This window comes from Nocardioides sp. dk884, from assembly GCF_009557055.1.
Classification (GTDB): Bacteria; Actinomycetota; Actinomycetes; order Propionibacteriales; family Nocardioidaceae; genus Nocardioides.
Window position 1 is genome coordinate 3399198 of record NZ_CP045649.1, and the last position, 461373, is coordinate 3860570.

Genomic DNA, 461373 nt, shown 5'->3' on the forward strand with positions numbered 1-461373 from the left:
GCGGCGCCGGCCTCGGCGACCTCGCGCACCACCGACAGCAGCTGCTCCTGGTGGCGGATGTCGAGGGCCGCGGTCGGCTCGTCGAGGAACATCACCGGGGTCTCCTGGGCCAGCAGCCGCGCGAAGGAGGTGCGGGCCTGCTCACCGCCGGAGAGGGTCGGGAAGAGGCGCTCGGCGAGGTCGGTGACGTCGGCGCGCGCGAGGCTGGCCTCGACGACCTCGTCGTCGCGGTCGGAGGCCGGAGTGCGGTACCACGGCGAGCGGCCCATCCGGACCACCTCCTCGACGCGGAAGCCGAAGGCCAGGCCCTGCTTCTGCAGCTGCACGCCGCGCTCGCGGGACAGCTCCTTGGCCGAGTGCTTGGCGATCTTGCGCCCGCGCAGCTCGACGTGGCCCTCGGTCGGGTCGAGGTCGCCGGAGAGCACGCCCAGGAGCGTGGACTTGCCGGCGCCGTTGGGCCCGACCAGCGCCACGACCTCGCCGGGGCGCACCTCGAGGTCGACGTCGGCGAGGATCGCGCGGCCCTCGATGCGGACCCCGACCCCGTGGGTGGTGAGGACGGCGCTCATGCCCAGCCCCCCGCCGTACGACGGGCGCGGCGCAGCAGCCAGAAGAAGAAGGGGCCGCCGATGAGCGAGGTCAGCATTCCGATCGGCAGGTCGGCGTAGGCGATCGCGGTGCGCGCCCAGAGGTCGGCCAGGACCAGCAGGACCGCGCCGCCCAGCGCGCTGGCCGGCACCAGCATCCGGTGCCCGGGCCCGGCGATCATCCGGATCAGGTGGGGCACGACCAGGCCGACGAAGGCGATGATCCCGCAGAACGCGACGGCCGCGCCGGTCAGCAGCGCGACCACCACGATCGCGACGATGCGCAGCCGCTCGACGTCGACGCCGACGTGGCGCGCGGCGCGGTCGCCGAGGGCGAGCAGGTCGAGGCGCGGCGCCAGCAGCAGGGCCGCGACGATGCCGGCGAGCGCGAGCGGCGCGACCACGCCGACGTACTCCCAGCGCGAGCCGTTGAGGCTGCCCAGCTGCCAGAAGACGATCTCCTCACGGGCCTGCTGGTCGCCGAGGAAGAGCAGGAAGGCCAGGCCGGCGCTGGTCACCGCGTTGATCGCGATGCCGGTCAGCACCAGCGTGACCACCTCGGTGCGCCCGCCGGAGCGCGACATGACGTAGACCAGCAGCGTGGTGACCAGGCCGCCGACGAACGCGCACAGCGCGATGGTCCAGGTGCCCGCGAAGGTCCAGCCGAAGACGATGACGGCCGCGGCGGCGAAGGCCGCGCCCGAGGAGACCCCAACGACGCCCGGCTCGGCGAGCGGGTTGCCGAACACGCCCTGCATCAGCGCGCCCGCGGCGGCCAGCGCGGCGCCGGCGAGGGCGGCCATCACCACGCGCGGGAACCGCACCTGCCACAGCGTGTTCTCGCCCTGCGGGTGGCTGGGCAGCGGCCCGGCGTCGATGCCGAGGTGGTGCAGCACCGAGCCGAGCACCTCGGAGGCGGGTACGTCGAGCTGGCCCTGCCCGGCCGCGACGACGATCGCGGCGAGCAGGGCGACCCCGAGGCCGCCGAGCAGGCCGATGCGTCCGGCGAGCGAGGCGATCGCCCCGCGTGGGCGCGTGCCGCTGCCGGGCGCGACGGAGACGCTCGTCACGAGAGGGCCTGCGGGGCGTACAGCGCGACGGCGAGGGAGTTCAAGGTGGTGGCGGCCGCGGGGCCGAAGCCGAGGATCTGGGAGTCCTCCATGGTGACGATGCGCTTGCTCTGACCCGCCGGCGTCTGGGCGAGCGCCGGGAGGCGCTCGAGCAGCCCGTCCGTGCCGCCGACGGAGTCCAGGCCCTTGGTCATCATCAGCACCACGTCGGGCTGGGCGTCGACCAGGCCCTCGTCGGTGACCGGCTTCATGCCGTTCCACCCGATCTCCCCGGCCACGTCGTAGAGGCCGAGCGCGTCGATGAGGGAGTCGGCGCCGGAGTCCTCGCCGAACATGTAGTAGACGCCCGACTGGCCGCGGACGTAGAGGAACACCGCGCGCAGCTTGTCGCGGCGCTCGCCCGGCGCGACGTCGGCGATCTGCTCGGTCACGGCGTCGACCTCGGCCTGCGTGCGCTCGGCCAGGGCGGCGCCCTGCTCGGGCACGCCGAGCGCCTCGGCGACGTCCTCGATCAGCGTCGAGACGGTGTCCAGCGAGCGCTCGGAGTCGACGACGACGACCGGGATGCCGGCGTCGCGCATCTGCAGGATCGCGTCCCACGGGCCGAGCGAGGTGTCGGTGATGATCACCGTCGGGTCCAGCTCGAGGATCGCCTCGGCGTTGAGGTCGTGGCCGTTCTGGGTCACCAGCGGGAGGTCGGCGGCGGCGTCGAACTGGGTGGCGATCTCACGACCGACCACCTGATCGCCCAGGCCGAGCTCGAAGACGGTGCGCGACAGGGTGCCGTAGATGTCCAGCGGCAGGATGCGGCTCGCGTCGGTGATGGTCACCTCGGTGCCCTGGGCATCGGTGACGGTGACCGGCAGCTGCGGCTCCGCCTGCTCCACGACCGGCTCGACCTGCTCCTCGGCGACCGCGTTGACCGAGCCCTCCCAGTCGCGCACGTCGTCGAGCGGCTCGACCTCGGAGAGCGGCGGCGCGGCCGCGCCGGCGTCCTTGCCACCGCTGGAGCCGTTGTCGCCCACGGAGACTCCGCACCCGCTGAGCAGCGTGGCGGCGGCCACGACCGAGATCGCGAGGCCAGACCTCAGACGGCGCGCGGGGGTGATCATGAGACATCCATCCGTTTCAGTGAGCAGCCCCCGAGCGGGCCGGTTCCATCCTGGAAATCTGAGAACGCTGGCCAAGCCAGTAAGCCGAGCCTAACATTACTTAGGTCCACCTAACTGATTTCTCCCACCTTCTTGACAAGATGTCACAATCTTTCTGACACTGTGTCTGATCCCGGGCATGCTGGTCGTGCCCGACACCCGCCAGGCCCCCGGCCACCGCTCGCAGGAGTTCCCATGACCATCGTCGACGCCGATCTCGACATGCCGCTCTCGACGGCGATGCGCCAGGGATCGCTGGCTCAGCACAGCGATGCCGAGAACGCGACGTTCACCTCCGAGCTGATGGCCGGGCGCATCAACGAGGCGGGCTACACCGACTACCTGCGCCTGCTGCGTCGAGTTTACGCGGCCCTCGAGGAGGTCGGCCGTGATCTGGCCGACGACCCGATCGCCGCGGAGATCTACGACCCGGCCCTCGACCGGCTCGCCGCGATCGAGTCCGACATCGCGCACTGGAGCGGCGGCGGCTCCCTCGACATCGACAGCCCCGCCGCCACGGCGTACGCCGAGCGGGTGCGGGCGGCGGCCTCCTCGCCGCTGAAGTTCATCGCCCACCACTACACCCGCTACCTCGGCGACCTGTCCGGTGGTCTGGCGATCGGGCGCATCATCGACCGCACCTACGGCTCGACCGGCGAGGGCGTCGCGTTCTACGACTTCGCGACCATCGCGAAGCCCAAGGACTACAAGGACGGCTACCGCGCCCGCCTCGACGCGCTCCCCCTCGACGCCGCCCAGCGCGCCGAGGTGGTCGCCGAGGTGCAGCAGGCGTTCCGCCACAACCAGGCGCTCTTCGACGAGCTCAGCGCCCGCATGGACGCCTACCGCCGCTGACCCGGCGCACGTCTGATCCTGACCTCCTGACCGCGGTCGGCCCTCGGGCCGGCCGCGGTCAGTGCGTCTCGGGAGCGTGCTGGGCCAGCCGCTGCGCGAGACCCGGGCGGCACCCGCGCATCATCTGCTCGTGGTTCCAGGTCAGCAGCGGCCGCGCCACCCGGGAGGCGACCGCGAGCGCGCCGACGACCACGACGTCCTGGGCGAAGTCCAGCCGCGCGCCGGTGCCCTCCTCGGTCACGGTGAACCGGACGCTCCCGGCCAGGTCGCCGGAGACCTCCACCTCCAGCACCGGCAGCTCCCGGGTGACCGCGTGCAGCACCAGGTCGAGGGTGTAGGGCAGCACCGAGCGGCACAGCACCCGGGCGTCGTCGGGGCCCAGCGAGGCCACCGCCACCACCTGCGGCCACCACAGCGGGTAGCGCTCGAGGTCGACCACCACGTCGCGCACCCGCTCCGGGGAAGCCGCCACGCGCCAGGAGTCACCGAAGGAGTACGTCGCTCGCACCCGCCCAGCATGCCGACCGCCTGGTCGAGCCCGCCCGAGACCCCGGCTCCGCACGGACCGCCCGCACGACGTACTAGCGTTCGGTGCATGACTTCCCCCGAGGTGGACCTGCTGCTCTCCCGCGCCCGGAGCTGGGCGGCCGAGGACCCCGACGAGCACACCCGCGCCGACCTCGAGGCGATGGTGCGCGAGGTCGAGGCGGGCGGCGACCCGGCGCAGCTGGCCGACGCGTTCCACGGCACCTTGGAGTTCGGCACCGCCGGACTGCGCGGCGCCCTGGGCGCGGGGCCGAACCGGATGAACCGGGTCGTCGTGCTGCGGGCCGCGGCCGGGCTCGCGGCGTACCTGCGCGACACCGGCGCCCGCCCCGGCAGCCCCGTGGTGATCGGGTACGACGCGCGCCACAACTCCGACGTCTTCGCCCGCGACACCGCCGAGGTGATGAGCGGCGCCGGCTTCACCGCGCACCTGCTGCCCCGCCCGCTGCCCACGCCGCTGCTGGCCTACGCGATCCGCGAGCTCGGCTGCGTGGCCGGCGTGATGGTGACCGCGAGCCACAACCCGCCGCAGGACAACGGCTACAAGGTCTACCTCGGTGACGGCAGCCAGATCGTGGCCCCGGCCGACGCGGAGATCGCGGCCCGCATCGACGCGGTCGGGCCCGTCTCCACGATCCCGCGCGGCACGTCCGCCCACGTCCTGGACGAGACCATCGTGGACCGCTACCTCGACGTGGTCGCCGGGCTGGCCGGCGACGGACCGCGCGACCTCGACATCGTCTACACCCCGCTGCACGGCGTCGGCGGGGCCTCGGTCGTGCAGGTGCTCGAGACCGCCGGGTTCTCCACCCCGCGCGTGGTCGCCGAGCAGGAGCAGCCGGACCCGGAGTTCCCGACCGTCGCGTTCCCGAACCCGGAGGAGCCGGGCGCGATGGACCTGGCGATGGCGCTCGCCGCCGCCCACCGCGCCGACCTGGTGGTGGCCAACGACCCCGACGCCGACCGCTGCGCGGCCGCGGTGCCGGGCCCGCACGGCTGGCGGATGCTGCGCGGCGACGAGGTCGGCGCGCTGCTCGCCCACGCGCTGCTGGCGCGCGGCGCCGAGGGGGTCTACGCGACCACGATCGTGTCCTCGACGCTGCTGTCGAAGATGGCCGCCGCCGCGGGGCAGCCGTACGCCGAGACGCTGACCGGCTTCAAGTGGATCGGCCGGGTCGAGGGGCTCGCCTTCGGCTATGAGGAGGCGCTGGGCTACTGCGTGGACCCCGAGCACGTGCGCGACAAGGACGGCGTCTCCGCGCTGCTGCTGCTGTGCGAGCTCGCCGCGAGCCTCAAGGCCGAGGGCCGTTCGCTCACCGACCTGCTCGACGACCTCGCGCGCACCCACGGCCTGCACGCCACCGACCAGCTGTCGGTGCGCGTCACCGACCTCGCCGAGATCGGCGCCGCGATGTCCCGTCTGCGCAGCACCCCGCTGACCACCCTGGGCGGCCTGGCCGTGGAGGGCGTCGACGACCTCAACCTGGGCAGCGACCTCCTGCCCCCGACCGACGGGCTGCGCTACCGCCTCGCGGGCGGCGCGCGGGTCGTCGTACGACCGAGCGGGACCGAGCCCAAGCTGAAGTGCTACCTGGAGGTCGTCGTACCGGTGGAGGCCGCCGGGTCCGGCACCGACGCCGTCGACGCCGCGCGGATCAACGCCGCCGGCCGCCTCGACGCGCTGCGCGGCGACATCCGGGCGGCCGCCGGGATCTGAGAGCCGCTCAGACCGCGAGGGTGATCACGAAGCCGACGACCGCCGCGACCAGCAGCACGATCTCGGCCCAGGCCGGCTGACGGCGCACCTCGCGGCCGAGCTCGACCTGCTCCGCGGACCGCGGGCGGATGCCCCTGGCCGCGGCGGCGTCGTCGGCGAGGTGCCGGATCCGCTGCTCGACCATGTCGGGGTACGACGAGGGCACCGCGCTCGCGCTGTCCTGCTCGGCCCGGCGGCCCTTCATCGCCTGGCGCAGGCTGCGCCCGACCGCCGGCGAGACGTAGCGGCGGTCCCCGGCGCGCACGGCGGTGACCTGCTGCACCGCGACCTGCTCGACGGCGGCCAGCGGGATCGTGACGGTCTCGAACATGTTGCGCATCACCAGCGACTCGGTGGTCACCCACATCGCGGGACGCAGCATGGAGGCCCAGGTGAGCACCCCGATCGCGACCGCGGCGGCGAACACCGGACCACCGAACCCGCTGTCCGGATCGAGCAGGCCGAGCACGAGCGCGACCGCGACCAGGACCAGCCCGATCGTGCCCATGATCCGTCCACTGGTCGGCTTGAACCGCTCCACGACCTGCTCGGTCACGCCACACTCCTCGGGGCCGGCGCACGGGGCGCCAGCGATGTCGGGCCTGTCGGCGACGAGCCTATGCTGGCGCGGTGACCGCCTCCACCAGTGCACCCTCCCCCGCCGACGTCGCCCGCACCATCGACCACACCCTGCTCAAGCCCGAGGCCACCCGCGCCGACGTGGCCGCCCTCGTCGCGGAGGCCGTCGAGCTCGGCACCTACTCGGTGTGCGTCTCCCCCTCGATGCTCCCGCTGGACGTCCCGGCCGGCAGCGACCTCAAGGTCGCGGTGGTCTGCGGGTTCCCCAGCGGCAAGCACACCTCCTCGGTGAAGGCCGCCGAGGCGGCGGAGTCCGTGCAGCGCGGCGCGGACGAGATCGACATGGTCATCGACGTCGGCGCCGCCCGCGAGGGTCGCTTCGACGACGTCCAGGCCGACATCGCCGCCGTGCGGGCAGCCGCCCCGGCCCCGACGGTCCTCAAGGTCATCATCGAGTCCGCTGCCCTCGACGACGAGCAGATCGTCGCCGTGTGCCGGGCCGCCGTGGCCGCCGGCGCGGACTTCGTCAAGACCTCCACCGGCTTCCACCCCGCGGGCGGCGCCACCGAGCACGCCGTGCGCCTGATGGCCGAGACGGTCGGTGACAAGGCGTTGGTCAAGGCCTCCGGCGGCGTGCGCACCCTGGAGCAGGCCCGCACGATGCTCGCGGCCGGCGCCTCGCGACTCGGCGTCTCCGGCAGCCGGGCGCTGCTGGGCGGCGACAGCGGCGGCAGCGACAAGGGGTCCGGCACCTACTGAGCCCCGCAGGGGCGTCGGGCACAATGATCCGGTGCGCGCCCAGGTGATCGTCCTCGCCGGGCCCTCCGGCTCCGGCAAGAGCAGGCTCGCCGCCCGCACCGGCCTCCCGGTGCTGCGCCTGGACGACTTCTACAAGGACGGCTCCGACCCGACGCTGCCGGTGATCACCGTGGGCGCGAACGCCGGGATGGTCGACTGGGACCACGTCGACGCCTGGCACCTCGATGACGCGCTCGCGGCGATCACCGCACTGTGCCGCGAGGGCCACACCCAGGTGCCGATCTACGACATCGCCCACGACGGGCGCACCGGCTGGCGCGATCTCGACCTGGGCGAGCACCGGCTGTTCGTCGCCGAGGGCATCTTCGCCGAGCTCGTGGCCCGCCCGGCGGCCGAGCAGGGGCTGCTCGCCGCGGCGTACTGCATCCGGCGCCACCCGCTGGTGACCTTCGCGCTGCGCCTCACCCGCGACCTGCGCGAGCGCCGCAAGCCACCGCTGGTGCTGCTGCGCCGCGGCCTGGACCTCATGCGCGGCGAGCGCCGCGTGGTCGCGCGCGCCGAGGCCCGCGGCTGCCGACCGGTCACCCCCGAGCAGGGCCTCGCCGACATCCGCGCCCTCGAGACCGCCCGCCCGCGCTGACCCCCTCTCCCCGAGTCGGCGCCAATGGTTGCGCGAGTCGGCGCCAATGGCGCGCCGAGTCGGCGCCAATGGCGCGGGATCTCAGGAGGCGGTGAGCTCCGCGGTCAGCGCGGCGTACGCGGGCTTGATCACCTGGTTGATCAGCGCGAGCCGCTCGTCGAAGGGCAGGAACGCCGACTTCATCGCGTTGAGCGTGAACCACTCCAGGTCACGCATCCCGAAGCCGAACGCCTCGCACAGGTCCCACATCTCGTCGGTCATCGAGGTGTGGCTCATCAGCCGGTTGTCGGTGTTGACCGTCACCCGGAACCGCAGCCGGGTGAGCAGCCCGATCGGGTGCTCGGCGATCGACGCGGCCGCGCCGGTCTGCACGTTGGACGCCGGGCAGAGCTCCAGCGGGATCCGCTTGTCGCGCACGTACGCCGCGAGCCGGCCGAGCTCCACGCGGCCGTCCTCGCGCACGGTGATGTCGTCGACGATGCGCACGCCGTGACCGAGGCGGTCCGCACCGCACCACTGGATGGCCTGCCAGATCGACGGCAGGCCGAAGGCCTCGCCGGCGTGGATGGTGAAGTGGGAGTTCTCGCGCTGGAGGTACTCGAAGGCGTCGAGGTGACGGGTGGGCGGGTAGCCGGCCTCCGCGCCGGCGATGTCGAAGCCCGCGACACCGCGGTCGCGCCAGGCGACCGCGAGCTCGGCGATCTCCATGGATCGGGCCTGGTGGCGCATCGCGGTGAGCAGCTGGCGCACCAGGATCCGGCCGCCGGCGGCCTCCATGCCCTCGTCGAAGCCGCGCTGGACCGCCGCCACCACGTCGTCGAGGGCGAGGCCCTGCTCGACGTGCTGCTCCGGGGCGTAGCGGACCTCGGCGTACACGACGCCGTCGGCCGCGAGGTCCTCGACGCACTCGCGGGCCACCCGGGCCAGCGCGTCGGCGGTCTGCATGACCCCGACCGTGTGGTCGAAGGTCTCCAGGTAGCGCTCGAGGGAGCCCGAGTCGGCGGCCTGCGCGAACCAGGCACCGAGCTCCTCGGCCGTGGTGGCGGGCAGCTCGTGACCGCACTCGGCGGCGAGGTCGATCACCGTCTGCGGACGCAGACCCCCGTCGAGGTGGTCGTGGAGCAAGACCTTCGGCGCACGCAGCACCAGATCGCGCGTAGGGGCGTTAGGTTCGACGGCACTGGCGCTCATGGCGCCATCCAACCACCCCGCAGGCATGCCCAGAGATTCGCTGGGCCGGACCCGAGGAGCCCCTGGATGCGCGTGTTCACCGAGATCGAGGAGCTCGCCGACGCGGTCGGGCAGGAGCTCGGCACCAGCGACTGGCTGGAGGTCGACCAGGCCCGGGTCGACGCCTTCGCCGACGCCACCGGCGACCACCAGTGGATCCACGTCGACGCCGAGCGGGCCGCCGCCGGGCCGTTCGGCGGCACCATCGCGCACGGCTACCTGACGCTCTCGCTGATCCCCTGCCTCGGCCAGGGTGTCTTCGCCCTCGACACCCCCGGCGCCAAGCTGAACTACGGCGTCAACAAGGTCCGCTTCCCCAGCCCGCTGCGCGTCGGCAAGCGGATCCGGCTCAGCGTCACCGTCACCGCGCTCACCGAGCTCCCCGCCGGCCACCAGCTGACGCTCCGGCAGGTCGTCGAGATCGAGGGCGAGGCCAAGCCGGCCTGTGTCGCCGAGACCGTCGTGCTGCCGCTCGCTGACTGAGGGCGAGCAGGGGCACCAGGCCCTATGCTCCCCCGATGGCCGATCTCGGTGCCGTCGAATCCCGCCTCTGGACCCTGCTCGCGCCGTACCGCACCGAGCTCGAGGAGGCGACCGTCTACGGCATGCCGTCGCTGCGATGGCCCGGCACGGGCAGCCACGACTACTTCGCCGCGATCGGCCGCAGCGCCCGCAAGGTCAGTCTCTACGCGATCGCCGTCGACACCTGGCCCGAGGCCCTCGAGGGCGCCTCCGAGGAGCTCCGCGCCCGTCGCACCGGCAAAGCGACCTTCTCCTTCCCCACGCTGGACGACGACCTTGCCGCTGAGCTCGGGGCGTTCCTCGAGCGGTTGTACCTGCCCTACCGCGCCCACCACCTCGGCTGAGCCGACCGAGCACGGACGGCGGGTGCCCGGTCAGTCCCCCAGCAGCGCGAACGTCGCCAGTGCATGGACGAGTGACTTTCCGTCCTGCTCGACGTCGGCCTCGCAGACCGTCAGGTTCTCCCCGCGCTTGCGCACCGTGGCCGTGACCACCAAGGTGCCTGGCTTGCCGGGGCGCAGGTAGGTGACGGTGAGCTGGCTGGTGGCCGGCACCTCGCCGTCGGCCGCGCTGCGCACCGCGGCCCCCATGGTCGTGTCGACCAGTGTGGCCAGCATGCCGCCGTGCACCGTGCCGGCGGGGTTGAGGTGGCGCTCATCGACCTCGACCTCGAGGCGCGCCTCGCCGTCCTCGGCCTCGGGAGCAGGGGCGCCGACCAGGCCGGTGAATCCGGGATCGCTGTGGGTCACGGGCGGCTGGTACCCACCACCGTCGATCACCATCGCGGTCCGCCCTCCGGTACGTCGCCGGTCGGCCTAGCAGCGTCGGTGGAAGGTGAGCTTGCCGCCGGGGAGGGTCGTGGTCTCGTAGGCGGGATCGTGGGCGCGAGCGTGGTGGCGAGGACAGAGGAGCCGGCCGCTGGCCACGCTGGTCGCACCGCCGCGGGACCACGGAACGTCGTGGTGGGCGTGGCACAGGCCCGGTGGCCAGTCGCACCCATCGGCGGTGCAGCCGCCGTCGCGCAGGGCGAGGGCGACTCGGTGGGTCTTGGTGTGAAAGCGGCGCTTGCGGCCGACGTCGAGCGGGCGGCCTTCGCCGTCGAGGACGGCGGGCACGATCCCGGCCTGGCACGCCAGGCGTCGGGCCTCGGTGGCGGAGATCGTCTCGCCGGTGTGCAGGTGGGCCGCGCGTAGGCCGCCGAGGAGCGAGTCCAGCGTCATCGTGACCACGATGGTGGCGGCCACTCCGCCGGCGTCGGGGAGCCGGTCGGTGGGATAGCGCTCAAGGAACTCACAGAACGCCTGCCCCATCCGCTCCGGACCCGGCCGCCGCTCGGCGCCCGCGGCTCCGGGGCCGTTCACGGCGTGCTGGTGCTTCGGTGCGGCGATGGCGAGGAGTGCGGCGCGCAGCATCGAGGCGTGATGGGTGGGGATGGTGAACCGGCCGTGGGTCTTGCCGTGCCCGTCATCGCTCATCGTGAGTCTCGCGGCGGCGCGGGCCGCGGCTTCCTCACGCTCCAAGCGGGCAGCTTCGGCGGCGTCGGCCTGCTCGGGAGCGGCGACCTCGACCAGCCGCTTGGCCAGGCGACGCAGGGTGATCGCGTCGTGCTCGCCCGCCTGCTCCAGGAGGAAGTCCTCCGCACGGGCCCGGCTCTCGTCGTCCACGAGGTCCTCGGGCAGGTCGTCGACCGCGTCGATGATCACCTGGGCCTGGTCGAGGTGGATCCGCCCGGCGCCCAATGCCTCGCGCACACCGTCGTGGTGCCCGGCGTCCAGCGCACGGGCCAGGCGCATCAACCGGTGCGTCTCGGGGCGGGTCAGGCGCGACTGGTGTGCCCACCAGTTCGCGGTGCTGGTCGCACCGACCGCGTCGCCCACCTCGACGCTGTGGGCGTGCGCGGCGACCCTCAACCGGAGCTCCTGCAACCGGTCGATTTCCGCGCTTAGCTCCAGCAGCGTCGCCCCGGCCTCGGCCTCGCTCAGCGACCACACCGGCGCCTCGGCGACGGTGTCGAGGGCCTCGTGCACGCACGCCACCGCCGCGGCCACCGGGTGGCCGGATCGGGGCTGGCGAGGTGCTTCCATGGACCTACTCAACCACCGACCACCGACAGCCCCGGGCAGTCGTTCTCCCAGGTCAGCGGGCCTGTGCACAGACAAGACTCAATTCATCATCGCGTAGAGCACGTGAGACATCGCCACGTGGCTGACCCCCACGAATTCCTCTCCAGGAAGTCATCGGGGGCCGTCACGGGAACTGCTCGAGGGCCCAAGCGTGGGTCCTGTGTCGGTCCTTGCGATAGGGCTTGTCGCGGCCCCTCCCCTCCGGCACGGCCGGGAGGACAACCTGACCACCATGCGTGTGCACGACACCCGCCAGCCGGGCCTACACGTGCTCGCGCGGCGGGGGTCGGCGACCATCTTCGCGGCCTTCGACCGACGTGCGCGACGCCCGGCATGCCACTGAGCAGCGCTCGAGAGATCAGGTCGGAGTCGTTGAGCGGTCGCCCGGGCGCTGACGTTCTGGGCAGTCCCTCTCGATGACCTGCTGGCCGGGCGCCGGCGACGATAAGGCCCGTACCAGCCCTCCGGCTCCGACTAGGGTGCCGACATGTCCACGTCCTCTCGGTGGTCCGTCGGCTCCCGCGACTCGCTGCTGTCGCTGTGGTCGGACGGCTCGGTGCTGTCGGTCGGCAGTGTCGGATCGTGTGGATCCGTGTTCTCCGTCGGGTCGTTCCTCTCCGCGTTCTCGGTCGGGTCGTCGATGTCGTTCGCCTCGGCGCTGTCGCACCAGTCCTCCGGGTCGGTGCTGTCCCACCAGTCCGCCGAGTCGGCGCTGTCCCACCGGTCCTCCGGCTCGGTCCTCACCTCACGGGCGAGCGGCGCGTACGCCGCGTCCGACACCGGAGCACACCCGAGGCGTCCGGCGATCGCGTTGGCGGTGGGCGCCGCCGCGGTCGGCATCGTGCTGGCGGCCCGGTCCCGTTCCTGACGACGGAATCCCCGGGCCCCGTCCCCGGTTGGGACAGTGCCCCCCACCTCAGCACCTCAGGAGACCGCACCGCCGTGAGCCAGCTCTTCACCCCGATCACCCTGCGCGACGTGACCATCCGCAACCGGGTGTGGGTCGCCCCGATGTGCCAGTACTCCGCCGTCGACGGCCTGCCGAACGACTGGCACCTGGTGCACCTCGGCTCCTTCGCCCGCGGCGGCGCGGGCCTGGTCATCAGCGAGGCGACGGCGGTGGTGCCGGAGGGGCGGATCTCCCCCGACGACACCGGGCTGTGGAACGACGAGCAGCAGGCCGCCTGGGCGCGGATCGTGGACTTCGTGCACGACCAGGGCGCCACCGCGGGCATCCAGCTCGCCCACGCGGGCCGCAAGGCCTCGACGTACTCCGGCTTCACCGGTGAGCGCGGCGCGGTCCCCGAGGCCGAGGGCGGGTGGCGACCCGTCGGCCCGTCCGCCGCGCCGTACCCCGGCCTGCACGAGCACCCCGAGCCCCTCGACGCCGCCGGCATCGCCCGCGTCGTGAGCGCCTTCGGCGACGCCGCCGAGCGCGCCGTCGCCGCGGGCTTCGACGTGCTCGAGGTGCACGCCGCGCACGGCTACCTGCTGCACGAGTTCCTCTCCCCGCTGTCGAACCTGCGCGAGGACGAGTACGGCGGCTCCTTCGACAACCGCGTCCGCCTCCTGCTCGAGGTGGTCCGCGAGATCCGCGGCCGGGTCGCCGCCGGGGTACCGGTGCTGGTGCGCCTCTCGGCCACCGAGTGGCTCGACGACGGCTGGAGCATCGAGGACAGCGTGCGCCTGGCCGGCGTGCTGCGGGAGGAGGGCGTCGACCTCGTCGACACCTCCACCGGCGGCAACGCGCCGGCCGAGATCCCGGTCGGGCCGGGCTACCAGGTGCCGTTCGCGCGCCGGATCCGCGCGGAGGCGCAGATCCCGACCGGCGCAGTCGGGCTGATCACCGACGCCAAGCAGGCCGAGGACATCCTGGCCGACGGCTCCGCCGACGTGGTCCTGCTCGGTCGCGAGCTGCTGCGCGACCCGCACTGGCCGCTCCAGGCCGCCCGTGAGCTCGGCGAGCCCGGCGACGCCCTGTGGCCGGCGCAGTACCGCCGCGCCGCCCGCTAGTCAGTACGCCGGGGCTCAGCCGATCCGGTCGATGATCAGCGGCGAGGGCTGGTACGCCGAGGCGTCGGGCGCCACGTCGTACCCGCCCTCCAGCGAGGCCAGCGCCCGGTCGAAGCGCTCGGGGGTGTCGGTGAGCAGGGTGAGCAGCGGCTGACCCTCGGTGACCTCGTCACCGGGGCGGGCGTGCCACACGACGCCGGCACCGGCCTGCACCGGGTCCTCCTTGCGGGCCCGGCCGGCGCCCAGGCGCCACGCGGCGAGCCCGACCGACATCGCGTCGAGGCGGGTCAGCACCCCGGTGGCGGGCGCGGTGACGACGTGCGACTCCTTCGCCACCGGCATCGGGGCGTCGGGGTCGCCGTCCTGGGCGCGGATCATCTCGCGCCACACGTCCATCGCCTTGCCGGAGGCGAGCACCTCGGCGGGGTCCACGTCGGTGACACCGGCGCCGGCAAGCATCTCGCGGGCCAGGGCGAGGGTCAGCTCGACCACGTCGGCCGGTCCCCCGCCGGCGAGCACCTCGACCGACTCGGCGACCTCGATCGCGTTGCCGGCGGTGTAGCCCAGCGGCGTGGACATGTCGGTGAGCAGCGCGACCGTGCGGACGCCGGCGTCGGTGCCGAGCGCGACCATGGTCTCGGCGAGCTCGCGGGCCTTCGCCAGGTCCTTCATGAACGCGCCCGTGCCGACCTTGACGTCGAGGACCAGCGCGCCGGTGCCCTCGGCGATCTTCTTGCTCATGATCGAGGAGGCGATCAGCGGGATCGCCTCGACGGTGCCGGTCACGTCGCGCAGCGCGTAGAGCTTCTTGTCCGCCGGGGCGAGCCCGTCGCCGGCGGCGCAGATGACCGCGCCGATCGACTCCAGCTGGGCGAGCATCTCCTCGTTCGACAGCAGCGCGCGCCATCCCGGGATCGCCTCGAGCTTGTCGAGGGTGCCGCCGGTGTGGCCCAGGCCCCGCCCGGAGAGCTGCGGTACGGCGACGCCGCAGGCGGCCACCAGCGGTGCCAGCGGCAGCGTGATCTTGTCGCCGACGCCTCCGGTGGAGTGCTTGTCGGCGGTCGGTCGCGACAGCGTCGAGAAGTCCATCCGCTCCCCCGAGGCGATCATCGCCGCGGTCCAGCGGGAGATCTCGCGCCGGTCCATGCCGTTGAGCAGGATCGCCATCGCCAGCGCCGACATCTGCTCGTCGGCGACCGCGCCTCGGGTGTAGGCGTCGACCACCCAGTCGATCTGGCTGTCGGTGAGCGCGGTGGCGTCGCGCTTGGCGGAGATGACCTCGATGGCGTCGTGACCGGACATGCCACCGACCCTACGCGCCGGTAGCCGGACCCCTGTCGCCCAGGGCGTCGGGCCCGAAGGCGTCCGGGAGCACCTCGGCCATCGTCCGCACGCCCACGACCGTCCACACCAGCAGGTCGTTCCCGCCGTGCTCGAAGAGCAGCTGGCGGCAGCGACCGCACGGCATGATCACCTGCCCGGCGTCGTCCACGCAGACGAAGTGGGTCAGTCGCCCGCCTCCCCCGGCCACCAGCGAGGAGACCAGGCCGCACTCGGCGCACAGCGTCACGCCGTACCCGGCGTTCTCGACGTTGCACCCGACCACGACCCGACCGTCGTCGACCAGCGCCGCGGCGCCCACCGCGTAGCGGCTGTACGGCGCGTACGCGCGCCCCGCGATCTCGGCGGCGGCCGCCCGCAGGCGCGGCCAGGGCTCCGCGGAGGTGTCGGACGGACTGACAGCTGGGATCTGGGGCATCTCGGTCTCCTCTCCCACGGGCCGCCCGCGGGAGGAACAGCGTCCCCGACCCGGCCCGACGGGGCAATCCACGCCACATCCGGGCGGTTCTAAACCCCGCAAAGGTTCCAACTCGATAACCGTTTGGCCCGAGGCGCCCCGACTGCTCACGGTGCCGGCTGACAGCGACTACGGTGCGTGCGTTGCCCCCGCTGGTGGGGGCCACCTTGATCTGGAGGCAGATGTGAAGAAGTTGAGGAAGGCCGTCATCGGCAGCGTCGCGGTCCTGGCGACGTCCGGCGCGCTCGTCGCATGCGGTGAGGCACCGGAGGAGGACAACAACGAGTCCGGCAACCAGGCCAGCGACTTCCTCCCCTGCATCGTGTCCGACCAGGGCGGCTTCGACGACAAGTCGTTCAACCAGCTCGGCTACGAGGGCGTCAAGCGCGCCGCCGACGAGCTCGGCACCGACTTCATCGACGTCGAGTCCAACAGCCCCACCGACTTCGGCCCCAACCTCGAGAGCCTCGTCTCCGAGGGCTGCGACGCCATCGTGTCGGTCGGGTTCGCGCTCTCCGCCGCGACCATCGAGTCCGCCAAGGCCAACCCGGACATCGACTACATCCTGATCGACGACCCGGCGGACGCCGACTTCGACGGCACCACCGACGCGGACAACATCAAGCCGCTTCTGTACGACACCTCGCAGGCCGCGTTCCTCGCGGGCTACGCCGCCGCCGACACCTCCAAGACCGGCGTCGTGGGCACCTACGGCGGCGAGCCGTTCCCGACCGTGACCATCTTCATGGACGGCTTCAAGCAGGGCGTCGAGTACTACAACAAGCAGAAGAACGCCGACGTCAAGGTCGTCGGCTGGGACGGCAAGACCGGCAGCTTCACCGGCAGCTTCGAGTCCGACGGCAAGGACACCAACACCGCCAAGCAGCTGCTGGACCAGAACGTCGACGTCATCCTGCCCGTCGGCGGTCCGATCTACGAGGGCGCGATCACCGCGATCCAGGACTCGGGCGACGACGTGGCGCTGGTCGGCACCGACTCCGACATCGTCGAGAAGGACCCGAAGACGGCCGACCTCGCGCTGACCTCGATCCAGAAGGCGATGGACCTGTCGACCTACCAGGCGATCATGGACGCCGCCGAGGGCAAGTTCGACAACACGCCGTACATCGGCACCCTCGAGAACGACGGCGTCAGCATCGCGGACTTCCACAACTGGGAGTCCAAGGTGTCCGACACCCTCGCCGATGAGCTCGACGAGATCCGCGCCGGGATCCAGGACGGCTCCATCAAGGTGAAGTCCTACCTGCAGTGACCTGATCAGGGGGGGAGGCCGACCGCGAGGTCGACCTCCCCCCTGTTCCCTGTTCAATGGACACCCTGTGCACGTGTCCTTGTCCTCGGCGGTCGCGATCGCCACCGTCTCGACGTGTCCTCCCTAGGATCGATCCATGCAACTCGCCCTGCGCAACGTGACCAAGCGCTTCGGCAGCCTGGTCGCCAACGACCGGATCTCACTCACCGTGGACTCAGGCGAGATCCACTGCCTGCTCGGTGAGAACGGCGCTGGCAAGTCCACCCTGATGAATGTCCTCTACGGCCTCTACCAGGCCGACGAGGGCGAGATCGTCCTCGACGGCGAGGTCCGGCACTTCGCCGGCCCCGGCGACGCGATGGCGGCCGGCATCGGCATGGTCCACCAGCACTTCATGCTGATCCCCGTCTTCACCGTCGCCGAGAACGTCATGCTCGGCCACGAGAAGACCGGCTTCGCCGGGTCCCTCGACCTCGAGGCCGCGCGCGCCCTGGTGCGTGAGATCTCCGAGCGCTTCGGGTTCCACGTCGACCCCGACGCGGTCGTCGAGGACCTGCCGGTCGGCGTGCAGCAGCGCGTCGAGATCATCAAGGCCCTCTCCCGCGACGCGAAGGTCCTCGTCTTCGACGAGCCGACCGCGGTGCTCACCCCGCAGGAGACCGACGAGCTGATGCAGATCATGCGCCAGCTGCGCGAGTCCGGCACCGCGATCGTGTTCATCACCCACAAGCTCCGCGAGGTCCGCGAGGTCGCCGACCGGATCACCGTGATCCGGCTGGGCAAGGTGGTCGGCGAGGCCGAGCCCACCGCCAGCAACGCCGAGCTGGCGGCGCTCATGGTCGGGCGCCCCGTCGAGCTGACCGTCCACAAGGACGCGCCGAAGCTCGGCGAGGAGGCGCTCGTCGTCTCCGGGCTGACCGTGGCCGACCAGACCGGCCTGGTCCACGTGAACGACCTCAGCTTCTCCATCCGCGCCGGCGAGGTCCTCGCCGTCGCCGGTGTGCAGGGCAACGGCCAGACCGAGCTCACCGAGGCCCTCGTCGGGCTCCAGGAGCACGTGCTGGGCTCGATCCGCCTCGATGGCAAGGAGCTCGTCGGGCGCAGCGTGCGTCAGGTCCTGGAGGCAGGCGTCGGGTTCATCCCCGAGGACCGTCAGGTCGACGGTCTGGTCGGCGCCTTCTCCATCGCCGAGAACCTCATGCTCGACCGCAGCTTCGGCGCGCCGTTCGTGCGTGCCGGCTCGGTGCAGCTGCAGACCCGCGACGAGTTCGCCCGCCAGAAGCTCGCCGACTACGACGTACGCGCGCCCGGGATCACGACCCCCGTCGAGAACCTCTCCGGTGGCAACCAGCAGAAGGTCGTGGTGGCGCGCGAGCTCTCCCGCGACCTGCGCCTGCTGGTCGCGGCCCAGCCCACCCGCGGCGTCGACGTGGGCTCGATCGAGTTCATCCACCAGCAGATCGTGGCCACCCGCGACGCGGGAGTGCCCGTCCTGGTCGTGTCCACCGAGCTCGACGAGGTCGTCGCGCTGGCCGACCGGATCATGGTGCTCTACCGCGGCAAGATCGTCGGGATCGTGCCCGCCGACACGCCCCGCGAGGTGCTCGGCCTGATGATGACCGGAGAACGACCGGCAGGAGCCGTCGCATGACCAACCCCGATCCCCAGTCCTCCCCCCAGGCCCAGGGTTCACCTCCTCCGGAGACCGAGGAGGCGCCGCGCCGTCCCGACAGCGACGACCGCGCCAACGGGCCGTGGCACCACGTGCTGCGCTCGATCACGACCGGCAACGCCATGGTCGGCGTGCTGTCCGTGCTCCTCGCGGTGCTCGTCGGCTCGGTGCTGATCCTCGCCACCAGCGAGGAGGTCCGCGAGACCGGCCAGTACCTCTTCGCCCGTCCCGGCGACTTCTTCAGCGCCGCGTGGGAGTCGATCTCCGGCGCGTACGGCGCGCTCTTCCGCGGCTCCGTCTACAACACCCGGGCCGCTGACTTCGAGACCGCGATCCGGCCGCTGACCGAGACCCTCAAGTTCGCCGGCCCGCTGATCGCCGCCGGCCTCGGTGTCGGCCTGGCGTTCCGTGCCGGCCTGTTCAACATCGGTGGCCGCGGCCAGATGCTCATCGGCGGCGCGTTCGCCGGCTGGGTGGCCATCGAGGTCGAGCTGCCGTTCCCGCTGCGGCTGATCGCCGCGGTCCTCGCGGGCATGGTCGCCGCCGGCCTGTGGGCCGGTATCGCCGGTGTGCTCAAGGCGCGCACCGGCGCCCACGAGGTGATCGTCACGATCATGCTCAACTACGTCGGCTACTACCTGGTGCTCTACGCCCTCTCCACCCAGGGCCTGCTCCAGGCGCCGGGCAGCATCAACCCGCAGTCCCTGCCGACGCCGTCCGAGGCCCAGCTGCCGCGCCTGTTCGGCGACCGTTACAACGTCCACCTCGGCTTCGTGCTCGCGCTGGTCGCCGTGGTCGTCGTGTGGTGGCTGCTCAACCGCTCGGCGATGGGCTACCGCTTCCGCGCGGTGGGTGAGAACCCGCACGCCGCCCGCACCGCCGGCATCAACGTCGGTCGCACCTACGTGCTGGCCATGCTGTTCGCGGGCTCGCTCGTCGGCCTCGCCGCCACCAACCAGGTGCTCGGCACCGTCACCAGCGGCGTGAACGTCGGCCTCGACGCCGGGATCGGCTTCGACGCGATCACCGTCGCCCTGCTGGGCCGCTCCAGCCCGCTGGGCATCCTCGGCGCCGGCCTGCTGTTCGGCGCCTTCAAGGCCGGCGGCTTCTCCATGCAGGCATCCCAGGGCATCCCCGTCGACATCGTCCTGGTCATCCAGTCCCTCATCGTGCTGTTCATCGCCGCTCCGCCGCTGGTCCGGGCGATCTTCCGTCTGCCTGCGAAGGAGGCCAAGTGAGCACCACCGCCCCCGCCCCCGCCTCACCCGAGGGCACTGTCAGCGACGACCTCGCTGTCATCACCGTCGTCAGCAAGAAGACCCCGATCATCCTGGCGGTCCTCACCCTGGCGCTGGGCGCCATGGCGCTCTTCGGCTCCCAGAGCGGCGACACCACGTTCCGCCTGTCCACCCGTAACGACTTCTTCGAGCTCCCGGACATCACCGTCCCGGCGATGACGGCGACGTGGGTGGCGGTGGTCCTGCTCGCACTGCTCACCGCGGAGTCCGCGCGCCGCTACCTGAGCCGCCGGACGACCCCCATCTGGATGGTCGTCGTGTTCGCCGCGGTGACGATGACCGGCTTCCTCACCTGGGCCGGTGCCGGCAGCACGATTCCGGTCGTCGGACTGATCGCAGGGTCGATCGCGCTCGCCGTACCGCTCATCTTCGGCGCCCTCGGCGGCGTGCTCGGCGAGCGGGCCGGCGTGGTCAACATCGCCATCGACGGCCAGCTCCTGGCCGGCGCCTTCGCGGCCGCGACCGTCGCCTCGGTGGCGGGCTCCGCGTGGGCCGGCGTCATCGGCGCCATGGGCGCCGGCGCCCTCGTCGCGCTGGTCCTCGGCATCTTCGCGATCAGCTACCACGTCGAGCAGGTCATCGTCGGTGTGGTCCTCAACGTGCTGATCATCGGCTTCACCAGCTTCATGTTCGGCCAGGTGCTGGTCCCCAACTCCGAGGCACTGAACAGCCCGCCGCGACTGGGTCCGCTCGCCATCCCGCTGCTCGGTGACATCCCGCTCATCGGGCCGGTGCTGTTCCGCCAGTCCCCGATCGTCTACCTGCTCTACATCACCGTGGCGGTGGTCGCCTGGGCGCTCTACCGCACCAAGTGGGGCCTGCGCGTGCGTGCCGTGGGCGAGCACCCCAAGGCCGCGGACACCGTCGGCATCAACGTCATCGCCACCCGCTACAAGACGGTGCTGCTCGCCGGCGCGATCGCCGGCATGGGCGGCGCGTTCTACACGCTCGTCTCGGTGCAGCAGTTCAACCGCGACATGACCAGCGGCGCCGGCTACATCGCGCTCGCCGCGGTGATCTTCGGCAAGTGGGACCCGATCCGGGCCACGCTGGCGGCGCTGCTCTTCGGCTTCGCCACCAACCTGCAGGGCGTGCTGTCGGTCATCGGCTCGCCGGTCCCCAGCGAGTTCATGCTGATGCTGCCCTACGTCGTGACGGTCGTCGCCGTGGCAGGCCTGGTCGGCAAGTCCCGCGGCCCGGCCGCGGTCGGCCTGCCCTACAAGAAGGCCTAGCTCCCCCAGCAACACCCTCGAGACCCCCGGCTCGCACCGTGCGAGCCGGGGGTCTCGTGCGTCGAGTCGAGACTCCCCGCCGGTCGAGTCGAGAGTTCTACCGGTCGAGTCGAGACCTGGGTCGCCACAAGCGCCGACTCGGCGCACCATTGGCGCCGACTCGGCGAAAGGGAGGTCAGGCGAGGGCGGCGAGAGCCACGCCGGCGAGGATCTTGGCGCCGATGGCGACCGCGCGCTCGTCGACGCGCAGGTCCCCCTGATGCAGGTCGTACGTCGTGCCGCCGGGCGTGCGGGTGCCCAGGCGCATCATCGCGCCGGGCAGGTGGTCGAGGTACCACCCGAAGTCCTCACCGCCGAGGCTCTGCTGGGTGACGACGGGCCCACCGGGCCCGAGCACGTCCTCCGTCGCGGCGGCCAGCAGCGCGATGGAGCGGGCCTCGTTGACGACCGGCGGGACGCCGCGGCGGTAGTCCACCTCGGCATGCACGCCGTACGGCGCGACGATCTGCTCGATCAGCACCGGCACCAGCTTCTCCGCCTCGGACCAGGCGATCGCGTCGAGCATCCGCACGGTGCCGCCGAGCCAGCCGGTGCTCGGCACGACATTGTGCGCCGAGCCGGCCTGCAGCACGCCCCACACCACGCTCACGCCGGCGCGGGGGTCGAGGCGCCGCGAGAGGATCGCCGGCAGCTCGGTGACCACCTTGCCCAGGGCGAAGGTGAGGTCCTCGGTGAGGTGCGGGCGCGAGGTGTGCCCGCCAGAGCCGGAGAGCTGCACCTGCAGGTGGTCGGCCGCGCCGGTGATCGGGCCCTCGCGCAGACCGATGTGCCCGACATCGAGGCTGGGGTCGCAGTGCAGGCCGAAGACCCGCGAGACGCCGGTGAGGGCGCCGAACTCGAGCAGGGTCAGCGCGCCGCCGGGCATGACCTCCTCGGCGGGCTGGAAGAGCAGGCGCACCCGCCCGGGCAGCCGGCCGGCCGCGTGAGCGGCGCTCAGTGCGCGCGCGGCGCCCAGCACCGCGGTGATGTGCACGTCGTGGCCGCACGCGTGGGCGACGCCCTCGACGGTGCTCGCCCAGGGTTCGTCGGTCAGGTCCGGGACGGGCAGCGCGTCGAGGTCCGCGCGCAGCGCGACGATCGGGCCCTCCTCGCCCAGGTCGGCGACCAGGCCGGTGCGCGGCAGCCGCGTGACCTGCCAGCCCAGCTTCTCGACCTCGTCGGCGACGAGCGCCGTCGTGCGCGTCTCGCGCCACGACAGCTCGGGGTGCGCGTGGAGGTCCCGGCGGAGCGCGAGCAGGTCCTCGAGATGCTGGTCGACGGCGTCGGCGAGGAGTGCGCTGGTGGTCGGGTCGGTCGGGGTGGGGGCGTCCGCGGGCATCATCGCGAGCCTAGACGACTCGGCTGGGAACACCCGCCACAGGGTCGCGGGTCAGGCCCGCGGGTCCGCGTCGTACGCCGCCAGGATCCGGTCGGCCGCGGCCGGCGCGCTGAGCCGCCCGCTGAGCACGTCGGCGGCGAGCCCCTCGCGCAGCGCGGCCACCCCCGGGGACCGGCGCAGCCGCTCGTCGAGCTGGTCGCGCACGAGGGTCCAGGTGAAGTCCAGCTGCTGCTGGGCGCGCTTGGCGAGCAGCCCGTCGCGCCCGAGGTGGTCGCGGTGCGCCAGCACCCGCTCCCACACGTCGTCGACGCCGGTGCCGGTGAGGCCCGAGCAGGTCACGACGGGGGGTGCCCACTCCTGGGGACCGCGCACCATCCGCATCGCGCCGGCGAGCTCGCGCGCCGCGCCGCGGGCCTCGACCTCGCGGTCCACTCCCCCGGCGCCCTCGGCATCGGCCTTGTTGACCGCGATCACGTCGGCGATCTCGAGGATGCCCTTCTTGATGCCCTGGAGCTGGTCGCCGGTGCGGGCCAGGGTGAGGAACAAGAACGTGTCCACCATCCCGGCCACGGTGATCTCGGACTGCCCGACCCCGACCGTCTCCACGAGCACCACGTCGTAGCCGGCGCCCTCGAGCACGCTCATCGCCTGCGAGGTGGCCGCCGCGACGCCGCCGAGCGTGCCGGCCGACGGCGAGGGCCGGATGAACGCGTTCGGGTCGACCGAGAGCGCGGGCATCCGGGTCTTGTCGCCGAGCACCGACCCGCCGGTGCGCACGCTGGAGGGATCCACCGCCAGCACGCCGACCCGGTGCCCGCGGGCGGTCAGGTGGGTGCCGAGGGTCTCGATGAATGTCGACTTGCCGACCCCGGGCACGCCCGAGATGCCGACCCGGACCGCCGGGGCGGCCGGGGCCTGCTCCGCGAGCCGCGCGAGCAGCTCGCGGGCGGCCGCGCGGTGGTCAGCGCGCCGCGACTCCACGAGCGTGATCGCTCGCGCAGCCATGGCACGCTGACCCGCGCGGATGCCGTCGACGAGGGCGTCGAGGTCGGGGGCGCTCACTGGGTGCGTCCCGCTCCTCAGCCGTCCGTGCGGAGCTTGGCGAGCAGGTCCAGCGCCGAGTCGGCGATGACGGTGCCGGGCAGGAACACCGCCGCCGCGCCCATCTCCAGCAGCGTGGGGACGTCGTCGGGCGGGATCACGCCGCCGATCACGACCATGATCTCCGGGCGGCCCTGGTCGGCCAGCGCCTGCTTGAGCGCGGGCAGCAGGGTCAGGTGCCCGGCCGCCAGCGAGGAGACGCCGACGATGTGGACGTCCGCGTCGATCGCCTGCTGGGCGACCTCCTCCGGGGTGGAGAACAGCGGACCCACGTCGACGGTGAAGCCCATGTCGGCGAACGCCGAGACGATGACCTTCTGGCCGCGGTCGTGGCCGTCCTGGCCCATCTTGGCGACCAGGATGCGCGGACGGCGCCCCTCGGCCTCCTCGAAGGCCGCGGTGGCGGCGAGGACCTCGTCGAGCTTGCTGTCGCCGGCGGCGCTTGCGGTCTCACGGAACACGCCGCTGATCGTACGGATCACCGCCTGGTGGCGCCCGTAGACCTTCTCCAGCGCCTCCGAGATCTCCCCGACGGTCGCCTTGGCGCGGGCCGCGTCGACGGCGAGCCCGAGCAGGTTGCCCTCCAGGCCCTGCCCGGCGCCGCGCTCGGCGGCGTTGGTCAGGTGCTCCAGGGCGCGGGTGACCTCGGCGTCGTCGCGCTCGGCGCGCAGCCGCTCGAGCTTGGCGACCTGGGCGCGGTAGACCTCGTCGTTGTCGACGCGCAGGACGTCGAGCTTGTCCTCGGCCGCGAGCCGGTAGGTGTTCACGCCGATCACGGCCTGCGCACCGGAGTCGATGCGGGCCTGGGTGCGGGCCGCGGCCTCCTCGATGCGCATCTTCGGGATGCCCTGCTCGATGGCCTTGGCCATGCCGCCGGCGCTCTCGGCCTCCTGGATGTGCGCCCAGGCGCGCTCCGCGAGGTCGTGGGTGAGGCGCTCGACGTAGTAGGAGCCCGCCCACGGGTCGATGGTGCCGGTGGTGCCGGACTCCTGCTGCAGCAGCAGCTGGGTGTTGCGGGCGATGCGGGCGGAGAAGTCGGTCGGCAGCGCGATCGCCTCGTCGAGGGCGTTGGTGTGCAGCGACTGGGTGTGGCCCTGGGTCGCGGCCATCGCCTCGATCGCGGTGCGCCCGACGTTGTTGAACACGTCCTGGGCGGTCAGCGACCAGCCGGAGGTCTGGCTGTGCGTGCGCAGGCTCAGCGACTTGGGGTTCTTCGGGTCGAACTGGCGCACCAGGCGGGCCCACAGGGCCCGGGCGGCGCGCATCTTGGCGACCTCCATGTAGAAGTTCATGCCGATCGCCCAGAAGAAGCTCAGGCGGGGCGCGAACTGGTCGATGCTCAGCCCGCTCTCCAGGCCGGCGCGGATGTACTCCACGCCGTCGGCGAGGGTGTACGCGAGCTCGAGGTCGGCGGTCGCTCCGGCCTCCTGCATGTGGTAGCCGGAGATCGAGATCGAGTTGAACCGCGGCATCCGCTGGCTGGTGAAGGCGAAGATGTCGGAGATGATCCGCATCGACGGCGCCGGCGGGTAGATGTAGGTGTTGCGGACCATGAACTCCTTGAGGATGTCGTTCTGGATCGTCCCCGCGAGCTGCTCCGGCTTCACCCCCTGCTCCTCGGCCGCCGCGATGTAGAGCGCCAGGACCGGCAGCACCGCGCCGTTCATGGTCATCGACACCGACATCTCATCGAGCGGGATGCCGTCGAAGAGGGTGCGGGTGTCATAGATCGAGTCGATCGCCACGCCGGCCATACCGACGTCGCCGCGCACCCGCGGGTGGTCGGAGTCGTAGCCGCGGTGGGTGGCCAGGTCGAAGGCGACCGAGAGGCCCTTCTGGCCGGCCGCGAGGTTGCGGCGGTAGAAGGCGTTGGACTCCTCGGCGGTCGAGAACCCGGCGTACTGGCGGATCGTCCAGGGCTGGGTGGTGTACATCGTCGGGTACGGCCCGCGCAGGAACGGGCTCAGCCCCGGGAAGGTGTCGAGCGCGTCGAGACCGGCGATGTCGTCGGGGCCGTAGGAGGGCTTGATCTCGATGCCCTCCGGCGCGGTCCAGGGCTGGCCGGAGACGGCCGGGCCGGCGCCACGCGCCGCGGCGGCGTCGCCGCTCAGCGACAGGCCGGAGAAGGACTTCGGAACACTCATGCCAGTGCCTCCCGGGTGCGGGTGAGGAACGCGAGGGCATCGACGCCCACCGCGCAGGAGTCGTCGGTCAGGCCGTCGATCGGCTTGCCGGCGATGAGGACCCGCGTGGCGCCGGCGGCGCGCAGCGCCTCCACGGCGGCCGGGGCCCACTCGGCGTAGGTCGCGTCGCTGCCGGCCAGGCAGACCACGGGGCTGCCGCTCGAGGCGGTGTACGCCGCGGCGAGCGCCTCGGCGTCCGCGGTCGGGCCGGCCACCTCGACGGCGATCCCGCCGGCGGCGAACAGGTTGCTGGCGAACGTGGCGCGGGCGGTGTGCGAGGCGACGGTGCCCAGCGTGGCGAGGAAGACCGGGCGCGCCGCAGGCTCATCGCGCAGGGCCTCGAAGCTAGCGCCGTAGGAGCGCACGCCGTCGAACCCGCCGTCGGGCTCGCGCTGCGGCAGCTCCTCGGCGAGGTTCGGGAACTCGCTGACGCCGGTGATCGGACGCTTGCGGCGCGCGACCTCGGCCTCACGGCGGGCGACGGTCTCGGCGATCAGCTCCTCGAGGGAGGCGCCGTCCTCGAGGCGACCGAACAGCTCCCAGGCAGCGAGGGCCAGGTCGTCGGTCAGCTTCTCCACGGCGTAGGCACCACCGGCCGGGTCGGCGACCGCGGCGACGTGGGACTCCTCGATGAGCAGGTGGGAGGTGTTGCGCGCGATCCGGCGCCCGAACGCCTCGGGACGCCCGAGCGGGGCGTCGAAGGGCAGCACGGTGACGGCGTCGGCGCCGCCGACGCCCGCGGCGAACGCGGCGACGGTGGTGCGCAGCATGTTCACGTAGGGGTCGTAGCGGCTCATCATCGGCCGGCTGGTGACCACGTGCTGGCGCTGCGTGGACGTCTCGGCGCCGCTCAGCTCCAGCACCCGCGCCCAGAGCCGGCGCGCGGCGCGCAGCTTGGCGATGCTCGGGAACTGCTCGTCGGTGACGGCGTAGCGGAACTCCAGCAGTCCTGCGGCCTCGTCGACGCCGAGGCCGGCGGCGCTCAGCACCCGCAGAGCACGGACGCCGAGGACCAGCGACTGGGCGAGCTCCTGGACGTCGGAGGCGCCCTGGTCGTGCACGACGGTGGCGTCCGCGACGACGCCGAGAAGGCCGGCGTCACGGGCCAGGGTGGCGACCTCGACGAGGTCGGCCTCGGACGCCGCGGCGCTGACACCCAGGTTGGTGCCCGCGGCCAGGGGGGTGCCCCCGGCCAGGGAGAGGAAGGACCGCGCGGCCGCGACCGGCTCCGCGGCGTCCAGGACGACGCCCGCCAGGTCGAGCAGTACGCCGTCGAGCAGCGTGGCGAGGTCGGTGTCGGTGTCGACCTGCACCCACAGGGAGCTCACCCCGCCGTCGAGGTCGACGAGCGCCGCCTCGTTGCGCGAGCGGTCCGGGCCCGCGCCGAGGTGGGCGCGCACGTCCCACGCCCCGGTCCGCGAGGGACGCCCGGCGGTGCTCAGCGCGTCGAGCAGCTGCGGGGTGCCCAGCGGAGTGATGCCGATGCCGTCGAGCGTCGTGCGGGTCAGCTTGTCCCACACCGCCGAGTCGGGGTCCTCATCGGTCAGGCGTCGCGACTTGCGCAGGACCGCGGCGGTGGCGGCCTCCCAGTCGGCGACCGTGGCGCGGTCCTCGGAGTCGGCGAGGTCGAGCGAGCCCTGCTCGGGCTCCAGCTCGGTCGGCTCCGCGAGCCCACCCTCGACCGTGGTGTCGGGATTCATGGTGCGAACCATAGGTAGTACGGCGGCCCGGGCACACCCCGGGAGTCCCACTGTGACGCACCAGACGGGCCGCGAGGTCGCTCACCACCAGAGGAACGGCCGGCGCGACACGCGCATGGAACCCGGCGACGTGACGCGCAGCGCAATTCGGGTTAGGCTTACCTTACTTCTGGGTACTGGGCGGTAACCGGGCATTTGTCACAGTCCCCGAGGCCCTTTGGGGCGCCCGCGAGCGGTACCGTGCTGCCGTGGCAACCCCGACTCTCGTCAAGGGAGCGCGTGCGACGCGCTCCACGATCGCCCTCAAGCTGGCCATGGCGGTCAGCGGCATCGTCTTCATCGGCTATGTGCTCGCGCACATGTACGGCAACCTCAAGGCCTTCGCGGGCCACGACGCCTACAACAGCTACGCGCACCACCTCCGGGAGTTTGGGGAGCCGATGCTCCCCTACGAGGGCTTCCTGTGGATCATGCGCGTGGCCCTGATCGTGGCGCTCGTGGTGCACGTCGGCAGTGCGGCTGCCCTGTGGCGGCGTGCGAACAACGCCCGCACGGTGAAGTACGAGGTGAAGAAGAACAAGGGCTCCTCGCTCTCCTCGCGCACGATGCGCTGGGGCGGCCTGGCGATCCTGTTCTTCGTCATCTGGCACCTCATCCACTTCACGATCGGCAAGGTGAACCCCGCCGGCGGCGAGACCAACGACCCGTACAACCTGATGGTGGAGTCCTTCGACCTCTGGTGGATGACCCTCATCTACCTGGTCGCGATGCTGGCGCTCGCCATGCACCTCCACCACGGCACCTTCAGCGCGCTGCAGACGCTCGGCTTCACCAACACCGCCACCTCCCGCGCCCGTGCGCGTGTGGCCGGCTGGGTGGTCGCGGTGGTCATCGCCGGCGGCTTCTCGCTGGTCCCGCTGTTCACGCTCTTCGGCGTCATCACCAAGTAAGGGTCCCCAAGACATGGCTTCCGTTCATTTCCTCCCCGGCCTGACGCCGACCAACACGGCGCCGGTGCAGAAGTCCGACGACGCCGCGGGCTTCTACGTCCTCGGCGACAAGCTCGTCGACCCGAAGGCCCCCACCGGCCCGATCGCCGAGCGCTGGACCACCCGCAAGTTCGAGAACCGCCTGGTCAACCCGGCCAACCGCCGCAAGCTCAACATCATCATCGTCGGCACCGGCCTCGCCGGTGGCGCGGCCGCGGCGACGCTCGGCGAGGCCGGCTACAACGTCAAGGTCTTCTGCTACCAGGACTCCCCGCGTCGCGCGCACTCCATCGCGGCCCAGGGCGGCATCAACGCGGCGAAGAACTACAAGGAGGACGGCGACTCCACCTACCGCCTCTTCTACGACACGGTCAAGGGCGGCGACTACCGCGCCCGCGAGTCCAACGTCTACCGCCTGGCCGAGGAGAGCGCGAACATCATCGACCAGTGCGTCGCGCAGGGCGTCCCGTTCGCCCGCGAGTACGGCGGCCTGCTCGACAACCGCTCCTTCGGTGGCGTGCAGGTGTCGCGCACGTTCTACGCCCGCGGCCAGACCGGCCAGCAGCTGCTGCTCGGCGCCTACCAGGCGCTGGAGCGCCAGGTCGCCGAGGGCACCGTGGAGCAGTTCACCCGCCACGAGATGCTCGAGGTCGTCGTCGCCGACGGCAAGGCGCGCGGCATCATCGCCCGCGACATGGTCACCGGCGCGATCGAGACCCACATCGCCGACGTCGTCGTCCTGGCCACCGGTGGCTACGGCAACGTCTTCTACCTCTCCACCAACGCGATGGGCTCCAACGTCACCGCGTCGTGGCGCGCGCACCGCAAGGGCGCCTACATGGCCAACCCCTGCTACACGCAGATCCACCCGACCTGCATCCCGGTCACCGGCGACCACCAGTCGAAGCTGACCCTGATGTCGGAGTCGCTGCGCAACGACGGCCGCGTCTGGGTGCCGAAGAAGGCCGAGGACTGCGAGAAGGACCCGCGCGACATCCCCGAGGAGGACCGCGACTACTTCCTGGAGCGGATCTACCCGGCGTTCGGCAACCTGGTCCCCCGCGACATCGCCTCGCGTGCGGCCAAGTACATGTGCGACGAGGGCCGCGGCGTCGGCCCGACGGTCAAGGAGGTCGGCCCGGACGGCGTCGAGCGCCAGGTCCGTCGCGGCGTCTACCTCGACCTGACCGACGCGATCCGTCGCCTCGGCCGCGACAAGGTCGAGGAGAAGTACGACAACCTCCTCGACATGTACGCGCGGATCACGGGTGAGAACCCCTACGAGGTGCCGATGCGCATCTACCCCGCCGTGCACTACGTCATGGGCGGCCTGTGGGTCGACTACGAGCTCCAGTCGAGCATCCCCGGTCTCTTCGTGACCGGTGAGGCCAACTTCTCCGACCACGGCGCCAACCGCCTCGGCGCCTCGGCGCTGATGCAGGGCCTGGCCGACGGCTACTTCGTGCTGCCGAACACCATCCGCGACTACCTCGCCGACGGCCCGTTCGAGCCGATCGATGAGTCCCACCCCGCGGTGGTCGAGGCGCGTGAGTCGGTGCAGGAGCGCATCGACAAGTTCCTCTCCATCAACGGTTCCCGCTCGGTCGAGTCCTTCCACAAGGAGCTCGGCACGATCATGTGGGAGTACTGCGGCATGGAGCGGACCAAGGAGGGCCTGACGCGTGCGATCGGCCTGATCCGGGACCTCAAGAAGGAGTTCTGGAGCAACGTCCGCGTGCTGGGCTCCGGTGAGTCGCTCAACCAGGACCTCGAGAAGGCCGGCCGCGTCGCCGACTTCATCGAGCTCGGTGAGCTGATGTGCATCGACGCCCTCAACCGGCGCGAGTCCTGCGGCGGCCACTTCCGTGGCGAGTCGCAGACCGAGGACGGCGAGGCGCTGCGCCACGACGACGAGTTCGCCTACGTGGCGGCCTGGGAGTGGGGCGGCGACGACGGTGCGCCGGTCCTGCACAAGGAAGACCTGATCTACACCGCCATCGAAATGAAGCAGAGGTCCTACAAGTGAAGCTCACCCTCAAGATCTGGCGCCAGGAGAACGCGTCGGCCGCAGGGGCGATGCACACCTACGAGCTCGATGGCGTGTCGCAGGACATGTCGTTCCTCGAGATGCTCGACCTGCTCAACGAGCAGCTCGTCACCTCGGGTCAGGAGCCGGTGGCGTTCGACTCCGACTGCCGCGAGGGCATCTGCGGCACCTGCTCGCTGATGATCAACGGCGAGGCGCACGGCCCGGAGGTCACCACGACCTGCCAGCTGCACATGCGCTCGTTCACCGACGGCGAGACGATCACCATCGAGCCGTGGCGCGCGGACCCGTTCCCGGTCATCAAGGACCTGATCGTCGACCGCTCCGCGTTCGACCGGATCATCCAGTCCGGTGGCTACATCTCGGCGAACACCGGTTCGGCCCCCGAGGCCAACTCGGTGCCGGCCCCGCGTGACAAGGCCATGCGCGCCTTCAACGCCGCCACCTGCATCGGCTGCGGCGCCTGCGTCGCCGCCTGCCCCAACGGCTCGGCCTCGCTGTTCATGGGTGCCAAGATCACCGCCCTCGGTGAGCTGCCGCAGGGTCAGCCGGAGCGCTACTCCCGCGTGGTCGACATGGTCTCCCAGCACGACGCCGAGGGCTTCGGCGGCTGCACCAACATCGGCGAGTGCACCAACGCCTGCCCCAAGGAGATCCCGCTCGACGTGATCTCCCAGCTCAACAAGGACCTGCGCACGGCCATCGCCCAGGGCCGCTGACGCACGACCGGCACCACGCGCCGCGGGCCGGTGACCACCTCGGTGGTCACCGGCCCGCAGTGCATTTGCGTCCTGTGCTCAGCGCTTCGAGGCGCGCAGCGCCTTCACCCCGAGCGAGCCGAGCAGACCGGCGATGACGAAGTTGACGACGATCAGGACCGTGTGGGCGACCCAGTAGCCGGTGGCCCGCTCCTCCCCCGCGGACCAGGCGTTGCCCAGGTTGCGCGCGAAGTTGCCGAACGAGAAGACGTTCCAGGCGGCAACCGCGAGCAGGAGTACGGCGTGCTTGCGCTCGAACTTCACTTACGTTTCCTTCCGGTGCAGAAGCAGCCGGAGCCCGACCGCGGTGGCGGCTCCGGCGATGAACGCCGCGACCCGGGTGGGTCGGGCGGGATCGGTGGACTCAGCCTCCTCGCGGCTCGGCATCCGCGGGCCCTGGACCGGATCCACGGGGTCCGCGCCGCGCCGGGCACGCGCCTGTGGCGTGGTCCAGGCCCAGCACGCGCCGTACAGCACGACGCGGGAGGTGTAGTTCATCCAGACCAGCAGGATCAGCGCGATCCCGAAGGCCTGGAACGCCGGCTGCCCGCGGGTGGCGCCCAGCAGCAGCCCGGAGGCCTGCTTGAGCACCTCGAAGGCGATCGCGCCGACCGCGGCGCCGTACCACAGCGAGCGGCGCGGCACCGAGGGCGCGGAGAGCAGGCGGAACATCAAGAAGAAGACCAGCATCCCGGCGCCCAGGCCGAGCACGACGGTGAGCAGGCGCACCGCCCAGCCCAGCGCCCGGTCCAGGCCCAGCCAGTCGAGCAGGTCGCCGGAGAAGCCGGCCACGAATCCGGTGAGCGCGACCCCGACGAACAAGACGGTGCCGAGCACGACCAGCGAGAGCAGGTCGCGCAGCTTGCCCGCCACGAACCCCGGCTGCTCCCCCTCGGGGATCTCGAAGACCGCGGCCAGCGCGCGGCGCAGGGCCGAGACCCAGCCCAGGCCGGCGTACAGCACACCGGCGAGGCCGATCACCGCGGCGACGCCGGAGAAGGTGCGGATGTCGTCGAGGGAGATCTGGTGCGCGCCCGGGCCGATCATCCCGGGGATGACCGCGTCGATGGCGTCGCGCAGCGCGGCGTCCGCATCGGGGTAGACCAGCGAGATCCGGCCGACCACGAAGACCGACAGCGCCAGCAGCGGGAAGAAGGACAAGAACGCGAAGTAGGTGACCGCCCCGGCCTGCTGGGTGGCCTTCACCGCGCTGTAGTGCTCCTGCATGCGCACCACGTGGTCGAGCAGCGGGCGGCGGGCGCGCAGCGCGTCGAGGCGCCGCGTGACGGCGGCCGCCGGCCCCGCTGCCATGTGCGTCAGCCCTCCGGGGTCGGGCCGGTCAGGACGAAGTCCCGGGTGGGCTGCCAGCCTGCCGTGTCGTCGTGCACGTAGAGGTGGAAGCGGTCGACCTCGAAGCGGCACTCGAAGTCGGCGAGCTCGGTGAAGGCCTGGTCGAGCCGCGCGTCGTCGAGGTGGTGGGCCACCGTCACGTGCGGGTGGTAGGGGAAGTCCAGCTCCACCGCGAGCGGGCCCCGGCGCACGCCGGCGGCCAGCTGCTCGCAGGAGGAGATGCCCTCCGCGAGCATCACGAAGACGACCGGCGAGACCGGGCGGAACGTGCCGGTCCCCCGCAGGTGGACCCGGTACGGCGCGGAGCCGGCGGCCACCCGGGCCAGGTGGTCCTCCACGGCCGGCAGGCCGTCGGCGGGCACCTCGGTGGGAGGCACCAGCGTGATGTGGGTCGGGATCATCGTCGCCGTGGTGTCACCCACGGACATCCGGTACTCCTGGAGCTGGGTCGCCCACGGCTCCGGGATCGCGACCGCCACACCGATGGTCGGCAATGCGCCACCCCCTTCTGCGTCGAGACTAGTAGCCGGCCCGGGGCCGGCGGACAGGGCGTTGCTCAGCGGGCGACGAACCCCACCCTCTCGTAGACGTCGGCCAGGGTGCGCTCCGCGACCTCGGCGGCGCGCTCGGCTCCCGAGCGCAGCACCTCGGTGAGGTGATCGCGGTGCTCGACCAGCTCGAGGGTGCGGTCCCGGAAGGGCGTCACGAAGTCGACCACGACCTCGGCGAGGTCCTTCTTCAGGTCGCCGTACCCGCGGCCGGCGTACCGCTCGGCGATCTCCTCGACGCCGTCCCCGGTCAGGGCGGAGTAGATCGTCAGCAGGTTGGACACGCCGGGCTTGTGCTCGGGGTCGAAGCGGACCTCGGCCTCGGAGTCGGTCACCGCGGAGCGGATCTTCTTGGCGCTCACCTTGGGCTCGTCGAGCATCTCGATGATGCCCGCGGGCGAGGACGCGGACTTCGACATCTTGCGCGTCGGGTCCTGCAGGTCCGCGATCTTCGCGGTCTCCTTGATGATGTAGGGCTCCGGCAGCCGGAAGGTCTTCTTGTAGCGGCTGTTGAAGCGCTGCGCGAGGTCGCGGGTGAGCTCGAGGTGCTGGCGCTGGTCCTCGCCCACCGGGACGTACGCCGGGCGGTAGAGCAGGATGTCGGCCGCCATCAGCACCGGGTAGGTGAACAGCCCCACGCTCGCGGCGCCCTCACCGCCCTTGGCGGACTTGTCCTTGAACTGCGTCATCCGGCGCGCCTCGCCGAACCCGGTGAGGCACTGCAGCACCCAGCCCAGCTGCGCGTGCGCGGGCACGTGGGACTGCATGAAGATCGCGGACTTCGCGGGGTCCACCCCCGCGGCCAGCAGCTGGGCGGCGGCGCGCAGCGAGCGCTCGCGCAGCACCTTCGGGTCCTGCTCGACGGTGATCGCGTGCTGGTCGGCGATGAAGAAGAAGGGCTCGTACTCGTCTTGCAGGGTGACCCACTGCCGCAGCGCGCCGAGGTAGTTGCCGAAGTGGAAGGAGTCGGCGGTCGGCTGGATGCCGGAGAGGACGCGAGGGCGGGCGGTGGGTGTGGTGGACACACCCCGATTCTCGCCGATGGACCCCGATGCGCGCAGACCGGGGCGTCGGTGTGTGTCCGACGTCGCGTCGCTGCCGGGTCGGCTCAGGACCGGGCGGACTGCGCCCGGGCGTTGCTCGAGCGCTGCCACAGCGCCGACCAGAGCAGCACCGCGACGCCCAGGACGCTGAACCCGAGCCCGACCAGCGCGGTGGAGCGGTAGCCGTGGCCGGCCGCGATCACCAGGCCACCGGACCAGGCGCCGAGCGCGTTGGCGGCGTTGAGCGAGGCGTGGTTCATCGCGGCGCCGAGGGTGCGGGCCTCCCCGGCCACGTCCATCAGGCGCAGCTGGAGGTTCACCACGAGCACCGAGCCGAGGGCGGTGATCGCGAAGACGGCCGGCAGCGCCCACCAGCCGTGCGGCGCGGCGAGGAAGAACAGCACCATCACGACGCCGGTGCCGATCGCGCCGAGGAACAGCGAGCCGAACACCGACCAGCCGGCCAGCTCCCCGCCCGCCCAGGTGCCGGCGACCATGCCGAGCCCGAAGGCCAGCAGGAAGACCGGGACGGCGCCGTCCCCCAGCCCGCCGAGGTCGGTCACGGTCGGCGCGATGTAGGAGTAGACCGCGAACATCCCGCCGAAGCCGACGGCACCGGCGGCGAGGGTCAGCCAGACCTGCGGGCGGCCGAACGCGGACAGCTCGCGACGCCCGGTCGCCTCCGGGTCGCCCGGGCGCGCCGGCACGAACGCGCGCACCAGCACGACGGTGATCCCCGCGAGCACCGCCGCCACGACGTACGCCGCGCGCCAGCCGAGGACCTGCCCCAGCCAGGTCGCGGCGGGGACCCCGACCACGTTGGCGATCGAGAGCCCGAGCATGACCGATGCGACCGCGCGGCCGGTGCGCTCGGGCGGCACCAGGCTGGCCGCCAGGAGCGAGGCGACACCGAAGTAGATGCCGTGCGGCAGGCCGTCGAGGAAGCGCGCCAGGGCCAGCACCTCATACGACGGCGCGGCGGCGCTGAGCAGGTTGAACAGCGCGTAGGCGCCCATCAGCCACAGCAGCAGCGCGCGCCGCGGCCAGGTCGCCCCGAAGTAGGCGAGGACGGGCGCGCCGATCACGACGCCGAGGGCGTAGGCGGAGATGGTGTGGCCGGCGGTCGGGATCGAGACGCCGACCCCGTCGGCGACCTGGGGCAGCAGCCCCATCGTCACGAACTCGGTGGTCCCGATCGTGAACCCACCCATCGCCAGGGCCAGGATCGCCAGGCCGACGTGGGGAGCACGGGCTCGGTCGGCGTCTGCGGGCGCGGCGAGGGGGGAGGCGGAGTCGACGGGCACCTAGTGTCCAACGGCCCTCACCGGGCGCGCTATTCCGGCTCCGGGCTCCGGATCAGGCAGTCCCACCCGCCAGCGGTAGTGACCTGCGCCACACGGCTCTACACTCGTCATGACCGCCTCCGTCTCGGGAGGAGAGGACATGAGCGACGCGCCGCAGCTCGACGCCTCGACACCGCAGCACACGGCGCAGCCCGGCAAGCCCGGGGGCAGCCCGGTGCTCCTGTTGCTGATGGCGATCGTGGTGGTGCCCGCCGTCGTGGTCGCGGACAGCTTCGACGCCGGGCCCGCCGCCATCATCGGCGGCATGGTGGGGCTGTTCTCGCTGGTCGCGCTCATGGGCGGCCCGCTGCGCGCCGACCTGCGGGCCGCCTCGCTGACGGTGCCGCTGCTGCTGTTCGGCGCGATCGTGCCCCGGCTGCTCACCGAGGTCTCGCGACCGGCCGCGATCGCGCTCGTGGTGGTGATCGGCTTCGTCGCCGCGCTGCTCCCGCTGCGGGGCCCGCGCTATGCCAACGCCGGGCTCGGCCTGGGCATGACCACGCTCTACTCCTACGCCTACGCCACCCACGGGACCGCTGACCACCGGCAGGTGATCGGCGCCGCGGTCGCCGGTGTGGCGGTGGCCCTCCTGGTGCGGGTGCTGCTGGGCATCTCCGACCCCTCGAAGCCGACGCGCGAGCAGATCGCCCAGGTGCTCCTCGCCGACGACGCGGCAGCGGCCACCACGACCGCGTTCGACACCTGGTTGCACGACGGCCGGCAGCGCTGGCTGGCCCGCGCGCTCGAGGGCGCCTCGCGCTACCGGCTCGCCCTGCGCCAGGCCGAGCTCACCGTTTCCGGCGACCCCGGCGACATCGCCGCCCTGCGCAGTCGTGCCGAGGAGCTCGCCGGCCAGCTGCGCGCCAAGCACCCGCCGGCTCCCGACGACACGCCGACCGCCTCGAGCGCAGCGCCACGCGGCGGCCCCGGGCCGGCGGCGACCGCACTGGACAGCGTGGAGCAGGCGCTGCGTGCGCGCGACACGACCTCCGTCGTGCTCGACGGCGGTGATCGCCACGAGCTCCGCGACGCGGTCCTGCACCCCTCCACGCGGTGGCGCTCGATCCAGGTGCGCCATGCCCTCCGCACGGCGTTCGGGCTGCTGGTGATGCTGGTGGTGACGGCCGGTCTCGAGCCGGGCGACCCGCTGGTCAGCACGGTCCTGCTGACCACGTTCAGCATCCTGCAGGCCAGCTGGCGCGACACCCTCGCCAAGGTCCGCAACAAGGTCATCGGCGTGGTGGCCGGGTCTGCCGCGGTCGCGGTGATCCTGCTGACCGTGCCGGAGCGGTACCTGACCGCGGTCGCGGCCGTCGCGCTCGCGCTGGGGCTCTGGTACATCGTCTCCCGCCCGGCGCTGGGCGCCGGCTTCATGGTGGTGGTCAGCGTCGGGTTCAACGCTGTCACCCGCGACCTCGATCCCGGCGAGCTGCTGGTGCAGTACGTCGCGCTGACCGCCTGCGCAGTCGCCGTCGGGCTGGTCCTCGGGTTCGCGGTCGTCCCGGCGTTCCGGCCCGCGCCCCTGCGCGAGCGCGTCGCCTCCGCGACCGAGGCCACCGCCGCGGTGCTCCAGGCCGCCGCGGCCGCGGCGCGCCCCTCGGCGCCGGAGCTGGTCGCGCTGCACCGCGACGCCTCGCAGAAGCAGGACGAGCTCGTCCCCGACCGCGAGCGCCTCGACGAGCGCCAGCTCGCCGAGCTCGAGCGCCTGCGCTCGAGCCTGCGCGACCTCACCACCCTGCTCGACACCGCCACCCCGGACCGCGCCGCGCTGAGCCGGGCCGTCGAGCTGCTCGCGGCCGACCAGACCGTCCAGACCGACGGAGTGAGCGCGCAGCGACGAGGTGTCGCGCCCGCCACCGATGCGACCTCCAGCGCGACGCTGTGGGACCTCGCGGAGCAGTCCGGCTCCGCCGAGCGCTACCTCCTCGACACCCTCCCCGCGACCCCCTGAGCGGGGGGGCGGTCAGCCGGCCAGGTGTCCCCAGCGCGGGGCCAGGTCGGCCCAGGGGCCCACCTCGCGCACGTGCCCGTCGACGAGCACGACCACCCGGTCGGCCTGCTCCAGCGCCGCCCGCTTCGAGGTCGCGCCGAGCACGGTGGTCCCGCGCTCGCGCAGCGCGGTCCACAGCTCGATCTCGGTGGCGGCATCGAGCGCGCTGGAGACGTCGTCGGCGAGCAGCAGCTCGGCGTCGGCGGCGAGCGCGCGGGCCAGAGCGAGGCGCTGGACCTGCCCGCCGGACAGCCGGACACCGCGGTGCCCGACGACCGCGTCCGGTCCCCCGGCGCCGGCCACGTCGTGGCCCAGCCGCGCGTCGGCGACCGCGCGCTCGAGGTGACGCTCGTGGCCCAGGCGGACGTTGTCGGTGAAGGTGCCGGAGAGCACCCGCGGCACCTGGGCGACGTGGGCGACCTGGCCGGGGCGCAGGAAGGACTCGGGGTCCTCGACGTCGACGCCGTTCCAGCGCACCTCGCCGGTGTGCTCGACCAGGCCGGCGAGTGCGGCGAGCAGGCTGGACTTGCCCGCACCGACCTGCCCGAGGAGCAGCACCAGCTCGCCGGCCCTGACGGTGAGGTCGACGCCGACCACGCCACGGGTGCCGTCGTCGTGGACCGCGGACAGGTCGCGCAGCTCCAGCTCGCGCAACGGCGTCCGGGTCGCCGGCGTCGGGGCGGGCGCCTCGCCGGTGACCAGGTCGATGCCCGGCGGCAGGTCCATCAGGTCGCCGCCGCCGGCGAGCCGGGTGGTCTCCCGCTGCCAGGAGCGGGTGCCCGGTGCCTCGGTGATGACGGCCCCGGCGACCCGGCCGAACCAGCCGAACCCGTTGACGACGTTGGCCACCAGCAGCGCCGTGGCCAGGTCCCAGCCATCGAGCACCAGCACCGCCCAGGCCGCCACGACCCCGCACTGCACCATCACGACCGGGACGCCGTCGAGCAGCGCCTGCACCCGGTGCTCGCGGACGGCGGCGGTGACCCGCCCGCCGTCGACGCGGCGCAGGTGGGCGTGGACGGCCGGGGTGGCGGCGGCCAGCTTGACCGTGCGGGCCGACTCCAGCGCCGAGACCAGCGAGCGGCCGAACCCGGCGCGCGCGGTCGAGGACTCGGTCGCGGAGCGGCCCGCGACCGGGCGTCCGAGGGTCGAGGCCAGGGCGGAGGCGGCCATGACGGCGAGCAGCACCCCGCCGGCGAGCAGGTTGACGCTCGCCGCCGCGGTGACCACGACGAGCAGGAACCCGGTGAGCACGTCGACCCAGCGGTCGGCGTAGCGCGCGAACCGGTCGGCGTCCATCGCGCGGGCGACGACCTCGCCCGGCGGGGTGCGCCGCAGCCGGCGCTGGTCGGTCTGGCCGGCCAGCACCGACATCCGCACCCGCAACAGCACCTCGACCCACCAGCGCGGGTAGCGCCGGAACGCCTCCGCGAGCAGCAGCGGCGAGGCGATCAGGGAGACGGTGAGCGCGGCGCTCAGTCCCCACGGCGAGGTGTCACCGTCGCGCAGGTCCTGCACCAGGTGGCCCCAGATCCAGCCGGTGGCGGCGCCGTACGCGCCCACCATCGCGATCAGCACGAACAGGCCGGCGCCGGCCAGGCCCCACTGCGGCTGCACCACCAACGCGTGCCAGATGCCCCGGGTCAGGCTCGGGCCCTCGGTGGGCTCGCGCAGCGCCGGCGGCGCCCCGGAGCGTCGTACGCCGCCGAGCGCGGCGGCCTCGGGAACGGGCGCGGCCGACTGGTCGGGCGCCGGGACCTGCTCGGCGCCCCCGGCCTCGAGCAGGGAACGGAACGGGCCGGGCTCGGCCGCGAGCCTGGCGCGCGGGCCGTGCTGGAGCACCCGGCCGCCGCCGAGGACGGCGACCTGGTCGGCGCGCTCGGTGCTGGAGAGCCGGTGGGCCACCAGCAGGCCGGTGCGGCCGGTGAGCAGCCGGTCGGCGGCCCGGACCACGCGCGCCTCGGTGAGCGGGTCCATCCGGGCGGTGGCCTCGTCGAGGATCACCACCGATACCTCGCGCACCAGCAGCCGGGCGAACGCGACCAGCTGCTCCTCCCCCGCCGACAGCGTGGTGCCGCCCGGGCCGAGGCGGGTGTCGAGGCCGTCGGGCAGGCCCGCGACCCAGTCGCCGAGGCCGAGCTCGGCCACGGCCGCCTCGATGCGCGCGCGGGGCAGGTCGGCGAAGAGCGCGACGTTCTCGGCCAGGGTGCCGGCGAGGATCTCGGTGCGCTGGGTGACCACGCCGACGGCGGCGCGCAGCTGTTGCAGGTCGAGGTCGAGCACGTCGACGCCGCCGAGCAGCACGCTGCCCGGCTCCGGGTCGACGGCGCGCGAGACGAGGGCGGCGAGCGTCGACTTGCCCGAGCCGGTGCGACCCACCAGGGCGCAGGTCGTCCCGGCGGGCACCCGCAGGTCGACCTCGCGCAGCGCGAAGGTGCCTTCGGTGTAGGCGAAGTGCAGGTCGCGGAAGTCCAGGTCGAGCGGTCCGGCCGGGACCGGTCGGCCGCCGGCCGGCTCCGGCTCGGCCTCCAGCAGCTGGCGCAGCCGCACCAGCGCACCCAGCCCGGCCTGCAGGTCGGGCAGGTGCTGGGCGACCTGGTCGATCTGGCCGACGAAGGCCGTGGTGACCAGGAACAGCGTGACCAGGCGGGCCACCGACAGGTCGCCCTCGACGACCAGCGCGACCCCGACCACGCCCACGGCCGCGAGCAGGGCGTGCAGCAGGACGCCGGTGCGCCGGGCGATGCGGGCCTCCACCGCCAGCACCGCCGCGAACAGCTCGTGCACCCGCGCCGAGAGCCGCGCGCTGCGGCGCAGCACGTGGGCCTGGCCCAGGCTGGTGCGCAGGTCGTCGCGACCGGTGACGCCCTCCTCCATCGCCGCGGCATGGTCGGTCCAGGCGATCTCCTCGACCACCTTGCGGCGCGCGACCTCGCCCAGCAGCGGGCGCACCACCCAGATCGCCGCCGAAGCGAAGGCCGGGAACAGCAGCCAGGCCGGCCACCAGGTCGTCCCCGCCACGATCCACATCGGCAGGCAGGCGAAGAGGGTGCGGATCGCGTCCCAGACCTGGCGACGGACCAGGGTGCCGACCTCGTGGGTGTCGTCGTCGACGCGGTCCAGGACCTCTCCGACCGCCTGCTCGGAGAGCGCCGAGAGGGGCTGGTGCAGGGCGGCGTCGAGCAGGTCGGCGCGCAGCCGGCCCTCGGCGCGGTCGACCACCCCGGCCCAGGCGGTGCGCCCGGCGGTGTCGAGCAGCGCGGCACCGATCACGCAGGCCGCGAGCAGCCCGACGAGCGCACCGGTCGGGTCGGCGGCCAGCCGGCCGGCGACGACGGTGCCGAGCGCCTGGCCGATCGCGGCGAGGGCTGAGGCGACCATGGCCACCCCCGCGACCCGGCCGCGCAGTCGGCGCCAGTCGAGGTGGCGACGCGGGTCGTCGGAGCGACGGCTGGCCAGCGTGGGCTCCGGGCCGCCGGGACCGGGCGGGGCCGTGCCGGTGGCGAGATCGCCGGTGGGATCGGTGGCGGCGGCGCTCGCGGCAGCGTGAAAGGTCCCGGACATCGCAGGCCACGCTACGCCGAGGCACCGACATCGCTCGCCCGATTTATCTCCTCCCCGGGGACGACGAAGGGGAGGTCCCCGGCACCTGGCGCCGGAGGACCTCCCCTGTCGGGTGGATCAGGTGGATCAGAAGGAGGCGAGCGCCTCGTTCAGGGTCGTGCTCGGGCGCATGACCGCCTCGGCCTTGGCGTCATCGGGGCGGTAGTAGCCGCCGATGTCGGCCGGCTTGCCCTGCACCGCGTTGAGCTCGGAGACGATGGTCTCCTCCTCGGCGCGCAGCTTCTCGGCGAGCGGCTTGAACGCGGCCGCCAGCTCGGCGTCCTCGGTCTGGTTCGCGACCTCCTCGGCCCAGTACATCGCCAGGTAGAAGTGCGAGCCGCGGTTGTCGATGCCGCCGACGCGACGCGTCGGGGACTTGTCCTCGTTGAGGAACGTCTCGGTCGCGCGGTCGAGCGCGGCCGCGAGCACCTTCGCGCCGGGACGACCCGACTGCTCGGCGTACAGCTCGAGGGAGGGCACCAGGGCGAAGAACTCACCCAGGCTGTCCCAGCGCAGGTAGTTCTCCTTGACCAGCTGCTGCACGTGCTTGGGCGCGGAGCCGCCGGCGCCGGTCTCGAACAGGCCGCCGCCGTTCATCAGCGGGACGACCGAGAGCATCTTCGCCGACGTGCCGAGCTCGAGGATCGGGAACAGGTCGGTGTTGTAGTCGCGCAGCACGTTGCCGGTGACCGAGATCGTGTCCAGGCCCCGGCGGATGCGCTCCAGGGAGTAGGTGCACGCGGCGGCCGGCGCCATGATCTCGATCGTGAGGCCCTCGGTTTCGTGCTCGGGGAGGTACTCGTTGATCTTCTTGATCAGGTTGGCGTCGTGGGCGCGGTTCTCGTCGAGCCAGAAGATCGCCGGGTCGCCGGTGGCGCGGGCGCGGGTGACGGCCAGCTTGACCCAGTCGCGGATCGGGGCGTCCTTGGTCTGGCAGGCGCGCCAGATGTCGCCGGCCTTCACGTCGTGGCTGAGCAGCACCTCACCGGCGCTGTTCACGACCTGCACGGTGCCGTCGACGGGCACCTCGAAGGTCTTGTCGTGCGAGCCGTACTCCTCGGCCGCCTTGGCCATCAGGCCGACGTTCGAGACCGAGCCCATGGTGGCGGGGTCGAGCGCGCCGTGGGCGCGGCAGTCGTCGATGACGGCCTGGTAGACGCCGGCGTAGGAGGAGTCCGGGATCACCGCGAGGGTGTCGGCCTCCTCGCCGTCGGGGCCCCACATGTGGCCGGAGGTGCGGATCATCGCCGGCATCGAGGCGTCGATGATGATGTCGCTGGGAACGTGCAGGTTGGTGATGCCCTTGTCGGAGTCCACCATCGCCAGCGCCGGGCCCTCGGCCAGGCCCTGGGTCACGGCCGCCTTGATGGCCTCACCGTCGGGGAGCTTGTCCACGGCGGCCAGCACGGCACCGAGGCCGTCGTTGGCGGAGATGCCCGCGGCCTTGAGCTGCTCGCCGTACTGCTCGAAGACGCCGGGAAGGAACGTCTCGACCACGTGGCCGAAGATGATCGGGTCGGAGACCTTCATCATCGTCGCCTTGAGGTGGGCGGAGAAGAGGATGCCCTCCTCCTTGGCCCGGGCGACCTGGTCGGCAAGGAAGCTGCGCAGCGCGGCGACGTCCATGTAGGTGGCGTCGATGACCTCGTCGGCCAGCACCTTCACGCCGTCCTTGAGGACGGTCTCGGTGCCGTCGGAGCCGATGAGCTTGATGGTGAGGCTGTCGTCGGCGGGGATCACGACGGACTTCTCGTTGGAGAAGAAGTCACGCTCGCCCATGGTGGCGACGTTGGTCTTGGAGTCCGCGCTCCAGGCGCCCATGCGGTGCGGGTGCGCCTTGGCGTAGTTCTTCACCGAGGCGGGCGCGCGGCGGTCGGAGTTGCCCTCGCGCAGGACCGGGTTGACCGCGGAGCCCTTGACCTTGTCGTACTTGGCGCGGATCTCCTTGTCCTGCTCGGACGTGGCGCTCTCCGGGTAGTCCGGGATGTCGAAGCCCTGCTCCTGCAGCTCCTTGATCGCGGCCTTGAGCTGCGGGATGGAGGCGGAGATGTTGGGAAGCTTGATGATGTTGGCCTCGGGCGTCGTCGCCAGCGCGCCGAGCTCGGCGAGGGCGTCGTCGGCCAGCCCGAACTGGGCCAGGATGCGTGCGGCCACCGAGATGTCGCGGGTCTCGACCTCCACGCCGGCCTTGCCGGCGTACGCCTGGATGATCGGCAGGAGGGAGTACGTCGCGAGCAGCGGCGCCTCGTCCGTGTGCGTGTAGATGATCTTGGCCATGAACGGCTGCTCCTGAGCACTGGGAGATGATGTTTCTTGACGTCAAGATACCTGACGGCTCCGACCCCATCACTTTCGCACCCGGCCACAGCCTCGGCAACGCGGCCCCCGCGGGACTAGAGTGCTGGGACACGCCCACGGCCGTGCCGGGGGCCGTCTCGAGGAGCACCATGACCGACACGAGTGCCACCCCCGCCCCGCAGCCTGACGCAGACCTCGCGAACGCCGAGCCCAGCAGCGTGCAGAAGCTGATCGCCGAGACGATCGGCACGTTCATCCTCGTCTTCTTCGGCTGCGGCGCGGCCGTGATGAGCGGCGGCGACTACGTGGGCACCGCGCTCGCGTTCGGCCTCGCGCTGCTCGTCGGGATCTACGCCTTCGGCCGGATCTCCGGAGCCCACTACAACCCGGCGGTCAGCCTCGGCGCCGCACTCAGCGGCCGGGTCGCCTGGGCGCAGCTGCCGCTCTACATCGGCGGGCAGCTGGTCGGCGCCATCCTGGCCGGCCTGGCGCTCTTCGTGCTGATGCACGGCTTCGAGGGCTACGACGCCACCGGCAACATGGGCCAGAACTTCTTCGGCGACGACACCTCCGGCTACGCGGTCTGGGCGGCCCTGCTCCTCGAGATGCTGCTGACCGCGATCTTCGTGATGGTGATCCTCGCGGTGACCGACGCCCGCTTCGAGCACCCGGCGCTGGCGCCGCTGACGATCGGCATCGCGCTCGTCGGCATCCACCTCGTCGCGATCCCCGCCACCGGCACCTCGGTCAACCCGGCCCGCTCGATCGGCCCGGCCCTGTTCGCCGGCGGCGACGCGATCCTCCAGCTGTGGCTGTTCATCCTCGCCCCGCTGCTCGGTGCCGTGATCGCCGGACTCCTCTACCCGCTCGCCTTCGGTCGAGACACCGACCCGGTCCCTGGCTCCGGCCTCTCCTTCGCCCAGGCGCGCGCCGCGGGCTACGGCGGCTCGGACTCCTACCAGCAGCAGTGGAACCAGCCCGAGCAGGGCGCGACCGGCGAGGGCGCCCAGCCGGGACAGGCCGGCGCAGTCGGTACCTCCGCCGGCGGCCAGGGTGCCCAGGCTGGTCAGGCCGGCCAGCAGTACAGCTCGGAGCCGATCATCCAGGACGGCTGGCAGTGGGACCCCCACGCCCAGCAGTGGATCCCTGCCCAGCAGCCCACCGCTCAGCCGGGCCAGGGGGCCGCTGGCTCCATGGGCTCAGCCGGTCAGCCCGGCGTCGCCGGGCCGAACGTCACCGGGCCGAACGTCACCGGGCCGAACGTCGCCGGGCCGGGCGCCACCGGCGCGGAGCGCGACCCCGCGGAGGAGTGGCCCGAGGACGGCGGGAGCCACATCAGGCCGGGTCAGTGAGCCGCTCGAGCACCTCGTCGTACCCCTTCTCGATCCGGGTCGGCCCGACCCCGCGCTCCAAGACGACCTCGCGCGTGGCGTCGTCGCCGAACACCTCCAGCCGCACGACGTCGTCGTCGACGGCGGTGACCTCGGCACGGTCCTCGACGACGCCCTCGAGCAGCGCCATCCGGTAGCCGTCGCCCACGCGGGGGTCCGCGGGCACCGCGAGCCCGGCCTGCGCGCCGTCGACGCCGGCCTCCCACTCCCCCGCCCGACCCAGCCACCACACGTTGCCCTCGCGGTCCTGGGCGAAGAAGTCGCTGTGCAGCGCCGTGCTCCAGCCGTCGCGGCCGGCCTCGGGGTCGTCGGTCCCGCGGCTGCGGACGACCGTCGCCGGCACCCCCGCGACGACCCGCGGCTGCTCGGCCACGACGACCCGCACGCCACCGCCGGGGCCGCCGAGCACCCGCCAGCGCTGCACGGTGCCGCGCTCGAGAGGGAACCAGGCGTTGTCCACGGTGTCCACGAAGTCGCCCGGGTCGGGTGACGGCGTCGGCACGGTCAGCTCGTCGACGCCGGTCGGGGGCACCTCGCCCGGCGAGTTCGCGCAGCCGCCGAGGAGGGCGAGCGCGGCGACGGCGGCCAGTGTCGCGGCCGCCGGGCCACGCGGCGTACGACGGGAGGGGCGGCGGGCAGGCCGGCTGGAGGACATGGCGCCATCATCGCCGATCCGCCCTCCTCGACTCCTCCCGGCGGCGCCCGCTCGCTGCTAGCGTCGGTCGCGCGACCGCGCTCAGCGGTGACTTTCCGACGAAGGAGTCGAACGTGAGCCCTACCCCTCTCAAGGTGGCTGTCACCGGCGCAGCCGGCCAGATCGGCTACAGCCTGCTGTTCCGCCTCGCCAGCGGCGCACTCGGTGATCGGCCGGTGGAGCTTCGACTGCTGGAGATCACCCCGGCGCTCCAGGCACTCGAGGGCGTGCTGATGGAGCTCGACGACTGCGCCTTCCCGACGCTGGCCGGCGTCGAGATCGGCGACGACGCGGAGAAGCTCTTCGACGGGGTCAACCTGGCCCTGCTCGTCGGCGCCCGCCCGCGGGCGAAGGGCATGGAGCGCGGCGACCTGCTCGAGGCCAACGGCGCGATCTTCACCGCGCAGGGCCGGGCGCTCAACAAGGTCGCGGCCGACGACGTACGCATCGGGGTCACCGGCAACCCGGCCAACACCAACGCGCTGATCGCGATGAGCAACGCCCCGGACATCCCCGCCGCGCGGTTCTCGGCGCTGACCCGTCTGGACCACAACCGCGCGATCTCCCAGCTGGCCGCCAAGACCGGCGCGTCGGTCACCGACATCACGAAGATGTCGATCTGGGGCAACCACTCCGCGACGCAGTACCCCGACCTCTTCCACGCCGAGGTCTCCGGCCGCAACGCCGCCGAGGTCGTCGGCGACCAGGGCTGGATCGCCGAGACGTTCATCCCCACCGTCGCCAAGCGCGGCGCGGCGATCATCGAGGCGCGCGGCTCCTCCTCGGCCGCCTCCGCGGCCTCGGCCACCATCGACGCCGCGCGCGACTGGCTCGGCAGCACCCCCGCCGACGACTGGGTCTCGATGGCGGTCGCCTCCGACGGCTCCTACGGCGTCCCGGAGGGCCTGATCTGCTCCTTCCCGGTCACCACCCGTGACGGGAAGTGGGAGATCGTCCAGGGTCTCGACATCGACGACTTCTCCCGCTCCCGCATCGACGCCTCCGTCACGGAGCTGGTCGAGGAGCGCGACGCCGTCACCGCCCTCGGCCTCATCTGACCCTCCGCCGAGTCGGCGCCAATGGTTGCGCGAGTCGGCACCAATGGCGGAGTTCTCCACCGAAGCCTGGGGACAGCTTCACCATTGGCGCCGACTCGGCGCGCCACTAGAGCCGACTCGGCGCGCCATTAGAGCCGACTCGGGGAACGGTCAGAGGGGCTGGTCGGGGATGGTCTGCACGAGGAAGAGGAGCATGCCGCCCAGGGAGCCGAGGAACAGTACGTCGAAGAGGCGGTGGCGGGCGGCGAGCATGCCGGCGTCGCGGCGCGGGAGCACCAGGCGCAGCAGGGCGGCGAGCACCAGCGCGCCGGCGATCCAGCGGACGCCGGTGCGCCAGCTGCCGAGGACGACGATCGTCATCCCGATCGCGGCCGCCACCATGATGCCGATGTAGAAGGCACCCCCGATGGTCGAGGGGTAGCGGCGCTCGGGCGGGGCCGGGGGCCGGTCCGCCTCGAGCTCCGCGGCCACCTCGGCCTCGGACGGGACGACCGGGTCGGGTCCTCCCTCGGGTGCCTCCTGCGCGGTCATCGTGATCAGCCCAGCGCCTTCTCGGCCGCGGCGACGACGTTCGCGAGCAGCATCGCGCGCGTCATCGGTCCCACGCCGCCGGGGTTCGGCGAGACCCACCCGGCGACGTCCCAGACGTCGGCGGCGAGGTCGCCGGCGATCTTGCCGTCGACCCGGGAGACGCCCACGTCGAGCAGCGCCGCGCCGGGCTTGACCATGTCACCGGTGATGATCCCCGGTACGCCGGCCGCCGCGACCACGATGTCGGCCTGGCGCACGTGCGCGGCCAGGTCGCGGGTGCCGGTGTGGCACAGCGTGACCGTGGCGTTCTCCGAGCGCCGGGTGAGCAGCAGCCCGAGCGGGCGACCGACGGTCACCCCGCGGCCGACCACCGCGACCTCGGCGCCGTTGATCTCCACGTCGTGGCGACGCAGCAGCTCCACGATGCCGTACGGCGTGCACGGCAGCGGCGCCTCCGTGCCGAGCACCAGCCAGCCGAGGTTGGTCGGGTGCAGGCCGTCGGCGTCCTTGGCCGGGTCGATCAGGCCGAGGACCCTGTTCTCGTCGCGGCCCTTCGGCAGCGGCAGCTGCACGATGTAGCCGGTGCAGGCCGGGTCGTCGTTGAGGCTGCGGACGGCCTCCTCGATCTCCTCCTGGGTCGCGGTCTCGGGCAGGTCGATGCGGATCGACTCGATGCCGACCTCCGCGCAGTCCTTGTGCTTGCCGGCGACGTACCACGTCGAGCCCGGGTCGTTGCCGACCAGGATCGTGCCCAGCCCGGGCACGACGCCGCGCTCGCGCAGCGCCGAGACCCGGCCCCGCAGCTCGTCCTTGATCGCGGCAGCCGTGGCGGTGCCGTCGAGCTTCTGTGCAGTCATGACGGCTCCTCGTTAGTGGAAGAAGTGGCGGGTGCCGGTGAAGTACATCGTGACGCCCGCGGCCTTCGCCGCCTCGATGGTCAGCTCGTCGCGGATCGAGCCGCCGGGCTGCACGATCGCGGTGATGCCGGCGTCGATGAGGATCTGCGGGCCGTCCTCGAAGGGGAAGAACGCATCGGAGGCGGCGACCGAGCCGGCGGCCCGCTCCCCCGCCCGCTCCACGGCGAGCTTGCAGGAGTCGACCCGGTTGACCTGACCCATGCCGACGCCGACGGAGGCGCCGTCCTTGGCGAGCAGGATCGCGTTGGACTTCACCGAGCGGCAGGCGCGCCAGGCGAAGGCGAGGTCGGCGAGCACCTCGGGCGAGGCGGCCTCGCCGGTCGCGAGCGTCCAGCTCGCCGGGTCGTCGCCCGGGCCCTGGAAGCGGTCGGTGACCTGGGCCAGCGAGCCGCCCGGGATCTGGCGCACCTCGGTGGGGTCGCTGCCCGGCGGCGGGGAGACGAGCAGCCGGATGTTCTTCTTCGCGGCGAGCACCTCGACCGCACCCTCGTCGTACGACGGGGCGACGACGACCTCGGTGAACACCTCCGCGACCTGGTCGGCCATCGCGACGCTGACCGGGCGGTTGGTGGCGATCACGCCGCCGAACGCCGAGGTCGGGTCGCAGGCGTGGGCCTTGCGGTGCGCGTCGGCCACGTCGCCGCCGACCGCGATGCCGCAGGGGTTGGCGTGCTTGATGATCGCGACCGCCGGCTCGTCGAAGTCGTACGCCGCCCGGTGCGCCGCGCTCGCGTCGACGTAGTTGTTGTAGGACATCTCCTTGCCGTGCAGCTGCTCGGCGTGCGCGAGGCCCGGCTCGGCACCGATCTCGGTGTAGAGCGCGGCCGGCTGGTGGGAGTTCTCGCCGTAGCGCAGCACGGCCTTGCGCTCGAAGGCCTGGCCGTGGAACGCCGGCCACGGGGTCTCCTCGTCGGCGCCGAGGGTGTGGGCGAACCAGTTCGCCACCTGCACGTCGTACGCCGCGGTGTGGGCGAACGCCGCGGCGGCGAGGCGCTGCCGCTCGGCCAGCGTGAAGCCGCCCTCCTGGGCCGCGCGCAGCACCTCGGCGTACATCGCCGGGGAGGTGGCGATCGCGACCGAGGGGTGGTTCTTGGCGGCGGCGCGCACCATCGAGGGCCCGCCGATGTCGATCTGCTCCACGCACTCATCCGGCGCAGCGCCGGAGGCGACGGTCTGGGAGAACGGGTAGAGGTTGCACACGACCAGGTCGAACGGCTCCACGTCGAGCTCGGCCAGCTGGGCCACGTGGGAGTCCAGGCGGCGGTCGGCGAGAATGCCCGCGTGCACGCGGGGGTGCAGCGTCTTGACCCGCCCGTCGAGGCACTCGGGGAACCCGGTGAGCTCCTCGACCTTGGTGACCGGCAGGCCCAGGCCCTCGATCAGGGCCGCGGAACCACCGGTGGAGACGAGGGCGACGCCCGCGTCGTGCAGCCCGCGGACGAGCTCCTCGAGGCCGGACTTGTCATAGACGGAGACCAGGGCTCGCCTGATCGGGACACGGTTCTCAGACACGGGGTTCACTCCTGCTTCGGGTGCGTGCGGACGTCGGGAGCACCCAGGCGGTCGATGCTCCGTGCTGCCCCCGAGGGGGTCACTCCCTGGTGGTGGTCCCACCTGCGCCAGTCGTGTGGCCTCAGCATATCGAGGCCACGCCGCCACCGGCCCCGCGCCCGCTCGCCCCCTGGGACCGCAGGACCTCAGGGCCGGGCGCCACCGAGGCGGACCCGGCGCCCCTCGACACCGAACCCCTCGCGCGCCATCCGGCCCACGGTCTCCACGAGCATCCCGCGCTCGGCGACCTTGATCCGCTCGTGCAGGGCCTCGACGTCGTCGTCGTCCTCGACCGGCACCACCGTCTGGGCCACGATCGCGCCCGTGTCGACGCCGGCGTCGACCACGAACAGCGTCGCGCCGGTGACCTTCACGCCGTACGCCAGCGCGTCGGCGGGGCCGTGCATGCCGGGGAACGACGGCGACAGCGCCGGGTGGGTGTTGACCGTGCGCCCCCCGAAGCGGGCCAGGAAGTCCTCCCCCACCAGCTTCATGAACCCCGCGAGCACCACCAGGTCGGGCTCGAAGGCCGCGACCCGGTCGGCGAGCGCGCGGTCCCAGCCCTCGCGGGTGCCGTAGTCGGCGACCCGGTTGACGAACGTCGGCACGCCCGCGCGCTCGGCGCGGGCCAGGCCCTCGATGCCGTCGCGGTCGGCGCCGACGGCGACCACCCGGGCGCCGTACGCCGGATCGGCGCACGCGTCCAGCAACGCCTGGAGGTTGGTGCCGGAGCCCGAGACGAGGACGACGAGGCGGGCGGGGTGCGAGACGGTCACCCGCGGATCCTAGTGAGCCTCAGCGGCGCCGCGAGCGGCGCGTCAGCCAGGTGGCCAGGACCCCGCCCACGAGACCGCCGAACCCGAAGGCGGTCACGGCGTGGACGAGCACGTCCCCGGCGAACGGCGCGACGTCGGCCATCCGCCCCGGGCCGACGGCACCGCCGGCGAGCGCGGCCAGCACACCGAAGACCAGGCCGGCCAGCACCCCGCCCACCAGACCGCGGACGATCCCCTCGTCCCAGCGCGCGGTGGGCCGGTGCCGGTGGGTGCGCAGGGTCGCCACGACGGCGGCCAGCGGCGGCACCACCATCGCCATCGAGACCCAGCCGGGCGCGGGGCCGTTGTCGGGCAGCGCGGCCAGCAGCGGGAACAGCGGCAGCGCCCCGATCGAGACCCCGGACGGCGCGACGAGCGTGCCGACGCCGACCGTGAAGCCGGGGCCGAGCAGGTAGGAGCCGGCGAAGACCAGCGCGTTGGGCAGCACCGTCGCCGAGGCCAGGAGGTACGCCGTGCCGTCGCCGGCGTCCAGGTCGAGCTGGGACATGATGTTCTCGGCGGTGCCCAGGTCGAGGAGGACCGCCAGCACGAGCACCGCGGCGCACACGCCGAGCCAGGTCCGCAGCACTGCGGCGCAGACGGCCGTCGAGCCACGCAGGGCCAGCGGCACCGCGGTCGCCCAGATCGCGGCACGTCCGGACCCGGTCGCGATCCCCGCCCCGCCGACCGCCACGCACAGCAGCAGCGACCAGGCCACGACCCGGCCGGTGTCGGGCGCGGTGGCGCCGGTGCCGGCCACCGAGCTGGTGACCGCCGCGAGCACGACGTACGTCGCGGTGAAGATCATCGTCGCGACCGGCACCGTCCAGTCCCGCACGCCGTCGGCGATGCCATCGGCGTCGGGGCCGTGCCCGGAGATCGCGGCACCGGCCCGCAGGCCCACGCGCCACACGGTCCACGCGCACCCGAGCGTCACCAGCAGCGGCACCACGGTGACCGCGACCTGGTCGACCTGCATGCCCGAGCGGTGCCCGAGCAGCCAGCCCAGGGCCCCGACGCGCAGCGCGTCGCGGGGCTCGCCGTGGGCGCCGGCATCGCTGAGGAACCAGCCGACGACCGCGAGGGCCATGCAGCCCAGCATCGGGATCAGCGCCGCGCAGGCGCCGGCGAGAAGGGTGACCAGCGCGAGCGGACGACGATCGCGCAGGTCCGTCCGCGCTCGGGCTGGTGCGGTGAGCAGGGAGGTCATGACCCGACCATCATCACCCGCGGCGCCGGGCCCCGGCGGCTCCCACGCCGGGCCTCGTCGCGAGTCACATGGGCCCCGGTCGCGTAGGTTGGATGCCGCCATGAGGAGCCCCGACGAGTTCGACGCGTTCTACCGGGACGCACGCCAGCGCCTGCTGGTGCAGACCTACGCGCTGACCGGCGACCTGCCGGCCGCGCGCGCCGCGGTCCGCGACGCGTTCGTGATCGCCTGGCACCACTGGGGCAAGGCCGGGCGCGGGGACCCGGAGGCCTGGACCCGGCCGCACGCCTGGGCGCACGCCCTGCGCCGGCACGCCGCGCGGCCCTGGCACAAGGACAAGAGCGACGACCCCGAGGTCCGTGCGACCCTCGAGGCGCTGGCGACGCTGAGCATCGACGAGCGGCGGATCCTGCTGCTGACGCTGCTCGCCGACGGCACCCCCGATGAGTTCGCGCGCGAGATCGGGGTGATCCGGCCGGTGGCGGACACCCTGCTGGCGAGCGCCACCGCCCGGCTGGCGAAGGCACGCGGCGTCGCGCCCGCCGAGGTCGCACGCCTGATGGAGCCGCTCGCCCGGGTGGTCGCCGACGTGCGGTTCCCGCGCAGCACGATCGTGCGACGCAGCGGCCTGACCCGCCGTCGCCTGCACACCACCGCCGGGGTGCTGGGCACCGTCGCCGCGCTGGTGGTCGGCGGGGTGGTGGTCAGCGACGCCGACGGCGTACGCCCCACGCTGGACCGCAGCGAGGTCAGCACCGGGCAGCCCGCCCAGTCCGAGGAGCCGCCCGCCCCGCGCCTCGAGGCGAGCGACCTGCTCACCACCGGCGACTTCGATGAGCTCCTGCGCGCCCGGGGCTGGAGCGGGGCCACCCCGAACACCAACACCGACGGGGACGGCTCGGCGCTGCCGTGCCAGCGCCAGCGCTACGCCGACCCGCGCAGCTCCAGCTACCTGGTCAAGAACTTCCGGGCCACCGTCAAGCCCGGCAACCCGCGTCGCAGCGCGATCCAGACCGTCGAGGGCTCCGACCGCGACCAGGCCGCCGAGCGTGCGTACCGCACGACCCTCGACTGGTTCGCCAGCTGCACGGAGGGGCGCACCCAGCTGATCTCGACCCGCCGGATCCGCGGGGTCGGCGACCAGGCCATGCTGCTGGTCCTGCGGGACTGGAACGGCCCGGTCACGCTCGCCGCGTCGGTCGCACGCACCGGTCGGTTCACCACCGCGCTGGTCAGCACCGCCACCACCACTGACGCCCCGGACGTGCGTGCCAACGTCGCGCTGCTCGGGCGCGCGGTGGACCACCTGTGCGACCTGCCGGAGGCCGGAGCCTGCTCGGAGAACCGTCCCCAGATCCGCACCGTGAACCCGGTCCCGGTCGGCGAGGTCCCGGCGATGCTCTCGGTGATCGACCTGCCGCCGGTCGGGAACGTGCGCCAGCCGTGGGTCGGCACGTCGCCTCGCCAGACCCGGCAGAACTTCGCCGCCACCCGTTGCGACCAGGCGTCGTTCCGCGGCAAGGGCTGGTCGAACAGCACCACCCGCGCGTTCCTGATCCCCGGCGCCCGTCTCCCGGCGTCGTTCGGGCTCACCCAGACGGTCGGGGCGCTCCCGCCGCAGCGGGCCCGCGCGTTCGTCGCGGAGGTGCGCAACAAGATGCAGTCCTGCTCCGAGCGCTTCCCGGGCACCGAGGTCGACCTCGTGCTCAACCGCAGCAAGGGCACCGTCGACCTGTCGGTCTGGCACGTCACCGTCGAGATCTCCGACAACACCTCGGTGCGCTACCTGATGGCCCTCGCACGACGCGGCGGCGCGCTCTCGCAGATCGGCTTCGTGCCGGCACCCTCGGTGCAGATGGGCGACGGCACCTTCATCGCGCTCGCCGAGCGCTCGCTGCAGCGCCTCGAGCTGCTCCCGGTCCCCCGTTCCTGAGCGGCGCATCCGGCACCGGACACGACGAAGGCCCGCCCCCGGCGAACCGGGGACGGGCCTTCGCAGCGATCGTGTGGATCAGTGGCTCACGCCAGGTCCTTCATGATCTCGCGCATGAGGGAGGCGGTCTCGGACGGCGTCTTGCCGACCTTCACGCCGACGGCCTCGAGGGCCTCCTTCTTGGCCTGCGCGGTGCCCGAGGAGCCCGACACGATGGCGCCGGCGTGGCCCATGGTCTTGCCCTCCGGGGCGGTGAAGCCCGCGACGTAGCCGACGACCGGCTTGGTCACGTGCTCCTTGATGTACGCCGCGGCGCGCTCCTCGGCGTCGCCGCCGATCTCGCCGATCATCACGATCGCCTTGGTCTCCGGGTCGTTCTCGAAGGCCTCGAGGGCGTCGATGTGCGTGGTGCCGATGATCGGGTCGCCGCCGATGCCGATGGCGGTCGAGAAGCCGTAGTCACGCAGCTCGTACATCATCTGGTAGGTCAGGGTGCCCGACTTGGAGACCAGGCCAATGGGGCCCTTGCCCGCGATGGTGTGCGGCGTGATGCCGGCCAGGGACTCCTCCGGCGAGATGATGCCGGGGCAGTTGGGGCCGATCATCCGGGTCTTCTTGCCCTGCAGGTAGGCGAAGACCTCGGCGCTGTCCTGCACCGGGACGCCCTCGGTGATGACCACGAGCAGCGGGATCTCGGCGTCGATGGCCTCGATGCAGGCGTCCTTGGTGAACGCCGGCGGCACGAAGGCGACCGAGACGTCGGCGCCGGTGGCCTTCATGGCCTCCTCGACGGTGCCGAAGACCGGGAGCTCCTTGCCGTTGAGCTCGACGGTGGTGCCGGCCTTGCGGGCGTTGACACCGCCCACGATGTTGGAGTCCGCCTGGAGCATCAGGTTGGTGTGCTTGGAGCCCATCCCGCCCGTGATGCCCTGGACGATGATCTTGGAGTCCTTGTTGAGGTAGATCGTCATGTTGTCAGGTCTCCGTATCTCAGGCGTTCGCCAGCTCGGCGGCCTTGTCGGCCGCGCCGTCCATGGTGTCGACCTGGGTCACGAGCGGGTGGTTCAGCTCGTTCAGGATCGCGCGGCCCTCCTCGACGTTGTTGCCGTCGAGACGGACCACCAGCGGCTTGGTGGCGTTGTCGCCGAGGATCTCCAGCGCGCCCTTGATGCCGTTGGCGACCTCGTCGCACGCGGTGATGCCGCCGAAGACGTTCACGAACACGCTCTTGACCTGCGGGTCGTTGAGGATGACGTCGAGACCGTTGGCCATCACGGTGGCGTTGGCGCCGCCGCCGATGTCGAGGAAGTTGGCCGGCTTCACGCCGCCGTGGGCCTCGCCGGCGTACGCGACGACGTCGAGGGTCGACATGACCAGGCCCGCGCCGTTGCCGATGATGCCCACGGCACCGTCGAGCTTGACGTAGTTGAGGCCGAGGTCCTTGGCCTTCGCCTCGAGCGGGTCGGCCTCCTCGCGGATCTCGAACTGCGCGTGGTCGGGGTGGCGGAACTCCGAGGCGTTGTCGTCGAGCGACACCTTGCCGTCGAGGGCCTCCAGCTTGTCGCCCTCGAGGCGGGCCAGCGGGTTGACCTCGACCAGGGTCGCGTCCTCCTCGACGTAGACCTTCCACAGCGCCTGGACCATCTCGATGGCCTGGTCGCGCAGCTCGGCGGGGAACTTGGCCTCATCGACGATCGCGGCGGCCTTCTCGGGGGTGACCCCCTCCAGCGCGTCGATCGGGATCTGGCGGACGGCCTCGGGGTTGGTCTTGGCGACCTCCTCGATCTCGACGCCACCCTCAACCGAGGCGATGCACAGGTGCGAGCGGTTCGCGCGGTCGAGGAGGAAGGAGAAGTAGTACTCCTCCACCGGCGGGGTGGCCGGGGTGACCAGGACACGGTTGACCGTGAGGCCCTTGATCTCCATGCCGAGGATGTTGGAGGCGTGCTCGAAGGCGTCGTCGGCGGTCTTGGCGATCTTGACGCCACCGGCCTTGCCGCGGCCGCCGGCCTTGACCTGAGCCTTGATGACGGTCACGCCACCCAGCTGCTCGGCAGCGGCCTTGGCCTCCTCGGCGGTCTCGACGACCACTCCGAGGGTGGTGGCCACGCCATGCTTGGCGAAGAGTTCCTTCGCCTGGTACTCCATCAGATCCACTGATTCCACCAGTCTCTAGTCAGCGTGCAGTCACGGTTCAGCGCCGGAGCCTTCGACCTCAAGGTCGGCCTTCTCGGCACACCCGCCGCACGATAGACCCGCGCGACCCCGCCGCACGAGGGCCGGACCGACGGAGTGACGCACGGCATAGGGCCCGCGGACGCCCCCGAACGGCCTTGCGACCCCCTCCACGCGCCCCCGGAGGTCCAGACCGCGCCGATCGAGCCGCCGCACCGCCCTCGCGGAGCTCGATCGAAGTGGCGCGGTTGTACCCAGATCTGAGGTGAAAGAGGCCCAACCTGGTCGTGATTCCCGCCACGTCCCACAGGGTGAAACGTGGTCCAAACCACGGGGTCTTACGCGTGGGCTGTGGGAATTGCGCCCCCAGAGCTCAGATCCGCGCCACAATCGGCTAAACCGAAGTTTCGGACGACTCAGATCCGCGGCTAGAGTCTGTCCTTGCCTGTCCGAAGCACGAGACGCACCGACCAAATGTGGAGCCATCGTTCATGGGTAATCACCGAGCGGAACGCCGCGGCACGCGCCGTGGACCCTCGGAGACCACGCACGTCAGGTACGCCGGCAAGCGGGTCGCCGGGCGTTCTGACACTCCGATCATCGAACTGACCACGACCCCGGCTGGCACCGTGCTGACCGAGGCGCTCACCGAGGCGCCCCCGGTCGTGACGACGCCCGACCTGCTCGACCCCGAGGCGTTCGGCCTGGAGGTCGAGGTCCGCAAGGTCGAGGACGAGCCCGCGGCCCGCCTCGATCACACCACCCACTTCGGCGACCGCGAGGCGACCGCGAGCATCCCGCTCATCGCTCCTCCCGGGAAGCGCCGCGCCGTCAAGCAGCCCGCCCCCCGACGCCGCCGGCTCCTGCCGTCGGTCCCCGCAGCCGTGGGCGTCGCCGCGCTGGCCGTGTCCATCGGCGGCACTCTGCTCACCGGCAACGACGACGCCGACCAGACCCCCACCGGCAAGCGCTCGGTCGTCGCCGCCAGCGCGCTCAGCGGCAAGAGCGGCGCCGGGTCCGTGCGACCGCGCGGCTCGGTCGTGAGCCGCGACAGCTCGCGCACCGCGCTCGGCGACGCCACCGACGCCAAGCTCCAGAAGTCCGCCGAGGCCAAGAACGCCCAGCGCAACACCGCCCTGCAGAAGCTCTCGGCCCAGGCCGAGGCCCAGGCGCAGAAGATCAAGCGCAACCAGTGGGTGCTGCCGGTCAGCGGCTACCGCCTGACCGCCCGCTTCGCCGAGTCCTCCGGGCTGTGGGCCAGCACCCACACCGGCCTGGACTTCGCCGCCCCCTCCGGGACTCCGCTGGTCGCGGTCGCCAACGCCACCGTCACCTCGACCGGCTACAACGGCGCCTACGGCAACATGACCGTCCTGACCCTCGAGGACGGCACCGAGATCTGGTACTGCCACCAGACCTCCATCGAGGTCTCCGTGGGCCAGAAGGTCAACGCCGGCCAGCGCATCGGCACCGTGGGCTCCACCGGCAACAGCACCGGCCCGCACCTGCACCTCGAGGTGCGTCCCGGCGGCGGCGACCCGGTCGACCCCTACTCGCACCTCGCCCACCACGGCGTCCAGCCCTGATCCTTCGGGCCTGAGACACCCCGGCCTCGACCCCCGCGCGTCCACGACGCGCGGGGGTCGTGCCATCTGCGCGGCTCCGCCGACCGCCGGGCGTTCGGGCCGCTTTGGCCGAGTTTGCGGGTGTTCGCCTGAGCCCTCGTGCGAGGTGAACTGGAGGTATGGAGGTGCCGATCCGGGGCCCTTGTCGTCGCTGCGGACGGCGGCGCATGCTGAGTGATTCCCGTCACACACCTGATCGGAACGTGACCCATGAAGAAATCACTCGTCAGTGCAGTCTCCGCTTTGGCCCTCATGGTGGCGACGCTCAGCGCCGCCATCGGCATCCCCCAGGGGGCGACGGCCCAGGAAGACGACCTGCCATGGATGAACACCAGCCTCCCAGCGGCGCAACGGGCCGAGCTGCTCATCGACGCGATGACGCTGGATCAGAAGCTCGAGCAGATCTTCAACCGTCCCGTCTACAACGAGGACCTCGACGACGGGGACCAGGACAACGGGGTCGGCTGTGACTTCACCCTGATCGGTCGCCACATCGAGGGCATCCCGGCGCTGAAGATCCCCGACTTCCGGATGGCCAACGGCGGCACCGGCATCCGCGGCGGCGACTGCCTCCCGGAGCCCACCGCGACTGCGCTGCCCGCGCAGATCTCCTCGGCCGCCACCTTCGACCGCGACCTCACCCTCGACTGGGGACGGGTGCTCGACGTGGAGCTGCAGGCCTGGGCGCACCAGGTGCTGTGGGGCCCGGTCCTGAACCTGATCCGCACGCCGTACGGCGGTCGCAACAACGAGTTCTTCAGTGAGGACCCCTACCTCACCGGCGTCCTGGCCTCGCAGATCATCCGCGGCATCCAGGAGCGCAACGTGAGCCAGGCGACGGCCAAGCACTTCGTCGCCAACGACTCGGAGTTCCAGTTCGAGCGGTGGACCGCCGCGATCCGGGTGCCCGCGCGGGCGATGCACGAGCTCTACCTGCTGCCCTTCGAGATGGCGGTGAAGGACGCCGACGTCGCCTCGGTGATGTGCGCCTACGGCTACGTGAACTTCAGCTACAACTGCGAGAGCCGGCCGCTGCTGCGCAAGACCCTGCGCCAGGACTGGGGCTTCGACGGCTACGTCTTCTCGGACCGGCGCGCCCAGCAGAGCACGGTGCCCTCGATCCTCGCCGGCACCGACGTCGAGGTCGACGAGGAGCCGGAGTGGTACCAGCCCGACCTCGTCAAGGCGGCGATCAGGAACGGTGAGATCACCGAGGCCGACATCGACGACATGCTGCGCGAGCGCTACATCAAGATGTTCCAGTTCGGCGACTTCGACAACCCGGAGACCGGGTTCACGTGGGACCAGCTCGAGGACGAGATGGTCCCCGGCGGCACCCACGCCCAGGTGGCCAAGGACGCGGCAGCGGAGAGCCTGGTGCTCCTGCGCAACGAGCGCGGGCAGCTCCCGCTCAACTCCCGCGCGATCGACTCGGTGGCCCTGATCGGCGCCCGGTGGTTCGCCGGCGAGGCCACGCTGCCGCCGCGCAGCGGCGACCGCAGCAACAACGTCTCCGTCAGGGCACCCTACGAGGTCACCCCGAGGCAGGGTCTGTTGAACACCCTGCGCTCCCTCGGGGCCGAGGACGCCACCGTCACCTACAACAACGCCAACAACATCGGCAACGCCATCGCGCTGGCCGAGCGGTCCGACGTGACCATCCTGATGCTCGGTGACGTCGCCCGCGAGACGTGGGACAAGAACAGCAACTGGCAGGAGGAGAACCCCGGCGGCAACGTCTCGGGTGCCAACCGGGAGGTCCCCGACCTCGACCTGCCCACGGTGACCGGGACCAACCAGCAGCAGCTGGCATCCCGCCTGATCGAGGCGGTCCCCAACACGGTCGTGGTGTGGAAGACCCAGGGCCAGGTCAACATGCCCCGGATCAACGACGTCCGCACGCTGGTCGAGGCGTGGTACCCCGGCCAGGAGGACGGCAACGTCGTGGCCGACGCGCTGTTCGGCGTCACCAACTTCTCCGGCAAGCTGCCCATCACCATCGGCAAGACCGACCGCGAGGCGGCGTACGAGACCCAGGAGCAGTACCCGGGCTACCAGGAGAACACCGGGGTTCCCGGCGGCATCGGCCGCGACCCCATCCCGGGTGCACCGCAGCGGGTCGTCCGCTACACCGAGGGCCTGAAGATGGGCTACCGCTGGTACCAGGCCACCGGCACCGAGCCGCTGTTCCCCTTCGGTTACGGCCTGTCCTACACGACCTTCGACTACAGCAACCTCGACGTGGCCACGATCCGCAACAACCGGCAGCAGACCGGTCTGCGGGTGAGCTACACGGTGACCAACACCGGTGACGTCGCCGGCAAGGAAGCCTCGCAGGTCTACCTGAGGCTGCCCCCCGAGGCCCGCCAGAACTTCAACCGCCTGGTCGGCTTCCAGAAGGTCGACCTCGACCCCGGCGAGAGCCAACGGGTCTCGGTGGTCCTCGACTCGAGGGCCTCCAACCACCCGCTGTCCTACTTCGTCCCCGAGGATCCCGACGACCTCAGGCGCTGGGCTGACGGTAGGTGGGTCACGACTCCCGGGCGCTACCGGGTGTCCGTGGGCGGATCCTCCGAGAGCCTGCCGCTGCGCCAGGGGGTGCGGGTGAACATCGGCCAGACCGCCAAGGCGAACTCGCGGATCGTGGAGCCCACGGTGCGCCCGCGCAACCTGACCCCGAACGTCCGCGCCCGGGTCACCTTCCGGGTGGTCTCGGCCGGGCAGCCTGCCACGGGCACCGTCCTGGTCAGGACGAGGGGAGCCGTCATCGGGCGCGCCACCCTCAACGCCCGTGGCGTCGCCCAGGTGCAGCTGACCCGGCTCCCGGTGGGCACCTACACGCTCCGCCTCGTCTACACCGGCTCGGAGACCTCGAAGCGGGCCACCCGGACAGTGACGGTCAGGGTGCAGAGGAGGTAGGGAACGCGCCGGTCGCGTCCCTGAGGGCGTGTCGACGCATCCGCGGTGCGGGATCGTCGTCTGGCTGCTCGTGGTCTTCCTGACCGCGTGCACCGGCGGCGATCCCGCGCCGCCTGCTTCACCCGAGGAGGCGGCCAGCCCCCGGGCCGGGCCGTCGGCCGGGCTGGTCGCCCCCGACGGGAGACCGCTCGAGGTCCCGGTGCCGCCCCGGCCCACCGGGACCTCCTTCGACGTCACGGAGCTGGGGGCTGACCCGGCTCCCGGCACCGGTGACGACGCACCCGCCATCCGGGAGGCACTGGCGACGGCGGAGGCCGGCGACGAGGTCCTCCTCCCCGCCGGGGTCTACGACCTGAGTTCCCCGCACCCGGACGACGAGGACGCGAACCTGCTGCTCGCCGACGGCGTGCAGCTGCGTGGTGCCGGGCCGGGTGACACCGTGCTCCGCACCTCCTTCGACGGCGAGGACGACAGCGCGGTCGTGCGCGGCACCGGCGTCGAGAACGCCGCCGTACGCGGCCTGACCATCACCTCCGAGTACGACGGGGCGCTGGGCACCGACCCGGACGCCGACGGGCCCGGGGGCGGCCCGATGTACGGCGTGCAGATCGGCGAGGACGCCGGCGAGGGCAGCAGACGGGTGCTCGTGGAGGACGTCTCCGTGGAGCTGTTCCAGCGCCACGGCATCACCGTCAAGGCCAGCCGCGAGGTGACCGTGACCGGTTGCCGCGTCGCGGACGCCACCAGCGTCGGCCCCGGCGGGTCCGGCTACGGCATCGTGGTCGAGGGCCGGGCCGACCCGCCCGAGGCGGGAGCCGCGAACGACTCGCGGCACCACGTCGTGGTGGGAAACCACCTGGACGGCACGCACCTGCGCCACGGGATCCTCCTGCAGTTCGCGACCCACCACAACCTCATCGCCGACAACACCGTCGACGGCGGTGTCCTGGACGCCATCGACCTGCACGGCGAGGACGAGTACCTCAACGAGATCCGCGGCAACACCGTCACCGGCGTCGACGCGGCAGGCATCGCGCTGGGCAACTCCGGGGGCGAGAAGCACCAGCACGACGCGAGCGGTGAGGGCAACTGGGTCCACGACAACGTCCTGCACGGCAACGAGCAGGGCGTGCTCGTCATCCTCGGCACGCCGGACACCCTGATCGAGGACAACGAGGTCGTCGCACGCGCCGGGTCCACGGCGGGCATCGAGCTGCGCAACGCACCCGGGACCGTCGTGCGCGACAACACGGTCGCGGGCGCGGGCGCGGACTTCTGGGGCGTGCTGGTGACCGAGGACGACGGTGCCGACGGCCGGGGCGCCGGCGCCGCGGCCGACGTGCTGATCGCCGGCAACCGGATCACCGGCTCGGCCAACGGGATCGCGGTGCGGGCCGGGCGCGACATCGAGGTCGCGGACAACACCGTCGACGTCGGGGGCACCGCGTGGCAGGTGTCCGAGGAGGCCGAGGTCGAGGGCGCCCCGCCGTGAGCGGGGCCGCCCTCAGAGCTTCTCGACCGGGGCGTAGCGCAGCAGCAGCCGCTTGACGCCCTCGGAGCCGAAGTCGATCGAGGCGACCGACTTGTCCCCCGCCCCCTCGACCGCGACCACGCTGCCCATCCCGAAGGAGTCGTGCAGCACCCGGTCGCCCGGGGCCAGGGACGGGATCTCGCGCGAGCGCTTGGCCTTCGCTGCGGCGTCGACGCGCAGCGCCGCCGAGGAGAAGTTGCGGCGCCCCGCCGCGGTCGGCGAGCCGAGGCGCTGACCGGACGGACCGCCGGAGAGGTCGGGCCGGCTCCAGCGGGTCTGCGCGGCCTCGGTGCGGCGCCAGTCGACGAGGTCGACGGGCAGCTCGTCGAGGAAGCGCGAGCCCGGGTTGTGGGCCGGCGCGCCCCAGGCGGAGCGGACGGCGGCGCGGGAGAGGTAGAGGCGCTCGCGGGCGCGCGTGATCCCGACGTAGGCCAGGCGCCGCTCCTCCTCGAGCTCGGTCTGATCACCCAGGGCACGGCTGTGCGGGAAGACGCCGTCCTCGAGGCCGGTGAGGAACACGATCGGGAACTCCAGCCCCTTCGCGGTGTGGAGCGTCATCATCGTGACCACGCCCTCGTCGCCCTCGGGGATCTGGTCGGTGTCGGCGACCAGCGCCACCCGCTCCAGGAAGTCGGTCAGGCCGGGCACGACGGTCCCGGCGTCGACGTCGCTGGGATCCGCGGAGGGCCCGGCGACCGGGTCGTCGCTGAACTCGCGCGCGACCGCCACCAGCTCGGCGAGGTTCTCCACGCGGGTGGCGTCCTGCGGGTCGTCGGACTCCTCCAGCTCGGCGAGGTAGCCGGAGCGGGCGAGCACGGACTCGAGGACCACGTCGGCCCGCTCCCCCGCCTCGACCATCGACTGGAGCTCCTCGATCATCGCGACGAACGTGCGGATGCTCGTGAGCGAGCGCGTCGCGAGACCGGGGGCCTCCTCGGCGCGCCGCAGCGCCTCCCAGAAGGTGATCCGCTCACGCTCGGCCAGCGCGACGACGCAGGCCACGGCCCGGTCGCCGATGCCGCGCTTGGGGGTGTTGAGGATGCGGCGCAGCGAGACCTCGTCGGCCGGGTTGGCCAGCAGCCGCAGGTAGGCGAGGGCGTCGCGCACCTCGCGGCGCTCGTAGAAGCGCACCCCGCCGACGACCTTGTAGGGCTGGCCGGTGCGGATGAACACCTCCTCCAGCACGCGCGACTGGGCGTTGGTGCGGTAGAACACCGCGACGTCGGAGGCCTTCGCGCCGGCATCGACGAGCTTGTCGATCTCGCCGGAGATGAAGCGGGCCTCGTCGTGCTCGTCGTCGGCGACGTAGCCGACGATCCGCTCGCCGTCACCGGCGTCGGACCACAGCCGCTTGGGCTTGCGGCCCTTGTTGTGGGCGATCACGCCGTTCGCGGCGGTAAGGATCGTCTGGGTGGAGCGGTAGTTCTGCTCCAGCAGGATCGAGGAGGCGTTCGGGAAGTCCTGCTCGAAGTCGAGGATGTTGCGGATGTTGGCGCCGCGGAACGCGTAGATCGACTGGTCGGCGTCGCCCACCACCATCAGCTCGGCGGGCTCGACGGCCGTCGGGTCGTCGCGGCGGTCGTGCTCGGGGTCGTCGGCGCACAGCTCGTGCACCAGCGCGTACTGCGCGTGGTTGGTGTCCTGGTACTCATCGACCAGCACGTGGCGGAACCGGCGACGGTAGGTCTCGCGCACGTCGGGAAATGCCCGCAAGAGGCGGACGGTCATCATGATCAGGTCGTCGAAGTCGAGCGCGTTGGCCTCGCGCAGTCGCCGCTGGTAGATGGTGTACGCCGCGGCGTAGGTCTCCTCCAGCTTGTTGGCCGCCTCCTGGGTGGCGTCCTCGGGGTCGTGCAGCTCGTTCTTGTGGTTCGAGACCCAGTTGAGCAGCGGGCCGGCCTGGTAGCGCTTCGGGTCCAGGTCGAGGTCCTTGATGATCATCGTCATCAGCCGCTTGGAGTCGGCGGCGTCGTAGATCGAGAACGAGGACTTGTAGCCCAGCCGGTCGATCTCCTTGCGCAGGATCCGCACGCACGCGGAGTGGAAGGTCGAGACCCACATGATCCGGGCGCGCTTGCCGACCAGCTCCTCGACGCGCTCCTTCATCTCGGCCGCGGCCTTGTTGGTGAAGGTGATCGCCAGGATCGAGCCGGGGTGGGCGCCGCGCTCGGAGATCAGCCACGCGATGCGCCGGGTCAGCACCCGGGTCTTGCCCGAGCCCGCGCCGGCCACCACCAGCAGGGGCGCGCCCTCGTGGACCACCGCAGCGCGCTGGGGCTCGTTGAGCCCGTCCAGCAGCTGCTCGCGGGTAGGCCCGCGCCGCTGGCGGGTCGTGTCGTCGGGACGCACCTCGAGGAGGTGCTCGAAACCGGGAAGGGAGGGGGTGCTCATGCTGTCGACCAGCCTACGTGCGACCACCCCCGGAGCGAGGGGCGGCGCGGCTGCGAGGCCGCCGGCGCGTTCAGCCGCGCTTGCGCCGCGGGGTCGGCCGGACGACGAGGACCGGGCAGGGCGCGGAGCCCTGCACCCGCTGGGCGGTGCTGCCGATCAGCACGGACTCGCTGAGCCCGCGGCCGCCGGCGGCGACCACCACCAGCCCCGCCTCGAGCGAGCGGGCGGCCTTGATCAGCTCGTTGGCCGGTGAGCCGCTGCGGATGCGCCGGTGCACCTGCGGGCCCCAGCCGGCGAAGACCTCGGCGACCACACGGAGCGAGCTCTCGGCGGCGGCGCGGAAGCTCGCGCTCTCCAGGCCCACCCGCGCGCGGTCGTCCGGGGAGAGGTCGTCGGCGAAGGCCACCGCCGCCAGCGGTCGGAGCACCGCCACCACGGAGACGTCGGTGACCTTGGCCGGGTCGAGCACGTTGCGGGCGTAGCGGGCTGCGGCCAGGGACTGCTTGGACCCGTCGGTGGCGACGATGATGTGCATGGCTTCAGTCCTCCTGCTGCGGGTCACGGGTAGGGGGCTCACCGAGGACCGTCTCCCCCGGTGCGTGCTCGGCGGGCCGGTCGCGCCGGCCGAAGAGCCGCTCCACGACGTACAACGCCACCCCGATCGCGAGCAGCCCGGCGCACCACAGCAGCGACCCCGGGTCGTCGTAGACGACGTAGACGAGCAGCACCGCGTTGCCCAGGACACCGAGGAGCAGCAGCGGTCGCGGTGCGGTGAAGGTGTCCTCGCGCTCGTCCTGGCCGCGAAGCTTGAGCGCGGAGACGATGACGAGGCCGTAGATGAACAGCGTGAAGACGACCGTCACGGTGGCCAGCCGCGCGATGTCCGCTCCGGAGGCCAGCAGCCCGCACACCACGACGGCGGAGAACAGCAGCGCCACCCACGGGCTGCGCCGGGTGGAGTGGATGCGGCCGAAGATGCCCGGGACGACGTCCTCGCGGGCCATGCCGTAGAGGATGCGCGACTGGGTGACCACCGAGACCAGCGTCGTGTTGGTGATCGCCACCATCGCGATGATCGCGAACAGGATCGTCATGAACCCGACCGGCACCGGGATGATGCCCTTCTCGATCACCTCCAGCAGCGCGGGATCGTCGTTCGCCCCGGCCCGCTGGATCACGGGGATCTCGACGGTGAGCGCGGTGACCGCCGCGACCAGCACGTAGATGATGCCCGCCGTGAGCATGCCGCCGACCAGTGCGCGCGGGAAGGTGCGGCCCGGGTCGATGGTCTCCTCGGCGACGTTGGCGGCGTTCTCGAAGCCCGTCATCGCGAAGAAGGCCAGCGCGACGCCGGAGATGACCCCGAGCAGGGCGCTCTTGTCGCCGGTGTCGAACTCGACCAGGGTCGCGAACCGGGCGTCGCCCTGGGCGATGTACCAGACCCCGATGATCAAGATGATCACCAGGCCGCTGACCTCGATCAGCGTCATCACCATGTTGGCGATCACCGACTCGGTGATGCCGATGAAGTTGACCACCGCCAGGACGATGATGAACGCCACCGTCAACAACAGCTCCGGTGGCAGCTCCCACACCGTCTGGAAGTACGACGCGAAGCCGTTGGCCAGCGAGCCCGCGGCGGCATAGGTCGCCGACAGCATGCAGACGGTGATCAAGAAGGTCAACAGCGGGTTGCGGAACGCCTTGTTGACGTAGAGCGCGGCCCCGGCGGCCTGCGGATACTTCGTCACCAGCTCGGCGTAGGCCAGGCCGGTGATCGTGGCGACGGTGATGCCGACGGCGAAGGCGATCCAGAAGGCGCCGCCGACGGCGAGGGCGACCGCGCCGATCAGGACGTAGATGCCCGAGCCGAGGACGTCGCCGAGGACGTAGAAGTACAGCAGCCGGCCGGTGATGCTCCGCTTGAGCTCCGACTCCTCGTCGGGCCGCGCCGGGGGTGCTGAGTCTGCCTGGCTCACGGGCGAGCTCCTGGTGGCGAGGGGTCGGGAACCGCCTGCCCGTACCCGCGGCCCCGCCCGGCGAAACGATGCCCGGGCGGCGGCCCGCGGGTGGTGCTAGGCCCCGGCCCCGTCCCGCAGGCGCAGGAACTCCAGGTGTCGCTCGTACTGGTCCATGACGTCGTCGAGCAGCTGGGTGCGCGAGTAGCCCATCACGTCGTAGCCCTCACCGCCGTGGAGCAGGTGCACCTCGAGGCGGCTGTAGACGTCGCTGCCGAGCAGCGGTGCCCCGCCGTACGCCGGCACGGGGGCGCTTCGGTGCTCGACGCGGTAGCAGAACGTGAGCGCTCCCCCGACCTCCGCGCGGAGCTCGACGGCGAGCTCGCCATCGGTGTCCTCGACGCGGACCGTCGCCGCGACGCCCTGCTCGGTGAGCTCGGCGGCCACGTCCGCCAGGGCGGGGGTGACCACGTCGGCGCAGAACTGCTCGGCGCGCGCCCGCGGCGGGAACGACATCATCCGGCGCATCCGGGCCTGCCACGGCACCGCTGGCCGCGCGTCGCTCGGGTCGGTGCTCCGCCCCGACAGGGCGCCGGGCAGCACGCTGTCGCGGCTGTCGGCGAGGTGCATCTCGGTGCGCAGCGCGCGGTAGAGACCCCAGCCCACCGCGAGCATGACGAAGGCGAACGGCAGTCCGATCACCACCGTGGCGTACTGGAGGGCGAAGATGTCGCCCGCCGCCAGGGCGGCGAGGGTCAGCGCGCCGGTCGCGACCGCCCAGAACACCCGTAGCCACGGCCGCGCGTCGTCGTGGACGGTGCGCTGGTGCGAGGACAGGTTGGCCATCACCAGTGCGCCGGAGTCGGCCGAGGTGACGTAGAACAGCAGGCCGACCACGATCGCCAGGCCGGCGGTGAAGGTGAAGGCGGGGTACTCCTGGAGCAGCGCCCACAGCCCGACCGAGGGATCGATCGCCTCGGAGGCGGTGCGGGTGAAGGAGACGTTGCCGCTGCGGACCTCGTCGAGGGCGGCGTTGCCGAAGACCGACACCCACATCACGATGTAGGTGAACGGGATGATCATCGTGCCGACGACGAACTGACGGATCGTGCGGCCGCGCGAGATCCGGGCCAGGAAGAGCCCGACGAACGCCGCCCAGGCCATCCACCAAGCCCAGAAGAACAGCGTCCAGAAGCTCATCCAGTCGCCGGTGTCCTCGTAGGCGAAGGTCTGCATCGACATCTCGGGGAACAGCCGCACGAAGTCGCCGACATTGAGCACGACCGCGTTGAGCAGGTACGACGTGCGCCCGGTGACGAGCACGAAGACGACCAGCGCGACGGCCAGCAGGACGTTGGCCTGGGAGAGCCGCTTGATGCCGCGCTCGACGCCGCTCACCGCCGAGACCGAGGCGATCACGACGGCGACCACGATGAGCGCGGCCTGGACCGGAAGGCCCTGCGGCAGCCCGAACACGAGGTCGAGCCCGACGTTGAGGCCCACGACACCGATGCCGAGCGAGGTGGCGACGCCGAAGATGGTGCCGAGCACCGTGGCGACGTCGACGGAGTGCCCGATCGGGCCGTTCACCCGACGCCCGATCAGCGGGTACAGCGCGGAACGGACCGCGAGCGGCTGGTGAAGCCGGTAGGCGAAGTAGGCCAGCGCGATGCCCATCAGGGCGTACATCCCCCACCCCGTCACCCCGTAGTGGAACAGCGTCCAGGCGGTGGCCTCGCGGGCGGCGTCGACGGTGCCGGCCTCGGTCGAGGGCGGCGCGAGGTACTGCGTCACCGGCTCGTAGACGGCGTAGAACATCAGGTCCGTGCCGATGCCGGCGGCGAAGAGCATCGCCGACCACGCCCCGGTGCTGAACTGCGGGCGCGAGTGCTCCGGGCCCAGGCGCACCGAGCCGTAGCGGGAGCACCCGAGGAAGAGGACGAACCCGAGGATGCCGGTCGCGAGCGCGACGTAGTACCACCCGAACCAGGTCGACACCCACGCCACCAGGTCGCCGAGGGTCGAGTAGGCGTGCTCCGGGGCGATGGTGCACCACAGCGTCACGGCGATGATGAACGTCGCCGAGACCGCGAACACCGGCCGGTTCAGCCGGCTCGACGGCTCCTCGGTGCGCCGCCCTGTGGGTGCGGGCGCGTCGGACGGGGTTCTCGTGGTCGCGCTCATGGCAGCGTCCTCCTCGCGCATCAGCGCGGTCGTGGCGGCGCGGGACGACCCAGCCGTCCCCGGGCGCAGGAGCGCCGTCGCGTGGCTAGGTGATCATGCACGACCCCCGCCGTACCCCTCCGTCCAGGGGGTGGACGCCACTCCGCCCGCTCCCCCTTTCTCCCCGAGTCGGCCCTTGTGGTTGCGCGAGTCGGCGCTTGTGGCGCGCCGAGTCGGTGCTTGTGGCGCGCCGAGGAACCGGGGGTCTCGACTCGACCGTCAGAAGTCTCGACTCGACCGTCAGAAGTCTCGATTCAACGAGGAGGCCGGGGGGCTGGGGTCAGAGGAGGCGGCGGTCGGAGGCCCAGCGGGTGAGCTCGTGGCGCGAGGAGAGCTGGAGCTTGCGCAGCACGCTGGACATGTGGGTCTCGACGGTCTTGATCGAGATGAACAGCTCCTTGGCCACCTCCTTGTAGGCGTAGCCGCGAGCGATCAGGCGCATCACCTCGCGCTCGCGCTCGGTGAGCCGGTCGAGGTCCTCATCGACGGCGGCGACCTCGATCGACCCCGCGAAGGCGTCGAGCACGAAGCCGGCCAGCCGCGGGGAGAACACCGCGTCGCCGTCGGCCACCCGACGGATCGCGTCGACCAGCTCGGGGCCGGTGATGGTCTTGGTGACGTAGCCGCGGGCGCCGCCGCGGATCGTCCCGATCACGTCCTCCGCCGCGTCGGAGACGCTCAGCGCGAGGTAGCGGGTGCCGTCCGGGGGCTGGCGCCGCATCACCTCGACCCCGCCGCCGCCGGGCAGGTGCACGTCGAGCAGTACGACGCCGGGCCGGTGTGCCCGCACCGCCGCGATCGCCTCGTCGACGTCCGCGGCCTCGGCCACCACCTCGACCACACCGGCCCCCGCCGAGGCGAGCTCGGCGCGCACACCGCGACGGAACATCGCGTGGTCGTCGACCACCACGACACGCACGGGTGCGGTCGACGGTGTGTCCGGCTCGGTCATCGCTCGTCTCCTCGGCTCGGGTCGGTGCTGGTGGGGCGGGGCAGGTGCAGGCGCACCTCGGTGCCCTCGCCGGGCGCCGAGCGGACCTCGGCGCGGCCCCCGTGGCGCTGGAGGCGGTCCACGATGCTGTGGCGGACGCCGTAGCGGTCCGGGGCCGTGCGGTCGGGGTCGAAGCCGCAGCCGCGATCGCGCACGAAGATGTCGACGGCGGTGTCGGTGACCTCGGCGTAGACGTCGGCGCGGCCGGTGCCGGCGTGCTTGGCGACGTTGGTGACGGCCTCGCGGGCCGCAGCGAGCACCGGGTGCAGCTGCTCGTCGAGGTCGCAGTCACCGACCGTCACGACGTCCACCGTGATGCCGTGGGCGTCCTCGATCTCGGCCATCGCGCCGCGCAGCGCGCTGGCCAGGGTCCGCTCGTCCTGGGCCTCCTCCGCGTAGAGCCAGGCGCGCAGGTCGCGCTCCTGGGCGCGGGCCAGACGCGCGACCGCGGCGGAGTCGGTGGCGTTCTTCTGGATGAGCGCGAGAGTCTGCAGCACCGAGTCGTGCAGGTGCGCCGCCACGTCGGCGCGCTCCTGGTTGCGGACCCGCTCCTCGCGCTCGGCGGAGAGGTCGATGGCGAGGCGATAGACCCACGGACCGACCACGACCGCGATGCCGAGCAGCACCAGCGCCCCGCCCGCCACCGCGCCGCGCGCGTCGGCGAGGGAGGCACCGTCGAGACCGATGATGAGCGCGGCGGCGACGACCAGGCTGACCCCGCTCGCGACCCGGGCGACCGCTCCCCACCCGCCACCGCCGAAGACGATGCGCAGCGGGTCGACCCGCCCGCTGGTGTCGCGCCACCGCTCGCGCTGGGCCTCGTCGGCCTGGCGCCACAGCAGGGCGAGGCCGACCAGGCCGAGGAACACCGGCCAGAAGATCGCGCCACGCCCGAAGATGGCCTCGGCGACCAGCACCAGGCCGAAGCCGAGGGTGTGCAGCGCGATCATCGGCCCGTAGTCCGTCCAGCGCCGCCGCGGGCCGGGACGCCGCCCGCCGCGGGTGGCGCTCTCCAGGCCCGGAGCGTCGACGGGGAAGCGGTTGTCGGCCGGCAGCACCATCCACAGCCCGGCGTACAGCGCGACGCCGAGGAAGCCGAGCAGCGCCAGCACCAGGAACGCGACGCGGACGGTGAGGACCGGCAGTCCGAGGTGCTCGGCCAGGCCGGAGGCGACGCCGCCGATCACGACGTCGTGGGTGTCGCGGTAGGCCTTGCGGGTCTCCCGGGGCGCTGCGGCGCCGGGTGGCGGCGCCGTGCTGGATGGGCTGCTCATGAGGCTCCCATCGTCACACAGCGCGCAGGCCCGGCACAGGGAACCGACCCCGGCTGGACCCCCGGTCCTTCCCTGAGGTCTCCCCCGGTGCCGCTGCCCCCGGGGCCGGTCGTCCTCCGGTGCGGACCAGGGTGGTCCCTGATGGTGGCGACCGTCGCGGACCGGCAGGCTGGAGCCATGACCAGCACACCTCCCGACGCCCCGATCGGCCCCGACGGCCCCGACGACCCCGGTGCGCCCGGTGGCCCCGGCCGGCCGGCCGGGGGGCCCCGCGCCCGCGGTGAGGAGATCCGCGACCTGGGCCGGCTGCGCCGCAGCACCACCGACCACCACGTCGCCGGCGTCGCGGGCGGGCTGGCGCGCCACCTCGACATCGACCCGGTGATCCTGCGCGTCGCGTTCGTGGTGCTGATCTTCTTCGGCGGCGCCGGGCTGCTGCTGTACGGCGCCTGCTGGCTGCTGGTGCCCCCGGACGACGGCACCGCTCCGGTGGTGCGTCTGGACGACCGCACCCGCAGCATCGTGCTGCTGGTGGCCGCCGGCCTCTCCGCCCTGGCGCTGGTCGGCGACTCGTGGGGGGTCATCGGCTTCCCCTGGCCGTTGGCGATCGTCGGCGCGGTCGCGCTGGTGCTGCTCACCCGCAACCGCGACAGCGCCCCCGCCAGCCCGCCGGCCTACGAGCAGTACCCGTACGCCGCGCAGGCCCCGGGTGCCGGCCCCGCCACCGGCCCCACCACCGGCCCGGCCACCGACCCGGCAGCGGTGCCCGGCGCCCCGACGTACCAGCCGGGCACCTACCAGCCCTGGATGGCCGCGAACGCCGTACCGCCGACGGGCACCTACCCCCCGCCGTACACCGCCCCGCCGTCGAACCCCACCCGCCGCGGCCCGCTGCTGTTCTGGGTGACGATGGCCCTCGCCGCGCTCGGCGTCGGCATCCTCGGCATCGTCGACGTGGCCGGTGCCGGCGTCCCGGACAGCGCCTACGCGGCCCTCGTGGTGGCGACCTGCGGGGTGATGCTGGTCCTCGGCGCGTTCTTCGGTCGCGCCGGCGGCCTGACCGCGGTCGGGCTGGTCGCGGCCCTGCTGATGGCCGGCACCACCGTCGGTGAGAACCTCGTCGACGGCGACGAGCGGTACCGCCCGCTGAGCTCCCTCGAGGTCGAGAGCAGCTACGACGTCGGCGCCGGCGACCTGGTCCTCGACCTCAGCGCCGTCGAGGACCCGGAGGCACTGGCAGGTCGCTCCATCGACGTCGAGGGCGGCGTCGGGCGCCTCGAGGTGATCGTTCCCGACGACCTGCGGGTGCGTGCGAGCGCCGACGTCGGCATCGGCAGCGCCGCGCTGTTCGCCAGCGACGACGCCGGCTTCGGGGTCAGCACCGGCGCGACGAGCGGCCCCGCAGGGGAGCCCCTCGAGATCGTCGCGGACCTCGGCATCGGCCAGGTCCGCATCCACACCGAGTCCCAGGAGGCGGCGCGATGAGCACCTACGACGAGGCGAGCCCGCACAGCGGCCGGCACCCGGTCAACGTGGGCCACCTGGTGATGGGCATCGCCCTGCTCGGCCTGGTGGCCGTCTGGGCCCTGGTCAAGGCCGACCTGGTCGCCGACGAGACGATCCGCTTCCTGCTCCCGATGCCGTGGGTGCTGGGCGGGGTGGGCGGTCTCATCGCCAGCACCATCGCCTCCCGGCGCCGGGCCGCGGAACGCTCGCGGGACGACCTGCGCTGACCCCCTGCACCGACCCGTGCTGCCCGCCGTTCACGCCCTCGCGCGGACGGCGGGCAGCACCAGGTCGGGGTGGTCGGTGATCAGCCCGTCCACCCCGGCCGCCAGCAGCGCGCCGGCAGCGCCGGCGACGTCGCCGAGGCCGCCCGGGTGCGGGCCGCGCCGGTGCTCGCGGGCCAGGAACCGGTTCTCCGCCCGCAGGGTCCAGGCGTGGACTCCCAGCCCGCGCCGGTGCGCGTCGCGGACCAGCACCGACGGCCGGGCCCGACCCGAGCGGGCCCGGGGCACCACCAGGTCCTGGTGCACCCCCACGCCGCCCGCGTAGGACGCGATCTCCTCGAGCGCGGCCGCACCCGCGTCGTCGCCGACGTCGAGCAGGCGCACCAGCGGCACCCGGGTCCGAAGCGCCAGTCGGCGCAGCACGGTCTCCTCGAAGGACAAGACCGCGACCGGGGCAGCCGCGTCGTCCAGGCCGTGACGGGCCAGGGCGGCGAGCAGCGGTCCCTCCACCGCGAGCCCGCGACCGGCGAAGCGGGCGGGCTCCTTCAGCTCCAGCAGTACACCGACCCGACGACCGGCCCGCACCCCCTCCGCGTGGATCGTCGCCAGCGCCTCGTCGAGCGTCGGCACCCCCTCGCGCCCGTCGTGCACCGTGTTGCCCGGCCGCAGCTCCGGCATCCGCTCGCGCGCGGTCAGCGTCCGCACCTGCGCGAGCGTCAGGTCCTCGCTGAACCACCCGGCCCGGGGCACGCCGTCCACCGGCCGGGTCCGGCGCAGGTGGGCCAGGTCGGGGCGCGCGCCGATGTCGGTGGTGCGGCTCAGCTCGCTCTCGTGGCGCACGATCAGGGCCCCGTCCGCGGTGGGCACCAGGTCGAGCTCGACAGCGTCGGCGCCCATCCGGATCGCGGTGCGGTAGGCCTCCAGCGTGTGCTCGGGGCGGTGGCCGCTCGCGCCGCGGTGGGCCACCACCGTCGGACTCCCCGCGCCCCCCGGCGTACGACGCGGGGCGAGGGCCGGGACAGGGGGCGGGAGGGTCGTCGTCTGGCTCACGTCCCATCCGTCCCATGCCCCGGCCGCGCGGGGGCGACGCGCCCGTGGCCGGTCCGTGGCGCTGCGGTGAACACCGCTGCCGCAACGACCTGCCGCGACAATGGCCTCATGTCCCCCGCGCTCCCGTCGCTGCCCGCCCTGTCCTCGCTGCCCGCCGTCGAGCACCCCGAGCTGCTCGCCGCCCCGGTCGCCGCCGCGCTCACCGAGTGGCCCCACGCCGACCGGGTGGCCGTCGTCGAGATCGACCCCGCCCTGGCCGACACCGCCGCCATGAGCGAGGCGTACGACGTGCCGCTGGAGCGGAGCGTGAACTGCGTGCTGGTCGCGGGGCGCCGCGACGGGGCGGAGCGGGTCGCGGCCTGCCTGGTGCGCGCCGACACCCGCGCCGACGTCAACAACCGGGTCAAGCGGCTGCTCGACGTGCGCAAGGCGTCGTTCCTGGCGATGGACCGCGCGGTCGCGGAGTCCGGGATGGAGCACGGCGGGATCACCCCGGTCGGGCTGCCGCGCGAGTGGCGGGTCCTCCTCGACCCGCGCGCGCTCGAGTGCGAGGTGGTCGTCATCGGCACCGGGCTGCGTCGCTCCAAGCTCCTGGTGCCCGGGAGCCTCCTCGCCGACCTGCCGGGCACCGAGGTCGTGGACGGCCTCGCCGTGCCGACCGGGGCCGCACCGGCCTGAGCCGCGCCCCGCAGGCCGCCCCGCGGACCGGGCCGATAACGAGTGGCTCACCGGGGGCCTGGTTGCGTAGCGTGAGTGGGTGCACCAGCTTCCCCACGACCATCCCGGCACCGCCGATCACCGCTCACCGGGAAGGTTCCTCTGGTGGCTGGCCCGCCAGCAGTGGCGCACGCTGGCGATGGGCATGCTCTTCGGCATCATCTGGATGTGCACGCAGGCGGCGATGCCGGCCGTCATCGGCCTGGCCATCGACCGCGGCGTCGCCGCCCGCGACCGCACCGCGCTGCTCGAGCTCGCCGCGCTGATGCTCGCCATCGGCCTGGTGCAGTCGGTCAGCGGCATCATGCGCCACCGCTTCGCGGTCACGAACTGGCTGATCGCGGCCTACCGCACCGTCCAGCTCGTCGGACGCCACGCGGTGCACCTCGGCGGCACCCTGCCCCGCAAGGTCTCCACCGGCGAGGTCGTGGCCATCGGCACCAGCGACCTGTCCCACCTCGGCCAGGTGATGGACGTGTCGGCGCGCTTCGCCGGCGCGGTCGTGTCGTTCGTGGTCGTCGCGGTGATCCTGCTGCAGACCTCGGTCACGCTCGGCCTGGTGGTGCTCCTCGGCGTACCGCTGCTGATGCTGCTGATCGGCCCGGTGCTCGCCCCGCTGCAGCGCCGCAGCACCCAGCAGCGCGAGCTGATGGGCTCGCTGTCCAACACCGCCAGCGACATCGTCTCGGGGCTGCGCGTCCTGCGCGGCATCGGCGGCGAGCAGGTCTTCCACGCCCGCTACGTGCGCCAGTCCCAGGAGACCCGCCGCGCCGGCGTCGGGGTCGCCCGGGTGCAGTCGGTGCTCGACGCGCTCCAGGTGTTCCTGCCCGGTGTCTTCGTGGTCATCGTGGTCTGGATCGGGGCGCGGTACGCCGTGGAGGGCCGCATCTCCCCCGGCGAGCTGGTCGCGTTCTACGGCTACTCGGCGTTCCTGATGATCCCGCTGCGCACCGCCACCGAGTACGCCAACAAGCTGATCCGCGGCCGGGTCTCCGCGCGCCGGGTCGCCCGGGTGCTGTCGCTGACCCCCGACCACACCGACCCCGCCGACCCGGCGACGCCCCCGCCGCCGGGCTCGGACCTGCACGACGCGCGCAGCGGGCTGCACGTGCGCGCGGGCACGCTGGTCGCGGTGGTCAGCGAGCACCCCGACGAGTCCGCCGCGCTGGCCGACCGGCTGGGCATGTGCGCGGCCGAGGTCGACCGCGACGTGACGCTCGGCGGAGTCGTGCTGCCCGACCTGCGCCGCGCCGACGTGCGCGAGCGGATCGTGGTCTCCGACACCGCCTCGGTCTTCTTCTCCGGGCGCCTGGGCGACCGCCTCGACGTCACCGGCACCGGCGGTGACCGGGTCGCCCGCGCGCTCGACACCGCCTCGGCCGACGACATCCTCGCCGCCCTGCCCGACGGGCTGGACACGACCGTGGCCGAGCGCGGCCGCTCCTTCTCCGGCGGCCAGCGCCAGCGCCTGGTCCTGGCCCGCGCGCTCACCAGCGACCCCGAGGTGCTGGTGCTCGTCGAGCCGACCTCCGCGGTGGACGCGCACACCGAGGCACGGATCGCGGCCCGGCTGCACGCCCAGCGCGCCGGGCGCACCACCGTGGTCACCAGCTCCAGCCCGCTGATGCTCGACGCGGTCGACGAGGTCGCGTTCCTGCGCGACGGCGTCGTCGTGGCGACCGGCACCCACGCCGAGCTGCTGGCCACCTGCCTGGACTACCGCGCGGTCGTCACCCGCGAGACCGAACCCGTCGCCGAACCCGTTGCCGAGGAGCTGCCCGCATGAGCACCACCGCCCTGCCCGTCGCCGACGGGCGCGCGCTGCGCTCCTACGTCAAGCGCCTCGCCCGCCGCCACCCGCGGCTGCTGTACGGCGCCCTGGGGCTGCACGTCCTGGCCGCCGGCGCCGCCCTCGCCGCGCCGCGGCTGATCGGCGACCTGGTCGAGGCGGTCGAGGTCGGCACCACCGTGGGCCACGTCGACGAGATCATGCTGCTGCTCGCCGGGTTCGTGGTCCTGCAGACGATCCTGACCCGCTTCGCCCGCTACCTCAGCCAGGTGCTGGGCGAGCAGGTCCTCGCCGAGCTGCGCGAGGACTTCGTCGAGGCCTCGCTGGCGCTGCCGGTCGGGGTCGTGGAGTCCGCGGGCTCCGGTGACCTGCTCACCCGCACCTCGCGCGACGTCGACCAGCTCGGCTGGTCGGTGCGCTGGGCGCTGCCGGAGTGGACGATCGCCGTGGTCACCGCCGTGATCACCTTCGCCGCCGCGCTCAGCGTCGGCTGGTGGGTGGCGCTGCCGTGCCTGCTCGGCCTACCCCCGCTGGTGATCGGCCTGCGCTGGTACCTCGCCCGCGCCAAGGACGGCTACCTGCGCGAGAGCGCGTCGTACTCCGCCATCAACGCGACGCTCACCGAGACCGTCGAGGGCGCGCGCACCGTCCAGGCGCTGGACCTGGCCGACGAGCGGATCCGGGCGATCGACGACGACATCCGCGAGTCCTTCCGGGCCGAGCGCTACACGCTGCACCTGCGCACGGTGTTCTTCCCGAGCATGGAGCTGTCCTACCTGATCCCCACGGTGGCGACGCTGCTGCTCGGCGGCTACCTCTACGCCGAGGGCCAGGTGTCGCTGGGCGACGTCACGGCCGCGGTGCTCTACGTGCAGATGCTCATCGACCCCGTCGACCGGATCGTCTCGATCCTCGACGAGCTGCAGATGGGCGCAGCCTCGCTGGCCCGGCTGCTCGGCGTCGCGCAGGTGCCCGACGACCGCGAGGTCACCGGCGCGGTCCCGCGGGGCGAGCAGATCGAGGCCGCCGACGTGCGGTTCTCCTACGTCGAGGGCCGCGACGTGCTGCACGGCGTCGACCTCAGCGTCGGCGTCGGCGAGCGGATCGCGATGGTGGGTCCCTCGGGCGCCGGCAAGTCCACCCTCGGCCGGCTGCTGGCCGGCATCCACCCGCCGCGCACCGGCTCGGTGACGGTCGGCGGGGTCGGGCTGACCGAGCTGCCGCTTGACGACCTGCGCGGCCATGTGGCCCTGGTGACCCAGGAGCACCACGTCTTCGCGGGCACCGTGCGCGACAACGTGGTGCTGGCCCGTCCCGGCGCCGGCGACGACGCGGTGCGCGAGGCACTGGACGCCGTGGACGCGCTCGGCTGGGTCGACGCGCTGCCGGCCGGGCTGGACGAGGTCGTCGGCTCCGGCGGCGCCACGCTGAGCGCCGCGCAGGCCCAGCAGGTCGCGCTCGCCCGCCTGGTGCTGGCCGACCCGCACACCCTGGTGCTCGACGAGGCGACGTCGCTGATCGACCCCCGCGCCGCCCGTCACCTCGAGCGCTCGCTCGCCGCCGTCCTCGAGGGACGCACCGTCATCGCGATCGCGCACCGGTTGTTCTCGGCCCACGACGCCGACCGGGTGGCGGTGGTCGAGGACGGGCGGATCAGCGAGCTCGGCTCGCACGACGAGCTCGTCGCCGCCGGGGGCTCGTACGCCGCGCTGTGGGACAGCTGGAACGGCAAGCACCAGGACTGAGAGCGGCCGCGCCGGGGACCCGCAGGGCAGGCCCCCGGCGCGGCGTCGCGGCTCAGCGCTCGACGTCCTCCAGGCCGCTGAGGCGGATGCCGGAGTTGACCTTGTACTTGCGGTTCACCGAGATCAGCACCGCGGTGAGCGGCTCCAGCACCCGGGCCAGGCGCAGCTTGCCGGCGTCCACGCCGCGGCGGCTGGTGACGGCGACCGCGAGGTCCTGGGCGACCTGCTTGGCCTCGACCACGTCGCCGACCACGAGGACGTCCTCGTCGAGGTAGTCGTGCTCGCCCCAGAGGTGGACGGCCGAGACGTTGTGGAAGGCACCGACGACCGTCGCCTCGGGGGCCAGCGACTGGGCGTGCTCGGCGGCCGAGCCCTCGCCCTCGTCGATGACGCGGCCGTGCGCGCCGCGCTTGTCGAAGGCGAGCGGGTTCACGCACGAGATCACTGTCTTGCCGGCCAGGTCGAGGGTGGCGACCAGCTCGTCGTGGCCGTCCCACGGCACCGCGAGCAGCACCACGTCGGCCGCGGCGACGGCGTCGGCGTTCGAGGCACCGGTGACCTGGCCCGCACCCTCGAGGCCGGCGAGCCGCTCGGTGACCTCCTGCGCCACCGGCTCGGCCTTCTCCGCCGAGCGGGACCCGAGCACGACGGTGTGGCCGTGGCGGGCGAAGCGGTAGCCGAGGCCCTTGCCCTGCGGGCCAGTGCCTCCGATCACGGCGATGCGGTAGGACGACGACAAGATGCTCTCCTCGGGGTTTCAGCGGCTGTCTGTGCCGCGATGATCCCAGCATCCGCGCGCCCGTGCGTGCCGCAGTATCGAGGAGTGGCACGCGCTGCTACGTTGACAGTTCCGCTGTCACAGACGGCCGGACCCTGACGTCGAGGCCCCGAGAGGTGCTGCATGAAGCTGTCGATGCCCCTGGTGTACGCCGGCAACCCGCGCGAGAGCGCCGACCAGGTCGTCGGCCTGGAGAAAGCCGGCCTGGACACCATCTGGGTGGCCGAGCCGTACGGCTTCGACGCACCGACGCTGATGGGCTACCTTGCCGCCCGCACGGAGACCGTGGAGATCGGCGCCGGCATCCTCAACGTCTACTCGCGCACCCCCGGCGCGCTGCTGCAGACCGCGGCCGGGCTCGACAACGTCTCCGGCGGACGCGCCATCATCGGCCTGGGCGCCTCCGGCCCGCAGGTCGTCGAGGGCTTCCACGGCCTGCCCTACGACCGGCCGCTGGGACGCACCCGCGAGGTCATCGAGATCATCCGGATGGGCCTGCGCCGCGAGCCGCTGGTCCACGACGGCATCTTCACCCTGCCGCTGCCCGCCGACCAGGGCCTCGGGCTCGGCAAGCCGCTGAAGCTGCTGAACCGCCCCGAGCGACCGGCCGTCCCGCTGTGGGTCGCCGCGCTCGGCGAGCGCAACGTGGCGATGACCGCGGAGGTCGCCGACGGCTGGCTGCCGTTCCTCTTCTTCCCCGAGAAGGCGCAGTCGGTGTGGGGCGACGCGCTGGCGCGCGGCGCCGCGAAGCGCTCCCCCGAGCTCGGCCCCCTGGAGATCAGCGCCGGTGGGCTGGTCGCGATCGGTGAGGACGTGAAGGGGATGCTCGACCTGATGCGCCCGATGTACGCCCTCTACGTGGGCGGCATGGGTGCGCGCGGCAAGAACTTCTACAACGAGCTGGCCTGCCACTACGGCTATGAGAAGGAGGCGGCGGAGATCCAGGACCTCTACCTCGAGGGCAAGAAGCGCGAGGCCGAGGCGAAGGTCCCGCTGGAGTGGCTCGAGGCCGGGAACCTGGTCGGGCCGGCGTCGTACGTCCAGGAGCGGATCGCGGCGTTCCGCGAGGCCGGTGTGACCAGCCTCCAGGTGGCGCCGGCGACCGAGGACCCGGTCGCCACGATCGCCCAGGTCAAGGAATGGGTCTCCTGACCGACCGGGCACCGGGCGGCCACCGCACGGGCTGAGGAGGGCGTCCGGGGCGTGTGACAGGGTGGTCGCGCCCACACCCGATCCGGGAGGACCCTCCGTGCGCCGCAGCGGTTTCCGCGACGACATCCAGGGGATGCGTGCCCTCGCCGTGCTCGCGATCCTGCTCTACCACGCGGGATACAGCCCCTACCCGGGCGGCTTCGTCACCCTCGATGTGTTCTTCGTGGTGTCGGGGTTCTTGATCACCTTCCTGCTGCTGCGCGAGATCCGGCGCGACGGCACGATCTCGCTGATCGGGTTCTACGCCCGCCGCGCGCGCCGGATCCTGCCGGCGGCGACCTTCGTGACGCTGGTGACGGTCGCGGCGTCGTGGCACTTCCTCAACGTCGTCGACGCCCGCGACGCGGCGTACGACGGGCTGTGGGCGGCGTTCTTCGGCGCGAACGTCCGCTTCGCCGCCGAGGACACCGACTACTTCGCCCAGGACGTCCCGCCCTCTCCGCTGCAGCACTACTGGTCGCTGGCGGTCGAGGAGCAGTTCTACCTGGTGCTGCCGATCGTGCTGACGCTGTGCCTGGTGTGGGTGCGGCGCCGACGGGCCGACGCGACGGGCGACCGGGCGCCGCGCTCGCCGCTGCCGGCGATCGCGCTGGTGCTCGCCGTCATGACGCTGGCCAGCTTCGCGTGGTCCCTGCACGCCTCCAGCGCCAGCCCGGACACGGCGTACTTCTCCACCTTCACCCGCGCCTGGGAGTTCGGCGTCGGCGCGCTGCTGGCGATGGCGGCGCCGCTCTTCGCCGGCGGGCTGACGGATAGGGCGCGCAACGCGCTCGCCGCGGTCGGCCTGGCCGCGATCGTGCTGGCCTGCTTCGTGGTCACCGAGGAGACCGCCTTCCCCGGCTGGGCGGCGCTGCTGCCGGTGCTGGGCACGGGCGCGGTCATGGTCGCGGGCGCCGAGCACCGCGGCACCCCGCCGCTGGCGCAGCGGCTGCTCGGCGTGCGCCCGCTGCGCGTCGTCGGCGACGCGTCGTACTCGCTGTACCTGTGGCACTGGCCGGTGCTGGCGATCGCCTCCCAGCACCTCGGCCGCGACCTGACCGGTCGGGAGACGCTGATGGCGGTCGCGCTCATCGCGCTGCTGACCTGGGCCAGCTACCGCTGGATCGAGACGCCGTTCCGCACCCTCTCCCCCACCCCGCTCTCGCGGGCGCTCACGCTCTACCCCGCCTCCGTCGCCGTGGTGCTGGTCGGCTGCCTGACCTCGGTGACGCTCCTCGACCGCACCCGCGGCGACGACGCCCCGGCGATCACCGTCACGGAGTACAGCAGCGCACCGTCGGGCGAGGAGCTCTCCGACGACTCCGCCGTCGCGCTCGTGCAGGCATCGGTGAGCGCCGCCCTGGACGAGGCGCCGGTGCCGGGCGCGCTGGAGCCGCCGGTGCTCGAGCTGCGCAAGGACCGCGCCGACGTCGGCGAGTGCGACTACCGCGAGGAGCCGTGGACCCTGTGCGTGCGCGGCGACCCCGATGCCGAGCGCACCCTGGTGCTGCTCGGCAACTCCCACGGTCGCCACTGGATCCCCGCCCTGGACCCGATCGCGCAGGACGCCGGCTACGCGGCCTACTACCTGGTGCGCCCCGGGTGCAGCCCGGTGCGGGTCGCGCACGGCACGCTCGACGGCAACGAGATGACCGACTGCACCCGCTTCAACGAGTGGGCCACCGAGCAGGTCGCCGAGCTCGCCCCCGACCTGCTGATCGTCACCGGTACGCCGCCGGCCCGCGCGATCATCGACGGCGAGCTGGTCCGCGACGAGGAGACCCTGCGCGAGGCCACCCGCACCGGCTTCGCCGGCCTCCTCGACGAGGTCTCCCCGCACGCCCGCCGCACGGTGCTGCTCGGCGACACGCCCAAGCGCACCGACACCCCCGTCGACTGCCTCGGGCGCACCGGCGCCCACCTCGGCGACTGCCTCAGCGCACCGGTCGAGCACGACCGGCTGGTGGCCCTGGACAGCCGCCGGACCGCGCGCGCCCGCGGCATCGACTTCATCGACCCGCACCCCTGGTTCTGCACCGACGAGGGCTGCCCCGCGGTCGTCGGCTCCCACGTCGTGATGCGCGACCCCGAGCACGTCACCACCGTGTACGCCGCCCAGCTGGCCGACGCGCTGGCCGACGCGCTCGAGCTCAGCCCTGCTTCAGCGAACGGGCGATGACGGCGTTCGCGGCGCGCTGGAAGCCCGTCACCACCGCCTCCAGGGTCAGCTGACGCAGCCGCGACATGGTGCGCTCGAGGCGCACGGCGTCCTGCGGTGAGTGCGCCTCGCGGCGATACGGCGCCAGCACCCCCTCGCGCAGCACCTCGGTGAGCTCGTCGGCCAGCGCGGTCATGTGCCGGCGGATCGCCTCCCCGGCGGCCTCCACGGCGTCCTCGGGGACCTCCATGTCGAGCAGCTCCACGCCCACCCGGAGGCTGGGCAGCGCGACGTACCCGGTGGCCCCGCGCTCGATGCTGCCGATCTTCTCCAGCATCGTGAGGTCGTGCTCGTCGAGGCTGCGCCCGGCGCGCTGCTCCAGCTCCTCGCGCGTGATCTCGACGCCCGGCTGGCCGGTCCAGGAGGTCAGCATCGCGCGCTGGAGGGCGAGCTCCTCGACCGTGGCGTCCGCGGGGAGGGCGGCGAGGAAGCGCTCGATGGCCTGCAGGGTGAAGCCGTGCTCCTGCAGGGCGCGCACCACGTCCAGCCGCGCGCGGTGCTCGGGGCCGTAGTAGGCGACCCGCCCCCGGCGTACCGGCGGCGGCACCAGCCCGAGGCTGGCGTAGTAGCGCGTGGTGCGCACGGTCGTCCCGGTCACCGCGGCGAGCTCATCGATCGTGAGCAGCTGCTCGCGACCCACCTCCTCGGCCATGACCTCCACGGTATCGGTGGGCCCACACCCTTGAATCGTGACAGCGATGCTGTCACAGTTGGGCTGCACGAGACCCAGGTCACGTGCCGAGCCACGAACCGACCCACGACGACCGCGCGCACCCCGCGCCGCGGGCGCCACCTTCGGAAGGAACCCCATGCCTGAGACCCCGTCGATCCTCGAGCAGGAGCACGAGGACTTCCGCGCCACGATGCGCGCGTTCTTGGAGAAGGAGGTCGTCCCCTTCCACGAGCAGTGGGAGCGCGACGGCCACGTCTCGCGCGAGGTGTGGCTCAAGGCCGGCGAGGCCGGGCTGCTCTGCTTCGACGTCGAGGAGGAGTACGGCGGCCCGGGGATCAAGGACTTCCGCTACAACATGGTCGTCTCCGACGAGATCGGCCGCGTGGGCGCCAGCGGGCTCGGCTTCCCGGTCCACACCGACATCATCGTCCCCTACATCAGCGAGCTCGGCACCCCGGAGCAGAAGCGGCGCTGGCTGCCCGGGCTGGTCAGCGGTGAGCTGATCTCCTCGATCGCGATGACCGAGCCGGGCGCCGGCTCGGACCTGCAGGGCATCCGCACCACCGCCGTCGACAAGGGCGACCACTACGTCCTCAACGGCTCCAAGACCTTCATCAGCAACGGCATCATGTCCGACCTGGTGATCGTGGTGGCCCGCACCAACCCCGAGGCCGGGCACCAGGGCATCAGCCTGCTGGTCGTCGAGCGCGGCATGGAGGGCTTCGAGCGCGGCCGCAACCTCGACAAGATCGGCCTGAAGGCCCAGGACACCGCGGAGCTGTTCTTCGACAACGTCGTGGTGCCCAAGGACAACCTCCTCGGCGAGGAGGGCTCGGGCTTCATCAACCTGATGATGAACCTGCCCCAGGAGCGGATCTCGATCGCCGCGATCGCGGTCGCCGCGTGCGAGCACATCCTGCGCCTCAGCCTCGACTACGCCAAGGAGCGCGAGGCCTTCGGCAAGCCGATCGGCAAGTTCCAGCACAACCGGTTCCTGCTCGCCGAGATGGCCACCGAGGTCCACATCGCCCGCCTGTTCGTCAACGACTGCGTGCTCAAGCTCAACGAGGGCAAGGTCGACACCGCGCTGGCGTCGATGGCGAAGTGGTGGACCACCGAGCTGCAGAAGAAGCTCGCCGACCAGGGCGTCCAGCTGCACGGCGGCTACGGGTACATGAACGAGTACCCCATCGCGAAGGCCTACGTCGACAGCCGGATCCAGACCATCTACGGCGGGACGACCGAGATCCAGAAGGAGATCATCGGGCGCACCCTCGGGATCTGAGACGCCTCGGGCGGTGGGGGGGTTGCGCCCGGACGGGATCGGCAGGAGCATCCGCAGGGCCGAGACGCTGCTGCCGGATCTGCCGAGGAGCCCCGATGAGTGAGCCCACCACCCCCACCGCCCCCGCCGTGCTCGAGGCCCGCCGCGACATCGAGGAGCAGATCGCCGGCCAGACCCTGGTCGACGCGCTGGCTCGCACGGTCGACGAGCGCGGCGACGCCCCGGCGTACTCCGACAAGGTCGGGATCCTCGCGCCCGGCGCGCCGCACGCACCCGGGTGGCGCACCCTGTCGTGGCGCGAGGTCCGCGAGCAGGCCCTGGACGCCGCCGCCGGCCTGCTCGCGCTCGGCGTGGAGCCCGGCGCCACGGTCGCGATCATGTCCAGCAACCGCATCGAGCACGTCGTCGCCGACCTGGGCGCCGTGCACGCCGCGGCGGTGCCGATGTCGGTCTACCTGACCCTCGCCCCCGACCAGGTCTCCTTCATCGCCGGCCACTCCGAGCCGGCGGTCGTGGTGCTCGAGGGGGCCGACCAACTCGACCGCTGGCGACCCGCGCTGGACGCCAGCGGCTCGGTGCGGCGGGTCGTGGTGCTCGACGAGGACGCCCTGCCCGAGGGCGAGCGGTACGTCGGGTGGTCGCGGTTCCTGGCCGACGGGGCGGCGTACCGCGCCGAGCACGAGGACGAGCTGCGCGCCCGCCTCGAGGCGATCACGCCCGACCAGACGCTGACCATCCTCTACACCTCCGGCACGACCGGGAACCCCAAGGGCGTGGTGCTGACCCACCACAACGTGCTCTTCGAGGCCGAGTGCTCGCTGCGCACCTCGCGCCCCGAGGGCGAGAACATCTTCATCTCCTACCTGCCCTTCGCCCACATCGCGGAGCGGATCTTGGGCATGTACGTCCCGCAGATCAACGGCGCCCACGTGCACCTGATCGCCGACCCCGCGCTGCTGCTCGGCACCCTCGGAGAGGTCCGCCCCACCCGCTTCTTCGGCGTGCCACGGGTCTGGGAGAAGATCCGCACCGGCGTCTCCGCCAAGCTCGCCGCCGAGCCGGACGAGGAGCGGCGCGCGGCGATCGAGCAGGCGATGGCGGTCGGGCTGGAATGGGTGGAGTCCACCCAGGTCGGGCACACCACCTCCCCCGAGCTCCAGGCCCGCTTCGAGGCCGCCGACGCCCAGGTGCTCAGCCTGCTGCGCGCACTGCTCGGGCTGGACCGCTGCGAGTGGGCCGCCTCGGCGGCGGCGCCGATGCCGCTGGAGGTCGCGCAGTTCTTCGGCGGGCTGGGGATGGCGATCTACGACATCTACGGGATGACCGAGACCACCGCCGCGATCACCGCGTGCGGGCCCGGGTCGTTCCGGATGGGCACCGTCGGCCGCGCCCTGGCCGGGATCGAGATCCGGATCGCGGAGGACGGCGAGATCCTGGCCCGCGGCCCGGTGACCACGCCCGGCTACCTCCGGCAGGAGGACGCCACCCGCGCCCTGGTGGACGCCGACGGCTGGGTGCACACCGGGGACATCGGCGCGCTCGACGAGGACGGCTTCCTGACGGTGGTGGACCGCAAGAAGGAGATGATCATCACCTCGGCAGGCAAGAACATCTCGCCCTCCAACATCGAGAACCTGCTCAAGGAGTCCCCCGTCGTCGGCCACGCCCTGGTCTTCGGCGAGGGCCGGCCCTACGTCGTCGCGGTGCTGACCCTGGACGCGGAGATCGCCCCGGTGGTCGCCGAGCGGCTCGGGCTGGGCACCACCGACCTGGCCGAGCTCGCCCAGCACCCCGCGATCCTCGCCATGGTCCAGCAGGCCGTCGACGCCGCGAACGCCCGCCTCTCGCGCCCCGAGCAGGTCAAGGCCTTCGAGCTGCTGCCCGTGGAGTGGTCCCCGGAGTCCGAGGAGCTCACCCCCACCCTGAAGCTCAAGCGCCGCGTCGTCCACACCAAGTACGCCGACGTGCTGGACTCCCTCTACGCCACCCCCTGACCCATCCGCGAGTCGGCGCCAATGGTTGCGCGAGTCGGCGCCAATGGTTGCGCGAGTCGGCGCCAATGGCGGAGTTCTCCACCGAAGCCTGTGGACAGCCTCACCATTGGCGCCGACTCGGTGCGCCACTAGCGCCGACTCGGCGTACGACCCTGAGCGCCGGGGTCAGCAGTCAGGGGTCAGGGGGACTCGGCGTACTCCGCGCGGAGCTGGCGCTTGACCATCTTGCCGGTGGGGGTGCGCGGGAGGAGGCGGCGGAAGATGACCTCGGTCGGCACCTTGTAGTGCGCGAGGCGGGAGCGGGCGTAGGCGCGCAGCTCCGCGGCGAGCGCGGGCCCGGGGCTCACACCGGGTGCCGGCTGCACGAACGCCACCACCCGCTCCCCCATCTCGTCGTGCGGGAGCCCGACGACGGCGATGTCGGCGACCGCGGGATGCAGGCTGAAGAGGTCCTCGATCTCCTGGGGGTAGATGTTCACCCCGCCCGAGATGATTGTGAACGCCGCCCGGTCGGTGAGGTAGAGGTAGCCCTCCTCGTCGAGGAACCCGAGGTCGCCGACGGTCGTCCAGTCCGGGTGCTGCGGGTGCTGGGTGCCGGCCGTCTTGGCCGGGTCGCCGTGGTAGCTGAACGGCGTGCGCCCGCCGAGCTCGCTGCGCTCGAAGTAGACCGTGCCGACCTCCCCCGGCGGCAGCTCCCGGCCGTCCTCCCCGCAGATGTGCAGTACGCCGAGGAGCGCGGTGCCCACCGAGCCCGGGTGCGCCAGCCAGCGCTCGGAGTCGATGAACGTCGCGCCGTTGGCCTCGGTGGAGGCGTAGTACTCGTGCACGATCGGTCCGAGCCACTCGATCATCCGGCGCTTCACCTCGATCGGGCACGGCGCCGCAGCGTGGATGACGCAGCGCAGCGAGGTGACGTCGGCCTGCGCGCGCACCTCGTCGGGCAGCTTGAGCAGGCGCACGAACATCGTCGGCACCATCTGGGTGTGGGTGACCCGGTGCTCCTCGATCGCCCGCAGCACCGACTCCGGGTCGAAGCGCTCCATCATCACCAGGGTGCCGCCCAGCGCATGCACGACGCCGCCGAAGCGCAGCGGCGCCGCGTGGTAGACCGGCGCCGGCGAGAGGTAGACGGTGTCCTCGTCGAAGCCGTAGAGCCCGCCGAAGATCGACACGTAGCGGTAGCCGGGCTCGTCGACGTCGATGTCCGGCAGGTCGACCTTCACGCCCTTGGGCCGCCCGGTCGTCCCGGAGGAGTAGAGGAAGTCGTCGCCGTGCGGCTGCTCGGCGAGCGGCTGAGCCGACGCCGCGGCCAGCGCCGCCTCGTAGTCGCCGTAGCCGGCCACCTCCCCGCCGTACGCCAGCCGCTCGGCGACGTCGACGTCGAGGCGCTCGACCAGCTCGGCGCGGGCCGCGGAGACCACCAGCGCCCGGGCGCCGCAGTCGCGCACGATGTAGGACGCCTCCTCCGGCGCCAGGTGGTGGTTGACGGCCGTGACGTAGAGCCCCGAGCGCAGCGCGGCCCAGTAGACCTCGTAGGCCTCCGGGCAGTTGTCGCTCACCAGCGCGACGACGTCACCGCGCCGCAGCCCGGCAGCGCGCAGGTGCTGAGCCAGGCGCAGGCTGCGCTCGTCCAGCTCGGCGTAGGTGAGGCTCCGGCCGGAGCCGGCCATGACGAGCGCGACGCGGTCGGGATGCGTGGCTGCCCAGGTCCCGGGATACATGGCGCCACCCTGCCAGCGCCCTCAGACCCGCGCCAGAGGTCCCCGCCGACGACCTCTCCCACATGTGGTCTGGACCGCAAGGCTGCGCCTCTCACCCCGAACTTGTAAGTCGCGTAATTCAATGTGCTTTGATGGGTCCATGGCGACGCTCGCGACCTCCTCACCGGTGTCCTCGGCACCGCCCGCACCGGGCGCCTCCCGGCCCCGGCGCGCCGCGGCCCGCGTACGTCGCGTGGCGCTGCACCTCACCTCGCTGGCCGCCCTGGTGGCGATCTGGTGGCTGGTCACCCGCCTCGAGCTGGTCCGCCCGCTCTTCCTGCCCGGTCCCGGCGCGGTCTGGGACGCCTTCGTGCAGGCCAACACCGATCACCCGGTGCGCGAGGGGTCGGACCGGATGGTGCGCGGCGAGCAGAACCACTACCTGTGGGAGCACCTGCTCGCCAGCCTGCAGCGCATCGCCATCGGGGTGGGCGCCGCCATCGTCGTCGGCGTCCCCCTCGGCCTGCTGATGGCCACCACCTGGATCGGCGTCATCCTCGAGCCCTACCTCAACTTCCTGCGCTCGCTGCCGCCGCTGGCCTACATCGGCCTGCTGATCGTGTGGTTCGGCATCGGCGACACCTCCAAGATCTGGCTGCTGTTCCTCGCCGCCTTCCCGCCGATCACGATGGCCACGATCAGCGGCGTACGCGGCGTGCGCGAGGACATGCTCAACGCCGCGCGGTCCCTGGGCGCCTCCCGCCGCCAGGTCCTCACCGCGGTGGCCCTGCCCGCGACCCTGCCCGAGCTGATGACCGGCATCCGGGTGGCGGTCGGCTTCGCCTGGACCACCGTCGTGGCCGCGGAGATCGCCAACGGCATCCCCGGTATCGGCGGGCTGGCCTACCTCTCGGGCGAGCAGCTGAACTCCGAGCTCGTCATCGCCTGCATCCTCGTCATCGGCCTGGCCGCCATCGCCCTCGACCTCGGCCTCAAGGCGCTCGAACGCCTGCTGGTCCCCTGGCGCGGCAAGGCCTGAGCGCCCCGCCGGACCTCCCCTCCCGACCCGGCTCGGGCCGGCCCATCACGACTTAAAGGAGCACCACCCGTGAAGAACCCACTCATGAAGAGCACCGCGGCGCTCGGCGCGGTCGCGCTGTCGCTCTCGCTCGCCGCGTGCGGCGACGACTCCGAGACCAGCGCGGACGCCGGCACGGCGCCCGGCACCGAGTGCCCCTTCGAGCCCGACGAGTCGGTGACCTCGACCGCGCGGATCGCCTGGCAGGCGATCCCCAACGGCGACGTCGTGGTCAAGGACCTCGGCCTGCTCGAGGCCTGCCTGCCGAACGCCGACATCTCCTGGGTCCAGGCCGCCTCCGGGGGTGACGTCATCACCTACTACGGCGCCGGCGACGTCGACCTCGGCCTGATGGGCTCCGCCCCGGCGACCCGCGCCTCGTCCGCGCCGACCATGCGCGACGTCGACCTCGCGGTGATCTGGATCCACGACGTCATCGGGGACGCCGAGTCGCTGATCGTCAAGGACCCCGCGATCACCGATGTCGCGGACCTGAAGGGGTCCACGATCGCGACGCCGTTCAGCAGCACCGCGCACTACTCGCTGCTCCAGGCGCTCGCCGACGCCGGCCTCGACGCCACCCAGGACGTCGAGGTCATCAACCTCGACCCCGAGAAGATGCCGGCCGCCTGGCAGGGCGACCAGGTCGACGCGGCCTGGGTCTGGGACCCGGTGCAGAGCCAGCTGCTCGAGGACGGCGGCACCCGGCTGATCTCGAGCGCCGACACGGCCGAGGCCGGCCGGCCGACGTTCGACGTCGGCACCGTCGACCGGGGCTGGGCGGCGGACAACGAGGACTTCTTGACCATGTGGGCGAAGGTCCAGGACCACGCCGTCGGCCTGATCCAGGACGACCCGATCAGCGCCGCCGACTCGGTGGCGGTCGCGCTCGGCATCGAGCCCGAGGCCGCGGAGGCCCAGTTCGCCGGCCTCGGCTTCCTGCGCGCCGACGAGCAGGCCTCCCCCGACTACCTCGGCGCCAAGCTGGCGCGTGACCTGCGCACCACCGCGGAGTTCCTCGCCGAGCAGGGCGAGATCGACGCCGTCGGCCCGCAGTCGCAGTACGACGAGCACGTCGACGCCGGCCCCGCCTCGAGGGCCGCGCAGTGAGCCACGGCCGCGCCATCGCGTTCGAGGGCGTCCGCCACCACTTCGACGTCGGTGGCGCGGCCGTGCCCGCCCTGGACCGCATCGACCTGAGCATCGAGCCCGGCGAGTTCGTCGCGCTCGCCGGGCCCTCGGGCTGCGGCAAGACCACCCTGCTGCGCCTGCTCGCAGGGTTCATGGCGCCCAGCGAGGGCCGGGTCACCCTGGGCGCTCGCAGCATCGAGGGACCCGCCGAGGAGCGCGGCGTCGTCTTCCAGCAGCCGACGCTGTTCCCGTGGCTCTCGGTGCGCCGCAACGTCGAGCTCGGCCCGCGGCTGCGCGGCGTCGGGCGCGCCGAGCGGCGCCGGACCGCCGAGGAGCACCTGCGCCTTGTCGGCCTGGAGGACTTCCACGACCACCGTCCCTACGAGCTCTCCGGCGGCATGCAGCAGCGCTGCCAGATCGCGCGGGTGCTGGCCAACGACCCCGACATCGTGCTCATGGACGAGCCGTTCGGCGCCCTCGACGCCCTCACCCGCGAGCGCCTCCAGGAGGAGCTGCTGGAGATCTGGCGAGCCACCGGCAAGACGATCCTGTTCATCACCCACAGCGTCGACGAGGCGGTGTTCCTCGGCTCCCGGGTGCTGGTGATGAGCCCGCGTCCGGGCCGGATCGTCCTCGACGTGCCGGCCGTGCTCAACCGGGGCGGCGCCCGGCTGCCGGCCGCCGAGATCCGCGCGTTCCCCGAGTACGTCGAGCTCCGCGAGCGGGTGCGCCAGGCGATCCACGCCCCCGCGAGGTGAGGACACGGCGCATCCGCCGCCCTAGGCTGCGCCGATGGAGCTGAGGCTCCGCGGCGAGCTGGTCGAGTGGCGCGGTCCCGCGCCGTACCACTTCGTCGTGGTGCCGCCCGAGGAGTGCGCGGCCCTCGACGAGGTGGCCCCGCTCGTGTCCTACGGCTGGGGCATGGTCCCGGCGACGCTGCGCGTGGGCAGCACGGAGTGGGCCACCGCTCTGTGGCCACGCGCCGGCGGCTACGTGGTCCCGGTCAAGGACCGCGTGCGCCACGCCGAGTCCCTGAGCCTCGGCGACCCGGTCGACCTCACCGTGACCGTCCACGTCTGAGCGCGGCCCCAGCCGCGCTGGTCTAGACCACCGCCGCCCGGACAGGTGAGAACCGCGGCGGAGGCCGGTCGTCACCCTGGAGCCCGGCGCTGCCCGGGGACCGATCGGGAGACGCCCGGGAGCACCCATGCACCGACAGATCGCAGGACGACTGACCGGCAGGATCACCAAGTGGGTGGTGGCCGTCATCTGGGTGCTCGTGGTGATCCCGATGGCCGGGCTCGCCGGCCAGCTCGTCGACGTGCAGAACAACGAGGCGTCGTCGTGGCTGCCGGAGTCCGCGGAGTCGACCCGGGCGATCGAGCGCCTCGAGCCGTTCCGCGATCCCGACGCCATCCCGACGATCGTGGTGCACCGCGCCGACGGCGGCACCTTCGACAACGAGCAGCTGGCCACGCTCCGCGAGGACCTGGGCGAGTACGCCGAGGTGGACGGCGTCTCCGGGGAGGTGCTCGGCCCGTTCGTCTCCGCCGACGGCGAGGCCGCCCAGACGATCGTCACCTTCGACTTCGGCTCCGAGGGCTGGAACAGGATGCCCGACGCCGCGGAGGACCTGCGCGAGATCGCGGCCACCGACGGCACCACCGTCTACATCGCCGGGCCCGGCGGGCAGGCCGCGGACGCCGCCGAGGCCTTCGAGGGCATCGACACCACGCTGATCCTGCTGACCCTCGGCGTGGTCGTGGTGATCCTGCTGCTCACCTACCGCAGCCCCGTGCTCTGGCTGCTGCCGATCCTCTCGGCGGTGGTCGCCTACTTCACCTCCGGCGGGGTGGTCTACCTCCTGGCGAAGTACGCCGACCTCACCGTCAACGGACAGTCCCAGGCGATCCTGGGCATCCTGGTGATCGGGGCCGGCACCGACTACGCGCTGCTGCTCACCGCGCGCTACCGCGAGGAGCTGCGCCGCCACGAGGACCGTCACGAGGCGATGGCGGTGGCGCTGCACCGCGCGGCCCCCGCGATCCTCGCCAGCGCGGCGACGGTGTGCGCGGGCATGCTCTGCCTGCTCGCCGCCGACCTCAACTCCACCAGGGGCCTCGGCCCGGTCGCGGCGGTCGGCATCGCCGTCACCTTCTTGGTGATGGTGACCTTCCTGCCGGCCCTGCTGGTGATCTGCGGGCGCTGGGTCTTCTGGCCCAAGCGGCCGGCGTTCGGCTCCCCCGAGCCGACCAGCAGCGGGTTCTGGGCACGCGTCGGCGCGGCGATCCGACCGCGCCCGCGCGCGGTGTGGGTCGTCACCGCCGCGATCCTGGCCGTCGCCTGCCTGGGCTGGCTGCGCCTGGACACCCAGGGGCTGGCCACCGAGGACTCCTACACCGTCGACCTGGAGTCGATCGACGGCCAGCAGGTGCTGGCCGACCACGGGCTCGTGGACCAGTCCAACACCGTGCAGGTGGTCACCGACACCGACTCCGTGCCAGCCGTCGTGGACGCCCTCGCGAGCGTGGACGGCCTGGTGCCGGCCGAGCGGCCCGTCGTGCAGGGCGACACCGCGTTCGTCGAGGCGGTCCTGGACGGCGCCGACGTGTCCTCCACCGAGGCCTTCGATGTCGTCGAGGCGGCCCGCGACGCGGTGCACGCCGTACCGGGCGCGGAGTCGCTGGTCGGCGGCACCTCCGCGGTCTACCTGGACACCAAGACCGCCGCCAACCGCGACAACCTGGTGATCATCCCGCTGATCCTGGTCGTGGTGCTGCTGATCCTGATGGCGCTGCTGCGCGCCCTGGTCGCGCCGCTGGTCCTGATCGCGACCGTCGTGCTGTCCTTCGGTGCGGCGCTCGGGATCTCCGCGCTGCTCTTCGACTACGTCTTCGGCTTCGCCGGCTCCGACCCGGGGTTCCCGCTGTTCGCGTTCGTCTTCCTGGTCGCCCTCGGCATCGACTACAACATCTTCTTGATGACCCGCGTGCGCGAGGAGACCGCACTGCGAGGAACCCGCCAGGGCGCGCTCGTCGCGCTGGCCTCGACCGGCGGGGTGATCACCTCCGCCGGCGTGGTCCTGGCCGCGACGTTCCTGATGCTCGGCACGATCCCGGTGGTGTTCCTCGCCGAGCTCGGCGTCACCGTCGCGCTCGGGGTCCTGCTCGACACCCTGGTGGTGCGCTCGGTGCTGGTCACCGCCCTCACCCTCGACATCGGTCCGCGGATGTGGTGGCCCAGCCGCCTCGACCGCACCGCGCCTCCCGCAGACCGGGCCCCCACCCCGGAGGCGGCCATGCGCGGTTAGCCTGACTCGGGTGAGCCAGACCACCGACCGTCCCACCCCGCAGCAGGTACGCCGCGCGCTCGCGCGAGCCGAGCGCGGCGCGGCGCTCGACGTGGCCGAGGCCGGCGCGCTGCTCGCGGCGAGCGGGGCGGACCTGGACCGACTGTGCGCGGCCGCGGCCAAGGTCCGCGACGCCGGGCTGGTGGCGGCGGGCCGTCCCGGCCTGGTGACCTACTCGCCCAAGGTGTTCATCCCGGTCACCCGGCTGTGCCGCGACCGGTGCCACTACTGCACGTTCGTCGAGACCCCGGGCCAGGCCGCCCGGGAGGACCGCGCGCCGTACCTCTCCCCCGACGAGATCCTCGACATCGCGCGCCAGGGCGCCGAGCTCGGCTGCCTGGAGGCGCTGTTCACCCTCGGGGACCGCCCCGAGGACCGCTGGCCCGAGGCCCAGGCCTGGCTCGACGAGCAGGGCTACGACTCCACCCTCGCCTACGTGCGCGCGATGGCCGTGCGGGTGCTGGAGGAGACCGGCCTGCTGCCCCACCTCAACCCCGGCGTCATGTCCTGGGAGGAGATGAACCGGCTCAAGGCGGTCTCCCCCTCGATGGGGATGATGCTCGAGACCACCTCCCGGCGACTGTTCGAGACCAAGGGCGAGGCCCACTTCGGCTCCCCCGACAAGGACCCCGAGCTGCGCCTGCGGGTGCTCGAGGACGCCGGGCGGCTCGCGGTGCCGTTCACCACCGGCCTGCTGGTCGGCATCGGCGAGACGCTGACCGAGCGCGCCGAGACGATCTTCGCGCTGCGCGCCACGGCTCGCGCCTACGGCGCCGTGCAGGAGGTCATCGTCCAGAACTTCCGGGCCAAGCCGGACACCGCGATGCGCCACACCGACGACCTCGGCCTCGAGGAGTACCGCGCCGCGATCGCGGTCACCCGCCTCGTGCTCGGCCCCAAGGCCCGGGTGCAGGCGCCGCCCAACCTGGTGGACCTCGCCGAGTGCCGCGCGCTGCTGGACGCCGGCGTCGACGACTGGGGCGGGGTCTCCCCGCTCACCCCCGACCACGTCAACCCCGAGCGTCCCTGGCCCTCGCTGGAGCGGCTGCGCGCGATCACCGCCGAGTGCGGCTTCGAGCTCGCCCCGCGCCTCACCGTCCACCCCGAGTACGTCGTGCCCTCGCTCACCGGCGGGACGCCGTGGGTCGACCCCCGCCTGCACCGCCACGTCGCCGCGCTGGCGATCCTCGAGGGCCCCCGCGCGGGTCTCGCGCGCCCCGGCGTACGACCGGTGGGGCTGCCGTGGCAGGAGCCGGACGGCGGGTTCGCCAGCGCCGGTCGCACCGACCTGCACGCCGCCGTCGACACCGAGGGCCGCAGCGCGGATCGTCGCGGCGACTTCGAGAGCGTCTACGGCGACTGGGACGCCGTGCGTGCCGCCGCGGTCACGACCAGCGCGGGGATCGCGACCGGCTCGATCGACGGGGCCCCGGCGGTGCTCACCGCCGAGGGCCGCGAGGCGCTGGCCGCCGCCGAGGCCGACCCGGGCAACCTCTCCGACGCCCACGCGCTGACCCTGATGACCGCCGAGGGCGAGCTGCTCGACGAGGTCTGCCGCCTCGCCGACCACCTGCGTCGCGAGGCGGTGGGCGAGACCGTGACCTACGTCGTCAACCGCAACATCAACTTCACCAACGTCTGCTACGTCGGCTGCCGCTTCTGCGCCTTCGCCCAGCGGCGCACCGACTCCGACGCCTTCTCGCTGTCCCTCGACGAGGTCGCCGACCGGGCCGCCGAGGCCTGGGACCTGGGCGCCACCGAGGTCTGCATGCAGGGCGGCATCGACCCCGAGCTGCCGGCGACCGCCTACTTCGACCTCGTCGCCGCGGTCAAGGCCCGGGTGCCGGAGATGCACGTGCACGCGTTCTCCCCGATGGAGGTCGTCAACGGCACCGCCCGCACCGGGCTGTCCATCGAGGACTTCCTGATCAAGGCGCGCGAGGCGGGCCTCGGCTCGCTGCCCGGCACCGCCGCGGAGATCCTGGACGACGAGGTCCGCTGGGTGCTCACCAAGGGCAAGCTGCCGGCCCGCACCTGGATCGAGATCGTGTCCACCGCGCACCGCCTCGGCATCCCGACGACCTCGACGATGATGTACGGCCACGTCGACAACCCCCGCCACTGGGTGGGCCACCTGCGGGTGCTGTCACGCATCCAGGACGAGTCGCTCGAGGCCGGTCGTCGCGGCTTCACCGAGTTCGTGCCGCTGCCGTTCGTGCACACCTCGGCACCGATCTACCTCGCCGGCGTGGCGCGCCCCGGCCCGACGCTGCGCGACAACCTCGCGGTGCACGCGCTGGCCCGGATCCTGCTGCACGGTCGCATCGACAACATCCAGACCAGCTGGGTCAAGCTCGGTGTCGAGGGCACCCGCGCGATGCTCCGCGCCGGCGCCAACGACCTCGGCGGCACGCTGATGGAGGAGACGATCTCGCGGATGGCCGGCTCCGAGCACGGCTCGGCGAAGACGATCGAGGAGCTGGTGGAGATCGGGTCCGGCATCGGCCGCCCGGTCGCCGAGCGCACCACGACGTACGAGCGCCGCTGAGCCGGGGCCGGCCCCGGCTCAGCCGCGTCCGCTGGAGGAGCGCACCCGCCGCGACACCGAGTCGATGGCGACGGCCAGCAGCAGCACCGCGCCGGTGACCATGAAGCGCACCGAGGAGTCGACGTTCATCAGGTTCAGGCCGTTCTGGATGGCCTGGAGCACCATGATGCCGAGCAGCGCGGAGTACGCCGTCCCGCGGCCGCCGAAGAGGCTGGTGCCGCCGATGACCGCGGCCGCGATCGCCGTCAGGTTGGTGTCGGTCGTGCCGCTGCTCTGCGAGACCGAGGTCAGCTGACCGGCGAGCAGGATGCCGCCGAGCGCGGCGAAGGTGGAGGCCGCCGCGAAGACCGAGAAGTAGACGCGCCCGACCTTGATGCCGGAACGCCGCGCGGCCTCCTCGTTGCCGCCCACGGCGTACACGTGGCGACCCCAGCGGGTCTTGCGCAGCACCAGGTCCATCGCGACGACCAGCGCCGCGAACAGCACGAAGAGGTAGCCCCAGCCGCGGTCGATGCCCAGGTAGTAGGTGAGGAAGCCGAGCCCGCCGAGCAGCAGCACGCCCTTGACCGCGACCAGGAGCAGGTTGGGCGGGGTGAGGCCGGCGGCGCGACGACGCCGCGCCGCGAGCAGCTGGGAACCGACGTAGACCGCGACCACGATCGCGAGCAGCGCGTAAGCCTGCACGTCGGAGAGGAACCGGTCGCGCGCGAACTCCCGCAGACCTGAGTCGATCGGGAGCACGATCGTCCCCTGGTCGCCGAGCACGTAGAGCAGCGCGCCCTGGAAGGCGAGCAGACCGGCGAGGGAGAACACGAAGCTGGGCACGCCGATGCGGGTGTAGAGCAGCGCGTAGAACGAGCCGATCGCAGTGCCGATCAGGACGCCGACGAGCATCCCGACGACCAGCGACTGGCTCTTGTCCACCACGAGCACCGCCATCGACGCGGCGGCGAAGCCCGAGACCGAGCCGACCGACAGGTCGATCTCGCCGAGCAGGAGCACCAGCACGATGCCCAACGAGATCACCCCGACCGGCGCGGCGAACTGGGTGATCGAGACCAGGTTGCGCGAGGACAGGAACGTGGCCTCCTGGGAGTAGAAGACCAGCGAGATGATCGCCAACCCGAACACGACCGGCAGCGCCCCGAGCTCGCCGCCGCGCAGGCGGGACCAGCCCGCCGAGACCAGGCCACCGAGACCGCGGCCCTGGATCAGCCGCTCGTCGGCGACGTCGGCGGCGACCGGGGAGGACGTCGGGTCCAGCGTGCTGCTCACTGCTCTGCCTCCGGGTGGGTCGGGCGGGCACGGCCGGCGCGGGTCGCGACGACGTTGTCCGAGGCGCCGGTGATCGCGGCCACCAGCTGCTCGGTGGTGACGTCCTCGGTGCGGAACTCCGCGGCGTTGCGCCCCAGCCGCAGCACCACGATCCGGTCGGCGACCGCCTGGACGTCGGCCATGTTGTGGCTGACCAGGATCACGCCGAGCCCGGTGTCGCGCAGCCGCTCGATCAGGTTGAGCACCTCCGCGGTCTGCGCGACGCCGAGCGCGGCGGTCGGCTCGTCGAGCAGCACGACCCGCGGGTCACCCACGAGGGCGCGCGCGATCGCCACGGTCTGGCGCTGTCCGCCGGAGAGCGAGGCGACCGGGATCCGCACCGAGGGGATCTTGGCGGAGAGGGTGCGCAGCAGGCGCCACGACTCCCGCTCCATCGTGACCTCGTCGAGGACCGGGCCGCGGTGTACCTCCTGGCCGAGGAACAGGTTGGCGACGACGTCGAGGTTGTCGCACAGCGCGAGGTCCTGGAAGACCGTCGCGATGCCCAGCGCCTGGGCCGCCGCGGGACCGCCCACGGTGATGATCCGACCGCCGAAGACGATCTCGCCGTCGTCGGGCGAATAGACCCCGGAGATCACCTTCACCAGCGTCGACTTGCCGGCACCGTTGTCGCCCACCAGGGCGACCACCTCCCCCGCGGCCACCTCGAGGTGGACGTCGGTGAGCGCCTGTACGGCGCCGAACCTCTTGTGGACGCCGGCGAGGGAGAGGACTACCTCCCCCTGCGCCGGGCCGCTGCTCGCCCGCTCCGTCGTGGTGCTCATCAGGAGATGCCGGCCTCCGCGCAGGCCTTCGCGTAGTCGCCGGTGCAGATGTCCTCGGCGGTGTAGAAGCCGTCGGCGATCACGGTGTCGGCCACGTTGTCGGAGGTGACCACGATCGGGTCGAAGATGTAGGACGTCACGCCCTCGAAGTCGCTCTGGTCGATCCCGGTGTCGCTGGTGGCGCCCGGCTCCTCACCGTTCGCCAGCTGCACGGCGACCTCCGCCGCGGTCTCCGCCTCGATCGCGATCGGCTTGTAGATCGTCATCGCCTGCTCCCCGGCGAGGATGCGCTGGATCGCGGCGACCTCGGCGTCCTGCCCCGTGATCGGGGGCAGCTGGTTGCGGGCGACGCCGGCGCCGGTCATCGCGGCGACCACGCCGCCGGCCTGCCCGTCGTTCGCGGCGTACACGCCGACGATCTCGCTGGGCTCGAACTTGCTCAGCTGGTCGGTGGTCCACTGCTGGGCGTTCTCGGGGCTCCAGTCGGGGTTGTCGTACTCCGCCAGGACCTCCACGCCGCTCTCGTCGAGCACGCTGTGCGCACCGGCCTTGAACTGCCCGGCGTTGGGGTCTTTGGGATCGCCGTTGAGCATCAGGATGCTGCCCGTGTCGCCGACGGCCTCGACCAGCGCCTCGGCCTGCATCTGACCAACGGTCTGGTTGTCGAAGGACATGTAGTAGTCGGCGCCCTCGATGAACCGGTCGTAGGCGATGACCGGCACGTCCTGGCCCTGCGCCTCCTGGACCATGCCGGTGGCGCCGTCGCCGTTGACCGGGTCGAGCACCATCACGTCGGCACCGGCGGTCAGCGCGCTGGTGACCTGCTGGGCCTGCTTCTGCTCGTCCTGGTCGGCGTTGTAGTAGTCCACCTCGCAGTCGGGGCACAGCTCGGCGACCTTCGCCTCGAACAGCGGCTTGTCGAAGGCCTCGTAGCGGGTGGTCTTGGACTCCGGCAGCAGCAGCGCGATGGTGCCCCCGGAGGCGCTGTCGCCCCCGCCCCCGCCCCCGTCGCCGGTGTCGTTGTCGCTGTTGTCGTCGTTGGCGCCGCACGCGGCGAAGGAGCCGGCGCCCAGGATGAGTGCAGCCCCCAGGGCCGCGACGCGATGAAGGTGGATGGTCATGGTCGCTCCTCGACTGGCGCGGCCTACGCCGCAGAACGGGACGGATCGAGTGTCGAACGTCACACCATTGTCGTCAAGCATCGAAGGCGAATCGTGACCAACCGAGGGTAGGCGCGTCGTTGACGTCAACTCTTGACCGTTGAGCGGTCGGACAGGCACGCTTCGCCCATGTCGACCGTCCGCGCCGCCCCGGGCTCCACCTCCTCGCTGCGGGTGGCCAACCAGCAGCGGGTGCTCGACGTGCTGCGCGGCGCGGTGGCCGACGCCCCTGCGGACGGCACGCCGTCCACGGCGTACACCCAGGCGGAGCTGGCGCGCACCACCGGCCTGGCGCCGGCCACGGTCTCGAACATCGTGCGCGAGCTGAGCGCCGCCGGGCTCGCCGAGACCACGCCGGGCGCGGGACGGCGCGGCTCCGCGGTGCGGCTCTCCGCCGCCGCGGGCACGGTGGCCGGCATCGACTTCGGCCACAGCCACGTCGCGGTGGCGGTCGGTGACCTCGTCGGCCGGGTGCGCCGCGAGCGGCGGGTCCGCCTGGAGGACCCCGCCGACCACCGCGGCGCGCTGGCCCTGGCCGCCGGCCTGCTGGAGGAGCTGCTCGAGGGCGAGGGGCCGGCGCGGCACGTCGCGCTGGGCCTGCCCGCGCCGGTCACCGACGACGTCATCCGCTCCGCGGCCATCTTCCCCGGCTGGGAGGGGGTCGACGCCCGGGCCGCCGCGGCCGAGGTGCTCGACGCGCCCGTGCACGTGGAGAACGACGCCAACCTGGGCGCGCTCGCCGAGCACCGCGTCGGGGTCGCCCGCGGCCACCGCAGCTCGGTGTTCGTCAAGATCTCCTCCGGCGTCGGCGCCGGGATCGTCATCGACGACCAGCTCTTCCACGGCGCCGGCGGCAGCGCCGGCGAGATCGGCCATCTGACCCTCGACGACCAGGGCCCGCTGTGCCGCTGCGGCAGCCGCGGCTGCCTGGAGGCCTACACCTCCATCGGCACCGTCCTGTCGATGATGGCCGGCCAGCTGCCGGGCGCCTGCTTCGACGACATCGTGGCCGCCGCCCGCGCCGACAACGTCTCCGCGCGCCGCGCCCTCGAGGACGCCGGGCTGCACCTCGGCTGGGGCCTGGCCAGCATCGTCAACCTGCTCAACCCGGCAGTCGTGGTGGTCGGCGGCGACATGGCGCGCGCCGGGAGCCTGATCCTGGACTCCGCCCGCATCGGGCTGCGTCGCCACGCCCTCGACGCGGTCGCCCTCACCCCCGTGGTGGCCAGCGAGCTGGGCGAGCGCGCCAGCCTCGTGGGAGCCGTCCTGCTGGCCGCCGAGCGCACGGTGCTCTCGGTCGACTGAGGCCGCCCGTCGCGCGCCGCGGCTCGCATGGCGGGTCTCGCGCTCGGGTACCCCAGAGGCCGACACCGATGAAGGAGGCCGCATGACGAGTGACGACATCAACCCCGACCCGGGCGACCGCGAGACCTACGGCGACTACAGCGTCGACGACGAGGACCAGCCCGGCGCCGAGGACATGCTCCTGGACGACGACGACGTGGTGGACGAGGCGGACCGCGGCTACTCCCCGCCGGAGAAGTACTCCCCCGCCCAGGGCTACGGCAACACGCCGTGGGAGGAGGCGCACCGCGAGACCATCGACCAGCGCGAGCGCCAGGAGATCCCCGAGCCGGACCCCTACGTGCTGGCCGAGACCGAGGACATCGAGACCATCGAGGGCACCGCCGAGAGCAGCGAGGTCGGCGACCAGCGCGCCGGGCGCCTCGTTGATCCCGACGAGGGCAGCGGCGAGGACACCGAGTCCGACCTGGTGGGTCGTGACGTCGGCATCGACGGCGCCGCCGCCTCGGCCGAGGAGGCCGCGGTCCACGTCGTACCCGACGACGAGCTGGGCCAGCCCTGATCCTTCACGCCTGGAGGACGCGCTCGAAGTGCTCCACGACCGGGAACGGGTCGTAGAAGCGGTGCAGCAACCGCCGCCACTCCGCGTACGCCGCGGAGCCCCGGAACCCCTCGGTGTGGTCCTCGAGCCGCTCCCACTCCACTAAGAGCAGGAAGGTGTCGGGGCGCTCCACGCAGCGTGAGAGCTCCAGACGCCCGAACCCGGGACTGGCCGAGATGATCGACCTCGCCTCCGCGAAGGCAGCGAGGAACTCCTCGGCCGTCCCGGGTCGGACGGGCAGCAGGGCATGCTCGAGGATCATGGCGCGAGGCTACGGCCCGCGGCGCGTCCGCTGCCGCATGTCCCGGTCCGGGGGCCGAGCCGTGCCTTGGATGCCGCCATGCCCGTCGTCGCACACCTGGTCCTCGGCAACCTCGCGTTCGAGGAGGACCCCGGCTTCGGCGACACGGTCCCCGCCGCGGTACCCGTGGGCTTCGGCATCTTCTTCGTGCTGATCGTCCTCATCGGCATCGCCTCGACGGTGTGGCGGGTGTCCACCGCGCGCCGGATGGCGCGCGACGCCGGCCTCGACGAGCGCGACGCGTCGAGGATGGCGCTGCTCAGCGACGAGGGCCTGAGCACGACGTACCTCGTCTCCAGCCTGCGCGCCCAGCAGCAGCCCTCCCCACAGCCACGTGCGGTGCGACCGGTCGCGGAGTGGCTGCGCGAGCTCACCGCGCTGCGCGACGACGGTCTGCTCACCGCGGAGGAGTACGCCGAGCGTCGGCGCGCGATCCTCGACGAGGTCTGAGCCCGGTCCTCAGCGCTCCGCGAGGACGACCTCGACCTCGAAGCCCTCGGAGTTCGCGAGGTAGAGCGCGGTGTGCTGCTCCCCGCCCGCGTGCGGGAACCGGTCGGCGAACAGCTCGTGCCAGCCGTGGCCCGACGACTCGGCACGGAGCCGGTCGAGCGCGGCGCGGTCGGCGTCCTCGGGCATCAGCAGCGCGAGGTGGTTGAGCCCCGGGCGCATGCGGTCGTGCGGCACGTCGAGCTGGTCCGGCGAGCGCTCCAGGAACAGGTAGGTCCCGTCCGGGTGCACCCACGAGGAGCCCTCGATGTCGATCTCCCAGCCCAGCTCGCCGAGCAGCCAACCCCACTCGTCGGCCGCCAGGTCAGGATCTGACACCCACAGGTCGAGGTGGTGCACCGCGCGCTCCATCCCCGCATCCTAGGGCCGGAACGCCGTCGGCCGACGAGAACGCGTTCTAGGGTGCGGCCATGCGCTTCTCGATCAACACCGCCTTCCTGCCCACCGAGCAGCTCGTCGAGATCGCCCGGGCCGCCGACCAGCTGGGCTACCACGGCATCGCAGTGCCCGAGCACGTCGTCGACCTCGAGACGCTGCGCACGCCGTACCCCTACACACCCGACGGGCAGCGGCGCTGGAGCCTGGACGCGCCGTGGCCGGACCCGTGGGTGCTCATCGGGGCGCTCGCCGCGGTGACCACCCGGCTCCGGTTCGTCACCACCGTCTACGTGCCCGCGCTGCGCCACCCGCTCACGGTCGCCAAGGCCGTCGGCACTGCTGCCGTGCTCTCCGGCAACCGGGTGGCGCTGGGTGTCGGGATCGGCTGGTGCGAGGAGGAGTTCGAGCTGCTCGACCAGGACTTCCGCACCCGCGGTCGCCGTACCGACGAGGCGCTGGCGCTGTGCCGCGCGATGTGGACGCCGGGGATGAAGTCCTTCGAGGGCGAGTTCCACTCGGTGCCGCCGCTGGCGATGGAGCCGACCCCCACCGAGCAGCCCGCGATCTACGTCGGCGGTCTCTCCGAGCTCGCGTTCCGCCGCGCCGCGCGCCACGACGGCTGGGTCGGCGACATGTACCGCACCGACGCGGCGATCGGGCACGCCGCCCGGCTCGCCGAGGTGCGCCGCGAGCAGGGCCGCACCGGCGACTTCGAGGTGCTCGTCGCGCTGACCGACGCCTACCTGCCCGAGCACTTCCGCCGCGCCGACGAGGGCGGCATCACCGAGTGCATGACCATGCCGTGGGCCTACTACCACGGCATGGACGCCACGCTCGGGCAGAAGATCGAGAGCATGGAGCGCTTCGCCGCCGACGTCCTCACGCCGCTGGCCGCCTGAGGCCGCCTGAGGCGCCGTCCGCGGCTGCGGAAGTACTAGTGGAAGTGGGCGATCACACCCGAGCTGCACTCACTCCCACTCTCCCCTTAACGAGTGGGAGCTGAGTTCCGCTCGTTCCTCGCTGCGGTCACTCCCACTCTCCCCTTAACGAGTGGGAGCTGACCTTCGCTCGTTCCTCGCTGCGGTCACTCCCACTCGATCGTCCCCGGGGGCTTCGACGTGATGTCGATCGTCACCCGGTTGATCTCCGCGACCTCGTTGGTGATCCGGGTCGAGATGCGCTCCATGACCTCATAGGGCAGACGCGCCCAGTCAGCGGTCATCGCGTCCTCGGAGGTGACCGGGCGCAGCACGACCGGGTGGCCGTAGGTGCGGCCGTCGCCCTGGACGCCGACCGAGCGGACGTCGGCGAGCAGCACGACCGGCATCTGCCAGATCTCGCGGTCGAGACCGGAGCGGGTCAGCTCCTCGCGGGCGATCAGGTCCGCCTGGCGCAGGATGTCGAGGCGCTCGCGGGTGACCTCGCCGATGATCCGGATGCCGAGGCCCGGGCCCGGGAACGGCTGGCGCCACACCATGGTGTCGGGCAGGCCGAGCTGCTCGCCGACCGCGCGCACCTCGTCCTTGAACAGCGTGCGCAGCGGCTCGATGAGCTCGAAGTCGAGGTCGTCGGGCAGGCCGCCGACGTTGTGGTGGGACTTGATGTTGGAGGCGCCGGCGCCGCCGCCGGACTCGACCACGTCGGGGTAGAGCGTGCCCTGCACGAGGTAGCCGGTGCCGTGGGCATCGCCGAACACGCGCACCTGGGCGGCCTCGAAGGTGCGGATGAACTCGCGACCGATGATCTTGCGCTTGGTCTCGGGGTCGGTGACCCCGGCCAGGGCGTCGAGGAAGCGGTCCTCGGCGTCGACCACGTCGAGGGAGTCGAAGACCTCCTCGAAGTCCCGCTTGACCTGCGCGGTCTCACCGGCGCGCATCATGCCGTGGTCGACGTAGACGCACGTGAGGCGGTCGCCGATGGCGCGCTGCACGATCGCCGCGGCCACGGCGGAGTCGACGCCGCCGGACAGCGCGCAGATCGCGCGGCCCTCGCCGACCTGCTCGCGGATCAGCTCGACCTGCTCCTCGACGATGTTGACCATCGTCCAGGTCTGGCGGCAGCCCGCGATGTCGTGCAGGAAGTGCTCGAGGATCTCCTGGCCGTGCTCGGAGTGCAGCACCTCGGGGTGCCACTGCACGCCGGCGAAGCCACGGTCCACGTTCTCGAACGCCGCGACCGGGGTGTCCGCGGTCGAGGCCAGCACGGTGAAGCCCTCCGGGGCCTGCGCCACCGAGTCGCCGTGCGACATCCACACGTTGTGCTCGACCGGTACGCCGGCGAGCAGGGTGCCCGGCTCGGCGATCTTCACCGGGGTGCGGCCGTACTCGCGTGCACCGGTGTGGGCGACCTCGCCGCCGAGGCCCTGGGCCATCAGCTGGAAGCCGTAGCACATGCCGAAGACCGGGGTGCCGGCCTCGAACAGGCTCTGGTCGATCCCGGGGGCGCCGTCGGCGTACACGCTCGAGGGGCCGCCGGACAGGATGATCGCCTTCGGCTTGCGCGCGAGCATCTCCGCCACCGGCACGGTGTGCGGGACGATCTCGGAGTAGACCCGCGCCTCGCGCACGCGGCGCGCGATCAGCTGGGCGTACTGCGCGCCGAAGTCGACGACCAGGACGAGGTCATGGTCAGGCGTCGCCGCCGAAGAAGTCGCAGGCATGGCCGGATCCTACCGGCGCAGGGGCCCCTGAAATGCATCAGGGCCCGGCCGGGAGGGAGGTGGCCGGGCCCTGATCGTCCCCGCCCTGCGCACAGCGCTTGGGACACATCGACCCGGCCGGAGTGGAGGGAGCCGTGGAGCATCACCGGGTCTTGTCGGGAGCAACGAGCCGGTCCGGCCCCGGTTACGCCGAGGATGAGGAAGGCCTCCGAAGCCCGGCTCCGGAGGCCTCCGGTCCAGACCGACCTCAGCTGACGCCCACCACCGGCAGCCGCAGCGCCGCCGGCGCCGTCGGCGGCACCGCCGGGTCGTGCGGCGCGACCGGGTCGAGGCGGACGTACTCCGCCCCGAGCTCCGGACGCGGGTCCGCCTCGCCCTTGTTGGGCCACAGCGACATCGCCCGCTCGGCCTGGGCGGTGATCGTCAGCGACGGGTTCACCCCGAGGTTGGCGGTCACCGCGGACCCGTCGGCGACGTGCAGGCCCGGGTGACCGTAGACGCGCTGGTAGGGGTCGATGACGCCGGTCTCGGGCGACTCCCCGATCGCGCAGCCACCGATGAAGTGCGCGGTCAGCGGGCGGTTGAACTGCTCGCCGATGTTGCCGCCGGGGGTGCCGTTGATGATGCGCGCCATCGCCTTGACAGCGGTGTTCGCCGCGGGGATCCAGGTGGGGTTCGGGACGCCGTGACCCTGTCGGGAGGTGAGGTAGCGCTTCCGGGTCCCGGGGATGCGCTTGGTGTAGGTGGTGATCGAGTTGTCCAGGCTCTGCATGACCAGCGCGATCACGGTGCGCTCCGACCAGTGCCGCAGGTCGTAGAGGTCGCGCACGTGGCGCCGTTGCTTCCAGGTCTCGCGCAGCCAGGTGCGCCACCGCGGTGCCGGGCCGTCGCCCTCGGTGAGCACGGTCTGCAGCAGCGACATGAAGTTGCTGCCCTTGCCGTAGCGCACCGGCTCGATGTGGGTGTCGGCGTCGGGGTGGAAGCTGGAGGTGATCGCGATGCCCTGGCTGTAGTCGACCTTGGTGTCCGGCGCGATCGCGCCCAGGATCGACTCGGAGTTGGTGCGCGAGAGGTAGCCGAGCCGCTCGGAGATCTGCGGCAGGTGCCCCTCGTCGCGCATCCGGTGCAGCAGCCGCTGGGTGCCGAGCGCCGAGGCGGCGAGCACCACCTGCTGCGCGGTGAGCACCCGGCGCGCCGAGCGCCGCCCGGTCTTGGCCTTGGTGAAGCGCACGTGCACGTCGTAGCCGCCGCCGGCCCGCGGCGCGAGCCGGGTGACGGTGGTCAGCGGCAGCACCTTCACCCCGCGCTGCTCGGCGAGGTAGAGGTAGTTCTTGACCAGCGTGTTCTTGGCGTTGTGCGGGCAGCCGGTCATGCAGCCGCCGCAGCCGATGCAGGTCTTGCGGTCCGGCCCGACGCCGCCGAAGTACGGGTCCGCCACCACGTCGCCCGGCTGCGTGCCCGGGCCGCCGAAGAAGACGCCCACCGGAGCCGGCGTGAAGGTGTCGGCCACGCCCATCTCGGTCGCGACCTTCTCCATGACCTCGTCGGCCGGGGTGCGCAACGGGTTCTGCACCACGCCGAGCATCCGCTTCGCCTGGTCGTAGTACGGCGCCAGCTCGGACTGCCAGTCGGTGATGTGGCTCCACTGCGGGTCGTTGAAGAACGCCGGGAGCGGTTCGTACAGCGTGTTGGCGTAGACCAGCGAGCCGCCGCCCACGCCGGCGCCCGAGACGATCATGCAGTCGCGGATCGCGTCGATCCGCTGGATGCCGTAGCAGCCGACCTCGGGGCGGAAGAGGTACTTCTCGACCTCGAAGGAGTGCTTGGGCAGGTCCTCGTCGCGGAACCGGGCGCCCGCCTCCAGGACGCCGACCCGGTAGCCCTTCTCGCTCAGCCGCAGCGCGGTGACGGAGCCGCCGAAGCCGGACCCCACCACCAGCACGTCGAAGTCGAGCTCCGCTCCCCCGTCGTCGGCACCGCCGGCACTCCCGCTGCTGCTCACGTCGTTGTCCCCCCGTTCGTACGCCGACCCGCTCACGGGCGGCCCAGCTTCTTCAGCAGACGCAGGTTGGCCGTCATCACCTTGCCGTAGGTGCGGTCCGACATCCCCAGCATCGGGGCGATCCGGATCAGCCGCTGGGTGGCCACCGACTGCGGCTCGGTGTAGCGCAGGATGCCCTCGGCGCCCTGGCGCCGGCCCATCCCCGACTGCCGCATGCCGCCCATCGGGCTGTCGAGGCTGGCGAAGACCGCACCGAAGGCCTCGTTGACGTTGACGGTGCCGCAGCGGATCTGGGCGGCGACCGCGCGACCGCGGGAGCCGTCGCGGGTGAAGACCGAGCCGTTGAGGCCGTACTCCCCGTCGTTCGCCCGCGCGATCGCGTCGGCCTCGTCGTGGAAGCGGTAGATCGAGACGACCGGGCCGAAGGTCTCCTGGCCGAAGCAGGTCATGTCGGGGGTGACGTGCTCGAGGATCGTCGGCTCGAAGAAGTACGGGCCGAGATCGGGTCGCGCCTTCCCGCCGGCGAGCACCCGGGCGCCCTTGGCCACCGCGTCCTCGACGTGGGCGGTGACGGTGTCGAGCTGGGCCTGGCTGATCAGCGGGCCCATGTCGTTGCCCCACTCCAGGGTCGCGCCGAGGGTCATCGCCTGGGTGCGGGCCACGAACCGCTCCACGAAGCGGTCGTAGACCTGGTCGGCCACGAAGATCCGCTCGGTGGAGACGCACAGCTGACCGGAGTTGGAGAACGACGCGCGCACCGCGCCCTCCGCGGCGCGCTCGACGTCGGCGTCGCGCAGGACCAGCAGCGGGTTCTTGCCGCCGAGCTCCAGGGAGCAGCCGATCAGGCGGTCCGCGCAGCCGCGGGCCACGACGCGGCCGGTGGCGGTGGAGCCGGTGAAGCACAGGTAGTCGGCGTGCTCAATGACCGCGGTGCCGATCTCCACCCCGGGGCCGGCCACGACCTGCCACAGGCCGGCGGGGAACCCGGCCTCCTCGAGCAGCTGGGCACCGAGCGCCGCGGAGAGCATCGTCTGGGCATCGGGCTTGATCACCACCGCGTTGCCCGCGGCCAGCGCCGGCAGGCCGTCGCACAGCGCCATCGTGAACGGGTAGTTCCACGGCGAGATGATGCCGACGACGCCCTTGGGGACCCGGTTGACCTCGACCCGGGTCAGGCCCGGGATCACGCCGAGCTTGCGCTGGGTGCCGAGGTGCTCGGCGGCGGTGCGGCCGTAGTAGCGCGCGGTCAGCGCGATGTGGAGCGGCTCGTCGAAGGCGTGCTTGCGAGCCTTGCCCGACTCCCACACGATCAGGTCCACGATCTCGTCCTGGCGATCCAGCACCAGGTCGTGCAGGCGCAGCAGCGCGGCGGCGCGCTCGGCGACCGGCACCCGGGCCCAGGACTCCTGCGCCCGACGGGCGCGCGCGAAGGCCTCGGTCACGTCGGTGGTGCTCGACTGCGGCACGTGCGCCAGCGGCGCACCGTTGAGCGGGGAACGCACCTCGTGCGTACGCCCGGAGGTGGCCGCGATCCGGCGAGTCAGCGCGCTGACGTAGGCGGGCTCGAGGGCGTACGCCGCGGTCGGGTCGTGCTCCGGGTCATGGGGCCCCTCGACGAGGGGACCGCCGGGCGTGGGGTTCGAAGCGCTCATGTACCGAGAGTATGTGACCGCGGTCTCCGAAACTACCTCTCGGTAGGGATCGTCCCATTTGACAGGGCGGGCGGTCGTGTCAAACCCCTCACGCCAGCTCGGGCGCCGCCGTGTAGATCGACTTCAGCTCGGTGTACTCCCCGAGGCCCTCGGGGCCGAACTCCCGGCCGACGCCGGAGTCCTTGAAGCCGCCGAACGGAGCGGCGAAGTCCATCGTGTAGGTGTTGACGCCGTAGGTGCCGGCCCGCACCCGCCGGGCCACCCCGAGCCCCGCCTCGGCGTCGGCTGTCCACACGGTCCCGGCCAGGCCGTAGTCGGAGTCGTTGGCGATGCGCACCGCCTCGTCGACCCCGTCGTAGCCGATCACCGACAGCACCGGCCCGAAGATCTCCTCCTGCGCGATCCGCATGCGGTTGTCGACGTCGGCGAAGACCGTGGGCCGCACGTACCAGCCGCGGTCCAGACCGGCGGGCATGCCGTTGCCGCCGGTGACGAGGCGTGCGCCCTCCTCCTGGCCCAGGGCGATGTACTTCTCGACGCGTTCCTGCTGGCGCCGGGCGACCATCGGGCCGACCTCGGTGGCCGGGTCGTCGGGGTCGCCGACCGGCATGCTGGACACGGTCTCGGCCAGCGCCTCGACGACCTCCTCGTAGAGGTTGCGGGGGGCCAGGATCCGGGTCTGGGCGACGCACGCCTGCCCGGAGTTCATCAGCGCGACGAAGCGCAGTCCGGCCATCGTGGCCTCGAGGTCGGCGTCGTCGAGGACGATCGCGGCCGACTTGCCGCCGAGCTCGAGGCTCACCCGCTTGAGCTGCTCGCCGCAGACCGCGGCGATCCGGCGCCCCGCGGCGGTCGAGCCGGTGAAGGCGACCTTGTCGACGCCCGGGTGCGCGACGAGGTGCTCGCCCACCTCCCGGCCGGCGGCGACGATGTTGACCACGCCGGCCGGCACGCCGGCCTCGGCGAGCAGCTCGGCCATCAGGTAGGCGTCGAGCGGGGTCTCCGGCGCCGGCTTGAGCACGACGGTGTTGCCGGCCAGCAGCGCCGGCACGACCTTGGAGAGGGTGGTGAACTGCGGGACGTTCCACGGCGGGATCGCCGCGACCACCCCCACCGGCTCGCGTCGTACGACGACGTCGGCGCCGAGCGCGCCGGGACGGGTCTCCTCCCACGCGAAGTCACGGGCGATGGCGAGGAACGCCTCGATCTGCATCCACGGTGCCGGCGCCTGGGCGAGCTGGGAGAACGAGATCGGCGAGCCCATCTCGGTGGTGATCAGCTGGGCCATCTCCTGCATGCGGGCGGCGTAGAGCCCGGAGAAGACCTCGAGGACCGCGATCCGCTCCTGCGGCGACAGCCGGGGCCAGGGTCCCTCGTCGAAGGCGCGGCGCGCCGCTGCGACCGCCGCGTCGATGTCGGCGGCGCTGCCCTCGGGGACGCGCGCGACCACCTCCTGGCTGTGCGGGGAGACCACCTGCAGGGTGGCCGAGGTGGCCGGCGCGGCCCAGGTGCCGTCGATGAAGAAGGCGTCCCTGTCCAGGGAGCGGTCGAGCGTCATGGGATCTCCTCGATCGGATGGGTCGCAGCGGGTCAGGCGCCGGTCGGCGCGACCTGGAGGAAGTCGGTGAAGCCGCTGGGGTCGTGGCGGCCGATGCAGAAGTGCTCGAAGAGGCCCCAGCCCTCGTGGGTGCGCCCGCCCTCGGTGAGGACGGCGCGTCCGACGTGGTCGGTGCAGCCGAACATCACGCGTCCCTGCACGGCCGGGTCGGTGAGGTCGTAGGTGACCCGCTCGGTGAACTTCTCACCCTTCCAGGTGCCGTGCAGCCAGTCGGGGTCCCCGCCGTACCCGCCACCGACGTGCAGCGGCGCGGCGAGCAGCGAGGTGACCTCGAGCTCGAGGGCCTCCCCCGCCGGTGTGGTGCAGCGGATGGTGGCGCCGGTCGGGGTGCGCCCGCCGGGCGCGTAGTGGATGCGGACCTGCGGCCAGCCGAGCTGCTCGACGCGACCGTCGGGGTGGATGCGGTGGCAGTCGTTGAGGGTGCGGTAGCCGTCCGGGTCCTCCTGGAGGATCACCACCACCGCGAAGTCCTCGAAGCGCATCGGGACGTAGAGCCACCACATGCCCTCGAACGGCGGGTCGCTGGGCGCCCCCGCCGGCTCGGCCTCGCCGACCGGGCGGACGCCCCAGGAGCGGTCGCGGGTGCCGACCCAGCGGTCCGGGGTGACCTCGATGCGCTCGCCGTCGACGCTGAGGTGTCCCTCCCAGGTGCCGACCTGGGCGAAGCGCTGCGCATCCAGGGTCACCCGCGCCCCCGAGCGCAGCACGTGCGGGAGCTCCTGGAGCACCGGGAACGACCCGGTCCAGGTCAGGTCGGCGGCGATGCCGTCGGTCTCCTCGAGCTCGAGGTGCAGGCGCTGGAGCGGCTCGACCACGTCGAGGCGGTAGCCGCCGACGCGCTGGTGGAGGCGGTCGCCGTCGCACAGGTCGGAGAGGTGCACGGCGGTCTGCCGGCCCTCGCGGGCCACCAGCAGGAAGGCGTCCTTGGTGCCGAGGTTGGGGTAGTAGCCCAGCCCGGTGATCACGAAGATCTCGCCGCTGCGGTCGTGGGCGTTGAAGTAGGAGCGGTCGTAGAAGTTGCGGTCGCTGCTCGCCGGCCAGCCGATCGGCAGCGGCGCCTGGTGCAGCGGGTACTCATCCAGCGGACCGATCATGCGCCGACCTCCTCGAGGAGCCGCTCGACGAGCGGCTTGCAGTGGAACAGCGACTCGACGTCGTCGGGACGCTCGATCTCGCCGAAGTGGATCTGCCGGGCCCCGGTGCGCATGAAGACGATGCACCACTGCACGCCGTTGAACACGTCGTACCAGCGCAGGTCGCCCAGGGGCACCCCGGTGAGCCGCTCGTAGGTCTCCCGGACGTCGGCCTCGACGAGCAGGTCGGGCATGCCGGGCAGCTCGAGCAGGCCGGTGATGGACTCGAAGACCTGGTGGGCGAAGAGCATCCAGCTCACGTCGAGCTCGCGCGGCCCGAGGGTGGCCATCTCCCAGTCCAGGACGCCCACAGGGCGGAAGTCGTCGTAGAGCACGTTGCCGATGCGCGAGTCGCCCCAGCACAGCACCGCCTCGTCGGTGTCCGGGAGGTGCTCGGCGAGCCAGGCGAGCCCGCGCTCCACCATCGGCGAGCGCCCGACGTCGGGGATCGCGAAGTCGTACCAGGCGCGGGTGCGGGCCAAGGCGCGGGCGAGCGGCGTCGCGCCCTCGTGGCCGTGGCGGCCAGGATCGAGGAACCCGAACGTGGTGGCGGGGTCCGGGATCGCGTGCAGCCGGGCCAGCACCTCGACCGTGGCGTCCTGGAGGCGGCGCTGCTGCTCGGGGGTGGCGTCGTAGAGCCAGTTGTCGCCGAAGTTGTAGGGCAGCACGTCCTGCGGCACGACCCCCTCGAGGCGGTCCATCACGAAGAACGGTGTGCCGAGCACGTCGCCGGTCGGCTCCAGCCAGCGCACCTGCGGGACAGGTACGTCGGTCAGCTCGCCGACCAGCCGGATCGCGTCGTACTGCTCGGCCAGGGCGTACGCCGGGAACACCGGGAAGTCCTCGGGCGCGGGGGCGACCCGGGCGACGTAGCGGCCCGCGCGGGGCTCCCCCGCCTCGGTCCACTCGACGTCGAGCAGCATGGTCTCCGAGGACATGCCGTTGGCCTCGCTGCCGCTGAGCAGCGTCACCCGCGGATCCGCGGCGGGCGGCAGGAGGGTGGTCAGCCAGGCCGCGAGGCGGGCCGGCACGCCGTGGGCGTCCCGGCTCGAGCGCTGCAGGGTCATGTCGGCCGGGGGCGGCGCCTGGGTCACGAGACCCTCCTGGTTGTGAGACACGTCACGTGGCGCCAGCATCGATGGAACACGTTCTAGTTGTCAACGGTTCCTGTGTGCCGGCGCCGCCGCGGGTCACACGATGTCGGCCACCTGCACCCGCGCCTCGTCGGCCTCCTGGTCGGTGGCCATCAGCTGGCTGCGCCGCTCGGCCTCGACACGGCGCCGGTAGTGCTCGACCTCGCGTTCCACGGTCGCGGCGTCCCAGCCGAGCTCACCGGCCATCAGCACCGCGGCCGGGCGTGCGGCCTCGACACCGCGGTCGAAGGTCTCGATCGAGACCCGGGTGCGCCGGGTCAGCACGTCGTCGAGGTGGCGGGCGCCCTCGTGGGTCACCGCGTAGACGACCTCGGCGGCCAGGTGGTGCGGGGCCCCGACCAGCGGCTCCGCGAGCTCGGGGCGGGTGCCGACGAGATCGAGCACCTCGTCGATCAGGCCGCCGTAGCGGCCCAGCAGGTGGTCGATGCGCCCGACCTCGAGGCCGGCCGCGCGCGAGAGCGCCACCCGCTGGTTGGTCCGCGCCTCATATCCGGTCGCCCCCACCAGGGGCACCCGCTCGGTGATGCTGGCCGGCACCCGCTCCACCTCCCGCAGGGCGTGGTCGACGGCGTCCTTCGCCATCACGCGGTACGTCGTGAGCTTGCCGCCCGCGACCAGCACCAGGCCGGGCACCGGGGCGGCGACGGTGTGCTCGCGGGAGAGCTTGGTGGTCTCCCCCAGGTCGCCCTCGCGGACCACCGGCTTGAGCAGCGGGCGCAGGCCGGCGTACACCCCGACCACGTCCTCGTGGTCGAGCGGGTCCCTGAGCAGGGTGTTGACGTGGGCCAGCAGGTAGTCGATGTCGGCGCGGCTGGCCGCGGGGTGGGCGAGGTCGAGGTCCCAGGCGGTGTCGGTGGTGCCGATGATCCAGTACAGCCCCCACGGGATCACGAACAGCACCGACTTCTCGGTCTTGGTGATGAAGCCGCACTCCGAGCGGATCCGGTCGCGCGGCACCACCAGGTGCACGCCCTTGGAGGCGTCGACGTCGAGCCGGGCGTCGCCGCCGAGCAGCTCCTGCACCTCGTCGGTCCACACCCCTGCCGCGTTGATCACGGTGCGGGCGCGGATCTGGAGGTCGACGCCGTTCTCCAGGTCGCGCGCGGTCACCCCGACCACCCGCTCGCCCTCGCGCAGGAACCCGGTGACCTGGGTGCGGGTCGCCACGTGGGCGCCGTTGGCCGCCGCGGTGCGCGCCAGCGTCATCACCAGGCGCGCGTCGTCGACCTGGCAGTCGTAGTAGCGGATCGCCCCGTGCAGGTCCTCGGTGCGCAGGTCCGGGGCCATCCGCGCGACCTGCTTGCGGAACAGGTGCTTGTGTCTGGGCAGGCCCATGTCCTGGCGCCCGGACATCGCCATCGCGTCGTACAGCGCGACGCCGGCGCCGACGTAGGGGCGCTCCCAGGCGTGGTGCAGTGGGTAGAGGAACGCCACTGGTCGCACCAGGTGCGGGGCGAGCCGGGTGAGCAGCAGACCGCGCTCGGTGAGCGCCTCGCGGACCAGGGCGAAGTCGAGCATCTCCAGGTAGCGCAGCCCGCCGTGCACCAGCTTGCTGGACCGGCTGGAGGTGCCGGAGGCCAGGTCGCGCTGCTCGACCAGGCCGACGGACAGGCCGCGGGTCACCGCGTCGAGCGCGGCGCCGGCGCCGACCACGCCGCCGCCCACCACCAGCACGTCGAGCTCGGCGGCGCCCATCACCTCCAGCGCGGCCGTGCGGGAACCCGGGCTGAGGGCGATCGGGCGACTCATGGCCCCCAGTCTCCCCGCTCCCTGGTCACCCACCTCCGCCGAGTCGGCGCCAATGGTTGCGCGAGTCGGCGCGAATGGCGGGCCGAGTCGGCGCCAATGGTGATGCGAGAACCTGACGTCTCGACTCGACCGGTCAGAAGTCTCGACTCGACCTCAGAAGCGGAGGCGGGGGCCGAGGGCGGGGCGGTGGTCGGCGTGCATCGGGTGCGTGGCGCGGGTCGCGGCGACGAGGTCGCGCGACAGGGTCGCCACCGCGAGGCCGGGCTCGGTGCCGAGGCGCGCCAACGGGCGCCCCTCGGGGTCGTAGACCGCGGAGCCCCCGATGAACGATTCGCGCCCGCAGCCGCCGGTGAGCCCGGCGAAGACCACGAAGAACCCGTTGTCCAGGGCCCGGGCCGGGTAGTAGGTGTCGCGGCGGTGCTCCCCGCCGGGGAAGTACGCCGCGCTGTTGAGGTAGCCGAGCGCGCCGTCGTCGGCGGCCGCGCGGGCGTGCTCGGGGAAGCAGCCGTCGTAGCAGATCGACAGGCCCAGCTCCCACCCGTCGACGGTGAGCGAGGCGCCGTGGTCACCGGGCGTGAAGTGGTCGTTCTCGTAGCCGGAGAGGTGCTGCTTGTCGTACGCCGCGAGCGTGCGCCCGTCGGGGCGCACCACCACGCTGCTCAGCGTGCGTCGCGGCCCGCGCTGCAGGGCGGTGCCGAGCACCACCGTGGTGCCGGCTGCGGTGGCCGCGGCGCGCAGACCGTCGAGCAGGGGGCCGGCCAGGTCGTCCTCATCGGGCAGCGGCCCGGCGAACACCGCCTCGTCGTACCCGGTCAGGAACGCCTCGGGCAGCACCAGCAGGCGGGCACCGGCGGCACCGGCCTGCGCGGTGAGCCGGGCGGCAGTGGCGGCGTTGGCCGGGAGGTCACCGGCGACGGCGACCTCCTGGCCGGCCGCGACGATCACCCGAGGACGACCTCGACGCGCTGGAACTCCTTGAGCTCGGTGTAGCCGGTGGTGGCCATCGAGCGGCGCAGCGCACCGACCAGGTTCATCGTGCCGTCGGCGACCCGGGAGGGGCCGAACAGGATCTCCTCCATCGTGCCGACCGGCTCGAAGCCGACGCGCTGGCCGCGCGGCAGCTCGGCGTGGTGGGCCTCGGTGCCCCAGTGGAACCCGCGGCCGGGGGCGTCGGTGGCCCGGGCCAGCGGCGAGCCGACCATGACCGCGTCGGCGCCGCAGGCGATCGCCTTGGCGAGGTCGCCGGACGTGCCGATCGAGCCGTCGGCGATGACGTGGACGTAGCGCCCGCCCGACTCGTCGAGGTAGTCGCGGCGGGCCGCAGCGACGTCGGCGACCGCGGAGGCCATCGGGACAGCGATCCCGAGCACGGTACGCGTGGTGTGCGCGGCGCCGCCGCCGAAGCCGACGAGCACGCCCGCCGCGCCGGTGCGCATCAGGTGCAGGGCGGCCTGGTGGGTCGCGCAGCCGCCGACGATCACCGGGACGTCGAGCTCGTAGATGAACTCCTTGAGGTTCAGCGGCTCGGCCTGGCTGGAGACGTGCTCGGCGCTGACCGTGGTGCCGCGGATGACGAACATGTCGACGCCCGCGTCCACGACGGCCTTGGCGAACTCCTTGGTGCGCTGCGGCGAGAGCGAGCCCGCCACCGTGACGCCCGCATCGCGGACCTCACGCAGCCGGGCGGTGATCAGCTCGGCCTTGACCGGCTCCTGGTAGATCTCCTGCATGCGGCGCGTCGCGTCGGTGCCCTGGAGGCGCGAGACCTCCTCGAGCAGCGGCTCGGGGTCCTCGTAGCGGGTCCACAGGCCCTCGAGGTTGAGTACGCCGAGGCCGCCGTGGTGGCCGAATGCGATCGCGGTGGCCGGCGACATCACCGAGTCCATCGGGGCGCCCAGCACCGGGATCTCGAAGCGGTAGGCGTCGATCTGCCAGGCGACGCTCACCTCCTCGGGGTCACGGGTGCGGCGGGAGGGGACGATCGCGATGTCGTCGAAGGCGTAGGCGCGGCGACCGCGCTTGGCACGGCCGATCTCGATCTCGGTCACGGTGGATCCTGTCTGGCTCGAGGCTCGGAGGTGGTCAGCGGCCGGAGTAGTTGGGGGCCTCGACGGTCATCTGCACGCCGTGGGGGTGGCTCTCGGTGAGCGAGGCCTGGGTGATCCGCACGAAGCGACCCTTCTCCTGCAGCTCCGGGACCGTGCGGGCGCCGACGTAGAACATCGACTGGGTGAGGCCGCCGAGCAGCTGGTGGGCGACCGCCGAGAGCGGGCCGCGGTAGGCGACCTGGCCCTCGATGCCCTCGGGCACGATCTGGTCGTCGCTGGTCACCTCGGCCTGGAAGTAGCGGTCCTTGGAGTAGGACTTCTTGCCGCGGCTCGACATCGCGCCGAGCGAGCCCATGCCGCGGTAGGCCTTGAACTGCTTGCCGTTGACGAAGACCAGCTCGCCCGGGGACTCCTCGCACCCGGCGAGCAGCGAGCCGAGCATCACGGCGTCCGCCCCGGCCACGAGGGCCTTGGCGATCTCACCGGAGTACTTCATGCCGCCGTCCGCGATCACCGGTACGCCGGCGGGCTTGCAGGCCAGCGAGGCCTCGTAGACGGCGGTGATCTGCGGGACGCCGACGCCGGTGACGACGCGGGTGGTGCAGATCGAGCCCGGCCCGACGCCGACCTTGACGGCGTCCGCGCCGGCGTCGACGAAGGCCTGCGCGCCGTCGCGGGTCGCGACGTTGCCGCCGATGACCTGCACGTGGCGGGTGGCCGGGTCGTTCTTGAGGCGCTGGACCATCTCCAGCAGCAGCCGCACGTTGCCGTGCGCGGTGTCGGCGACCAGCACGTCGACGCCGGCCTCGACGAGGGTGGTGGCGCGCTCCCAGGCGTCGCCGAAGTAGCCGATCGCCGCGCCGACCATCAGCCGGCCCTGGGCGTCGTTGCTGGCCTTGGGGAACTGCTCGGACTTCACGAAGTCCTTGACCGTGATCAGCCCCGCGAGGCGGCCCTGGTCGTCGACGAGCGGGAGCCGCTCGCGCTTGTGCTGGCGCAGCAGCAGGGTGGCGTCGTCGCGGCTGATCCCGACCGGGCCGGTGATCAGCGGCATCGGGGTCATCACCTCGGCGACCTTGGTGCCTGCCCACTCCGCGACCGGGGTGAAGCGCAGGTCGCGGTTGGTGATGATGCCGAGCAGGCGCTGGTCGGCGTCCACGACCGGGAAGCCGGAGACGCGGTACTCCCCCGCGAGCTGGTCGAGCTGCTCGAGGGTGGCGTCGGGGCCGATCGTGATCGGGTTGGTGATGATGCCGGTCTGGGTGCGCTTGACCAGGTCGACCTGGTAGGCCTGGTCCTGGATCGAGAGGTTGCGGTGCAGCACGCCCAGCCCGCCCTGGCGGGCCATCGCGATCGCCATGCGCGACTCGGTGACGGTGTCCATGGCCGCGCTCACCAGTGGGACCTTCAAGGAGATCTCGCGGGTCAGCCGCGTGGTCGTGTCGATGTCCGAGGGCGCCAGGTCGGAGTGACCCGGCAGCAGCAGGACGTCGTCGTAGGTCAGGCCGAGGTTCGCGAACTTGTCGGGGAGCTCCACCAGGCCAGTCTAGGACGCACGCTCCACGATCACCTGAGCGGCGTGAGGTCGCGGACGGGCACCCGCACCGTGAGCACGTCGGCGGTCATCCGGATCCGTCCCCGCAGCCCGGCGGCGAGCACCATCGGCAGCACCGCCCGGTTGTCGGAGCGGGTCGAGAACACGATCGCCGCGGCCCCCTGGGCGCGGGCGAGCCGGGCGGACTCCACCAGCAGCCGGGTGCCGATCCCGCAGCGCTGCCAGGCCGGGTCGACGCGCAGCGACACCGGACGCGCGTCGGGCTGCCCCGGCGACGCCGGCCCGAGGGTCGCAAGCCCCACCACCAGCCCGTCGCGGACCGCCGAGACCGCGTCGGCCTGCACGACGTACCGCGGACCGCGGCCGCCGCCGAGCCGGCGGGCCGGGAGGCCGGTCCGGTCCCCCGGCGCGTGGGTGTGCTGGAGCACGTCGCTGACCAGGTCCGCCATCGAGGCGGCCCGGGCGTGCTCGGTGGCGGTGAACGGCGCGGTACGGCGCAGCTGCACCTGGACCCCGCCCACCGACACCTCCAGCAGGTCCTGGTGCCGCGCGTCGGCGCTGTCGGCGTCGGCCCCGGTGTCGGGCTCGGCGTCGAAGAGCCGGGCCACCACCTCGGGGAACGACGCCGGCTCGGCCAGCACCGTCCGCGCGGCCTGGACATAGCGCGTCGGCTGGTCCACCAGCGCGGCCTCCCCGCACGCCGCGCAGCTCAGCATCGTGCCGCCGGCCCCCTCGAGCAGCCCGGCGACGCGGGCCGGGCCCCAGCCCTGCGGCGTGCGCAGCACCAGCTCGTCGGTGACGCTGCCGAGGTCGGGGAAGATCTGGAGGCTGAGGATGTTCACCTCGGCGTCCCCGCAGGCGCGGGCGAGCGCGGCCAGCGCTCCGGGGCGGTCGGGCAGGCGGGTCCGCACTCTCCACAGCATGACGCCAGCCTCGCCCGGGCGGGTTGCGCGACGGGGTCGTGGAGGTTTCGCGCGGGCAACGGCGTGCGGGGCCGGACCTGCGCATGCGCCCCGGACCTGCGAAGGTGTGCGTCGTGACCCAGCGGCTCCCCCAGACCGGCCCCGGGGCCCGACCGGACCTCATCCACCGGGCGGCGGGGACCATCACCCGCGCGGTCGAGTCGCGCTGGACGATCCCGCTGGCGGCGTTCGCGGCGTTCGCCCTGCGGCTGTCCGGGCTGACCCGTCCGATCCGCCCCGACGAAGCCGGCTTCACCCTGGTCGCGCGCAGCTGGTCCCCGCAGCCCGACAGCGTCTACGGCCACTACTTCGTGGACCGCCCGCCGCTGCTGATCTCGGTGTTCAAGCTCTCCGACGCCATCGGTGGCCCCACGTTCATCCGGGTCCTCGGTGCGCTCGCCTGCGCGGCCCTGGTGCTGCTGGCCGCGCGCACGGCCCAGGTGATCGCCGGCGACACCCCCGCCCGCTGGACCGCGATCTGCGTCGCCGCGCTCACCTCGAGCACGCTGATCAACCTGGTAGCGGTCAAGGGCGAGCTGCTCGGCCTGCCGTTCATCATGGCCGCCTGCCTGCTCGCGATCAGCGCGCTGCGCGGAGGCTCGGTGCCGCTGGCCGTCCTGGCCGGGCTCAGCGCCTCGGTCGCGGTGGGCTTCAAGCAGAACCTGCTCGGCGGCCTGGTCTTCGCCGGCACCCTGCTGCTGGTCGCGCTGATCACCCGCCGCGTCGACGGGCGGACGTTCCTGCGCCTCGCCGCAGCCGGTCTCGCCGGGGCGGCCGTGCCGGTCGCGGCCATGCTCGCCTGGGCGGCCGCGGCCGGCGTACGACCCGGCACGCTGTGGTACGCGATCTACGGCTTCCGCGCCGACGCCTCCGCCGTGCTCGCCTCGCACAGCTCGAAGGCCGCCGACGAGCGCGCGGTCAACCTCGTGCTGATCGCGCTGTGCGCCGGGCTGCTGATGGTGCTGGGCGGCTTCGTGGTCCACCTGCGCGGTGAGCTGCGTGACGACGCCCCGCTGGCGGCTGCGACCGCCGCGATGCTCGCCTACGACGCGTTCGGGATGGTGCTGGGCGGCAGCTTCTGGCCCGACTACCTCTTCGCGCTGGTGCCGTCCGCGGCGCTGGCCGCGGCCCTGCTGTCGCGGCACCGCTCACGGCGCGGGCAGGCGATGCGGGGCATGATCGTGCTCGCGGCGCTGTCGTGCGTGGTCTCGGTGAGCGTGTGGGCCGTCTACAACCTCACCGGCCACCAGGAGACCGACGAGGCGCGGGTCGGCACCGCGGTTCGCGACGTGGCCGAGCCGGGCGACACCCTCACCGTCTTCGGCGGCCGCGCCGACCTGCAGATGAGCAGCGAGCTCGACTCGCCGTACGAGCAGCTGTGGAGCCTGCCGATGCGGACCCTGGATCCCGACCTCGCCGACCTGCGGGCGCTCGTCAGCGGCCCCGACGCCCCCACCTGGCTGATCGAGTGGTTCCCGTTCACCGCCTGGAACCAGGAGGCCGGCGAGCTCCTGCGCCGAGACGTCGAGGAGCGCTACGTCCCCGAGGAGACGCGGTGCGGGGAGGGCGACGCGACGATCTGGCGGCTGCGCGACGTCGAACGCCCGCCGGTGCGCCCGGACTGCTAGCCCCGGTACGCCGACGGCGCCGGCCCCCTCGCGGGGACCGGCGCCGTCGTGCGTCGAGCAGGAGCGGTCGGCTCAGTGGCCGTGACCGTGTCCGTGACCGGTGGCCGCGGACTCCTCCTCCTCAGCAGGCTTCTCGACGATCAGCGTCTCGGTCGTCAGCAGCATCGCGGCGATCGAGGTCGCGTTGACCAGCGCCGAGCGGGTGACCTTGACCGGGTCGAGGACGCCCTGGGCGACCAGGTCGCCGTACTCGCCGGTGGCGGCGTTGAACCCGAAGGTGAAGCCGTTGGTCTCGAAGCCCTCGCGGACCTTGGTGGTCACGACGTAGCCGTTCTCACCGCCGTTCTCGGCGATCCAGCGCAGCGGCTCGACCGCGGAGTTGCGGACGACGCGCACGCCGACCGCCTCGTCGCCGGTGAAGCCGAGGTTGTCGTCGAGGACGGAGACCGCGTGGATGAGGGCCGAGCCGCCACCGGCGACGATGCCCTCCTCGATCGCGGCGCGCGTCGCGGAGACGGCGTCCTCGATGCGGTGCTTCTTCTCCTTCAGCTCCACCTCGGTGGCGGCGCCGACCTTGATCACGCACACGCCGCCGGCGAGCTTGGCGAGACGCTCCTGGAGCTTCTCACGGTCCCAGTCGGAGTCCGTGGCCTCGATCTCGGCCTTGATCTGGGCGACCCGGCCCTCGACGGCGGCGGACTCGCCGGCGCCCTCGACGATCGTGGTGTCGTCCTTAGTGATGACCACGCGACGCGCCTGGCCGAGGACCTCGAGGCCGACCTGGTCGAGCTTGAGGCCGATCTCCGGGGCGACGACCTGACCGCCGGTCAGGACAGCGATGTCCTCGAGCATGGCCTTGCGGCGGTCACCGAAGGCGGGGGCCTTGACCGCGACGGCGTTGAAGATGCCGCGGATCTTGTTGACCACCAGGGTCGACAGCGCCTCGCCGTCGACGTCCTCGGCGATGATGAACAGCGGCTTGCCGGCCTGGATGACCTTCTCCAGCAGCGGCAGCAGGTCGGTGATCGCCGAGATCTTGCCCTGGTGCAGAAGGATGTAGGGGTCGTCGAGGACGGCCTCCATGCGCTCCTGGTCGGTCACGAAGTACGCCGAGATGTAGCCCTTGTCGAACTGCATGCCCTCGGTGAACTCGAGCTCGGTGCCCATGGTGTTGGACTCCTCGACGGTGATGACACCGTCCTTGCCGACCTTGTCGAAGGCCTCGGCGAGCAGCGAGCCGATGTGGGCGTCGCGGCTGGAGATCGTGGCGACCGAGGCCATGTCCTCCTTGGAGTCGACGTCGCGCGCGGCCTCGAGCAGGGCGTCGCTGACGGCCGCCGCGGCGGCGTCCATGCCGCGCTTGATGCCCATCGGGTTCGCGCCGGCCGCGACGGCGCGCAGGCCCTCGTGGACCATCGCCTGGGCGAGCACGGTGGCGGTGGTGGTGCCGTCACCAGCGATGTCGTTGGTCTTGGTGGCCACCTCCTTGGCGAGCTGGGCACCGAGGTTCTCGAACGGGTCGTCCAGCTCGATCTCACGAGCGACGGAGACGCCGTCGTTCGTAATGGTCGGGGCGCCCCACTTCTTGTCCAGGACGACGTAGCGGCCCTTGGGGCCGAGGGTCACCTTGACGGCGTTGGCGAGCGCGTCGACGCCGCGCTCGAGCGAGCGACGGGCGTGCTCGTCGAACTCCAGGATCTTGGGCATTGCTCTCCTCAGGAAAGGCGGAAAGAACGAAGGTCCGGCACGTCGGCCGGCCCGGACGAGCCGGCCGGGACGTGCCGGACCATCGGGAAAATCAGGAAACGATCGCGAGCACGTCGCGGGCGGAGAGGATCAGGAACTCCTGGCCGGAGTACTTGACCTCGGTGCCGCCGTACTTGCTGTAGATGACCTTGTCACCCACGGCGATGTCCATGGGGATGCGCTCGTCGCCGTCCTCGTTGAAGCGGCCGGGACCGATGGCCACGACCTCGCCCTCCTGGGGCTTCTCCTTGGCGGTGTCCGGGATGACCAGGCCCGAGGCCGTGGTCTGCTCCGCTTCGAGCGGCTTGACGACGATCCGGTCCTCGAGGGGCTTGATGCTGACCGACACGATGTCGACCTCCACTTTCTGGCGCTTCGTAGCGATGTGTGATGCACGTGGGGTGCCTGTGGACGCGGTACGCCGTCGCGGGTGTCGCACCGGTCTTGTCAGGCGCTGGCACACTCCGAAGGAGAGTGCCAGTCAGAAAACTAGCACTCTCCTCGACTGAGTGCCAGAGCACCCTCGCCGGTCCGCCCGATGCTGGCGTCCACGCCGGGTGCGCGGTGCCCGGCGGCGACCTGGCAGGATCGCCGCGTGGACCTCGACGCCTTCCGCTGGCTGCTCACCGACGAGGGGCAGCGGCTGCTGGCCCGTGCGGAGGAGCTCGCCGACCTGGACCCGCTGCAGGCCCAGACCCCGCTGCGCCGCGTCGCCTCCGCCGAGCACGCCGCCGCGGCCCTCACCCAGGCGATCCTGCGCCGCCGCGCGGTCGCGAAGTTCGGCGGCGACGCCGCCCGCATGTACTTCACCCCGGACGGCCTCGAGCAGGCCACTCGTGCCCCCGTCGCGGCGCACCGGGCCGCGCGGCTCACGGCGTTCGGCGCCGGCACCGTGATCGACCTCGGCTGCGGGATCGGGGGCGACCTGCTCGCCTCCGCGCGCGCCGGGATGACCGCGGCCGGGGTCGACCTGGACCCGCTGCGCGTCGAGGTGGCCCGCGCCAACCTCGCCGCCCTCGGCCTGGAGGGCGCGGCGATGGTCGCCGACGCGACCACGCTCGACACCACCCCGTTCGACGTGGCGTACGCCGACCCGGCGCGCCGCAGCGCCCGCGGCCGCTCCTTCGACGTCGACGACTGGACCCCGCCGTGGTCCTTCGTCGAGCGGCTGCTGGCCCGCGACTCCTGCGTGAAGGTGGCCCCGGGCATCCCGCACGCCCTGGTGCCGGTCGGCGTCGAGGCCGAGTGGGTGAGCGACCACGGCGAGGTCAAGGAGGCCGCGCTGTGGTCGGGCCGGCTGGCGACCGTGGCCCGCCGCGCGACAGTGATCGCCGACCACGGCCTGGCCACGCTGACCGACGAGGAGGACCCGGGACCCGCCGCGGTCGGCGTGGGCCCGGTGCAGCGCTACCTGCACGAGCCGGACGGGGCGGTCGTGCGCGCCGGGCTGGTGACGGCGGTCGCCGGGCTGGTCGGCGGCACCCTGCTCGACGAGCACATCGCCTACGTGACCTCACCGCAGGCCTCCCCGACGCCGTACGCCCGGTCCTACGAGGTGCTCGAGGAGCTGCCCTACCGCGAGAAGCCGCTGCGCGCCGCGCTGCGGGCGCGCGGCATCGGCACCCTGACCATCAAGAAGCGCGGCGTGGACGTCGTGCCCGAGCAGCTGCGCAAGCGGCTGGCCCTGGACGGCGACACGCCGGCGACCCTGGTGATGACGAGGGTCGCCGGCGCGGGCACGGCACTGCTGGTGCGTCCGCTCTGAGCGGACCCACCGGCGGGGCTCAGACGGTCGCGGCCACCGGCGGCTGCTCCGCGGCGCGGGTGCGGCGGGCGTGGACGAGGCCGAGCCCGGCGAGCACGAAGAGCACCGCGGCACCGACGAAGGCCGCGATCGCGGCGTAGCCGGCGATGGTGCCGATCGTGGCGAAGGCGTAGCCGTAGAGCAGCAGGCCCCGCAGGGTGTTGCCCATGAACAGGCTCTCGCGCAGCCCGGCCATCGCCTGGCCGGCCTCGGAGGCCTTCTCCTCCTCGCTCATCGCGAGGTACTCCCCGCTGACCGCCTCATAGCTGCGCCCGTCGCTGGAGGCGTTCATGTGGGCGAGGATGTAGTGGTCGGCGAAGGCCTTGGCCTTCGGACCGCTGTCCAGCCGGCTCCCGGCGTACTCCTCGAGCGCCTCGCGGTCCTCCTCGGCGAGGCTCTCCAGCGCGCCCCCCTCGGGCATGGTGATGTCCTGCATCGTCAGCTGTTGCTCGACCTGGTCGTCGATGAAGACGTTCGCCCAGGTGAGCAGCCCGCCGGCCGCCAGGAGTACGACCGCGAGTGCGAGTCCGGTCCAGGAGATGAGCTTGTCGAGCACGGTGCGCATGGGCGCTCCTTCATGTAGCTGTCCGGGGCGAGGGCCCCGCCCCCCGTCCGCGGCACGCTACAAAGGTCGCGACCGTCCCGCGAGGACCCCGCCGGGACCCCGGGCGTGTCCCGGGGGTCCGGCGGGTCCTCACCCGGCTGGGTGATGCGGATCAGGAGCCGAGCGCGGCCTTCTCGGCGCCGATCGTGGTGTCGTCGCCGTGGCCCGTGTGCACGACCGTCTCGTCCGGCAGCGCGAAGAGCCGCTCGCGGATCGAGGCGACGATGACGTCGGCGTCGGAGAACGAGCGCCCGGTCGCGCCGGGGCCGCCCTGGAACAGGGTGTCGCCGGTGAACACGGCGCCCAGCTCCTCGGAGTAGAGGCAGACCGCGCCGGGCGCGTGGCCAGGCGTGTGCAGCACCCGCAGCGTGGTGCCGCCGACCTCGATGGTCGTGCCGTCGGCGAGGTCGAGGTCCCACAGGTGGGCGTCGACGTCGTCGGGGCCGCCGTGGGTGAGCTCCCAGACCGGCCGGTCGTCGGGGTGCAGCATGATCGGCGCGCCGACCCGCTCGCGCAGCGCGGGCGCCACCCGGACGTGGTCGTCGTGGGCGTGGGTGCACACGATCGCCTTGACGGTGCGGTCCCCGACCACGGCGAGGATGTCCTCGACCGAGTGCGGGGCGTCGATGACCACGCACTCGCGGTCGTCGCCGATCACCCAGATGTTGTTGTCGACCTCGAAGGTCTGCCCGTCGAGGCTGAAGGTGCCGCTGGAGACGGCGTGGTCGACGCGGGCGCTCACGGGAGGACCACCACGCTGCGCAGCACCTCGCCGTGGTGCATCTTCTCGAAGGCGGCCTCGATGTCGGTGATGGCGATCTCCTCGGTCACGAACGCGTCGAGGTCGAGGCGGCCCTGGCGGTAGAGGTCGACCAGCATCGGGAAGTCGCGCGAGGGCAGGCAGTCGCCGTACCAGCTGGACTTGAGCGCGCCGCCGCGGCCGAAGACGTCGATCAGCGGAAGCTCGGGGACCTGCATGTCGGGCGTCGGGACGCCGACCAGGACGACGGTGCCGGCGAGGTCGCGGGCGTAGAAGGCCTGCTTCCAGGTCTCGGGGCGGCCCACGGCCTCGATCACCACGTCGGCACCCTCCGCGCCCTCGTAGGTCTCGGCGCAGATGCGCTTGATCTCCTCGACCGGGTCGACCTGGGAGGAGTCCACGGTGTGGGTGGCGCCCAGCTCGCGGGCCTTCTCGAGCTTGGCGGCGTCGATGTCGACGGCGATGATCGGGCTCGCGCCGGCGAGCGCGGAGCCGGCGATCGCGGCCACGCCGACGCCGCCGCAGCCGATGACCGCCACCGACTTGCCGCGGGTCACCGCGCCGGTGTTGATCGCGGCGCCGATGCCGGCCATCACGCCGCAGCCGAGCAGGCCGACGGCCGCGGGGCGCGCGTCCTCGTCGACCTTGGTGCACTGACCGGCCGCGACCAGGGTCTTCTCGGCGAAGGCGCCGATGCCGAGCGCCGGGCTCAGCTCGGTCCCGTCCTCCAGCGTCATCTTCTGGGTGGCGTTGTGGGTGTTGAAGCAGTAGTGCAGGTCGCCACGCTTGCAGGCCCGGCACTCCCCGCACACGGCGCGCCAGTTGAGCACCACGAAGTCACCCGGGGCGACCTCGGTGACGTCGGGGCCGACGGCCTCCACGATGCCGGCCGCCTCGTGGCCCAGCAGGAACGGGAACTCGTCGTTGATCCCGCCCTCGCGGTAGTGCAGGTCGGTGTGGCAGACCCCGCAGGCCTGCACCTTCACGACGGCCTCGCCCGGGCCCGGGTCGGGGACGTTGATGGTGACCACCTCGACGGGGGCCCCCTTGGCCAGAGCGACGACGGCCTTCACCTGCTGCATGCGTTTCCTCCTGCTTGACGGGTCTGGACCAACCGTACGGAACGCCACCGACGCCCCGGCAGGCGCTGCAACCATTTCGACACCGACTGCGTCTGGGGGGAGAACGGGAAGGGGAGGACATGCGCGTGATGCAACGAGGCTCGCCCGACGCCGACGCCGACGCCGGGGCCGCGGACCCCGGCCCCGGGACGCGGCACGCGGAGTTCACCCAGTACCTCGCCGCGCGCCAGCAGGCGCTGCTGCGCACGACGTACCTGCTCACCGGCGACCCCGACCAGGCCGAGGACGTGCTGCAGAACGCGCTGGCCAAGCTCTACCTGTCCTGGGACCGGGTCCGCGACCGGGGCGCCCTCGACGCCTACGTGCGCCGGATCATCGTCAACGAGAACAACTCGCTGTGGCGCCGCGGCTGGAAGCGGCGCGAGCACCCGGCCGAGAGGGTGCCCGACGGTGCCCGGCTCGACGAGTACGACGACGGCAGCGGCGCGGCCCTGTGGGCGGTCGTCCAGACCCTGCCGCACCGGGCCCGCGCGGTGGTCGTGCTGCGCTACTACGAACAGCTCACGGAGGCGGAGACCGCCGACGTGCTCGGCATCTCGGTCGGGACCGTGAAGTCCCAGACCAGCCGTGCCCTCGCCGCCCTGCGCGAGCGCACACCCCACGAGCTCGACCCCCGGGCCGGCGAGGAGGAGCGATGAACGACGAGCAGCTGCTCGCAGAGCTCGGCGCCGAGCTCGAGCGGCGCGCCGACCGGCTGCCTCCCGGCCGGCTCACGCTGGCCGACGTGCAGGTCCGCGCGGGCGCCGTACGCCGGCGGCGTCGCGCCGCCGGTGCGCTGGCGGTGGCGGCCGTGGCCGCGGCGGTCCTGGTGCCGCTCGGGCTGACCGGGCAGGGCGGCGACCGGGCGGTCGACCCGGCGACCTCGCCCCGCACCGGCGACGCGGTGCTCGCGGGCGACACGCTGCGCCACCCCGACGGCACCACCGTCACGCTCCCCCTGGACGCCTCGCAGGTGAGCGAGGTCGGGGTGCTCACCGACGGGCGCGTCGTGGTCATGGGGACGGGGGCGCGGGTGGTGACCGTGGTCGAGCCGGACGGCACGGTGCAGGCGGAGTACCCCGTCGCCCTCAACGACCTCACGATGGGCCAGGGCGACGACACCGTGGCGTGGGTCGACGACGAGGGGACGCCGCAGGTGCTGGAGGCCGGGCAGGAGCGTCCGGTCGCGTTCGTCGCGGTCGGCTTCACCTCGGTCCCGGGCGGCGTCGCGGGCACGAGGGTCGACGCGGTGCTGGGCACGGGGTGCGCCGACGGGGGGTGCGAGGTGCTCGCCGGCCCCGACGACCGCAGCGTGACCAACACCCGCCTCGCGCTGGAGCGTCCCTCGCTCGTGGGCGGCGGCCATCCGATGGAGGTCACCGACGTGAGCCCGGACGGGCGTCTGTGGGCCGGCGTGCTCGAGCCGGGCCCGGGCGAGCAGTTCGGGTGTGCCGTGCTCTACGACCCCGCCGCGGACCGGGTCACCGCGCGCAGCTGCGACACCTCCGACCTCCGGTTCTCCCCCGACGGCGCCCACGTGCTGGGCTGGCGGGGAGACAACGACATGGTCGGCGAGGCCACCGCATTCGACCTCGATCTGCGCGAGGTCCGCTCGGTGACCCCGGCGCCGCGACAGGCGCTGGACCAGGTCGGGTGGGCCGACGACGGGGGGCTGCTCGTGGTCCGCGCGTCCTACGACGGGCAGGACTGGACCCTGTCCCGGCTGCCGCTGGAGAGGCCGGCCGAGGAGGAGCTCCTCGCGGGTCCGGTCGCCGGACCGCTCCCGGAGGCGGGCACGGCGTACCTGCTCTCGGAGTAGGCGCCGGGCTCAGCCCGCGAGGACCTCGGTGACCGGGAGGCTGGAGTCGGCGGGCAGGTCGAGGGAGGACGGGGTGCGGCCGCGGGCGACCATCTCCGCGCCGAGGGCGGCCACCATCGCGCCGTTGTCGGTGCACAGCCCCGGGCGCGGGACGCGCACCCGGATGCCGAGCCGCTCGGCACGTTCCTCGGCGAGCGCGCGCAGCCGGGAGTTGGCCGCGACACCGCCGCCGATCAGCAGGTCCTCGATGCCCTCGCTGGAGGCGGCGTCCAGGGCCTTGCGGACCAGCACGTCGCACACCGCCTCCTGGAAGCTGGCGGCCACGTCGGCGACCGGCACCGGCTCCCCGGAGCGCTCGCGGGCCTCGACCCAGCGGGCCACGGCCGTCTTGAGCCCGGAGAAGGAGAAGTCGAAGCGGTGCCGCTCCAGGTCGCGGCGCGCGGTGAGCCCGCGCGGGAAGTCGATGACGACCTGACCGCCCTCGCGGGCGACCCGGTCGATGTGCGGGCCGCCGGGGAACGGCAGCCCGAGACGGCGCGCGACCTTGTCGAAGGCCTCCCCCGCCGCGTCGTCGATCGTCTGGCCCATCGGCTGCACGCCGCGGGTGACGTCCTCGACGCGCAGCAGGCTGGAGTGCCCGCCGCTGACCAGCATCGCGATGCACGGCTCGGGCAGCGGGCCGTGCTCGAGCTGGTCCACGGCGACGTGGGAGGCGAGGTGGTTGACGCCGTACAGCGGCTTGCCGAGGCCGAGCGCGAGCGCCTTGGCCGAGGCGACGCCCACGAGCAGCGCCCCGGCGAGGCCGGGCCCGTTGGTCACCGCGATCGCGTCGACGTCGGTGAGGCGGATCCCGGCGGTCTCGCAGGCCCGCTCGATGGTCGGCACCATCGCCTCGAGGTGGGCGCGGCTGGCGACCTCGGGCACGACGCCGCCGAAGCGGGCGTGCTCCTCGACGCTGCTCGCGACCGCGTCGGCGAGCAGGGTGTGCCCGCGCACGATGCCGACGCCGGTCTCGTCGCAGGAGGTCTCGATGCCGAGGACGAGCGGTTCGCTGGTGGTGCTCACGGGACCATTGTCCCCGTGAGCTCCCGCGCGAGCACGATCGCGGTGGTGCCGTCGCGGTAGTAGGACCGTCGGCGCGCGAGCTCGGTGAAGCCGTGGGCGCGGTAGAAGGCCAGCGCACCGGCGTTGTCCTCGCGCACCTCCAGCACCACCCGCTCGACACCGGCCCGCTCGGCGGTGCGCAGCACCTCGGCGAGCAGGGCGGTGGCCAGGCCGGTACGCCGATGGGTGGCGGCGACCGAGATGCGCTGGAGCTCGGTCACGTCGACGACCGCCGCGACCGCGTGGCCGACGACGACGCCGGCCTCGTCCTCGGCGACCCACACGTGCAGCGAGGCGTGCTGGTCGGTGATCGCCTGCTCGATCAGACCCGGCGACCAGGCATCGACGCCGAGGTTGTCGACCTCGAGGTCGGCCACGGCGTCGAGGTCGGCGAGGGTCGCCTCGCGGATCACGAGACCTGCTTGCGCGCGCCCGGCGTCTCGGCGTCGGGGCGGCGCAGGTAGAGCGGCTCGGGGTCGAGCAGATCGGCGAGCTCCTCGGCCACCGCACGGGCCAGCCAGCCGGCGCTGGGGCGCTGCGGACCGCCGGCGTGCGGGAACGCCTCGGGGTAGAGCGCGCCGCCCTCGCCGACGACCGGGAGGTCGCTGGCGACCGCTGCCGGCTTCGCCACGACGGGGCCCTCGATGCGGGTGCCGTCGGCGTCGTAGGAGGCCAGGTAGACCTCCTTGCGACGCGCGTCGGTCGCCACCAGGAACGGCGTGCCGAGCGTCGGGGCGGCCTCGAGGGCCAGCACGTCGAGGGAGCACATGCCGTACACGGGGATCTCGAGGACCATGGCCAGGGTGCGGGCGGTCACCAGCCCGACGCGCAGGCCGGTGAACGGGCCGGGGCCGACACCCACCGCGAGAGCGGTGAGGTCGTGACGGGTGATGCCTGCGCGCTCCAGGCCGGCGGCGATCAGCGGCGCGAGCTGCTCGCCGTGCTTCATCGGTCGTTCGGAGGTCAGCTCCACGACCACGTCGGCGCCGTCGTGCAGGGCGAGGCTCACCTGGGGGGTCGCGGTGTCGAAGGCCAGCAGCACGACCCGAGGCTAACGCGGCCCCTCCCCCGCCGACCGCGCACCCACCCCCTCCCCCGAGTCGGCGGGTGTGGTTGCCCGAGGACCGGGCCGCTCAGCCCAGCCCGCGGAACGACAGCGCGTGCCAGCGGGGGCCGACCGGGGTGATCTCCACCCGGCGCGGGTCGAGCTCGTCGTCGGGGTCGGTGGCCGTGCTGCGCACGATCCGGATCTCCAGGCGCGACTCGGTGAGCCCCTCGGCGAGCCCCTCGCCCCACTCCACGACCGTGACCGCGTGGTCGAGGTCGGTGTCGAGGTCGAGATCGTCGAGCTCCTCGATGCCGCCGAGGCGGTAGGCGTCGACGTGCACGAGGTCCGGGCCCTCGACCAGCGACGGGTGCACCCGCGCGATCACGAACGTCGGCGAGGTGACGTCGCCGCGCACGTGCAGGCCGGCACCGATGCCCTGGGTGAGGGTGGTCTTGCCGGCGCCGAGCTCACCGGAGAGCACGATCAGGTCGCCGGGCTGCAGCTGGCCGGCCAGCGAGCGCCCGAGCGCCTGCATCGCGTCGGCGTCGAGGACGTCGAAGACGCAGGTGCGCAGCGGGCGGCGCATCTCCACCAGCGGCGAGCGCCGCGTGATCTCGCGGAACCCCTGGCGCTCCCAGAAGCGCAGCGTGCGCGGCAGCTCCTCGCGGGCGACGACCGTCGCGTCGTCGTACCCCTCGGCGGCATCGACCACGGCGTCGATGAGCTTGCGGGCGATGCCGTGCCCCTGCGCGTCAGGGTGTACGCCGAAGCGCCGCAGGTACATCGTGCTGCCCACCGGGTCCAGCACGAGCGCGCCGACCGGGCGACCGTCGAGGCGCGCGAGCAGCCCGCCGTAGCGGCCGAGCATCGCGGCCATCGACTCCTCGGTCTCGGCGAGCGCGTCCGCGGGCGGGTCGAGCGGCGGCCGGGCGGCGAACGCCGCCCGGACCACCGCGAGCACCTCGGCGGCGGCCTCCGGGCCGACCCGCTGGACCTCGACGCTCATCGCGTCCCTTCCTGCTCCAGGACGTCCTCGATGAGGCGGTCCAGCTCGGTGTTGATCTCGTCGTGCCGCTCGAGGATCACCATGTGCCCGGCGCCGTCGAGCTCGACGAGACGGGAGTTGCGGATGCGCGAGTGCAGCTTGCGGCTGTGCCCGATCGAGGTGACCCGGTCGGCGGTGCCGCACATGACCAGCGACGGTACGTCGGAGAGCACGTCGACGGCGTGGAACTTGTCCAGTGCCCCGAAGCTCGGGAAGAACCCGGCGACCACCTCGAACGGCGTGTCCGACAGCATCCGGTCGACGAACTCGACGTAGGAGGCCGGCACCTCGTCGCCGAAGGCGAAGAGGTCGGTCGCGACGGTCGCGAGGGAGCGGCCCGCACGGCGCAGGCCGTCGACGGTGCCGGCGCGGCGCGCCAGGGTGGCCACGGTCCCCCGCGCCAGCGGTAGCCCGATCTTGGCCGGGACGACCGGCAGCAGCAGCCGCCCGACGTCCAGACCCCCGGCGGTGGTGGAGATGAGGGCGGCGCCGGCGACCCGGTCGTGGAAGAGCTGCGGGTGCTGCTCGGCGAACGCGACCACGCTCATGCCGCCCATCGAGTGCCCGACCAGGAGCACCGGCCCCTCGGGCACGACCTCCTCGAGCACCCGGCGCAGGTCCTCGCCGAGGTGGTCGATGGTGGCGTTCTCACGCGAGGAGCGCCCGGAGCGTCCGTGGGAGCGCTGGTCGTAGAGGACCGTGCGCACCCTCCCGCGCAGCGCGGCGCGCTGGAAGTGCCAGCAGTCCAGGGTGAGCGCGTAGCCGTGCACGAGCACCACCGTGAGCGGCGGGGCGTCCGGGCCGGGCTCGTCGATCTCGACGTGCAGCGGCACCCCGTCGTCGGCGACGACTGTCAGCGGGTCCGAGCGCAGGGTGCCGAACTCGATCTCCTCGCCCGCGCGCCCGTCCAGGCGCTTGCGCTGCCGCGCCACGCCGTACGCCGCCCCGGCGAGCGCCAGGCTGGCCGCGCCGGCACCGGCGCCGAGGATCCGCGTCCTCAGGCCCACCGGCTCTCCTCGGTGTCGACGTGCCGACGGGTCAGGCGCCCACCGATCCGCGTCACGACCTCATAGCTGATGGTGTCGGCCGCCACGGCCCAGTCCTGCGCGGTCGGGGCGCCGTCCAGGCCGGGCCCGAACAGCACGACCTCCGCGCCCGGCTCGGGGCGGTCGCCCTCGAGGTCGACCACGAACTGGTCCATGCAGATGCGTCCGCGCACGGGTCGGCGCCGACCCTCGATCCACACCTCGGCGCGGTTGCTGGCGTGGCGCGGCACGCCGTCGCCGTACCCGCCGGGCACCAGCCCGAGGGTGGTGGCGGCCGGGGCGATCCAGGTGCGGCCGTAGGAGACCGCGTCGCCCGCGGCGACATCCTTGACCAGCAGCAGGCTGGCGCGCACGGTCATCGCGGGCACCAGTCCCAGGTCGGGCAGGTGGCCGGGCGCGGGGTCCAGGCCGTAGGTGGCCAGCCCGCAGCGGACCAGGTCGAAGCGCGAGGAGGGCCGCAGCACCGCTGCGGCGGAGTTCGCGATGTGGCGCACCTCGGGGCGCAGACCCGCCTGCTCGGCGACCTCGACCGCCCAGCACAGCACGTCCTCCTGGGCGCCGTTGGCGGGGTCGTCGGGCTCGTCGCTGGAGGAGAAGTGCGACCAGATCCCGGTGACGCGCCACAGCCCCTCGTCCTCGCCGCGGCGGGCCCGCTCGACGACGCCCGGCCAGTCGGCGCGGGTGGCGCCGCCACGGGACAGGCCGGTGTCGATCTTGAGCTGCACGCGCGCGGGGCGACCGGCCGCGGCCACGCCCGCGGCGATCTCCTCGAGCTGGTCGACGGAGTACGCCGTGACGTCGACGTCGGCCCCGATCACGGGCGCGTAGTTCTCCCCCGGCGCGGCCAGCCAGCACAGCACCCGGCCGACGTCGCCGGACTCGCGCAGGGCGAGCGCCTCGTCGAGGGTGGCCACGCCGAGCCAGTCGGCGCCGGCCTCGCGAGCCGCGCGGGCGACCTCGACCATGCCGTGGCCGTAGCCGTCGGCCTTGACGACGCTCATCATCTGCACCTGGTCGCCGACGAGCTCGCGCAGCCGCCTGACGTTGTGTCTCACAGCCGCGAGGTCGACGACGATCTCGGCTCGCGCGGCGGTCATGGGAGCGATTCTCCCATCCCGCCTCGCGACGCGATCGATCAGCCCAGGGGCAGGGTCCGCACGAGCGCCGGCAGCGCCCGGGCGACGTCCCCCGCCACCAGCGGTCCGCCGCCCGAGGCGAGGGTGGCCGCCGCGCCGTGCAGCCAGGACCCGGCCGAGGCCGCGTCGAAGGGGTCCAGACCGGCAGCGAGCAACGCGCCGATCAGCCCGCCGAGCACGTCGCCGGCGCCCGCGGTGGCCAGCCACGGCGTGCCGGCGGTGGTCGCCCGCGCCGGTCCGGTGGGCCCCACGACCAGCGTGTGGCGCCCCTTCAGCAGCACGACCGCGTCGTACGTCGTGGCGGCGCGGCGGGCGAAGGCGAGCGGCGCGGCCTCGACCTCGGCGCGCTCCACCCCGAGCATCGCGGCCAGCTCCCCGGCGTGCGGGGTCAGCACGGCCGGGACCGGCAGCGGGCCGGTGACGTGGGCCAGTGCGTCGGCGTCGACGACCACCGGGACCCCCTCACCCGTGACCGCGGCGAGCGCCTCGGCGGCGGCGTCGTCGCCGCCGGAGCCGACCACCCAGGCCTGCACGCGCCCGGCGCCGACCACCTCCGGATGGGCATCGCGCACACGTGCCGTGACGGTCGGGTCGCCGACGACCCGGACCATGCCGCACAACCCGGTCGCGGCGCCGGCGACGCTCAGCACGGCAGCACCCGGGTAGCGCGCCGAGCCGGCACGCACGCCGACCACCCCGCGGGTGTACTTGTGCGCGTCCGGCGCGGGGCGCGGCAGGAGCCTGGCCATGTCGTGCGGCTGGAGCACCTCCAGCACGGGTTCGGGCAGGTCGAGGCCGATGTCGACCAGCTGCACCACCCCGCACGCCGCGGCGGCCGGGTCGACCAGGTGGGCGACCTTGTGGGTGCCGAAGGTGACGGTGAGGGCGGCCTGCACGTGCGGGCCGTCGAGCTCTCCGGTGTCGACCCCGACGCCGGAGGGCACGTCCACCGCGACCACCGGCACTCCGGCGAGGGCGTCCAGCGCGGCGACCGCCTCCGGCCGCAGCCCGGGCTGGCCGCCGATCCCGACGATGCCGTCGAGCACGACGTCGGGCTGCGCGTCCCGCTCCCCGGTCACCGCATCGGGAATCCCCTGCACCACCCGGCCGCCGGCCGCGCGCAGGGCGGCCAGGCCGCCCTCGTGGGCGCGCGGGGAGAGCAGCCAGGCCTCGACCCGGCAGCCGCGCCGCGCCAGCAGCGCGCCCGCGTGCAGCGCGTCGCCGCCGTTGTCGCCCGACCCCACGAGCAGCACCACCCGGCGCCCGTAGCCGCCGCCCAGCAGGTCGAGGACCGCGTGGGCGAGCCCGTGCGCCGCGCGTTGCATGAGCGTGCCGGCGGGGAGCCGCGCCATCAGCTCCGCCTCGGCGGCCCGGATCTGCTCCACGGTGTGCGCGTGTCTCACCCCGCCGAGGCTAGCGCCGTCCGGCCCCCACGTTCGGCGATGGCGGTGCTCCGCGGTCACCGGGTGACCGCGGAGCACCGCCATCAGAGTCGCAGCGGGTCGGGTCAGCGGCGCACCGTGACCGTGGCCGTGCCGCGTGCCCGGGTGAAGCCCTGGTCCGGGGTGAGGACCACCCGCACCACGCGGGTGCCGGGACGCTTCGACGGCAGGCGCAGGGTCGCCCGGCCGGCCTTCACGGGCAGCGCCTTCGCGACGACCTTCCCGCCGTAGGTGACCCGCACGGTGCCGGTCGGCACGACGGCCTTCCCGGTGCCGTCGGCCGTGACCCGCACCCGGACGACCGGGCGGGTGCCCGGCCCCACCTGGCGCGGCGCCGTCACCGCGACCTCGGTGCGGGCAGCGGCGACCTTGACGGTGCGCGGGGACGTGGCCGTGCCGGCGGCGTGGTCCGCGTGCGTCGCGGCCACCCGGACGGCGAGGCGGCGACCGGCGTCGGCCGGACGCACCCGGTAGGAGCGGGCGGTGGCGCCGGGGATCGGCGTACCCGCGCGCAGCCACTGGTAGGAGAACCGAACCCCGGCGACGTCCCAGGCCCCGGGGGCGGCGGTGAGCCGCTTGCCGACCGTGGGCGTGCCGGTGACGGCCGGGTCGGTCGTGGCCACCGGAGCCGCACCCTCGACCGCGAGATCCGCGGAGCCGAGGTCAGTGGCACGGCTCTCGGCCAGGTCGGTGGAGACCTGCTCGACCGCGGAGGCGAGCACCTCGGTCGAGCCGGCACCGACGGCGGTGAAGCTCGCCTGGGCCAGCACCACGGTGCCCTCGCTCGCCGGCGAGCCGCCCAGCTCGGTGTGCACGACGTGCAGGGTGTCCTCGTCCACCTCGGCGTACGTCGCCCCGGTGTTGTCGGTGCTCGCGCTGCCCTCGACGTAGGCCAGGACCTCGGGGTCGAAGTCGAGCGCCAGGTCGTAGGCGTAGAGGTCGCTGGCCGCGTCGGCCGTGACCGTCACGGTCACCGTCTCCCCGACCGCGACCTCGTCGGTCGAGGTGGTGACCGTCCAGCCGGGCTCGGCGGACGCCGTGACCGGCTTCGCCGGGGCCTTGTCCTCCAGCGGCCCGTAGAGCTCGGGTGCGACGCGGTGCTGGGTGGCCTGCTCGTAGGCGTAGGCCATCGCGAGCAGCTCGCCCTCGCTGAAGTCGCGACCCAGGAGCTCGAGGTTGACCCCGGCGCCGGTGATGGAGCCGTCGGCCTCGACCGCCTGGCCCATCGGCACGGTCACCGCGGGCAGGCCGGTGTTGGGACTGAGGCGCATGTTGGTGCTGTGGGTGCCGTACGGCGTGCCGCTGGGGTAGATCAGCGCGTCCAGGTCCTCGGCGTCGAGCGCACCGGTGACCAGCGTGCCGCCGTTGTCGAGCACCTCGGTGTGGCTCTTCATCCACGCGTCGTACTGCTCCGGGGTCACCGCGTTGCGCTGCACGAAGGTGCTGCGCCGCGAGGGCACGAACCGGCCGGAGGCGATGATGTCGTCGAGCGTGCGGATCGTGACGTCGTCGCTGAGGTGGCGCTCGATGTAGTCCGCGAGGTCGTGCTTGAACTCGTTGGTGCTGCCGCTGCCCTCGCTCAGGACCGGGGCGATCCCGTCGATCCTGATCTCCTCGACGACCGCGCCCTGGGCCTCGAGGTCGGCGACCGCCTGGGTGAACAGCCGCTTGGCCGCCGCGTTGGTCGGCACCATCGAGGCGAGGTAGCCCAGCCGCTTGCCGGCGAGCGCCTCGGGGTCGAGGCCGGCGGTGTAGGACTCCGGCACCTTGCCGGCCTGCGTGGCGGTCACCGGGTCGGCCGGGTCGATGCCGACCACCGCGTCCAGGGCGATCGCGGCGTCGGAGACCGAGCGGGCCATCGGGCCGCCGGTGTCCTGGCTGAGCGCGAGCGGCACGATGCCGTCGCGGCTGGCCAGGCCGACGGTCGGTCGCACCCCGACGAGCTGGTTGTAGCTCGAGGGCACCCGGATCGAGCCGCCGGTGTCGGTGCCGAAGCCGATCGCGCCGAGGTTGGCGGCGATCGAGGCGCCGGTGCCGCCGCTGGAACCGCCGGCGCTGCGCGAGAGCGCGTAGGGGCTGGCGACGAGCGTGGAGGAGCCGACCGGCTGCCCGGCGCTGAACTCGGAGGCGAAGCCGTAGGCGAACTCGTCCAGGCTGGCCTTGCCGAGCAGGACCGCGCCCGCCTCGCGCAGGCCCTTGACCATGAACGCGTCGTCCTCGGTGAGGTTGTCCTCCCAGCACGAGCAGCCGGCCGTGGTGGCCATGTCGTGGGTGTCGTAGTTGTCCTTGAGCAGGATCGGGAGGCCGTCGAGCATGCTGCGCGGCCCGCCGTTCGCGGCCCGGGCGGCGTCGCTGGCCGCGGCCGCCTCGAGCGCGGCCTCGTTGGTCGCGATGATCGAGTTGAGCGCGCGTCCGGGTGCCGAGGGGTCGGTCTCCCGAGTGTCGTACGCCGCGATGCGCGCGAGGTAGGCCCGGGTGATCTCCACCGAGGTGGTGACGCCGGCGTTCATCGCGGCCTGCATGTCCAGGGCGGTCGCCTCGACCAGCTCGAACGCGCCGTCGTCGTACATCATCCGCTGGGCGAGGTCCGCGACGTCGCTCAGCTCCACGACGCCGTCGGCGTCGAGGTCGCCCTTGGCCACCGCGTCCCAGCCGGCGTCCCCGGCCTCGGCACCGAGCGCGGCGACCAGCAGGTCGACGTCCTCGCGGGTGACCTGGCGGTCGCCGGTCAGGTCGGCCTCGGTCCAGTACGGCGCGAGGTAGGCGCCCCCCGCAGGAGCCGGAGCGCTCCCGGGTGCGGCCTGGGCCGGTACGCCGAGCGCGCCCGCGGCGAGCACGCTCGCCCCGATCACCGCCGCTGCCGCCAGCGAGGTGCGGGCCCTGGTCTGCTTCTTCACGCGCGTCCTTCCGTCGGTGCTGCTGTGACGGTCCAGACGCTAGGAAGGCGTTGTTTCCTCTCCGTTTCCACCTGGAAACACCGAAGGTCGAGTTGTTCCACAGGACGGAAAGCGCACCGTGAGGTGGCTCTCGTCGCGCGGCTCCGTCACTTGGCGCGGGTGACTCGCAGCGCTTCGCGTACCGCGTCGGTGACCAGGCCGTCGGCACCGCTGCGCCGGATCCGCCGCCAGTCGGCAGGGCTGTCGGAGTCCCGGCCGATGACGTAGAGCCCCTCCTCGTGCAGCTTCGCCACCCGCTTCGCACTCAGGTGCCGGGCCCACACGTTCACGCCGTCCGCCCACCTGCGCGCCGAGGCCACGCCCGCCCATCGCTGCGTGATCATCTGGACGTGCAGGGACGGGGCGGCCTTCTTGGCCACCCGCAGGGCGCGGGCGCTGAAGGAGTGCACGATGACCTCCTCGGCCAGCCCGTGCTGGGCGATCATCCGCTCCAGTCTCACGAACAGCGCCGGCGTCCACGCGTCGTTCGTCGCGTTCACCTTGACCTCGACGATCAGCTGCATCCGGTGCCGGGCGGCCCACTCCAGGGTCTGCGTGAGCGTCGGGACCCGCTCCCGGTCCGCCTTCGCGCGGCACCGGGACCGGATGCTCGCCGCCGTGCGCCCGCGCACCGGCCCCGTGCACGTGGTGGTCCGGTCCAGCGTCTCGTCGTGCATGAGGACCATCTTGTTGTCGCGGGTGACCCGCATGTCCACCTCGACGGCGCGTGCGCGGTGGCGACGCGCGTGCTCCAGGGCCGCGAAGGTGTTCTCGGAGTGGCCCTTCTCCGCGTAGCCGCGGTGGGCGTACACCGTGAGCTCGCCGGTGCTCTCCATCGACGCGGCGGGTCCCGCCGCGAGGAGGAGCGCGGCGGCCAGGGCCACGACGGTGAGCAGCAGGGGCTGGACGGTCTTCACTACTGCGACTCCTTGCGTACGCCCGTCTCGGGCGAGGACCCGCACGGTGCGGACCCCGCGCAGGCACGCGCAACGGCCCGGCCTCGGGTCCACCGAGGTCCCACCGTCGACCGACCAGGCGATGCGCGAGAAGGCGGTCGCGTTCGCTGGTCGTGCCTGCACCCCGAGAGCCCCGATTCTCACCCGGCGTGCGGCCGCTGTGCGGAGATTGTGCACGAGCGACCGCTCGGTGTCAGGACTCCAGCACGACCATGGCCGAGGCGACCCCGGCGTCGTGGGACAGGGAGAGGTGCACGTGGCTGGCCCCCGCGGCGGCGACCGCGGCGGCCACCGTGCCGCGCAGCGCGAACCGCGGGCGGCCCGAGGACTCGTTGGTCACCTCGCAGTCGTGCCAGGCCATCCCCCGCGGCGCGCCCAGCGCCTTGGCGAGCGCCTCCTTCGCGGCGAAGCGGGCGGCGAGCGAGGCGATCGCCCGGGTGCGCTCGGTCTCGGTGAACAGCCGCACCCGCAACCCCGGAGTGCGCTCGATCGAGGCGCGGAAGCGCTCGATGTCGCAGACGTCGATGCCGACGCCGATCACCGCCATCCCCCGGCCTACTCGACCGTGACGGACTTGGCGAGGTTGCGCGGCTGGTCGACGTCGTGGCCCATCGCGGTGGCCAGCTCGCAGGCGAAGAGCTGCAGCGGCACCACCGCGACCAGCGGCTGGAGCAGCACCGGCACGCTGGGCAGGCGCACCAGCACGTCGGCGTACGCCGTGATCGACTCGTCGCCCTCCTCGACCAGGCAGATCGTGCGGGCCCCGCGGGCCCGGACCTCCTGGATGCCGCTGATCATCTTGTCGCGCAGCTGGTCGCGGCCGCGGGGAGGTACGACGCAGAGCACCGGCAGCCCGTCGTCGACCAGCGCGATCGGGCCGTGCTTGAGCTCGCCGGCGGCGAAGCCCTCGGCGTGGATGTAGGCCAGCTCCTTGAGCTTCAGGGCTCCCTCGAGCGCGACCGGGTAGCCGGCGTGGCGCCCCAGGAACAGCACCGAGCTGCTGCCGACGTGCTCGCGGGCGAGCTCGTAGATCTGCTCCGCACCGTCGAGCACCTGCTGGACCTGCTCGGGGATCGCCTCCAGCTGCTCCATCACCTGGGAGATCTCATCGCCGTACCGCGTGCCCTTGACCTGGGCGAGGTAGAGCGCCAGCAGGTAGCAGGCGATCAGCTGGGTCAAGAAGCCCTTGGTGGAGGCGACGCCGATCTCCGGACCGGCGTGGGTGTAGATCACCGCGTCGGACTCGCGCGGGATCGTCGAGCCGTTGGTGTTGCAGATCGCGAGCACCTTGGAGCGCTGCAGCCGGGCGTGCCGGATCGCCTGGAGGGTGTCGGCGGTCTCGCCGGACTGGCTGATCGCGACCACCAGCGTGGAGTAGTCGAGGATCGGGTCGCGGTAGCGGAACTCCGAGGCCAGCTCGACCTCGACCGGGATCCGACACCAGTGCTCGATGGCGTACTTCGCGACCATGCCGGCGTAGAACGACGTGCCGCACGCGATGATGATGATCTTGTCGATGTCGCGCAGCTCCTGATCGGAGAGGCGCATCTCGTCGAGCTGGAGCTGGCCGGTGCGGGTGTGGCGCCCCAGCAGCGAGTCGGCGACCGCACGCGGCTGCTCGAAGATCTCCTTGCGCATGAACCAGTCGTGGCCGTCCTTCTCCGCCGCGGAGAGGTCCCAGTCGACGTGGAAGCGACGGCCCTCGGCGGGGGTGCCGTCGAAGTCGGTGACCTCGACGGCGTCCGCGGTGATGGTCACGACCTGGTCCTGACCGAGCTCGAGCGCCTCGCGGGTGTGCTGGATGAACGCCGCGACGTCGGAGCCGAGGAAGTGCTCGCCCTCGCCGATGCCCACCACGAGCGGGGAGTTGCGGCGCGCCGCGACCACCCGGTCGGGGTCCTGGCCGTCGATCGCGACCAGGGTGAAGGCGCCCTCGAGCTGCTGACAGACCCGCTGCATCGCCAGGGTCAGGTCCACACCGGACTCGACCTGGAGCTCCAGCAGGTGCGCCGCGACCTCGGTGTCGGTCTCGGAGGCCAGCTCGTGACCGTCGGCCTCGAGGCGGGCGCGCAGGTCGTCGAAGTTCTCGATGATCCCGTTGTGCACGAGCGCGACCCGGCGACGGGCGCCGAGGTGCGGGTGGGCGTTGACGTCGTTCGGCGCGCCGTGGGTGGCCCACCGGGTGTGGCCGATGCCGGTGCGCGAGGCCGGCAGCGGCGACGTCGCGATCGCCTTCTCGAGGTTGGCGAGCTTGCCGGCGCGCTTGTCGCTGGCGACGACGCCGTCGGCGACGAGCGCGATGCCGGCCGAGTCGTAGCCGCGGTACTCCAGGCGCCGCAGTCCTTCGACGACCACGTCCTGAGCCTGCTGGTGGCCGACGTAGCCAACGATGCCGCACATAGGCCCCACTCTAGATCGATCCCACCCCCATCCCGTGCACCCACGTCGGCCCACCACCGACCGTGGTGAGGCGGACGCCACAACGCCGATCGGCGAGGGGCTGCAACAATCACTCTCATGTCTTCTGGCGGTCTCCGGGCCTCGTTCACCGACCCCGGCCGTGATCTCGTACGCGAGGCATCGCCCTACGTCGAGCTCGACCGCGCGGCCTGGGCGGCACTTGCCGAGGAGACCGCCAACCCGCTGCGCGAGGACGAGCTGCGTGCCCTGAGCGGCTTCGGCGACGCCCTCGACCTCGACGAGGTGCAGGAGGTCTACCTCCCCCTCAGCCGCCTGCTCAGCCTGTACGTCAGCGCCGCGGGCGACCTGCACCGCGCCCAGGAGGCCTTCCTCCACCAGCGCACTCCCCCGCGCACGCCGTTCGTCATCGGGGTCGCCGGCTCGGTCGCGGTCGGCAAGTCCACGACCGCTCGGGTGCTGCAGCAGATGCTGGCGCACTGGCCCGAGCACCCCAACGTCGAGCTCGTCACCACCGACGGCTTCCTCTACCCCAACGCCGAGCTCGCACGTCGCGGGCTGATGCACCGCAAGGGCTTCCCGGAGTCCTACGACCGCCGTGCGCTGCTGCGCTTCGTGGTCGACATCAAGTCGGGCAAGGAGGAGGTCGAGGCGCCTGTCTACTCCCACCTGACCTACGACGTGGTCCCGGGCGAGAAGGTGGTGGTGAAGCGCCCCGACATCGTGATCGTGGAGGGGCTCAACGTCCTGCAGCCGGCGCGGGCCCGCGAGGACGGCCGCACCGGCCTGGGCCTGAGCGACTTCTTCGACTTCAGCGTCTACGTCGACGCCGGCACCCATCACATCCGCGAGTGGTACGTCGCGCGCTTCCTGAGCCTGCGCGAGACCGCGTTCCGCGACCCCGACTCCTACTTCGCCAAGTACGCCGCCCTCAGCCGGGAGGAGGCGGTGGCCGAGGCCGAGCGCATCTGGGACACCATCAACGGCCCCAACCTGGTCGACAACGTGCTGCCGACCCGCTCGCGCGCCACGCTCGTGCTCCGCAAGGACGCCGACCACTCCGTGCGCTACGTGCGCCTGCGCAAGGTCTGATCCGGGCCCGACCCTCAGACGAGGTCGCGGCGCAAGGTGGTGAGCCGGCCGACGACCGCCAGCCCGACGGCGTAGGCGAGCAGCACGGCCAGCCCCGCGGGCCGCGAGAGCAGCGAGCCCTCGCCGATCTCGTTGAACAGGCTGGCACCGACCACCGCGTCCGCGGCCGAGCCGGGCAGGAAGCGGGCCGCCCGCTCGAGGCCGTCGACCGACGACAGCGCCAGTCGGGCGATCGGCTCGACGAACTGGGTGAAGGCCAAGATCCCCACGATCGCGGCGACCTGGTTGGTCACGACGCTGCCGAAGGCCGCGCCGATGACCGCCCACAGCGCCATCACCACGACGCCCAGCACCAGGATCTTGACCACCTCGGGGTCGGTGAGGAACGCCCCGTCGCCCTGCCAGGCCAGCAGCGGCGCAGCGGCCCCGGCCAGGGCAGCGACCCCGACGACGCCGAAGAGCAGGCCGATCGGCACCGTCGCGACCAGCTTGGCGCCGAGCACGACGCTGCGGCGGGGCTCGACCAGCAGGGTCTGGGCGATCGTGCGGTGTCGGAACTCCGTGGTCACCGCGAGGCTGCCGATCACCAGCGGGAAGACGTAGCCGATCGAGTTCACCAGGGAGTACGTCGCGGTCGCGGCGTCCACGCCGCTGAGCGCGGGTCCCGCGGCCGCGCCGGCCTCGGTGAGATCCACGGTGAAGGAGAAGGCCATCACCAGGCCGATGAAGCCCAGGTAGGCGCCCTGGGCGAGCAGCAACACCCACCACAGCCGGGTCGAGGTGATCTTGCGCAGCTCGGCGCGGATCGCGGCGCTCATCGGGCCACCTCCAGGCCCCGGTCGACGGGCCCCGGCGCCGGAGCGGTCAGACGCAGGAAGACCTCTTCGAGGTCGGTGCCGCGGGTGGCGAGCTGGTGCAGCTCCACCCCGGCGGCGAAGGCGGCGGCGCCGAGCACGGCGGCGGAGACGTCGGAGACGACCAGGCCGGCACCCTCCGGGCTGGCCCGCCAGCCGCGCTCGCGGCACAGCCCCGCGAGCCGCTCGGCGTCCGGGGACACCACCAGCGTCTCCTGGGTGGCCAGGTCCGCCAGGTCGGCCAGCGACGAGGCGTGCACCAGCCGGCCGCCGGCGATGATCACCACGTCGTCGACGGTGTGCTGCACCTCGCCGAGCACGTGGCTGGAGACCAGCACCGTGCGCCCCTCGGCGGCGAAGGTGCGCAACAGCCCGCGCAGCCACACGATCCCCTCGGGGTCCAGGCCGTTGGCCGGCTCGTCGAGCACGATGGCCGGCGGGTCGCCCAGCAGCGTGGTCGCCAGCGCCAGGCGCTGACGCATGCCCATGGAGTAGCCGCCGACCCTGCGCTGCGCCGCGGCGGTGAGCCCGACCAGGTCGAGGAGGTCGCGGCAGCGCTGCCGGGAGACCCCGACCTGGGGCGCGAAGACCTCGAGGTGGCCCAGCCCGGTGCGCGCGGGGTGGAAGCCTGCCTCCAGGGAGGCGCCGACCACGCGCGCCGGCCGCGGCAGGGCGACGTACGGCGTGCCGTCGACGAGCGCGCGGCCGGCGCTCGGCGTGGTCAGGCCGAGCAGCATCCGCAGCGTCGTCGTCTTGCCCGACCCGTTCGGCCCGAGGAAGCCGGTGACGGCTCCGGGGCGCACGGTGAAGGACAGGTCGTCGACGGCGCGGACCTGACCGAAGGACTTGCTGAGACCCTCGAACGTGAGGGTGGGTCCGGTGCGCGTCACCCGCGGCAACCTAAGCCCTCGGCTCAGACGAGGGCCAATCGCTCCCGGACGACGTCGGCCAGACGATCGGCCACCGACCGGGCGACCTCCGAGGTGGGGGCCTCGACCATCACGCGCACCAGCGGCTCGGTGCCCGAGGGGCGCAGCAGCACCCGCCCGTCCCCGCCGAGCGCCTTCTCCTCGGCCTCGACCGCCGCCAGCAGCACCTCGTCGGTGCTGGCGCGGGACTTGTCGACGCCGGGGACGTTGATGAGCACCTGCGGGAACCGGGTCATCACGGCGGCCAGGTCGCGCAGCGAGCGGCCGGTCAGCACCATCCGCTCCAGCACGTGCAGCGCGGTCAGCACACCGTCACCCGTGGTCGCGTAGGCGCTCATGATCACGTGCCCGGACTGCTCGCCACCGAGGGTGTACCCGGCGCGGTTCATCTCCTCCAGCACGTAGCGGTCGCCGACCTGGGCCTGGCGCACGGCGATGCCGCGCTCGGTCAGCGCCCGGACCAGGCCGAGGTTGCTCATCACGGTGGCCACGAGGGTGTCCTGCGCCAGCAGGCCGGCGTCGCGCATGCCCAGCGCGAGGATGACCATGATCTGGTCGCCGTCGACGACGTTGCCCTCGGCGTCCACCGCCAGGCACCGGTCGGCGTCGCCGTCCAGGGCGAAGCCGGCGTCCGCGCCGTGCTCGAGCACCGCGGCGCGCAGCGGCTCGAGGTGGGTGGAGCCGCACCCGTCGTTGATGTTGAGCCCGTCGGGCTCGTTGTTGATCGCGATGACCTCGGCGCCGGCGGCGCGCAGCGCCATCGGCCCGGCGACCGAGGCCGCACCGTGGGCGCAGTCGACGACGACGCGCAGGCCGGTGAGCGGGCGCGTCGTGGCGACGAGGTGGTCGACGTACTCCTCGATCGGGGTGGCGTACGGCGTCACGCGGCCGACGTGGGCGCCGCGGGGCGGGTCCCACTCGGTGCCCATGACCGCCTCGATCTGACGCTCCACGGCGTCGTCGAGCTTGACCCCGCCACGGGCGAGGAACTTGATGCCGTTGTCGGGCATCGGGTTGTGCGAGGCGCTGATGACGACGCCGAGGTCGGCGCCGAGCGCACCCGTGAGGTAGGCGACCCCCGGCGTCGGGACGACCCGGAGCCGCAGGACGTCACAGCCGGCGGAGGCCAAGCCGGCGACGACCGCGTGCTCGAGGAACTGCCCCGAGATGCGGGTGTCGCGACCCACGACCGCCAGCGGACGCGGCCCGCTGAAGTCGCCGCGGTCGACGAGGACCCTGGCTGCTGCAACGGAAAGGTCCAGGGCGAGAGGAGCGGTGAGAACACCGTTCGCCTCGCCCCGGACCCCGTCCGTGCCGAAAAGGCGTGCCACGCGTGTCGCGGTGGCGATCAGCGCTTGCTGAACTGCGGCGCCTTGCGGGCCTTCTTGAGACCAGCCTTCTTGCGCTCGATGACGCGGGCGTCACGCGTGAGCAGGCCGGCCTTCTTCAGCGTCGCGCGGTTCGCGTCGAGGTCGACGGCGTTCAGCGCACGGGCCACGCCGAGACGCAGGGCGCCGGCCTGGCCGGTGATGCCGCCACCGTGGATGCGCGCGATGACGTCGAAACGACCGTCGAGCTGCAGCGCGGTGAAGGGCTCCTTGACAACCTGCTGGTGCAGCTTGTTGGGGAAGTAGGAGTCGAGCTCACGGCCGTTGATCGTCCACTGGCCGGTGCCGGGGACGATGCGGACGCGGGCCACGGCCTCCTTGCGGCGGCCGGTGGCCGCTGCGGGGGCGATGGTCGCGGGACGCTCGGGGGCGTCAGCGGACGGAGCGCTCTCCGAGCTGTACGCGATGCCCTGCTCGTCGGTCTCGAAGGTCTCCTCGACCTCGGTGGTGTCAGCCACTGGTATTCCTCACTCAGACTTGGTCGGCGAAAACGATTACTGGGAGATCTGGGTGATCTCGAAGGGGATGGCCTGCTGGGCCTGGTGCGGGTGCGTGGGACCCGAGTAGACCTTCAGCTTCTTGAGGATCTGCCGACCGAGCCGGTTCTTCGGGAGCATGCCCCACACGGCCTTCTCGATGGCCTTGCGAGCGTCCTTCTCCAGCAGCTCGCCGATCGGGGTGGCCGAGAGGCCGCCCGGGTAGCCGGAGTGGCGGTAGGCCATCTTCGTCGTCTTCTTGGTGCCGGAAAGCGCGACCTTCTCCGCGTTGACGATGATGACGAAGTCACCGGCGTCGACGTGCGGGGCGAAGATCGGCTTGTGCTTGCCGCGCAGGAGGTTGGCGGTCTGGACGGCGAGCTTGCCGAGGACGATGTCGGTGGCGTCGATGACAAGCCAGTCACGCTGGATGTCATCGGGCTTCGGGCTGTACGTACGCACGATGTCGAGCCTTCTTCGTTCGTAGGACCCGACCAGGGAGATCCTGGCGGGTGGTGCTGCGGCGTCCTCTGACGAACAACTGCCCGGACGTTCCCGTGAGGTGGTTGCCCACCCGCGGAGCCCGGGGCTGCACCCCGACCGTGCGACAGGTCGAAAGCGCGGCAGGAGACGCGACCACTCAAGATACGGGCACGGCCCAGGGAGGGTCAAAATGCTGCGGCCGGCCCGCTGCGCCTGACCACCGCTCACCCCCCGACCGCCCGCGACCCGGACACCGCCTACGCGCTACGGGGTAGAGAGCGTTAGGTTGGGCGACGTGACCGAATCTCTCACCGTCCGCGACAACCGCACCGGACAGGAGTACGACGTCCCCATCGCCGACGGCGCCATCAAGGCCGCCGACCTGGGGAAGATCAAGGCCTCGGACGACAGTCCCGGCCTGGCCGTCTACGACCCCGGTTTCGTCAACACTGCCTCCTGCCGCAGTTCCGTCACCTACATCGACGGCGAGAAGGGCATCCTCGAGTACCGGGGCTACCCGATCGAGCAGCTGGCGGAGAAGTCGAACTTCCTGGAGGTGGCCTATCTCCTCATCAACGGCTCGCTCCCCACCAAGGCGGAGTACGAGGCGTGGGTGCACGAGATCACCTACCACACGTTCGTCCATGAGAACGTCAAGTCCCTGATGCAGGGCTTCCGCTACGACGCGCACCCGATGGGGATGCTGATGTCGTCGGTGGGGGCCCTCTCGACGTTCTACCCCGATGCCGCCAACATCAGCGACGCCGACAACCGGCACATGCAGATCGTCCGCATGATCGCCAAGATGCCGACGCTGGGTGCCTGGTCCTTCCGTCACGCGCAGGGCAAGCCCTACGTCTACCCGGACAACGACCTGTCCTACACGGCCAACTTCCTCTCGATGCTCTTCAAGATGAGCGAGTCGAAGTACGAGGCCGACGAGCGCCTGGTCAAGGCCCTCGATGTCTTGTTGATCCTGCACGCCGACCACGAGCAGAACTGCTCCACCAACGCCGTGCGCTCGGTCGGCTCCTCGCAGGTCGACCCGTACTCCGCCGTCGCGGCCGGCATCGGCGCCCTCTACGGCCCGCTGCACGGTGGCGCCAACGAGGCCGTTCTCCGGATGCTCAAGCGCATCGGCACCAAGGAGAACATCCCCGCCTTCATCGAGGGTGTGAAGAACGGCGACGAGAAGCTGATGGGCTTCGGTCACCGCGTCTACAAGAACTACGACCCGCGCGCCAAGATCATCAAGAAGGCCTGCGACGACGTCTTCGAGGTCACCGGGGTCAACCCGCTGCTCGAGATCGCCCAGGAGCTCGAGAAGATCGCCCTCGAGGACGAGTACTTCGTCAAGCGCAAGCTCTACCCGAACGTCGACTTCTACTCCGGCCTGATCTATGAGGCCCTGGAGTTCCCGCCGGAGATGTTCACCGTCCTGTTCGCCATCGGCCGCACCCCGGGCTGGCTGGCCCAGTGGAACGAGCTGGTGCAGGACAAGGAGCAGAAGATCGCCCGTCCGAAGCAGATCTACACCGGCGACCGCACGCTCGACTTCGTGCCCGCCTCGGAGCGCTGGGCCTGATCCTGGCCCCAGCACTCCACGCAGCACCCCACCCAGCGACCCCGGACGGCCCCGAGCCTTCCGGGGTCGCTGCGTGTGGGGCCGGGTTTCTTGTCGTGTCCCCAGCCCGGTCTCAGCATCGTCACAGACACGGTGGGCACTCTGGTGACCATGACCGACCAGCCTCCCTTCCCGCCTGCCGGTGCCCCGCGTGGACCGGAGTCGGATGACACCCAGCCGGTCCGCCCGACCACCGGCCAGCCCACCGGGCACCCCTTCGGTCAGCCGCTCGGCCCGCCGCCGCCCCCGCTGACCACCCCGATGCCCCCGGCCGCCGCGAGCGCCGCCCCCGCCCCCACTGCTTCCGGGCGCGGCCGGTTCGCCGCCATGGTCGTGGCTGCCTCGCTGGTCGTGGGGGGTGCCGCCGGCGTCGGCGGCGCCGCTGCCTGGAACGCCTTCGACGACGACCCCGCGTCGCCCTCCCCCTCGACGTCGAGCTTCTCGCCCACCAAGACCAGCGACGACGCCCCGGTGACCGACGGCTCGGTGCAGTCCGTGGCCGACAAGGTCCTGCCCTCGGTGGTCAAGATCGACGTCTCCGGCTCCCAGGGCTCCGGCTCGGGCTCCGGGGTGGTGATCAGCTCCGACGGCAAGATCCTCACCAACGACCACGTCGTCGAGGTCGCCGCTGAGGGCGGCACCATCTCGGTGTCCTTCAGCGACGGCACCCGCGCCAAGGCCCGCATCCTCGGCACCGACAGCCTCACCGACCTCGCCGTGATCCAGGCCGAGGACGTCAAGGACCTGACCGCCGCCGAGATCGGCAGCTCCAGCGAGCTCAAGGTCGGAGAGCCGGTCGTCGCCGTGGGTTCCCCGTTCGGCCTCGACGCCACCGTCACCAGCGGCATCGTCAGCGCCCTGAACCGTCCGGTCGGCGTGGGCAGCGACCAGTCCGGGAACACCACCGCCTACCCCGCGATCCAGACCGACGCGGCGATCAACCCCGGCAACTCCGGCGGCCCGCTGGTCGACATGCAGGGCCGGGTCGTGGGCATCAACTCCTCGATCCGGACCACCGGCTCGTCCTCGCCGTTCGGCGGCCAGAGCGAGGGTGGCTCGATCGGGCTGGGCTTCGCGATCCCGATTGACGCCGCCATGCCGATCGTCGAGCAGATCATCGACGGCGAGGAGCCGACCCACGCCCGCCTGGGCATCACCGTCTCCAACGTCGCGAGCAACGACACCGGCCGCAGCGAGGGTGCCCTGGTCCGCGAGGTGACCGCCGACTCCGCCGCCGCCAAGGCCGGCCTCGAGGCCGACGACGTCATCGTCAAGATCGACGGCCACCAGATCACCAGCGCCGACTCCCTCATCGCGACGGTCCGGTCCTACCGCCCGGGTGACACCGTGTCGGTGACCTTCCGCCGCGACGGCGAGGAGCGCACCGCCGACCTCGAGCTGGGCTCGGACGCCGCCGTCGGCTGAGGCACGTCCCCTCCCGGCACCGGCCCCGCCGCCCCTCGGCAGCGGGGCCGGTCCGCGTCTGTGGCGCCGCTCAGCCGAGCCGCTTCTGGAACTCCCCCAGCCGGGCCGTGGGGCGGAAGCCGAGGCGCTCGTTGACCGCCACCATGTGCGCGTTGACCTCGGCGTTGTAGGTGACCACGTGGTCGACCTCGGGGCACTCGGCCTGCAGCAGACGCAGGTTGGCGAGCTTCACCGCCATCCCGAGCCGGTGCCCGCGGTGCGCGCGGCGTACCAAGGTGCCCCACTGGTAGGCGCGCCCCGGCTCGTGCACGGTGGTGGCGAGGTCGGAGTAGGCGACGACCTCGCCCGCGGCGTCGAGCGCCACGGTGTTGAGCTTCGTGCGGCCCTGCAGCGCCTGGAGCGCCTCGGCGTCGCGCACCGCCTCGGTGCTCGCGGACTCGCGCTCGACCTCCAGCTCGCCCATCGGCGCCTCGGTCATCAGCGAGGAGGTCAGGTCCGCCCAGCCGACCAGCAGCTCCTCGGGCACCGGGCCCACCCACGAGCGCAGCGTGTACGCCGCGTGGTGCGGCGCGGCCTCGGCGACCAGGCGGTCCAGCACGTCCGCGGGGACCGGCAGGTCGAGGATCCGCTGCACGTCGCCGAGCACCAGCGCGTAGCCCCGGGCGCGCGCGAACTCCGGGCCGGGCTGCCCGGCCCCGTCCGGGCCCGCGTCGTAGTCGTAGGTCGCCTCGGCGCCGAGCACGGGGCGGCCCTCGGCGCGCGCGGTCGCCTCCAGGTACGCGAGGAGCGCGGTGCCGTAGCCGCGGCGGCGCGCCGCCGGGACCACCTGCACCGAGAGCTCGCAGCGCTCGAGGTTGTCCAGCAGCGGGAGCTGGGTCCAACCGGCGGCGACGGTGCGCCCGTCCAGCCGACCGGCCCAGGCCCGGGCCACGCGCCGGATCGAGGGCTCGGCGAACATCACCTGCAGCTCACGCGGCTGCCAGATCGCCGAGCTGCGGCCGCGCCCGTGGCTCTCGGCCTCGGCGTACGCGGCGTACCAGGCGGCGAAGGCCTGCTCGTCGTGCGGGTCGACCGCCACGATCTCCAGCTCGGCGCCGATCATGGTGCTCATCGGGCGCGCACCACCCGTCCCTCGTCCCACACCGGCTCGTCGGACTCATAGACCTCACCGTCGGAGCCGAAGACCAGGAACCGGTCGAAGCCGCGGGCGAACCAGCGGTCGTGGGTCACCGCGAGCACGGTCCCCTCGAAGGCGGCCAGGCCGGCCTCGAGCGCCTCGGCGGACTGCACGTCGAGGTTGTCGGTCGGCTCGTCGAGCAGCAGCACCGTGGCCCCGGAGAGCTCGAGCAGCAGGATCTGGAAGCGCGCCTGCTGACCGCCGGAGAGCGACTCGAAGGTCTGCTCACCGGCGTGTGCGAGCTCGTAGCGGTCCAGCACCCGGCTGGCCTGCTCGCGACCCATCCCCCGGCGACCGTCGGGATGGCCGTCGCCGCGGTGCAGCACCTCCAGCAGGGTCCGCCCGACCAGCTCGGGGTGGTCGTGGGTCTGCACGAACCAGCCCGGGCGCACCCGCGCACCGAGCCGGGCACGGCCGGTGTGCGCGACCGGGGCGATCGCCAGCTCCCCGACCGGGCGGTGCTCGACGTCGGGGTCGGTGCCGCCGGCGGCGAGCAGGCGCAGGAAGTGCGACTTGCCCGAGCCGTTGGAGCCCAGGACCGCCACCCGCTCGCCGTACCAGACCTCCAGGTCGAAGGGGCGCATCAGCCCGGTGAGCTCGAGGTCCTCGCAGACGACCGCGCGCTTGCCGGTGCGACCGCCGGTGAGGCGCATCGTCACCTGCTGCTCGCGCGGCTGCTCGGTCGGCGGGCCGGCCTCCTCGAACTTGCGCAGCCGGGTCTGGGCGGCGCGGTACTGGCTGGACATGCCGTCGTTGAACTCCGACTTCACCTTCAGCCGCAGCACCAGCGCCTTGATCTTGGCGTGCTCCTCGTCCCAGCGGCGGCGCAGCTCCTCGAAGCGGGCGAACCGGTCGGTGCGCGCCTCGTGGTAGGACGCGAAGCCGCCCGGGTGGGTCCACACGGAGTTGCCCACGCCGGGCCCGCCGCTGGCGAGCTCGACGGTGACCACCCGGGTGGCGGTGTTGTTGAGCAGCTCGCGGTCGTGGCTGACCATCAGGATCGTCTTGTCCGACTCGCGCACCCGCTGCTCGAGCCAGATCTTGCCGGGCACGTCGAGGTAGTTGTCCGGCTCGTCGAGCAGCAGCACCTGGTCGGGGCCGCGCAGCAGGAACTCCAGCACCAGGCGCTTCTGCTCACCGCCCGAGAGCGTGGTCAGGTCGCGGTACTTCACCCGGTCGTACGCCGCCCCGAGCGCCGCGGTCGTGCACACGTCCCAGACCACCTCGAGGTCGTAGCCGCCCGCGTCGGCGTACTCCCCCAGCGCCTCGGCGTACCTCATCTGGGTGCGCTCGTCGTCGGTGTCCATCAGGGCCGCCTCGAGGCGGTCGACCTCGGCCGCCGCGTCGCGCACCCGCTGCGGGGAGACCGAGAGCAGCAGCTCGGCGACGGTCGTCGAGCCGGCCGCGACGTGCTGGCGCATCACGCCCAGGCCACCGGAGCGGGTCACCGAGCCGGCGTGCGGCGCCAGCTCACCGGTGACGATGCGCAGCAGCGTGGTCTTCCCGGCGCCGTTGGCGCCGACCAGCGCCACCTTGGCGCCCTCGCCGACGCGGAAGGACACCTCGTCGAGGAGCACCCGCCCGTCGGGCAGCTCGTATCGGACCCCTGCGACGTCGACATGTCCCACGGCGCCGATTCTCCGCTGCGCGGTCCCCCGGCGGCGAATCCTTTTGCCGTCTGTCCACCCGCTGGCCGAGCCCGGCGAGACCGACCAGCCACCGGGAACGATCGTGGACGAGCACCGACGGCTGCTCTACGTTCCCGCCATGACCCAGGCAGAGCAGTACGACGTGGTGGTGGTCGGTTCCGGTGGCGGCGCGCTGACGGGGGCGCTCCTCGCGGCCCGGGCGGGCCTGCGCACCGTGGTCGTGGAGAAGACGGAGTACATCGGGGGCACCTCGGCCTACTCCGGCGGCGCCTGCTGGCTGCCCGGCTCCGACGTGCAGCAGCGCGCCGGGCTGCCGGACTCCACCGAAGGAGCCCGCACCTACCTCAACGCGGTGCTCACCGACCCCGACCAGACCAAGCTCGAGGCGTTCGTGACCCACGCGCCGGTGCTGGTGGCCGAGCTCGAGGCGATGGGCATCGACTTCGTGCCGGTGCCGTTCCCGGACTACTACGACGCCCCCGGCCGGGTGCCGGGCGGCCGCTCGATCCAGGTCAGCGCCGTGCAGCGCGACGACCTGCCCGCCGAGGTGGCGCCGCTGGTGCGGCCGCCGGTCGAGCTCGACCGGGTCGGCCGGGGTGGGCGCCGCGAGCTGTCCGGTGGCCAGGCGCTGATCGCGCGCCTCGCCGCGGCGTACGTCGAGGCGGGCGGCGAGATCCGCACCCAGCTGCCGGTCACCGGCTATGTCACCGACGAGGAGGGCCGGGTGGTCGGCGCGGCCGCGATGACCCCCGAGGGTCCGATCGAGCTGCGCGCCGAGCGCGGCGTGCTCGTGGCCGCCGGCGGCTTCGAGCGCAACGCCCGCATGCGCACCGAGCACGGCGTCCCCGGCGACGCCGCCTGGACGATGGCGCCCGCGGGCAGCAACACCGGCGAGCCGATCGAGGCCGCGATCGCGATCGGCGCGGCCTCCGACTTCGCCGGCGCCGGGTGGTTCTGCCCCGGGCTCGAGCAGCCCTCCGGCGAGGGCTCGTTCACGCTGGGCTTCCGCAGCGGCCTGATGGTCGACGCCACCGGGCACCGCTACGCCAACGAGTGCCTGCCCTACGACCGGTTCGGCCGGGAGATGGCGAAGGCACCGGAGCGGACCCGGTCGTGGTACGTCTTCGACAGCCGCGAGGGCGGCCAGTTCCCCGCGATCGCGATTCCGCAGGGCGACGCCGCGGAGCACCTGGCCGCGGGCACCTGGGTGCGCGCCGACACGATCGCCGAGCTCGCCGAGGCCGCCGGGCTGCCGGCGGACGCCCTGGTCGAGCAGGTCGAGCGGTTCAACACCTACGCCGAGAAGGGCGAGGACCCCGACTTCGGCCGGGGTCAGGACGAGTACGACACCTTCTTCGCCGCCGGCACCGGCCCGAACAAGGCGCTCACGCCGTGCGACCAGGGCCCGTTCTACGCCGCCCGGTTCGTGCTCTCCGACCTCGGCACGAAGGGCGGCGTGGTCACCGACGCCGTCGGCCGGGTGCTCCGCGAGGACGGCACCCCGCTGCCCGGGCTCTACGCCTCCAGCAACTCCACGGCCTCGATGTTCGGCGGGTTCTACCCCGGCCCGGGCGCGCCGCTGGGCAGCGCGATGGTCTTCGCCTCACTGGCGGTGCGCGAGCTGATCGGCTGAGCCGACCGACCCGCTGCTGACGCAGACCGGCCCGATGACCGTCGCGGTCATCGGGCCGGTGCTCGTCGTGGGGTGTGCGGTCAGCCTTCCTGGGAGTCCTGGTCGTCCGGGAGCTCGGGCAGGTCCTCGCCGTCGGGCAGCTCGGGCCGGTCCTGGCCGTCGGCCTGGTCGTCGGTCCGGCCGTCGTCGGGCATGCCCGGGTGGTCGCCGAGCTGGCCCGGGTGACCGTGCTGGCCGTACCCGCCGTACTGGCCGTGCTCGCCGTACTCCTCGCCGCCCGGGCCGCTCCAGTCGCCCTGGGCGGGGCCGGCGGGCGGGCGCTGCGGGCCGTCGTCGGCGGCGGCGATGCCGATGCCGGCACCGGCGAGGGCGCCGAGCAGCACGCCGGCGACACCGACGCCGATCATCGGCCGCAGACCGAACGAGCGCTCGCGCCAGGACTTCTGGGGCGCCTTGCCGACCGCGGTCGGCGGTCCGGCCGGCGGAGGGGTGGTCGGCTGCTGGAGCTGCTGGGCCGGGTTCTGGGGGGACGGGTTCTGGGGGTTCATCTCCTTCGGGTCCATGTCCACGATGTTCGCCAGCCGGCCTGTGAGCCGGCTGTGCGGTGGCTCAGAGTCCGGCAAGGGTTCCTGAGCCCCCGGCAACCACCCGCCGTCCACAGCCCGCCCACAGGAACCGCGGGCACGATGGGGACATGGCGAAGTCCGACCTCACCCGCGCGGACGGCACTCCGGTGCGTGTCCTCGTCGTCGACGACGAGGCCAACATCGCCGAGCTCATCTCGATGGCGCTGCGCTACGAGGGCTGGACGGTGGAGACCGCCCTCACCGGGCTCGACGCGGTGCGCATCGCCCGCGACCTGCGCCCGGACGCCGTCGTGCTCGACATGATGCTGCCCGACCTCGACGGGTTGGAGGTGCTGCGTCGGATGCGCGCGCACGACCCCGACGTACCCGTGGTGTTCCTGACCGCCAAGGACGCCGTCGAGGACCGGATCACCGGTCTCACGGCCGGCGGCGACGACTACGTGACCAAGCCGTTCTCCCTGGAGGAGCTGGTGGCCCGGCTGCGCGCGCTGATGCGGCGCGCCGGGGCGCAACAGGCCCAGGAGGGCTCGGTCCTGGTCGTCGGTGATCTCGTCCTCGACGAGGACAGCCACGAGGTCTTCCGCGACGGCACCGAGATCCACCTCACCGCCACCGAGTACGAGCTGCTGCGCTATCTGATGCGCAATCCGCGCCGGGTGCTCAGCAAGGCCCAGATCCTCGACCGGGTCTGGAACTACGACTTCGGCGGCCAGGCCAACGTCGTGGAGCTCTACATCTCCTACCTGCGCAAGAAGATCGACGCCGGGCGGGCGCCGATGATCCACACGATGCGCGGCGCCGGCTACGTGCTCAAGCCGGCCACATGAGGCGGTTCCGCTCGCTCACCGCGCGCCTGGTGCTGACCGCCGTCGCGCTGGTCGCGGTGGTCACGGCGCTGGTGGCCACGGTGACCACGCTGGCGATGCACGACCGGCTCAACGACCAGGTCGACGCCCAGGTCCGCGAGGCCCTCATCAGCGCCACCCGGACCCCGCCCGGGGCCCCGCTCGGGATCGACCCGCGCAACCAGGCGCCCGGCACCGTCGTCCTGGTCCTCTCCGACGACGGATCGAGCGAGTCCGCGGTGCTCGGCGACGCGCCCGGGACCCGGCGCGAGCTCGACGAGTCCCAGGTCGAGGCGCTCGAGGAGGTCCCGGCCGACGGCCGGCCCCGCGCCGTCGACCTCGACGGGCTCGGCGGCTACCGGGCGGCCGCGCTGGACCTCGACCGCGGCACCCTGGTGCTCGGCCTGCCGACCGCCGACGCCGACGACGCGGTCGCCTCGCTGATCGGCTGGGAGGCCGCGCTGGTGCTGCTCGGCGTCGCGGCCGCCGCGGGCGTCGGGCTGGTCGTCGTACGCCGCCAGCTGCGCCCGCTGACCGAGGTCGCGCACACCGCCCACGAGGTCGCCGCGCTGCCGCTGGCCTCCGGCGAGGTCGACCTGAGCACCCGGGTGCCCGCGCGCCTCACCGACGACCACACCGAGGTCGGCCAGGTCGGCGCCGCGCTCAACACCCTGCTCGCGCACGTCGAGTCGGCGCTGGACGCGCGGCACCGCAGCGAGCAGCAGGTCCGCCAGTTCGTGGCCGACGCCTCCCACGAGCTGCGCACCCCGCTGGCCACGATCGCCGGCTACACCGAGCTGGCCCGCCGCCGCCCCGACGACCCCGAGGCGACCCGCACCGCGCTGGCCAAGGTCGAGGAGGAGTCGGCCCGGATGACCTCGCTGGTCGAGGACCTGCTGCTGCTGGCCCGCCTCGACGCCGGGCGCCCGCTCGAGCGCGAGCGGGTGGACCTCACCCTCCTGCTCCTCGAGGCGGTCTCGGACGCCCGGGTGCTCGCCCCGGACCACCACTGGCGCCTGGACCTGCCCGAGGACTCCGTGGAGGTGCTCGGGGACGCCCAGCGGCTGCACCAGGTCGTGACCAACCTGCTCAGCAACGCCCGCACGCACACCCCGGCCGGCACGACCGTCACGGTGTCCGCGCGCCCGGACGGCTTCAGCGTGCACGACGACGGACCTGGCTTCGCCCCGGACCTCGCCGAGCACGCCTTCGAGCGCTTCGTGCGCGGCGACGCCTCTCGCCAGCGCAGCGGCGGCTCGGGGCTCGGACTGGCGCTGGTGCGCGCGATCCTCGCGGCCCAGGGCGGCAGCGTCGAGCTGCGCAGCACACCCGGCGACACCACGCTGCGCGTGACGCTGCGCCCCGCCACCTGACCCGGCTGGGCCGGATGCGCCGCGCCGGGGACGAACTCGCTCGCCCGCGCGTCGTTCCGGGGTTAGGGTGGCGCCACAGATTGTCTGACAATGTGGTCGGGCAGCGCGCACCACGCGAGGAGGCGACATCCGATGACCGTCACGACCGGGATCACCACCACCAGCCAGGCCCTCCGGGCGGACCTGGAGACGCCGTCGAGTCGCGAGCTGCACCGCGCCGAGGCCCGCACCGCTCACAACTACCACCCGCTGCCGGTGGTCGTGGAGCACGCGGAGGGGGCCTGGATGACCGACGTCGACGGGCACCGCTACCTCGACATGCTCGCCGGCTACTCCGCGCTCAACTTCGGCCACGGCCACCCCGCGCTGCTGCGCGCCGCCCACGACCAGCTCTCCCGCCTCACCCTCACCAGCCGCGCATTCGTGCACGACCAGTTCGCGGACTTCTGCACCGCGCTCGGCGACCTGTGCGGCAAGGACCTCGTGCTGCCGATGAACACCGGCGCCGAGGCGGTGGAGACCGCGATCAAGGTCGCCCGCAAGTGGGGCTACGAGGTCAAGGGCGTCGCGCCCGGGACGGCCGAGATCATCGTGATGAGCGGCAACTTCCACGGCCGCACCACCACGATCGTCGGCTTCTCCGACGACCCCGACGCCCGCGACGGCTTCGGGCCCTTCACCCCCGGCTTCCTCACGGTGCCGTACGGCGACCTCGCGGCCCTCGAGGCCGCGATCAGCGAGCGCACCGTCGCCGTGCTCCTCGAGCCCATCCAGGGCGAGGGCGGCGTCGTCATCCCCCCGGACGGCTTCCTGCGCGGGGTGCGCGAGCTGTGCACCCGCCACCGGGTGCTGTTCGCCGCCGACGAGATCCAGTCCGGGCTCGGCCGCACCGGGCGGACCTTCGCCTGCGACCACGAGGACGTCGTCCCCGATCTCTACCTCCTCGGCAAGGCCCTGGGCGGCGGCGTCGTGCCGGTGTCCGCGGTGGTCGCCGACCGCGACGTGCTCGGCGTGCTGCGCCCCGGGCAGCACGGCTCGACCTTCGGCGGCAACCCGCTCGCGTGCGCCGTGGGGCGCACGGTGGTGGAGATGCTGGCCACCGACGCACACCAGGCCCGCGCCCGTGAGCTCGGCGTGGTGCTGCGCGAGCGCCTCCAGGCGATGGTGGGGCACGGCGTGCTCGCCGTCCGCACCCGCGGGCTGTGGGCGGGCATCGACGTGGATCCGGCGGTCGGCACCGGGCGCGAGGTGTGCGAGCGGCTGATGGTGCGCGGGGTCCTCGCCAAGGACACCCACGGCTCCACGATCCGCCTCGCTCCCCCGCTGGTGATCTCCGAGGACGACCTGCTCTGGGGCCTGGAGCAGCTCGCGGAGGTCGTCGGGGCCTGACTCCACCCCTCACCCGTCCGGTGCCGCTACGGTCGGGCGCATGAAGACCCTCGACGGCAAGGTGGTCGTGATCACCGGCGCAGCGTCCGGCATCGGCCGGGCGCTCGCCCTGGAATGCGCGCGGCGCGGGTCGCTGCTCGCGCTCTCCGACGTGGACGAGCCCGGCCTGGCGGAGACCGTCCGCCTCGCCGCGGGCGCCGGGGGCCGGGAGGTGCGCGCGGACCGTCTCGACGTGGCCGACCGGGCGGCGTTCGCGGCGTACGCCTCGGCCGTCGCTGCCCATTTCGGGCGGGTGAACGTGATGGTCAACAACGCCGGGGTGGCGCTGGCCGGGGACTTCGTCGACCTCGAGTACGACGACATCGACTGGATCATGGGCATCAACCTCGGCGGCATGCTGACCGGGAGCAAGGAGTTCCTGCCCCACCTGATCGCCTCCGGCGACGGTCACCTGGTCAACCTCTCCTCGCTGTTCGGGCTGGTCCCGATGCCGGGCCAGAGCGTCTACAACGCCACGAAGTTCGCGGTGCGCGGCATGACCGAGGCGATCCGCTCGGAGATGATCCGCGCCGGGCACCCGGTCGGGGTGACCGCCGTGCATCCCGGCGGGATCAGCACCGCGATCGCCCGCAGCGCCCGGGTCTCGCGCAAGGAGGACGCCGCCGCGACCGCCGAGCTCTTCGACACCAAGCTGGCCCGCACCAGCCCGGAGAAGGCCGCGAAGGTCATCGTGGCCGGCGTGCTGCGCGGGAAGGCCCGGGTGCTCGTCGGGCCGGACGCCTACGCCGTGCACCACCTCGGTCAGCTGCTCGGCTCACGGTTCCAGGACGTCGCGGCGCGGGTGGCGCGCAAGACGCTGCCCGAGCACGTCGAGATCGTCTAGGGCGCCGTGCGGTCCGATCCCGGGAGTCCCGGCCGCCCGGTCCAGGTCGCGATGAGCAAGTGGGGCGGCGGCGCGCACTGGGAGTTCGAGGGGGTGCTGCTTGGCAGCGACACCCACGGCGAGTGGATCGGCGTCCCCGCCGGCACCCTGCACGTGCGTCCCGGGGCGCGCTACGTCGCCGAGGTCGACTCGGTGACGGTCCTCAGCCCCACCGCGTGGAGCCTGCCCACGTTCCACGCACCCGGCATCTGGTGCACGGTCTACGTCGACATCGCCTCCCCGCCCCGGTGGGACCACGAGGGCGAGGTGCCCGTCCTGCGCAGCGTCGACCTGGACCTCGACGTGATCCGGGGTGACACCGGGCGGGTCTGGGTGGACGACGAGGACGAGTTCGCCGCGCACCGGGTCAGCCTGGGCTACCCCGCCGACGTGGTGCGTGCGGCGCTGGCGGAGTGTCAGCGGGTGCATCACGCGGTCGCCTCCGGCCACCCGCCGTACGACGGGAGCGCGGAGGGGTGGCTCGCGCGGGTGCGCGGGCTCAGCCCCCGCTGACGGTGCCGTTGGAGTCGCTCCTGCCGTTCTCCCGGGCGCGCCGGCGCCGGGCGCGCGGGCCGAGGTCCCGCATCGGGCCGACCAGGCGCGGGCCGGCCAGGCGGGTCTCCAGGCGACGCGCCTCCCGCTTGAGCGGCTGGGCGACGTACTCGCCGAGGATCACGCCGGCCGAGAGGGCGATCGCGACCGACGCGGCCGTGACCATCGCCAGCAGGCCGGCCGAGGTGTCGCGCGTGCCGCCCTCGGCGAGCAGCGTCAGGCCGCGGTAGATCGAGAGTCCGGGGAGCATCGGCACGACCGCGGACACCACCACGACCAGGGGCGGCACGCGCATCCGCCCGGCGACCGAGAACGCGATCAGACCGACGAAGAGGGCGGCGAGCGCCACCGACCAGGTGCGCCCGATGCCGGGGAGCGCCACCGACTGGGTGATCGCGATCGCGACGCCGGCCACGCCCGCGATCGGCGCGATGATGCGTCCCGGGGCGTAGGAGGCGTAGGCGAAGGACGCGGCACAGACGGCGGCGCCGATCACCAGCATGCCGAAGGTCTGCAGGTCGCCGCGGCCGGGGTCGAGCGGCGGGATGTCGACGCCGACCACCTGGGCGAGGCTGAGACCTCCGCTGACGCCGCCGATGATGCCGGCGGTGGCGAGGATCGCCTCGGTGAGCCGGGCGCCGGCGGTGACGTAGAACCCGCTCAGCGCGTCCTGGAGGGCGCCCATGAAGCCGATCCCGGCCAGCAGCATGACGATGTTGGCGGTGATGACGAGGGAGACGTTGACGTTGACGGGCGCCAGGCCCGCGACGATGCCGACCAGCGTGGCCAGCCCGCCGCCGGCGATCTGCTGGTAGAAGAACGGCAGCCGAGCGCGGGCCATCCGCTGCTGGAGCCGGTCGATCAGCATCGCCGCGAGGCAGGCGACCAGCACGACGTACAGGTCGCCGCCGAGCTGGATCGCGACGCCGCCGCACATCGCGCCCCACCCGAGGGTGACGCGCCAGCGGGCGCGGATGTGGCCCGAGGACACGATCCGGGCCAGCGAGGTGCGGGCCTCCTTGAGGTCGACCTGGTCGTGCAGGACGGCGCGCACGAGGTGGTCGACGCGGGTGAGGTGCTCGTAGTCGATCGTGCGCTGCTTGACCGTGCGGGTCGTGACGACCGGCTGCTCCTCGGGGTCGGCGTGGTGGCTCATCGAGACCGAGGTGAACGTGACGTCGGTGTCCGCACCGCGCAGGCCGAGATGCTGGGCGATGCTCTGCATCGTCGCGGTCACGTCGGCCGCGCCCGCACCCGAGGCCAGCAACAACTCCCCCACACGGAGGCAGAAGTCGAGGATCTGGTTCACCTGGCGGGGGTCGAGCACACCTGCGATGGTGCCAGAGACCCCCGACGTGACCGGCGCCGGAGTCGACGCTTCGCGGACGCCGCCGACATGCCATCTGGCGCTCCGCTGTGGTTCGCTGGGCGCGTGCGGATCGACTTCCACCCCTCCCCGGAACCGACGATCGGCGTGGAGTGGGAGCTCGCCCTCGTGGATCGTCGCTCCCGCGACCTGCGCAACGACGCCTCGCACCTCTTCGCGCGGGCCCGGCCGCGGCTGCCGCACCCGGACCGGCTGCACAAGGAGCTGTTGAAGAACACCGTCGAGATCGTCACCGGCGTGTGCGACACCGTCGGTGAGGCGATGGACGACCTGCGCGCGACGCTGCGACCCACGATGGCCGCCGCCGACGACCTCGACCTGGATCTGTACGGCGGCGGCACCCACCCGTTCGCGTCCTGGACGGGGCAGCAGCTCAGCGAGGGGCACCGCTACGAGGAGCTGATCAACCGCACCCAGTGGTGGGGCCGGCAGATGCTGATCTGGGGGCTGCACGTCCACGTCGGCCTGCCCGCGCAGGAGCGGGTGATGCCGGTGCTGTCCTCGCTGCTCAACCACTACCCGCACCTGCTGGCGCTCTCCTCGTCCTCGCCGATCTGGGCCGGGGTGGACACCGGCTACGCCTCCAACCGGGCGCTGATGTTCCAGCAGCTGCCCACCGCGGGGCTGCCCTTCCAGTTCCAGAAGTGGTCGGAGTTCGAGGCCTTCGCCGGCGACCAGGTGACCACCGGCGTGATCGACGAGCTCTCCGAGATCCGCTGGGACGTGCGTCCCGCCGCCCACCTCGGCACCATCGAGAACCGCGTCTGCGACGGCGTCTCCACCTTCGAGGACCTCTCCGCGCTGGTCGCGCTCATGCAGTGCCTGGTCGTCGACCTCGACACTCGGCTCGCCGCCGGCGAGGAGCTGCCCACCATGCAGCCCTGGCATGTGCAGGAGAACAAGTGGCGCGCGGCCCGCTACGGCCTAGACGCCATCGTCATCCTCGACGCGCAGTCGCAGGAGCGGCTGATCACCGACGACCTCGCCGACCTGCTGGTCCGCCTCGAGCCCACCGCCGCCCGCCTCGGCTGCTCCGCCGAGCTCGCGTCGGTCGCCGAGATCCCCGCGCGCGGCGCGTCGTACCAGCGCCAGCGGGCGGTCGCCGCGCGCACCGGCGGCGACCTGGTCGCCGTGGTCGACTCCGTCGTACGCGAGCTGCGCGAGAGCCTCGACTCCTAGCCGTACGTCGCCCCGCCCCGGGTCGCGCTTCCCCGCTGGTCGAGCTGTGAGTCTTCCTTTGCAGCCCGCAGTGGTGGTGGGCTGTAGTCAGTGGTCAGTGGTCGGGAGTGTGACCCTTGTCGACGCGACCTCTACCGACGCCTCGAAAACCCCCGCCCGATACCCCTTGACCAAACAAAGGAGGGTCCCAGGCAGCGGTGTGACCCCGCCGGCGAGGTGCCGGCGGGGTCCGGGACGGTGGATCTACTCGTCGGGCGGGTGCGCGGCGACGAGCCGGGTCTCGCCGCGGTCCTTCACGAGGTGAAGGCCGTGGGGTGATCGCCAGAGGTACGTCGCGGCATCGGTCTTGTCGTAGGTCCACACGGTGTGGGTCTTGGCCCGGTGATGTCGGCGACACAGCGGGGCGAGGTTGCAGCTGCAGGTCGGTCCGCCGTCACCGTGGGCGACGACGTGGTCGGTGTCGCAGCGCCGGGCGGGGCGTTCGCACCATGGGAAGGCGCACACCGGTTGGGTGACACGGGTCTGCTCGGTGAGGCGGTCGGGGATCGCGTAGGCGTCCGTGTGGTGATGTGCGTCGAGGTCGATGACCGGCTTGATCACCACCTGCGCGTCACCACCGCACCAGCCGCGGACCTGCTCGGTCGACACGATCGACCGGGTCTCCTCGACGTGTGCGATGCCAGCCTCGTCGCCGGAGATCGCGGCGTCGGACAGATGCACGTGGATGACGACCTGCCGGGGCTTCACCACCGACGCGGCGCCCTCACCGGCTTCGGTGCGGAGGTCGAAGGCCAGTTGGCGCCGGGCCAGCTCACCGGCTGCCATCGAGCGGCGGACGTCCAACGACTCGGTGGAGCCAAGCGCAGCCAGCTCCTCCGCGCCCTGGCGGATCGCGGTGTCCAGATCGAGCGCATCGGCGAGGTCGAGCTCGCCCTCGACCCGCACGGTCCCGTCATGGGTGGCCCCGCCGGTGTGCACGTCGAAGCGGCGTCCGTCGGCGGCCTCGCGGCGCTGCTTCTCGGCACCCTCGGGGTCGAAGACCACCCGGGCCTGGTCCACGAGCCGCTCGATGGTGGCCCAGCCGACCTTCCCGAGCCCGCCCGCGAGCTGACGGTCCACGAAGTCGGCACCGTCCGGCGGAAGACTCAACGTCAGCTGCGCGAGCCGGCGGCCCTTCCACACCGGGACCACACCGGACTTCATCTGCTTCCAGGTCCGCGGCAGCCGGTGCGCCAGCTCGAGCGCGGACCCGACCAGCGCCCGGGCGGAGTCCGTCGACATGCCCAGCGCGGCGCCCAGCTCCATCGGCGCGAACTCCGCCACCAGCGGCGTCCCCTCACCACCCAACGGCACCGCCACCTCGCCGAAGATCCACCCGACGGTCGGCGTCTGCGTCGAGACCGACTCGACCGGATGCATCGCCGCCCACGCCAGCGCCGGCTCCAAGACCAGGAACTCCGCCCGCTGCACCGCAGCCCGCTGCGACTGTGCGAACGCCAGCACGGCAGCTGGGGTGTCGCAGTCGGGGAGCTCGTGGTCGGCCATGCCTCATCTTACTCGAACGCACGTTCGAGGACAAGGGTTTCTCCACACTTGCCTTCGAGTTCCTGGGCAGTGGTCCCGACGAACTCGACCGACGCGCCGCTCGACCAACGGAGCCACCTCGACCCGCGGACAGAGGACCACCTCACCGCGGGTAGCCGCCCGCCGGCGGCACCATCTCCAGGCGCACCCCGAGCAGGCGCACCGCCCGGTCGTGGTCGACGCGCTCCAGCAGGCTGACGGCGGCGTCGGCGAGCACGGCTGGGTCGTGGGTCGGATCGGGCAGGGTGAGGCTGCGGGTCACGGTGACGAACGGCGCGAACCGGATCTTCAGCCCGACCCGTGCCGCGGGCCGGCCCTCCGCGTCGATGTCGGCGACCACCCGGTGGGTCAGGGCGCGCACCTCCTCCGCGATCCGGTCCCAGTCGTCGATGTCGGTCTGGAAGGTGGTCTCGCGGCCGTGGGCGCGGGGCACCCACGGGGTCGCGTCGACCGGGCTGGCGTCCACCCCGCGGCCGAGCCTGCCCAGCCACGGGCCGGTGCGCGGACCGAACGCGGCGGCGAGCTCCGCGGGGTCGGCTGCGGCGAGGTCGGCGACGGTCGCGAGCCCGAGGTCGGCGAGCCGGCGGGCGGTCTTGCGTCCGACACCCCACAGCGCGTCTGTGGGCCGCTCCCCCATCACCTCCAGCCAGGTCTCGGCGGTGAGCCGGAAGCTGCCGCGCGGCTTGCCCATGTCGGTGGCGATCTTGGCGCGCAGCTTGTTGTCGCCGATGCCGACCGAGCAGTGCAGCCCGGTGGCCTCCAGCACGGCGGCGCGGGCCTGGTCGGCGGCCGGCTGCGGATCGCTGGCCAGCGGTGCCGGCGGGTCCGCGGCCACGAACGCCTCGTCCCATCCCAGCACCTCCACGACGACCGGCGACCCGGCCCAGGTCAGCTCGCGCAGCGTCGCCATGACCTGCGCCGAGGCAGCGTCGTACGCCGGGTGGTCGACCGGCAGGAAGACCGCGTCGGGGCAGCGGCGCAGGGCGACCCTCAACGGCATCCCGGAGCCGACCCCGAAGGCGCGCGCCTCGTAGGACGCGGTGGCGACCACGCCACGTTCGCTCGGGTCGCCACGCCCGCCGACGACCACCGGGAGGCCGGCGAGCTCGGGACGGCGCTGCACCTCGACCGCAGCGATGAACTGGTCGAGGTCGACGTGCAGCACCCATCCGGTCATCGGCGTCCTCAGCGCGGCGGCGGGGGCAGCGCGTCGGTGGACTCGGTCTGGTCGAGACCGGAGAGCAGCAGCAGGTCCACGATGATCGAGCGCAGCTGGGCGAGCACGACCTCTGCCGCGAGCTCGTCGGTCCGTGGGACCTGTCCGGTGCCATTGCCGACCGCGATCAGCGCCGGCCGGGCAGCGAAGGCGGTGCGGTCGGCCTGGAGCTCCTCGGCGACCTTCGTCGCCGCGTCGGCGAGGTCCAAGGCGATGCGGGAGTACGCCGAGGGGATCGGCTGGCGGCGGTACGCCGCCACCGCGACCTGACGCACCAGCACGCGGGTGCTGCGCAGCGCGCGGTCGAGCGGATCGACGAGGTCGGCCATCCGCCGCACCCGGTTGCGGTGGCGGAACCGGAACGGCGAGGAGGCCACGACCGACATGCCCTCGTCGGCGGCGGCCTGCAGCTCGCTGATCAGGTGGTCGGTGGAGCGCGCGTCCGCGAGCAGCGCGAAGGCCCGCTCGACCTCGCCGTCGACCATCACCTCGCCCGCGGTGCGCAGCAGGGTGGCGATCTTGCGCATCACCGCGGCGGCCTGCTCACGCGGGCGCCGCAGCGGGGCCGCAGGCACCACCGTGGCCGCGACCAGGGCGACCGACCCTCCGATCAGCGCATCGGTCCAGCGAGTGATCGCCTGCCCGGGGCCGGGCACGAGCGCGCACACGATGATGCCCTGGATCGCCGCCTGGTTGACGAAGAGCTGACCGCCGTCGAGCAGGAAGGCCACCGACATCGAGATCGCGACGATGACCGCGATCTGCCACCCACCGGTGCCGAACTCCAGCACGAAGAGATCGGCGACGAACACGCCGATCGCCACGCCGATCATCACCTCCGCGACCCGGCGCAGCCGCTGGCCGTAGGAGGTGCCGAGGCACAACATGGCCGAGGTCGCGGCGAGGAAGGGCAGCTCGTGATGGAACACGTCCGCGGCGATGAACCACGCGATGCCCGCGGCGATGGCCGCTTGCCCGATCTGCCACCGTTTGGAGGAGAGCCGTTTGCGGCGAAACCGCAGCGAGGTCCGACTCTTGATCAGCACCTCGTCGAACGGCCGCGCCTCCATGCCCCGATCGTGCCAGAGCGCCGCCCCACGCCCGGCACGGCCGGTGGTCCTCAGTCGCTGGCGTGCGCGTAGGCGAGCGCCTGCTTGAGGTCGCCGAGGTCGCGGTACCAGGTGCGGACCTCCACCCGGCAACGCACCCGCTGGATGCGCTTGTCGTACTCGTTGCACTCCGCGCGTGCCTCGGAGTCGGTGGGCGGGAAGAGCGAGGTGCCGTCGTAGTGGTGGATCTCGAACCCGTTGGCGGCGTCGCCGGTGACCTCGACGATCGTGTCGCCGGCCGGTGCGTAGGGCGCGCTGTTGGCAGGGCTGACCGCGACGGTGCCGATCACGGCCACCACGGCGGCGGCAGGGACGGCGATCGCGAGGGCGAGACGTTGGTGCATGGGAACTCCCGATGGTCGGTGATGCCGGTGATTCCGGCCTGTCCAAGACGCTAGGTCCGCGAACGGACGGTCCCGGCGAACCGCTGGAGGGATGGGGACGACCCGGTCGCGGCCGTGCGCTGTGGACGTGGGGCGGTCCGTCGAGGCCAGCGTCTGGTCTGTTCACGGGACCCTCCGAGACGGCCACCTCTTGTGGCGCCGGTCACTCCGAGACATAGTGCGGGTCTCCCGCCGCTCGGCGGGTTGGTGACGAAGGGGGGCCGCGTGGCCGCGCTCATCGACCCGACGTCTGTCGGGTTCCTGACGGTCGAGAACCGCAGCCAGCCCATGCACGTGGGGTCGCTGCAGCTCTTCGAGAACCCGACAGAGGCCGGGCCCGACTACACCCGGCAGATGTACGACGGGATGCGGCAGTCGGCCCACACGCGGCCACTCTTCCTGCGCCATCCGCACCGCTCGATCGCGACGGGTGGACAGCTGGTGTGGCGCCCGGACGAGCAGTTCGACATCGACCACCACGTGCGGCACAGCGCGCTGCCCGCACCCGGCGAGGTCCGCGACCTGCTCGACCTGTGCGGGCGCCTGCACAGCACCCGGCTGCCGCGCGAGCGGCCGCTGTGGGAGGCGCACGTGATCGAGGGCCTGGCCGACGGGCGGGTCGCGCTCTACACCAAGATCCACCACGCGCTGCTCGACGGCGTCTCCGCCTCCCGCCTGCTGCAGAGCGTGCTGAGCACCGACCCCGACCGGAGGGGCATGCCCGCGCCCTGGGACGCCGGGGAGCCGGACCCTCCGGCCGAGGCCGACCACGACGTCGAGACGGCCGTCGTCGACGCCTCGCCGTCCTCGCTGGCGCTGCCCCTCGCCGAGGTGCCGATCCAGGCGCTGCGCTCGGCGCTGGCGCTCGCCTCCGAGGCCGCCGGGATGCCGGCCGCGCTGCTGCGGACCCTGTCGCGCGCGGCCCGCAGCGAGGCCTCGGCGATCTCCCTGCAGGCGCCGCGGACGATCTTCAACCAGCAGATCACCGGCTCGCGACGCATCGGTGCCCAGGGCTGGCCGGTCGATCGGCTGCGCCGGGTCGGCAAGGCCGGCGACGCCACGCTCAACGACGTGGTGCTCGCGATGTGCGCCGGGGCGGTACGCCGCTACCTGCTCGAGCTCGACGCCCTGCCGTCGGCGCCCCTGGTCGCGATGGTCCCGGTGGGGCTGCGGGCCCGCGAGTCCCAGCTCGCCTCCGTCGAGGGCGGGAACGCCGTGGGTGCGGTCATGTGCCGCCTCGGCACCGATCTCGCCGACCCCGCGGACCGGCTCGAGACGATCCACCGCTCGATGCGTGCCGGGAAGGAGGCGCTGGCCTCGATGACGCCGCTGCAGATCGTGGCGATGAGCGCGCTCGGGCAGATGCCGGCGATCCTGCCGCCGCTGCTGCGGATGCAGGGCCTCGTGCACTCGCCGTACAACCTCATCATCAGCAACGTCCCCGGACCGCGGACCACCCACTACTGGAACGGGGCGCGCCTGGTCGGCAGCTACCCGCTGTCGATCCCGATCAACGGCATGGCCCTCAACATCACCTGCACGTCGTACGCCGACACCATGTGCTTCGGGCTCACCGGGTGCCGCCGCACGGTGCCCAGCCTGCAGCTGATGCTCGGCCACCTCGACGCCGAGCTCGATGCCCTCGAGCTCGCGGTGGGCGCCTGAGGATCACCGTTCGGCGAGCCCGCCTCCGACGGTGTCCGCCACGGCGCGCAGCCGGGCGCGGGTGATGTCGGCGACCGTGGCGTAGCCGGCGAGCTGAGCGTTGGACCCCGGCCGGGTCGGCTCCGCGCAGTTGATGCTCAGGCAGGTGCGGGTGCCGCCGTCGGCGACGTTCTGCAACGCGACCGCGTGCCCGGTGGTGCCGCTGCCGGCGAAGAAGTCCAGCACCCGCGCGTCGGGCGGCATCGTCTGCAGCACCCGGCGCAGCAGGGCGGTGGGCTTGGGCGACTCGAAGACGTGGCCGAGCACCGCCTTGAGCTCGGCGACCGCCGTGTCGGTGCTGCCGATCTCCTCGGTGAGCCAGATCGTGCGCAGCTTCTTGCGCCGCCCGTCGTGGAGCCAGTCGCGCTGGAAGATGTCGGCCCGCTCCCCCAGGCGACCCTTGATCCGGCGGCAGACCAGGTCGTCGGGACGCTCCTCGACCAGCGACCGGCTCCAGCGCCAGACAGCCGGGCGGGCGTCGCCGAAGACCGGCTCGATGCGGCTCGCGCCCTCGAACTCCGTGGTGCGCACCCGGCCGCTCTCCGGGTCGCCCCACAGCGGGTAGTGCAGCGTGGGTGTGGTCGCGGGGTTGAACTTCTTGTTGGTGTTGCGCAGCGGCAGGTGGCGGTAGTGGCGACCGTCCGGCGCGACCAGCGGGAAGTCGCCGGGGTCGACCGCGTCGGGGCTGCTCGCGTCGAGGACGCAGGTGCGCGCGTCCTTGGCGTAGACGAGCAGGTACTCGTGGTTGGTCGCGAACCCCTTGCCGAGCTGGCGGCCCTTGGGGTTGAGGTTGACCACGACCTGGGCCAGGAACTGCCGCTCGCCGAACACCTCGTCGAGCAGGATCCGCAGGTGCGCCGCCTCGTTGTCGTCGATGCTGACGAAGATCGCCGACCCCGCGCTCATCAGCTCACGAGCGAGCTCGAGGCGGGGACGCATCATCGCGGCCCAGGCCTGGTGCCGGCTCGTGGTGCGATCGCCCTTGATCCGGTCGTGGTAGGCGAAGTCGTTGCCGGTGTTGTACGGCGGGTCGATGTAGACCAGGTCGTACGCCGCGCCCTCGCGGCACAGCTGCTCGAGCACCTCGAGGTTGTCCCCCTCGGCGAAGGTGTTCCAGGGCTCGCCGGGCGCGGTCACGCGGTGAGACTAGGCCATGGGGAGCCGCGCTCAGCGATAGCCCGTCAGGGTTGGCGTCGCCGTCACGATCGCAAGGCCGACCGGGGCGCCCGGGATCGTCACCGACCCAGCGACCGCCGCCCACGGGCCACCATTGACCCGGAAGTCGGCCTCATAGGTGGTGTCCACCGCCGCAACCACCGCCCCCTTGCGCAGGTAGCGGTGAGTGACCTGCAGATCCGGGTACGGCGCCCCCGCCTCACTCGTGCGCGCCGTGGTCCCATCACCGAAGCGCCACTCGAACGACGCCGGCCGGATCCGCAGATCGACCCGCTGCCCCAACAACCGCACGGTCCGCTCGAAGTCCTCGGCCCCGGTGTAGAAGTTGGTCTCGAAATTCACCAGCGTCCGCCCACCCGGAGGCTGCACCTGCAGCACCGACGCCGGCAGATCCACCTCCCGCAGCGCCTGCGCGGCCATCCCGGCAGTGATCACCACCGGCGCGGCCACCGCCTCGGTCTCGCCGCCCTCTTGAGGGCAACTGGAGTATGGCTGGTCCGTCGTGCCGTCCGCGTGCTCGAACCAGACGGTCTGCATCACCGACCCGTCCGGGCACATCATCACCTCGACGCATGTGCCTAGGCCGCCAGCCGCACATGTCGGGACCGAATGCCATGTGCCCGGCACGGAACTCGACTGCGTCGCAGCCGAACCACCGCCATGGCTGCTACTCGATGCCGAACTTGTCTGCGCAGCAACATTGATTCCTGTCGTGTGCGTCTCAACATCGACCGGGTCATCTGCCATGGCCGGCCCACTCGCCACAATCAGGATCAGGACCGTCCCAAGGACGCCGTCTAAGAAGCGGAAGTTCATAGCACTTCCCACCGATCCATCGACCAACGGCCGTCGTGGTTCAGGACCATGAAGCGATCCGTGACGGTCCCCGCTGGGAACACCTGATTGTCGGCTTCGTCGGGGTACGAAACGACTTGTCGAGTGCTGATGACATCGACACGAACCTCAAACAAGGTTGCAGGCCCACCCTCGAGTTCCCTGACCTTGAAGTTCGACAGCGTTACGTCCCCGCCACCAATCTCGCCACCATTCTGGAACACCCGGCGAAGGAACTCGATCCCTCCAGCGCACCCTTGGCATTGGGGCGACACGAGCGCTTCGAGCGCTTCGACCTCCCCTGTCGTCTCGGCGTACTTCACCATCGCCCAGAAGTACTCGACGAACGCCTCCGCTGCCGCGGCATCGTCCCCCTCCGCCTCGGGCGGCAGCGTGGGGGCAACCGGACCGCTGGCCGGGCTGGTGCTGATCGTGGGGGTCGGCGTCGGCGGCGAGTCGACCTTCGGATCCGGATCGTCCCCACAAGCCGCGGCACTCGCGATCAGCACGGCGGCCGCGACCACCAGACACACACGTCTCATCTCAGCCCTCCGAGAGCCGGCGGCACCCGGAGCAGGGCGCCCACGGGCAACCTACCGGCGCATCGCCGCGGGAGAACCCCCCATTCTGAGCACCTGTGGACACCCACCCGGCATCATGGGCGGGGTGGGATTCAGGGAGCGTCGCGAGCAGCGGCGGTGGGCACGTGAGCTCGACCGCGAACTCGAGTCGCTCGCCCGCGAGGACCGCGGCGTCGACGAGGCGATCCGGTCCCTCGGCGACCAGCCCCCGACCCACACCCCCGTCCCGCTGCCGGTCCACCAGCGTCGCCACCGCTCCCGGGAGCGCAAGGCCGAGCGGGCGGCGCGCAAGGAACGTGGTCCGCTGCTGCCCGGGCTGGTGATCGTCTCGGTGATCATGCTGGGGGTCTTCCTGCTGGACCCCTCCGGCTCCGGCCAGCGTCTGCGCGAGCTCGTCGGGTTCGACGGCCGTCTGGCCGACGCCGTCGGCATCAAGAGCGACGGCGAGTATGCCTTCGCAGCGACCCAGCCGGGCAGCGAGGAGCCGGTGGCCTGGAACCCCTGCCGCCCGATCCGCTACGTCGTCAACCCCGCCGGCGCCCCCGACGACTGGGAGCGCCTCGTGGAGGAGTCGGTCGAACGCGTCAGCACCCTGAGCGGCTTCGCCTTCGAGGACGAGGGCACCACCGAGGACCGCGACTTCACCGGACGCATCAACGGCCTCGGACGCGCGGCACCCGTCCTGATCGGCTGGGCCGGCCCCGACGAGGTGCCGCAGCTCGCCGGCGAGGTCGCCGGCCTCGGTGGCAGCACCTACATCGAGCAGGACAAGCACCGCCGCTACGTCACCGGCTCGGTCACCCTCGACGTCGACCTGTACGACGACCTGGACCGCCGCCCCGGCGGGGAGGACACGATGCGCGCCATCCTCATGCACGAGCTGGGCCACGTGCTCGGGCTCGGGCACGTGGGCGACCGCGACGAGCTGATGTATGAGGACAGCCTGGGCCAGGACGACTTCGGCCCCGGCGACCGCGAGGGCCTCGCCCGCCTCGGACAGGTGTCCTGCGGCTGATCCCGCGGACCCTCGCGGGCCTGGGGCCCTGCGGCCGTGGCACGCTTCGGCCCGTGAGCGACCGATCCGCCCGCCCTTCCCGGACCCGCTTCACCCGCGCCGAGCTGGAGGCCTTCCGCGACGCCGAGGTGCCCGACCTGCTGCCGGAGCCGGGGCAGCTGCGCCTGCTGTGCGTCGGCATCAACCCGGGGCTGTGGACCGCCGCCACCCGCACCCACTTCGCCCACCCGGTCAACCGCTTCTACCCCGCGCTGCTGCGCGCCGGCATCATCGAGCACCCCATCGACCCGGCGAACGGCATGAGCGAGGAGGACCGCGAGCGCCTCCGGGCACGCGGCATCGGGATCACCAACGTCGTGCCCCGGGCCACCGCCAAGGCCTCCGAGCTCAGCCGCGAGGAGCTGCGCGAGGGCGGCGAGCGCCTGGTGGAGACGATCCGCCGGCACCGGCCCGCCGTCGTCGCGATCGCCGGCATCACGGCGTACCGCACGGCGTTCGGGCTGCCCAAGGCCACGCTCGGCCGCCAGCCGGAGCCGCTCGCGGGCGCCGGGCTCTGGGTGGTGCCGAACCCCAGCGGCCTCAACGCCCACGAGACCGTCGCCTCGCTCGCCGAGGCCTACGCCGCCCCGGCCCGGGCCGCGGGCGTGCTCCGCGACTGAGCCGGCGTCAGTCGGGCTCCTCCACCGCCGGCCGGTGCAGGTCGACGACCTCCGCGGCTCCCGAGGGGCGGCGCGCCTCCTCGACCGCGAAGAGCTCGTCGTCGAGGGCGAGCTCACGCACCCGGCTGTCGGCGACGCGCAGCAGCCGCGGCCCGTGCAGGCCGCCGGCGACCAGCACCCGGCCGTCCACCCGGTGGTGCCCCAGGCCCGCCGCCTCTGCCCGCTGCCGGGCGTCGTACGAGCGCGGCGCCACCAGCTCGCGCAGCAGGAACCGCAGCCAGAGCGCCGTCCGCTCCGGCCCGACGCGCTCGCTCAGCAGCAGGCAGCACCCCTCCGCACAGACCGTCCACGGCGAGCGCGCGCCGGGCTGCCCCGGCCAGACCCGCCGGACGCTCGCCGTGGCGAATCCGGAGTGCAGCACCCGCTCACCGGTCTCGAGGGCGGGAGCGACGCACAGGCGCTGCGGGAGGTCGAAGGGATCGGGCACGGCGACTCCTGGGTCCGACATCGTCCGAGAGGACGCGGCTCCCCCACCCTTCCCGACCGCACCGACGGGCGAACCGCCCGGGTGCCGGCTGTGGAGGCGCTAGGTTCGCCGCCATGACCAAGCTGATGTACGCCGTGTGGGGTCGCGACCTGTCCTCGGCCCTGCGCGACCCGGGGCTGCACGCCGGCCTGCACGGCGCCGGGGTGGAGCGGCTCCAGCTCAACCTCGACGACGAGGGGGTCGCCGGGGCGATGCGGATCGCCTCGGCAGGCGCCCACGTCAGCGCGGTCGTCAGCGCCTGGGGCGACGACCCGCAAGCGGACCGGATCACCGGATGCCTGGCGGCCGTGGACGGCGTCGAGCGGGTCGACGGCTGGCGCGTCGAGGAGCGGCGGCGGCTCGACCCGCCGGAGGTCTGGGACGGCAGCCGGGTCGACGCGCTCGCGCAGGTCGCGCTGCTGCGCCGCCCCGAGGGGCTGTCGTATGAGGAGTGGCTGCACATCTGGCAGGTCGACCACACCGGTGTCGCGATCCGCACCCAGGCCACGTTCGGCTACGTGCAGAACATCGTGCGGAGCACGCTCACCGCCCGCGGCGACGACGTCGCGGCGCTCGTCGAGGAGCTTTTCGTCCCCGCCGCGATCCACGACCGGCACGCCTTCCACGGCAGCGGCGGGGACGAGGCGGAGCTGGCGCGCCGCTCCCGCGCACTGATGGCGTCGGTGCGCCGGATGGGTGCCGACCGCGGGATCGACGTCGTTCCGACCGGGCGACGTCTCTACGACCTGCGAGACCTCTGACACAGCCCCGCGAAAGACCCGCGGGGGCGGTGATTGGATTGATTCCAGACGGGTACCCGGAGGCGTGACCCGTTCCGAAGAGCGTCTGCGCACCGCAGGACTCCGTGTCACCCGTCCCCGGGTGACCGTCCTGGACGTGCTCGACGAGGCCCGACGTACCCATGAGCACCTGTTGGTCGCCGAGGTGACGGAGCGGGTCCGGGCACGGATCGGCAAGGTCTCCACCCAGGGCGTGTACGACTGCCTCGAGGCGCTGGTCGGCATCGGCGCCGCACGACGACTGGATCTCCCCGGGTCCGGCTCGCGCTATGAGAGCCGGGTCGGCGACAACCACCACCACATCACCTGTCGCGGGTGCGGGGTCCTGGCCGACGTAAACTGCGTGACCGGTTCGGCCCCGTGCCTGACGCCCGATGACCCCCATGGCTTCGTCCTCGACGAGGCCGAGGTCGTGTTCTGGGGCTGGTGCGCAACGTGCGCCCCCGCCTCCGTGCACACCGATTCGGACATCACATCTTCTGCACGCACCGCCAGCAATGGAAGGACGACGCCATGAGCGACGACCGCAGGCTCACCACCCGTCAGGGCCACCCCGTCTACGACAACCAGAACGAGCGCACCGTCGGGCCCCGTGGGCCGGCGACGCTGGAGAACTACCACTTCTTGGAGAAGGTCTCCCACTTCGACCGTGAGCGGATCCCCGAGCGCGTGGTCCACGCGCGCGGCGCGGTGGCCTTCGGGCACTTCGAGGCCACCGGGCGCTGGGGCGAGGAGCCCATCGAGCGCTACACGCGCGCCAAGGTCTTCCAGCCCGGCAAGCGCACCGACGTCGCGATCCGGCTCTCCACCGTGATCGGTGGCCGGGACTCCTCCGAGGCGGCGCGCGACCCGCGCGGCTTCGCGGTGAAGTTCTACACCGAGGACGGCAACTGGGACCTCGTCGGCAACAACCTCGGCGTCTTCTTCATCCGCGACGCCATCAAGTTCCCCGACGTGATCCACTCCCTCAAGCCGGACCCGGTCACGTTCCGCCAGGAGCCGGCCCGGATCTTCGACTTCATGTCGCAGACCCCGGAGTCGATGCACATGCTCGTCAACCTGTTCAGCCCGCGCGGCATCCCCGCGGACTACCGCCACATGCAGGGCTTCGGCGTGAACACCTACAAGTGGGTCAACGCCGAGGGCGAGACCCACCTGGTGAAGTACCACTGGTACCCCAAGCAGGGCGTGAAGTCCCTGACCGAGGCGGACGCCGCGAACATCCAGGCCCAGGACCTCGGCCACGCCTCGAAGGACCTCTACGAGGCCATCGAGCGCGGCGACTACCCGCAGTGGGACCTCTACGTGCAGCTGATGGAGGACCACGAGCACTCCGAGCTCGACTTCGACCCGCTGGACGACACCAAGGTCTGGCCCGAGGAGCTCTTCGAGCCGCGGCACGTCGGGACGATGACGCTGACCTCCAACGTCAGCGACCACCACAACCAGAACGAGCAGATCGCGTTCGGCACCGGCGTGCTGGTCGACGGCCTGGACTTCTCCGACGACAAGATGCTGGTCGGTCGCACCTTCTCCTACAGCGACACCCAGCGCTACCGGGTCGGCCCGAACTACCTGCAGCTGCCGGTGAACTCGCCCAAGAACGCCACCGTGCACACCAACCAGCGCGGCGGCGAGATGAGCTACCACGTGGACCTGGCGCCCGGGCAGAACCCGCACGTCAACTACGAGCCGTCGACCATGGGCGGCCTGCAGGAGGCGGAGAAGCCCGGACCCGTCGAGAGCGGCCACGAGATCAGCGGCCGGCTCACCCGCGCCCGCCTGCCGCGCACGAACGACTACATGCAGGCCGGCCAGCGCTACCAGCTGATGGAGCAGTGGGAGAAGGACGACCTGGTGGCCAACCTGGTCGCGAACATCTCCGAGGCCACCCGCGAGGTCCAGGAGCGGATGGTCTGGCACTTCTTCATGTGCGATGACGAGCTCGGCCAGCGCGTCGGCGATGGTCTCGGCATCACCGCCGACGACGTGCGCGGCCTGGCTCCCCTGCCCACCCAGACGCTGAACGAGGAGGAGCAGGCCCGCGCGGCCAACCTCGGCAAGAACGGCCCCCGCGACGTCGAGGGCATCACGATGACCCACTGCGTCCCGAACGAGCACGTGGTCATCGAGCGCTGACCGGCGCGACCTGAGCAGAGCAGCTCCGACGCGGCCCGTCCCCTCAGGGGCGGGCCGCGTCGCCGCGTCCGGGGACAACGCTCAATGTTGGCGATGACGCTGCGCCTGGCCATGGGTTTCGTGGAGGAGGGTCACCGAGGACCCCCGATACCAGAGGACACCCCCATGCACCAGCATCGATCCCGCACCACACGCACGCTCGTGACCGCCTTCTCGGCCACCGCTCTCGCCTCCACCGTCCTGATCGCCGGGCCCGCCACCGCGGGGCCCGGGCACGGCCAGCACGGGCACGGCCATCACGGGCACGGGCACGGCCAGCACGGGCACAAGCACGCGCCGTACCTGCGCACCATCACCGCGCTCGACAGCCCCCGCGGCGTCGCGGCCCTCGGCCGGGGACGCACCCTGGTCACCGAGGGTGACGGCTCCTTCAGCCTCGTCGTGGAGAAGGGTCGCAGACGGGCGCGGGTCACCGAGCTCGGGACCGTGCCTGGCGCCGTGGGCGTCGCGCCGGCCGTCGCCGCCGGCACCGACGGCACCGTCTATCTGCTCAGCGGCGCCGGTGAGCCCGGCACCGGAGCCGCGAGTCTCTACACCTGGAGCCCCGGCGACGACGCCCCCGCCCTCCTCGCCGACATCGCCGCCTACCAGGCCGAGGACCCCGACCCCTCCAACGTGGAGGGAGTCCCCGAGGAGTCCAACCCCTTCGGACTCGCAGCCCACCCCGACGGGGGCGTGCTGGTGGCCGACGCCGCCGGCAACGACGTGCTGCGGGTCACCGAGGAGGGCGAGATCTCGACGCTCGCCCGGGTGATGCCCCGCACCATCGAGGTGCCGGACGGACTGCCGCCCACCGACCCCGAGGGCAACCCGCTGCCGCCGGCCGGTACGCCGATCCCGAGCGAGGCGGTGACCACCTCGGTCGCCGTCGGACCCGACGGGGCGGTCTACATCGGCGAGCTGCGCGGCTTCCCCGCCACCCCCGGCACCTCGCAGGTCTGGCGCGTGGAGCCCGGGGCCACCGAGGCGCTGTGCGACCCGATGAACCCCGACACCGGCGACTGCACCGTCGAGGCCGACGGGCTCACCTCGATCAACGACCTCGCGGTCGACCGGCGCGGCAGCATCTACGTCTCGACGTTGTCGAAGGCCAGCTGGCTGGCCTGGGAGCTCGGCGTCGAGGGCTCGGAGGTCGGCGGACTGTTCATCCTCACCCACCCCCGCTCCGGCGGCACCCAGGTCAAGGAGCTGGTGCGTGACCAGCTGACGCTGACCGCGGGCGTGGACGTCGGGCCCGACGGACGGGTCTTCGTCACCAGCCCGATCTTCGGCCCCGGCGCGCTCTCCGAGCTGGTGTGGAGCAAGGCGAAGGGCACCAAGCACCACCACCGCCGCTGAGACGGCACCGCACTGCCGCGCGGTCGGTCACCCCACGAGCACCGCGGGAGGCCGGCCGCGCGGTCTGCGTCAGGCCAGCTGTTCAGGCCAGCTTGTTCAGGCCAGCTTCCAGACCCCGGGCCCGGCGGCCACCAGGACTCCGGTGTCGATGAGCTCCTTGCGGGCCTTGCGTGCGGCCGCGCGCCAGCGCAGCTCACCTTGCGGGTTCTTCTCGCGGTCGCCGGGCTTGAGGACGTCGGCCAGCTGCTTCTCGAGGGCCTCGAACATGTCCTCGCCGTCGAGCTCGCCGCCGGCCTCGTCGAGGACCGCGATCACGTGCGGCACCAGCTCGTGGGGCTGGGTCCACTTGCGGGGGACGACCCGCGGCGGCGCCTCGCGCGTGCCGGGGACCCGCGTGGTCCGCACGCGGGGCGTGCTCACCTTCGGCGGCGGGTCGGGCAGCGGCACCGGCTTCGGCATGCCGTGCACGCAGGTGCTGAACGGAAGGTCACACAGGTCGCAGTAGTCGGCATCAGCCACGGCACAGACGTTACGTCCTCGCCGTACGCCGCCCGCAGGCACCCCCGCAGAACACTTGCCAGAATGGAAAGTGCTCCCTATGGTTTCCACCATGGAAAGTATCGACAGAGAGGCCCTCCGAGAGGCGCACCGGGCCGCGGAGCGCGCCGAGGCCGCGCCGTACATCGACTACCCGCCGACGCCGGCGTGGTACCCGCCCGCGATGGGTGCCTGGGCCACCGCCTACACGCTGCTGCTGACGCTCTGGGAGGACCACGGGTGGTGGCTGGTCCTCGGCATGATCGGCCTCGCCGCGCTCACCGGCCTCTTCCTCGGCTGGTACTCCCACCACCACGGCGCGGTCCCCAACCTGCGACACGCCCCGCGGGAGTTCCGCAGCGCGTTCGCCTGCTACGCCGTCGTGGTCGTGAGCATCGTCGGCTCGATCGCGCTGTCCTGGTGGCTGGTCGGGCCGGCCCTGGCCGCCCCCGTCGCGTTCGTGGCGACCGTCGTCGGCCTCGTCGTCTACGAGCGCGCGTTCGCATCCTCGGCACGTCGTACCCGGCAGCGGCTCGCGTGATCGAGGACCTCGACCCGGTCATCCACGCGCCGAAGCGACTCGCGGCGATGGCCGTGCTCGCCTCCGCGAGCACCGTGACCTTCACGTTCCTGCGCGACCACCTCGACATCAGCGACTCCGACCTGTCCAAGCAGATGGCGACGCTGGAGAAGGCCGGCTACGTCGACATCTTCAAGTCCGGGCGCGGCCGCGGCGCGACGACGACGTTCAAGATCACCGGCACCGGGCGCAAGGCCTATGCGCGCCACCGCGCGGCGCTCGCCGCGATTCTGGCCGAGCCAGGGGACGACTGAGCCGCCGTCACCTGGGCGCTCAGCGCCGCGGCAGCCGCCGGGCCTCGGTCTCGATCTGTGCCTGGTGGCGGGCCCGGAGCTCGGCGAGCCGGCGCACCTTCTCCTCCTCCGACAGGGCGCGCCAGGCGCGTCGGCGTACGGCGCGGGGCTGTGGCATGTCGATCGACCTCCGGGCACGGAGGTTATCGACCCCACCCTCCCCCGCGCATCCCGATTTGTTCGGCGCGACCGGGACGGCTCGCCCGCAGCTAGTGCCGCTCGAGCAGGACGATGACCTCGTAGTGCGCGGTCTGCGGGAACATGTCGAGCACCCGGGCCCGCACCGGGCGCAGCGACGGCATCGCGGCGAGGTCGCGCGCCAGGCTCACCGCGTTGCAGCTGGAGTACACGACATGGTCGACCCCCGAGGTCTCCAGCCAGCCCGCGAGCTCGGGCCCGATCCCCCGCCGCGGCGGGTTGACGACGACCAGGTCGGGGGCCGTCGGCGCCGCCAGCGCGTACGCCGTGGCGTCGTCGGCCAGGAAGCGCACGCCGTCCAGCCCGGACTCCGTCGCGGTGAGGGTCGCGCTGGCCACGGCCTCGGCGCTGGTCTCGACGCCCACGACCTCACGTCCTGGCGCGGCGACGTGCAGCGCGAAGCCGCCGACCCCGCAGTAGAGGTCCCACACCGTCCGAGGAGCCGCCTCCTCGACCCACTCGCGGCCCTGGCGGTAGAGCGCCGCCGCGACGTCGGTGTTGGTCTGGAAGAAGCTCTGCGGGCGCAGGTGCAGGACCAGTCCGTTCACCGCCATCGGGAGCGTCTCGCGCTCGGTGAGCGCGATCTCCTCGGCGCCCTCCAGCACCGCCTTGTGGTGCGGTTGGAGGTTGATCGACGCCGTCGCGAGGGCGGGCAGCCGCTCCAGCAGCCCGGGCAGGTGCTTGCGGATCCGCGCCAGCGACTCGGTGGAGCGCAGCACGAAGCGCACCATCAGCTCACCGTCCGGGGAGGCGGTGACGAGCAGGTGCTTGAGCTCGCCGCGGCGAGCCCGCACGTCGTACGGCGCCAGCGCGGCGCGGGTGACGAAGTCGGCGAGCACCGGCAGGGCGGCCTGGATCAGCGGCGCGTGCAGGCCGCAGTCGCGCAGGTCGACGCCACCGCCCACGGGGTCGAGGATGCCGAGCGTCGGCGCGGCGACCTCGCCGGCGACGACCATCTTGGCCTTGTTGCGGAACCCCGCCTCCGCGCTGCGCACCGGCTCCAGCCAGAGCGGCTCCGGCCAGACCGGCTCCGGGCCGGTGGCGAGCAGCTCGCGGCAGTGGCGCTCCTTGTCGGCCAGCTGGGTCGCGTAGGGCCGCTCGATCCACGTGCACGAGCGGCAGCGTCCGGCGTCGAAGTGATGGCACTGCATGGCTGACCCAGGCTACGGGCCGCGCCGTCCGGGCGCGGCGGGACCTGCGAAATGGCGACGGGGCCGCACTCCGTGGGAGGAGTGCGGCCCCGTCCGAGGTCAGGCGGGGTGACCCGCTCAGACGTGGTCGTCGAGGCTCTGGGCGTTCTCGCGCCCCGCCGCGACGGCGCTGTCGTGGCTCTCACGCGCCTGGGTGAGCAGCGTGAGCGCGTCCGGCCTCTCCTCGCGGACGAGCTGGCGGTACTTGTCGCCGAGGGCGACGATCTGCGCCCGCTCGCGCAGCAGCGCGCGGTAGATGCGCTCCCGCTCGGCGGGGTCCTGGGTGTACTCCGCGTCGAGGTAGGCCTCGGCGTGGCGCCGCGCGTTGTTGATCGCGGTGATCGCCTTGCCCTTCTTGCTGACCAGCGAGGCCACCACCGTCACGACCAGGACGCCGATGATCACCGTGAGCGAGAGCCCGGTCGTGATCTCGAAGACCTTCACGTGCTCGCCGTCGTTGATGAACGGCACGTTGTTCTCGTGCAGGGCGTGCAGGATCAGCTTGACGCCGATGAAGCCCAGGATCGCGGCGAGACCGTAGGACAGGTAGATGAGGCGGTCCAGCAGCCCGTCGATGAGGAAGAAGAGCTGGCGCAGGCCCATCAGGCTGAACGCGGTGGCCGTGAACACGATGAACGCGCTCTGGGTGAGACCGAAGATCGCCGGGATCGAGTCCAGGGCGAACAGGATGTCGGTGCCGCCGATGGCCACCATGACCAGGAGCATCGGCGTCATGACCTTCTTGCCGTTCTCCATCGTGAACAGCTTGTCGCCGTCGTAGTGGTCGCTGGTGTGCAGGAAGCGCCGGGCCAGACGGATGATGAAGTTGTCGGCGCCCTCGTCACCGCCCTCGTCGTGCTTGAGCATGTTGCCGGCGGTCAGCAGCAGGATCAGGCCGAAGAGGTAGAAGATCCAGGCGAACTGGTTGATCAGCGCGGCGCCGAGGAAGATGAACGCCGAGCGCGCGATGAGGGCGAAGACGATGCCGAAGAGCAGCACCTTCTGCTGGTCCTCACGGGGCACCCGGAAGCTGCCCATGATGACCAGGAAGACGAACAGGTTGTCGACCGACAGGGCCTTCTCGGTGATGTAGCCGGCGAAGTACTCCCCGCCCATGGTCGTGCCGCCGAAGACGAGCACGAGCAGCCCGAAGACGAGGGCGAGGCCGACGTAGATCGCCGACCAGATCGAGGCTTCCTTGAGCGTCGGCACGTGTGCCTGACGAACGTGGAAGAAGAAGTCGAAGGCGAGGAGCGCCACGATGGATGCCATCGTGATGCCCCAGACCCAGATGGGGACGTCCATGCGTCATGTGCTCCTTGCAGGCGGTGCCGCGACGCGGCCAGTGATGATCCTCAAGGTACCAACGCACGGCAACGCGACTCGGTGCCGAGGTGCGGCTCCCAGTTTTGACCAGCCCGCCCTGTGGCGCCCGCCACGTCACGTGGGACGGCGCCCGGCGGCAGAGATGCGGCACAGTCCGGGGGAGAAATGGAGCGACCCCGCTGGCGTCTCGGGTCACCAGCGGGGTCGAGTAGAACTCTACGTCGTTTCAGGACCGATCCGAACTGAAACCCCGCTTCTTGAGGGTTTCTTGAGGGAAGTCTCAGACTCCCCGCCCGTGCCCGAGGCGGCACCCGCGTCCGGCCCCGCCGCCGCTCCCTCGCCGGCCCCCGGGGCGCGCGAGGCGAGCGATGTGGGGGCAGGCCCGGCCGGCGACCCCGGGTCGGCCACCGGCACCCCGGCCTCCCGGTCGGCGACGAGCCGCAGCGCCCGGCGCAGGTGGCCCAGGACGGCCTCGAGCTCGTCGTCGGGCAGCGCGTGCTCGCCGCGCCGCAGCGCGACGAGCTGGCGCACGAGCTCGTGCCGGTCGTGGTCGAAGATGTGCGCGACGGTCTGCACCGGGATCCCCGGGTCGTCGCGGAGCAGCTCGGCCACCGTCGCCACCGCCGGGTGCAGTGCGACAGGGGTACGCCGGGGCGCGGCCACCTCACGCTCGAGCGGCAACCGCCCGCCGAGGCGGGCATGCAGGTCGCCGGCGACCCGCTCGACCTCCTCGACGAGCACCGCGACGGTGCCGCGCAGGGCCACCGGCGCGAACGGCATGGCCAGGACCCGGTGGGTGATCATCACCGAGCCGTCCCAGAGCAGGTAGCGCCCGAACGTGGCGTCACGGTTGAGCAGCTCCAGCTCGAGGGCGGCCCGGTCGTGGTCGACCACGTCGCAGACGACCTCCATCAACAGGTCGAGGGCGGGCTCGTCGTGCAGCACCCGCACCACCACCGCGTGGTCGTCGGAGACCGGGACCACCAGGTCACCGTCGTCGGTGTGCACCAGCTCGGCGGTCATCGGGCGCAGTGCGTCCTGGACCAGGCCGCGCAGGTGCTCATCGTCGAGCGGGACGGTGGCGAGCGGCTCATCGGCGATCGGCTGGTGGGCGGCCTCGGAGTCTGCGGGCTGGACGCTCTCCCGGCTCTCCCCGCTCTCCGTGATCCAGGCGCCCAGGCCGTCGACCTCGAGGAGCGCCGGGTGCAGGGCGCCGTGGACCTCGCGCAGCGTGGTGACGCTCAGCGTCGCGAGCCGGTCCACCTCGCGCACGGGGGCCTCGAGCTCGTGCACGGACTCGCCCGTCGCCTGCAGGCGCGGCGCTCCCCAGCCGAGGTCGAGCATCTGCTGCGGGTCGGGGTCGCCACCGCCGGCCTCGAGGCGCAGCCGGTCGGCGCCGTCGCGCACGAACACGACGTACGCCGGGTCCTCCTCGGCGCCGGCCTGGGCCTCGCTGAGGCCGACGTGCACGGCCTGGCGCACCTCGAGGGCCGCCAGCTCGTCAGCCAGGCCCCGGCGGAACCGGCGCCACGCGGCGTCGACCTCCTGGTCGAACCCGTCGCGCTGCTCGTGCATCCGCCGCCCCTCCCCCTCGACCCTAGGTGCCTCCTGCCGGCGCCCGTGCCGGCACGAGAGACGCTACGCCAGAGCGCCGACGCCACCGCACCGGCCGCGCGGTCAGCGCGGCACCCGGCCCTGCTCCCGGCCCTCCTCGAGGCCCTACTCACGGGCGGCGCGGGCCGCGCGCAGCCGGCGTACCCGGGCAAGCGCCAGCGGGCCGACGAGCGCCAGGACCGCGATGGCCCACAGCACGATGCTGAGGGGGGTCTCGACCAGCACCGACAGGTCGCCCTCGGAGATCAGCAGGGCCCGGCGCAGCTGGGTCTCGAAGAGCGGGCCGAGGATCAGTCCCACGATCGCCGGCGCGACCGGGACGCCGGCCATCGCCATCAGCACCCCGAGCAGGCCGATGACGTAGAGCACGAGCAGCTCGGCGAGGCCGCCGCCGGAGGCGAAGGTGCCGAGGGTGGCGAAGACCATGATCGCTGCGTAGATGCCGTAGGCGGGGATCTGCAGGAGCCGGGCCCAGACCCGGGCGAGCGGCAGGTTGAGCACGAGCAGCATCACGTTGCCGACGTAGAGCGAGGCAAGGAGCGCATAGACCAGCGGGCCGGACTCGCTGAACAGCTGCGGCCCCGGCTGCAGGCCGTAGGACTGGAACGCGGTGAGGATCACCGCGGCGGTCGCGGAGGTCGGCAGGCCGATGGTCAGCAGCGGGACGAGCACGCCGGCCGCGGCGGCGTTGTTGGCCGCCTCGGGACCGGCCACGCCCTCGATGGCGCCGTGCCCGAACTCCTCGGGGTGCTTGGAGAGGCGCCGTTCGGTGGCGTAGGAGAGGAACGTCGGGATCTCCGCACCCCCTGCCGGCAGCGCCCCGATCGGGAAGCCGAACGCCGTGCCGCGCAACCAGGCCGGCCAGGAGCGCCGCCAGTCCTCCCGGCTCATGACCGCCCGCCCGCGCAGCGGCGTCACCGTGCCGCCGCCGCCGCCCTTGAGCGCGTGGGCGAACACCTCGCCGATCGCGAACAGGGCGACCACCACGATCACGACGTCGATGCCGTCGAGCAGGGTGTCCACGCCGAAGGTCAGCCGGGCCTGTCCGCTCTGCGACTCGATGCCGATCAGCCCGATCGTCAGCCCGATCAGCAGCGAGGCGATGCCCTTGAGCGGGCTGGCGCCCAGCAGGGTCGCCACGGTGACGAAGGCGATCGCCATCAGCGCGACGTAGTCGGCCGGGGTGAAGTCGACAGCGATGTCGGCGAACGGCTGGGCCAGGAAGGTGAGCAGGACCGTCGCGATCGTGCCGGCGACGAACGAGCCGATCGCGGCGGTCGCCAGCGCGGAGGCGGCGCGCCCGGAGCGCGCCATCTTGTTGCCCTCCAGCGCCGCCACCATCGAGGCGGACTCCCCCGGCGTGTTCAGCAGGATCGCGGTCGTCGACCCGCCGTACATCCCGCCGTAGTAGACGCCGGCGAAGAGGATCAGCGCACCGGTGGGCTCCAGCTTGAAGGTGATCGGCAGCAGCAGCGCCACGGTGAGGGCGGGCCCGATGCCGGGCAGCACGCCGACGGCTGTTCCGAGGGTCACCCCGATCAGGGCGAGCAGCAGGTTGGTCGGGGTGAGCGCGTCGCCGAACCCGTCCAGCAGCAGGCCCAGGGCGTCCATCTCAGAACCCCCAGGGCCCGGCCGGGAGGGAGATGCCGATGGCGGTGTCGAAGAGCAGGAAGACCAGTGCGGCGACGCTGAAGCCGTAGACGAAGGCGCGCACCCGGTCGGGAGCGCCGAGCACGACCGCGGTCGCGCCGAACAGCAACGTGGCGGACACGACGTACCCCAGCCACGGGACGATGACGGCGAAGACCAGCAGCACGGCCAGCAGGACGAGCATGCGTCTCCAGTCCTGCGGACGGGTGTGCTCGGAGACCTCCCAGACCCCCATGTCGCGCCGCCCGCGCACGACCAGCAGCACGCCCACCACGAACGTCAGCGCGCCGACGACCCAGGGCGCGGTGGCGGCGCCGACCAGGTCGTCGCCGTTGTCGAGGCGGGAGGCCTGCACCAGCACGACCACCGCGAGCACGACGAGCAGTGCGCCGAGCACCATCGTGGCCAGGGCGGTGCGCCGGTCGTCCTCGACGCCGAGCTGCTCGGCCTCGTCGGGACCCAGCAGGTCGCCGCGGACGTTGAGGCCCTCGTCCCGGGGGCGGGGCGCGCTCACGAGACGCTCCCGATGCCGAGCTCGGCGACGACCTTCTCGACCCGGATGGTCTCCTCGCGGACGAAGCTGCGGAACTCCTCGCCCGCCACGAAGGCGTCGGTCCAGCCCTCCCGCTCGAGGGCCTCCTGCCAGGCCTCGGTCTCGACCATCTGCGCCATCAGCTCCTCCAGTCCCTCGCGCTGCTCGTCGGTGAGACCGGCGGGCGCCACGACGCCGCGCCAGTTGGTGAGCTCGACGTCGAGACCGGCGTCGAGGAGCGTGGGTACGTCGGGCAGCGAGGCGCTCGGCTCGCTGCCGGAGACCGCGATCGCGCGCAACGCACCGGCCTCGATCTGCGGCAGCAGCTCGGAGACGCCGGAGAGCCCGACCGTGGCGCTGCCGCTGAGCAGGGTGGAGACCGCCTCGCCGCCGCCGGAGTGGGCGATGTAGTTGACCTGGCTGGCGTCCAGGCCGGCCGCCTGGGCGACCAGGCCGGCCAGGATCTGCTCGGCCCCGCCGGCGGACCCACCGGCCCAGGAGACCGCACCGATGTTGCGCTCCATCGCCGCCACCAGGCCCTCGACGTCCTCGATCTCGGAGTCCTCGGGGACCACGATGGCCAGCGGCTCGGTGGTGAGCGCCGCGATCGGGGTGACGTCGGTGAGGTCCACCTCGGGCTGGTTGGCCGCGATCGCCCCGACCATCACCAGGCCCATCACCATCAGTTGGTTGACCTGGCCGTCGCGCTGCGCCATCTGGCTGAGCCCGATGGTGCCGCCCGCCCCGCCGACGTTGTAGACCTCGCTGCGCCCGGTCAGGTCCTGCAGCGCGCTCTGCATCTGGCGCGCGGTCCCGTCCCAGCCGCCGCCGGGGTCGGCCGGCGCCATGACCTTGAGCTGCTGGTCGCCGAGCAGCTCCTCGGCGGCCGACGGCGCCCCACCGCCGGTCTGGGTGACGACGACCAGCACGATCGCCAGCACCCCGGCCAGGACGTACGGCACGAACCTCTTCACGCTTGCGGAATACCCGGTGACCTGGGACACAAACCGAGGTGGGCAAAGCCGCGAAGCACGTCCAGCCCGCCCCCGGACATGCGAGAGGAGAGGCCCCTCGCCTCTCGCTCTTCAACGTATAGCGCTCCCGGGGGCTTGCGGCAAGACCCTGGTGCTGTCGAAGAATCGCCGGCCGTGGCGTCGTCTCCGGCGTCACGGGTGACCGGCCAGGATCGGTGGAGGGATCGGCGATGGACGCGGACGTGATCGTGGTCGGGGCGGGGCCGACCGGTCTGATGCTGGCGGTGGAGCTGCGGCGGGCGGGCGTGGAGGTGCTGGTGCTGGAGCGGCACCCCCGGATCCGGGAGGTCGCGAAGGCCGGCGGCCTCAGCGGCCAGGTGCTGGACCTGCTGGAGCTGCGGGGTGACCTGCCGCGCTTCGAGGCCGCCAGCACGGCGCCCCGGCCGGCGCCGAACTTCCCGTGGGGCGGGATGCACGTGGACCTCAGCCGGCTGCCGGACCCGCCGATGGCGGCGCTCCCGCTGCCGCAGCCGCTGCTCGAGGAGGTGCTCGACGGCTTCGCCCGCGAGCTCGGCGCCGAGGTCCGCCGCGGACACGAGGTGGTGGACCTGAGCCAGGACGAGGACGGCGTGGACATCGAGGTCCGCGGCCCGGCGGGAAGGCGCCGGCTGCGGGCGGCGTACGTCGTGGGGTGCGACGGGGCGCGCAGCCGGGTGCGCGAGCTGGTCGGCATCGAGTTCCCCGGCACGACCTACCCCGAGGTGCACCGGCTCGCCTCGACGACGATGCCCGAGTCCGTGACCCTCCTGGACGGCGGCGACCTCGAGGTGGCCGGTGTCGGCCGGATCGGCTTCGGGTTCACCCGCACCGAGCGCGGAGAGTTCGCCGCCGGGTCCGCCCAGCCCGGCGTGCTGGGCGTCTTCACCAGCGAGCCGGACACCGGCGCGTACGACGACGACGAGGCGATGACCGTGGCGGAGGTGCGCGCCAGCGTGCGGCGGGTGCTCGGCATCGACCTGCCGATGGGTGAGCCGATCCGGCTGACCCGCTTCACCTTCCACGCCCGCCAGGCCGAGCGGTACCGCGAGGGGCGGGTGCTGCTCGCCGGCGACGCCGCCCACCTCTTCCCGGCCCCGGGGGCGGCGCTCAACGTGGACCTCCTCGACGCCGTGAACCTGGGCTGGAAGCTGGGCGCCGAGGTCGCCGGCTGGGCCCCGGCGGGGCTGCTGGACAGCTACGGCGAGGAACGTCGCCTCGCCGCGGAGCGGACGATGCTCCACACCCAGGCGCAGGTGGCGCTGCGTCGCGGCCACGACCCGGCCGCCCAGGCGCTGCGCGCACTCGTGGGCGAGCTGCTGGCCGACGAGCAGCCACTGCACCGGCTCGGGTCGCTGATGGCCGGCACCGACGTCCGCTATCCGGTGCCCGGCCAGGAGCGGCACCCCTTGGTCGGCGCCTTCGTGCCTGCGCTCGCGCCCCACGCGGCTCCGGGAGCCGCCGGTGGCGCCGGTGGCGCCGTGCGGATCGGCGCCCGCCCCGTCCTGCTCCTGCTCGCCGACCGCCCCGAGCTGCGCGGGATCGCCCGCGGGTGGGAGCACCGGGTCGACGTCCGCGCGTCGTACGTCGCGGACCGCTCGGTCGACGCCCTGCTGGTCCGCCCGGACGCCCACGTGGCGTGGGCCGCGGGCAGCGACGAGCCCGCGGACACGGCCGCGGGAGAGCTGCGAACAGCACTGACCCGTTGGTTCGGGCCGCCGGCGGGTGGAGCGGGACCGCTCAGGCGAGCCGCGAGCGGTACTGCGCGAACCGATGGCCCGTGAGGACGCCCTCGTCGGTGAGCGTGAGCCAGTCGTGGCGGGTGAAGGTCTCGCGCTGCACGTCGCTGAGGTTGAGGAACAGGCACCGGAACGGCCGGCCCGCCCGGTCGTCGCGGATCTTCATCAGCACCCGGTCGAGCACGAAGTGCTCGAAGGGGTTGAACAGGTAGGCGCAGGTGACGTCGCGGTAGTCGTAGGTCACCGCGTCGGCGAGGACCACCTCGGCCGGCGAGCGGGCGCCGCGGAGGCGCTGGAGGTTGTCGGAGGCGATCCGCACGACCGCCGGGCCCAGGTCGAGCCCGATCACGCGCCCCACCTGCATCCGTGCCGCGACGCAGACGACCCGCCCCTTGCCGCATCCGATGTCGACCAGCACGTCGTCGGGGCCGGGCTCGAGCCTCTGGAGCGCCGTGGCGACGGTCGTGTAGTCACAGGTGGCCGCGTGGCAGCCGTCGGCGATGTCGGTCTCCACGATCCCGCCGGTGTCGACGCGCAGGAACGCGTCGTAGCCGAGGTTGCGCAGTCGTCCGGTGAGAGGCATGCCGTGGACCGTAGGCACGCGACGCCGCCGGGATGAGGATCCGTGCACCGTCGTGCCCAGAGTGCGGTACGCCGGCGACCAGCCGGGCTCGGGCGCGCGCGCCGTCAGCCGCGGCTGGTCCCGCTCAGCTCAGCTCAGGCGGTGAGGAACGGGTAGTCGGTGTAGCCGACCGCCCCGGGGCTGTAGAAGGTCGCCGGGTCCGGGGCGTTCTCGGGGTGCTCGCCGCGCCAGCGCTCGGCCAGGTCGGGGTTGGCGATCGCGGCACGTCCGACCGCCACGACGTCGGCGTGTGCCGCCTCGATCAGCCGGACCGCCTCCTCGCGCGTGGTCACCTGGCCGAAGCCGCTGTTGGCCATGAACGGACCGGCGAAGCGGCGGCGCAGCTCCTGGGCGAGGTCGCCGGCCGGCTCGGCGTGCAGCACCGAGAGGTAGGCCAGGCCTAGCGGACGCAGCTGGTCGAGCAGCGCGCCGTACGTCGCGAGGACGTCGTCGCGGTCGGTCTCGAGGGCGTCCTGGACGTTGTGCTCCGGGGAGATCCGCAGGCCGACCCGGCCGGGCCCGACGGCCTCGGCGACCGCCGTCACCACCTCGACGACGAACCGCGCGCGGGCCTCGGGCGACCCGCCGTACTGGTCGGTGCGCTGGTTGGACGCCGGCGAGAGGAACTCGTGGAGGAGGTAGCCGTTGGCGCCGTGCACCTCCACCCCGTCGAGTCCGGCGGCGATGGCGCGCCGGGCGGCCGCGACGAAGTCGGCCTTGATCTCCTGGGCCTCCTCGGTGGTGAGGGCGTGCGGCACCGGGAAGGCCTGCTTGCCCTTCTCGGTGTGGCCCTCGCCCTGGATGGCGATCGCGCTCGGCGCCTCGACGCGGCGCCCGCCGTTGACGTCGGGGTGGGTCACCCGGCCGGCGTGCATCACCTGCAGGACGATCCGCCCGCCGCGCGCGTGCACGGCGTCGGCGACCCGCGCCCAGCCGGCCTGCTGCTCGTCGTTCACGATGCCCGGCTGGCCGACGAACCCCTGGGACTCGTGGCGGGGGTAGGTCCCCTCGGTGACGATCAGCCCGAGGCCGGCGCGCTGGGCGTAGTGCTCGACGAGCAGGTCGTTCGGTACGCCGCTCGTCCCGGCGCGCATGCGGGTCAGCGGTGCCATCGCGAGACGGTTGGCCAGCTCGAGGTCGCCGAGGGTCACGGGGGTGAAGAGATCCATGCCCGTGCACAACACCGGCGCCGGTCAGGTGTTCCGGTTTCGCCGCAAGTGCGTGATTGCCCACTTCACAGTGCCGTTCGACCATGACCCAGGTCACACCGCCGTCGTACCGTGACGGGAGTGGCCCGGCCGCGCGCCGGGTCACGAGCGACGACCCCCTGAACCCCCTCCCCCGAACCCCAGTGGCTGGAGCCGGCATGGCAACCACCTCGAACGAGACGGGCAGGATCCCGCGGGCCGTGCTCGTCACCGGCCTGGTCGTCGTGGCCGGCATGCTGATGCCGGTGCTCGACAGCACGATCGTGAACGTCGCGCTCGACACGCTGAGCTCCGACCTCGACGCCTCCTTGAACAAGACGCAGTGGGTGGTCACCGGCTACCTGCTCGCGGTCGCGATGGTCATCCCGATCACCGGGTGGGCCATGGACCGGTTCGGGTCGAAGACGATCTGGATCACCGCGGTCACGCTGTTCATGCTCGGGTCGGCGCTGTGCGCGGCCGCGTGGAACATCGAGAGCCTGATCGGGTTCCGCATCCTCCAGGGCCTCGGCGGCGGCATGCTGCTGCCGGCCGGGCAGGCGATGATCGCCAAGGCCGCGGGGCAGGACCGGATGGGCAGCGCGATGTCCATCCTGGGCATCCCGATGCTGCTGGGACCGGTGTTCGGCCCGGTGCTCGGCGGCCTGCTGGTGGAGTACACGACCTGGCACTGGATCTTCGTGGTCAACGTCCCCGTCGGGCTCATCGCGATCGCGCTGGCGGTGTGGAAGCTGCCCGGCGGCCGGCCGGAGGAGGACGCCGGCGTGCTCGACGTGGTCGGGCTCGTGCTGCTCTCCGGCAGCCTGGCGAGCCTGCTCTACGGCCTCTCCGAGGCCAGCTCGCAGGGCGGGTTCGACAAGGCGGGGGTGCTCGGCTGGCTCATCGGCGGCGGAGTGGGGCTGGTGGCCTACGTCGCCTACAGCCTCGTCCGCGGGGCGAAGTCGATCATCGACGTCCGGCTGCTCACCAACCGGGTCTTCGCCAGCAGCACAGCGGTGATCTTCCTGGTCGGCATCGGCATGTTCGGCGGGATGCTGCTGCTGCCGCTGTACTACCAGACCGTGCGCCAGGAGAGCGCGCTCGACGCCGGGTTGCTGCTCGCACCCCAGGGCCTCGGCGCGGTCGTGGCGGTCGTCCTCACCGGCCGGCTCACCGACCGGATCGGTGCGGGGTACGTCGTCCCCGTCGGCGTCGTGCTCGCCCTCGCCGGCACGCTGCCGTTCACGCAGGTCGGCACGGACACCTCCTACCTCTGGCTCTCGCTCGCCCTCTTCGTCCGCGGCATCGGACTGGGCGCGGTCATGATGCCGACCATCTCCTCGGCGTACAGCACCCTGAGCAAGGACAAGGCCTCGCGCGCGGCCCCGACCCTCTCGGCCACCCAGCAGGTCGGCGCGTCCCTCGGCAGCGCGCTGCTGATCACCGCGCTCACGCATCACTTCACCCACCGGCTGATCGAGCGCGGCGTGGAGTCGCAGAGCCGCGGCAGCGGTGGCGGCAGCACCGAGCTGTCGTCGATCCCGCGCGAGGAGCTGCCGATCATCGGCCCGCTCCTCGCCGACTCCTACGGCTTCGCCTTCTGGGTCGCGTTCGTGCTCATGGCGTTCATCCTCATCCCTGCCATCGGGCTCCCCCGGCACTGGCACGGCAAGGACGCCCCGACTCCCGACCGGGACCCGGACCCGGACGCGGCGCCGGTCGCGCCGGGCGGCCAGGTGCAGTGAGGCCTGGGTCTCCAGGACACCCCCTCTCTGTAGCCGACCGAGGAGTCATCGTGAAGCTGTTGCTCACCTCCGGCGGCGTCACCAACCCCAGCATCCACGCCGCGCTCGAGGAGCTCCTCGGCAAGCCGGTCGCCGAGTCCCACGCGCTGGTCGTCCCCACCGCGCAGTGGGGGCACCCGATGTGCGGGCCGTCCTCGGTGCGGGGCCTGGTGGCGGCCGAGCCCAGGCACCAGCCCTTCACCGGCCTCGGTTGGGCGTCACTCGGCGTCCTGGAGCTGACCGCGCTGCCCACCATCGGCGCCGAGCGCTGGGTCCCCTGGGTGCGCGACGCCGACGCGCTGCTCGTCGACGGCGGCGACGCCACCTACCTGTGCCACTGGGTGCGGGAGTCCAGGCTCGCCGACCTCCTGCCCTCGCTCCCCGACACCGTCTGGGTGGGCGTGAGCGCCGGCAGCATGGCGATGACGCCGCGGATCGGCGACTACTTCGTCGAGTGGCCCGGCGCCCCGGACGACCGCACCCTCGGCATTGTCGACTTCTCGATCTTCCCGCACCTCGACGCGTTCCCGACCAACACCATGGCCCACGCCGAGCGCTGGGCCGCCGGCCTCGGCGCCCCGGCGTACGTCATCGACGAGCAGACGGCGATCAAGGTCGTCGGCGGCGCGGTCGAGGTCGTCTCCGAGGGACGGTGGGCGATGCTCGGGTCCTAGCCGACCCTCCGCAACGTCGGCACTCTCGGCGCGGTGCGGACGACCGTCGCCGCGCGCCTGGCAAGCTCGCCGCGTGCGCGAGGGCCTCTACGAATCCATCATCACCACCGAGCTCGCCACCCGTTTGCAGGGTCTCGCCGATCTCAGCCCGCATGAGCTCGCGGTGGACCCCGCGGACGAACCTCACGTCGTGGCTCAACATGTCGCGAGCGTGGTGCAGCGTCACTTGGAGGGCATCCGCGACCGCGATCAGCGGGTGCTGACGGTCAACGCCGTCCTCGGCGCGCTCGACCCGAGCGCGAGCATCGAGCCCCCGGTGCGCCAACTGTTGTCCCTCGTCCCGGATGACCCGGCGGTGGGTAGCAGCAGGTTCGAGCTGCGTCCCAAGACCCCGTTGGCAGAGGCGGCCTTGCTCACCAATGCCCGCGATGAGCCCAGCCTGGCCTCGGAGATCAAGGCCGAGATGTCCTCTGCGGACTCCGTCGATCTGCTGTGTGCCTTCGTGCGCTGGCACGGCGTACGGCTGCTCGAGGATCGACTCAGGCAACTTCGCCGCGACGGCATCCGGTTCCGTGTCGTGACCACGACCTACCTCGGCTCCACGGAGCGCCGCGCGCTCGACCGCTTGGCCGAGGAGTTCGGTGCCGAGATCCGCGTGCAGTACGACGCGCAGCGCACCCGGCTGCACGCCAAGGCCTGGCTGTTTCGTCGGCAGACCGGGTTCGACACCGCCTACGTCGGCTCCTCGAACCTCTCCCGCGCGGCGCTTCTCGACGGCGTCGAGTGGAACGTGCGTCTCTCGCAGGTGGCGACCCCCAGCTTGTTGCAGAAGTTCGAGGCGACCTTCGACTCCTACTGGCACGACGCGAGCTTCGAGCCCTACGACCCCGAGCGGGACCGCGACCGGTTGGATGACGCGCTGCTGGAGGCCAGCGGGCGCAAACAGTACGACCGGGTCACTCTGACCCTCTCGGGGCTGGAGGTGCGCCCCTACGCCTATCAGCAGAAGATCCTCGACGATCTGTCCGTCGAGCGGTCCGTGCACGACCGGCACCGCAATCTCGTCGTTGCCGCCACCGGCACAGGAAAGACGGTCATCGCAGCCCTCGACTATCGGCGCCTGGCCGGTGGCAAGCGACCGTCGCTGCTGTTCGTGGCCCACCGCCGCGAGATCCTCGATCAGTCGCTGCGGACGTACCGCGAGGTGCTTTCTGACGGTGACTTCGGAGAGACCTGGTACGCAGGCACGCGGCCCGAGCGTGGCGAGCAGGTGTTCGCCAGCATTCAGTCACTCAACGCTTACGGCATCTCCCATATCCCGCCCGACGCGTTCGACGTGGTGGTCATCGATGAGTTCCACCACGCCGAAGCGCCCAGCTATCGGCGCCTCCTCGGCCATCTCCGCCCGGGCGAGCTCCTGGGAATGACCGCGACCCCGGAGCGCGCGGACGGCACCGACGTCCGCGACTTCTTCGACGGACGGATCGCCTCCGAGCTTCGGCTCTGGGACGCCTTGGAGTCCGACCTGCTGTGCCCGTTCCACTACTTCGCGGTCGCCGACAACACCGATCTCTCCTCGATCTCCTGGCGGCGCGGTCGGTACGACGACGCCGAGCTCGATCGCGTCTACACCGGCAACGACGCGCGCGCAGCCATCGTGCTGCGCGAGCTGCGGGACAAGATCGCCGACCTCGGCGCCATGCGCGCTCTGGGCTTCTGTGTCAGCGTGGCGCACGCGCACTACATGGCTCAGGTCTTCGCACGAGCGGGTATCGCGGCCGCCGCGGTCAGCGCGGAGACTCCGGCCGCCGAGCGGCAGCACGCCCTCAGCGACCTGCGCGCTCGCCGGGTCAATGTCCTTTTCGCCGTCGACCTCTTCAACGAGGGACTCGACATCCCCGACGTCGATACCGTTCTCTTCCTACGGCCGACCGAGAGCGCCACGGTGTTCCTGCAGCAGTTCGGTCGTGGCCTGCGGCGTACCCAGGACAAGGCCGTGCTCACGGCTCTTGACTTCGTCGGGCACCACCGCAAGGAGTTCCGGTGGGACGTCAAGCTGCGCGCTCTCACCGGTCGCGCCCGGGGCGAGCTGGTGCGCGACATCGAGCAGAGCTTTCCGTTCCTCCCGTCGGGCTGCCAGATCGTGCTCGACCGGACGGCCCAGCAGACGATCCTCGACAACGTGAAGGCCCAGGTCTCGCGGCGCTGGCCCCAGGTCGTCCAGGATCTGCGCTCCATCGGCGATACCACGCTTGCCGACTTCCTGGCGCGATCGGGACTTCCGCTCTCGGACGTCCTGCGGTCAGGCAGCAAGTCCTGGACGGGACTGCGTCTCGACGCCGGTCTGCCCGTGCGACTGCGCGAGGACTACGCACCGAAGCTCCTCAAACGAGGACGTGCCCTCGCCCACGTCGACGATCCCGACCGGGCCGGCGCCTACCTCCGCCTGCTCCGAGATGACGCCCCCGACTACGCCGACCTCGGCGAGAGCGACCAGCGGTTCGCCCGCATGCTGTTCTTCTCGCTGTGGCCCGACGGCGGCTCCTTCCCCTCCTACGACGCCGGTCTCAGGGCACTGCGGCGGGAGGAGGCCGTCCGAGACGAGTTGAGCGGCATCATCGAGCTCGCGCTCGACGCCACCTCGCACGTCACGACACCGCTCACGGGGTCACTCGCGCCCTATCCGCTGCGCGTCCACGGGCGCTATCAGCGCGAGGAGATGCTCGCCGCCGTCGACTACGCGACGCTGAAGCGGAAGCCGACGAGCATGATGCAGGGCGTTGCCTACGCACCTGCTGCGAACGCCGACCTGCTCATGGCGACGCTCAAGAAGTCTGAGGCCGAGTACTCCCCCACCACGATGTACCGCGACTACCCGATCAGCCCCTCCCTCTTCCACTGGGAGTCGCAGAACGCCACGACGGTCGCCTCGCCGACCGGTCAGCGCTATCTCAGTGGCACGAGCAACGTCCTACTGTTCGTGCGCGAGACCGCGCAGAACCCCCTCGGGACCGCGCCGTACCTCTTTCTCGGACCCGCCACCTATTCGTCCCACGAGGGTGAGCGCCCCATCGCCATCACCTGGAAACTGGCGCACCCGCTTCCTGCCGACTTCTTCCAGGCGGCCACGGTGGCTGTTCAGTGACCAATCGCGATTGGTTATGTCCGTCGCGTGAACCGAAGATCGCCGTTCGGCATCCGTTGATGCAGATAACGGTCGTCGTGGATCAGATGATGATGATGACCACACAGAAGAATGCCTTTGTCGAGATCGGTCTTCCCGCCCGCTGACCACGGATCCACATGATGCGCCTCGCACCACGTCGAGGGAATGGTGCAGCCGGCGGCGCGGCATTCTTTGTCGCGAATGGCGAGGGCTTTTCTCTGACCTGGACTGAAGAGCCGGTTTGTGCGACCGAGGTCGAGCGGCACCGAAGGCGTGCCGAGGACTGCGGGGACGAGATTGGCCGTGCAGGCTAGACGCCGGGCCTCGCCGGCGGTGATCCGGGAACCGTCCGCGAGCGTCGCGGAGCCGAGGCCGTCGACCAGGGCCGCCAGGTCCATGGTGATCACCAGCGTCGTGGCGTCCCCGCCGTGCAACGGCAGCCGGGACGGGTCGATGCTCTCAAGCAACGAGCAGAACGCCTCACCCAACCGCCGCTCGTAGGGCACCCGCCGCCCGTCCGCCGCCGGCTCATCGGCTGCCCGCCGAGGGTTGGTGAACGACTCCAGCATCGTGCTCAGCCGCAGCGCCACTGACTCCGGGACCTGAGCGCAGATGATCGCCGAGCCGTCGCCGACATGCCGCACCCCCAGCGTCGTACGCCGCCGGGCTCGGCGCTCCGCAGCGCGCAGCTGCTCCTCCTCGACCTCCTCCGCCCACTCCGGCGCGACCACCTCCAGCAGCCGCTCCGCCAGGCGGCCGAGCTCACGCGGCCCGAAGTCCGCGGCCTGCTCGACCAGGTAGGTCTCCGCCCGGGCCAGCATCGCCGACCACTCCTCCGCGGTGGCCTCGACCAGCGAGAACGCGTCGGACAGGTCGTCGAGCGCAGCGACCATCACGTGCCCCTGGTCGAGGCTCACATGCCCGCCCGCAAGCGCGGTCCCGACGCGGTGCCAACGTCGCTCGCACGCCACCCCGAGCCGCTGCAACCGCCGCGCGTTCGGCCCCGCGGTGTGGGTGCGGCGCGCGACCCACGCGGCCACGTCGCGACAGCCATCGGCGTCGGCCACGTCATCGGCGCACGCGATCACCCGCGCATGCATCGCCTGCGCCCGCGAGGCCAGATGGGCCGTCATTCGCAATGCCTGGCGCTTCTCCGAGATCGACAGGAATGTCGGATCACGGTCGGCGATCTTGTCGAGAAATGCCTCCGCGCACCCCACGTCGGCGAGGTAGGGATGAGCCGTGTCGGCCATCGTCGCCTCCCGAGAGGACGTGGTGGAGAACTGGTTCCGTAGGACCGATTCTACCAATGTTCGAAAGCGTTCGAAATGGCTCGGAAGGTAAAGACTGAATCTGTGGATAAAGGCGCGCGGGTTGCGACCATCCGGACGGTGACGACGACTAGGTGCCCGTCACCTCGAGGTCGACAAGAACGCCCGTCCACACAACCCGCGTCACAGGGTCGATGGGGCCAGCGTGCGGCAGGTAGCTGGACTGGAGGTCCTCGTAGCGGGCCGTGCCCGGGACGGGGTACCAGGCAGCGCCGTCACCGGGTCGGTGGTCCTGCCACTCCATGCGGACCCGCGTCACGAGGCCCTCGGTCATCGGAAACCCGTCAGGGGCGTCGACGTTGTTCGCTGCGAGGACACCGATGAGGCCGACGGGGCCGGTGACCGGTCGTGGCGCATCCCAGTAGATGGTCGCGCCGTCGGCGTCGATGACCGTCGGATGCCTGCCACCCTCCGCTCCGGCCCACGGAGGAATGGCCCGGGCGAGACCGGTCAGCCGGTGGTGCTGATCGGGACCCTGGTCCCCTCGACTGCTCTCGCGGAACTCCAGCCACGCAGCGAGCTGGTCACCCACGGCGATGACGCCGCCGTCTTCTTCCAGCTGCCAGGCGGCGACATGCACGGTCAGGCCCATGTCGCCAGTCTCGCGCACAAGCGCAACGAACCCGACCCCCCACACGGAGGGGCCGGGTTCGCGTGGCTGCCGCTCGTGGACTCGCCGTCACTCCCCTCAGGGGATCAGGGTCGGCCCACCCTCACCGGGTGACGACTCAGCTGCAGCCAGAGGTGCTGCCGCAGCCCTCGCACACGTGGCAGGAGCCGGCGGGGCGCATCTTGGTGCCGCAGGTGAAGCAGAGCGGGGAGTCGACCGCGGAGCCGGTGATCTTCTCCATGAGCTCGGCCGAGGTGTGGGCGTCGGCCGGGGCCGGCTTCGCCAGCGGGACGACCGGGGTGGTCGCGGCGGGCGCGTCCTCGATGAGCTCGGCGGCGGCGCCGGTCTCCTCCACCGACTCATACGAGCCGGTCTCGAGGTGGCGCTGACGCTCGTCGGCGGAGTAGATGCCCAGCGCAGCGCGCTGCTCGAAGGGCAAGTAGTCCAGGGCCAGGCGACGGAAGATGTAGTCCATGATCGACTGCGACATCCGCACGTCCGGGTCGTCGGTGAGGCCGGCGGGCTCGAAGCGCAGGTTGGTGAACTTCGAGACGTAGGTCTCCAGCGGGACGCCGTACTGCAGGCCGATCGAGACGGCGATCGAGAACGCGTCCATCACGCCCGACAGGGTCGAGCCCTGCTTGCCGAGCTTGAGGAAGACCTCGCCGAGCTCGCCGTCGTCGTGCGCACCGGAGGTCATGTAACCCTCGGCGCCGCCGACGGTGAACGACGTGGTGCGCGAGACGCGCGACTTGGGCAGGCGCTTGCGGGTCGGGGCGTAGACGACCTTCTCGACGACCTTGGTCTCGACCTCGGCCGGCTTGGCCTCGGTGCCCTTGTTCTCACCCTTGCCGCCGGACAGCGGCTGGCCGACCTTGCAGTTGTCGCGGTAGATCGCGGTGGCCTTGAGGCCGAGCTTCCAGGACTGCATGTAGACGTCCTCGATCTCCTCCACGGTCGCCGTCTCCGGCAGGTTGACCGTCTTGGAGATCGCGCCGGACAGGAACGGCTGAGCCGCCGCCATCATCCGCACGTGGCCCATGGCCTTGAGGGCGCGGGCGCCCATCGCGCAGTCGAAGACCTCGTAGTGCTCGGTCTTGAGGCCGGGGGCGTCGATGACGTGGCCGTGCTCGGCGATGTACTCGACGATCGCCTCGATCTGCTCGGGCTGGTAGCCGAGCTTCTTGAGCGCGCGCGGCACCGTCTGGTTGACGATCTGCATCGAGCCGCCGCCGACGAGCTTCTTGAACTTGACCAGCGAGAAGTCCGGCTCGATGCCGGTGGTGTCGCAGTCCATCATGAAGCCGATGGTGCCGGTGGGCGCGAGCACCGAGGCCTGCGCGTTGCGGAAGCCGTTGGTCTCCCCCAGCGCGATGACGTCGGCCCAGGCCTGGGTGGCGAGCGTGTGGACCTGCTCGTCGGCGACGTGCAGCGGACGCACGGTGTCGTTGGCCGCCTGGTGCTTGCGCATGACCCGCTTGTGGGCCTCGGCGTTGCGGGCGTAGCCGGCGTACGGGCCGACGATCGCGGCGAGCTCGGCGGAGCGCTTGTAGGAGGTGCCGGTCATCAGCGAGGTGATGGTCGCGGCCATCGCACGACCGCCGTCGGAGTCGTAGCCCAGACCCATCGCCATCAGCAGCGCGCCGAGGTTGGCGTAGCCGATGCCGAGCTGGCGGTAGTCGCGGGTGGTCTCACCGATCGACTCGGTCGGGAAGTCGGCGAAGCAGATGGAGATGTCCATCGCGGTGATGATGAACTCCACGGCCTTCGCGAAGACCTCGCCGTCGAAGGTGTCGTCGTCCTTGAGGAACTTCAGCAGGTTCAGCGAGGCGAGGTTGCACGAGGAGTTGTCGAGCGACATGTACTCCGAGCACGGGTTGGATGCGGTGATCCGCCCGGTCTCGGGGTTGGTGTGCCAGTCGTTGATCGTGTCGTCGTACTGCAGACCCGGGTCGGCGCACTCCCAGGCGGCCTTGGAGATCTTGCGGAACAGCTCACGGGCGTCGACGCGCTCGATGATCTCGCCGGTGGTGCGCGAGCGCAGACCGAAGTCGGTGCCCTCCTCCACGGCGCGCATGAACTCATCGGAGACACGGACCGAGTTGTTGGCGTTCTGGTACTGGACCGAGGTGATGTCCTTGCCGCCGAGGTCCATGTCGAACCCGGCGTCGCGCAGCGCGCGGATCTTGTCCTCCTCGCGCGCCTTGGTCTCGACGAACTCCTCGATGTCGGGGTGGTCCACGTCCAGCACGACCATCTTGGCGGCGCGACGGGTGGCGCCACCGGACTTGATCGTGCCGGCGGAGGCGTCGGCACCGCGCATGAAGGAGACCGGACCGGAGGCGGTGCCACCGGAGGAGCGCAGCAGCTCCTTGGAGGAGCGGATGCGGGAGATGTTGAGGCCGGCACCGGAGCCGCCCTTGAAGATGAACCCCTCCTCCTTGTACCAGTTCAGGATCGAGTCCATGGAGTCGTCGACGGAGAGGATGAAGCAGGCGGAGACCTGCTGGGGCGACTCGGTGCCGACGTTGAACCAGACGGGGCTGTTGAAGGAGAAGTACTGGTGCACGAGCAGCCAGGTGAGCTCGTGCTCGAAGACCTCGGCGTCCGCCGCGCTGGCGAAGTAGCCGTTCTCGAGGCCGGCCTTGGTGTAGGTGTGCACCACCCGGTCGATGAGCTGCTTGAGACCGTTCTCGCGGGAGTCGGTGCCGACGGCGCCACGGAAGTACTTGGTGGTCACGATGGTCGAGGCGTTGACCGACCAGAAGTCGGGGAACTCGACGTCGCGCTGCTCGAAGACGGTCTCACCGGTGCGCCAGTTGGTCTGGACGACGTCGCGACGCTCCCAGTTGATCTCGTCGTAGGGGTGCACCCCCGCGGTGCTGAACACCCGCTCGACCTTCAGGCCCTTCTTCGCGGCCTTGCGCCCCCTGGTTGCGCTGGTGACCGTCTCCGTCATGCCCGTCTCCTCTGATGCGTCGTGGCTCGTGCTGCTGGTGGTGGTGCTCATGCTGTGGTGGTGCTCCGGTCGGTGCTCTCACTGTCGATGGTCTCTCCGAGCACCGACAGTGGCGGGGGAAGCTGGTGGAAGGCCCGGTGCGCAGCTTCCCCACTACGCACCGGGCTGTTCGAGAGGTCAGCCCGATGCGGCGGGCTGGCCGGGACTCCGCTCGGCGCGGAGCGTGGCGATCTCGGCGGCGAAGTCGTCCGCCGACTCGAAGGCGCGATAGACGCTGGCGAAGCGCAGGTAGGCCACCTCGTCGAGCTCGCGCAGCGGGCCGAGGATCGCCAGGCCCACCTCGTGGGCCGGGATCTCCGCCTGACCGGCGAGCCGCAGGGCGTCCTCGACCGCCTGACCGAGGCAGGCGAGCTGGTCCTCGCTCACGGGCCGGCCCTTGCAGGCCTTGCGCACCCCGGACACCGCCTTCTCCCGGGTGAACGGCTCGCTCGCGCCGGAGCGCTTGAGGACCATCAGCTGCATGAGCTCGACGGTCGAGAACCGCTTGGCGCAGGACCCGCAGGTGCGGCGTCGCCGGATCGAGCCCCCGTCGTCCGCGACCCGGGAGTCGATCACCCGGGTGTCGGTGTTCCGGCAGTAGGGACAGTGCATCCGGGGCTCCTCTCAGGCGCGCCACAACAGCCCGGGGCGGAAGTGCCTCAGGGTGTGGATAACGGGGGGTCTGCTGTGTAGAACTCACTCACATCTGTGAGTCTTGCGCCGCTGAGCTGTGCACTAGATGTGGATAACTACAGCGCTGTAAGTACTAGATGTAGGGGTAACCGTACGCGTGCGGCGGATCCTCTGCAAGCCCGCGCGACACGATCGAGGCCCCCGGTACGGACCGCCTTCGAAACCGCAGGTCAGAGCCCTGCCAGCCTTCGCCGGACGCCGGCGCGACACCGCAAGCGGCACGGATCAGGCGCGAATCGGACGCCGCACGGACGTGGCTCAAAAGGGGCGGGGTCGACGTGCGGGTCGCCGAGCGCCCGGGCGCGCGATCAGCGACAATGACCCCGTGGCAAGCAAGGGCAAGCGGGCGGGTTCGAGGCGGGGCACCAAGAAGACTCCGACGGTGCAGCCACGCCTGCTCGCCCTGGCCGGAGGCGTGACGCTGGCCGTCATCGCCTGGGGATACCTCGTCTACGCCGCGATCGACTTCGGTGCCAGCGCGCGCGGCGGCGACTCCGGAGGCTGGTGGCTCCTGGCGCTCGCCTCGACCGGCGCCGTGGCCTGCCTGTTTGTGGCCCTCATGCTCATCGCACGCCTGCTGCGCGAGCTCTGCCTCACCTCCGGCCCCTCCTCGTCGCCCGATCCCGCAGCCGCCCCGACGCAGGACCCCGTCGCCGCGAGCACCCCGGCGACACGCACGACGGTGCCAGGCGGACGACGCGCGGCCCGCTGAACGACCTCGACCTCGAGGAACGACCAGGGGGCGGAGCCATCAGGCTCCGCCCCCTGTCTTCCCCTGCTCGCCGGTCGGGGTCGAGGCGACCGGCGATGTCTGGCGTGCCTCAGCTGGTGGGCACCGCGAGGCGCTGACCGGCGACGAGCATCGTGGAGTCGAGGGCGTTGAGCCGCTCGATGTGGCGCATCTCCTCGCGCACGTCACCGTCGTCGCTGAGCTCGGCGGCGATGTCCCACAGGGTCTGACCGGTGCCGACCGTGATGATCTCCGTGGGCTCCGCCGAGCCCCTCTCCGCCGTCGCCATCGAGCCGCCGGCGAGGGCGAACCCGACGCCCAGCAGGACCGCCACGCAGAACAGGAAGACCACCACGCGGCCTCGGCGGGTCAGCCGCACGGACCGGCCGGTCGCCGGACGAGAGGTGATGATCATGGTCGTGGGGTTCAGCGTGCTCATCGTGGCTCCTGGGGAAGTGGTGTCAGCCTCGGATCGCGGCGTCGAGAAGATGTCTAACGCCCGCCACCGACAGTCCCGCCGAAACGGGACCGGATCGACGTTCGACCAGACGTTCGATCGAACACATGTACGACGCTAGAGCAGGTGTTCGAGGAACGCAAGCATCTGGGCGAACGAATGTTCGACGCATCGCCCGTCTCGGCCGCGCAGGCAGGCCCGCGACACGCACTTCGAACAGATGTTTGAACTCTGGGGGTGGATGTCGCTACGGTGGCCCTCACGCCACCGGACCCGGGACGACGCCCGATCCGCCGGAGGCGCGGACAACCCGGACGACGACCCGAGGGAAGGCACAGATGGCCAAGAAGAAGAGCGACGGGGTCGCTGAGCTCCCCGACGGTCCTGCTGACGCGACCGGACTCACCCCGCGCCAGGTGCGGGTGCTCACCCACATCACCGACTGCATCGAGAAGCGCGGCTACCCGCCGAGCATGCGCGAGATCGGTCAGGCCGTCGGCCTGACCAGCTCCTCGAGCGTGGCGCACCAGCTGAAGGTCCTCGAGCAGAAGGGCTTCATCAAGCGCGACCCGCACCGTCCGCGTGCCCTGGAGGTGTTCCTGCCCGAGGTGATGGCCGCCCGCAAGGCCATGTCCTCGGGCGAGGGCTCCTCGGTTGACGAGACCGGCATCGGCGACAGCGTGCCGGCCCCCTCCTACGTGCCGGTGGTGGGCCGTATCGCCGCAGGCGGGCCGATCCTCGCCGAGGAGCGGGTCGAGGACGTCTTCCCGCTCCCACGTCAGCTGGTCGGTGACGGACAGCTGTTCCTGCTCGAGGTCTCCGGTGACTCGATGATCGACGCGGCGGTGTGCAACGGCGACTACGTGGTGATCCGCCAGCAGCAGACCGCCAACAACGGCGACATGGTGGCCGCTCTGATCGAGGGCGAGGCCACCGTGAAGACCTTCCAGCGCAAGGACGGCAAGGTCTGGCTGCTCCCCCACAACGACGCCTACGAGCCCATCGACGGCACCCACGCCTCGATCCTGGGCAAGGTCACCGCGGTCCTGCGCCGGGTCTGAGGTCCCTCGCGCCGGGTCCGTGGCGAGTCCGAGCCGGGCCGGCACGGGGTGACAGGATCACCTCGTGCCAGCCCCTCGCGCCGCCCGGCGGCGCCCGTCCTCGCCCGGCCCCTGCCGAGCACGCGCCCTGGGCCTTCCAGCGCTCTGCCTCGCCGTCCTCACCGCCCTCGCCCCGACCCCGGCACACGCCGATCCCGGCCCGCCTCGCTCGGCTGGCCCCTCGGCTGGCCCCGCGACCGGCTCGGCGACGACCCCGCTGAGCGTGCCCACCGAGGCGGTGCCGCTGCGCCGGGCCCGGGCCGCCCTGGCCGGGGCACGCCGCGCGCTGGCCCCCGAGTCCAGCGGCCTGCGCGCTGGCGACGCCACGATCGCCCTGCGGGACCTGGCACTCACCCTGGATGCCCTGCCGGCCGGCGAGCGCGCCGCAGCGCGACGCCTGCTCGCCCGACCCACCGACGGCCGCGCGGATCCCGCCGGTCACGGGTGGGGCCCTCGCGCCGCACCGCGGGTGCGCTGCACCGCGGTCCTCTGCGTGCACTGGGCGTCGAACCCGGCGAGCGCGGACAGCCCCGACCTCGCCGACCTCTCCGGCAACGGGGTGCCCGACCAGGTCGACCTGGTGCTGGACACCCTCGTCTCGGTGCACGCGCGCCTGCGGTCGGCGGGATACCGGGCGCCGCTCGGCGACGGCCCGCTCGGCGGTGACGCCCGCACGGACATCTACCTTGCCGACATCGGCGACCAGGGGCTGTACGGCTACTGCGCGAGCGACGCTCCTGTCCCGGTCATCGGCGCCAACGCCCGTGCGGCCTACTGCGTGCTCGACGACGACTACGACGGCACGCAGTTCCCGGGCAACACGCCGCTGGAGAACCTCCAGGTGACAGCGGCCCACGAGTACTTCCACGCCGTGCAGTTCGCCTACGACGCCACCCAGGACGCCTGGCTCATGGAGGCCACCGCCGCCTGGGTCGAGGACGAGCTGTTCGACGACGTCGACGACAACCGCCAGTACCTGCACCGCAGCCCGCTGCGCCAGCCGAGGCGTTCCCTGGACGACCGCGGCCGGGCGGACCGCGCCGACGCGCTGCGGGTCTACGGGAGCTGGATCTTCTTCCGTTGGCTCGGCGAGCGGCTGCCGACCGCGCAGGGGGGTCTGGCGACAGTGGTCCGCGACATCTGGGAGGCCGCGGACTCCACAGGGCCGCACGTCCAGGACCACTCCCTGGCCGCGATCAGCACCGTGCTGCGCGCCCGCGGGACGACCCTGCCCGCGGCGCTGGCGGGCTTCGCCGCCGACAACCTCGCCCCCGCGGCGTCGTACGACGAGGGGCGGGGCTACCCCGCGGCCCGGCCGGTCGCGGCGCTGGGCGTCGGCCGGGCCGCCGTCCGGCACCGGGTGCGCCTGGACCACCTCGCCTCGGCCAGTGTCCGGCTCACCCCGGCCACCACGCTGCGCGGGCGCGGATGGCGGCTGCGACTTCGCCTGGACCTGCCGCCACGAGCCAGCGCGCCGGCGGCCGTGGTGACCACGCTCGCCGCCGACGGCACCCGCACCCGGCACCGCGTCGCCCTGGACCGCACCGGCGCAGGACGGATCGCCGTCCCGTTGGCGGGGGTGCGCCACGTCGACGTCACGCTGGTCAACGCCAGCACCCGGCTCACCTGCTGGCGTGGCAGCCGCTTCTCCTGCGCGGGCACACCGACCGACGATGCTCGGCGCTTCTCCCTGGTCGCTCGCGCGGTGCGTTGAGCCGACCGCCGACCGGCGACCGACGGTCGACGGCGAGCCTCAGGCGGTCGGCTTGCCGGCGAGCCGGGCCAGCGCCTGGCGCACGATCCCGGGATCGGTGGTCGTCCACATCGACGGCAGGCTGGCCTTGAGGAAGCCGCCGTAGCGGGCGGTCGCCAGTCGGGGGTCGAGGACCGCGACCACACCGCGGTCGGAGGTGGTGCGGATCAGGCGTCCGGCGCCCTGGGCCATCAGCAGCGCGGCGTGGGTGGCGGCGACCTGCATGAAGCCGTTGCCGCCGGCCTTGTCGGCCGCCTTCTGCCGCGCCGACATCAGCGGGTCGTCGGGTCGCGGGAACGGGATCCGGTCGATCAGCACCAGCTGGCAGGTCTCGCCCGGGACGTCGAGGCCCTGCCAGAGCGTCAGCGTGCCGAACAGGCAGGTGTGCGGGTCGGCGACGAACTGCTTGGCCAGCTCGGGCAGCTGGGCGTCGCCCTGCGCGAGCGTGGTGAGGTGCGGCAGCCGCTTGCGGACCTCCTCGGCCGCGGCCTCGGCCGCGCGGCGCGAGGAGAACAGGCCGAGCGCCCGGCCGTCGGCGGCGTCGATGAGCTCCACGATCTCGTCGAGCTGGGCCTTGACCAGCCCGTCGCGCCCCGGCGGCGGGAGGTGGCGGGCGACGTAGAGGATGCCCTGCTGGCCATAGTCGAACGGCGACCCGACGTCGAGACCCCGCCAGGGCTGGCCCTCCCCCGGTGCGGCCGCGGTCGGCGAGCCGTCGATGATCCGCTCGGACGGCTTGAGCCCGACGCTCGTCGCCACCGAGCTGAAGTCGCCACCCAGCATCAGCGTGGCGGAGGTGAACACGACGGTCTTCTCGTTGAGCAGCTTGTCGCGCATCTGGCCCCAGACCTGCAGCGGCGCCACGCACAGGCGCGGGGGCATCCGCTCGGAGCCCTCGGTCATCCACAGCACGTCGGAGTCGAGCTCGGCGGCCATCCGCTCCGCGGTCGTGAAGACCTCCTGCAGGGTGCCGCGGGCTTGGGTGCGGCCGGCGTCGGCCTCCCCGTCGCGGTCCTTGTCCTTGGGGAACGCCGAGATCGCCGCACGCGCGCTGTCGCGGACCAGCACGAGCGCGTCGCCGAGGTCGAGCGGGAGCTGCTCGAGGCGACCCGGCCGGGCCTCGCCCATCGCGGCGCGCAGCGCGTCGGCGGCGTCGGAGAGGTCGTCGGCCTCGCTGCCGTCGACGTAGCGCTGCGCGCGCCGGGCGGCCCGCTCCACCTCGGCGGCCCACAGCTCGTCGGTGGCGGCCTGGGTGACCCGCTGGGTCAGCTCGTGGGCCTCGTCGATCACCACGACGTTGTAGTCGGGGATCATCGGGACGCCCTCGACCGCGTCGATGGCCAGCAGCGAGTGGTTGGTGATGATCAGGTGGGACTTCTGGGCCTTCTCCTTGGCCAGCTCGGCGAAGCACTCCTGGCCGAACGGGCACTTGGCGGCGCCGAGGCACTCACGGTGGCTGACGCTGACCTGGCGCCACTCCTTGTCGGTGTGGCGCGGGGCGTTGTCGCGCTCGCCGCTGCCGCCGTCCTCGGCCTCCTTGTCGGCCCAGGCGCGCAGCTCGAGCACCTTGGCGCCCATCGAGCCCTCCGGCAGCTGCACCAGCGCGCCCTGGTCGTCCGGCACGCCCTCGCGGACCCGGTGGAGGCAGGCGTAGTTGGAACGGCCCTTGAGCACGGCGTACGACGTGTCGACGCCCGGCTGGCCCTTGAGCGCGGTGGTCAGGCGCGGGATGTCGCGCTCGACGAGCTGGTGCTGCAGCGCCAGCGTCGCGGTGGCGACCACGACGCGCTCGCGGTGCAGCAGGCTGGGCACGAGGTAGGCCAGCGACTTGCCGGTGCCGGTGCCGGCCTGGACGAGCAGGTGCTGCTCGTCCTCCATCGCCCGACCGACCGCCTCGGCCATCTGTACCTGCCCGGCGCGCTCGCTGCCGCCGAGCGCACGCACGGCCGTCGCGAGGACGTCGCGGACGGAGGTCTGCTCGACAGTGGAGGACACCGGAGAACCCTAACCGCGGCCACCGACGATGCCGACGGCGTCCTCACAACCGTGTGAGCACCGCCGCGACGTGCTCGCCGAACGCCGTGTGGCCCTCGGGTGTGAGGTGCAGCCCGTCGGGGAGGTAGGGCAGCGTGAGCCCGCTCGTCGAGACGTACGTCGCGCCGTGCCGGGCGGCCAGGCGGGCCAGCAGCGCGTCCACGCGCCGGGCCTGCTCGGTGCGCGCCGGGGCGAGCGGCGGGCCGACCACCACGAGCGGGCGGGCGCCGACGGCCTGGGTCAGCCGCGTGAAGCCCGCGACGATCTCGGCGTGGCGCTGGTCGTGGTCGTTGAGACCGCCCTCGACGACGACGACCTCGGCGTCCGGGTGGGCGCGCAGCGCGTCCGCGGCGCGGGTGGCGAAGGAGACGTCCCCGCACCCGCTCGCCGCGCGGCTGAAGCCGGAACCGGAGAACCCCGCCACCCGCAGGCGCCCGTCGAGACGCGTGGGCCAGGCCGCGAGCGGGTCCTCGAGCAGCAGGCCGGCGGCGTAGGAGTCGCCGACCACGAGCACCGAGCGCCCGGTCCCGGTCACGGTGCCGGCGCGGTCGGTGGCGGCGGCCGTGAAGCGCTCACAGCGCCCGGCGTCCCCGCCGATGGCCTGGCCGGCCACCCACACGGTCCCGGTGGCGCCCACGACGAGGGCGGCGAGGACCGCGGCCAGCCGGCGACGGCGCCGTGACCGTCCCTGGGACACTCCCTGGGGCACTCCCGGCGACACCCGCCCGCCCGCCTGCGCGGACGGGTCACCGATGAGAGGGGCCCCGCGACGTACCACCGCACCATTGTCGGACAACCCGGCGCCGACGGCACCCGGTTCGCGCGGTTGGGTGGCACCGTGACCGATTTCGTCATCTGACCCGGCACGCCCCGGTGCGTGACCGGGGCGCGCCGAGCCGGTCAGGCGGGAGCGCGGACGGCGTACTCCTCGAGCTCGCCGGCGAGGTCGGCGTTGGCGCGACCACTGACCAGCGAGCCGTCGGCGGTGTGCTCCAGGGAATCGATCTCGCCCTGCTGGTGGATCCGGTTGACCAGGTCGCCGCGCTCGTAGGGCAGCAGCACCCGGAACTCCACGTCGGGGTGGGGCAGCTCGCTCTCGATCACCGCCAGCGCCTCGGGGATGCCCTCGCCGGTCTTGGCCGAGACCACCACGCAGTGCGGCTCGCGCTGCTGGAGCCGGGCGATCACCATCGGATCGGCCTGGTCGGCCTTGTTGATGACGATCAGCTCGGGGACCCCGGCGGCGTCGATGTCGGCCAGCACCGCGCGGACCGCGGAGATCTGGCCCTCCGGGTCGGGGTGCGAGCCGTCCACGACGTGCAGGATCAGGTCGGCGTCGGCGACCTCCTCCAGCGTGGAGCGGAACGCCTCGACCAGCTGGTGGGGCAGGTGGCGCACGAAGCCGACGGTGTCGCTCATCGTGTAGACGCGCCCGTCGTCGGTCGTGGTGCGACGCGTGGTCGGGTCCAGCGTGGCGAACAGCGAGTCCTCCACCAGCACGCCGGCGTTGGTGAGCCGGTTGAGCAGCGAGGACTTGCCGGCGTTGGTGTAGCCAGCGATCGCGACGCTGGGGATCTGGTGGCGACGACGCTCCGAGCGCTTGGTGTCGCGGGTCCCCTTCATCTCCTTCAGCTCGCGGCGCAGCTTGGCGATCTTGGTGTTGATGCGGCGCCGGTCGGTCTCGATCTTGGTCTCACCGGGACCGCGGCCGCCGATACCGGCACCGCCGGCGACCCGACCACCGACCTGGCGCGAGAGGTTGCCACCCCAGCCGCGCAGGCGCTGCTTCATGTAGCTGAGCTGCGCCAGCTCGACCTGCGCCTGGCCCTCCTTGGACTTCGCGTGCTGGGCGAAGATGTCGAGGATCAGCGCGGTGCGGTCGACGACCTTGACCTTGAGCCGGTCCTCGAGGTTGCGCAGCTGGCTGGGGGCCAGCTCGCCGTCACAGATCACGGTGTCGGCGCCGGTGGCGGCGACGATCTCCTTGAGTCCCTCGACCTTGCCGCGGCCGATGTACGTCGCGGGGTCGGGCGTCTGGCGGCGCTGGTAGATGGCCTCCAGCACCTCCGAGCCGGCGGTCTCGGCGAGCAGCGCGAGCTCGGCCATGGAGTTCTCGGCGTCCTCGACCGATCCCTCGGTCCAGACACCGACCAGCACGACGCGCTCGAGGCGCAGCTGGCGGTACTCGACCTCGGTGATGTCCTCGAGGTCGGTGCGCAGGGTGGCGACGCGACGCAGGGCGTGGCGCTCGGCCAGCTCCATCGCGCCGACGGTCGGCTCCTCCTCGGGGTCCGGCTCGTCGGCCCAATCGGAGGCACCGTCGGAGGTGTCCTCGGCGAACGGCTCGTCGTCGGGCTCCTCGGTCGCCGTGTCGAGGCGGTCCGTGGCCGGGTCGGTGTCGTCCCAGCCGGTGGTCTCCTCGAGCTCGTGGTCGAGGCTGAAGTGAGATGCAGAAGAGTTCGTCATACGCCTTCCAGAGTAGGTCCCCGGGTGAACGCCCGCGACCGATTAACTATGCCCGGCGTCCAGGACCCGCTCGGTACCCCGGACCGGAAGGACTCAGCCCTCTCCCCCCGCTCACTTCGGAGGCATCCGGATGCCGCCGTCGACGCGGACGACCTCGCCGTTCATGTAGGAGTTGGTGAGGCACTCCAGCACCATCGAGGCGAGCTCGTCGGGGCTGCCGAGGCGCCGCGGGAACAGCACCGACTCCCCCAGCTTGGCCTTGAACGCCTCCGACTCGGGGCCCTCGCCGTAGATCGGGGTGTCGATCAGGCCGGGGGCCACGGTGTTGAGCCGGATCCCGGCGGCGGCCAGGTCGCGGGCGACCGGCAGCGTCATGCCGACCACGCCGCCCTTGGAGGCGGAGTACGACGCCTGCCCGATCTGGCCGTCGAAGGCCGCCACGCTGGCGAGGTTGACGATCGCTCCGCGGCACCCGTCGGCGTCGGGCTCGTTGCCGCTCATCGCGGTCGCGGCCTGGCGGACCATGTCGAAGGTGCCGATCAGGTTGATCGCGACGACCTTGGTGAAGGCCTCCAGGGAGTGCGCGGACTCCAGCGTGCCGTCGCGCCCGATGGTGCGCTGGGCGAACCCGATGCCGGCGGAGTTGACCACCGCGCGCAGCGGCGCGAGCTGGGCGGCGAGCTCGACGGCCGCGGTGATCTCCTCGGTGCGGGTGACGTCGACGTGCGCGAAGACGCCGCCGATCTCGTCGGCGAGGCTCTGGCCGCGCTCGTCCTGCAGGTCCGCGACCACGACGCGCGCGCCGCGGGCGGCGAGCTGCCGGGCAGCGGCGGCCCCGATGCCCGAGGCTCCGCCGGTGACGATCGCGCTTGCTCCGTTGATGTCCATGCGCCGGAGCATAGGGGCGAGGGTGCGATGTGCGTCACGTGGGTCGGATCACAGGAGACGCTGCGCGCCGGCGTACGTCCCGAGGCTCGACTCGACCGGTCGACACCCTCGATTCAACGCTCAGAAGTCTCGATTCAACCGACGGGCCGGGTCACAGGGCGGTGGTCCCCCGGGCGACGAGGACGGCTGGGCCGGTGAGGAGCACCCGGCCCTCGGTGGTCCAGGTGATCGACAGCGAGCCGCCGGGGACGTCGACGCGGTACGTCGCGTCGGCCGCGGGGGGCGAGCCGATCGTGCCGTGGTGCTCGTGGATGGCGGTGGCGACCATGACCGCGCAGGCGCCGGTGCCGCAGGAGCGGGTCTCCCCCGAGCCGCGCTCGTGGACGCGCATCTCGACGTGGTGCGGGCCGCGCGGGACGACGAACTCGACGTTGACGCCGTGCGGGTAGACCTCCGGGTCGTACGCCGGGGACTCCAGCAGCGACCCGACCGGGCCGGCGGGGTCCAGCGACTCCACCCGGGCCACCGCGTGCGGGTTGCCCATGTCGACGTGCAGCGCCGGCCAGGTGTGCGCGCCGACCGAGACCACCGTGCCGCCCAGGACGCGAGCCACGCCCATGTCCACGGTGACCGCGTCGCCGTCGACGGTGACGGTCTTGATCCCGTCGCGGGTGCCGACCGGGATCGGGGCGCCGGCGTCGACCAGGCCCGCCTCGACCAGGTGGCGCGCGAAGACGCGCACCCCGTTGCCGCACATCTCCGAGACCGAGCCGTCGGCGTTGCGGTAGTCCATGAACCAGGTCGCCTCGGCCGGGTCGACGTGATCGCGCGCGGCGGCGTACGCCTCGGTGCGCACCACGCGCAGCACGCCGTCGCCGCCGATGCCGGCACGCCGGTCGCACAGCGCGCGGACCCGGGCGGCGTCCAGCTCGCCGTGCACGGCGGTGTCGTGGTCGGGCAGGATCACGAAGTCGTTCTCGGTGCCGTGACCCTTGAGGAACTCGTAGTGCATCAGGCGTAGAGCCCCTTCGCGTAGTTCTCCGGACGGTAGTGCTCGTCGAGCTCGGCCAGGCTCATCCCGGTCGGCTCGGTCTCGGCGGCCAGCACCGCGCGCCGCGGCACCACCGCCTCGGGGTCCCAGGTCTCGGGGTCCCACAGCCCCGAGCGCAGGAACGCCTTGGCGCAGTGGGAGAACAGCTCCTCGATCTCGACCACCACCGCCAGCACCGGTCGGTGACCGCGCACCACCATCTCCTCGAAGAAGGGGGCGTCGCTGACCAGGCGGGCGCGGCCGTTGATGCGCAGCGTGTCGCCGCGGCCGGGGATGAAGAACTCCAGCCCGACGTGCGGGTTCTCCACGATGTTGCGATAGCCGTCGGCGCGCCGGTTGCCCGGTCGCTCGGCCAGCGCGATCGTGCGCTCGTCGATGACGTGGACCAACGAGCCGGCCGGGTCGCCCTTGGGCGAGGCGTCGCACTCCCCCGCCGCCGAGGCGGTCGCCATCACGCAGAACGGCGAGGCCGCCAGCCAGGCGCGGTCCGCCTCGAGCAGCGCGTGGCGGGCCTTGTCGCGGGCCCGCGGCTGCGGCTCCCCGATCACCTCGAGGAGCTCCTCGACGCTGGCGATCGTCGCCCAGTCGGGCGGCGGCTGGGTCGACGGGTTCACCCGCCCAACCTACCCAGTCCGCCGCCCGCCGGGCTCAGCGCGGCTCAGCGCACCGGCTTCACCACGGCCGCGCTGCCGCCGCCGCGCCGCTCCGGCTCGGCCACCGCGGTGAGCCGGCCGCGCGGGCCGAAGCCGATCGCGGTGGCCGCCCCGATCTCCGCGGCGCTGGTGAACGCATCGCCCGAGGGCGTCAGGGTGTGGCCGAGCGCCGTGAGGCCCGGGCCGAAGGCGTCGATGAACGCCGGCTCCGCGGTCACCGCGGCGGTGTTGCGCTGCGCGGCGCGCGGGGCCGCGATCGCCTCGGGCAGGCTCAGGCCGCGGTCCACGACGCCCACGATCATCTGCAGCACCGTGGTGATGATCGTGGAGCCACCGGGTGAGCCGAGCGCGAGCACCGGCTTGCCGTCACGGGTGATGATCGTCGGCGACATCGAGCTGCGCGGGCGCTTGCCGGGCTGGATCCGGTTCGGGTCCTGCGGGTCGTAGACGGTGCTGAAGTCGGTGAGCTCGTTGTTGAGCAGGAACCCGCGCCCCGGGACGACGATGCCCGAGCCACCGGTCTGCTCGATGGTGAGGGTGTACTCCACGACGTTGCCCCACCGGTCGGCCACGGTGAGGTTGGTGGTGGAGATGTTCTCGGTGTCCTCCGCGACCTCCCCGGCCGGCGCCGGAGCGTCGCAGCGCCCGTCGTACGACGTGACATCCCCGGCGGCCACCGGCTTGGTCGCCGCCTGCGCCGGGTCGAGCTCGCAGGCGCGCTCCGCGGCGAACCGGTCGCTCAGCAGGTCGGAGACCGGGACGTCGACGAAGGCGGGGTCGCCGACGTACTTGCCGCGGTCGGCGAAGGCCAGCGCGCTGGCCTCGAGGTAGTGGTGCATGGCCTCGGTGTCGTCAAGGTCCTCGAGGTCGAAGCGCTCCAGGATGTTGAGCGCCTCACCGATCGTGGTGCCGCCGCTGGAGGAGGGGGCCATGCCGTGCACGACCACGTCGCGGTAGCGGCTGCGGGTGGCCGCCTGCTTGGCGGTGCGGTACTCGCGCAGGTCGGCCAGCCGCATCCGGCCGGGCGGCACCGGCAGGTCGGTGGTGCGGGTCTTCGGGGGCGTGCGCACCGTGCGGACCACGTCGCGGGCCAGCGAGCCGCGGTAGAACGCCTCGGCGCCGCGGCGCGCGAGGAGGTCGTAGGTCTCGGCGAGGTCGCGGTTGCGCAGCACGCTGCCGACCCGCGGGGCCTTGCCACCGCGCAGGAACAGCTTGCGGGTCGAGGTGAAGGCGCCGAAGCGCTCGGCGTTGTCGTCGGTCTGGTCGTGGAAGGTCTGGTCGACCACGAAACCCTGGCGCGCGATCCGGGTGGCCGGCCGCAGCGCGTCGGCGAGCTCCCAGGTGCCCCAGCGACCCAGCGCGTCCTCCCAGGTGGCGGGGGTGCCCGGCACCCCGACGGACACGCCGCTGGTGACCAGCTCGGGGGTGAACCGGTACGGCTCCCCGGTGGCGGGGTCGATGAAGGAGTCCGAGCGCATCCGCGACGGCGCGGTCTCGCGGCCGTCGATGGTGCGCACCCGTCCGGTCTTCGCGTCGTAGTGCACGAAGTAGCCGCCGCCGCCGATCCCGGCGCTGTACGGCTCGGTCACCCCGAGGGTGGCCGCGGCTGCGACCGCCGCGTCGACGGCGTTGCCGCCGCGGCGCAGCACCCGCAGGCCCACCTGCGTGGCGTAGGGGTCCACCGTCGAGACCGCGCCGCCGGCACCGACGGCGGTGGCGACCTTGCGCGGCTCCGGCACGGCACCGTTCGGACCGTTCCCGCTGCCCGGTGGCGCGGCGGTGGCTCCGGGGGCGGTGGCGGGGACCGCCACCGCGGCGAGGCTGAGGGCGAGCAGGGCAGTGGCAGTGCGGCGCATGGTGGTCCTCCCGTGACGTGCGGTCCATGCCCCGTGTACCCCGTTTCCGTGATCCTGCTCGCACCGGCCACGCGGCGTCTCCTCAGCCGGGCCCGACGACCTCGTAGCGCGCGCAGAGGAACGCCCGGTTGCGGGCGTGCTCGACCAGGCGCAGGTCGAGCGGGCGCGGCAGCAGCGGGCGCCCGGCGCCCAGGGTCACCGGGGCGATCGAGACCACCACGTCGTCGAGCAGCCCGTGGTCGGCGAACTGTCCGGCCAGGTCGCCGCCGCCGACGATCCACACGTCCTTGTCGCCGGCCGCCCTCGCGGCCTCGACCATCGCGGCGTGCACCTGCGCCACAGGCTCGGCGGTGAAGGTGATCCGCTCGCCGACCGCGGGCAGGTCGCGGTGGGTGAAGACCCACGAGGCCACGTCGTAGGGCCACTTCTCCCCGGTGCTCGCGAAGTGCCGCCGCCCCCATTCGTACGTCGTGGCGCCCATCGCGAGCGCGCCGATCCGGGCGTAGAAGTCGTCGTAGTTCATCGCGCCGCGCTCGTCGATGTCCTGGCTGAGCAGCCAGTCGAGCGAGTCGTGCTCGTCGGCGAGGAAGCCGTCGAGCGTGGTCGCGGTGTAGTAGGTGGTGCGGGTCATGGGAGTCCTCCGGTGCGTCGGCTCAGCCAGCTGATCGGGTCGCCCTCGGGCCAGCCGGGGGCGGCGGCGCCGAGCAGCCAGCGGGCCAGCTGGCGCCGGTGGGCGGCGTAGGTCAGGACGTGCGCGACCACGCTGCCGAGCACGAAGCTCTCCGGTGGCTCGCACAGCGCGTCGATGAGCCGGTCGCCCCAGGCGCCGCGGCGCTCGATGTCGCGCAGCGCCGCCAGCCAGCGGGGAGCGACCGCATCGTGGCGCGCGAGCAGGGCGGCGGGGTCGTCCGCTCCGGCGGGCGGTTCGTCGGCGCCGGTGATCGAGGCCAGCCATATCTCCTTGGTCCGCACCAGGTGGTGCAGCACCGCGGCCGGGGTGGCCTCCTCCCCGTCGAAGGGCAGCGGGGCGTGACCGGGCAGCCGGACCGCGCGCCACTCGGCGTCGCTGAGCCCCTTGGCGGCCTCCAGCAGGTCACGGGTGTCGTCGAGGTCGTGGTGGACCATCAGCATCGTCGCCTCGCCAGCCGCCTGCGACGCGGGCCCCTCGACCCACAGCGAGGTCGGCGGGTGGAAGTGGATGCCGTTGGGGGCGGGCAGCCAGTGGGTGCCGGGCTCGGCGGGCACGGCGCTCGGCGGCTGGCCGAAGGCCCGGGCGAAGGCGCGGCTGAACCCCTCGACGGACTCGTACCCCGCGGCCCAGGCGGTGTCGGTCACCGAGGCGCCCTGGCGCAGCTGCCAGGCCGCACGCTCCAGCATCACCCGGCGCCGCATCGCCACCGGCGGCTCGCCGGCGCCGCGGGAGAGCTGGCGGTTGAAGTGGTACGGCGAGGTGAACGCCTCGCTGGCCATCTGCGTCAGCGTCGCGTTGTCCTCCTCGAGGACCGCGTCCAGCAGCTCGCGGAGCCGGTCGCGCCCCGGGGTGGTGTCAGCCATGGAGCCAGTCTGGCGCCGAGCACCCCGCCGCGCCCGACCGAAGTTGCTCAGCCGCCGGTCGCAGCGGCGAGCACCCGGAACCCCGTGCCGCTGATCCCGCGGGCCCGGGCGGAGAGGACGACGGCGGCCGCCCCGGTGGCCGGCGCCAGGCCGGCGAACGAGCGGAAGCCGCCGGTGCCACCGTCGTGGAAGAGCACTGTCTCGCTCAGGCCGAGGCGCTTCGGCGCCCGGCCGGCGGGCATCCGCAGCCAGCCGAGGCCGGCCTCGAGACGCCCGACCTCGTGGCGGGCGCGCGTGGTCGCCGCGGCCGCGGCGGCGAGCGGCCCGGCCGCGCCCTCGGCGAACACCGCGAGGAACCTCAGCAGGTCGGCCGCGGTCGAGCGCAGACCGCCCGCACCGGCCAGCCCGGCCAGGTGCCACGGGTGCGCCTCGCGTCCCCACCAGCCGTGCCCGGTCGCCACCCGCCGCCGCGCCTCGGCGGGCGGGTCGATCCAGGTGTCGTGCAGACCGAGCGGGCCGGTCAGCCGCTGCGCCACCAGGGCGTCGTACGTCGTGGAGAGCCGGCGCGCGAGCGCCCAGCCGAGGAGGCCCGCACCGAAGTTGGAGTAGGAGAACCGCTCCCCGGGCGGGCCGGTCGGCGTGGTGAGACGTAAGGCCTCGGTCATCGCGGCCTCGTCGAGGTGGGCGTAGGGGTCGCGCCGGTCCAGCGCCCCGCCGCGACCGGTCAGCGCGGGGCCGGTCATCCCCGCGGGGAGCCGGGGCAGGCCCGAGTGGTGGGTGGCCAGGTCCTCGAGCGTGATCGGCCGGCCCACGACCGGCGGCGCGACCGGGAGGTACGCCGCCACGGGGTCCTCCAGCGCGACCACCCCCTCCCGCGCGAGGTCGGCCAGCAGCAGGGCAGTGAACGTCTTGGTCACCGAGCCGATCTCGAAGATCGATCCGGCGCCGTCCGGCAGGGGCCCGCGCTGCCAGACCCGGCTGACGCCCCCGGCGGTGACGCCGACGACGGCGCCGTCGCGGAGGCCGCGGGTCGTGGCCAGGACCTCCTCCACCCGGTCGAACGCCTCGGGGGTGGCGGAGCCGGCTGCGGCGTCAGCGTCCTCGGGATCGGTCGTCGGGACGGATGTCACGGATGGCCTCCAGGGCGCGCTCGACGCGGTCGGGGTCGTCGTACCGCACCCACCGTATGCGGGGGTCCTTGCGGAACCAGCCGTTCTGGCGCCGCGCGAAGCGGCGGGTGGCGATCACCGTGCGCTCGCGGGCCTCGTCCTCGGAGAGCTCCCCGGCGAGGTGGGCCGCGACCTCGCGGTAGCCGATCGCGCGCGAGGCGGTGCGGCCCTCGGCCAGGCCCTCGGCGAGCAGCCGCTCGACCTCCGCGACGAAGCCGTCGGCGAACATCTGCGCCACCCGCTGCTCGATGCGCGCGTCGAGCGCGGGCCGGTCGATGTCGACGCCGATCTGCACGGTGTGTGGGTCGACGTACTCCAGGCGTGGCAGGGACGCCGAGAACGGCCGCCCGGTGATCTCGACGACCTCGAGGGCGCGGACGATCCGGCGACCGTTCTCCACCAGGATCGACGCGGCGGCCTCGGGGTCGACGCGGCGCAGCCGGGCGTGCAGCGCGGCGGGCCCGATCTCGGCGAGCTCGGCCTCGAGCCGCTCGCGGACCGCGGGGTCGGTGCCGGGGAACTCGAAGCGGTCGAGCACCGCGCGGGTGTAGAGCGCGGAGCCACCGACCAGCACCGGCGGGCGTCCGGCGGCCCGCAGCCGGGCGATCACCTCGCGCGCCCAGCCCTGGAACTCCGCCACGCTGGCGGCGTCGCGCACGCCGAGGGTGTCGAGCAGGTGGTGGGTGATCCCGCGCCGCTCGGCCGGGGGCAGCTTCGCGGTGCCGATGTCCATGCCCCGGTAGAGCTGCATGGCGTCGGTGTTGACGATGTCGCCGCCGAGGCGCTCGGCCAGGTCGAGGGAGAGCGCGGTCTTGCCGGACGCGGTCGCCCCGACCACGGCGACGACCGGGACCCGCGAGGCGGAGGGCTGCTCGGACACGGGAGAAGTGTCGCAAGGCCGCTAGCGTGTGCCACCGCCCCCTCGCCCCACCGCGCCGCCCCAGGAGAACCGCATGGGATCCCCCGACCCCCAGCCCGACCCCCACCAGGGCCGCTTCGTCGTCGTCCCCGCGTCCTACGTCTACCTGCTGCGCGACGGCTCGCAGGGCACCGAGGTGCTCCTCCAGCTGCGGCAGAACACCCCCTACATGGACGGCTTCTGGGCCGCGGCGGCCGCCGGCCACGTGGAGCCCGGCGAGACGGCGTACGACGCGGCGCGCCGCGAGGCGATCGAGGAGATCGGTGTCGAGGACCTCGAGCTGGCCTTCCTCACCACGATGCAGCGCACCCTGCACGCCGACCCGATCGACGAGCGGGTCGACTTCTTCTTCACCGCGCGGACCTGGGGCGGGGAGCCTCGGGTGGTCGAGCCCGACAAGTGCGCGGAGCTGCGCTGGTTCCCGCTCGCGGCGCTGCCCGAGCCGGTCGTGCCGCACGAGCGGGTCGTGCTCGACCTGCTGGCGGGCGGGGACGTGCCCGCCTACACCAGCGTCGGTTTCGCGACCGACGTTCGCTGACTGCGACGAGGCCTCCGGAGCGTCGGCGGCTCCCCCTAGGATCCTGAGCAGATTCGCCGACCCCCACAGGAGTGCAGATGACGACCAGGATCGTGACCGGCGTGGACGCCAGCGAGACCGCCGCGGAGGCGGCTCGCACCGCGGCAAGGCTGGCGCTGTCGCTGGGTGCCGAGCTCCACGTGCTCTCGGCGTACGGCAAGTTCGAGGTCGAGCGGTTCAAGGCCGGCGGCGACGAGTTCGTCTACAGCTCCGAGGGCGACGCACTGTCCGTGGCCAACGAGGTCACCGACTCGCTGCGCATGGAGTTCCCCGACCTCAAGGTCCACACCGCCGCCGCCGTGGGCCAGCCCGCCGAGGCGATCGTCCGGGCCGCCGACGACCTCGGCGCCGACCTGATCGTGGTCGGCAACAAGCGCATGCAGGGCCTGGCCCGGGTGCTGGGCAGCATCGCCAGCGAGATCGCCCACAAGGCGCACTGCGACGTCTACATCGCCCACACGCACCCGCGCTGACCCGCGCCTCCCGGGGTCGCCACACGGCGTCCCCGGGTGAGCGGGGTCCGGATGCGGGTACGGGCACCTCATGACCGAATCCCACCCTGAGCAGCAGCCCACCGACACCCGGGCCGACGAGGTGTCGCAGGACCTCGCTGACGACCGCGACGTGCCCACGCCGAAGGGCGACCGCCCGCAGCAGGACGCCGTCGACGCCGCGGTGCAGGCCGAGAACGCCGGCACCTCCCTCGACCAGCCCTCGCAGTAGCCGGGGCTGGCTACCGTGGAAGATCCATCCCGACAGCGGCAGGAGAGACCCATGGGATTCCTCGACGACGCCAAGGCCAAGCTGGGCGATGCGGTGCACAAGCACGGGGACAAGATCTCCGGCGGCATCGACAAGGCCGCCCAGACGATCGACCAGCGCACCGGTGGCAAGCACGCCGGCAAGATCGACTCCGGGGTGGCGAAGGCGAAGGACGCCCTCACCCGTCTCGACCGCCCGCGCGGCAGTGGCGAAGGTGGCACGCGATGAGCGAGCTCTCCCCCGAAGTGCCCGAGGACGTGGTGGCCGAGGAGGTCGAGCCCGCCGAGGGCCCCGACTCCGAGGAGTACCTCCCCGACGAGGACGAGCGGGTCTCCCCCGACACCGGCACCGTCTACGACCCCGACGGCGAGCCCGCCGAGACCCCGCAGGACCTGCTCGTCGAGGAGACGGACGAGGAGTGACCGCGCCGCCGCCCGGGCGCCACCTGCTCGTCCCCGCGGCGTACGTCTTCGCGTTGCGCGAGGGCGCCGACGGAGACGAGGTGCTGTTGCAGCTGCGCCGCGGCACCGGCTTCATGGATGAGCACTGGGCGGCCGCCGCGGCCGGCCACGTGGAGCGCGGCGAGACGGCGTACGACGCCGCCCGCCGCGAGGCGGTCGAGGAGATCGGCGTGCACGACCTCGACCTCGCCTTCGTCACCGCGCTGCAGCGCACCGGCGGCGGCGAGCCGATCGGCGAGCGGGTCGACTTCTTCTTCACCGCGCGCTCGTGGCGCGGCACCCCTCGGGTGCGCGAGCCCGAGCGCTGTGCCGCGCTGCGCTGGTTCCCCCTCGCGGCGCTGCCCGAGCCGATGGTGCCGCACGAGCGGGTGGTGTTGGAGGCGATCCGGGCGGGTACCGCCCCTCCTTACCTGACCCTCGGCTTCGAAGGGAGCACTGCATGAGCAACGACGAGGTCGACCTCGGCCCCAAGCCCGACCCGGTGATCGAGCCCGGTGAGCCCAACCCCGGCGGCGCGGACGCGCTGCCGGAGGAGCACAGCGCCGTCCCCGCGGACCTGACGCTGGAGGACAACCCGGCCGTCGACACCGCCACCGCCCCGGACACCCTCCAGGAGGGCGAGGACACCAGCACCGAGGCGACCCGCGACGACGGGGACCCCACGCCCGCCGAGCACGAGTCGCCGGCATGAGCGAGCCCGGTCCCGCCCCCGACTCCTCGCCGGAGGCCAGCAGCCCGGATCCCACGCACGACCGCGACGGCGACCTGGGAGTCAGCAGCGAGCGGGTCGGGCCCACCGGTCCCGGTCAGACCGCCCGCACCGGCGAGCGCGACGTCACCACGGGTGCGGGGCCGGGCGGGGTGCCTGCGGTCGGCCCCGAGGACGAGCCGGACCCAGAGGAGACCGCTCCCCCGGAGCAGTCCCCCGGCGGCCGCGAGGAGAACCCCGCCGGGCTGGAGCCCAAGGCGGGCTACCCCAGCGCCGACCCGCGCTCGGCGGACAAGCCGTACCAACCCTGATCCGGGCCGTCCCGCCCCTATCACGACACTCCGTAAGACGGAGTATTAAATGCGCGCAGTCTCCGTTTAAAGTCGTCTCTTCAAACGACCCTGCGCGCTCTCGGGAGTGCGCCCGTTCACGGAGGACTGCACGTGCACTCCCTGTTCCACTCCCGGCGCCGGCGCGCCCTCAGGCTGGGCGCGACCTTCGCGCTCGGCAGCGCGCTGGTGCTCAGCACCCTGGGCGCCACGCCCAGCGCCCAGGCCGCCCCTTCTCCGAGCACCCCCGCCGTCCAGGGCGGCACAGGCGGCGACGAGGGACCGGACCTGTCCGACCTGCTCGCCGAACCGACCCCCGGCCCGGAGGCGCTCGACCTGCTCGACCGTCCGTCGCTGCGCGACGTCGCCGAGCACAACGACCTCTCCGTCGCCGAGCTGCGTCACGACCTCGCCACGCACGACACCTTGCAGGTGACGCCGCAGGGCGACCTGCTGTTCGTCGACCCCGCCGCCCCGGCACACCTGCGCGACGCGTCCACGAGCCCGGACGACCACGACCACGGCATCGACGGCGACCAGGACCAGGGCCCCGAGGTCGCGGCCATCCCGCGCAACATCGACGTCAAGGACGCGTTCAACCTCAACTCGCTGCCCGGGGCGAGCAGGACGATCTACCTCGACTTCGACGGCGTCGAGATCTCCTCGTCCTACGGCTCGGCGTGGCAGCAGAGCCACGGGCTCTCCGGCAGCGTCCCCGGCTGGGACCCGAAGAACAACGGCGCGGCGTTCAACGACGACGAGAAGCGCGCCGTGATCGAGGTCTGGCAGCGCGTCGCCGAGGACTTCCACCCCTTCAACGTCAACGTCACCACGATCGCCCCCGCCGACCTGCTCACCTTCCGCGGCTACCACGCGGTCATCACCGGCGACCGGGCCGCGCACAAGGCGCTGTGCGACGAGGGCTGCGGCGGCATCGCCTACGTGGGGATCGACCCGTACTGGCACCAGCACAAGCCGGCCTGGACCCTCACCCGCGGGACGGGGAACTCCGCGGACGACATGGCCGAGGCGACCAGCCACGAGATCGGCCACAACCTCGGCCTGCGCCACCACGGCAAGGGCAGCACGGAGTACTACGCCGGCCACAGCGGCTGGGCACCCATCATGGGCAACAGCTACGGCAAGGACCACACCCGGTGGGCGAACGGCGCCTGGCCGGACGCCACCCGGCCCACGCAGGACGACCTGGCGATCATCCGCGGCCGGCTCGGCTCGCGCGCGGACGGCGGGCCGGACAACTGGCAGGACGCGAAGATCTCGCGTACTGCCGCGACCAGCGGCGAGGACGGTCACCACCAGGCCCAGGACATCGACGCCTTCCAGCTGGGGACCTGTCAGGGCGACGTGAAGGTCCGCGTCAACATCGCCCCCAAGGGCTCGAACAACGACATCCGGATCAGGGTGAACAACGCCATCCCGGACGACGCCAAGAACGTCGTCTTGGAGCACGCCCCGACGAACCGCGAGGACATCGACACCACCGTCAAGGGCCTGCCGAGAGACACGTACTACCTGACGATCATGATCGACGCCAGGGGCGAGTACCAGAACGACTACGGCGTGCTGGGCTACTACGACTGGAGCGTGACCGGGTGTGACGGCGTACCGGTCAAGACCCCGCCGCTGCAGCCGACCGCGTTCACGCACAGCTTCGACCCCGCGACCCGCAACCTGACGGTCACCTGGCAGCCCCCCGCCGAGAACGGCGGGCACCCCGTCACCGGCTACACCGTCGGCGAACAGCTCGGCAAGATGCCGACGATCCGGCTCGACGCCTCGGCGCGGCGACACACCTTCACCGACGTCCCGGCCGGGGACCTGCAGGTCTACGTCAACGCCAACAACGCCCTCGGCGACGGCCACGTGGCCGGGACGACCTTCAGGTCCCCGGCGCCGGCCACGACCACCACGGCGCTCACGGCCACCTACGGCGACGCCGCCAAGACGGTGAGCCTGCGCACCCGGGTCACCTCCAGCACCACGACGGCCGAGGGCACCGTGCGGGTGACGGACGGTGCTCGCGAGCTCGCGGCGCCCGTCGCGCTGGTGCGGGGCGAGGCGACCGTGACGGTGCCCTACGAGGACGTCGTCGGCACCGAGCTGACGGCGGAGTACGTCCCCGCGGACAAGCGCTGGAACCCGTCCCGCACCGCCACCGCGACGACGACCCGGACCGCCCCGTCGACGGTGCGCGACCTCGCCCTGAGCCTGGACCAGGACACCCGCGAGGTCACCACGACCTGGCGGGCGCCCGAGCACCACGGCGGCTCGGCCGTCACGGCGTACCGCGTGACCGCGGGCGGTGCCACCCACACCGTCGCGGCGTCGGCCACCTCGCACACCCTCCCGGCCGGGACCGGCACGTTCGGCGTCCAGGTCCAGGCCGTGAACGCGCAGGGCACGTCCACGCCCGCCCGCGCCGAGCTCGAGGTCCCGGCTCCCACGGCGAGCCGCACGACGATGACCGCCGCCACCCGCGGGCGCACGGTGACCCTGCAGGTCACCACCCGGTCCAGCACGGACGACACCCTCGTCGACGGCCAGGTGACCGTGCGGCGCGGGAACACGCCGCTCGCCTCCGCGACGACGACCCGCGGCGTCGCGCAGATCACGCTCACCGACCAGCCGCTGGGCCGGCAGACCTACGTCGCGGTCGTCGTGCCCACGAGCAAGCGGTGGAGCCAGTCGTCGGCCGAGGCCTCGGCCGACGTGATGGTCGAGCCCGGCGCCCCGCGTGCGCTGACGGCGGACTTCGAGCCGCGGGACCGGTCGGCCCGCGTCGTCTGGGAGGCGCCCGCCTCCGACGGGGGCACGCCGGTGACCGGCTACAAGGTGAGCGTCGGCGAGCTCACCGAGGAGGTCGCGGCCGACGCGACCGAGGCCGTGCTCGACGTCGCCGACCTCGCCCCGGGCGAGCACGAGGTCTCGGTGGTGGCGCTCAACGCCGTCGGCACCTCCGGCGCGGCCACGGCCACGCTGGTCGTCGCGCCCGTCGCCGAGGCCGGACTCGCCCTCACGGTGACCACGCTCGGCCGCGCGGCGACGCTCACCGCCGAGGTGGCCGGCGACCCCGCCCCCGAGGGCAGCGTCGAGTTCCGTGACGGCGCCACCGTCCTGGGCACGGTCGCCGTGACGGACGGCGTCGCGACCCTGCAGGTCGACCGGGCGCCCCTGGGCAGGCGGAGCTACACCGCCGCGTTCGTCCCGGCCGACCGCCGGTGGGATCCCGCCACCAGCGAGGCGGTCAGCGCCACCAGCGCCAAGCTGGCGGCGAGCCTCAAGGTCGCCGTCACCGCGAAGACGGTCCGGCTCGGCAAGCGACCGACGGTCACCGCGACCCTCACCGTCCGCGGCCTGACCGGCGCGGCCACGAACGGCCCGGTGACGGTCAAGCTCGGCAAGAAGACCGTCCAGGCCCGCCTGGTCGACGGCCGCGCCGTCGTACGGCTGCCGAAGCTGAAGCAGGCGTTCTTCACCGCCAAGCAGCTGCGGACCAAGGCGCCGCTCGTGGTGACCTACCAGGGCAACGACGACGTCGCCCGCGTGGTCCTCACCCGCAAGGTGAAGGTGACGCGCTGACGCGCTGAGCCCCCGACGCACCGAACCCCTCTCGACCACGGTCGAGAGGGGTTCGGTGTTGAGTGGGGCCGGGCTGCGGCGGCGCGGCCAGAGGCTGTCGCGTGCCTCAGACTCCGCAGGCGGGAGCGGCGTCCGGCAGCGGCGCCGGTACGCCGATCGCGGGCATGCCCAGCGAGACGCCGGAGGCCTGCGGCGCGGCGGTGCGCGCCTCCCAGGCGTCGCCCGAGCGCGTGCGTCGTACGCCGAGGACCGGGCCGTCGGCGACCAGGTGGTGCGGCGCGGCGTAGGTGACCTCGACGGTGACCATGTCGCCGGGGCGCACGGAGTCGGCGTCCACGCGGGAGAAGTCGGCCGCGAAGTGCACGAGCCGGTTGTCGGGGGCCCGGCCGGACAGGCGCGCGGTGGCGGCGTCCTTGCGGCCCTCCCCCTCGGCGACCATCAGCTCGACGGTGCGACCGACGACCAACTTGTTCTCCTCCCAGGCGACCTCGTTGACCAGGTCGGCCAGGCGCAGGTAGCGGTCCTTGACCACGTCGGCCGGCACCTGGTCGGGCAGGTCGGCGGCGGGGGTGCCGGGGCGCTTGGAGTACTGGAAGGTGAAGGCGCTGGAGAAGCGCGACTCGCGCACCACCCGCATCGTCTCGAGGAAGTCCTCCTCGGTCTCGCCGGGGAAGCCGACGATGATGTCGGTGGTGATCGCGGCGTCCGGCATCGCAGCGCGGACCCGCTCGATGATGCCGAGGAACTTCGAGGAGCGGTAGGAGCGGCGCATCGCACGCAGCAGCCGGTCGGAGCCGGACTGCAGCGGCATGTGCAGGCTCGGCATCACGTTCGGCGTCTCGGCCATCGCCTCGATGACGTCGTCGGTGAACTCCGCCGGGTGCGGGCTGGTGAAGCGCACCCGCTCCAGGCCCTCGATCTCGCCGCACGCGCGCAGCAGCTTGGAGAAGGCCTGGCGGTCGCCGAACTCCACGCCGTACGCGTTGACGTTCTGGCCCAGCAGGGTGATCTCGCTGACGCCCTCGGCGACGAGCGCGCGGACCTCGGCGAGGATGTCGCCGGGGCGGCGGTCCTTCTCCTTGCCGCGCAGCGCCGGGACGATGCAGAAGGTGCAGGTGTTGTTGCAGCCGACCGAGATCGACACCCAGGCGGCGTACGCCGACTCGCGCTTGGTGGGCAGCGTCGAGGGGAAGACGTCGAGGCTCTCCAGGATCTCGACCTGGGCCTCCTCCTGCACGCGCGCCCGCTCCAGCAGCACCGGCAGCGAGCCGATGTTGTGGGTGCCGAAGACCACGTCGACGTACGGCGCCCGCGCAGTGATCGTCGAGCGGTCCTTCTGCGCCAGGCAGCCGCCGACGGCGATCTGCATGCCCGGGTTGGCGGCCTTGATCGGCGCGAGGTGGGAGAGGTTGCCGTAGAGCTTGTTGTCCGCGTTCTCGCGCACCGCGCAGGTGTTGAACACGACGACGTCGGCCTGCTCGCCGGCGGGCGAGGGCAGGTAGCCCGAGTCCTCCAGCAGCCCGGTCAGGCGCTCGGAGTCGTGGACGTTCATCTGGCACCCGTAGGTGCGGACCTCATACGTGCGCGCGTTGCTCATAACCGCTCAAGCCTACGAGCGTGAAGGGTCATCCGAGAACTCGGACGTTCCACGCCTGCGTGGATTGGGAGGATGCGCCGATGATCACAGTGTCAAGGCGCTTCGTAGCGCCTGTCGTCGGCGTAGTCGTTCTCGTCGTCGTGGGCGTCGCGACCTACCTGCTCCTTGCCCCACGTCAGTCCGGTGACGTCGCGGTTCCCGCGAACGACGCCACCCCGGAGCAGGTGGTGACGGCGTACCTCGACGCCCTGAACGCCCACGACTGCGACACCGCCGAGGCCGTCATGACCAGCGATGCCAAGGACAGCGCCACGTCGTGGTGCCGCCAGGTCGCGAGCCTGACGGATGTGGACGTGCGCGACCACTTCACCGAACGCCCTGAGTTCTCCGGCCGCTCGGCTCCCGAAGAGGTTGTCAACGTCCCGGTGACCTTCGACCTGGACTGGCGCCTCTTCCACGGCGACGTCTCGATGCCCGGGGGAACCACGACGTGGGGCTACCGGTTGGTGCGTGACTCGTCCGATACTCCTTGGCGCATCTTCGACCAGGGCAACGGCTGACGATTGCTGGCGCGTGCGCCAGTTCAGGGTGTCGCGGACGGACAGCGCGGCCGGCTCAGCCGGCGTACACCGACCCGTCGAAGTTCAGCAGCCCGGCGGACTCCAGCGCCAGGCCGGTCTCGCTGTTGTCGTCGCTGTCCGCATGGGTCTCGATGTCGAGGGCGGCGACGTCGGCGAGCGGGAGCATGTGGGTCTGGGCGGTCTTGATCCCCATGCCCGCGCGATCGGTCGGCACGCCGTCCTCCAGGAACAGGAAACCGTCGCGGATGCCGAGGAAGCGCGCGCACTCGTGGACCTCGCGGGTGCCGTCGGCGCGCCGTACGGAGATGGTGCTGAAGGCATCGTGGGTGCTCACTGGGATATCCTCCCCGAACCGCGGTAGAACGCAGCCGACGACACCGACGAGCGGACCGGACCGCCCCGCGATCAGGTCACAGTTCGGACACACCTACCCACCTACCCGATCCTCGGGGGTTCACCCCTCCCCCGGCTGGGCACGGAGGAAAACATGAGTGAACCCCTGGTGGTGCTGGACCACGTCGACAAGTGGTTCGGCAACCTCCACGTCCTGCAGGACATCGAGCTGTCGATCGGCAAGGGCGAGGTCGTCGTGGTCATTGGCCCCTCAGGGTCGGGCAAGTCGACGCTGTGCCGCACGATCAACCGCCTCGAGACCATCGACAAGGGCACGATCAGCCTCGACGGCCAGGCCCTGCCCCAGGAGGGCAAGGGCCTCGCGGCGCTGCGCGCCGACGTCGGGATGGTCTTCCAGAGCTTCAACCTGTTCGCGCACAAGACGATCCTCGAGAACGTCACCCTGGGCCCCATCAAGGTCCGCAAGCAGTCCAAGGCCGACGCCGAGAAGCGCGCCCGCGAGCTCCTTGAGCGCGTCGGCGTCGCACACCAGGCCGACAAGTACCCCGCGCAGCTCTCCGGTGGTCAGCAGCAGCGCGTCGCGATCGCGCGCGCGCTGGCGATGGACCCGAAGGTGATGCTCTTCGACGAGCCGACCTCGGCGCTCGACCCGGAGATGATCTCGGAGGTCCTCGAGGTCATGGTCGATCTGGCCAAGCGCGGCATGACCATGGTCGTGGTCACCCACGAGATGGGTTTCGCCCGCACAGCAGCCGACCGGGTGGTCTTCATGTCCGACGGCGCGATCGTCGAGGAGAACACTCCCGACGAGTTCTTCACCAACCCGAAGAGCGATCGAGCCAAGGACTTCCTCGGCAAGATCCTCAAGCACTGAAGGAGACAGCATGCGACCTCGCCCGACCCTCCGCAGGTTCACGGCAGCGGCAGCCACCGCCGTCCTGGCCACGTCCATCGCCGCCTGCGGCAACGCCGGCAACGACGACACCGAGACCCGCGACGTCGACGTCGCGGAGAACGCCGCCGACGAGTTCGAGGACGGCACCCGCATGAAGGAGCTCGCCGAGGACGGCACCATCACCATCGGCGTCAAGTACGACCAGCCCGGCCTGGGCTTCAAGGGCGCCACCGACGACATGCCCAAGGGCTTCGACCCGGAGGTCGGCAAGATCCTCGCGGGCTCGCTCGGCATCGCCCCCGAGGACATCACGTGGAAGGAGACCATCTCCGACAACCGTGAGCCGTTCCTCGAGGAGGGCGAGGTCGACCTCGTCATCGCCACCTACTCCATCACCGACGACCGCCGCAAGGTCGTCGGCCAGGCCGGTCCGTACTACGTGACCGGTCAGCAGCTCCTGGTCCGCTCCGACAACGACGAGATCAACGGCGTCGAGGACATCAAGGGCATGGAGGTCTGCTCGGTCACCGGCTCGACCTCGCTCGAGAACGTCAAGAAGGAGGGTGCCAAGCCCCGCGGCTTCGACACCTACTCCGAGTGCGTCGATCAGGTCCTCGACGGTACCGTCGATGCAATGACCACCGACGGCTCGATCCTCCTCGGGTACGCCGCCGAGCAGCCCGACGAGCTGAAGGTCGTCGGGGAGCCGTTCTCCGAGGAGCGCTACGGCATCGGCTACTCCAAGGACAGCCCCGAGATGTGCCAGTGGATCAACGACACGCTGACGACGTCCTTCGAGGACGGCTCGTGGGAGGAGGCGTTCGACGTCACCCTCGGCGAGTCCGGCGTCGAGGCCCCCGAGCAGCCCGAGCTCGACGACTGCCAGTCCTGAGCTCTGCACGCCACTGACCGGCGGGAGCCCTGACGGGCTCCCGCCGGTCCTTCACGGAAGGGGACACGCCGGTGGAGGCGGTCTTCTCGAACTTCGACGAGTACCTCAAGGCCTTCGGCGTCACCCTCGCGCTGTTCGTCGTCTCGGGGCTCGCCTCGCTCGTGCTGGGGCTGATCCTCGCCTCGCTGCGGGTCGGCCCGGTCAGCGTCATGCGACGCGCCGCTGGCCTCTATGTGACCATCTTCCGCAACACGCCGCTGCTGATGATCTTCGTCTTCATGGCGGCGGCGATGCCCAAGCTCGGCTACAACTTCAAGTGGGTCGAGAACATCGAGATCGCCGGCTGGAGCGTGTCGGCGTTCTTCGTGCGTTCCACCATCGCGCTGACGCTCTACACCTCGGCCTTCGTCTGCGAGGCGTTCCGCTCCGGGGTCAACTCCGTGGACGTCGGCCAGGCCGAGGCGGCTCGCGCCGTCGGCCTCACCTTCTTCCAGAGCATGCGTTACGTGGTGCTCCCCCAGGCGCTGCGCGCGGTCGTGCCGCCGCTGACCAGCGTGCAGGTGGCGCTGATCAAGAACACTTCCGTCGCCGCGGCGTTCGGCATGGCCGAGGCGACCGCCACCATGCGCTCGCTCACCAACGACTACGGCAGCCAGCGCCCGGAGATCTTCCTGCTCTTCGCCATCGGCTACATCATCATCGTCGAGGCGGTCGCACTGTCCTCCTACGCACTCGAGCGCAAGTGGAAGGTGGCCTGAGATGAGCGGCAACGTCCTCTTCGACGCCCCGGGCCCGCGCACCATCGCGCGCCACCGTCTCTACTCCGTGCTGACCTGGCTGGCGCTCCTCGCCGTGATCGGGTTCTTCGTGTGGCGGATGCAGGTCACCGGCCAGCTGGAGTACGACAAGTGGGAGGTCTTCCTCACCCCGGCGTACGTCGAGGTGATCCTGCAGGGTCTGCTCGACACCCTCCAGATGGCCTTCGGTGCGATCATCTTCGCCGTCGTGTTCGGCCTGGTCTTCGGCGTCGGCAAGATGTCCGATCACGGCTGGGTGCGCTGGCCGTGCTGGGTGATCGTGGAGTTCTTCCGCGCGGTGCCGGTGCTGATGCTGATGATCTTCCTCTTCTACCTGCTGGCCGTCGGCGACGCCCCGCTGTCGCCGATGTGGTGCGTCATCATCGCGCTGACGCTCTACAACGGCTCCGTCCTCGCCGAGGTCTTCCGCGCCGGCGTGAACGCCGTCCCGCGTGGACAGGTCGAAGCGGCGTACGCGCTGGGCATGCGCAAGACCCAGGTGATGGTGCAGATCCAGCTGCCGCAGGCGGTCAAGATGATGCTCCCGGCACTGATCAGCCAGTGCGTGGTCGCGCTCAAGGACACCAGCCTGGGTTCCTACATCATCGCGCCCGGCCTCACGTTCGTGTACAAGCAGATCACGCTGGACTTCAAGAACCAGGTGCCGACCGCACTGGTCATCACCGCGATCTACATCCTGGTCAACCTGGTGCTGACGGCCATCGCGACGGCACTCCAGCGCAGGCTCGTCGGCGAGAAGAACCCGATCGACCTGACCTCCGTCGGCAACATGGACGGCGGTCGGGCCGTCTAGCCCCCGTTAGCGCCGCGGCGTCACCCAGAGCCGGATGACGCCCTCGATCACCACGGTGCCGTCGGCGAGCTCCCCACGGACCCGGACCGGAAGGTCCGGGTCCGTGCCGCTCCACTGGGCCGGGTCGGTCTCGGCGATGCAGGTGACGTCGCCGGTCGCCTTCGCGGTGTAGCTGACCTCCATCCCCTTCGGGATCCAGCGGCGGTCCGCCGGCACGCTCACCTCCGCCAGGGCACCCATCGCCGCCTCGAGACCGTTGCACAGCGCGATCGCGTGCACGGTCCCGAGGTGGTTGTGCACCCGGCGCCGGCTGCGGACCACCAGCTCGGCGCGGTTCGGCTCCAGGACGGTGAACCGCGGGCGCACGCTCGCGAAGTACGGCGCCTTCTGGGCGAACAGGATCGAGAAGACCCGGGCGCCCACTCCCGGGACCGCGCTGGTCTTCTGCCACATCGTGAGGACTGAACTCATGCGCGCACATTACCGATCGGTAACTAGCGCCACAAGCGCCGACTCGCCGCGCCATTGGCGCCGACTCGGCGTACTGACACGTGTCAATCGGAAGGAAGCGCTGCTAGCGTCCGCGACGTGACCCACGCCACATCACACGCGCCGCTGCCGGAGATCGGCTGCTACGGGCTGGCGGGGCACACCTCCTCCCCCGCCGACCTGCTGGAGGAGGTCCGCCTGGCCGAACGGCTGGGCATCGGAGCGGTCTTCCTCTCCGAGCGATTCAACCTCAAGGACGCCGGCGTCCTGGCCGGGGCTGCCGTGGCCGCCTCCGAGCAGATCGGGATCGGTACCGCCGCGACCAACCACAACACCCGGCACCCGCTGGTCACCGCCACGATGGCCACGACGCTGCACCGGATGAGCCACGGGCGCTACGCCCTCGGCCTCGGGCGCGGCTTCGACCTGCTCTTCGACGTCATGGGCCTGCCCCGGGTGACGAGCGCCCAGCTCACCGACGCGATCGGGATCTACCGGCGGCTGTGGCGCGGCGAGGCGTTCGGGCACGACGGGCCGGCCGGCAGCTACCCCTACCTCTCCCAGGACCCGTCCTTCGATGAGCACGTGCCGGTGCTGATGACCGCCATCGGCCCGAGGTCGCTCGCCCTCGCCGGGCGGGTCGCCGACGGCGTCGTGCTGCACACCTTCCTCACCGACGAGACCCTGGCCCGCTCGGTGGCCACCGTGCGGCGCGCGGCAGAGGAGGCCGGGCGCGACCCGGCCGCGGTGCGGGTCTGGGCGGTGCTCGCGACAGTCCCCGATCCCGTCACCGACGAGCAGCGGCTGCGCCGCCTGGTCGGTCGCCTCGCCACCTACCTCCAGGGGTACGGCGAGGTGCTCGTCGGCGCGAACGGCTGGGACCCCGAGGTGCTGCGCCGCTTCCGCGAGGACCCGCTGGTGAGCGGGTACGCCGGAGCGTTCGACGCGGTCGGCACGGTCGACGAGCTCACCCGGCTGGCCGCACTGCTGCCGGCGGAGTGGCTGCCCGCGGCGTCCGGCTCCCCCGCCCAGTGCGCCGCCCGGGTGCGCGACCAGCTCGACGCGGGCGCCGACAGCGTGATCCTGCACGGCGCCACCCCGGCCGAGCTGGCGCCGGTGCTGGACGCCTGGCGGACGGTGCGCCCCGACGGGCTCGACGCACTGCCGCGCAACCCCGGGTGGCTGCGATGAGCACCGCGCCCGTCGCCACCACGCGGGAGGAGCTGAGCCCGCAGTGGCTCTCGGAGGCCCTGGGCGGCCGGGTCGAGACCGTCGTCGCCGAGCCGGTCGGCACCGGCCAGATGGGCAGCTGCTTCCGGCTGCGGCTCACCGGGCCGGACGTCGGTGCCCGCCTCCCCGGCGTACTGCTCGCCAAGCTGCCCACGCCCGATCCCGCGGCGCGGGCGATGGTGGCCGGCGCCTACCGCTGCGAGCTGCGCTTCTACGCCGAGATCGCGCCGACCGTGGCGGTCCGGGTGCCGCGGGTGCACCACGCCGCCTGGAGCGGCGACGGCGCCGACTTCACCCTGCTCCTGGAGGACCTCGCGCCGCGGGTGCAGGGCGACCAGGTCGCCGGCTGCTCACCGGCCCAGGCACACGACGCGGTGGTCAACCTCGCCGGGCTGCACGGACCGCGCTGGTGCGACCCGACCCTCCTCGCGATCGAGGGCCTGGACCGCACCGGCCCCGAGGACGCCGCGCTGCTCGCCGAGCTCTACGGGCCCGCGACCGAGATCTTCCTGGCCGGGCTCGGCGACCTCGTGGACCCCGCCGACGCCGCGACGCTGGAGGCCTGCGTGCCGCTGTGCGAGCGCTGGGCCCTCGCCCGCAGCGAGCGGTTCGGGCTCGTGCACGGCGACTACCGCCTCGACAACCTGATGTTCGCGCCCGACGGCTCCGCCGGCTGCGTGGCGCTCGACTGGCAGACCCTGTCGCTGGCCCTGCCGGCGCGCGACCTGGCGTACTTCCTCGGCACCGGGCTCTCGGTAGGCGACCGCCGCGCCCACGAGCGCGAGCTGGTCGCGACCTGGCACGCCGGACTGCTCGCGCACGGCGTCGGCGACTACTCCGCATCCGACGCGTGGGAGGACTACCGCTTCGCGATGCTCCAGGGACCGCTGGTGTCGGTCTTCGGCTGCGCCTACGGCACCCGCACCGAGCGCGGGGACCGGATGTTCGCGGCCATGGTCGCCCGGGCCTGCGCGGCGATCCGTGACCTGGGGGTGCTCTCACTCGTCGCCGAGGACTGCTAGCGTATGCCGCGGCCCCTCGGGCGTAGCTCCCCCCGCTTCGCTCGAGGGGCCCCTGTCTTGTCTCGGGGCCTCTCCGACTGTCTCAGTGCCGCGCAGCGGCCTCGGCCAGCAGCTCCACCCGGTTGCCGTGCCCGTCGCGGACGTGCAACCGCTCGTAGCCGGCGAAGGTGTGCCGCTCGCGGTGGTCGACCTCGAAGCCGAGCGTCTCCAGTCGCGCGCCGGTCTCCTCGAGCGCGGCCGGGTCGGCCAGCAGCAGCGCGGGGTGCGCGCGCCGGGCAGGCACGAACGGCTCCTCCACGCCGACGTGGATCTCGGCGACGATCGCGCCGTCAGCGTCGTGCGAGCGGAACCAGGCGCCGCCGCGCGAGCGCAGCGCCTGGGGCTCCTCGACCTCGACCAGCCCCAGTCCCTCGGCCCAGAACCGCCGGGCGAGCTCCTCGCCGCCGGGCGGGCAGGAGACCTGCACGTGGTGCAGGCGCAGCGGGGCCTCGCCCCGCGCCCCGGCGGGCGTCACGACCCCTCCCCACGCCGGGCGACCACGAAGACCCGGCGAAACGGCAGCACCACGCCGTACGACGTGGCGGGGTACGCCGCGGCGAGGCGGCGGCGAAGCTCCTCCTCGAAGGACGCGCGCAGTCGCGGGGACGCCGCCTCGAGTGCCTCCAGGGTCGGGCGCGCCCCGGTCCCGGAGATCCAGCCCAGCACCGGGTCCGGGCCCTGCAGCACGTGCAAGTAGGTCGTCTCCCAGGCGTCGACCGCGCAGCCGAGGCCGGCCAGCGCCGCGAGGTAGACCGCCGGGTCGTGGGCGTCCGGTTCCGCCGCGCCGGCGGTGTGGGCGGCGTACGGCTCCTGCGCGGCGAGCTCGCGGCGCAGCGCGTGGCTGGGCTCGGCGAAGTTGCCCGGCACCTGGAAGGCCAGCCAGCCACCCGGCCGGACCGCCTCGAGCAGCCGGGCCAGCAGGGACAGGTGGCCGGGCACCCACTGCAGCACCGCGTTGGCCACCAGCACGTCCACCGGCGCCGTCGGCACCCACGAGCGCAGGTCCCCCAGCTCGACCGTCAGGCCGGGATGGTCGGCGCGGGCCCGCTCCACCATCTCCGGGCTCGCGTCGATGCCGAGCACCTCGGCCTGCGGCCAGCGGGCCGCCAGCAGCACGGTGAGGTGGCCCGGACCGCAGCCGAGGTCGACCACCCGCTGCGGCGCAGTGGCGCCGACGCGCGCCATCAGGTCGAGGAACGGGCGCCCGCGCTCGTCGCCGTAGGCGAGATAGCGCTCGGGGTCCCAGCCGAACGGGCGGGACGGGTCACGCGGGGTGGACGGCATGCTCATCGAAGCCTCCCGGGTCGGAAACCCCCGAAGTCTCTTGACGTCGAGGTAATTCCACCCTGCTCCCAGAGTCTCTCGATGTCAAGATTCTCGACCGGGGCGCTACCATGACGCCATGCGGGACGAGGTCGACGAGCTGGTGGAGGCCTGGGGACGCGAGCGCGCGGACCTGGACCTGGCCCCCGTCGCCGTCTTCAGCCGGATCTCCCGCCTCGCGCGACACCTCGACCTGGCCCGCCGCGCCGCGTTCACCCAGCACGACATCGAGGCCTGGGAGTTCGACGTGCTGGCCGCGCTGCGCCGCGCCGGCACGCCGTACGAGCTCTCGCCCGGGCGGCTGCTGCGCGAGACGCTGGTGACCAGCGGGACGATGACCAACCGGGTCGACCGGCTGGCGGCGCGCGGCTTCGTCGAGCGGCTGCCTGACCCGCACGACCGCCGCGGGGTGCTGGTGCGGCTCACGGCCGACGGCAAGCGCGCGGTGGACAGCGCGTTCACCGAGCTGCTCGAGGCCGAGGCCGGGATCCTCGCCGACCTCGACACCGACCAGCAGGCTCAGCTGGCCGCGCTGCTGCGCACCCTGCTGGTCCCGTTCAGCTGACCCCGGCCGAGTCCGGCCGGGTCGACCGACCCAACCTCAGCCGAGCTGCTCGGACGCCTCGAGCCACTCCAGCTCGAGGGTGTCCTTCTCCGCCGCGAGCGCCGACATCTGCTTGCCGAGGTCGGCGAGCAGCGCGTAGTCCTCGAGGTTGGCTGCCATCTTCTCCTCGAGCACGGTCTCCTGCTCCGCGATCTTCGCCAGCCGCTTCTCCACCCGCGCCAGCGCCTTGCGCGCCGTCCGCTCCTCGGCCGAGCCGGAGCGCGCCTTCGGGGAGGACCCCGCCGCGGTCGGTACGGCGGGGGCCGCGGCCGCCGCTGCGAGGGCGGCGTCCTCGGCGGCCAGCGAGGCCTCGCGGCGCTCGAGGTACTCCTCCACCCCGCGCGGCAGCATCGAGACGGTGCCGTCGCCGAGCAGCGCCCAGATCGAGTCGGTGACCCGCTCCAGGAAGTACCGGTCGTGAGAGACCACGATCAGGGTGCCGGGCCAGCGGTCGAGGAAGTCCTCGAGCACGTTGAGGGTGTCGATGTCGAGGTCGTTGGTGGGCTCGTCGAGGAGCAGCACGTTGGGCTCGTCGAGCAGCAGCATGAGCAGCTGGAAGCGGCGCCGCTCGCCACCGGAGAGGTCCCCGATGCGCGCGGTGAGCCGGTCGCCGGTGAACCCGAAGCGCTCCAGCATCGAGGTCGCGGTGATCTCGCCGCCGTCGGTGGTGCGGGTCAGCTGGCGCACCCGCTCCACGGTGGGCAGCACCCGAGCGGTCGGGTCGAGGTTGTCGAGCTGCTGGGTCAGGTGGCGCAGCGCCACGGTGCGCCCGGTCTTCACCTTGCCGGCGCTGGGCTCCAGGTCCCCGGACAGCAGCGAGAGCAGCGAGGTCTTGCCGGCGCCGTTGACGCCGACGATGCCGATCCGGTCGCCGGGGCCGATGCGCCAGGTCGCGTGGTGCAGCAGCTGGCGCTCGCCGCGGAACAGGTCGACGTCCTCGACGTCGAGCACGTCCTTGCCGAGTCGCTGGGTGGCGAACTTCTGCAGCTCGAGCCGGTCGCGCGGCGGCGGCACGTCCTCGATCAGCGCGTTCGCGGCGTCGATGCGGAACTTCGGCTTCGAGGTGCGCGCGGGGGCGCCGCGGCGCAGCCAGGCCAGCTCCTTGCGGACCAGGTTCTGCCGGCGTACCTCGGAGGCCGCGGACTGGCGCTGGCGCTCGGCCTTGGCGAGCACGAACGCGGCGTACCCGCCCTCGTAGGCGTCCACGGCGCCGTCGTGGACCTCCCAGGTCCACTGGCACACCGCGTCGAGGAACCAGCGGTCGTGGGTGACCACGACGAGCGCGGAGGGCCGGGCGGCGACGTGGGCGGCCAGCCAGGCGACCGCCTCGACGTCGAGGTGGTTGGTGGGCTCGTCGAGCACCAGCAGGTCGTGCTCGCCGATCAGCAGCGCGGCCAGCGAGCACCGGCGCCGCTCGCCGCCGGAGAGACCCACGACCGGCCGGTCCAGGTCGATCCCGGCCAGCAGCACCTCCACGACCTCGCGGGTGCGCGGGTCGGCGGCCCACTCGTGGTCGGCGAGCCCGGCGAGCACGGCCTCGCGCACGGTGTGCTCGTCGGAGAGCTCGTCGCCCTGGTGCAGGTAGCCGATCAGCAGCCCGCGGGTGCGCGAGACCCGGCCGCTGTCGGGTTCCTCGATGCCGGTCATCACCTCGAGCAGCGTGGTCTTGCCGTCGCCGTTGCGGCCGACGATGCCGATCCGCTCACCGGCGCCGATGCCGAGGGAGACCTCGCTCAGCAACGGGCGGACGCCGTAGGACTTCGAGACGCGCTCGAGGTTGATCAGGTTGTTCGGGGCGGTGCTCACGCGTACTCCACGAGGTGGGCTCCCGAGACCGCGCCGTTGGCGACGAGGACGGTCGGGTGCGGGGGGTCGCCGGGATCGCCGGCGTCGAGGGCCGCGGCGACCTCGCGGGCGTGGTCGCCGTCGCGGCAGAGGAACAGGCAGGTGGGGCCCGAGCCGGAGAGCAGGCCGCGCAGCGCGCCGGCCTCCTCGCCGCGGGCGACCAGGTCGCCGAGCTCGGGGCGCAGGTCCAGGGCGGGGGCCTGGAGGTCGTTGTGCAGGGCCGCGGCCAACGCGTCGACGTCGCCGGCGGCCAGTGCGGCCAGCAGCGCGTCGGCGCCGCGCGGCTCGGGGTCGGCGTCGGGGAACATCGCGTCGAAGTGGCGGTAGACCGCCGGGGTGGACAGTCCCTCAGCGGAGGGCACCGCGACCCACCACCAGGTGCCGGCGTCGGTGACCCGCTCGACGACCTCGCCGCGTCCGGTGCCCAGCGCGGTGCCGCCGACCAGGGCGAACGGGACGTCGCTGCCGAGCTCGGCGGCCAGGCGCAGCAGGTCCTCGTCGGCGGTCTCGGTGCCCCAGAGCCGGTCCAGCGCGACGAGCGCGGCCGCGGCGTCCGCGGAGCCGCCGGCCATCCCGCCGGCGACCGGGATCGCCTTGGCGACGTACGCCGCCCCGCGACGCGGTACGCCGTGGTGCGCGGCGAGCAGGTCGGCGGCGCGGGTGACGATGTTGTCGGCCACCGACGGCAGCTCGACGCCGGCCATCCAGTCGGCGACCGCCACCTCGACCGACCAGTCGTCCGCCGCGCGCACGGTGACGTCGTCGTGCAGGCCCACGGCCTGGTAGACGGTCACCAGCGGGTGGAAGCCGTCCTCGCGCGGGGCACCGACGCCGAGGTGCAGGTTGATCTTCGCGGGGGCACGGACGGTGCGCTCGCTCATCCGCGCTCCTCGCGGCGCGCGGCGACGATGCCCTCGGTGAGGGCGACGAACTGCTCGATGCGCAGCGACTCGCCGCGGGCCAACGGGTCGATGCCGGCGCTGGTGAGCGCGGCGTCGAGGACCGCAGCGGAGCCGGCGAGCGGCTTCAGCACGCCGCGCAGGGCCTTGCGGCGCTGGGCGAACGCGGCGTCGATGACGGCGAAGACCTCCTCGCGCGTCGCAGTGGTGGTCGGCGGCTCCCGGCGGGTCCAGGCGACCAGCCCGGAGTCGACGTTGGGAGCCGGCCAGAAGACGTTGCGCCCGATCGAGCCGGCGCGGCGCACGTCGGCGTACCAGGCAGCCTTGACCGACGGGACGCCGTACACCTTGGAGCCGGGGCGGGCGGCCAGCCGGTCGGCGACCTCGGCCTGCACCATCACCAGGCCGCGCTCGAGGCTCGGCAGCAGCTCGAGCAGGTGCAGCAGCACCGGCACCGAGACGTTGTAGGGCAGGTTCGCGACCAGGGCCGTCGGTGCGGGGCCCGGGACCTCGGTGACCCGCATCGCGTCGCCGAGGACCAGCTCGAAGCGGTCGGCCTGGGCGGGTGCGTGCTCGGCGATGGTCTGCGGCAGCCGGGCGGCGAGCACCGGGTCCAGCTCGATGGCGGTGACCCGGCCGGCGACCTCGAGCAGCGCCAGGGTGAGCGAGCCGAGACCCGGCCCGACCTCGACCACGACGTCGCCGGAGCCCACCCCGGACTCGCGCACGATGCGGCGCACGGTGTTGGCGTCGATCACGAAGTTCTGACCGCGCTGCTTGGTGGGGCGCAGGTCGAGCTCGGCCGCGAGCTGACGCACCTCCGCCGGTCCGAGGAGCTTCGGACCGGCGGAGGTGTCAGACATAGGCGCCAGCGTAGTCAGCGTGGGCCCGGTTCCCGCAGTCGAGGCGGCCTGCTGGGCGGTGCTCAGCGCAGGCCGAGCTGGGAGGAGCAGTGCGGCCACTGGCCCCAGCCGGCACGCGACTGCAGGATCTGCCCGCGCTTGATCTGCTCCTCGCGGCTGTGCTGGTGCGGCAGGCCGGTGCCGCCGACGGAGGCCCAGGTGGCGGCGCTGAACTGCAGGCCGCCGTAGTAGCCGTTGCCGGTGTTGGTGGCCCAGTTGCCGCCGGACTCGCACTGCGCCAGGCGGTCCCACACGGTGTCGCCACCGGCGTAGTTGGCCGCGGGCGCGGCGGGGGCCGGCTCGGGCTTCTCCTTGGTGCCGACCAGCACGATGCGCGAGACGGGCTTGGCGGTGACGGTCTGCTTCACGACCTCGCGGTCGACGATCTCGCCGTTGCGGTAGGTGAGGCGGTAGGTGACGTCGCGGCTGCCCGCGCGGCCCTCGCGCTCGACCTCCTCCTCGCCCTCGTAGATCGAGGCGTCCTCGCGCTCCTCGGTCGAGAAGTCGATGCGCTCACCCTTGACGACGCGGGTGTCCTTGCGGATGTCGGTGAGGACGATCTTGTCGCCGTCCTCCACCTTGGTCTTCAGGCCGGGCTTGACGATGTCGAGCTTGCCGACCTTGACGTCCATGGCGGCGAGCGCCTCGCGCACGGTGAGGACGGTGACCTGCTTGGTCACCGGCTTGCGGGCGCCGATGGCGAAGGTGAGCTTCTTGGGGGTGACCACGTCGAGCTCGAGGCCGTCGCGGCTGATCAGCGCGCCACGGCTGGTGGAGAGCCGGGCGGCGGCGAAGGATCGCCCGATCTCTCCCAGCGCGTCGTCGACCTCGGTGGAGGTCACCCAGTAGGTCTGGGTCTCGCCGTCGACGGTGACCTCGAGGGGGCGGCCGAAGCGGACCGAGATCTTCGAGCCGTCGGAGACCTCCTCCTCGATGCCCGGGGCGACGATGTCGTGCTTGCCGACCTCGATCCCCTCGGACTCCAGGACGTCGCCGACGGTGCCGCCCATCGCCCGGACCTCGCGGGACTCGCCGTCGAGGGACAGGGTCACCGTGGTCGTGAGAGCGCTGTAGCCGAGGGTGGTGCCGGCGACCGCCAGGACGACGACCGTCGCCAGGACGCCGAGGACGGCTCGGCTACGGGTGAGACGGCCCAGACGGGCGCGGGTGGACAGCGTGGAAGCCACGATTCTCCATAGGTCGTGCTCTCCGGGCCTCGGGTGTCAGTGCGAGCACACGCTCGCGCTCACCAGTGCTGAGGTCGTGCTGAGGGCGGCTGGCGGCCGTGATGGGGGCCCTGGCCGGCCGCGGTGCACTGGTCTGATCGACCCGATCCCGGCCTACAAGTCGTCTACTGCAACAAGATCTCGGGCCGATTGCAAACCCTCGTCCCACATGTTGTGGAGGTGTGGGCAGGGTCTCGTGCTCGCCGAGGGCCGATTTCCGGGGGTGCGGAGTGCAGGTTCGGGCCCCGCTACCAGCCGCCCCCGAAGGCCCGCTCGGTGTTGGCGTCGACGGCCGCACAGAGCTCGCCGAGGTCCTCGCCGCGCACCTCGGCCATCAGGCGCATCGTGAGCGGGACGAGGTAGGACGCGTTGGTGGCGCCGCGATGCGGGTGCGGGGTGAGGTACGGCGCGTCGGTCTCGACCAGCACCCGGTCCTGCGGCGTGACCGCGAGCGCATCCCGCAGCGGCTGGGCGTTGCGGAAGGTGACGGTGCCGGCGAAGGAGAGGTAGGCCCCGCGGTCCAGGCAGGCGCGCGCGAAGTCGGCGTCGCCGGAGAAGCAGTGCATCACCCACCGCGGCGGGGCGCCGTCCTCCTCCAACACCGCCAGCACCTCCTGGTGGGCGTCGCGGTCGTGGATCACCAGGGTCTTGTCGAGCCGCTTGGCCAGGTCGATGTGGCGACGGAACGACTCGACCTGGGCGGCCCGGCCGTCCTCGCCGGTGCGGAAGTGGTCGAGACCGGTCTCCCCCACCGCGCGGACCTTCGGGTGCGCGCCGGCCAGCTCCTCGATCTCGGCCATCGCCGCGTCCAGGCCTCCCGGGGTCGCCGCCAGCCGCGGCGCCTCGTTGGGGTGCAGCGCGACGCCCGCGACCACCGCGTCGTACGTCGCGGCGGCCTCGACCGCCCACCGGGCCCCGGGCAGGTCGCAGCCGATCTGCACGATCCGGGTGACCCCGACCTCGGCGGCGGCCGCCAGTGCCTCGGCCACCGGCAGCGCCGGTTCCTCGCCGCGGGCGATGTCGAGGTGGCAGTGGTTGTCGACGACCGGGTGCGGCAGCGGCTCCGGCACCGGAGGGCGCCCGCTCATGCCGCCCCGGTGCGGGCCAGCACGGCGTCGGCGAGGGCGCGCGGCGCGTGGGTCGGGATCCAGTGCGAGACGCCCTCGAGCACGACCAGCTCGTACGGCGCGTCGACCCACGCCGACGTCGCCTCCACCGGGGCCCGGGTGATCGCGACGTCACCGTCGCTCCACACCATCGTGGTCGGCACGGTGACCTTGCGCCCGGCAGCGCCGCCGAGGGCGAACGGCAGCGCGCGGTACCAGGCCAGCCCGCCGGGCAGGGCGCCGTACTCCAGCACCTCGGTGCGGAACCGGGCCACGTCGTCGTCGCCCATCCCCGCGCGCCGCAGCCAGGGCTCGAACAGCCCGCGCCGGGCGAGCAGCTCGGGGACCACCGGCACCTGGAAGAAGCCCATGTAGGTCGAGTGCAGGCCCTGGGTGGAGGTCAGCATCGAGGACATGAACGCACCCGTGTGCGGCACCGAGACGGCCGTCCAGGTGCGCACCAGGTCGGGGCGGGTCATCACCAGCCCCCAGCCGACGGCGGCGCCCCAGTCGTGGCCGACCAGGTGCACCGGCGCGCCGATGCGGTCCACCAGCGCCACGATGTCGGCGACCAGCTCGCCGGTGCGATAGGCGTGCCGCCCCGACGGGCGCGCGCCCGGGGAGTAGCCGCGCTGGTCGGGGGCGTAGGTGCGCAGGCCGTGCTCGGCGAGCAGCGGCTCGACGCGGCGCCAGCTGGTGGCGCGCTCGGGGAACCCGTGCAGCAGGACCACCGGGTCACCGTCGAGCGGGCCCTCGTCGCGGACGTCGAAGACCAGCCCGTCGCGCTCGAAGGAGGTCAGCCGGGCGCTCATGCCCCGCTCCCCCGGTGCACGAGGTCGTAGACCTCGCGCTTGGGCACCCCGGCCACCTTCGCGACCTCCGCGATCGCCTCCTTGCGTGTCATCCCGTCCTCCTCACGCTCGGCGACCGCGGCGCGCAGGCTCTCGGGATCGGTCCCGATCGTGCTCCCGGGCTCCGCCCCGGAGACCACCACGGTCACCTCTCCCCGTACCCCGTCGGCGGCCCAGGCCACGAGCTCGCCCAGCGGGCCGCGGCGTACCTCCTCGTGGGTCTTGGTCAGCTCGCGGCACACCGCCCCGGGCCGGTCCTCCCCGAACGCCTCCGCCATCGCCGCCAGCGCGGCCTCGGTGCGGTGCGGGGCCTCGAAGAAGACCATCGTGCGCTCCTCGCGGGCCAGCCCGGCGAGGCGGCGGGCGCGCTCGCCGGCCTTGCGCGGCAAGAAGCCCTCGAAGCAGAACCGGTCCACCGGCAGCCCGCTCACCGCGAGCGCGGTCAGCACCGCGGACGGGCCGGGCACCGCGGTGACCCGTACGTCGTGCTCGACCGCGGCGGCGACGAGGCGGTAGCCGGGGTCCGACACGCTCGGCATCCCGGCGTCGGTCACCAGCAGCACCCGCTCGCCGGCGAGCAGCGCCTCGAGCAGCACCGGGGTGCGCGCGGACTCGTTGCCCTCGAAGTAGGACACCACGCGTGCGGTCACGGTGACCCCGAGGTCGGTGGTGAGCCGCTTGAAGCGCCGGGTGTCCTCCGCGGCGATCACGTCCGCCGTCGTCAGCTCCTGGGTCAGCCGGGGCGGAGCGTCGCCGACCTGCCCGATCGGAGTCGCGGCCAGGACGAGCACGCCAGTCATGGCTCGATCATGTCAGCACGGATCGGCCCAGCAGGGGCCAGCCCGGCCCGGTGCGCCCGTATTGTTCGTGCCCGTGACGTCCACCCGCCCGGTCGCCCCCGCCGGCCCGCCCCGGGTCCCCGTCGAGGCGCGCCCCTCGGCCTGGGTCCGGATGCGCGGACGACTGACCGGCCGCGACCCGCTGGTCGGCTGGGTGGCCCCGCTCGGGGTCGCGCTGCTGGCCCTGGTGCTGCGGCTGTGGCACCTCGGCACGCCGCGCGAGTTCGCCTTCGACGAGACCTACTACGCCAAGGACGCGTGGTCGCTGCTCCACCACGGCTACGTGCGCAGCTATGTCGACGACGCCGACGAGCAGATCCTCGACGGCACCACGACCGGGCTGTGGACCGACGACCCGTCGATGATCGTGCACCCCGACGTGGGCAAGTGGCTGATCGCGCTCGGCGAGTGGGCCTTCGGGATGAACCCGTTCGGCTGGCGGGTCTCGGCCGCCGTCGCGGGCGCGCTGATGGTGCTGGTCATGTGTCGCCTGGTGCGCCGGATGACCGGATCCACCCTGCTCGGCTGCGTGGCCGGGCTGCTGCTCAGCCTGGACGGGCTGCACTTCGTGCTCTCCCGCCTGGCGCTGCTCGACATCTTCCTGGCCCTGTTCACGCTGTGCGGCGTGGCGTGCATCGTCAACGACCGCGACTGGTCCCGGGCCCGCCTCGCCCGACTGGTCCCTGACCAGGTCACCCACGGCTGGGGGCCGGTGCGGGCGCTGCTGTGGCGCCCGTGGCTGCTCGCCGGCGGGGTGGCGTGGGGCCTGGCGATCGGCGTCAAGTGGACGGCGCTGTACCCGCTGGCGGCGTTCGGGCTGCTGTGCTGGCTGTGGAGCGCGGGCGCCCGGCGCACCCTCGGCGTACGACGCCCGGTGCTGCGCGCGGCGCTGACCGACGGCCTGCCGGCGTTCGGCTACCTGGTCGTGCTCGCCGGCGTCGTCTACACCGCGACCTGGACCGGCTGGCTGGTGCACGCCGACGAGTACGAGGAGCACCTCTCCTCCACGCAGTACACCCGCTACAGCCACATGGAGGGCGACCGCGCGGTCTCCGAGGGCGACGCCACCTGGCCGACCGCCGAGGAGCCGGATGCCGACGGGCTCGGCGAGGTGGTCCAGTCGCTGCGCTCGCTGTGGCACTACCACCGCGACGTCTACACCTTCCACACCCACTTCCTCAACGACTCCGAGCACACCTACGCCTCCAAGCCGGTGGGCTGGCTGCTGCTCAACCGCCCGGTCGGGGTCTCCGCGGACACCGGCATCGAGCCCGGCACCCGCGGCTGCGACGCGGCGCCGGACAGCGACTGCCTGCGCCAGGTGCTGCTGATCGGCACCCCGGTGATCTGGTGGGGCGGGCTGCTCGCGCTCGCCTTCGCGCTCCTCGCCTGGGTCGGCGCGCGGGACTGGCGCTTCGGCGTCGCGGTGGTCGGCACCGCCTCGACCTGGCTGCCGTGGCTGCTCTACGACGACCGGCCGATCTTCTCCTTCTACGCGGTCCTCACGCTGCCGTTCGTGGTGCTCGCGCTGACCCTGGCGATGGGCCGGATGATCGGGCCCTCGCGGGCGCCCACCCCGCGGCGTACGGCCGGGGTGATCGTGTCGGGGGCGTTCGTGGTGCTGGCGCTGCTGAACTTCGCGTGGTTCTGGCCGCTGTTCACCCACGGCCTGCTCACCCACGGCGAATGGCTGGACCGGATCTGGTTCGAGCGCTGGATCTGAGCGCGTCGGGGTACAGCGGGCCATGGCCCCCACCCGCACCGACCGCGTCCGCCAGCTCGTCGTCGTGCTCGCGGAGGTGTTCTGCGTCGTCGGCACCCTGGTCGGCACCGGCGTGATCGGCACCCCGGTCGCCGAGACGGCCGGGGGTGCGCTCTCCGCGGACGCCACCCTGGTGGCGCCCGCCGGCACGGCGTTCTCGATCTGGTCGGTGATCTACGTCGGGCTGGCGGCGTACACGATCTGGCAGCTGCTGCCCGGCAACGCCACCGACGCCCGGGCCCGCGCGACCGGGTGGCTGGCGGCCGCCTCGATGGTGCTCAACGCGACCTGGCTGCTCATCACCCAGGCCGACCTGGTCTGGCTCAGCGTCGCGGTGATCGTGGTGCTGCTCGCCGTCCTCTTCGAGCTGGTACGCCGCCTGGCCCGGCACCGCGCCGAGGGCTGGGTGGACCGGCTGGCCGTGGACGCGACGTTCGGGCTCTACCTCGGCTGGGTGGCGGTGGCCACCTGCGCCAACGCCGCCGCGGCGGTCGGCGACTCGCGCTGGGACGTCTCCTCCGCGGACACGATCGCGGTGGTCGGCACGATCGCGCTGCTGGCCCTGCTGACCACGCTCGAGGTGGGGTTCTTCTGGCGCTACGGCGCCCGCTGGGCGGTCGCGCTGGCCAGCGCCTGGGGGCTGGCGTGGGTGGCCGTCGGGCGCACCGCCGAGACCCCCGAGTCGCTGCCCACGGCCGCGGCGGCCGGTGTCTGCGCGGTGGTGCTGCTGCTCGCCGCCGCGGTGCTGCCGAGCGGGCCGCGCGAGCGCAGCGGAGGCGGGCGCCGGGTGCGCACAGGCACGTCGATGTCGGCCGCGCGCTGACCCGCCCCGGATACTGACGCGATGACGACCTTCCGCCCCGGCTGGGACGCGATCCCCGCACCGGTGCTCGGCTTCTGGACCGAGTACCACGTCTGCACGCTCACGACGCTGCGCCCCGACGGCCGGCCCCACGTCGTACCGGTGGGGGTCGCCTTGGACCTGGAGCAGAAGTGCGCCTGGGTGATCACCAGCGAGGGCTCGCGCAAGGTCGCCCACCTACGCGCCGCCGGGCCGCACGCCCCGGTGGCGGCGTGCGCCGTCGACGGGCCCCGCTGGTCGACCCTGGAGGGCACCGCCACGGTCTGCGACGACGAGCACTCCGTCGCCCGGGCGATCGAGCGCTACACCGCGCGCTACCGCTCCCCCCGCCCCAACCCGCACCGCGTCGCGCTGCGCCTCGAGGTGGACCGCTTCGTGTTCGGCCCCGCCCTCGTCGGACCCCGCTGACCCCCGCAGCGGGGGCGGGGGTCAGCCGCCGAAGCGCTGGCGCAGGGCGTCGGTGAGCAGGCTGACGAGCGCCTCGAGCTGGACGTCCGCGGAGCCGCCGATCTCCTCATCGGAGCCGTCGAGCGCGCGGGCGGCGAGGCCGGCCTTGGAGTCGATGAGCTCCGCGATCCGGGTGTCGATCGTCTGCGCGGCGATGATGCGCCACGCGGTGACCGGCTCCTCCTGGCCGATGCGGTGGATCCGGTCGATCGCCTGGGTCTGCTCGGCGTCGGTCCACGACAGCTCGGCCAGCACCAGGTTGGAGGCCACCTGCAGGTTCAGCCCGACACCGGCCGCGCTGAGCGAGCAGACGACGATCGCGACCTCGGGGTCCTCGACGAACGCGTCGATCGCCTTCTGGCGCGCCTTCGGGGTCTGGTCGCCGCGGATCGAGGAGTACTTCAGCCCGCGGCGGGCGAAGGTCTCCTCCGCGGCGTCCATGACGTCGACGTGCTTGGCGAAGAACACGACCTTGCCGACGCTGCGCGCCAGCTGCGCGGCGTAGTCGGCCGCGAGGCCGGCCTTCGCCTGGCCGATGCGCCGCATCATGCTGAAGACGTTCTCGCCGTCCTTGGCCGACACGGTGTCCTCGCGCTCCCACGTCGCGACGCGGCGTACGAGCTCCTCGTCGATGCCGTCGTAGGACTGGCCGCGCACCTCCAGGGCGGAGAGGTAGCGCTCCACGAGGCGGCGGGCCAGCTCGCGCTCGGCGGCCCGGATCGACCGGCCGGCCTCGTCGTCGAGCTCGACCGGCAGGTCGGCGACCCGGCGGGCGGGGATGTCCTTGGCGACGTCGATCTTGCGGCGGCGCACGATGCCCATGTTGACCACGCAGCCGCGGGCGGCGGGATAGAACGCCGGCTCGGCCGGGGTCAGGCCGGTGTCCTCGAGGGCCTCCATCAGCGCGCCGAGCGGCTTGACGTCGTCGATCCAGCCGAGGAACTGCCAGATCGCGCGGAAGTCCTCGATGTCGTTGATCAGCGGCGTACCGGTGAGCGCCATCATCAGCGGTGAGGCGATCCGCTCGCGGATCCGGTCGGCGATGTGGAGCACGTGCTGGGAGCGCTGGGAGGACTTGTTCTTGATGAAGTGCGCCTCGTCGACGACCATCCCGCGGAACCCGAAGTCGCTCAGCCAGCCGACGTGGCGGTCGAGGATCTCGTAGTTGATCACGACGATGTCGGCGAAGCCGTCGACGTCGTGGCCGTCGCCGTGGATGACGGTGGCGGTGCGCCCCGGCGTCCACAGGTGCGCCTCGCGGGCCCAGTTGGTCTTGACGACGTTGGGGACGACGACCAGCAGCGGGTAGGCGTCGGCGGCGTGCGCGGCCATCAGCGCCTGCGCGGTCTTGCCCAGGCCGGGCTCGTCGGCGAGCAGGAAGGTGCGGTGCCCGGCAGCGGCCGCGGCGATCACGCGCGCCTGGTGCGGCATCAGCTCCAGACCCTGCGGGGCGCGTACGGCGCTCTCCTCGGGCAGCGGCATGCAGGCACTCGGCCCGGCCTGCTCGAAGGAGCGGAACAGCGGGCCGAGCAGCTCCCAGCCGGCGAGGCGGCGCGGGTGGCCGTTGCGGTCGGCGAAGGAGAAGTCGGGGGCGAGGAACGGGTTGGCCAGCTTGCGCGCGATCACCGACTGCGGGACGACCTGGCGCTCGGGGTGGGCGAACGGCGAGGCGGCCGCCTCGGGCTCGGGCTCCTCCTCGACGACCGGCTCGAGGCCGGCGGCCAGCACCATCTCGCGGCGCAGCTCGCGGGCCTCCTCGGTGACCTTGGCGTCCTCGGCGAGCAGCGCGAGCAGGGAGGGGTCGCGGGCGGCGGTCTTGGCCAGGATGGTGCCGATGCCGTCGAGGCGCTTGAGCTCCTCGGCGCGGCGGCCCTCGCTGAGCTCGGTGTCGTTCTTGACCCGGGTCCGTTCCTCGCGCACCAGCAGGGCCACGACCTGGAACTTGGTCCGGGTCGAGGGACGCACCGCCTTGCGCTGCACCCCGGTCTCGACCTCGCGCACGGCGCGCGCCAGCACGGGGATGAGCCCCTCGTTGTCCAGCTCTCGCTGACGACGACGGGCTCGCGGTGCGGTGCGCGTAGCGCCGGACTGGCGCTGGCCTCCTCGGGCCAAGGGTCCTCCTCTGGACTGCCTTCCGCCCCGGTCGGAGCGTGCGGCACCCCGCACGTGGTGCACGCCGGGCCCCTCGTCTGGCGTCGTACGACGAAGTCGCGGGCCGATCGCCCGGCGATCGTGATGCGGTTTCCCGGGGGCCGTGCGCGTGGATCCGACAGGACGCGGACCAGGGGACGGCGAGTCCCGGGAGTTGGTGCTTGGCACCGATGCTAGCGCGCTGCCACCTCCGGAGCACAACCGGCTCGCGGGGAGACCCGGAGCTGGTCGTAGCCGCGCAGGATCCGGGTCGGGCGCCTGACCCCGCTCTCCACGGTCAGCGCGGGGAAGCGCCGGGTGAGCGTCTCCAGGCCCACCTGGCCCTCCATCCGGGCGAGCGCCGCACCCAGGCAGTAGTGGCGCCCGGAGGAGAACGAGACGTGCTCGCGGGCGTTGGCCCGGGTCACGTCGAAGCGCGCGGGGTCCTCGAACACCTCGGGGTCGCGGTTGGCGGCCGCCAGCAGCACGGTGATCACCGACCCGGCCGGCACCTCCACCCCGGCGAGCACGGTGTCGCGGGCCGCGACCCGGCCGGTGAGCAGCACCGGCGGGTCCAGGCGCAGCACCTCCTCGACGGCGTCGGGCCAGCGCTCGGGCTGCGCGCGCAGCAGCTCGCGTTGCTCGGGGTGGGCGGCCAGCAGCGCGACGCCGTTGCCGAGCAGGTTGACGGTGGTCTCGAAGCCGGCCGCGAGCACCAGCCCGGCGGTGGAGCGCAGCTCGGTGTCGGTGAGGCCGCCGCTGCCGTCGTCGTGCTGCGCGGCCACCAGCTGGCTGAGCAGGTCCTCCCCCGGCGCGCGGCGTACCTGCTCGAGGTGGTGGGTCAGCCACCGCTCGAAGTCGCGCAGCGCGGCCTCGACGGCGTGGAAGCGCGACCAGGACAGCCCCAGGTCCAGGCTCGGGGCGGCGGCGCTGCCGAGGCGCAGCACCACCTCGCGCTCGCGCTCGGGCACGCCGAGGATCTCGGCGATCACCGTGACCGGCAGCAGCGCGCAGTACGCCGGGACCAGGTCGAGGGTCGGCTCGGTGCGGGCGCGCCGCTCGAGGTCGTCGGCGAGCCGCTCGGCGATCGCGCGGGTCCGCTCGGTGAGGTCCTGCACGGCGCGCGCGGAGAAGACCCGGGTGACCAGCTTGCGGTAGCGGGTGTGGTCCGGCGGCTCGGTGACCAGCAGCGAGGGCGGCGACAGCGGGCCGAGCGGCGCGTCGGCGTACCCCCAGGCGGCGAGGTGGGCGAGCGGTCCGCGGGCGGGCGCGACCGCGACCCCGGAGCGCAGGTCGGGGCTGCCGAGCGCCTCGCGCACCACCGCGTGGGAGGAGGTGACGTGGGCGAAGCGGCTGCGGGTCAGCGGCCCGGCGCGGCGTACCTCCTCGGCGATGCTCCAGAACTCCTCGCCACCCGCACCGCTGCGCACCACCAGCCGGGCGTGCAGGTCGCCGCGACGAGCCGCCAGCGTCATCGCCGCGCGGGGCAGCGCATGGCCCAGGCCCCACCGCACCGCCGCCCGTCCTCGGTCGAGGCGCGGGCGGGCCTGTGCCAGAGTCGGTCCCACGAGCGCCTCCCAGTCGGTACGTCGCCGTACCAACTACCGTACGACGGAGGACCCGACACAGCAAGGAGTCCCCGATGACCCACGCTGACCACGCACCCGCCTCCGCTCCGCCGGGCGAGCACCGCGCCCGCCTGCTCGCCGCCATGGCCGAGGCGCTGCGGGACAACCCGTTCTCCGAGGTCACCGTGTCCGAGGTCGTACGCCGCGCCCGCACCTCGCGGCGCACCTTCTACCAGCACTTCGCCGACCGCGACGCGTGCCTGGTCGCGCTGCTGCAGGACCGCAACACCCAGACCGTCGCCAGCATCGAGGCGGCGATCGACCCCTCGCTGCCGCTGACCGAGCAGGTCATCCAGGCCGTGAGCGCCTGGGTGGAGGAGGTCGCGGCCGACCCGGGGCTGACCCTGGCCTGGATCCGGGAGGTCCCGGCACTCGGCGCCGCGGGGCGCGAGCTCACCCGGATGGCCAACGACTCCTTCGCCTCCCTGATCGCCCGGGTGGCCGAGGAGGCGGGCGCCGGCGAGCTGTTCGCCGCCCGCGCCCCGCTCGCCCTCGTGCTCATCGGCGGCCTGCGCGAGCTCGTCGCCCGGGCGGCCGAGGACGGCGACGACGTACGTCAGCTGCGCGACACCGCGATCCTCGCCGCGCTGTCCCTGCTCGGCGCCGACTGACCGCGGTCCGTCCACGGCGGGGGGGGAGATAGTCCGACACACAGCGGTCGCGAATCAGCAGATTCACGACCCCTGTGTGGCGGACTACCGCTCACACGGACCGCTCAGTCGGCTCCCTGGGGAGAGGTCACGTCCACCCCGCCCAGATCACGCAGGAACTCGTGGCAGCGATGCGCCCGCGCGGAGTCCTCGGCCATGACCTGGCGGAAGAACTCCGCGATCTCGGTCTTGCCGGCGTTCTCGGCGTCGCGCACGTACTGCCCGTAGTCGTGACCCGCCTTGAGCGAGTGGTACTGCATCGAGATGAGGTCGAAGACCACGTCGTCGAAACCGGTTTCACCTGTTGCCATCGTGTCGCTCCTTCCAGTCGATCCGTGTGGACCCGGATGTGGAACGCCTCGGTATCCCCGGTCTCAGCGCCTATGCGAGCGGGTCGCGAGCCAGACCCGGGAGCCGGGCTCCCTGCGTCACCGCGCGAACCCGTCGCGCGGCGTCCGGTCGGCGTCCTGCAGGCGGCGTCCGGCGTGCAGCCCGCCGGCTCGGCGCTCCGCGTCCTGTTGCCAGGACGGGATGAGCACGTGGGTGACGAACGCCGCGAGGGCGAGGGCGGCCAGAATGACACTCAGGGTCAGCATCGTCGTCTCGCATTCAGACAGGGACGTCTCTCGACGTCGTACCAACGGATCCCCGCTGGTGGGGACCAGCTGCCTTGTCCCCCGTTGGCACTCCGGACGATCTCACCCACCCGGGTGACGCCCGGCGGTTGCGCGGGCCGGAACGCACGAACGGCCGGCGAGATCCTCGCCGGCCGTTCGTGTCTTCGGTGGAGCTGAGGGGATTCGAACCCCTGACCTTCTCATTGCGAACGAGACGCGCTACCAACTGCGCCACAGCCCCATCGCGTCGTGACGACGCGGGCGAAACGTTAGCACCCGCTCCCCCGGGCCAGCCAATCGGCCCGACGCGCGAGGCGGATCAGGACCCGAAGGCCCGCTGGTCGTCGCCCTCGGTGCGCGCCGCGCGCTCGGCACGCTCGGCGTCCGCCGCTTCGCGGGCGATCTGGCTGTCGGCGTCGGTGCGGCCCGAGGTCCACACGCCGGTGTCGTCGAGGTCGATGGTGCGCACCGAGCGGCGCGCCGCCGCCGGCTTGGAGACGTACGTCGGGAGGGTGACCGGCACGGGGTCCCACAGGCCCGACTCGGTGTCGGGGGCGACCGTGACGACGCTGAACTCCTCGGTGCTCTCACCGGGCGCGTCGGACTCCTCGGCCGCGGGCGTCGCGGGCGCCTGCTCGGCCTCGACCGGCGACTCGTCTGCGGCCGGAGCGGGAGCCGCGGGGCGCGCGACACGGGCGGAGAGGCCGCGCTCCTGGCGCACCATCAGCCGGCACGCCACCAGCCAGGCGACGAGCACGGCGACCGGAGCGGCGACCCACCACCACGAGAGCACCGAGAACGACGCGAGCCCGATGACGACGGCGTTGGCGCCGAGGATCGCGACCAGCACGCGGCGACGACGGGCCGCAGCGCGGTTGGCCGCCTCGCGGCGCGCACGCCGCTGCGCGGGAGTGAGTACGACGGGCCCCGGCGCGGGCACCCCGGCCGAGGGAGCCGAGGGAGCCGAGGGCACCGAGGGCACCGAGGGCCCCGAGGGCTTGGTCTGCACGACCGGCGCCGAGGGAGCCCGGCCCGGGGTGAGCACGGTGCGGGAGCCACGGTCGACGGGCTCCCGGCGCGCCAGCACCCGCATCGTGTCGGAGAACCGCTCCACCGAGCGGCTGCGCACCGCCTCGTCGTGGTGCTTGAGCGCCTTGGGGACGAGATAGACCGCCCACGCCACGGCCAGGGCGAGGAAGATGAGTGCGCTCGGGTTCACGGTTCAAGAGCCTATGAGCGCCGCCGCACCGACTCCCGCAGTTCGGCAGGTGTGTCGCAAAACAACTGGTGTGGCCCGTGTGACCAGACCACTTTTCTCGGCCCCCGTCTCGCCCACCGGACGGCCGGGCACCGTTCAGGAGCGTTCCGGGCCCTCGAGCCGCTCCAGCATCGAGCCCCGGCACTCCTCGCGGGTGATCGCGTAGAGCCGGTGGTCACGCCAGTCGCCGTCGATGTGGAGGTAGCGCGGCGCGAGGCCGTACTCGGCCAGCCCGAGCTTCTCCACCACCCGCAGGGAGTTGGAGTTCTCCGGGCGGATCGCGACCTCGATGCGGTGCAGCCCCAGCGGCCCGAAGCAGTGGTCGATCACCATCGCGACCGCGCGTGGCATGATCCCGCGCCCGGCGACGTCCTGGTCCAGCCAGTAGCCGATCGAGGCGAACTGCGCCGAGCCGCGCACCACGTTGTTGACCGTCACCTGCCCCACGAAGCGCTCGTCGACCTCGATCGCGAAGGGGTACGTCGTGCCCTGCCGCGCCTGGCGGTGCAGCGCGCGCACCAGGGCGCGGTACGACGTGGGGCGCGAGTCGGCGCCCGGCGGCACGGTGGCGTCCCACCGCACCAGCCACGCGGCGTTGCGCGAGCGGACCTCGCGCCAGGCGTCGCGGTCACGCAGCGACAGCGGGCGCAGCAGCACCGGCCCGGAGCTCAGCCGCACCGGCCAGGCGACGCCGGCCGACGGTGAGACCCGGGCCCCGCTCAATGGTCGCTCCCGACGACCTGCTCGACCGCGTGCACCAGCACCGGCTCGAGCACCGCGAGCCCGTCCTTCACCCCGCCACGCGACCCGGGCAGATTGACCACCAGGCACCGCCCGACGACCCCCGCGAGGCCGCGGGAGAGCACCGCGGTGGGCACCCCCTGGGCGACCCCGTGGGCGCGGATCGCCTCGGCGATGCCCGGCACCTCACGGTCCAGCAGCGCGCGGGTCACCTCGGGGGTCCGGTCGGTGGGCGTGAGGCCGGTGCCACCCGTGGTCAGCACGACCCGGGCCCCGGCGTCGACGGCCGCACGGATCGCCGTACCCACCGGCTCTCCGTCGGGCACCACCGCGGGCTCCCCGACGGTGAACCCGAGACGGCACAGCGCGTCGCGGATCAGCGGCCCGGTGGTGTCCTCATAGACGCCGGCCGCGGCCCGGTTGGAGGCGACGACGACGGCCGCGGGCAGCCCGTGCGGCTCATCTGGCGCCCCGCTCACGCGCGGCTCCAGTCGCCGGACCGACCGCCGGACTTGGTCTCCACCCGGATGTCGGTGATCACCGCACCCTTGTCGACCGCCTTGACCATGTCGACGACCGTGAGCGCCGCGACCGAGACGGCGGTGAGCGCCTCCATCTCGACCCCGGTGCGGTCGGTGGTGCGCACGGTGGCGCGGATCGCGACCGCGTCGTCCTCGACGTCGAGGTCGACGGTGACCCCGGAGATCGCCAGCGGATGGCACAGCGGCACCAGGGCCGGCGTCTGCTTCGCGGCCATGATCCCCGCGACCCGCGCGACCCCGAGCGCGTCGCCCTTCGGCACGCCCTCGCCGCGCAGCAGCGCGACCACGTCGGCGGACACGAGCACCCGCCCGGAGGCGGACGCCGAGCGCGCGGTGACCTCCTTGCCGGAGACGTCGACCATGCGCGCCGCGCCGCTCTCGTCCACGTGGGTCAGCTGCGGGCGGTCGGTCATGGGTCCTCCAGTGGACGAGGCGGGGGTCCGCCGAGGGTCAGAGCTCGGTGTCCAGCGGCAGGACGTCGACCCGCTCGCCGGCGGAGATGGTGGTGGTGTCCTCGGGTACGACGATGAGGGCGTTGGCCGAGGCCAGCTCGCCGATCATGTGCGAGCCCGCGCCGCCGACCGGCGCGACACTCGCCCCGCTGCTCTCCACGACGTACTCCGCGCGCAGGAACTGCCGCTTGCCCGCGGGCGAGGCGACCGACCGCGTCAGCCGGGCCGGGACGGTGGGCCGCACCGGCGGCTCGATGCCCATCAGCCGGCGCAGCGCGGGCAGCACGAAGAGCTGGAAGGAGACGTAGGAGGAGACCGGGTTGCCCGGCAGCGTGAAGATCGGGGTGCGGTCCTCACCGACGAAGCCGAAGCCCTGCGGCTTGCCCGGCTGCATCGCGACGCCGCCGAACCAGACGCCGGCCGGGGCGAGCGCCTCCTTGACCACGTCGAAGTCGCCCTGGGAGACCCCGCCGGAGGTGACCACGACGTCGGCGCGCACCAGCTGGTCGTGCAGCGCCTCGAGGAACGCCGCCGGCTCGTCGGGGACGATCCCGACCCGGTAGGCCAGCGCCCCGGCACGACGCGCGGCCGCCGCGAGCAGGAAGGAGTTGCCGTCGTAGATCGAGTCGTGACCCAGCGGCGTGCCGGGGTCGCGCAGCTCGGAGCCGGTGGAGAGCACCACCACGCGGGGCCGAGGGCGCGAGCGCACGGTGGCGCGACCCAGCGAGGCCAGCAGCCCGAGGTGACGGGGGCCGAGGACGGTGCCGTGCTCGACGACGAGGTCGCCGATCGAGACGTCCTCCCCGGCCGGGCGGACGTGCTGGCCACGGACGGGGGCACGGTCGATGCGGACCTGGGCGACGCCACGGTCGGTCCACTCGTAGGGCACGACCGCGTCGGCGCCGGCCGGCACCGGGGCGCCGGTCATGATCTTGGCCGCGGTCCCGGGCGAGAGCGCGAGCAGCTGGGCGTTGCCGGCCCCGATCTCCCCGACCACCGGCAGGTGCACGGGCGCGTCGGCGCTGGCGCTGGCGACGTCGCGGTGGACCACGGCGTACCCGTCCATCGCGGAGTTGTCGAACGACGGCAGCGCCACCTCGGCGACGACGTCCTCGGCGCAGGCCAGCCCGAGTGCGTCCATCAGCGGCTGCGGGTGGTCCGGCAGCGGGCGCAGGTCGCGCAGCACCCGGTCGAGGTGCTGCTCGACGCTGACCAGGTGGTTGGACGTGTTCTGGTCGCTCACGGGCTCACTCACGGGGTCACTCACCCGCGGCCGGGCTCTCCGCCGCGAGGACCGTGCCGGGGTCGACGCGGCGCGCGTTCTCGGCCTTCAGCGCGACGTCGCCGACCACCTCGACGCCCTTGCCGAAGGTGATGTCGCCGTCGACGCGGAACGCGCTGGCGCGGCGCAGGGACGGCGCACCCTCGGGGAAGCGCTTGTCGAACTCGCCGACCAGCTTGAAGAAGCCGGTGTCGAGGTCGATGAACGGCACCTGCGCGGCGGACTGGTCGAGCACGAAGTCCTCGCCGATGTCGTAGACGTCCGAGCGGAGCACGAGCAGGTCGTTGGTGGTCTTCACCGGGATGAACCGGTCGCGACCCACCTCGATCAGCCGGGATCCCTCGAACACCTCGATCGCGGCACCCATCGCGGTCTCGATCTGGACCACCTCGGGGCTCGAGGAGTCGCCGGGGTCGACGGTCTTGACGTTGCGGATCATCGGGAGCCCCAGGATGCCGGAGCGCTCGTCGAGGGTCCGCTGCATGGCGTGCAGGTCGAACCACAGGTTGTTGGTCGAGCAGAAGCGGTGCCGGCCGAGGTCGGCGAGCGCGTCCTTGTCGGCGTCGAGGGTCTGGGCGCTCTCGCGCAGCACGATCCGGCCGTCGCTGAGGCGTCGCGCGAAGTGGCCGCCCTTGCGGTCGGAGGGAGTACGACGTACCGCCTCGATCGCGAACGGCGCGCCGCTCTGGGCGAACCAGCCCGCGACCCTGGCCTCGGGTACTGCGCCGAGGTTGTCGGAGTTGGAGACGAAGACGTAGCGGTAGCCCGCCTCGATCAGCCGCTCGAGCAGACCGGTGCCGCGCAGCGCGGTGTAGATGTCACCGTGCCCGGGCGGGCACCACTCGAGGTCGCGGTCGGCCGGCCAGCTGACAGGGGTCAGGTCCTTGGTGAGGAGCTTGGGCTCCTTGTTCTGCAGGAACTCCAGCGGCAGGCCCTCGACCGGGAGGTCCTCGTAGCGCGCCAGCGCGGCCATGGTGTCGGCGGAGGTGCGGAAGCTGTTCATGAAGATCAGCGGCAGCGTCGCGTCGTACTGCTGGCGCAGGTGGAGCACCTGGCGCGCGATGATGTCGAGGAACGACAGCCCGCGGCGCACGCACAGCAGGGACTTGGCGCGGTCCATGCCCATCGAGGTCCCGAGACCGCCGTTGAGCTTGATCACCGCGGTGTGTCGCACCGCCTCGGCGGCGACGTCGTCGGGGACCTCGACGTCCGCGAGAGCCTCCATGTCGACCGGCTCGATGGTCGACTCGGGGATCATCCCGGTCTCGCCGTGCTCGAGCAGCCGGTAGTAGTGGGCGAACGTCTCGATCGCCACCTCGTCCACTCCGGCGGCCATCATCTTCTCGCGCGCCTGTGTCAGGCCTGCACTACCCATGAGCCGATCGTAGGCTCGCGGTGTGCCCGAGCCACAAATTCCTCCCAGAATCCCACCGGCCGGAGCGGCGGCGGCCAAGACCGCCGTGCGCGACCGCCTGCTCACGGCGCGCCGACGCCTGCCGCTGACCGAGATCGGCTCGGCCGCGCGCGCGATCACCGGACACCTCGTGGGGACCCCGGAAGTGGCGCGGGCCGCGACGATCGCGGCGTACGTCTCGGTGGGCACCGAGCCCGGCACCACCGCCCTGCTCGAGGCACTGACCCGCGCCGGACGCCGGGTGATCCTGCCGCGCCTGATGTCCGACGGCGACCTCGACTGGGGCACCTGGCGCGGCGAGCAGTCCCTCGCCCCCGCGAAGCTCGGCCTGCTCCAACCCGAGGACTCCCTGGGCGTCGCCGCGATCGCCACCGCCGACGCCGTGCTCGTGCCCGGCCTCGCGGTCGACGCGCGTGGAATGCGCCTGGGCCGCGGCGGCGGCTCCTACGACCGGGCGCTCGGCCGAGTGCCGGCGGGCACCTTCACCTGCGCACTGCTGTACGACGAGGAGGTCGGCGTCGACGTCCCCACCGAGCCCCACGACCGCCCCGTCCGCGCCGCCTGCTCCCCCGCGGGGTTGGTGCGGTTCTAGGTCTTTTCGGGGTCGAGCTCGGCGCGTTGGTCGGGCTCGGTCAGTCGGTCGAGGGCGTCGAACCCCACTCCCGGACGACGCCGCCGCGACCCGGAAGTCTTTACCTTCTGGTTCCGCCCGACCCCTTTTACTCGAACGCGCGTTCGAGTAAGATGAGGCATGGCCGACCACGAGCTCCCCGACTGCGACACCCCAGCCGCCGTGCTGGCGTTCGCACAGCGCCGGCGGGCTGCGGCCCAGCGGGCGGAGATCGACGTCTTAGAGGCCGCTCTCGTGTGGGCGTCGATGCACCCGGAGGAGTCGGTCGCCGAGGCGCCGACCACCGGGTTGGTCTTCGGCGAGGTCGCGGTGCCGCTGGCTGGTGAGGGTGCGCCGTTGGTGGCGGAGTTCGCGCCGATGGAGTTCGGCGCCGCGATCGGCATGTCCACCGACTCGTCACGGGCGCTGGTCGGTGACGCGCTCGAGCTCGCGCACCGACTGAAGCGGACCTGGAAGCTGGTCCGCGCCGGCAAAGTGCCGCTCTGGAAAGCCCGGCGACTCGCGCAGCTGACCACCACGCTGCCGCTGGACGGGGCTGAGTTCGTGGACCGCCAGCTCGCTGCCGTCGTCGGGAAGATCAGCTGGGCCGGGATCGAGCGGCTCGTCGACCAGGCCCGGGTCGCCTTCGACCCCGAGGGCGCGGAGAAGCAGCGCCGCGAGGCGGCCGATGGGCGTCGCTTCGACGTCCACACCCGCGAGGCGACCCACGACGGCACCGTCCACGTCGAGGGGGTTCTCGACCTTGCCGACGCGATCGACCTCGACACCGCCATCCGCCAGGGCGCCGAAGGGCTCGCCGAACTCGGGGTCACCGAGTCGTTGGACGTGCGCCGGTCGATGGCGGCCGGTGAGCTTGCCCGGCGTCAACTGGCCTTCGACCTGCGCGCCGAAGCCGGTGACGGCGACGGCGCCGCCTCGGTGATCAAGCCCCGCCAGGTCGTCATCCACGTCCACCTCTCGGCGGCCGCGATCTCTCGCGACGAGGCCGGCATCGCACACGTGGAAGAGACCCGATCCATCGTGTCGACCGACCAGGTCCGCGAGTGGTGCAGCAGCGACGCGCAGGTCGTGATCAAGCCGGTCATCGATCTCGAGGCTCATCACCACACCGACGCCTACGCGATCCCCGACCGATTGGCCGAGCAGACCCGTCTGGCGCAACCTGTGTGTGCCTTCCCCTGGTGCGAACGACCCGCCCGGCGCTGCGACACCGACCACGCCACCGCACATGGCGACGGCGGTCCGACCTGCTCCTGCAACCTGGCCCCGCTCTGCCGGCGACATCACCGGGCCAAGACCCACACCGCGTGGACCTACGACAAGACCGACGCGGCCACCTACGTCTGGCGATCACCCCACGGTCTGCACCTGATCAAGGACGGTGGCACCACGCGCCTCGTCACCGCGCACCCGCCGAACGAGTAGATCGACCGCCCCGGACCCCGCCGGCAGCAGCCAGTCGGCGGGGCCACACCCCTGCCCCGGCTCGGCCCTCTGACTCCGGTCTCGACAAGATCGACCAACGGGCCTCCGCTCGACACGGGCCTGGCTCAACCACCACACGCCGCTCGACCACCGGCCACAGCGAACCCCGAAGCCTCGGTCCTCGGTCCACGTCCACCTCTCCCACGCGCCATCAATCGCGACGAGGCCGGCATCGCCCACATCGAGGAGACCGCTCCCTCGTGTCTACCGACCAGGTCCGCGAGTGGCGCGAACGCCACGCACGCCGCTGCGACACCGCCCAGGGATCAGGCGGCGCCACGGCAGCTGCAACCTCGCCCCGCTCTGCCGACAACATCATCGGGCGAAGACCGACGCGGCGACGTACCTCTGGCGATCACCCCAGGGTTGCATCTGGTGAAGGACCGCGGGGAGACCCGGCTCGTCACCACGCACCCGCCGGACGAGTAGATCGATCACCGGCGCGCGGGACCCCGCGAAGTCTCAGCGCTCGTCGTCCTCGACCGCCTCGAGCACCAACCGGTGCTCGGCGGCGTCCTCGACGGCGTCGGGACCGAAGGGCCAGGGGATGGTCTCGCCGCGCGCCCAGAGGTCGGTCTGGTCGGTGTAGTGCTCGCTCGCGGGATGTCCGGAGACGCCGGTAAGGCTGATCCAGCGCGACTGGTCGAGATCGGCGAGGGAGACCACCATCCGCATCGAGGGCGCGGCGGTGACCTCGAAGCCCTCGGCGGCGTCCCAGGCGGTGGCGTCGACCGTCGAGCTGCCGCCGCCGACCTGCCAGCCGCCGCGGTTCACCAGCCGCTCGACCAGGGCGATCCCGGACTCCCCCAGCGACGGGGAGCGCAGCTCGAGGCGGTGCAGCTGACCCCACTGCCAGGCGGCGGGGTCGCGGTCGGAGAGCCGGGTCAGGTCGTCGCGGGCCTCGCTCAGCGCGGCAGCCAGGACGTCGTCGCGCGTCTCCCGCTGAGGGGTCCGCATGTCGTCCCACCACGGGTCGTCGGGGCGCTCGAGCAGCCGCGCGACCACGGCGTACCAGCGCTGCCCGCCGTCGGGCCACAGCTCCTCGGAGAGCTCGTCGTGGAAGGTGAGCTCGAGCAGGTTGCGCCACGCCACGTTGAAGTACGCCGCGCCGGCGCTGTCGGCGTCCTGGCTGTGGTCCCACTCCTCGAGCACCCGCTGGCCGTCGGAGACGTAGCCGTCGGGCAGCTCCACGTCGAGCAGGTACGGCGTGAGCGTGGCGGCGAACGGGTGGTGGCGGTCCAGCTGGAGGTCGAGCATGTCGTCGACGGAGACCGCGCCGACGTCGGCGAGCCGGTCGGTGAGCCGGTCCCGGATCCGCTGCGCGCGGTAGCCGCGGTCCCAGTCGTCGGTGAGGTGGTAGGGGTAGCCGGGACCGACGACCGCCTGGTTGGCGGTGACCACGAACCCCTCGTCGGGGTCGAGCGCGAACGGCAGCGCCGCGAACGGCACCGAGGTGCCGGTCCACTCGTCCTCCGCCCGCCAGCCGCGCCCGGGCAGCGAGCCGTCGTTGCCGGACTTGCGCACCGGCACCCGCCCGGGCGCCTGGTAGCCGATGTGTCCCTCCCGGTCGGCGTAGACGAGGTTCTGCGCCGGCACCGCGAAGTCGGCGGCCGCCGCGCGGAAGGAGTCCCAGTCGGTGGCCAGGTTGAGGGCCAGGATCGCGTCGGCGGTGGGCGCCGGCTCCAGCGCGGTCCACGCGAGCGACACGGCGTACTCCCGCCCGTCGCGCGCGCCGCGCTCGTCCGCGACCGAGGCGAGCTGGTCGGAGACGCCGGAGAGCACCGGACCCTGGTCGGTCCGGCGCACCTCGAGCTGGACGTCGTCGCCGCCCGCGACCTCGATCGTCTCGGTGTGGGTCCCCAGCGGTCGCCAGCCGCTGTCGTCGAGCCAGCGGTCGCCGTCGATGCGCTCGAGGTAGAGGTCGGTGACGTCGGGCCCCAGGTTGGTGAACCCCCAGGCGATGTCGGCGTTGTGCCCGATCATCACGCCGGGGACCCCGGAGAAGCTGAACCCCGCGACGTCGAGGGGGCAGTCCTCGGAGACCGTGCGGCAGTGCAGGCCGATCTGCATCCACACCCCCGGCATCGTGACGCCCAGGTGCGGGTCGTTGGCGAGCAGCGGCGCGCCGGTCTCGCTGTGCTCGCCGTCCACCACCCAGCTGTTGGAGCCGATCCCGTCGCCGCGCCCGAGCAGGGCCGGCAGCGCCCGCACGCTCGCGCCGACCTCGCGCAGGGCCGCGCGCTCGCCGGCGGTGTAGCCGGGGCGCAGCGGGTTGCGGCTGTCCGGGCCGGACGCCCCGGGCTCGAAGACCCCGTCGATCACCGCACCCTCGCCGACGATCGGCGCGTGCTCCTCGAACGGGTACGCCGGCCACAGCTGGCGGGCCCGCACGGTGCCGACCTCCGCCTCGGCCAGCACCCGCCCGATCTCCTCGCCCATGTTGCCGCGCAGGTCCCACGCCATCGCCTTGAGCCAGGCCAGCGAGTCGACCGGCGTCCACTCCTCGGGGCTGTAGGACAGCCCGCCGAGGCGCAGCACGGTGTACTCCACGGCGATCTCAGAGGCGGAGTGCTGGGCGAGGTAGGCGTTCACGCCGGCGGCGTACGCCTCCAGCGCCTCCCTCGTCTCGGGCGCGACCATCGCCAGCTCGCGCTCCGCGACCCGACGCCAGCCCATCGTGCGGACCAGCGCGTCGCTCTCGACCGCGTCCTCGCCGAACAGCTCGGCGAGCCGGCCGGCGGTCGCGTGCCGGCGCACGTCCATCTCGAAGAACCGCTCCTGCGCGTGCACGTAACCCTGGGCGCGCACCAGGTCGGTCAGGGAGTCGCCGTAGAGCTGCGGTACGCCGTGCTCGTCGCGCAGCACCTCCACGTCGGCGCCCAGCCCGGGGAGCTCACGGGAGCCGTCGACCTGCGGCAGCGGGCGCTGCTGGAGCGCCGCGACCGCGAGCGTCCCGGCGAGCAGCACCAGCACCAGCACCGCCGCGACGTACGTCGTGAGCCGCACGGCCCGCGGCTGGCTCGCGAACGACCGGGCCCACCGACGGACCCGGCCCTGCGAGGATGTGGCGTTGCTCATCGCGCGCCATTCTGCCGTGTCGTATCATTGGCACTCGCGCACGCCGAGTGCCAACACCCTCATTTCGGCGTCGACACGACCTTCCCCGCGCGGCCCTCCCGGGCCGCCGAGCAGTCCCGAGCACCCCGGAGCCCCCATGCCTACCTACCAGTACGCCTGCACCGAGTGCGGCCACCAGTTCGAGCAGGTCCAGAGCTTCTCCGAGGACGCCCTGACCGAGTGCCCCGCGTGCACCGGCAAGCTCCGCAAGCTCTACAACGCCGTCGGCGTCGTCTTCAAGGGCTCGGGCTTCTACCGCACCGACAGCCGCTCCTCGTCCTCCGCGAGCGAGCCGGCCGCGAGCTCCAGCTCCTCCTCGGGATCCAGCGACTCCGGCTCGTCCTCGACCTCGACGACCTCGACCTCGACCTCGACGACGACCTCGACCCCGGCGGCGTCCTCCAGCAGCTGACCCTGTGGAGGGCGGCTGCGGGGGGCCGCAGCGCGTCCTAGCGTCGAGGGATGCCCCTCGACCTCTCCCCCGTCACCCCGCGCGGGCCGGTCCGCGCGGCCCGCGCCGTACGACGTGCGGTGCTGGCCCGGCGCCGGCTGCTGGCCGCGGTGCTCGTCGCGGTCGCGGTCGCGGCGGGCCTCCAGGCCGGCGCCGAGCCGCCACCGCAGCGCCGTCCCGTGCTCGTCGCGGCCCACGACCTGCCCTCGGGTGCGGAGCTGGTCGCCGGCGACCTGGTCGAGGTCGGCTTCGCGCCGGGCACCGAGCCCGCCGGGCTCGCCGAGGACCCGCTCGGCCGGGTGCTCGCCTCGCCGCTGCGCACCGGCGAGGCGGTGACCGACGTACGTCTCGTCGGCCCGGCGCTGACCGAGGCCCACCCCGGGCTGGTCGCGGTGCCGGTGCGGCTTCCCGACGCCGCCATGGCCGCGCTGCTGCGGGTGGGTGACGTGGTCGACCTCATCGCCGCCGACCCGCAGGGCGGTGAGCCCGCGGTGGTCGCCCGCTCGGTGCCGGTGCTGGCGGTCCCCGACCACACCGCCGACGCCGGCGCCCAGGGCCTCGGCGGCCGGCTGGTGGTGGTCGGGGCGCTGGAGGGCGACGTTCCCGGCCTGGCCGACGCAGCTGCCCGGCGCTATCTGAGCTTCTCCTACGCCCGCTAGCCTGCGGGGCCCCGCTTCTTCCCCCAGGACACGCTAGGAGCCCCCATGCTGAGCGGATTCAAGAACTTCCTCCTGCGCGGCAACCTCATCGAGCTCGCCGTCGCGTTCATCATGGGCGGCGCGTTCGCGACAGTGGTGACCGCGCTGGTGGACGTGATCATGGATCTCGTCGGCAAGGTCGGCGGCGTCAAGGACTTCTCCGACTACGAACCGAAGGGCGTCTCGGTCGGCGCGTTCCTCACCGCCCTGATCTCGTTCGTGATCCTGGCCGCGGTCGTCTACTTCTTCATCGTCACGCCGTACACGAAGGCCAAGGAGCGCTACTTCCCCAGCGCCCCGCCCGGTACGCCGGAGGACATCAAGATCCTCGGCGAGATCCGCGACCTGCTCGCCGCGCAGCAGGGCGGGACCGCCCAGGGCGGCACCACGAACCCCGGGGTCACCGGCGGTCCCGGAGCCACCAACCCGGGGGTCTGAGCCCGAGCCGACCCGCGGTCAGGAGCCGTGGTGCGGCGGCACCTGCGCACGCAGCCAGTCGTCGTTGCCGCGGTCCCGGCCGGGCTCCGGCTCGCGCTCGTCGCGCGTGGTCTCCGGCAGCGTCTCGCCGAAGACCTCGGCGAGGCGCTTGCGGCGCTCCCAGTCCGACGCCCCGGACTCACGGGACCCGTGCTCGGCGATCACACGCACAGCCCCGCGTCGGCCAGCGCCTGGCGCTGCTCCTCGTCGCGAGCCGCGGACTCGGAGTCCTCGCCCGAGCCGTCCCCGGCGTTCTCGTCCGAGCCGTCCGACCCCTCCGAGTCGCCCGAGCCCTTGCTACCGCCCGGGACGGTGGCCGCATTGATCGCGCCGCTGTCGAGACGCCGCGAGATCTGCTCGTCGTCGCGCACCCGCTGCCACACCTTCTCGGCGTCCTCGGTCCACACGACACGGCCGCGGAACTCCTCGCGGGTGTCGTAGGCCCACGGCACCGTGATGAAGCGGATGTTGGACAGCCCGATGTCTTGGAAGCCGAGGCCCACCTTGCTGATCTTGAGCGGGTTGCTGAGCCCCGGGTCCACGGTCAGCGAGCTGGTCGCCGCCTGGAGGAACCCGATCAGCCGGTCCGGGCGGGCCAGCACCCCGCCGGAGACGACCTTGTTGGCCATCGCCGCGATGAACGCCTGCTGGCGCTTGACCCGGCCGATGTCGGAACCGTCACCCAGGGTGTAGCGGGCACGCACGTAGTTGAGCGCGTCGTCGCCGCTCAGGTCGCGGGTGCCTGCCTCGATGAAGATGCCGTGCTTGGGGTCCTCGATGTCCTCGGGCACGCACACCGGCACGCCGTCGATCGCGTCGACCATGTCCTTGAAGCCGGCGAAGTCGACCACCACGAAGTGGTCGACGAGCACGTCGGTCAGCTCCTCGAACTGCTGGATCGTGCAGGCCGGGCCGCCGAGGGCGAACGCGTCGTTCCACATCGCGTTCTCGGCGCCCGGGATGACGCTGCCGTCCTCGGCGATGCAGTCGGGCCGGGTGACCAGGGAGTCGCGCGGGATGCTCACGCCGTAGGCGTGGGAGCGGTCCCCGGAGAGGTGGAAGAGGATCGTGGTGTCGGAGCGCTGGCCGCTGCCGGTCAGACCGTCGATGTTGTTGCCGTCGCCGTCGCGGTCATCGGAGCCCATCACCAAGATGTTGAGCGGCTCCTGCGGGCCGTCGTCGACCGCCTTGTCGGGCCGGTCGTCGCCGAGCTGGTCGGCGATGTCCTGCACGGTGATGTTGCCGGTGAGGTCGCGGTAGAGCCAGATCGTGCCCAGCGCGGTGACCATGCCGAGGGTGACCACGATCGAGGCGATCACCTTGGCGACGGTGTGGCGACGCGGCGGCTTGGCCTTGCGTCGTCCGGCGGGCGCGGGGACGTCCGACGGGGCAGCAGGGGGCTGCTCTTCGGGCATCTGTCACCTCGGGTGCGTGGGCGGCGCGACCGACGTTACGCGGTCGCCCCTATTGTCCTCCGGCCTCGCCCCGAGCGCGAAACCGGGACCCGGTGTCACGCACACGTCAAGCATGTCGGGGTGTGACGCACGTCGCGGGAGCTCGCCGGGAGTGCGACCGGCAGCGATCGGGGACCCTGGGCGGGTGAGCCTGCTGCACGAACCCCACCACGACGGTTCCCCGACGTACCTCGACGACGAGGCGCCGGCGCTCGGCGCCAGCGTCACGGTGCGTGTCCGCACGGCCGCAGGAGACCCGGTCGAGCAGGTCTGGCTGCGCACGACGTACGACGCGGAGCCGGTCTACCACCCCTGCACGGTCACCTCGCGCGACGCCGACACCACCTGGTGGGAGGGCACGCTGCCGGCGCACAACCCCCTCACCCACTACCGGTTCCTGCTCGCCGACGCGGAGGGCAACCAGCGGTGGCTGACCGCGGCGGGGATCGCCGAGCACGACGTCTCGGACGCCTTCGACTTCCGGGTCACCGTGCACGAGCCGGCGCCGGACTGGGGCCGCGACGGGGTCGTCTACCAGGTCTTCCCCGACCGCTTCGCCCGCTCCGCGGCCGCCGAGGAGCGGGCGACGCCCGACTGGGCGCTGCCGGCGGACTGGGACGACGAGGTGGTCTTCGAGCTCAGCGACCCGCGCACCGCTGTCCAGCTCTTCGGCGGCGACCTCGACGGGATCGTGGAGCACCTCGACCACGTCGCCGAGGTCGGCGCCACGATCCTGTACACGACACCGGTCTTCCCCGGCGAGAGCAACCACCGCTACAACGCCTCCACCTTCGACGGCGTCGACCCGCAGCTCGGCGGCGACGCGGCGTACGAGCGGCTGGCCCGCGCCGTCCACGCCCGCGGGTGGCGCCTGCTCGGCGACCTGACGACCAACCACACCGGCGACACCCACGAGTGGTTCGTGAGCGCGGCCGCCGCCCCCGACGCCCCGACCCGCAGCTGGTACCACTTCGACACCGACGGCGGCTACGAGTGCTGGATGGGGTTCGCGACCCTGCCCAAGCTCAACCTCGCCGACCCCGACCTGCGCGCGACGATGGTCGAGGGGCCCACCTCGATCGTGGCGCGCTGGCTGCGCCCGCCGTACGACGTCGACGGGTGGCGCATCGACGTGGCGAACATGACCGGGCGCCTCGGCGCCCTCGACGTCAACCACGAGGTCGCGCGGGCGGTGCGACGCACCGCGCAGGCAGAGCGGCCCGACGCGCTGGTCATCGGCGAGCACAACCACGACGCCTCCGAGGACCTGGACGGCGACGGCTGGCACGGCACGATGAACTACTCCGGCTTCTCCTGGCCGGTGTGGTCCTGGCTGCGCTCCCCGGACTCCCCCGCGCGTCCCTTCGGGCGCCCGCTGCCGGTGCCGGTGCGACCGGGGCCGCTGGTGCAGCGCACCTTCCGCGAGTGGCTGGCCCGCTACGGCTGGCGCGCGGCGAGCGCGTCGTGGAACATCCTGGGCTCCCACGACAGCGCCCGGATCCGCACCGTCACCCAGGACCCCGCGCGGCACCGGGTGGCGGCCGGCCTCCAGTTCACCCTGCCCGGCGTGCCGATGGTCTTCGCCGGCGACGAGATCGGCCTGGAGGGGATCGCGGGCGAGGACTCCCGGCGCCCGATGCCCTGGCAGCACCGCGAGCGGTGGGACACCACCACCCTCGCCGCGTACGCCGCGCTGGCGAGCGCGCGCCGCGAGCACACTGCGCTGCGTCGCGGCGGGCTGCGCTGGGCGCACGTCGACGACGACACCCTGGTGTTCGTGCGCGAGCACCCCGACGGCAACGTCCTCGTCGCCGCGCGCCGCGCGGCGGGCCCCGCCGTACGACTCCCGGCCGGGCAGCTCCTGGGTCCCGCCGGCGACCTGGACGGCACGGTGGTGGTCGCCACCGAGGGCGCGCCGGGCCCGCTCGAGCGGGAGGACGCGGAGGTCGTGGTGCCGGCCGGGGACGGCGCCTCGCTCACCGTGTGGCGCCTCTGAGGCCCGTTCCCTGGCGCGGGGGTGCCCCCTATGGTGGGGCGATGGCGCTGCGCATCGTCGCGACCCGCCCGGACCCGGCCATGCTGCGGGTCCCGTGGTCGGTGCCGCTGGAGGACTGGACCAACGAGCTCGTCCTGCCGCTGCCCCGCGGACTGTCGCGCCACGTCGTCCGGTTCATCCGGCTGGGCCCGCGCACCTACGCGGTCAAGGAGACCGTCGAGGCGATGGCGTTTCGCGAGTACCGGCTGCTGCGCGACCTCCAGCGGCTCGATCTTCCGTCGGTCTCGCCGCACAGCGTGGTCACCGGACGCGTCGATGCCCAGGGCGAGGAGCTGCCCTCCGCGCTGCTGACCGAGCACCTGCAGTTCTCCCTGCCCTACCGCACGCTGTTCTCCCACGGACTGACCACCGACCGGGTGCCGGCGCTGGTGGACGCGCTGGTGGTGCTGCTGGTGCGCCTCCACCTCGCGTCCTTCTTCTGGGGTGACGTGTCGCTGTCCAACGTGCTGTTCCGGCGCAACGCGGGCGGGTTCGCGGCGTACCTCGTCGACGCCGAGACCGGGGAGCTGCGCTCGACGCTGTCGCGTCCGATGCGCGAGCACGACATCACGATCGCCACCGAGAACGTCTTCGCCGAGCTCCTCGACCTCCAGGCCTCCGGGGCCCTGGACCCGGACGCCCCCGCCCACCTGATCGCGATGTCGATCCAGGAGCGCTACACCGCGCTGTGGGCCGAGCTGACCGACGTCGAGGAGTTCTCGGTCGCGGAGATGTGGCGCATCGAGCAGCGCATCGAGCGCCTCAACGACCTCGGCTTCGACGTCGACGAGCTCGACATCGTCACCGACTTCGACGGCGACCAGGTGCGCATCCAGCCCAAGGTCGTCGAGCTCGGTCACCACCGCCGCGAGCTGCGCGCGCTGACCGGGCTCGAGGTCGAGGACGCCCAGGCGCGACGGCTGCTCAACGACCTCGCGGCGTACACCGCCCACCACGACCTGGGACGCGAGGACCGCAGCCGGGTCGCGGCGCGCTGGCTGGCCGAGGTCTACGAGCCGCTGATCGCGATGATCCCGCCCGAGCAGCGCGGCAAGCTCGACCCGGCGGAGTTCTTCCACGAGGTGCTGGTGCACCGGTGGTACCTCTCCGAGCGCGCCGGCCACGAGGTCAGCATCTTCGACACCGCGGCCGACTACGTCGCCGGCGTACTGCCCGGACGCCCCGACGAGCTGGTCACTCCGGTGCTCGACGTCTGAGCGCGCCACTGGCGCCGACTCGGCGCGCCATTGGCGCCGACTCGGCGCGCCATTGGCGCCGACTCGGCGCGCCATTGGCGCCGACTCGGCGAAAGAGGGGGTCAGGGGCGGCAGACGCGGCAGGGGGTGAGGTGGGCGTTGTCCTCGCCGACCGGGTGCAGGTCGTCGCGGTGGGCGATCAGCGCGCAGTCGCGGCGGTGGATGGTGGTGCCGTCGCCCGCGGTGACCGGCAGCGCCGAGACGTCGACGCCCTGGTCGTTGAGGGCCGCCGATCGGGAGGTGACGTCGGCGAGCACCAGCAGGGTGTCGGCCAGCCGCTTGGAGGACTCCCGCCCGTCGTCGGCGATCCGGGCCAGCCAGGCGCCGAAGTAGAGGAACCCGCCGCAGAAGGTCAGCCCGAGCCCGAGCAGGCCGCCGGAGACGAGGTAGGAGAGCTGGTCGTACTGGTACGGCGTGTTCGCGGCGCCGTACCAGCCCAGCACGATCACGACCAGGCCCAGCGGCAGCAGGATCGCGCCCGCCCAGAACAGCACGAGCTGGAGCAGCTGGTAGTGGTTGTTCTTCAGCGGCGCCGCTCCCGAGCCGGCCTGGGCGCCCCGCCCGCCGGCGCGGGGCAGGTGGGCGGGGAGCGTGCCGGTGTGCCGGGAGTCGGCGGCGGGCTGCATCGTGGTCATCGCGGATCAGGCCTTTCGGAGGTCGGGCAGGCCGCTGTCGAGGCCGTGCGTGCAGGCCGCCCCGCTCCCGAGGGCGAGCGCGCCGATCTTGCGGAGGTAGGAGCCGGCGACGCCGGCCAGGGCGAGTCCGCCGAGCAGGAGCATCCCGGGGATCGAGAACAGCGCGGGCAGGCCCGCGGCGACCGGTGCGGCCGCCGGCATCTCTCCGCCGGGCGCGGCGTCACCCCCGCCGCCCCCGCCGGCGGGGGTACGTCGCCGCCGGGCGCGGGTGCCGCGGGGTCGCTGCCGGCGCCGGTGTCGCCGCCCGGCGGCACCGCCGCGTCGCCGCCCGGCTCGGTGCCGGTGTCCGGCCCGGGCTCGGTCGGCTCGCTCGGCGGCTCGACGGCCGGCGGCTCGATGCCCTGCACGGTGTCGACGGTGGCGGTCGCGGTGCCCAGGGTCAGCACCAGCCGCGGCGCGAGGTCGGGGACCGAGGAGAGCAGGCTCTTCACGATCGCCGCCTCCTCGGGGAACGGGATGCTCTTGATGAGCTCATCGATCGGGCCCCTGAGCTGCTTGAGCAGCGGGCTGAGGACCGCGGTGTCGACCTCGATCTGGAGCGCGGACACGGTGGTGGTCGCCTGGTCGCCCTTCACCGTCCGCTTGCCCTTCGGCAGCGTGACGGTGATGCCGAGGCTCTTCAGGGCCCGGGCCGGGTCGGTGCCGAGGCCGGGGATCTGGAACTGCTGGCCCGCGGCCTCCACGCCCTCCGGACCGATGCTGAACCGCTGGCCGAGCACCTCCAGGGTGCCGAAGCTCGCCGCGCCCTCGGCCCGTCCCTTCGTGCCGTCGCTGAGTGCCGAGGCGTCCGCGGTGATGCCGGACAGCGTGAGCAGGCCACCGAGGATCTTGACCTCCCCCAGGGCCGCCTTCGAGACCAGCGAGGCCTTGCCGCCGCTCACCGAGGAGCGGGTCAGCGCGACGTACCCGTCGACGTCGACCAGCGCCGCGATCGCGGCGGGGATCGGGCAGGCCTCCTCCTCGATCTCCGCCCCCGGCGCCGCGCCGGGCGGGGCGGCTGCCCCGCCGAGCAGGCCGCCGGTGAGGCCGGTGAGCAGGCTGCCGTCGAGCAGGCCGCCCAACAGGTCACGGTCGCCCTTCTCCACGTCGCAGTCGGTGGAGAACCCGGCCTTCGCGACGACCGAGCCGTCCTTCGCGGTGGTCCGCATGACCGCGCCCGGGATCGGCTCCTGGCGCTGGGTGTCCGGCCCCGAGGGGAAGCCGGAGTTCACCTGCACCGGGTAGCCGTTGCCGGCCAGCGCGTCGACGCCGGCCTGCGGGAAGCCGAGCTGCTCCAGGAACGTCTTGAGCCCCTCCCCCAGCGGGTCGCCCGGCCACAGGTAGCTGGCCCGGCCCTTGCCGCTGGTGGAGTCGGCGAGCACCTTGCTGTACCCGAGCATGACCTCCAGCTGCGGGTCCGCCGGGATCGGCAGCACCGGCTCGTAGACCTCCAGGCGGATCGGCGCCGCCCAGCCGGACATGTTGTAGCCGCTGAAGGCGCCGTCCGTGCCGGACCCGGACTCCGTCCCCCCAGCGGAGTCCGGGGCCGAGCCGTCACCGTCGCTCTCGCTCGGAGCGCCCTCCTCGCTCGCCGTGGCCGGGGCGGCCAGGGGCAGCCCGGCGGCCAGGAGACCGGCGGCGAGCAGCGGGGCGACCAGTCGGGCCCGCCGTGAGCGTCGGTGTGATCTGGGGGTCATGCGACACCTCCGAGGATGACGTCGTCCATGGTCTCGAGGATCTCGGCGGGTTCGCCGGTGGCGACGATGCGGCCGCCGATCATCACGGCTGCGTAGTCGGAGACCCGGAGCGCGGTGCGGGCGAACTGCTCGATGCACAGGATCGAGACCCCGCTCTCCGCGATCTGGGCCACGGTGTCGTAGAGCTCGTCGACGATCAGCGGGGCCAGGCCCATCGACAGCTCGTCGAGGAGCAGCAGCGCGGGGTCGGAGGCCAGCGCGCGCGACATCGCGAGCATCTGCTGCTCCCCGCCCGACATGGTGCCGGCGAGCTGGTGGCGGCGCTCGGCGAGCCGCGGGAAGTAGGAGAACGCCGTCTCCAGGACCGCGCCGGCCGGGACCCCGGCGTACGACATCAGCACGAGGTTCTCCTGCACGGTGAGGTTGGGGAAGACCGAGCGGCCCTCGGGCACCGTGCACAGCCCGACCCGGGCGAGCTCGGCGGAGTCGGCGCCGCTGACGTGCACACCGGCGAGGTGGATGTCGCCGCCGGTGGCCTGCTTCTGCCCGGAGATCACCTTGACCAGCGTCGACTTGCCGGCGCCGTTGGGACCGAGCAGCGCCATCACCGCGCCCTTCGGCACGGTCAGGTCGACGCCGCGCAGCACCTCGATGCGGCCGTAGGCGGCGTGCAGGTCGAGGACCTCGAGGATCGGCACGCTCATCGGATCGGCTCCCTGACCGCGGGCAGCACCATCGTGGCGTCGGTGGCGTCCGCCTCGGCCGGGGCGAGAGCGGCACGGGTCACGTCGACACCCCCACGGCCGACGTGACCCGCACCTGTTCGTGGGCCGTCGTCGTCGCCGTCGGAGTAGCCCAGGTAGGCCTTCTGCACGGCGGCGTCGCGGCGGATGTCGCTCGGTGCGCCGGAGGCGATCACCGAGCCGAAGTCGAGGACGTGGATGTCGTCGCACACCGACATCACCAGGTCCATGTCGTGCTCGACCATGAGGACCGCGCGGCCCTCGCGGGCGAGCTCGGCGAGCAGGTCCCCGAACGCGTCGGTCTCGGACTCGTCGAGGCCGGAGGACGGCTCGTCGAGCAGCAGCAGGGCCGGCTCCCCGGCCAGGCAGCGGGCCAGCTCGAGCAGCCGCGCGGTGCCGGTGGGGATGGAGTCGGCGCGCTCGTGGGCGTAGGCGGCGATGCCGACCCGCTCGAGCAGCGCGTCGACGTCGGTGGCCACCGGGCGCAGCATCCCCAGGACGCCGCGGTGGATGTCGAAGGCCACCCGCACGTTCTCGCGCACGGTCAGCGACCCGAACGCCTCCAGGCGCTGGAAGGTGCGGCCCATCCCGCGACGGGCCCGGCGGTTCACCGGGAGCCGGGTCACCGAGCGGCCCTCGAAGCGGACCTGGCCCCGGGTGGGCTTCTGCAGCCCGCTGATCACGTTGAAGCACGTGGTCTTGCCGGCGCCGTTGGGACCGATCAGGCCGGTGATCCGGCCCGCGTGGGCCTCGAACGAGGCGTGGTTCACCGCGGTGACCCCACCGAACTGCACGACGACGTCGTCGACCTCAAGGAGCGGCATGGACCCGCACCTCCTCCTGCTCGGGCTGCTGGGGCTGCTGCGGGGCGGGCGCGTCCGCGCCCCCGTCGTACGACGCGGCGCCGGGCGGGCCGATGCCCCGCTCGGGCAGCACCGGGAGCCGCGCGCGCAGCCGCGGCAGCAGCCGGGTCCGCGCGAGGTGACCGCCCTGGAAGAGCAGGTTGGCCAGGCCGTTCGGGTCCCGGCCCAGCGCGACCGCGCCGAAGCCGATCACCACGAAGACCAGCCCGGACAGCTCGGGGTAGTCGCTCTGCAGGACCGGCATCAGCATCAGCCCGATGCCGCCGAGCGTGGCGCCGGTGACGGTGGTGACGCCGAAGACCACCGCGAGCAGGAGCAGCGGCAGGCTGTTGAAGAACTGGAAGTCCGCCGCGCCGATCGTCTCGCGCAGCCCGGCGAACAGCGCGCCAGCCATCCCGGCCATCCCGGCCGACAGCGCGAACAGCCCGACCCGGAACCACCGCATGTCCAGCCCGAGGGTCCCGCAGGCGGCCGGGCTGTCGCGCATCGCGATCAGCACCCGCCCGAGCGGGCCGCGGCGCAGGCCGAGCAGGAACAGCGCCATCAGCACGAAGAAGACGGCCATCAGCATCACGTAGCCGCCGGTGGAGCTCACCGCGGTGCCGAAGAACGACATCCGCCCGGCCGGCAGGGTGCCGTTGAACCCGAAGGCCGACTCGTGCTGGAAGACCAGCTTGTCCATGATCACGCCGAAGGCCATGGTGGCGAGCGCGAGGTAGAGCCCGGTCAGCCGCAGCACCGGCAGCGCGACCAGCGCGCCGACGCCGGCGGCGATCAGCGAGGCCAGCGCGAGGCCGTAGAGCGACGGCTCGTCGAGCTTGGCGTAGGCCAGCGCCCCGACCCCGGCGAAGGAGAGCTGGGCCAGCGAGACGTGGCCGCCGTACCCGGTCAGCAGCACCAGCGAGAGCATGATCATCGCGTAGGTCGCGGCGGTGCCGAGCAGCAGCAGGTGGGCGCTCGACAGCGATCCGGACAGCAGCGCGACGACGCCGAGCAGCACGCCGCCCCAGGCCAGCGCCTTGGGCAGCGACGGCACCGGGGCGGCCACGCTGCCCTTGACCTGGCCGATGCGCAGCTGGGCCTGCGGCAGCGCCACGATCACCGCGAACAAGAACAGCGCCGGCATCACGTTGCGGACGCTGTTGAAGATGCCCTCGGTCGGCAGGTAGCCCGAGGCGTACGACGTGGACAGGCCCAGCACCATCGCGCCCACGAACGTCATCGGCAGGCTCTTGAGCCGCCCGAACATCGCGGCGGCGTAGGCGTTGATGACCAGCAGGGTCAGCGCGTAGTAGTCCAGGCCGACCTGGGAGACCAGCAGCACGCCGGCGAGCGCGGCCAGCGACGTGCCGATCGCCCAGGACAGCGCGGCTGCGGTGTCGGGGCGGCCGCCGAACAGCTTGAGCAGCTCGGGGTTGTCCACCGAGGCGCGCATCGCGGTGCCGATGCGGGTGCGGCTGAGCAGCAGGAACAGCCCGGCGGCCACGATCGCCGAGAGCAGGATCGTGATCAGCTGGTGCCCGGTGACGGTGACGGAGCCCAGCTCCACCCGGGTGTCGGGCAGGAACGGCATCACGCTGCGCGCCTCGGGCTTCCAGACCTGGGTGGCCAGCCCGATGCAGCCGACCAGCAGCCCCACCGTCACCACCAGCGAGACGCTCACCGGGCCCTCCCCCAGCCCGCGGCACACGAAGCGCTGGAGGAACCAGCCGATCGCCGGGGCGACCACGAGCAGCACCAGCACCAGGGCCAGCCACACCGGCATCCCCTGGCGCACGCTGAAGTCCCAGAACAGGAACGACATCACCATGCCGAGGGCGCCGTGGGCGATGTTGAAGACCCGGGTGGTCGTGTAGGTCAGCACCAGCCCGCTCGCCGCGATGGCGTACGCCGCGCCGCTGAAGAGACCGAAGACCGTGAAGGCCAGGAACGTGCTCATGCGCGGACCTCCTCGGCGGACTGGCGGTGGACGGGGACAGGTAGGAGGGGCAACGACGCGTGGCACCGGAGGTGACGCGGGCCGGGGCCGGCAGCGGGCGCGGTCATCGCGATCAGCCGACCTTGGTGGTGCCCTTGCAGGAGTACGCCGTGCCCCCGGAGGGCACCCAGCGACCGCCCTTGAGCTCCAGGAACCGCCAGCAGTCCCCGGTGCGCTTGGCCCCGACGTTCTGGGGCGCGTGCAGGCCGTTGGCGTCCCACTTGGCGACGCCCTTGAGGTCGGCGACCAGCGTGGCGCGGCTGAGCTTGCCGCCGAGCGCGGTGGAGCGCTCGACGAACAGCCGCGCGGCCGACCAGGAGTAGAGCCCGAAGAAGCTCGGCTGGGCGCCGGGCTTCACCTGGTTGAGCCAGCTCAGGTAGAGCTGGAGCTCCTTGTTCTTGGCCTGCTCCTCGAACGGCGTGAAGTTGATGAACAGCTTCGTGCCCTCGACGTCGCTGCCGCCCCCGACGTACTCCTTCGTGTAGGCGGTGGGGTCGAGCATGAAGACCTCGGGCTCGAAGCCCTGCTGCTTCATCGCCTGCGCCATCCGCACGAACTGCGCGCTGGCGCCGATCATCTGCACGTACTCCACGCCCTTGTCCTTCATGGCCTGCACGTACGGCGCGTAGTTGAACTCCGCGACGTCGAGGCCCTGCACGTAGACGAAGCTCATGCCCTGCTTGCCCATCGCGGCGGCCTGGTACTTGGCGTTCTCGCTCGAGGCGCCGGCGTTGACGTAGAGCATCGCGGCCTTCTTGGCGGCGCCCGCGTGGTTGCGCACGACGTAGTCGGGCACGGCGTTCTGGAACTCGGTGGCGCTGGTGGACTGCGCGCCGAAGCAGGTGGTGCACCCGGCGCGGTCGGCGCTCACCGCCGCGGAGCGGATGTCGGGAAGCCCGCACTGCTGGGCGGTGCTGGAGCCGCCGGAGTCGAAGGCCGACATCGAGCCGATCATCGCGAACGTCGTGTCGCAGGCGTCGGTGTAGGCGGTCTGGTTGGCGCCGGCGTCGCTGCGGCTGTCGTAGGTCTTCAGCTCCAGCTTGCGTCCGCACAGGTCGGTGGTGGCGTTGAAGTAGGCGACGTAGGCGCGCACCGCGTCCTGGCTGGCCTCGAAGAGCCCGGGCACCGGGCCCGAGACGTCGGCGGCGTTGCCGATGACGATGGTGTCGGCGGTGATGCCGGTCTGGTTCTTGAACCCGGTGCAGCTGCCGGCCTTGACCTGCCCGGTGGGGGCGTTCTCGCCGTCGCCCTTGGTGCCACCGCCCCCGCCGGCGTCGCCGCTCCCGCCGCCCGCACCAGCGGCGCCGGGCGCCGAGCCGCTGCCGGGGTCACCGGTGGCGCCGGGAGCGCCCGATCCGCCGGGCCCGCCCGGCCCAGAGCCGCCGGGAGCCGCTCCCTCGGCCAGCGGCTGGCCGTTCTCGTCCACCGCGCCTGCCCCCTGCCCCGCGGAGCCGGCGCTGCCGAGCACGGTCTCGGGCTCGAGCTGGGAGCCGCAGGCCGCCAGGACCAGGCAGAGCGCCGCCGCAGCGGCCGCCACCGGGACCGCAGCACGCCGTGAGCGACGTCGGCCGGGTGCGGGGCGAGCGAGACGAGCCACGGGATCCTCCACCAAGAACTAGAACAGGCACCAGTTCTTGAACGAGGTCCCGCGGCAAAGGTGACGGCCGCCACGTGCAAAGCCCGCCCGGGCTGTCGTGCGACGAGGGGTGGAGGCGGGGTCAGTCGCGCTCGAGCTCGACGTACGGCGCCACGTCGAAGCGGCCGTTGGTCTGCAGCTCGACGAGCTGGATCCCGACCGGGCGCCCGTCGCGGTAGGTGATCAGGCTGATCTGGGCCGGTCGGCGGATCTTCGAGCCGATCGCGACGGCGTACGCCGCCCCGCCGGTGGTGCCGGTGGTGTAGCTGTAGCCGACCGCGCCGTTCTCGCCGACCACGCGCTCGGGCCCGACGTCGACGTGCAGGTGGCCGCCGACCACGAGGTCGACGCAGCCGCGCCGCAGCGCCTCGTCGCCGAGGTTCGCGTCGTGCACCAGCATCGTGCCGATCGGCTCGCCGTCCTCGACGGCCTCGCAGGCGGTGTCGGCCAGACGGGAGGCGACCTCCTCGAAGCTGAGCCCGCTCTCCTCGCGCCAGCTGCCCAACCCGCTGGAGCGCGGGTCGTCGACCCCGAGCATGGTGGAGTCGCCCGGGCCCTCGACGACCTCGCCGTCGAGCATCTGCCAGCCGTCGGAGACCAACCGGTCGCGGACGAAGTCGCCGTGGTCGTGGTTGCCGGCGACGCCGAAGCGCTGGTCGTCGTAGGGCTTCTCGTCGAAGGCGGCGCTCAGGGAGTCCAGCGAGAAGCCCTCCCACTCCGCCCCGGTCGAGGTGTCGTCACCGGCGTTGAGGACAGCCGTCGCGCCGGCCGCGTCGCCCACGGCGCGGGCCACCGCGTCCATGCCGATGTTGTCGTGGCGGTCCGCGACCAGCAGCGCCACCGTCTCCTCCGCGTCGGGCTCGCGCAGGTCGAGGTCGGCGGCGGCCTCCTCCGCGGCGGCGTAGAAGGCCTTGCTCTTCTCATAGGTCTCGACGGCGCTCTCCAGCAGCCGGCGGGTCTGGACGGTGGTCACGTCACCGCGCACCTCCAGGCTGGCCGCCTCCGCGGGGACCGGCACCTGGGAGCCGAGGAAGGTGCCCAGCGTCATCCACTGGTCGGTGTCCTCGACCGGGCCGTCGTCCTGCCACGGCGTCCACAACCCCAGCACGAGGGCGCCGGTGGCACCCATCGCCACCGCGCCCTGCCAGGTCGGCACCCGGCGCAGCAGCTCGCGGCGCCGCCGCGGGCCCACCAGCAGCCACACCCCGATCGGGATCGCCGCGAGCAGGGCGCCGCGCACCGCCGAGTCGACGGCCAGGTCGACGACCGTGGAGGTCAGGCGGGCGCGCACGCCCTCGGGCTGGCTGGCGAGGTAGCCGTAGCGCTCGAAGAGCGCGTCGGTGGAGGCGGCGTCGGTCTTGCCCAGCCGCAGCTCCATCCCGATGGGGCTGCCGGAGTCCAGGCGCAGGTCGGGCAGGACCGGGCCGGTCAGCAGCACCACCTCACCGGAGAAGTCCGGGGTCAGCACCGCGTCGTGGCTGGCGACCGAGACCGCCTTCGAGCTGCCGAGGAACTGCGCCAGCGCGAGCGCGAGCGCGAGCACCAGCCACACCGCGACGTACGCCGCGACCACGAGCGGTCGCGGGCGCCGCCGGGCGTTGCCGCCCGGCGTGCCCTGCTCCGCAGCGGTGCCCGGAGCGGTCAGGTCAGCGTGTGGCACGCGCCTCGGCGACGGCGTAGAGGGTGACGCTCGCAGCGACACCGGCGTTGAGCGACTCCAGGGAGTTGGCCATCGGGATCGAGACCAGCTGGTCGCAGGTCTCCGCGACCAGGCGCGAGAGCCCCTCGCCCTCGGAGCCGACCACCACGACGAGCGGACCCTCGGCGAGGCCGTCGGGGGCGACGAGCTCGCGCAGCGTGATGTCGCCGTCGGCGGCCAGGCCGACGACCATGCAGCCCGCCTCCTGGTAGGCCTTGATCTGGCGCACCAGGTTGACGGTCTGGGCGACCGGGATCCGGGCCGCGGCGCCCGCGCTGGTCTTCCAGGCGGCGGCGGTCATGCTGGCCGAACGGCGGTCGGGGATGACGACGCCGTGGGCACCGAAACCGGCGGCGGAGCGGATGACCGCGCCGAGGTTGCGGGGGTCGGTGACGTGGTCGAGCATCACGATCAGCGGCTTCTCGACGTTCTCGGCCGCGAGGTCGAGCAGGTCGTCGGCGTGGGCGTACTCGAAGGCCGGAACCTTCGCGGAGATGCCCTGGTGGACCGCGACGCTGGTGATCTTGTCGAGCTCGGAGCGCGCGACCTCGAGCAGCGCGACGCCGCGCTCGGCGGCGAGGCGGAAGATCTCGCGCAGGCGCGCGTCGCGCTCGGCGCCCTCGGCGACGTACACGCCGATGACCGGGACGCCCTCGCGCAGCGCCTCGACGACGGGGTTGCGCCCGACGATCCACTCGGCGTCACCGGAGGACTTGCGGCGCGGACGGCCGCCCTGGCCGCCGGAGCGCTCGGCGCGCTTCGCGTCCTTGTGGGCCTTGTGGTAGGGCCGGTCCTTCGCCTTCGGCGTCGGCCCCTTCCCCTCCAGGCCTCGGCGCACGCGACCACCGGAGCCCACGGTCGGGCCCTTGCTGGTCTTGCGGATCGCGCCCTTGCGCTTGCTGTTCCCTGCCATCAGGCGAGGCTCCACTTCGGTCCGTCGGGTGTGTCGGTGACCTCGACGCCGGCCGCCTTGATCCGGTCCCGGATCGCGTCGGCGGCGGCGAAGTCCTTCGCCGCGCGGGCCTGGGCCCGCTGCTCGAGAAGGCCGGCGACGAGGACGTCGACGGCGTGGGTGAGCTGGTCGTCCTGGCCCGCGGGGGCGCCCCAGGCGGGGTCCGCGGGGTCGAGCCCGAGCACGGCGAGCATCGCGCGGACCTCGGCGGCCTTCGCGCGCGCGCCGGCCTCGTCGCCGGAGCCGAGCAGCCGGTTGCCCTCGCGGACCGCGTCGTGCAGCGTCGCGACGGCCGCGGGGGTGCCGAGGTCGTCGTTCATCGCCGCGGCGAACGCGTCGGGCACGGAGCCGCTCTCGGTGTCGGGCATCCGCTCGAGGAACCCCTCGACGCGGCGGAAGCCGGACGCGGCCTCCTCCAGCGCCTCGAAGCTGAACTCCACGTGGCTGCGGTAGTGCGCGGCGACGAGGTAGTAGCGCAGCTCGATGCCGCGGAAGCGCTGCAGCACCGCGGGGATGGTGAGGCTGTTGCCCAGCGACTTGCTCATCTTCTCGCCGGCGGTGGTGATCCAGGCGTTGTGCATCCAGTACGACGCGAAGTGCTGGCCGGCCGCGCGGGACTGGGCGAGCTCGTTCTCGTGGTGGGGGAAGCGCAGGTCGACGCCGCCGCCGTGGATGTCGAAGGCGCTGCCGAGGTACTTGCCGGCCATCGCGGAGCACTCGATGTGCCAGCCCGGGCGGCCACGGCCCCAGGGGCTGGGCCAGGAGGCGGTCTCGGGCTCGGAGTCCTTGCGGCCCTTCCACAGGGCGAAGTCGCGGGGGTCGCGCTTGCCGCGCGGGTCGGCATCGCCGGCCGGCTCCATGTCGTCGACGCCCTGGCGGGTCAGCGCGCCGTACTCGGGCCAGCTGCGCACGTCGAAGTAGACGTCGCTGGAGCCGTCCTCGGCCGCGTAGGCGTGGCCGCGCTCGATGAGCAGCTCGATCAGCTCGACCATCTCCGGGACGTGCCCGGTGGCCAGCGGCTCGTAGGTCGGCGCGGCGACGTTGAGCGCGGCGTAGGCGGCGCTGAGCTGGCGCTGCATGTCGTAGGCGAGGTTGTACCAGGGGCGGCCCTGCTCGGCCGACTTCGCCAGGATCTTGTCGTCGATGTCGGTGACGTTGCGGATGAAGGTGACCTCGTAGCCGAGGCGGCGCAGCCAGCGCTGCAGGACGTCGAAGTTGACGCCCGAGCGCACGTGCCCGACGTGCGGCTCGGACTGCACGGTGAGACCGCAGACGTAGAGACCCGCCTTCCCCTCCTCGAGGGGGACGAAGTCACGGACTTCGCGGGTCGCGCTGTCGTAGAGCCTGAATGTCACCGGGCCAGTCTAGGGAGGCGGCTCCCCCGAGCCCGCATCCGTGCGCCGCCTGCGCCCCGTGGGCCCGGTCCGACTGACTGGTGTGACACGTGGGACAGGAGTGACGAGCCGTCGTATCGTGGCCGGGTGCGCCTTCCCCTCGCCGCCGCCCTGGTCACCGGCCTGATCACCCTCCCCGCGCTCGCGCCCGCCCCGTCCGCCTCCGCGGCCGACGGCGCCTCCGTGGCCGCCGCCTCCGCCGAGGCTCCGGCGGCGCGCAGCGCGGCTCCGGGGAGCAACGCGGCTCCAGCGGGCGCAACGCGGCCCGGCGGGTCGACCTGACCCGCTGGGCCACCCCGGCCGAGCTGGGCCGCGGCACGATGCACGGCACCACCGTGCACCGCGGCCGGGTCGTGCTGTCGCAGCCCTCGGCCACCCGGCGCCTGGGCGGCACGCGGTACGACGCGGGGACCTGGCTCTCGCCGTGGACCGCGCCCGGCTTCGACTACTCCGAGCTGATCGCCTCGTGGTCGGCGCGCACGCCCGCGGCGTCCCTGGTCGAGGTCAGCGTGCGCGGCCGGGCCCCCGACGGCACCCGCTCCAGCTGGGACGTGCTCGCCCGCTGGGCGGCGAACGACCAGCACCTCAAGCGCACCTCCCTCGGATCCCAGGACGACGACCTGGCCTCGGTCAACGTCGACACCTGGGTGGCACGCCAGGACGCCGGGCTGCGCTCGTGGCAGCTGCGCGTCACGCTGCTGCGCAAGTCCGGAACCGCCGCCAAGCCCAAGCTCGTCTCGGTCGGCGCGATGTCCTCGCGGCTGCCCAGCGGCACCGTGACCGCCTCCGCGCCCGGCAAGGCCCGCGGCGTGGTGCTCGACGTCCCGCGCTACTCCCAGATGACCCACCAGGGGCACTCCCCGCAGTGGGGCGGCGGCGGGCAGGCGTGGTGCTCGCCCACCTCGACCTCGATGGTGCTCGGCCACTACGGCCGGTTGCCGCGCCCGGCGGCGTACTCCTGGGTGGGGGCGGGGCACACCGACCCGTGGGTGGACCACGCCGCGCGGATGACCTATGACCACTCCTACCGCGGCACCGGCAACTGGCCGTTCAACACGGCGTACGCCGCGAGCCTGGCCGGGGACGCCTTCGTGACCCGGCTGACCTCGATGCTGCAGGTGGAGCGGTTCATCCTGGCCGGCATCCCGGTGGTGATCTCGGTGTCGTTCGGGCGCGGCGAGCTCGCCGGCGCCCCGATCTCCGCGACCAACGGCCACCTGCTGGTCGTGGTCGGCTTCACCGCCTCCGGCGACGTCGTGGTCAACGACCCCGCTGCCGGCACCCGCGCCGGCGTGCGCCGCACCTATGACCGCGGGCAGCTGGAGAACGCCTGGCTGCCGCGCTCGGGCGGGCTGGCCTACGTGATCCGCGACGCCGCCCACCCGCTCCCCTCGCCCTCGCCGGGCAACTGGTGAGCACTCCCCGCCGTCGCTGACGGGGGGGGGCGGGGTCGGCGCGCGTAATCGCGCAATTGCTGGGAAAAGTACCTACCAGCGGCCCGGGCCGGTGTTTTTCCCAGCAATTGCGGAGATACGTGCAGCCCGCAGCCTCCCGACTCCCGGCCGACCCGGCGAACGGGCCTCAGGCCTCCTCGAGCACCCGGACGCCGGCCTCGTGCCAGCCGGTCGCGCCGCTGGGGACGGGAGCGGCCTCGACGCCGGTCTGTACGGCGCCGGCGCGGTCGATCGCGCGCACCCGCAGCGTGTGCTCCCCCGGCGCGAGGTCGAGGGTGGTCGTCCACTGCACCCAGGTGTCAACGTTGGGCACCTCGGCGAGCGTGGTCGGCTGCCAGGCGCCGCCGTCGACAGCGATCTCGACGGCCGCGATCCCGGTGTGCTGGGCCCAGGCGACGCCCGCGACGCGGAACGGCCCCGGCGGCACCTCCTCGTTGCGCGGCACGTCGATGCGCGAGGCGATCTTCACCGGCCCGCGCTCGGCCCAGCCGCGCGTGGTCCAGAACGCCTCGACGTCCTCGAAGCGGGTGACCTCCAGGTCCACGACCCACTTGGTCGCCGAGACGTAGCCGTAGAGGCCGGGCACGATCGTGCGCACCGGGAAGCCGTGCTCCAACGGCAGCGGCTTGCCGTTCATCGCGACCGCCAGGAGCGCGTCGCGCTCGTCGGTGAGCGCCTCGATCGGCGTGGCGCAGGTCCAGCCGTCCTCGGAGGTCTGCAGCACCGCGTCGGCGCCGTCGCGCACGCCGGCCTCCGCCAGCAGGTCCGCCACCCGTACGCCGCTCCACCAGGCGTTGCCGACGAGCGAGCCGCCGACCTCGTTGGACACGCAGTTGAGCGTGATCCAGGCCTCCGTGGTCCGTCGGGCGATCAGGTCGCTGTAGGTCAGCACGACCTCGCGGTCGACCATCCCGTGGATGCGTAGCGTCCAGTCGGCCGGCTCGATGGTGGGGACCGCGATCGCGGTGTGGATCAGGTAGAAGTCGTCGGTCGGGGTGTGCCACGGCGTCACGCCCGGCACGTCCACCCGCACGCCGGGCGGCACCTGCGGCAGCGTGACCCCGGGCAGCTTGAGCAGCCGCCGGGTCTCCTCCACGTGGCGGCGCCCGCGCCCGATGCCGCGACCGACCGTGCCGAGGACCGCGGCGACGGCCGCCATCAGGCCGGCGCGCAGCAGGAAGGTACGCCGGGTGTGGTCGTGCACCTCCCCCGGAGTGGCGCTCTCGCCCCGCACCACGAACGGGTCACGGGCCGGCGCCTCGTGCGGCTGGGACAGCGCCGCGGCCGCGCGGTCACGGCGGCGCAGCGGGTCGGTGAGCAGCGAGAGGCAGACCAGCCAGGTCACCAGGCCGGTGGCGACGGGCACCAGGTCGACGGTGGTCGCGTTGTGCTGGGCCAGCACCGCCCAGGCGCCGAGCCCGGCCAGCACCGTGAACAGCACGGCCGGCGCCCACCAGGTGCGACCGGCCAGCCGGCCGGCCCACGCGAAGAGCGCGAGGAGCACCAGCACGATGACGAGCAACAGCACCGTCTTGTCGTGCACGCCGAGGTAGCGCACGGCGTACTCCGCGACCTTGCCGGGCGTCCAGACGATCACCCGCTCGGCGACCGCGACGACGGGAGAGTCGCGGATCGTGAGCGCCATCGCCACCGCGTAGCTCGTCGCCAGGCCGGCGACGCCGGCGACGATGCCGGCGATCGACCAGGTGCGGGATGTCGTCACGGGGCGATTGTGGCGCACGGCATGATCGCGGTGTGGACCACGCCCCTTCCTCCCCCGGCCCGTTCCCGTTCCGCACCGGCATCGGCACCGACGTGCACCGTCTGGTCGACGGCGTCGCGATGCACCTCGGCGGCCTGTCCTGGCCCGAGGAGGCCCAGGGCCTCGCCGGGCACTCCGACGCGGACGTCGCGGCACACGCGGCGTGCGACGCGCTGCTGTCCGCGGCCGGCCTCGGTGACCTGGGCTCCAACTTCGGCACCTCCGAGCCCGAATGGGCCGGCGCCTCCGGGGCCGCCCTGCTCGCCGAGACCGTACGCCGGGTGCACGCGGCCGGCTTCGCGGTCGGCAACGTCGCGGTGCAGGTGATCGGCAACCGCCCGCGGATCGGGGCGCGGCGTGCGGAGGCCGAGGCCGCGCTCTCCGCCGCCGTCGGCGCCCCGGTCAGCCTGTCCGCCACCACCACCGACGGGCTCGGGCTCACCGGCCGCGGCGAGGGCGTGGCCGCGATTGCGACCGCACTGGTGATGGCGACTCCCTGATCGCCGCGGGCCGCCCGCTCAGGCCGCGTGGGACCGCGCGGCGCCGAGCCGGAACCGGCGTACGACCAGGTCGGCGACGAACCGGTGCGCCCCCACGACGTCGGCCACGACCACGGCGCCCGATGCCTGCGCGACCGCGCGGATCCGGTCTGCGTCGGCGCCGGGCGAGAGCAGGTACGGCGAGACCGCGACCCGGCGCCGCAGCACCTCCTCGGGGCGCGGCCCCGGGCCGCTCAGCGTGGCCAGCTCGACCGGGCCGGTCCAGCTGTGCGCGAGCAGCTCGACCGCGCGCTCCAGGTGGGCGGCGATCCCGGGTCCCTGCGCGCCCAGCGCGACCATCACCACCGGCGTCCCGGGACGCGCGCCGGCGCGCACCAGCCGGGCCGCCTGGGCGGCGGCGATCAGCGGGTGCGGCCCCAGCGGCGGGACCGGCAGGTCGTGGGCGGAGGAGAGCAGCAGCGGGACCACGATGCTCGAGGGGTCCGCGGGGACCGGGCCGTAGGAGACCACTCCGGGGACGCCCAGCGTGTGTGCGGCCCGTGCGGTCACCTCGTGTGCGACCCGGTTGGGCGCACCGGTGGGCCGGGCGACTGTCACCAGTCTCATCGCGGACCTCCTCGAGCTCTCGTCGTGGTTTCCTCAGGCGGCGTCGTCCTGCTTGCGGGACCCGATCAGCACGACCCCCTCGACGACCTTCACGGCGTACACCGGCACCGACACGTGGGAGTCCTCCAGGCACCGGCCGCTGCGTAGGTCGAAGGCGTGGCGGTGCGCCGGGGAGGCCACGAACGGCACCTCGCCGCGTGTGCCGACGATGCCGCGGGCGATCACCGAGGCCTTCGCGAACGGGTCGTGGTTGCCGAGCGCGTAGACACGGCCGTCGGCGCACCGGAAGATCGCGACCGCCTGGCCGTGCACGAGGGCGGTCGCCCCGCGCTCGACCTCGAGCTCGGCGACCTGGCAGACCGGCTGCCACTCCTCGGCCGCGGAGGGACGCGGGGTCATCGTGGCGGGTCCGAGCGGGGGTGGACGAGCGGACTGAGCAGGGGCGGATGGGTCGGGGGGAGCGAGCACATGGGGCCTCCTTCGGACCCTGAACGTAGGACTGCCGTGTTCGGCGCCTGTTTCGCTATGTAACGGTCAGGAAAACCCTGTGGCGCGGTCCCCCCGCGGCCGAGGGGTAGCGTCTGCGCCCGTGAGCGACATGCCTACCTCCGCCGTCGTGGTCCTCGGGGCCGGGTCCGGGTCGCGCGTGGGAGCGGCGACCAACAAGGTCCTGCTGCCGCTGCAGGGCCGCCCGGTGCTGGCCTGGTCGCTGCGCGCCGCGCTGGACCTGCCGGGGGTACGCCGGGTGGTGCTCGTCGTACGACCCGGCGAGCTCGACGCGGTCTCCGAGAGCGTCGGCCGGCACCTCGGCGACCACGAGGTCGTGGTGGTGACCGGCGGCCCGACCCGGCACGCCTCGGAGTGGAACGCCGTGCGGGTGCTCGCGCCGTACATCGAGGCCGGGGAGCTCGAGGTGATCGCGGTGCACGACGGCGCCCGGCCGCTGGCCGACACCGACCTGTTCGCGGCGGTCGTCAGCGCGGCCCGCGTGCACGGCGGCGCGCTGCCGGTCGCACCGCTGTCCGGCCTTCTCACCACCGACCTGCGGGCCGTGCCGGGCGCGCTCGGGGGCGTCCAGACGCCGCAGGCGTTCCGGGCGCGCGAGCTGCTCACGTCGTACGCCGCGGCGGCCGCGGACGGCTTCGAGGCCACCGACACCGCCGGCTGCCTGGCGCGCTACAGCGACGTGCGGATCGCGGCCGTGCCGAGCGGTCCGCGCAACCTCAAGATCACCTTCCCCGAGGACGTCGCCCTCGCGGACGCGCTCCTGACCTGAGCAGCCCGAGGCGCCTCAGCGCAGCTCGCCGAGCAGGTCGCTGCCGTCCTCCTCGGGGCGGGTGAGCGCCTCGAGCACGCGGACGTCCTCCTCGCTGGTCACCCGGCGGGCGGTCGGCGGCGCCTCCACGGGCACCACGGTGTGCTCGCGGGCGAGGGTGTCGACGAGCGCGGCGAGGTCGTCGCCCGGCCAGTCCGGCAGCGCCGCGACGACGGAGGCCGGCAGCACGACCGGTGAGACCACCGCGAGCAGACCGGCGCGATCGACGGTCTCGCCGACGAAACCGGACTCGACGTGCTTGACGGTGTCGGTGACCGGGCGCACGCCCACCACGACGACGTCCTCCTCGACCGCCCGGGCCACGCACCCGGCGATGAACTCCGCCGGCGTCGCGGGGCAGAGCACGTCGTGCAGCACCAGGGGCTCATCGGCCTCCTGCACCGCCCACCACGGGGTGCCGAGGTCGAGGGCGGTCACCTGCGCCTCCCCCAGCCCCCACGACGCGCAGGCCACGAGCGCCTCACCGTGCAGCAGCGCGAACGGCAGCGCACCGCGCCCCTCGTCGAGAACCACCCCGAGCGCCGGCAGCGCCGAGGCGCGCCAGTCGTCGTCCACCTCACTCATGGGCCCCACCGTAGGGGCGGCATGGAAGCGAACGCCGACGGCCCCCGGGTTGCACCCGGGGGCCGTCGCGAGCCGGCCGCGACCCGCGTGGGGGTCAGCAGCCGGGGTGGATCAGGAGGCGAGCACCTCGTCGAGGATGGCCTCGGCCTTGTCCTCGTTGGTCCGCTCGGCCAGTGCCAGCTCGGAGACGAGGATCTGGCGCGCCTTGGCCAGCATCCGCTTCTCGCCGGCGGACAGGCCGCGGTCACGCTCGCGGCGCCACAGGTCGCGCACGACCTCGGCCACCTTCATGACGTCGCCGCTGTGCAGCTTCTCGAGGTTGGCCTTGTAACGACGCGACCAGTTGGTCGGCTCCTCGACGTGCGCGGCACGGAGGACGTCGAACACGCGGTCGAGGCCTTCCTTGTCGACGACGTCGCGAACCCCGACGAGGTCGAGGTTGTCAGCCGGGACGCGCACCACCAGGTCCTGCTGCGCCACGATGCGCAGGACGAGGTACTCCCGGTCCTCTCCCTTGATCTTGCGGGTCTCGATGTTCTCGATGACCGCGGCCCCATGATTCGGATAGACGACCGTTTCGCCGACGGTGAAAGACATATGTCAGGTTCCCCTTCCTAGGGAAGCAGTCTAACACGTGCCAGCGCAGACCCTGGAGACGTTTCCGCAGGTCAGCGTGCCAATGCACCCAATGGGAGGCTTGACAGGGCCGATCGGGATGTGGTGGAGACCATCTCGTGGGTTGGGACAAAACCACGAAAACCGCTGGTGAAAGCGGTAGTTACACCTCCTCGCGGGGGCCGTGACTGATACTGCCGGACATGGCGAAACCCATGCCCTGGCAACGACGCCGGACGGCGACGGAGGCACGCGAGACCGACCCCGGGCCCGCGCCGAGCCACCCCACGGCTCCGGTCGCCGCGGACGAGCCGCCGGCCGCACCGCAGCGCCGACGCGTCGCCGACGCGACCCCGCTGCTGCTGCTGCGGGCCGCGCACGCCAAGCAGGGCGTGCTCACCGCCGCCGGCCTGGCCGCCGCGGCAGGGATCAGCGGGCGCCCCGGGCGCGAGGTCGGCGTCGTGTTCGCGACGGTCCTGGTCGGCCAGACGATCCTGGGCTGGCACAACGACCTGGTCGACCGCGACCGCGACCGGCGCCACGACCGGCCCGGCAAGCCGGTCGCGCAGGGCCTCCTCGACCCGGGCACCGTCTGGTTCGCGCTGCTGTGCGCGGTGCTCCTGGTGGTCCCGCTCTCGGTGGCCACCGGCGTACGGGCCGGGCTGTTCTACCTGGCCTCGCTCGCCGTCGGCATGCTCGCCAACCTGGTGCTGCGTCGCGGCCTGCTGTCCTGGCTGCCGTGGGCGCTCTCCTACGCCCTCTACCCGGCGTACCTCTCCTATGGCGGGTGGGGAGGCGCCGACACCGGCTCGGCGCCCGAGCCGGTGATGGTGGTCCTCGCGGCGTTCCTCGGCATCGGCGTGCACCTGCTGGTCTCCCTGTGGGGACTGGTGCCCGACAACGCCGACGGCTGGCGCACCCTGCCGCTGCGCCTCGGGCTGCGCCTGGGGGCCTCGCGGCTGCTGAGCGTCACCAGCGCGTATCTGCTGCTCGTCCTGGTCGCCCTGGCGGTCGTGGGCGCCCAGGTCGGGCTGGCCCGGTAGCGCCCGCGCACCACCCCGCTCACCACGGGACGACCCGGGCGAGCCGGGGCGCGGACGGGCGATAGGCTGTGGGCGTTCTGCCCGCTCGACCACGAAGGCATCCGAATGCACCTGCGCCGCAAGCTCACTCTCGCCGTGAGCGCCACCGTGCTGGCCGTCCCCGTCCTCAGCTCGTGCGGGTTCGACTACGCGACCGACCGGGTCTACACCCCGGCCGCCGGCACCAACAACCGCGACGAGGACGTCGACGTCGTCGGTGCCGTGGTCGTCGCGGCCCAGCCCGGCAGCGGCACCTTCGTCGCCGGCCTCTCCAACAACGACCCCGACGAGCCGCGCACCCTGGTCTCCGTCGCGGGCGAGGGCGTGAACCTCAAGGGCCTCAAGGACCTCGAGATCCCGCCGCGCGGCTACGTCAACCTCGCCGACGAGGACGTCCACGTCGACGGCGAGGTCGCCGCGGGCGGCTACGTCACCCTGCAGCTGGAGTTCGACACCGGCGACGCCGTCGAGCTCAACGTCCCCGTCGTGACCAACTGCGACGAGTTCGAGGGCATGGACACCTCCGTCCAGACCGGCAGCGGCGAGGAGCTGGCCGAGGCCTACTCCTGCGAGTTCCCGCACTCCGAGTCCGAGGGCGAGGCCGAGCACTGATGGGCGCCACGCTGATCCTGCTGCGCCACGGCGAGAGCGAGTGGAACGCCAAGAACCTCTTCACCGGCTGGGTCGACGTGGCCCTGACCGACAAGGGCCGCGGCGAGGCCGAGCGCGGCGGCGTACTCATGCGTGAGGCGGGCCTGCTGCCCGACATCGTGCACACCTCCCTGCAGCGTCGCGCGATCACCACCGCCGCGATCGCGCTGGACGCGTGCGACCGCCACTGGATCCCGGTGAAGCGCTCGTGGCGCCTCAACGAGCGCCACTACGGCGCGCTCCAGGGCAAGGACAAGAAGCAGGTCAAGGACCAGTACGGCGAGGAGCAGTTCATGCTCTGGCGCCGCTCCTTCGACACGCCTCCCCCGCCGCTGGACGACGCCGACGAGTTCTCCCAGGTCGGCGACCCGCGCTACGCCGACCTCGGCGCCGAGATGCCGCGCACCGAGTGCCTCAAGGACGTCATCGACCGCTTCCTGCCGTACTGGGAGAGCGAGGTCGTCCCCGACCTGCGCGCCGGTCGCACGGTCCTGATCGCCGCGCACGGCAACAGCCTGCGCGCGCTGGTCAAGCACCTCGACCAGATCAGCGACGAGGACATCGCCGGGCTCAACATCCCCACCGGCATGCCGCTGCGCTACGAGCTCGACGACGACCTGCGCCCCACCGTCCGCGGTGGCGTCTACCTCGACCCCGAGGCGGCCGCCGAGGCTGCCGCGGCGGTCGCGAACCAGGGTCGCTGACGACCGACGCTCCCCGAGCGCGCACGACACCGCGAGGTAGTTCGTGACGTGAGGGACTGTGGATGACGTTCTCCACAGTCCCCAACGTCACGAACTACCTGCTGGTGGGGCTCACACCTCCACCGACCGCGGGTCCTCCCCGGTGACGACGAAGACCACGCGGCGGGCGATGGAGACGGCGTGGTCGGCGATGCGCTCGTAGTAGCGCCCGAGCAGGGCCAGGTCGACCGCGGCCTCGACGCCGTGCGGCCAGTCCTCAGCCAGCAGCTGGGTGAAGCTCTCGCGGCGCAGCCGGTCCATCTCCTCGTCGGCGCGGCCCAGCGCGATGGCGGCCTCGACGTCGCGGCGGGCGATGACCTGGCGCACCTCGCTGACCATGGTCTCCGCGACCTCGGCCATCCGCTCGATGGTGGGGCGCACGTCGTCGGGCACCGCCACGTGGGGCACCCGCAGCCGGGCCACCTTCGCGACGTGCACCGAGAGGTCGCCCATCCGCTCGAGCTCGCTGACCATCCGCAGCGCGGACACGATCGTGCGCAGGTCGCCGGCGACCGGCTGCTGGAGCAGCAGCAGCGAGAACGCCGCCTCCTCCACCCGCTCCCGGGCCGCGTCGATCACCTCATCGGCGCTGATCACCCGCTCAGCGACGGCGGCGTCGCCGGTCAGGAGGGCCACGGTGGCGTCGTGGACGGCTGTCTGCACGTCGTCGCAGATGTTGGCCAGGTCGGCGATCATCCGGTCGAGCTGGTCATTGAAGAGATCACGCATGAGCCGACCGTAGCGACTGCAGGTGACTGCTCGGGGTGACCTCGTGAACGCCAGGTGAACGTTGCGAAGCCGCGGCGTACGCGGCGACCGCCGGCCGCGGGTCGCCGTACTCTTGTCCCGTGGACCCAACGACCCAGGCGTTCCTCGCCGCCGTCATGGGGGCCATCGTCGCCGGCGGCGCCGTGCTCGCCTGGCACGTCAGCGACCGTCAGCAGCGCCGGGTCACCCCGGCCGAGGAGCCGTTGGTCCCGCCGGGCGTCGCCACCGTGCTCTCGGTGCTGCGCAGCAGCGCGGTCGTGGTCGACGAGACCGACGTGGTCCTGAAGGCCTCCGCCCCGGCGTACGCACTCGGGCTGGTGCGCGGGCACCGGCTCGCCTCCGACGAGCTCGCCGACGTGGTGCGCCAGGTCCGCCGCGACGGGGAGATCCGCGACACCGAGCTGGTCATCGAGCGGCGCGGCGCCCCCGCCCGGCACGTGACGGCCCGGGTCGCGCCGCTCAGCCCCCGCCTGGTGCTCGCGCTCGTCGAGGACCGCACCCGCGAGCGCCGCGTCGAGGCGGTACGCCGCGACTTCGTCGCCAACGTCAGCCACGAGCTGAAGACCCCGGTCGGCGCGATCCGGCTGCTCTCCGAGGCCGTCACCCACGCCTCCGACGACCCCGAGGCGGTGGTCCGCTTCGCCTCGCGCATGCTCACCGAGAGCGACCGGCTGACCGCGCTGGTGCAGCAGATCATCGAGCTCTCCCGCCTGCAGGCCGACGACCCGCTCGAGGCGCCCTCGGTGGTCGACCTCGACGACGTGATCACGGCAGCGGTCGACACCAGCAAGATCGACGCGGAGTCGCGCGACATCCGGGTGCACACGCGCGGGACGCCGGGGCTGCAGGTCTTCGGCAGCCAGGAGCAGGTGACCGCGGCCGTCACCAACCTGGTGGCCAACGCGATCGCCTACTCCGAGCCCGACTCCTCCGTGGTCGTCGGGCGCAAGGCCACCGAGGACGGCACCGTCGAGGTCTCGGTGGTCGACCAGGGCATCGGCATCCCCTCGCACGAGATCGACCGCATCTTCGAGCGCTTCTACCGCGTCGACCCGGCCCGCCACCGCTCCACCGGCGGCACCGGTCTGGGCCTGTCCATCGTCAAGCACGTCGCCGCCACACACGGAGGAGAGGTCCGGGTGTGGTCCATCGAGGGCCAGGGCTCCACGTTCACCCTGACCCTCCCCCAGCACTTCGGTGCCGAGAAGAAGCAGGAGGACCGCCCGTGAGCCGGGTACTCGTCGTCGAGGACGAAGAGAGCTACAGCGAGGCACTCGCCTACATGCTGCGCAAGGAGGGCTTCGAGGTCGCGGTCGCGGCCGACGGGCACGCCGCCCTCACCGAGTTCGACCGCAACGGCGCCGACATCGTGCTGCTCGACCTGATGCTGCCGGGGCTGCCGGGCACGGAGGTGTGCCGCCAGATCCGGGCCACCTCCAACGTCCCGGTGATCATGGTCAGCGCGAAGGACGACGAGGTCGACAAGGTCGTCGGGCTCGAGCTGGGCGCCGACGACTACGTCACCAAGCCCTACTCCCCCCGCGAGCTCGTCGCCCGGATCCGCGCGGTCCTGCGCCGCGGCCAGGAGCCGGAGGCGGCCTCGACGGCGCTGGAGGCGGGGCCGGTGCGCATGGACGTGGAGCGTCACATCGTCACCGTCGACGGCGAGGAGCAGCGCCTGCCGCTCAAGGAGTTCGAGCTGCTGGAGATGTTCCTGCGCAACCCCGGCCGGGTGCTCACCCGCGGTCAGCTGATCGACCGGGTGTGGGGCTCGGACTACGTCGGGGACACCAAGACCCTCGACGTCCACGTCAAGCGGCTGCGCAGCAAGCTCGAGCCCGACCCGAGCAACCCGCGCTACCTGATGACCGTGCGCGGGCTGGGCTACAAGCTCGACCTCTGACCCCTCCCGCCGAGTCGGCGCGTGTGGTTGCGCGAGTCGGCGCGTGTGGTTGCGCGAGTCGGCGCGTGTGGTTGCGCGAGTCGGCGCGTGTGGTTGCGCGAGTCGGCGCCATTGGTTGCGCGAGTCGGCGCCATTGGTTGCGCGAGTCGGCGCTTGTGGTGTGCCCAGTCGGCGCTCATGGCGTCGTACGCCGGGGAGGGGCGGGATCTCGCACTGCGGTGTCCGTAATCCGCGCGACCGGAAGGCTCCTGCGTTCCTAGGATCGTGCGGTGCGCACTCCTCTCGACCGATCTGCCGCCTCCGGCCCCCGCGACACGCCCGCCGCCGACACCGGCGGCGCCGGCGGCGCCGCGACCGCGCCCGGCTGGCTGCCGCTGATCGCAGTCGCCGTGACGCTGCTCTGCTGGGCCTCGGCGTTCGTGGCGATCCGCCACCTCGCCGACGACTTCTCCCCGGGCGCGCTGTCGTTGGGTCGCCTGCTCGTGGGCGCGGTCGTCCTCGCCGCGGTCGCGCTGCCGCGCGGGCTGCCCCGGCCGACCGGACGCGAGTGGGTCTCGATCGTGCTCATCGGCGTGCTGTGGTTCGGCATCTACAACGTCGCGCTCAACGAGGGCGAGCAGCGCGTCGACGCCGGCACCGCCTCGATGCTGATCCAGGTCGCGCCGGTGCTGATCGCGCTGCTGGCCGCGGCATTCCTCGGCGAGCGGTTCACGGCGTACCTCGGCGTCGGCCTCGCGCTCGCCTTCGCCGGCGTCGCGCTGATCAGCCTGTCCTCCTCCGAGGGCAACGAGCGCGACCTCGTCGGCGTACTGCTGTGCCTGCTCGCGGCCGGGGTCTACGCGATCAGCCTGGTGCTCCAGAAGCCGCTCGTCGCGCGGCTCTCGGGCCTGCACGTCACCTGGCTGGCCTGCACCGTCGGCGCGATCTCCTGCCTGCCGTTCGCCGGCCAGCTCGCCGGCGAGGTCGCCGACGCCCCGCTGAGCTCGGTGCTGTGGGTGGTCTACCTCGGCGTCTTCCCGACCGCGATCGCGTTCAGCACCTACGCCTACGCGCTGTCGCACATGAGCGCCAGCAGCCTGGGTGTCACGACCTACCTGGTGCCGCCGCTGACGATCGTGATGGGCGTGCTGTTCCTCTCCGAGGCACCCCCGACGATGGCGTACGCCGGCGGCGCGCTCACCCTGGTCGGCGTCGCGGTCGCCCGGCGCAAGCCGCGTACGGCGGCCGCTGAGCCGGCCAGGACCGCCTGAGCAGCGGAGCCGCCGCCATTGGCGCCGACTCGGCGCGCCATTGGCGCCGACTCGCGCAACCACAAGAGCCGACTCGGCGCGCCACAAGAGCCGACTCGCGGAGGAGGAGACCCGGGTCAGTCGGGGGTGTCGGCCTCGAGCCAGCCGCGGAACGCCTCGAGGTTGTGGGTGGGCTCGCCGCGCAGCTTGCGCCACTCCCACTCCTTGCGGATCGAGGAGGCGAAGCCGAGCTCGAGGATCGTGTTGAAGGAGTCGTCGGCGGCGCCCAGCACCGCGCCCAGCAGCCGGTCGAGCTCCTCGGGGGTGGCCGCGGCCAGCGGCAGGCGCCCGTCGAGGTAGATGTCGCCGTGGGTGTCGACGGCGAAGGAGACGGCGTACAGGCGCAGGTTGCGCTCGAGCAGCCAGCGATAGACCCGCTCGTGGTTCTCGTCGGGGCGCCGGCACACGAACGCGTGCACACCGAGCGCGTGCTCCCCGACGTCGAGGCGCACGGCGGTCTGGAGCTTCTTCTCACCCGGCAGCGCGAAGGAGAAGAAGCCGGGCCGGTCCTCGTCGTACTCCAGGCCGGAGGCGGCGAGGTGCTCGCGCACGACGCGGGCCGCGTCGGTGGCGCTCACGGGCCCGCTCACAGGACCGGCTCGCGCATCAGCGCCGACGCACGGCGGTAGACCTCGAGGGTGCGGCTGGCGGTGGCCTCCCAGGAGAACTCGCGCGCCTGCTCCAGCGCGCCGGCCTCCAGGCGGACCCGCAGGTCCTCGTCGAGCACCCGCGTCAGCGCGTCGGCCCAGCGGGCCGGGTCGTGGCCGTCGACGAGCAGCCCGCTGTGCCGGTCGCGCACCACGGTGGTGAGTCCCCCGACCGCGGCGGCGACCACGGGCGTACCGGTGGCCTGCGCCTCGGCGGCGACCAGGCCGAAGGACTCGTTGTAGGAGGGGACGGCGACCGCGGTGGCGGCGGCGTACCAGCGCGCCAGCTGGGGCTGGGTGACCGGCGGGACGAAGCGGACCACGTCGTCGATGCCGAGCTCGCGCGCGAGCGCGGCCAGCGACTCGGGGCGCTCCAGGCCGGTGCCGGAGGGGCCGCCGACGATGGGGACGACGAGGCGGGCGCGCAGGGAGGGCGCGCGCTCGAGCATGATCGCCACCGCGCGCAGCAGGACGTCGGGGGCCTTGAGCGGCTGGATGCGCCCGGCGAACAGCAGCACGTGCGCGTCCACCGGCAGGCCGAGCTCACGGCGGGTGGCGATGCGGTCCAGCGGCCGGAAGACGCCGAGGTCGACGCCCGGGTGGACCACCTCGACCCGACCGGCGTCGGCGTCGTAGAGGTTGATCAGCTGCTTGGCCTCGAGGTCGGTGTTGGCGATCAGCATGTCCGCCGCAGCGACGACCTGCTCCTCGCCGATGATGCGGGCCGTCGGCTCCGGGGTGTCCCCGGCCGCCAGCGCGTCGTTCTTGACCTTCGCCATCGTGTGCATCGAGTGCACCAGCGGCACCCCCCAGCGGTCGCGAGCGAGCGCCCCGACCTGGCCGGAGAGCCAGTAGTGGGAGTGCACGGCGTCGTAGTGCCCGACCGGCTTGACGGCCTCGGCGCGCATCACCTCGCGCGCGAACACGCACAGCTGCGCCGGCAGCTCGGCCTTGGTGAGGCCCTCGAACGGGCCGGCCGGGACGTGGTGCACGCAGATGCCGTCACCGGCGGTGACCAGCGGCGGCAGGGTCGAGCTCGTCGCGCGGGTGAAGATGTCGACCTCCACGCCCTGGCGAGCCAGCCGCCGGGCGAGCTCGATGACGTAGACGTTCATCCCGCCGGCGTCACCGGTGCCGGGCTGGTCCAGCGGCGAGGTGTGCAGACTGATCATCGCCACGCGCCTGATGTCGTCGCGAGTGTCCTCCACGCCTGTCCTTCCTCGGGGTCAGCGGTCCATCGGGGCGAACGTCCGAGGCCGCCCACAGATTCCCGACGTCCCATGATCCGGGAGAGCCCACGCGGCGCCGTCACCGGCACCACTCTGCGAGATGTCCGGCAACGTCCGCGCGAAGTCGACAGGGTTACTGCACAATGGTCGGGTGAGCACTTCGAAGAACGCCGCCCCCCGTACCGCCGTCGTCACCGGCGCCAGCAGCGGCATCGGCGCCGCCACGGCGCGCACGCTGGCCGCCGCGGGCTACCACGTCTACTGCGCGGCCCGCCGTGCCGAGCGGGTCGAGGAGCTCGCCGCCGAGATCGGCGGTACGGCGGTGGTCTGCGACGTCACCGACGCCGCGTCCGTCGCCGCGCTCGCCGAGCGGGTCGGCGGCCGCCTCGACGCGCTGGTCAACAACGCCGGTGGCGCCTTCGGCATGCGCCCGGTCGCGCAGGGCGACAGCGAGGAGTGGCGTCGGATGTACGACGTCAACGTGATCGGCCTGATGCAGGTCACCCGCGCCCTGCTGCCCGCGCTGATCGCCAGCGGCGCCGGCGCGATCCTCAACGTCGGCTCGACGGCCGGGCGGAGAGCCTACGAGGGCGGCGCCGGCTACACCGCCGCCAAGCACGGCACCAAGGTCGTGACCGAGACCCTGCGCCTGGAGCTGTTCGACCAGCCGGTGCGGGTCATGGAGATCGCGCCCGGGATGGTGCGCACCGAGGAGTTCTCGCTGGTGCGCTTCGACGGCGATGCGGAGCGGGCCGACGCGGTCTACGCCGGCGTGGCCGAGCCGCTGGTGGCGCAGGACGTCGCCGACGCGATCGGGTGGATGCTCACCCGTCCGGCGCACGTCAACATCGACGAGCTGGTGATCCGCCCCCGCGCCCAGGCCGCACAGCACAAGGTCCACCGGGTCGGCTGAGCGCGAGCGCCACCACGACGATCAGCGCGCCCGCGGCGGCGTCCACGACGTAGTGGTTGGCGGTCACCACGACCGTCACCGTGGTCAGCAGCGGGTGCAGCAGCCAGAGCACCCGCCACCTGCTGGTGGTGAGGGTCATCAGCACCAGCGCGAGCAGCAGCGCCCAGCCGACGTGCAGGCTCGGCATCGCGGCGTACTCGTTGGCCAGGCCGGCGAACGGGCCGCCGCCGTACACGCTGGTGCCGGCCCTCTGGCCGGTGTCGACCATCCCGGAGGCCTCCAGCAGCCGCGGCGGGGTCACCGGCCACACGATGTGGATGACCATCGCGGCCGCCGTGGCCAGCACCAGCGCCCGCTTGGCCCAGTAGTAGACCTCGCGGCGCCGGACGTAGAGGTAGACCAGCACCGCGATCGTGACCGGGAAGTGCACGAGGTAGTAGCGATCGGCGAGCCCGACGAAGTGCTGCACGCTGAGCGCCCACGCCTGCATGGACGCCTCGTCCGGCATCTGGAGCAGCTCCTGGAAGCGCAGGATGGCCAGCGCGTTGTCGTCGGCGGAGGCCACCCGACCGGTGGCGACCACCCGCCCGAGGTTGTAGACGCCGAAGAGCACCAGTACGGAGACGACCTCCAGCGCTGCCGGTCGCAGCACTCGGAGCGCGACGGCAGACCGAGGGACGCGGATGTCGGTACTCACCACCTTGAATTGTGCCAGCACCCACCCCCTAGGGGTGAACTGGTTTGGCTGTCTCGGCGAGTCTTCCGCCCACTGCGTCGAGTCCAGCACGGTGCGCGCGTGCGGGTGGCACACTTCCGGCGTGCAGACCATCGGAATGATCGGCGGCATGAGCTGGGAGAGCAGCGCCGTCTACTACGAGGCTCTCAATCGCGGCGTCGAACAGCGGGTGGGCGGGCTCGCCTCGGCACGCACGGTGCTGAGCTCGCTGGACTTCGCCGAGCTCACGGCGCTGCAGCGGGCCGAGCGCTGGGACGACGTCGCCGTCGTCCTGGGCGAGGCCGCGCGGGGCGTGGAGCGAGCCGGCGCGGACTTCCTCTTGATGTGCACCACGGCCTTCCACCGAGTCGCGGAGCAGGTGGAGGCGGCGATCGACATCCCGCTGCTGCACCTGGCCGACCCGGTCGCCGCGGCCTGCACGGCGCAGGGGGTCACCTCGGTGGGCTTCGTGGGCACGTCCTTCGCCATGTCGGGCTCGTTCTTCACCGACCGGCTGGCCGCGCAGGGCCTCACGGTGCACGTGCCGGACGTTGCGCGGCACGCGGAGATCGATCGGATCATCTATGAGGAGCTCGTCCACGGGCGGGCGCTGGACTCCTCGCGCCGCACGCTCGTGCAGGTGATCGACGAGCTGTGGGACGCCGGCGCCGGCGGGGTGATCCTCGGCTGCACCGAGCTCGAGCTCCTGGTCAAGCAGGCCGACGCGGACGTCCCGCTGTTCCCCAGCACCACGCTCCACGTCGCCGCGGCCCTCGATCGGGCCCTGGCCTGACTCACGGGGCCTGATTCACGGGGCCTGATTCACGGGGCCTGACCCGCCCCCGCCCGCCGCGTCACGGACGTGGCGGGCGGGGCGGGTCGGCGAGCCGACTCAGAGCAGCAGGATCAGCAGCACGACGACGACCAGGACCAGCGCGACAACGGCAATGGTGCGAGTGTTCACAGGGGCTCCTTCTCCGGGCCTCGGACGAGGCCGATGACTCTCAATGCCCCGCTCGCGCGGGGCCAAACGGTGCGCGGACGAGCGGCCTACCTCATCCCTGCGGGCGATAGTCGTCGGGCTCGTCCTCGATCATGTAGTTCGGGTTCTCCCGGATCCGCTCGGCGGTCCGCTCGATCCAGCCCTGGTCGTTGGTCTCGATGTCGCGATCGGTCAGCTGCTCCTTGAGGTAGGCGACCAGGTCCTTCTCGCCGGAGTCCCTGGCCAGGGAGGTCGCGTCCACTGCCGCCTGCAGGTTGGAGTCGTACGTCGCCACGGGGTTGTGCCTCTCGGTCGGGAACGTTTCCGCGCCGTTACCCCGGGCCCGCGCCCTGGACACCTGCCTGGTCCACCGACTGGTCCACCGACTGGTCCGCGGCTCGGTCGTCGCTGAACCGCGCCGCACGCCCGGCCCTGCGGGCCCGCGTCGCCTCCTCGAAGTTGTCGGTCAGCAGCCGCAGGTAGAGCTGCCCGATGCCCTCGACCGGCATGTGGCTCTCCAGGGAGCCGGCGGCGATCCCGGCGTGCAGGGTCCGCTTGGTGAGCTCGATGCCGGGCTGGGAGAGCTCCGCGATCCGCACCCCGATCGCCACGGCCTCCGCGAGCACCGGGTCGGCGACCCGGGACACCAGCCCGATGCGCGCCGCCTCGGCCGCCTCGACGTCGCGGCCGGTGAACATCAGGTCGGCGGCGTGGCTGGACCCCACGGCGCGCGGGAGCAGGTAGCTCAGCCCGAGCTCGCTCGCGGTGAGACCGTTGTTGATGCCCGCGGCACGGAAGTAGGCGGCGCTCGAGGCGATCCGCAGGTCGCAGGCCAGCGCCAGGCACAGCCCGCCGCCGACCGCCGCCCCGTTGACCGCCGCGATCACCGGCTGGTGCATCCGGCGCAGGGTGCCCACGACGTCCTCGAGCATCTCCAGCGAGCGCAGGGCGTACGCCGGGCGCGGCAGGCCGTCGGCGTACGGCGGGCGCCCCGCGGACTCCTGGTCCGCCCCGGAGCAGAACGCGGCCCCGGCGCCGGTGAGCACCACCGCACGGACCGCGTTGTCGCGGCCGAGCTCCACCAGCCGGTCGCGCACCGGGACCATCACGTCGAAGGCCATCGCGTTCATCCGCTCCGGCCGGTTCAGCGTCACCACCGCGACCCCGGGCTCGGGGCGGTCCACCTCGACGAAGCTCATGACGCAGGCCCCGGTGCCGCGGCGGGGTCGGGCGCCAGGGTGTCCGCCAGCGCGTCCGCGACCTCGCGGGCCTGCCGGTAGTCGGCCTTGCCGGTGACGTGGCGCGGGATCCGGGCGACGACGTGCACCGTGCGCGGCACCTTGTAGCCCGAGAGCCGGGTGCGCAGCAGCCGGCGCACGTCCTCGACGTCGAGCGCGGTGCCGGGGCGCGGCTGGACCAGCGCGGCGACCTGCTGGCCGTAGGTCGGGTCCGGCAGGCCGAGCACCAGGGCGTCGAAGACGTCGGGGTGCGCCTTGAGCGCGACCTCGACCTCCTCGGGGTAGACCTTCTCCCCGCCGGTGTTGATGCAGCCCGAGCCGCGCCCCAGCAGCGTCAGCCGGCCGCCGGGCTCGATCTGCACGTAGTCGCCGGGGACCGCGTGGCGCACCCCGTCGATGGTGCGGAAGATCCGCGCGGTCTTCTCCGGGTCGCCGAGGTAGCCCAGCGGGATGCTCCCGCGTCGCGCCATCCGCCCGATCGCGCCCACGTCGGCGTCCAGGTCGAGGATGCGGTCCTGCTCGTCGATCACGACCGTCTCCGGGCCGACCTCGACCAGGCTGCCCTTGTCGGCGAGGGTCTCGGTGCGGATCCGGCCGTTGCCGGTCATCCCGGTCTCCGAGGAGCCGATGACGTCGAGCACCACCACCTCGGGCAGCTGCCGCAGCCAGCGCTGCTTGACCTCGACGGAGAAGATCGCGGCCGCGCTGGTCACGGTGGCGAGGCTCGCGGCGTCGTACTCCCCCCGCTCGTGCTCCTCGATCAGCGGCCGGGCCATCGCGTCGCCGATCAGGGAGAGGGTGTTGACCCGCTCGGCCTCGACGGTGCGCCACACCTGCGCGGGGTCGAACTTCGCGAGCAGCACGTTGGTGTGGCCGCCGAAGAAGCGCAGCAGCATCCCCCACTGGCCGTTCGCGTGCATGACCGGGCCGAGGTGGAGGCAGACCAGCTGCGGCCCGGTGAGCGCGCCCCGGGACTGGTCGCGCTCCTCGATCGGCTTGCCGGTGACGAAGTCCAGGCCGCCGCCGAGGGTGCGCCACACGTCCTCGTGGCGCCACATCACGCCCTTCGGGTAGCCGGTGGTGCCGCCGGTGTAGACGATGTAGACGTCGTCGGGGCTGCGCGGGCCGAAGTCGCGCTCCGCGGACCGGCCGGTCATCGCGTCGTCCCACCCTGTCCACGCGTACGCCGTGGGGCGCGCGTCCACGCCGTCGTCGATCACGACCACGTGGCGCAGGCGGTGGTGGGCCGGCACCACCTCGTCCAGCACCGCGGAGTAGCGCGCCTCGTGGACCAGCGCGACCATCCCGGAGTCGCCGAGCAGGTGGTCCAGCTCGGCAGCAACGTAGCGGTAGTTGATGTTGATCGGGGTCGCGCGGGCCTTGAAGCAGCCGAGCATCGCCACGACGTGCTCGGCGGTGTTGCGGGCCATCAGCCCGACGTGGTCCCCCGGCCCGACGCCGACGGCGAGCAGGTGGTGGGCGAAGCGGTTGGCGGCGGCCTCCAGCTCGGCATAGCTGAGCCGGGCCTCGCCGGCGACGAGGGCGGTGCGCTCCGGGACCGCGTCGACGGCGTGCTCGACGAGGTCGGCGATGTGGTGGACCATGCGCGGCAGGCTCCGGCGCTGACGTGTCCTGTGTCACACTCGTTCCCGCTGGCTGGAACCTGGGAGGGCACCCGATGGACGAGGCCGAGGCACGACCCGGACCACGAGCGCCGGGCCGCGCGGGCATGGTCGAGCGTCTCACGCAGATCCTCGACGTCTTCCTGCTCGGCCCCGACCACCTGCTGCTGGAGGAGATCGCCGAGCTGTCGGGACTGCCGCGCTCCACGACGTACCGACTCCTGGCGCAGCTGGTCGCGATGCGCTGGCTCGAGCACGGCCCGCACGGCTACTGCCTGGGCCCGCGCGCCCAGCGGCTCGGGCGCCGGGTCGAAGGCAGCCTGCCGCTGCGCGCGGCCGCCGCGGAGGCGCTGCAGGAGCTGGAGGCGACCACCTCCGCGGTCGTGCACCTGACCGTGCTGGCGGGCGGGAGCGTCGAGGTGCTCGACAAGGTGGGCGGGCGGCACGTCCCGGACATCCCCACCACCGTCGGCACCCGCTACCGCGCCGAGGACGCCGTCGCCGGGCGGGCGATGCTCGCCGCGCTCGCCCCCGAGGAGGTGGACCGGATCCTGCTCGACGGCCGGGCGAGCGGGCGCCTGCACGAGCGGCTGCACACGATCCGGCGCCGTCACGGCCTGGCCATCACCAGCGACGACATGCCCTGGGAGCTGCGCGGCGTCGGGGCCGCGATCGTGGGCCCCGACGGCCCGGTCGGCGCGATCTCGGTGGGGCTCCCCGGGCGGGCCGCACCGGTGGAGCGGTTCGTGCCGATGCTCGCCCGCGCGGTGCGGCTCACGTCACAACGGCTCCACGACGTACGTCTCGATGCGGAGCGATACCGCTTGCGGTCGTAAGATCGGCGCGGCCCTTCTGGGTCCCACGCCCCGATCGGAAGTGACTCCCCACCTGATGTCTGAGACAAAGTCCGCCAACCTGCGCAATGTCGCGATCGTCGCGCACGTCGACCACGGCAAGACCACGCTGGTCGATGCGATGCTCCGCCAGGCGGGCGCCTTCTCCGAACACGAGGCCGAGAGCGTCGCGGACCGCGTGATGGACTCCGGTGACCTCGAGCGCGAGAAGGGCATCACGATCCTCGCGAAGAACACCGCGATCCACTACAACGGCGCGTCGGCCCCCGAGGGCATGACGATCAACATCATCGACACCCCCGGCCACGCCGACTTCGGTGGCGAGGTCGAGCGCGGCCTGTCGATGGTCGACGGCATCGTGCTGCTCGTGGACGCCTCCGAGGGCCCGCTGCCGCAGACGCGCTTCGTGCTGCGCAAGGCGCTCAACGCCAAGATGCCCGTCGTCCTGGTCGTCAACAAGGTCGACCGTGGCGACGCCCGGATCTCCGAGGTCGTCGACGAGACCTACGAGCTGTTCATGGACCTGCTCGACGACACCCACGGCCAGGACGCCCTGGACTTCCCGGTCGTCTACGCCTCCGGCAAGGCCGGCATCGCCAGCCTCGAGAAGCCCGAGAACGCCACCCTGCCCGACGGCAAGGACCTCGAGCCGCTCTTCAAGACGATCATCGACACGATCCCGGCGCCGACCTACACCGAGGGTGCGCCGCTGCAGGCGCACGTCACCAACCTGGACGCCTCGCCGTTCCTCGGCCGCCTCGCGCTGGTCCGCATCCACGAGGGAACCCTGCGCAAGGGCCAGAACGTCGCCTGGATGCGCCGCGACGGCTCGGTCAAGAACGTCAAGATCACCGAGCTGCTGATCACCGAGGGCCTCGAGCGCAAGCCCGGCGAGGTCGCCGGCCCCGGTGACATCGTCGCGATCGCCGGCATCCCCGAGATCATGATCGGCGAGACCCTGGCCGACCCGGAGAACCCGGTTGCGCTGCCGCTCATCCACGTCGACGAGCCCGCGATCTCGATGACCATCGGCACCAACACCAGCCCGCTCGTGGGCAAGGTCAAGGGCTCCAAGGTCACCGCCCGCCTGGTCAAGGACCGCCTCGACGCCGAGCTCATCGGCAACGTCTCGCTCAAGGTCCTCAACACCGAGCGTCCCGACGCCTGGGAGGTCCAGGGCCGCGGCGAGCTGGCGCTGGCGATCCTGGTCGAGCAGATGCGCCGCGAGGGCTACGAGCTCACCGTCGGCAAGCCGCAGGTGGTCACCAAGGAGATCGACGGCAAGGTCCACGAGCCGATCGAGCGCCTGACCATCGACGCCCCCGAGGAGTACCTCGGCGCGATCACCGAGCTGCTCGCCGCCCGCAAGGGCCGCATGGAGGGCATGACCAACCACGGCACCGGCTGGGTCCGCATGGAGTTCATCGTGCCCGCGCGTGGCCTGATCGGCTTCCGCACCGAGTTCCTCACCGAGACCCGCGGCACCGGCATCGCCCACCACATCTCCGAGGGCTACGACCGCTGGGCCGGCGAGATCCGCTCGCGCAACAACGGCTCGCTGGTCGCCGACCGCAAGGGTGCGGCCACGGCGTACGCCATGACCTCGCTGCAGGAGCGCGGCACCCTGTTCGTCGAGCCGACGACCGAGGTCTACGAGGGCATGATCGTCGGGGAGAACTCCCGCGCCGACGACATGGACGTCAACATCACCAAGGAGAAGCAGCAGACCAACATCCGGTCCGCCACCTCCGACAACTTCGAGAAGCTGATCCCGCCGCGCAAGCTCTCCCTCGAGCAGTGCCTGGAGTTCTGCCGCGAGGACGAGTGCGTCGAGGTCACCCCGGAGTCCGTGCGCATCCGCAAGGTCGTGCTCGACGCCGGTGAGCGCGCGAAGACCGCCTCGCGCGCCCGCAAGGCCAACAAGGCCTGATCCGCTCCGCCCGACGACAGGGGCCCGTCCCGCAGCTTCGGCTGCGGGGCGGGCCCTTCTCGTTGAGTCGAGAGTTCTGACCGTCGAGTCGAGGGTTTCGACCGGTCGAGTCGAGACTTCTGACGGTCGAGTCGAGACTTCTGTCGTACGACGAGGGGCGCGACAAACCCCGTCAGCCCACGCGCAGCACCGTGACGGCGAAGTCGGACTCGTCGGTGAACGGGTCCAGGTGCCAGGTGGCGAACCGCTGCTCGACCCGCGCCACCCCCTCGCGGGCGAGGTCGGCCAGGTCGGCGTCGTACCGCTCGAAGGGGTAGGCCTCGTCGCGGCGGAAGCCGACCACGACGCGGCCGCCGGGCCGGACCACCGCGCAGAGGTTGGCGAGCACCTGGCGCTCGGTGCCCGGCGCGACGAACACCATCACGTTGCCCGCGCACACGACGAGGTCGACCGGTTCCCCGCCGACGTCGGCGAGCTCCAGCTCGCTGAGGTCGACGACGCCGTACGTCGGACCGGGGTGGTCGACGCGGGCGGCCTCGACCAGCACCGGGTCGGCGTCCAGTCCGACCACGGTGTGCCCGCGGGCCGCGAGCTCGCCGGAGAGCCGGCCGGTGCCGCAGCCGGCGTCGAGGATCCGCGCGCCCCGCTCGACCATCGCGTCGACGAAGCGGGCCTCCCCCGCCAGGTCGGCGCCCTCGGCGGCCAGCGCGCGGAAGCGCTCGACGTACCACTGCGAGTGGCCGTCCTTGGTGTCGGTGAACCAACGGGGACGGGGGCTGGACTGGTCGGTCATGTCCCCATCCTCGCCGCCCTGTGCGACCGGGCCGCACTGCCCCCTCGGTCGGGGCGAGACGTCACGCCGTACGACGACGGGAAGCCGAGCGCGAGCGTCAGAACTCTCGACTCGACCGGTCAGAGGTCTCGACTCGACCGTCAGAACTCTCGACTCAACCAGTGGAGTGGGTCAGGGGGTGAGGCGGGCGCCGGTGGTGGTGTCGAAGACGTGGACCTTGTCCGGTGAGGTGGTGAGCCGGATCCGGGCGCCGCGGGGCAGGTCGGGGCGGCCCTCGACGCGGACGACGACCTGGCGCAGCAGGTCGTGGCTGACGTCGGTGTCCGGGGTGGCGTAGACGTAGGCCTCCGCGCCGAGCTCCTCGACCGCGGCGACCCGGACCGGGTAGCCCTCCTCGTCGCCCTGCGCCAGGCGCCAGGACTCCGGGCGGATGCCGAGGGTCACCGCGCCGGTGGAGCGGGCCGCCGCGTCCCGGTCGATCGGCAGCGCGTAGCCGTCGGCCACCGCCGTACCGTCGCCGGCGGTCTTGGCCTCCAGCAGGTTCATCGCCGGGGAGCCGATGAACCCGGCGACGAAGAGGTTCGCGGGGCGGTCGTAGAGCGCCAGCGGGCTGGCGACCTGCTGCAGCACGCCGTCCTTGAGCACCGCGACCCGGTCCCCCATCGTCATCGCCTCGACCTGGTCGTGGGTGACGTAGACGGTGGTGGTGCCCAGGCGCTGCTGGAGCGCGGAGATCTGGGTGCGGGTGGAGACCCGCAGCTTGGCGTCGAGGTTCGACAGCGGCTCGTCCATGCAGAACACCTGGGGCTGGCGCACGATCGCGCGGCCCATCGCCACTCGCTGGCGTTGCCCGCCGGAGAGCGCCTTGGGCTTGCGGTCGAGGTAGGCCTCGAGGTCGAGCAGCCGGGCCGCCTCCTGGACCCGGGTGCGACGCTCCTCCTTGCCGACGCCGGCGATCTTGAGCGCGAAGCCCATGTTGTCGGCCACCGTCATGTGCGGGTAGAGCGCGTAGTTCTGGAACACCATCGCGATGTCGCGGTCCTTGGGCGGGAGGTCGGTGACGTCCTCCTCCCCGATCAGCACCGCGCCGGAGGTGAGCTCCTCCAGCCCCGCGAGCATCCGCAGCGAGGTGGACTTCCCGCACCCCGAGGGCCCGACGAGCACCATCAGCTCGCCGTCCTCGACGGTGAGGTCGAGGTCGGACACCGCCGGCCGGTCCGCTCCGGGGAACTTGCGTACTGCCTTGTCGAACCGCACCGACGCCATGACTGGTCCTCTCGCACGGCCACCACGACGGTGGCGCGGGTCACATCGCGTCCACCGTACGACGCGGAGCGAGACGACGTCTAGTGGGAGCGCTTCCACACCTCACCGCGCCCGTCCGGCCCACTGAGGCGCGGACCGTTGACACTCGATGTGACGCATGTCATCGTGAACGAGCCGCGAGCGTGGAAGCGCTCTCACACCGTTTCCACCTCCCCGAGTCCGGCAGCCGCCCACACCCCAGGGAGCGTCACCGTGCAGACCACCACCCACACCGAGGCCGGTTCCCGGCCCGCTGCCCGCCACCACCGACGTCGTCGGGGGCTGGCCGTGGGGGCCGTGACGGCCCTCGTCCTCACCCTCACCGTCGCCTGCGGGGGCGACGACTCCGACGCCGGCGACGGGCAGACCACGCTCACGATCGCGACGTTCAACGAGTTCGGCTACGAGGGCCTGCTCGAGGAGTACATGGAGCTCAATCCCGACATCAAGGTCGTGCAGAAGAAGGTCGGCACCTGGGAGGAGCACCGCGACAACCTCTACACCAAGCTGGCCGCCGGGTCGGGCCTCGCCGACATCGAGGCCGTCGAGGGCGACGGGATGCCCGCGATCCTCGAGGAGGAGGGCGCCTTCGTCGACCTCACCGACGACAGCCTCGAGGGACGCTGGCTGGACTGGAAGAGCGAGGCGGGCACCGACTCCGAGGGCCGGATGATCGGCTACGGCACCGACATCGGCCCCGAGGGCATCTGCTACCGCGCCGACCTGTTCGCCAAGGCCGGGCTGCCCACCGACCGCGAGGAGGTCGCCGCGCTCTTCGAGAGCTGGGACTCCTACTTCGACACCGGCAAGAAGTTCGTCGCCGAGCTGCCCGACGTCGCCTGGTACGACTCCTCCAAGGGCACCAGCCAGGCGATGATCAACCAGCTGGACTTCCCCTTCGAGGACGAGGACGGCAACGTCGTCGCACTCGAGAACCCCGAGCTGAAGGAGGTCTTCGACACCGTCACCGAGATGCAGGCGGCCGGGCTGGCGACCAACATGGACCAGTGGTCCAACGACTGGGTCGCGGCGTTCAAGAAGGACGGCTTCGCCACCATGGCCTGCCCGGGCTGGATGCTCGGCATCATCGAGGGCAACGCCAAGGGCGTCGAGGGCTGGGACATCGCCAACGCCTTCCCCGGCGGAGCCGGCAACTGGGGCGGGTCGTTCCTGACCGTGCCCACGCAGTCCGAGCACCCGGAGGAGGCCCAGGCGCTGGCCGCCTGGCTGACCGAGCCGGAGCAGCAGATCAAGGCCTTCGCCGCCAAGGGCACCTACCCCAGCCAGGTCGAGGCGCTCGACGACCCGGTCCTGCTGGAGTCGACCAACGAGTTCTTCAACAACGCCCCGACCGGCCAGATCTACGCCGAGCGCGCCAAGGCGGTCACCATGCAGCCGTTCAAGGGCCCCAAGTACGCCGACCTGATCCAGGCCTTCCAGGCCGCGATCCTGCGCGTGGACCAGGGCCAGGAGTCTCCCGAGGAGGCCTGGGAGTCCTTCTCGGCCGACGTCAAGCGGATCGGCTGACCCGGGCCGTACCCATGACCCTCCACCCTCCTCCCGCACCCGCCGGGGACGTCGCTGCCACGGCGTCCCCGGCGGGCACCGCCCCCGCCGGGCCCGGGCGCCCCCGGCGCCGGCTGACCACCCGGCAGCGGCTCTCCCGCTGGGACGTCCGGCTCTCGCCGTACCTCTACATCTCGCCGTTCTTCGTGCTGTTCCTGGTCGTCGGGATGTTCCCGCTCCTCTACACCGGCTACGTCTCGCTGCACGAGTGGAGCCTGCTCGGCGGCAAGGGCGAGTACGTCGGGCTGGACAACTACCGCTCGGTCTTCGAGGACCGCTACTTCTGGCGCGCGCTGCGCAACACGATCAGCATCTTCCTGCTCTCCTCGATCCCGCAGGTGCTGATCGCGCTGCTGCTCGCCGGGCTGCTCGACACCAACCTGCGCGGGCGGACCTGGTGGCGGATGAGCATCCTGCTGCCGTTCGTGGTCGCCCCGGCCGCGGTCACGCTGATCTTCGGCAACCTCTTCGGCGACCGCTACGGCCTGGTCAACGGCGCGCTCGGGCTGATCGGCATCGACCCGATCGCCTGGCACGTGGACACCCTGCCCAGCCACATCGCCATCGCCTCGATGGTCAACTGGCGCTGGACCGGCTACAACGCGCTGATCCTGCTGGCCGCGATGCAGGCGGTGCCCCGCGACCTCTACGAGTCCGCCGCCATCGACGGCGCCGGCAAGGTGCGCCAGTTCTTCTCCGTCACCGTGCCGATGGTCCGCCCGACGCTGATCTTCGTGATCATCACCTCGACCATCGGCGGGCTGCAGATCTTCACCGAGCCGCGGCTCTACGACAACGTCGGGCTCGGCGGCTCGGACCGGCAGTGGCAGACCGTCACCCTCTATCTGTGGGAGCTCGGCTGGCGGCTGCGCAACCTCGGCACCGCCTCCGCGGTGGCCTGGCTGTTGTTCGGGCTGATCGTGCTGGTCGCGCTGGTGAACTTCCTGATCTCCCAGCAGGTGGGCCGGGCCTCCAGCGGCCGGCCACGCCGGCGCCGACGTACGGAGGTCCCGCGATGACCCGCCGCCCCGGATTCCTCGTCTACGGCCTGCTGACGGCGTTCGTCCTCGGCTCGGCCGGACCGCTGTACTGGTCGCTGATCGTCGGCTCGCACGAGGCCGACGTCGCGACCGAGCGGATCCCGCCGCTGCTGCCCGGCGGGCACTTCTTCGACAACGCCCAGCGGGTCTTCGAGACCGTGGACTTCTGGAAGGCGCTCGGCAACAGCCTGCTGATCTCGACCGTGTGCGCGACCTCGGTGGTGTTCTTCTGCACCCTGGCCGGCTACGCCTTCGCCAAGCTGCAGTTCCGCGGCCGCAACGGGCTGATGGTCTTCGTGGTCGCGACGATGGCGGTGCCGACCCAGCTCGGCGTGATCCCGCTGTTCATCCAGATGGCCAAGCTCGGCTGGACCGGGCACGTGTGGGCGGTCATCGTCCCGACGCTGGTCACCGCGTTCGGCGTCTTCTTCATGCGCCAGTACCTCCTCGACGCCGTCCCCGACGAGCTGATCGAGGCCGCCCGCGTGGACGGCTGCTCGATGATCCGCACCTTCTTCAACGTCGCGCTGCCCGCGGCGCGACCGGCGGCGGCGATCTTGTGGCTGTTCACCTTCATGACGGTGTGGACCGACTTCTTCTGGCCGATGATCGTGCTGCCGGCCACCAACCCCACCGTCCAGATCGCCCTCCAGCAGCTCCAGAGCGGGTACTACGTCGACTACAGCCTGGTGCTCTGCGGCGCCGTGCTCTCGACGGTGCCGCTCCTGGTGCTCTTCGTCCTCTCCGGTCGGCAGCTCGTCGCCGGGATCATGCAAGGAGCAGTCAAGGGATGACCGACCTCCAGACCACCCCGGCCCGCACGCTCACCTTCCCGTCCGACTTCTGCTGGGGCGCGGCCACCGCGTCGTACCAGATCGAGGGCGCAGCCCGCGAGGACGGCCGGACGCCCTCGATCTGGGACACCTTCTGCCGGGTGCCCGGGGCGGTGGCCGGCGGCGACCACGGCGACGTCGCCTGCGACCACTACCACCGGATGCCCGAGGACGTCGCGCTGATGAAGGCGCTGAACCTGCGCGCCTACCGGTTCTCGGTGGCCTGGCCACGGGTGCGCCCGGACGGCGGGCCGGTCAACCGCGCCGGGCTGGACTTCTACTCCCGGCTGGTCGACGAACTGCTCGAGGCCGGCATCCGGCCGTGGCTGACGCTGTACCACTGGGACCTCCCCCAGGCCCTGGAGGACGCCGGCGGCTGGACCGCCCGCGACACGGCGTACCGCTTCGCCGAGTACGCCGTGAGCGTGCACGACGCGCTGGGCGACCGGGTCCCGTCCTGGACCACGCTCAACGAGCCGTGGTGCTCGGCGTTCCTCGGCTACACCGGCGGCCAGCACGCTCCGGGCCGGCAGGAGGGGGTGGCCGGGCTGGTCGCCACCCACCACCTGCTGCTCGGGCACGGCCTGGCCGCCGACGAGCTGCGCCGCCGCGGGGTCGGCACCGACGGCACCGAGCTGGGGATCACCGTCAACCTCACCGTCGCCGACCCGGCCGACCCCGACGACCCGCGCGACGTGGACGCGGCGCGGCGCATCGACGCGCTGCACAACCGGGCGTTCCTCGACCCGCTGCTCACCGGCCGCTATCCCGCGGACCTGCTCGGCGACACCGAGCACCTGCGCTGGCGCGAGCGCGGCTGGCAGGCGTTCGTCGAGGACGGCGACCTGGCGCTGATCGCCACCCCGCTCGACGTGCTCGGGGTCAACTACTACAAGGGCGACGCGGTCGCCGCCCGGCGCGACCCGGACGGCCCGACGCCGCACGCCGGCCCGGCGGAGCGGCCGACGAGCACCCCGTTCGTCGGCTGTGAGGACGTCGGCTTCCCCGGCCGCGGGCTGCCGGTGACCGCGATGGGCTGGGAGGTGCAGCCCGAGGGGCTGACCCGGCTGCTGGTGCGGCTCAGCACCGAGTACGACGCGCCGCCGCTGGTCATCACCGAGAACGGCTCGGCCTACGCCGACGTGGTCGGCCCGGACGGCGAGGTGCACGACCCGGAGCGGACCGCCTACCTGGAGGAGCACCTGCGCGCCGTCCACGCGGCCATCGAGCAGGGCGCCGACGTGCGCGGCTACTTCGCCTGGTCGCTGCTGGACAACTTCGAGTGGGCCTACGGCTACGACCAGCGCTTCGGGCTGGTCCACGTCGACTACGCCACCCAGCGGCGCACCCCGAAGACGAGCGCGCTGACCTACGCGGAGATCGCCGCATCCGGCCGGATCGGTGGCCGGTAGGTTGGCCCGCGTGAACGGTGCGAGCCCCGGGCCGGGCCCCGGTGGCTCCCCCACCCTCGACGAGGTGGCCCGGCTGGCCGGGGTGTCCCGCGCCACCGCCTCCCGCGCCATCAACGGCGGCAACCGGGTCAGCCCGACCGCGCGCGCGGCCGTCGACGCCGCGGTGCGCAGCCTGGGGTACACCCCGAACCCGGCAGCGCGCAGCCTGGTCACCCGGCGTACCGACTCGGTGGGGCTGGTGGTGCCGGAGCCCGACGACCGACTGTTCTCCGACCCGTTCTTCCCGCGCACGCTGCGCGCGGTGAGCGCGGTGCTGGCCGAGCGCGACCTGCAGCTGGTGCTGCTGCTGGCGCGCCCGGGCGAGGAGGAGCAGCGGATGCTGCGCTACCTGCGCAACCGCCATCTGGACGGCGCGATCGTGGTCTCCCACCACCGCAGCGACAGCCTCGCCGACCACCTGGCCGCGCTCGACCTGCCGTGCGCGTTCGTGGGCCGGCCGTGGACGAGCGCGGACAAGGTCGCCTACGTCGACACCGACAACGTCGCCGGCGGCCGGGTGGCCACCGAGGTGCTGCTGGAGCGGGGGTGTCGCCGGATCGCCACGATCGCCGGGCCCGCCGACATGACCGTCGGCGTGGACCGCCTCGAGGGCTGGTACGCCGCGCTGCGCGCCGCCGGGCAGCCGACCGACGCCGTCGAGCACGGCGACTTCACCGAGGCCGGCGGCGCCGCTGCGGCCACGGCGCTGCTGGAGCGCCACCCCGACCTCGACGGGCTGGTGGTCGCCTCGGACCTGATGGCGGCCGGGGCGCTCACGGTGCTCGCCGCCCGCGGGCTGCGGGTGCCCGACGACGTCGCGGTGGTCGGCTATGACGACCTCGGCGTCGCCGAGCGCACCACCCCCGCCCTCACCACGATGCGCAACCCGATCGGTGAGATGGCCGAGCAGGCCACCCGCCTGGTGCTCGACCAGCTCGAGGACGGCCGCCCCGGCCGGGCCATGCGCGTCCTCTTCCCGCCCGCCCTGGTCCGTCGAGCGAGCGCCTAGCCCACCCCGGGGTCGAGTCGAGACTTGTGACGGTCGAGTCGAGAGTTTTCACCGGTTGAGTCGAGAGTTGCCGCGCCATTGGCGCCGACTCGGCGCGCCATTAGAGCCGACTCGCGCAACCACACGAGCCGACTCGGCGGGGCGGGATCAGCGGGGGAGCTGGCCGTCGTCGACCTTGATGACGGTGCCGGTGACGAAGTCCGAGGCGTCGGAGACCAGGTAGAGCAGGGTGCCCTCGAGGTCGGCGCCGTGGCCCATCCGCTGGCGCGGGAAGGACTCCGACATCTCCCCCACCCGCGCGATCAGCCCGTCCATCATCTCGGAGTGGAAGGAGCCGGGGGCGATGCCGTTGACGTTGATCGGGTACGCCGCCCACTCCATCGCCAGCGCCTCGGTCATCCGGTTCAGCCCGGCCTTGGTGACCGAGTAGAGCGCGGCGGCGTTGCCGGCGGTGTAGTAGCCCGACATCGAGGAGACGTTGACGATCCGGCCCGGGCGCCCGGTCGCGATCCAGCGCCGCCCGGCCTCGGTCGCCAGCAGCCAGGGCCCCCGCAGGTTGGTCTCCAGCACCGCGTCGACCAGCTCCAGCGGCATCTTGTGGGCGCGGCGGGCGTCGGGGATCCCGGCGTTGTTGACCACGATGTCCAGCCCGCCGAGCACCTCCTCGGTGCGGTCGACCGCAGCCACGATCGCCGCCGGGTCGCGGACGTCGAGCTCGAGCGCCAGCGCCCGCCCGCCGGCCGCCTCGATCTCGGCGACCACCTCCTCCAGCGGCGCGCGGCGCCGTCCGCCCACCGCGACCGCGGCCCCGGCCCGGGCCAGGGAGAGCGCGAACGCCCGCCCCAGCCCGCTGCCGGCGCCGGTCACCAGCGCGACCTTGCCGTCGAGCACGCTCAGTCCTTCCAGGCGCCGTCGAAGAGCATGATGCTGTCGATGCTCGGGACGATGCCGTGCACGTCCTCGCCCCAGGCGTTCCACTCCGGGGTGGCGCCGAGCGGGGCGTAGGGCACCGTCTCGTTCCACTGGGCCTGGATCTGCTCGAGCACCTCCTGCTGCTCCTCGGGCGTGGTGGCCGCGCCGAGCTCCTCGATCAGCCGGTCCAGCTCGGGGTCGGCGGACCCGCCGGAGTTGCCGCGCGCGCTGCTGTGCACCTTCTCGTAGAGCTCGGGGTAGACCGCCCGGTCCGGCATGCCGAAGCTCCAGATCACCATGTCGAAGTCACGGGTGACGTAGATGTCGTTGACCAGGTCGGTCACCGAGGGCACGTAGTCGAGGGAGACCTCGAGGCCGATATCGCTCAGCAGCCCCTGGAGCGTCACGCCCATCGCCTCCGACACCTTGGCGACGCCCTTGAAGCTGATCGTGCCGTCGAAGCCGTCGGCCTTCGCGGCCTCGACCAGCTCCTTGGCCGCCTCCACGTCGTGCGCGAGCGGCTCGGTCTCCAGGTCCCAGCGCGACAGCTCGTTGAGGATCCCGGTGGACACCAGGCCCTTGCCCTCGGCGGTGCGCTGGTTGATCACGTCCACGTCGAGGGCGTGCATGAGCGCCTGGCGGATGCGTCCGTCGGCGGTCGCGCTGCCCTCGCGGTGGTTGAGCAGCAGGCCGCGGGAGATGCTGCCGATCTCCATGAACCCGCCGAGCCCGTCCTCCAGGGCCTCCTGGGCGGTGGGCGCCTCGCGCAGGTAGCCCATGTCGGCCTCGCCGTTGCGCAGCACGTCGAGGCGGCCGGACTCCGCGGAGATCGGGAAGAACCGCAGCGACTCCAGCGCCGGGGCGCCGCCCCAGTAGTCCTCACGGGCGGTGAGCAGCAGCTCCTCCTGCGGCGTGTAGCGCTCCTGCTCGTAGGGCCCGGCGCCGATCGGCGTGAAGGCCTCGCCCTGGTCGGAGCCCTTGGCCACGATCATCCCGGGGCCGGTCGAGAGCAGGTAGCCGAAGTCCGACCACGGGCTGCTCAGCTCGAAGCGCACCGTGCGCGCGTCGACGGCCGTCCAGCGGCGTACGGCGTGGGTCAGGAAGGAGGCCTGCCCGCCGCCCTTCTCCACGTAGCGGTCCAGGCTCCACACGACCGCGTCCGCGTCGAGCGGCGTGCCGTCGCTGAAGGTGACGCCGTCGCGCAGGGTCAACGTCCACTCGTCCTGGGCCTCGTTGGGCTCCAGCGCCTCGGCCAGCTGCGGGACGTAGGTCTCCGAGTCCTGGTCGTAGCGCACCAGCAGGTCATAGACCGCGGCCATCTCGGTGCCGCCGCTGCTGCCGTTGGCGATGGTCTGCACCGGGTCGAGGACCCGCGCCTCGGAGTAGGTGACCACCTCGAGCTGGCCGCCCCGGGTCGGCTCGCCGGAGTCGTCGGGCTCCACGACGAAGCCGTTGGCGAACCCCGGCGCCGCTCCCCCGTCGTCCTTCTTCTCCTCGGTGTCGCTCCCGCCGCAGCCGGCCAGCGTCAGGCTGGCGACCACCAGCCCGGCGACGAGGGTGCTCGTACGTCGTCCCATCTGCGTCCCATCTCCGTGGCGCGCGCGGTCAGCCCGCGCGCGCGATCCCGTGTGGATGTCCCGGTTGCTCACAGACGTGACCACTCCGGTGGCTCGCCCTGGCCGAAGGCGGCGAAGGCGCGTTCGAGCTCGCCGCTGCCGGCGCACATGATCTGGGTGCGGTTCTCCAGGTCGAGGGCGTGGCGCAGCGACGGCGCGTCGATGCTCTGCCACATCGTCTCCTTGGTCATCCAGACCCCGAGCGCGGAGTTCGCGGCGATCCGGCGCGCGGTCTCCAGCGCCCGGTCGACGACCGCGCCGTCGTCGACGACGTCGATCACCAGCCCGAGGTCGCGCGCCTCCTCGGCGTCGAAGACCCGACCGGTGAGCATCAGCTCCGCCGCGCGCGAGGCGCCGACCAGGCGGGGCAGGAAGTAGCTGGTGCCCATGTCGGCGTTGGAGATCCCGTGCCGGATGAACACCGCGCCGAACCGGGCGCTGCGCGCGGCCACCCGGATGTCGCAGGCCAGCGTCAGCGAGAAGCCGCCACCGACGGCCGCGCCGTTCACCGCGGCGATCACCGGCACCCGCATCCGGTGCACCAGCTCGTGCACCCGCACGATCGCCTCCTGCTGGCCGAGCAGGTGGGAGACCGGGTTCTGGTCCGGGCGCGGGCGCTCGCGGCGCGCGTCGTCGGCGGGCTTGATCTCCGCCCCCGAGCAGAAGCCGCGCCCGGCCCCGGTCAGTACGACGGTGCGCACGGCGGGCGACTGGTCCAGCTCGGTGAGCACGTCGGACAGCTCGGCGACCATGCTCAGCGCCAGCGCGTTCAGGGTCTGCGGGCGGTTGAGGGTCACCAGCACGTGGCCGGGCTCGACCTCCTCCACCAGGACGTCAGCCACGGCCGGCCCCCGCCGCCGGGAGGTCGGCCAGCCGCGCGACCGCGTCGCGGTGGTGGTCGGGGGTGCCGTGCACGGCGGTGAGGCTGAAGGAGCGCTTGAGGTAGCGGTGCAGCGGGTGCTCCCAGGTGAAGCCGATGCCGCCGTGCACCTGCAGGGTGTCCTCCAGACAGGCCAGCGCCCGGCTGCGGGCGTGGACCGAGGCGAGGCTGACGGCCAGATCGACCTCGTCCTGCGGCACCTCCCCCGCGGGCGGGTCGAGGGCCGCGGCGGCGTACAGCGTGACCGCGCGGGCCTGCTGGAGGTCGATCCACATCCGGGCGACGAGGTGGCGCAGCGACTGGTAGCTGCCGAGCTCGCGCCCGAACTGCCGTCGTACGCCGAGGTGGGCGGTGCTCGCCTCGACGGCCCACTCCATCGCGCCCACCTGCTCCGCGGCGATCGCCACGGTGGCGGCGCGCAGTGCGCGGCGTACCGCCTCCCGGGCCGGGGCGCCGGTGGCCAGCATCAGCGCGGGCGCCCCGTCGAGCACGACCACGCTCACCGGGCGGGTCTCGTCGAGGCTGGTCTCGGGGGTGACGGTGACGCCGGGATCGCCCGCCGCGGCGGTGACCAGCGCGACGCCGTAGCCGCCGTGCGCGTCGGTGACCGGCACCAGGAGCCGGTCGACCTCGACCGCGCCGAGCACGCCGGCGACCCTCCCGTGCAGGACCAGGCGGTCGCCGGCACCGGGGACGGGCTCGTCGACCCGCACCGCGGGGTCGTCGCCCTGTGCGCTGGTGGCGGGCAGCACCACGGCGGCGACAGCGGTGCCCGCCGCGAGCTCGGTCAAGGTCTCTGCCGCGGCGGGCGAGGCCCCGGTGAGCCCGGCGATCCCCGTGAGCACGGTGGTGGCGGTGACCGCGCTGGTCAGGAACGGCACGGTCACCAGGTCGCGCCCGAGCGCCTGGGCGACCGCGGCGGCCTCGCGCAGGCCGGCCCCCGCCCCGCCGTACGACTCGGGGACGAGCAGCCCGGCGACGCCGAGGCGTACGCCGATCCGGGTCCAGGCGTCCGGGGCGCTGGCGCCGGGGGTCCAGTCGCGGGCGACGGCGCGGACCTGCGCGGCCAGCGCGCCGCCGTCCTCGCTCTCGAGCAGCGACAGCGTGCTCATCGGGGGATCTCCGACCACGGGGTCTCCTTGGGCAGGGCGGGTTCGCGGGGCAGGCCGAGCACCCGGTCGGCGATCTGGCTGAGCAGGATCTGGGTGGTGCCGCCCTCGATGCTCATCGGGCGCGAGCGCAGGTAGTGGTAGCCGGCGACCCGCTCCTCGCGGGGCGGGGCGAGGTCGGGGTCCCACTCGTCGTAGCGCAGCGCCGCCTCGGGATCGAGCTCGGCGCGCACCCGCGCGATGAGCTGGGTGGTCTCCGCGTGCTGGACCTTCGCCCCCGAGCCCTCCAGCCCGGGCCGGCCGGTCGCGGCGAGCTGCCGGATCCGCTCGTTGGCCAGCCGCACCGCCTCGGCCCGGATCCAGGCGTCCACCACGCGGCCGTGCAGCTGCGGGGTGCGCAGGTCCGGGCGCTCGCGCCACAGCTGCGCGAGCCAGCCGATGTGGCCGTCCTCGCGGGGCGCCGGGCGGGCGCCGAGGGCGGACCGCTCGTGGAGCAGGGTGGTGCGCGCGACGTCCCAGCCCCGTCCCCGGGCGTCGAGGCGCGCGGAGTCGGGGATGGTCACGTCGCTGAGGAAGACCTCGTTGAACTCCTGGCCGCCGGTCGCCTGGCGCAGCGGGCGCACGTCGACGCCGGGGTGGTGCATGTCGAGGACGAACATCGTCATGCCCTGGTGCTTGGGCAGCTCGGGGTCGGTGCGCGCGAGCAGCAGCCCCCAGCGGGCGCGGTGGGCGTAGGAGGTCCAGACCTTCTGGCCGTTGACCACCCAGGTGTCGCCGTCCAGCACCGCGCGGGTCGCCAGCCCGGCCAGGTCGGAGCCGGCGCCGGGCTCGCTGAACAGCTGGCACCAGATCTCCTCCGCGGTCCAGGCCGGGCGGAAGTGGCGCTCCTGGAGCGCGCGGGAGCCGTGCGCCAGCAGCGTCGGCACCGCGGTCCCGGTCCCCAGCGGGTTGCGGTACGGCGCGGGGGCCGGCACCCCGGCCGCGACCAGCAGCTCCTCGAGGCGGGCCTGATGGGTCGCGGCGATGCCCAGGCCGCCGAGGCCCTCGGGGTGGTGCACCCAGGCCAGCCCCGCGTCGTACCGCGCACCGAGCAGGTCGGGGGCGTCGACCCCGTGCTCGCGGACCAGGTCAGCGACCCGGGTGCGCAGCAGCGTCTCGACATCGCTGTCCGCTGGTGCGCCGACGGGGGCAGGGGTCATCGCAGGGGGCTCCTCGGGTGGGGGGACGTCGCCGCACGGCAGCAGCGACCGACTTTGACTAGACAAAGTGGTGTGACGCAGACAACATGCAGCCACCGGGGAGCAATGTCAATGCCTTCCCGCCGAGCACGGACCCGCAGTCCGAGGAGGAGCGCGATGTACCCCCGCACCCACGCCCTGGCCCACCCGGACAAGCCGGCCGTCGTCATGGAGACCGGCGAGTCCGTGAGCTACTGCGAGCTCGAGGAGCGCTCCAACCGGCTGGCCCGGCTGCTGCGCGCCCGCGGGCTGCGCCCGGGCGATCAGGTGTCGATCTGGGCCGAGAACCACCCGCGCTACTACGAGGTCTACTGGGCCGCGATGCGCTCGGGGCTCTACGTCACCGGGATCAACCGGCACGCGACGCCCGAGGAGGCGGCCTACATCCTGACCGACTCCGACACCCGCGCGCTGATCACCTCGGCGGCGATGGCCGAGCGGGCGGCCGGCGTACGCGACCGGGCGCCGGGGTGCACGACCTGGCTGGCCTTCGACGGCCCGGTGGCGGGCTTCGAGTCCTACAAGGACGCCCTCGCCGGGGAGTCCGGGGAGCCGCTGCCCGAGGAGCCGCGCGGGGAGGTGATGCTCTACTCCTCCGGTACGACCGGGCGGCCGAAGGGGATCCGGCGACCGCTGTCGGGCCTGCGGGTCGACGACCCGGCGGCGACCCGCACCTCCGCGATCACCGGTCCGCTGCTGGGCATGGGGGCCGACTCGGTCTACCTGATGCCGGCGCCGCTCTACCACGCGGCGGCGCTGCAGTTCTCGGTCGCGACCCAGGAGCTCGGCGGCACCGTGGTGGTGATGGCGACGTTCGACGCCGAGCGCTTCCTGCGCCTGGTCGACGAGCACCGCGTCACCCACACCCAGGTGGTGCCGACGATGATGGTGCGGATGCTCAAGCTGCCCGAGGAGGTGCGCCTGCGGCACGACACCTCCAGCCTGCGCTCGTTCCTGCACGCCGCGGCGCCCTGCCCGCCGGAGATCAAGCGCCTCGCCATCGAGTGGCTGGGCCCGATCGTCGATGAGTACTACGGCGGCAGCGAGGGCAACGGGATGACCTTCATCGACAGCGAGCGGTGGCTGGCGCACCCCGGGTCGGTCGGGCGCCCGGTGCTCGGCACGATCCACATCTGCGACGAGGCCGGTCGCGAGCTGCCGGTCGGCGAGCCCGGCGTCGTGTACTTCGAGCGCGACAAGACGCCGTTCGAGTACCACAACGCCGAGGAGAAGACCCGCGGCTCGCGCCACCCCGAGCACCCGACCTGGTCGGCGATCGGCGACCTGGGCTACCTCGACGACGAGGGGTTCCTCTACCTGACGGACCGTTTGGCGTTCACGATCATCTCCGGCGGGGTGAACATCTACCCCGCCGAGATCGAGGCCTGCCTGGTGGTGCACCCGGACGTCGCCGACGTGGTGGTCTTCGGGCTGCCCGACGAGGAGATGGGCGAGTACGTCCACGCCGTCGTCGAGCCGGCCGATCCCGCGGCCGCCGGGCCGGCGCTGGCCCAGGCGCTGCGCGACCACGTGCGGGAGCACCTGGCGGGGTTCAAGGTGCCGCGGGTGGTGGAGTTCCGCGACGTACCGCGGCTGGCCACCGGCAAGGTGCAGACCCGGCTGCTGCGCCAGGAGCACCTCGACCGGGCGGCCGCGCCGGCCTGACAGGATCGAGTGGTGGACGGACAACCTGAGGCGGGCGCGTCGTCCGAGGGGCGGCGCGGCGAGCGCAGCGAGCGCGGCGAGCGCGGCGAGCGCGGCGAGCGCACCCAGCACGCGCGGCTCGCGGGCGAGCTGCGCGAGGCGATCCTCGACGGCACCTATCCGGTGGGCGGGCGGCTGCCGACGGAGTCGGCGCTGTGCGAGTCCCACGGGCTGAGCCGCGGGACGGTGCGGGTCGCGCTGCGGACCCTGGAGGACCAGGGGCTGATCACGCGACGTCCGGGCGCGGGCACCACCGTCGTCTCGCGGCAGCCGGTGGAGGAGTACCTGCCGCTGGTGACCAACCGCGACCAGCTGATCGCGCTGTACCGCGACACCGGGGTGGTCCGCCCGGACACCCGGCACGTGCGGGTGGACGCCGGGCTGGCGGCGCACACCGGGCTGCCGGAGGGCTCGGAGTGGACGGTGCTCGAGGGGGTACGCCGGTCCCGCCGCGACCCGTCCGGGCCGCCGCTGTGCTGGACCGAGCAGTACCTCCCGCCCAGCGACCCGCCGTACGACCCCGACCTGGCGGCCAGCCACACCGCCGCGATGCCCCCGCACCGCATCGAGCAGACCGTGCGCGCGGTCGCCATGCCCGGGCGGTACGCCGCGGTGCTCGGCGCCACCCCCGGCTCCCCCGCCCTGGTGATCGGACGCCGCCACCTCGACGCCGACGACCGGGTCGTCTCCGCCAGCTTCCACACCCACTCCGGCGACCGGTTCGTGCTCAGCAACGTCCTGGTGCCTGAGGAGTGATCCCCGTCCCGGGGTCCCGGGGTCCCGGGCGGGCGGGTTGAGTCGAGACTTTCTGCGGTCGAGTCGAGACTTTCCGACGGTTGAGTCGAGAGGTGGCGCGCCATTGGCGCCGACTCGCGCAACCATTGGCGCCGACTCGGCGGGGTGCGGGGGTGGCGGGCGGTCCGTACTGTGTCGGTGAGCCGGGTCACAGGGCCCCGGACGACCGTGCGCCAGGAGCCGCTCGATGACGACTGCACCCGCCACCTCCGACCTGGTCCAGCAGGCGCGCCAGCACGCGCTCGGCGACCTCCCGCGCCGCACGGCGCAGCGCTTCCCCGACAAGCCCGCGATCATCGACGGCGCCGTCGAGCTCACCTTCGCCGAGCTCGACGCGGTCATCGACCGTACGGCGGCCGCGCTGGCCGCCACCGGGTTCGAGAAGGGCGACCGGCTGGCGCTGCTGTGCCACAACTGCTGGCAGTTCGCGGTGCTCGACTTCGCCGCCGCCCGCGCCGGGGTCGTGCTGGTGCCGGTCAACTTCATGCTCGGCGGCGCCGAGGTCGCCTACATCCTCGACCACGCGGGCGCGCGCGGGTTCGTGGTCGAGGACGCGCTGGTGCCGGGGGCGCTCGAGGCGCTGGACGCCGCGCAGGGCGAGGTCGCCGCGCGGGCCGTCGTACGACTGGGTGGTGGGGAGGTGTCCGAGGGGTGGGTCGATGCCCAGGAGTGGTTCGACCACGACGGCGCTCCCCCGGCGGTCGCGATGGCGGACGACGACCCGGTGCGGCTGATGTACACCTCCGGCACCGAGTCGCGGCCGAAGGGCGCGCAGCTGACCAGCCGGGCGCTGATGTGGCAGTACGTCTCCTGCGCCCTCGACGGCGGCATGAGCTCCGACGACGTCGACCTGCACACCCTGCCGCTCTACCACTGCGCGCAGCTCGACTGCTTCCTCGGCCCGGACGTCTACCTCGGCGCGACCAGCATCATCCTGCCCGGCCCGGACCCGGCGTCGATCCTGCGCACGATCGCCGCCCACCGGGTCACCAAGTTCTTCGCGCCGCCCACGGTCTGGATCTCGCTGCTGCGCCATCCCGACTTCGACAGCACCGACCTCGGCTCGCTGCGCAAGGGCTACTACGGCGCCTCGCCGATGCCCGTCGAGGTGCTCAAGGAGATCCAGGAGCGGCTGCCCGACGTGGCGCTGTGGAACTTCTACGGCCAGACCGAGATGTCACCGCTGGCCACGATCCTGGGGCCCGAGGAGCAGATCGCGTACGCCGGATCCGCCGGCCGCGCGGCGCTCAACGTCGAGACCCGCATCGTCGACGACCGCGACGTACCGGTCCCGGCCGGGACGGTCGGGGAGATCGTGCACCGCTCCCCGCACGCGACGCTCGGCTACCACGCCGACGGGGCCAAGACCGCCAAGGCGTTCCGCGGCGGCTGGTTCCACTCCGGGGACCTCGGATACGTCGACGGGACCGGTCACCTCTACGTCGTGGACCGCAAGAAGGACATGATCAAGACCGGCGGGGAGAACGTCGCCAGCCGCGAGGTCGAGGAGGCGATCTACACCCTCGAGGGCGTCGCGGAGGTGGCGGTCTTCGGCGTCGAGCACCCGCACTGGGTCGAGGCGGTCGCGGCGGTCGTCGTACCCAAGCCGGGAGCGGAGCTCACCGCCGAGCAGGTGCTGGAGCACAGCCGATCGGTGCTGGCGGGCTACAAGGCGCCCAAGTACGTCGTGATCGCCGAGGCGCTGCCGAAGAACCCCTCGGGCAAGATCGTCAAGCGGACTCTGCGTCAGCAGCACGCCGACCTGGCGCGTGGGGCGAGCGCCTGAGGCGTCGCGGCGTCAGGCGAACGGGCTGGGCGCCGGGGTACGCCGGGGCGCGTGGGCGGGCTTGGCGGCGGGCTCCTTGACGGCCTGCCACAGGAAGACGCCCATGATCGCGAACACGCTGAACGCGGCGGCGGCGATGAAGACGGCCCACCAGGTCGGGCCGAACTCGAAGCTGCCGGGGTTCATCTCGTTGGCGACGACGGCCAGGGTGTTCACGGCGTTCATGGCGGGGCTCCTGCTGGGTGCGTGGTCCGCTGGGGACTTACCGGCCGGTGCCGGTGCGACCAGCCTTCCGTGCGGCAGGCGACCCTGCGAGGGGCCAAGGTCCGCAGCTCGCGGGACCTCGGTCCGCTCAACCACGCGGCGCAGCTCGCTCAGTGCTGCGCGAGGCTCCCGGTCAGCCGGGCGTGCCGCTCCGCGCTCACCTCGTCGAGGCCGATGATCTCGACGGCCTTGCCCTTGCGGGCGTACTTCGCGGTGATCGCGTCCAGCGAGGCCACGGTCGAGGCGTCCCAGACGTGCGTCCCACGCAGGTCGATGACGACCCGCTCGGGGTCCGCGGCGTACTCGAACTGGGTGTAGAGGTCGTTGCTCGAGGCGAAGAAGAGCTCGCCGGTCACCGTGTAGACCGCGCGCTCCCCCGCCTCGTCGGCGACCACGCGGCGGCGTACGTCGGTGAAGTGCGCGACCCGGCGCGCGAACAGCGTCATCGCCACCAGCGTGCCGGCGACCACGCCGATGGCGAGGTTGTGGGTCCACACGACCACGACGGCGGTGGCGAGCATGACCGCGGTCTCCGAGCGCGGCATCCGGCGCAGCGTGGCCGGCGCGATCGAGTGCCAGTCGAAGGTGGTCACCGAGACCATGATCATCACCGCGACCAGCGCGGCCATCGGGATCTGACCGACGAGGTCCCCCAGGCCCACGGTCAGCACCAGCACGAACACGCCGGCGAGGAACGTCGAGATCCGGGTGCGCGCGCCGGCGACCTTCACGTTGACCATCGTCTGGCCGATCATCGCGCAGCCGCCGATGCCGCCGAAGAACCCGGTGACGACGTTGGCCGCGCCCTGACCCCACGCCTCGCGGGTCTTGTCGGAGCGGGTGTCGGTGATGTCGTCGACGAGCTTGGCGGTGAGCAGCGACTCCAGCAGGCCGACCAGCGCCATCGCGAGCGCGTACGGCGCGATCACCTGCAGGGTCTCCAGCGTCCACGGCACGTCCGGGACCAGCAGCGAGGGCAGCCCGTCGGGCAGGTCCCCCTCGTCGCCGACGTCGGGCAGGTGCAGCCCGCCGGCCAGCGCCAGCGCGGTGAGCAGCGCGATCGCGACCAGCGGGGAGGGTACGGCGGTGGTCAGCCGCGGCAGCCCGACGATCACCAGGATCCCGAGCGCGACCAGCGGGTAGACCATCCACGGCACGTCGATGAGGTGCGGCACCTGGGCCATGAAGATCAGCACCGCGAGGCTGTTGACGAAGCCGACCATCACCTGGCGCGGGATGAACCGCATCAGCCGGGCCACCCCGACGACGCCGAGCACCACCTGGATCAGCCCGCCGAGCACCACCGCGGCGATCAGGTAGTCGGTGCCGTGCGAGTCCACCAGCGGCGCGAGCACCAGCGCGACCGCGCCGGCGGCCGCCGACACCATCGCGGGCCGCCCGCCCAGGAACGCGATCGAGACCGCCATGGTGAACGACGCGAACAGCCCGACCTGCGGGTCGACCCCGGCCAGGATCGAGAACGAGATCGCCTCGGGGATCAGCGCGAACGCCGTCACCAGGCCCGCGAGCACCTCGGTGCGCAACAGGCGCGGCGAGCGCAGCGCCGTACGGACGGTGGGTTCGGCGGGGTCGTGCGGGCGGGCGGGGGCAGGCGTCGGTGCGGTGCGGCTCACGGAGGGCTTCCAGGTGCGAGGTCGTCGGTCCGGCGGGGCGCCGCGGGACCGTCGACCATTGTCACCGACGCCCGGCAACCACACGCGCCGACTCGGTGCGCCATTGGCGCCGACTCGCGCAACCATTGGCGCCGACTCGCGGGTCCCGGCCACCAGGATGGGTGACCCGCGCCACACGAAACGGGCTAGCGTGCGCGGCCATGCGCCATGGAGTCTCGCTGTTCACCAGCGACCGCGGAATCACCCCTGCCACCGCCGCCCGGGCGGCCGAGGAGCGGGGGTTCGACACGTTCTACGTGCCCGAGCACACCCACATCCCGGTTCGTCGTACCGCCGCCCACCCGGCGACCGGAGGCGCGGAGCTCCCCGACGACCGCTACCTGCGCACCCTCGACCCATGGGTGGCCCTCGCGAGCGCCATGACCGTCACCTCCCGCATCCAGCTGGCCACCTCGGTGGCGCTGCCGGTGGAGTCCGACCCGATCACGCTCGCCAAGACCATCGCGTCCCTGGACCACCTCTCCGGCGGTCGGGTGTGCCTGGGCGCCGGCTTCGGCTGGAACACCGATGAGATGGCCGACCACGGCGTACCCACACAGCGGCGCCGCACCGTGCTGCGCGAGTACGTCGAGGCGATGCGCGCGCTGTGGACCCAGGAGGAGGCGTCCTACCAGGGCGAGTTCGTCTCCTTCGAGGCCTCCTGGGCGTGGCCCAAGCCGGCCCAGGAGCACCTGCCGGTGATCATCGGCGCACAGGCCGGGCCGCGCACCTTCGCCTGGATCGCCGCCCATGCCGACGGCTGGCTCACCACGCCGCTGGACACCGACCTGCCGACGCAGGTCCGGGCGCTGCACGAGGCCTGGGCCGAGGCCGGACGCAGCGGCGAGCCGGACGTGCGGGCGCTGCGCCCGACCCTCGCCGACCTCGAGACCTGGGACGCCGCCGGCGTCCACGAGGCGGTCTGGTCGGTACCCGACTCCGAGGAGACGGCATTCCTGCGCTACCTCGACCAGCTCACGGTCGACCTCGGCCTCTGACCCGGCGGAGGACCGCCGATTAAAACGTCCCGTTCAACGGGATAGACCCCCGGCGCGGATCGCGGCATGGCAAGGATTCAAGACCTTGTGACGGGCAGCACAACAGGCTGCCCGCCAGACACAGACCCGGCCGGGCGGGCACCGAGGAGAACACCACACATGAAGCGCATCCCCACCCTGGCCGCCGCGGCCTGCCTGGTCCTGCTGAGCGCCTGCGGAGGCGGTGACGGCGGCTCGGGAGGCGCCGACTCCGGCGACGTCGACACCAGCGCGACCCTGCGCTACGCCGCCTCGGGCGGCGCCACCTCCTTCGACCCGCACAAGACGGTGTCCAGCTCGGACTTCCTGGTCCTCAGCTATGCCTACGACCGCCTCGTGCACGTCGACTCCGAGGGCCAGCCGGTGCCCGGCCTGGCCGAGTCGTGGGAGTTCGCCGAGGACATGTCGACCCTGACGCTGAACCTGCGCCAGGGCGTGGAGTTCCCCGACGGCACCCCGTTCGATGCCAAGGCGGTCAAGGCCAACCTGGACCGGGCGATGCAGGACGACTCCATCACCGCCGCCCAGCTCGGTGCCGTGGACAGCGTCCGCGTCGTCGACGACGCCACCGTCGAGCTCGCGCTCGGCGGGCCCGCCGTCCACCTCGTCCTCAGCCTCTCCGACCTGGGCGGGATGATGGTGACCCCCTCGGCGTTCGACGACCCCAAGGCCCTCGCTCTCGCCCCCGACGGCATCGGCCGCTTCACGCTCGCCGACTCCCAGCCCGGCGCGCGCTACCAGTTCGAGGCCACCGAGAACTACTGGGACGAGGACGGGCTCAAGCTCGCCGGCTTCGACCTCCAGGTCATCACCGACCCGCAGACCGTGCTGAACGGCGTGGGCTCCGACCAGTTCGACTGCGCCCTGGTCTCCCCCGCCATGATCGATCCCGCCAGCCAGATCCCCGGCACCAACGTCGAGACCCGCACGGTCCTCACCCAGACGGTGCTGTTCCCCAACCAGACCAAGAGCGAGTTCGGCGACGTCCGCGTGCGCCAGGCGCTCAACCACGCCATCGACCGCGAGGCCGTCCTCGAGGGTGCACAGGAGGGCCACGGCGAGGCCTCGACCGGGCTGTTCCCCAGCGACTACTTCGTCCCCAACGACGCGGTGTCCGACCTGATGGCCTACGACCCCGACCGCGCCAAGGAGCTGCTCGCCGAGGCCGGCCTCGAGGACGGGTTCTCCTTCACCGCGATCACCCTGACCATCCCGCAGTTCGTCACCACCGCGGAGATCATCAAGGAGCAGCTCGCCGCCGTCGGGATCGAGATGACGATCAAGGCGCTGCCGCCGGCCGACGCCGGGGTCAGCTTCCTCAACGGTGACAGCGACGCGGTCATCTCCGGGTGGACCGGTCGCCCCGACCCCTCGATGCTCCTGACCAACTACTTCGCCGAGGACGCTCCGCAGAACGTCTCCCACGTCGAGCCCGAGGGCTTCACCGACGCGCTCGCGGCCGCCAACGCCGAGGAGGACACCGAGACCCGCGGCGAGCTCCTCGACGCCGCGCAGCTGACCGTGCTCGAGCACGGCGCCGTCGTCCCGATCACCTTCAACTCCGTCGGCACCGTGTGCAGCGAGGACGTCGTCGGCTACGAGGCGCCGCTCATCGGCAACAGCGAGTTCCGCGGGGTCGGCATCACCGGCTGACCGTCCCCCCTCCCGCACATCTCGACATAGGAGCTCACATGGGCACGGCGAGCGCCGCGACCGCGCGGGTGCTGCCCCTGGTGGGGCGGCGTCTGCTCCTGCTGATCCCGCTGATGGGCATCGTCACCCTGGCGACCTTCAGCCTGGTCTTCCTGATCCCCGGCGACCCGGCCCACCGGATCGCCGGCGAGGGCGCGAGCCCCGAGCAGATCGCCGCGGTCCGGGCCAACCTGGGGCTGGACCGCCCGGCGTACGAGCAGTTCTTCTCGTTCGTCGGCGGTCTGCTCCAGGGCGACCTGGGCACCAGCTACACCTTCAGCACCCCGGTGCTGGACATGATCCTCACCCGGATGCCGGTCACGGTCTCGCTGACCGCGGTGGCGATGGTGTTCGCGCTGCTCATCGGCATCCCGGCCGGTGTGCTGGCCGGGCGCCGCGCCGGGCGCTGGCAGGACCGGGTGGTCACCGTGAGCAGCACCGTCGGCCTGGCCACCCCGAACTTCGTGCTCGGGCTGCTGCTGGCGCTGGTGATCGGGATCAACCTGGCCTGGCTGCCGGCCACCGGCTACGCGCCGATGTCCGAGGGGCTGTGGACCTGGCTGCGGCACCTGCTGCTGCCCGGCATCGCCCTCGGCGTCGTCGCCGCCGCCGAGATCGCCCGCCAGCTGCGCGCCTCGTTGTCCGACGTACTGCGCCAGGACTACGTCCGCACCGCCGTCGCCAAGGGCATGCTCCCGCGCACGGTCGTGTGGAAGCACGCCCTCAAGAACGCCCTGATGCCGGTGATCACCGTGATCGGCATCCAGGTCGGCTACCTGCTCGGCGGCACCGCGGTGGTCGAGACCGTCTTCGGCATCAAGGGCCTCGGCGACTTCGCCGTGCAGTCCGTGCTCGCCGGCGACCTGCCCGCGATCCAGGGGATGGTGGTCTTCGCGGTCGCCATCACCGTGCTGGCCAGCCTGGTCGTCGACATCACCTACGGCTACCTCAACCCCCGTGGAGAGGCACACTGATGTCGCTCGTGCCCACCCCCGAGATCCCGCCCGTCGTCGACGTCGCTGGTCCCGACACGACCGAGGCCGGGGCACCGCGCCACGAGTCGCCGCGGCGGCGGTTCCTGCGCCGCTTCACCGGTCCGTGGACCTCGCGCGCGGCGCTGCTGGTCGTGGCCGTGTGGCTGTTCGTGGCGGTCACGGCGACCTGGCTCGCGCCGCACGACCCCGTCGTGCAGGACCTCACCGCACGCCGCCTGCCGCCGCTGTCGCCGGACCACCTGCTCGGCACCGACAGCCTCGGGCGCGACACCCTCTCGCGACTGATGTACGGCGCGCGCGTGGCCGCGCAGGCCGCGGCCATCTCCGTGCTCGTCGGCCTCACGTTCGGCGTACCGCCGGCGCTGCTGGCCGGGCTGCTGCGCGGCCCCTGGGATGCGGTCTTCTCCCGGATCGCCGACGCCCTGCTCAGCTTCCCGCCGCTGCTGCTGGCGCTCGCGATCGTCGGCGTGATGGGTCCCAACCTCACCAACGCGATGCTGGCCATCGGGATCGTGTTCATCCCCCGCTTCTTCCGGGTGGTGCGCGCCGCGACCCTGGCGGTGCGCGAGGAGACCTTCATCGAGGCCTCCCGCAGCATCGGCACGCCCACCTCGTGGGTGCTGCGCCGCCACGTGCTGCCCAACGTGGTCTCGCCGCTCGCGGTGCAGATCAGCCTCGCGCTCGGCTTCGCGATCCTCGCGGAGTCCTCGCTGAGCTTCCTGGGCCTCGGCGTCCAGGCGCCCGAGGCGAGCTGGGGAAGCATGCTGTCCGAGGGCCGCGCGGCGTGGTTCTACACCCCGTGGCCCATCATCGTGCCGGCCACCGCCGTGGTGGCCTGCGTGCTGGCCTGCAACGTGCTCGGCGATTCGATGGCCGACTCGGTCGGCCGCGAGAGGACCAGGGCCTGACATGACCCTCCACCCCACATCCGACCCCACCCCGGCCCCGACGCCGGCCGCCGCGCCGCTGCTCTCGGTGCGCGACCTGACGGTGGAGTTCGCCGTCCGCGGCGCCTGGAACCCCGTCGTCAGCGACGTGTCCTTCGACGTCGGCGCCGGCCAGGTCGTCGCCCTCGTCGGCGAGTCCGGCTCCGGCAAGTCCGTGACCTGCTTCTCCACGCTGCGCCTGATCGACGCCCAGAACGGGCGGATCAGCTCGGGTCAGGTGCTCCTCGAGGGCCGCGACCTGCTCACGCTCAGCGAGCGCGAGATGGCCGACGTGCGCGGCAACGAGGTCGCGATGATCTTCCAGGAGCCGATGACGAGCCTGAACCCGGCGTACACCGTCGGCTCGCAGATCGCCGAGGTGGTCCGCCGCCATCGCGGCGCCAGCCGGGCCGAGGGCAGGCGCCGGGCGGCCGAGGTGCTCGACCTGGTCGGCATCCCGCGCGCGGCGTCGCGACTCGACGACTACCCGCACCAGTTCTCCGGCGGCATGCGCCAGCGGGTGATGATCGCGATGGCGCTGGCCACCGAGCCGAAGCTGCTGATCGCCGACGAGCCGACCACCGCGCTCGACGTCACCATCCAGGCGCAGGTCCTCGACCTGGTCCGCAGCTTCGCCCGCGACCTCGACATGGGCGTCCTGCTGGTCACCCACGACCTCGGCGTCGTCGCCGAGGCCTGCGACGACGTCGTGGTGATGTACGCCGGGCAGGTGGTCGAGCACGCCGAGCTCTTCGACCTCTTCGACCGGCCGCGCCACCCCTACACCTCCGGGCTGATGCACTCGCTGCCGCGCGTGGACGGGGTGGGTGGCATGGAGGTCATCCCCGGCACCCCTCCCCTGCCCACCAGCTTCCCGACCGGGTGCCGGTTCGGGCCGAGGTGCCGCTTCGCCGAGGCGGCCTGCCACGTCGCACCGATCCCGCTGACCCCTCGTCCCACCGGTGGCACCGACCGCTGCCGGCGTGCCGACGAGCTGGACCTGACCCCCGCCGGGAGGCGCGCATGAGCACCCCAGCCCCGCTCCTCGACGTACGCGGCCTGCAGGTCGAGTACCGCTCCCGCGGGCGGCGTACGGTCGCCGCGGTGCGCAGCGTCGACCTCCAGGTGGCCGCCGGCGAGGTGGTCGCGCTGGTCGGCGAGTCCGGATCCGGCAAGTCCAGCGCGGTGCGCGGCATCATGCAGCTCATCCGCCCCGCCGCCGGCGAGGTCCGCTTCGACGGCCAGGACCTCACCACGCTGGGGCGCAAGGAGCTGCGCCGCGCACGCCGCGACATGCAGATGGTCTTCCAGGACCCCTTCTCCTCCCTCGACCCCGCGATGACGGTGGCCGAGATCATCGCCGAGCCGCTGATCGTGCACACCGACCAGGACCGCCGGCAGCGCCGCGCCAGCGTCGTGGAGATGCTCGAGCTGGTCGGGCTGCGCCGCGAGCACGCCGACCGCTACCCGCACGAGTTCTCCGGCGGGCAGCGCCAGCGGATCGCGATCGCCCGGGCCCTGGTGCTGCGCCCGCGGCTGGTGATCGCCGACGAGGCGGTCAGTGCCCTGGACGTGTCCAGCCAGAACCAGGTGCTCCAGCTGCTGCAGAGCCTGATCGCCGAGCTCGGCATCGCCTGCCTGTTCATCACCCACGACCTCGCGGTGGTGCGCAGCATCGCCGACCGGGTGGCGGTGATGTACCTCGGCCGGCTGGTGGAGCAGCAGCCCACCGAGGACCTGTTCAACTCCCCCGAGCACCCCTACACCCAGGCGCTGCTCTCCGCGGCGCTGGTCGCGGACCCGCGGGTGCAGCGCGCCCGGCAGCGCACCCGCCTCGAGGGCGAGCTGCCCGACCCGAGCAACCCGCCCGCGGGCTGCGTGTTCAGCACCCGCTGTCCCGCGGCGATCGACGTGTGCCACGTCGAGATGCCCGAGCTGCTGCCGCTGGCCGACGGCGGCCGGGTGGCCTGCCACCTCGTCGAGACCGCGCCCGCGGCTCCCGGCATCGCCGTCACCTGACGTCGTCGTACCGCACCACCGAACCGAGAGGAACCACCGTGTCGCTCACCGTGGAGCAGCGTCTCGCCCGCCTCGAGGCGATCGAGGCCATCAAGGCGCTCAAGCACCGCTACCTGAGGGCGTGTGACCTCAAGCAGCCCGAGGTGTTCCGCGAGTGCTTCGTGGCCCGCGGGGCCTCGATCGACTACGGCCCGGCGCTGGGCAAGTTCGACGACGCCGACGGGATCGCGGAGGTCTACCGGAACCTGGCGCTGGCCCGCCACGACGGGGACTACGTGGTGCTCGACATGCACCACGCGCTGCACCCGGACATCGAGATCCTCTCCGAGACCGAGGCGCGCGGGGCGTGGACGCTGCGCTTCCGCCAGGTGGACCGGGTGGCGCGCACCGAGCGGGTGAGCGCGATCGAGTACGACGACCGCTACGAGGTCGAGGACGGCGCGTGGCGGATCCGCTCGTGCCACGTGCGGATGCTCTGGTCGCTGTCGACCCCGCTGCCCGAGGGCGCCGTGATCATGGAGACCCTGTCGTGAGCGGGCCGCGCGTCGCGCTGGTGACCGGCGGCAGCAAGGGCGTCGGGCAGGGCATCGCGGTCGGGCTGGCCGAGGCCGGCTGGACCGTCCACGTGTCCGGGCGTGACGAGTCGCGGCTCGCGACCACGGTGAAGCGGGTCGAGCAGGCCGGTGGCCGCGGACGGGCGTGGCGCTGCGAGCACACCGACGACGCCGACGTGGAGCGCCTGGTCGCCGAGGTCGCCGCGGACGGCGGGCGCCTGGACCTGCTGGTCAACAACGCCTGGGCCGGTCCGGCGATGAACCACGTGCGCCCCGAGCGGTTCTGGGAGCGCCCGCTCTCGGACTGGGACACCCTGATCGGGGTCGGGCTGCGCGCCCACTTCGTCGCGATGCGCGCCGCCGCCCCGGTGATGATCGCGCAGGGCAACGGCCTGGTCGTGAACATCTCCTCGGTGGGTGCCCGCGCCTATCTGCACTCCACGCTCTACGGGATGTCGAAGGCCGCGCTCGACAAGATGACCCACGACGCCGCCCTCGAGCTGCGCGGCGAGGGCGTCACCGTGCTGTCGCTGTGGCCCGGCCTGGTCCGCACCGAGCAGCTGCTCGCCAGCGGGGTGCGTGACATCGCCGGCGTACCGGTCTCCGACGCCGAGACCCCCGAGCTCCAGGGCCGCGTCCTCGCCGCCCTCGCCGCCGACCCGCAGCTGCACCGCCGTACCGGCTCGGCGCTGATCAGCGCCGAGCTCGCCGAGGAGTACGGCGTGGTCGAGCCCGACGGCGGGCGCCCGGTGTCGCCGCGCCTGATGTTCGGCGGCGGGCCGGTGTTCCCCGAGCTGCCGCCGGTGGGGTGAGAGCCCCGCCTCCCGCAGCGGCGAAGTAGTCCGGGGAGGGTCCTGCGGGGCCCCGGGGGCTCGGTGTTTTTCCGCGCAATTGCTGGGAAAAGCACCGCCCCGGTCGCGATTCAGGTGTCAATCCCAGCAATTGCGCGGAAATGCGCACCCCGCGGGCCCAGACTCCTGCCGTCGGTGGGGTGAACGCCCCACCGACGAAGTAGTCCGACACACCAGGGTCGTGAATCACGCGTACGACGACCCTGGTGTGGCGGACTACCTGCTTCGCGGCGCACACCCGGGCCGCTGCCGGGTGCCGCCCGAGGGCCCGGATCGGGGCGAGCTACTGGGGCGCGGGCACGACCCGCTCCTCCTCGAGCCGGTCGAACAGCTCGAGGAAGCAGGCGAGTGTCGAGCGGTGGCCGGTGAACCCGGCGGCCCGGCTCCGGGCCAGGTCGGTGAAGCACTCCAGGTCACGGCCGAGGTCGCCGTCGGTGTGCCACCACGACGCGACCCGGTCCAGGTCGTGCTCGCGCAGCTGCTCGCGTGCGGCCAGCTTGGCCCACACCGGTGCGGCACCGGCCATCTGCTCCTCGAGGGGGCGCGGGGCGCCGTCGTACCCCACGGGGCGGACGCCGAGGCGCTCCGCGAGGCGCGGCCACATCCAGCGCCACCGGAAGACGTCCCCGTTGGCGACGTTGAAGGCGGTGTCGGCGGCGGCGGGCGTGATGGCGGCCCAGTGCATCTGCTCGGCGAGCAACCCCGCGTCGGTCATGTCGGTCACGCCGTTCCACTGGGTCTCGGACCCCGGGAACACGAAGGGCAGCCCCTCCTCGCGGCAGACCGCGGCCTGCGCGGCGAGCGTCTGGCCCATGTTCATCGCGTTGCCCAGGGCGTAGCCGATGATCGTGTGGGCCCGGTGGACGCTCCAGGTGAAGCGGTCGCGCTCGGCGGCCGCGAAGAGCTCGTCCTCCTGCGCGTAGTAGAAGTTCGGGTACGGCAGCCGGTCCTCGTCCTCGTGGAACGGCGTGTCCGGGACGTTGCCCTCGCCGTACGCCTCGAACGGGCCGAGGTAGTGCTTGAGCCCCGTCAGCAGCGCGACGTGACGCACCGACCCCGCGGGGCGCACGGCCTCCAGGACGTCGCGGACCATCGCGCCGTTGACCCGGATGTTCTCCGCCTCGGTCTCCTGACGGGCCCAGGCGGTGATGAAGACGTGCGTCGGTCGGTGCCCGGCGAGGGCGTCGCGGAGGCCGGCGGCGTCGGTCAGGTCGGCCTGGACGGGTACGACGCCACCGACGTCGCTCGCGGCGCGTCGCGACAGGCCGAGGACTTCCCAGCCCGCGTCGATGAGGAGGCGGGACAGGGCGTGCCCGGCGATGCCGGTGGCGCCGACGACCAGGGCGGTGTTCGGGGTGGGGGAGCTCATCCCTCCGAGGTTAGGCAGTGCGCACAACGCGGCATCGCCGGCGTACGGTGGCCGACGCCGAGACCCCCGAGCTGCAGGGCCGCGTCCTCGCCGCTCTCGCCGAGGAGTACGGCGTCGTCGAGCCCGGATCCGCATGTAACGCGGGGTTATTGCCGCTCCACACGCGTTGTACGACGGGGGAAGCGTCAACAGTCCGGTGGAAGCTCCCGCGGGGCGCGGGGCTCGGTGTCTTTCGGCGCAATTGCGCCGAAAAGCACCGCCCCGGCAGGGCGGGCTCAGGTGGTCGGTGCAACATCCAGTAGTTCGCGGAGCCTATCGGCGGGGGTGTCCCAGTCGAGGGTCTGTCGGGGTCGGATGTTGAGGAGGCGTTCCATCTCGGCGATGTCCTCGTCGCTGACCTGGTTGAAGTCAGTTCCCTTGGGGTGGAAGTCGCGCACGAGGCCGTTGGTGTTCTCGTTGGTACCGCGTTGCCAGGGGCTGTGCGGGTCGGCGAAGTAGACCCCGCACCCGGTGGCCAGGGTGAACGTCGCGTGCGTGGCCATCTCGCTGCCCTGGTCCCAAGTCAGCGAGCGGCGCAGCGACTCGGGCAGGCTGCTCATCATCTCCACGAGTGTGGCCGCGACCGTGGCAGCGTCGTGGGTCATCGGTAGCCGCCGGATCAAGGCGTATCGGGTGGCGCGCTCGACCAGCGTGACCAAGGCCGACTTACCACCGGCACCGATGACCAGGTCGCCCTCCCAGTGGCCCGGTACAGCTCGGTCGGCGGCCTCGGGCGGGCGCTGGCTGATGTGAGCCTCGGCCCCGATCCAGGACCGGCCCCCACGCGAGGGCAGCTTCGATCGCGGCCGCCGAGTGCTACGACCCGAACGCAGCGCCTTCTCCAGCGCCAGCTCCTCACGCAACGATCCTTTGCCCTGCACGTAGAGGGCTTGGTAGATCGTCTCGTGGCTCACCTGCATATCGTCGCGCCCCGGATAGGCCCGGCGTAGATCATGACTGACCTGTTCAGGAGAGAACCGGTCGCGCAGCCGATGCAGCACCGCAGCACGCAACTCGCCGTCCTCGCCCAGCCTGACCGGTTTGGGCCGCGAGCGGCGCGCCAGCGTCATCGCCTGCGCGCCCGCGGCCTGGTAGCGGCCGTCGTGGGTATTACGCGCCAGCTCGCGTCCCACCGTGCTGCGGTGAACTCCCAACTCGGTCGCGATCCTCGCCGGGCAGCGCCCCTCACTTCGGCGGATCTGGATCAACGCCCGCCCGGCCTGTGTCAACCGCCCGTGCTGATCGACCCAATCGCCCTCGATCGAGGGCATCCTCGCCCCGACGACCCCACCGTGGCGTCCCTTGCGCATCTGCATGCCCGCGAGCCTGGCCCACTCCCGCAGCGTTCCCCGATCAATCCCGACCAGTTCCGCAGCGTGTTTGACCGACACGCCATGAGCCAACAACTCCAACGCCCGAGCACACGCGATATCGAGATCCCGCAACACAACCTCCGCAGTCGTGTTGCACCGACCAGTTGAGACCGCCCAGCGATTCAGGTGCCAAACCCAGCAATTGCGCGGAAAAGCACGCCCCGCCGGCCGGTCTCACGACCGCGCGTCATCGGTGCCGAACCCCGGCCGGGAGGCGCGCTCGCTGGCGTCCTCGAGCTCCTCGAAGAAGGTGATCTCGAGCGACGCCGGGGCGCGCAGGCGGGAGTTCAGCGAGCGCCATGGCGTCTCCACCGGCGCGGCCAGCACCTCCGCGCCGTTCGACGCGGCGGCGTCGGTGACGCCCACGGCGTCCTCGACCTCGAAGGCGACCCGCACCGAGGACCCCACGAGGCCGTCGGTCTCGACCCGGTCGATCGACCGCTTGTGCGCGGGGCTGGCGATCTCCAGCGTCGCGCGGCCGGCGTCGAGGATGGCGACGCGGTCGTCGCCTCCCTCGGCGAACGCCGCGACCTCCGTCATGCCGAGCACGTCGCGGTAGAAGGCCAGGGCCTGGTCATAGTCGGCCGCCTCGACGACGAGGCGCAGCTGCTTGATCCGGGGGATGTTCGTCATCCCTGATGGTCGGCCGTGTCACCGGTGTCAGGTCAACCCCGTTTGCCGGCGGCGGAAAGCCCCACCCCGGGCCCCCGGAACGAGATAGTCCGACACACCAGTGTCGTGAGATCGCGATTTCACGACCGTGGTGTGTCGGACTATCCGAAAGTCACGCCGTACGACGACCCGAGCAGGTCAGCTCTTCAACACCGAGCGGGCCATCACGATCCGCTGGACCTGGTTGGTGCCCTCGTAGATCTGGGTGATCTTGGCGTCGCGCATCATCCGCTCGACCGGGAAGTCCTGGGTGTAGCCGTAGCCGCCCAGCAGCTGCACCGCGTCGGTGGTGATCTCCATGGCGACGTCGGAGGCGAAGCACTTGGCCGCGGCACCGAAGAAGCCGAGGTCGGCGTCGTCGCGCTCGGACTTGGCCGCGGCGACGTAGACCATCTGGCGGGCGGCCTCGAGCTTCATCGCCATGTCGGCGAGCATGAACTGGATGCCCTGGAAGTCGGCGATGTTCTTGCCGAACTGCTTGCGCTCCTTGACGTACCCGACGGCGAAGTCGAGCGCGCCCTGGGCGATGCCGATGGCCTGGGCACCGATGGTGACGCGGGTGTGGTCGAGGGTGCGCAGCGCCAGCTTGAGGCCGGTGCCGGGCTCGCCGATCATCCGGTCGCCGGGGATCCGGACGTTGTCGAAGAGCAGCTCGCGGGTCGGGGAGCCCTTGATGCCGAGCTTGCGCTCCTTCTCCCCGAACGTGAACCCCTCGTCGGACTTCTCCACGATGAACGCCGAGACGTTGCGGCCGCGCGCGCCCTCGGGGTCGGTGACCGCGAGGACGGTGTAGAACTCCGAGACCCCGGCGTTGGTGATCCACGACTTCTGACCGTTGATGACCCAGTCGTCGCCGTCGCGCACCGCGCGGGTCTTCATCGAGGCGGTGTCGGAGCCGGCGTCGCGCTCGGAGAGGCCGTAGGAGAACCCGGCCCGGCCCTGCGCCATCGGCACGAGGTACTTGCGCTTGAGCTCCTCGCTGCCACCGAGGATCAGCGGCATCGAGCCGAGCTTGTTGACCGCCGGGATCAGCGAGGAGGACGCACAGGCGCGCGCCACCTCCTCGATCACGATGCAGGTCGCGAGCGCGTCGGCGCCCACGCCGTCGTACTCCTCGGCCACGTGCGGGGCGAAGAAGTCGGAGGCCACCAGCGCGTCGTGCGCCTCCTGGGGGTAGCGGGCCTTGTCGTCCACCTCGGCGGCGTACGGCGCGATCTTGGCGTCGCAGATGTCACGGACGGCCTCGCGGATCGCCTCGTGGTCCTCGGAGAGCCGGTAGATGTCGAAGTCGGGGTTCATCGGGGTGTCCCTCGGGAGTCGGTGGAGCGGGATTCAGTAGGTGTAGAAGCCGCGGCCGGTCTTGCGCCCGAGCAGACCCGCGTCGACCATCCGGTTGAGCAGCGGCGGGGCGGCGTACAGCGGCTCCTTGAACTCCTCGTAGAGCGACTCGGCCACCGCCTTGGTGGTGTCCAGGCCGATCAGGTCGGCCAGCGCGAGCGGGCCCTGCGGGTGCGCGGCACCCAGCACCAGGCCGCGGTCGATGTCCTCGGCGCTGGCGAAGCCGGACTCGAACATCCGGATCGCGGAGAGCACGAACGGGATCAGCAGCGCGTTGACGATGAAGCCGGCGCGGTCCTGGCAGTCGATGGCCTCCTTGCCGAGGCTGCCCTCGACGAAGACCCGGGCGCGCTCGGTGACCTCGGGCGCGGTGAGCAGCGACGGGACCAGCTCGACGAGCTTGAGCACCGGCACCGGGTTGAAGAAGTGGATGCCCATCACGTTCTGCGGGCGGGTGGTGACCACGCCGAGCTTCATGATCGGGATCGAGGAGGTGTTGGAGGCCAGGATCGCGTCCGGGGAGGCGACGATGCGGTCCAGCTCGCGGAACAGCGCGACCTTGGCGTCCTCGTCCTCGACGATCGCCTCGATGACGATGTCGCGGTCGACGAGCTCCTCCAGCGAGGTGACCACGCGGATCCGCTCGAGCACGGCGGCGGCCGACTCGATCTTGCCCTTGGCCTCGGCGCGGGCCAGCGACTTCTCCAGCCGGGAGCGACCGGCGGCCGCGGCGCCGTCGCTGGACTCCACCACGAGCACGTCGTGCCCCGAGCGGGCCGAGACCTCTGCGATGCCCGCACCCATCAACCCGCACCCGATGACGCCGATGTTCTCCACTGACTGGTCCTCCCGTTTGATACTGGATACCTTCTACACGGTACTCAGTACCGCAGACTACGACCAACCCGCCTCATGAGGGAGCCGAATGACCAGCACCCGGGACCGGATCGTCGAGGCGGCGTTCGCGCTCTTCGAGGAGCGCGGCTTCGAGGAGACCACCGTCGACGCGGTCGCCGAACGCGCCGGCGTCGGCCGTACGACGTTCTTCCGGGCCTTCGGCTCCAAGGAGGACGTGATCTTCCCCGACCACACCCGGATGGTCGCCGCGGTCGCGGACCGGCTCACCACCGGCACCGCCGCCACCGCCCTGGTGGCGGTCACCGAGGCCTCGCGGATCGTGCTCCAGCACTACCTGGCCGAGGGCTCGCGCGCCCGGATCCGCTACCGGCTGACCCGCAGCGTGCCCGCGCTGCGGGCCCGCGAGATCGCCGGGCAGCTGCAGTACCAGCGCACCTTCCGCACCCACCTGCACGCCTGGATGGGCGGTACGCCGGAGACCGCGCTGCGCGCGGAGCTGATGGCCAACGTCGTGGTGACCGCGCACAACCACGTGCTGCGCGCCTGGCTGCGCGACGAGAGCGCCACCGCCGAGCAGGCCGAGGCCGACTTCGACCGGGCGATGGCCGAGGCGGTCGCGATCTTCGGCGAGCAGGGCCGGGACGCGACGGGCGCGGCCGGCGCGGAGGGTGAAAGCCTGGAGACCGCCGTGGTCGTCCTGCGCACCCGCCGGCCGATGGAGGAGCTGCTGCCGCAGCTCCAGGCCCTCGCCCAGCCGGGCGGGACCGCCGCCACCACGCTTCCTCCCACGCCCACCCACCCCGCCACCCCGCAGGAGAGCTGAATGCAGATCCGAGACACCGCCGCCATCGTCACCGGGGCCGCCTCCGGCCTCGGCGCCGCGACCGCCGCCGCGCTGGCCGCCGAGGGCGCCCGCGTCTTCGGCTTCGACCTGCCCGGCGCGATCGAGGCGGCACCCGCCGTGGACGGCGTCACCTACGTGGCCGTCGACGTCACCGACCCCGAGCAGGTGCAGGCGGCGGTCGACACCGCCGCCTCCGCCGGGGTCCCGCTGCGCACGGTCGTCAACTGCGCCGGCATCGGCCCCTCGATGCGGATCCTGGGCAAGAAGGGCGTGCACGACCTCGCCTTCTACGCGAAGGTCGTCCAGGTCAACCTGATCGGCTCCTTCAACGTGCTCGCCCTGGCCTCGGAGAAGATCGCCGCCACCGAGCCCCTCAAGGACGGCCAGCGCGGCGTCATCATCAACACCGCCTCGGTCGCGGCCTACGAGGGCCAGGTCGGCCAGGCGGCGTACGCCTCCTCCAAGGGCGGCATCGTCGGGCTCAACCTGCCCGCCGCGCGCGACCTCGCGCAGTACGGCATCCGGGTCAACACCATCGCCCCGGGCATCGTGGAGACCCCGATGCTGGCGACGGTCTCGGAGGAGTTCCGCGCCGGGCTCGCCGCCGGGATCCCCTTCCCCCAGCGCCTCGGCCGCCCCGAGGAGTACGCCGACCTCGCGCTGTTCCTGGTCCACCACGACTACCTCAACGGCGAGGTCATGCGGATGGACGGCGCGCTGCGGATGTCCCCGCGCTGACCGCTCCCATCGGGCCACTGCGGCTGCGGCTGCTGCTGGTCACGCTCGCGCTGCTGACCACCGTGACCGCGGTGGTCAGCAGCCTCGGCGCACCGCTGGTACCGGCGCTCGCCCGCGACCTCGACGTACCCCTCGAGGACGCGCAGTGGGCGCTCACCGCGACCCTGCTCGCCGGGGTGGTGAGCACCCCGGTGCTCGGCCGGCTGGGCAGCGGCCCGCGCCGGCGCCCGGTGGTGCTCGGTGGGCTGGCGGTGGTCACGCTCGGCTGCGTGCTGGCGGCGCTGGCGCCGTCGTTGGCCACGCTGGTGGCGGCCCGCGCGCTGCAGGGCGTCGGGCTGGCGCTGGTGCCGCTGGGGATGGCGGTGGCGCGCGACGTCGTACCGGCCCGACGCCTCGGCGGCGTGGTCGCGATCCTGTCGGTGACCACCGTCGCCGGCGCCGGGCTCGGCTACCCGCTCACCTCGATGGTCGCCGGCGCCTGGGGCCTGGACGCGGCGTTCTGGCTGGGCGCCGCGCTGACCGGCACGACGCTGGCGCTCGCGGCCGCGCTGGTGCCTGCGGACACCTCGCGGCCGGCCGCGCGCGTGGACTGGGTGGGCGTGCTGCTCGCCGCGGCCGGCCTGCTCGGCGTGCTGCTCGCGGTCAGCCGCGGCGAGGTGTGGGGCTGGTCCTCGGGCCTGACGCTGGTGCCCGCGGGGCTGGGGCTGGCCCTGCTCGCCGCGTTCGTACGCCGCGCGCTGCGCGTCGCCCACCCGCTGGTCGACCTGCGCCTGGCGGTCCGCCCCGGGCTGGCTGCGCCCAACCTGGTGGCCGTGGTGGCGGGCGTCGGGATGTACGCGATGCTCACCCTGGCCGTGGTGCTCGTGCAGTCCGGCACCCCCGGGCCCGGCTGGGGCTTGGGCCGCTCGGTGGCGGTCGCGGGGTGGGTGCTGGTGCCGTACTCGCTGCTCAGCGTGGCCGGCAGCCGGGTCGCCCAGCTGCTCGCGCGCCGCCTCGGCACCGCGGTGCTGCTGCCCAGCGGGTGCCTGGTCTTCCTGGTCGCCACGCTGCTGCTGGCGTTCCGCCACGACACCCTCACCGACGTACTGGTCGCGATGGGCGTCGGCGGGCTGGGCAGCGGGCTCACGTTCTCCTCGCTCGCGACGCTGATGGTGCCGCATCTGCCGGCCGGCGAGACCGGCAGCGCGCTGGCCTTCAACCAGGTGCTGCGCACCCTGGGCTTCACCGTCGGCAGCGCCCTCTCGGTGACCCTGATGCACCTGCTCGGCGGCGTCGGCGACACCGGCTTCCGCGGCGCGCTGCTGGTGATGGCGGTGATCTGGCTGCTCGCCGCCCTCGCCGCCTGGCGCCTGGACCGCCGGGCGCCCGCTTGACGGGTTGAATCGAGACTTCTGGCGGTCGAATCGAGGGTTCCTGACGGTCGAATCGAGGGTTCCTGACGGTCGAGTCGAGAGTTTTGACCGGTCGAGTCGAGAGTTTTGACCGCGCGGCTCCCCTACGCTGCGGCCATGCTGCTCGACGTCCAGCTCGATGCCCGTCCCGACCGGGTGGCCGCCCGCGCCCGCGAGCTCGCCGGTTGCGAGGTGGCGGGGCTGTTCACCTTCGAGGGCCCGCACGACGTGTTCCTCCCACTCGGCGTCGCGGCGGCGACCGAGGGCGTGGGCGGCGAGGTCGACCTGATGACCAACGTCGCGATCGCGATGCCGCGCTCCCCCATGCACCTCGCGCACGCCGCCTGGGACCTGCAGCTGATGTCGCAGGGACGCTTCCGCCTCGGGCTCGGCTCGCAGATCCGTCCCCACATCGAGAAGCGGTACGGCGCGACCTGGTCGCCGCCCGCGGCGCGGATGCGCGAGATCGTGGGCGCGGTCAAGGCGATCCTCACCTCCTGGCAGGACGGCACTCCGCTGGATTTCCGCGGCGAGCACACCCGGCACACGCTGATGCCGCCCACCTTCGTGCCCGGGTCGCTGCCCTGGGGCCCGCCGCCGGTGCTGCTCGGCGCGCTCGGGCCGCTGATGACGCGCACCGCCGCGGAGGTCGCCGACGGGCTGCTGGTGATGCCGTTCCACAGCCACCGCCACATCCGGGAGCGCACCCTTCCCGCTGTGGCGGAGGGCCTGGCGCTCGCCGGTCGCGATCCGGCCGGCTTCGAGATCCACCCGCAGGCGATCCTCGCGATGGGCCGCACCCCCGCCGAGCTCGCCGCCGCCACCGACGGGGTGCGCGCCCTGCTGGCCTTCTACGGCTCCACCCCGGCCTATCGCTCGGTGCTCGACATCGAGGGCTGGGGCGAGATGCAGCCCGAGCTCAACGAGCTGTCCAAGCGCGGCGACGTCGCCGCCATGATGGCGCTGGTCAGCGACGAGATGGTCGCGCGCCTCGGCGTACGAGGGACTCCGGAGGAGTGCGCCACCGAGCTGCGCCGTCGCTTCGGCGACGTCGCGGACCGGGTGTGCGGCTACTTCCCGGGCTACGACGCACCCCTCGAGCAGGTGCGGGAGCTGACGCAGGCGCTGGCGCTGGCCGGGTAGCCGGCGCCGGACGATCCGGGTAGTCCGACACATGAGTGTCGTGAAATCCGGATTCCACGACAGCTGTGTGGCGGACTATCGGCGCGGGGGGGGGCTGCGCGAAGAGGTAGTTCGTGACGTTAGGGACTGTGGATAACGCTCTCCACAGTCCCTCACGTCACGAACTACCCGCGCGAGCCCACGACCTCCCCCACCACCTCAGCCACCCGCTCCACCTGCGAGACCGATGAACCAGTGGGGATCAGCTGCACCTCGTCGGTGCCCAGGTCGGCGAAGCGGCGCAGCAGCTCGGCCAACTGGGCGGTGGTGCCGGCGAAACCGGTGGTGGGTGCCATCGCGTCGACCAGGCCGGCGGGCAGCCAGTTCATGTAGTGGCGCAGGTGGCGGTGCACCTGGGCGCGGGCCTCGCTCGCCCCGCCGGCCTCCTCCTCGAGGGCGAACCAGAACGACGTGGTCAGCCGCGGCGTACCCCTCCCGGCCTCGGCCCACGCCGTACGCGCCAGGTCGAAGAGCCGACCGACCGCGGCCAGGTCGAGGTCGAGGGTGACGCCGGCCAGGCCGTCGGCCCAGCCCGCGGCGTGCCGGACGGTACGGCGACCCATGGTGCCGACCAGGATCTCCGGCCCGCCCGGGCGCACCACCGGCGGGCCCACCGGGCGGCGCGCGCCGGTGACGTCCTCGCCGGCCCACACCCGGCGCATCACCGCGACCCGGTCGGCCATCTGCTGCATGGTCTGGGTGGCCGGGTCGGCGCCGGCGGCGCGGTAGTCCTCCTCGCGCCCGCCGACCCCGACCCCGACGCTGAGCCGGCCGCCGGTGAGCTGGTCGGCGGTGGCCAGCGACTTCGCGAGCAGCACCGGGTCGTGCAGCTGGGTCACCAGCACCGTCGTGGCCACCTGCACCCGCGAGGTCCACGCCGCCACCGCCCCGAGCAGCGCGATCGTCTCGGGGTTGTCGAAGGCCATCCGCTCCCCGAAGCACACGGTCGAGAACGGCCCCTCATCCACCGCCCGCGTCCACTCCTCAAGGGTGCGCGCGCCGTGCTGCCAAAGGTCCGGCTCCATCACCGGGAGCGTCATGCCGATCTGCATGGCGCCCATCGTGGCCTCAGACCGGCGCGCGCGCAGGAGTACGCCGCAGGTCGGGGGCGAGCACCGCGACCCCGATCAGCGGGAGCACGGCGAGCACCGCGAAGCTGGTGCCGATCCCGACCACGTCGCCGAGGCCGCCGACCACGGCCGAGCCGATCGAGCCGCCGACCAGGAAGAACAGGGTGGCCACGCCGAGCGCGACGCCGCGCACCGCCGGGTCCACGGCCGCGCCGACCGCGGCCATCAGCGCCGGCTGGCCGAAGCTGAACGCCACCGTCACCGCCGCTATCGACAGCCCCAGCAGCACCCCGGACGCGCCGCCGGCCCCGAGCGCGCCGAGCACCAGCGCCGCGCTGGCCCCGATCCCGGCGACCGCGAGGGCGCGCGGCGGCCCGATCCGGTTCAGCACCGGCCCGACCAGCTTCGGCGCCATCAGCGAGATCAGCGCGCTCGGCACCAGCAGCAGGCCCACCTGCCAGGCCGTCCAGCCCTCCGCGATCAGCAGCGCCGGTACGCCGACCAGCTGCGCGAACCACGCGGCGGGTACGGCGGCCGCCGCCAGCGCGCTGCGTACGACGGCGCCGTTGCGCACCACCGACAGCGGCAGGAACCCGTGCGGGCGGCGCCGCACCTGCAGCGCGACCGCGGGGGCGCCGAGCGCCAGCAGGGCCAGGCCGACCACCGCGATCAGCCAGCCGGTGGAGGGCGACTGCACCATCAGCACCAGCCCGGAGGCGGTGCCGGCGACCAGCACCGCGCCGAGGATGTCGAGGCTGGCCCCGCTGCCGCCGCCGGCCAGCGCGCGCCACAGGAACGGCAGCACCAGCACGCCCAGCACCGGCAGCGCCATCACCGCGCGCCAGCCGAAGGCGTGCTCGACCAGCCCGCCGGCGAGCGGGCCGAGGCAGCTGACCGCGCCGGCCATCCCGGCCAGCCGGCCGAGCGCGAGGCCGCGGATCGCCCCGTCGTACCGCGCGCTCACGGCGGCGACGCCGAGGGTCGGGATGGCCGCGGCGCCGGCGCCCTGGAAGGCGCGGGCGACCACGAGCAGCTCGAAGCTCGGCGCGGCGGCAGCCAGCAGCGCGCCGGCGGTCATCAGACCAATACCGACGAGCAGCGGGATCCGCACCCCGACCAGGTCCGAGACCCGCCCGTAGACCGCGGTCGTCACCGCCAGGGTCAGCGCATAGATGGTGATCGTCCAGGTGGCCACGCCGGTGCCGACCCCGAGGTCCGGGCCGAGCAGCGGTACCGCCACCGAGGCCGAGGACGACCCCATGCCGGCCAGGCCGAAGAGGAGGCCGAGCAGCAACGCCACCCGGCGGGAGTCGTCACCGCGCATGGTGGTTCCCAACCTCGTGGTGGCCGGGGATGTTCCATCGCGTCCGGTCCGTGGGCGGTCCGGTCCGGGGGGCGATCCGGATAGTCCGCCACACCAGTGTCGAAAAATCGGCGTTCGACGACAGTGGTGTGGCGGACTATCGGCTCGGGGGCGCGAGCCGAGGGGGTAGTTCGTGACGTTAGGGACTGTGGAAAACGCTTTCCACAGGCCCGAACGTCACGAACTACCCCCCGCCCCGGGGCCCTACTTCTTGACGAACCCCTCCAGCGCACCCTCGGCGTACGGCGTGGCGACCGCGGCCGCGATGGTGCGCGACTCCTCGGCGCCGGTCTCGGCGCGGGTCTGGGCCCAGGAGCCGCGGATCAGGCGGCGGGCCTGGCCGAGGGCGTGGGCGGGGCCGGCGGCGATGCCGACGGCGAGCTCGCGGGCGCGGGCGGCGGCGTCGGCCTCGACGACCTCGGTCACCATCCCCCACTCGCGGGCCTCGGTGCCCGACAGCACGCGGCCGGTGAGCGCGAGCTCGAGGGCGCGCTGCTGGCCGACCGCGCGGGGCAGCAGCCAGGAGACCCCGCAGTCGGGGGTGAGCCCGACGCCCGGGTAGGCGAAGACGATCTTGGTCGCCGCCTCGGCCACGACCACGTCGCAGCTGAGCATCACGCCGATCCCGGCACCGGCGACCGCGCCCTGCACGGCCCCGATGACCGGCTTGTCCAGCGCGGTGAGCGCCTGCAGCGCCCCGTCGAGGGCCTCGGCCAGCTCCAGCAGGTACGCCGCGCGATCGGAGGCGGCCACCATCGTGGCCACGTCCCCGCCGGCGCAGAACCGCTTGCCGGCGCCGGTGACCAGCACCGCGCCCACCTCGGGGTCGGCACCGGCCCGGGCGACCGCGTCGGCGAGCGCGTGCGCGGTGGGCAGGTCGACGGCGTTGGAGGCCTCGGGCCGGTCCAGCCGGATCTCCGCGACCCCGTCGGCGACGGCGTAGCTGACGGTGCCCATCAGATCCTCCGGAACAGCGCGGCGAGCGCCTGGCCGCCGCCGATGCACATGGTGACGATGCCGGTCTCGAGGTCGCGGCGCACCAGGTCCTTGGCGACCCGCACGGACAGGATCGCGCCGGTCGCGCCGACCGGGTGGCCGAGCGCGATCGCGCCGCCGTACGGGTTGACCTTGGCGGGGTCGAGCTTGGCGTCGCGGATCACCGCGACCGCCTGGGAGGCGAACGCCTCGTTGAGCTCGATGGTGTCGACGTCGGCGGGGCTGAGCCCGGTCTTCTCGAACAGCGCCTGCAGCGCCAGCACCGGGGCGTAGCCCATCAGCTCGGGCTCCATCGCGGCGGTGGTGACCGCCTCCAGGGAGACCAGCGGGGTCAGGCCGCGCTCGCGGGCGGCGGTCTCGGTGGCGAGCACGACCGCGGCGCCGCCGTCGTTGATGCCGGAGGCGTTGCCGGCGGTGACGGTGCCGTCCTTGGTGAACGCCGCGCGCAGCCCGGCCAGCGTCTCCAGGGTGGTGTCGGGCTTGGGGTGCTGGTCCTCGCTGACGGTGAACGGTCGGCGCCCGCCGACCTCGACCGGGGTGATCTCCTCGGCGAAGGCCGCCTTCGCCGCGGCGGTGGCCGCGCGGCGCTGGGACTCCAGCGCGAACTCGTCCTGCTCGGCGCGCGAGACGCCGTACTTGGTCGCGACGTTCTCGGCGGTCACGCCCATGTGGATGCCATGGAAGGGGTCGGTCAGCATCATCACGGTGCCATCGACCAGCGACCGGTCGCCGAGGCGGTAGCCGTTGCGCGCGCCGAAGTCATAGAACGGCATCCGCGTCATCGACTCATCGCCGCCGGCGAGGGTGATGTCGAGGTCGTTCCAGCGCATCTCCATCGCCGCCGACCAGATGGCCTGCAGGCCGGAGCCGCACAGCCGGTTGACGGTGTACGCCGGGGTGTTGGTCGGCAGCCCGGCGGCGACGGCGACCCGGCGCGCGTTGTAGGCGTCCGGGCCGACCTGGCCGATGCAGCCCATGACCACCTCGCGCACGTCGGCCGGGGCCACCCCCGACCGCTCGAGCGCGGCTCGGGCCGCGGTGGCGCCGAGCTCGTGGGCAGGGACGTCCTTGAACACCCCGCCGAAGCTGCCCACCGGGGTGCGGGCGCCGTCGACGAGGACGATCTTCTCTTGGCTCATGCCCGGATCCTAGGACGTCCAACATCGAGGCCGTAGCCTGTCGCCGTGACCCCCGAGCGCGATCCCATCCGTGAGGCCCACGCGCAGTGGCGCCGCCACGGCTGGGCGGACGCCGCCGACGGGATGGCGATGGTGACCTCGGTGGTGCGCGTGCAGCAGCTGCTGATGGAGCGCATCGACGGTGTGCTGCGCCCGCTGGGGCTGACCTTCGCGCGCTATGAGGTGCTGCGGCTGCTGTCGTTCGTGCAGTCCGGCGCGATGCCGATGACCCGCCTCGGCTCGCTGCTCCAGGTGCACCCGACCAGCGTGACCAGCGCCGTGGAGCGGCTGGTGAGGCAGGGGTACGTCGAGCGCCTGCGCCGCGAGGGCGACCGCCGGGTGGTCCTCGCCTCGATCACCGACGCGGGCCGCGAGGTGGTCGAGCGCGCGACCGCCGGCCTCAACGCCGACGTCTTCGAGACCCCCGGCCTCCCCGGCCCCGACGTCGCCCGGCTGACCGACCTGCTGGGCGCGCTGCGGGCGGCGCTGGGCGACGAGGTCGGCGGGACCGGGGCGTAGCCCGGGTCCGACATCACATCCCGGCCACTGGGATCCGGGCCGGGGGGTGCGCTTTTCCGCGCAATTGCTGGGAAAAACACCGCCCCCGCGCCGAAACAGGTACCAAGCCCAGCAATTGCGCAGTTACGCGCACCCACCACCCCCTTCCCCGAGTTGCTTGGATGTCCTAGCATCGATTCCTAGGACGTCCAACAAACCCCGAGCGAGGATCCCCTGATGGCCGAACAGCACCAGCCGCCGCGCAACCCGGTCCGCCTCGTCACGGCGAGCGCCCTGTTCGACGGCCACGACGCCTCGATCAACATCATGCGGCGGATCCTGCAGAGCCAGGGCTGCGAGGTCATCCACCTGGGCCACAACCGCTCGGTGCAGGAGGTCGTCGACGCCGCGCTGGAGGAGGACGCCCAGGGGGTGGCGGTGTCGTCCTACCAGGGCGGCCACGTGGAGTACTTCGAGTACCTCGTGGAGTCCCTGCGCGAGCGCGGCGCCGACCACGTGCGCGTCGTCGGCGGGGGCGGCGGGGTGATCGTGGCCGACGAGATCGCGCGGCTGCGCGAGTCCGGGGTCACCATCTTCTCCCCCGAGGACGGCCAGCGGATGGGCCTGGTCGGGATGATCGGCTCGGTGGTCGCCGACTGCGACCTCGACCTGTGGGAGGCCCGCGCGGTCACCGCAGCGGAGGTGCAGACCGGCGACCGGTTCGCGATCGCCCGGGCGATCACCGGCGCCGAGCTCGGCCGGCTCCCCGAGGCCGACCTCGAGCAGATCCGCGCGGCCGCCCGGGCCCGCGTCGTACCCGTCCTCGGCATCACCGGCACCGGCGGCTCGGGCAAGTCCAGCCTCACCGACGAGATCGTGCGCCGCTTCCGCGTCGACCAGGAGGACAAGCTGCGGATCGCGGTGATCGCGGTCGACCCGACCCGGCGCAAGGGCGGCGGCGCGCTGCTCGGCGACCGGATCCGCGCCAACTCCCTGGATGGAGACCGGATCTTCTTCCGCAGCCTCGCCACCCGCGGGGCCCACGAGGTCCCCGAGCACCTCCCCGACGTCATCGACGTGATGAAGGCCGCCGGCTTCGACCTGGTGATCGTGGAGACCCCCGGCATCGGTCAGGGCGACGCCGCGATCGTGCCGTTCGTGGACCTGGCGATGTATGTGATGACGCCCGAGTTCGGCGCCGCCTCGCAGCTGGAGAAGATCGACATGCTCGACTTCGCCGACGTCGTGGCGATCAACAAGTTCGAGCGCCGCGGCGCCCACGACGCGCTGCGCGACGTGGCGCGGCAGGTGATGCGCAACCGCGAGGCCTTCGGCCAGCAGCCCAGCGACATGCCGGTCTTCGGCACCAGCGCGGCCACCTTCAACGACGACGGCGTCACCGCGCTCTACCAGCACCTGCGGGAGCTGCTCGCCGCCGCCGGCCTGGCGGTCACCGAGGGCGCGCTGCCGCGCGTGGACGTGCGCCACTCCTCCGGGATCCGTCAGGTGGTGCCCCCCGAGCGGGTGCGCTACCTCGCCGAGATCACCGAGACCGTGCGCGGCTACCACGCCCGCACCGAGGAGTACGCCGCGGCGGCCAGCCGCCTGCAGCGCCTCGAGCTGGTCGCCGCCGAGCTGACCGACGACAACCAGGGCGGCGTACCCGCCCTCCTGGACGACGCCCGCAAAGCCCTCCCCCACGAGGTGGCCGACCAGCTCGCCGCGTGGCCGGACGTGGTGGCGGCGTACTCCGGCGACGAGCAGGTGGTGAAGGTCCGCGACAAGGAGCTGACCACCCGGCTGACCAAGGAGTCGCTGAGCGGCAACAAGATCCCCCGCGTCGCGCTGCCGGCGTACCGCGACCACGGCGAGCTGGTGCGGTTCTGGCGCCGGGAGAACCTGCCCGGGTTCTTCCCGTTCACCGCGGGCGTCTTCCCGTTCAAACGCGACAACGAGGACCCGGCCCGGATGTTCGCCGGCGAGGGCGACCCGGCGCGCACCAACCGGCGCTTCAAGATCCTCTCCGAGGGCCAGCCCGCGACCCGGCTGTCCACGGCGTTCGACTCCGTCACCCTCTACGGCCGCGACCCCGACGAGCGCCCCGACATCTACGGCAAGGTCGGCACCTCCGGGGTCTCGGTGGCCACCCTGCAGGACATGAAGGACCTCTACGCCGGCTTCGACCTGCTCGCGCCGACCACCAGCGTCTCGATGACCATCAACGGCCCGGCGCCGACGGTGCTGGCGTTCTTCCTCAACACCGTCCTCGACCAGGCCGCCGAGGCCGGCGTCGATGCGGCGACCGCGCTGCAGACCGTGCGCGGCACCGTGCAGGCCGACATCCTCAAGGAGGACCAGGGCCAGAACACCTGCCTGTTCTCCACCGAGTTCTCGCTGCGGATGATGGCCGACATCCAGGAGTGGTTCATCGAGCAGGAGGTCCGCAACTTCTACTCGGTGTCGATCTCCGGCTACCACATCGCCGAGGCCGGGGCGAACCCGATCAGCCAGCTCGCCTTCACCCTCGCCAACGGCTTCACCTACGTCGAGGCCTACCTCGCGCGTGGCATGGACATCGACGACTTCGCGCCCAACCTCTCCTTCTTCTTCTCCAACGGCATGGACCCCGAGTACTCGGTGATCGGCCGGGTCGCGCGCCGCATCTGGGCGGTGGCGATGAAGGAGAGGTACGGCGCCGGCGAGCGCTCGCAGAAGCTGAAGTACCACGTGCAGACCTCCGGGCGCTCCCTGCACGCGCAGGAGATGGACTTCAACGACATCCGCACCACGCTGCAGGCGCTGATCGCGATCTACGACAACGCCAACAGCCTGCACACCAACGCCTACGACGAGGCGGTCACCACCCCCAGCGAGGACTCGGTACGCCGCGCGCTGGCGATCCAGATGATCATCAACCGCGAGTGGGGCCTGGCGATGAACGAGAACCCGCTCCAGGGCTCCTTCATCATCGACGAGCTCACCGACCTGGTGGAGGCGGCGGTGCTCGCCGAGTTCGACCGGATCAACGAGCGCGGCGGCGTGCTCGGCGCGATGGAGACCGGCTATCAGCGCGGCCGGATCCAGGACGAGTCGATGCTCTATGAGCACCGCAAGCACGACGGCTCGCTGCCGATCATCGGCGTCAACACCTTCCGCAAGCCCGACGCCGACGGCGGCACCCCGGTGCACGTCGAGCTCGCCCGCGCGACCTCGGCGGAGAAGGAGTCCCAGCTGCGCCGGGTGCAGGAGTTCCAGGCCGCGCACCACCAGGAGGCCGACGCCGCGCTGGCCCGCCTCAAGGATGCGGCCGTCACCGGCGACAACGTGTTCGCCGTCCTGATGGACGCCGCCCGGGTGTGCACGCTGGGCCAGGTCACCGAGGCGTTCTTCGAGGTCGGCGGGCAGTACCGGCGCAACGTGTGAACCCGGCCCGGCCGTCGTACGCCGGCCCCCCGGCGTACCCCCCTGGCCGATAGTCCGCCACACCAGTGTCGTGAATCGCCCGATTGACGACACTGGTGTGGCGGACTATCCGGTTCGGGTCCGCGGGAGGCCGGATGAGACCCTCCCCGCGCACATCGGCGCACACGTCGCTACCCTGACCTCTCGTGACCACTGTGCCGTCCTATGACGAGATCACCAGCCTGACCGCCTATGCCGCCCAGCGGATCCCCGTGGCCTTCGAGGACATCAACGGCCACCTCAACATCCGCCACTACATCGGCATCGCGAGCGAGGGCCTCGACGAGTCGCTCGTCGAGGTCGGCGTGGCCACCGACTGGCGCCACACCCAGCTGGCGGTGTTCTCCGCCGAGCACCACCTCACCTACTTCACCGAGCTGCACACCGGCGCCAACATCACCGTGCGCGTGCGCCTGCTGGGCCGCTCCGAGCGCGCCGTGCACGCGGTGATCTACCTGGTCGACGAGACCAACCAGCGCGTCGCCTACCAGCAGGAGGAGGTCTTCCTGCGCATCGACATGGCCACCCGCAAGACCGCACCGTGGCCGGCCGAGGTCGCCGACAAGATCGACGCCCGCATCGCCGAGACCGACCGGCTCGCCTGGAAGCCGGAGCTCTCCGGCGTCATCGCGCTGCGCTGAGACCACCGGACACACCGGACATGACTGCGGGCCGCGTCGTCTCGCTGGTGCCCTCGATCACCGAGGCACTGGCGGCGACGCGGCCCGAGTCGTTGGTGGGCGCCACCGACTGGTGCACCCACCCCGCCGACCTCGACGTCACCCGGGTCCGCGGCACCAAGAACCCCGACCTCGCCAAGATCCTCGCCCTGGCCCCCGACGTGGTGGTGGCCAACAAGGAGGAGAACCGCGAGCTCGACGTACGCCGGCTGCGCGAGGCGGGCGTCGACGTCTGGGTCAGCGAGATCGAGAGCGTGCCGGCGGCGTTCGCGGCGTACGACGAGCTCTTCGACGACGTGCTCGGCTGGGCCCGCCCCGACTGGCTGGAGGAGGCCCGCGCGCTGTGGGCCGGCCCGGCGCCGGAGGCGACCCGCCGGGTGGCGATCGCGATCTGGCGCGACCCGTGGATGGTGGTCGGCTCGCGCACCTTCACCGGCGACCTGGCCCGCCGCCTCGGCCTGGCCAACGTGTACGACGGGCACGCCGAGCGCTACCCGCGCGTCGAGCCCGGCGAGCTCGACGCCTGCGGGGCCGACGTGGTGCTGCTGCCCGACGAGCCCTACCTCTTCACCGCCGAGGACGGCCCCGAGACGCTGGCGCTGCCCACCGAGCTGGTCAGCGGGCGGCTGCTCACCTGGTACGGCCCCTCGCTGATCGCCGCGCACGCCTCGCTGGCGCGCCCGTAGCCGAGCAGCCAGCCCCCAGCGGCCCTCAGCGACCCCCGCGCACCGCATCCTCGACCGCGCGCACGTCGCCGGCGTCGAGCAGCCCGAGACCCGCGGCGTGATGAGCCACCGCCGCGGAGTCGGCGGCGAGCAGGAACGGCACGTCGTGCTCCCAGCTGTCGGCGACCTGCTCGACGCGCCCGTCCTCGGGGTCCAGGCGCACCTCGCGGATGTAGACCGCCGCGATCCGCCCGGGGTGGCGGCGCACCACCTCGGCGTAGATCTCCGGGTCGTGCTCACCGGAGTCCCCGACGAGCACGAAGCGCAGCCGCGGGTGCAGGCGCAGCACCTCCTCGATGCGGGCCAGCTTGTGCCCGCGCGAGCCGACCCGCCCGTCGCCGACCAGGTCGCGCAGCAGCAGCGGCCCGGCCGGGAAGCCGCGGTGGTCGAGGAAGCCGAGCAGGAAGTCGTGGAGGTTCCACGGGCTCGAGGAGACGTAGAAGAACGGGTTGCCCGGCCCCTCCAGGGCCCGGTAGAGCTCGGCGGCCCCGGCGAACGGCGTGCGGGTCAGCGCGGAGCCGGTGAGGGTCTGGCGCACCATCGACCAGGTGCGCTGCACCCCGGTCTGCAGGATCGTGTCGTCGACGTCGGAGATGATCCCGAGGCGCGCCTGCGGCCCGGCCACCCGCACCTGGATGACCGCACCCGCCGCCTCGATCCCGCGGTACGCCGCGGCCAGCGACACCCGCGCGTCGGTCCAGGGCGCGACCAGGTCGGAGGCCTCCAGCTCGGTCTCGAAGTAGCCGTCGCGGTCGGTCTCGGTGGTGGTCTCCGCGGCGCCGATCCGGGCCCGCAGCGGCACCCCGGGCAGCTCGCGGGTGAGGAACCCCGCGGCGCTGCGGCGTACGGCGGCCCACACCGCTTCGCCCTCGATGGTCTCGGCCGGGGCGGGGTTGTCGAGCACCCGCCCGCGCAGGATCACCCGGCCGGCGCTGCCGTGGCCGATGTAGGCCACGATCCGGAAGTGCCGGGGCGTCTCGTCGCCGCGGCGGCGGTCGCGCAGGTGGTCCCAGCGGCGCTCGAGGGCGGCCAGGACGGCGCGGGCACGGGAGGCGTCGCTCATCGGAAGGCCGGCTTCTCCTTGGCGAGGAACGCGCGCACGCCCTCGGCGAAGTCCGGTCCGGTGTAGACCTCGCGCAGCAGCACGTCGTCCTCGCGCGGGGAGGCCTCGGCGACCCGGGCGCGGGCGAGCAGCTGGGCCTTGGTGGCGCGCAGGGTCACCCCGGAGGCGGCGCGCAGCCCGTCGAGGACGGTGGCCACCTCGGCGTCGAGGTCGTCGGTCACCGCGAGCAGCGCGCCCACGGCGTACGCCCGGTCGGCGGCGAGCAGCCGCGAGGTCAGCAGCATCTCGCGGGTCAGGGACTCCCCGAAGACCGCGGCGCAGCGATAGACCACCGAGGCGGACAGCGCGTTGCCGAGGGTGCGGGCGATCGGGTAGCCGAAGCGCGAGGCGGGAGTCGCGATCCGCAGGTCGCAGTGGGTGGCGACCGCGAGGCCGCCGCCGACGCAGACCCCGTCGACGGCCGCGATCGTGACCTGCGGCAACGCGTGGAGGGCCTCGAGGAGCTCGCGGATCCAGTTCTCGTAGGCCACCGCATCGGTGTCGAGGAAGTCGCTGATCTCGTTGCCGGCCGCGAACGCCTTGCCGCCGGCGCCGCGCAGCACCAGGGCACGCACGTCGCCCGCGTCCTGCAGCTGGGCGCACAGCTCGCGCAGCTCGGCGTACATCGCCCGGGTGAAGGCGTTGCGGCGCTCGGGCCGGTTGAAGGTGACGGTGACGACGCCGTCGCCCCGCTCGATCAGCACCTCGTCGCTCACGTCGGCGAGCGTACCGGGGTGCCTGGCCGGCGGCGGCGCCCGGTGGCAACGGCAGGAGCCAGGCATAAATCACCCTTAGGGGGGGAGAAAAGAAAAGCAAAGGATGTCTCTCAGTAAAATCTCTTCCGCTCGGGACACGCGCGTTTACGGTCGGGAGATCGTGCGACACATGTCGCCACCAACCAGGAGGAATCGACCGCTTCGCATGGCCGCACCGCTCACCGTCCTCGAGGACACCACGCCGCTCCTCGGGCCGTCCATCGACACCGGCGTCCGGATCGGCTGGCTGCTGCGGATGGCACGCCTGGTCGCCGGCGAGGGCCGGTTCGACCGACTGGAGGACATGGCGGCGGTCGTGGAGACCAACGTGACCGCGCTGCACCGCATCGAGACCGGTCGGGTACGACGCGGGGTGGTGGTCGATGCCTACGAGCGGGCGCTCGGGCTGCCTGCCGGCGCGCTGCGTGGGCCCACCGACGTGCTGTGCCGCCTCTTCGGCAACGGGCCGACCGACCGGGACCCCGGGCAGGTCGTCGACACGGTCGCGGGACTCTCGGCGCTCACCGACCTGGTGCTCGACGGGGAGCCCGACGGCAGCGAGTGGCTGACCTGGGCCCGCGCGATGTCCCAGCCGTTCGCGCTGGGCCTCCCCCACCGGATCGCGGTCCCCCTGGTCGGCCGGCTGGCGCGCGAGCTGGGCCGGTCCCAGGGCCGCGCCTACCCGATCCGGCACGAGGCGCTCGCGCTGCTGCGCCGCAGCGGCTACGGGCCGGTGGTGCTCGAGGCGGTGCAGGAGATCGTCAGCGACCCGCACGCCCAGATGGTCACCGGCGTCCTGAGCGTGCTCGCCGAGGACGCGAGCCCCGAGGCCGCCCTCTGGCTGGCCCGGCAGCTGCACGTGCCGCGCATGCAGCTCTTCGCCAGCGCGACGATCGCGCTGGAGAAGATGGCGCTGGTCAGCTCCGACCCGGACTTCTGGGTGCCGCTGGTGGACCTCATCGCCGCGGCGTACGACAACACCGAGCCGGGCTCCCCGCACTGGGAGTGCCTCTCCCACCTGATCCGGCTGATCCCGCTGGAGGACCGCCGCCGGCTGGGCGACTGGCAGCCCCCGCACCCGCCGGCCCCGCTCGGGATGGAGGTGCTGCGCTACGCCGACGAGGAGAACAGCGCGGTCTGGACCGAGTCCGTCGAGCGCGCCCGGATGGTGTGCCGGCAGGTCGACATCGCCTACCAGCCGATGCTCGCCCGGCTGCTGTTCGAGGCGGCGTTCGGCCCGTACGACGTGCGCGCGAACGCGACCTTCGCGCTGCTCTCCGGGCTACCGACGATCACGGTGCCGCTCCACGAGCACATCGCCGAGATCGCCACCCACCACCAGGACCCGGGCGTCGTGGTGCGAGCGCGCGCCCGGCTCTCGGGCTCCCGCCTCGGATCGATCCCGCACGCGGCGCGCGCCTGGGTCGACCACGAGAACCCCCAGCACCGCGAGGTCGGGATGATCCTGCTGGGCGCGGCCGGAGAGAAGCTCCCGGAGCCCCAGACCGAGCGGGCGCTGCGCGGCGACCTCGCCGGCGCCAACGCCGCCCTGCAGGGCCTGGGACTGGCCGGCGACCCCCGCCTGCGCGACGTCGTCGCCGACGAGACGCTCACCCAGACGGTCCGCGACAACGCCGCCTGGTGGCTGCGCAACGGCGCGCGGGTCGTGGACGACAGCGACCACATCGCCCGCTGACCAACCCACTGCGTGGGTTTATGGGCGACTTGCCCTGAGCCTCTAGCGCGAGCAGCGGGTCTCCCGCGCGCGCCGGACGATCCGCGAGTGCGCTCTCCGCCTCGTTGGGTGCGGACGGCGAGATCATCATGGAAGGGCCGCGTTCGCTCAGTTTGCGCTCCACGCTCGTGTCCATGCAAGAACCTGCGCGGCCCAGCACTGGCGCCGGAACCTTCTGTCCATGCGCCTCCAACAACTTGCCCTGCCGGCTGCGTGCGCCGCCGTGGGCCTTGGTCTCGGCGGAGCGACCGTCGCCATCGCGACTCCTCCCGATCCCGCACCTGCGGTCGCCCCGGCTGCGGCTCCCAAGGTCGCGAAGGTCAGGATCTGCCTTACCCGCAAGAACGTCGTCGTCGGCGCGAACGCCAAGAGCAAGTGCCCCAAGGGCGCCTCGTTGGTGGCCATCAACCGCGTCGGTCCCAGGGGGCCGATCGGCCCGCTGGGACCGGTTGGCCCCGCTGGCCTTGATGGACGCGACGGTGACGATGGGGCCCCAGGGCAGGACGGAAAGCCCGGGCCGCAGGGTCCAGCAGGGCCTCCCGGCCCCGGCGGTAGCGCCGCCCCCCACGGTGACATCGATGGAGGTGCGCCGTGAGCAGCGAACCGAAGCCCACAGGCGGCACCCGCCGCGGCCTGCTGGCAGCCCTGCTCGGCACGAGCGCTGCCGCCATCGCACTCGCACCATCCCCAGCACAAGCCTCGCCGGACGACGACATCATCGACGGCGGCACACCATGAACCACGGAGGACGTTGACATGGCCACCATCAAGTTCCGCCGCGGCACCGCAGCCCAGTGGGCGGCGGCAGATCCCGTCCTCGCTGCCGGTGAGCCCGGGTTCGAGACCGACACTGACAAGCACAAGATCGGCGACGGGTCGAGCCGGTGGGCCGCGCTGCCCTACTACCTCAGTGAGCCGGCGCTTCATGCCTCGACTGAGCAAGCGGCCGACGGACGGATCGAGGCCCGCGGCGCCCTGGTTGGTGCGCCGGCGGACGTCCACCTAGCCTCGTGCTTCATCGCGGGGACGCCGGCCGCGACGGTCGCGATCATGGTCGCCCCGTTCCGGCTGCAGGTGCTCGGCGCCAGCGTCGTCCAGATGAATGGCCCGATGAGCATCACCCAGTCGGCGGATAATTTCTGGCAAATCAACTTGCTCCGGGTTCGCAGCAACAGCAGCGTCAGCATTGCCGGGCGCAGCACCCGCAACGACTCGTCAGTCAACGGCTCCTGGGACAAGCGGGCCGACTTCGATTTCGACTTCCAGCCGTTTGCAAACAACGTGCTGGAGAAGGGCGACATTGTCGCCGCCCAGTTCGCCAAGACCGGCGCTATCGGTGATCCGGTGGACGTCACCGCGACTGTGAGGTACCTGCCGCTATGAACTCTCTCGACCCAATGATCCCTGACCTCGCTCGCACCATCCATGTCGTAGGCGACCAGCACCACGGTAGCCTGGCCGCCTCTCGGAAGGCGCTGCTAGAGGCGGGCCTGGCGCAGCCCCTTACCCGGTGGATCAATGACCGCGTCGCGGCGTGCCTGCACATGGGTGACCTGACGAACAACGCCACGGACGCTGAGGACAACCTCTATGTCGCGCATCGAGGGCACTACGGAGACGCCCCCCTCCACGCGATCCTCGGTAACCATGACATCCGCAGCAACCGAAATCCTGAGGAGCACGCCGCCGCGTTGGGGCTCCCGGGGTCGATGTGGACCGCCGAGATCGAGAGGATGGGCGTCACCATCGTCGGCGTTCTGCCGGGGACCGACACCGCTGCGCATAACTCCGGCTCGCAGTTCACTTCCGAGCGGCTGGCCCGGCTCGACTCGACTTTGGCAGGTATAGACGGAGATGTGTGGATCGCCTGCCACTTCCCAATGCATGACACGGTGAACGGGTCCGCCTCCGACCCGGCCATCCGCAAGCGCTCGGTAACGTCTGGGTACTACGTGGCGACTACGGGAGCTACTTCCAACTCCAACGCCGTTCTGGAGATGCTCGACGACCACTCGAACGTGAAGGCATGGCTTTCAGCCCACATCCACGCCGACCTGACCGCCGACCGGCTGCTGACCACGGTCAGCACGGGGAGCCGGGGGATCGCCCACATCAACACGGGCGCAGTCGCACCGCTTGAAGTGGCGCAGTCTCCCAGGTCACAGATCAACACCTTCTACCTGACCAAGGTCGAGGGCGGAATCGAGGTCCGCGTGCGCGGCCACCACGCCGGCGGCTACTGGGAGAGCATCGGAGGACGGCGCGTCACGCTGGTTCCCACGTCCTAGTTGCTCCGCGACTCCGTGTCTGGGTTCGCGCCACTCGGCCGGGATAGAGCGCTCCGACCATAAGGAACCTGCACACAAAGCCGGCTCCCGCCGCCCTCACAGGGTGGCGGGAGCCGGCGTCGTCCTCTCGCCGGCGCACAGGGTTCAGGCCCGAAGTCCGGCGTCCCACTGAGGATCAGCAGGCGCTGCGCGCCACCGAGGACTTCGCGCCGGCCCGCACGCCGGGGGTCACCTGGATCTCGGTATCGCCGGTCTGGTCGGCGCCCGACTTCATCGTCCAGCGGATGTTGCTCTCCTGGCCAGGCTCGAGCGCAAGCTGGATCTCGGCGATCTTGCGGCCGTCCTGGTCGATCGCCTGGTCGTCGATGTTCATCGCGTCGAGCTTGACACCGGAGACCTCGCCGCCTGCCGGCGAGTAGAGCCTGATCATCACGAACTGCGAGCCCGGGTCGGCCGGGGACGACCCGGCACCGGTGATGTAGGCGGGCAGCGACGCGGCGTCGTCGGGGGCGCTGGAGGCAATCCGCATGTGCCCGGTGTAGGCCTGACGCCCACCGCCGCAGTGGGTGGCGGTGACGCTGACGTCGTAATCGAGGAAGTAGGACATCTTGCTCATCGTCAGGTCGTTGAGGGTGACGGTGACCTGCGGGTCGGCGGCCGGGTCGGTGATGAACTCCCCGGCGACGTCACTGCCGGTCAGCGCCTGCTGCTCGACGTCGGCGAAGGAGTGCACGAAGATCCGACCCTCGTCGGCACCGCGGGCCAGGCCACTCATCAGCGCGCGGACGTCGCCGCCGCCCGAGGAGATCCGCTCGAACGTCGTACGCGCCACCTCGCGGAAGAACTCGTCCTGCTCGGCGGGGTCCTCATAGCGCAGATAGACCTCGTGCAGCAACTCGTCGACAATGTTGTCAGCGGTGAGCTCAACGTCGCGCACGGTGACCGGGCCGGTCGCCTTCAGCACGTAGGACAGCGCGACGGGATCCAGGGACAGGACGCTGTCGATGGTCTCCGGATAGGCCAGCTCCCAACGGGCCTTGATCAACTCGGCGGTGCGTGGGAAATCGGGCGTGAAGTTTGCGTTGATCATGTGTGTGCCGAGGAGCGACCCGTAGAGCTGCTGCTCGGCCCGGGTCAAGGGACCCACAGGTCTCTGGAGTGCCTCGAAGGAGTTACCTGCCACCTGACGCGCCAACTCGACCCGTCCGTCCTGGGCGGTGGCGAGGGTGACCGCGCCGGGCAGGCCGCCCGTGGCGCGGATCTCGGCATTGTTCTGGAAGACCAGCAAGTGGTTGCGCGGACGGTCGGCCCCCAGCATCGTCGGCAGCACCGCCAGCGCGGTGTCGACCGAGGACAGCGCGTGGTCGGCGTCGCGGACCACCGCGGCGAGCGCGCGGTACTTCGTCTTGAACCGGCCGACGTAGCCCACGGGGTCCTCCTCCGCGAGCCGCGCCGAGGCGGCGGAGAGGGCGGTGGAGGCCTGCGCGACCGGGTCGCGCAGCTCGACGAGCGCGTCGACGTCGACGCGCGCGTCGCGCGGTGCGAGCCCGTCGAGGCCATCTGAGGCCTGGACCATCGGCTCCACGCCGTCGGCGCCCAGGTCGCTGACCACCTCGGCCACGGCGCGGACGCCGCGGGCGTCGTCGCCCACGACCGGGAGCCAGGTCAGCGCCGTCCACCCCAGACCGTCGGTGCGGTCGCGGGCGGTGTCACCCGCCTCGCGCAGGTCCTCGAGCGCGGACTGCATGCGCGCGGAGTCGCCGGCCTCGGCGGCCAGCCCGATCTCCTCGACCTTCTCGACCGCGACGTTGAGGTCGCCGTAGACCTTCCAGGCCTGCCACGCGGCCCACGCCCCCCACGCGCCGATGACGAGAGCCACGAACAGGACAGGCCAAAGCCACCGCCGTCGGGAACGCATGACCGTCATCCTATTGATCACATGCATCCGCCGCGAATGCGTCCCAGAAATGCAAGAACCCCGCGGCATGCCGCGGGGTTCTTGACGAGCTTCAGATGTTCGTCAGCGGCGAACGTTGATCTTCGCGCCACCGCTGGAGTTGCCGACGTACTTGGCACCCTTGAACGAAACGATCGCGCGGATCTTGCCCTTGCGCTTCGCGACGCCCGAGCGAGCCGTGAACTTCCCGGCGCGGCTGACCTTGATCGTCTGCTTCGCACCGGCACCGGCGCCGACGAAACGGACCGTGTAGGTGCCCTTGGGCGCGATGTTGCCCTTGGCGGAAAGGGTGATCGTGATGGTGGCGCGCTGACCACGACGGATCGAGCCGTTCGAGCTCACCTTCGTGCTGGTCTTGACGCAGGCGTAGCCCTTCTGGCAGGCGGCCTGCGCCGGAGCGGAGGAAACCGCAACCAGGCCGGCGGTGGTCAGGATGGCCGCGAACAGGCCTGCGATGAGCTTCTTCATAGGTATTCTCCCCGGTTTTCTTGGCACTGGAGGGCGTGTGCCGTATAGGTCCGTACCACAAACCTAAGCACACCTTTTGGATGTGATGTGCATCCATCCCACGATTTGACGGGGATCACACCGGGCTTTAACGCCAGGGACCGCCGAAGTTACCAGCGATTAACGTCGCGCGCCGGCGTTTCCGTCGTCTGCCTCGCGCAGCCACCAACGACCGAGCAGGGTCCCTTCCTGCTCGAGCAGCAGCCGCGGAGAGCCCGTCACCGCGACCGCGGAGCCGTGGGTGATCCGCGGCCCAGCCCCGCCCACCAGCAGCGGCACATACGTCGCGTCGAGCTCGTCGACCAGCCCGTCGGTCAGCAGGTCCGCCAGCAGGCTCGGGCCGCCCTCGCAGAGCAGGTGCCGCAGCCCTCGGGCGTGCAGTCGGTCGACCAGGGCGGCGAGGTCCACCTCGTCGTCCCCGCAGACGAGCACCTGCTCGGCCCCCAGCAGGGCCGTCGCCTGGTCCAGCCCGGGAGCCCCTGCGCAGGTGGCCAGCAGCACCCGCCCGGGCCCGGCTGTGCGCAGGGTCGGTGGCACCGAGCCGCTGCGGCTGACCACCACGACCGGTGCCGCGGCGGGGCCGTACCCCTCGGCGCGGGCGGTGCCGGCACCGACCAGCACCGCGTCGCAGGTGTCGCGCAGCAGGTCGAAGACCTGCTTGTCGGCGGCGTTGTTGATGCTGCCGCTGCGCCCGTCGGCGCCGGTGGCCGCGCCGTCGAGGCTGCTCACCATGTTGGCGCGCAGCCAGGGCAGCCGCGGCGGGGCGTAGAGCTCCTCCAGCGACGAGTCCGGGTCGCCGATCAGGACCCGCACGTCCACCTCATCACCCACCACTGCACGCCGTATGGCGCGGCGTCGTGGTCGACACTGGCCTCGGCGCCCGGCTCGAGCAGGCCGACGAGGGCGGGGATCCCGCCGAGGCGCGCCCAGAGCTCGTCGGCCAGGGAGAGGTCCAGCCCACTCAGGTCGCCGCGTCGCAACGCGGCGCCGAGCGCCACGTCGAAGGCGAGCGCGCGGTCGTCGAGGTGGCCGGGCGCCTTCTCGCTGCGGGTGGCGCTGCCGTTGCCGACGACCAGCACCGCCCGCTCGACGCCCGGGGCCCGCTCGGTGACCCCGGCCGCGGCGAGCAGCGCGTCGGCGACCCGGCGTCCCTGGTCGTCGGCCAGCACCTCGTCGGGTGCACCCAGCCAGGCCACCGCGGCCAGGCAGGCGGCGCGCAGCTCGGGGACCGGGTCGACGAGCGAGTCGTGCTCGGGCAGCAGCGCGAGGGTGCCGGGCACCAGCACGATCCGGGTGCTCATGCCAGCCCCCGGATGGCGCGTGCCGGCGCGCGGCGCCCGGCGATCGAGGAGACCATGTCGACGGTCTGGCGGGTCTCCACGACCTCGTGCACGCGGTAGATCCGGGCGCCGGCCAGGGCGCAGACCGCGGTCGCGGCCAGGGTGCCGACCAGCCGCTCGCCGACCGGCAGGTCGAGGGTCTCGCCGACGAAGTCCTTGTTGGACAGCGAGACGAGCACCGGCCAGCCGGTCGCGACCATCTCGCCGAGGCGGCGGGTGAGCTCGAGGGAGTGGCGGGTGTTCTTGCCGAAGTCGTGGGCCGGGTCGATCACGATCGACTCCCGCGCCACCCCGGCCGCCAGCGCCCGCTCCGCGTAGGCACAGGTGTCGTCGATCGCGGCGCGCACCACGTCGTCGTACTCCACCCGGAACGGGCGGGTGCGCGGCCGGGCGCCGCCGGTGTGGGTGCAGATGATCGCGGCGCCGTGCTGGGCGGCGACGTCGACCAGCTCGGGGTCCGCGCCGCCCCAGGCGTCGTTGAGCACGTCGGCGCCGGCCGCGCACACCGCGTCGCCGACCGAGGCGCGCCAGGTGTCCACCGAGATCACCAGCGACGGGTAGGCCGCGCGGACCCGGGCCACGAAGTCGACGACGCGGGAGCGCTCCTCGGCGGCGTCGATCTCCACGCCGGGGGCGGCCTTGATGCCGCCGATGTCGACGATCTCGGCGCCCTGGGCGACCACGCTGGCGACCCGCTCGAACGCCTTGTCCTCGGCCCAGGTCGCGCCGCGGTCGTAGAAGGAGTCGGGGGTGCGGTTGACGATCGCCATCATCAAGGTGGCGTCGTCGGTGAAGTCGTGTCGTCTCAGTCGCAGGGTCACGGGGTCTCCAGCAGGGGGGCGGCGGGCGGTCGCTCGGTCACCGGCACCTCGCGCACGGTCGGCACCGCCCCGGGCAGGAACTGGGTGAGCGGGATGGTCTCTGCGTGGTGGCTGTGCGAGGAGCGGGCCCAGCCGGCGGTGAGGATCTGGGTGGCCATCGCCCCGAGGTCGTGCAGGCCCTGGTGGGAGTGCGAGCGGCTGCCGAGGTCGACCTGCGCGATCGCGTCCAGGTCGTGGGTGCGCCAGGTGTCGATGAGCGCGGCCAGCTCGACGGCATAGCCGGTGGGCACCGACAGCGAGGCGAAGTGGTCGCGGCGCACCGCCCACTCCCCCGCCAGCGGCTGCACCAGCCCGGCCAGCGGCGGGAACAGCAGCGCGATCAGCGGGCGGGCGACGAGCTCGGTCACCCGCCCCCCGGCGTACGGCGTGGACGCGCCGGTCGCCTCGTCGAGACCGGGGCGGGCGTAGAAGCCCTTGACCAGCTGCACCTCGGGGCGGGTGAGCAGCGGGCCGAGCAGGCCGGGCACGAAGTGGGTGTCCCAGTCGAGCAGGTCGGCGTCCATGAACACCACCAGGTCACCGGTGGTGACGAACAGCGACTTCCACATCGCCTCGCCCTTGCCGGGCCGGGCGCCGAGGTCGGGGCGGATCTCCGCGGCGCGGTGCACCGCGGCGCCGGCGTCGGCGGCCACGGCGAAGGTGTCGTCGGTGGAGTCGGAGTCGATGACCACGATCTCGTCGACCAGCGCGCCGGTCTCGCCGAGCGGGGCGACCAGCTGCTCGCGCACCCGGGCGACCACCTCGCCGACGGTCCGCGCCTCGTTGCGGGCCGGCACCACCAGGCTGACCCGCTGCTCGCCCTTCGCGGCGAGCAGCTCGGGGAGCGTCCACTCGTCCCAGCGGTGGGTGTTGCGCGCGGACCAGCTCACCCGGCGAGGGTAGCGACGCGGCGGGCGGGGTGGCGGACGGGGCCGCGGCACACCCGGCCGCTATCGTGACCGGTCCGCGATCGAGAGGACGACAACACATGAGCTGGCTGGTCACCGGAGGTGCGGGCTACATCGGCTCGCACGTCGTGCGCGCCTTCCGCGAGGCCGGCATCGCGCCGGTGGTCGTCGACGACCTCTCCTCGGGGGTGGCCTCGTTCGTCCCCGACGACGTGCCGTTCCTGCGCGCCTCGATCCTCGACACCGAGGCGGTGACCGCATTCCTGCGCGAGCACGACGTCGAGGGCGTCGTGCACCTGGCCGGGTTCAAGTACGCCGGCGTCTCGGTCAGCCGACCGCTCCACACCTACGAGCAGAACGTCACCGGCACGGTGCACCTGCTGCGGGCGATGGAGGCCGCGGGCGTCGAGCAGATGGTGTTCTCCTCCTCCGCCGCGACGTTCGGCACCCCCGACGTCGACCTGGTCACCGAGCAGACCCCGACGGCGCCGGAGTCGCCGTACGGCGAGTCCAAGCTGATCGGCGAGTGGATCCTGCGCGACGCAGGCCGGGCCTCCGGGCTGCGGCACACCTCGCTGCGCTACTTCAACGTGGTCGGCTCCGGCGCCCCCGAGCTCTACGACACCAGCCCGCACAATCTCTTCCCGCTGGTCTTCGAGGCGCTGTTCCACGGCAAGACCCCCAAGATCTTCGGCGACGACTACGCGACCCCCGACGGCACCTGCGTGCGCGACTACGTGCACGTGCAGGACCTGGCGATCTCCCACGTCGCGGCCGCACGCCGCCTCGCCGCCGGCGAGCCGGTGGAGCGGGTCTACAACCTGGGCAGCGGCCACGGGGCGTCGGTGCGCGAGATCATGGACGCGATCCGCGAGGTCACCGGCATCGACTTCACCCCCGAGGTGCAGCCGCGCCGGCCCGGTGACCCGGCCCGGATCGTGGCGACCGGCGAGCTGGCCGCCCGCGACCTCGACTGGGTGATGCGCCACGACCTGCGCGCGATGGTCGCCAGCGCCTGGGCGGCCCGCCAGGCGGCGGGCGACGGCTACCCCTAATGAGGTAGCTGCCGCGGCGATCCCCGAATAACCGGCGAGGCGGCTCCCGGCGGGCGCATGCTGTGCGCGACCGAGGGAGGCCTCATGGGGGAACACAGCCGCTGCACGCGCTGCGGACACGATGTACAGCACCCGCTGCCGGCGAGCGAGCGGCTGCGCGGCCTGCTGCCGGGGGCGCGTGCGCCCCGGGTGCCGTGCGGCGCGCCGACCGACCACGGCTGGGCGTGCCAGTGCCGCAGCCGCTTCCACGCGACCTGAGCGCCGCACCGGGAGTGCCTGGGTGAACTGGCATGATCCGCCCATGCCCACCGCGCTCATCACCGGGATCACCGGCCAGGACGGCCTCTACCTCGCCGAGCTGCTGCTCGCCAAGGGGTACGACGTCCACGGCGTCATCCGCGGCCAGAACAACCCCAAGCGCGAGCTGGTGGAAAACCTGCTGCCCGACGTGCGCCTGCACCACGGCGACCTGACCGACACCTCCAGCCTGCTGCGCGCGCTGCGCGACTCCGCGCCCGACGAGGTCTACAACCTCGGCGCGGTGTCGTTCGTGGCCTACTCGTGGGAGAACGCGCAGCTGACCACCGACGTGACCGCCAAGGGCGTGCTCAACATGCTCGAGGCGGTGCGCCTGCACACCGGCGACGACCCGGCGCACATCCGCTTCTACCAGGCGTCGAGCTCGGAGATGTTCGGCAAGGTGCAGGAGACCCCGCAGCACGAGCGCACCCTGCTGTGGCCGCGCTCGCCGTACGGCGTGAGCAAGGTCTTCGGGCACTACATGACCATCAACTACCGCGAGTCCTACGGCATGCACGCCAGCTCGGGGATCCTGTTCAACCACGAGTCGCCGCGCCGTGGCCCGGAGTTCGTCACCCGCAAGATCAGCCGGGCCGTGGCCCGGATCAAGCTCGGCATGCAGGACGAGCTGGTGATGGGCAACCTCGACGCCGAGCGCGATTGGGGCTACGCCGGCGACTACGTCGAGGCGATGTGGCTGATGCTCCAGCAGGAGGTCGCCGACGACTACGTGATCGCGACCGGGGAGACCCACTCGATCCGCGACTTCCTCGACCTCGCCTTCGCCCACGTCGGCATCGCCGACTGGACGCCCTACGTGCGCCAGGACCCCCGCTTCATGCGCCCCGCCGAGGTCGACACCCTGGTGGGCGATGCCGCCAAGGCCCGTGAGGTGCTCGGCTGGAAGCCGAGCGTCACGTTTCCCGAGCTGGTCGCACTGATGGTGGAGGCCGACCTCGCCGCCGCGCGCGAGGGCTGGAAGTGACAGGTCAGGCAGTGAGGCGGGCGCTGATCACCGGCGTCGGCGGCCAGGACGGCAGCTACCTCGCCGAGCGTTTGGTCGCGGAGGGACTGGAGGTGCACGCGCTGGTGCACCCCGACGAACCGCTCCCGGAGCGGCCCGGCGTCACCCTGCACGCCTGCGACGTCACCGACACCGAGCGCACCCGGGCGCTCGTGCGCGACCTGGTGCCCGACGAGCTCTACAACCTCGCGGCGATCAGCTCGGTGGCCCGCTCCTGGGCCGAGCCCGGCCTGGTGGCCCGGGTCAACGGCCTCGCGGTCGCCGGACTGCTGGAGTCGGCGTGGCTGGCCCAGGAGGCGAGCGGGACCGAGGTGCGGTTCGTGCAGGCCTCGAGCGCGGAGATCTTCGGCTCGCCGTGCCGCTCCCCCCAGGACGAGTCGACCCCGGTCCGCCCGGTCAACCCGTACGGCGCCGCGAAGGCCTACGCCCACCACCTGGTGGGGGTCTACCGCGCGCGCGGTCTGCACGCCTCGGGCCTGGTGCTCTACAACCACGAGTCGCCGCGGCGCCCGGCGCAGTTCGTGACCCGCAAGATCACCTCGGCCGTCGCCGCGATCGCGCAGGGCCGCGCCGATGTGCTCCGGCTCGGCAACCTCGACGCGCGCCGCGACTGGGGCTGGGCCCCCGACTACGTCGACGCGATGGTGCGCAGCGCCCGCGCCGAGCACGCCGACGACTACGTCGTGGCGACCGGCGAGAGCCACTCGGTGCGTGAGCTGGTGGCGACCGCCTTCGCACACGTGAGGATCGACGACTGGGAGCGCCTCGTCGAGGTGGACCAGACCCTCGTGCGCCCCACCGACGCCGCCGAGCTCGTCGGCGACTCCTCCAAGATCCGCGCGGCGATCGGCTGGCACCCCACCGCCACCTTCCACGACGTCATCACCCGCCTCGTCGACGCCGACCTCGACTAGCCGTAGGGTCCGGCCCGTCGAGGCCACCACCCGAATATCGACAAGCACACCCACCGCCCGAGGTGACACTCGACCCACTTGGCGGGATTTTGTGCACACGCACGCGCAAACGCTCACAATGGTGACCGGACGGCCTAAAACGGGGCATAAACGGGGATACGGCGTACTGGGGACGCCTTGCGGGAGCAATAGGTGACGGTTCTGTCCAGTGAACAACAGACGCGTGTGGTGAAGGCGTCGCCCAGCAGGGCGCTTCGCTACCTGCCAGCCACGGCGCTCGTCATCGATCTCGCGATCGTGACCGCGGTGACCACGTTGGCCACCCTCGGGCGGGAGCACCTCGGGTTCTTCAACAGCGCCGCCGACGTCTCCGCGAGCCTGGCCGTCGTCGGCCCGGTGATGGTCGCCGGCTGGCTGGCAGTGATCTCGCTCGGCGGCGGCTACGAGAAGTCCCTCTTCGGCGTCGGTCCGGATGAGTACAAGCGGGTCCTCAACGCGACGCTCGCGACCGGGGGCCTGCTCGGGGTCGGCTGCTACCTCGCCAGCTTCGAGCTCAGCCGAGGTTTCTTCCTGCTCGCCTTCGCCCTCGGCGCGCCGGCCCTGCTCCTCGGTCGCTTCGCACTGCGCCGCGCGCTGCACAGCGCTCGGCGCCGCGGCGTGCTGCGCCACCGGGTGCTGATCGCCGGCTCGCCCTCCCACGTCGACGAGGTGGCCGGCGTCCTGCGCCGCGAGCCGTGGTTGGGCTACCAGGTCGTCGGGTGCCTGACCCCGGCGCACGACCTGTCCGAGGAGACCCAACTCGGCGTTCCCGTGCTCGGCAACTCCGACGACGCCACCGCCGTGGTCGTCGAGTCCGGTGCCGACGTCATCTTCTTCGCCGGCGGTGCACTCGGCTCCGCCAACCAGATGCGCCAGGTGGTCTGGGACCTCGAGCACCACGACGTGCAGGTCGTCGTGGCGCCCAACGTCACCGACATCTCCAGCGAGCGGGTCAACGTCCGCCCGGTGGGCGGACTGCCGCTCATGCACATCGACCCCCCGGCGTGGAGCGACGCATCCCGCTGGGGCAAGCGCACGTTCGACGTCATCGGCTCGGCCTGCCTGATCGCGATGCTGAGCCCGATCTTCGCGATCGCCGCCCTGCAGATCAAGCGCTTCGACAAGGGCCCGGTGCTCTTCCGCCAGACCCGCATCGGGCGCGACGGGGCTGAGTTCAGCTGCCTCAAGTTCCGCACGATGGTGACCAACGCCGAGGAGATCCTGAAGCGACTCCACGAGGAGCAGGGCTACGACGGCGGACTGTTCAAGATGAAGGACGATCCCCGGATCACCAAGCCCGGGAAGTGGATGCGACGGCTCTCGATCGACGAGCTCCCGCAGCTGGTCAACGTCCTGCGCGGCGACATGAGCCTGGTCGGTCCCCGCCCGCCCCTTCCGCTCGAGGTCGCCGGCTACGGCGCCGACACCGCACGCCGGCTCCATGTGCGGCCGGGACTGACGGGCCTCTGGCAGGTGTCCGGGCGCTCGGATCTGTCCTGGAGCGAGGCGATCCGTCTCGACCTCTACTACGTCGACAACTGGTCGATGGTGCAGGACCTCTCAATCCTGGTGCGCACGGTCGGCGCAGTCTTCAGCAGCCGTGGCGCCTATTGACGGATCGGCCGGGCCCAGGAACTAGCGGTCCCGGGCCCGGCCGCTGATCAGCCTTCCTGCGCCAGCAGATCCATCAGGTAGGCGCCGTATCCGCTCTTCATCAGCCGCTCGGCGCGCGCCGCCAGGCCGGCGTCGTCGATGAAGCCCATCCGCCAGGCGACCTCCTCCGGAGCTCCGATCTTCTGGCCTTGCCGGTGCTCGATGGCCCGCACGAAGTTACTGGCGTCGTGCAGATCGTCGATCGTGCCCGTGTCGAGCCACGCCGCGCCGCGCGGCAGCACCTCCACCTGCAGTCGACCCTGCTCGAGGTAGATCCGGTTGAGGTCGGTGATCTCGAGTTCGCCCCGATCCGAGGGCTTCAAACACTTCGCGTGCTCAACGACCTCGGAGTCGTAGAAGTACAGCCCCGGCACCGCGTAGTTGCTCTTCGGCTGCGCCGGCTTCTCCTCCAAGGAGATGGCCCGGCCAGCCTCATCGAACTCCACGACGCCGTAGGACGTCGGGTCCGCGACCCGATAGCCGAAGACCGCTGCGCCCTCGAGATTCTCGAACCGCCGCAGCCGAGAGCCCAGCCCGGCGCCATAGAAGAGGTTGTCGCCGAGCACCAGCCCGGAGACCTCCGAGCCGATGTGCTCCTCGCCGATCAGGAACGCCTGCGCGAGCCCGTCCGGGCTCGGCTGCACGGCATAGGTGACGTTGATGCCGAACTGCGAGCCGTCGCCGAGCAGGCGCTCGAACATCGGCGCCTCGTGCGGGGTATTGATGACCAGCACGTCCTGGATCCCCGCCAGCATCAGCGTCGAGAGCGGATAATAGATCATCGGCTTGTCATAGACCGGCACCAGCTGCTTGCTCACCCCCAACGTGATCGGATGAAGTCGCGAACCCGTGCCGCCTGCCAAAATGATTCCCCGCATGACGCAACCCTAGGGCCATTGAGCTGTTCCGGCGTGAGATGGCTCATCCATGGTGCCAGCGTCACACCACCTAGTCAGAGATCCCTAGGATCACCTCATGGAACGCATTCTCGTGACCGGAGGCGCCGGGTTCATCGGCTCCAACTTCGTCCACTACTTGATGGACCGGACGGACGTCACGGTGACCGTCCTCGACAAGCTCACCTATGCGGCGAGCAAGGAATCGCTCGCGGCGCTCCCGGCCGATCGGGTCCGCCTGGTCGTCGGCGACATCGCCGACCCGGAGATCGTCGAGCCGCTGATCGGTGAGCACGACGCGGTCGTGCACTACGCCGCGGAGTCCCACAACGACAACTCGCTGACAGACCCCTCCCCGTTCATCCGCACCAACCTGATCGGCACCTTCACCCTCCTGGAAGCAGTCCGCAAGGCCGGGACCCGGTTCCACCACATCTCCACCGACGAGGTGTACGGCGACCTCGAGCTCGACGACCCCGAGCGGTTCACCGAGTCCACCGCCTACAACCCCTCCAGCCCCTACTCCGCCTCCAAGGCAGGCTCCGACCACCTCGTGCGTGCCTGGGTGCGCAGCTTCGGGGTGCAGGCGACGCTGTCGAACTGCTCCAACAACTACGGACCCTGGCAGCACATCGAGAAGTTCATCCCGCGCCAGATCACCAACGTGATCGCCGGCGGCCGCCCCAAGCTCTACGGCGCCGGGCTCAACGTGCGCGACTGGATCCACGCCGACGACCACTCCTCCGCGGTGTGGACCATCCTCAACGAGGGGCGGATCGGCGAGACCTATCTGATCGGCGCCGACGGCGAGCGCAACAACCTCGAGGTCGTGCAGCAGATCCTGCGCCACTTCGGCCGCCCCGAGGACGACTTTGAGCACGTCACGGACCGCGCCGGCCACGACCTGCGCTACGCGATCGACTCGACCAAGCTGCGCACCGAGCTCGGCTGGAAGCCCTCCTTCGCCGACTTCGAGGAGGGTCTCGCCCGCACCATCGAGTGGTACGTCGAGCACGAGGACTGGTGGCGCCCGGCGAAGGACGCCGTCGAGTCCGCCTACGCCTCGAAGGGCCAGTGAGGATGGCCGAGACGCTCCGCGTCGAGCCGACCGCCATCCCCGGGCTGTTCGTGGTCCGCATGCCCGTCCACGCTGACTCCCGCGGCTGGTTCAAGGAGAACTGGCAGCGCGAGAAGATGACCACGCTCGGCCTTCCCGACTTCGGGCCGGTGCAGAACAACATCTCCTTCAACTCCCGCCGCGGCGCCACCCGCGGCATCCACACCGAGCCCTGGGACAAGTACGTCGCGGTCGCGACCGGTCGCGTCTTCGCGGCCTGGGTCGACATGCGGGAGGGGGAGAGCTTCGGCGCCACCTTCCACACCGAGATGGACGCGAGCACCGCCGTGTTCGTGCCTCGCGGCGTCGGCAACTCCTACCAGGCGCTGGAGGACGGGACCGCCTACACCTACCTCGTCAACGAGCACTGGCGGGCGGGCACGGCGTATCCGGCGCTCCACCTGGGCGACCCCACCGTTGCCGTGCCGTGGCCGATCCCCCTGGCCGAGGCCGACGTGTCGGAGAAGGACCAGCACAACCCCACGCTGGACCAGGTGGTGCCGATGGCACCCCGCAAGACGCTGATCCTCGGCGCTCGCGGCCAGCTCGGCCGGGCGCTGGAGGCGGAGTTCCCGGGCGCCGTGGCCGTCGGCCGTGACGAGCTCGACCTGACCGACGCGGCGTCGCTCGCCGCCTGGCCGTGGCATGAGTACTCGGCGGTGCTCAACGCCGCCGCCTACACGGGCGTCGACGCCGCTGAGACCGCCGACGGGCGCCGTGACGCCTGGACGGCCAACGCGCAGGCCCCCGCCCTGCTGGCACGCCTGGCGACCGAGCACCGGCTGACCCTGGTGCACTACTCCTCCGACTACGTCTTCGACGGCACCCGCGAGGTGCACGCCGAGGACGAGCCGCTCAGCCCGCTCGGCGTCTACGGGCAGACCAAGGCCGCGGGCGACGTCGCTGTCGCGACCGCCCCGCGGCACTACCTGCTGCGCACCTCGTGGGTGGTCGGCGCCGGCGGCAACTTCGTGCGGACGATGCAGTCCCTCGCCGCCCGCGGGGTCTCCCCCGCCGTCGTCGACGACCAGGTCGGACGACTCACGTTCACCACCGAGCTCGCGCGGGCCACGCGGCACCTGCTGGACGCCGCGGCCCCGTTCGGCGTCTACAACGTCAGCAACGGCGGAGACCCGACCTCTTGGGCAGGGCTCGCCCGCGAGGTGTTCCGCCTCGCGGGGCGCCCCGCCGACGACGTCACGCCGGTCAGCACCGAGGCCTACGGCGAAGGCAAGGCGATGGCGCCCCGCCCGCGGCACAGCGTGCTCGACCTGAGCAAGCTCGAGGCGACCGGCTTCACACCCCAGGATCAGCTCGCTGCTCTGCGCGACTACTGCGCGGAGAGCCAGGACTGACCAATGACCGAAGCCCCCGTCCGGCACTGCCGGACGGGGCTTCGGTCGCTCCTGGACGCGCGATTACTGCTCGGGCGACCGGCCGTAGTCGTCCTCAAGACGAACGATGTCGTCCTCGCCGGTGTAGCGCCCCATCTGGATCTCCACGATCTGGAGGAGCTCGTCCTCCTCGTTGGTGATCCGGTGTGCCTGGCCGACAGCGACGTCCACGGTCTCCCCGGGTCCGGCGATGACGGTCACGCCATCGATGACGCAGGTGGCCTTGCCGGCCACGATGAACCAGTGCTCGGCGCGGTGCTCGTGGGTCTGGTAGGACAGTCTCTGGTGCGGCTGGACATCGATCCGCTTCACCTTGAAGCCGTCGCCCTCGTCGAGCACGTGCCACGCGCCCCAGGGGCGCTCCGCGGACTCACCAGCCATGTCGGACCTCACGTCGTGGGAACCGAGGGCGACGCCCTCTTCGTTTGAGCGCTCACCCTAACCGCCCTGTGACGCCTGTTACTCGGTGTCACCCAAGTTGCGAAGGGACGCGACGCCTAGCGACGTCGCAGTCCCCGCAGCGCCGGGCGCACGTCGGCGAAGAACACGAAGGCCGCGATCACGAACACCAGGCTGAGAAAGAACGGCAGGACGGGGATGAACGAGAACAGCACCCCGAGGCCAAGCAGGATCGTCCAGCCCTTCTTGGTCCACTTGCCAGCGGCTGCGTACTCCTCCGCCGGGTGCATCAGGCTGATCACGAAGGCGAAGATCGCCACCACCAGCAGGGCGAACCGCACCAGCAGCCCGACCATGCCCTCGATCACGAAGATGTCCATCACCGCTCCAGCCTACAGAGCCGCACCGATCCGAGCCGGGCAGAAGAAAGGCACGAGGCCCACGGACCAGGGGTCCGCGGGCCTCGGAGCTCCAGCACAGGGGCGGCGATCAGTCGCCGACCTTGGCGGCACCCTCGGCGACGGCGCTGGTGGCCGCGGACGCGGTCTTCTTGGCGGCGGTGACGGTCGCCTTCGCGCTGCTCCTCGGCGCGCTCGACTTCTTGGCGGCGGTCTTCTTGGTCGCGCTCGCCGACTTCTTCGCGGTCGAGGAGGCCTTCTTGGCCGTCGACCTCGTCGCCGCAGCACCCTGGGTGCGGGTGGTCTTGGCCTTGGCGGTCGTGGTCTTGGCCGCGCTCACGGCCTCCTGGGTGGACTGCTGGCGCCGGATCCGGGTGAGCAGCGCCTCGCCGCGCTGGGCGAGGTCACCGTAGGCGCCGACCAGGGTCGCGACGTTGTCGTCGACAGCCCCCTGGAGGCGGGCCGGCAGGGCGAGCGCCTCGGCCTGCAGCTCGGCGACCCGGGCCTCGACGGCGCTGCGGCGCTCGCGGGCGTCCTTGCTGAGCGCCTCGACGCGGGAGCTGACGACCGTGGTCGCCTGCTCGCGCAGCGCCTGCGGCTCGAGGTCGATCGAGGTGACGCTCTGCTGCACCTGGGTGACGTAACCCCGCACGGTCGAGACCGCGAGGTCGGCGACGCCGGCACCGGCGTAGAGAGTGCGGGTCGCGCCCGCACGCAGGTCGAGGTTCTTGAGGTCGAGCTTGGTCTCAGACGTGGCCTTGGCCATGACGGCCTCCTTCAGATGGGTGCGACCCGACCCCATGTCGGGCCGTCGGGGTGCTAGCTGTCGTCGTCCGCGTGGCGCGGCTCGGCGGCGTTGAGCGCGAGGAACGAGGCGTAGACGTCGAGCAGGGACTGCTTCTGCCGCTCGGTCAGCCCGGTGTCGTTGAGGACCGCCAACTCGACCGAGCCACCGGCCCCGTCCTCGGGGCTGAGGATCCCCGCCCGCAGGTAGAGCTGCTCGGCGGAGATGCGCAACGCCTTCGCGATCTGCTGGAGCACCTCGGCCGAGGGCTTGCGCAGGCCGCGCTCGATCTGGCTCAGGTAGGGATTGGAGACCCCGGCGAGCTCGGCGAGCTGGCGCAGCGAGAGCTGCGCGGAGGTGCGCTGCTCACGCAGGTAGTCACCGAGCCCCTCGACGGTCTTGCCGACCTTGCCCTTCGCCATGCCCCCCATCCTGCTTGCTCCTGCTAGCAATTGCAAGCACTTCAACCGCTGAAACCCCGATTTAACACGGGGAAGCGCGCTTGCCCCGGCAAGCACTCAGGCCAGGACGGCGCGCACCTCGCCCACGACCCGGCCCCCGCCGAGCAGCGGCGCCTCCCCGGTGGCGCGCACCGCGGCGCCGTCGACCCCGGGCGCCGTGTCGACCCCGCTGCGCACGAGCGCGGCCGCCATCACCACCGGACGGGCCCGGTCCCCGCCGTCCTCGATCTTCAGCGCGAAGGCGCGACCGTCGGAGAGCGCGACGACCTCGCAGGCCTCGGCGCCGAACTTCGCGATCGCCCCCGGCAGCGCGCCCAGCAGCACCCGCTCGTCGCGCCGGGTGCCGGAGACGTACGCCGGGTGCTGGCGGATCGCGTCGGCGACCCGACGCTCCGCGCCGTCGGCGGCGGTGGCCAGCCGGGCAAACGCGCGGGCCAGCCCGGTGAGCGAGGTGGACAGCAGCGGAGCGCCGCAGCCGTCGATCGCGACCACCGCCTCCTCCCCCGTCAGCTCCTCGAACGTGGCTCGGATCGCGACCTGCAACGGGTGCACGGGGTCGAGGTAGGTCTCGGTGTCCCACCCGTTGGCGACGCAGGTCGCCAGCATCGTGGCGTGCTTGCCCGAGCAGTTCATGTGCAGGACGTCGGCCGCGCCACCGCTGCGCAGCAGCCGGTCGCGCTCCTCGGCGTCGAGAGGAAGGTCGACGGGGTTGCGCAGCGCGGACTCGTCGAGCCCGGCTCGAGTGAGGATGTCGCGCACCCCATCGACGTGGAACTGCTCCCCGGAGTGCGAGGCGCACCCCAGCGCCAGCAGCTGCGGCGGGAGGTCGAGGCCGGCGCGGACCATCGCCACCGCCTGGAGCGGCTTGTTGCACGAGCGCGGCAGGATCGGCGAGGTCACGTCCCCGACGGCCCAGTCGATCTCCCCTGCGGCGCCGAGCGCGACGACGGAGCCGTGGTGGCGGCCTTCGACGAATCCGGAGCGGACGACCTCGGCGACGACAGGCAGTGACACAGGCTGGGACATGGCTGCCAGCATGCCAGCGCCCCCGTGACAGGATTGCCGCCGTGTCGACCCCACCGCTGCCGCAGTTCTGCCCCACCGCACGTGAGCTCGACGACCTCGAGCTGCTCGTCACCGGGGCACTGAGCCCGACCACGGCCTTCAACGAGCCGGGCAGCCCGGTCACCCTCACGCTGCCGCCCGACGTCGGGGCCGCCGCCGCTGCCGCGGGCGGCGTCGAGCTCGTCGACCCCGAGGGCCTGCCACTGGCGCGCGTCGCCGTCCCCGGCGGGCAGGTGGAGGCGCTGACCCACGCCCAGTTCGGCCCGTTCCGCCGCCTCTACCTCTCCCCCGCGGCCGTGCGGGCGTCGTACGCCGGACGCACGTTCGTGCCGGTCACCGACGCCCTCACGCTGAGCCAGCTGGACGCGCTGCGCGCGGCCGGGCCGGTGGTGCTGCTGGCACTGGTCGGCCACGGCACGCCGCTCCTGTCGCCGGTGGCGCTGCTGCGCGCGACCCTGCGCGCCGCCGACCTGCTCGACGACGCGGTCGTCGTGGCGGTGCCGCTCGCGGCGCGCGGCGACGCCGCCGTCGACCACGAGCTGGGCCTGCAGGTGGTGGCCAACTACGCCGGCACCGACCCGGTGCTCGGGCTGAGCGACGACGACGGCGAGCTTCCGGCCGGTGTCGCGGAGGTGGTCGAGCGCGACCAGCCGCCGGCGGACCGCCAGGGCCTGGTCCTCTTCTTCACCGGCCTGTCCGGCAGCGGCAAGTCCACCTTGGCGCGTGCGCTGATGGACCGCCTGCTCGAGGAGGGCACCCGCACCGTCACCTCCCTAGACGGCGATGTCGTGCGCCGCAACCTCTCCGCGGGCCTCTCCTTCTCCAAGGCCGACCGCGAGACCAACATCCGCCGCATCGGCTGGGTGGCCGCGGAGATCTCTCGCCACGGCGGGGTCGCGGTGTGCAGCCCGATCGCGCCGTTCGACGAGACCCGCCAGCAGGTCCGCGCCATGGTCGACGAGGCCGGCGGCGCATTCTTCCTCGTCCACGTCGCCACCCCCCTGGAGGAGTGCGAGCGCCGCGACCGCAAGGGCCTCTACGCCAAGGCCCGCCGCGGCGAGATCCCCGAGTTCACCGGTATCTCCTCGCCCTACGAGGTCCCCGCCGACGCCGACGTGGTCGTCGACACCACCGGCCGCACCATCGACGCCGCCCTCGCGGACGTCCTCGCCGCCCTGCGCACCTCCGGCCACCTCGACCTGACCGCCCCGGGGGTCGAGCCTGTCGAAACCCCGGCAGAGCACCTCAAGGTCCTTTTCGTCTGCACCGCCAACATCTGCCGCTCCCCCTTCATGGAGCGCCTCGCCCGCCACCTGGCCGGCCCCGACGCCACCGTGACCTTCACCAGCGCCGGCACCCACGGCTTCGCCGAGCACGCCATGGACGACGTCATGGCCACCACCCTCGGTCCGCGCGGCGTCGTCGATCACGACACCTTCCACAGCCGCCCACTGACCCGCGAGCTCCTCGACGAGCACGACCTGGTCCTCACCGCGGAGGCGTCGCACCGCGCGTTCATCCTCGACGACCACCCGGGCCTGTTCCGCAAGGTCTTCACCCTGGGCCAGTTCGACGAGGCCGTGCGCACCGTCGGAGCAGGCCTCACGGGCCGCAAGCTGCTCATGGCCGTGGCCGAGCAGCGCGGCACCGCCTCGGCCGACCTCGACGTCGCTGACCCCTACCGTCGCGGGCCGGAGGCCGCCGAGGCCGCCGCCACGGCGATCGAGGCCCACCTGCGCCACATCGTCCCTGCCCTCACCGGAGCGGAGCCCCACGCGTGAACGACCTTCTCTTCGAGCTGGCCACCCTCAGCGCGCTGTCGATCCTGATCGCCGGCTTCGTCGTCGGCATCGTGGTCGGCCTCACCGGCATGGGCGGCGGCGCGCTGATGACCCCGGCGCTGATCTTCCTCGGCGTCGGCGACACCGCCACCGTGGTCACCGCCGACCTCACCGCGGCAGCGGTCTACAAGACCGGCGGCGCGGTCGTGCACGCTCGGGAAGGCTCGCCCAACCTGCAGATGGCGAAGTGGCTGATCCTCGGCTCGGTCCCCACCGCGCTGCTCGGCCCGCACGTGCTGGCCTGGTTCACCGACCCTGAGGACCTCGATTCCGTCCTCAAGCTCTGGATCGGCTTCGCGCTGCTGCTCGCGGCAGCCACCTATGCCCTGCGGCTCTACATCAACCTGCGCCGGGTGCGCGCCGGCGGCCCCACCGGCGACCCCGACCCGAAGATCCGCCCGATCCCCACACTGCTGGTCGGCGCCCTCGGCGGGCTGCTGGTCGGCATCACCAGCGTCGGCTCCGGCTCGGTCATCATGATCGCGCTGCTGATGCTCTACCCCGGCCTCTCCGCGGTGCGGCTGGTCGGCACCGACCTGGTGCAGGCGATCCCGCTGGTGCTCGCCGCGGCGATCTCCAACATCGCGCTGCACGGCCTCGACTTCGCGCTGCTGCTGCCGCTGATCGCCGGCTCGGTGCCGGGCACGATCCTCGGCTCCAAGATCGCGCCGCGGGTGCCGCAGTCGTTCATCCGCCGCGCGATCGTCGTGGTGCTGACCATGTCCGGCGTCGCGCTGCTCGACAAGGCCGGCTGGGCGCCCCTCGGTATCGAGGAGACCTATCCGATGCTGATCGCCGGCGTGGGCCTGGCGATGGTGCTGCTGGTCCCGATCATCTGGGGCTTCCTGCGCAAGGGCCAGGGATTGCCGATGTTCGGGGCGCCGACGGTCGCCGAGCTCGACGCCCCGCAGTACGGCGAACCACACCGAGCAGACAGCCCTGCGCACACGAATCGTTCCGGATCGGCCTGAGCCCGTCTGTCGGACTCCCCGCACGATCCCTGCCGTGACACACCACACTCGGTGGGATCCGGTTTGAGGCCCCGCGCCGACCCGCCGCTACGATGGCCGCTGCTACCCCGATGAGAGGTCCCCTGTTTTCATGACCGAAACGCATGCCGACTACCGGCTGAGCCAGCTCGACCAGCTGGAGGCGGAGTCGATCCACATCTTCCGTGAGGTCGCCGCCGAGTTCGAGAAGCCCGTCCTGATGTTCTCGGGTGGCAAGGACTCCATCGTGATGATGCGCCTCGCCGAGAAGGCCTTCTATCCCGCGAAGATCCCGTTCCCGGTGCTCCAGGTGGACACCGGCTACGACTTCCCCGAGGTCCTCGAGACCCGCGACAACTGGGTGAACCGCCTCGGCGTGCGCCTGATCGTCGCGAGCGTCGAGGAGGCGATCGCCAACGGCGTGGTCGTTGACGACGGCAAGACCAGCCGCAACCGCATGCAGATCGGCACGCTGCTGCACGCGATCGAGGAGAACGGCTTCACCGCCGCCTTCGGTGGCGGGCGCCGTGACGAGGAGAAGGCGCGCGCCAAGGAGCGTGTCTACTCCCACCGCGACGAGTTCGGCCAGTGGGACCCGAAGATGCAGCGTCCGGAGCTGTGGAGCCTCTACAACGGGCGCATCCACCAGGGCGAGCACATGCGGATCTTCCCGATCTCCAACTGGACCGAGCTGGACATCTGGGACTACATCGGTCGCGAGGGCATCGAGATCCCCTCGATCTACTTCTCCCACCAGCGCCGCGTCTTCGAGCGCGACGGCATGCTGCTCACGGAGTCGCCGTTCAACCCGTGCCGTCCCGGCGAGGTCGCCGAGGAGCGCACCGTGCGGTTCCGCACCGTGGGCGACCTGACGCTGACCGGGTGCGTGGAGTCCACCGCCTCGACCATCGAGGAGATCATCGACGAGGTCGCCGTGGCCCGGGTCACCGAGCGCGGCGCCACCCGTGGCGACGACCGGTTCTCCGAGGCCGCCATGGAGGACCGCAAGAAGGAAGGCTACTTCTGATGGGCACCATCAAGAGCGACAAGATGGACCTGCTGAGGTTCGCCACCGCCGGCTCCGTGGACGACGGCAAGTCGACCCTGATCGGCCGCCTTCTCCTCGACTCCAAGTCGATCTTCGAGGACCAGCTCGAGGCCGTCGAGGCCACCAGCGTCTCCAAGGGCTACGACTACACCGACCTCGCGCTGCTGACCGACGGTCTGCGCTCCGAGCGCGAGCAGGGCATCACCATCGACGTGGCCTACCGCTACTTCGCGACGCCCAACCGCAAGTTCATCATCGCCGACACCCCCGGGCACGTGCAGTACACCCGCAACATGGTCACCGGCGCCTCCACCGCCGACCTCGGGCTGGTGCTCGTCGACGCCCGCCAGGGCCTCACCGAGCAGTCGCGGCGCCACGCGGTGATCCTCTCGCTGCTGCGGGTCCCGCACCTGGTGCTCGCGGTGAACAAGATGGACCTGGTCGACTTCGACCAGGAGGTCTACAACAAGATCCACGCCGAGTTCACCCAGTTCGCCACCAAGCTCAACATCCCGGACCTCGAGGTCATCCCGATCTCGGCGCTCCAGGGTGACAACGTGGTGAACCGCTCGGAGAACATGAGCTGGTACTCCGGCCCCACCCTCATGCACCACCTCGAGCACGTGCACGTCGCCTCCGACCGCGACCTGATCGACGCCCGCTTCCCGGTGCAGTACGTCGTGCGCCCGAAGTCCGACGAGCACCACGACTACCGCGGCTACGGCGGCATGGTCGCCGGCGGCGTCCTCAAGCCCGGCGACGAGGTCGTCGTGCTGCCCTCGGGCATGACGTCGAAGATCGCCGGCATCGACCTGTTCGACCGCGAGATCACCGAGGCCTTTCCGCCCATGAGCGTGACGATCCGTCTCGAGGACGACGTCGACGTCTCGCGCGGCGACATGATCGCCCGGGTCAAGAACGCACCGCAGCCCTCGCAGGACATCGACGCGATGGTCTGCTGGATGACCACCACGCCGCTCAAGCCGCGGCAGAAGCTGGCCATCAAGCACACCACCCGCACGGCGCGCGCCCTGGTCAAGGACATCCAGTACCGCTTGGACGTCAACACGCTGCACCGCGACCAGGAGACCAAGGAGCTCGGCGTCAACGAGATCGGCCGCGTGCAGCTGCGCACCACCGTCCCGCTGCTGTGCGACCCGTATTCCAAGAACCGCACCACGGGCTCGTTCATCCTTATTGACGAGGCCACCGGCATCACGGTGGGCGCAGGAATGATCAACAGCGCGTCTTAAATCGAGGCCCTTGAGTGGCGCCCCTCCTGTTTGGGAGCGGGCGCCACTCATATTTCTGGACTTGGCACACCAGGCCCTATCAAGAGAACACATGGTCAGCCCCCGCTACCGAAGCCTCCTCACGGGCCAAGGAACAGTGTCGAGATAGACCGGCTCATCCCAATCGAGGGTGTAAGAGCCGGGGCCTGAATCCGCCGGTCTCGAGCAGGCTTCTGGCGATGTAGTTGGTCAGGTTGCGGAAGCCGAGAGCAGAGCCGCGGAGGTGCTCGAGCCTGCCGTTGATCGCCTCCGTCGGTCCGTTCGATGAGCCGGATCGATCGAAGCAGGCCAGCACGTGAGCCGCGCGCTTGGTCATCGTCTTGCCCAGCGTGGTGATCTCGACGAGCGCCTTCGGGACGCCTGTGCTGAGCGCGGCGATCAGCTTCTCCGTCAGCGCGCGCCCCAGGACGCGAACGGGCTCGCGGTAGGCACCGATCATGCGCTGGCAGATGCCCCGGTCGCCTCGACCTCGACATGGGTATCGGTCGCGAACGGATCGCTCAACCGCTGTCGCTGTTTGTCGGTCAGGAGGGCGGCGCCGGTGTGCAGGGTGCGCCGGGCGCGGTAGAGAGGGTCGTTCTTGCGGCCGCGGTGGCCGTGCAGGTTCTGCTGGACCGGGCGACGGCAACGGTCCAGGGCGTCGCCGGCCAGGCGGACCACGTGGAAGGGATCCATCACCGTCACCGCGTCAGGTAGCTCCTCGGTGGTGGCGGTCTTGAAGCCGGTGAACCCGTCCATCGCGACCACCTCCACCCGGTCGCGCCAGGCCTGGGGACGGGCGGCCATCCACGTCTTGAATGCCTGCTTCGAGCGGCCCTCGACCATGTCGAGGGCCGCGCTGGACCGGTGCCGTCACGGATCGGCGTCAGGTCGATGATCACGGTCACCTATTTGTCGCCGCGCCTGGTGTGGCGCCACACGTGTTCGCCGACGCCGAGGACTCGGAGGCCATCGAAGCGAGCAGGATCCTCGATCGGCACCCGTCTGCCTCGGCCAGGACGGCATCGTTCGCGGTGTCCCACGCGACCCCGAGGCCGCCAGCGACACGTGCAACAGTGACGTGCCGCACCAGGATCGCCTCGAGTGCCCACCGCAGCCCGCGGCGCGAAAGCTTCGCTCGTGGTTCGGCCCCCGGGCGGTGTCTTGGCGCCACGCGTGCCCGCACTCGGCGCACCGGTAGCGACGGATCCTGACGACCAGCGTGGTCGGTCGCCACCCGAGCGGCTCCGTGGGCCAAGGTCCGGGTGACGGTGTCGCGTGGGCGGCCTTCGCAGCCGCAGCGTCGGCAACACTGGTCAGGTTCGGGAACCCGAGACGCCAGCACGGCCCGATCAGACTCGATGCGCTGCCCGGTGACCACAAGGCCGAGCTCCTCGAGGGGCCAGACCTTCGTGAGGTCAGGGCACGCGAAGGTAGCGTCAGGCACGTCGAGGTCTTCCGGATGAGGCGTGTGGGAACCTTCATCCTCGGGAGACCTCGACCCCTATCTGGGCACTGACGCGCCGACCACCCCGGAGATGGTCGCTACACCCTCAACTGGGATGAGCCGATAAACCCCCGCCTACCCAAGAAAACCACTCCGGGTTCGGCGGTCGCTTACGCAACAGGCCCCGAGCCGACACACTTCGCGGGGGGCGACCTGACCCGGAGCCTTACCAGTCGGCCGGGCACGAACGGTCGCGGCCCCGGCACGATGCCGGAGACCGCGAGCGTGACCATCAGCGATATCCGACAGTGGTCGAAGGTGACCACGGGGCGTTCGGCCCTCGTTGCAGGGCCGAAGACGAGCAGTCGCGGCCAGCATGGCGAGGAAATCGAGCGACTCCCTATCCGCTCAGACCGTCCGGCTAAGAGAAACGCCACCACCGGACGCACTGGAACGGACGAAGAAGAACCAATATCCAAGCGCTGTACACACATTCCCCAGCATGATGCCCACGCCGAGACTATGTAGCGAGCCGAAGAACGCGCCTGCAAGACCCGCCGCGATCACGAAAGGGGCACTCACTAAGCGGGCCAACCCAGCGCTCGAACCACTCCGGGTGGCGCGGAGCCCACTCGACGCCGCAACCCCGAGCGCAGTCGCGATCGCACCTAATCCAAGCCACAACATCACTACCCGCGCGTCGTGCCAGGTCTCTCCCAACACGAGCTCACCAACCTGATCGGGTAACAGCCAAAGCGCACCCACCAGCACGGCGACGAAGACACCGAGGCCCGCGCCAACTTTCGCTTGGGTGACCAAGAGCAGCGAAATGTCACCGCCACGCCTGAGAAGATCCTGCCCCCGAACCGTAAGCACCACCTGTAACCCAGTGAACAAAACGGCCACCGGCCCCAAGAGGAGCTGCGCGCCGCGGACTGCGCCAAGCACCTCGGTCGAAGCCACGACGGCAGCGACCGCAACGACGGCTTGTCCCGCACCGCTGCCTAGCCCATACTCGCCGCAATAGAAAGCCCCAAGACGACCAAACTTGCGAATGTAGCGCAGAGGACTAACTCTCCCCCTAGCCGCCGGCAGAGTGACAAAAGCCAGAATGATTCCCAGGACCCCCGCGGCACCACCGGAGACACACCACATTGCAAACCGAAGTGTCGCATCGCCGGGCACAATCCCGAGGACCGAGGCCACCACGTATGCAAGGTAGAGGGCCACCCAGCCTAAGTCGGCGGAAACCGCTACCCAAACTTTATCGAGCGAGAAGCCCAGGTACCGGGAAACGTCCTGAAGAAGAAGAAGCGGAAGTGCGCAGGCTAGGATAGTCAGAAAAACAAGATCAAGGACGACCGCGATCACGGCCAACGACACCGAGACGCCGACTGCACCCAACAGACAGCAGGCCACAGCGTCTCGCGCACTCTGGCCCTTCGAATACCCGCCCGCCGAGTCATCGAACGAACGCGCAGCGATAAGCGTCTCGCCCAAGAAGGACCGCGAGAGTCCGAGGACGACCGCGTAGACAAGAAGAGCCAGCGAGACCGATCCGAACTCTTCAACCGTCGCGGCAGACGCTACGGCCGCCGTGACCATAAAGTTGGAGACAGAAGAGAGTCCCTGGTCGACGACCACCGCCAGCGATCTCGACCTACTCCCCATCGGACATCTCACCCTTGTCAACAGGATCAAGAAGCCGGGCCACTCCGATGGCGGCCACTAAGCAGACCAACAGAATCAGACCACGCGACAGACTCACGACGAGCGGGCGAGACACAAAGAGGTATAACCAGCCACAGCCGACGGCCGCGATCAGATACTGGAGAGACGGCCTCCCCGCGAGCCATCGCCCCTGCCGGCGGAGAAAGACGCCGACAATTAGCGAACCGATCGCCACCAACCCGGTGCCCCCTATTAACCAGAGTTCCGCGACGTAGGACGCAGGCAGTCCAGTTTTGACTATTCCGCCAAGAACGACTTTGCGCAGGTCGTAGTCATAGGGCCTCGGCTTCTCGACACCGAAAGCACTGGGGACAAGCATGATAGGGAACTGCGCAACACGCGACGCGAGTTCGACTGAATCCGGCATGAGATCGCGCCGTACAGCGATCTGAGCAAAATAGTCAGCGTCCTTGAACTGGTTTGCAACTTGGTCCCCAGTCACATCACTTACACCGGACAGCGCACTCGCTACTGTCCCCTGTCCGCTGGGCGACTGATTCTGCTTGAAGGCACCAAACAGAAGCATGAACAGCACAAGGGGAACCCCAAGGAGGATCAGTCTTCTACCTGCCCGACGCTCTGTCGAAACGGACCCTCGAGATCTAAGGCGCGACGTACCCAGCGCGACTATCAGTACCGCAGCCCCCAAAATGGGCAACGTTGACCCCCGACTGCCGGTCGCAATACCAGCAGTCGTACCAACACCAATTGTGGCGGCGGCAATGATTTTCGACAGTCGCGGCGAGGCGCCGTTCGCAAGGGCTATGAGCGCAATCATCTGGCCAAACCAAACAAGCACCATCGGCGAGTGCTGACCCTCAATCTCGGTCCGAATGGTTTTGATGTTCGACAGAGCTGCGCCTAGGCCGCCGGTAGCCTGCAGCATCAGCATCGTGCCGAGGGACGTAGTCACGAATCCGACCATGGCGAGTGGCGCACGCACGCTGGGGAGCAAGCGCGGCGGGCGAGTCGGCTTCGCCGGGAGATGCCAGCCAATGAGAAGAAAGAAGCAGGCCAATAGTACGAGCGGCAGTGCGATCCGCATGCCATCGACCAACGTAGCTTGGGTGATCAGCATCTCCGATGAAACTAGATTGGGACGCTGAATCACGACCGCCGGGCGAAGCGCGAAACCAACTAAGAAATAGAGGAGCACAACGATCAACGGCCACCGCTGCACGTCAAGCGACCAGACAATTGCCCCGAGCGTCAGTACCCCAATAAGCACGGTCAGCCATACGACCTCGTTCGTGCCGCCCGCGAAATTGAACCCAAAGTAGAGTAGCGAGGCGGCCGCAGCGACCAGCGCGAACACCGCTGTCGCGCTCGGCGTGCGGCTAACCAAAGTGTCAGAACGCCTCATAGCCGGCTTTCATAAAGGGTCCTGAGACTTGCAGTCTGCTGCTGGTGATAGCGGGCATCTAACGCCGACATGGCGTCCCGTACCGCCTGACGCCAGGCCACAGCGTCCGTAATGACATGCCACACGAGCTCAGCGACCTCCTCTGGGGTCCCGCCCAAAGCTGAGACAGGCCTATCGCGCATCGGGGGAATGTCGCGTGCGATCACAGGAAGCCCCGCCGCCGCAGCCTCCATCACGGAGTAGGGGACGCTCGCTTCCCAGGCCGCAGAGTGGACGTATACGCCACTCGCTTGCATAAGGCTGTGCACGTCCTCACGAGGTAGCCAACCGAGACACTGAATATTGGGGTGCTCAAGTTCCTCGCTCTGGTTCTTCAACCCACCGATCCAGTAGGCCGTTCCAGACCAGCCTTTCAACACAAGTGCGTCAACGACACCTCGGAAGAACTTCGGATCTTTTTGCGGACACACCCGTCCCAAGGTGCAGATATCGACCGAGGACGGCTCATTCTTTGGTTCGGCTATCGACTTTTTATCCCAGTCCGCGGGCGGAAGCATCTTAATCTTGGAGCCCGGATGAATTTCCGCCACTAAACGACCTTCATATGGACCCGCAACGGCAAACTCGTCCGTAAAGTTAGCAAGAAGTCGTTCGCACCACCAGACAGCTTTGCGCGTCGCGGAGCCGCCCCTCAAATCTGTGCGCAAGAATGCAAAGCAATGTGGACTGTACACTCGCTTTACAGATCGATTGCGCACCAATGGCCGGAGCAGTCCGCTAAACGATGAATGGAAATGGACAACGCCAGGCTTTAGGTCCGCTATTGCCAACCGCAGTGCTCGAATCTGTGACCACGGCCCTCTACCCATCTCGCGCACGTCGACAAACGATGCCCGCCCAGTGCCAATATCGTGCCCCGGCCGGGCGTACGCCAAGAGGAAGTGTTCCGTCTCCACACCCGAGGAGAGCACGTAGCTCTGGATGGCAGTCGCTACCCCGCCACCATATGCTTCCGCGACGTGCAATACCTTGACCACTACGCCTGCCTTAGCCGAAATCGAGGAAGTTTTAACAATGAGTTCACCCGCGGGTCGGGGGGTGCTGCACGGCGCGCACGAAGAGTTCGCCCAAGTTTCTGCAACACCTGCTTCCATGCTCCAAGGACGTCGCGAATCACGCTGCGGTCCCCTCCTCGCGACCGAAGGAGGACAACGGCAACGTCCTGCGCAAGGAGAAGTGGAACGATAGCTATCAGTCGCCCACGCGTCAGATGAAGAAGACTGTTGAGGTAGCGCGCCGCGATGATGTTCTGCCTCACCCTGCCGGTTTTGAAGATCGCCCGCGCCTCCCCGGTACTTGATGAACGCGAGTGAAATGCCACAACTGACTCGTCGAAATGCACGGGAACACCTTCACGAGCCACTCTCAATGCCAGGTCAATGTCTTCGCCATAGGTGTCGAAGAGAACGTCGTCGAAGATCGGATTCCCACGCCCTCGCCCCAGCCTGTCGATCAGATCTCTCGAGAACGCCGGGCACGGCCCAGTCTGTTTGAGCGGGCGCACGGGGGCCGACGGCAGAAAGTGGACGCTGCGCATATCCAGGGATATCCCTATCTTGGCTCCGTCAATCCTCCCGTCAGTTCCTTCTCCCGAATAGACCAGCGGACTAACCACATCATGGCCACACTCGAAAGACCGAAGGAGGTTCTCGACAAACCGATCGTCAAGAATGACATCCGCGTTTAGGGGGACAACTATCGAGCCAGCCGAGCGGGCAACAAGCTGATTCATGCCTGCTGCATAGCCAAGATTATGGGGCGAAACAGCCAGGTGGCTGAGATTTGGGGTCCCCTCGAGGACGCTCGCAGTGTCGTCTGCTGAAGCGTTGTCTAGTGCCACGACCTCATAGTCCTGGCACGTCTGACTGCGGAGCGAGTCAAACAGCGGCGGGAGTGTATGGGAACTATTGTAGCCGAGAAGCAGGAAGCTTATGAGCACGACTCCCCCTTGGCCTTTAGGGCATACTGCTCAAAGATCCTCCGGCAACGATTAACGTAAAATCGCGCCAGGCCCCGAAAAATAGACTTGCCCCATGAAGGTCCTGCGTAGGAACGAATCCGGCCATCCAGCTGCGTCTGAAGTTCTCGACGAACCAATTCACAGTCAAAGAGATCCGCGAACTCGTGGCAGGCCCCGAGGACCAATGTCCGGCTGGGTCCGCGCACCCATCTGCGAACCGGCCTTCCCCAGTTCAGCAATGCCACAGAGACCAGGATCCGCGCGCTAGCTTCGCTCGCAGTCCCGCGATATGCGGGCCCGAGGTCAAAGAGGACCAGTCTTCCCGCTTCATCGATAGCCGTATTCCGGACTTCGAATCCCTTGAAGCAGATAGCAGATTTACCATCGTCATAGCGACGCTCTCGAAGGTCAGCGTATGTAAGATCATCTCCAGCGTCCGCGAAGTGATCGAGGGCTCGTCGAAGTCGCAGAAAGTAGTCCGGCCACAGGCCACTGCTTGCAGTTCTCCGCACACGCTGATCAGGTGTCTCGAGAGACAATTCAGGATAGTAAACCGTGAGATTTTCAGGGTCTTCCTGAACGGGCACGAGAACAGCCGCTCCATCTGACCCGACAATCCGGCTCGCCATTTTGGCAGATCGCGTTTCGGCCTGGTAGCCGTCGACGTCATTCTTGTCTCTAGCGGTAACGAACTGCTTTGCGAACAGTCGCTGACCATTAACGTCTGCTCGGGCTATGCGGGACCAGTTTCTCTGTCGACATTCAAAATCGGTTGCACCGGCTTCGAGTAGAACTTCCCTAAGATGCTTCATCTCTTGATCACCCGGGCCGGAATTCCAACGGCGTCGCAGCCGGATGGCACGTCTTGGAGAACGACAGCGTTTGCTCCCACATTAACATTATCGCCAATTTGGACCGGCCCTAACACTTTCGCTCCAGCGCCCAGGACGCATCCTCGGCCCACGACGGGGACCCCGTCCTTCGCTCCGCCGGTGATTCCCAGAGTTACGCCGTGATAGATAGTCACTCCGGGACCAATTCGTACTTCCTGTGCCACCACGAGACCGACGCCATGCAGAATCCGGCAGCCGCCACCGATCTTTGCTCTCGGGTCGATGTCAATCCCGTAGAGCACCTGAATGAGGCGCGTTAGTAACCATGGAGCAAGCGGTACTCGTCGCTCAAGCAATTTGGCCGCCACGCGGTAAGCGAGCACGGCGTGAAATCCCCGGTTAAACAACAGGACGGCGACCGTCTTCCCGCCGAATCGTGCCATGTCCTCTCGAAGCGCCTGCTTCATGGGAATGTCCTCCCAAGCCGCCATGCGGCCTCCCCGCTTGCTCATCCTGCCGCCATCCTGTCCACAGGTCACCCCATACCGTCGACCGAGATCATGGTCTCGAGCCGCTAGATCCTACGCACATGCCTGCTGATACGCGGACTAGGCGGATTATCGTTAAATGCCAATATAACTGTTGGGGCGCGGGTTCGACGGATCCTACTCAGATATCTTTTGGATTGATTTTCGTCACAGGGCGGGAGTGCTCGCACGCCTCGACTAAGGCATGTTCTCGTGATAATGGGAAGTCGGCTGCCGTGGGCCCGGGGGGGCGGGCATGCATGTGGCACGGCCGATGGCCATGCTGGCTCACTGCTCTGAGGTTCAATCAGCCCACGAGGACGCCGGGGTCCTCGCCCAGCGAAGGGTTAGGCGGGCGAACCGGAGGTCAGCAGCCGGTCGATCGGCGCAGCGATTATGTCGGCGCAATCGGCCATGATGCCTGCCGAGACCGGCTCGGACTCGAATGATGGGCCGGGCCTCGCCAAGCTCGACCAACGAGCCCAGCCACGAACTACGGTGCGCGCTAATCATGAAACGTGTGCGACCCGCACACGCCTGCGAGCGCGGCACGCGCTCCGGGAACGAGCCCCCGAAGACCTACGCGCGACCGCGAGAGTGCCCCAGCGGTTCTGGCGCGCGTGCCAGGAGGGGAACGTCGCGGTGTCGAGCGACGACTTCACGCCCGTCTGGCGGGCGCAGCGACACCTTCGACCAGCCGACAAGGCCGCGGCGGCGTGACCAACGGGACCGAGCGTAGAGCGCCCGGTTTCGGCCTGCACCACCATCCCCGTCCCGTCGCTTGGTCACGCCCCATGGCATTTACGTCAGCGGAACAACACACGACCCGAGGAACAGAAGTGCTTCGCCTCGTACGCGTCGGAGCTGTTCGTTCCCGCTCCGAACCATGCCGTGAAAAGCTGTGCGCGCACGGGCCTTTCGGGGCGATGTCTGTGTCCCCGCTGGACACCGCCCCGAAACGCCCACGGTTCAGACCCCTATCTGGACCTCAGCCAGGTGACCAACCTGGGCGCGCACAGGGCGGTCGACGGGCTCCGCCTTCGGAGCGAGCGTGCGCAGCGTCCATTCCCCGTCGTGAGCGAAGAACCGGAAGTGCCCGCTCGCCGAGGTCGGGACCTCGGCGGTGAACTCACCGGTGGCGTCGAGCAGGCGCACGTAGGCGTTGCCGACCGGCTCCCCGTCGCGCAGCACCTGGCCCTGGATGATGGCTTCCTTGGCGACGTTCACGCCGTCGAGCGACAGGCCGCCCGCAGTTGCACCGCACATGCTCAGGCCTTCCCGGGCTCGTCGCCGAGGACGACGGGGACGCCGACGAGGGAGCCGTACTCGGTCCACGAGCCGTCGTAGTTCTTCACGTTCTTCTTGCCCAGCAGTTCCTGGAGGACGAACCAGGTCAGCGAGGAGCGCTCGCCGATGCGGCACAGGGCGATGGTGTCCTTGCCCTCGTCGAAGCCGACCTCGTTGTAGAGCGCGGCGAGCTGCTCGTCGGACTTGAAGGTGCCGTCGTCGTTGCAGTTCTTGCTCCATGGCACGTTGACCGAGGTGGGGATGTGGCCGGCGCGCTGGGCCTGCTCCTGCGGGAGGTGGGCCGGGGCCATCAGCCGGCCGGCGTACTCGTCGGGGCTGCGCACGTCCACCAGGTTCTGGGTGCCGATCGCGGCGACGACCTCGTCACGGAAGGCACGGATCGAGTGGTCCTGCTCGGTGGCGACGTAGGTGGTCTTCTCGCGGGTGGGGACCTCGGAGACCAGCTCGCGGGAGTCGAGCTCCCACTTCTTGCGGCCACCGTCCATCAGCTTGACGTCGGTGTGGCCGTAGAGGGTGAAGTACCAGTAGGCGTAGGCGGCGAACCAGTTGTTGTTGCCGCCGTAGAGCACGACCGTGTCGTTGTTGGAGACGCCGCGCTCGGAGAGCAGGGCCTCGAACTGCTCCTTGTTGACGAAGTCGCGGCGGACCTGGTCCTGGAGGTCCGTGGTCCAGTCGAGCTTGATCGCGCCACGGATGTGGCTGCGGTCGTAGGACGCGGTGTCCTCGTCGACCTCAATGACGACGACCTTCGGGTCGTCGAGGTGGTCCTCCACCCACTGGACGGAGACGAGGGCGTTCTCGCGGCTCATGTATCTACCTTTCTGTTGCGTCAGGCGACGCGGGGTCTGGGTGTGGCAGTGAAGTCAGGACGGAAGGGGCGCCAGGCGGCGGAGCAGCAGGTAGAGCTCGCAGCCCAGGCAGAACCGGAAGAGCGCATTGAGCAGGGCGGCCACCAACGCGAAGCCGGTGGCCACTTGGCCGAGCAGCTCGGCGCCGGCGAGGAAGCCGCCGAGGGCGACCAGCGCGAAGCCGAGGCCGACGGCCTGAGCGAAGCGCGGTGGGCGCGCGTCCTCGAGCTCGTCGGGTGCGCCCAGGCGCGGGCGGACCAAGGTGCGGAACGCCCACGCCGTCGGCGTGTGCTGCACGCCGACGGCGGCGCCGAGCGCGAAGAGCGCCGCCTGGACGCCGATCAGCACCGTGGCCACGCCGGTCGGCACGACGAGCACGACCAGGAGCACGACCGCGGTCACCGCCGCGGTGAACTGCGGCCCGCGGGGGTCGATGCTCGCCGCAGCGCGGGTGCGCTGGGTGGGAACGGTCGTGGACATGTCATCTCCTGCAGCAGGGCTCTGTGACGCATGGGCAAGCCTCGGCACGCCGCGAGGAGCACCTTCGTCGAGTTTAGTGCAGTAAACGACTCGACTAAAGAGTCTCGGGGGCCTTCAGGAGAATCGACACAGGGACGAGCGCACGCGGCAGTGGTCCACTGCGCGCCGCTTGGTCAACCAGGTCGAGGACATGCCCCCACGGTAGGGAGTCGGAACCCCCGCCCGCACGTCGGTCCCAGATAGTGGACTGCTGGACCACGATGTGGACACTAGTCCGCGACCAGCCGTCCGAGGGCGGCCATGACCTGCTCCTTGCGCGGCGCGCCGGCGGCCCGGGAGACCTCGCGGCCGGTCTCGTCGAGGACCAGCGTCGTGGGCGTGCGCAGGATCGCGAGCTCGCGGGTCAGCGCCAGGTGGTGCTCGGCGTCCACCTCCACGTGGCGCACGCCCGGGACGATCTCGGCGACCTCGCTCAGCACCCGCTTGGTGACCCGGCACGGCGCGCAGAAGGCGGTGGAGAACTGCACGAGCGTCGCCCGCTCCCCCAGCCGCTCACCGGGCAGGGCGGTTGCCACCGCGTCCCAGGCCCGCGGCGCCTCGGGGACAGCCGCCGTCTGGGCGGCCGGGGCCTCGGACGTCGGCTTCTCCTCCGTGCGGGTCGCACCGCGGAAGCGTCCGTCGGTGTGGGCGCGGTAGCCGCCGAAAGCGAGGGCGAGCACGAGCGCGCCGAGGGCGATCCAGATGCCGGGGGTCACGACGGTCCAACCTCCGCGGGCGGCCGCCCATTCCGTGCCGTGCGCCCTACGATGGCGGAGTGCTGCGGATGACCCTCGCCTTCGTCGCCGCGCTCTGCCTCACCGCTCTCGCCGTGCTGCTGATCGCCGGCCACGGGCCGTGGTCGGGACGGACGATCCTTCCCGTCGCCCACGGGCATGGGATCAACGTCGGCGACCTGCCGGTCTTTGCGTTCTGGGGCCTCGGGGTCGCCGCCTGCGTCGCGCTCGGCCGACCCCGCTGAGGCACCGCGGCGAGAACGCCGCCGAGGGCGAGGGACCTGATGGTCCCCCGCCCTCGCGGGTGTGTCTCACGGGGCTCCTCACCCCGCTGGGTCAGCCTGCGCTCAGCGCAGCGTGACCGTGGCGGCCGGAGCCTTGCTCCCGGCGTAGCTGCCGCCACCGAGGTGGGACGCGACGACGGTCAGCTTCTTGCCCTTGCGGGGCGCGGTGAGGGTGAAGGTGACCGCACCCTTCGGGCCGACCTGGGCCGTGCGGGTCGTGGTCAGCGCGCCGGTGACCTTGATCCGGACCTTGCCGGTGATCGCGGTGTCGGCGACGGCGCCGCCGATGCGCACCCGCACCGCGAGCTTCTTGCCCTTGCGGACGCTCTTGCTCACCGTGACCGAGGTGCTGGTCGCCTTCTTGGTGACGCGGTACGACGCGGTCGCCTCGGCGGCCGCCGCCTCGTCGGTGCCGAGGTAGCGCGCGGTGATCGTGTAGCGACCGGCCGCGAGCGACGCCGGGAGGACGTGCGTGGCGACGCCCTCGGCGTCTACCGGGACGGCGACCGTGGTGTCGCCGTAGCCGAACTCGACCTCACCGGAGGTCTCGGCGACGCGGGCGGTGACGGTGCCGGCGGTGCCGAACACGTTGCGCGCGGCGTCGAGCTCGACCGAGATCGTCGAGGCGCGCTTGGCGAGGACGAGCTCGCCGGTGGCGGTGCGGCCGGTGCCCGCACCGGTGGCGGTCACCGGGACGGAGCGGGCGGTGTGGTCCGCGGGCAGCGCGACGCTGCCCGTGGCGGTGGCGGTGCCGGTGGCGTCGGCGACGACGGTCACCGACTCCAGGCCGGGGGCGGTGAAGGTGACGGCCTCGCCGGCGCGGAACCCACCGGCGGACAGCTCCACCTCGGTGCCCGCGGTGACCGTCTCGGGGGTGGTGACGGTGCCGCCGGCCCGGACCGCGGCCAGCTCGGCGCAGACGTCGCCGGGCTCGCCGTACGCCGGGAGCTCGGTGGCGTCGCCGGTGACCCCGTCGTCCTCACGGATGGTGGTGAAGACGATCGCGTCGTGGCCCATCACCGCGTTGCTGGTGTTGATGACGCTGGCGGTCACCGAGGTGCCGTTGGTGCTGCTGGCGGTGGCGTCGCCGGGCAGCGGCGCGGTGACGACCTGGCAGGTCTCGCCGGGGGCGAAGGTGACCTTCTCCATGGCGGCGGCGGCGCGGCTGGTGGCCGAGCCGAGCAGCGAGACGTAGCCCGTGACCGGGACCGACGCCGGGGCGTCGAGGTGCACGGCGAGGTCGTAGGTGCCGGGGGCGTTGCCCTCGTCCACGCCGGGGGCGAAGACGTTGAGCACCGGCTCGCGCTTCACCGTGGGCGTGCCCACGGCGGAGCTCTCGAAGGCAAGGTCGGAGAGGTAGGCCGCGCCCTGCTCGGCGCCGGGGGCGGCGGCGAAGCGGACCTCGCGGATGTTGGCGACGTTGAGTCCGGCGGCCGCGAGGTCGGCGGTGGCGACGTTGACCTGCTGGAGCACGATCTTCTTCAGCGTCGCGGTGGCGGCGCTGCTGGTGGAGGTCGGCATCCGCACCAGGGCGTAGGGGTTGAGCTCGGAGACCGGGGCGCTGAAGGTCGTGCCCGCCCCGTCCACGACGGAGAGCACCAGGTCGGTGGCGGTCTCGACGCTCTCGTCGGCGGCCAGCTTGACCGAGAGCCGGTCGAAGTCGCGGGCGTCCCGGCGCCCGGCCGGGACGCTGACGCGCAGCTCGCCGTCCGCGCCGGTCCAGCTCAGCCGGGTCAGCGGCGTGGCCGGGACGTTGCCGCCATTGGTGGCCGGCGTCCAGTGCGGCAGCTGGGCCGAGGCCAGCGTCGTGCTGCACGCGGCCAGGGGCTGCACCGTGGTGCGCGCGCCCATGCTGGCGCAGGGGGCGGCGGTGGCGCTGCCGACGGTGCGGACCAGCGAGGAGGTCTTCTCGAACGAGGTGATCGTCGATCGCGCCGAGCTCGGGGCGGTCGCCACCGTGCGGACGTCGGCGCCGTCGAGGGAGGCCGGCACGGTGCCGGAGCCGTCGAAGAGCGGCAGGAAGCGCTTCTCGCCGCCGAGGGTGGCGCGGAACCAGGCGGTCATGTAGGCGTTGCCGAGCTCGTACTGCTCGGAGGGCGACAGGCGGATCGAGGTGTCGGCCGTGCTGGCCGCGGTGCCGCAGACCGGCTCGGTCGCCCGCGCGCTGGTCGGGTTGGTCCCGCTCCAGTCGTCGCTGACGCTGTACTTGTACTCGCCGGGGGTCCAGGCGGTGTTGAAGAAGTTGTGGTTGGCGCCCATCACCCAGGTGCCGGAGCGCAGCACGTCGTCGCCGAAGGCGTAGCGCGAGTCGTCGAGCATGTGCTGGCCCTGCTGGTTGGAGACGTCGCCGTCGCAGTAGGGCAGGACGACGTTCATCGGGACGTTGGGGACCGTCATCCGGCCGAAGTCGACCGGCGCGAGCGGCAGGATCGACTCGATCGCCCACGGCTTGTCGAGGCCCTGGTTGAGGGTGGCGGCGGCGGTGACGCCCTCGCCGCCGCGGGAGTGGCCCATCATGCCGATGGTGCTGAGGTCGAAGCGGCCGACGAGGTCGGCGGCGCTGACCGGGTCGAGGTCGGGGGCGCCGTTGACGAAGCCCTCGCGGCGCAGCTCATAGGAGCGCGCGCCCTCGACGAGCGCCTCGTCGAGGGTCAGGGTGCGGTCGGTCCACGCGTCGTGGAAGGCGACCTGCTCGCCGGCGTTGGCCTTGCGCAGCATCTCGAGGGTGTCGAGGAGCAGCTGGCCGCGGGCGACGGCGCCGCGGTCGGCGGCGAGCTGGTTGTCGTTGGAGTTGATCGCGTTGGCCGAGATCGACACCACGGCGTACCCGTGGCTGGCCAGGGCCTGCGCGGTGCCGTCGTAGCCGGCGTAGCTGGGGATCGACATCCGCAGCTCGTTGTCCGGGGAGGTGGCGCACGGCCAGCGGTTGCTGTGCGTCGGGCCGGTGCCGTAGCAGGAGGTGTGCCGCCCGTGCAGCAGCAGCACGGTCGGGCGGGCGCCGCCGCTGGTGGGCAGGTAGACCTTGCCCTCGAGCTCGCCGCGGACGCCGCCGATCGCGGCCAGGTCGATGGCCTGGTCGCCGAACTTGTAGATCGACTCGGTCCAGGCGTAGTCGCCGTGGGCGGCGGGGTCGACGGAGATCTCCTCCGCGGCGGGGGCGTCGGGCACCTCGATCGCGCGGTCCGGTGCGGTGGCACCGGGCGCGGACTGGCTGCTCCAGCCGGCCTCGGCGCGCTCGGCGTCGGCGACGGCCGGGTCGGCGGTGAACGCGGTCAGCGACAGCCCGTCGGCGGACTCGACCGCGGTGCCGACCGGCTGGCCGTCCACGACGATGGTCGGGGCGTCCGAGCGCATCGGCAGCGGCTCGTCGAGCTCGACGGTGACCCGGTAGCCGCCGGGGGCGGAGACCACGTTCCAGTCGGATCCGGAGGCGAGGACGGGTTCGGCCGCGGAGGCGGCCGGGGCCAGGGCCATGCCGGCCAGGGAACCGGCGAGCAGCGCGACGGACAGGCCGGCGGCTGCGCGTCGGCGCAGGTAGTTGTGCAAGGGGCACTCCTCGAGGACTGCCTCCACCGGGCGCCTGAACGGCGGCGGAGGGATGCGGGAGCCCGCACCCTAGGAACGCCGACGTCCTGGAATGTTTCCGATTGTTTCGACTCGGTGACGCCCCGCGGGAGCCCCGAGACGCAGGTCACCCGCCAGCGAACGGCGGCAGGAACTCCACCGAGGTACCGGGCGCGACCACCACGTCGTCGGGGTCGCGGCTGCCCACCGGCTGCTCGCCGAGCAGCACCGAGCAGGAGGCGATGACGTCGCGCAGCCGGCTGTTCTCGTGGCGGGAGACCAGCTCGCGGACCACCTCGCCGAGGCGGACCGGGCCCTCGACGCGGAGCTCCTCCTCGGCCACACCGGCGGCCGCGCGCGCCGCCGCCCAGTAACGGATCCGGATGACCTGCGTCTCATTCACGAGCGGGGACCTTCCACCATGTATGTGACGTTACCTAAACTCCCCGGTTAACAGGCCGGAGCCCAGCGTTGCGTTTCGGTCCCCGCCCCTTCGGGAGGAGACCACTGTGAGCACACTCCTGCTCCTCACCAGCGCCCTGCAGCCGTCCTCCGGCGTGCTGCCCGGCCTCTCACTGCTCCCCCACCAGGTGAAGATCCTGCCTGCGGAAGGAAGCGCGCTGCTCGAGGCGCCCGACTCCGACCTGCTGCTGGTCGACGGGCGCCAGGACCTCGCCCAGGCCCGCGACCTGTGCCGACTGATCCGCACCACCGGCACCGACGTCCCGGTGCTGCTGATCGCCACCGAGGGCGGGCTCTCGGTGGTCGCCCACGACTGGGGCATGGACGATGTGGTGCTGCACACCTGTGGGCCGGCCGAGCTCGAGGCGCGGATCAAGCTCGCCATCGGCCGGCTCGCCGCCCGCCGCGAGGCCGCCGACCCCGACGCCCACGTGATCCGCTCCGGTGAAGTGGTGGTCGACGACGCGACGTACACCGCGAAGATCGGCGGGCGAGCGCTGGACCTGACCTTCAAGGAGTTCGAGCTGCTGAAGTTCCTCGCCCAGCACCCCGGGCGCGTCTTCAGCCGCCAGCAGCTGCTGCAGGAGGTGTGGGGCTATGACTACTTCGGTGGCACCCGCACCGTCGACGTCCACGTGCGGCGGCTGCGCGCCAAGCTCGGCCCCGAGAACGAGACGCTGATCGGCACCGTGCGCAACGTCGGCTACCGCTTCGTGCTGCCCTCGAAGGAGAAGGAGCCGGCGGACACCGAGGTGCCGGCCGAGGCGGTCGACCAGACCGTCTGACATCTGGACCAGGGCGGACGATCGCACGCCAGATCCGCAATCACCGGCCCTGCCGTCGCAGGACTTCCTATCGTCTGTCCAGAAGGTGTCGTTGCCGTGGGGAACATGCGACTCCCGCCCAGCTACGTCACCGAGCCCGAGGGAGACCATGAACGACCTGCGCACCCGGATGACGCTGCGGCGCCGCTGGCGTCGACTCCGCCAGCGCCCGGACTTCCAGCACCAGGCCGTCCGTACCGCGCAGCTGACTGCACTGTCGGTGCTCCTGGTGATCACCGCGGTGCTCGTCTACCGGGCGATGACGACCGTCTGAGCTCGCGCACGTGTCGCGCCGCCGGCGCCGTGACGGCGTGATCGGCCCGCGCGATATACCCAAATTGGAGTATGACGCGCCTCACAGGGCCGAGGTCTACTAGGACCGCCGCACCCTCACGTCGCTGGAGGGCCTTCTGAGGTAGCGACGTGAGCGACGCCCCGCCTGTACGCCAGGCGGGGCGTCTTGGCGGCTGGACCCGGGGAGGGACCCATGGCGCTGACCCACAGCACTCCGCTGCCGTTCACCCTCGAGCGGCTGGTCACCACCGAGGAGCTCGCGGCGCTCACCGAGATGTTCGCCACTGAGCTGGCGCGGGGCTGGATCCCGCACCGCGCCGACCTCGAGGACGCGCTCGACCGGATCCGCTCGACGCCCCCGAGTGACCCTGCTTGACCTCAGCGCAACGGGCGGACGTGCAGGCCCACCTCGGGGTCGACGATGACCTCCTGCGCGGCGGCCAGGCCGCCGGCGAGCAGCTGGGCGTCGAGCGGCACGTTGCGCTTGACCAGTGCCAGCGCGATCGGACCGAGCTCGTGGTGGCGCGCGGAGCTGCCGACCCGACCGACGACCTTGCCGTCGGCGTTGGTGAGGTCGGCACCGGCCTCGGGGAGCACGTTCTCGGACCCGTCGAGGTGCAGCAGCGTCAGGCGCCGGGGCGGGCGGCCCAAGGTGTGCACCCGGGCCACCGTCTCCTGGCCGCGGTAGCAGCCCTTCTCCAGGTGCACCGCGGGCCCGATCAGGCCGACCTCGTTGGGGATCGTGCGGGCGTCGGTGTCGACGCCGACCCGGGGCTCACCGCGCGCGATCCGCAGCGCCTCGAAGGCCCAGGTGCCGGCGGCCGGCCCGGCCGCCTCGGCGTACGCCGCGAGCTGTTCGCGCGGGACGAGCTCGTAGGCGTCGTACCAGCCGGCGTCGTCGCCGGCGCGGCTCGGGCGCCAGGTGACGGCGAGCTCGTCGCTGACGTCGGTGACCTCGACGCGCATCATGAACCGCATCCGGTCCAGGAATCCGGCCAGGGCGGCGCCGGCGCCGGGCTCGGTGTGGGCGGTGAACGCCTCGCCGTCGTCGACGCCGACGAAGCCGTGCTCGATGTGGCCCTGGGGGCTGAGGATCAGCGCGCCGGTCCACCGACCCGGGGCCAGGCCGTCGAGGAACTGGGTGGTCAGCGAGTGCAGCCAGGTCAGCCGGTCGGGGCCGCTGATGCGGATCACGTCGCGGTGGGAGAGGTCGACGAACCCCTCGCCGGCCTCGAGGGTGCGCTGCTCGCCGTAGAAGCTGCCGTAGTGGGCGGCGACCGGGGCGTCGGGGCCGTTGCCGGCGACCGCGCCGGGCAGGGCGAGCAGCGGGCTGGCGGGGCGGGGGCTGGTCACGGGGTGTCCTCCGAGGTGGACTGGCAGGCGGCGCAGGTGCCGAAGACGGTCAGGTGGCCCACGTCGGGCGCGAAGCCGTGGCTGGTGCGCAGCGCCTCGATCGCGGGGGCGATCACGTGGGGGTCAACGGAGGTGACGCCCTGGCAATTCCGGCAGACCAGGTGGAAGTGCTCGTGGTCACCGACCGCGTGGTAGGTCGGGGCGCGGTCGGTGATGTGCGCGTGGCGCACCAGACCGAGCTCCTCGAGCACCTCCAGGGTGCGGTAGACCGTGGACCGGTTCACCGCACTCGAGGAGGCCTGCACCTCGGCGTACACGTCGTCGGGGGTGGCGTGGCGCAACTTCTCCACCGCGCGCAGGATCAGCTCGCGCTGCGGGGTGAGCCGGTAGCCCTTCCCGCGCAGCCGGTCGCGCAGCTCCTCGGTCACGGCGCCGTCGTCCTCACGCACGCTTGAGCCGCGCCCACAGGTGGGGCTGGAGCTCGTGGCCGGTGGCCGCCATGTCGTAGGCGTAGAGCAGGTCGCCCTCGACGTTGCCGTAGAGGCGGTGCCCGGCGGTGACCTCCTTGGCGGTCTCGGTGAAGGCAACGCCGGCGGTGTGCAGCTCGAGCTTGCCGCCCTCGGCCTGGCCGTACCAGATCTCGGAGATGCCGGTGTTGTGGCTGAGCACGAACTCGACCTTGCCGCCGGGCTGGGCGCGCAGGAAGCCGCTCTCCAGGGCGGCGTCGCGGACCTTCTCGCCGTTCTCGTCGATGATCCAGGAGCGCGACATGTAGTGGAAGAACGGGCGCCCGTCGTGGGTGAAGATCAGCTCCTGGCCGAACTGGAACTTCTCGATCGAGGGGTAGTCGCCGTGCCCGTTACCCCGCCAGGTGCCGAGCAGCCACGCGATCGGGGCGCAGTCGGGGTGGAGGTTCTGGGGGATCTCGAAGGGCATGGGGTCCAGTCTAGGGAGGTCCGTCGCGCAGCGGGATGCGTCATCCGCTGGCGTGCCCGTTGGGCGCTGGCGCTTTGCCCGTCAGGCGGCGCCCTTTGAGATTCCTCGCGTCACTCGTCCTGTGACGACCGACCGCCTGGGTGCGCCAACCAAAGCGACCTGCCGCTTGCCGGGACTATCGCGTCGCCAATGCCAGGACGACCGACATCCACAGTCAGTGCTGTAGAAATCGAAGATCGGGTCGATTTGGGCAGGGCAGCCGCGTTTGCGCTGACTCCGCGCCGCGCGCCTGGAGACGGAGCCAGGACCTAGCACCTCCACATGCCCACAGTCCGGGCAAGAAAGCTCGTCAGTGACCATGAGGCACTCCACACCCCAAAGCGATCACTACGTGATAGCCGTCACGCCAGTAGCCAGAATTGGGTATCCCGCGCCGGGTAGCCCTCTTCACAGGCCCCGAGGGACGAGCAGCACGCCGGATCACTAACATCGCAGTGTGTCTCGCCCCTTCCTCGTCAAGGTCACCTGCGGCACCGACGACCCCGAGCGGGCCAACCAGGCCTTCACCGTCGCCAGTGCAGCGGTCGCAGCGGGCGCGGAGGTGTCGCTGTGGCTCACCGGCGAGGCGGTGTGGGCGGCGGTGCCGGGGCGAGGGCTCGACCTGGGGCTCGAGCACGCGACGCCGGTGGCGACGCTGCTCGAGGTGGTGCTGGGCGGCGGGTCGGTGACCGTGTGCACCCAGTGCGCCACCCGGCGGGGGATCACTGCGGCCGACGTGGCCGACGGGGTGCGGATCGCGGGGGCCGTGGTGTTCGCCGAGGAGGCGCTGCGCGACGGGGTGCAGGCGCTCGTCTACTGACGTTTCCCGCGCCTACTGCGGCCGGGGGCTGTCCAGCACCAGCGTGATCGGGCCGTCGTTGGCCGACTCGACCCGCATGTCGGCGCCGAAGACACCGCGCTCGACGTGGGCGCCGAGGCGCTCAAGCTCGGCGCAGAACGCGTCGTACAACGGTTCGCTGACCGGGCCCGGCGCGGCCGCCTGCCAGGTGGGCCGGCGCCCCTTGCGGGCGTCGCCGTAGAGCGTGAACTGGCTGACGACCAGGATCGGCGCCCCGATGTCGGAGGCGGAGCGCTCCTCGCGGAGCAGGCGGAGGTCCCAGACCTTGCGCGCGGTCCAGGCGACGTCGCGCGCGTCGTCGTCGTGGGTGACGCCGAGATAGACCAGCAGCCCCGGCCCGGCGAGCTCGCCGACCACCTCGCCGACCGGGTCGACGCTCTCGTCCTCGACCACCCGGACGCTCGCCCGCAGGACACGCTGGATCACCGCTCGCACAGGTGCATGGTCCCGCACCGCGCCCTCTGGCAGCATGCCGGGATGGCCGAGGACCGCGAGACCACCGACACCGCCGATATGCCCGCCCTCCCCCGCAACGCCCTGCTCGTCACCGTGGCGCCCACCGGCGCCGAGACCGCGAAGGCGGACTGCCCCGCGCTGCCGACCACCCTGGAGGAGCTGGTCGCCACCGCAGTGGCGTGCGAGGCGGCCGGCGCGGGGATGGTGCACGTGCACATCCGCGACGCCGAGCACCGCCCCACCCTCGACCTGGGCCGGCTCATCGAGACCGTCGCGGCGCTGCGCGAGAGCACCGACCTCGTCGTGCAGCTCTCCACCGGCGGCTCGGTGCACGACCCGCTCGAGGACCGGCTGCGGGTGCTCGACGCGGCGCCGGACTCGTGCAGCCTGACGACGGGCACGGTGAACTTCGGCGACGAGGTGTTCCACAACCCGTGGCCGTTCGTGCGCGAGCTCTACCGGCTCAGCCAGGAGCGGGAGGTGGTGCCGGAATTCGAGCTCTTCGACCTCGGCCAGGTCGCCGCGCTGCGCCGGCTGCTCGACACCGAGGGCCTGCCGTACGGCGGGCGGGTGCACTGCGACCTGGTGATGGGCGTGCCGGGCGGGATGCCGGGCACCACGCCCGCGCTGGTCGCCGCGGTCGGGATGCTCCCCGCGGAGGTGACCAGCTGGTCGGCCACCGGCGTCGGGCGCTCCACGCTGCCGGTCGCGCTCGGCGCGCTGTCGATGGGCGGACACCTGCGGGTGGGCATGGAGGACGTGCTCTCGCTCGCCCCCGGCGTACCGGTGGAGTCCAACGCCCAGCTCGTGGAGCGGGCCGTCGCGCTGGGTCGCCTGGCCCAGCGTGAGCCGCTGGACGGCGGCGGGGCGGCCGCCCTGCTCGGCGTGCGCCCCCGCTGACCAGGGACGCACGCTCGGAGCGTCAGTCCTTCTTGCGCTTGCCGGTCTCGGCGGCCTCGGGGGCGTAGCCGTAGCCGTACCCGTAGCCATAGCTGCTGCCGCGGCGGCGCGAGGGCACCATGTTCATGACCAGGCCGAGCGCCTTGGCGTCCACGCTGGCGAGCCGCTCGACGGACTGCGCGAGCTGATCACGGGTGGTGGAGCCGTAGCGCACGACGAGCAGGGCGCCGTCGGCGTGCGAGGCCAACAGCGCGGCGTCGGTGACCGGGAGCAGCGGCGGGGCGTCGATGATCACGACCTCGAACTCGCTGCGGATCTTGGCCAGCAGCTCGGTCATCGCCTGCGACTGGAGCAGCTCGGCGGGGTTCGGCGGGATCGCGCCGGCGCTGAGCACCGACAGGTCGGTGCCCGGGTGCTTCTGGATCGCTTCCTCGAGGCTGACCTTGCCGACCAGCACGGTGGTGACGCCGACCGCGTGGTCGAGGCCGAGCGCGGCACTGGCCTTGGGACGGCGCAGGTCGCCCTCGATCAGCAGCGTCTTCTTGCCGGCCTGGGCCAGCGACAGCGCCAGGTTGAGCGAGGTGCTGGTCTTGCCCTCGTTGGGCAGCGCGGAGGTGACGACCACGACCTTCTCGGCGTGGTCGACCTCGAGGAACTGCAGGTTGGTGCGGATCACCCGGAACGCCTCGGCGCGCGGCGCCGTCGTGGGCAGCGAGGTGATCAGCGGCTCGGCGCGCGCGGCGGCGTCGTAGGCGATCGAGCCGAGCATCGGCGCCGTGGTGAGCGTGGTGGCCTCGGCCGGGTCCTTGACGGTGGTGTCGAGCAGCTCGCGCAGCAGCGCCAGCCCGACGCCCAGCAGCAGGCCGAGCACCAGGCCCAGGCCCAGGTTGCGCACCGGCTGCGGCGAGGAGGGGTTGCTCGGCAGCGACGCGGCGTCCGACAGGCTGGCCCGGACCGGGGTGCGGCCGCCGACGGTCTCGATCTCCTCGATCCAGGCGGACAGCTGCTCGGCGTAGGACTGCGCGATCGCCTGGGCGAGCACCGGCTCGGGGTCGGTGGCCGCGATTTGAACCATGACCGTATCGGGAACGACGTCAGCTGAGACCTTGTCCTTGAGCTCGGCGGCGGTGAGGTCGAGGTCGAGGTCGGCGATCACCGAGTCGGCCAGCTGGGTGGTGTCGACCTGCTGGGCGTAGGAGGTCACCCGCTGGCTGGAGAACAGGGCACCCTGGTAGGCGTCACCGCTGCCGCCGTCCTGGGTGGAGGTGGAGATGAAGAGCTGCGCCGAGGACTGGTACTGCGGGGTCGCGGTGAAGGTCAGCGTCGCCGCCGCCGCCAGCACCACCGCCGTGACGGACAGGATCATCAGCCAGCGGCGCCGAAGCAGCCTCAGGTAGTCACGCAACTCCACGCGGGCACTCCAAGTCAATACAGGGGGATCGGCCCCATGACCCTAACGGCTGTGACCCGGCACTCGTGACCGGCGTCGCACAGTGGGACCGATCCCACACCGGGGCTCATGACAGGGGCCCATGACAGGCTGAGCGCCATGAGCATCGAGGAGATCGCCCGCGAGGCCGAGGCGGCCGACGGTGCCGCACCGCTGGACGAGGCGACCTGGCGCGCCCTGCGGCACCCCGAGCGGGTGGCCGCCTGGGAGCGCGAGGACGGCTTCGCGCTGCTGGTCGGCGAGGAGCTGAGCCTGGTCGTGCGGCCCTCCGCCCGGCGCCGCGGCGTCGGCCGGGAGCTGCTGTCGGCGGTGCTCGCGGAGGCGTCCCCAGAGGCCCGCGGGCGCGGGCCGCTGCTGGCCTGGTCGCACGGCAACCACCCCGGGGCGGCCGCGCTCGCCGCGGCGTACGGCTTCGAGCGGATGCGGGACCTGTGGGTGATGCGCCGCGACGCGAGCGACCCGTTGCCGGCGCTGGAGGTCCCGAGCGGGATCGAGGTGCGCGGCTATCGCCCGGAGGACGCCGACGAGGTGGTGCGGGTCAACGCCGCCGCCTTCGCCGCCCACCCTGAGCAGGGCGCGATGGACGCCGCGGAGCTCGCGGAGCGGATGAGCGCCGAGTGGTTCGACCCCGCGGGGCTGCTGGTCGCCACCGAGACCGGTTCGGACCGGCTGCTGGGCTTCCACTGGACCAAGCGGCACTCCCCCGAGCTCGGCGAGGTCTACGTGGTCGGCATCGACCCGGCCGCGCAGGGCCGCGGCCTCGGCAAGCTCCTCACCCTGGCCGGCCTGCACCACCTCACCGACGCGGGCGTGCGCGAGGTGCTGCTCTACGTGGAGTCCGACAACGCCCCCGCGATCGCCGTCTACTCGCGCCTGGGGTTCCGCCACGACGAGGTGGACACGCACGTGCAGTACCGGCGGAGCTGATCCCTGCCGGAGCGCAGTGGGCTCCGGGCGGAGGCGCTCGACTACGCTCAGCGCCGATGAACGCGGCCACCTCACTCGACGAATCCGACCAGACCGGCGGGCGCCGCTGGCGGCGTCGCGACAAGGCCACTGTGCCTTCTGGACCCACCCCACCCGCTGCTCCGGCCGCTCCCCTCCTCAGTCCCGAGGAGTACGCCGCGCGGCTCGGCGAGGCCCAGGCCGCCGCCGAGCAGGCCACGGCGCTGCGCCGCTCCGCCGAGCTGGCCGCCGCGGAGGCGAACGCCGAGCGGCTGGTCGCCGAGGACGCCGCGCGCGAGGCGCTCGCGGCCCGCGAGGCGGCCGACCGGACGCTCGCGGAGCGTGCGGCCGCGGTCGAGGAGGCCTTCGCGGCCCGCGCCGCCGCCGAGCAGGCGGCCGCGGGCGCCGCCGAGCAACGTGCCGCGGCCGAGTCCGCCGCCACCGATGCCGCCCGCCTGCGCGAGGAGGCCGAGCAGGCCGCCCGCGCCCAGGCCGAGGCCGCTGCGACCGCTGCAGCCCTGCACGAGCAGGCCGAGTCCGCCGCCCGCACTGCCGAGGAGGCGCGTGAGCGCGCCGAGCAGGCCGCGAGCGCGCAGGCCGACGCCGCCAGCGCCGCCCTCGAGGCCCGCACCCAGGCCGAGGAGGCCGCCCGCGAGGCGGCCGCCGCGGCCGGGGCCGCCCACACCGCCCGCGGCGAGGCCGAGCAGGTCGCCGCCGACCAGGCCGCGGTCGCCGCTCAGGCGCAGGTCGAGCGCACCACCGCCGAGGAGGCGCTGCGCGCCGCCGTCGCGAGCGCCGCCACCGCCACCGAGGAGCACCTCGCGCGCACGGCCGAGACCGCCCGGGAGCGCCAGGTCGCCGAGACCGCCGCGGCCGAACAGGCCGCCGCCCGCGAGGCCGCCGAGGCCACCGCCGCTGAGCAGGCCATCGCGCGCGCCGCCGCCGACGAGGCGGCCGCCGAGCACGCCCGCCTTGCGCAGGAGGCGCACGCCGCACGCACCGCCGCCGAGGACGCTGCCGGCGCCGCCGCCGTGGACGCCGCCCAGGCCCACGAGGCCCGCCGCGCCGCCGAGCGGGCCGCCACCGAGCAGGCCGCGCTGGCCGGACGGGCGGCCGCCGCCGAGCAGGCCGCGCACACCGAGTCCGCCGCTGCCGGCGCGCTGGCCCGCGCCGAGGCCGAGGCCCGGCAGGCCGCCGAGAGCGCCGCCGCGGAGCACGCCCGCCGCGCCCAGGCGGCGTACGACGCCCGCGCGGTCGCCGAGCATGCCGCCGAGGAGGCCTTCGCCGCCCGCACCGCCGCGGACGAGGCCGCCACCGCCCAGGCCCACGCGGCCGCGGAGGCGCACGCGGCCCGGCTCGCCGCCGAGGAGGACGCCGCGGTCGCCGCCGAGCAGGCCGCCGCCGCGCTGGTGGCCCGCACCGAGGCCGAGGCCGCCGCCACCGCGCAGGCCACGCTGGCCGGGCAGGCCGCGGCCGGCGAGAGCGCCGCGCACACCGCCGCCGAACGCGCCGGCGACGCCGCCCGGCTCGCCCACGAGGCCCGGGTCGCCGCGGAGGAGTCCGCCCGCGCGCTGGCCGCCGACCTCGACGCCGCCCACGCCGCCCGCCTGGAGGCCGAGGAGGTCGCGACCGCGGCCGTCGTGGCCCGGGTCGCCGCCGAGCAGGAGGCCCAGGCCCACGCCGACCTCGCCGCCCAGGCCACCGAGGCCCGCCAGCGCGCCGAGGAGCAGCTGGCCGCCCGCACCGAGGAGCTGGCCGCCGCGCTCGCCGCCTGCGAGGCCGCCGAGCGCGACGCCGCCGAGCACGCCCGGGCCCGCGCCGAGGTCGAGGACGCCGCCGAGGCGCGCGCCATCGACCGCCAGGCCGTCGAGTCCTCGGTGCGCCACCAGGCCGAGCTCGCCCAGTACGCCCTCGAGGACCGGATCGTCGCCGAGGAGCGCGCCGCCGCGCTGGCCGTCGAGCTGGCCGAGGCCCGCGAGCAGCTGCTCGGCCACGCCCCGCGCCACGCGGCACCCGCGGCTCCGGAGGCCCCGGCCGCCGTCCGCCCGGACAGCGCGCCGACGGGGAAGCCGGTGCGCTACCGGCGCCGACGCGGCGGGGTCTTCGGCTGGCTGCTGGTGCTGCTCGCGCTCGCCGCGGCCGGCGCCACGGCGTACCTCCTCATCGACGGTCGGGTCGCCAACGACGCCGCGGTGGTCGGCGGCGTCGTCGCGCTCGTGCTGCTGCTGCTCGGCGTGCGGGTGCTGACCTCGCGCCGCTTCGTGCGGATCGGCAACGGCACCGTCGAGGTGCGCGCCGACGGCGAGCACCACCACGTCGACCTCACCGACGCCCGCACCCGCGTCACCCTCGCCGGCACCCCCGGCGAGCCCGGCTGGGAGGCCCGCCTCGAGCGGCCCGCCATGCCGCCGCTGGTCATCGACGCGAAGATGGTCGACCCGGTCGAGTTCACCGCGCTCCTGCGCCGGTGGCGCCCGGAGGTCTGAGGTCGGCTGCTGCGCCCGGCTCGCGGGGCGCGGCGGGTAGTTCGTGACGTTAGGGACTGTGGAAAGCGTTATCCACAGTCCCTAACGTCACGAACTACCTCCCCCGACACCAGCACGCCTCAGCCCGGAGGCTCCGCGCAGTAGCGCTGCAACGCGATGAGCTGGTCCTCCGGCTCGAAGCCGGTGGCGCGGATCCGGGTCAGGTCGAGCACGCTGTGGCGCGGGCGGGGCGCCATCGCCTTGCCGGCGGCGTACTCCTCGGTGCTCACCGGCGTCACGTCGTCGCCGGAGCGGCCGCTGAGCTCGAAGACCGCGCGCGCGATGCCGGCCCACGACAGCGGCTCGCCGGCGTTGCTGAGGTGATAGGTGCCGTACGCCGCGCGGACGTCGAGCAGGTGCCGGGTGGCGCGGGCGAGCTCCGTGGTGAACGTCAGCCGGCCGATCTGGTCGTCGACCACGCTCGGCGAGACGCCCCGGGCGGCCAGCGACTGCATCGTGCGCACGAAGTTGCCGCCGACGCCGACCACCCACGAGGTGCGCAGCAGGTAGTGCCGCGGGGTGGTCGCGACGGCGACGTCGCCCGCGGCCTTGGTCTGCCCGTAGACGCCGAGGGGGCTGAGCGGCTCGTCCTCGGCGTGCACCTCGCGGGTGCCGTCGAAGACGTAGTCGGAGGAGTAGTGCACCAGCGTCAGCCGGTGCTCGGTGGCCACCCGCGCCAGCGCGGCGGGCGCCTGGGCGTTCGCGGCCCACGCCCCGGCCCGCCCGGCGGGGGTCTCGGCGTCGTCGACGCCCGTCCACGCGGCGGCGTTGAGCACCACGTCGTACTCCCCCCACGGCCAGGCGGCCAGCGCCTCGGGGTCGGTGACGTCGAGCTCGTCGCGCCCCACGACGTGGGCGCCGGGGAACGCCGCGGCGAGCGCCTGCCCGAGCTGGCCGCGCCCGCCGAGCACCAGGGTGCGGCGCCGGGCCATCGGCTCGACGGCGTCGAGGGTGGGGTTGCTCCGGTCCTTCTCGGAGACGTCGGCGTCCGCGAGCGGCACCGGCCACGGGATCGCAAGCGCGGGGTCGTCGAGGGCGACGGCGGGGTAGGTCGTGCCGGGGCGCCAGTGCTCGTTGACCAGGTAGGAGTACGCCGTGGCGTCCTCCAGCGCCTGGTAGGAGTTGCCGACCCCGCGCGGGACGAACACCGCGGTGCCCGGGCCCAGCTCGATGTGGAAGGTGGCCCCGAAGCTCTCCCCCGCGCGCAGGTCCACCCACGCGCCGAAGACCCGCCCGGTCGCCACCGAGACCAGCTTGTCCCAGGGCTCGGCATGGATGCCGCGGGTGGCGCCGCGCCGGGCGTTGAAGGAGATGTTGTTCTGCACCGGCCCGAAGTCCGGCAGCCCCAGGGCGGTCATCTTCGCGCGCTGCCAGTTCTCCTTGAACCAGCCGCGGGAGTCCGCGTGCACGGGCAGGTGCACCACGAGCAGCCCGGGGATCGCGGTCTCCTCGACCCGGAGGGTCTCGACCACGCTCACTGCCCCTTCGCCGCGTAGGCGCTCTCGACCGCGCCCTTGTGCGGGGCCCACCAGTCCTGGTGCGCGGCGTACCACTCGACGGTGGCGGCGAGCCCGGCCTCGAAGTCGGGGTACGCCGGGGCCCAGCCGAGCTCGGTGCGCAGCTTGGTGGAGTCGATCGCGTAGCGCAGGTCGTGCCCGGCGCGGTCGCCCACCAGGTCGAAGTCGTCCTCGTCGCGCCCGAGCTGGCGCAGGATCGCGCGCACCACCTCGAGGTTGGTGCGCTCCCCGTCGGCGCCGATCAGGTAGGTCTCCCCGATCCGGCCGCGGGTGAGGATCGTCCACACCGCGGCAGAGTGGTCCTCGGCGTGGATCCAGTCGCGCACGTTGAGCCCCGCGCCGTACACCTTGGGCCGCCCGCCGGCGAGCACGTTGGTGATCTGGCGCGGGATGAACTTCTCCACGTGCTGCCAGGGGCCGTAGTTGTTGGAGCAGTTCGAGATCGTCGCCCGCACCCCGAAGCTGCGCACCCAGGCGCGCACCAGGTGGTCCGAGCCGGCCTTGGTGGCGGAATAGGGGCTGGAGGGGTTGTACGCCGTGGCCTCGGTGAAGCGCTGCGGGTCGTCGAGCGCGAGGTCGCCGTACACCTCGTCGGTGGAGACGTGGTGGAGCCGGGTGCCGGCCTTGCGGACCGCCTCGAGCAGCGTGAAGGTGCCGACCAGGTTGGTATGGATGAACGGCGAGGGGTCGGCCAGCGAGTTGTCGTTGTGCGACTCCGCGGCGAAGTGGACCACCGCGTCGTGCTCGGCGACGAGCGGGTCGACGACCGCGGCGTCGGCCACGTCGCCGACGACCAGGGAGACCCGCTCCGGCGGCAGCCCGTCGAGCGCCTCGCGGCTGGCGGCGTAGGTCAGCCGGTCCAGCACGGTGACCCGCGCGTCGGTCCGCGCGAGGAGGTGGTGCACGAAGTTGGAGCCGATGAAGCCGGCGCCACCGGTCACGAGGATGCGGTCCATGCGCTCGATGCTAGGCACGGGGGCCCGGGTCGTGCCTACAGTTCGCTGCATGCGCGGCATCATCCTCGCCGGTGGGACCGGCTCCCGGCTGCACCCCATCACGCTGGGCGTCAGCAAGCAGCTGCTGCCGGTCTATGACAAGCCGATGATCTACTACCCGCTCTCGACGCTGATGCTGGCCGGGATCCGCGAGGTGCTGGTGATCACCACGCCGCACGAGGCCGAGCTGTTCCGGCGGCTGCTCGGCGACGGCTCGCAGTTCGGGATCGAGATCTCCTGGGCGGTGCAGCCCAGCCCGGACGGCCTCGCCCAGGCGTTCCTGATCGGCGAGCAGCACATCGGCGCCGAGCCGGTCGCGATGGTGTTGGGCGACAACCTCTTCTACGGCGAGGGCCTCGGCACCGGGCTGCGCCGCTTCCACGACGTCGACGGCGCGGTGGTCTTCGGCTACCGGGTCGCCGACCCCACGGCGTACGGGGTGGTGGAGTTCGACGACTCCGGGCTGGCGCTGTCGTTGGAGGAGAAGCCCGAGCGCCCGCGCAGCAGCTATGTGGTGCCCGGGCTGTACTTCTACGACGCGGGGGTGGTCGAGATCGCGCGCGACCTCAAGCCCTCCGCGCGCGGCGAGCTCGAGATCACCGACCTCAACCGGCGCTACCTCGAGCAGGGCCGCCTGCACGTCGAGGTGCTCCCCCGCGGCGCCGCGTGGCTGGACACCGGCACCTTCGACGACCTCGCCAACGCCAGCGACTTCGTCCGCGCGATCGAGCAGCGGCAGGGCCAGAAGATCGGCGCCCCCGAGGAGGTCGCCTGGCGGATGGGCCTCATCGACGACGACCAGCTCGCCGAGCGGGCCGCCGCCCTCACCAAGAGCGGGTACGGCGCGTATCTGTCGCGGTTGCTGGACGAGGGTCGCTGAGCCGCAACTACCTCGAGGGCCGCAGCGCGTTGCCCAGCACCCCCGCGATCTCCCGGTGCGCGGCGCGGGCGGTGCGCCCGGCGCCGACGACGTTGAAGAAGCCGTGGATCTGGTCGGCGAAGCGGCGGGTCTGCACGGGTACGCCGGCGGCGGCCAGGCGCTCGGCGTAGGCCTCCCCCTCGTCGCGCAGCGGGTCGAAGCCGGCGGTGGCGACGTAGGCCGGGGCCAGCCCGGCGGGCAGGTCGGCGTGCAGCAGCGAGATCCGCGGGTCGGCGCGGGTCGCGGGGTCCGGCAGATAGCTCGACGTCGCCAGGTCCATGAACTCCGAGCTGAGGAAGAACCCCGAGCCGAAGGTGCGGCGGCTCGCCATCCGCCCCTCCCCGTCGGCCATCGGGTAGACCAGCAGCTGGAAGGCCAGCGGCAGCCCCTCGCGCGCCGCCGCGATCGCCACCGAGGCCGCCAGGTTGCCGCCGGCAGAGTCGCCGCCGACGGCGATCCGCTCCAGGTCGACGTCCAGGCCCGCGTCCGGGTCGGCGGCGTGCTCGACGACCCAGCGATACGCCGCCACGCAGTCGTCGTACGCCGCGGGGAACGGCGCCTCCGGCGCGAGCCGGTAGTCCACCGCGAGCACCCGCACCCCGGAGTGCTCGGCCAGCAGCCGGCAGGAAGCGTCGTGGGACTCCAGGTCGCCGTAGATGAAGCCGCCGCCGTGGAAGAACACCAGCAGCGGACTGGGCGTGCCGGGCGCCCAGCCCTGCCGGGTCAGCGACGGGTGGCCGGTGGGGGTGTAGAGCCGCGCCCGCGGCGCGGACGGCTCGCCCGCCTCCCCCAGCCGCAGGTCGCGTACGCCGCCGACGCCGGGCCGGCCGCCGGCCAGCCGGGACTGGCGCACGATGGCGCGGCGCCCGGCCGCGACCGGCAGCGACTCCGCGGCCGGCTCGCGCGCCACCTGCTGCAGGCGCAGCATCAGCTGGGTGTCGACCGCGAGCGTCTGGCCCTCGCGCACCACCGGCGCCCCGGCGAGCACCCGCTGCACCCGCGCGGGCAGGTTCAGCGCCCCGGCGAAGGCCGCGGCCTCGGCCCGGGCCAGCACCGGCGCGAGCCGGGCGCGGGCGGCGCGGCGTACCGGCCGGGTCGGCGGATCGAGCAGGAACGGCGTGGTCGTGTCGCGGGTCACATCGGCAACCTACCCACGGGTACCGCCGTTCGGGCAGCCCGCGGTCGACAGATGGACTCCCGGTGTTCAACAGGCGGTGCCACACTCGACCCATGTCCGCCGAGCTCTCCCCGACCGCGCCCTCCGATGCCCCGCCGGAGGAGCCGTTCGACGTCGAGCCGCCGTACGAGCCCGACCACGAGGCGATCGCGGCGGTCGAGGGCTTCGACGACCGGTTCCTCGACCGCGAGCTCAGCTGGCTTAAGTTCAACCAGCGGGTGCTCGAGCTCGCCGAGGACCCGACCCTGCCACTGCTGGAGCGGACCCGGTTCCTGGCCATCTTCACCAGCAACCTCGACGAGTTCTTCATGGTCCGCGTGGCCGGGCTGAAGCGGCGCATCGCCGCCGGGCTCGCGGTCCGCGCCGCCTCCGGGATGATGCCGCGCGAGACCCTCGAGGCGATCTGGCAGACCGCGCGCGAGCTGTCGCTGCGCCAGGCGCGGGTGTTCCGCGAGCAGGTGGTGCCCCAGCTCGCCGAGGAGGGCATCCAGCTGGTGCGCTGGGACGACCTCGACCGCGAGGAGCAGCGCACCTGCAAGCGGCTGTTCAAGGACCGGATCTTCCCGGTGCTGACCCCGCTGGCCGTCGACCCGGCGCACCCGTTCCCCTACATCTCCGGGCTCTCGCTCAACCTCGCGGTGCTGATCCGCAACCCCAAGACCCGCAAGCAGCACTTCGCCCGGGTCAAGGTGCCGCCGATCTTCGCCCGCTTCGTGCCGCTGGGCAACCAGCGCTTCGTGCCGCTGGAGGACGTCATCCGCGAGCACCTCAAGCGGCTCTTCCCGGGCATGGACGTGCTGGAGGTGCACACCTTCCGCGTCACCCGCAACGAGGACCTCGAGGTCGAGGAGGACGACGCCGAGAACCTCCTCGCCGCCCTGGAGAAGGAGCTGCTGCGCCGCCGTTTCGGCCCGCCGGTGCGCCTGGAGGTGGAGGAGTCGATCTCCTCCTCGGTGCTCGCGCTGCTGGTCTCCGAGCTCGGCGTCTCCGAGCAGGAGGTGGTCCGGCTGCCCGGGCCGCTGGACCTGCGCGGCCTGCACGGCATCGCCGACCTGGACCGCGAGGAGCTGAAGTACCCCGCGTTCGTGCCCACCACCCACCCCTACCTCGCCGAGGTGGAGTCGGCCGCGCCGGTCGACGTGTTCAAGTCGCTGCGGCGCCGCGACGTACTCCTGCACCATCCGTACGACTCGTTCGCGACCTCGGTGCAGCGCTTCCTCGAGCAGGCCGCCGCCGACCCGCACGTGCTGGCGATCAAGCAGACGCTCTACCGCACCTCCGGCGACTCCCCGATCATCGACGCCCTCGTCGACGCCGCGGAGGCCGGCAAGCAGGTGCTGGTGATCGTGGAGATCAAGGCCCGCTTCGACGAGGAGGCCAACATCCGCTGGGCCCGCCAGCTCGAGCAGGCCGGCTGCCACGTCGTCTACGGGCTGGTCGGGCTGAAGACCCACTGCAAGCTGGCGATGGTGGTGCGCGAGGAGCCCGACGGCATCCGGCGCTACACCCACATCGGCACCGGCAACTACAACCCCAAGACCTCGCGCACCTACGAGGACATCGGGCTGCTCACCACCGACGAGACCATCGGCGAGGACGTCGCGCACCTGTTCAACAACCTCTCCGGCTGGTCGCGCAACGCGTCGTACGAGGAGCTGCTGGTCGCCCCCGACAACGTGCGGGCCGGGCTGATCGAGCAGATCCACCGCGAGATCGCCCACCACCGCGACGGGCGCCCGGCGCGCATCCGGTTCAAGGCCAACTCGGTGGTCGACGAGACGATCATCGACGCGCTCTACCTCGCCTCCCAGGCCGGAGTGCCGGTGCAGCTGCTGGTGCGCGGCATCTGCGCGCTGCGCCCCGGCGTACCGGGACTGTCGGAGACCATCGAGGTGCGCTCGGTGCTCGGGCGGTTCCTCGAGCACAGCCGGATCTTCGCCTTCGAGAACGGCGGGGAGCCGGTCGCCTGGATCGGCTCGGCGGACATGATGCACCGCAACCTGGACCGGCGCGTCGAAGTGCTGGTACGGCTCCCGCGCGCCGACGCGATCGCCGACGTCGGGCAGATCTTCGACCTCGCGTTCGCCTCGGACGCCGCGGCGTGGGAGCTGGGACCCGACGGGGAGTGGACCCACCACGCCGGGCCCCGGCACCTGCAGGAGACGCTGATCACGCGTCGCCGCGCACGGCGTACGGCGGGATGAGAGCAGGCGGGCTCGCGCCGCCCGCACCCGGGGGGTCTGGTTTGCCAGCGTGGACCGGGCACCCCCTAGCATGAGTCCGTTCTTCTCCGCCTCTCCAGGAGTATTCCGTGGGTTTGCGATTCCGCCCCGTCGACAATGCGTTCTACGACCTCTTCACCGAGTCGGCCACCCACCTCGTCACCGGAGCCGATCTGCTCGCGCAGATGCTCTCCGCCGGCGACGAGCGCGAGGCCGTGGCGCAGAAGATGCGCGACGCCGAGCACGCCGCCGACGAGACCACGCACTCGTTGTTCAAGAAGGTCAACAGCACCTTCGTCACGCCGTTCGACCGGGAGGACATCTACTCCCTCGGCTCGGACCTCGACGACGTCATGGACCTGATGGACGAGGTCGTCGACATGATCCTGCTCTACGAGGTCCACGAGCTCCCGCCGCGGGTCTCCGAGCAGGTCGAGGTGCTCCAGCGGTGCGCCGAGCTCACCGCCCAGGCGATGCCGAAGCTGACCGACCCGGGGTCCCTGTCGGACTACTGGATCGAGATCAACCGCCTCGAGAACACCGGCGACAAGAACCACCGCCGGATCCTGGCCCACCTGTTCAGCGGCGAGTACAAGACGATCGACGTACTCAAGCTCAAGGACATCATCGAGTCCCTCGAGGAAGCGATCGACGCCTTCGAGAAGGTCGCCAACACGGTGGAGCAGATCGCCGTCAAGGAGTCCTGAGCGCGTGTCCGCAACCCTCGCGCTGGTCATCGCGGTCGTCGTCGTCGCCCTGGTCTTCGACTACACCAACGGGTTCCACGACGCCGCCAACGCGATCGCCACGTCCGTCTCGACGCGCGCGCTGACCCCTCGGGTCGCGCTCGGCATGGCCGCCGTCATGAACTTCGTCGGCGCCTTCCTCGGCCAGGAGATCGCCAACACCGTCGCCGGAGTCATCTCCGTCACCGAGAACTCACACGGCCTGGTCATCGTGATGGCCGGCCTGCTCGGTGCCATCACCTGGAACCTGGTGACCTGGTACTACGGCCTGCCCTCCTCCTCCTCCCACGCCCTCATCGGCGGCCTGGTCGGCGCCGCGCTGGCGTCCGGCTCGGTCGTGAAGTGGAGCGCGATCATCGACAAGGTCCTGCTCCCGATGATCGCCTCGCCGATCTTCGGCTTCATGGCCGCGTTCGCGTTCATGCTCGCGATCATGTGGATCTTCCGGCGCCGCAACCCGCACCGCACCCAGCGCGGGTTCCGCATCGCCCAGACCGTCTCCGCGGCCGCGATGGCGCTCGGCCACGGCCTGCAGGACGCCCAGAAGACGATGGGCGTCATCTTCCTGGCGCTGCTCACCGGTGGCTACGCCAGCGCCGACGACAGCCTGCCGCTGTGGGTCATCCTCGCCGCGGCGGCCGCCATCTCGGCCGGCACCTGGGCCGGTGGCTGGCGGATCATGCGCACCCTCGGGCGCCGCATCATCCACCTCGACCCGGCCCGCGGCTTCGCCTCCGAGACGATCGCCGCCGGTGTCCTCTACACCACCGCGTTCGCCTTCGAGGCCCCCATCTCCACCACCCACACGATCACCTCCGCGGTGATGGGTGCCGGCGCCACCAAGCGCTTCTCCGCCGTCCGCTGGGGCGTCGCCCGCTCCATCGTCGCCGCCTGGGTCCTGACCTTCCCGATGGCCGGCGCGGTCGCGGCGATCCTGTACTGGATCTGCAAGTACGTCTTCCAGCTGCCGTGAGGCACTGACCGCACTGACCACGTGGGACACAAGGGCCGCCGGGTGACCGGCGGTCCTTGTGTGTTGTGGGGTGCTCGGGGTCAGGTCTTCCCGGGTCGATCCGGATAGTCCGACACATGAGTGTCGTGAATCCCCGTTTTCACGACACTCATGTGTCGGACTACCTGCTCTCGGCGCGCCGGTGCCGCAGCAGCCGCGCACGGTCCCAGGGGTCGAGCGCGCGGCGCTGGGCGACGGTCTCGGTCGGGATCCACCGACGGGGCTGGGCCAGGGTCCAGCGGCGTTCGGCCGCCGGACGCCGCGAGGCGCGCTGGTACGCCGCGCGCAGCCGGGCAACGAACGCGGCCGGGTCTGCGAGGTCGGCCCCCACCATCGTCACCGGCTCGAGCCCGTGGGTGCGGAACCTCTCCTCACGAGTCAGGTCGCGGGCCCGACGGGCGCTGGAGAAGTGGTCCTTGCCGTCGTACTCCCCCACGACGCCGAGCTCCGCATCGATCAGGTCGGGGGTGCCGAGGTGTCGTCCGTCGAGGTCGAAGACCGGCCGATTGCACAACGGCCGGGGCATCCCGCCGGCGTCGGTCCACACCAGGCGCATCGCCGACTCGGTGGGCGCCCAGGAGTTCTCATCGGCCAGGACCAGCGCCGCGCGCAGCTGGGGAACTCCGGTCCAGGTGCGCAGGCGCCACTGGGTGTAGACCCGGCACTCCTCTAACGAGGCCAGGTCGGAGTACGCCGCCATGTCGAGCGCCACGACCGCGGTGGCGACGTCCGGGGCGTGCCGCGCCTCGAAGCACACCGAGCGCACGGCGGTCGTGACCGGCAGGCCGTCGACCCGGTCGTGGTCGCGCGGGTCGATCCCCTCCTTGCACGGGACCCAGCGAGGATCCGGGCGGAGGTTGACGTGGGTCGCGATGACCACCGGCCGGCCGTCGCTCCCGTCGAACCACCGGGCCCCCGACCAGCAGAGCGCCGCCCACCCCGTGACCGCTCCGTGGGGCCCGAGCACGGCCGCGGCCTCGACGATCCGCTGCTCGACCCGGCCGCTGTCTACGTCGGCGGGCACGTACATCCCCGCCGAGGTACGCCGCCATCGCCGGCCGCGTGCCTGCCCCGGGGTCGGCCCCGACTGCCCGGTGGGGTCGATCGGCACCGGGACCACCACGTCGGGGTGGCCCGGGTGGACACCTGGACCTGCTCGTTCGACTCGCCGCACCCGCCGAGCCTGCGTCCGGCGCGGCCCCTCCCGTGCGCCTCGCCCACAGGCTCCCCCGGCGTACGACCGGGAGGGCGGGTTGGGGACGACGGGTGGCCCGGGCTCGCCCTCTCAGACGGCTGTCACGGCTGTCGGGCGGGATAGTCCGCCACACAGGTGTCGAGAAATGAGCAAAACACGACAGTGGTGTGGCGGACTATCCCCTCAGCCCGCCGAACACCCCCACCCCCGCGGGACCTAGATCACCCGAACCGACCCGAGATGTACGCCTCGGTCGACTCGTTGTCGGGGTTGGTGAACATCTTCTTGGTGGGGTTGAACTCCACCAGGTGGCCCGGCTGGCCGGCGCCCTTGAGGTTGAAGAAGCCGGTGTCGTCGGAGACGCGGGCGGCCTGCTGCATGTTGTGGGTGACGATGACGATCGTGTAGTCGGACTTGAGCTCGTGGATCAGGTCCTCGATCGCGGAGGTGGAGATCGGGTCGAGGGCGGAGCAGGGCTCGTCCATCAGCAGGATCTGCGGCTCCACGGCGATCGCGCGGGCGATGCAGAGGCGCTGCTGCTGGCCGCCGGAGAGGCCCATGCCGGGCTTGGTGAGGCGGTCCTTGACCTCGTTCCACAGGTTGGCGCCGCGCAGCGAGCGCTCGACGATGTCGTCGGCCTCGGCCTTCTTCATCCGCTTCGAGTTCAGCTTGTTGCCGGCCAGGACGTTGTCATAGATCGACATCGTCGGGAACGGGTTGGGCCGCTGGAAGACCATCCCGATCTGGCGGCGTACGGCGACCGGGTCGATGCCGGGGTCGTAGAGCGACTGCCCGTCGACCATCACCTTGCCCTCGACGCGGGCGCCGGGGATCACCTCGTGCATCCGGTTCAGCGAGCGCAGGAAGGTCGACTTGCCGCAGCCGGAGGGGCCGATGAAGGCGGTGACCGCGCGGGCCCGGATCGTCATGTTGACGCCCTGCACGGCGAGGAAGTCGCCGTAGTAGATGTTCAGGTCCGAGACGTCGATGCTCTTGGCCATCAGTGGGTTCCTTGGATCAGTGTCGAAGAACGGGGGTCAGCGGCCGGTCTTGGGCGCGAACAGCGCGCCGATCGCCCGGGCCAGCAGGTTGAGCAGCATCACGATCGCGACGAGCACCAGCGCGGCGCCCCAGGCCCGGTCGAGCTGCTCGAGGTTGTACTTGCCGCCGGTCGTCACCGAGCTGTAGATGAAGACCGGCAGCGTCGACATCCGCCCGTCGAACGGGTTGAGGTTCAGCGCGGTGGTGCTGCCGACGATGATCAGCAGCGGGGCGGTCTCGCCGGCGACGCGCGCGATCGCCAGCGTCACGCCGGTGACGATGCCGCCCAGCGCGGTGGGCAGCACGACCTTGACGATCGTGCGCCACTTCGGCACGCCCAGGGCGTACGACGCCTCGCGGAGCTCGGCCGGCACCAGCTTGAGCATCTCCTCGGTCGAGCGCACCACCGTCGGCACCATCAGCACCGACAAGGCGACCGCGCCGCCGATGCCGAAGCGCACCCCGGGCCCGAAGATCAGCGTGAACAGCGCGAACGCGAACAGGCCGGCCACGATCGAGGGGATGCCGGTCATCACGTCCACCAGGAACGTGATCATCCGCGCCAGCCGGCTCTTGGCGCCGTACTCGACCAGGTAGACCGCGGCCAGCACGCCGATCGGCACCGAGATGATCGTCGCCAGCGCGGTGATGATCAGCGTGCCCATCAGCGCGTGGTAGATCCCGCCGCCCTCGCCGAGCACGCCGCGCATGTCGTAGGTGAAGAACTGCGCCGAGAGCACGCCGTACCCGCGGCTGATCACCTCATAGACCAGGCTGACCAGCGGCACCATCGCCAGCGCGAAGACCGACCAGGCGACCGTGGTCACCAGCCGGTCGGTGGCCTTGCGGCTGCCCTCGACCGCCGAGGACCACGCCGGCAGGCCGAGCACGAGCAGCACCCAGCCGAGCAGCACGATCGCGATCGGGCCCCAGCCGAGCAGCAGCCCGGCGAGCCCGGAGAGGCCGAAGCAGATGAGCGCCGCGAGCAGGGGCGCGTACGACGGGAGCTGCGGCGCCTGCAGCGGGAGCGAGCCGCGGTCGTCCTCGACCGGGGTCAGGGTGTCGGTCATGGCGGCTCAGCCCTTCACCTGGCCACGGGCGGCGACCCAGCGACCGAGGAAGTTGACGATGAACGAGACGACGAACAGCACCAGGCCGCTGAAGATCAGCACGTTGATCTTCATGCCGGAGGCGTTGCCGAAGTTGAGCGCGATGTTGGCCGCGATCGTGGAAGGGTTCTGCGAGGAGATCAGGTTGACCGTGACCGCGCCGCTGACCGAGAGCACCATCGCGACGGCCATCGTCTCGCCGAGCGCGCGCCCGAGGCCGAGCATGATCCCGGAGATGATGCCGGAGCGGGCGTAGGGGAAGACCGTCATCCGGATCATCTCCCAGCGGGTCGCCCCGAGCGCCAGCGCCGCCTCCTCGTGCATGCGCGGGGTCTGCAGGAACACCTCGCGGCAGATCGCGGTGATGATCGGCAGCGCCATCACCGCCAGCACGATCGCAGCGGTGAGGATGGTGCGTCCCGTGGTCGCCGGGCCCTCGAAGAACGGCAGGAAGCCCAGGTGGTCGGCCAGCCACTGGTACGCCGGGAAGATCGTCGGCGCCAGCACCTGGATGCCCCACAGGCCGAACACCACCGAGGGCACGGCGGCGAGCAGGTCCACCAGGTAGCCGAGCGTGCGGGCGATGCGGCGCGGCGCGTAGTGGGAGATCACCAGCGCCAGCCCGATCGCGAGCGGGGCCGCGATCAGGATCGCCAGCAGCGCCGCGAGCAGGGTGCCGTAGAGCAGCGGCCAGACGTAGAGGGTCAGGCTCTCCTTGCCGTAGAGCTGCCCCTGGTCGGCGCCCAGCGCCGGGGCGCCCTCGACGATCAGGAAGATCGCGACGCCGGCGAGCGCGAGGACGATGAGCAGGCCCGCGCCGCGGGCCAGGCCCGCGAACACCGCGTCACCGCGACGCGTGGAGGTCCCCGAGGACGCCCGCGACGGGGTGCGCGTGGGAGTGCGCGTGGGGGTGGTCGACACCTGGTGCCCTTCTTCTGTGGCTTTCGTGGTGCTGAAGTGACTCGTGTGGTTCACGCACCCGAGGGTCCGGGCCCTCCCGGGCGCGGACCCTCGAGCGGACGCAGGTCGATCAGTCGACGGTGATGCCGTCGACGATCGCGGTGACCTCCTTGCGCAGGCCCTCGGCCAGCGGCGCGGAGCCGGCCTCCTCGGCACCCTGCTGCTGGCCCTCGTCGCTGAGGACGTACTCGAGGTAGGCCTTGGTCAGCTTGCCGGCCTCGGCGTCGTCGCTGTCGTAGTTGTCGCAGGCCAGGAGGTAGGAGACCAGCACGATCGGGTAGGTCCCGGCCTCGTCGGTCTGGTGGTCGAGGTCGAAGACCACCGAGTTGGCGTCGCGGCCCTCGACCCGCGGGGAGACCTCGAGGATCCGCGCGGCGGCGGTGTCGGTCGGGGCGACGTAGTCACCGCCGACCTTGATCTTCGCGACGCCGAGGCCCTGGGCCTGGCTGGCGTCGGCGTAGCCGATGGAGTTCGTGCCCTCCTTGACCGCGGACACCACGCCCGAGGTGCCCTGCGCGCCCTCCCCGCCGTACTGCTCGGGCCAGACCTCCAGCGGACCCTCGGTCCACACCTTCGGCGCGACCGCGTCGAGGTAGTCGGTGAAGTTCTCAGTGGTGCCGGACTCATCCGAGCGGTGCACCGCGTTGATCGGGGCCTTGGGCAGGTCGACGCCCGGGTTGTCGGCGGCGATCGCCTTGTCGTCCCAGCTGGTGATGGTGCCGGCGAAGATGCCGGCGAGGGTCTGCGGGGAGAGCTGGAGGTCGTCGACGCCCTCGAGGTTGTAGATCACCGCGATCGGCGAGACGTAGTCGGGGATCTCGATCGGGGCGGTGCCGTTGCACCGCTCGGTGGCGGCGCTGAGCTCGCCCTCGTCGTCGGTCAGGTAGGCGTCGGAGCCCGCGAAGGGGAACGCCCCGGAGATGAAGTTCTCCCGGCCTCCGCCGGAGCCGATCGGGTCGTAGGTGACGGTGACGTCGGGGTGCGCGAGCGAGAAGCCCGCCATCCACGCAGCCTGCGCAGCCTCCTGGGAGGAGGCGCCGCCGCCGGCGAGGTTGCCGGCCAGATCGGATTCGGAGGTGGAGGCCCCCGTGTCGTTGGCGGCCGCGCACCCGCTGAGCGCGATCGCCAGAGCTGCAGCACCCGGCACGAGCGCCCGGCGCAGGGAGGTTCGGTTCACTCCGTGACTCCTGATTCCTCGACTGTTGACGTCATCGACGCTAGGCAGTCGAGGTGTCCGGACCCTGGGGCGTTGGTGAACGACGGGTGAACGGCTCCCGGCGGGTCGGTCACACTCGGCCGGGCCCGCGGGTCCGGGCAGGCCCCCGGACGGATAGTCCGACACACAGCGGTCGTGTTTCGGCCGAAACACGACCGCTGTGTGTCGGACTATCTCCCCAGGGCGGTCTGGAGCCCCCGCCCCACCGGCTACGGCAGCCGCTCGATGGCCACGACCCGCCCGTGACGCAGGTGCGCCACGAGCATCGCGCCCTTCGCCAGCCCGGGGTCGGGTACGCCGAGGGCCTCGAACACCAGCGGCAGCACCGGGCGGTGGGTGCACAGCACCGCGCCCACGCGCCGCTCGCCGATGACACCGACGACCTCCTCCACGGTGCGGAGGACATCGGCCTCGGTGGCCCGCTCCTCGGTCAGCTCGTCGAGCAGCCGCGGCTCGCTGCCGCGGGCACCGAGGGCTCCGCGCGCGGCGGCGTACGGCGCGACGGTCTCGACGCAGCGGGTCGCGCTCGAGCTCACCACCTCGCCCACGTCGTACGCCGCCAGGAGCGGCACCAGCGCGGCGGCGTCGTGTCGTCCCGCGTCGGTCAGCGGGCGGACGGCGTCCTCGCCGGGCCAGCTCTTGCGGGCGCGCGCCTCGGCGTGGCGCAGCACGACGAGCGCCTCGGTGCGGTGGCGCCGCGGGGCGGCCTCGCGCAGCGTGTCGCGGTCGAAGGGATAGGTCAGCTGCCGCAGCGCCTCGTCGATCCCGACCCACGCGACGTCGTCGATCTCGTCGTTGCGCGCGTAGCCGCTGACGTCGTCGTCGCCCAGCACCCGCCCGCACCAGTAGTCCACGACCTTGGTGCGCCCGCCGCTGATCGGGTAGCGCTGCCGGCCCAGCGGCGCCCCGAGCCGCACCCGCAGGCCGGTCTCCTCCTCCACCTCGCGGACCGCGGCGGCGGTGCGGTGCTCCCCCGGGTCCAGCTTGCCCTTGGGGAAGGACCAGTCGTCGTAGCGCGCGCGGTGCACGAGGAGCACCTGCCGCCCGGGTCGGAAGACGACGGCACCGGCCGAGAACACCTCGCGAGGCTGCACCATGGATCCAGTGTGGGGCACCCGCCGAGTGGTCCCCGGTCGCTAGGGTCGCCGGGTGCGCAGGCGATGGATGGTGGTCGGGGTGGTCGCCGTGCTCGTGGTCGCCACGCTCGCCGTGGTGGGCGTGCGCTGGTGGCGCGACGCGCACCGCAGCGACCTGGCCCGCGCCCTCGACCTGGCCGCCCCCGCGGAGCGCTACTCCTTCACCGACTGGGCAGCCGTACGGCGCGAGCTCGACGCCCCCGAGGACCCGTCGGCCCAGGCGCTGCGCACGCTGCTCGACGACGGGTACGACGCCGACCTGAGCACCGCCTCGGCGCTGGAGGAGTCCGCCGAGCTGCTGCGCTCGAGCTACGGCTGGTCCCCTGCGGACCTGGAGTGGGAGCTGCTCGCGCAGGCCGAGGACGGCGTGCTGGTGGTCGCCGCCCTGGGCGAGGACGCCGACGTCGACGACCTCGCCGACCGGCTCGCCGACCTGGGCTACGAGCGCCCCGAGGAGGAGGACGGTGTGTGGCACGGCGGCGAGGAGCTGGTCGCCACCATCTCCGCGGAGACCGGCGAGACCGGCTCCCCCGTGCTCCAGTACGTCGCGCTCGACGCCGACGCCGGCCTGGTCCGCACCAGTGACAACGCGGCCCACCTCGAGGGGGTGCTGGCCGGCGACCTCGGCGCCCCCGAGGAGCTCGACGAGGTGGTCGGCGCCGCCGGGGACGTGCTCACCGCGGCCGTCTACACCGGGCGGCACACCTGCACGGCGCTGGCGATGAGCCAGGCCGACGAGGTCGACCAGGCCAGCGCCGACCGGCTGGTCGAGGAGGCCGGCCGGATCAGCCCGGTGCGCGCCTTCGCGATGGCGGTGCACCCCGGGCGCGACCTGGTGGTGGCGATGTCCTTCGAGGACGACGAGCGCGCCCGGCGCAACGCCGACGCCCGCGCGGTGCTCGCCGCGGGGCCGGCGCCGGGCCAGGGCGGCACCTTCGCCGAGCGCTTCGAGCTCGGGCAGGTCAGCGCCGACGGCACCCTGGTGCGCCTCGACCTCGAGCCCGTGGACGGCGCCGCCGTCTTCTCCGACCTCAGCACCGGCCCGGTCCTGTTCGCCACCTGCTGACCCCCACCTGCGGACCCGCGGCGGGACGGCGGGCTCAGCGGAAGCGCCGCAGCCGCAGGCTGTTGGAGACCACGAACACCGACGACAGCGCCATCGCCGCCCCGGCCAGCATCGGGGTGAGCAACCCCGCCGCGGCCAGCGGCAGCGCGGCGACGTTGTAGCCGAACGCCCAGAACAGGTTGCCCCGGATCGTGGCCAGCGTGCGCCGCGAGAGCCGCACCGCATCGGCGGCCACCCGCAGGTCGCCGCGCACCAGGGTCAGGTCGCTGGCCTCGATGGCGATGTCGGTGCCGGTGCCCATCGCGATGCCGAGGTCGGCCTGGGCCAGCGCGGCCGCGTCGTTGACGCCGTCGCCGACCATCGCCACGACCCGGCCCTGCTCCTGCAGGCGTCGTACGACGTCGACCTTGTCGGCCGGGAGCACGTCGGCGATCACCTCGTCGATCCCGACGGCGTCGGCGACGGCGCGGGCGCTCTGCTCGTGATCGCCGGTGAGCAGCAACGGGCGCAGCCCCAGGCGGCGCAGCTCGGCGACTGCCTCGGCGGAGGTCTCCTTGACCTCGTCGGAGACGACCAGCACCCCGCGGGCGCGGCCCTCCCAGCCGACCACGACCGGGGTGCGGCCGGCGGCGCGGGCCCGGTCCAGCGCGGCCTCCAGGGTCGCGGGCACCTCGAGCCCGCGCTCGGCGAGCAGCGCGGGCCGTCCGACGACCACCTCGCGCCCGGCCACCGTGCCGCTGACCCCGAGCCCGGGGACGTTGGCGAAGCCCTCCACCGCCGGCAGCGGCCCCTCGGCGCCGGCCACCACGGCCCGCGCGATCGGGTGCTCCGAGCCCGACTCCAGCGCGGCGGCGGTACGGCGTACCTCCTCCTCGGCGGCCCCGTCGGCGACCACCTCGACCAGGGCCATGACGCCGGTGGTGACGGTCCCGGTCTTGTCGAGCACGACGGTGTCGACCTGGCGGGTGGACTCCAGCACCTCCGGCCCGCGGATCAGGATGCCGAGCTGGGCGCCCCGGCCGGTGCCGACCAGCAGCGCAGTGGGCGTGGCCAGGCCGAGCGCGCACGGGCAGGCGATGATCAGCACCGCCACGGCGGCGGTGAACGCCGCGGAGGTCGCGACGCCGGTGCCGAGCCAGAAGCCGAGGGTGGCGACGGACAGCGCGATCACGACCGGAACGAAGACCCCGGAGACCCGGTCGGCCAGCCGCTGCACCGAGGCCTTGCCGGCCTGGGCCTCCTCGACCAGCCGGGCCATCTGGGCCAGCTGGGTGTCGCTGCCGACCCGGGTGGCGCGGACGACGAGGCGCCCGCCGGCGTTGACGCAGCCGCCGACGACCTCATCGCCCGGACCGACCTCGACCGGCACCGGCTCGCCGGTGAGCATCGAGGCGTCGATGGCGGAGGTGCCGGACTCCACGACGCCGTCGGTGGCGAGCTTCTCGCCGGGGCGCACCACGAACCGGGTGCCGACGCTCAGCTCCTCGGCCGGCACCCGCACCTCGGTCTCGGCGCCCGGCGCGCCGCGCAGCACCGCGACGTCCTTGGCGCCCAGGTCGAGCAGCGCGCGCAGCGCGGCGCCGGCGCGGCGCTTGGAGCGCTTCTCGAACCAGCGCCCGGCAAGCAGGAAGGTGGTCACCCCGGTGGCCGCCTCGAGGTAGATGTTGCCCATCCCGTCGGTGCGCTCCACGGCGATCCGGAACGGGTGGGTCATGCCGATCTCGCCGGCGCTGCCCCACACCAGCGCGACCACCGACCAGGTGTACGCCGCGATCACGCCGACCGAGACCAGGGTGTCCATGGTGGTGGACCCGTGGCGCAGGTTGGCCCAGGCTGCGCGGTGGAAGGGCCACGCGCCCCACACCGCGACCGGGGAGGCGAGGGTCAGCGAGATCCACTGCCAGCCGTCGAACTGCCAGGCCGGCACCATCGCCAGCGCGACCACCGGCACGGTGAGCAGCGCGGAGACGACCAACCGCTGGCGCAGCGAGGCGAGCTCGCGCTCGGCGGGGTCCTCGTTCGCGGCGGCGCCCGCGTCGGAGCCGCGGGAGGCGACCTGCGGCACGGTCGCGGAGTAGCCGGCCGCCTCGACGGTCGCGAGCAGCACGTCGGTGCCGACCGAGGGCGGGTGCGTGACCCGCGCCTTCTCGGTGGCGTAGTTGACCGTCGCGGTGACGCCGTCGAGCTTGTTGAGCTTGCGCTCGATGCGGTTCGCGCACGACGCACAGGTCATCCCCGTGATCGCCAGCTCGGTGTCGGTGCTCGGCAGGTCAGTGCCCGTGCCCGGAGTCGTCGTGGTGGGGCTGCTCGGACCCATCGGGTCCTCCTTCCGTGCCGACGCTCACCGTGAACACCGCGGTGTGCACGACGCCGGCGTGCTTGAAGTCCAGGAAGAGGCGGTAGCGGCCCGCGCTCGGGAACGTGGTGTCGAACGTGATCCCCGGCCCGGAGCTCTCGACGTCGGCGGGGTGCGCGTGCAGGTAGCCCAGGTCGCCCTCGCGCAGCACCACCAGGTGTCCGTGCGCGCCGAGGTACGGCTGCAGGTCGCGCACGCCCGCGCCGTCGCGGGAGACCGTGAGGCTCACCGGGGCCTCGCGACCCACCGGCAGCGCACCGTCCAGCGTCACCTCGTAGCCGTCGACCCGGTCGCGGCGCGTGTCGGCGCCGAGCCGCTCCGGGGTGTAGTCGCCGCCGACCAGCAGGTCGGCTCCGAGCACCAGCGGCCCGCCGCCGGTCGGGGTGAAGTCGGCCAGCACCCGCCAGGCGCCCGTGGTCAGGTCCACCGGGACCGTCCAGGTGCCGTCGGCGCGCAGCCGCGGGTGGACGTGCTGGAAGCCGGTGAGGTCGCGGCGCACCACGATCAGGTGCAGGTCGCGCTCGTGCGCCTCGTCGTACGCCGTGACCGGCTCGCCGTCGGCGTCGGTCACGGTGAAGGCGAGCTGCTGGCGACCCGGCGACGTGATCGGCTCGGCGAGCACCAGGGTGTGCCCGTCGGCGCTCACCGCGAGCCCGGCGACCGCGGCCTGTGCGCTCGTGGCGTCGCCGCTGCCGTGCTCGTCCCCGTGGTCGCCGCCGTGGGCCGCGTCCTCCGCGTCCTCGGCGTGGCCGTGCCCGGCGGACCGGGCGGGCTCGTCCTCCCAGGGACCGACCGCCGTACCCACGCCGAGGGCGAGGCCGAAGACGACGGCGAGGGCGGCGACGAAGGCGCCGATGCGGGCCGGGGTGCTCATGTCAGCGCGTAGCCGGCCTCCTCGACCGCGGCCGCGACGGCGGCCCGGTCGAGCGGTGCGTCGCTGGTGACGACGACCTCGCCGGTCTGGTGGTGGGCCTCGACCGCGGTGACGCCGGGGAGCTCGGAGATCTCCTCGCGCACCGAGGCCTCACAGTGCCCGCAGGTCATGCCGGTCACGGTCCAGGTGGTGGTCTCGCTCATGTCGGGTGCTCCTCGTGAAGATGTGGGGGTTCAGGACCGGACCAGGCGCCGGATCGCGTCGACGGCCTCGCCGACCTTCTCGCGTGCCTCGTCGTCGCCCTGGCGGGCGGCGTCGACGACGCAGTGGTTCAGGTGCTCCTCGAGCAGGCTCACCGAGACGGCCTGGAGGGCCTTCGTCATCGCCGCGACCTGGGTGAGGATGTCGATGCAGTACTGCTCCTCCTCGACCATGCGCTGCAGGCCACGGGCCTGGCCCTCGATGCGGCGCAGGCGCTTCAGGTGGTCGTCCTTGTGCTGGATGTACCCGTGCTGGTGCGGTCCGTGGTCCATACCTCGAACATACCCCTACGGGGTATGGGTCTCAAGGTCGCTCCGGTCGGCTGCGAAATGGGCGCAGGCCCCCGTGCTCGTGAGAGCGAGGGGGCCTGCGGCACCGGGCGAGGGGGCGCTCAGTCGTCGTGGATCCCGAGGATCGTGTCGATCTGGTCGTCGCTCAGGTGGTCCTCGGACTCGCTGGCGGCGATGATCAGGTTGGTGGTGAGCTCGACCTCGCCGAGCAGGTCGGAGTCCTCGAGCGTGACGTCGAACTGATCGCGCACGAGTCCTCCTCCTTCGGCGTGGTCGGGATCGAGCGGGCGGTGCTCCATCCGCTGCTCCTTCCCCGGTCGGCGGCACCACCAAACCGGGCGCCGGTCAATCTGATGAAGTTCTCACCCATTCTTGCCAGGGTGCGCCCACAACGGACACGAGGCCCCACCCGTGAGGGTGGGGCCTCGTGCGCAAAGCCCTGTCGAGACAGGTGCCGACCAGAGGTCAGACCGCGCGGACGTTCTCCGCCTGCGGGCCCTTGGGACCCTGGGTGACGTCGAACTCGACCTTCTGGTTCTCGTCGAGGGACTTGTAGCCCTGGGTCTGGATGGCCGAGTAGTGCACGAAAACGTCGTCGCCGCCGTCCTCCTGCGCGATGAAGCCGAAGCCCTTCTCAGCGTTGAACCACTTCACAGTGCCTTGAGCCATGGTGCTGGTACTCCTTGTCAGAACGAGAAGCCGTCACTTCGACGACTCCGCATCAGATGCGGTGACACGTCGCTCCGACCCGTGGTGGACCACTAAGAAGAAACGCCGTTGGATCACAAACTCCGCGGGCGTCAGACCTGCTGGAACTTGCACCTGTTGCAGACAGAACAGTACCAAGAGAAGCGCAAAAGCAAACCTCCCCCGGGGGAGGAGTTCTGATCGGTTCGCGAACGCTGCGCTAGGAGCGTGTGCCGGGCCCGGTCCCCGGGCTCCCCGGGCTCCCCGGGCCCACCGCGAGCAGCTCGCCGGCGACCGCGGCGAGCTCCTCGACACCACGCGCGACGGCCGCCGTCAGCGCCTCGAGCGACGCCGGGTCGGGCAGCGAGCCGTCCCGGCCGGCGGCCTCCAGCACCCGCGTCTGCTCGGCCACCTCCCCCAGCCCGAGGTTGCCCGAGGAGCCGCGCAGCCCGTGCACCGCGTCGACGGCCGCGCTGGCGTCACCGGCACTCACCGCCGCGTGCAGGTCGGCGAGCGCCCGCTCCGCGACCTGGCCGAACCGGTTGGTCATCCGGCCCACGAGCTCCGGCGGGATCCCGCTGTCCAGCAGCGACCCGAGCCGCTCGACGACCCCGGTGGAGGCGACGGGCGCGGGCGCCGGGGAGGGCTCCGCCGGCGCCGGGACCCACCGGTCCAGGGCCGCCTCGAGCGCTCCGACGTCGACCGGCTTGGCCAGGAAGTCGTCCATGCCGGCCGCCAGGCACCGGTCGCGCTCGTCGGCCACCGCGGCCGCGGTCATCGCCACGATCGGCAGCCGGCTCGCGCGGCCCGGCATCGCGCGGATCGCGCGGGTGGCGTCGTAGCCGTCCATCACGGGCATCTGGCAGTCCATCAGCACCACGTCGTACCCCTCGGGGTCGGCGGCGATCGCGGCCACGGCAGCAGCACCGTGCTCGGCGATGCGGACCTCGAAGCCGAGCCGGCCCAGCAGCCCCTCGGCGACGAGCTGGTTGACCTCGTTGTCCTCGACCACGAGCACCCGACCCCGCGCCCTGGCCGCCTCGGACGCCGGGGCCGCGACGCTCTCGCCGGCCTGCTCCTCGAGGCGCCCGCCCAGGCGGGCCAGCACGTCGAGCAGCCGGGTCGGCAGCACCGGCTTGCTCACGAAGGCGTCGATGCCGGCCGCGGTGAGCCAGCTGTCCTCGGGCTCGGTCGCCGAGGACAGCAGCACCAGGCGGACGTCGTCGTGACGGCGCTCCTGGCGCACCATCCGGGCCAGCTGCTCCCCGTCGGCGCCGGGCATCATGTAGTCCAGCAGCACCAGGTCGTACGCCGTGCCCCGCTCGGCGGCCGCGTCGAGCTCGACCAGCGCGGCGTACGCCGAGTCGACCGCACGCACGCCCGCCTTCCAGGTCTGGAGCTGCTCGGTGAGGATGAACCGGTTGGTCTCGTTGTCGTCGACGACCAGCACGCGCAGGCCGGCGACGGCGTTCTCGCGGGCGGTGTCGCGGACCGGGGTGGCGCCCAGCGGCCTCTCGAAGGCGACCTCGAACCAGAAGGTGCTGCCTACCCCCGGCTCGCTCTCCACGCCGATCTCCCCGCCCATCGCGGAGACGATGCGCTCGCTGATCGCCAGACCGAGGCCGGTGCCGCCGTACTCGCGGGTGGTCGAGCTGTCGGCCTGGGAGAAGGCCTCGAAGAGGTGCTCCTGCACCTCCGGGGCGATGCCGATGCCGGTGTCGCGGACCTCCACGCGGACCGTCGCGCCGTGACTGCCGGTGGTGCCGGTCGCACGGACGACCACCTCGCCCTCGGCGGTGAACTTCACCGCGTTGGAGACCAGGTTGGTGACCACCTGGCCGAAGCGGACCTGGTCGCCGCGGACCAGCTCGGGGGTGTCGGCCGCACTGGAGACCAGCAGCTCCAAGCCCCGGTCGGCGGCGTGCTCGGCCACCAGCGCGGCGCTCTGCTCGAGGACGGCGCGGGGGTCGAAGTCGAGCTCCTCGAGATCGAGGCGGCCGGCCTCGATCTTGGACAGGTCGAGGATGTCGTTGACCAGCGAGAGCAGGGTGCGCCCGGCCTGGTCGATCCCCTGGGCGAGGCGGCGCTGGTGGGGGGTCAGCTCGGTGCGCCCGAGCAGCTCGCTCAGGCCGATCACGCCGTTGAGCGGGGTGCGGATCTCGTGGCTCATCGTGGCCAGGAACTCCGACTTGGCTCGGGAGGCGCCCAGCGCCTCGTCGCGAGCCGCGGCGAGCTCGCGGGCGCTCAGCTCGCGCTCGGCCACCGCGGTGAAGGCGCGCAGCATCTCCTCGAAGATCGCGCCCTCGGAGGGAGGCGGCTCGGCCTCGGTGCGCATGTCGACCACGAGCACGCAGGCCAGCCGCCCCCGGACCTCGACCGGCCCGGCGAGCAGCCGGGTGCCGGTCCCGGGCTCCCCGGCTTCCCCGGGCTCCCCTGCTTCCCCCGACCGGCTGGCGATCATGGAGAGGATCCGGCGCTCGCGCGCGACCCGCTCGGCCAGCTCGCGGGCGACCCGGCTGCGACCCTCCTCCAGCGGCACCCAGGCGACGTCGACCCAGGTCAGCCCCTCGGGGCCGGCCGCGCCCTCCGGCGTGTCGGGCACGCCGACCAGGACCGCCGGCCACTGCGCGACCGGGCGCACCAGGTCGTTGGCGGCGAGCAGCGCCTCGAGCAGCGTGCGCGAGCTGTTGGCCAGCGGGGCCAGGACGCTGAGGAACGCGGCGCCGTTCTCGTACTCCTTGGACTCGGTGACGTCCTGGACGGTGCCGCCGAGGCGCACCGGCACGCCGTCGCGCTCCTCCAGCACCATCGAGCGCACCCGGATCCAGCGCGGCGGGAGGCCCGGCCGGGGCAGGCGGGCGTCGTACTGCTCCGGGACCCGGCCCTCGGTGGCGGCGTACAGCACGTCGGCGACGCGCCCGCGGTCCTCGACGTCCACGAGGTCGAGGAACACCTCGACCCCGGGCGTGAGGGCGGAGGGCTCCAGGCCCATCAGCCGGAACAGCTGGTCGGACCAGGTCACCTCCCCGGTGGCGAGCTCCCACTCCCAGCTGCCGACCTCCGCGACCCGTTGCGCCTCCAGCAGACGCTGCTCGCGCCGGCACACCTCCTCATAGGTGCCCGCGGGACCGACCGGCGCCACGGCGAGCAGCCAGCCGCGCCGGCGCCCCTGGTCGTCGAGCAGCGGCGCGGGGCGCAGCACCACCCGCACCGGCGTGTCGGCGCCGCGCAGCGTGCAGGCGACCTCGCCGACCCCCTCGGCCCCGGCCCGTGCGAGGTCCGCGAGCAGCGCGGTCAGCGCCTCGCCGCCGGCCTCGTCACCGAGCTCCGGCGCCGGCCGGCCGGCCAGCGTGGCGGGGTCGCGACCCACCAGCGCGCCCAGCCGTGCGTCGGCGTACGTCGTGAGCCCGGCGTCGTCGACGACCCAGACGGCGTCCGGGAGCGAGTGGAGCACCCAGCTCTCGAGCTCGTGCGGCATCGAAATCCCCATGTGAGGAATGCTGCCGTATGGGGGGACCCTGGGGTTACCGTCTTGCCAGCACGACTCCCGACGTCACAAATGGACCGGAGGACCACTCAGTGCAGCGACACCAGCTTCTCGCCAGGCTCCATGAGCTCCTGCAACCACGCACCTACTTCGAGATCGGGGTGCGCAAGGGGCGCAGCCTGACCCTGTCGCGTGTCCCGAGCGTGGGGGTGGACCCGTTCTTCGTCCTCACCCACGAGCTGCACTGCGACGTGCACCTGGTGCGCACGACGAGCGATGAGTTCTTCGCCCGCCGCCACCCGTTCGCGCACTTCCCCGAGCCGGTCGTCGACCTCGCCTTCATCGACGGCATGCACCTGTCGGAGTTCGCGCTGCGCGACCTGATCAACACCGAGCGCCACTGCCACCCCTCGAGCGTGATCGTCATCGACGACATGCTGCCGCGCAGCGTGGTCGAGGCCGGTCGCGGACGCGTCGGCAGCGCCGACGGCGGCGCCTGGGCCGGCGACGTCTTCAAGATCGTCGACGTGCTGCGCGAGCGCCGCCCCGACCTGGTCGTCGTGGAGCTGGACACCAAGCCCACCGGCACCGTGGTGGTGCTGCTGCCCGACCCGAGCGACACCTCCCTCGCCGCGGCGTACGACGAGGTGGTCGGCGACCTGGTCACCCCGGACCCGCAGGAGGTCCCCGAGCGGGTGCTGACCCGCAAGGGCGCGATGGACCCGGTGGCGTTCCTCGCGGCGCCGATCTGGGATGAGCTGCGCGCGGCCCGACGACTCGGCGTCCCCGACGCCCGCCAGCGGGTGCGCAACGCGTACGCCGCGGCCGGCCTGCTCCCGAGCACCGCGGCGGTGGCCCGATGAGCGCCCGCGGAGCCCTCGAGGTCGACGAGCTGACCAGCTGGGCGCGCCGCCGCGACGAGGGCATCGAGGTCTCGGTGCGCCTGCCCGGCACCCGCCTGCAGCCCGGTCCGGTCCAGGTGCGCCTGGTCGCCGGCGACGCGCGGCGCCGCAGCGACGGCACCGCCCGTGCCGACGGCGACGACACGGTGCTCGACTTCCGCGTCGACCAGGAGCGCCTCGGCCCCCGCGCCTGGCAGATCACGGTGCGCAGCGGCGAGGAGCCGTTCCGCCGGGTGCGTGCCCGGCTGCTCGCGGTGGCCGACCAGCCGGTGGCGCTGCTGCCCGGTCCCGCCCCGGCGACCGTGCACGCCGCTCCGCGCCCGCACGCCCCCCAGGTCCCGCAGACCCGGCTGCGTCGCGTGGTCGCGACGCTCCCGCCACCGGTGCGCAGCCGACTGATCCAGGTGCGCGACACCGCCCGCCAGGGCGTCCGGGCCGCCCGCGGGCTGCGCGAGCGATCAGCCGGCGGCGCCCGATGAGCCTCCCCGGGGAGGCCGACGGGTCGCACCCGCTGGTCGCCGAGGGCGACCCGCTGCTCGAGCCGCTGGCCGCGCTCCTGCCGACGGAGATCCGACGCGGCTCGGCCGTGATCACCGACGCCACCCGCCGCGAGCGGGCCGCGCACTGGCGGGTCCGCCTCGACACCGACCGCGGCGGCGCGCGGCTCATCGAGGTCGACGACGAGACCACACCGGAGACCCTCAGCGAGCAGCTGGTCCCCCACGGCTCCTGCGACGTGCTCGTCGTGGTGCTCGCCCCCGAGACCGTCACCCGGCTCTTCGGCAGCCACCGCCAGCTGGTGCGCCACACCTTCGCCCACGTGCGCCCGCTGGGCACCTTCCTGCTCGACGTCTCCGACGACCGGGCCGCCCACGGCCGCGAGGCGCGCCTGGAGCGGATGCTGCGCTCGGTGCAGGAGTCGATGGACGACACCAGCCCCGCCGAGGAGGAGACGACGGGCGTGCTGTCCGTCGCGCGCGCCGCCCGGGAGCTGCACGACCTCGGCGACGTGATCGCGATCCGCAAGCGCGGCAAGCACGCCTACGCCGTCGGCGAGGGCGTGCCGCTGTCGCTGATCACCGGGCGCGAGCCGGGCACCTCGGTGACCGTGCTGGCCACCCGGCCCGGTGGCGTGCTCGACGTGCGCATGCACGAGTCGTCGTACGGCCCGAGCCGGGCGGAGCCGTGGCCCGACGCGCTGCCCTACCCGCCCGTGGAGCTGCGCCGCTACGAGGGCCCGCTGATCAGCCTGGGCGGGATGCGCCTGATCAGCGGCACCACCGTCCTGCCGGAGTCGTTTCGCTGGCCCCACCACCGCCCGCTCACCCACCCGCACCTGCGCTCGGTCGCGCCGGGGTTCCTGCGGGTGCCGCGGCGCGCCGGGACCGGCGTCCTCGACGGCGAGCACTACTACGTCGACTGCGTCTTCGACGGGCACTTCGGCCACCTCACCACCGAGGTCGTGTGCCGGTTCTGGGGCTGGGACGAGGCCAAGCGCCAGATCCCCGACCTCAAGGCCCTGGTCCACGTGCGTGAGCCCGGCCGCGGCAGGCTGGAGCGGATGCTGCTGACGGCCTACGGCATCGCCCCGGAGGACATCGTGGTCCTCGATCACCCGGTGCGCCTGCGCAGCGTCGTGGGCGCCTCGCCGATGTGGCACAACCAGGACCCCCACCACGCCCACCCCGACATCGTCGACACCTGGCACCGGCTCACCGCGGGGCTGCTCGGGGACGCCTCACCGGGGCCCCACGAGCGCATCTTCGTCTCCCGCGGGCCGGGGCTGATCAACCGCCGCCCCTGCCGCAACCAGGCCGAGCTGGAGCGGTTCTTCGCCGACCGCGGCTTCCACGTCTTCTACCCCGAGGACCTGCCGATGGATGAGCAGGTCGCGCTGTTCGCGGGCGCCCGGGTGGTGGCGGGATTCGGCGGGTCGGCGATGTTCAACCTGATGCACTGCCAGCACCTCGCCTCGACGATCGTGATCAGCCACCACGGCTACGCCGCCCGCAACGAGCACCTCTTCACCTCGCTGCTCGGCGCCGACATCCACTACTTCTGGCAGGTCCCGGAGGTGGCGCCGCCCGAGCACGGCCGCACTCGGCCGTCCGACCGCTCGGGCTACACCTTCGACTTCGCCGGTCAGGGCGCCGACCTCGACCGCGTGGTCGCGGCGTCCTGACCCGCCCCTGACGCCGTCCGTAACCGGGGCGGCAAGGTGTTCACACGCGCGACATCGACGAGGACGTCTGTTTACACACGGCGTTCCTAGCGTCCTCCCCAGGCACCGCGGACCTCCCCGCGTGCCTTCGGAAAGGAAGCACATGTCGAACTCCCCGGCCGTACGCCGCGTGCTGCGCGCGGCGCCCGCTGCGGCCCTCGTCGGTGGGCTGCTGCCCGCGCTCGCCACCGTCCCCGCCCACGCCATCTCCACCGTCACTACCGACAACGGGGCCGCCTGGACGGTCAACGACTCCCGCCGACCCGGCCTGGACACCGGCAGCATCCGCAACATCGCAGGCTCGCGTGCCGAGGGGCTGGGCAGCCTGTTCGTCGAGGTCGTCGGCTCCGACGCCCGGATGAACGGGCAGATGATGCGCGGCTTCGGCCTGGTCGGTGACACCAAGCGGGGCTACGTCTCCACCCGCTCGGTGCGCCTGGGCGACGTGCTGGTCTCGCGGCGCCTCGACCTGGCGAGCACCGACACCGCGTCGTACCTCGACAGCTTCACCAACACCTCCACCGAACCGGTCACGGTGCGGGTCTCCTTCGGCGGCTCGCTGGGGTACGGCGTGCCCGGCGAGGCCGCGACCGCCGGGACAGTGGTCGCGACCGGTGACGGCGACGACGTGATCGAGGCCGGGGACAGCTTCGCCGTGGCCACCTCCCCCGACGTGGTATCCGGCAGCCGCACCACCTCCTACCGCCCGACCGGCATCGTGGTCGGCGACGAGGGCGCGGACCGAGTGGGCGACCAGCAGAACGACCCCTTCACCGACGACTACCGCGCGAGCGGGTCGGGCGCCAACGACCCCGGCTTCGTCCACGAGCTGACCCTCGAGCCGGGTGAGACCCGGTCGCTGGCCCGGCTGCTGCTCACCGGCGCCCCCGGTGACAGCACCGCCATCGTCGAGCGCACCGCGGCGGTCGCCTCCGCTCCCGACCTGTCCTTCCTCTCCCTCGACGAGCTGTGCACGGTCGCCAACTGGCAGCTCGAGGGGGTCACCTTCGGCGGCGCCGCCTTCGACCCCGCGACCTGCGCCGGCGCCGACCCGCTGCAGCTCCCCGCGGCGCCGTACGAGCCGACCGTGCGCACGAGCGTCGCCTACGACGTGACCGGCAAGACGGTGGCCGACCTCCGCGCCGCGCTGCGCTCCGGGGAGGTGACCTCGGTCGAGCTGACCCAGGCCTACCTGGACCGGATCGCGGCGTACGACCAGACCCAGCTGGGCTTCAAGGCGTTCATCTCGGTGGACGACGACGCTCTGGAGCAGGCGGCGGCGGCCGACGCGCGCCGCGCGGCCGGCGAGGACGGCGACCTGCTCGGCATCCCGATCGCGGTCAAGGACCTCTACGACGTCGAGGGCCAGCCCAACACCGGCGGCGTGATGTCGCTGAAGGACTGGGAGCCGGAGTCGGACGCCTGGCAGATCGCCAAGCTGCGCGAGGCCGGGGCGGTGTTCCTCGGCAAGACCAACCTCAGCGAGTTCGCCAACTCCGGGTCGTGGAGCGAGAGCGGCTTCATGCAGACCTGGAACGGGCTCTACCCCTCCAAGAGCTCCTTCGGCTCCAGCGGCGGCTCGGCCACGGCCGTCGCCGCCGAGCTCGCGCCGATCGCGCTGGGCACCCAGACCGGCGTGTCGCTCTACGCGCCCAGCACCGGCGCGAGCCTCACGACGTTCCGCGGAACCGACGGCCTCACCAGCACCGAGGGCGTGATGCCCCTGACCTGGGCCCAGGACTACGCCGGCGCGATGGGGCAGAGCGTCGAGGACGTCGCCTCCGTGCTCGACGCCACCGCGACCCGGGCCACCGGCAACAACCCCGAGGACATCCTCACCACCCGGGTGGACAACCAGCTGCGCCCGGAGAGCTTCACCGACGCCCTCGACGCGGACGCGCTGCGCGGCAAGAAGATCGGCTACAACCCCGCGTCGTTCGTCTCCCAGCTCGTCAGCGACAACACCAACGGCGCCGAGGCGCTCGCCGCCGCGCGCACGGTGCTGGAGGCCGCGGGCGCCGAGCTCGTCGAGATCTCCGGCAACCCGACCAACCCCCCGGCCTCGATCAGCGGCAACGCCGGCGCCGAGGGCTGGGAGCGCTACATCGCCTCCGAGCCGGGCTTCCCGCTGCGCACGCCGGCGGAGGTCTGGGCCAACCTGGGCAACCTGCCCTACAACGTGTCGGACCGCAACGTGTCCGGCATGGACGAGGAGAACACCGAGCGGTTCCTGACCCGGCGCGACGGCTACAAGGCCAGCGCGAGCGCGTGGATGGACTCCTTCGGCGTCGACGCCGTGGTCTACCCCGGCTTCATCAGCGCGATCGGCAACAACGACGCGACCAGCGCCGCGCTCAGCTCCGACCGCGCCTCCGGGGTGCTGACCTCCAACGTCGGCCTGCCGACCGCGATCGTGCCGATCGGCGTCGACTCCGAGGGCTACTCCAACTCCCTGCAGATCATGGGCCGCGCCTGGTCCGACGCCGACGTGCTGGCGATGGGCTACGCCGCCGAGCAGGTCGCGGACGCCCGGCTGCGCACGTCGTACGCCCCGGCGCTGGAGCACACCGGACCGGCCGAGTCGGTGGTCTCGGTGCAGCTGCGCAAGACCGCCGTCGGCGCCGGCACCGCCCCGCGCGCGACGGTCACCGTCGAGAGCTCGGCCGCGGTCACCGGCACGGTCGCCGTCGAGATCGACGGACGCACGGTGAAGGCCACCCTCGCCCGAGGGACCGCCACCGTGGCGCTGCCGAAGAACCTCTCCGTCGGCACCCACCTGGTCACGGCCCGGTACGCCGGCACCTCCCGCGCCGCGGCCGGTGAGGCCACCGCGACGCTGAAGGTCACCCGCGCCAAGGCCCGGCTGGCCCTCACCCCGAAGGCCACGGGGGCGGTGAAGCCCGGCACCCGGGCCCGCCTCGCGGTGGCGGTCACCACCGCCCCGAAGGCCACCGGCACCGTCACCGCCAGGATCGCCGGCAAGGTCGTCGCCGTCGCCGAGGTGCGCGCGAAGGGCACGGCGACGATCGTCCTGCCCGCGCTCACGAAGACCAGCCGGGTCGTCGTGCGCTACTCCGGCAACGCCTCGGTCGACGCGGTGACCAAGAAGGTGAAGATCACCGTCCGCCGCTGAGCGCTCGGGTGGGTTGGCCAGGTGGGTTGGCCCGGCCACGCGGGTAGTCCGCCACACCAGTGTCGTGAATCGCCCGATCTACGACACCTGTGTGGCGGACTACCTCGAGAGCACCGCCGAGACAAGGACCCTCAGCGCAGCCCCACCGACCCGAACGCCCGGCGCAGGAGCGCGGCCTGCTCGGAGACGGAGGCGACCTGCTCCACGCCGAACCCGAGGAGCACGGTGTCGCGGGTGCGCACCGCCGGGGAGAACAGCTCCTGGGAGCGGGTGAACTGCCCGGTGCCGGGCGAGCTGCCGGCCGGCGGGTCCGCGATCGTCCACGGCCCGAGCCCGGTCTCGAAGCCCTCACGCTCCACGACCGTGCCGCCCACGCTCAGGCGGGTGTCGTCGATGAACAGCCCGGTGCCGCCGGTCCCCGGGTCGGTGACGTAGGAGATCGACACCTCCACCTGCGACCCGGCGTACGCCGAGAGGTCGAACGACGCGTCCTGCCACGCGTCCCCGCCGCCGGCCGCGGAGTCCCCGGTCATGGAGTTCCACTCCCCGGTGGTGCCGGTCGGGGTGCAGGGGTCGCCGGGCGTCAGGTAGTGCTGCAGGAACGGGTGCGTCTCGAGGAAGAACCCGGCCTCGCACTCGGTCGGGACCGTGGTGCTGGTCAGTCCCCCGGCCTCCGGCAGCGTCGTCCAGTCGTCCTGGCCGGCCGTGCGCGCCTCGACGATCACGTGGTCGTAGCCCTCCTCGACGTCGAAGGACAGCCGCGCCTGCAGCGTCGGCGCGTCACCCGCGCCGACCCCGGTGAGGTCCACCTGGCGGGTCAGGCGCATGTAGGAGTCGTCCACGTGGAGCCCGCCGACGTACCACTCGCCCTCGACCGGGTCGACCCGGCCGGGAGGCGTGCCGGTGTAGGTGCCGGCGGTGGTGCTCGCGAACTGGGGGAAGTCCTCCACCGGCAGCACCGAGCTGGTGGCGGTGAAGACGCCCGCCTCGTCGAGCGGGTTCGCCGCGAGCGCGGGACCGCCGAACTCAGCGGTCACCCCCTCGAGCGGACCGGACCCGGCGAACCCGGTGGGATTCTCGGTGGTGCTCCGGGTGTAGCGCCCGAGGTAGTACTGCGCGAAGTCGTCGGCGAGCAGCAGGCAGTCCCCGCGCGGGTCGTCGGTGACCTGGCACGGCGCGGTCGGGTCGCCGTTCAGGCCGTAGTAGATGCCGCCGAGGGCGTCGCCGATCGACCCGTAGTAGGTGGCGGTCTCCCCGGTGTCGACGAGCTTGCCGCCCTCGTTGAGGAAGTCGCGCACGGCGAGGGTGAGGTACTGCTCGCGCTCGGCGACCGAGGCGTCGGGCAGGTCACCGAAGTAGGTCTCGGTGATCTCGTCCTCGGGGTCCTGGGTGAGCCGGTTGTCGCCCTGGTACCAGACCGCCCCGCGGAAGTGGCTCAGCACGCCGAGGTGGTGCGGCACGCCCTGGCGCGAGACGTCCCACACCGAGGCGCCGATCCCGGCACGCCGCAGCGCGCGGACGTAGGCCTCGGCGTACTTCGGCTCGGTCAGCGGCGGGTCGTACGTCGGGTTGACGCCGTTGTAGTCCTCACCGGCGATCACCACGACCTTGTCGCGGGTGTCCTGGGCCAGGCGGTAGGTGAAGGACCGGCTGGTGGTCCGCTTGCCGTGCTTGCCCCCGGCCTTGCCCTTGGCGCCGTGGCCCCTGCCGGGCCGGTAGGCCTCGAACCACACGCGGACCCGGTCACCGGGGCGGGCGCCGCGGACCTGGCCGCGGAACTCGCCGTAGTAGGTGGTGCCCTCGTCGCCGTACCGCTCGCCGCCGCGCCACAGCCGGGTGCCGGTGGTCTGCGGGCGCCGTCCGTTGATCGAGTAGCGCAGCACCAGCCCGCGCAGCTCGCGCCGGGCCAGGACCGCCACGGTCTGCGGGTCGCCGTAGGAGACCTCGAAGCTGTCCACCTCGAAGTCCGGGGCGCGCCGCCCGACCGGGGAGACCGGGTGGTCCGGGTCGTCCGCGGAGTCCGCGACGGCCAGGGCGAAGGGCAGGTTCTTCTCGAACTCCGCCTGCACGAGCGCCTCGGAGTCGGGGAAGTTGAAGACGCTCTGGCAGTCCTCGGCCTCGAAGGCGTCGTCGGGGTCGGCCTCGCTCGCGGTCTGACAGGTCGCCATCTCCGGGGTGTAGGCGAGCGTGTCGTAGGTGTTGTGCGCGTGCTCGGTGGTCTCGCCGTTGGTGGTGTAGAGCTCGGCGGACTGGTCGGGGTCGTAGCCCGGGATCGCCGAGTCCTCGTCGTCACCGGCCTGGGCCTCGAAGATCAGGTCGTCGGGCGAGCGGGTCGCGACCTGCCAGCCGACGCCGTACAGCAGCAGCTCGGCCGCGGAGTGGTAGTTGACCTGGAACTCGAAGCCGACGCGCCGCATCAGCCCGTCCATCGCCCGGGTCTCCGGCTCGGAGGCCGGGGCGGCGCCGCGGTAGGTCTGGCTGCCGTACGACGGGGAGGAGCCTTCGTTGTCGTAGCCCCACCGGGTGGGGAAGTTGCGGTTGAGGTCGACTCCGTCGATGCCGGTGATCTGGCCGTCGCCGTTGTTGTCGCGCAGGTTCTTGCGCCACAGCCGGTTGCCCTCGGTGAAGGTGTAGTCGTAGCCGTCCGGGTTGGCCACCGGCACGAACCACAGCTCGGTGCCGCGCAGCAGCCGACGGATCTCGGGGTCAGCGGCGTAGCCCTCCACGACGTGGTGCAGCAGGCGCAGGTTCATCTCCGGGGTGATCCACTCCCGCGCGTGCTGGGCGGCGGAGTAGAGCACCGCCGGGCGGGAGCCGTCGCGGACCTGGCGCGCGCCGCGGGTCACCTTGATCGCGTAGAGCGGCTGGCCCTGGATCGTGGTGCCGATCGAGACCAGCTTGGTCAGCGAGGGGTGGTCCTGGGCGACCTGGCGCAGCTCGTCGCGGATGCCGCCGGGCTCGGAGTAGGAGCGGAACACGGTCGGCTCGGCGGCCTCGGCCAGCAGCCGGGAGACCGGCTCGCCGTCGACGCGCTTCTCGGCCAGCGGCACGCCCTGGGCGACCAGCTTGGCGGCCTCCGCCTCGCTCATCACGACCTCGACGCCGAGCTTGCCGCGCGCGCTGCTCTCGCCGGTGGTGGTGAAGTCCTCGCGGTCGTAGCCGGCCCGGCGCAGGTCACCGACCTGGCTCAGGGTCAACTCGCCGACGTACACGCTCGGCCCGGCAGGGTCGTCGGGTGGCGCGGCGCCGGCGGTGCTCGGGCCGGCGAACGCCGCCGCGAAGCCTGCCGTCAGAGCCAGGGAGGTGAGCAGAGAGACGGGGGTGTGTCGACGGCGCATGGGGGGAGCCTCCGGATCCGCGCGCCCCCGGAGGGCGCGACGCTTCCCACATGGCACGCCCGGGCCGCGGGTGGTGTCATCAACAAAGTTGGGGATGGCGTGCGGGTGGACCAGACGACGTGGACCCGGCCACCCCGGGTTCGCTTGAATCGCTCCCCTGGCCGGTCCTGTCCGGTCCTGCCTGGTCCTGCCTGGTCCTCGAGGAGTCCCATGCTGCGCACCGCCACTGCCGGCCTCTGCCTCGTCGCGGTCCTCAGCCTGTCGGGCTGCCTCGACCCCGCCGTCGCTCCCGTGGCCAGGCTCGGCGCGCCGGACCGCGACGACGCGACGGCGGCCGCGACCCCCGTGCAGGACGCCGCGGCCACGCGGGCGGAGCCCGAGGGGCTGGTGCTGCGCTCGATCTCCGTGCACGGCTCCGGGGCGCCCGCACCTGCGGGGCGCGCAGCCCGGCGGGAGTTCGCCAGCCACACCGCCCGGCTCGCCCGGGAGTTCCGCGCCGTCTGGGTCGGCGCGGGTGTCCCCGGCACGGTGCCCGGCCACGACTTCTACGTCACGGTCACCGACGACCCCGCCCCCGAGCTGCTCGAGCGGCTCGCGCGGCTCCCGGTGGAGGTGGAGGTGCTCTCCGGGGACCTGCTCACCCGCCGGCAGTACGCCGCCCTCGCCGACGACGTGCGGCGCGCCCTGGTCGAGGCCGGGGCCCCGGAGGACACCGTCGTCGGCGCCTCGCCACTGGGTGACGCGCTCGCGGTGCACGCCCCGGTGGACCTCGCGGACCTGGAGCCGATCGCCACCGCGCTCACCCGGGTGGCCGCCGACCTCGACGCCCGCGTCGCCCCGGGCCGGCTCGCGGCGCTGCGCGGCGCCGTACCGATCCGGCTCTATGCGCGGTCGGCCGACGGGGAGACCGTGCCCGCGGGTGGCATCCCGGCGGATCGGATCTCCTAGCCCCTGCGAGCGAGCCAGGAGCTCCGCGGCTACGAATCATCGGTGTGCCCACCCCGCCGAGACGGAGGCTCCCGATGAGCATCCCGCGCTGGATCCGTCAGGTCGTGGCGCCGCCGTACCCGTCCCCGCACCAGCCCGGGGTCCGCGCCGCGATCAGCACGACCGGCCTGCTCACCGCCCTGCTGACCTGCGGGCACTGCCACACCACCCTCCGGGCCGACGCCGCAGCCGAGACCGTCCGGGACGAGGACACCTTCCGGACCCGGCCGATGCGGGTCACCGACGGCCCCCGGTCCTGGCTGCTGGAGTGGCGCTGCCCGGCCTGCGACATTCCCAGCCACACCACCTTGCCGATGGTGAGCCCGAGCGGGCCCTAGCAAGGCTCGCCGGGTCGAGAAGTACGCCGGGTGCCGGGGTGTCTGCGACGATACCGACGCGCCCCGCGCGGGCGTCGCGACCGAGCACCGTGCATGCCCAACGGTCAAGGTCCTGTTGAGCTGGCACGAGAGGTCCACGACGTGAAGCTGTCCCGTCCTCACCTGGGCGCCCTCTCCGCGCTCGCGGCGCTCACGGTCACCGCGGTCTCCGGGTACTCCCCCGTCCCCAGCGAGGCCGAGCCCGCCCCCTCGGCCACGGTCCCCGGGGTGGTGTCCCCGGCGACGCCGGGCACCGGCAAGCAGAAGCCGGTCCGGGTGGCGCCGGCGAAGAAGCGGCCCAACGTCTTGATGATCACCGTCGACGACATGAGCATCGACGACCTGCGCAGCATGCCCCGGGTGGCCCAGGCCCTGGCCGCGAAGGGCGCGACCATGACCAACACGATCGCCCCGACGCCGATCTGCGCGCCGTCCCGGGCCAGCATGCTCACCGGCCAGTACGCCCACAACCACGGCACGCTCGGCGTGAAGGGCGACCACGGCGGGTTCCGGACGCTCGAGGACACCGACACGCTTCCGGTGTGGCTGCGCCGTGCCGGCTACGACACGATGTTCGTCGGCAAGTACCTCAACGGGTACGGCGAGGGCGGCCGCAAGGCGCGCAAGTACGTGCCGCCGGGCTGGACCGACTGGCGCGGGAGCGTCGACCCCACGACGTACCGGTTCTTCAGCACCAAGCTGAACATCAACGGCCAAGTCCGCCGCTACCAGCGCTACAACACCGACCTGTTCGCCGCCCAGACCACCGACATGCTGCGCGCGCGGGAGCGCCGCGACAAGCCGTGGTACCTGTGGGTGAACTACGTGGCGCCGCACAACGGCGGTCCCCGCGACGCGGACGACCCGCTGTCCACCCATCCGGGCCATCCGCGGCAGATCGCCACGACCGTGCCGGCCCCGCGGCACCGTGACCTGTTCGACGGCGTCGAGATGCCGGCCAAGCCGAGCCGGTGGGAGGCCGACACCTCCGACAAGGTCGCCGACGGCACCGGGCGGGACTGGAACCCCACCAGCCGCAGCCTGCTCACCGAGGCCTGGCAGCAGCGCCAGGAGTCGCTGCGCGCGATCGACGAGGCGGTCGGCAAGCACGTGCGGGTGCTGCGCAGGACCGGTCAGCTGCGCCGGACCGTCATCATCTTCTCCTCCGACAACGGCTACCTGATGGGCGAGCACAACCTGACCGGGAAGCTGCGGCACTACCGCGAGTCCCTCCAGGTGCCGACCATCGTGCGCGGCCCGGGGGTGGTGCGTGGCGCCGCGGTCTCGACCCTGGTCTCGACCGCCGACTGGCCGGTCACGATCGCCGCGCTCGCCCGGGCGACGCCGGTGAAGCGGGTCCTCGACGGCGTCGACGTGTCGCGTTACTGGGGCAGCACCCGGGCGGTGCCCCGCGTCGTACCGATCGAGGCGTACTCCGAGGACAGCGGCACCCAGCGGACCTACTCCGGCGTGCGGTACGCGGACCGCTACACCTACGTCGCCCTCGATGCGGGCGAGGAGCTCTACGACCTCCGCGCCGATCCCTACGAGCTCGAGAACGTCGCCGAGGACCCCGAGTACGCCGCGGTCCTGGACCGCGTGCGCGCGTGGGACGCGAAGTTCCGTGACTGCCGGGGCGCCACCTGCCCGGTCACCCCAATCCGGTACGACGGCTGACCGCTCCCGCCTGAACCCCTCGCGGTCCGGTGCCGGAAACGCCTCCCGGGGTGACACTGGGTGGATGCGTGAGAGAAGCCAGCGCCGACCGCACTGGGTCTACGGCCAGGGCGAGGACCCCGACTACAGCTCGAGCCTGGCCAACGAGCGCACCTTCCTGGCCTGGATCCGCACTGCGCTGGCGCTGCTCGCCGCCGGGGTCGCCCTCGACGTGGTCGACCTGTCGCTCCCCGAGCGCGTGCAGAGCGCGCTCGCGTTGGTCCTGCTCGTCATCGCCCTGGCGAGCGCGCTGGTGGCCTGGGCGCGGTGGGGACTCGTCGAGCGCTCGATGCGCCGACGCCTGCCGATGCCGGCGATCGGGTTCGGCGCCCTGCTCGTGCTGACCATCGCGGGGATCTCCGCGATCCTGATCGTCGCCTGGCTGTGAGCGCCGGGTGAGCGACGGGGGCACTCGATGAGGACCCGCCCGTGAGCATGCCGCGGTCGCCCGACGGCCGCCCCGATCCCCCGGTGCCGAGCGACGAGCGCACGACGCTGGCCTGGGAGCGCACGGCGCTGGCCTTGTTCGGGGTGGTGGCCGCGATCGCGAAGCACACCTGGGCCGAGTTCGGGCCGGCGGCGCTGGTGCCGATCGTCCCGCTGGCGCTGGTCTCGGGCTGGGTGGTCGTCGAGGGCTGGCGGCGCTACGACGACGACCGCTACTACCGCGTCTACCGTGCGATCGGCGGGCCCACCTTCGTGCTGGCCGCCACGACCGCGCTGGCCGCGGGGCTCGAGGTGGCCCACGTGATCCTCAGGTGAGGAGCCGCCACACAGTGTGACCCGCGTTACCGTTGCTAGCGTGAACGAGCGGCAAGCTCCCAACCGCTCGGTTGGGACTCTCGGACTGACCTTTGTCGCAGTCGGCGGCGTGGTCGGCTCCGGAGTCCTGTTCGCGCCGCTCTTCGCCGCACAACAGGCCGGGCCCGCCGCCATCCTCGCCTGGCCGATCGCCGGCCTGATGCTCATCACGGTCGCGCTGGTCTATGCCGAGGTCTCGGCGATGCTGCCGGTCGTCGGCGGCCTCGGCCTGCTGCCCACCTTCAGCCACGGCCAGGGCGTCGGCGTCGCGACCGGCTGGGTGGCGTGGGTGGGCTACGTGACCGCCGCGCCGATCGAGACCCAGGCGATGCTCGAGTACGTCAGCAACGACCGGGCCTTCGACTGGCTGTTCGTCGCCGAGGCGTCCCACAACGGGCAGAGCGCGCTGAGCCTGCCGGGGATCGTGGCCGCCGCCGGCGTACTGGCCGTCTTCACGGCGCTCAACGCGTTCGGCGTCGCGCTGTTCACCCGGATCAACACCGCGCTGACCTGGGTGAAGCTCATCATCCCGATCGTGGTCGCCGCCGCGCTGCTCACCGAGTTCTCCTGGGACCCGGTGCGGGAGACCGGGTTCGCACCCGAGGGCATGACCGGGGTCCTCAGCGCGATCACCACGGGCGGGGTGGCCTTCGCCTTCCTCGGCTTCCGCCACGCCCTCGACCTCGCCGGGGAGACCCGCCGACCGCAGCGGACCATCCCGATCGCGCTGGTCGGGGGCCTCTTGATCTGTACCGTCCTCTTCACGATCCTCCAGCTCGGGTTCATCGGCGCGGTGGACCCCGCAGACCTCAACCGAGGCTGGGCAGGGCTCGACCAGGGCGGGGCCAACGGCCCGCTCGCCGCGATCCTCACCGGGCTGGGCATGACCATGCTCGCCAAGCTGGTCGTGGCCGACGCCGTGCTCGGCCCGTTCGGTGCCGGGCTGGTCTCCACCGCCTCCACCGGCCGACTGACCGTGGCGGTCGCCGAGAACGGCCTCTTCCCGCGCGCGGTGTCGGTGTTCTCGCGCCACGGCGTACCCATGCGGGCGATGGTGCTGAACCTCGTGGTCGGGCTGGTGCTGCTGATCGCGTTCCGCGACGGCTGGTCGGAGCTGTTGTCGTTCAACTCCGGCGCCATCGTGCTGTCGATGTGCCTGGGGCCGATCACCGTCGTCGCGCTGCGCCGCCAGGTCCCCGAGCGGTCGCGGCCCTTCCGGATCCCCGCGCTGGGGGTGCTCGCGCGGGTCGCCTTCATCGTGGTCAGCCTGATCATCTACTGGACCGGCTGGGACACGATGATCAAGCTGACCATCCCGATCGCCGTCGGCGCCGTGGTGCTGGGCTACCGCGTCGTGCGCGACCGCGGCCTGGTCGCCTCCCTGGACCTGCGCTCGCTCGCCTGGCTCGGCCCCTACTACGTCGGGCTGCTCGTGCTGTGCTTCGCCGGCCGGTACGGCGGCGGGCGCGACTGGCTCCCGAACGGCGTCGACATCGTCGTGGTCGCCGCGTTCGCGCTGGTGTTCTTCGAGTGGGGGCTGCGCTCGGCGCTGCCCCCTGCCGCCGCGGCCGCCGCGGTCGCGGAGGTGCCCGAGGTGCGGGTCTCCGACGCGGGCCAGCGTTGAGCGGGCGGGTGGTGGGTGCCGCGCGCCGCGCGCCGCGCGCCGCGCGCCCTGCGCCCGGACGATTGGTCACGAACGACACGGATCCGACCCGGATCGCTGTCGTTCGTGACCAATCGTGGAGCCTCCCGGCGCGACCCGCCCGCGACCACCAGCCTCAGGCGCCCTCGGCCGCGAGCGGCGGGCCGTAGAGCTGCTGGGCGCCCTCGCGGTCGAGGTCGGTGATCGCCAGCTCCGAGGTCCCCACCCCACCGCAGAAGTAGTGCATGACCGAGCGGGGGTCGTACTGCGTCAGGTCGACGGTGTCGGCGCTGTCCTCGTCGGGGCACTGCGGAGGTGCGCCGCTGCGGATGTGCTCGTGGCGGAAGCCGAGCACGTGGCCCAGCTCGTGGCGCAGGATGCCGACGGGGTCGAAGCGCAGCCCGGGCTCGAAGTAGCTGGGGTCGATCAGCAGCCGGCGCCGCTCCGGCGGGCTGGTCGGGAAGAACGCCGAGGCGAGGAACTGCCCCTGGGCGTCGACGAAGCGGACCGCGAAGACCAGGCCCGGGTCGAGGTCGACCAGCGGGGCCGAGGGGTCCGCGCCGTCGTGCTCGACCAGGTGGGCGAAGCGCACGCCGCACGCGGCCTCCCAGTCGGCGGTCGCCGCCGCCATATTGTCGCGCACGGCGTCGTACTGCTCGCGGGTGGGGAAGCTCGTCTCGAAGACGCAGTAGTGCAGCGAGGTGGGGTCCTCCCACCGCACCGCCCGCCCTCCCACCGAGATCCCGGTGAGCGCCGCGGAGGGCTCCAGCGGCACCGACGGCGCCGGGTCGGGTACGCCGGGGTCGCGCGCCGCCGCGCGACGCAGCGCGTAGAGGCGGAGCTCGTCGCGGTCGAGCAGCAGGTCGCCCTCCGCGACGACGTAGGAGCGCCCGTCGATGCTGAGCGTGACCGCGTGCCGGGCGCTGGCGAGCTCGCCGTACGCGCTCGTGCCCTCCGCCACCTCCACCAGCTCCGGCTGCTCGGCGAGCACCCGCGCGGCCAGGGTCTGCTCCGAGGTCGCCATGCCACCCCACCTCCGGTCCGAGCGCCGTGGGCGATGCTGGTCGAAGCGTAGGCTCGCGCCGAGGAGTCCGTCCATGGCAGAGCAGCCCCCGGTCCCGCCGGACCAGCAGCCCGACGCGCCGCTCACCCGGGCGCGCTCGTCGCCGGCGTACGTCGAGTGGCGCGACGCGCTGCCGTCCTTCGAGCTCGACGGCGAGCGGCTCTACCTGCCCACCGGCGACGTCCCCGTGGCCGAGCCGGAGCTGGCGCAGGACTGGCTGCGAAGCGACCGGGAGGACCCGCGCGACTGAGCCGACTCACGCGCCGCAGGCCCTCCACGTCAGTCGCCCGCGACGGGGTCGGTGCGGAGCTCCTCGACGTAGACCCGGAACTCCTCGAGCTCCTCGGGACAGTAGACCTGGATGATCAGCAGCTGACCCTGGAACACCCGGCTGTCCACGATGACCGGGCGCACACCGGGTCCGGTGGCGCCGTTCGTCAGCTGGGCGTGCAGGACCGCACGGACGAGGGCGCCGTTCGGGTTCTCGCAGGTGGCGCCCCCGTCGATGCCGAGCACCCGGACGATCTGCACGGTGTCGGGCGTGCGGGCACCCGCGGCGTCGAGCGCCGTGACGAGCTCCTCGGCCTTCGCCTCGGCCTCCCGGGACTCCTCCGCGGCCCGGAAGGTGAGGAGAGCGCCGATCAGCAGGGCACCGAGGAGGACGCAGACCGTGAGGTAGATCCACGACCGCTCGCGGCGGGACTGGTTCTCGACCGGTGCGCTCATGACGTGACCCCCTCGACCGGCTCGGGCTGCTTCCAGGAGGGCTTGCGGAAGCGGTAGAAGAGGAACGGCACGACCAGGCCGAGACCGAGAGCGCCGCCACCGACGATCAGGAGATAGACGCCGGAGCTGCCGGCGGCGAACTGCGACGGCGGGACGAACCCGACGAGCAGGGCGGCCAGGGAGGCTGCGAAGCCCACCCCGCACAGGCCGAGCAGCATCGGTGCCCGGTAGCCGCGCGCGTGGTCCGGTTGCTTGCGGCGCAGCTGGACCGCGGCGACGAACAACAACAGGTACATCATCAGGTAGACCTGCGTGGTGATCACCGAGAAGATCCAGTAGGCGCTGGAGACGTCGGGGATCAGCGCGTACGCCAGGCCGATCACCGTGGTGATCACGCCCTGGACGACCAGGATGTTCTGCTGGACGCCGTTCTTGTTGAGCCGCTGCAGGAACGGCGGCAGGTAGCCCTCCTGCCGGGAGATCAGCAGCAGCCCCTTGGACGGCCCGGCGAGCCAGGTCAGCATGCCGGCCAGTGAGGCGGTGACCAGCATGACCCCGACGATCGGTGTCAGCCACTGCCATCCGAAGTCGGCGAACACGGCGTCGAATGCCTGCATCACGCCCGCGGTGAGGGAGAGCTCCTCGGTCGGCACGATCCAGCTGATCGCGAGGGCGGGGAGGATGAAGATCGCCAGCACCAGACCCATGGCCAGGAACATCGATCGTGGGAACTCCTTGGCCGGGTTCTTCAGCGCCGAGACGTGCACGGCGTTCATCTCCATGCCGGAGTAGGAGAGGAAGTTGTTGACGATGAGGACCAGGCTGGAGAGCCCGGCCCACGCCGGCAGCAGGTGGCTGGAGTCCATCGGCGCCGCGGAGGTGTTGCCCTGTCCGAGGAACACGACGCCGAGCAGGACGAGCACGGTGCCCGGGACCAGCGTGCCGATGATCAGGCCGCCGCTGGCGAGCCCGGCGACGCCCTTGGTGCCCCGTGCGGAGATCCACACACCGGACCAGTACACGACGATGATGACCGCCGCGGTCCACACCCCGCTGCTGGCGAGCGCGGGATTGAACACGTAGGCCAAGGTGCTGGCGACGAACCCCAGGAGGCTCGGGTAGTAGAAGATCGTCATCGCGAACTGGCACCACACCGCCAAGAACCCCATGGGTTTCGAGATGCCTTCGGAGACCCAGTTGTAGACGCCTCCCTCCCAGCCCGACGCCAGCTCCGCGGACACCAGCGACGTCGGCAGCAGGAAGACGAGGGCCGGGAGCAGGTACAAGAAGATGCAGGCGAGCCCGTAGACCGCCATCGTGGGCGCCGCCCGGAGGCTGGCCACCGAGCTGGTGGTCATCAGCGCCAGGGCGATCCAGGAGATCCACTGCGTGGTGGCGGTGCGTGCCCGCGCAGCGGTCAGCGTCTCCTCGGCCGGGACGTCGGCGGCGCTCATGTCATCGCCCGGCGCCGTACGCACGTGCCCATCGCTACCTCCACCTGACCTCGGTCGCGTCCGTGGGTCGGGACCATCCATTCGAGTGTGGCTCGCCGCTCGCGACCGAGGCCACCCCCATCGGGTGATCTGGACGGCGGCGGTGGGGGGGGTCGGCGCGGGCCGGCTGCGCGCTCGTCGCCGGGTGAGGCGGCGCGGTCCGGGGTAGGACGTCCCCATGAGCCACGAGGGACCGGAGTCGCTGAAGCCCTACGACGCCTTCGATCTCGACCCCCGCACCAGAGGGATGCGCGGGCCGCGCTCCGCCCGCCGCCAACTGCTGAGCCGCGTCGAGCTGTTCTTCCTCTACCTGCGTCCCCGGGAGACGGTCCACTGGGTGACCCTGACCTGGGGGTTCAACCCGCTTGTCCTGGTGATCACTGACGCGGCGCTGATCACCGTGCCCGCCGACTTCACCCTGCCCCTCGAGCGGTACCCCGGGCCGCTGACCGTCCAGCGCGGACGGCGGTGGCTGACCGGGTGGCGGACCCGGATCCGCGACCACAACGGCCGGCTCCTGACCCTCACGGTCAAGGAGGAGGACCTGGCCGAGCTGGCGCGGCTCACCTGACGCGTCGCGCTCACACCACCCGCTGCAGCGCCTCCGGCGTCAGGTCGGCCAGCGTCGGGTAGCCGTCGACAGCCATGACCAGGTCGGTCTCGGCCAGCAGCGAGCGGAGCACGTGGACGGCGCCGGGCACGCCGCCGAGCGCGAGGCCGTAGACGTACGGCCGGCCGACGGCGACGGCCGTCGCGCCCAGCGCCAGCGCCTTGACCACGTCGGGGCCGGAGCGGACGCCGGAGTCGAAGATTACCGGCGCGCCGGCGGCCGCCTCGACGACGGCCGGGAGCCACTGGAGCGCCGACCCGCCGCCGTTGGCCTGCCGGCCACCGTGGTTGGAACAGTAGATGCCGTCGACCCCGTGGTCCAGCGCCCGCCGGGCGTCGTCGGGGTGGCAGATGCCCTTGAGCAGCAGCGGCAGGTCGGTCAGCGAGCGCAGCCAGGCCAGGTCGTCCCACGACAGCGGGTTGCCGAACGTGCCGGCCCAGGTGAAGACCACGGTGCCCGGCTCGGGGTCGGGGCCGGTCATCGCCTGGAACACCGGGTCGGAGGTGTAGTTGGCGAGCGCCTTGCCGCGCAGCTGCGGGAAGTTGCCGCTGGCCAGGTCGCGCGGGCGCCACCCCGGCACCCAGGTGTCGAGGGTGACCACGATGCCGTCGTACCCGGCCTGCTCGGCGCGCTTGACCAGGCTCGCGGCGAGGTCGCGGTCCTTGGGCGTGTAGAGCTGGAAGTACGACGGGGTGTCGCCGGTGTGCGGGGCGACGTCCTCGAGGGGGTCGTTCATCAGCGTCGAGGCGATCATCGGTACGCCGGTCTGCGCGGACGCCTGGGCGGCCGCGATGTCGCCGTGCCCGTCGGGCGTGCACAGGCCGATCACGCCGACCGGTGCCATCAGCAGCGGCGTCGGCAGCTTCTTGCCGAACAGCTCGATCGACAGGTCGCGCTCCGCGGAACGGGTGAGCATCCGCGGCACCAGCGCCCAGCGCTGGAACGCCTCGACGTTGCCGCGCTGGGTCGACTCGTCCCCGGCCCCGCCCGCGATGTAGCTGCGCAGCTCGGGCGGCAGCGCGGCGAGCGCGTCCCGCTCCAGGTCGGCGTAGTCGAACGGCATCCGCGGCAGCACGCCCTGGAGCGCCGCGAAGTAGAGCTCGATCTGGTAGTCCCCGTACGCCATGCCGCGGACCCTAGCGCCCACGAGCGGCCCGCGCCGCCTGTCGCCTCACTCCTCGCGCTCGAAGACGAAGACGCCGCTCGCGGTCGAGAGCACCAGGTGCTCCCCCACCGTCTCCACCCCGGCGACGTAGGTGCGCAGGTCGGCCTCGGTGGCCACCGCGGTGGCCCGCCCGGTCGTGGTGTCGATGCGATAGAGGTCGTCCGCCGCGGGTTGGAGCCGCGTGCCATCGCCCAGGTCGACGGCCGGCCGACCGCTGACATCGATCGTGTGCGGGTGGTCGAGCACGCGCCGGGTGGTCCACCGGGGAGCGCCGGTCGCGACATCCAGCCCCGCCAGCGCGGGCCGTCCGCAGGCGGTGACGACGAGCTCGCCCCAGAGCGCGGCGTCGCAGTGGTCCCCCGGCAGGCCGCGCGACCACACCTCCTCGCCGTCGGCGTCGATCGCCACCACCCGCGCCCGGGCGGAGGAGGGCTCGCCCGACCAGGTGCGGACCAGCGCGTAGACGCGGCCGGCCTCCGTGTCCGTGCCCACCACCTCGGCCTGCACGGCGTGACTCTTCGGGACCGCGCTGGGCCAGGTCCACGCCGGCTCGCCGGACTCCGTGTCGAGGGCAGTCAGGCCGACCACCTGCCCGGGCTGCAGGTTGGCGCCCCCCAGCAGGTCGCTGCGCCCGTAGGCGCTGGAGACCACGACCGGGCCGGCGTCGTCCAGCACGGCTTGCGGACCCCGGTGCTCGACGGCGCGGCGCCACCGCTCCTCGCCCGAGCGCGGGTCCAGACGGCTGAGCGCCAGCCCACCCTCGGGATCCTCGCGGGCGACCACCACGTCGCCCCCGGCCACCGACGTGCTGCCCAGGGCGGGGTCGAAGCCGGTCTCGGCGTCCTCGCCGATCTCGGTGCAGGCGACCCGCTCGCCCGAGCCGACGTCGTACGCCGCCAGCTGTGGTGCCCGGTCCGCGGGGATCCCCAGCGTGAGGAACAGGTCGCCGACCGGCCCGCCGCCCGCGCCGTACTCGCGCACCCCGACGCCCCACCGGGCCGCGCCGGTCGCGACGTCGGTGAGCACGACCTGGCCGTCGTACTCGCCGTCGAGGAGCCCGCTGCCGGAGGCCAGGTAGGCGGTGTCGGCGTCGACCGCCCCGACCGACGGGCGGCTCATCGAGCCCTCGAAGGCCCGGCCGGCCACCAAGGACCCGAACGGCGCCGGAAGCGCCTCGAGGGCTCCGAGCAGAGCGGGATCGGCACCGGAGATCGCGGCCCCAGGCTGCAGCACCTGGCCGATGTCTCCCGCGTCGAGCGTCTCCACGCCGGCACCGCAGCGGTGCCGCCACCGGTCCTGGCCGACGTAGACCAGGGCCGCCAGGAGCACGACCGCGACCGCCAGAAGCGGCTTCCAGTGGCGACGGATCATCACGGGGCGCACCCTGCCTCGCGGGGGCGGCCGGTAAACCCGGCCGAGCGCTACGCCGGGTCGGAGGGTCGGCGGCGCAGGCGGGGCCGCGGCAGGGCGGCCGTCACCCGCTGCCGCGCCCGTCGTACGGCGTCCCGGACGCGCCGGACCGGCGTGAGGACCAGCGCGCGCAGCCACCTGACGGGCGCCGCGAACAGGCGGGCGAAGAACCGGCCGACGGCACGCGCCGCCGCCCCCGCCCACCGCAGCGGCGCCAGGCACACCGCGCGGAGGGCCTGCAGGACGGGCCGGAGCGCCGCGACCAGCCACCGACGCGCAGCGGCCCACGCGGCCGCGACCCACTGGAACGGTCGGAGCAGCAGCCGCCCGAGCGCGCGGAACGCCGCGGCCAGCCACCGCCACGGGGCGAGCAGCACCCGCTCGACCAGGCGGAGGACGGCAGTGCCCCACTTCGCGAGGAGCTCGACCAACGGGCGCAGCGCGTCGCCCACCGCCTTCAACAACCGCGCGAGCGGCCGGAACAGCCAGGACACCGCGCGCCCCAGCGCGGTGAACACCCGCGCCACAGCCCCGGCGATCGCGGCCACCACGCGGCGTACGCCACGGCCCACCCAGCGCAGCAGGTCCCACGCCCAGACGAAGGGCAGCAACGGCAGGCCGAGGACGACCTCGAGGCGCGAGGAACGCTGGTCACGGTGGGCATGCATGCCGGCGAGTGTGCCCCACCGCGCCTCCGATCAGTCCCGGACTAGAACAGGTCGCCCCGTTCGGCGATCAGGTCCTGCACGACCCGCAGCTCGTCGGCGGGGGTCTGGTGGTCGAGATCGGCCAGTCGGGCGTAGATGCTCCGCCACCACTGGGTGATCGCGGCGCTCAGCTGGAGGTCGGCTGGCACGCGCAGGAACCAGTCTCGGGCGCCGGGCCTCGGCGGGATGCCGGCCTCGGACAGGAACTCGTTGACGTCCTCGTCCAGCTCCGCCTGCTCCTCCGGCGTCAGGGCCTGCGCCGAGACCTCGACGCTGCCGTCCGCCTTGGTGCAGGTGACCCGGACGAGCCGTGGCTCGGTGATCGGGACGCAGACCGCCCGGTGCCGCAGCAACCACAGGACCAGGAGGCCGAGACCGAAGCCGTCGACCTCCTGCCAGGACTCACCCGGTCCTGCCGACCCGGGCGCCGAGGCGAGGACCGGCACCTCCTCCCAGGTGCCTGACTGCTGGGCTGTCTGAGATGTCATCCCCTGCCTCTCGCTCAGTGCCTCGTCTCGTACCTGTTCAGGACCACCCCGCCGGGAAACGTCCGGGTCTCCACCAGGTCCAGGTCCACCCAGCTGTCCAGGCCGGTGAAGAACGGCGTGCCGCCGCCCACCAGGACCGGATGGGTGACGATCGCGTACTCGTCGATCAGCCCGGAGCGCATGGCCGCGCCGGCGAGGGTCGGGCCGGCCACCCTCATCGGCTCGCCGTCCTCGGCCTTGAGCCGGGCGATCTCTGCGACCGCGTCACCGGTGAACAGGCGGGTGTTCCAGTCGACCTTGTCGATGGTCGAGGAGAAGACCACCTTCGGCGTGTCCCGCCAGTTCCGCGCGAACTCGATCTGCGCCGGGGTGGCATCGGGCTGCTGGTCGCCGGTCGGCCAGTAGGAGCTCATGGCCTCCCACAGCTTGCGCCCGTACAGCGACAGGCCGCTCGCCTGCTCCTCCTCGAGCCAGAACTGGAACAGCTCGTCGCTCGGCTCGCTCCACCCGATGTCGTCGCCGGGCGCCGCGACGTAGCCGTCCAGTGTCAGGTTCATGCCGTAGATCAGCTTCCGCATCTGCCACGCCCTCCGTCAGTCGGTCTGGGAAGTCTTGGACCGGTTCAGCGTGCGAAAACGATCGGTGCAGAAAGGAACGGCACCTGGTGGGCGCGCCACACCGCCGCCGACGGAACGGCAGCCCCGCCTAGTCGGTGCCGGGGGCCTCGATCGCCTGAGCGAACTACACCGGAGTTGTCCAGAGGGTCTGCCCGTTCACATCCCTGATCCCCCGGGTCCCTGGGGATCAGTACGCCGGGGTCAGCGCACGCGCAGGGCCCCGCGGCTCGTCGACGTGAGCCCGGTGTCCACGTCCGCGAACCGTGCGGTGATGCGGTAGACGCCGCGCTTGTGCAGCCGCTTCGTCCTGAAGGTCTGCGTGGCCCCGCTGCCGTCCATCGTGACGACGGCACGCTTGACGTGCTTCCCGCCGGGACCCTTGATCCGCAGGGTGAGGGTGCCGACCGCGCCCTTTCCCTTCGACTGCACCCGCACCCGCACGGTCGCGCGCGTCCCCTGCTTCTGCGCAGCGCGCACGCCGATGCTCAGCCGCTGGGGGAAGCACTCGACGATGACGCCGTCCGGCGGGACCTCGGGCTCGCCCGCGCCGTCGGCGGCCGCCGCGGGGGCGAGCGTGGCGGCGTACAGCGCGGCGATCATGACGGACACCGCCATGGCGTTCCTCGAGATCTTCATCGGCGCATCCCCCGTGTGCGTGGTCCCGCGGCGCCGTGGCGACAGGACGAGCGAACTGCGGAGTCGTACGCCGCAGGCCGGCGAGTCTAGGGCAGGCGGGGACACCTCAGGCGCGCGCCAGTCCCCGACCCTCGAGGCGGTGGATGTCCGGCAGCCGGCGGCGCAGCACCATGTGCACCATGACCAGGGCGGAGGTCAGCGCCGCGTAGACGCACCACAGCGACGCGAACGCCTCGACGTAGACGATGGCGACGACCGTGAGCCCGACGAGGTTGAGCAACCCGAAGGCGACGATCGAGGGGTAGTCCGACAGCACCGACGGGCCGATCACCGCCACGATGTACAGCACTGCCCACATCGGCCCGTACGTCAGGTCGACGTTGTAGATCAAGGCGTGCGGCTCCTCTGTGACCACGAGCGGGCCGTCGAGGACCGCCCAGAGCAGGTACGCCGCGACCACCGCGCCGAGCACCACGAACGGCGCCACCCGCTGGCGCCGGCCCACCGGCTCGAGCAGCAGCACCGCGAGCGGCACGAAGATCGGGAGGACCGGGAAGGCGAAGAGGACGTAGATCATCGCGGCGGCGTGCTGGACCCCGGCCGAGACGTAGTCGGACGCACCGTGCCAGACAAGGGCCTCGGTCAGCTGGTGGAGCGCGAAGAGCAGCGGCAGCGACGCGAACGGCAACTCCCGGGCCGTGCGCACCTCGCGCAGGCAGATCGCGGCGACCGGGAGCAGGACGACCCCGGCGGTCACATCGGCGCTCATCGAGAAGCACACGCTCGAGCGGTACCCCAGCCCGACGGACCAAACGTCTGCGGCCGGAGACGCGCGCCCGGATCAACCTCGTCGTCGGCCCGGCGGCGCGTCACGCCGGCTCGACGCGCCTCTTCCCGCCTGCCGCGACCATGTCGTCCGGGTCGTCCGGTACCTCGCCGACGGCATCGGCGACGCCCCGGGCGACCACGGCGGTCGCGCCGAAGACCTCGTCGCCTGCGGGGGTCGACATCAGGTAGCGGGCCCCGATGGTCTCTCCGGTCGACGGGTCGATGAGGAGGACGGTGCGGGTGAGGAAGACGTCCTCGGTGCGGGTGATGCCGATCCCCGGGCGGCCGAGGAGGTCGCGGGCGTCGTCGTCCACCTCCACGCCCGGGATCCGCGTCAGCGCGCGGTAGAGCGCTGCTGTCGTGTCCGGCGGCGCGAGCCCCTCGCTGACGAGGTCGACGATTGCGTCGAACAGCACCTGGTCGGTGCTGCGCGCGTCGTCCCAGGTCGGGAGCTGCGAGGCCAGCTCGTCGAGGAGGGCGTCGGGGTCGCTCGGCAGCGAGGCGAGGTAGGCGTAGGTCGGACGACGGATGCTCGCGGGTGAGCCGGTGCCGCCCCAGAGCGGCCAGTCCTGGCCGAACTCACGGATCAGGCCCTGGTCGCTGATGGAGCCGGGCTCCTGGCTGAGCCAGATCTCGCGGGTGTGCCGGTCGCCGAGGTCGACCCCGCCGCCGTAAGCGCCCTCGTTGGTGAGCGCGACGCTGCGCACGTAGACGAACTGGTCGGCGGTCGGCGCGAGCACGTCGGTCTGGGCGAGACGGCGCGAGGCCGCCTCGAGAACGTTGACGGCGGGACCCGACGCGACGATCGGTCGCGCAGCCTCGACCGGCGGGGAGGACGGCGTCCCGGCGACGACCAGGACCAGCGCGGCGACGGCGCCGAGGCAGGCCACGACCAACCCCGGTACCGCGACGGTCGCGACGCGGTCGCGACGTACGACCGCGCGCCGCTCGGCGCGGATCTCCGCCCGCAGGTTCTGGCGCAGGGAGTGCTCGATGCGGGCGCGCTCGGCGGCGGTCGGCGCTCCGGCGGGCGGGGGCGGGAGCAGGTCGGCGTCGTTCATCGGGGGCCTCGGTTCGTGGAGTGCGGGTGCGCGGGAGCGGACGGGGCGGTTTCCGCCACGTCGGTATCGGCCACGAGGACGCGGAGCCTCTCCCGGGCGCGATTGAGCCGCGAGCGCACCGTCCCGACCGGGATGCCGAGCGCGTCGGCCGCTTCCTGGTAGGAGAGCTCGGACCAGACGCAGAGACTGACCACCTCCAGCTCACGGCGGGTCAGCGCGTCCAGCGCCGTGCGGGTGCGCTCGAGTCGCCGCGCGTCGTCGAGCCGGCCCGCGGTCTCGTCGGCGAAGTCGGCGACGACCCCGGGACGGGCCCGGTCGGAGCCGAGGAAGGCGAGCCGTCGGCGCCGCCCCCGGGTCACGTTCATGGCTTGATGGGTGGCGATGGCCAGCAACCACCCCCGCAGCGGAAGGTGGCTCGGCTCGACGTCACCGCGGCGGCGCCACGCAACGAGGAAGGTCTCGGAGGTGACGTCCTCGGCCGACGCCCGGCTCCCGGTCAGCCGGAGCGCCGCCGCGAAGACCTCGTCGCTGTGGGCGACGAAGAGCTGCGCGAACACGTCGTGGTCCCCGGCCCGCAACAAGGCCCGTTGCTGGCGCCAGGACAGGTCGGCCATGTCAGAGGAGCGCTCGGTTCGGTGCGGGGGCGGTGGACTCACACTAGGTAATGTCCGCGGCGGCGCCCGGGTTCGGTTTCTCCCCGCGCGGATCAGCGTGATGCTCGCACGACGTATCCGCGCGTGCGTGCAGCAGGCCCGCGGCGGGTGTCGGGGTCAGCTGGTGGCCTCGGCTTCTGCCTTGATCTTGGCGAACAGCTCGGCGCCCTTGATCGGCTCACGGGAGGCGAGGTCGACGACGACGGCCGCGTCGCTCTCGTCGCACGAGTACGCCGCGTCGAGATCCGGGTTCACCCCGAACACGATCTTGCCCGTCTTCGCGTCCGCGTCGACGTCGCGCAGGCCGAACCAAGCCGGGTCGGGGGCCCCCAGGGCGACGCAGAGCCCACTGATGGGGTCCTTGGGATCGATCTTCTCCGCCACCGTCCGCTCGATGGAGCTCCACTCCCTGGCCCACGCGGTCATCGTGTCCGCCGAGACCGTCACGGCTTCCTCCGACGCCGGGGCGTCCGAGGAGGTCGGGTCGCCAGCGGGGGGCGCGGCGGACTCCGTGGGCTCGGTGGACTCCGTGGTCTGTGCGGTCAGGCGGTCCGCCTTCGAGGTGTCAGGCTCCTCGGCTCCGCTGCAGCTGGTGAGCGGCAGCGCGGCGACGAGCACGAGCGGGGCGAGACGGGACGTCCTACGCATGAGGTGCTCCTTGTGAACGGCCCTGAGCCAGCCGCATCCGGTGTCCCAGGCCGCGTCGTACTTGTGCGGTGCGGCGGTCGAGCTCAGCCAACCATGCCCCAGCGGCTCGAGGAAGGCTGCTGGACCGACCGGTGACATCTGATCTGTGGTGCCTGAGGTGGTGCTGGGACACACGAGCTAGCGGACCTTCGCTGGGCGCCAGCCTCCCTTTTTCGGAGGCCTGAAGTCACGTTTCTCTGACGCGAGCTGCTGCTGGAAGTCCACCAGCTGCCAGCCCGCTGATCCGTGGGCGACCGTCAGGAGGTTGCTGCTCCAGAAGTAGAACGGTTCACCGTCGACGTTGAGTCTCGGTGACGCGACGAGTTCGATGAGATGCACGACGAAGGTGTTGTCTTGCTCCCCCGATGCCTGCGACCTCACCCATGCCGTCTCACCCGGTGCCGTCCTGTTGCCGGGCCAGCGTCTCGCATCCGAGATGATCCGAGCGGCCAGCTCCGGCAGGTCCGTGGCGAGGTACTGCTCGAACAGCTCCGGCCCGGTGCCCTCCGTCTGATCCTCCATGGCGTGGCTCAGCGTGAGGGCGAAGACTTCGGCGCCGTACCGGTCGAACGGGCCCTGCGAAGCCTCGGCGAGTTCATCGGCGGTCGGTTCGGCCGGCACTGGTTTCGAGTGGGAGGGGCCGCTGGGCGCGTCACTGGTGGGTGCGGCAAAGGGCCGATCGTCCTCGACCACTGGCTCGAGGGCCTTCTCGGAAAGCTCGCTGATGCTCGCGCCCTCCCGGTTGTTCGCCGGCTCCTGGCTGTCACCATCACCGGTGCACGCCGTGGTCGCCAGGGTGGTCGCCCAGACCGCCAGCCACCAGGCAACACGTCGGGCTCGCACGTCGCTCCACCTCCTCGGCCGATGACCCGGTCGCATACGCGCTGATCATGGCACCGACCCTCGTCTGAGGCGCTGGTGGAGAACCTCTTGTCATCGAACATGCGTTCGAGTAGTATGAGGCATGGCCGACTCCGAGCTCTCCGGCTGCGACACCCCAGCCGCCGTGCTGGCGTTCGCACAGCGCCGTCGGGTTGCGGCCCAGCGGGCGGAGATCGACGTCCTGGAAGCGGCCCTGGTGTGGGCGACGATGCATCCGGAGGAGTCGGTCTCGACAGGCTCGACCAACGGTTCCCAAGGACCGGTGTTTGGCGAGATGGCCGTTCCACTCGCGGGTGAGGGGACGCCGCTGGTCGCGGAGTTCGCGCCGATGGAGTTCGGCGCCGCGCTGGGGCTGTCGACCGATTCCGCGCGGACCCTGGTCGGAGATGCCCTCGAGTTGGCCCACCGGCTCAAGCGGACGTGGAAGCTGGTCCGGGCCGGTGAGGTGCCGCTATGGAAGGCGCGGCGCCTGGCGCAGCTGACCGCCACCCTTCCGGTCGAGGGCGCCGACTTCGTGGACCGCCAGCTCGCTGGCTTCGTGGGGAAGATCAGCTGGGCCGGGATCGAGCGGCTCGTCGACCAGGCCCGCGTCGCGTTCGACCCGGAGGGTGCGGAGAAGGAGCGCCGCGCGGCTGCCGACGGCCGCCGGTTCGACGTCCGCACCGACGAGGCCAACCACCACGGCATCGTCCACGTCGAGGGAGTCCTTGACCTCGCCGATGGACTCGACCTCGACACCGCGATTCGCCAGGGCGCGGAGGAACTGGCCGCGCTCGGTTCCACCGAGTCGTTGGACGTACGCCGCTCGATGGCGGCCGGCGAGCTCGCCCGACGGCAGCTCGCCTTCGACCTGCGCGCCGAGGCCGGCAGCGCTGGTGAGGCCGCAGCCTCAGTGGTGAAGCCGCGGCAGGTCGTCATCCACGTTCATCTCTCCCACGCCGCGATCGGTCGCGACGAGGCCGGCTTCGCCAAGGTCGAGGAGACCCGGTCCATCGTCTCCACCGACCAGGTCCGCGACTGGTGCAACAGCCCGGAAGCGCAGGTCGTGATCAAGCCGGTCATCGACCTCGAGGCCCACCACCACACCGACACCTACGCGGTCCCCGGCAAACTGGCCGAGCAGACCAAGCTCGCCCAACCGGTGTGCGCGTTCCCGTGGTGCGAACGCCCCGCCCGGCGCTGCGACACCGACCACGTCACCGCCCACGGTGACGGCGGCGCGACCTGCAGCTGCAATCTTGCGCCGCTGTGCCGGCGACACCATCGGGCCAAGACCCACACAACCTGGACCTATGACAAGACCGACGCGGCGACGTACCTCTGGCGATCCCCGCACGGGCTCCACCTGATCAAGGACCACAGCACCACGAGCCTCGTCACCGCGCACCCGCCGGACGAGTAGATCCACCGCGCCGGACCCCGTCAGCACCCAGTCGGCGGGGCCACACCCGTGCGTGAGTCTCGACAAGCTCGACCAACGGCAAGCTCACCCAGCACCGGCGGGGTGAGGTCAGGAGTCGAGGCTCTCGCGCAGGTCGCGGGTGACGGCGTTGAGGATGGACGCCAGGCGACGCGCCGAGCAGGACGGCCTCCCCGCGCTGCGCACCCTCCGATCCCCGTGACAACGGACCCCGAGCGGGGACGGTCCGAGCGGAGCCGTCGCCCCCACCACCGGCCCCGGTGGTTCGCGCAGGGCATACTCGGGCCTGGATCGCGTGAGCGAACTACACCGGAGTTATCCAGAGGGTTTACCTGGTTAAATCCCTGATCCCCCGGGCCCCTAGCTCAATTGGCAGAGCAGGAGACTTTTAATCTCTTGGTTGTGGGTTCGAGTCCCACGGGGCCTACCGAAGACTCGCGCACCTCACGCGGGAGCGGCGATCCGTCGCGTCGGTGCGCCGCCTAGCATCGAGCCATGCGTCAGCGCCTGGCTCCTCTGCTCCTCCCCGCCCTCCTGACCGGCACCCTGGCTGCTGTCCTGGTCGGCTGCGGCTCCGACTCCGAGGACCAGGCGCCCACGGTCCCGGTCAGCGACAGCGCGACCGCGACGCCGACGAGCCCCGCCCCCGGCACGCCGTCGGTGAGCCCCAGCGAGAGCCCGAGCACGACCACCTCCACCTCCGCGTCCGCGACCCCGACCGAGCCCACCGCTCCGGCCACCCCGAGCACCAGCGCGCCCGCCACCTCCGCCCCCGCGACCACCGCGCCCGTGGCCACGCCGACGGCGCCCGCGGCGCAGCCTCCGGCGGTGGACACCGACCTCCGGGTGGCCGTCACGGCGTACCACGTGGCGTTCACGACCGGCGACGCACCGGCGGCGTTCGAGCTGCTGAGCGAGCGCTGCAAGGACACCGTCGACATGGGCGCCTTCGGTGAGGAGTCGCTCGCCCAGGCCGCCAAGCACGGCACCACCCCCCGCCTCACGTCGTACGACGCCGAGAGCGGGAGCGACCGCGCGAGCGTGACGGCGAGCTTCCGTGGCCCTCGGATCACCCTGGCCGCGGAGCCCTGGGTGCGCGAGCTGGGAGCCTGGCACCGCGACGTCTGCTGAGTCCGGCGAATCCCGGGTTTGTCCACGTAGTGCGAGTTCCGCGCATTAAAGCGCGCACAGCGGCAAGGATGACCCGGTGACCGTCTACGTCTACGACTTCGCGCAGGGAAACAAGGACCAGAAGGACCTTCTGGGAGGCAAGGGAGCCAACCTCGCCGAGATGACCAACCTGGGGCTACCCGTGCCACCAGGTTTCACCATCTCCACCGACGCCTGCCGCGCCTACCTGACCGCGGGGACCGAGCCGACCGAGCTCGCCGAGCAGGTGAGCGCGCGGTTGTCGGCGCTCGAGGAGACGATGGGACGCCGCCTCGGCGACGCCGCAGACCCGCTCCTGGTCTCGGTGCGCTCCGGCGCGAAGTTCTCGATGCCCGGGATGATGGAGACCGTCCTCAACATCGGCCTCAACGACGAGTCCGTCCATGGTCTAGCCCGGCTCAGCGGTGACGAGCGGTTCGCCCTGGACTCCTACCGCCGTCTGCTGTCGATGTTCGGCAGCACCGTCCTGCACATCGACTCCGAGCACTTCTCCCGTGCCCTCGACGCCGCGAAGTCGGCCCGTGGCACGACCGCCGACCTCGACCTCGACGCCGAGGACCTGCGCGCGCTCGTGGAGACGTTCAAGCAGATCATCCGCGACCAGGCCGGCCGCGAGTTCCCGCAGGACGCCCGCGAGCAGCTCGACCTCGCCGTCCGCGCGGTCTTCAACTCCTGGAACACCGACCGCGCCCGGCTCTACCGCCGCCGCGAGCGGATCCCCGAGGACCTCGGCACCGCCGTCAACGTGCAGACCATGGTGTTCGGCAACTTCGGCATGGACTCCGGCTCCGGCGTCGCCTTCACCCGCGACCCCGCGTCGGGCAACCAGGGCGTCTACGGCGACTACCTGCAGAACGCCCAGGGCGAGGACGTCGTCGCCGGCATCCGCAACACCGTGTCCCTGGCCGACTTCGAGCAGCTCGACAAGACGTCGTACGACGACCTGATCGCGATCATGGCGCAGCTGGAGAACCACTACCGCGACATGTGCGACATCGAGTTCACCGTCGAGCGCGGCAAGCTGTGGATGCTGCAGACCCGCGTCGGCAAGCGCACCCCGGGCGCGGCATTCCGCATCTCGCGGCACATGCGCGACGAGGGCCTCATCGAGGCCGACGAGCAGCTCAGCCGGGTGACCGGACCGCAGCTGGCCAGCCTGATGTTCCCCCGCTTCGACGCCTCCGCCGACAAGGTCCTGCTGGCCACCGGCATGAACGCCTCGCCCGGCGCTGCCGTCGGCAAGGTCGTCTTCGACTCCCCCACCGCCGTCGCGTGGGTCGAGCGCGGCGAGGACGTCATCCTGGTCCGCAAGGAGACCAACCCCTCCGACCTGGCCGGCATGGTCGCCGCCCAGGGCATCCTGACCAGCCGCGGCGGCAAGACCAGCCACGCCGCGGTCGTCGCCCGCGGCATGGGCCGCACCTGCGTGTGCGGCGCCGAGGCCCTCGACGTCGACGTCGAGGCCAAGGTCGCCCGGGTGCGCGGCGGCGGCGAGTTGCGCGAGGGCGACGT

At 72.4% G+C, this 461373-nt stretch carries 418 protein-coding genes, 2 tRNA genes and 1 pseudogene (2 of these 421 running past the window's edge); 180 read left to right on the forward strand and 241 right to left on the reverse strand.

Translation table 11 applies throughout. The annotated features are described in order from the left end of the window. The 3 genes in view from GFH29_RS16320 to GFH29_RS16330 are tightly spaced (each overlapping or abutting the next) and all read right to left on the reverse strand, a layout consistent with a single transcriptional unit that may run on beyond the window. Window positions 1–569: the 5' portion of a heme ABC transporter ATP-binding protein gene (locus GFH29_RS16320; RefSeq protein WP_153324836.1), read on the reverse strand. Its footprint begins 253 nt before the window's first position; only the first 569 of its 822 coding nucleotides appear in the window; it begins with the start codon at window positions 567–569; the stop codon falls past the left edge of the window. Then, window positions 566–1657 (reverse strand): FecCD family ABC transporter permease, encoded by a 1092-nt coding sequence (locus GFH29_RS16325; RefSeq protein ID WP_153324837.1) that lies wholly within the window; start codon window positions 1655–1657, stop codon window positions 566–568. The genes GFH29_RS16320 and GFH29_RS16325 overlap by 4 nt, the downstream gene beginning before the upstream one ends. Beyond that, complete coding sequence (locus GFH29_RS16330; protein ID WP_153324838.1) at window positions 1654–2769, reverse strand: heme/hemin ABC transporter substrate-binding protein; 1116 nt, start codon at window positions 2767–2769, stop codon at window positions 1654–1656. The genes GFH29_RS16325 and GFH29_RS16330 overlap by 4 nt, the downstream gene beginning before the upstream one ends. A gap of 234 nt (window positions 2770–3003) precedes the next feature. Here GFH29_RS16330 and GFH29_RS16335 point away from each other — a divergent pair, with 234 nt between their 5' ends. Beyond that, window positions 3004–3663: a heme oxygenase (biliverdin-producing) gene (locus GFH29_RS16335; protein WP_153324839.1), complete on the forward strand. Its 660-nt coding sequence runs from the start codon at window positions 3004–3006 to the stop codon at window positions 3661–3663. A 58-nt stretch (window positions 3664–3721) separates the two neighbouring features. Here the strand turns inward: GFH29_RS16335 and GFH29_RS16340 are convergent, their stop codons facing one another. After that, window positions 3722–4171, reverse strand: coding sequence for an SRPBCC family protein (locus tag GFH29_RS16340; protein WP_153324840.1), 450 nt, complete (start codon window positions 4169–4171; stop codon window positions 3722–3724). 87 nt (window positions 4172–4258) lie between these two features. On the opposite strand from GFH29_RS16340, the gene GFH29_RS16345 reads away from it, so the two are divergent. Beyond that, window positions 4259–5926, forward strand: coding sequence for a phospho-sugar mutase (locus GFH29_RS16345; RefSeq protein ID WP_153324841.1), 1668 nt, complete (start codon window positions 4259–4261; stop codon window positions 5924–5926). A gap of 7 nt (window positions 5927–5933) precedes the next feature. Here the strand turns inward: GFH29_RS16345 and GFH29_RS16350 are convergent, their stop codons facing one another. Next, the gene (locus tag GFH29_RS16350) at window positions 5934–6521 is read right to left on the reverse strand and encodes a hypothetical protein (RefSeq protein ID WP_153324842.1); all 588 of its coding nucleotides are present in this window, start codon (window positions 6519–6521) and stop codon (window positions 5934–5936) included. A 74-nt stretch (window positions 6522–6595) separates the two neighbouring features. Here GFH29_RS16350 and deoC point away from each other — a divergent pair, with 74 nt between their 5' ends. Together deoC and GFH29_RS16360 are read left to right on the forward strand one after the other, a co-directional pair. Continuing rightward, window positions 6596–7303 (forward strand): deoxyribose-phosphate aldolase, encoded by a 708-nt coding sequence (deoC, locus tag GFH29_RS16355; protein ID WP_153324843.1) that lies wholly within the window; start codon window positions 6596–6598, stop codon window positions 7301–7303. A gap of 31 nt (window positions 7304–7334) precedes the next feature. After that, window positions 7335–7943 (forward strand): ATP-binding protein, encoded by a 609-nt coding sequence (locus tag GFH29_RS16360; protein WP_153324844.1) that lies wholly within the window; start codon window positions 7335–7337, stop codon window positions 7941–7943. 81 nt (window positions 7944–8024) lie between these two features. Here the strand turns inward: GFH29_RS16360 and GFH29_RS16365 are convergent, their stop codons facing one another. Beyond that, a complete protein-coding gene (locus tag GFH29_RS16365) occupies window positions 8025–9134 on the reverse strand; it encodes an adenosine deaminase (protein ID WP_194288974.1) in 1110 nt (369 codons plus the stop codon). A gap of 66 nt (window positions 9135–9200) precedes the next feature. On the opposite strand from GFH29_RS16365, the gene GFH29_RS16370 reads away from it, so the two are divergent. Both GFH29_RS16370 and GFH29_RS16375 read left to right on the forward strand, forming a co-directional pair. Continuing rightward, a complete protein-coding gene (locus GFH29_RS16370; RefSeq protein WP_153324846.1) occupies window positions 9201–9656 on the forward strand; it encodes a MaoC family dehydratase in 456 nt (151 codons plus the stop codon). 35 nt (window positions 9657–9691) lie between these two features. Further along, on the forward strand, window positions 9692–10039 hold the full coding sequence (locus tag GFH29_RS16375; RefSeq protein ID WP_153324847.1) for a hypothetical protein: 348 nt from the start codon (window positions 9692–9694) through the stop codon (window positions 10037–10039). Window positions 10040–10069: 30 nt separating this feature from the next. On the opposite strand, the gene GFH29_RS16380 is transcribed toward GFH29_RS16375, so the two are convergent. After that, window positions 10070–10444, reverse strand: a complete 375-nt coding sequence (locus tag GFH29_RS16380) for a PaaI family thioesterase (protein ID WP_166133635.1) — start codon at window positions 10442–10444, stop codon at window positions 10070–10072. Between the two features lie 66 nt (window positions 10445–10510). Further along, on the reverse strand, window positions 10511–11779 hold the full coding sequence (locus GFH29_RS16385) for an HNH endonuclease signature motif containing protein (protein ID WP_153324849.1): 1269 nt from the start codon (window positions 11777–11779) through the stop codon (window positions 10511–10513). Window positions 11780–12305: 526 nt separating this feature from the next. Here GFH29_RS16385 and GFH29_RS16390 point away from each other — a divergent pair. Further along, complete coding sequence (locus GFH29_RS16390; protein WP_153324850.1) at window positions 12306–12686, forward strand: hypothetical protein; 381 nt, start codon at window positions 12306–12308, stop codon at window positions 12684–12686. Between the two features lie 74 nt (window positions 12687–12760). After that, window positions 12761–13831 carry an NADH:flavin oxidoreductase/NADH oxidase gene (locus GFH29_RS16395; protein ID WP_153324851.1) on the forward strand — a complete coding sequence of 357 codons (1071 nt, stop codon included), beginning with the start codon at window positions 12761–12763 and terminating at the stop codon, window positions 13829–13831. A 15-nt stretch (window positions 13832–13846) separates the two neighbouring features. On the opposite strand, the gene GFH29_RS16400 is transcribed toward GFH29_RS16395, so the two are convergent. Beyond that, a complete protein-coding gene (locus GFH29_RS16400) occupies window positions 13847–15133 on the reverse strand; it encodes a thymidine phosphorylase (protein WP_153324852.1) in 1287 nt (428 codons plus the stop codon). Between the two features lie 10 nt (window positions 15134–15143). After that, window positions 15144–15590 carry a cytidine deaminase gene (locus tag GFH29_RS16405; protein ID WP_153324853.1) on the reverse strand — a complete coding sequence of 149 codons (447 nt, stop codon included), beginning with the start codon at window positions 15588–15590 and terminating at the stop codon, window positions 15144–15146. Between the two features lie 223 nt (window positions 15591–15813). On the opposite strand from GFH29_RS16405, the gene GFH29_RS16410 reads away from it, so the two are divergent. The 4 genes from GFH29_RS16410 (at window position 15814) to GFH29_RS16425 (ending at window position 21104) form a co-directional block, all read left to right on the forward strand. Further along, complete coding sequence (locus GFH29_RS16410; protein ID WP_153324854.1) at window positions 15814–16902, forward strand: BMP family lipoprotein; 1089 nt, start codon at window positions 15814–15816, stop codon at window positions 16900–16902. 136 nt (window positions 16903–17038) lie between these two features. Then, complete coding sequence (locus GFH29_RS16415) at window positions 17039–18553, forward strand: ABC transporter ATP-binding protein (RefSeq protein WP_153324855.1); 1515 nt, start codon at window positions 17039–17041, stop codon at window positions 18551–18553. Continuing rightward, window positions 18550–19812 (forward strand): ABC transporter permease, encoded by a 1263-nt coding sequence (locus tag GFH29_RS16420; RefSeq protein WP_153324856.1) that lies wholly within the window; start codon window positions 18550–18552, stop codon window positions 19810–19812. Before GFH29_RS16415 ends, GFH29_RS16420 begins: the two co-directional genes overlap by 4 nt. Beyond that, on the forward strand, window positions 19809–21104 hold the full coding sequence (locus GFH29_RS16425) for an ABC transporter permease (RefSeq protein WP_153324857.1): 1296 nt from the start codon (window positions 19809–19811) through the stop codon (window positions 21102–21104). Before GFH29_RS16420 ends, GFH29_RS16425 begins: the two co-directional genes overlap by 4 nt. Before the next feature lie 175 nt (window positions 21105–21279). On the opposite strand, the gene GFH29_RS16430 is transcribed toward GFH29_RS16425, so the two are convergent. The 4 genes from GFH29_RS16430 to GFH29_RS16445 are packed head-to-tail and all read right to left on the reverse strand — an operon-like array spanning window position 21280 to window position 27466. Beyond that, entirely contained in the window at window positions 21280–22482 is a 1203-nt protein-coding gene (locus GFH29_RS16430; protein WP_153324858.1) for an amidohydrolase, read from the reverse strand. A gap of 51 nt (window positions 22483–22533) precedes the next feature. Beyond that, entirely contained in the window at window positions 22534–23544 is a 1011-nt protein-coding gene (gene meaB, locus GFH29_RS16435) for a methylmalonyl Co-A mutase-associated GTPase MeaB (protein ID WP_153324859.1), read from the reverse strand. Window positions 23545–23561: 17 nt separating this feature from the next. Continuing rightward, window positions 23562–25727, reverse strand: coding sequence for a methylmalonyl-CoA mutase (gene scpA / locus GFH29_RS16440; protein WP_153324860.1), 2166 nt, complete (start codon window positions 25725–25727; stop codon window positions 23562–23564). Next, window positions 25724–27466, reverse strand: coding sequence for a methylmalonyl-CoA mutase family protein (locus tag GFH29_RS16445; RefSeq protein WP_153324861.1), 1743 nt, complete (start codon window positions 27464–27466; stop codon window positions 25724–25726). The genes scpA and GFH29_RS16445 overlap by 4 nt, the downstream gene beginning before the upstream one ends. Window positions 27467–27714: 248 nt before the next feature. Between GFH29_RS16445 and GFH29_RS16450 the strand changes: the two genes are divergently transcribed. From GFH29_RS16450 to GFH29_RS16460, 3 genes are read left to right on the forward strand one after another with little or no spacing between them, the layout of a single operon-like run. Next, window positions 27715–28416: a succinate dehydrogenase cytochrome b subunit gene (locus tag GFH29_RS16450; RefSeq protein ID WP_153324862.1), complete on the forward strand. Its 702-nt coding sequence runs from the start codon at window positions 27715–27717 to the stop codon at window positions 28414–28416. Between the two features lie 13 nt (window positions 28417–28429). Then, on the forward strand, window positions 28430–30481 hold the full coding sequence (locus GFH29_RS16455; RefSeq protein ID WP_153324863.1) for a fumarate reductase/succinate dehydrogenase flavoprotein subunit: 2052 nt from the start codon (window positions 28430–28432) through the stop codon (window positions 30479–30481). Then, window positions 30478–31221 (forward strand): succinate dehydrogenase/fumarate reductase iron-sulfur subunit, encoded by a 744-nt coding sequence (locus GFH29_RS16460; RefSeq protein ID WP_153324864.1) that lies wholly within the window; start codon window positions 30478–30480, stop codon window positions 31219–31221. Before GFH29_RS16455 ends, GFH29_RS16460 begins: the two co-directional genes overlap by 4 nt. A gap of 78 nt (window positions 31222–31299) precedes the next feature. On the opposite strand, the gene GFH29_RS16465 is transcribed toward GFH29_RS16460, so the two are convergent. From GFH29_RS16465 to GFH29_RS16485, 5 genes are all read right to left on the reverse strand, one after another. Next, entirely contained in the window at window positions 31300–31524 is a 225-nt protein-coding gene (locus GFH29_RS16465) for an SCO4848 family membrane protein (protein WP_153324865.1), read from the reverse strand. Next, window positions 31525–32571 carry a YihY/virulence factor BrkB family protein gene (locus GFH29_RS16470; RefSeq protein ID WP_153324866.1) on the reverse strand — a complete coding sequence of 349 codons (1047 nt, stop codon included), beginning with the start codon at window positions 32569–32571 and terminating at the stop codon, window positions 31525–31527. 5 nt (window positions 32572–32576) lie between these two features. Beyond that, window positions 32577–33104: a 2'-5' RNA ligase family protein gene (locus GFH29_RS16475; protein WP_153324867.1), complete on the reverse strand. Its 528-nt coding sequence runs from the start codon at window positions 33102–33104 to the stop codon at window positions 32577–32579. Window positions 33105–33166: 62 nt separating this feature from the next. Continuing rightward, the gene (gene trpS / locus GFH29_RS16480) at window positions 33167–34183 is read right to left on the reverse strand and encodes a tryptophan--tRNA ligase (protein ID WP_228387559.1); all 1017 of its coding nucleotides are present in this window, start codon (window positions 34181–34183) and stop codon (window positions 33167–33169) included. An 83-nt stretch (window positions 34184–34266) separates the two neighbouring features. Beyond that, a complete protein-coding gene (locus tag GFH29_RS16485) occupies window positions 34267–35505 on the reverse strand; it encodes an MFS transporter (protein ID WP_228387560.1) in 1239 nt (412 codons plus the stop codon). A 139-nt stretch (window positions 35506–35644) separates the two neighbouring features. On the opposite strand from GFH29_RS16485, the gene GFH29_RS16490 reads away from it, so the two are divergent. Then, window positions 35645–37495, forward strand: coding sequence for an FUSC family protein (locus GFH29_RS16490; protein WP_153324868.1), 1851 nt, complete (start codon window positions 35645–35647; stop codon window positions 37493–37495). A 12-nt stretch (window positions 37496–37507) separates the two neighbouring features. Here the strand turns inward: GFH29_RS16490 and GFH29_RS16495 are convergent, their stop codons facing one another. Together GFH29_RS16495 and GFH29_RS16500 are read right to left on the reverse strand one after the other, a co-directional pair. Beyond that, a complete protein-coding gene (locus GFH29_RS16495) occupies window positions 37508–41098 on the reverse strand; it encodes an ATP-binding cassette domain-containing protein (protein WP_153324869.1) in 3591 nt (1196 codons plus the stop codon). Window positions 41099–41224: 126 nt separating this feature from the next. Continuing rightward, window positions 41225–43414, reverse strand: coding sequence for an NADP-dependent isocitrate dehydrogenase (locus GFH29_RS16500; RefSeq protein WP_153324870.1), 2190 nt, complete (start codon window positions 43412–43414; stop codon window positions 41225–41227). Window positions 43415–43584: 170 nt separating this feature from the next. Here GFH29_RS16500 and GFH29_RS16505 point away from each other — a divergent pair, with 170 nt between their 5' ends. Further along, entirely contained in the window at window positions 43585–44787 is a 1203-nt protein-coding gene (locus GFH29_RS16505; protein ID WP_153324871.1) for an MIP/aquaporin family protein, read from the forward strand. Here GFH29_RS16505 and GFH29_RS16510 read toward each other — a convergent pair. Next, complete coding sequence (locus GFH29_RS16510) at window positions 44771–45481, reverse strand: hypothetical protein (protein ID WP_153324872.1); 711 nt, start codon at window positions 45479–45481, stop codon at window positions 44771–44773. The two genes, GFH29_RS16505 and GFH29_RS16510, sit on opposite strands and share 17 nt — an antisense overlap. 113 nt (window positions 45482–45594) lie before the next feature. Here GFH29_RS16510 and GFH29_RS16515 point away from each other — a divergent pair, with 113 nt between their 5' ends. Next, window positions 45595–46578 carry a malate dehydrogenase gene (locus GFH29_RS16515; RefSeq protein WP_153324873.1) on the forward strand — a complete coding sequence of 328 codons (984 nt, stop codon included), beginning with the start codon at window positions 45595–45597 and terminating at the stop codon, window positions 46576–46578. Window positions 46579–46728: 150 nt separating this feature from the next. Here the strand turns inward: GFH29_RS16515 and GFH29_RS20745 are convergent, their stop codons facing one another. From GFH29_RS20745 to GFH29_RS16540, 5 genes are all read right to left on the reverse strand, one after another. Then, window positions 46729–47109, reverse strand: coding sequence for a DUF3017 domain-containing protein (locus GFH29_RS20745; protein WP_228387561.1), 381 nt, complete (start codon window positions 47107–47109; stop codon window positions 46729–46731). A gap of 5 nt (window positions 47110–47114) precedes the next feature. Next, a complete protein-coding gene (locus GFH29_RS16525; RefSeq protein WP_153324874.1) occupies window positions 47115–47966 on the reverse strand; it encodes a bifunctional methylenetetrahydrofolate dehydrogenase/methenyltetrahydrofolate cyclohydrolase in 852 nt (283 codons plus the stop codon). A 12-nt stretch (window positions 47967–47978) separates the two neighbouring features. Further along, window positions 47979–49538, reverse strand: coding sequence for a bifunctional phosphoribosylaminoimidazolecarboxamide formyltransferase/IMP cyclohydrolase (purH, locus tag GFH29_RS16530; protein ID WP_153324875.1), 1560 nt, complete (start codon window positions 49536–49538; stop codon window positions 47979–47981). Between the two features lie 185 nt (window positions 49539–49723). Further along, window positions 49724–50353 (reverse strand): phosphoribosylglycinamide formyltransferase, encoded by a 630-nt coding sequence (gene purN, locus GFH29_RS16535; protein WP_153324876.1) that lies wholly within the window; start codon window positions 50351–50353, stop codon window positions 49724–49726. 19 nt (window positions 50354–50372) lie between these two features. Beyond that, window positions 50373–51602, reverse strand: coding sequence for a DUF6350 family protein (locus GFH29_RS16540; RefSeq protein ID WP_153324877.1), 1230 nt, complete (start codon window positions 51600–51602; stop codon window positions 50373–50375). 100 nt (window positions 51603–51702) lie between these two features. Here GFH29_RS16540 and GFH29_RS16545 point away from each other — a divergent pair, with 100 nt between their 5' ends. Continuing rightward, the gene (locus GFH29_RS16545) at window positions 51703–53535 is read left to right on the forward strand and encodes a hypothetical protein (RefSeq protein ID WP_153324878.1); all 1833 of its coding nucleotides are present in this window, start codon (window positions 51703–51705) and stop codon (window positions 53533–53535) included. Window positions 53536–53621: 86 nt separating this feature from the next. Here GFH29_RS16545 and sucD read toward each other — a convergent pair whose 3' ends face one another. Then, entirely contained in the window at window positions 53622–54506 is an 885-nt protein-coding gene (gene sucD, locus GFH29_RS16550) for a succinate--CoA ligase subunit alpha (protein ID WP_153324879.1), read from the reverse strand. Window positions 54507–54525: 19 nt separating this feature from the next. Beyond that, a complete protein-coding gene (gene sucC, locus GFH29_RS16555; protein WP_153325857.1) occupies window positions 54526–55692 on the reverse strand; it encodes an ADP-forming succinate--CoA ligase subunit beta in 1167 nt (388 codons plus the stop codon). 509 nt (window positions 55693–56201) lie between these two features. Between sucC and GFH29_RS16560 the strand changes: the two genes are divergently transcribed. The 3 genes from GFH29_RS16560 (at window position 56202) to GFH29_RS16570 (ending at window position 61746) form a co-directional block, all read left to right on the forward strand. Continuing rightward, complete coding sequence (locus GFH29_RS16560; RefSeq protein ID WP_153324880.1) at window positions 56202–57296, forward strand: M23 family metallopeptidase; 1095 nt, start codon at window positions 56202–56204, stop codon at window positions 57294–57296. 363 nt (window positions 57297–57659) lie between these two features. Next, window positions 57660–60254: a glycoside hydrolase family 3 C-terminal domain-containing protein gene (locus GFH29_RS16565; protein WP_194289560.1), complete on the forward strand. Its 2595-nt coding sequence runs from the start codon at window positions 57660–57662 to the stop codon at window positions 60252–60254. 28 nt (window positions 60255–60282) lie between these two features. Continuing rightward, entirely contained in the window at window positions 60283–61746 is a 1464-nt protein-coding gene (locus GFH29_RS16570; protein ID WP_153324882.1) for a right-handed parallel beta-helix repeat-containing protein, read from the forward strand. 12 nt (window positions 61747–61758) lie between these two features. Here the strand turns inward: GFH29_RS16570 and pcrA are convergent, their stop codons facing one another. The 6 genes from pcrA to GFH29_RS16600 form a co-directional block, all read right to left on the reverse strand. Beyond that, window positions 61759–64176: a DNA helicase PcrA gene (gene pcrA, locus GFH29_RS16575; protein ID WP_153324883.1), complete on the reverse strand. Its 2418-nt coding sequence runs from the start codon at window positions 64174–64176 to the stop codon at window positions 61759–61761. Between the two features lie 70 nt (window positions 64177–64246). Further along, a complete protein-coding gene (locus tag GFH29_RS16580) occupies window positions 64247–64711 on the reverse strand; it encodes a universal stress protein (RefSeq protein WP_153324884.1) in 465 nt (154 codons plus the stop codon). A 4-nt stretch (window positions 64712–64715) separates the two neighbouring features. Beyond that, entirely contained in the window at window positions 64716–66155 is a 1440-nt protein-coding gene (locus GFH29_RS16585; protein WP_153324885.1) for an APC family permease, read from the reverse strand. A 96-nt stretch (window positions 66156–66251) separates the two neighbouring features. Then, window positions 66252–68318, reverse strand: coding sequence for a choline BCCT transporter BetT (betT, locus tag GFH29_RS16590; RefSeq protein WP_153324886.1), 2067 nt, complete (start codon window positions 68316–68318; stop codon window positions 66252–66254). A 319-nt stretch (window positions 68319–68637) separates the two neighbouring features. After that, the gene (locus GFH29_RS16595; RefSeq protein ID WP_153324887.1) at window positions 68638–69309 is read right to left on the reverse strand and encodes a LuxR C-terminal-related transcriptional regulator; all 672 of its coding nucleotides are present in this window, start codon (window positions 69307–69309) and stop codon (window positions 68638–68640) included. After that, window positions 69306–70622, reverse strand: coding sequence for an ATP-binding protein (locus GFH29_RS16600; protein WP_153324888.1), 1317 nt, complete (start codon window positions 70620–70622; stop codon window positions 69306–69308). Before GFH29_RS16600 ends, GFH29_RS16595 begins: the two co-directional genes overlap by 4 nt. Before the next feature lie 177 nt (window positions 70623–70799). Here GFH29_RS16600 and GFH29_RS16605 point away from each other — a divergent pair, with 177 nt between their 5' ends. Beyond that, a complete protein-coding gene (locus GFH29_RS16605; RefSeq protein ID WP_194288976.1) occupies window positions 70800–72107 on the forward strand; it encodes a PspC domain-containing protein in 1308 nt (435 codons plus the stop codon). Continuing rightward, window positions 72104–72355: a hypothetical protein gene (locus tag GFH29_RS16610; RefSeq protein WP_153324890.1), complete on the forward strand. Its 252-nt coding sequence runs from the start codon at window positions 72104–72106 to the stop codon at window positions 72353–72355. The genes GFH29_RS16605 and GFH29_RS16610 overlap by 4 nt, the downstream gene beginning before the upstream one ends. Window positions 72356–72385: 30 nt before the next feature. Here the strand turns inward: GFH29_RS16610 and GFH29_RS16615 are convergent, their stop codons facing one another. Further along, on the reverse strand, window positions 72386–73402 hold the full coding sequence (locus tag GFH29_RS16615) for a glycerophosphodiester phosphodiesterase family protein (protein WP_153337405.1): 1017 nt from the start codon (window positions 73400–73402) through the stop codon (window positions 72386–72388). A gap of 108 nt (window positions 73403–73510) precedes the next feature. Here GFH29_RS16615 and GFH29_RS16620 point away from each other — a divergent pair, with 108 nt between their 5' ends. The 3 genes from GFH29_RS16620 to GFH29_RS16630 all read left to right on the forward strand — a co-directional run bounded on the left by GFH29_RS16620 (window position 73511) and on the right by GFH29_RS16630 (window position 77653). Then, window positions 73511–74080 (forward strand): YbaK/EbsC family protein, encoded by a 570-nt coding sequence (locus tag GFH29_RS16620; RefSeq protein ID WP_194288977.1) that lies wholly within the window; start codon window positions 73511–73513, stop codon window positions 74078–74080. Between the two features lie 79 nt (window positions 74081–74159). After that, window positions 74160–75905 carry an ABC transporter transmembrane domain-containing protein gene (locus GFH29_RS16625; protein ID WP_194289561.1) on the forward strand — a complete coding sequence of 582 codons (1746 nt, stop codon included), beginning with the start codon at window positions 74160–74162 and terminating at the stop codon, window positions 75903–75905. After that, the gene (locus tag GFH29_RS16630; RefSeq protein WP_153324892.1) at window positions 75902–77653 is read left to right on the forward strand and encodes an ABC transporter ATP-binding protein; all 1752 of its coding nucleotides are present in this window, start codon (window positions 75902–75904) and stop codon (window positions 77651–77653) included. Before GFH29_RS16625 ends, GFH29_RS16630 begins: the two co-directional genes overlap by 4 nt. A gap of 52 nt (window positions 77654–77705) precedes the next feature. On the opposite strand, the gene npdG is transcribed toward GFH29_RS16630, so the two are convergent. Then, on the reverse strand, window positions 77706–78392 hold the full coding sequence (gene npdG, locus GFH29_RS16635; protein ID WP_153324893.1) for an NADPH-dependent F420 reductase: 687 nt from the start codon (window positions 78390–78392) through the stop codon (window positions 77706–77708). A 162-nt stretch (window positions 78393–78554) separates the two neighbouring features. Here npdG and GFH29_RS16640 point away from each other — a divergent pair, with 162 nt between their 5' ends. Beyond that, window positions 78555–79583, forward strand: a complete 1029-nt coding sequence (locus GFH29_RS16640; protein ID WP_153324894.1) for an LLM class F420-dependent oxidoreductase — start codon at window positions 78555–78557, stop codon at window positions 79581–79583. A 97-nt stretch (window positions 79584–79680) separates the two neighbouring features. Continuing rightward, a complete protein-coding gene (locus GFH29_RS16645; protein ID WP_153324895.1) occupies window positions 79681–81801 on the forward strand; it encodes an acyltransferase family protein in 2121 nt (706 codons plus the stop codon). Here GFH29_RS16645 and GFH29_RS16650 read toward each other — a convergent pair. Beyond that, complete coding sequence (locus GFH29_RS16650; RefSeq protein ID WP_153324896.1) at window positions 81773–82492, reverse strand: MerR family transcriptional regulator; 720 nt, start codon at window positions 82490–82492, stop codon at window positions 81773–81775. The two genes, GFH29_RS16645 and GFH29_RS16650, sit on opposite strands and share 29 nt — an antisense overlap. Before the next feature lie 157 nt (window positions 82493–82649). On the opposite strand from GFH29_RS16650, the gene GFH29_RS16655 reads away from it, so the two are divergent. Both GFH29_RS16655 and GFH29_RS16660 read left to right on the forward strand, forming a co-directional pair. After that, window positions 82650–83798, forward strand: a complete 1149-nt coding sequence (locus GFH29_RS16655) for an acyl-CoA dehydrogenase family protein (RefSeq protein WP_153324897.1) — start codon at window positions 82650–82652, stop codon at window positions 83796–83798. A gap of 95 nt (window positions 83799–83893) precedes the next feature. After that, window positions 83894–85792, forward strand: coding sequence for an AMP-dependent synthetase/ligase (locus GFH29_RS16660; protein WP_153324898.1), 1899 nt, complete (start codon window positions 83894–83896; stop codon window positions 85790–85792). Between the two features lie 179 nt (window positions 85793–85971). Here GFH29_RS16660 and GFH29_RS16665 read toward each other — a convergent pair whose 3' ends face one another. Continuing rightward, a complete protein-coding gene (locus GFH29_RS16665; RefSeq protein WP_153324899.1) occupies window positions 85972–87513 on the reverse strand; it encodes an acyl-CoA synthetase in 1542 nt (513 codons plus the stop codon). Between the two features lie 139 nt (window positions 87514–87652). Between GFH29_RS16665 and GFH29_RS16670 the strand changes: the two genes are divergently transcribed. The 6 genes from GFH29_RS16670 (at window position 87653) to GFH29_RS16695 (ending at window position 95598) form a co-directional block, all read left to right on the forward strand. Further along, a complete protein-coding gene (locus GFH29_RS16670) occupies window positions 87653–88531 on the forward strand; it encodes an ABC transporter permease (protein ID WP_153324900.1) in 879 nt (292 codons plus the stop codon). Window positions 88532–88600: 69 nt separating this feature from the next. Then, window positions 88601–89680, forward strand: a complete 1080-nt coding sequence (locus tag GFH29_RS16675) for an ABC transporter substrate-binding protein (RefSeq protein WP_228387562.1) — start codon at window positions 88601–88603, stop codon at window positions 89678–89680. Then, entirely contained in the window at window positions 89677–90459 is a 783-nt protein-coding gene (locus GFH29_RS16680; protein WP_153324901.1) for an ABC transporter ATP-binding protein, read from the forward strand. Before GFH29_RS16675 ends, GFH29_RS16680 begins: the two co-directional genes overlap by 4 nt. A 34-nt stretch (window positions 90460–90493) precedes the next feature. Further along, window positions 90494–90781 carry a DUF1905 domain-containing protein gene (locus tag GFH29_RS16685; RefSeq protein ID WP_153324902.1) on the forward strand — a complete coding sequence of 96 codons (288 nt, stop codon included), beginning with the start codon at window positions 90494–90496 and terminating at the stop codon, window positions 90779–90781. Between the two features lie 127 nt (window positions 90782–90908). Further along, complete coding sequence (locus GFH29_RS16690) at window positions 90909–93011, forward strand: MMPL family transporter (protein ID WP_153324903.1); 2103 nt, start codon at window positions 90909–90911, stop codon at window positions 93009–93011. 10 nt (window positions 93012–93021) lie between these two features. Further along, window positions 93022–95598 carry a bifunctional FO biosynthesis protein CofGH gene (locus GFH29_RS16695; protein ID WP_228387563.1) on the forward strand — a complete coding sequence of 859 codons (2577 nt, stop codon included), beginning with the start codon at window positions 93022–93024 and terminating at the stop codon, window positions 95596–95598. Between the two features lie 18 nt (window positions 95599–95616). Here GFH29_RS16695 and GFH29_RS16700 read toward each other — a convergent pair whose 3' ends face one another. From GFH29_RS16700 to GFH29_RS16710, 3 genes are read right to left on the reverse strand one after another with little or no spacing between them, the layout of a single operon-like run. Continuing rightward, on the reverse strand, window positions 95617–96873 hold the full coding sequence (locus GFH29_RS16700) for a sugar ABC transporter permease (RefSeq protein ID WP_228387564.1): 1257 nt from the start codon (window positions 96871–96873) through the stop codon (window positions 95617–95619). After that, window positions 96870–97697, reverse strand: a complete 828-nt coding sequence (locus GFH29_RS16705; RefSeq protein WP_153324905.1) for an ATP-binding cassette domain-containing protein — start codon at window positions 97695–97697, stop codon at window positions 96870–96872. Before GFH29_RS16705 ends, GFH29_RS16700 begins: the two co-directional genes overlap by 4 nt. After that, window positions 97697–98818, reverse strand: a complete 1122-nt coding sequence (locus tag GFH29_RS16710) for a sugar ABC transporter substrate-binding protein (protein ID WP_153324906.1) — start codon at window positions 98816–98818, stop codon at window positions 97697–97699. The genes GFH29_RS16705 and GFH29_RS16710 overlap by 1 nt, the downstream gene beginning before the upstream one ends. 168 nt (window positions 98819–98986) lie before the next feature. On the opposite strand from GFH29_RS16710, the gene GFH29_RS16715 reads away from it, so the two are divergent. Both GFH29_RS16715 and GFH29_RS16720 read left to right on the forward strand, forming a co-directional pair. Next, window positions 98987–100162 (forward strand): ROK family transcriptional regulator, encoded by a 1176-nt coding sequence (locus GFH29_RS16715; RefSeq protein ID WP_153324907.1) that lies wholly within the window; start codon window positions 98987–98989, stop codon window positions 100160–100162. An 82-nt stretch (window positions 100163–100244) separates the two neighbouring features. Next, the gene (locus GFH29_RS16720) at window positions 100245–100724 is read left to right on the forward strand and encodes a DUF5709 domain-containing protein (protein WP_153324908.1); all 480 of its coding nucleotides are present in this window, start codon (window positions 100245–100247) and stop codon (window positions 100722–100724) included. 4 nt (window positions 100725–100728) lie between these two features. Here the strand turns inward: GFH29_RS16720 and GFH29_RS16725 are convergent, their stop codons facing one another. After that, complete coding sequence (locus GFH29_RS16725) at window positions 100729–101025, reverse strand: antibiotic biosynthesis monooxygenase family protein (protein WP_153324909.1); 297 nt, start codon at window positions 101023–101025, stop codon at window positions 100729–100731. A gap of 78 nt (window positions 101026–101103) precedes the next feature. Between GFH29_RS16725 and GFH29_RS16730 the strand changes: the two genes are divergently transcribed. After that, window positions 101104–101514: an SHOCT domain-containing protein gene (locus GFH29_RS16730; RefSeq protein WP_153324910.1), complete on the forward strand. Its 411-nt coding sequence runs from the start codon at window positions 101104–101106 to the stop codon at window positions 101512–101514. 9 nt (window positions 101515–101523) lie between these two features. Here GFH29_RS16730 and GFH29_RS16735 read toward each other — a convergent pair whose 3' ends face one another. Beyond that, a complete protein-coding gene (locus GFH29_RS16735; RefSeq protein ID WP_153324911.1) occupies window positions 101524–101922 on the reverse strand; it encodes a VOC family protein in 399 nt (132 codons plus the stop codon). 59 nt (window positions 101923–101981) lie between these two features. On the opposite strand from GFH29_RS16735, the gene GFH29_RS16740 reads away from it, so the two are divergent. Next, entirely contained in the window at window positions 101982–102848 is an 867-nt protein-coding gene (locus GFH29_RS16740; RefSeq protein WP_153324912.1) for a TIGR03619 family F420-dependent LLM class oxidoreductase, read from the forward strand. A gap of 185 nt (window positions 102849–103033) precedes the next feature. Here the strand turns inward: GFH29_RS16740 and guaA are convergent, their stop codons facing one another. The 11 genes from guaA to GFH29_RS16795 form a co-directional block, all read right to left on the reverse strand. Continuing rightward, window positions 103034–104608 (reverse strand): glutamine-hydrolyzing GMP synthase, encoded by a 1575-nt coding sequence (gene guaA / locus GFH29_RS16745; RefSeq protein ID WP_153324913.1) that lies wholly within the window; start codon window positions 104606–104608, stop codon window positions 103034–103036. A gap of 247 nt (window positions 104609–104855) precedes the next feature. After that, window positions 104856–106610: a GMC oxidoreductase gene (locus GFH29_RS16750; RefSeq protein WP_153324914.1), complete on the reverse strand. Its 1755-nt coding sequence runs from the start codon at window positions 106608–106610 to the stop codon at window positions 104856–104858. Window positions 106611–106642: 32 nt separating this feature from the next. Then, window positions 106643–108262: a succinic semialdehyde dehydrogenase gene (locus GFH29_RS16755; RefSeq protein ID WP_153324915.1), complete on the reverse strand. Its 1620-nt coding sequence runs from the start codon at window positions 108260–108262 to the stop codon at window positions 106643–106645. Between the two features lie 88 nt (window positions 108263–108350). Continuing rightward, window positions 108351–109820, reverse strand: coding sequence for an aldehyde dehydrogenase (locus GFH29_RS16760; RefSeq protein WP_153324916.1), 1470 nt, complete (start codon window positions 109818–109820; stop codon window positions 108351–108353). A 32-nt stretch (window positions 109821–109852) separates the two neighbouring features. Then, window positions 109853–110974 (reverse strand): hypothetical protein, encoded by a 1122-nt coding sequence (locus GFH29_RS16765; protein WP_153324917.1) that lies wholly within the window; start codon window positions 110972–110974, stop codon window positions 109853–109855. Further along, entirely contained in the window at window positions 110971–112107 is a 1137-nt protein-coding gene (locus GFH29_RS16770) for a phosphotransferase family protein (protein ID WP_228387565.1), read from the reverse strand. The genes GFH29_RS16765 and GFH29_RS16770 overlap by 4 nt, the downstream gene beginning before the upstream one ends. Window positions 112108–112203: 96 nt before the next feature. Continuing rightward, on the reverse strand, window positions 112204–113916 hold the full coding sequence (locus tag GFH29_RS16775; protein ID WP_153324919.1) for a glycerol-3-phosphate dehydrogenase/oxidase: 1713 nt from the start codon (window positions 113914–113916) through the stop codon (window positions 112204–112206). A gap of 153 nt (window positions 113917–114069) precedes the next feature. Then, window positions 114070–114861, reverse strand: coding sequence for a carbon-nitrogen hydrolase family protein (locus tag GFH29_RS16780; protein WP_153324920.1), 792 nt, complete (start codon window positions 114859–114861; stop codon window positions 114070–114072). Next, complete coding sequence (locus tag GFH29_RS16785) at window positions 114858–115964, reverse strand: GuaB3 family IMP dehydrogenase-related protein (RefSeq protein ID WP_153324921.1); 1107 nt, start codon at window positions 115962–115964, stop codon at window positions 114858–114860. Before GFH29_RS16785 ends, GFH29_RS16780 begins: the two co-directional genes overlap by 4 nt. A gap of 34 nt (window positions 115965–115998) precedes the next feature. Further along, on the reverse strand, window positions 115999–117501 hold the full coding sequence (guaB, locus tag GFH29_RS16790) for an IMP dehydrogenase (RefSeq protein WP_153324922.1): 1503 nt from the start codon (window positions 117499–117501) through the stop codon (window positions 115999–116001). 29 nt (window positions 117502–117530) lie between these two features. Beyond that, window positions 117531–118442 (reverse strand): GNAT family N-acetyltransferase, encoded by a 912-nt coding sequence (locus GFH29_RS16795; RefSeq protein WP_153324923.1) that lies wholly within the window; start codon window positions 118440–118442, stop codon window positions 117531–117533. Window positions 118443–118555: 113 nt separating this feature from the next. Here GFH29_RS16795 and GFH29_RS16800 point away from each other — a divergent pair, with 113 nt between their 5' ends. Beyond that, the gene (locus GFH29_RS16800; protein ID WP_153324924.1) at window positions 118556–120109 is read left to right on the forward strand and encodes a hypothetical protein; all 1554 of its coding nucleotides are present in this window, start codon (window positions 118556–118558) and stop codon (window positions 120107–120109) included. 72 nt (window positions 120110–120181) lie between these two features. Here the strand turns inward: GFH29_RS16800 and groL are convergent, their stop codons facing one another. After that, window positions 120182–121816 (reverse strand): chaperonin GroEL, encoded by a 1635-nt coding sequence (gene groL, locus GFH29_RS16805; RefSeq protein ID WP_153324925.1) that lies wholly within the window; start codon window positions 121814–121816, stop codon window positions 120182–120184. Between the two features lie 91 nt (window positions 121817–121907). Further along, the gene (gene groES / locus GFH29_RS16810; protein ID WP_153325862.1) at window positions 121908–122204 is read right to left on the reverse strand and encodes a co-chaperone GroES; all 297 of its coding nucleotides are present in this window, start codon (window positions 122202–122204) and stop codon (window positions 121908–121910) included. Between the two features lie 246 nt (window positions 122205–122450). On the opposite strand from groES, the gene GFH29_RS16815 reads away from it, so the two are divergent. Continuing rightward, entirely contained in the window at window positions 122451–123620 is a 1170-nt protein-coding gene (locus GFH29_RS16815) for a class I SAM-dependent methyltransferase (RefSeq protein WP_153324926.1), read from the forward strand. A gap of 19 nt (window positions 123621–123639) precedes the next feature. On the opposite strand, the gene GFH29_RS16820 is transcribed toward GFH29_RS16815, so the two are convergent. From GFH29_RS16820 to GFH29_RS16830, 3 genes are all read right to left on the reverse strand, one after another. Next, window positions 123640–124224 carry a hypothetical protein gene (locus GFH29_RS16820; RefSeq protein WP_153324927.1) on the reverse strand — a complete coding sequence of 195 codons (585 nt, stop codon included), beginning with the start codon at window positions 124222–124224 and terminating at the stop codon, window positions 123640–123642. 151 nt (window positions 124225–124375) lie between these two features. After that, a complete protein-coding gene (locus GFH29_RS16825; RefSeq protein ID WP_153324928.1) occupies window positions 124376–125005 on the reverse strand; it encodes an MBL fold metallo-hydrolase in 630 nt (209 codons plus the stop codon). Further along, window positions 125002–126105: an S-(hydroxymethyl)mycothiol dehydrogenase gene (locus GFH29_RS16830; RefSeq protein WP_153324929.1), complete on the reverse strand. Its 1104-nt coding sequence runs from the start codon at window positions 126103–126105 to the stop codon at window positions 125002–125004. Before GFH29_RS16830 ends, GFH29_RS16825 begins: the two co-directional genes overlap by 4 nt. 119 nt (window positions 126106–126224) lie before the next feature. On the opposite strand from GFH29_RS16830, the gene GFH29_RS16835 reads away from it, so the two are divergent. Both GFH29_RS16835 and GFH29_RS16840 read left to right on the forward strand, forming a co-directional pair. After that, window positions 126225–126803: a SigE family RNA polymerase sigma factor gene (locus GFH29_RS16835; protein WP_228387566.1), complete on the forward strand. Its 579-nt coding sequence runs from the start codon at window positions 126225–126227 to the stop codon at window positions 126801–126803. After that, a complete protein-coding gene (locus tag GFH29_RS16840) occupies window positions 126800–127963 on the forward strand; it encodes a hypothetical protein (RefSeq protein WP_153324930.1) in 1164 nt (387 codons plus the stop codon). The genes GFH29_RS16835 and GFH29_RS16840 overlap by 4 nt, the downstream gene beginning before the upstream one ends. Window positions 127964–127972: 9 nt before the next feature. Here GFH29_RS16840 and tsaD read toward each other — a convergent pair whose 3' ends face one another. The 11 genes from tsaD to glmS all read right to left on the reverse strand — a co-directional run bounded on the left by tsaD (window position 127973) and on the right by glmS (window position 141076). Continuing rightward, window positions 127973–129028 carry a tRNA (adenosine(37)-N6)-threonylcarbamoyltransferase complex transferase subunit TsaD gene (gene tsaD, locus GFH29_RS16845; RefSeq protein ID WP_153324931.1) on the reverse strand — a complete coding sequence of 352 codons (1056 nt, stop codon included), beginning with the start codon at window positions 129026–129028 and terminating at the stop codon, window positions 127973–127975. Further along, entirely contained in the window at window positions 129025–129480 is a 456-nt protein-coding gene (locus GFH29_RS16850) for a GNAT family N-acetyltransferase (protein WP_153324932.1), read from the reverse strand. Before GFH29_RS16850 ends, tsaD begins: the two co-directional genes overlap by 4 nt. Continuing rightward, the gene (tsaB, locus tag GFH29_RS16855; protein ID WP_153324933.1) at window positions 129477–130109 is read right to left on the reverse strand and encodes a tRNA (adenosine(37)-N6)-threonylcarbamoyltransferase complex dimerization subunit type 1 TsaB; all 633 of its coding nucleotides are present in this window, start codon (window positions 130107–130109) and stop codon (window positions 129477–129479) included. Before tsaB ends, GFH29_RS16850 begins: the two co-directional genes overlap by 4 nt. Window positions 130110–130200: 91 nt before the next feature. After that, entirely contained in the window at window positions 130201–131121 is a 921-nt protein-coding gene (tsaE, locus tag GFH29_RS16860) for a tRNA (adenosine(37)-N6)-threonylcarbamoyltransferase complex ATPase subunit type 1 TsaE (RefSeq protein ID WP_153324934.1), read from the reverse strand. Then, a complete protein-coding gene (locus GFH29_RS16865; protein ID WP_153324935.1) occupies window positions 131118–132167 on the reverse strand; it encodes an alpha/beta fold hydrolase in 1050 nt (349 codons plus the stop codon). Before GFH29_RS16865 ends, tsaE begins: the two co-directional genes overlap by 4 nt. Continuing rightward, window positions 132158–133303 (reverse strand): alanine racemase, encoded by a 1146-nt coding sequence (alr, locus tag GFH29_RS16870; protein ID WP_153324936.1) that lies wholly within the window; start codon window positions 133301–133303, stop codon window positions 132158–132160. Before alr ends, GFH29_RS16865 begins: the two co-directional genes overlap by 10 nt. A gap of 38 nt (window positions 133304–133341) precedes the next feature. After that, on the reverse strand, window positions 133342–134745 hold the full coding sequence (locus GFH29_RS16875; RefSeq protein ID WP_153324937.1) for an NAD(P)H-hydrate dehydratase: 1404 nt from the start codon (window positions 134743–134745) through the stop codon (window positions 133342–133344). 104 nt (window positions 134746–134849) lie between these two features. Continuing rightward, complete coding sequence (locus GFH29_RS16880) at window positions 134850–137681, reverse strand: amidase family protein (RefSeq protein WP_153324938.1); 2832 nt, start codon at window positions 137679–137681, stop codon at window positions 134850–134852. A gap of 146 nt (window positions 137682–137827) precedes the next feature. Further along, entirely contained in the window at window positions 137828–138637 is an 810-nt protein-coding gene (locus tag GFH29_RS16885; protein WP_153324939.1) for a glycerophosphodiester phosphodiesterase, read from the reverse strand. A gap of 232 nt (window positions 138638–138869) precedes the next feature. Then, complete coding sequence (locus GFH29_RS16890; protein WP_153324940.1) at window positions 138870–139223, reverse strand: holo-ACP synthase; 354 nt, start codon at window positions 139221–139223, stop codon at window positions 138870–138872. An 8-nt stretch (window positions 139224–139231) separates the two neighbouring features. Further along, entirely contained in the window at window positions 139232–141076 is a 1845-nt protein-coding gene (gene glmS / locus GFH29_RS16895) for a glutamine--fructose-6-phosphate transaminase (isomerizing) (protein WP_153324941.1), read from the reverse strand. 117 nt (window positions 141077–141193) lie between these two features. On the opposite strand from glmS, the gene coaA reads away from it, so the two are divergent. Next, on the forward strand, window positions 141194–142186 hold the full coding sequence (coaA, locus tag GFH29_RS16900) for a type I pantothenate kinase (RefSeq protein WP_153324942.1): 993 nt from the start codon (window positions 141194–141196) through the stop codon (window positions 142184–142186). 14 nt (window positions 142187–142200) lie between these two features. Here coaA and GFH29_RS16905 read toward each other — a convergent pair whose 3' ends face one another. The 5 genes from GFH29_RS16905 to rplM are packed head-to-tail and all read right to left on the reverse strand — an operon-like array spanning window position 142201 to window position 146295. Next, window positions 142201–143004 carry an ABC transporter permease gene (locus GFH29_RS16905; protein ID WP_153324943.1) on the reverse strand — a complete coding sequence of 268 codons (804 nt, stop codon included), beginning with the start codon at window positions 143002–143004 and terminating at the stop codon, window positions 142201–142203. Continuing rightward, complete coding sequence (locus GFH29_RS16910) at window positions 143001–143930, reverse strand: ATP-binding cassette domain-containing protein (protein ID WP_153324944.1); 930 nt, start codon at window positions 143928–143930, stop codon at window positions 143001–143003. Before GFH29_RS16910 ends, GFH29_RS16905 begins: the two co-directional genes overlap by 4 nt. A 23-nt stretch (window positions 143931–143953) precedes the next feature. After that, a complete protein-coding gene (gene glmM, locus GFH29_RS16915) occupies window positions 143954–145300 on the reverse strand; it encodes a phosphoglucosamine mutase (protein ID WP_153324945.1) in 1347 nt (448 codons plus the stop codon). Between the two features lie 17 nt (window positions 145301–145317). Further along, window positions 145318–145815 (reverse strand): 30S ribosomal protein S9, encoded by a 498-nt coding sequence (rpsI, locus tag GFH29_RS16920; RefSeq protein ID WP_153324946.1) that lies wholly within the window; start codon window positions 145813–145815, stop codon window positions 145318–145320. Between the two features lie 36 nt (window positions 145816–145851). Continuing rightward, complete coding sequence (gene rplM / locus GFH29_RS16925; RefSeq protein ID WP_153324947.1) at window positions 145852–146295, reverse strand: 50S ribosomal protein L13; 444 nt, start codon at window positions 146293–146295, stop codon at window positions 145852–145854. Window positions 146296–146611: 316 nt separating this feature from the next. Between rplM and GFH29_RS16930 the strand changes: the two genes are divergently transcribed. Both GFH29_RS16930 and GFH29_RS16935 read left to right on the forward strand, forming a co-directional pair. Continuing rightward, window positions 146612–147901: a citrate synthase gene (locus tag GFH29_RS16930; RefSeq protein WP_153324948.1), complete on the forward strand. Its 1290-nt coding sequence runs from the start codon at window positions 146612–146614 to the stop codon at window positions 147899–147901. Between the two features lie 150 nt (window positions 147902–148051). After that, window positions 148052–149365, forward strand: a complete 1314-nt coding sequence (locus GFH29_RS16935) for a S1C family serine protease (protein WP_153324949.1) — start codon at window positions 148052–148054, stop codon at window positions 149363–149365. Between the two features lie 70 nt (window positions 149366–149435). Here GFH29_RS16935 and GFH29_RS16940 read toward each other — a convergent pair whose 3' ends face one another. Both GFH29_RS16940 and GFH29_RS16945 read right to left on the reverse strand, forming a co-directional pair. Then, entirely contained in the window at window positions 149436–150476 is a 1041-nt protein-coding gene (locus tag GFH29_RS16940; RefSeq protein WP_228387567.1) for a GNAT family N-acetyltransferase, read from the reverse strand. Next, window positions 150473–152170 (reverse strand): ABC-F family ATP-binding cassette domain-containing protein, encoded by a 1698-nt coding sequence (locus tag GFH29_RS16945; RefSeq protein ID WP_153324950.1) that lies wholly within the window; start codon window positions 152168–152170, stop codon window positions 150473–150475. The genes GFH29_RS16940 and GFH29_RS16945 overlap by 4 nt, the downstream gene beginning before the upstream one ends. 139 nt (window positions 152171–152309) lie before the next feature. Here GFH29_RS16945 and GFH29_RS16950 point away from each other — a divergent pair, with 139 nt between their 5' ends. Beyond that, entirely contained in the window at window positions 152310–153824 is a 1515-nt protein-coding gene (locus GFH29_RS16950; RefSeq protein ID WP_153324951.1) for an FAD-dependent oxidoreductase, read from the forward strand. 80 nt (window positions 153825–153904) lie between these two features. Here GFH29_RS16950 and GFH29_RS16955 read toward each other — a convergent pair whose 3' ends face one another. Then, on the reverse strand, window positions 153905–154387 hold the full coding sequence (locus tag GFH29_RS16955; protein ID WP_153324952.1) for a hypothetical protein: 483 nt from the start codon (window positions 154385–154387) through the stop codon (window positions 153905–153907). Window positions 154388–154518: 131 nt separating this feature from the next. Between GFH29_RS16955 and GFH29_RS16960 the strand changes: the two genes are divergently transcribed. The 5 genes from GFH29_RS16960 (at window position 154519) to GFH29_RS16980 (ending at window position 159453) form a co-directional block, all read left to right on the forward strand. Further along, window positions 154519–155238: a response regulator transcription factor gene (locus GFH29_RS16960; RefSeq protein ID WP_153324953.1), complete on the forward strand. Its 720-nt coding sequence runs from the start codon at window positions 154519–154521 to the stop codon at window positions 155236–155238. Beyond that, complete coding sequence (locus GFH29_RS16965) at window positions 155235–156629, forward strand: sensor histidine kinase (protein ID WP_153324954.1); 1395 nt, start codon at window positions 155235–155237, stop codon at window positions 156627–156629. Before GFH29_RS16960 ends, GFH29_RS16965 begins: the two co-directional genes overlap by 4 nt. 132 nt (window positions 156630–156761) lie before the next feature. Continuing rightward, window positions 156762–158018 carry an ornithine--oxo-acid transaminase gene (gene rocD, locus GFH29_RS16970; protein ID WP_153324955.1) on the forward strand — a complete coding sequence of 419 codons (1257 nt, stop codon included), beginning with the start codon at window positions 156762–156764 and terminating at the stop codon, window positions 158016–158018. Between the two features lie 40 nt (window positions 158019–158058). Further along, window positions 158059–158901: an SDR family NAD(P)-dependent oxidoreductase gene (locus GFH29_RS16975; RefSeq protein ID WP_153324956.1), complete on the forward strand. Its 843-nt coding sequence runs from the start codon at window positions 158059–158061 to the stop codon at window positions 158899–158901. A 51-nt stretch (window positions 158902–158952) separates the two neighbouring features. Next, window positions 158953–159453 (forward strand): DUF402 domain-containing protein, encoded by a 501-nt coding sequence (locus GFH29_RS16980; protein WP_153324957.1) that lies wholly within the window; start codon window positions 158953–158955, stop codon window positions 159451–159453. On the opposite strand, the gene GFH29_RS16985 is transcribed toward GFH29_RS16980, so the two are convergent. Then, window positions 159440–160819, reverse strand: a complete 1380-nt coding sequence (locus GFH29_RS16985; RefSeq protein WP_153324958.1) for a threonine/serine ThrE exporter family protein — start codon at window positions 160817–160819, stop codon at window positions 159440–159442. The two genes, GFH29_RS16980 and GFH29_RS16985, sit on opposite strands and share 14 nt — an antisense overlap. A gap of 105 nt (window positions 160820–160924) precedes the next feature. Between GFH29_RS16985 and GFH29_RS16990 the strand changes: the two genes are divergently transcribed. Continuing rightward, window positions 160925–162058, forward strand: coding sequence for a glutamate--cysteine ligase (locus tag GFH29_RS16990; protein WP_267128527.1), 1134 nt, complete (start codon window positions 160925–160927; stop codon window positions 162056–162058). A 243-nt stretch (window positions 162059–162301) separates the two neighbouring features. Here GFH29_RS16990 and GFH29_RS16995 read toward each other — a convergent pair whose 3' ends face one another. The 4 genes from GFH29_RS16995 to GFH29_RS17010 all read right to left on the reverse strand — a co-directional run bounded on the left by GFH29_RS16995 (window position 162302) and on the right by GFH29_RS17010 (window position 166311). After that, entirely contained in the window at window positions 162302–163603 is a 1302-nt protein-coding gene (locus GFH29_RS16995) for an HNH endonuclease signature motif containing protein (RefSeq protein ID WP_153324960.1), read from the reverse strand. A gap of 142 nt (window positions 163604–163745) precedes the next feature. Beyond that, window positions 163746–164819 (reverse strand): DNA polymerase IV, encoded by a 1074-nt coding sequence (locus tag GFH29_RS17000; protein ID WP_153324961.1) that lies wholly within the window; start codon window positions 164817–164819, stop codon window positions 163746–163748. 8 nt (window positions 164820–164827) lie between these two features. Then, window positions 164828–165928, reverse strand: a complete 1101-nt coding sequence (locus GFH29_RS17005; RefSeq protein WP_153324962.1) for an FUSC family protein — start codon at window positions 165926–165928, stop codon at window positions 164828–164830. Between the two features lie 50 nt (window positions 165929–165978). Beyond that, window positions 165979–166311 carry a hypothetical protein gene (locus tag GFH29_RS17010; RefSeq protein WP_228387568.1) on the reverse strand — a complete coding sequence of 111 codons (333 nt, stop codon included), beginning with the start codon at window positions 166309–166311 and terminating at the stop codon, window positions 165979–165981. 264 nt (window positions 166312–166575) lie between these two features. Between GFH29_RS17010 and GFH29_RS17015 the strand changes: the two genes are divergently transcribed. Continuing rightward, the gene (locus GFH29_RS17015; RefSeq protein ID WP_153324963.1) at window positions 166576–168015 is read left to right on the forward strand and encodes a WS/DGAT/MGAT family O-acyltransferase; all 1440 of its coding nucleotides are present in this window, start codon (window positions 166576–166578) and stop codon (window positions 168013–168015) included. A 3-nt stretch (window positions 168016–168018) separates the two neighbouring features. Here GFH29_RS17015 and GFH29_RS17020 read toward each other — a convergent pair whose 3' ends face one another. The 3 genes from GFH29_RS17020 to GFH29_RS20510 form a co-directional block, all read right to left on the reverse strand. Next, the gene (locus GFH29_RS17020) at window positions 168019–169191 is read right to left on the reverse strand and encodes a site-specific DNA-methyltransferase (RefSeq protein WP_153324964.1); all 1173 of its coding nucleotides are present in this window, start codon (window positions 169189–169191) and stop codon (window positions 168019–168021) included. 30 nt (window positions 169192–169221) lie between these two features. Further along, a complete protein-coding gene (locus tag GFH29_RS17025; RefSeq protein WP_153324965.1) occupies window positions 169222–169767 on the reverse strand; it encodes a hypothetical protein in 546 nt (181 codons plus the stop codon). A gap of 275 nt (window positions 169768–170042) precedes the next feature. Continuing rightward, entirely contained in the window at window positions 170043–170588 is a 546-nt protein-coding gene (locus tag GFH29_RS20510) for a DUF6318 family protein (protein WP_194288979.1), read from the reverse strand. A gap of 142 nt (window positions 170589–170730) precedes the next feature. Between GFH29_RS20510 and GFH29_RS20515 the strand changes: the two genes are divergently transcribed. Both GFH29_RS20515 and GFH29_RS17035 read left to right on the forward strand, forming a co-directional pair. Further along, on the forward strand, window positions 170731–171660 hold the full coding sequence (locus tag GFH29_RS20515) for a matrixin family metalloprotease (RefSeq protein ID WP_194288980.1): 930 nt from the start codon (window positions 170731–170733) through the stop codon (window positions 171658–171660). Between the two features lie 53 nt (window positions 171661–171713). Next, window positions 171714–172319, forward strand: coding sequence for a mismatch-specific DNA-glycosylase (locus GFH29_RS17035; RefSeq protein WP_153324967.1), 606 nt, complete (start codon window positions 171714–171716; stop codon window positions 172317–172319). 7 nt (window positions 172320–172326) lie between these two features. Here GFH29_RS17035 and GFH29_RS17040 read toward each other — a convergent pair whose 3' ends face one another. After that, window positions 172327–172806: a hypothetical protein gene (locus tag GFH29_RS17040; RefSeq protein WP_153324968.1), complete on the reverse strand. Its 480-nt coding sequence runs from the start codon at window positions 172804–172806 to the stop codon at window positions 172327–172329. A 113-nt stretch (window positions 172807–172919) separates the two neighbouring features. Here GFH29_RS17040 and GFH29_RS17045 point away from each other — a divergent pair, with 113 nt between their 5' ends. The 4 genes from GFH29_RS17045 (at window position 172920) to GFH29_RS17060 (ending at window position 177182) form a co-directional block, all read left to right on the forward strand. Beyond that, the gene (locus GFH29_RS17045; protein ID WP_153324969.1) at window positions 172920–173606 is read left to right on the forward strand and encodes a hypothetical protein; all 687 of its coding nucleotides are present in this window, start codon (window positions 172920–172922) and stop codon (window positions 173604–173606) included. Between the two features lie 64 nt (window positions 173607–173670). Continuing rightward, window positions 173671–174162: a Fur family transcriptional regulator gene (locus GFH29_RS17050; RefSeq protein WP_153324970.1), complete on the forward strand. Its 492-nt coding sequence runs from the start codon at window positions 173671–173673 to the stop codon at window positions 174160–174162. Beyond that, on the forward strand, window positions 174159–175784 hold the full coding sequence (locus GFH29_RS17055; RefSeq protein WP_153324971.1) for a catalase: 1626 nt from the start codon (window positions 174159–174161) through the stop codon (window positions 175782–175784). Before GFH29_RS17050 ends, GFH29_RS17055 begins: the two co-directional genes overlap by 4 nt. Window positions 175785–175949: 165 nt before the next feature. Further along, a complete protein-coding gene (locus GFH29_RS17060) occupies window positions 175950–177182 on the forward strand; it encodes a ScyD/ScyE family protein (RefSeq protein WP_194288981.1) in 1233 nt (410 codons plus the stop codon). A 96-nt stretch (window positions 177183–177278) separates the two neighbouring features. Here the strand turns inward: GFH29_RS17060 and GFH29_RS17065 are convergent, their stop codons facing one another. Then, a complete protein-coding gene (locus GFH29_RS17065) occupies window positions 177279–177701 on the reverse strand; it encodes a hypothetical protein (RefSeq protein ID WP_153324973.1) in 423 nt (140 codons plus the stop codon). 91 nt (window positions 177702–177792) lie between these two features. Here GFH29_RS17065 and GFH29_RS17070 point away from each other — a divergent pair, with 91 nt between their 5' ends. Next, on the forward strand, window positions 177793–178260 hold the full coding sequence (locus GFH29_RS17070; protein ID WP_153324974.1) for a hypothetical protein: 468 nt from the start codon (window positions 177793–177795) through the stop codon (window positions 178258–178260). Then, window positions 178257–178553 (forward strand): transcriptional regulator, encoded by a 297-nt coding sequence (locus tag GFH29_RS17075; RefSeq protein WP_228387569.1) that lies wholly within the window; start codon window positions 178257–178259, stop codon window positions 178551–178553. The genes GFH29_RS17070 and GFH29_RS17075 overlap by 4 nt, the downstream gene beginning before the upstream one ends. A 19-nt stretch (window positions 178554–178572) precedes the next feature. Here the strand turns inward: GFH29_RS17075 and GFH29_RS17080 are convergent, their stop codons facing one another. From GFH29_RS17080 to GFH29_RS17110, 7 genes are all read right to left on the reverse strand, one after another. After that, window positions 178573–178710, reverse strand: a complete 138-nt coding sequence (locus GFH29_RS17080; RefSeq protein ID WP_153324975.1) for a hypothetical protein — start codon at window positions 178708–178710, stop codon at window positions 178573–178575. Between the two features lie 91 nt (window positions 178711–178801). Beyond that, the gene (gene rlmC, locus GFH29_RS17085) at window positions 178802–179941 is read right to left on the reverse strand and encodes a 23S rRNA (uracil(747)-C(5))-methyltransferase RlmC (protein ID WP_153324976.1); all 1140 of its coding nucleotides are present in this window, start codon (window positions 179939–179941) and stop codon (window positions 178802–178804) included. 117 nt (window positions 179942–180058) lie between these two features. Then, complete coding sequence (locus tag GFH29_RS17090) at window positions 180059–181285, reverse strand: TerC family protein (RefSeq protein WP_153324977.1); 1227 nt, start codon at window positions 181283–181285, stop codon at window positions 180059–180061. A gap of 237 nt (window positions 181286–181522) precedes the next feature. Beyond that, window positions 181523–182881, reverse strand: coding sequence for a T3SS (YopN, CesT) and YbjN peptide-binding chaperone 1 (locus GFH29_RS17095; protein WP_153324978.1), 1359 nt, complete (start codon window positions 182879–182881; stop codon window positions 181523–181525). 144 nt (window positions 182882–183025) lie between these two features. Further along, window positions 183026–184531 carry a tripartite tricarboxylate transporter permease gene (locus tag GFH29_RS17100; RefSeq protein WP_153324979.1) on the reverse strand — a complete coding sequence of 502 codons (1506 nt, stop codon included), beginning with the start codon at window positions 184529–184531 and terminating at the stop codon, window positions 183026–183028. Between the two features lies 1 nt (window position 184532). Beyond that, the gene (locus tag GFH29_RS17105; RefSeq protein WP_153324980.1) at window positions 184533–185084 is read right to left on the reverse strand and encodes a tripartite tricarboxylate transporter TctB family protein; all 552 of its coding nucleotides are present in this window, start codon (window positions 185082–185084) and stop codon (window positions 184533–184535) included. After that, window positions 185081–186076, reverse strand: coding sequence for a Bug family tripartite tricarboxylate transporter substrate binding protein (locus GFH29_RS17110; protein WP_153324981.1), 996 nt, complete (start codon window positions 186074–186076; stop codon window positions 185081–185083). The genes GFH29_RS17105 and GFH29_RS17110 overlap by 4 nt, the downstream gene beginning before the upstream one ends. Window positions 186077–186306: 230 nt before the next feature. Between GFH29_RS17110 and GFH29_RS17115 the strand changes: the two genes are divergently transcribed. After that, complete coding sequence (locus tag GFH29_RS17115) at window positions 186307–187896, forward strand: FAD-dependent oxidoreductase (protein ID WP_153324982.1); 1590 nt, start codon at window positions 186307–186309, stop codon at window positions 187894–187896. Here GFH29_RS17115 and GFH29_RS17120 read toward each other — a convergent pair. Both GFH29_RS17120 and GFH29_RS17125 read right to left on the reverse strand, forming a co-directional pair. Next, entirely contained in the window at window positions 187853–188434 is a 582-nt protein-coding gene (locus GFH29_RS17120; protein WP_153324983.1) for a class I SAM-dependent methyltransferase, read from the reverse strand. The two genes, GFH29_RS17115 and GFH29_RS17120, sit on opposite strands and share 44 nt — an antisense overlap. 134 nt (window positions 188435–188568) lie before the next feature. Continuing rightward, complete coding sequence (locus GFH29_RS17125) at window positions 188569–189642, reverse strand: alkene reductase (RefSeq protein WP_153324984.1); 1074 nt, start codon at window positions 189640–189642, stop codon at window positions 188569–188571. A 197-nt stretch (window positions 189643–189839) separates the two neighbouring features. Between GFH29_RS17125 and GFH29_RS17130 the strand changes: the two genes are divergently transcribed. The 3 genes from GFH29_RS17130 (at window position 189840) to GFH29_RS17140 (ending at window position 195263) form a co-directional block, all read left to right on the forward strand. Continuing rightward, entirely contained in the window at window positions 189840–191405 is a 1566-nt protein-coding gene (locus GFH29_RS17130; RefSeq protein ID WP_153324985.1) for an MDR family MFS transporter, read from the forward strand. Between the two features lie 50 nt (window positions 191406–191455). Beyond that, window positions 191456–192118 carry a Type 1 glutamine amidotransferase-like domain-containing protein gene (locus GFH29_RS17135; RefSeq protein WP_153324986.1) on the forward strand — a complete coding sequence of 221 codons (663 nt, stop codon included), beginning with the start codon at window positions 191456–191458 and terminating at the stop codon, window positions 192116–192118. A 73-nt stretch (window positions 192119–192191) separates the two neighbouring features. After that, a complete protein-coding gene (locus tag GFH29_RS17140; RefSeq protein ID WP_153324987.1) occupies window positions 192192–195263 on the forward strand; it encodes a DUF3427 domain-containing protein in 3072 nt (1023 codons plus the stop codon). A gap of 14 nt (window positions 195264–195277) precedes the next feature. Here GFH29_RS17140 and GFH29_RS17145 read toward each other — a convergent pair whose 3' ends face one another. The 4 genes from GFH29_RS17145 to nrdR form a co-directional block, all read right to left on the reverse strand. Continuing rightward, window positions 195278–196537 carry an HNH endonuclease signature motif containing protein gene (locus GFH29_RS17145; RefSeq protein ID WP_153324988.1) on the reverse strand — a complete coding sequence of 420 codons (1260 nt, stop codon included), beginning with the start codon at window positions 196535–196537 and terminating at the stop codon, window positions 195278–195280. 148 nt (window positions 196538–196685) lie between these two features. Continuing rightward, window positions 196686–197207 carry a hypothetical protein gene (locus GFH29_RS17150; protein ID WP_153324989.1) on the reverse strand — a complete coding sequence of 174 codons (522 nt, stop codon included), beginning with the start codon at window positions 197205–197207 and terminating at the stop codon, window positions 196686–196688. A gap of 136 nt (window positions 197208–197343) precedes the next feature. Next, window positions 197344–200184, reverse strand: a complete 2841-nt coding sequence (locus GFH29_RS17155; RefSeq protein ID WP_153325866.1) for a vitamin B12-dependent ribonucleotide reductase — start codon at window positions 200182–200184, stop codon at window positions 197344–197346. 177 nt (window positions 200185–200361) lie between these two features. Further along, window positions 200362–200835: a transcriptional regulator NrdR gene (gene nrdR, locus GFH29_RS17160; RefSeq protein WP_153324990.1), complete on the reverse strand. Its 474-nt coding sequence runs from the start codon at window positions 200833–200835 to the stop codon at window positions 200362–200364. Window positions 200836–201298: 463 nt separating this feature from the next. Here nrdR and GFH29_RS17165 point away from each other — a divergent pair, with 463 nt between their 5' ends. Further along, window positions 201299–201628, forward strand: coding sequence for a hypothetical protein (locus GFH29_RS17165; RefSeq protein ID WP_153324991.1), 330 nt, complete (start codon window positions 201299–201301; stop codon window positions 201626–201628). Window positions 201629–201737: 109 nt separating this feature from the next. Here the strand turns inward: GFH29_RS17165 and GFH29_RS17170 are convergent, their stop codons facing one another. Continuing rightward, window positions 201738–202085 (reverse strand): LysM peptidoglycan-binding domain-containing protein, encoded by a 348-nt coding sequence (locus GFH29_RS17170; RefSeq protein ID WP_153324992.1) that lies wholly within the window; start codon window positions 202083–202085, stop codon window positions 201738–201740. Between the two features lie 356 nt (window positions 202086–202441). Between GFH29_RS17170 and lexA the strand changes: the two genes are divergently transcribed. Together lexA and GFH29_RS17180 are read left to right on the forward strand one after the other, a co-directional pair. Next, window positions 202442–203164 (forward strand): transcriptional repressor LexA, encoded by a 723-nt coding sequence (lexA, locus tag GFH29_RS17175; protein WP_153324993.1) that lies wholly within the window; start codon window positions 202442–202444, stop codon window positions 203162–203164. Window positions 203165–203426: 262 nt separating this feature from the next. Next, window positions 203427–204917: an MXAN_6640 family putative metalloprotease gene (locus GFH29_RS17180; RefSeq protein ID WP_153324994.1), complete on the forward strand. Its 1491-nt coding sequence runs from the start codon at window positions 203427–203429 to the stop codon at window positions 204915–204917. A 39-nt stretch (window positions 204918–204956) separates the two neighbouring features. On the opposite strand, the gene GFH29_RS17185 is transcribed toward GFH29_RS17180, so the two are convergent. The 11 genes from GFH29_RS17185 to miaA form a co-directional block, all read right to left on the reverse strand. Next, window positions 204957–206951 (reverse strand): ATP-dependent DNA helicase, encoded by a 1995-nt coding sequence (locus GFH29_RS17185; RefSeq protein ID WP_153324995.1) that lies wholly within the window; start codon window positions 206949–206951, stop codon window positions 204957–204959. 43 nt (window positions 206952–206994) lie between these two features. Further along, window positions 206995–207687: an SGNH/GDSL hydrolase family protein gene (locus GFH29_RS17190; RefSeq protein ID WP_194288982.1), complete on the reverse strand. Its 693-nt coding sequence runs from the start codon at window positions 207685–207687 to the stop codon at window positions 206995–206997. 203 nt (window positions 207688–207890) lie between these two features. Then, window positions 207891–209456 (reverse strand): GTPase HflX, encoded by a 1566-nt coding sequence (gene hflX / locus GFH29_RS17195; RefSeq protein ID WP_416224769.1) that lies wholly within the window; start codon window positions 209454–209456, stop codon window positions 207891–207893. Between the two features lie 111 nt (window positions 209457–209567). Next, a complete protein-coding gene (locus tag GFH29_RS17200; RefSeq protein WP_153324997.1) occupies window positions 209568–210344 on the reverse strand; it encodes an SDR family oxidoreductase in 777 nt (258 codons plus the stop codon). A gap of 151 nt (window positions 210345–210495) precedes the next feature. After that, complete coding sequence (gene dapF, locus GFH29_RS17205) at window positions 210496–211356, reverse strand: diaminopimelate epimerase (protein WP_153324998.1); 861 nt, start codon at window positions 211354–211356, stop codon at window positions 210496–210498. Further along, window positions 211356–212009 (reverse strand): pyridoxamine 5'-phosphate oxidase family protein, encoded by a 654-nt coding sequence (locus GFH29_RS17210; protein WP_228387570.1) that lies wholly within the window; start codon window positions 212007–212009, stop codon window positions 211356–211358. Before GFH29_RS17210 ends, dapF begins: the two co-directional genes overlap by 1 nt. Before the next feature lie 44 nt (window positions 212010–212053). After that, window positions 212054–213904 (reverse strand): gamma-glutamyltransferase, encoded by a 1851-nt coding sequence (gene ggt / locus GFH29_RS17215; protein ID WP_153324999.1) that lies wholly within the window; start codon window positions 213902–213904, stop codon window positions 212054–212056. Between the two features lie 82 nt (window positions 213905–213986). Beyond that, on the reverse strand, window positions 213987–214535 hold the full coding sequence (locus tag GFH29_RS17220; protein ID WP_153325000.1) for a dihydrofolate reductase family protein: 549 nt from the start codon (window positions 214533–214535) through the stop codon (window positions 213987–213989). Further along, window positions 214532–215458 carry a helix-turn-helix domain-containing protein gene (locus tag GFH29_RS17225; RefSeq protein WP_153325001.1) on the reverse strand — a complete coding sequence of 309 codons (927 nt, stop codon included), beginning with the start codon at window positions 215456–215458 and terminating at the stop codon, window positions 214532–214534. The genes GFH29_RS17220 and GFH29_RS17225 overlap by 4 nt, the downstream gene beginning before the upstream one ends. A gap of 47 nt (window positions 215459–215505) precedes the next feature. Beyond that, window positions 215506–216588, reverse strand: a complete 1083-nt coding sequence (locus tag GFH29_RS17230) for a serine hydrolase domain-containing protein (protein WP_153325002.1) — start codon at window positions 216586–216588, stop codon at window positions 215506–215508. Further along, entirely contained in the window at window positions 216551–217507 is a 957-nt protein-coding gene (gene miaA / locus GFH29_RS17235) for a tRNA (adenosine(37)-N6)-dimethylallyltransferase MiaA (RefSeq protein WP_153325003.1), read from the reverse strand. Before miaA ends, GFH29_RS17230 begins: the two co-directional genes overlap by 38 nt. Window positions 217508–217580: 73 nt before the next feature. Between miaA and GFH29_RS17240 the strand changes: the two genes are divergently transcribed. The 9 genes from GFH29_RS17240 (at window position 217581) to GFH29_RS17280 (ending at window position 223984) form a co-directional block, all read left to right on the forward strand. Beyond that, complete coding sequence (locus GFH29_RS17240; protein WP_153325004.1) at window positions 217581–218084, forward strand: NUDIX hydrolase; 504 nt, start codon at window positions 217581–217583, stop codon at window positions 218082–218084. Window positions 218085–218161: 77 nt separating this feature from the next. After that, window positions 218162–218596 carry a universal stress protein gene (locus GFH29_RS17245; RefSeq protein ID WP_153325005.1) on the forward strand — a complete coding sequence of 145 codons (435 nt, stop codon included), beginning with the start codon at window positions 218162–218164 and terminating at the stop codon, window positions 218594–218596. 70 nt (window positions 218597–218666) lie between these two features. Next, on the forward strand, window positions 218667–218846 hold the full coding sequence (locus GFH29_RS17250; RefSeq protein WP_153325006.1) for a hypothetical protein: 180 nt from the start codon (window positions 218667–218669) through the stop codon (window positions 218844–218846). A 51-nt stretch (window positions 218847–218897) separates the two neighbouring features. Then, window positions 218898–219113 carry an antitoxin gene (locus GFH29_RS17255; RefSeq protein WP_153325007.1) on the forward strand — a complete coding sequence of 72 codons (216 nt, stop codon included), beginning with the start codon at window positions 218898–218900 and terminating at the stop codon, window positions 219111–219113. Further along, window positions 219110–219307, forward strand: a complete 198-nt coding sequence (locus GFH29_RS17260; protein ID WP_153325008.1) for a hypothetical protein — start codon at window positions 219110–219112, stop codon at window positions 219305–219307. Before GFH29_RS17255 ends, GFH29_RS17260 begins: the two co-directional genes overlap by 4 nt. After that, complete coding sequence (locus GFH29_RS17265; protein WP_153325009.1) at window positions 219304–219789, forward strand: NUDIX hydrolase; 486 nt, start codon at window positions 219304–219306, stop codon at window positions 219787–219789. The genes GFH29_RS17260 and GFH29_RS17265 overlap by 4 nt, the downstream gene beginning before the upstream one ends. Continuing rightward, window positions 219786–220037 (forward strand): hypothetical protein, encoded by a 252-nt coding sequence (locus GFH29_RS17270; RefSeq protein ID WP_153325010.1) that lies wholly within the window; start codon window positions 219786–219788, stop codon window positions 220035–220037. Before GFH29_RS17265 ends, GFH29_RS17270 begins: the two co-directional genes overlap by 4 nt. Next, a complete protein-coding gene (locus tag GFH29_RS17275) occupies window positions 220034–220366 on the forward strand; it encodes a hypothetical protein (protein WP_153325011.1) in 333 nt (110 codons plus the stop codon). The genes GFH29_RS17270 and GFH29_RS17275 overlap by 4 nt, the downstream gene beginning before the upstream one ends. A 132-nt stretch (window positions 220367–220498) precedes the next feature. Then, window positions 220499–223984 carry a fibronectin type III domain-containing protein gene (locus tag GFH29_RS17280; protein ID WP_153325012.1) on the forward strand — a complete coding sequence of 1162 codons (3486 nt, stop codon included), beginning with the start codon at window positions 220499–220501 and terminating at the stop codon, window positions 223982–223984. 106 nt (window positions 223985–224090) lie between these two features. On the opposite strand, the gene miaB is transcribed toward GFH29_RS17280, so the two are convergent. Beyond that, a complete protein-coding gene (gene miaB / locus GFH29_RS17285; RefSeq protein WP_153325013.1) occupies window positions 224091–225581 on the reverse strand; it encodes a tRNA (N6-isopentenyl adenosine(37)-C2)-methylthiotransferase MiaB in 1491 nt (496 codons plus the stop codon). An 80-nt stretch (window positions 225582–225661) separates the two neighbouring features. On the opposite strand from miaB, the gene GFH29_RS17290 reads away from it, so the two are divergent. After that, window positions 225662–226141 carry a DUF4829 domain-containing protein gene (locus tag GFH29_RS17290; protein WP_153325014.1) on the forward strand — a complete coding sequence of 160 codons (480 nt, stop codon included), beginning with the start codon at window positions 225662–225664 and terminating at the stop codon, window positions 226139–226141. 55 nt (window positions 226142–226196) lie between these two features. Here the strand turns inward: GFH29_RS17290 and GFH29_RS17295 are convergent, their stop codons facing one another. Beyond that, the gene (locus GFH29_RS17295) at window positions 226197–226496 is read right to left on the reverse strand and encodes a hypothetical protein (RefSeq protein WP_153325015.1); all 300 of its coding nucleotides are present in this window, start codon (window positions 226494–226496) and stop codon (window positions 226197–226199) included. Between the two features lie 153 nt (window positions 226497–226649). Here GFH29_RS17295 and GFH29_RS17300 point away from each other — a divergent pair, with 153 nt between their 5' ends. The 4 genes from GFH29_RS17300 (at window position 226650) to GFH29_RS17315 (ending at window position 229914) form a co-directional block, all read left to right on the forward strand. Continuing rightward, the gene (locus tag GFH29_RS17300) at window positions 226650–227390 is read left to right on the forward strand and encodes an amino acid ABC transporter ATP-binding protein (protein ID WP_153325016.1); all 741 of its coding nucleotides are present in this window, start codon (window positions 226650–226652) and stop codon (window positions 227388–227390) included. A 10-nt stretch (window positions 227391–227400) separates the two neighbouring features. Next, window positions 227401–228303 (forward strand): glutamate ABC transporter substrate-binding protein, encoded by a 903-nt coding sequence (locus GFH29_RS17305; protein ID WP_153325017.1) that lies wholly within the window; start codon window positions 227401–227403, stop codon window positions 228301–228303. Between the two features lie 71 nt (window positions 228304–228374). Continuing rightward, window positions 228375–229061: an amino acid ABC transporter permease gene (locus tag GFH29_RS17310; protein ID WP_153325018.1), complete on the forward strand. Its 687-nt coding sequence runs from the start codon at window positions 228375–228377 to the stop codon at window positions 229059–229061. 1 nt (window position 229062) lies between these two features. After that, window positions 229063–229914 carry an amino acid ABC transporter permease gene (locus GFH29_RS17315; RefSeq protein WP_153325019.1) on the forward strand — a complete coding sequence of 284 codons (852 nt, stop codon included), beginning with the start codon at window positions 229063–229065 and terminating at the stop codon, window positions 229912–229914. Window positions 229915–229920: 6 nt separating this feature from the next. Here GFH29_RS17315 and GFH29_RS17320 read toward each other — a convergent pair whose 3' ends face one another. Continuing rightward, window positions 229921–230385 carry a hotdog fold domain-containing protein gene (locus GFH29_RS17320; protein WP_153325020.1) on the reverse strand — a complete coding sequence of 155 codons (465 nt, stop codon included), beginning with the start codon at window positions 230383–230385 and terminating at the stop codon, window positions 229921–229923. Between the two features lie 117 nt (window positions 230386–230502). Between GFH29_RS17320 and GFH29_RS17325 the strand changes: the two genes are divergently transcribed. Together GFH29_RS17325 and GFH29_RS17330 are read left to right on the forward strand one after the other, a co-directional pair. After that, a complete protein-coding gene (locus tag GFH29_RS17325; protein WP_153325021.1) occupies window positions 230503–231594 on the forward strand; it encodes a TIGR03857 family LLM class F420-dependent oxidoreductase in 1092 nt (363 codons plus the stop codon). Next, entirely contained in the window at window positions 231591–232655 is a 1065-nt protein-coding gene (locus GFH29_RS17330; protein WP_153325022.1) for a phosphotransferase family protein, read from the forward strand. Before GFH29_RS17325 ends, GFH29_RS17330 begins: the two co-directional genes overlap by 4 nt. Before the next feature lie 82 nt (window positions 232656–232737). Here GFH29_RS17330 and GFH29_RS17335 read toward each other — a convergent pair whose 3' ends face one another. Further along, window positions 232738–233169, reverse strand: a complete 432-nt coding sequence (locus tag GFH29_RS17335) for a VOC family protein (RefSeq protein WP_228387571.1) — start codon at window positions 233167–233169, stop codon at window positions 232738–232740. Beyond that, on the reverse strand, window positions 233166–233984 hold the full coding sequence (locus GFH29_RS17340) for a trans-aconitate 2-methyltransferase (protein ID WP_228387572.1): 819 nt from the start codon (window positions 233982–233984) through the stop codon (window positions 233166–233168). Before GFH29_RS17340 ends, GFH29_RS17335 begins: the two co-directional genes overlap by 4 nt. A 112-nt stretch (window positions 233985–234096) precedes the next feature. Here GFH29_RS17340 and GFH29_RS17345 point away from each other — a divergent pair, with 112 nt between their 5' ends. Continuing rightward, complete coding sequence (locus GFH29_RS17345; protein WP_153325023.1) at window positions 234097–234582, forward strand: MarR family winged helix-turn-helix transcriptional regulator; 486 nt, start codon at window positions 234097–234099, stop codon at window positions 234580–234582. A gap of 36 nt (window positions 234583–234618) precedes the next feature. Here the strand turns inward: GFH29_RS17345 and GFH29_RS17350 are convergent, their stop codons facing one another. From GFH29_RS17350 to rsmI, 7 genes are all read right to left on the reverse strand, one after another. Further along, window positions 234619–236427 carry an ABC-F family ATP-binding cassette domain-containing protein gene (locus tag GFH29_RS17350; RefSeq protein WP_153325024.1) on the reverse strand — a complete coding sequence of 603 codons (1809 nt, stop codon included), beginning with the start codon at window positions 236425–236427 and terminating at the stop codon, window positions 234619–234621. Beyond that, window positions 236424–237347, reverse strand: coding sequence for a 4-(cytidine 5'-diphospho)-2-C-methyl-D-erythritol kinase (locus GFH29_RS17355; protein WP_153325025.1), 924 nt, complete (start codon window positions 237345–237347; stop codon window positions 236424–236426). The genes GFH29_RS17350 and GFH29_RS17355 overlap by 4 nt, the downstream gene beginning before the upstream one ends. Further along, window positions 237344–238228, reverse strand: a complete 885-nt coding sequence (gene rsmA / locus GFH29_RS17360) for a 16S rRNA (adenine(1518)-N(6)/adenine(1519)-N(6))-dimethyltransferase RsmA (RefSeq protein WP_153325026.1) — start codon at window positions 238226–238228, stop codon at window positions 237344–237346. Before rsmA ends, GFH29_RS17355 begins: the two co-directional genes overlap by 4 nt. 62 nt (window positions 238229–238290) lie before the next feature. After that, window positions 238291–239454, reverse strand: a complete 1164-nt coding sequence (locus tag GFH29_RS20880) for a transglycosylase family protein (protein ID WP_194289562.1) — start codon at window positions 239452–239454, stop codon at window positions 238291–238293. Between the two features lie 287 nt (window positions 239455–239741). Next, entirely contained in the window at window positions 239742–240581 is an 840-nt protein-coding gene (locus tag GFH29_RS17370) for a TatD family hydrolase (RefSeq protein WP_153325028.1), read from the reverse strand. Further along, on the reverse strand, window positions 240578–241411 hold the full coding sequence (locus GFH29_RS17375) for an alpha/beta fold hydrolase (protein ID WP_153325029.1): 834 nt from the start codon (window positions 241409–241411) through the stop codon (window positions 240578–240580). Before GFH29_RS17375 ends, GFH29_RS17370 begins: the two co-directional genes overlap by 4 nt. Beyond that, on the reverse strand, window positions 241408–242250 hold the full coding sequence (gene rsmI, locus GFH29_RS17380; RefSeq protein WP_153325030.1) for a 16S rRNA (cytidine(1402)-2'-O)-methyltransferase: 843 nt from the start codon (window positions 242248–242250) through the stop codon (window positions 241408–241410). The genes GFH29_RS17375 and rsmI overlap by 4 nt, the downstream gene beginning before the upstream one ends. A 73-nt stretch (window positions 242251–242323) precedes the next feature. On the opposite strand from rsmI, the gene GFH29_RS17385 reads away from it, so the two are divergent. The 3 genes from GFH29_RS17385 to GFH29_RS17395 are packed head-to-tail and all read left to right on the forward strand — an operon-like array spanning window position 242324 to window position 245321. After that, the gene (locus tag GFH29_RS17385; protein ID WP_228387573.1) at window positions 242324–244012 is read left to right on the forward strand and encodes a dolichyl-phosphate-mannose--protein mannosyltransferase; all 1689 of its coding nucleotides are present in this window, start codon (window positions 242324–242326) and stop codon (window positions 244010–244012) included. A gap of 22 nt (window positions 244013–244034) precedes the next feature. Beyond that, a complete protein-coding gene (locus GFH29_RS17390; RefSeq protein ID WP_194288983.1) occupies window positions 244035–244874 on the forward strand; it encodes a tryptophan-rich sensory protein in 840 nt (279 codons plus the stop codon). 21 nt (window positions 244875–244895) lie between these two features. Further along, the gene (locus GFH29_RS17395; RefSeq protein ID WP_153325032.1) at window positions 244896–245321 is read left to right on the forward strand and encodes a pyridoxamine 5'-phosphate oxidase family protein; all 426 of its coding nucleotides are present in this window, start codon (window positions 244896–244898) and stop codon (window positions 245319–245321) included. A gap of 21 nt (window positions 245322–245342) precedes the next feature. Here the strand turns inward: GFH29_RS17395 and GFH29_RS17400 are convergent, their stop codons facing one another. Continuing rightward, the gene (locus GFH29_RS17400) at window positions 245343–247472 is read right to left on the reverse strand and encodes a DEAD/DEAH box helicase (protein ID WP_153325033.1); all 2130 of its coding nucleotides are present in this window, start codon (window positions 247470–247472) and stop codon (window positions 245343–245345) included. 212 nt (window positions 247473–247684) lie between these two features. Beyond that, window positions 247685–249058 carry a cytochrome P450 gene (locus GFH29_RS17405; RefSeq protein WP_228387574.1) on the reverse strand — a complete coding sequence of 458 codons (1374 nt, stop codon included), beginning with the start codon at window positions 249056–249058 and terminating at the stop codon, window positions 247685–247687. Window positions 249059–249132: 74 nt separating this feature from the next. On the opposite strand from GFH29_RS17405, the gene GFH29_RS17410 reads away from it, so the two are divergent. Further along, a complete protein-coding gene (locus tag GFH29_RS17410; RefSeq protein WP_153325034.1) occupies window positions 249133–249729 on the forward strand; it encodes a TetR/AcrR family transcriptional regulator in 597 nt (198 codons plus the stop codon). Between the two features lie 104 nt (window positions 249730–249833). On the opposite strand, the gene GFH29_RS17415 is transcribed toward GFH29_RS17410, so the two are convergent. The 9 genes from GFH29_RS17415 to GFH29_RS17455 form a co-directional block, all read right to left on the reverse strand. Further along, a complete protein-coding gene (locus tag GFH29_RS17415; RefSeq protein WP_153325035.1) occupies window positions 249834–250079 on the reverse strand; it encodes an acyl carrier protein in 246 nt (81 codons plus the stop codon). Between the two features lie 117 nt (window positions 250080–250196). Beyond that, on the reverse strand, window positions 250197–250364 hold the full coding sequence (locus tag GFH29_RS17420) for a hypothetical protein (RefSeq protein WP_153325036.1): 168 nt from the start codon (window positions 250362–250364) through the stop codon (window positions 250197–250199). 189 nt (window positions 250365–250553) lie between these two features. Further along, window positions 250554–250626, reverse strand: a tRNA-Ala gene (locus tag GFH29_RS17425). A gap of 78 nt (window positions 250627–250704) precedes the next feature. Continuing rightward, entirely contained in the window at window positions 250705–251604 is a 900-nt protein-coding gene (locus tag GFH29_RS17430) for a hypothetical protein (protein WP_153325037.1), read from the reverse strand. A 135-nt stretch (window positions 251605–251739) separates the two neighbouring features. Next, entirely contained in the window at window positions 251740–252366 is a 627-nt protein-coding gene (locus GFH29_RS17435; protein WP_153325038.1) for a GNAT family N-acetyltransferase, read from the reverse strand. Beyond that, window positions 252363–252863, reverse strand: coding sequence for a MogA/MoaB family molybdenum cofactor biosynthesis protein (locus tag GFH29_RS17440; protein WP_416224770.1), 501 nt, complete (start codon window positions 252861–252863; stop codon window positions 252363–252365). Before GFH29_RS17440 ends, GFH29_RS17435 begins: the two co-directional genes overlap by 4 nt. Continuing rightward, a complete protein-coding gene (gene moaC, locus GFH29_RS17445; protein ID WP_153325039.1) occupies window positions 252860–253339 on the reverse strand; it encodes a cyclic pyranopterin monophosphate synthase MoaC in 480 nt (159 codons plus the stop codon). Before moaC ends, GFH29_RS17440 begins: the two co-directional genes overlap by 4 nt. A gap of 37 nt (window positions 253340–253376) precedes the next feature. Next, window positions 253377–254621 (reverse strand): gephyrin-like molybdotransferase Glp, encoded by a 1245-nt coding sequence (gene glp, locus GFH29_RS17450; RefSeq protein WP_228387575.1) that lies wholly within the window; start codon window positions 254619–254621, stop codon window positions 253377–253379. A gap of 16 nt (window positions 254622–254637) precedes the next feature. Next, the gene (locus tag GFH29_RS17455; RefSeq protein WP_153325040.1) at window positions 254638–256035 is read right to left on the reverse strand and encodes a UTP--glucose-1-phosphate uridylyltransferase; all 1398 of its coding nucleotides are present in this window, start codon (window positions 256033–256035) and stop codon (window positions 254638–254640) included. Window positions 256036–256120: 85 nt separating this feature from the next. Between GFH29_RS17455 and GFH29_RS17460 the strand changes: the two genes are divergently transcribed. Next, window positions 256121–256666, forward strand: a complete 546-nt coding sequence (locus GFH29_RS17460; RefSeq protein ID WP_228387576.1) for a 5-formyltetrahydrofolate cyclo-ligase — start codon at window positions 256121–256123, stop codon at window positions 256664–256666. 159 nt (window positions 256667–256825) lie between these two features. Further along, a complete protein-coding gene (locus tag GFH29_RS17465; RefSeq protein ID WP_153325041.1) occupies window positions 256826–258130 on the forward strand; it encodes an HNH endonuclease signature motif containing protein in 1305 nt (434 codons plus the stop codon). Window positions 258131–258652: 522 nt separating this feature from the next. Here the strand turns inward: GFH29_RS17465 and GFH29_RS17470 are convergent. Then, the gene (locus tag GFH29_RS17470; protein WP_153325042.1) at window positions 258653–261268 is read right to left on the reverse strand and encodes a penicillin acylase family protein; all 2616 of its coding nucleotides are present in this window, start codon (window positions 261266–261268) and stop codon (window positions 258653–258655) included. Between the two features lie 136 nt (window positions 261269–261404). Here GFH29_RS17470 and GFH29_RS17475 point away from each other — a divergent pair, with 136 nt between their 5' ends. From GFH29_RS17475 to GFH29_RS17485, 3 genes are read left to right on the forward strand one after another with little or no spacing between them, the layout of a single operon-like run. Beyond that, complete coding sequence (locus GFH29_RS17475) at window positions 261405–261719, forward strand: FmdB family zinc ribbon protein (RefSeq protein WP_153325043.1); 315 nt, start codon at window positions 261405–261407, stop codon at window positions 261717–261719. 50 nt (window positions 261720–261769) lie between these two features. Beyond that, on the forward strand, window positions 261770–262417 hold the full coding sequence (locus GFH29_RS17480) for an SAF domain-containing protein (RefSeq protein ID WP_153325044.1): 648 nt from the start codon (window positions 261770–261772) through the stop codon (window positions 262415–262417). A 48-nt stretch (window positions 262418–262465) separates the two neighbouring features. Continuing rightward, window positions 262466–262894 (forward strand): MscL family protein, encoded by a 429-nt coding sequence (locus tag GFH29_RS17485; protein WP_153325875.1) that lies wholly within the window; start codon window positions 262466–262468, stop codon window positions 262892–262894. 18 nt (window positions 262895–262912) lie between these two features. Here GFH29_RS17485 and GFH29_RS17490 read toward each other — a convergent pair whose 3' ends face one another. Beyond that, a complete protein-coding gene (locus GFH29_RS17490; RefSeq protein ID WP_153337418.1) occupies window positions 262913–263104 on the reverse strand; it encodes a hypothetical protein in 192 nt (63 codons plus the stop codon). After that, a complete protein-coding gene (locus GFH29_RS17495; RefSeq protein WP_153325045.1) occupies window positions 263095–264348 on the reverse strand; it encodes an LCP family protein in 1254 nt (417 codons plus the stop codon). Before GFH29_RS17495 ends, GFH29_RS17490 begins: the two co-directional genes overlap by 10 nt. Before the next feature lie 184 nt (window positions 264349–264532). Here GFH29_RS17495 and GFH29_RS17500 point away from each other — a divergent pair, with 184 nt between their 5' ends. Together GFH29_RS17500 and GFH29_RS17505 are read left to right on the forward strand one after the other, a co-directional pair. Continuing rightward, a complete protein-coding gene (locus GFH29_RS17500; RefSeq protein ID WP_228387578.1) occupies window positions 264533–266383 on the forward strand; it encodes an alpha-amylase family glycosyl hydrolase in 1851 nt (616 codons plus the stop codon). A 41-nt stretch (window positions 266384–266424) separates the two neighbouring features. Next, entirely contained in the window at window positions 266425–267639 is a 1215-nt protein-coding gene (locus tag GFH29_RS17505; RefSeq protein ID WP_153325046.1) for a DUF4032 domain-containing protein, read from the forward strand. Between the two features lie 101 nt (window positions 267640–267740). On the opposite strand, the gene GFH29_RS17510 is transcribed toward GFH29_RS17505, so the two are convergent. From GFH29_RS17510 to cysS, 9 genes are all read right to left on the reverse strand, one after another. Then, window positions 267741–268313, reverse strand: coding sequence for a hypothetical protein (locus tag GFH29_RS17510; RefSeq protein ID WP_153325047.1), 573 nt, complete (start codon window positions 268311–268313; stop codon window positions 267741–267743). Beyond that, entirely contained in the window at window positions 268310–270049 is a 1740-nt protein-coding gene (locus GFH29_RS17515; RefSeq protein ID WP_153325048.1) for a choice-of-anchor P family protein, read from the reverse strand. Before GFH29_RS17515 ends, GFH29_RS17510 begins: the two co-directional genes overlap by 4 nt. After that, entirely contained in the window at window positions 270046–270753 is a 708-nt protein-coding gene (locus GFH29_RS17520; RefSeq protein WP_153325049.1) for an ABC transporter ATP-binding protein, read from the reverse strand. The genes GFH29_RS17515 and GFH29_RS17520 overlap by 4 nt, the downstream gene beginning before the upstream one ends. After that, window positions 270750–271616, reverse strand: coding sequence for an ABC transporter ATP-binding protein (locus GFH29_RS17525; protein WP_153325050.1), 867 nt, complete (start codon window positions 271614–271616; stop codon window positions 270750–270752). The genes GFH29_RS17520 and GFH29_RS17525 overlap by 4 nt, the downstream gene beginning before the upstream one ends. After that, on the reverse strand, window positions 271603–273594 hold the full coding sequence (locus GFH29_RS17530) for an ABC transporter permease subunit (protein ID WP_153325051.1): 1992 nt from the start codon (window positions 273592–273594) through the stop codon (window positions 271603–271605). Before GFH29_RS17530 ends, GFH29_RS17525 begins: the two co-directional genes overlap by 14 nt. 112 nt (window positions 273595–273706) lie before the next feature. Then, entirely contained in the window at window positions 273707–275230 is a 1524-nt protein-coding gene (locus GFH29_RS17535; RefSeq protein WP_153325052.1) for an ABC transporter substrate-binding protein, read from the reverse strand. A gap of 121 nt (window positions 275231–275351) precedes the next feature. Further along, window positions 275352–276929 carry a metallophosphoesterase gene (locus GFH29_RS17540; RefSeq protein ID WP_228387579.1) on the reverse strand — a complete coding sequence of 526 codons (1578 nt, stop codon included), beginning with the start codon at window positions 276927–276929 and terminating at the stop codon, window positions 275352–275354. After that, the gene (gene rlmB / locus GFH29_RS17545; RefSeq protein WP_153325053.1) at window positions 276916–277881 is read right to left on the reverse strand and encodes a 23S rRNA (guanosine(2251)-2'-O)-methyltransferase RlmB; all 966 of its coding nucleotides are present in this window, start codon (window positions 277879–277881) and stop codon (window positions 276916–276918) included. Before rlmB ends, GFH29_RS17540 begins: the two co-directional genes overlap by 14 nt. Next, on the reverse strand, window positions 277881–279275 hold the full coding sequence (gene cysS / locus GFH29_RS17550) for a cysteine--tRNA ligase (protein WP_153325054.1): 1395 nt from the start codon (window positions 279273–279275) through the stop codon (window positions 277881–277883). Before cysS ends, rlmB begins: the two co-directional genes overlap by 1 nt. 126 nt (window positions 279276–279401) lie before the next feature. On the opposite strand from cysS, the gene GFH29_RS17555 reads away from it, so the two are divergent. Both GFH29_RS17555 and GFH29_RS17560 read left to right on the forward strand, forming a co-directional pair. Beyond that, entirely contained in the window at window positions 279402–279596 is a 195-nt protein-coding gene (locus GFH29_RS17555) for a hypothetical protein (protein WP_153325055.1), read from the forward strand. A gap of 38 nt (window positions 279597–279634) precedes the next feature. Further along, window positions 279635–280729, forward strand: a complete 1095-nt coding sequence (locus GFH29_RS17560) for a C39 family peptidase (protein ID WP_153325056.1) — start codon at window positions 279635–279637, stop codon at window positions 280727–280729. A 166-nt stretch (window positions 280730–280895) separates the two neighbouring features. Here GFH29_RS17560 and GFH29_RS17565 read toward each other — a convergent pair whose 3' ends face one another. Then, the gene (locus tag GFH29_RS17565) at window positions 280896–282491 is read right to left on the reverse strand and encodes a molybdopterin-dependent oxidoreductase (protein ID WP_153325057.1); all 1596 of its coding nucleotides are present in this window, start codon (window positions 282489–282491) and stop codon (window positions 280896–280898) included. 32 nt (window positions 282492–282523) lie between these two features. On the opposite strand from GFH29_RS17565, the gene ispF reads away from it, so the two are divergent. Continuing rightward, window positions 282524–283030, forward strand: coding sequence for a 2-C-methyl-D-erythritol 2,4-cyclodiphosphate synthase (gene ispF, locus GFH29_RS17570; RefSeq protein ID WP_228387580.1), 507 nt, complete (start codon window positions 282524–282526; stop codon window positions 283028–283030). A gap of 18 nt (window positions 283031–283048) precedes the next feature. Here the strand turns inward: ispF and GFH29_RS17575 are convergent, their stop codons facing one another. Beyond that, window positions 283049–283636, reverse strand: coding sequence for a sirohydrochlorin chelatase (locus tag GFH29_RS17575; RefSeq protein WP_153325059.1), 588 nt, complete (start codon window positions 283634–283636; stop codon window positions 283049–283051). Window positions 283637–283669: 33 nt separating this feature from the next. After that, entirely contained in the window at window positions 283670–284035 is a 366-nt protein-coding gene (gene nirD / locus GFH29_RS17580) for a nitrite reductase small subunit NirD (protein ID WP_153325060.1), read from the reverse strand. Between the two features lie 199 nt (window positions 284036–284234). Here nirD and GFH29_RS17585 point away from each other — a divergent pair, with 199 nt between their 5' ends. Beyond that, window positions 284235–284912: an IspD/TarI family cytidylyltransferase gene (locus GFH29_RS17585; protein ID WP_153325879.1), complete on the forward strand. Its 678-nt coding sequence runs from the start codon at window positions 284235–284237 to the stop codon at window positions 284910–284912. Between the two features lie 15 nt (window positions 284913–284927). On the opposite strand, the gene GFH29_RS17590 is transcribed toward GFH29_RS17585, so the two are convergent. Together GFH29_RS17590 and GFH29_RS17595 are read right to left on the reverse strand one after the other, a co-directional pair. Beyond that, complete coding sequence (locus GFH29_RS17590; protein ID WP_153325061.1) at window positions 284928–285536, reverse strand: 2-C-methyl-D-erythritol 4-phosphate cytidylyltransferase; 609 nt, start codon at window positions 285534–285536, stop codon at window positions 284928–284930. 111 nt (window positions 285537–285647) lie between these two features. Next, window positions 285648–286133 (reverse strand): CarD family transcriptional regulator, encoded by a 486-nt coding sequence (locus GFH29_RS17595; RefSeq protein ID WP_153325062.1) that lies wholly within the window; start codon window positions 286131–286133, stop codon window positions 285648–285650. A gap of 221 nt (window positions 286134–286354) precedes the next feature. On the opposite strand from GFH29_RS17595, the gene GFH29_RS17600 reads away from it, so the two are divergent. From GFH29_RS17600 to GFH29_RS17610, 3 genes are all read left to right on the forward strand, one after another. Then, window positions 286355–287194, forward strand: coding sequence for a UbiA family prenyltransferase (locus GFH29_RS17600; protein ID WP_153325063.1), 840 nt, complete (start codon window positions 286355–286357; stop codon window positions 287192–287194). A gap of 105 nt (window positions 287195–287299) precedes the next feature. Then, window positions 287300–287845: a hypothetical protein gene (locus GFH29_RS17605; RefSeq protein ID WP_153325064.1), complete on the forward strand. Its 546-nt coding sequence runs from the start codon at window positions 287300–287302 to the stop codon at window positions 287843–287845. Beyond that, on the forward strand, window positions 287845–288588 hold the full coding sequence (locus tag GFH29_RS17610; RefSeq protein ID WP_153325065.1) for a phosphoglyceromutase: 744 nt from the start codon (window positions 287845–287847) through the stop codon (window positions 288586–288588). The genes GFH29_RS17605 and GFH29_RS17610 overlap by 1 nt, the downstream gene beginning before the upstream one ends. 111 nt (window positions 288589–288699) lie before the next feature. Here the strand turns inward: GFH29_RS17610 and phoU are convergent, their stop codons facing one another. Beyond that, on the reverse strand, window positions 288700–289356 hold the full coding sequence (phoU, locus tag GFH29_RS17615; RefSeq protein WP_153325066.1) for a phosphate signaling complex protein PhoU: 657 nt from the start codon (window positions 289354–289356) through the stop codon (window positions 288700–288702). A 119-nt stretch (window positions 289357–289475) separates the two neighbouring features. Here phoU and GFH29_RS17620 point away from each other — a divergent pair, with 119 nt between their 5' ends. From GFH29_RS17620 to GFH29_RS17630, 3 genes are all read left to right on the forward strand, one after another. Continuing rightward, a complete protein-coding gene (locus GFH29_RS17620; RefSeq protein ID WP_153325067.1) occupies window positions 289476–290624 on the forward strand; it encodes a sensor histidine kinase in 1149 nt (382 codons plus the stop codon). After that, on the forward strand, window positions 290621–291298 hold the full coding sequence (locus tag GFH29_RS17625) for a response regulator transcription factor (protein WP_153325068.1): 678 nt from the start codon (window positions 290621–290623) through the stop codon (window positions 291296–291298). The genes GFH29_RS17620 and GFH29_RS17625 overlap by 4 nt, the downstream gene beginning before the upstream one ends. A 269-nt stretch (window positions 291299–291567) precedes the next feature. After that, window positions 291568–292548 carry a DMT family transporter gene (locus GFH29_RS17630; RefSeq protein WP_228387581.1) on the forward strand — a complete coding sequence of 327 codons (981 nt, stop codon included), beginning with the start codon at window positions 291568–291570 and terminating at the stop codon, window positions 292546–292548. A gap of 116 nt (window positions 292549–292664) precedes the next feature. Here the strand turns inward: GFH29_RS17630 and GFH29_RS17635 are convergent, their stop codons facing one another. Together GFH29_RS17635 and mshA are read right to left on the reverse strand one after the other, a co-directional pair. Continuing rightward, window positions 292665–293165, reverse strand: coding sequence for a YbjN domain-containing protein (locus GFH29_RS17635; RefSeq protein WP_153325069.1), 501 nt, complete (start codon window positions 293163–293165; stop codon window positions 292665–292667). A gap of 8 nt (window positions 293166–293173) precedes the next feature. Further along, the gene (gene mshA / locus GFH29_RS17640; RefSeq protein ID WP_416224771.1) at window positions 293174–294442 is read right to left on the reverse strand and encodes a D-inositol-3-phosphate glycosyltransferase; all 1269 of its coding nucleotides are present in this window, start codon (window positions 294440–294442) and stop codon (window positions 293174–293176) included. A gap of 172 nt (window positions 294443–294614) precedes the next feature. On the opposite strand from mshA, the gene GFH29_RS17645 reads away from it, so the two are divergent. Further along, window positions 294615–295376 (forward strand): SDR family NAD(P)-dependent oxidoreductase, encoded by a 762-nt coding sequence (locus GFH29_RS17645; RefSeq protein WP_228387582.1) that lies wholly within the window; start codon window positions 294615–294617, stop codon window positions 295374–295376. On the opposite strand, the gene GFH29_RS17650 is transcribed toward GFH29_RS17645, so the two are convergent. Beyond that, on the reverse strand, window positions 295306–296073 hold the full coding sequence (locus GFH29_RS17650; RefSeq protein WP_194288985.1) for a phosphatase PAP2 family protein: 768 nt from the start codon (window positions 296071–296073) through the stop codon (window positions 295306–295308). The two genes, GFH29_RS17645 and GFH29_RS17650, sit on opposite strands and share 71 nt — an antisense overlap. 121 nt (window positions 296074–296194) lie before the next feature. Between GFH29_RS17650 and GFH29_RS17655 the strand changes: the two genes are divergently transcribed. Continuing rightward, window positions 296195–296884: an aspartate/glutamate racemase family protein gene (locus GFH29_RS17655; protein ID WP_153325072.1), complete on the forward strand. Its 690-nt coding sequence runs from the start codon at window positions 296195–296197 to the stop codon at window positions 296882–296884. A gap of 262 nt (window positions 296885–297146) precedes the next feature. On the opposite strand, the gene GFH29_RS17660 is transcribed toward GFH29_RS17655, so the two are convergent. The 3 genes from GFH29_RS17660 to GFH29_RS17670 are packed head-to-tail and all read right to left on the reverse strand — an operon-like array spanning window position 297147 to window position 299915. Beyond that, a complete protein-coding gene (locus GFH29_RS17660; RefSeq protein WP_153325073.1) occupies window positions 297147–297368 on the reverse strand; it encodes a hypothetical protein in 222 nt (73 codons plus the stop codon). 37 nt (window positions 297369–297405) lie between these two features. Then, window positions 297406–298272: an enoyl-CoA hydratase gene (locus GFH29_RS17665; RefSeq protein WP_153325074.1), complete on the reverse strand. Its 867-nt coding sequence runs from the start codon at window positions 298270–298272 to the stop codon at window positions 297406–297408. Beyond that, on the reverse strand, window positions 298269–299915 hold the full coding sequence (locus GFH29_RS17670) for an acyl-CoA synthetase (RefSeq protein WP_153325075.1): 1647 nt from the start codon (window positions 299913–299915) through the stop codon (window positions 298269–298271). Before GFH29_RS17670 ends, GFH29_RS17665 begins: the two co-directional genes overlap by 4 nt. A gap of 74 nt (window positions 299916–299989) precedes the next feature. On the opposite strand from GFH29_RS17670, the gene GFH29_RS17675 reads away from it, so the two are divergent. Both GFH29_RS17675 and typA read left to right on the forward strand, forming a co-directional pair. Then, window positions 299990–300769 (forward strand): IclR family transcriptional regulator, encoded by a 780-nt coding sequence (locus GFH29_RS17675; RefSeq protein WP_228387583.1) that lies wholly within the window; start codon window positions 299990–299992, stop codon window positions 300767–300769. 55 nt (window positions 300770–300824) lie between these two features. Further along, a complete protein-coding gene (gene typA, locus GFH29_RS17680) occupies window positions 300825–302717 on the forward strand; it encodes a translational GTPase TypA (protein WP_153325076.1) in 1893 nt (630 codons plus the stop codon). 172 nt (window positions 302718–302889) lie between these two features. Here the strand turns inward: typA and GFH29_RS17685 are convergent, their stop codons facing one another. Both GFH29_RS17685 and GFH29_RS17690 read right to left on the reverse strand, forming a co-directional pair. Further along, a complete protein-coding gene (locus GFH29_RS17685; RefSeq protein WP_153325077.1) occupies window positions 302890–303510 on the reverse strand; it encodes a class I SAM-dependent methyltransferase in 621 nt (206 codons plus the stop codon). 171 nt (window positions 303511–303681) lie between these two features. Continuing rightward, window positions 303682–304776, reverse strand: a complete 1095-nt coding sequence (locus GFH29_RS17690) for an ABC transporter ATP-binding protein (RefSeq protein WP_153325078.1) — start codon at window positions 304774–304776, stop codon at window positions 303682–303684. A 252-nt stretch (window positions 304777–305028) separates the two neighbouring features. Between GFH29_RS17690 and GFH29_RS17695 the strand changes: the two genes are divergently transcribed. From GFH29_RS17695 to GFH29_RS17715, 5 genes are read left to right on the forward strand one after another with little or no spacing between them, the layout of a single operon-like run. After that, a complete protein-coding gene (locus tag GFH29_RS17695; RefSeq protein ID WP_228387584.1) occupies window positions 305029–306342 on the forward strand; it encodes an extracellular solute-binding protein in 1314 nt (437 codons plus the stop codon). A gap of 14 nt (window positions 306343–306356) precedes the next feature. Continuing rightward, window positions 306357–307400 carry a carbohydrate ABC transporter permease gene (locus GFH29_RS17700; RefSeq protein ID WP_153325079.1) on the forward strand — a complete coding sequence of 348 codons (1044 nt, stop codon included), beginning with the start codon at window positions 306357–306359 and terminating at the stop codon, window positions 307398–307400. Further along, window positions 307397–308215: a carbohydrate ABC transporter permease gene (locus GFH29_RS17705; RefSeq protein WP_153325080.1), complete on the forward strand. Its 819-nt coding sequence runs from the start codon at window positions 307397–307399 to the stop codon at window positions 308213–308215. Before GFH29_RS17700 ends, GFH29_RS17705 begins: the two co-directional genes overlap by 4 nt. Beyond that, window positions 308212–309666 carry a glycoside hydrolase family 1 protein gene (locus GFH29_RS17710; protein ID WP_153325081.1) on the forward strand — a complete coding sequence of 485 codons (1455 nt, stop codon included), beginning with the start codon at window positions 308212–308214 and terminating at the stop codon, window positions 309664–309666. The genes GFH29_RS17705 and GFH29_RS17710 overlap by 4 nt, the downstream gene beginning before the upstream one ends. Window positions 309667–309676: 10 nt before the next feature. Then, on the forward strand, window positions 309677–310714 hold the full coding sequence (locus GFH29_RS17715) for a LacI family DNA-binding transcriptional regulator (protein ID WP_228387585.1): 1038 nt from the start codon (window positions 309677–309679) through the stop codon (window positions 310712–310714). 147 nt (window positions 310715–310861) lie between these two features. Here the strand turns inward: GFH29_RS17715 and GFH29_RS17720 are convergent, their stop codons facing one another. The 5 genes from GFH29_RS17720 to GFH29_RS17740 form a co-directional block, all read right to left on the reverse strand. Then, on the reverse strand, window positions 310862–311605 hold the full coding sequence (locus GFH29_RS17720) for an SDR family NAD(P)-dependent oxidoreductase (RefSeq protein ID WP_228387586.1): 744 nt from the start codon (window positions 311603–311605) through the stop codon (window positions 310862–310864). Window positions 311606–311607: 2 nt separating this feature from the next. After that, window positions 311608–313203, reverse strand: a complete 1596-nt coding sequence (locus GFH29_RS17725; RefSeq protein ID WP_153325082.1) for an ABC transporter substrate-binding protein — start codon at window positions 313201–313203, stop codon at window positions 311608–311610. Between the two features lie 68 nt (window positions 313204–313271). Further along, window positions 313272–314084 (reverse strand): enoyl-CoA hydratase/isomerase family protein, encoded by an 813-nt coding sequence (locus GFH29_RS17730; RefSeq protein ID WP_153325083.1) that lies wholly within the window; start codon window positions 314082–314084, stop codon window positions 313272–313274. Then, window positions 314077–315234, reverse strand: coding sequence for an acyl-CoA dehydrogenase family protein (locus tag GFH29_RS17735; protein WP_228387587.1), 1158 nt, complete (start codon window positions 315232–315234; stop codon window positions 314077–314079). Before GFH29_RS17735 ends, GFH29_RS17730 begins: the two co-directional genes overlap by 8 nt. Next, window positions 315231–316430: an acyl-CoA dehydrogenase family protein gene (locus tag GFH29_RS17740; RefSeq protein ID WP_153325085.1), complete on the reverse strand. Its 1200-nt coding sequence runs from the start codon at window positions 316428–316430 to the stop codon at window positions 315231–315233. The genes GFH29_RS17735 and GFH29_RS17740 overlap by 4 nt, the downstream gene beginning before the upstream one ends. A 156-nt stretch (window positions 316431–316586) precedes the next feature. Between GFH29_RS17740 and GFH29_RS17745 the strand changes: the two genes are divergently transcribed. The 3 genes from GFH29_RS17745 (at window position 316587) to GFH29_RS17755 (ending at window position 320754) form a co-directional block, all read left to right on the forward strand. Then, window positions 316587–318134 (forward strand): acyl-CoA synthetase, encoded by a 1548-nt coding sequence (locus GFH29_RS17745; RefSeq protein WP_153325086.1) that lies wholly within the window; start codon window positions 316587–316589, stop codon window positions 318132–318134. 12 nt (window positions 318135–318146) lie between these two features. Next, window positions 318147–318929 (forward strand): GntR family transcriptional regulator, encoded by a 783-nt coding sequence (locus tag GFH29_RS17750; RefSeq protein ID WP_153337423.1) that lies wholly within the window; start codon window positions 318147–318149, stop codon window positions 318927–318929. 226 nt (window positions 318930–319155) lie between these two features. Continuing rightward, complete coding sequence (locus GFH29_RS17755) at window positions 319156–320754, forward strand: fatty acyl-CoA synthetase (protein ID WP_153325088.1); 1599 nt, start codon at window positions 319156–319158, stop codon at window positions 320752–320754. 12 nt (window positions 320755–320766) lie between these two features. On the opposite strand, the gene GFH29_RS17760 is transcribed toward GFH29_RS17755, so the two are convergent. Both GFH29_RS17760 and GFH29_RS17765 read right to left on the reverse strand, forming a co-directional pair. Next, complete coding sequence (locus GFH29_RS17760) at window positions 320767–320979, reverse strand: hypothetical protein (protein WP_153325089.1); 213 nt, start codon at window positions 320977–320979, stop codon at window positions 320767–320769. Between the two features lie 149 nt (window positions 320980–321128). Further along, entirely contained in the window at window positions 321129–322652 is a 1524-nt protein-coding gene (locus tag GFH29_RS17765; protein ID WP_228387588.1) for a SulP family inorganic anion transporter, read from the reverse strand. A 200-nt stretch (window positions 322653–322852) separates the two neighbouring features. Here GFH29_RS17765 and GFH29_RS17770 point away from each other — a divergent pair, with 200 nt between their 5' ends. From GFH29_RS17770 to GFH29_RS17805, 8 genes are all read left to right on the forward strand, one after another. Next, window positions 322853–323689: an LLM class F420-dependent oxidoreductase gene (locus GFH29_RS17770; protein ID WP_153325091.1), complete on the forward strand. Its 837-nt coding sequence runs from the start codon at window positions 322853–322855 to the stop codon at window positions 323687–323689. Window positions 323690–323848: 159 nt separating this feature from the next. Continuing rightward, window positions 323849–325381, forward strand: coding sequence for an ABC transporter substrate-binding protein (locus GFH29_RS17775; protein WP_194288986.1), 1533 nt, complete (start codon window positions 323849–323851; stop codon window positions 325379–325381). 38 nt (window positions 325382–325419) lie between these two features. After that, entirely contained in the window at window positions 325420–326394 is a 975-nt protein-coding gene (locus GFH29_RS17780) for an ABC transporter permease (RefSeq protein WP_153337424.1), read from the forward strand. Next, on the forward strand, window positions 326394–327323 hold the full coding sequence (locus GFH29_RS17785; RefSeq protein ID WP_153325093.1) for an ABC transporter permease: 930 nt from the start codon (window positions 326394–326396) through the stop codon (window positions 327321–327323). Before GFH29_RS17780 ends, GFH29_RS17785 begins: the two co-directional genes overlap by 1 nt. Window position 327324: 1 nt before the next feature. Next, complete coding sequence (locus GFH29_RS17790; RefSeq protein ID WP_153325094.1) at window positions 327325–328368, forward strand: ABC transporter ATP-binding protein; 1044 nt, start codon at window positions 327325–327327, stop codon at window positions 328366–328368. Further along, on the forward strand, window positions 328365–329360 hold the full coding sequence (locus GFH29_RS17795; protein WP_153325095.1) for an ABC transporter ATP-binding protein: 996 nt from the start codon (window positions 328365–328367) through the stop codon (window positions 329358–329360). Before GFH29_RS17790 ends, GFH29_RS17795 begins: the two co-directional genes overlap by 4 nt. 38 nt (window positions 329361–329398) lie before the next feature. After that, window positions 329399–329893, forward strand: a complete 495-nt coding sequence (locus tag GFH29_RS17800; RefSeq protein WP_153325096.1) for a nuclear transport factor 2 family protein — start codon at window positions 329399–329401, stop codon at window positions 329891–329893. Then, a complete protein-coding gene (locus tag GFH29_RS17805) occupies window positions 329890–330726 on the forward strand; it encodes an SDR family NAD(P)-dependent oxidoreductase (protein WP_153325097.1) in 837 nt (278 codons plus the stop codon). Before GFH29_RS17800 ends, GFH29_RS17805 begins: the two co-directional genes overlap by 4 nt. 322 nt (window positions 330727–331048) lie before the next feature. On the opposite strand, the gene GFH29_RS17810 is transcribed toward GFH29_RS17805, so the two are convergent. From GFH29_RS17810 to GFH29_RS17830, 5 genes are all read right to left on the reverse strand, one after another. Next, the gene (locus tag GFH29_RS17810; protein ID WP_153325098.1) at window positions 331049–332134 is read right to left on the reverse strand and encodes an SDR family oxidoreductase; all 1086 of its coding nucleotides are present in this window, start codon (window positions 332132–332134) and stop codon (window positions 331049–331051) included. A gap of 275 nt (window positions 332135–332409) precedes the next feature. Then, window positions 332410–333489 carry an IS30 family transposase gene (locus GFH29_RS17815; RefSeq protein WP_228387589.1) on the reverse strand — a complete coding sequence of 360 codons (1080 nt, stop codon included), beginning with the start codon at window positions 333487–333489 and terminating at the stop codon, window positions 332410–332412. 231 nt (window positions 333490–333720) lie between these two features. After that, window positions 333721–334179, reverse strand: a complete 459-nt coding sequence (locus GFH29_RS17820; protein ID WP_153325099.1) for a VOC family protein — start codon at window positions 334177–334179, stop codon at window positions 333721–333723. Window positions 334180–334356: 177 nt separating this feature from the next. Beyond that, window positions 334357–335517, reverse strand: a complete 1161-nt coding sequence (locus GFH29_RS17825) for an acyl-CoA dehydrogenase family protein (protein WP_153325100.1) — start codon at window positions 335515–335517, stop codon at window positions 334357–334359. Between the two features lie 33 nt (window positions 335518–335550). Then, a complete protein-coding gene (locus GFH29_RS17830; protein ID WP_153325101.1) occupies window positions 335551–336393 on the reverse strand; it encodes a 3-hydroxybutyryl-CoA dehydrogenase in 843 nt (280 codons plus the stop codon). Window positions 336394–336481: 88 nt separating this feature from the next. Here GFH29_RS17830 and GFH29_RS17835 point away from each other — a divergent pair, with 88 nt between their 5' ends. The 4 genes from GFH29_RS17835 to GFH29_RS17850 all read left to right on the forward strand — a co-directional run bounded on the left by GFH29_RS17835 (window position 336482) and on the right by GFH29_RS17850 (window position 340530). Further along, the gene (locus GFH29_RS17835) at window positions 336482–337237 is read left to right on the forward strand and encodes a TetR family transcriptional regulator (protein WP_153325102.1); all 756 of its coding nucleotides are present in this window, start codon (window positions 336482–336484) and stop codon (window positions 337235–337237) included. Continuing rightward, window positions 337238–337996, forward strand: coding sequence for an SDR family oxidoreductase (locus tag GFH29_RS17840; RefSeq protein ID WP_153325103.1), 759 nt, complete (start codon window positions 337238–337240; stop codon window positions 337994–337996). It begins immediately after the preceding gene. 53 nt (window positions 337997–338049) lie between these two features. Beyond that, on the forward strand, window positions 338050–339369 hold the full coding sequence (locus GFH29_RS17845; protein WP_267128546.1) for an MFS transporter: 1320 nt from the start codon (window positions 338050–338052) through the stop codon (window positions 339367–339369). Window positions 339370–339504: 135 nt separating this feature from the next. After that, window positions 339505–340530, forward strand: coding sequence for a TIGR03617 family F420-dependent LLM class oxidoreductase (locus tag GFH29_RS17850; RefSeq protein WP_153325105.1), 1026 nt, complete (start codon window positions 339505–339507; stop codon window positions 340528–340530). Between the two features lie 164 nt (window positions 340531–340694). Here GFH29_RS17850 and GFH29_RS17855 read toward each other — a convergent pair whose 3' ends face one another. From GFH29_RS17855 to GFH29_RS17870, 4 genes are all read right to left on the reverse strand, one after another. Continuing rightward, a complete protein-coding gene (locus tag GFH29_RS17855) occupies window positions 340695–341621 on the reverse strand; it encodes an LLM class flavin-dependent oxidoreductase (RefSeq protein ID WP_228387591.1) in 927 nt (308 codons plus the stop codon). Window positions 341622–341637: 16 nt separating this feature from the next. Then, the gene (locus GFH29_RS17860) at window positions 341638–342963 is read right to left on the reverse strand and encodes an MFS transporter (protein ID WP_153325106.1); all 1326 of its coding nucleotides are present in this window, start codon (window positions 342961–342963) and stop codon (window positions 341638–341640) included. A 243-nt stretch (window positions 342964–343206) separates the two neighbouring features. Then, window positions 343207–343959, reverse strand: coding sequence for an enoyl-CoA hydratase/isomerase family protein (locus tag GFH29_RS17865; RefSeq protein WP_153325107.1), 753 nt, complete (start codon window positions 343957–343959; stop codon window positions 343207–343209). Next, the gene (locus GFH29_RS17870) at window positions 343959–345137 is read right to left on the reverse strand and encodes a thiolase family protein (RefSeq protein WP_153325108.1); all 1179 of its coding nucleotides are present in this window, start codon (window positions 345135–345137) and stop codon (window positions 343959–343961) included. Before GFH29_RS17870 ends, GFH29_RS17865 begins: the two co-directional genes overlap by 1 nt. A 45-nt stretch (window positions 345138–345182) precedes the next feature. On the opposite strand from GFH29_RS17870, the gene GFH29_RS17875 reads away from it, so the two are divergent. The 4 genes from GFH29_RS17875 to GFH29_RS17890 all read left to right on the forward strand — a co-directional run bounded on the left by GFH29_RS17875 (window position 345183) and on the right by GFH29_RS17890 (window position 350502). Next, on the forward strand, window positions 345183–345695 hold the full coding sequence (locus GFH29_RS17875; RefSeq protein WP_228387592.1) for a MarR family winged helix-turn-helix transcriptional regulator: 513 nt from the start codon (window positions 345183–345185) through the stop codon (window positions 345693–345695). A 216-nt stretch (window positions 345696–345911) separates the two neighbouring features. Then, window positions 345912–349097 carry a fused isobutyryl-CoA mutase/GTPase IcmF gene (gene icmF / locus GFH29_RS17880; RefSeq protein WP_153325109.1) on the forward strand — a complete coding sequence of 1062 codons (3186 nt, stop codon included), beginning with the start codon at window positions 345912–345914 and terminating at the stop codon, window positions 349095–349097. Window positions 349098–349282: 185 nt separating this feature from the next. After that, complete coding sequence (locus GFH29_RS17885) at window positions 349283–349777, forward strand: thioesterase family protein (protein ID WP_153325110.1); 495 nt, start codon at window positions 349283–349285, stop codon at window positions 349775–349777. Window positions 349778–349797: 20 nt separating this feature from the next. Then, window positions 349798–350502, forward strand: a complete 705-nt coding sequence (locus GFH29_RS17890) for a helical backbone metal receptor (protein WP_153325111.1) — start codon at window positions 349798–349800, stop codon at window positions 350500–350502. A 25-nt stretch (window positions 350503–350527) separates the two neighbouring features. Here GFH29_RS17890 and GFH29_RS17895 read toward each other — a convergent pair whose 3' ends face one another. Continuing rightward, the gene (locus tag GFH29_RS17895) at window positions 350528–351604 is read right to left on the reverse strand and encodes an App1 family protein (RefSeq protein WP_153325112.1); all 1077 of its coding nucleotides are present in this window, start codon (window positions 351602–351604) and stop codon (window positions 350528–350530) included. Beyond that, entirely contained in the window at window positions 351601–352359 is a 759-nt protein-coding gene (locus GFH29_RS17900) for an enoyl-CoA hydratase-related protein (RefSeq protein WP_153325113.1), read from the reverse strand. Before GFH29_RS17900 ends, GFH29_RS17895 begins: the two co-directional genes overlap by 4 nt. 205 nt (window positions 352360–352564) lie before the next feature. On the opposite strand from GFH29_RS17900, the gene GFH29_RS17905 reads away from it, so the two are divergent. The 4 genes from GFH29_RS17905 (at window position 352565) to GFH29_RS17920 (ending at window position 356421) form a co-directional block, all read left to right on the forward strand. Continuing rightward, the gene (locus GFH29_RS17905) at window positions 352565–354094 is read left to right on the forward strand and encodes a hypothetical protein (protein WP_153325114.1); all 1530 of its coding nucleotides are present in this window, start codon (window positions 352565–352567) and stop codon (window positions 354092–354094) included. 630 nt (window positions 354095–354724) lie between these two features. Continuing rightward, window positions 354725–354871: a hypothetical protein gene (locus GFH29_RS17910; protein ID WP_153325115.1), complete on the forward strand. Its 147-nt coding sequence runs from the start codon at window positions 354725–354727 to the stop codon at window positions 354869–354871. 18 nt (window positions 354872–354889) lie between these two features. Further along, window positions 354890–355516: a hypothetical protein gene (locus GFH29_RS17915; protein ID WP_153325116.1), complete on the forward strand. Its 627-nt coding sequence runs from the start codon at window positions 354890–354892 to the stop codon at window positions 355514–355516. Further along, entirely contained in the window at window positions 355513–356421 is a 909-nt protein-coding gene (locus GFH29_RS17920) for a metallophosphoesterase family protein (RefSeq protein WP_153325117.1), read from the forward strand. The genes GFH29_RS17915 and GFH29_RS17920 overlap by 4 nt, the downstream gene beginning before the upstream one ends. A 175-nt stretch (window positions 356422–356596) precedes the next feature. On the opposite strand, the gene GFH29_RS17925 is transcribed toward GFH29_RS17920, so the two are convergent. The 6 genes from GFH29_RS17925 to GFH29_RS17950 form a co-directional block, all read right to left on the reverse strand. Continuing rightward, a complete protein-coding gene (locus GFH29_RS17925; RefSeq protein WP_153325118.1) occupies window positions 356597–358300 on the reverse strand; it encodes a DUF4012 domain-containing protein in 1704 nt (567 codons plus the stop codon). A 141-nt stretch (window positions 358301–358441) separates the two neighbouring features. Then, window positions 358442–358846, reverse strand: a complete 405-nt coding sequence (locus GFH29_RS17930) for a hypothetical protein (protein WP_153325119.1) — start codon at window positions 358844–358846, stop codon at window positions 358442–358444. 159 nt (window positions 358847–359005) lie between these two features. Beyond that, window positions 359006–359698, reverse strand: coding sequence for a dihydrofolate reductase family protein (locus GFH29_RS17935; RefSeq protein ID WP_153325120.1), 693 nt, complete (start codon window positions 359696–359698; stop codon window positions 359006–359008). Beyond that, the gene (locus GFH29_RS17940; RefSeq protein WP_153325121.1) at window positions 359686–360186 is read right to left on the reverse strand and encodes a hypothetical protein; all 501 of its coding nucleotides are present in this window, start codon (window positions 360184–360186) and stop codon (window positions 359686–359688) included. Before GFH29_RS17940 ends, GFH29_RS17935 begins: the two co-directional genes overlap by 13 nt. Further along, window positions 360183–361046 (reverse strand): dihydropteroate synthase, encoded by an 864-nt coding sequence (gene folP, locus GFH29_RS17945; protein WP_228387593.1) that lies wholly within the window; start codon window positions 361044–361046, stop codon window positions 360183–360185. Before folP ends, GFH29_RS17940 begins: the two co-directional genes overlap by 4 nt. Continuing rightward, window positions 361043–361975 carry a glucosyl-3-phosphoglycerate synthase gene (locus GFH29_RS17950; RefSeq protein WP_153325122.1) on the reverse strand — a complete coding sequence of 311 codons (933 nt, stop codon included), beginning with the start codon at window positions 361973–361975 and terminating at the stop codon, window positions 361043–361045. The genes folP and GFH29_RS17950 overlap by 4 nt, the downstream gene beginning before the upstream one ends. 98 nt (window positions 361976–362073) lie before the next feature. Between GFH29_RS17950 and galE the strand changes: the two genes are divergently transcribed. The 4 genes from galE (at window position 362074) to GFH29_RS17970 (ending at window position 366939) form a co-directional block, all read left to right on the forward strand. After that, window positions 362074–363048: a UDP-glucose 4-epimerase GalE gene (galE, locus tag GFH29_RS17955; RefSeq protein WP_153325123.1), complete on the forward strand. Its 975-nt coding sequence runs from the start codon at window positions 362074–362076 to the stop codon at window positions 363046–363048. 301 nt (window positions 363049–363349) lie between these two features. Further along, window positions 363350–364333 (forward strand): GDP-mannose 4,6-dehydratase, encoded by a 984-nt coding sequence (gmd, locus tag GFH29_RS17960; RefSeq protein ID WP_153325124.1) that lies wholly within the window; start codon window positions 363350–363352, stop codon window positions 364331–364333. Window positions 364334–364344: 11 nt separating this feature from the next. Next, on the forward strand, window positions 364345–365286 hold the full coding sequence (locus GFH29_RS17965; protein WP_153325125.1) for a GDP-mannose 4,6-dehydratase: 942 nt from the start codon (window positions 364345–364347) through the stop codon (window positions 365284–365286). 228 nt (window positions 365287–365514) lie between these two features. After that, a complete protein-coding gene (locus GFH29_RS17970) occupies window positions 365515–366939 on the forward strand; it encodes a sugar transferase (protein WP_228387594.1) in 1425 nt (474 codons plus the stop codon). Between the two features lie 47 nt (window positions 366940–366986). Here the strand turns inward: GFH29_RS17970 and rfbA (GFH29_RS17975) are convergent, their stop codons facing one another. Beyond that, window positions 366987–367856: a glucose-1-phosphate thymidylyltransferase RfbA gene (rfbA, locus tag GFH29_RS17975; RefSeq protein ID WP_153325127.1), complete on the reverse strand. Its 870-nt coding sequence runs from the start codon at window positions 367854–367856 to the stop codon at window positions 366987–366989. 97 nt (window positions 367857–367953) lie between these two features. Between rfbA (GFH29_RS17975) and rfbB (GFH29_RS17980) the strand changes: the two genes are divergently transcribed. Then, a complete protein-coding gene (gene rfbB, locus GFH29_RS17980) occupies window positions 367954–368952 on the forward strand; it encodes a dTDP-glucose 4,6-dehydratase (protein ID WP_153325128.1) in 999 nt (332 codons plus the stop codon). A 2-nt stretch (window positions 368953–368954) separates the two neighbouring features. Beyond that, entirely contained in the window at window positions 368955–370346 is a 1392-nt protein-coding gene (locus GFH29_RS17985; RefSeq protein WP_153325129.1) for a sugar nucleotide-binding protein, read from the forward strand. 63 nt (window positions 370347–370409) lie between these two features. Here GFH29_RS17985 and GFH29_RS17990 read toward each other — a convergent pair whose 3' ends face one another. The 5 genes from GFH29_RS17990 to GFH29_RS18010 all read right to left on the reverse strand — a co-directional run bounded on the left by GFH29_RS17990 (window position 370410) and on the right by GFH29_RS18010 (window position 373453). Next, complete coding sequence (locus GFH29_RS17990; RefSeq protein ID WP_153325130.1) at window positions 370410–370766, reverse strand: phosphomannose isomerase type II C-terminal cupin domain; 357 nt, start codon at window positions 370764–370766, stop codon at window positions 370410–370412. A gap of 116 nt (window positions 370767–370882) precedes the next feature. Further along, entirely contained in the window at window positions 370883–371164 is a 282-nt protein-coding gene (locus GFH29_RS17995) for a DUF2516 family protein (protein ID WP_228387912.1), read from the reverse strand. Window positions 371165–371273: 109 nt separating this feature from the next. Next, window positions 371274–371948 carry a hypothetical protein gene (locus GFH29_RS18000; RefSeq protein WP_153325132.1) on the reverse strand — a complete coding sequence of 225 codons (675 nt, stop codon included), beginning with the start codon at window positions 371946–371948 and terminating at the stop codon, window positions 371274–371276. 53 nt (window positions 371949–372001) lie between these two features. Then, the gene (locus GFH29_RS18005; RefSeq protein WP_153325133.1) at window positions 372002–372388 is read right to left on the reverse strand and encodes a helix-turn-helix domain-containing protein; all 387 of its coding nucleotides are present in this window, start codon (window positions 372386–372388) and stop codon (window positions 372002–372004) included. A gap of 96 nt (window positions 372389–372484) precedes the next feature. Further along, entirely contained in the window at window positions 372485–373453 is a 969-nt protein-coding gene (locus tag GFH29_RS18010; RefSeq protein WP_228387595.1) for an asparaginase, read from the reverse strand. A 41-nt stretch (window positions 373454–373494) separates the two neighbouring features. Between GFH29_RS18010 and cysC the strand changes: the two genes are divergently transcribed. From cysC to GFH29_RS18030, 4 genes are all read left to right on the forward strand, one after another. Further along, window positions 373495–375273 carry an adenylyl-sulfate kinase gene (cysC, locus tag GFH29_RS18015; protein ID WP_228387596.1) on the forward strand — a complete coding sequence of 593 codons (1779 nt, stop codon included), beginning with the start codon at window positions 373495–373497 and terminating at the stop codon, window positions 375271–375273. Then, the gene (locus tag GFH29_RS18020) at window positions 375270–376304 is read left to right on the forward strand and encodes a sulfite exporter TauE/SafE family protein (RefSeq protein WP_228387597.1); all 1035 of its coding nucleotides are present in this window, start codon (window positions 375270–375272) and stop codon (window positions 376302–376304) included. Before cysC ends, GFH29_RS18020 begins: the two co-directional genes overlap by 4 nt. Window positions 376305–376434: 130 nt before the next feature. Next, on the forward strand, window positions 376435–377349 hold the full coding sequence (cysD, locus tag GFH29_RS18025; protein WP_153325135.1) for a sulfate adenylyltransferase subunit CysD: 915 nt from the start codon (window positions 376435–376437) through the stop codon (window positions 377347–377349). Continuing rightward, on the forward strand, window positions 377349–378623 hold the full coding sequence (locus GFH29_RS18030; protein WP_228387598.1) for a sulfate adenylyltransferase subunit 1: 1275 nt from the start codon (window positions 377349–377351) through the stop codon (window positions 378621–378623). Before cysD ends, GFH29_RS18030 begins: the two co-directional genes overlap by 1 nt. 154 nt (window positions 378624–378777) lie before the next feature. On the opposite strand, the pseudogene GFH29_RS18035 reads toward GFH29_RS18030, so the two are convergent. The 10 genes and pseudogenes from GFH29_RS18035 to GFH29_RS18080 form a co-directional block, all read right to left on the reverse strand. Beyond that, window positions 378778–380088, reverse strand: a pseudogene (locus tag GFH29_RS18035) (ISL3 family transposase). Between the two features lie 408 nt (window positions 380089–380496). Beyond that, window positions 380497–381732, reverse strand: a complete 1236-nt coding sequence (locus tag GFH29_RS18040) for a hypothetical protein (protein ID WP_153325136.1) — start codon at window positions 381730–381732, stop codon at window positions 380497–380499. A gap of 16 nt (window positions 381733–381748) precedes the next feature. Then, complete coding sequence (locus GFH29_RS18045; protein ID WP_153325137.1) at window positions 381749–383182, reverse strand: hypothetical protein; 1434 nt, start codon at window positions 383180–383182, stop codon at window positions 381749–381751. After that, the gene (locus GFH29_RS18050) at window positions 383179–384336 is read right to left on the reverse strand and encodes a glycosyltransferase (protein ID WP_153325138.1); all 1158 of its coding nucleotides are present in this window, start codon (window positions 384334–384336) and stop codon (window positions 383179–383181) included. Before GFH29_RS18050 ends, GFH29_RS18045 begins: the two co-directional genes overlap by 4 nt. Beyond that, the gene (locus GFH29_RS18055) at window positions 384219–385181 is read right to left on the reverse strand and encodes a glycosyltransferase family 2 protein (protein ID WP_153325139.1); all 963 of its coding nucleotides are present in this window, start codon (window positions 385179–385181) and stop codon (window positions 384219–384221) included. Before GFH29_RS18055 ends, GFH29_RS18050 begins: the two co-directional genes overlap by 118 nt. 829 nt (window positions 385182–386010) lie before the next feature. Further along, entirely contained in the window at window positions 386011–386547 is a 537-nt protein-coding gene (gene epsC, locus GFH29_RS18060; RefSeq protein WP_228387599.1) for a serine O-acetyltransferase EpsC, read from the reverse strand. A gap of 984 nt (window positions 386548–387531) precedes the next feature. Next, on the reverse strand, window positions 387532–387828 hold the full coding sequence (locus GFH29_RS18065; RefSeq protein WP_153325140.1) for a DUF1416 domain-containing protein: 297 nt from the start codon (window positions 387826–387828) through the stop codon (window positions 387532–387534). A 2-nt stretch (window positions 387829–387830) separates the two neighbouring features. Beyond that, on the reverse strand, window positions 387831–388679 hold the full coding sequence (locus tag GFH29_RS18070) for a sulfurtransferase (RefSeq protein WP_153325141.1): 849 nt from the start codon (window positions 388677–388679) through the stop codon (window positions 387831–387833). A gap of 54 nt (window positions 388680–388733) precedes the next feature. Further along, window positions 388734–389198, reverse strand: coding sequence for a DUF4395 domain-containing protein (locus tag GFH29_RS18075; protein WP_153325142.1), 465 nt, complete (start codon window positions 389196–389198; stop codon window positions 388734–388736). A 269-nt stretch (window positions 389199–389467) separates the two neighbouring features. After that, window positions 389468–389953 (reverse strand): thioredoxin family protein, encoded by a 486-nt coding sequence (locus tag GFH29_RS18080; protein WP_153325143.1) that lies wholly within the window; start codon window positions 389951–389953, stop codon window positions 389468–389470. Between the two features lie 59 nt (window positions 389954–390012). Between GFH29_RS18080 and GFH29_RS18085 the strand changes: the two genes are divergently transcribed. After that, on the forward strand, window positions 390013–390216 hold the full coding sequence (locus GFH29_RS18085; protein WP_153325144.1) for a hypothetical protein: 204 nt from the start codon (window positions 390013–390015) through the stop codon (window positions 390214–390216). 102 nt (window positions 390217–390318) lie between these two features. Here GFH29_RS18085 and GFH29_RS18090 read toward each other — a convergent pair whose 3' ends face one another. After that, complete coding sequence (locus GFH29_RS18090; RefSeq protein WP_153325145.1) at window positions 390319–393801, reverse strand: Ig-like domain-containing protein; 3483 nt, start codon at window positions 393799–393801, stop codon at window positions 390319–390321. 145 nt (window positions 393802–393946) lie between these two features. Next, window positions 393947–394222 (reverse strand): MoaD/ThiS family protein, encoded by a 276-nt coding sequence (locus GFH29_RS18095; RefSeq protein WP_194289563.1) that lies wholly within the window; start codon window positions 394220–394222, stop codon window positions 393947–393949. Between the two features lie 106 nt (window positions 394223–394328). Here GFH29_RS18095 and GFH29_RS18100 point away from each other — a divergent pair, with 106 nt between their 5' ends. From GFH29_RS18100 to GFH29_RS18110, 3 genes are all read left to right on the forward strand, one after another. Beyond that, window positions 394329–395066, forward strand: coding sequence for a winged helix-turn-helix transcriptional regulator (locus GFH29_RS18100; protein ID WP_153325146.1), 738 nt, complete (start codon window positions 394329–394331; stop codon window positions 395064–395066). Window positions 395067–395214: 148 nt separating this feature from the next. Then, entirely contained in the window at window positions 395215–395379 is a 165-nt protein-coding gene (locus tag GFH29_RS18105; protein ID WP_153325147.1) for a hypothetical protein, read from the forward strand. Window positions 395380–395592: 213 nt separating this feature from the next. Continuing rightward, window positions 395593–395775, forward strand: coding sequence for a hypothetical protein (locus GFH29_RS18110; protein WP_153325148.1), 183 nt, complete (start codon window positions 395593–395595; stop codon window positions 395773–395775). Between the two features lie 2 nt (window positions 395776–395777). Here the strand turns inward: GFH29_RS18110 and GFH29_RS18115 are convergent, their stop codons facing one another. From GFH29_RS18115 to GFH29_RS18125, 3 genes are read right to left on the reverse strand one after another with little or no spacing between them, the layout of a single operon-like run. Continuing rightward, the gene (locus GFH29_RS18115; protein ID WP_153325149.1) at window positions 395778–396752 is read right to left on the reverse strand and encodes a YgfZ/GcvT domain-containing protein; all 975 of its coding nucleotides are present in this window, start codon (window positions 396750–396752) and stop codon (window positions 395778–395780) included. After that, a complete protein-coding gene (locus tag GFH29_RS18120) occupies window positions 396749–397201 on the reverse strand; it encodes a Fur family transcriptional regulator (protein WP_228387600.1) in 453 nt (150 codons plus the stop codon). The genes GFH29_RS18115 and GFH29_RS18120 overlap by 4 nt, the downstream gene beginning before the upstream one ends. Then, window positions 397194–397688 carry an FABP family protein gene (locus GFH29_RS18125; RefSeq protein ID WP_153325150.1) on the reverse strand — a complete coding sequence of 165 codons (495 nt, stop codon included), beginning with the start codon at window positions 397686–397688 and terminating at the stop codon, window positions 397194–397196. The genes GFH29_RS18120 and GFH29_RS18125 overlap by 8 nt, the downstream gene beginning before the upstream one ends. Window positions 397689–398184: 496 nt before the next feature. Here GFH29_RS18125 and GFH29_RS18130 point away from each other — a divergent pair, with 496 nt between their 5' ends. Next, window positions 398185–398547: a DsrE family protein gene (locus GFH29_RS18130; RefSeq protein WP_153325151.1), complete on the forward strand. Its 363-nt coding sequence runs from the start codon at window positions 398185–398187 to the stop codon at window positions 398545–398547. A 12-nt stretch (window positions 398548–398559) separates the two neighbouring features. On the opposite strand, the gene dtd is transcribed toward GFH29_RS18130, so the two are convergent. Beyond that, window positions 398560–399021: a D-aminoacyl-tRNA deacylase gene (gene dtd, locus GFH29_RS18135; protein WP_153325152.1), complete on the reverse strand. Its 462-nt coding sequence runs from the start codon at window positions 399019–399021 to the stop codon at window positions 398560–398562. 42 nt (window positions 399022–399063) lie between these two features. Between dtd and GFH29_RS18140 the strand changes: the two genes are divergently transcribed. Further along, window positions 399064–399942, forward strand: coding sequence for a 3-keto-5-aminohexanoate cleavage protein (locus GFH29_RS18140; RefSeq protein ID WP_228387601.1), 879 nt, complete (start codon window positions 399064–399066; stop codon window positions 399940–399942). A gap of 22 nt (window positions 399943–399964) precedes the next feature. Here GFH29_RS18140 and GFH29_RS18145 read toward each other — a convergent pair whose 3' ends face one another. Beyond that, window positions 399965–401353, reverse strand: coding sequence for a polysaccharide biosynthesis tyrosine autokinase (locus GFH29_RS18145; RefSeq protein WP_153325153.1), 1389 nt, complete (start codon window positions 401351–401353; stop codon window positions 399965–399967). 108 nt (window positions 401354–401461) lie between these two features. On the opposite strand from GFH29_RS18145, the gene mshD reads away from it, so the two are divergent. Both mshD and GFH29_RS18155 read left to right on the forward strand, forming a co-directional pair. Next, window positions 401462–402319, forward strand: a complete 858-nt coding sequence (mshD, locus tag GFH29_RS18150; RefSeq protein WP_153325154.1) for a mycothiol synthase — start codon at window positions 401462–401464, stop codon at window positions 402317–402319. A 56-nt stretch (window positions 402320–402375) separates the two neighbouring features. Next, the gene (locus GFH29_RS18155; protein ID WP_153325155.1) at window positions 402376–404823 is read left to right on the forward strand and encodes a hypothetical protein; all 2448 of its coding nucleotides are present in this window, start codon (window positions 402376–402378) and stop codon (window positions 404821–404823) included. A 119-nt stretch (window positions 404824–404942) separates the two neighbouring features. On the opposite strand, the gene GFH29_RS18160 is transcribed toward GFH29_RS18155, so the two are convergent. Continuing rightward, complete coding sequence (locus tag GFH29_RS18160; RefSeq protein ID WP_228387603.1) at window positions 404943–406334, reverse strand: sugar nucleotide-binding protein; 1392 nt, start codon at window positions 406332–406334, stop codon at window positions 404943–404945. A 2-nt stretch (window positions 406335–406336) separates the two neighbouring features. Next, the gene (gene rfbB, locus GFH29_RS18165; protein WP_153325157.1) at window positions 406337–407335 is read right to left on the reverse strand and encodes a dTDP-glucose 4,6-dehydratase; all 999 of its coding nucleotides are present in this window, start codon (window positions 407333–407335) and stop codon (window positions 406337–406339) included. A 49-nt stretch (window positions 407336–407384) separates the two neighbouring features. Between rfbB (GFH29_RS18165) and rfbA (GFH29_RS18170) the strand changes: the two genes are divergently transcribed. Then, entirely contained in the window at window positions 407385–408254 is an 870-nt protein-coding gene (gene rfbA, locus GFH29_RS18170) for a glucose-1-phosphate thymidylyltransferase RfbA (protein WP_153325158.1), read from the forward strand. Window positions 408255–408261: 7 nt separating this feature from the next. On the opposite strand, the gene GFH29_RS18175 is transcribed toward rfbA (GFH29_RS18170), so the two are convergent. Then, window positions 408262–409431: an alpha/beta hydrolase gene (locus tag GFH29_RS18175; RefSeq protein ID WP_228387604.1), complete on the reverse strand. Its 1170-nt coding sequence runs from the start codon at window positions 409429–409431 to the stop codon at window positions 408262–408264. Window positions 409432–409523: 92 nt separating this feature from the next. Between GFH29_RS18175 and GFH29_RS18180 the strand changes: the two genes are divergently transcribed. From GFH29_RS18180 to GFH29_RS18190, 3 genes are all read left to right on the forward strand, one after another. After that, window positions 409524–411674 carry an RNA degradosome polyphosphate kinase gene (locus tag GFH29_RS18180; RefSeq protein ID WP_153325159.1) on the forward strand — a complete coding sequence of 717 codons (2151 nt, stop codon included), beginning with the start codon at window positions 409524–409526 and terminating at the stop codon, window positions 411672–411674. Window positions 411675–411781: 107 nt separating this feature from the next. Continuing rightward, the gene (locus tag GFH29_RS18185) at window positions 411782–412399 is read left to right on the forward strand and encodes a DUF47 domain-containing protein (protein WP_228387605.1); all 618 of its coding nucleotides are present in this window, start codon (window positions 411782–411784) and stop codon (window positions 412397–412399) included. Between the two features lie 4 nt (window positions 412400–412403). Next, window positions 412404–413411, forward strand: a complete 1008-nt coding sequence (locus tag GFH29_RS18190; RefSeq protein WP_153325160.1) for an inorganic phosphate transporter — start codon at window positions 412404–412406, stop codon at window positions 413409–413411. A 160-nt stretch (window positions 413412–413571) separates the two neighbouring features. Here GFH29_RS18190 and GFH29_RS18195 read toward each other — a convergent pair whose 3' ends face one another. From GFH29_RS18195 to GFH29_RS18220, 6 genes are all read right to left on the reverse strand, one after another. After that, window positions 413572–414561 carry a hypothetical protein gene (locus GFH29_RS18195; RefSeq protein ID WP_228387606.1) on the reverse strand — a complete coding sequence of 330 codons (990 nt, stop codon included), beginning with the start codon at window positions 414559–414561 and terminating at the stop codon, window positions 413572–413574. Window positions 414562–414866: 305 nt separating this feature from the next. Beyond that, complete coding sequence (pstB, locus tag GFH29_RS18200; RefSeq protein ID WP_153325161.1) at window positions 414867–415646, reverse strand: phosphate ABC transporter ATP-binding protein PstB; 780 nt, start codon at window positions 415644–415646, stop codon at window positions 414867–414869. A gap of 36 nt (window positions 415647–415682) precedes the next feature. Next, window positions 415683–416756, reverse strand: coding sequence for a phosphate ABC transporter permease PstA (gene pstA, locus GFH29_RS18205; protein WP_153325162.1), 1074 nt, complete (start codon window positions 416754–416756; stop codon window positions 415683–415685). A gap of 6 nt (window positions 416757–416762) precedes the next feature. Continuing rightward, complete coding sequence (pstC, locus tag GFH29_RS18210) at window positions 416763–417716, reverse strand: phosphate ABC transporter permease subunit PstC (RefSeq protein WP_153325163.1); 954 nt, start codon at window positions 417714–417716, stop codon at window positions 416763–416765. Window positions 417717–417825: 109 nt separating this feature from the next. Next, a complete protein-coding gene (gene pstS, locus GFH29_RS18215) occupies window positions 417826–418932 on the reverse strand; it encodes a phosphate ABC transporter substrate-binding protein PstS (RefSeq protein WP_153325164.1) in 1107 nt (368 codons plus the stop codon). A gap of 248 nt (window positions 418933–419180) precedes the next feature. After that, entirely contained in the window at window positions 419181–420068 is an 888-nt protein-coding gene (locus GFH29_RS18220) for an NUDIX hydrolase (protein ID WP_153325165.1), read from the reverse strand. 52 nt (window positions 420069–420120) lie between these two features. Here GFH29_RS18220 and GFH29_RS18225 point away from each other — a divergent pair, with 52 nt between their 5' ends. After that, the gene (locus GFH29_RS18225; protein WP_153325166.1) at window positions 420121–421173 is read left to right on the forward strand and encodes a hypothetical protein; all 1053 of its coding nucleotides are present in this window, start codon (window positions 420121–420123) and stop codon (window positions 421171–421173) included. Between the two features lie 34 nt (window positions 421174–421207). On the opposite strand, the gene GFH29_RS18230 is transcribed toward GFH29_RS18225, so the two are convergent. From GFH29_RS18230 to GFH29_RS18260, 7 genes are all read right to left on the reverse strand, one after another. Next, on the reverse strand, window positions 421208–423490 hold the full coding sequence (locus GFH29_RS18230; RefSeq protein WP_153325167.1) for a heavy metal translocating P-type ATPase: 2283 nt from the start codon (window positions 423488–423490) through the stop codon (window positions 421208–421210). Then, complete coding sequence (locus GFH29_RS18235; protein ID WP_153325168.1) at window positions 423444–424403, reverse strand: hypothetical protein; 960 nt, start codon at window positions 424401–424403, stop codon at window positions 423444–423446. Before GFH29_RS18235 ends, GFH29_RS18230 begins: the two co-directional genes overlap by 47 nt. Next, window positions 424400–424606: a heavy-metal-associated domain-containing protein gene (locus GFH29_RS18240; protein ID WP_153325169.1), complete on the reverse strand. Its 207-nt coding sequence runs from the start codon at window positions 424604–424606 to the stop codon at window positions 424400–424402. The genes GFH29_RS18235 and GFH29_RS18240 overlap by 4 nt, the downstream gene beginning before the upstream one ends. Window positions 424607–424636: 30 nt before the next feature. Next, window positions 424637–424936, reverse strand: coding sequence for a metal-sensitive transcriptional regulator (locus GFH29_RS18245; RefSeq protein WP_153325170.1), 300 nt, complete (start codon window positions 424934–424936; stop codon window positions 424637–424639). Between the two features lie 119 nt (window positions 424937–425055). After that, window positions 425056–425253 (reverse strand): hypothetical protein, encoded by a 198-nt coding sequence (locus tag GFH29_RS18250; RefSeq protein WP_153325171.1) that lies wholly within the window; start codon window positions 425251–425253, stop codon window positions 425056–425058. Between the two features lie 166 nt (window positions 425254–425419). Continuing rightward, window positions 425420–425623, reverse strand: a complete 204-nt coding sequence (locus tag GFH29_RS18255) for a cold-shock protein (RefSeq protein ID WP_068108172.1) — start codon at window positions 425621–425623, stop codon at window positions 425420–425422. Window positions 425624–425861: 238 nt separating this feature from the next. After that, entirely contained in the window at window positions 425862–429131 is a 3270-nt protein-coding gene (locus tag GFH29_RS18260; protein ID WP_153325172.1) for a response regulator, read from the reverse strand. A gap of 89 nt (window positions 429132–429220) precedes the next feature. Here GFH29_RS18260 and GFH29_RS18265 point away from each other — a divergent pair, with 89 nt between their 5' ends. The 4 genes from GFH29_RS18265 to GFH29_RS18280 all read left to right on the forward strand — a co-directional run bounded on the left by GFH29_RS18265 (window position 429221) and on the right by GFH29_RS18280 (window position 435384). Beyond that, entirely contained in the window at window positions 429221–429991 is a 771-nt protein-coding gene (locus tag GFH29_RS18265; RefSeq protein WP_153325173.1) for a class I SAM-dependent methyltransferase, read from the forward strand. Then, on the forward strand, window positions 429988–430509 hold the full coding sequence (locus GFH29_RS18270; RefSeq protein ID WP_153325174.1) for a hypothetical protein: 522 nt from the start codon (window positions 429988–429990) through the stop codon (window positions 430507–430509). Before GFH29_RS18265 ends, GFH29_RS18270 begins: the two co-directional genes overlap by 4 nt. Continuing rightward, entirely contained in the window at window positions 430506–432212 is a 1707-nt protein-coding gene (locus tag GFH29_RS18275; RefSeq protein ID WP_153325175.1) for a glycosyltransferase family 61 protein, read from the forward strand. The genes GFH29_RS18270 and GFH29_RS18275 overlap by 4 nt, the downstream gene beginning before the upstream one ends. Window positions 432213–432354: 142 nt before the next feature. Further along, window positions 432355–435384, forward strand: a complete 3030-nt coding sequence (locus GFH29_RS18280; protein ID WP_153325176.1) for an amidase family protein — start codon at window positions 432355–432357, stop codon at window positions 435382–435384. A 131-nt stretch (window positions 435385–435515) separates the two neighbouring features. Here the strand turns inward: GFH29_RS18280 and GFH29_RS18285 are convergent, their stop codons facing one another. After that, complete coding sequence (locus GFH29_RS18285; RefSeq protein ID WP_153325177.1) at window positions 435516–438722, reverse strand: M14 family metallopeptidase; 3207 nt, start codon at window positions 438720–438722, stop codon at window positions 435516–435518. A 210-nt stretch (window positions 438723–438932) separates the two neighbouring features. Between GFH29_RS18285 and GFH29_RS18290 the strand changes: the two genes are divergently transcribed. The 6 genes from GFH29_RS18290 (at window position 438933) to GFH29_RS18315 (ending at window position 444227) form a co-directional block, all read left to right on the forward strand. Continuing rightward, a complete protein-coding gene (locus GFH29_RS18290) occupies window positions 438933–439670 on the forward strand; it encodes a hypothetical protein (protein ID WP_153325178.1) in 738 nt (245 codons plus the stop codon). Between the two features lie 74 nt (window positions 439671–439744). Next, window positions 439745–440047, forward strand: a complete 303-nt coding sequence (locus GFH29_RS18295; RefSeq protein WP_153325179.1) for a hypothetical protein — start codon at window positions 439745–439747, stop codon at window positions 440045–440047. A gap of 141 nt (window positions 440048–440188) precedes the next feature. Next, on the forward strand, window positions 440189–441763 hold the full coding sequence (locus GFH29_RS18300; RefSeq protein ID WP_153325180.1) for a sulfatase: 1575 nt from the start codon (window positions 440189–440191) through the stop codon (window positions 441761–441763). A gap of 64 nt (window positions 441764–441827) precedes the next feature. Continuing rightward, entirely contained in the window at window positions 441828–442190 is a 363-nt protein-coding gene (locus GFH29_RS18305) for a YidH family protein (RefSeq protein WP_153325181.1), read from the forward strand. 47 nt (window positions 442191–442237) lie between these two features. Continuing rightward, window positions 442238–442564 (forward strand): DUF202 domain-containing protein, encoded by a 327-nt coding sequence (locus GFH29_RS18310; protein ID WP_228387914.1) that lies wholly within the window; start codon window positions 442238–442240, stop codon window positions 442562–442564. Between the two features lie 40 nt (window positions 442565–442604). Beyond that, window positions 442605–444227, forward strand: a complete 1623-nt coding sequence (locus tag GFH29_RS18315) for an APC family permease (RefSeq protein WP_153337802.1) — start codon at window positions 442605–442607, stop codon at window positions 444225–444227. 154 nt (window positions 444228–444381) lie between these two features. Here GFH29_RS18315 and GFH29_RS18320 read toward each other — a convergent pair whose 3' ends face one another. Then, complete coding sequence (locus GFH29_RS18320) at window positions 444382–445269, reverse strand: matrixin family metalloprotease (RefSeq protein WP_153325184.1); 888 nt, start codon at window positions 445267–445269, stop codon at window positions 444382–444384. Window positions 445270–445342: 73 nt separating this feature from the next. On the opposite strand from GFH29_RS18320, the gene GFH29_RS18325 reads away from it, so the two are divergent. Further along, window positions 445343–445558 (forward strand): hypothetical protein, encoded by a 216-nt coding sequence (locus GFH29_RS18325; RefSeq protein WP_153325185.1) that lies wholly within the window; start codon window positions 445343–445345, stop codon window positions 445556–445558. Window positions 445559–445587: 29 nt separating this feature from the next. Here GFH29_RS18325 and GFH29_RS18330 read toward each other — a convergent pair whose 3' ends face one another. After that, window positions 445588–446034, reverse strand: coding sequence for a hypothetical protein (locus tag GFH29_RS18330; RefSeq protein ID WP_153325186.1), 447 nt, complete (start codon window positions 446032–446034; stop codon window positions 445588–445590). After that, the gene (locus tag GFH29_RS18335; protein ID WP_228387607.1) at window positions 446031–447512 is read right to left on the reverse strand and encodes an APC family permease; all 1482 of its coding nucleotides are present in this window, start codon (window positions 447510–447512) and stop codon (window positions 446031–446033) included. The genes GFH29_RS18330 and GFH29_RS18335 overlap by 4 nt, the downstream gene beginning before the upstream one ends. Before the next feature lie 193 nt (window positions 447513–447705). Here GFH29_RS18335 and GFH29_RS18340 point away from each other — a divergent pair, with 193 nt between their 5' ends. Continuing rightward, a complete protein-coding gene (locus GFH29_RS18340; protein ID WP_153325187.1) occupies window positions 447706–448098 on the forward strand; it encodes a hypothetical protein in 393 nt (130 codons plus the stop codon). A 10-nt stretch (window positions 448099–448108) separates the two neighbouring features. Here the strand turns inward: GFH29_RS18340 and GFH29_RS18345 are convergent, their stop codons facing one another. From GFH29_RS18345 to GFH29_RS18395, 11 genes are all read right to left on the reverse strand, one after another. Next, window positions 448109–449263 (reverse strand): alpha-hydroxy-acid oxidizing protein, encoded by a 1155-nt coding sequence (locus GFH29_RS18345; protein ID WP_153325188.1) that lies wholly within the window; start codon window positions 449261–449263, stop codon window positions 448109–448111. A gap of 45 nt (window positions 449264–449308) precedes the next feature. Then, complete coding sequence (locus GFH29_RS18350) at window positions 449309–450673, reverse strand: PQQ-binding-like beta-propeller repeat protein (RefSeq protein ID WP_228387915.1); 1365 nt, start codon at window positions 450671–450673, stop codon at window positions 449309–449311. Between the two features lie 50 nt (window positions 450674–450723). After that, entirely contained in the window at window positions 450724–451380 is a 657-nt protein-coding gene (locus GFH29_RS18355; protein ID WP_153325190.1) for a hypothetical protein, read from the reverse strand. 41 nt (window positions 451381–451421) lie between these two features. Next, complete coding sequence (locus tag GFH29_RS18360; RefSeq protein ID WP_153325191.1) at window positions 451422–451907, reverse strand: DUF5956 family protein; 486 nt, start codon at window positions 451905–451907, stop codon at window positions 451422–451424. A 14-nt stretch (window positions 451908–451921) separates the two neighbouring features. Further along, window positions 451922–452485, reverse strand: coding sequence for a dihydrofolate reductase family protein (locus GFH29_RS18365; RefSeq protein WP_153325192.1), 564 nt, complete (start codon window positions 452483–452485; stop codon window positions 451922–451924). 240 nt (window positions 452486–452725) lie between these two features. Continuing rightward, window positions 452726–453160 carry a hypothetical protein gene (locus tag GFH29_RS18370; RefSeq protein WP_153325193.1) on the reverse strand — a complete coding sequence of 145 codons (435 nt, stop codon included), beginning with the start codon at window positions 453158–453160 and terminating at the stop codon, window positions 452726–452728. Window positions 453161–453266: 106 nt separating this feature from the next. Next, window positions 453267–453929 carry a DUF6629 family protein gene (locus tag GFH29_RS18375; protein WP_153337801.1) on the reverse strand — a complete coding sequence of 221 codons (663 nt, stop codon included), beginning with the start codon at window positions 453927–453929 and terminating at the stop codon, window positions 453267–453269. 100 nt (window positions 453930–454029) lie between these two features. Next, window positions 454030–455049 carry a CU044_5270 family protein gene (locus GFH29_RS18380; RefSeq protein ID WP_153325195.1) on the reverse strand — a complete coding sequence of 340 codons (1020 nt, stop codon included), beginning with the start codon at window positions 455047–455049 and terminating at the stop codon, window positions 454030–454032. Next, on the reverse strand, window positions 455046–455663 hold the full coding sequence (locus tag GFH29_RS18385) for an RNA polymerase sigma factor (RefSeq protein WP_153325196.1): 618 nt from the start codon (window positions 455661–455663) through the stop codon (window positions 455046–455048). The genes GFH29_RS18380 and GFH29_RS18385 overlap by 4 nt, the downstream gene beginning before the upstream one ends. 156 nt (window positions 455664–455819) lie before the next feature. Then, window positions 455820–456350, reverse strand: a complete 531-nt coding sequence (locus GFH29_RS18390; protein ID WP_153325197.1) for a hypothetical protein — start codon at window positions 456348–456350, stop codon at window positions 455820–455822. Window positions 456351–456527: 177 nt separating this feature from the next. Continuing rightward, entirely contained in the window at window positions 456528–457232 is a 705-nt protein-coding gene (locus GFH29_RS18395) for a hypothetical protein (RefSeq protein WP_153325198.1), read from the reverse strand. A 121-nt stretch (window positions 457233–457353) separates the two neighbouring features. Between GFH29_RS18395 and GFH29_RS18400 the strand changes: the two genes are divergently transcribed. The 4 genes from GFH29_RS18400 to ppdK all read left to right on the forward strand — a co-directional run. Continuing rightward, complete coding sequence (locus GFH29_RS18400) at window positions 457354–458673, forward strand: HNH endonuclease signature motif containing protein (RefSeq protein ID WP_153325199.1); 1320 nt, start codon at window positions 457354–457356, stop codon at window positions 458671–458673. Between the two features lie 372 nt (window positions 458674–459045). Continuing rightward, window positions 459046–459118 (forward strand) — tRNA-Lys (locus tag GFH29_RS18405). A 68-nt stretch (window positions 459119–459186) separates the two neighbouring features. Then, a complete protein-coding gene (locus GFH29_RS18410; RefSeq protein WP_153325200.1) occupies window positions 459187–459822 on the forward strand; it encodes a hypothetical protein in 636 nt (211 codons plus the stop codon). Window positions 459823–459898: 76 nt separating this feature from the next. After that, on the forward strand, window positions 459899–461373 hold the 5' portion of the coding sequence (gene ppdK / locus GFH29_RS18415) for a pyruvate, phosphate dikinase (protein ID WP_153325201.1). Its footprint extends 1195 nt past the window's final position; 1475 of the gene's 2670 nt are visible here — the first part of the coding sequence; its start codon is at window positions 459899–459901; its stop codon lies off the right edge, out of view.

Coding starts and splice junctions, on each gene's coding strand:
- GFH29_RS16330 (WP_153324838.1), bottom strand. CDS start 2,769: ATGATCACCCCCGCGCGCCGTCTGAGGTCTGGCCTCGCGATCTCGGTC.
- GFH29_RS16335 (WP_153324839.1), top strand. CDS start 3,004: ATGACCATCGTCGACGCCGATCTCGACATGCCGCTCTCGACGGCGATG.
- GFH29_RS16345 (WP_153324841.1), top strand. CDS start 4,259: ATGACTTCCCCCGAGGTGGACCTGCTGCTCTCCCGCGCCCGGAGCTGG.
- GFH29_RS16365 (WP_194288974.1), bottom strand. CDS start 9,134: ATGAGCGCCAGTGCCGTCGAACCTAACGCCCCTACGCGCGATCTGGTG.
- GFH29_RS16370 (WP_153324846.1), top strand. CDS start 9,201: ATGCGCGTGTTCACCGAGATCGAGGAGCTCGCCGACGCGGTCGGGCAG.
- GFH29_RS16375 (WP_153324847.1), top strand. CDS start 9,692: ATGGCCGATCTCGGTGCCGTCGAATCCCGCCTCTGGACCCTGCTCGCG.
- GFH29_RS16385 (WP_153324849.1), bottom strand. CDS start 11,779: ATGGAAGCACCTCGCCAGCCCCGATCCGGCCACCCGGTGGCCGCGGCG.
- GFH29_RS16390 (WP_153324850.1), top strand. CDS start 12,306: ATGTCCACGTCCTCTCGGTGGTCCGTCGGCTCCCGCGACTCGCTGCTG.
- GFH29_RS16400 (WP_153324852.1), bottom strand. CDS start 15,133: ATGTCCGGTCACGACGCCATCGAGGTCATCTCCGCCAAGCGCGACGCC.
- GFH29_RS16405 (WP_153324853.1), bottom strand. CDS start 15,590: ATGCCCCAGATCCCAGCTGTCAGTCCGTCCGACACCTCCGCGGAGCCC.
- GFH29_RS16415 (WP_153324855.1), top strand. CDS start 17,039: ATGCAACTCGCCCTGCGCAACGTGACCAAGCGCTTCGGCAGCCTGGTC.
- GFH29_RS16420 (WP_153324856.1), top strand. CDS start 18,550: ATGACCAACCCCGATCCCCAGTCCTCCCCCCAGGCCCAGGGTTCACCT.
- GFH29_RS16430 (WP_153324858.1), bottom strand. CDS start 22,482: ATGCCCGCGGACGCCCCCACCCCGACCGACCCGACCACCAGCGCACTC.
- scpA (WP_153324860.1), bottom strand. CDS start 25,727: ATGAGTGTTCCGAAGTCCTTCTCCGGCCTGTCGCTGAGCGGCGACGCC.
- GFH29_RS16445 (WP_153324861.1), bottom strand. CDS start 27,466: ATGAATCCCGACACCACGGTCGAGGGTGGGCTCGCGGAGCCGACCGAG.
- GFH29_RS16455 (WP_153324863.1), top strand. CDS start 28,430: ATGGCTTCCGTTCATTTCCTCCCCGGCCTGACGCCGACCAACACGGCG.
- GFH29_RS16470 (WP_153324866.1), bottom strand. CDS start 32,571: ATGGCAGCGGGGCCGGCGGCCGCCGTCACGCGGCGCCTCGACGCGCTG.
- GFH29_RS16490 (WP_153324868.1), top strand. CDS start 35,645: ATGAGCGACGCGCCGCAGCTCGACGCCTCGACACCGCAGCACACGGCG.
- GFH29_RS16495 (WP_153324869.1), bottom strand. CDS start 41,098: ATGTCCGGGACCTTTCACGCTGCCGCGAGCGCCGCCGCCACCGATCCC.
- GFH29_RS16500 (WP_153324870.1), bottom strand. CDS start 43,414: ATGGCCAAGATCATCTACACGCACACGGACGAGGCGCCGCTGCTCGCG.
- GFH29_RS16505 (WP_153324871.1), top strand. CDS start 43,585: ATGACCGACACGAGTGCCACCCCCGCCCCGCAGCCTGACGCAGACCTC.
- GFH29_RS16510 (WP_153324872.1), bottom strand. CDS start 45,481: ATGTCCTCCAGCCGGCCTGCCCGCCGCCCCTCCCGTCGTACGCCGCGT.
- GFH29_RS20745 (WP_228387561.1), bottom strand. CDS start 47,109: ATGACCGCGCAGGAGGCACCCGAGGGAGGACCCGACCCGGTCGTCCCG.
- GFH29_RS16525 (WP_153324874.1), bottom strand. CDS start 47,966: ATGACTGCACAGAAGCTCGACGGCACCGCCACGGCTGCCGCGATCAAG.
- GFH29_RS16540 (WP_153324877.1), bottom strand. CDS start 51,602: ATGACCTCCCTGCTCACCGCACCAGCCCGAGCGCGGACGGACCTGCGC.
- GFH29_RS16545 (WP_153324878.1), top strand. CDS start 51,703: ATGAGGAGCCCCGACGAGTTCGACGCGTTCTACCGGGACGCACGCCAG.
- sucD (WP_153324879.1), bottom strand. CDS start 54,506: ATGACGATCTACCTCAACAAGGACTCCAAGATCATCGTCCAGGGCATC.
- GFH29_RS16560 (WP_153324880.1), top strand. CDS start 56,202: ATGGGTAATCACCGAGCGGAACGCCGCGGCACGCGCCGTGGACCCTCG.
- GFH29_RS16565 (WP_194289560.1), top strand. CDS start 57,660: ATGAACACCAGCCTCCCAGCGGCGCAACGGGCCGAGCTGCTCATCGAC.
- pcrA (WP_153324883.1), bottom strand. CDS start 64,176: ATGAGCACCCCCTCCCTTCCCGGTTTCGAGCACCTCCTCGAGGTGCGT.
- GFH29_RS16580 (WP_153324884.1), bottom strand. CDS start 64,711: ATGCACATCATCGTCGCCACCGACGGGTCCAAGCAGTCCCTGGCCGCA.
- betT (WP_153324886.1), bottom strand. CDS start 68,318: ATGAGCGCGACCACGAGAACCCCGTCCGACGCGCCCGCACCCACAGGG.
- GFH29_RS16595 (WP_153324887.1), bottom strand. CDS start 69,309: ATGACCGAGCCGGACACACCGTCGACCGCACCCGTGCGTGTCGTGGTG.
- GFH29_RS16600 (WP_153324888.1), bottom strand. CDS start 70,622: ATGAGCAGCCCATCCAGCACGGCGCCGCCACCCGGCGCCGCAGCGCCC.
- GFH29_RS16605 (WP_194288976.1), top strand. CDS start 70,800: ATGACCAGCACACCTCCCGACGCCCCGATCGGCCCCGACGGCCCCGAC.
- GFH29_RS16610 (WP_153324890.1), top strand. CDS start 72,104: ATGAGCACCTACGACGAGGCGAGCCCGCACAGCGGCCGGCACCCGGTC.
- GFH29_RS16620 (WP_194288977.1), top strand. CDS start 73,511: ATGTCCCCCGCGCTCCCGTCGCTGCCCGCCCTGTCCTCGCTGCCCGCC.
- GFH29_RS16630 (WP_153324892.1), top strand. CDS start 75,902: ATGAGCACCACCGCCCTGCCCGTCGCCGACGGGCGCGCGCTGCGCTCC.
- GFH29_RS16640 (WP_153324894.1), top strand. CDS start 78,555: ATGAAGCTGTCGATGCCCCTGGTGTACGCCGGCAACCCGCGCGAGAGC.
- GFH29_RS16650 (WP_153324896.1), bottom strand. CDS start 82,492: ATGGCCGAGGAGGTGGGTCGCGAGCAGCTGCTCACGATCGATGAGCTC.
- GFH29_RS16655 (WP_153324897.1), top strand. CDS start 82,650: ATGCCTGAGACCCCGTCGATCCTCGAGCAGGAGCACGAGGACTTCCGC.
- GFH29_RS16660 (WP_153324898.1), top strand. CDS start 83,894: ATGAGTGAGCCCACCACCCCCACCGCCCCCGCCGTGCTCGAGGCCCGC.
- GFH29_RS16665 (WP_153324899.1), bottom strand. CDS start 87,513: ATGTATCCCGGGACCTGGGCAGCCACGCATCCCGACCGCGTCGCGCTC.
- GFH29_RS16670 (WP_153324900.1), top strand. CDS start 87,653: ATGGCGACGCTCGCGACCTCCTCACCGGTGTCCTCGGCACCGCCCGCA.
- GFH29_RS16685 (WP_153324902.1), top strand. CDS start 90,494: ATGGAGCTGAGGCTCCGCGGCGAGCTGGTCGAGTGGCGCGGTCCCGCG.
- GFH29_RS16690 (WP_153324903.1), top strand. CDS start 90,909: ATGCACCGACAGATCGCAGGACGACTGACCGGCAGGATCACCAAGTGG.
- GFH29_RS16705 (WP_153324905.1), bottom strand. CDS start 97,697: ATGAGCACCACGACGGAGCGGGCGAGCAGCGGCCCGGCGCAGGGGGAG.
- GFH29_RS16710 (WP_153324906.1), bottom strand. CDS start 98,818: ATGACCATCCACCTTCATCGCGTCGCGGCCCTGGGGGCTGCACTCATC.
- GFH29_RS16715 (WP_153324907.1), top strand. CDS start 98,987: ATGTCGACCGTCCGCGCCGCCCCGGGCTCCACCTCCTCGCTGCGGGTG.
- GFH29_RS16720 (WP_153324908.1), top strand. CDS start 100,245: ATGACGAGTGACGACATCAACCCCGACCCGGGCGACCGCGAGACCTAC.
- GFH29_RS16725 (WP_153324909.1), bottom strand. CDS start 101,025: ATGATCCTCGAGCATGCCCTGCTGCCCGTCCGACCCGGGACGGCCGAG.
- GFH29_RS16730 (WP_153324910.1), top strand. CDS start 101,104: ATGCCCGTCGTCGCACACCTGGTCCTCGGCAACCTCGCGTTCGAGGAG.
- GFH29_RS16735 (WP_153324911.1), bottom strand. CDS start 101,922: ATGGAGCGCGCGGTGCACCACCTCGACCTGTGGGTGTCAGATCCTGAC.
- GFH29_RS16740 (WP_153324912.1), top strand. CDS start 101,982: ATGCGCTTCTCGATCAACACCGCCTTCCTGCCCACCGAGCAGCTCGTC.
- guaA (WP_153324913.1), bottom strand. CDS start 104,608: ATGCCTGCGACTTCTTCGGCGGCGACGCCTGACCATGACCTCGTCCTG.
- GFH29_RS16755 (WP_153324915.1), bottom strand. CDS start 108,262: ATGAGCGCTTCGAACCCCACGCCCGGCGGTCCCCTCGTCGAGGGGCCC.
- GFH29_RS16760 (WP_153324916.1), bottom strand. CDS start 109,820: ATGACGCTCGACCGCTCCCTGGACAGGGACGCCTTCTTCATCGACGGC.
- GFH29_RS16765 (WP_153324917.1), bottom strand. CDS start 110,974: ATGATCGGTCCGCTGGATGAGTACCCGCTGCACCAGGCGCCGCTGCCG.
- GFH29_RS16775 (WP_153324919.1), bottom strand. CDS start 113,916: ATGAGTCGCCCGATCGCCCTCAGCCCGGGTTCCCGCACGGCCGCGCTG.
- GFH29_RS16795 (WP_153324923.1), bottom strand. CDS start 118,442: ATGCTGTGGAGAGTGCGGACCCGCCTGCCCGACCGCCCCGGAGCGCTG.
- groL (WP_153324925.1), bottom strand. CDS start 121,816: ATGCCCAAGATCCTGGAGTTCGACGAGCACGCCCGTCGCTCGCTCGAG.
- GFH29_RS16820 (WP_153324927.1), bottom strand. CDS start 124,224: ATGCGCACCGTGCTCGACAAGCTCATCTCCTGGACCGGACTCGCACTC.
- GFH29_RS16830 (WP_153324929.1), bottom strand. CDS start 126,105: ATGCAGCAGGTGAAGGCCGTCGTCGCTCTGGCCAAGGGGGCCCCCGTC.
- GFH29_RS16835 (WP_228387566.1), top strand. CDS start 126,225: ATGCGCGTGATGCAACGAGGCTCGCCCGACGCCGACGCCGACGCCGGG.
- GFH29_RS16840 (WP_153324930.1), top strand. CDS start 126,800: ATGAACGACGAGCAGCTGCTCGCAGAGCTCGGCGCCGAGCTCGAGCGG.
- tsaE (WP_153324934.1), bottom strand. CDS start 131,121: ATGAGCGTCGAGGTCCAGCGGGTCGGCCCGGAGGCCGCCGCCGAGGTG.
- alr (WP_153324936.1), bottom strand. CDS start 133,303: ATGACCGCCGCGCGAGCCGAGATCGTCGTCGACCTCGCGGCTGTGAGA.
- GFH29_RS16890 (WP_153324940.1), bottom strand. CDS start 139,223: ATGGCGGTGATCGGCGTCGGCATCGACGTCTGCGACATCGAGCGCTTC.
- glmS (WP_153324941.1), bottom strand. CDS start 141,076: ATGTGCGGCATCGTTGGCTACGTCGGCCACCAGCAGGCTCAGGACGTG.
- coaA (WP_153324942.1), top strand. CDS start 141,194: ATGTCTTCTGGCGGTCTCCGGGCCTCGTTCACCGACCCCGGCCGTGAT.
- GFH29_RS16905 (WP_153324943.1), bottom strand. CDS start 143,004: ATGAGCGCCGCGATCCGCGCCGAGCTGCGCAAGATCACCTCGACCCGG.
- GFH29_RS16935 (WP_153324949.1), top strand. CDS start 148,052: ATGACCGACCAGCCTCCCTTCCCGCCTGCCGGTGCCCCGCGTGGACCG.
- GFH29_RS16940 (WP_228387567.1), bottom strand. CDS start 150,476: ATGAGCACCATGATCGGCGCCGAGCTGGAGATCGTGGCGGTCGACCCG.
- GFH29_RS16950 (WP_153324951.1), top strand. CDS start 152,310: ATGACCCAGGCAGAGCAGTACGACGTGGTGGTGGTCGGTTCCGGTGGC.
- GFH29_RS16955 (WP_153324952.1), bottom strand. CDS start 154,387: ATGGACCCGAAGGAGATGAACCCCCAGAACCCGTCCCCCCAGAACCCG.
- GFH29_RS16960 (WP_153324953.1), top strand. CDS start 154,519: ATGGCGAAGTCCGACCTCACCCGCGCGGACGGCACTCCGGTGCGTGTC.
- GFH29_RS16965 (WP_153324954.1), top strand. CDS start 155,235: ATGAGGCGGTTCCGCTCGCTCACCGCGCGCCTGGTGCTGACCGCCGTC.
- rocD (WP_153324955.1), top strand. CDS start 156,762: ATGACCGTCACGACCGGGATCACCACCACCAGCCAGGCCCTCCGGGCG.
- GFH29_RS16975 (WP_153324956.1), top strand. CDS start 158,059: ATGAAGACCCTCGACGGCAAGGTGGTCGTGATCACCGGCGCAGCGTCC.
- GFH29_RS16980 (WP_153324957.1), top strand. CDS start 158,953: ATGAGCAAGTGGGGCGGCGGCGCGCACTGGGAGTTCGAGGGGGTGCTG.
- GFH29_RS16995 (WP_153324960.1), bottom strand. CDS start 163,603: ATGGCCGACCACGAGCTCCCCGACTGCGACACCCCAGCTGCCGTGCTG.
- GFH29_RS17000 (WP_153324961.1), bottom strand. CDS start 164,819: ATGACCGGATGGGTGCTGCACGTCGACCTCGACCAGTTCATCGCTGCG.
- GFH29_RS17005 (WP_153324962.1), bottom strand. CDS start 165,928: ATGGAGGCGCGGCCGTTCGACGAGGTGCTGATCAAGAGTCGGACCTCG.
- GFH29_RS17010 (WP_228387568.1), bottom strand. CDS start 166,311: ATGCACCAACGTCTCGCCCTCGCGATCGCCGTCCCTGCCGCCGCCGTG.
- GFH29_RS17025 (WP_153324965.1), bottom strand. CDS start 169,767: ATGCAGACCGTCTGGTTCGAGCACGCGGACGGCACGACGGACCAGCCA.
- GFH29_RS17045 (WP_153324969.1), top strand. CDS start 172,920: ATGACCAAGCTGATGTACGCCGTGTGGGGTCGCGACCTGTCCTCGGCC.
- GFH29_RS17055 (WP_153324971.1), top strand. CDS start 174,159: ATGAGCGACGACCGCAGGCTCACCACCCGTCAGGGCCACCCCGTCTAC.
- GFH29_RS17060 (WP_194288981.1), top strand. CDS start 175,950: ATGCACCAGCATCGATCCCGCACCACACGCACGCTCGTGACCGCCTTC.
- GFH29_RS17070 (WP_153324974.1), top strand. CDS start 177,793: ATGGAAAGTATCGACAGAGAGGCCCTCCGAGAGGCGCACCGGGCCGCG.
- GFH29_RS17080 (WP_153324975.1), bottom strand. CDS start 178,710: ATGCCACAGCCCCGCGCCGTACGCCGACGCGCCTGGCGCGCCCTGTCG.
- rlmC (WP_153324976.1), bottom strand. CDS start 179,941: ATGCAGTGCCATCACTTCGACGCCGGACGCTGCCGCTCGTGCACGTGG.
- GFH29_RS17090 (WP_153324977.1), bottom strand. CDS start 181,285: ATGGACGTCCCCATCTGGGTCTGGGGCATCACGATGGCATCCATCGTG.
- GFH29_RS17095 (WP_153324978.1), bottom strand. CDS start 182,881: ATGCACGAGCAGCGCGACGGGTTCGACCAGGAGGTCGACGCCGCGTGG.
- GFH29_RS17100 (WP_153324979.1), bottom strand. CDS start 184,531: ATGGACGCCCTGGGCCTGCTGCTGGACGGGTTCGGCGACGCGCTCACC.
- GFH29_RS17115 (WP_153324982.1), top strand. CDS start 186,307: ATGGACGCGGACGTGATCGTGGTCGGGGCGGGGCCGACCGGTCTGATG.
- GFH29_RS17120 (WP_153324983.1), bottom strand. CDS start 188,434: ATGCCTCTCACCGGACGACTGCGCAACCTCGGCTACGACGCGTTCCTG.
- GFH29_RS17125 (WP_153324984.1), bottom strand. CDS start 189,642: ATGGATCTCTTCACCCCCGTGACCCTCGGCGACCTCGAGCTGGCCAAC.
- GFH29_RS17130 (WP_153324985.1), top strand. CDS start 189,840: ATGGCAACCACCTCGAACGAGACGGGCAGGATCCCGCGGGCCGTGCTC.
- GFH29_RS17145 (WP_153324988.1), bottom strand. CDS start 196,537: ATGGCCGACACGGCTCATCCCTACCTCGCCGACGTGGGGTGCGCGGAG.
- GFH29_RS17150 (WP_153324989.1), bottom strand. CDS start 197,207: ATGGGCCTGACCGTGCATGTCGCCGCCTGGCAGCTGGAAGAAGACGGC.
- GFH29_RS17155 (WP_153325866.1), bottom strand. CDS start 200,184: ATGACGGAGACGGTCACCAGCGCAACCAGGGGGCGCAAGGCCGCGAAG.
- nrdR (WP_153324990.1), bottom strand. CDS start 200,835: ATGCACTGTCCCTACTGCCGGAACACCGACACCCGGGTGATCGACTCC.
- GFH29_RS17170 (WP_153324992.1), bottom strand. CDS start 202,085: ATGAGCACGCTGAACCCCACGACCATGATCATCACCTCTCGTCCGGCG.
- lexA (WP_153324993.1), top strand. CDS start 202,442: ATGGCCAAGAAGAAGAGCGACGGGGTCGCTGAGCTCCCCGACGGTCCT.
- hflX (WP_416224769.1), bottom strand. CDS start 209,456: ATGACGAACTCTTCTGCATCTCACTTCAGCCTCGACCACGAGCTCGAG.
- GFH29_RS17200 (WP_153324997.1), bottom strand. CDS start 210,344: ATGGACATCAACGGAGCAAGCGCGATCGTCACCGGCGGAGCCTCGGGC.
- dapF (WP_153324998.1), bottom strand. CDS start 211,356: ATGCACTACGAGTTCCTCAAGGGTCACGGCACCGAGAACGACTTCGTG.
- ggt (WP_153324999.1), bottom strand. CDS start 213,904: ATGCGCCGCACTGCCACTGCCCTGCTCGCCCTCAGCCTCGCCGCGGTG.
- GFH29_RS17220 (WP_153325000.1), bottom strand. CDS start 214,535: ATGACCCGCACCACCTACTACACCGCGACCACGCTCGACGGCTTCCTC.
- GFH29_RS17225 (WP_153325001.1), bottom strand. CDS start 215,458: ATGGCTGACACCACCCCGGGGCGCGACCGGCTCCGCGAGCTGCTGGAC.
- GFH29_RS17240 (WP_153325004.1), top strand. CDS start 217,581: ATGGGATCCCCCGACCCCCAGCCCGACCCCCACCAGGGCCGCTTCGTC.
- GFH29_RS17245 (WP_153325005.1), top strand. CDS start 218,162: ATGACGACCAGGATCGTGACCGGCGTGGACGCCAGCGAGACCGCCGCG.
- GFH29_RS17250 (WP_153325006.1), top strand. CDS start 218,667: ATGACCGAATCCCACCCTGAGCAGCAGCCCACCGACACCCGGGCCGAC.
- GFH29_RS17255 (WP_153325007.1), top strand. CDS start 218,898: ATGGGATTCCTCGACGACGCCAAGGCCAAGCTGGGCGATGCGGTGCAC.
- GFH29_RS17260 (WP_153325008.1), top strand. CDS start 219,110: ATGAGCGAGCTCTCCCCCGAAGTGCCCGAGGACGTGGTGGCCGAGGAG.
- GFH29_RS17270 (WP_153325010.1), top strand. CDS start 219,786: ATGAGCAACGACGAGGTCGACCTCGGCCCCAAGCCCGACCCGGTGATC.
- GFH29_RS17275 (WP_153325011.1), top strand. CDS start 220,034: ATGAGCGAGCCCGGTCCCGCCCCCGACTCCTCGCCGGAGGCCAGCAGC.
- miaB (WP_153325013.1), bottom strand. CDS start 225,581: ATGAGCAACGCGCGCACGTATGAGGTCCGCACCTACGGGTGCCAGATG.
- GFH29_RS17290 (WP_153325014.1), top strand. CDS start 225,662: ATGATCACAGTGTCAAGGCGCTTCGTAGCGCCTGTCGTCGGCGTAGTC.
- GFH29_RS17300 (WP_153325016.1), top strand. CDS start 226,650: ATGAGTGAACCCCTGGTGGTGCTGGACCACGTCGACAAGTGGTTCGGC.
- GFH29_RS17305 (WP_153325017.1), top strand. CDS start 227,401: ATGCGACCTCGCCCGACCCTCCGCAGGTTCACGGCAGCGGCAGCCACC.
- GFH29_RS17315 (WP_153325019.1), top strand. CDS start 229,063: ATGAGCGGCAACGTCCTCTTCGACGCCCCGGGCCCGCGCACCATCGCG.
- GFH29_RS17320 (WP_153325020.1), bottom strand. CDS start 230,385: ATGAGTTCAGTCCTCACGATGTGGCAGAAGACCAGCGCGGTCCCGGGA.
- GFH29_RS17330 (WP_153325022.1), top strand. CDS start 231,591: ATGAGCACCGCGCCCGTCGCCACCACGCGGGAGGAGCTGAGCCCGCAG.
- GFH29_RS17340 (WP_228387572.1), bottom strand. CDS start 233,984: ATGAGCATGCCGTCCACCCCGCGTGACCCGTCCCGCCCGTTCGGCTGG.
- GFH29_RS17345 (WP_153325023.1), top strand. CDS start 234,097: ATGCGGGACGAGGTCGACGAGCTGGTGGAGGCCTGGGGACGCGAGCGC.
- GFH29_RS17355 (WP_153325025.1), bottom strand. CDS start 237,347: ATGAGCGAGCGCACCGTCCGTGCCCCCGCGAAGATCAACCTGCACCTC.
- rsmA (WP_153325026.1), bottom strand. CDS start 238,228: ATGTCTGACACCTCCGCCGGTCCGAAGCTCCTCGGACCGGCGGAGGTG.
- GFH29_RS17370 (WP_153325028.1), bottom strand. CDS start 240,581: ATGAGCGGGCGCCCTCCGGTGCCGGAGCCGCTGCCGCACCCGGTCGTC.
- GFH29_RS17375 (WP_153325029.1), bottom strand. CDS start 241,411: ATGAGCGCCCGGCTGACCTCCTTCGAGCGCGACGGGCTGGTCTTCGAC.
- rsmI (WP_153325030.1), bottom strand. CDS start 242,250: ATGACTGGCGTGCTCGTCCTGGCCGCGACTCCGATCGGGCAGGTCGGC.
- GFH29_RS17390 (WP_194288983.1), top strand. CDS start 244,035: ATGGCCCCCACCCGCACCGACCGCGTCCGCCAGCTCGTCGTCGTGCTC.
- GFH29_RS17395 (WP_153325032.1), top strand. CDS start 244,896: ATGACGACCTTCCGCCCCGGCTGGGACGCGATCCCCGCACCGGTGCTC.
- GFH29_RS17410 (WP_153325034.1), top strand. CDS start 249,133: ATGACCCACGCTGACCACGCACCCGCCTCCGCTCCGCCGGGCGAGCAC.
- GFH29_RS17415 (WP_153325035.1), bottom strand. CDS start 250,079: ATGGCAACAGGTGAAACCGGTTTCGACGACGTGGTCTTCGACCTCATC.
- GFH29_RS17420 (WP_153325036.1), bottom strand. CDS start 250,364: ATGCTGACCCTGAGTGTCATTCTGGCCGCCCTCGCCCTCGCGGCGTTC.
- moaC (WP_153325039.1), bottom strand. CDS start 253,339: ATGACCGACCGCCCGCAGCTGACCCACGTGGACGAGAGCGGCGCGGCG.
- GFH29_RS17455 (WP_153325040.1), bottom strand. CDS start 256,035: ATGGGTAGTGCAGGCCTGACACAGGCGCGCGAGAAGATGATGGCCGCC.
- GFH29_RS17465 (WP_153325041.1), top strand. CDS start 256,826: ATGGCCGACCACGAGCTCCCCGACTGCGACACCCCAGCCGCCGTGCTG.
- GFH29_RS17470 (WP_153325042.1), bottom strand. CDS start 261,268: ATGAGCAACGCCACATCCTCGCAGGGCCGGGTCCGTCGGTGGGCCCGG.
- GFH29_RS17475 (WP_153325043.1), top strand. CDS start 261,405: ATGCCTACCTACCAGTACGCCTGCACCGAGTGCGGCCACCAGTTCGAG.
- GFH29_RS17480 (WP_153325044.1), top strand. CDS start 261,770: ATGCCCCTCGACCTCTCCCCCGTCACCCCGCGCGGGCCGGTCCGCGCG.
- GFH29_RS17495 (WP_153325045.1), bottom strand. CDS start 264,348: ATGCCCGAAGAGCAGCCCCCTGCTGCCCCGTCGGACGTCCCCGCGCCC.
- GFH29_RS17505 (WP_153325046.1), top strand. CDS start 266,425: ATGGCGCTGCGCATCGTCGCGACCCGCCCGGACCCGGCCATGCTGCGG.
- GFH29_RS17510 (WP_153325047.1), bottom strand. CDS start 268,313: ATGACCACGATGCAGCCCGCCGCCGACTCCCGGCACACCGGCACGCTC.
- GFH29_RS17515 (WP_153325048.1), bottom strand. CDS start 270,049: ATGACCCCCAGATCACACCGACGCTCACGGCGGGCCCGACTGGTCGCC.
- GFH29_RS17520 (WP_153325049.1), bottom strand. CDS start 270,753: ATGAGCGTGCCGATCCTCGAGGTCCTCGACCTGCACGCCGCCTACGGC.
- GFH29_RS17525 (WP_153325050.1), bottom strand. CDS start 271,616: ATGCCGCTCCTTGAGGTCGACGACGTCGTCGTGCAGTTCGGTGGGGTC.
- GFH29_RS17530 (WP_153325051.1), bottom strand. CDS start 273,594: ATGAGCACGTTCCTGGCCTTCACGGTCTTCGGTCTCTTCAGCGGCGCG.
- rlmB (WP_153325053.1), bottom strand. CDS start 277,881: ATGGCAGGGAACAGCAAGCGCAAGGGCGCGATCCGCAAGACCAGCAAG.
- GFH29_RS17560 (WP_153325056.1), top strand. CDS start 279,635: ATGCACGGCACCACCGTGCACCGCGGCCGGGTCGTGCTGTCGCAGCCC.
- GFH29_RS17575 (WP_153325059.1), bottom strand. CDS start 283,636: ATGAGACTGGTGACAGTCGCCCGGCCCACCGGTGCGCCCAACCGGGTC.
- nirD (WP_153325060.1), bottom strand. CDS start 284,035: ATGACCCCGCGTCCCTCCGCGGCCGAGGAGTGGCAGCCGGTCTGCCAG.
- GFH29_RS17585 (WP_153325879.1), top strand. CDS start 284,235: ATGCCTACCTCCGCCGTCGTGGTCCTCGGGGCCGGGTCCGGGTCGCGC.
- GFH29_RS17590 (WP_153325061.1), bottom strand. CDS start 285,536: ATGAGTGAGGTGGACGACGACTGGCGCGCCTCGGCGCTGCCGGCGCTC.
- GFH29_RS17595 (WP_153325062.1), bottom strand. CDS start 286,133: ATGTCTTTCACCGTCGGCGAAACGGTCGTCTATCCGAATCATGGGGCC.
- GFH29_RS17600 (WP_153325063.1), top strand. CDS start 286,355: ATGGCGAAACCCATGCCCTGGCAACGACGCCGGACGGCGACGGAGGCA.
- GFH29_RS17605 (WP_153325064.1), top strand. CDS start 287,300: ATGCACCTGCGCCGCAAGCTCACTCTCGCCGTGAGCGCCACCGTGCTG.
- GFH29_RS17610 (WP_153325065.1), top strand. CDS start 287,845: ATGGGCGCCACGCTGATCCTGCTGCGCCACGGCGAGAGCGAGTGGAAC.
- phoU (WP_153325066.1), bottom strand. CDS start 289,356: ATGCGTGATCTCTTCAATGACCAGCTCGACCGGATGATCGCCGACCTG.
- GFH29_RS17665 (WP_153325074.1), bottom strand. CDS start 298,272: ATGAGCTTCGTCGAGGTGGACCGCCCCGAGCCCGGGGTCGCGGTGGTG.
- GFH29_RS17670 (WP_153325075.1), bottom strand. CDS start 299,915: ATGGTCCACCACATCGCCGACCTCGTCGAGCACGCCGTCGACGCGGTC.
- GFH29_RS17675 (WP_228387583.1), top strand. CDS start 299,990: ATGGACGAGGCCGAGGCACGACCCGGACCACGAGCGCCGGGCCGCGCG.
- typA (WP_153325076.1), top strand. CDS start 300,825: ATGTCTGAGACAAAGTCCGCCAACCTGCGCAATGTCGCGATCGTCGCG.
- GFH29_RS17685 (WP_153325077.1), bottom strand. CDS start 303,510: ATGACCGACCAGTCCAGCCCCCGTCCCCGTTGGTTCACCGACACCAAG.
- GFH29_RS17690 (WP_153325078.1), bottom strand. CDS start 304,776: ATGGCGTCGGTGCGGTTCGACAAGGCAGTACGCAAGTTCCCCGGAGCG.
- GFH29_RS17700 (WP_153325079.1), top strand. CDS start 306,357: ATGACCCTCCACCCTCCTCCCGCACCCGCCGGGGACGTCGCTGCCACG.
- GFH29_RS17705 (WP_153325080.1), top strand. CDS start 307,397: ATGACCCGCCGCCCCGGATTCCTCGTCTACGGCCTGCTGACGGCGTTC.
- GFH29_RS17710 (WP_153325081.1), top strand. CDS start 308,212: ATGACCGACCTCCAGACCACCCCGGCCCGCACGCTCACCTTCCCGTCC.
- GFH29_RS17725 (WP_153325082.1), bottom strand. CDS start 313,203: ATGGGACGACGTACGAGCACCCTCGTCGCCGGGCTGGTGGTCGCCAGC.
- GFH29_RS17735 (WP_228387587.1), bottom strand. CDS start 315,234: ATGAGCACGCTGTCGCTGCTCGAGAGCGAGGACGGCGGCGCGCTGGCC.
- GFH29_RS17740 (WP_153325085.1), bottom strand. CDS start 316,430: ATGACCCCTGCCCCCGTCGGCGCACCAGCGGACAGCGATGTCGAGACG.
- GFH29_RS17745 (WP_153325086.1), top strand. CDS start 316,587: ATGTACCCCCGCACCCACGCCCTGGCCCACCCGGACAAGCCGGCCGTC.
- GFH29_RS17755 (WP_153325088.1), top strand. CDS start 319,156: ATGACGACTGCACCCGCCACCTCCGACCTGGTCCAGCAGGCGCGCCAG.
- GFH29_RS17760 (WP_153325089.1), bottom strand. CDS start 320,979: ATGAACGCCGTGAACACCCTGGCCGTCGTCGCCAACGAGATGAACCCC.
- GFH29_RS17770 (WP_153325091.1), top strand. CDS start 322,853: ATGCGCCATGGAGTCTCGCTGTTCACCAGCGACCGCGGAATCACCCCT.
- GFH29_RS17775 (WP_194288986.1), top strand. CDS start 323,849: ATGAAGCGCATCCCCACCCTGGCCGCCGCGGCCTGCCTGGTCCTGCTG.
- GFH29_RS17780 (WP_153337424.1), top strand. CDS start 325,420: ATGGGCACGGCGAGCGCCGCGACCGCGCGGGTGCTGCCCCTGGTGGGG.
- GFH29_RS17785 (WP_153325093.1), top strand. CDS start 326,394: ATGTCGCTCGTGCCCACCCCCGAGATCCCGCCCGTCGTCGACGTCGCT.
- GFH29_RS17790 (WP_153325094.1), top strand. CDS start 327,325: ATGACCCTCCACCCCACATCCGACCCCACCCCGGCCCCGACGCCGGCC.
- GFH29_RS17795 (WP_153325095.1), top strand. CDS start 328,365: ATGAGCACCCCAGCCCCGCTCCTCGACGTACGCGGCCTGCAGGTCGAG.
- GFH29_RS17810 (WP_153325098.1), bottom strand. CDS start 332,134: ATGAGCTCCCCCACCCCGAACACCGCCCTGGTCGTCGGCGCCACCGGC.
- GFH29_RS17815 (WP_228387589.1), bottom strand. CDS start 333,489: ATGCAGATGCGCAAGGGACGCCACGGTGGGGTCGTCGGGGCGAGGATG.
- GFH29_RS17820 (WP_153325099.1), bottom strand. CDS start 334,179: ATGACGAACATCCCCCGGATCAAGCAGCTGCGCCTCGTCGTCGAGGCG.
- GFH29_RS17825 (WP_153325100.1), bottom strand. CDS start 335,517: ATGAACCCCGACTTCGACATCTACCGGCTCTCCGAGGACCACGAGGCG.
- GFH29_RS17835 (WP_153325102.1), top strand. CDS start 336,482: ATGACCAGCACCCGGGACCGGATCGTCGAGGCGGCGTTCGCGCTCTTC.
- GFH29_RS17840 (WP_153325103.1), top strand. CDS start 337,238: ATGCAGATCCGAGACACCGCCGCCATCGTCACCGGGGCCGCCTCCGGC.
- GFH29_RS17850 (WP_153325105.1), top strand. CDS start 339,505: ATGCTGCTCGACGTCCAGCTCGATGCCCGTCCCGACCGGGTGGCCGCC.
- GFH29_RS17855 (WP_228387591.1), bottom strand. CDS start 341,621: ATGCAGATCGGCATGACGCTCCCGGTGATGGAGCCGGACCTTTGGCAG.
- GFH29_RS17860 (WP_153325106.1), bottom strand. CDS start 342,963: ATGCGCGGTGACGACTCCCGCCGGGTGGCGTTGCTGCTCGGCCTCCTC.
- GFH29_RS17865 (WP_153325107.1), bottom strand. CDS start 343,959: ATGGGCACCGTCAGCTACGCCGTCGCCGACGGGGTCGCGGAGATCCGG.
- GFH29_RS17870 (WP_153325108.1), bottom strand. CDS start 345,137: ATGAGCCAAGAGAAGATCGTCCTCGTCGACGGCGCCCGCACCCCGGTG.
- icmF (WP_153325109.1), top strand. CDS start 345,912: ATGGCCGAACAGCACCAGCCGCCGCGCAACCCGGTCCGCCTCGTCACG.
- GFH29_RS17890 (WP_153325111.1), top strand. CDS start 349,798: ATGACTGCGGGCCGCGTCGTCTCGCTGGTGCCCTCGATCACCGAGGCA.
- GFH29_RS17895 (WP_153325112.1), bottom strand. CDS start 351,604: ATGAGCGACGCCTCCCGTGCCCGCGCCGTCCTGGCCGCCCTCGAGCGC.
- GFH29_RS17905 (WP_153325114.1), top strand. CDS start 352,565: ATGGCCGCACCGCTCACCGTCCTCGAGGACACCACGCCGCTCCTCGGG.
- GFH29_RS17915 (WP_153325116.1), top strand. CDS start 354,890: ATGGCCACCATCAAGTTCCGCCGCGGCACCGCAGCCCAGTGGGCGGCG.
- GFH29_RS17920 (WP_153325117.1), top strand. CDS start 355,513: ATGAACTCTCTCGACCCAATGATCCCTGACCTCGCTCGCACCATCCAT.
- GFH29_RS17930 (WP_153325119.1), bottom strand. CDS start 358,846: ATGAAGAAGCTCATCGCAGGCCTGTTCGCGGCCATCCTGACCACCGCC.
- GFH29_RS17940 (WP_153325121.1), bottom strand. CDS start 360,186: ATGAGCACCCGGATCGTGCTGGTGCCCGGCACCCTCGCGCTGCTGCCC.
- galE (WP_153325123.1), top strand. CDS start 362,074: ATGAGCTGGCTGGTCACCGGAGGTGCGGGCTACATCGGCTCGCACGTC.
- gmd (WP_153325124.1), top strand. CDS start 363,350: ATGCCCACCGCGCTCATCACCGGGATCACCGGCCAGGACGGCCTCTAC.
- rfbA (WP_153325127.1), bottom strand. CDS start 367,856: ATGCGGGGAATCATTTTGGCAGGCGGCACGGGTTCGCGACTTCATCCG.
- rfbB (WP_153325128.1), top strand. CDS start 367,954: ATGGAACGCATTCTCGTGACCGGAGGCGCCGGGTTCATCGGCTCCAAC.
- GFH29_RS17985 (WP_153325129.1), top strand. CDS start 368,955: ATGGCCGAGACGCTCCGCGTCGAGCCGACCGCCATCCCCGGGCTGTTC.
- GFH29_RS17990 (WP_153325130.1), bottom strand. CDS start 370,766: ATGGCTGGTGAGTCCGCGGAGCGCCCCTGGGGCGCGTGGCACGTGCTC.
- GFH29_RS17995 (WP_228387912.1), bottom strand. CDS start 371,164: ATGGACATCTTCGTGATCGAGGGCATGGTCGGGCTGCTGGTGCGGTTC.
- GFH29_RS18000 (WP_153325132.1), bottom strand. CDS start 371,948: ATGGCCAAGGCCACGTCTGAGACCAAGCTCGACCTCAAGAACCTCGAC.
- GFH29_RS18005 (WP_153325133.1), bottom strand. CDS start 372,388: ATGGCGAAGGGCAAGGTCGGCAAGACCGTCGAGGGGCTCGGTGACTAC.
- GFH29_RS18010 (WP_228387595.1), bottom strand. CDS start 373,453: ATGTCCCAGCCTGTGTCACTGCCTGTCGTCGCCGAGGTCGTCCGCTCC.
- cysD (WP_153325135.1), top strand. CDS start 376,435: ATGACCGAAACGCATGCCGACTACCGGCTGAGCCAGCTCGACCAGCTG.
- GFH29_RS18030 (WP_228387598.1), top strand. CDS start 377,349: ATGGGCACCATCAAGAGCGACAAGATGGACCTGCTGAGGTTCGCCACC.
- GFH29_RS18045 (WP_153325137.1), bottom strand. CDS start 383,182: ATGAGGCGTTCTGACACTTTGGTTAGCCGCACGCCGAGCGCGACAGCG.
- GFH29_RS18050 (WP_153325138.1), bottom strand. CDS start 384,336: ATGGAAGCAGGTGTTGCAGAAACTTGGGCGAACTCTTCGTGCGCGCCG.
- epsC (WP_228387599.1), bottom strand. CDS start 386,547: ATGAGCAAGCGGGGAGGCCGCATGGCGGCTTGGGAGGACATTCCCATG.
- GFH29_RS18065 (WP_153325140.1), bottom strand. CDS start 387,828: ATGTGCGGTGCAACTGCGGGCGGCCTGTCGCTCGACGGCGTGAACGTC.
- GFH29_RS18070 (WP_153325141.1), bottom strand. CDS start 388,679: ATGAGCCGCGAGAACGCCCTCGTCTCCGTCCAGTGGGTGGAGGACCAC.
- GFH29_RS18075 (WP_153325142.1), bottom strand. CDS start 389,198: ATGTCCACGACCGTTCCCACCCAGCGCACCCGCGCTGCGGCGAGCATC.
- GFH29_RS18105 (WP_153325147.1), top strand. CDS start 395,215: ATGAACGACCTGCGCACCCGGATGACGCTGCGGCGCCGCTGGCGTCGA.
- GFH29_RS18110 (WP_153325148.1), top strand. CDS start 395,593: ATGGCGCTGACCCACAGCACTCCGCTGCCGTTCACCCTCGAGCGGCTG.
- GFH29_RS18125 (WP_153325150.1), bottom strand. CDS start 397,688: ATGCCCTTCGAGATCCCCCAGAACCTCCACCCCGACTGCGCCCCGATC.
- GFH29_RS18140 (WP_228387601.1), top strand. CDS start 399,064: ATGGCCGAGGACCGCGAGACCACCGACACCGCCGATATGCCCGCCCTC.
- mshD (WP_153325154.1), top strand. CDS start 401,462: ATGACAGGGGCCCATGACAGGCTGAGCGCCATGAGCATCGAGGAGATC.
- GFH29_RS18155 (WP_153325155.1), top strand. CDS start 402,376: ATGAACGCGGCCACCTCACTCGACGAATCCGACCAGACCGGCGGGCGC.
- rfbB (WP_153325157.1), bottom strand. CDS start 407,335: ATGGACCGCATCCTCGTGACCGGTGGCGCCGGCTTCATCGGCTCCAAC.
- rfbA (WP_153325158.1), top strand. CDS start 407,385: ATGCGCGGCATCATCCTCGCCGGTGGGACCGGCTCCCGGCTGCACCCC.
- GFH29_RS18180 (WP_153325159.1), top strand. CDS start 409,524: ATGTCCGCCGAGCTCTCCCCGACCGCGCCCTCCGATGCCCCGCCGGAG.
- pstB (WP_153325161.1), bottom strand. CDS start 415,646: ATGGCCAAGAGCATCGACGTCTCGGACCTGAACATCTACTACGGCGAC.
- pstA (WP_153325162.1), bottom strand. CDS start 416,756: ATGACCGACACCCTGACCCCGGTCGAGGACGACCGCGGCTCGCTCCCG.
- GFH29_RS18220 (WP_153325165.1), bottom strand. CDS start 420,068: ATGGTGCAGCCTCGCGAGGTGTTCTCGGCCGGTGCCGTCGTCTTCCGA.
- GFH29_RS18230 (WP_153325167.1), bottom strand. CDS start 423,490: ATGGGTCCGAGCAGCCCCACCACGACGACTCCGGGCACGGGCACTGAC.
- GFH29_RS18235 (WP_153325168.1), bottom strand. CDS start 424,403: ATGAGCACCCCGGCCCGCATCGGCGCCTTCGTCGCCGCCCTCGCCGTC.
- GFH29_RS18240 (WP_153325169.1), bottom strand. CDS start 424,606: ATGAGCGAGACCACCACCTGGACCGTGACCGGCATGACCTGCGGGCAC.
- GFH29_RS18245 (WP_153325170.1), bottom strand. CDS start 424,936: ATGGACCACGGACCGCACCAGCACGGGTACATCCAGCACAAGGACGAC.
- GFH29_RS18250 (WP_153325171.1), bottom strand. CDS start 425,253: ATGGAGCACCGCCCGCTCGATCCCGACCACGCCGAAGGAGGAGGACTC.
- GFH29_RS18255 (WP_068108172.1), bottom strand. CDS start 425,623: ATGGCTCAAGGCACTGTGAAGTGGTTCAACGCTGAGAAGGGCTTCGGC.
- GFH29_RS18260 (WP_153325172.1), bottom strand. CDS start 429,131: ATGGGGATTTCGATGCCGCACGAGCTCGAGAGCTGGGTGCTCCACTCG.
- GFH29_RS18270 (WP_153325174.1), top strand. CDS start 429,988: ATGAGCGCCCGCGGAGCCCTCGAGGTCGACGAGCTGACCAGCTGGGCG.
- GFH29_RS18275 (WP_153325175.1), top strand. CDS start 430,506: ATGAGCCTCCCCGGGGAGGCCGACGGGTCGCACCCGCTGGTCGCCGAG.
- GFH29_RS18280 (WP_153325176.1), top strand. CDS start 432,355: ATGTCGAACTCCCCGGCCGTACGCCGCGTGCTGCGCGCGGCGCCCGCT.
- GFH29_RS18285 (WP_153325177.1), bottom strand. CDS start 438,722: ATGCGCCGTCGACACACCCCCGTCTCTCTGCTCACCTCCCTGGCTCTG.
- GFH29_RS18290 (WP_153325178.1), top strand. CDS start 438,933: ATGCTGCGCACCGCCACTGCCGGCCTCTGCCTCGTCGCGGTCCTCAGC.
- GFH29_RS18295 (WP_153325179.1), top strand. CDS start 439,745: ATGAGCATCCCGCGCTGGATCCGTCAGGTCGTGGCGCCGCCGTACCCG.
- GFH29_RS18305 (WP_153325181.1), top strand. CDS start 441,828: ATGCGTGAGAGAAGCCAGCGCCGACCGCACTGGGTCTACGGCCAGGGC.
- GFH29_RS18310 (WP_228387914.1), top strand. CDS start 442,238: ATGCCGCGGTCGCCCGACGGCCGCCCCGATCCCCCGGTGCCGAGCGAC.
- GFH29_RS18320 (WP_153325184.1), bottom strand. CDS start 445,269: ATGGCGACCTCGGAGCAGACCCTGGCCGCGCGGGTGCTCGCCGAGCAG.
- GFH29_RS18325 (WP_153325185.1), top strand. CDS start 445,343: ATGGCAGAGCAGCCCCCGGTCCCGCCGGACCAGCAGCCCGACGCGCCG.
- GFH29_RS18330 (WP_153325186.1), bottom strand. CDS start 446,034: ATGAGCGCACCGGTCGAGAACCAGTCCCGCCGCGAGCGGTCGTGGATC.
- GFH29_RS18340 (WP_153325187.1), top strand. CDS start 447,706: ATGAGCCACGAGGGACCGGAGTCGCTGAAGCCCTACGACGCCTTCGAT.
- GFH29_RS18345 (WP_153325188.1), bottom strand. CDS start 449,263: ATGGCGTACGGGGACTACCAGATCGAGCTCTACTTCGCGGCGCTCCAG.
- GFH29_RS18350 (WP_228387915.1), bottom strand. CDS start 450,673: ATGATCCGTCGCCACTGGAAGCCGCTTCTGGCGGTCGCGGTCGTGCTC.
- GFH29_RS18355 (WP_153325190.1), bottom strand. CDS start 451,380: ATGCATGCCCACCGTGACCAGCGTTCCTCGCGCCTCGAGGTCGTCCTC.
- GFH29_RS18360 (WP_153325191.1), bottom strand. CDS start 451,907: ATGACATCTCAGACAGCCCAGCAGTCAGGCACCTGGGAGGAGGTGCCG.
- GFH29_RS18365 (WP_153325192.1), bottom strand. CDS start 452,485: ATGCGGAAGCTGATCTACGGCATGAACCTGACACTGGACGGCTACGTC.
- GFH29_RS18370 (WP_153325193.1), bottom strand. CDS start 453,160: ATGAAGATCTCGAGGAACGCCATGGCGGTGTCCGTCATGATCGCCGCG.
- GFH29_RS18375 (WP_153337801.1), bottom strand. CDS start 453,929: ATGAGCGCCGATGTGACCGCCGGGGTCGTCCTGCTCCCGGTCGCCGCG.
- GFH29_RS18380 (WP_153325195.1), bottom strand. CDS start 455,049: ATGAACGACGCCGACCTGCTCCCGCCCCCGCCCGCCGGAGCGCCGACC.
- GFH29_RS18385 (WP_153325196.1), bottom strand. CDS start 455,663: ATGGCCGACCTGTCCTGGCGCCAGCAACGGGCCTTGTTGCGGGCCGGG.
- GFH29_RS18390 (WP_153325197.1), bottom strand. CDS start 456,350: ATGCGTAGGACGTCCCGTCTCGCCCCGCTCGTGCTCGTCGCCGCGCTG.
- GFH29_RS18400 (WP_153325199.1), top strand. CDS start 457,354: ATGGCCGACTCCGAGCTCTCCGGCTGCGACACCCCAGCCGCCGTGCTG.
- GFH29_RS18410 (WP_153325200.1), top strand. CDS start 459,187: ATGCGTCAGCGCCTGGCTCCTCTGCTCCTCCCCGCCCTCCTGACCGGC.